Source organism: Amycolatopsis camponoti, assembly GCF_902497555.1.
Lineage (GTDB): Bacteria > Actinomycetota > Actinomycetes > Mycobacteriales > Pseudonocardiaceae > Amycolatopsis > Amycolatopsis camponoti.
Genome location: NZ_CABVGP010000001.1, coordinates 3964416 through 4425788, shown reverse-complemented (window position 1 = coordinate 4425788; position 461373 = coordinate 3964416). Strand labels below are relative to the sequence as shown.

Genomic DNA, 461373 nt, shown 5'->3' with positions numbered 1-461373 from the left:
GCAGCCGATCACGACGATCCTCGAAGCGGCGGACGAGCACGGCGCCGACGCGATCGGGATGTCCGGGCTGCTGGTGAAGTCCACGGTGATCATGAAGGAGAACCTCCAGGAGATGAACTCCCGGGGCGTCTTCGCCCGCTGGCCGGTGCTGCTGGGCGGCGCGGCCCTGACCCGGTCCTATGTGGAGAACGACCTTTCGGAGCTCTACTCCGGCGACGTCCGCTACGCGCGGGACGCGTTCGAGGGACTGCGGCTGATGGACGCGATCATGGCGGCGAAGCGCGGGGAGTCGCCGAGGGTGGACGCCGACGCGGAGAAGAAGCGGCAGGAGCGCAAGGAACGCCGCGAACGCTCGCTGCGGATCGCCGAAGCGCGCAAAGCCCGCAAAGCCGAGGAGGAAGCCCTCGAAGGGCCGCCGGCCCCGCGGTCGGACGTCGCCACCGACGTCCCGCTGCCGGTGCCGCCGTTCTGGGGCAGCCGCGTGGTCAAGGGAGTCCCTCTGGCCGGCTACGCCGCGATGCTCGACGAGCGCGCGACCTTCATGGGGCAGTGGGGCCTCAAGGGCGCCCGCGGCGGCGCCGGCCCGACGTACGACGAGCTCGTCGAGTCCGAAGGCCGGCCGCGGCTGCGGTACTGGCTCGACCGGCTGACCGCGGACGGCATCCTGGCCCACGCGGCCGTCGTCTACGGCTACTTCCCGTGCGTCGCCGAGGGCGATGACCTGGTCGTGCTCACCGAACCCGAGCCGGACGCGCCCGAACGCGTGCGGTTCACCTTCCCGCGTCAGCGCCGCGACCGCCGGCTCTGTCTGGCCGACTTCTACCGCCCGCGCGAGTCCGGCGAGGTGGACGTCGTGCCGTTCACCGTCGTCACCATGGGCCAGCCGATCGCCGACTACGCGAACGAGCTGTTCGCCGCCGACGCCTACCACGACTACCTCGAGGTGCACGGACTCGGCGTCCAGCTCACCGAGGCGCTCGCCGAGTACTGGCACTGCCGCATCCGGGGCGAGCTGACCTTCCCCGGCGGTGTGGCGGTCGCCTCAGAGGACCCGGACGACGTCGAGGAGTTCTTCAAGCTCGGCTACCGTGGAGCGAGGTTCTCCCTGGGCTACGGCGCCTGTCCCGATCTCGAGGACCGGGCGAAGATCGTCGCGCTCCTCGAGCCGGGCCGCATCGGCGTCAAGCTGTCCGAGGAGTACCAGCTGCACCCCGAGCAGTCGACCGACGCGATCGTCTGCCACCACCCGGAAGCCAAGTACTTCAACACCTGAGGGAGAATCCACTGTGGACGGATTGACCGCCGTGCTCTGGGACATGGACGGCACACTGGTCGACTCCGAGAAGCTGTGGGACGTCGCGCTCTACGAGACGGCGGAAGCCTTGGGCGGCAAGCTTTCCGAAGAGCAGCGGATGACGCTCGTCGGGTCCAACATGGACGACACGTCGGCGTACCTGCTCGAGGTCGTCGGCCGTCCCGTGACGCCGGAAGCGGTCGCCTCGACCGGGGAGCAGATCCGCCGCCGCACCGCGGGACTGTTCGACGACGCCCTGCCGTGGCGCCCCGGCGCCCGCGAAGCGCTCGCCGCCGTCCGGGAAGCGGGCCTGCGCTCGGCCCTGGTCACCTCGACCGAACGCGCACTGACCGAGCTGGCGCTGAACACGATCGGCCGGGACTTCTTCGACGTCACGGTCTGCGGTGACGAGGTCGACGGGCTCAACAAGCCGCACCCGCGCCCGTACCTCAAGGGCGCGGAGCTGCTCGGCGTCGACCCGGCGCGGTGCGTCGCGGTCGAAGACTCGCCGCCGGGCACGGAGTCGGCCGTCGCGGCGGGGTGCACGGTGCTGGTGATCCCCAACGACGTCCCGGTCGAGCCGGGGGAGCGGCGCGTGTTCCGCGACTCGCTCGTGGGCGTCGACGTACCGGCGCTGGCGGCCCTGCTGGGCTGAGCACGGCCGTGTCGCATTCCCGCTAGCCCCGGCGTCGCGGGTCGGCGATGCTGGAGCGCGTGCACGAGGACTTCGAACGGTGCGTGCGGGCCGTGCAGGGGAAGGACGCCCGCTTCGACGGGTGGTTCTACTGCGCGGTCCTGACCACCCGGATCTACTGCCGGCCCAGCTGCCCGGTGGTGCCGCCCAAGCGGCAGAACATGAGCTTCTACCCGAGCGCGGCGGCCGCGCAGCAGGCCGGGTTCCGGGCGTGCAAGCGCTGCCGCCCGGACGCCAGCCCGGGATCGCCGCTGTGGAACGAGCGTGCCGATCTCGTCGCGCGGGCGATGCGGCTGATCGCCGACGGCGTCGTCGACACCGAAGGCGTCGACGGTCTCGCCGCCCGGCTCGGCTACAGCGTCCGGCAGGTCCAGCGCCAGGTGCTCGCCGAGCTGGGCGCCGGCCCGCTCGCCCTGGCCAGGGCCCAGCGCGCGCAGACCGCGCGGACCCTGATCGAGACGACCACGCTGCCGATGACCGAGCTGGCCCTCGCGGCCGGGTTCGGCAGCATCCGGACGTTCAACGACACCGTCCGCGAGGTGTTCGCCCTTTCCCCGACCGACCTGCGGCAGCGGGCGAAGGGCAAGCGGTCCGCCACGGCGGGCGCGATCGTGCTGCGGCTGCCCTACCGCAAGCCGCTCTGCCCGGACAACCTGTTCGGCCACCTCGTCGCGACCGGCGTACCGGGCGTCGAGGAGTGGCGCGACGGAGCCTACCGGCGGACGTTGCGGCTGCCGCACGGCCACGGCGTCGTCGCCCTGCGCCCCGAGAACGGTCACATCGCCTGCCGGCTGAGCCTGACCGACCTGCGGGACCTGCCGGCCGCCACCAGCCGCTGCCGCCGGTTGCTCGACCTCGACGCCGACCCGACCGCCGTCGACGACCAGCTCGCCACCGATCCGCTCCTCGCGCCGCTGGTCGCGGCCGCGCCGGGGCGCCGCGTCCCGCGCACGGTCGACGGCGCCGAGTTCGCCGTCCGGGCCGTGCTGGGGCAGCAGGTCTCGACGGCGGCGGCGCGCACCCACGCGGCCCGGCTCGTCGTCGCGCACGGCGAGCCGATCGAGGATCCCGAGGGCGGGCTGACCCACCTGTTCCCTTCACCGGCGGCTCTCGCCTCACTGGACCCCGAGACGCTGGCCATGCCGCGCAGCCGCCGTCGCACGCTGCTCGCGCTGGTCTCGGCCTTGACGGACGGGCTCGACCTCGGCGCGGGCAGCGACTGGGCGTCGACGCGGGCGGCGCTGAGCGCGTTGCCCGGGTTCGGGCCGTGGACGGTCGAGAGCATCGCCATGCGCGCCCTCGGCGACCCGGACGCGTTCCTCCCCACCGACCTCGGCATCAAGTACGCCGCGGAGACCCTCGGCCTGGGCGGCCAGGCGGCCGTCGTCGCCCGCTCCGGGGCGTGGCGGCCCTGGCGCGCCTACGCCACCCAGCACCTGTGGGCCACCGGCGACCACGCCATCAACCGGATGCCCGCCGCCTAGGAGATCCCCATGCGTTCCCACACGGTCGTGGACAGTCCGTGCGGCCCGCTGACGCTGGTCGCCGAAGACGACGCCCTCTGCGGGCTGTACATGCACGAGCAGCGCCACCGCCCGGCCGAGCCGACGTTCGGCGACCCTGGCGCGGGCGAGGTCTTCGCCCGCACGGAGACCCAGCTCGGGGAGTACTTCGCCGGGCAGCGCCGCGAGTTCGACCTTCCGCTGGCCTTCCGCGGGACGCCGTTCCAGCGTTCGGTGTGGTCGGCGCTGCTCGAGATCCCGTACGGCGAAACGGCGTCGTACGGTGAGCTGGCCCAGCTGCTCGGCAAGCCGGCGGCCGCGCGGGCGGTCGGCCTGGCCAACGGCAAGAACCCGATCTCGATCATCGTCCCGTGCCACCGGCTGGTCGGCTCGACCGGTTCGCTCACCGGGTACGGCGGCGGCCTCGAACGCAAGCGGTACCTGCTCGACTTCGAACGGTGTCCCACTCCTCGGGAGGAAGCGTCCACTTCGGTGTGAGATCGGCGGCATCCGGACCGGCCCGGGGCAGCGGGGACGGGACCGGGGTGGAAGGATCTGCAGACCGTGAAGACCTTCGATGAGCTGTTCGCGGAGCTTGCCGAGCGCGCGCGTACCCGTCCCGACGGGTCCGGCACCGTCGTCGCCCTCGACGCCGGAGTGCACGCCCAGGGCAAGAAGGTGCTCGAGGAAGCCGGCGAGGTGTGGATCGCCGCCGAGCACGAGTCCGACGAGCGCCTGGCCGAGGAGATTTCCCAGCTGCTGTACCGGCTGCAGGTGCTGATGCTCGGCCGCGGCCTGTCGACCGAGGACGTCTACCGCTACCTGTGACGGGTGGTCCACCGCTGAACGAGGAGAGAAGCGAAATGCTGCGTGTTGCCGTGCCGAACAAGGGAGCCCTCGCCGCCGCGGCGACGGAGATGCTCGGCGAGGCGGGCTACCGGAAGCGGCATGAGCAGCGTGACCTGACGGTGCTCGACACCGTCAACGAGGTCGAGTTCTTCTTCTTGCGCCCCAAGGACATCGCGATCTACGTCGGCTCGGGTGACCTCGACCTCGGCATCACCGGCCGGGACCTCGCGCTCGACTCCGGCGCGCCGGTGGAGGAGGTCCAGGCGCTGGGCTTCGGCGGTTCGACGTTCCGCTACGCCGCGCCGGCCGGCCGGGACTGGAAGCCGGCCGACCTGCACGGCAAGCGGCTCGCGACGTCGTACCCGCGGCTGGTCCGCGAGGACCTCGCCCGCCACGGCGTCGAGGCCGAGGTCATCCGGCTCGACGGCGCGGTCGAGATCTCGATCCAGCTGGGCGTGGCGGACGCGATCGCGGACGTCGTCGAGTCCGGCCGGTCCCTGCGGCAGAACAACCTGGTCGCGTTCGGCGACCCGATCTGCGTGTCGGAAGCCGTACTGCTGCAGCGCAAGGGCACCGCGGAGAGCAAGGCGAAATCGCAGCTGGCCGCGCGGCTGCGCGGGGTCGTGTTCGCGCAGCAGTACATGATGCTGGACTACGACTGCCCGCGGACGCTGGTCGAGCGGGCCATCGCGATCACGCCGGGCCTGGAGTCGCCGACGGTGGCGCCGCTGGCCGACGACGACTGGGTGGCCGTGCGGGCGATGGTGTCGCGCAAGAAGGTCAACCTGATCATGGACGAGCTGGCCGAGGTCGGTGCCAAGGCGATCCTGGCGTCGGACATCCGCTCCTGCCGTCTCTGAGCGTTCGCGCGGGCGGGGAACCGCTTCCCGCCCGCGCGAAGCTCACCGAGGCCGGTTGGGCTTCTTCGGCAGCAGGTCGTACAGCCCCTTGCGGGCGCCGTTGTCGTTGACGTTGCGGGCCACCGCCACCTCGGAGATGAAGTCCTCGAAGACGAACTCCTCGTCGGCCGGCACGACCGCCGGAGCCTGGTTCTGCTCCAAGTAGCTGTCCAGCGTGGCGGCGATCTCGCGGAACGACACCGCCTGCAACGTCTCCGGGGCGTACGTCGTCACCGGGACGCCGTTCGCGGCCGCTTCGTTCATCACCACGCCCAGCGGCAGGTGCGAGAGCATCGGGATGCCGAACTCGTACATCTCCTGCAGCGCGGCCGCCGCGTAGTGCGAGATCGGGCGCCGGTAGAGGCTCGGCACCAGGCCGAACCACGACAGCGGCTGCCGCCCCACGGTCTGCTCGACGTACCGGACCTGGTCGGCCAGCAGCCGCAGCGCGCGGATGCTCGTCTTGTCCGGCTGGACCGGCACCAGGATCCCGTGCGACGCCGCCAGCGCGTTGTTCGTCAGCACGTCCAGCGCGGGCGGGCAGTCGATGATGCAGTGGTCGTAGTTCGCGAACTGGATGACGCGGGCGAGCTGCCAGCCGGGCACGCGGAACGAGTCGAGCCGCCGGATCAGGTCGAACATCCCCGGCGACGTCGGCACGACGTCGAGCGCGCCCCCCTTGCCGAGGTTGCTGCGCGGGTGCGGGACGACGATCTCTTCGATCGGGCCCTTCCACGTCTTGGCCAGCGCTTTCGCCAGGCTCGGCCGGTCCGGGGGCACCTCGGACAACCCGAGCATCTCGGTCGTCGCGTGGCCCTGCGGGTCGAGGTCGACCAGCAGCACCCGCCGGCCCTGTTCGGCCAGTGCGGCCGCGGTGCCGACGCTCAGTGAGGTCTTGCCGACCCCGCCTTTCTGGTTGACCACCGAGGTGATCTGCATGCCGGAGCGCTCCTCAAGTCGGTCGTTCCGCGAAGGTTATTGGATGCGGGCCCGTTGTGGGTGGCTATCCGCCCCCGGCCTGTCGCGGTCGCACCATGAGCGCCTGCGCGCCGGTGGCCACCGGACCGTCGCCGTCGTGCAGGATGCTCGTCGCCGTGCCGACGCCGTGCTTGCCCACCAGGGTGACCGCGTCGAGGCCGATCCACTCGCCCGCCGGCGGCCGCCGCAGGTGCACGGTGAGCTCGGAGTTGATGAACCACCACTTGCGCGGGTCGAGGTAGTTCGAGACGCCGTTGCCGGAGTCGGCGATGGCGAACAGGCGCTGCAGCCCGCTCGGCTCCTCGCCGTCGACCAGCGGGACGCGCTGGCGGGCCCAGACCGCCGCCGGGCCGGGCACGTCCATGCCGCCGCGGACCGCGCGCCACTCCACCGCGTCGAGGTAGCCGGCCTGCCAGCCTTCGGGCCACGGCGACTCCGTGACGCTGTCCGGCGCGGGCATCAGCGGCCCGGCGTCCGTGGCGATCTCCGAGGTGTCCGACGCCGCGATGCGCCACGCCGAAGCCCGCGCGACCACGCGGTCCGCGGTCGCCAGCTCGGCCTGCAGCAGCTCGACCGACCGGCCGGGCCGCTCGACGCGGGCCCGCACGGCGAGGTCGGCGACCGGGGCCGGGCCGAGGATCTCGACGGTCACCCGCGCGAGCTCCGCCGGGTGCGCGGGTTCGACGTTTTCGAGGGCGCGGACCAGCAACGCCGACGGCGGGCCGAAGTGCTGGGACTCGGCCGACCAGGGACCGGCGGTGTGGGCGGTCGCGGAGAACCGGCCGTCGCCGAGCGGGACGTAGAAGGCGTCGGCCATCAGTCGGCCCGGTCCAGCGGGGTCTCGTCGCCCGCGTCGGGCTCCGGCCAGCCCGGGTAGGCCGGTGGCGTGCCGCCGTACTCGGGGCAGTGCGCCTGGTGGTCGCACCAGTTGCACAGCTTGCTCTTGTTCGCCCGGAAGTCGCCGGTCTTGCCCGCCTTGAGGATGGCCTGCCAGATGGCTTCGAGGGTGCGCTCGAAGCGGAGCAGCTCGGCTTCGTCCGGGGTGTAGGCGAGCGACTGGCCGTCGGTGAGGTACATCAGCTTCAGCTGGCGCGGCACGATCCCGCGCAGCCGCCACAGCACCACGGCGTAGAACTTCATCTGGAACATCGCCTTGGCCTCGCCGATTTCCCGCGGCGCGGCACCGGTCTTGTAGTCGACGACCCGGATCTCGCCGGTCGGCGCGACGTCGACGCGGTCGATGTAGCCCCGCAGCAGGACGCCGGAGCCGAGCTCGATCTCGACGTGCAGCTCGCACGCCTCCGGCTCGAGCCGCCGCGGGTCCTCCAGCTCGAAGTAGGCGTCCAGAAGCTTTTCCGCCGACCGCAACCAGTCCGCGTGGTCGTCGGGCTTCTCGCCGTCGAACAGCTCGGTCCACTCCGGACGGTCTTCGGACAGCTGCGTCCACGCCGGGCCCAGCAGCTCCCGCGCCTGTGCCGGAACGCGCTCGGCGGCCGGCAGCGCGAATAGCCGCTCCAGCACCGAGTGGACGAGCGTGCCGCGCAGCTGGGCCTTGGTCGGGACCTCCGGCAGCCGGTCGACCGCGCGGAACCGGTAGAGCAGCGGGCACTGCTTGAAGTCGCTGGCCCTCGACGGCGACAACGCGGGCCGCCGCCGCACCTGCGTGGCGACGGCGGAGGCCGGGGGTTCCGTGGTGACGGTGTCGGGGTCGGGCATGGGCAGAGCGTAACGCCGGGGTACGACAGTTCCGGCGACCGCAACGCCCACACCCCCACACCGGCCGACACGCGCACGCAGATGGCCGACACGCGTACCCCGACAGACGACACGACCCCGGAGCCGTGTCGGCCGTCCAGGTACGCGTATCGGCCGTCCGGGTACGTGGGTGTCCGTGTGCGACACCACCGGACCCGGATCACCCGGTACCCACACCGGGGGCTCTAGGCTCTCCCGCATGGCCGCGACCAGTGAGCAGGGCACCGGGGGCACCCGGCAGGCCGTCCGCTCGGACGGCGGGCTCCTGCTGTTCCGGGTCGCCGGCGTGCCCGTGCTGCTGGCGCCGTCCTGGTGGATCGGCTCGCTGGTCGTCGTCGTGCTGTACGCGCCGCTGGTCGGACGGCTGCTCCCGGACGCCTCGACGCTGACTTCGTGGGTGCTCGCGGGCGCGTTCGCGCTGCTGCTGGGCCTGTCGGTGCTCGCCCACGAGCTCGGCCACTGCCTGGCCGCGCTGCGGCTCGGGATCCCGGTGCGGCGGCTGCGCCTCTTCCTCCTCGGCGGGCTGTCCGAAGTGGCCCGCACGCCGAAGCGGCCCGTCCACGAGGGCCTGGTCGCCGCGGCGGGCCCGGCGGTGTCGTTGCTGCTGGGCGGGTTCTGCGGCCTGCTGATGTTCGCCGTCCCGCCCGACGGCGCGGTCTGGATGCTGGTGGCCGAGTGCGCCGTGGCGAACCTCGCCGTCGGCGTGTTCAACCTGCTGCCCGGCCTGCCTCTGGACGGCGGCCGGCTGGTCCGCGCGGGCGTCTGGGCGGCGACGGGGATCCGCGCGAAGGGCACGCGCGCCGCGGTCGCCGGCGGCGGGATCGTCGCCGCGGGGCTGCTCGTGTGGGCGCTGTGGGGCCTGGCGACCGGCAGCCCGGATCGCTGGCTGCGCCTCGGCGTCTGCGTCGTCACGGCGTGGTTCGTGATCCTCGGCGCGCGCTCGGAGCTGGCCGCGGAAACGCGCCGCACCTGGCCGGACGGACTGGACCTCGGCGAGCTGGTGCGGCCGGTGCTGCAGCTGCCCGCCGAAAGCCCGGTGTCGGACGCGCTGGCCGCGTCGGCCGGGCGGGGCGTGGTGCTGGTCCGCGCGGACGGCGTCGCCGCCGGCCTGCTCGACACGGGCGCGGCGGAACGCCTCGCGAGCACGTCGCCGCACGCGCCGGCGGAGCTCGCGGCCGAGCCGATCCGGGCCGAGACCGTCCTGCTGGCCTCGGAGCCGGGGGAGGACGTCGTCGAGCGCGTCCGCGAAACCGCCGCGTGGCAGTTCCTGGTGGTCGACGACGAAGGTCGCCCGGCGGGCGTGCTGCGCCGGGACGACCTGCGCGCCGCGCTGAACCGCCGTACCCGCTGACCCACCGGCCCGGGCGGCCTGCGAAGATCTGGTGTCGGCCATTCGGGGTACTGGAGGAAGTGTTGTCGGTCAGCGGACCGTTTCGCGCGGGTGATCGGGTGCAGTTGACCGACTCGAAGGGGCGGCACTACACCTTGACGCTGGCCGACGGCGGGGAGTACCACACCCACCGCGGCGGGCTCGCCCACGACGACCTCATCGGCCGTCCCGAGGGCTCGGTGGTGACGTCCGCGGGCGGGTCGACGTACCTCGCGCTGCGCCCGCTGCTGCCGGACTACGTGCTCTCGATGCCCCGCGGCGCGCAGGTGATCTACCCGAAGGACGCCGCGCAGATCGTGATGTGGGGCGACATCTTCCCGGGCGCCCGCGTGCTCGAAGCCGGCGCCGGCTCCGGCGCGCTGACCTGCTCGCTGCTGCGCGCGGTGGGTCCGGCCGGGAGCGTCCACTCGTACGAGATCCGGGACGACCACGCCGTGCACGCCGAGCACAACGTCGTGAAGTTCTTCGGCGAGAAGCCGGAAAACTGGTCACTGACGGTGGCGGACCTGGCGTCGCACGAGGGCGAGGTCGACCGGGTCGTGCTCGACATGCTCGCCCCGTGGGACCAGCTGCCGAACGTGGCCGCCCACCTGGTGCCGGGCGGCGTGCTGACCGTCTACGTCGCGACCGTGACGCAGCTCTCGCGGGTCACGGAGTCGCTTCGCGAGCAGCAGTGCTGGACCGAGCCCGAATCGTGGGAAACGCTGATGCGGCCGTGGCACGTCGTGGGCCTGGCGGTGCGCCCGGACCACCGGATGGTCGCGCACACGGCGTTCCTGCTCACGGCCCGCCGGCTCGCGGACGGGACCGTGTCCCCGCGCGTGTCGCGCCGGCCCGCCAAGGGCAAGGGCTGACGTACCCGGGCTAACCGGGAACGCACCACCGGCCGGACTCCTTGTGCAGCGGGAAGGGCGTGTCCTTCGTCCCGCCTGCCGCCTCGACGTGCACCTTCGCCGTCGCGGACTCGCCGCGGACCTCCGGCGGCTCCTTCAGGGTCGCCGTCACCGGACCGGCCGCGTCCCACGTCCGCTGCAGCTGCGCCAGGGCCTCCACGCTCTGCGGGCGGCACGTCAGCTTGCCGAACGCCGCCGAGTCGTGGGCCCTGATCGCGTCGACGATCGCGCGGGCCAGCACGTTCACCGCGGCCGTGTCGACCGCGCTCGGCGCCGCCGAAGCCGAAGTCCGGGCCGGCGGCGGCGATGCGCTCGACGGCGCGGGCGAGGTACCGGACGGCGCGACGAGCAGCAGTCCCAGCACCGCGCCCGCACCGGCCACGCCGAGCAGCACGAGCCCGGCGGCGAGCACCCGGTTCACCGACGGCGCGGGCTCACGAGCCGTCCGCCTTCACGTTGGACAGGCACCACAAGCCGGATTCCTTCTGGGCCGACATCGTGCCGACCTTGGTCTTGCTGCCGTCCGTCGCCGAGTAGCGCACGGTGGACTTGTCCCCGGTGTCCTGCGGCGTGCCGGTCAGCTTCACCGTGACCTTCGGGATCTCGCCCGTGGTGCCCTCGAAGACGCTCCGGCAGATGGTGTCGGCCAACGCCTTCTCGTCGCCCGCGTTGTAGGCGGCGATCGTCGTGTCGAACAGGTCCTGCGAGCTGCCCTTGCCGGACGGCGCCGGCCCGGAGGCGGCTTTGGTGCTCTTCGTCGACGGGCTGGACGGCGAGGTCGTTTTGCTCTTCGGGGCCGACGTCTTCGGCGCGGACGTCGGCGCCGCCGAGCTGCTGCTGGCGGGCGGCGCCGCGGTGTTGCCTTCGTCCTGGTTGGCCAGGACGAGCCAGGTCACGCCGCCGCCTACGAGGACCACCGCGGCGGCCGCGATGCCGACGATGAGCCCGGTCTTCTTTTTCTTGGGCGGGGGAGCGTCGCCGAAGCCGCCGCCCCCGTACTGGTCGTAACCGCCGAAGCCCGGCTGCTGCTGCTGGGGCTGGCCCCACTGGTCCTGCTGCCCGTACTGCGGGTAGCCCTGCTGGGGCTGAGGGCCCGTCTGGGGCGGGTAACCGCCCTGCTGCGGCTGACCGTAGGGGTCGGGCTGGCCGAACTGCTGGGTGCCGCCGTAGCCCGGCTGGGGCTGCGGGCCGCTCTGGGGGTAGCCGCCGGGCTGCTGGCCGTACGGCCCGGGCTGCTGCCCGTAGCCGCCGGGCTGCTGCCCGTAGCCGCCCGGTTGCTGCGGCGGGTAGGTCATGGGTGGTGCCCCCTCGCGTCAAGACGGTGACCCGGCCCTGGAGCGGCCGACGTCGGCCCGATGCTAGCCATCGCGGGGGACCGCCGCGCGGTTAGGGCGGAACTGGCCCGAATCGTCATCGGCGGGCGCGGTTGGGCCGTCCCGGGGGCGGGTACTCCCGACGTGCTTGGTTCGTCCTGGCCCGGATCGGCCCGCGACGCGCCGGGGCCACGGCACCGAAATGGCCTCTTGCGCTGCGGGAATGTCCGTGCTGGACCAGGCGAGGAAACCGCGACGCGCCGATCTTGTGATCCGGAAAGGCCTTTTCTTGTCGGTGATCGCCGGTACCGTGGAATGAAAAGCACTCCGAGGAGGTGCCCGATGCATCATGACCTTCCCGGAGGTCGGCGCGAGGAGGCCGACCCTTCAGCAACATCCGGAGCTGGGACGACGGCGGACGAGCAGGCTCGGCAGATCCGTTTTCTCGAGGAGGAAGTGGCGCTGCTGCGCCGCAAACTGACCGACTCGCCACGGCAGAACCGAGTGCTCGAACAGCGGCTCGCCGAGGCGTCGGAAAGGGTGAGCCAGCTCACCGAGCGCAACACCAAACTGGTCGAAACCCTGCGTGAGGCGCGAGGACAGCTCCTCGCGCTGCGTGAGGAAGTCGACCGGCTGGCCCAGCCACCGTCCGGGTACGGCGTCTTCGTCGAGGCGTACGAGGACAACACGGTGGACGTCTTCACGGCCGGCCGGAAGATGCGGGTGTCGGTATCGCCCGCGGTCGAGCTCTCGTCGTTGCGTCGCGGCCAGGCGCTGCGGCTCAACGAGGCGCTCACCGTGGTCGAGGCCGGCGGATTCGAACGCACCGGCGAGGTGTGTGCCTTGCGTGAGGTGCTCGCCGCCGACGTCGAGGGCGGCAGCCTTCGCGCGCTGGTGGTCGGGCACGCGGACGAAGAGCGGGTGGTCCTGCTCTCCGATCTGCTTGCCGAGCAGCCGCTCAAGCCGGGCGACTCGCTCCTGGTCGACTCCAAGGCCGGCTACGCGTACGAGCGCGTGCCGAAGGCGGAGGTCGAGGATCTCGTGCTGGAGGAGGTGCCCGACGTCCGCTACGAGGACATCGGTGGCCTCACCCGGCAGATCGAGCAGATCCGCGACGCGGTGGAACTGCCGTTCCTGCACGCCGACCTGTACCAGGAGTACCAGCTGCGCCCGCCCAAGGGCGTCCTGCTCTACGGCCCGCCGGGCTGCGGCAAGACGCTCATCGCCAAGGCGGTCGCGAACTCGCTGGCCAAGAAGGTGGCCGCGGCGCGGGGCGACAACGAGGACGGGAAGTCCTACTTCCTGAACATCAAGGGTCCCGAGCTGCTCAACAAGTTCGTCGGGGAGACCGAGCGGCACATCCGCCTGATCTTCCAGCGAGCGCGGGAGAAGGCCTCCGAGGGCACCCCGGTGATCGTGTTCTTCGACGAGATGGACTCGATCTTCCGGACCCGTGGGTCGGGCGTTTCGTCCGACGTGGAAACCACGATCGTGCCCCAGCTGCTGTCGGAGATCGACGGTGTCGAAGGCCTGGAGAACGTCATCGTCATCGGCGCCTCCAACCGCGAGGACATGATCGACCCGGCGATCCTGCGGCCGGGCCGGCTCGACGTCAAGATCAAGATCGAGCGTCCGGACGCCGAAGGCGCGAAGGACATCTTCTCCAAGTACCTGGCCGAAGGCCTGCCGATCCACGCCGACGACCTCGCCGAGTTCGGCGGCGACGCCAAGGCGACGTTCGACGCGATGATCCAGCACACGGTCGAGCGGATGTACGAGGAGAGCGACGAGAACCGGTTCCTCGAGGTGACCTACGCCAACGGGGACAAGGAGGTCCTGTACTTCCGTGACTTCAACTCGGGCGCGATGATCCAGAACATCGTGGACCGGGCGAAGAAGTCGGCGATCAAGTCGGTGCTCGAGACCCAGCAGCCGGGTCTCCGGGTGCAGCACCTGCTCGACGCGATCGTCGACGAGTTCGCGGAGAACGAGGACCTGCCCAACACCACCAACCCGGACGACTGGGCCCGGATCTCCGGCAAGAAGGGCGAGCGGATCGTCTACATCCGCACGCTCGTCACCGGCAAGAACCAGGACTCGGGGCGGGCGATCGACACCGCCACGAACACCGGTCAGTACCTGTAGTCCGACGCTCGATGGGGCGGTCGCTTCGGCGGCCGCCCCATCGGTGTGTCTAGCGGCTGACGAGTGCGGGTTCGGGCCTGCGCCGCCGCAGGCGTCCGTGCGCGGCGAGGATGCCCAGCACCACCAGGAGCGCCCCGGCCGGCTGGTTCCAGCTCACCGGTTCGCCCAGCACGAGCACGCCGAGCAGCACCCCGACCACGGGTGTGAGGTAGGTCACCGCGGAGGCGTTGGCTGCGCCCCAGGCGGCGATGATGCGGACGTTCCAGACATACGCGATGCCCGTGCCGAACACGCCGAGCGCCACCATGCTCGCCACCACCGCCAGGTCCAGGTGGACCGGCGTCGCCGCGACCACCGGCGCCAGCAGGCCGAGGATGACCGTCGCCGAGCCCGTCTGGCCGAACGCGACGACGACCGGGTCCACCCCGCGCGGCGAGACGAACCGGCGCATGTAGACGAAACACGCGCCGTAGCAGGTGGTGGCGCCGAGACAGGCGAGCTGCGCGGTCAGCTGGTGCGAGACGTCGACGCCGTGCCACACCCCGACGATCGTGAGCACGCCGAGGAAACCGAGCGACAGGCCGAGCACCCGAGGCGGCGTGAACCGCTCCTCGGGCAACGCCGCCGCGGCCAGCAGCATCGTGATGAGCGGGGTCGTCGCGTTGAAGATACTGGCCAAACCGGACGAAATGTACTGTTCCGCCCACGAGAACAGCAGGAACGGCACGACGCACAACAGCACCGAGACCACCGCGAGATGGCCCCACAGCACGAGATCCCGGGGAAGCGGCCGCCGGCGCACGAGCAGCACGGCAGCCAGCGCGAGAGCGCCCAAGGCGACCCGCGCGAGGGCGATCTGGCCGGGGGAGAGCCCGGCCAGTCCGACCTTGATGAACAGGAAACTCGCACCCCAGACGACGGCCAGCAGCGCGAACCGCACCGTGACGCCGAACCCCGTAGCTCCGAACCGCATGCGCGCAGTCAAGCCGGGACGCCGGGCGCGAAGCCAGCGGTTTTCGGACGTCTCGATGTGTATAACGACCTATACCCGTCGGGTTATGATGGCGCCATGGCGTGGGGGAGTGAACCGTGGCAGCGAGCGGTCGCGCACGTGGCAAGCCGCGTGTCGGGGCCGCCGCTGCCCGGCGACCTGGCCGTCACCGTGCACTTCCACCCGGACCGCCTGGTGGGCGGGGTGCCGTTGCTCCGGCACCTCGTCGCGGACGGCGTGTACCGCTCGCAGTTCGAGACGGGCACGAGCAACGGCGGCCTGACCGCCCACGCCGGCGGCGACCGCTGGCGCTGGGAGCACCGCATCTTCGGCGGGGTCTACGACGACCAGCCGCCGTCGGCCCGCCCGAAGTACGGTTCGCTCGACTACCGTCGCCGGCCGGCGGGTGGCTCTGTCCGGTTCGGCTCGTCGCACTTCCGGCTGAGGCGGGAAGTGCTCGCGCGCACGACGTTCTGCTATCCGGACAGTTTCGCCGAGCCGGAAGACTTCGGGACCGCCGAGCACATGCCGCTGGTGGCGCTCGCCGAGGCGGACACGCGGGACGAGCTCGACGACCACGTCGAAGCCCACGTCCACGGCCCGCTCCACCTCGCGACCGACGTCGAGGCGCTCGTGCTGGACCCGGCGTTCCGCGGCACCGATGTCGAGGCCGCGGCCGCCGGGCTGCCGTTTCCCACGTGCTGGCACCACGGGTTCCGGCTGCCGGTCGAGGTCCTGGCCGAGCACGCCGACTTCCGGGGCGAAGAAGTCGTGCGGGCCGGCAAGGAGATCGCCGAGGACGGCCGGCTGGACGCGCGCGTCATCGGCGACGCCGTCCGCGCCGGCCGGCACGATCCCCAGGTGCTCAAGTGCGTCTGGCACTGCACCGCGCGGTTCGGCCTACGCGGTGACTTCGGCGGGTAGCAGCGCTTCGGCGAGCCGCCGCCAGTGCGGCATGGCCGACGTGCCCGGTTCGGTCCCGATCACCTGGATGCCGACGTGGTCGGCGCCGGCGTCGAGGTGGGCGCGCAGCTTGCCGGTGATCGTGTCGAGGTCGCCCCAGGCGACGAGGTCGTCGACGAGCCGGTCGCTCCCGCGGCCGCCGTCGATGTCCGCCTGCGTGTAGCCGAGCCGGCGGAACTTCGCGATGTTGTACTCCGACGTGAGGTACCGGTGCAGGTGAGCGCGGGCGATCTCCCGTGCCTCGGCGGCGTCGGTTTCGAAGAGCACGGCCTGCTCGACGCCGAGGAACGGCCGGTCACCGAGGACCGCCCGTGCCTGGGCGGTGTGCTCCGGCGTCACGTGGTAGGTGTGGGCGCCCGCCGACCGGTTCCCGGCCAGCTCCAGCATCTTCGGTCCGTACGCGGCGAGCAGGCGCCGGACCGGCGACCGCGGCGCGGGGTTGCCGCTGGTGACGGCGTCCAGGGCGTCGAGGAAGTCGCTCATCGCCCGCAACGGCTTGGTGCCGGGCTTCCCGGCGCCGAGACCGAGGCCGAGCAGGTGGCGGTCCGGGTAGGCGTCGGCCAGCAGCAGGGCCGCGGTCTGGGTGTAGCGCGGCTCGCGCGACCAGATCCGCGCGATCCCGTTGACGACGCTCAGGCGTTCGGTGGCCGACAGCAGGAACCCGGCGTGCGTGAGGGCTTCCCGGCCGCCGCTCTCCGGGATCCAGATCGCCGGCCAGCCGAGTTCTTCCAGTTCCCGCACCGAATCCCGGATCAGGCCGGCCGGCTGGTCCTCGAAGTCGAACGTCCAGATCCCGTAGCGGCCGAGCCGCATGTTCTCGATCGAGCTCATAAATCGAAGTATCGCAGAATTACGATATGAGTCAACCGGCGGTCCGTCGAGGCGGGAAAGGGGAGAGGCTAGAGAGAGTGGCCGAGCACGGCGACGAACTCGGCGATCCGGGCCTCGTCGCGCTTGTAGTGCGTCCACTTGCCGACGCGGGTCGCGCGCACCAGGCCGGCCCGCTGCAGCGACGCCATGTAGGCCGACACGGTCGACTGCGCGAGGCCCAGCTTCTCCTGGATGTGGCTCACGCACACGCCGACCTCGACGGGGTCGGCGATCGCCCGGTCGACCGGAAAGTGCCGCTCGGGCTCCCGAAGCCACCGCAGCACCTGCAGCCGCACCGGGTTCGCGAGCGCCTTGAACACGTCGAGCAGCTGCTCGACGTCCGGCTGGGATTCGGTGCGTGTCGTCATGGCTGGTTCGAGTATATCGACGTATAACGACCTATACTCCGGGCTGTGACCGAAGAAACCCGCCGGCCTCGCGCGCCGATCACCGAAAACGACGTCCTGGCCTGGCTGGAGACCACGGCCGCCGCCGTCCAGGCGGGGGAGGTGAGCGCCCAGGAGCTCATCGACATCCTCGGGGAGCTCCGCCGGGCCTCCGCGGCCTGCGCCGACGCCTCCGACTGGGCCCTGCTCGCCGCCCGCGAAGGCGGCGCCAGCCTCCGTCAGATCGCGCCGGTCTTCGGCAAGGGCTACGTCCGGGCCCCGGCCGCGCGCCTCGAGAAGCTCCACCGCCAGGCGCAGAACGCCGACCAGTGGCTGGCCATCCTCCGGCACAAGCAGACCGCGTGAACCGCCTCGCGCTCGGCCTGGCCGCGCTGGGCCGGCCCGCCTACATCAACCTGGGCCGTGAGGGTGCTCTGCCCCCGGAGCGGGACGTCGAATCCATGCGCGCGGCGACCTTCGCGGTGCTCGACGACGCCTACGCCGCCGGGATCCGGCACGTCGACGTCGCCCGGTCGTACGGACGCTCCGAGGAGTTCCTGGCCGGCTGGCTCGCCGAGCGCGGACACACCGGCGTCGAGGTCTCCAGCAAGTGGGGTTACGCGTACGTGGGGGACTGGCGGCTCGACGCCGACGTGCACGAGGTGAAGGAGCACTCGGCGGCGCGGTTCGCGGCGCAGTGGGCGGAAACCCTGGCGCTGCTGGGGGATCGGGTCGGCCTGTACCAGGTGCATTCGCTCACTGTGGACAGTCCGCTTTTCACCGACGAGCCCCTCGTCGAAGCCTTGGCGGAGCTCGCCGCGAACGGTGTCGCGGTCGGGTTCTCGACGTCCGGGCCGGCGCAGGCGGACGCGATCGAGCGGGCCTTCGCGCTGGAAGTGGCCGGGCGTCCGGTGTTCTCGGCGGTGCAGTCGACGTGGAACGTCCTGGAGCCGTCCGCCGGTCCCGCCCTCGCCGCGGCGCACGCGGCCGGGAAGCGCGTGCTGGTCAAGGAAACCCTGGCGAACGGCAGGCTCGCGGTCGAAGCGCCGAAGGCGGTCCGTGACGTCGCGGCGGCGCACGGGACCGGGCCGGACGCGGTCGCCGTCGCGGCGGTGCTGGCGCAGGAGTGGGCCGGCGCGGCCGTCATCGGCCCGGCGAGCCCGGCTCAGCTCGAGGCGAACCTGCGCGCCACGACGCTGGAGCTGGGTGCGGCGGACCGGGACGCGTTGGCCGGGCTCGCCGAAGAACCCGGTGCGTACTGGCGACACCGGTCCTCCTTGGCGTGGGACTGAGCGGCTGCACTACCCTTCGCAGGCACGAAACCGACGACAGGAGGCCGGGTGCGTCATCGTCAGGTGGTCGCCTTGGCGGCGGTCGCGCTGGTGGGCCTGACGGCCTGCGAAGGGCCCGATCCGAACAACCTCGAGACGTACTACGACGATCCGGCGCCGACGTCCGCCCCGGTCGCGACCACCGAAGTGCCGGTGAGTCCCGCGAAGGCGGCTCCGGTCACGCCGCCGGTGCCCGATGCCGGTCTGCTCGCGGAGCAGGCGTTGCTGTCCGACGCCGACGTCGCCGAAGAAGGCGTGCAGCCGGGCTCGAGTGAGCTTGCCGGCTGCCTGGCGGATGGGCCGTCGGCGGCCAGCCGGACCGCGACCTGGCGCTATTCCAGCGGGTCGGAGCTGAGCCACCGCGTCCTGGCGTTCCCGGACGGATCGGCCGCCCAAGCCGTCGCGGACAACGAGTGCGACGGCAAGACCTGCACGGTGTTGCTGGCCAAGGGAAGGCTCGTGTCCGAGCTGACGGTCTCGGCGAGCACCGGGACCCGCGCGGTGGACGCGGCGAAGCGGCTGCTGCCGGCGATGACGGCGAAGCTCGCGGCTCAGCCGTAGCGGCGGAACCATTCCTGGACGCCTTCGCGGCCGTCGGGGATGAAGGGGAGTTCGGGCGCCGGGTCGTCGATCCAGGCGCGGAGCTCCTCCAGCGGGATCCAGCGGCCTTCGGCGATCTCCTCGGCCTGGTGGTGGATCGGGCCGTCCCAGCGGACCTCGAAGGCGAAGTTGTGGCAGCGGTTGCGGCCGTCGTCGTAGACCTTGGTGAACAGCGGTACGGGTTCCACTCCGTGGACGCCTAGCTCTTCGGCCAGTTCGCGGCGGGCGCACTCGGCCGGTGACTCGCCCGCGGCGACCACGCCGCCGGCCCAGCAGTCCCAGGTGGAGGGCCAGATGTCCTTCACCGCGGTGCGCAGGTGCACGTAGACGGCTTTCCCGTCACCCGAACGGACCAGCACGACGCCGGCGGCGTGCCACAGGCCCTCGGCGCGGACCCGGGAGCGGGTGGTCGTGCCGACGGCGGAGCCGGCCTGGTCATAGAGCGCAACGAGTTCGTCACTGCCTGGCATGGGTGCATCGTTCCACTAGGACGACCCCGTAGGGTGGTGGACATGCGGCGGATCATGGGAACCGAAGTCGAGTACGGCATCTCCGTGCCGGGCGACGCGACGGCGAACCCGGTACTCACCTCCACCCAGGTCGTGCTGGCCTACGCGGCCGCGGCCGACATCCCGCGCGCCCGGCGGGCGCGGTGGGACTACGAGGTGGAGTCCCCGCTGCGCGACGCGCGCGGGTTCGACCTGACCGGGCCCGGCGGGCCGGGCCACGACCCGGACGTCGAGGACCTGGGCGCGGCGAACGTCATCCTGACCAACGGGGCGCGGCTGTACGTCGACCACGCGCACCCGGAGTACTCGGCGCCCGAGGTGACGAACGCGCGCGACGCGGTCATCTGGGACAAGGCGGGCGAGCGGGTGATGGAGGAGGCCGCGCTCAAGGCGGCGTCCGTGCCCGGCCAGCCCCAGCTGCAGCTGTACAAGAACAACGTCGACGGCAAGGGCGCGAGCTACGGCACGCACGAGAACTACCTGTGCGCGCGGTCGACGCCGTTCACCGCGATCATCGCGGGGCTGACGCCGTTCTTCGTGTCGCGGCAGGTGGTGACCGGCTCGGGCCGGGTCGGGATCGGCCAGCAGAGCGAGGAAGCCGGGTTCCAGCTCTCCCAGCGTGCGGACTACATCGAGGTCGAGGTCGGCCTGGAGACCACGCTCAAGCGCGGGATCATCAACACCCGGGACGAGCCGCACGCGGACGCGGACAAGTACCGGCGGCTGCACGTCATCATCGGCGACGCGAACATGTCGGAGTACTCGACGTACCTGAAGGTCGGGACGACGGCGCTGATCCTCGACCTGATCGAGTCGGGCATCCGGTTCGACGACCTGAAGCTGGACGAGCCGGTGCGCGCGGTGCACCAGATCAGCCACGACCCGACGCTGAAGGCGCAGGTGGCGCTGGCGAACGGGAAGAAGTACACCGGGCTGGACCTGCAGTTCGCCTACCACGAGATCGCCTCGCAGAACCTGGAGCGCACGGGCGCGGACCAGGCGTCGAAGGAGGTCCTGCGGGTCTGGGGCGAGATCCTGGACGCGCTGGCGCGCGACCCGCAGGAGTGCGCGGACCGGCTGGACTGGCCGGCGAAGCTGCGGCTGCTGGAGGGGTACCGCCAGCGGGACAACCTGGCGTGGGGCGCGCCGCGGCTGCGGCTGGTCGACCTGCAGTACTCGGACGTCCGGCTGGCGAAGGGCCTGTACAACCGCCTGGTGACGCGCGGGTCGATGAAGCGGCTGGTGACCGAGGAAGAGGTGCTGGCCGCGGTGACGACGCCGCCCTCGGACACGCGGGCCTACTTCCGGGGCCGGGCGCTGGAGAAGTACGCGACGTCGATCGCGGCGGCGTCGTGGGATTCGGTCATCTTCGACGTGGGCAAGGAGTCGCTGGTGCGGATCCCGACCCTGGAGCCGCTGCGCGGGACGAAGGCCCACGTCGGGAAGCTGCTGGACGAGTCGGCGACGGCGGAAGACCTGGTGGAGGCGCTCACCGGTTCGGACTAGGTGGGACGCACCAGTGATCGCGGCGTTGCCCCGAATGTCGGGGCCGCTGGGTAGGCTAGGAAACATCAGCCACACCGGGAGGCGAGATGGCCCAGGAAAAGATCGAAAAGCACGGCGGCGGCGACTCTGACGAAGAGTTCGACGACACCGGCGCGGCGGGTCAGGAGCGACGCGAGAAGCTCGGCGAGGACGTGGACACGATCCTCGACGAGATCGACGACGTGCTCGAAGAGAACGCCGAGGACTTCGTCCGGGCCTACGTGCAGAAGGGCGGCGAGTAAGCCGCTCGGGGCGCCACGCCCTTGCCGACCGTTCAGCCGGCGGCCGGGGTCTCGCGTGGTGGTGACCGCGTCCGCGTGCGGGCGGTGGTGACCGGGCGCGGGGCCTCTGGTCCGCGAGGCCCGCACAGATGGGATTTTTGAGCACGTATGGACAACACCAGGGGCATCTCGGGTCCCGCGCTGCCGGCCGCGTACTTCTCGTCGGCGACGTCGTCGTTTTCCGACTTCCTGCGCGCGCAGGCGCCTGAGCTGCTTCCCCAGCGGAAGGTCTCGCCGGGCGCGGCGGAGCTGGGTGTGCCGCACGGGACGACCATTGTCGCCTGCACCTTCGCAGGCGGCGTGCTGATCGCGGGTGACCGGCGGGCGACGTCGGGCAACCTGATCGCGAGCCGGGACATCGAGAAGGTGCACGTCACCGACGAGTACTCGGCCGTGGGCATCGCGGGCACCGCGGGCCTGGCCGTGGAGATGGTGCGGCTCTACGCCGTGGAGCTGGCGCACTACGAGAAGATCGAGGGCGTTTCGCTGTCGCTGGACGGCAAGACGAACAAGCTGGCCGGGATGGTCAAGGGCAACCTCGAGATGGCGATGGCCGGGCTGGCGGCGATCCCGTTGTTCGTGGGCTACGACCTCGAGGCCGAGGACGCCAAGCACGCCGGGCGGATCGTCTCGTACGACGCGGCCGGCGGGCGCTACGAGGAGAACGGCGGCTACGCGGGCATCGGCTCGGGTTCGCTGTTCGCGAAATCCGCGCTGAAGAAGCTGCACGACCCGGACGCCGACGTCGAGGGCGCCGTGCGCGTCGCGGTCGAAGCGCTGTACGACGCGGCCGACGACGACACCGCTTCGGGCGGCCCGGACCTGGTGCGGCGGATCTTCCCGAGCGTCGTGACGATCACCGCGGAGCGCGGCGCCGTCCAGCTGCCGGAGTCGGAGACCGCGGCCGTCGCGGAAGCCGTGGTGGCCGGGCGGATCGAGCGCCACCAGAGCCGGCTCTCCTGACCCGGGGCTGAACCAGTGAACGTTGGAACACCGAAGAACCTGGAGCGCACACCGTGACGATGCCGTTGTATGCCTCTCCCGAGCAGCTGATGCGGGAGCGTTCCGAGCTGGCGCGCAAGGGCATCGCGCGCGGCCGGAGCGTGGTGGTGCTGAAGTACGCGGGCGGCGTGCTGTTCGTGGCGGAGAACCCGTCGGCGACGCTGCACAAGGTGTCCGAGATCTACGACCGGATCGGCTTCGCGGCGGTCGGGCGCTACAGCGAGTTCGAGAACCTGCGCGTGGCGGGGATCCGGCACGCGGACCTCAAGGGCTACCAGTACGACCGGCGTGACGTGAGCGCGCGGGCGCTGGCGAACGCCTACGCGGCGACGCTGGGCAGCATCTTCACCGAGCAGCTGAAGCCGTTCGAGGTCGAGGTCTGCGTGGCGGAGGTCGCGGCGACCGCGGCGGAGGACCAGCTGTACCGGCTGACCTACGACGGGTCGATCTTCGACGAGCCGCAGTACATCGTGATGGGCGGCCAGAACGAGAAGATCGCGGCGAAGCTGAAGGAGACGTTCGAGGACGGCTTGGACCTGCAGGCGGCGCTGGGTGTGGCGGTGGCCGCGCTGCGGACGCCGACCCAGCCGGCGACGACCTCGTCGACCTCGTCGGCGGGGTCCTCGTCTTCGTCCACGTCGCCGGCGAACGGCAACGGCGAGGCCGACCCGATCAAGCTGGAGGTGGCGGTCCTGGACCGCGACCGCCCGCGTCGCTCGTTCCGTCGCCTGACGGGCACGGCGCTGGACTCGCTGCTGCCGGTGCCGGACCCGCAGGGCGAGGAGCCCGAGGGCAAGCCGGAAGGCGAGTAGGACCACCCGGAGGCGGGGGCGTGGACGCGCCCCCGCCTTCGTCATGCGGGCCGGCGGGCGAAGGCGAGCAGGTGCGCGCTGGCGTCGATGAGGTGCGGGTCCCGTTCGACGATCCGGGCGGCGCGCAGCGCGGATTCGGCCAGGTGTGGGTACTCGGCGATGCCCGCGGCGTCGAGGGCGGGCCACGCGGGGCCTTCGACCCCGAAGACGGTGGTGTCCGCGAAGCCGGCCGCGGCGACTTCGTCGTCCAGTTCGGTCGCCGTGTGCCAGTGGGTGCGGACGAACCCGGCGTGCCCGTCGTAAGCCCCGGTTTCGATGACCTCGCGGACCGGGTCGGCCCGGTCCGCGCTCAACGTGCCGGCCGCGCCGGCTTCGAGGAGCGAGAGGTACCGGCTGATGCCCGCGGCCGCGAGCAGGCCGCCCGGGCGCAGCACCCGGCGGGCTTCGGCGAGAGCCCGGGTCCGGTCGGCCGCTTCGACGAGGTGGTAGAGCGGGCCGAGCAGCAGGACGACGTCGTAGGAGGCGTCGGCCGCGTCCAGGCCGCGCGCGTCGCCGACCGAGGCCGTGACGCCGGGCACCGCGGCTGCCCGGTCGACGTGGGCCGGGACGACGTCGACGAGGTGGACGGGATGCCCTTCGGCGGCCAGCCAGGCCGCGTGGACGCCGGTGCCGCCGCCGACGTCGAGAACGCGTTCGTGGCCGCGCAAGTGGCGGCGGAGCAGCTCCTGGGTGCGCAGGTACTCGAGGCGGCCGTGCGGGGTGCGGGCGAGCCGGTCGTCTTCGGCGGGGCCGGTGGCGTAGTGCGTCGCGAGGTCCATGCTTCAGGGTCCCGGGCCGGACAACCGGATTTCAGGACGTCGCCGGTGAGGCCCGGAAGTTCTGGTCGGCGAAGGCCAGCAGGTACGGCAGCGTCGCCCGGGCGGTGTGCCACGTGTGGTTGAAGCCGCGTTCGGCGTGGACGACCGCTTCCTGGCCGCGGGCGTGGAGGGCGTCGGCGATCCGGTGGGCCGTCGTGACGTCGGTCGGCGCACCGGTGCCGACCGCGAGCATCACCGAGATCGGCGCGGAAAAGGTCATCCCCGGCAGGTAGCGGCGCGGGGTGTTGGCGGCGATGGCGGCTCGGTTTCCGTCGAGGACGCCGACCGAGTCGTTGAGGTCGTCGTAGGGGAGGGCGATCAGCAGGGTGCCGAACTCGTCGACGTGGTGGAGGCCGATGTTGAGCGCCCCGAAGCCGCCGCCGGACATGCCGCCCAGCGCCCGGTGCCCGCGGTCGGCGATGGTGCGGTAGCGCTGGTCGATCGCCGGGACCACCGTGCGGGCGAGGTAGGTCTCCAGCTGCGGCCCGCCGGGGACGTCGAGGCACTCCCAGTCCGTGCTGGGCACTCCGGCCGTCAGGTCGACGCTGACCACGATCATCGGCTCGATGACGTTCGCCTGCTGCAGGGCCAACAGCGTGCCGGGCGCGTCACCCGAGGTCAGCCAGTCGCGGGGGCCGCCGAACGGGTAGCCGTGGATCAGGTAGACGACCGGGTACCGCCGCGCCGCGGCGGCGTCGTAGCCCGGCGGCAGGATGACGTAGTTGCTGCCGGACGGGACGCCGTGCGCCGGGTCGGGCAGGTTCACGACGTCGATCCGCTGGCCGGCGGCCGCCTTGCCCGCGCCCGGGTGCGAGACCGCGGAGTCGGACGGCGCTTCGGTGCCGTCGTCGAGCAGGCGGCCGGCGAGGTTGACGACGCCCGTTCCCTTCTGCAGCAGGCGCGCGAGGTCGTCGGACGTGCGGACGTACCCGACGTAGCTGTTCAGGGCAGTGACTGCGGCGAGCAGGAGCAGGACGCCGAAGGCGGTGAAGCCCCAGCGGCGCACCCGGCGCCGGCGCCACAACGCGATGACGGTGGCGAGCACCGCGACGGCGGCCGAGGCGAGGGCCAGCCAGATGAGCGGGGACTCGAACGGGCCGAGGTCCCGGGCTCGCGCGGTGATGTCACCGGGCAGCACCGGGTCGGTGGCGGCCCGGTGGATGCCGCTCGCCAGGCCGTGCCCGCCCATTCGATCCCCGCTCGTCCCCTGGCCGCGGGCAGGATCGCCCGCATCTCGATCAAGACGCTAGCCAGGGGACGCTGTGGGTTCGTTGAGAGAAAGTAAAGAGTCCTTAAAGGCGGTAGATGGTCAGGGCGCTGGGGCGGGACCGGAAGCGGAACCGGTTGCCGAGCGGGCCGACCTCGCCGTCGGTGGCGACCCGACGGTGCCCGTCCAGCAGCTCGACGTCCAGCTCGGGCACGTCGAGCTCCTGGTAGACGTGGCTGGCCGCGAGCGTGCGGGTCACCATCGCCAGCAGGAACCGGGCGCGCGAGTAGGGCAGGTCGGCACGCAGGTAGCGGACGTCGAGCAGACCCGTGTCGAGCGCGGGCCGGCGGCTCGGCGCGAAGCCCTTCGGCGCGTACGTGCCGTTGCCGACGAACAGCAGCCAGACCTGCGTGAGCTTGCCGTTGAGCCGCACGGTCAGCGGCTTGGCGTGCCGCAGCGTCCGGGCGAGCGCGATCGCGGCCGAGGGCCACTTGGGGTGCTTTTCCTGCAGCTTTTCGCGCAGCCGGACCATCTCCGGGTAGCCGCCGAGGCTGGCGGTGTTGACGAACCAGCGGTGCGCGGTGCCGCCGTCGCCCTCCTCGATCTCGACCTCGCCCAGGTCGATGCCGACGGCGTTGCCCAGCTCGGTGGCCGCGTCCGCGTCGGGCATGGAGCGGACGCCGACGTCGCGGGCGAAGTGGTTGAGCGTGCCCGCCGGGATCAGCGCGAGCGGCAGGTCGTGTTCCGCGGCGACCGCGGCGACCGCGGCCACGGTGCCGTCACCGCCCGCGACGCCGAGCGCGCGAACCGTCCCGCGGGCGTCGATCTCCTTTTCGAGCTGGCTGATCAGGTCCTGGTCGGGGTCCGGGTGGAGGATCTCGGCCTTGGGCCAGGCGTGCCGGGCGTCCTCGGTCGGGTCCTGGCCGTCGATCCCGGACTTCGGGTTGACCAGCACGAGCATGTCGTCGCCGTCGACCATCTCGGGCGCGTCCGCGTCGTGGGCGGTGCGGGCCGGGACGTCGTCGTGCAGCGGCCACCAGTGCCGGGTCGCCAGGCCCACACCGACCCCGATGCCCAGGCCGACGCCGACGTCGGAAGGCCAGTGGACGCCGGTGTGGACGCGCGAGTAGGCGACGGCCAGCGCGAGCGGCGCCACGGCGAGCCCGGCGCGCGGCGACTCCATCGCGACCGCCGTCGCGAAGGCCGCCGCCGAGGCGGAGTGGCCGGACGGGAACGACGACGAAGTCGGGCGTTTCCGCAGGCGGCGGTGCACGGGCACCTCCTCCTCGGCCGGGCGGCGACGCGGGAACAGCGGCTTGCCGATCAGGTTGGCCGCGGCGCTGGCCCCGGCGATCGCGACCACCCCGCGCAGCGCGCCTCGCCGGGTGGCGCCCTTCCGGACCGCCAGCGCCGCGGCGACGCCCCACCAGAGCCGGGACTTGTTCGCCGATCTCGACAGCGCCATCAGCGCGTCGTCGGCTTTCGTGGCCGGGAGGGCGGCGCTACGCCGGATGAGGGCGCGGTCGGTGCGCCCGACGCGCCGGAAGGCCTGGATGAGCTGGTGTGTCAAGGAGTCGCCTTCCCCAAGTCGTCAAGAGCAGTGCTCCAATCGTGCCTGAATCGGGGGGATTTCACCGTCTGTGGCATACCGGGGGCGTGTCGACGCCCGAACGGCGCACCGTCGAAGGGGGTCCAGCGCCTACTCTGGTGGCATGCAGCGGCGGATCTTTGGCATCGAGACCGAGTTCGGGGTCACGTGCACCTTCCACGGACAGCGCAGGCTCTCGCCCGACGAGGTGGCGCGCTACCTCTTCCGGCGGGTCGTGTCCTGGGGACGCTCCTCCAACGTGTTCTTGTCGAACGGCTCCCGGCTCTACCTCGACGTCGGCTCGCACCCCGAGTACGCGACGGCCGAGTGCGACGACCTCGTCCAGCTGGTGACGCACGACAAGGCCGGGGAGCGGATCCTCGAGGACCTGCTGGTCGACGCCGAACGTCGGCTCGCCGACGAGGGCATCGGCGGCGACATCTTCCTGTTCAAGAACAACACCGACTCCGCGGGCAACTCCTACGGCTGTCACGAGAACTACCTGGTGACCCGCGCGGGTGAGTTCTCCCGGATCGCCGACGTGCTGCTGCCGTTCCTGGTGACCCGGCAGCTCATCTGCGGCGCCGGCAAGGTGCTGCAGACCCCGCGCGGCGCGGTCTACTGCCTCTCCCAGCGTGCGGAACACATCTGGGAGGGCGTCTCCAGCGCGACCACCCGCTCGCGGCCCATCATCAACACCCGCGACGAGCCGCACGCCGACGCCGAGCGCTACCGGCGCCTGCATGTCATCGTGGGCGACTCGAACATGGCCGAGCCGACGACGATGCTCAAGGTCGGCTCGGCGAACCTGGTGCTCGAGATGATCGAGGCGGGCGTCCAGTTCCGCGACTTCACCCTGGACAACCCGATCCGGGCGATCCGCGAGATCAGCCACGACCTCACCGGCCGCCGCCAGGTGCGGCTGGCCGGCGGGCGCGAGGCCTCGGCACTGGACATCCAGCGCGAGTACTACGCGCGCGCCGTCCAGCACATCAAGGACAACGGCTCGACCGCGGCGAACGAGCGCGTCGTCGAGCTGTGGGGCCGGGCCCTGGACGCGGTCGAGCAGCAGAACTTCGGCATGATCGACACCGAGATCGACTGGGCGATCAAGCACCGGCTCGTCGAGCGCTACCGGCACAAGCACGACCTGGACCTCTCCAGCCCGCGCATCGCGCAGCTCGACCTGGCCTACCACGACATCCGCCGCGGCCGGGGCATCTTCGACCTGCTCCAGCGCAAGGGCCTGGTCCGCCGGGTCACCGACGACGGCGAGATCGAGGCCGCCAAGGACACCCCGCCGCAGACGACCCGCGCGAAGCTGCGCGGCGACTTCATCGCCGCCGCCCAGGCCGCCGGGCGCGACTTCACCGTCGACTGGGTGCACCTGAAGCTCAACGACCAGGCGCAGCGCACCGTGCTGTGCAAGGACCCGTTCCGCTCGGTCGACGAGCGCGTGGAGCGCCTGATCAGCTCGCTCTGACCCGTACCGCCGAAGGGGACGTCCGCACCGGGCGTCCCCTTCGGCGTTCCCGACGAAAGTCGCGACGCGGGTGCGGCAGGATCGCCGCATGCGTGTCGTGCTGCTCGTGCTCGCCCTGCTGGTCTCCGTCGCGGCACCGGCTTCGGCGGGGGAGCACCCGCCGAAGTGGGAGCCGGCTCCGACCGGCGTCACCGCCCAGTTCCGCGGCCTGTCCGCCGTCAGCGCCCGCGTCGCGTGGGTCAGCGGCACCCAGGGCACCGTCCTGCGCACCACCGACGCCGGGAGGACCTGGAAGTCCGTCGGCCCGCCCGGAGCGGAGACGCTCGAGCTGCGCGACATCGAGGCCTTCGACGCCGAGCACGCCGTGACGCTCTCGATCGGCCCCGGCACCGACTCGCGCGTCTACCGGACCGACGACGGCGGTGCGCACTGGCGTCAGACCTTCCAGAACACCGACGCCGCCGCCTTCTACGACTGCCTGGCGTTCTTCGACCCGTGGCGCGGGCTCGCGATGAGCGATCCGGTCGACGGCCGCTTCCGCGTGCAGGCCACCTTCGACGGCGGCCGCAGCTGGCGCCAGGTCCCCGACAACGGTTTCCCGCCCGCCCTGCCCGGTGAGGCCGGGTTCGCGGCCAGTGGCCAGTGCATCACCACCGCCGGGCCGTTCGACGCCTGGCTCGCGACCGGCGGCGGTGCCACGGCCCGCGTCCTGCACTCCGGCGACGGCGGCCGCCACTGGACGGCGTCCGGTACGCCGTTGCCGAGCAGCCCGTCCGCCGGCGTGTTCGCCGTCGCCTTCCGGAACCCGGGCCAGGGGATCGCGATCGGCGGCGACTACGCGAACCCGGCGGCGCCCGGCCCGGCCGTCGCACTGACCGGCGACGCGGGCCGGACCTGGCGCACCCCGTCGCAGTACCCGGCGGGGTACCGCTCCGGGGTGGCCTGGCGCGGCGGTGCCGTCCTCGCGGTCGGCCCGGGCGGCAGCGACTACAGCCCGGACGGCGGCCGGCACTGGACGTCGTTCGACAGCGGCAGCTTCGACAGCGTCGACTGCGCCGGCGCGGCCTGCTGGGCCAGCGGCGCGAAGGGCCGCGTGGCCCGCCTGAGCCGCTAGAGCACCTGGCCGACCGGGCGGACCATGATCTCGTTGACGTCGACCGACGGCGGCTGGGAGAGCGCGTAGAGCACGGCGCGCGCGATGTCGTCGGGTTCCAGGTGCGGCTTCTTGCGCTGGTCGTCGTTGAGGATGTCGGTGTCGGTGATGCCGGGGTTGATCAGCGTGACCCGGACGCCGGTACCGACGGCCTCCTCGCGGATCGCGCCGGCCATCCCGGTGACCGCCCACTTCGTCACCGAGTACAGGCTCGCGTTGCGGATGTAGCGGCCGGCGACCGAGCCGGTGATGAGCAGGTGCCCGGACGTCTCCTTCAGCGCGGGCAGGGCGGCGCGGGCGGTGTAGGCGGCGCCGAGGACGTTGGTGCGGACCATCGCCTCCCACTCGGTGGGGTCGGGGTCGTCGGTGCCGAAGAACGAGGTCCCGACGCCGATCCCGGCGTTGGCGAAGGCGGCGTCGAGCCGTCCGAACCGCTCCACGGCCGCCGTCACGGCGCCGGAGATGCCCGGCCAGTCCCCGACGTCGGCGCCGAGCGCGAGCGCCCGGTCTTCGCCGAGCTCGGCGGCCAGCGCCGTGACCGATTCGGCCTTGCGGGCCACGAGAGCCACCTTGAACCCGGAAGCGGCGGCCAGCCGCGCGGTCGCGGCGCCGAGGCCGCGCGAAGCACCGGTGATGAGAAGAACGCGATCATCCATAGGCCCCACGCTAGGGAAGTTTCACGGCGTCAGCACGAGCCGGCCGCGCAACCCGCCCGCGGCCAGCCGTTCGTGGGCGACCGCGGCCTCGGACAAGGGGAGCACATCGGCGACACGCGGGGGCAAGGTGGCGGCCAGCTCGGCGAGCCGTCCGCCGTCCGCGCGGATCCAGACGTGCCTCAGGCGAATCCCGCGCAGGGGGATCGGCGTGGCCCCGGCGGCGAAGGCGACGAACTCACCGCCGCCCCGGACGGCGTCGAGCGCTTCGAGGCCGAGGAGCGCGGTGTCGAGGGCGGCGTCCACCCCACCGGGGACCAGCGCTCGCACCCGTTCGCCGAGCGACGGCCCGCGCGGCACGAACTCGTCGGCGCCGAAGCCCCGGACCAGGACTTCATCGGCCGCGGACGCGACGGCCACCACGCGGAGCCCGCGGGCGTGGGCCAGGGTGACGGCGTACCCGCCGACCGCGCCCGCCGCGCCGGTCACCAGCACCGTTCCGGTGGTCTCCGCCAGATCCAGGGCCTGGGCGGCGGTCAGGGCGTTGAGGGGGAGGGTGGCCGCTTCGACGGCGGAGACGCCGGCGGGTGCGGGGGCGACGGCGGAGGAGTCGAGGACGAGGTACTCGGCGTAGGCGCCGAGGGGGAGGGCGATGCGGTCGCGCAGGCCGATCACGGCGTCGCCCACCCGGAACCCGGAGCCCGCCTCGACCACACCGGCGACGTCCCACCCCAGCCCGAGCACCTCCCGCGGCGGGATCACCCCGGCCTCGGTCAGGATCCCGGCGCGGGTCGCGAGATCCACCGGGTTTACCGCGGCCGCCGCCACCCGGATCCGCACTTGGCCCGGGCCGGGCTCCGGCACCGGTACTTCCACCGTTTCCAGCACCTCGGGACCCCCGAACCGCCGGACCACGATCGCACGCATCGAACACTCCTCGACCGACCGGAAACCTTTCCTCGCGAACCTATGGGGAGCTACTCTCCAGCGGGAAGTACGCACCCGCAGGTTCCCCACGTACCAGGAGGTTCGCCCGGTGCCCACGCGCACGGCGGAACAGCGACGGCAGGCCGAAAAAGCCGCCTACGACGCCTATCTCGCGGCCTGCCCCACCCGGAAGCTCCTCGACGAGATCGCGGGCAAGTGGGTCAGCCTGGTCCTCGTCGCGCTCGGTGACGGCTCGCAGCGCTACAGCGACCTTTCGCGGCGCATCGCCGGGGTCAGCCAGAAGATGCTCACCCAGACCCTGCGGGTGCTCGAACGCGACGGTCTCGTGCGCCGCGAGGTGACCCCGTCGGTGCCCGTCCGCGTCGACTATTCCCTTACGCCGCTGGGGGAAAGCCTCCGCGCGCTGATGGCCGGCTTCAAGGACTGGGCCGAGACGAACTTCGACGCCGTGAGCACCGCCAGGACCGACTACGACGCGCGCACCCCGGACCTCACGATCGGGCCGGGCGGCGCGGGCTAGGCTCTACCGGGTGTCCACCGCACGCGCCGAACGGCTGGTAAACCTGGTGCTGGCCCTCCTGTCCACCCGGCAGTACCTCACTGCCGAGCGGATCCGCGGCATCGTGCCCGGATACGGCGACGCGGCCAGCGACGACGCCTACTTCCGGATGTTCGAGCGGGACAAGACCGAGCTGCGCGAGCTCGGCATCCCGCTGGAGACCGGCCGCAACTCCGCCTTCGACGCCATCGAGGGCTACCGCATCGCCCGCCGCGACTACGAGCTCGGCGAGATCGACCTCGCCCCCGACGAAGCCGCCGCCGTCGCGCTCGCGTCCCGGCTGTGGGACTCCCCGGAGCTGACCGGGCAGGCGCAGGGCGCGCTGGTCAAGCTGCGCGCCGCCGGTCTCGAGGTCGACGACCAGGCGCCCACCGTCGTCGAGCCGCGCGTGCGCGCCGAACCGGCGTTCGGGCCGCTGCTCGCCGCGGTGCAGAACGGCCAGGCCGTCCGCTTCGAGTACCGCCGCAGCGGCTCGCCGGAACGCATCATGCGCACCCTGGAGCCGTGGGGCGTGGTGTCGTGGAAGGCTCGCTGGTACGTCGTCGGGCACGACCGCGACCGCGGCGCCACCCGCTGCTTCCGCCTCTCCCGCGTCACCGGCCAGGTGCGGCCGGTCGGCAAGCCCGGCGCGGTGCAGCGCCCGGACGGCGTCAACCTGCTCAAGCTGGTGTCGGTCACGAGTGACGCCGAACCGGCGCCGGTGACCACCGCGCGGCTGTGGGTCGCCGACGGCCGCGCCGCCGGGGTCCGCCGCCGCGGCACCGTCATCGGCCGGTGCGCGATCGACGGCGAAGAGGGCGACCTCGTCGAGATCGGGCTCTACTTCCCGGAGTCGGCGGCCGACTGGATCACCGCGCAGGGCCCCGACGTCGTCGTGCTCGAACCCGACGTGCTGGCCAAGACCGTCCAGGACCGGCTCGAAGCCGTCGTGGCCCGGCAGGGGAGCGGCCGGTGAGCGGGTCGACCGACCGGATGCCGCGGCTGCTCGCCCTGGTGCCGTACCTGCTGGCGCGTCCCGGCGTCCGCGTCGACGACGCGGCCCACGACTTCGACGTCACGCCGAAGCAGCTGCGCAAGGACCTCGAGCTGCTGTGGATGTGCGGGCTGCCCGGCTACGGGCCCGGCGACCTGATCGACCTGTCCTTCGAGGGCGACACCATCGTCGTGACCCACGACGCCGGGATGAACCGGCCGCTGCGGCTCACCGGCGGTGAGGCGACCGCGCTGCTGGTCGCGCTGCGGGCGCTGGCCGAGACGCCGGGCGTGCTCGACGGCGACGCCGTCCGCCGCTCCATCGCCAAGATCGAGTCCGCGGCCGGGCAGGCCCAGCCGGCCGGCGTGGTCGTCGGCGGCGGGGTGCGCGAGGGCAAGAAGACCGCGCGGACCCGCGAGGAGGTCGCCCGGGCGCTGCGGGACGGGCGGGCGCTGCGGATCCGCTACTACACCGCGTCCAAGGACCAGATCACCGAGCGCACGGTCGACCCGATGCGGCTGCTGATCGTCCAGGCGGTCGGCTACCTCGAAGCCTGGTGCCGCCGCGCCGAGGGCGTCCGGCTGTTCCGGCTCGACCGGATCGACGACCTGACGGTCCTCGACGAGCCGTCGCGCCCGCCCGCGCACGCCCACCCCACCGACATTTCCGAAGGTGTCTTCCGCGAGCGTCCCGACCAGCGGGAGGCCGTGCTGGTCCTCGACCAGGACGCACGCTGGGTAGCCGAGTACTACCCGTGCGAGGAGCTCGACGAGCTCGACGGCGGCCGCCTGCGGATCCGGATGCGCTACGCCGACCAGTCCTGGATGGTGCGCCTCGTGCTGGGCTTGGGCGGAGAAGCGCTGGTCGAGAGTCCGGCCGACCTCGCGGCGGACGTCGGACGCCGCGCGGCCGACGCGGTGGCCCGAGCCCGTCACCTTCCGTCAACCTGCGACCACTAGGGTGATCGACGTGCCGTACCTGCCCACCGTCGTGCTCGCCGCGATCGGCCTGCTGCTGCTCGTCGTCCTGCTGGTGCGGACCGCCAAGGTCTTGCGTGGTTTCAAGCAGACCGCAAGCATGGTGGCTACGAACACCCAGGACCGGGCGGGGCTCATCCGCGCCCGGTCGGCCGCGCTGCGCGTCGCCTTCGCGGAGCGCCGCCGGAAACCGGAAAACCAGTAACATCCCTACCAGACGCAGATAGGAGGCCATCTTGTTCGCCAACGGATTGCAAGGATGGCATTTGATCATCTTGGTGCTGCTCGTCGTGCTGCTGTTCGGGGCCAAGCGGCTTCCCGATGCGGCCCGGTCGATCGGCAAGTCCATGAAGATCTTCAAGGCCGAGACCAAGGACCTCGCGGGCGACAAGAGCACCTCGCACGAGGACGCCGAGCCGGTCGAGACGAAGCAGATCCCGGCCACTCCCGCCCCGGCGGCCCCCGCCGCCGCGACCGACCAGCAGGTCGCCGACCTGCAGCGGCAGCTCGACGAGCTGAAGAAGCAGCAGGCCGACCAGCCGCAGAAGAACGCCAGCTGACGGCTGGGCCACACCCGGTCCCTGGTCCACGGAGCGCGCCGGTCCCGGCGCGCTCCGGCGGACTCCGACGAGAACGGAACATCCCGTGGCGGAACCCGCCTCCGGAAACGGCACCAGCCGCCGGTCGAAGCGGCGCAAGCGCAGCCGCCGCAAGAACCCCGACGGCACGATGACGCTCATCGAGCACATCTACGAGTTCCGCCGCCGCCTCGGCTTCGCGTTGCTCGCCGTCGTCATCGGCGGAATCGTCGGCTTCTTCTGGTTCAGCACCAAGGTGGGCCCGATCCCGTCGCTCGGCGAGATCGTCAAGGACCCCTACTGCGCCATCCCGCCGGATCGCCGCCTCAACGGCTACCAGGGCTGCCAGCTGCTGCAGACCGTGCCGTTCGAAGCGTTCATGATCCAGCTCAAGGTCGGCCTGGCCGCCGGCGCCGTGCTGTTCTCGCCGCTCTGGCTGTACCAGGTGTGGGCGTTCATCGCGCCCGGCCTGTACTCGAAGGAGCGCAAGTACGCGCTGACCTTCGTCGGCTTCGCGTCGGTCCTGTTCGCCGGCGGCGCGGTGCTCGCGTACCTGCTCTTCCCGCACGCCCTGCAGCTGCTCATGGGCTTCGGCCAGGAAGAGTTCATCACCGCGCTGACCGCGGACAAGTACATCTCGTTCATGCTGTCGCTGCTGATCATCTTCGGGATCAGCTTCGAGCTCCCCCTGCTCGTGGTGATGCTCAACCGCGTCGGCGTGGTCAAGTACCGGCAGCTGAAGCGGTGGCGCCGCGGCATCGTGTTCGCGCTGTTCGTCTTCGCCGCCTTCGTCACCCCGGGCTCGGACCCGTTCTCGATGCTCGGCCTGGCCGGTGCGCTGACGGTGCTGTTCGAGCTGTCGATCCAGCTCGCGCGCCTGCACGACCGCAAGAAGGACCGCGAACGCTCCGACGAGGGCTGGGACCAGCTCGACGACGACGAAGCCGCACCCTTCAGCTACACGCCGAGCACCATCGACGACGAACCGGCCGCTCCGACCGCGTCCGGCGGCCGCTCGGCGACCGACGACATCACCTAGTGGGGATCCACGCCGCGCTCGCCGTGCACCCGGCTTCGGGGCACGGCGCGGCCGCCCGCATCGCGGACACCGTCGCCGAGCGGCTGCGCGTCGCCGTCGACCGCCTCGACGTGCTGGTCGCCAACTCCGTCGAGGAGTCCCGCGAGCTGATGCGGACCTCCCACGACGCCGGCCTCGACGTCCTGGTCGTCCTCGGCGGCGACGGCGCCGCGCACCAGGGCGTCCAGTTCTGCGCGAACCACGACGTCGCCCTCGGCCTGGTCCCGGCGGGCACCGGCAACGACTTCGCCCGCGCCCTCGGCGTCCCCGGCGAGCCGCTGCCCGCGGTCGACGCGCTGGTGGCGGCCTTGCGCTCGGGCGCCCGGCGCCGCATCGACCTCGGCCGGGCCGGCGAGACGTGGTTCGCGACGGTGCTGTGCGCGGGTTTCGACGCGAGCGTCAACGAACGCGCCAACCGGATGCGCTGGCCGTCCGGCCCCCGCCGCTACGACGTCGCGATCCTCGCCGAGCTGGCGGCGTTCCGCTCCCGGCCGGTAGTGGTCGACACCGGCACCGAACGCCTCGAGCTCGACGCGACCCTGGTGGCCGTCGGCAACACCCGCTTCTACGGCGGTGGCGTCCCGATCTGCCCGACGGCGGACCCCGAGGACGGCGTCTTCGACGTGACGGTGGTGGGCGACGTGACCCGCCGCGGCCTCATCCGCATGCTGCCGGGCCTGCGCACGGGCAAGCACCTCACCCACCCGGCCGTCCGCACACTCCGCGCCCGGTCGGTCTCCCTGACGGGCAACAGCTGGCCGGCCTACGCCGACGGCGAGCCGCAGGGGACCGTGCCGGTGACGGTCAGCTGCGTCCCCGGCGCGCTGACCGTCCTGGCCTAACGCTCGTAGCCGCCGGCCCGCGCCACCAGCTGCCGGAAGTGCTCCGGTGTCAGCAGCCGCCCCGCGTCGGTGAAGTACACCCCGCCGCACCGGTGGCAGAACCAGCCCTGCTCCCACACTTGCTGCGCCGCCGGAACCCCACGTCGCTCGCGCCGGTGGGCTCGCACCCGCCGGACGTACAGCCAGACCACCACGCTCGCGGCGACGTACACGCACAACGCGGGCAACGAGATCACCGCGATCCCCAGCGCCCCACCCGGCGGCGGATCGTCCAGCGACGACAGCGGCAACGCCAGGAAACAGCTCCCGACCAGCACCAGCACGATCACCGCCGCCAGCAAACCGCCACCACGGCGCGGGGGAGGGAAGGGATCCAGCGACCGGGCCACCGCCGACACCGAAACCCCGCTGACCTGGCTGCTCGTGTACACGAACCCGTCCCCGGCGGGCACCGCCACCGCCGGCCCCCGCCCCCGGAAGAACGCGTGCCCGCCCTGGTAGACGGCGGGCACATGCTGCACCTGGTCCAGCTGCCCGCAGCCCGGACACGGATCGATCATGCCCCCTCCGACGCCACCACACCCCCGCCGGTTCCCTGTGTATAACGACCTATACGGCGGCCGACAGGCGTGCACACCGCGGTGCGGCGTGCACGCGAAAAGAAGCACAGACCGCCGACGGTCACGCCGCGTGCGGACTGCCGGGGGGATGTGAAACCCTGACGAGGTGGCCAGTAGCCCTTCTCAGTCCCCGGCCGAGGCCTATGCGGCCTCCGCGCGTCGCGGGAAGTACCCCCAGCTGACGCGCTTCGCCGCGGAAGCGTCCTTCGAGTTCGACGAGTTCCAGATCCGCGGGTGCGAGGCCCTCGAGGGCGGTCACGGCGTGCTCGTGTGCGCGCCGACCGGGGCGGGGAAGACCGTCGTCGGCGAGTTCGCCGTGCACCTGGCGCTGGCCGAAGGCCGCAAGTGCTTCTACACCACGCCGATCAAGGCGCTGTCGAACCAGAAGTACGGCGACCTCGTCGCCCGGTACGGCGCGGACGCCGTCGGCCTGCTGACCGGGGACACCTCGATCAACGGCAACGCGCAGGTGGTCGTGATGACCACCGAGGTGCTGCGCAACATGCTCTACGCCGGGTCCTCGACGATCACCGACCTCGGTTACGTGGTCATGGACGAGGTCCACTACCTGGCCGACCGGTTCCGCGGGGCGGTGTGGGAAGAGGTGATCCTGCACCTGCCCGAGCACGTCCGCGTGGTCGGGCTGTCGGCCACCGTCAGCAACGCCGAGGAGTTCGGCGAGTGGCTGGTCGAGGTCCGCGGTGACACGACCGTCGTCGTCGACGAGCACCGGCCGGTGCCGTTGTGGCAGCACATGCTGGTCGGGAACCGGCTGCTCGACCTGTTCGCCGGCGAGGACGTCCACGCGCCGGGGGCCGAGCTGCGGATCAACCCGACCCTGCTGCGCCGCACCGAGGAGATCGGCCGCCAGTACGCGCCCGCCGGGTTCCACGGGCCGCGCGGGTCCCGGCGGGGCTCGTCGCGGATGCCGCGGTTCCGGCCGCCGTCGAGGGTGGAGGTCGTCGAGCAGCTGGATCGCGCGGGGCTGCTGCCGGCGATCGTGTTCATCTTTTCGCGCGCCGGCTGCGACGCCGCGGTCGCGCAGTGCGTCCGGTCGGGGCTGCGGCTCAACGGGCCGGGCGAGGTCGAGGAGATCCGCCGGATCATCGACGCGCGCACGTCCGAGCTTCCCGAGGGCGACCTGGGCGTGCTCGGGTACTGGGAGTGGCGGGAGGCGCTCGAACGCGGCATCGCGGGGCACCACGCCGGGTTGTTGCCGGCGTTCAAGGAGACGGTCGAGGAGCTGTTCGTCCGGGGCCTGGTGAAGGCGGTATTCGCGACGGAGACCCTCGCGCTCGGGATCAACATGCCGGCTCGCACGGTCGTGCTCGAACGGCTGGTCAAGTACAACGGCGAGGCGCACGTCGACCTGACGCCGGGGGAGTACACCCAGCTGACCGGGCGGGCCGGGCGGCGCGGGATCGACGTCGAGGGTCACGCCGTCGTCGCGTGGCAGCCGGGGGTCGATCCGAAGCAGGTCGCCGGGCTCGCTTCGACGCGGACCTACCCGCTGCGGTCGTCGTTCCGGCCCGGCTACAACATGGCGGTGAACCTGGTCGCCCAGGTCGGTGCGGCGGAGGCGCGTGAGCTGCTGGAACAGTCGTTCGCGCAGTTCCAGGCCGACCGGTCGGTGGTCGGCACGGCGCGGCGGATCGAGCGGAACAAGGAAGCCCTGAAGGGCTACACGGCCGCGGTGACCGGGGACTTCGCGGAGACGCTCGAGTACGTGGAGCTGCGCTCGAAGATTTCGGCGCGGGAGAAGGCGTTGTCGCGGCAGAACACCGCCGTGCGCCGCGCGGGGACGGCCGAGTCGCTGGAGAAGCTCCGCAAGGGCGACGTGATCGCGGTGCCGGCGGGCCGGCGGGCGGGGCTGGCCGTCGTCGTCGACCCGGGGCTCGACCCGATCCGGGAGCCGCGACCGATCGTGGTGACCGAGGACCGGTGGTCGGGGCCGCTGTCGGTGGCCGACTTCCCGGCGCCGGTGGAGGCGCTGGGGCGGATCAAGCTGCCCAAGCACATCGAGCTGCGGTCGCCGAAGACGCGCCGGGACATCGCTTCGACACTGCGCAACGCCGGGATTTCGTTGCCGGGCCGGCAGAAGCAGCGATCCGGGGCGAACGAGGACGGCGAGCTGGCGGCGTTGCGGCGGGCCCTGCGGGCGCACCCGTGCCACGGGCTGGCCGAGCGCGAAGCGAACCTGCGCTGGGTCGAGCGGTACGAGCGGCTGGCGGCGGAGACGCAGCAGCTGGAGCGGAAGGTCGCGGCGACGACCCACTCGCTGGCGCGGGCGTTCGACCGGATCCTGGCGCTGCTCGGTGAGCGCGGCTATCTGGGGCCGGAGTCGGCGGGTGACGGCGAGGACCGCGTCACCGAGCACGGCCGGCGCCTGACCCGGCTCTACAGCGAGTCCGATCTGCTGGCGGCGGAGTGCATCCGGCACGGCGTGTGGCGCGGGCTCGGGCCGGCCGAGCTGGCCGCGGTCGTGTCGACGCTGGTCTTCGAGGCCCGCCGGGACACCGCGGGGGAGCCGCGGCTGCCCGGCGGGGCGGTGCCCGAGGCGTGGCAGGAGACGGTGAAGCTGTGGGTGGACCTCACCGAGGACGAGCGGCGGCACCGGCTCGACCGCACCCGGGAGCCGGACGCGGGGTTCGCGTGGCCGGTCTACCGCTGGGCGCGCGGCGAGTCGCTGGAGAAGGTGCTCACGGCGGCCGAGGCCAACGGCCAGGAGCTGTCGGCGGGTGACTTCGTGCGCTGGTCGCGCCAGGTGATCGACCTGCTCGACCAGATCCGCGACGTGCTCGGCAAGGGCGATCCGGTGGGTGCGGCGGCGGCCGAGGCGCTGAAGGCGCTGCGGCGGGGTGTCGTCGCCGCCGGTGCCGCGTGAACTCCGTGTTAGGCCTGCTCGCCGGTGGGGCGGGAGGTGGGCGTGGCACGTGTGCTCGGCTCCGACCTGTGGTTGGATCGCCTGCAAGACCGTGTGTACGCGGCATTACGGCGGTTTCGGGGTGGACAGCGAGATGAGCGAAGCAGGCGGAGGCAGAAGATGAGCACGCCGTATGGCGGCAACGACCCACAGCAGCCCCAGTACGGGCAGCAGCCGGGCGGCGCGTACCCCCCGAGCGGCCCGCAGGAGCAGCCGCAGTGGGGACAGCAGCCGCCTTCGAACGACCCGAACCAGCAGCAGTGGGGCCAGCCGCAGCAACCGCAGCACCCCCAGCAGTGGGGTCAGCAGCCCGGGGGGTACACGCCGCCGCAGCAGCCGCAGTGGGGTCAGCAGCCGCCGCCCTACGGCCAGCAGCCCGGTGGTGGCTACCCGCAGAGCGGTCCGCAGCAGCAGCCCCAGTACGGCCAGCAGCCGGGCGGGGCGTACCCGCAGAGCGGGCCCCAGCAGCAGCCCCAGTACGGCCAGCAGCCGCCGCAGGGCCAGTACGACTACGGCCAGCAGCAGCAGTTCCCCGGCCAGGGCGCGCCGGAGGGCGAGCAGCCTGCCAAGTCGAAGAAGGGCCTCCTGATCGGCATCGTCGTGCTGGTCGTGGTGGTGGCCGTGGTCGGCATCCTCGGGTTCGTGGCGCCCGGGTTCTTCAAGACCCAGGTCTTCAACAACACCCAGATGCAGACCGACGTCCAGAAGCTGCTCACCGAGACCTACAAGATCGACGGCGTCACCGGCGTCACCTGCCCGGCCGAGCAGAAGGTCGAGGACGGCGCGAAGTTCGAGTGCACCGCGACCATCGCGGGCAAGCCGCAGCAGATCGCGATCACGGTGAAGGGTGACGGCGGGAACTACGAGGTTTCCCCGCCCGCCACGAAGTAGCTGTGCGCACGAGGCCCGGCCGCCGCGGAATTGCGGTGGCCGGGCCTCGTCGTTTCCGGAGATGATCCGGGGATGAGCGACTTCGAGATCCGGACGCTGGACCCCGGCGAGCACCGTGCGGCGAGCAACCTCTTCCGCGCGAGCTTGCACGTGCCGCCGAGTGACGACACGGACTGGGAGCGCGCGGCCCGCGCGTTCCAGCCCGGCGGGACGATCGGCGCGTTCGACCCGGACCTGATCGGCACGGCCCGTTCGTTCGACGCCGAGCTGACGGTGCCCGGTGGGGCGCGGCGGGCGATGGCGGGTGTCACCGGGGTCGGGGTCCGCGCGGACCGGACGCGCCGGGGTGTGCTGCGGGCGTTGATGACGGCGCAGCTCGAGGACTTCGCCGGGCGCGGGGTCGTGTTCGCGAACCTGCTGGCGTCCGAGGCGCCGATCTACGGCCGGTTCGGCTACGGCCTGGCGACCCGTTACCGCACCTACAGCGTCGACCGGCACCGCGCGCGGTTGCACCCCGACGCGCCGGCGACCGGGGAGGTGCGGCTGCTGGAGCTGGACGAGGCGCTGGAGGTGCTCCCGGGCGTCTACGAGGGCCTGGCGCGCCGTCCCGGGGCGATGTCCCGGCCGGAGGTGCTGTGGCGGTTGTACGAGGGGCAGGCCCGGCGCAGCCCCCAGCCGGTCAAGGCGGTCGTGCACCACGGGCCGGACGGGCCCGACGGCTTCGCCACCTTCTACGTCGACGGCCTGCAGGTGCACCCGTGGACGAAGAGCCTGCGCCTGGTGGACTTCTTCCCGGGTACGCCGGCCGCGTTCGCCGGGCTGTGGCGGTTCCTGCTCGGGGTCGACCTGGTCGACACGGTCGTCGCCGAGGCGCGGCCGCTGGACGAGCCGATCGAGCTGATCCTCGCCGACCACCGCCGGGCCGCGGTCGACCGGATCGGCGACGAGCACTGGATCCGCCTCGTCGACGTCCCGGAGGCGCTGGCGGCGCGGGAGTACGGGAGCGCCGCGCCGGTCGTCGTCGAGGTCGAAGACCCGGTGCTGCCGGCCAACAGCGGTACCTACCGGATCAGCGCGGACGGTGCCGGGCGCACTGACGAGCCCGCGGCGCTGCGCCTCGACGTCACGACACTGGCGATGGCCTACTTCGGCACGTGGCGGCCGTCCGCGCTGGCCGGTGCGGGACGGATCGAGGTTCGTGATCCGGTCGCACTGGCGAACGCCGACGTGCTCTTCGCGACCCGGGTGGCGTCGTGGAGCGGCACGCACTACTGAGCCGACGGAAATCGGGATGCCGGGAACCGGGACGGACGGCAGGATCGGCGGCATGACCGACTTCGACGTCCGCCCGGTGACCGAGGACGAGCGCCGCGGCACGCTCGACCTGCTGGGCCGCTCGCTGCACACCAACCGGATCAGCGACGAGTCCTGGGCGCGGTACGGGGATTCGTGGCCTGCGGCGCACAAGTTCGGCGCCTTCGACGGCACCACCCCGATCGGGATCGCCAGCTCTTTCGACACCGACATCGCGGTACCCGGCGGCGCCGTCCTGCCGCTCGGTGCGGTCGACGGCATCGGGGTCCGCGCCGACCGCACCCGCCGCGGGGTGCTCACCGCGATGATGGCGGTGCAGCTGGAGGACTTCGTCGCGCGCGGAATCCCGCTGGCCGCCCTGCACGCCAGCGAGCCCACCATCTACGGCCGGTTCGGCTACGGTTCGGCCGCGCTCGGCAAGACCGTGTGGCTGCCCAGGCCCGCGGCCCGGCTCCACGACCGCGTGCCGGCGGCGGGTGACGTCCGGATGCTCACGCCGCAGGAAGCGCTGGCGGAGATTCCCGGGCTGTACCGGCGGATCGGGCTGCACCGGGCCGGGATGATCGGCCGGCCCGCCGAGTGGTGGCCGATCGCGCACGACCGCCTCGCCGGCCCGACGGGCAGCCACGTCGTCGCCGTCCACAGTGGACCCGACGGTGACGACGGCTTCGTCGTGTACGACACGGTGGACCGCCGCACCCTGGAGTCGCCCGACGAAGGGGCCGTGCTGAAGGTCCGGGAGCTGCACGCGGCGGACCCGGTGGCGCGCGCCGCGCTGTGGCGGTTCTTGCTGTCGATCGACCTCGTCTCCGGGGTGCGGGCCCGCTACCGCCCGGTCGACGAGCCGCTCGCCGCGATGCTGGCCGACCACCGGCACGCGCGTACCGCCGACGTCGAGGACGACCTGTGGCTGCGGCCGGTCGACGTCGCCGCGGCACTGGCGGCCCGCGCGTACCGGGCGGCCGACCCGGTGGTGCTGGCGGTGACCGACCGGCAGCTGCCCGCCAACACCGGGCACTACGAAGTCACTCCCGACGGCACCCACCGCACGGATGCCGCGGCGGACCTGGCCCTCGACGCCGACACCCTCGGCATGCTCTACCTCGGGCAGTGGAGCGCGACCGCGCTCGCGGAGGCGGGCCGGATCGAGGTCCGGACCCCGGGCGCGGCCGCCCGCGCCGACGAGCTGTTCACGACGGTCACCGCACCGTGGTGCGGCACGCACTTCTAGCCGGGGTCAGGCGCCGGGCAGGGCCTTGAGCAGCCGCTCGACGGAGTTGCCGAGGTTCCACCGCTCGGCCAGCTCGGCCACGCGGTCCGGGTCGGCGGGCGTCGCGGGCACGATGTCGGGGCGGGACTGCTCGACCGGCGCGTCGACGGCGACCCGGACCACGGTCGGCGCGACGGCCAGGTATTCGGCGGCGTCGGCGAGGCGCAGTCGGGTCTTGAGCGGGACGCGGGGATCGCTCGCGGCCGACGCTTCCAGGAGCGCGGCGAGACTCCCGAACTGCGTGATCAGCTTCGCGGCGGTCTTCTCGCCGATGCCGGCGACGCCGGGCAGCCCGTCGGACGGGTCGCCGCGCATCATGGACATGTCCGCGTACGCCGGCCCGGCGGTCTCGCGGGGGAGGCTGTAGCGCTCGGCGATCTCGGCCGGGCCGAGCACCTCGGCCTTGGCCCAGCCCTTGCCGACGTAGATCACCGACGTCGGCGTCGGCTCGGTGCGCACCAGCTGGAACAGGTCGCGGTCGCCGGTGATGACCTCGACCGGGTCCTTCTTCTCGCGGGTGGCCAGTGCGCCGATGACGTCGTCGGCCTCGTAGCCCGCCGCCTCCGCGGTGGCGAACCCGAACGCTTCCAGGAGGTCGAGGATGATCGGGACCTGCGGGGTGAGCGTGTCGGGCACCTCTTCGACGTCGGGGCTCGCGCCGCCGGTCTCCTCGGCCACCCGGTGCGCCTTGTAGCTGGGCAGCAGGTCGGTGCGGAACTTCGGCCGCCAGTCGGCGTCGAGGCAGCACACCAGCCGGGCCGGGTGCCGGTCGGTGAGGATCCGCGCGATCGTGTCGGCGAACCCGCGCACGGCGTTGACCTGCGTCCCGTCGGCGGCCTTCATCGAGTCGGGCAGGGCGTAGAACGAACGGAAGTACAGGCTCGCGGAGTCGAGCAGGGCAAGGGGTCCGGTCACCCGCACAGCCTGCCACGCCCGGCGGGTGCCGAGGGCAAGCCACGCGCACGCGGGCCCGAGGGGAGTGCGCGCCGGGGGAGTCGCCGGGCCGTGGGGGAGCGGCGGAGCCGTGTCACCCGGACCGGCATGTCGTGGCACCGGGCGCTCCGGCCACCCGGGCCGCCCCACTAGGCTCGCCTTCATGTCGCGCCGTTCCCTCCACACGCCCGCCCCCGACGCCGCCGCCCTCCGGGCCCGCCTGGACCGCGCCCGCTCCGCCGCGGCCGCCGCGGACACCGACGCCCTGCTGATCGCGCCCGGCTCCGACCTGCGCTACCTCATCGGCCAGGCCGGCGGCTCGTTCGAGCGCCTCACGACCCTCGTCGTCCCGGCGGACGGCGCGCCCGCGCTGGTCGTGCCGAAGCTGGAGGCGCCCGGCTACGCCGACGTCCCGACCGAGGAGCTCGGTGTCGAGCTGCTCACCTGGGTCGACGGCGACGACCCGTACGCGCTCGTCGCGGACCGGCTCGGGAAGCCCGGCCGCGTCGCGGTCAGCGACTTCACCCCGGCGCTGCACGTCCTGGCGCTGCGGGCCGCGCTGGGCGAGGCCGAGCAGACCCTCGCCGGGCCGGTGGTGCGGGAGCTGCGGATGCGCAAGGACGCCGCGGAGATCGCGTCGCTGCGGGACGCCGGCGCGGCCATCGACCGCGTGCACGCCCGGGTCCACGAGTGGCTGCGGCCCGGCCGCACCGAGGCGGAGGTCGGCGCCGACATCGCCGCGGCCATCGTGGAGGAGGGCCACCTCCAGGCCGACTTCGTGATCGTCGGGTCCGGTCCGAACGGCGCGAGCCCGCACCACGACGTCTCCGAGCGCGTCATCGAGAAGGGTGACGTCGTGGTCGTCGACATCGGCGGGCCGCTGCCGGCCGGCTACAACTCCGACTCGACCCGCACCTACGCGGTGGGGGAGCCGCGCGACGCCGACGTGGCCGAGACCTACGCCGTACTGCAGCGTGCCCAGGCCGCGGCGGTGGCCGCGGTGAAGCCGGGTGTCACGGCCGAAGCCGTCGACGCCGCGGCCCGCGACGTCATCGCCGAGGCCGGGTTCGGCGAGTACTTCATCCACCGCACCGGGCACGGCATCGGCCTGGACGTGCACGAGGAGCCCTACATCATCGCCGGGAACGCCCTGCCGCTCGAGCCGGGCATGGCCTTCAGCGTCGAACCGGGTATCTACCAGCCGGGCCGGTGGGGCGCCCGCATCGAGGACATCGTGATCGTCACCGCCGACGGTGTCGAGTCCGTCAACAACCGGCCGCACGAGCTCGTCGTGCTGGACGCATGACGCCTGCCGGCCTGGAGCCGCTGGACCAGGCGATCGTCCAGGAGCTCGCGGCCGACGGGCGCCGCAGCTTCACCGACCTCGCGGAGCGGGTCGGGCTGTCGGTGTCGGCGGTGCACCAGCGGGTGCGCCGCCTCGAGCAGCGCGGCGTCATCCTCGGGTACACCGCGCGGCTCGACGGCGAGCAGATCGGCCTGCCGCTGACGGCACTGATCTCGCTGACGCCCAACGACCCGGGCGCCCCGGACGACTACCCCCAGCGGATCCAGCACATCAAGGAGATCGAGTCGTGCTACTCGGTCGCCGGCGACGAGTCCTACATCCTGCTGGTGCGCGTCCAGTCGCCGCTGGCGCTGGAGGACCTGCTGCGCCGGATCCGCGAGGCCGCGAAGGTGTCGACGCGGACCACGGTGGTGCTCTCTACGCCGTTCGAGGGACGTTCGCCGACGTTCTGACGCCAGTGCCCCGCCCGGCGACCGGGGCACTGGTACGGTAAAAGGTATGGCAACACGTAAGGTCACTCTTTCGCTGGACAGCGGCGCCCTGGAGTTCGCCGAACGCGCCGCGAAAGCACACGGGATCTCGGTCTCCTCCTGGCTGTCCAAGGCAGCCCGGCGCGAGGCGGTACGCACGGGATACACCCCGCAAAAGCCGGAACCGGCCTACGCGGAGTCGGACGAGGCCGAGCGCACCGCGGCGGAAAAGGATCTGCGTGCGCAGGGGTGAAGTCTGGACGTACCACCCCCCGACCGAACCGGCCCGGCAGCGCACCGTCGTACTGCTGTCCTCGGACGGGGTGAACGAGTCCGAGCGCCCCTGGCTGCTCGGCACCGAACTCCTGGAACGCGACCCCCAAGACATCCTCGGCGTGGCCATCGACGCCCGCTACTGGGTGTCCACGCTCAACCTGACCCGCCTCTACCGGCCGTGGTTCGACGAGCGCATCGCCGAGATCGACTTCGACGTCCAGGAACGCATCGACATCGCCCTGCGAGCCGCCCTCGATCTTTAACTGTATAACGCCCTATACCGCTGGCCGGGCTTGAAAAACCGTAGCCCGGGGCACGCACGTCACCCCTCAAAGCAGCTAAAGAACGACGGGGTCAGCGCGCCACGACCTCCGGGGCCGCGTGCAGCTTCCCGTCGGCGCCCGCGAGGCAGGACGCGTTGCCGTCGCGGGCCGCGATGAACTCCGTGAGGCAGTTCGCGATCGCCGTGTGGCCGGCCGCGTTGGGGTGGAACGACTCCTGGAGCGCGTGACCCGCGCGTTCGGCTTGGCCGAGGTCCGCCAGCTGGAGCGTCAGCCGCGTGAACCACTCGGTCGCCGGGTTGGCGCCGCCGCTGCACGCCTCGTGCTTCGCGCCGGCCTTCGCCAGGTCCAGGAACCGCGCGCCGGTCTGCTGGGCGGCGGCTTTGAGTCCGGCGGAGAGCACGCCGATCCCGGTCTGGGAGATCCACCGCAGGTCTTCGACGCGGAAGGGGCAGCCGTTGAGGCTGCGCAGGTCCTCGGGCAGGTCGGGTCCGATGGGGGCGGCGTAGGACTGCAGGATCAGCTGGTAGTCGGCCGGGACGTAGCCGGCGGCCGCCAGTACCTTCTTCACGTCGGAGACGGCGGTGGCGACCTTGGGCACCATGGCGTCCACTTTGGACTGCCAGCTCTGCTTGAGTGCGGTGCTGCACGGTGGGGCGTCGGCGTTGAACCACGCTTTGAAGCAGTCGGTGACCTGGTTGGAGAACTTCGGTTCGTCGTTCGCGCCGACGGCGATCACGACGGCGGCGACGCGGTGGTCCTTGACCAGTGCGGCGAGCTGCTGGGCCTGTGAGGGTTCGGTCCACTGCTTGACGTCGCCGAGGGCGACCTGTTCCGCGGGTGCGCCGGAGCAAGCGAGGTTGACGCGGGCGGTGATGCCCGGGACGTCGATCTTGTCGACGAAGGCGTTGGGGGAGCGGTGGCACCAGTTGCCGCCCTGGCCGTTGGTGGTGGCGGTGTACTGGCCGGCGCCTTCGCCGGAGACGGTGCTGTCGCCCATGGCGACGATGGTGAGGGGTCCGGTGCCGGGTGGGCCCTGGCGTGGTTGTGGTTGCCCGTTCTTGCTTTCGGAGCCGAAGAAGACGAAGAAGCCGGCCAGCAGGGCCACGCACGCGAGGACCAAGGCTCCCCAGTACCACCGAAGACGTCGCATCGTCGTCGATTCTACGGATCAGGGGTGGGAGGGGTGTGCGTCGGCGGTCACGCGGAGCGGGCGACGTCGTGGGGGATGAGTTCGACGGGGAGCTCGCGGACGCCGAAGATCATCGGTGAGGGGTAGCCGACCTGGACGCCGTCGCGGACGCGGATGTCGGCGAAGCGGTCGAGGAGCTGCTCGAAGACGATGCGTCCTTCGAGGCGGGCGAGGGGTGCGCCGAGGCAGAAGTGGACGCCGCCGCCGAAGGCGAGGTTGGTTTCCTTGCGGGGGCGGGGGTCGAACTCGGTGGGCCGGGTGTGGTGGCGCGGGTCGCGGTTGGCGCCGAGGACCCAGGGGGTGACCATCGACTTGGCGGGGATGGTGACGCCGCCGAGGTCGACGTCGGTGGTGCTGATCCGGAGCAGGCGCATGATCGGGGGCCGGTGGCGGGTGACCTCGTCGAGGAGGCTGGGTACCAGGCCGGGGTCGCGGCGGACCGCGGCGGCGGCGTCGGGGAATTCGTGCAGGGAGAGCACGGTGTTGCCGAGCATCATGGTGGTGGTGATGTGGCCGGCGGCGAGCAGCAGGGACGCGAAGTTGAGGACTTCGTGGTCGGCGAGGCGTTCGCCGTCGACTTCGGCGTGGGCGAGGGCGCTGAAGAGGTCGTCTTCGGGGGCGCGGCGGCGTTGGGCGAGCAGGGCGGCGAGGTAGGTCTCCATGACCTCGGTGAGTGAGGTGCCGTCTTCCTGGGGGCCGCCGCCGGAGAGCAGGGCGTCGGCCCAGCCTCGGTAGAGGGTGCGGTCTTCGGGTGGGATGCCGATGAGGTCGCCGATGACGACGACGGGGAGTGCGTAGGCGAGGTCCCGGATGAGGTCGGGGTCGTCGCGGCGCGCCATTTCGGTGATGAGGGTGTCGGTGGCGCTCACGATCCGCGGTTCGAGGTCGGCGACGACTTTCGGGGTGAAGGCTTTGCTGACGAGTTTCCGGAGCCGGTGGTGGACCGGCGGGTCGACGGCCGCCATATTGCCGCGGACGGCTTCGGCGGTGTCGGGGAGCAGCAGTCCCGGGTCGGAGGAGAATGTCTGGTGATCGGTGAAGATGCGTTTTACGTCGGCGTGCCGGAATACGTGCCAGGTGTCGTCGTCATCGGCGATGACGGGGTGGTTCTCGCGCATCTCGTCGATCCACGTGAAGAGCGCGGATCCGCCGTCTTCCAGGGACGGTGGGTGGACTTGGGGCGTGCTCATCCCGCGGCTCCTTTGCTGAACCGATTTCCCCGGAACGAAGAAATTCATTCGTTGACATCGGACACGTTATTGGCGTTGCCGGTGGGGCGTCAACAAGAAAAGGTGATCGTTTTCGTCAACCAAATGGGCTTGTCGATCAACTTTGGGTGTCAACGGGACGATTCATCCTGCTTCGGTCAGATCGGTGGTCGTGGCGAGTTCGGCGGCGACGTCGGCGATCACGGGGACGGCGGGGTTGTCGTTGCCGGGTAGCCATACGAGTTCGGTCCGGGCGAGGTCGTCGTCCAGGGGTACGAACTCGACGCCGCTGCGGCGGAGGCTGTGGGACGAGCGGGTCAGCCGGGTGATGCCGACGCCGGCGGCGACGAGGCCGAGGAGGCCTTGCACGGTGGCGGCGCGCTGGACGACCTGCGGGGTGAAGCCGGCGGCGGCGAAGTCGGCGTCGTAGCTGCGGTGCCAGGGTTCCCAGGTGCTGCGCGGGGTGAGGACCCACGGTTCGCCGGCCAGGTCCGCGAGGTTCAGCGATGGGCGGGTGGCGAGGGGGTGGCCGGTGGGGAGGACGGCGCAGACTTCCTCGGTCAGGAGTGTCCGTGACGTGAGGCCGGGTACGAGTGGGGGCCGGGTGAAGGCGAGGTCGAAGCGGTGTTCGCGGAGGCCGTCGACGAGTTCGGCGATGGACGCTTCGGCGGTGGTCACGGTGAGGTCGGGGTATCGCTCGCGGACGGCGCGGACCACGGGGGGTAGCAGGTAGTTGGCCGTGGTGGTGAGGAAGGCGAGCCGCACGGTGCCGATTTCGCCGCGGACGGCTCGCCCGAGCGTCGCGACGGCTTCGTCGGCGCGGGCCAGGACGGCGCGTGCTTCGGGCAGGAAGAGCTTTCCGACGGCGGTGAGGCGGGTTCCGCGGGCGTCGCGGTCGAACAGCCGCGTGCCGAGGCCGCGTTCGAGCACGGTGATCTGCTGGGAGAGGGACTGCTGGGCGATGTGCAGGCCGGCGGCGGCGCGGGTGAAGCTGGTTTCGTCGGCGACGGCGACGAAGTAGCGAAGCTGGCGCAGCTCGGGGGTCACAGGCTTGGACTGTAGCCCCGGCAGGAGATCGGTGTTGGCGGCGCGGTGGTGGTCGTCCCCAGGATGGCGGGGAGGAAAGCCACTGGGAGGAACGCGAAGATGACGAACACCGATGGCCGTGTCTGGGTGATCACCGGGTGCTCGGCCGGGTTCGGGCGGGAGATAGCGCTGGCCGCGTTGGCCGCGGGTGACCGGGTGCTGGCGACCGCGCGGCGGCCGGAAACCCTGTCCGAGTTGCGGGATCGTGGCGGGGACCGGGTCCGGACCGCGGCGCTGGACGTCACCGATGCCGGTCAGGTCGCCGCGGCGGTGAAGACGGCGCTGGAGGAGTTCGGCCGGATCGACGTCGTGGTGAACAACGCGGGCCATGGTTCGGTCGGGGCGGTCGAGGAGCTGACGCTGGAGGAGCTGCGGGCGCTGATGGAGGTGATGTTCTTCGGGGCGGTGGCGGTGACGAAGGCGGTGCTGCCGCACTTGCGGGCGCAGGGCAGCGGGACGCTCGTGCAGATGAGTTCGATGGGTGGGCAGCTGTCGATGCCCGGCTTCGGCGCTTACAGCTCCGCGAAGTACGCGCTGGAGGGCTTGTCCGAGGCTCTGGCGGAAGAGGTGAAGCCGTTCGGGGTGCAGGTGCTGATCGTGGAGCCGGGTGCGTTCCGCACGGAGTTCGGCGGCGGCCGGATGCACCGTTCCCGCCCGATCGACGCCTACGCGGTGTCGACGTCGGGTACGCGGGAGGCGGTGGAGTCGATGGACGGGACCCAGCCGGGCGACCCGGCGAAGGCGGCCGCGGCGATCGTGCGGGCGGTCGGCCGCGACGACGCTCCGCTGCACCTGGCGCTGGGCGCGGACGCGGTGGACGCGATCCGGGCCCAGCACGAGGCACTCGCGGCGGAGCTGGCGTCCTGGGAGGAGGTCAGCCGGGCGACCGCGCTGGATTAGGCGGGGTCCTGCAGCACGCCGAGGACGTTGCCGTCGGCGTCGGTGAAGGTCGCGACGAGGCGGCCGTTGCCGACGTCCTTCGGTTCGTCCTTGACCTTCGCGCCGGCGGCGGTCACTTCGGCGAGCTTGGCCTCGATGTCGGTGACGTGCCAGTAGCTGACCGGGCCGGTCATGCCCTGCTGCGCGCCGTTGGGGACGAGGCCGATGTGCTGGCCTTCGACGTCGTAGCCGACGTAGTAGGGCGCGTCGGCCTGGGGTTCGGTGCCGAGGAGGGCGGTGTAGACGGCCTTGGCGGCGGCGAGGTCGGTGACGGGGTGGAGAACGGTCTTGATCCCCTGGGTGCTCATCGCGGTGCTCCTGAAGTCGTGGTCTGCGGTACGGGAACGACGGTATTGCCGAGCCGCTGACCAGCGCTTCTCGATTCCTGATCGGTTAGTCCAGCAGGGCGGTGAGCACTCCGTCGAGCAGGCGGACGCGGCGGTCGGCGATGCGGTGGACCTCGTCGTCGTGGGTCGCGACGATCACCGCCGCTCCTTCGGAAGCGCATCGGCGCAGCAGGCGCAGGACGCGCGGTGTCGACCCCGCGTCCAGGTGGGCGGTCGGTTCGTCGGTGAGCAGCACCCGGGGTCGTCCGGCGACCGCGCGGGCCAGGGCGACGCGTTGCTGCTGTCCGAACGACACCTCGAGGGGGTAGCGGTCGCCGAGGTCGCCGATGCCGAGTTCGTCGAGGAGTCCGGTGACGCGGGACTGGATCGCCGCCGGGGCCGGGCGGGGTATGTCGGAGCGCAGCCGCAGGGGCAGGGCGATGTTCTCCGCGATCGTGAGTTCGTTGGCCAGCCCGAGTGCCTGGGGCAGGACCGCGCAGGTGTGCCAGGGCGGGGCGCCGCTGATCGGGACGCCGTCGAGCAGCACGCAGCCGGAGTCGGGGGAGTCGAACCCGCACAGCAGCGCCAGCAGGGCGCTCTTGCCGGAGCCGGAGCGGCCCGAGACGGTCACGAGCTCGCCGGCGCCGACGCGCAGTTCGAGCCCGCGCAGCACTTCGATGTCGCCGCTGGGGTGGGCGAAGCTGCGGCGCAGGCCGACGGCCTCCACGAGGGTCACGGCCGGGGCTCCCGTTCTTCGACGCCTTCGAGCGTGCCCTTGTGCAGCCGGGCCACGCGCGCGCCGAGGTCGATGAGGCGTTCGTCGTGTGAGGCGACCAGGACCGCGAAGTCCTGGTCCACGAGGTACTGCAGGGTGTCCAGCACGAGGTCGGCGGAGGCTTCGTCGAGCTGGGACGTCGGTTCGTCGGCGAGGATCACCGTGGAGCGCGCGGCGAGCACGCACCCGAACGCCAGGCGTTGCTGCTGGCCGCCCGAGAGCGCGGAGATCTTCCAGTCCCCCGTGCCGTGCAGGCCGAGCTGGCCGAGGATGTCGTCGGGGCGGCAGTCGGTGCCGGCGGCTTCGGCCGCGGCACGCAGGTTGTCGGCCACGCTCAGGTAGCCGAGCAGGTTGTCCGACGGGCTCTGGAACACCAGGCCCAGGTGGTGGCGCCGCAGGGCGCGGCGCTCGCGGTGCTTGAGCCGGCGGACGTCGGCGCCCTGGAAGGTGAGGGTGCCGCGGGCGGGCTGTTCGAACAGGCCCAGTACGCGCAGCAGGGTCGACTTCCCGGAGCCCGACGGCCCGGCGAACACGGTCATGCCGCGGGCGGGGACGTCGAAGCTGACGTCGTCGACGCCGGTGACGACGCCGGCCGGGGTCGGGTAGTCGACGCCGATGCCGCGCAGGGAGAAGATCGGTTTGTCAGGCACGGATCAGCTCCGCGGTCCGGGCGGTGCGCACCGAGCGCATCGCGATCCAGCCGGCCAAGGCGACCACGAGCACGCCGATGACCAGCACGGTGAGCACGAACGGCAGCGGGTCGGGGAGTTCGGAGCGGGGTGCGAGGAAGGTCGCCGGGTCGAACCGCGGGACCGAGAGTCCCGCGACGGAGATCCCGCACACCACGCCGACGACGATCGCGAGCCCGCTCAGGGCGCCCAGTTCCATCAGGTGACTCGCGAGCAGGGTCCGTGGCCGCATGCCCATCCGCAGGACCAGCGCGCCGGCGAGAGCGTTCTGGCGCCGCCGGACCTCGACCGCGACGAGCAACGCGAGGATCGCGACGACGCCGAGGACCGCGCCGAGCAGGGCGACGAACGAGAACGTCCACGACACGACGAAGAACGGCAGGCTGTCCAGTGCGGTTTCGCGGCTGATCCGGTTGGGGATGAACACGCCCGCGGCGCGCAACGCGGCGGTCGCGTCGGCCAGCGGTGCGCCGGTCAGGACGCTCCACTTCGGGACCCGGTCGAGCTGGCCGTGGTCGAGGGCGGTGCGGGAGACGACGTAGCCGGGCGAGGTGCCGATCATCGGGAAGACCGGGAGGTCGGCGACGGTGACGGCGTCGCGCAGGCCGTCGGGCAGCTGGGCGGTCTGCTTGGCGGTGTGGCCGACGCGGATCACCGGCGTGCCCCGGGGGTCCGGTTGCGAGATCCGGCGCAGCAGCCCGTCGAGGTCGCCGGCCGGGACGTCGTCGAGGGCGGCGCCCTTGGCGAACGTCGCGGGGTCGACGACCAGCACGACGCTGCCGGTGCCGGTGAGCTCGCCGACGACGGTGCTGTTCCCGGCGAGTGCGGCGGGCATGGCGACGGTGCCCATGCCGATCGGGCTGTCGGTGTCGAGGCGGGCGTTGCCGCCGACGAAGATCGCCGACTTCGTGTCGAGCGCGGCCTCCTGGCCGTTGGCGATGCCGATGCCGGTGGCGAGCGTGCCGATGGCGAGGGTGCCGATGATCAGGACGCCGGTCACCGGCGCGCGGGCGCCGGCCAGCCGCCGGATCGCCAGCTGCAGGGCCGGGCGCGACCAGAGCCGGGCCCGGTGGGACGCGTGCAGGGCGAGCCAGGCCAGGCGGGCGGTGAGCAGGCCGACGGTCAGCACGACGAACACCGGGTAGGTCAGGGCCAGCGGGTCGACCTGGGGTAATGGATTTCCGAGCCGGGAGCCGGTGCTGTAGTGGGCCAGGCGGGTCCAGCCGAGCCAGGCCATGCCGGCCGTCGCGAGCTCCCACGGGAAGTACCCGAGCAGCCGCACCCGGTTGCCGGCGCGGCGTACGCGGCCGAGTTCGAACTCCCGGTGGGCCCGCACGGCCACGACGAGGGCCAGCAGCGCGAGCGACACCACCAGGACCCCCGCCGCGACGATGCCGGCGCGCAGCTCGGCTTCGGGGTCGGGTGCGCCGGGTGGGCCGTAGACGCCGAGCAGCAGCCGGGCGGCGACCGCGCCGAGCGCCCCGCCGAGCAGGATCGGCAGGCCCAGTTCGGCGACGGCGAGGCCGCCGAGGGCGCCCGGGCCGCTGCCGCGGGCGGAGAGCAGCCGCAGCTGGGCGTGGCGTCGCTGGTACCACTGCAGGGCGACGGTGCCGAGGCCGGCGCAGCCGACCAGGACGCTGATCAGCGCGAGCGGCAGGATCGAGACGAACACGTTGTCCTGGGCCTGGCGGGCGATCCCCACCGAGCGTTCGAACGTCGGGACGTCGGCGGCGACCAGGTTCCCGAGCCCTTGGGCGGTGAGGTCCGCGCGGACGTCGGCGATGAGGTCGCGGGAGCGTTGCAGCAGGTCCTCGGCCGCGTTGAGGGTGGTCGGTGCCGGTTCGTAGAACGAGATGTGGAAGTACTGCATCGTCGGCAGGCCGATCGCCTTGACCGCGTCGTCGAAGGTCTTGCCGTCGGTGGCGAAGACGATCGAGTCGATGGGGTCGTTGGCGAGCCGGTCGACGACGGCGCCGGACTGCTGCGAGCACCACCAGCGCGGCGGCGGGTCGAGCAGGTCGCGGTAGATGCCGGTGACCGGCGGCAGCGCGACGCCGTGGACGCTGGGCTTGGTGCCGATGCCGATGTGCTCGGGGGCGGCGACGACGTTGCCCAGCCACAGTCCCGGCGCGCGGCTGCCTTGCTGCAGCGCCAGGTTGTCCAGACCGGCTTGGTCGCGGTAGGCGAGGCGGACCTTGTAGTTCGGGTCGCCGTTGAACTGGGTGCCGTAGAGGACGTTGGTGTACTGGCCGACGACCGGCGTGCCGAAGCCGTGCGCGCCGGCGTGGCGCTGCACCGCGCCGGTCAGTGCCGGGATGTCCCGGACGGGGATGTTGCCCTTGCCGAAGACCGGGCCGTAGCTGTCGGGGCAGGTGATCCCGGTCTGGTAGGCGACCGTGGCGCCGCCGGCGGCGGAGGCCTGCAGGACCGCGGCGGTGCCGAGGAAACAGGCGAGCAAAGAGGTCACCGCCGCGACGATCAGCGTGAGCGGGCTGGAGAGGACGGCCTTCGGTGCCGCGCGCCACGGCTTGGTCACTCTGCGCTGTCCAATCGTCCCCCAATTCACCCGCATGGACGCGCACGCTACCGGCAGATCGCCGGACTTGGCACGGTTTTGTATCCGATCGTTGCTCACACGCGGTCAACGGCCGTCGAATCGGGAATGAGCAACCGGTGCGGCCATCCGGCCGGTTTAGTGGTCTAGACCTTGACGCGTGGATTGGTCTGATCCAATCCTGGGGACGTTCTCGCCGTGTTACGCCGCGGCACGGCTTCCCGCCGGCACTGGAGCGCAGATGCGTCGTCGCAGACCTTTCTCCCGAATGTCCGTTTTACTTGCCCTGATGGGGGTTTCGGCCGGCTCGCTGGTCGCCGGCGCGGGGACCGCCCAAGCCGCGACGCCGCTGCCCGCGCACGTCTTCGCGCCGTACTTCGAAGCCTGGACCGGCGAGAGCCCCGCCGCGCTGGCCCAGCAGTCGGGCGCCAAGCACCTCACGATGGCGTTCATCCAGGCCGCCACCAAGGGTTCCTGCACCGTCTACTGGAACGGTGACACCGGGATGCCGATCGCGAACTCCACGTTCGGCTCGGACATCGCCACGATCCGTTCGCGCGGCGGCGACGTCATCCCGTCCTTCGGCGGCTACACCGCCGACAACACCGGCACCGAGATCGGCGACAGCTGCACCAACGTCGACTCGATCGCCGCCGCCTACGAGTCGGTGATCACCACCTACGACGTCCCGCGCCTCGACATGGACATCGAGGACAACTCGCTCACCAACTCGGCCGGGATCGACCGCCGCAACAAGGCCATCAAGAAGGTCCAGGACTGGGCCGCGGCGTCCGGGCGGCCGCTGCAGATCTCCTACACCCTGCCCACGACCACCCGCGGCCTCGCCGACAGCGGCCTGGCCGTGCTGCGCAACGCCGTCTCCAACGGCACCCGCGTCGACGTGGTCAACATGATGACCTTCGACTACTACGACAACGCCGCCCACCAGATGGCCACCGACACCCAGACCTCGGCCACCGGGCTCGTCTCCCAGCTCGGCGCGCTGTACCCGGGCAAGACGCAGGCGCAGCTGTGGGCGATGGTCGGGATCACCGAGATGATCGGCGTCGACGACTTCGGCCCGGCCGAGACGTTCACGACCGCCGACGCGGCCACCGTCTACAACTGGGCGGTCTCGAAGGGCATCAACGAGCTGTCGTTCTGGGCCCTGCAGCGCGACAACGGCGGCTGCCCCGGCGGTGCCGCCGCGGACAACTGCTCCGGCATCGCCCAGGACACGTGGTTCTTCAGCCACGCCTTCGCGCCCTTCACCGGCGGCACGACCGTGCCCGTCAACGACTTCTCCCTCGCCGCGAACCCGTCCTCGGCCGCCGTCGACCCGGGTGGCTCGGCCGGTGCGACCGTCAGCACCGCGGTGACATCCGGATCGGCTCAGCAGGTGACGCTCTCGGTCACCGGCGCCCCCGCCGGCGTCACGGCGTCGGTCAGTCCCGGCTCGGTGACCGCCGGCGGCAGCGCGACGCTGTCGGTGAGCACCACTTCGGCCGCGGTCCCCGGGGTCTACCCGCTGACCGTCACCGGCACGGCGGCATCGGCGAGCCACAGTGCGACGTTCACCCTCACGGTGAAGGGCACTCCGCCCGCGGGCGGGGTCGTCAACGGCGGGTTCGAGACCGGCGCGCTGAGCCCGTGGAGCGCCGCGGGTGACGCGATCGTCGCCACCCCGGCCCACTCCGGGACCCACGCGCTGCAGGTGGTGCCCACCTCCTCGGCCACCGGGGAAGCGGCGCAGAACGTCACCCTCGCCCCGAACCACGCCTACACGCTCAAGGCCTGGGTGCAGGGCAACTACGCCTACGTCGGGGTCCGGGGCGGCGCGACCGCCAGCACGTGGACCTCGAGCAGCGGCTGGACCCAGCTGTCGGTGCCGTTCACGACCGGCGCGTCGGGTGCGGTGACGGTCTACGTCCACGGCTGGTACGGCCAAAGTGCCCTCTACGCCGACGACTTCACCGTCGGCTGAACTTCCGGCTGATCCTTTCGGCGGCGGCCCGGTTGGGCAACGCGGAGGTTGGCCGGGCCGCCGTCACCCGAAAGACTCGCGGGGAGATCTTTCGCCCTCGCGAGGAGGACCTGATGCCGCACATCCCGCTCGACCCGCAGCTGCCGGGGATCCGGTCGCTGATGGCCTACCGGCCGGAGACCGCGGTACCGCTGAACCACCTGGCGCAAACCCTCCTGCGCGGAGAGAGCCCCCTGGGAGTGGGCGAGCGCGAACTGATCGCGGCGGTGGTCTCGAACGGCAACGAGTGCCGCTTCTGCCACGGCAGCCACGCCGCCGCGGCGGCCGAAACCCTCGACGGCGGCCGGGCCGTGGTCGACGCGACGTGCGCGGGGATCGACGACGCACCCGTGTCGGACAAGCTCAAGGCGCTGCTGCGGATCGCACTGGCGACCCGGGAAACCGGCCGCGCCGTCACCGGCGAGCTCGTCGCCGCGGCCCGCGCCGAAGGGGCGACCGACGTCGAGCTGCACGACACGGTGCTGATCGCGGCGGCGTTCTGCATGTACAACCGCTACGTCGACGGCCTGGCCACGATCGCGCCGGAGGACCCGGCGGCCTACGAGATGATGGGGAAGGTCCTGGCCGCCGAAGGCTACGGCCGCTAGGGGACCAGCACGATCCGCCCCGGGCGGGTCCAGGCGGCACCCGCGTCGAGCAGCGGGACGCGCTCGTAGTCGACCGTGAGCGCCCCGGTGATCGCGTGCCCGACCACCGTGAGGAGGGCTTCGCGGCGGCGGCCGGTGTCGAGTTCGTTGTTCGTGTAGCCGTGGATGTGCAGGGACCTGCTGCGCAGCACGGCCGAGGACACCGGGACCTCGTCGCCGGCCGCGCTGCCGAGGTTCACCAGCCGCCCGCCCGGGCGCAGGGTGCGCAGCGCCGCCGCGGCCGGGATCCCCGACACCGGGTCGATCACCAGGTCGACCGGCGTGTCGCCGAGCCGCCGCGTCAGCCGCTCGACGTCGTCGCCGGGCGCGAACCGCACGACGCTGTCCGCGCCGAGCCGCCGGGCCCGCTCCAGCGCGGCCTCCGACCGCGCGCAGGCGATGACGTGCCCGGCTCCGGCCACGCGGGCCAGCTGCACCGCCGACTGGCCGACCACCCCGCCGGCCCCGAGCACCAGCACCGTTTCGCCCGCGACGAGATTTCCCTTCCACGTCAAGCACATCCACGCGGCCACCGCCGACAGCCCGAGCGCCGCGACCAGGGCGTGGTCCGCCCCGGACGGCAGTACCACCAGGTCCGCGGGCGCGACGACGGCGTGCTCGGCCATGCTGCCGTCCCCGGGCCGCATGCCCGCGGTCGTGGCGAACCACACCGCCGTCCCGGCCGGCTCGGTCGGCGTCGGGCGTGTCAGCACCCCGACCCCCTGCACGCCCGGCACGTACGGCAGCTCCGGCAGGCCGAAGTAGGACGTGCCGGACGCGCACAGCAGGTCGAGCGGCGTGATCGGCGCGGCCGTGACGCTCACCGCGACCTCGCCCGCCCCCGGTTCGGGCACCGGCCGGTCGGCCACCACCGGGGCACCGCCCGCCGTCCGGATCTCCGCCGCGCGCACGGGAGGTCAGACGGGCTGGAGGACGAAGTCGTAGCGCGCTTCCAGCCACGGCTCGGCCGACTCGCCACCATCGGGTGTCGGCCCGGGGTCGCGGTGCTCGAAGGTGACGACGAGTTCCTGCTTGGTGCCGAACACGACGTCGCTGTCGAGGTACTCGGCGCCCTCCTGGAACAGGTGCGTGATCAGCGGCTCGTAGCCGGCCGCGTTGATCAGGAAGTGCACGTGGGCCGGGCGGTAGTGGCTGATGTCGGTGCCGCGGATGAGCTCGCCGACCGGGCCGTCCATCGGGATCGAGTAGCCCTTCGGCGCGATGGTGCGCAGGCAGTAGGTCCCGTCGGCGCGCGTGGCGTACTTCGCGCGCAGCCGGGCTTCGTCGACGTCCGCGATCTGTGACTCGTACGCGCCTTTTTCGTCGGCCTGCCAGACGTCGAGGACCGCCCCGCCCACGGGCGAGCCGTCGAGCCCGGTGACGGTGCCGGTGACGTAGAGCGGGGTGCCGGGCAGGCCGTCGGACATGTCGCCGCCGAAGTCCTTCTCCGGCGAGCCGTCGATGTGGAACGGGCCGAGCACGGTGGCCGGGGTCGCCTTGGCGTCGAAGGCGTGGTTCATCTGCACCACCAGCATGCTCAGGCCGAGCACGTCGGAGGCGAGGATGAACTCCTCGCGCTTCTCGTCGCTGATCTGCCCGGTTTCGGTGAGCCACCGCATGGCGGCCATCCACTCGGTCTCGCTGAGGCGCACCTCGCGGGCGAAGGCGTGCAGGTGCCGGACGAGGGCGGCCATGACCTGCGCTGTCCGCTGGTCGTGCGCGCCCGACCAGCGCTGCGCGGCCAGCTCGGTGATGTTGTCCTCGGTGACGAGCTGCATCGGCGTTCCTCTCAGCGTTGCGGGTCCGGGGGGACCGGCCGGTTGTTCAGGTCGACCGACAGGAAGATGTCGTTCGCGACCGGGTGGCGCAGCTCTTCGGCGAGCTGGCCGATGAGCCCGGCGGTCCGGGCCAGCAGCGCGAACCCGCGCAGCAGTTCCAGCGGCAGCCCGAGGTCGGCGAGCGCGGCGCCGCAGACGCCGGCGCCGTTGAGCGGCAGCGTCTTGCCGAGCACCTGGGGGTGCACGCGGCCGATGGCGGCGAACAGCTCCAGGTGCGGTCCGCGCAGGCCTTCTTCGGCGGCGATCTCGAACAGCCGCCGGGTGCGCGGGTCGCCGTCCTTGTGGACGTGGTGCCCGAGACCCGGGATGAACTTCTTCTCGGCGCGGCGGTTTTCGACGGTCTCGAGCGCGAGCGCGTCCCAGCCGGCCTCGTCCGCCGGTGTCTCGGCGTTCGCGAGGACGTCGTGCAGGAACCGGCCGCAGTCTTCGGTGACGCCGAGGAAGCGCGACCCGCCGCCGAGCAGGCCGGCGGCGAGCGCGCCCTGGACGGAGTCGGGCGCGGACAGGTACGTCAGCCGGGTCACGATCGCCGTCGGGGTGAAGCCGTGATCGGCCAGCGCCGCCAGCACCGCTTCGAAGACCCTCGTCTCCCCTTTGGACGGACGTCGTTGCGTCGCCAGCCAGAACGCCAGCTCGCCGAAGCCGACATTGCCCATGACGTCCTCGGCGAGGTCCTGACCGAGCAGGGTGATCTTGTCCTTCGTGGACGATCCGAGCGCCGTTCTGTAAACAGGCTCAGTGTAGGCGGGGTCAGTCATGCGGGGTCTCCGTGAGCCACGCGCGCAGCTCGGCGCCGTGTTCGTCGAGCTCCGGCGGCGGCAGCCGGTAGGCGGCCGGGGTCGCGGAGAACCGGATGGGATGACGGGTCGTGGGGACCGCGCGGTCGCCGTCACCGACTTCGACGATCGGGTCGAGGCCGAAGCGCTCGGCCATCGCGAAACCGCCGTCGATGGTGTTGATCGGTCCACACGGGACACCGACGTCGGTCAGCGCGTCGAACCACTCCACCGCGCTCTTCTTCGCCAGCCGCTCGACGAGGATCGGCCGGAGTTCTTCGCGGTTCTTGGTGCGGTCGGCGTTGCGGGAGAACCGCGGGTCGTCGGGGACCTCGGGCAGGCCGAGAACCTCGCACAGCCGGCGGAACTGCCCGTCGTTGGCCGCGGCGACGATCAGGTCGTGGTCGGCGGTGGGCAGCGGCTCGTAGGGGAAGACGCTGGGGTGCGCGTTGCCCATCCGGTAGGGGACCACCCCGCCCGCGGCGTAGGCCGAGCTGTGGTTGACCAGCCCGGTCAGCGCCGAGGACAGCAGGTTGACCTCGACGTGCTGGCCCTCGCCGGTCGCGTCGCGGTGGCGCAGGGCGGCGAGGATGCCGATCACCGCGTGGTTGCCGGCCATCACGTCGAACACCGAGATCCCGGCCCGGTACGGCGGGCCGTCCGGGTCACCGGTCAGGCTCATCAGCCCCGAGATCGCCTGCACCATCAGGTCGTAGCCGGGCACGTGCGCGCCCTCACCCGAGCCGAAGCCGCTGATCGAGGCGTAGACGCTGCCGGGGTTGGCTCCTCGGACGGAGTCGTAGTCGAGGCCGTACTTGGCCAGGCCGCCGGGCTTGAAGTTCTCGATCACCACGTCCGCGCGCGCCGCCAGCTCGCGGGCGACCGCGGCGTCGGCCTCGTCGCGCAGGTCGAGCGCGATGGAGCGCTTCCCGCGGTTCACCCCGAGGTAGTAGGTCGAGACGTCGCCGCGCACCGGTGGCATCCAGGTGCGCGTCTCGTCGCCCTGGGGCCCTTCGACCTTGACGACCTCGGCACCCATGTCGGCGAGCAGCATCGTGGCGTAAGGCCCGGCGAGCACCCGGGAGAAGTCCGCGACCAGCAGCCCGGACAACGGGCCGGCTGCGCTGTCGTCCACCCGGATCCTCACTTCCTGTCCGTCTGACGGACTCTTGTCCGCAGTCTCCACCCGAGCGCCGTGGTGGTCAAGACACCGCGGGCACCGTCACGTGCGGGACGTCGTCGAGCCGGGCGAAGTCGGCGCTGATCTCCCCGGCGGTCTGCAGCAGCAGCGGCAGGTGGTGGTCCAGGAGCCGCTCCACCGGCGTCTCGGCGGCGTGGCAGTTGACGTTGACCCCGGCGACGACCCGGCCGGACCCGTCACGCAGCGGCGCGGCCACCGACCGGATGCCCAGCGCGAGCTGCTCGTCGGTGAGCGCCCAGCCGCGGGCGCGGACCTCGCGCAGCTCGGCGTCGCGCTCGGCCCGCTCCGGCCGCCAGCGCGGGACGAGCCCGGAGCGGGTCGGCTGGGCCAGCACCGCCTCCAGCTCGGCCGGCGGCAGCGCGGCGAGCTGGACCTTGCCCAGCGACGTCGGCAAAGCCGGGAACCGGGTGCCGATCTGCACGCTCAGCCCGACGATCTTCGGCACCGCGACCCGGGCGACGTAGACGATGTCGGAGCCGTCGAGCTGGGCGATCGAGCACGACTCGCCGGTGCGCGCGACGAGCCGCTCCAGGTGTGGCCGGGCGACGTCCCACAGGCCCATCGAGCGGACGTAGGCGACGCCCAGGTCGAGCACGCGGGGGGTCAGGGCGTAACCCCGCCCGCCGGCGCGGACGTAGCCGAGCTCCTCCAGGGTGAGCAGGATCCGGCGCGCGGTCGGGCGGGCCAGCCCGGCGGCGGTCGCCACCTCGGCCAGCGTCATCTCCGGCTGGTGCGGCCCGAACGCCGTGATCACCTCGAGCCCGCGCGCCAGCGCTTCGATGAAGTCGGGACCTGTTCCCTCGCGTGGCATGCGCGACCTCCCTCTGCAGTGCTGCCCGCAGCGTAGCGGCGGGCAGCGACAGGCATTGACACCGGCGCGGCGCTGGGCAAAGGTGACTTCACTCGACGAGTGTCCGTAGAGCGGACGAGTGTACGCAATAGGAGGCAGCGATGACCGGACCGATCGTCCTGCGAGGCGGCACGGTGCTGACCCTCGACGACACCCACCGGGTGCTGCCCGGCGAAGACGTCCTGGTCACCGGCGGCGAGATCGCCGCGATCGGACCCGGCCTCGAGGTCCCGGCGGGCACGACCGAGATCGACGCCACCGGCGGCATCGTCATGCCGGGCATGATCGACACCCACCGGCACCTGTGGCAGACGGCCATGCGCGGCTACGGCGCCGACTGGACCCTCACGCAGTACTTCGTCTGGTACTACCTCGAATGGGGCAAGGTGTTCCGCCCCGAGGACATCCACGCGGGCAACCTGCTCGGCGCGTGGGAAGCGCTCGAAGCGGGCGTCACGACCACAGTGGACTGGTCCCACGGCCTGCAGACCACCCAGCACGCGGACGCGGCGGCCGACGCGCTCGAAGCCGTGCCCGGCCGGTTCGTCCTGGCCTACGGCAACATCCAGGACGCCCCGGCGAACTGGACCGGCACGCCCGAGTTCCGCGACTTCGTCTCGCGGCGCACGGGCGGCGACCTGGGCTTCCAGCTGGCGTTCGACGTCACGGGCGACCCGGAGTTCCCGGAGAAGCCTGCCTTCGAGGTGGCGCGCGAGCTCGGCGTGCCGGTGACGACGCACGCGGGTGTCTGGGGCGCCACCGGCGACGACGGCATCCGGCTGATGCACGACCACGGCTTCATGACCCCCGAGACGATCTACGTCCACAGCACGTCGCTGTCGGCGGACTCCTACCACCGGATCGCGGCGACCGGCGGGTCCGCGTCCGTCTCGACGGAGAGCGAGCAGAGCGCGGGCCAGGGCTACCCGTCCACCTGGGCGCTGCGGCAGTACGGGATCCCGGTGTCGCTGTCGATGGACACGTCGGTCTGGTGGAGCGGCGACCTGTTCTCGGCGATGCGCACGACGCTGGGCGCGGACCGCTCCCGTGAGCACCTGGAGGCGCACGCGAAGGGCGACACGGTGACGCACGCGGCGCTGCGCGCGGAACAGGTCGTGGAGTGGGCCACCCGCGGCGGCGCGGCCGCGCTGGGACGGCCGGACCTCGGCCGCCTCGAGGTCGGCAAGAAGGCGGACGTGGTGCTGCTGAAGAACGAGCACTCGCCGGTGTCGTTCCCGCTGCTGAACCCGTACGGCCACGTGGCGTTCCAGGCCCAGCGCGGCGACGTCCACACCGTGCTGGTCGACGGCCGCATCGTCAAGCGCGACGGCCGCCTGGTCGGCGTGGACCTCCCGGCCGTCCGGCGCCAGGTGGAGTCGACGGTGGAGCACCTGCGCGGGCAGCTGGGGGAGGAGGCGTGGGCGAAGGGGATGAACCCGGACGTCCCGGAGACGAAGATCCTCGACAACCCGTACACGTACACGAGTTACCAGAGCGACACCACCCACGGCGGCTGAGCTCACCCACAGGCGTCCCGCGCGGCACGCTCCGCACCCGGACCGCTGGGCCGTTCCACGGATTGCCGGGCGCACCCGTGTGACCACCGGTGACACGACCGGCACCGGCGGCTCACCGTGGAACCGTGGGGAATGCGGGGCTTGACGAGATCGCCGGCCGGTTGCTGATCCAGTGCCGGCCGCGCCAGGCGCTCCTGGCGGCGGAGATCGCCCGGACCCGGGACGCGGGCCTGGTCCTGACCGGCGGCGGGCTCGAAGCCACCGTGCGCACCCTCCGCGAGAGCGGGTTCACCGGCCCGCTGCTCTGCGACGCCGACCGGTACTCGGGCAGCAAGCGCGTCGCCGCCGCCCGGGGAACGCACCCGGCGTGGCTCGTCCGGCAGGCCGACCTCGGCCTGCTTCCCCTCACCGACTCCGGGTACGTCGCCCTCTACGACATCCGCGGGCTCCGCACGATCCTCCGAACCGCCGCGCGCCGCCGCTCCCCGGTGGTGGCGGTGCTGCCGCTGGCCGCGCGCTGGTTCGCCACCACCCCCGCGTGCGAGGCCCTGGTCCGCGAGATCAACGCCCACGGCGTGCCGGTCGCGATCGCCGTCGAGCACCGCGACGACCCCTTCGGCGTCCAGTACCTGATCCGCCGGTTCCTGCGGCTGCTGGCGGCCGCCGAGGTGCCGGTGCTCCTGCTGCGTTCGGACATCGCCGCGATCGGCGTCCTCTGTCACGGCGCGCACGCGGCCGCGGCCGGCACGATCAGCGCGTTGCGGCACACCTATCCCCAGGTACGGCGCGGGGGCGCGCCTCGACCCGGAGTTTCGGCGTTCGTCACCCCGCTGCTGGCCTACCACCGGCTCGAAACCCTCGAGCGGGTCTTCGACGGCACTCCCGACCTGGCCCAGCTGTGGCCGTGCGAGTGCCCGGTGTGCGACACGCGGACCCCGGCCCGCCTCGGCTCGGCCGGTGAAGCGGCCCGGCACTCGGTGCACGCCCTGCTCGCGCTGCACGCCGACCTGCGCCGCGCCCGCACCCGGGCGGCGATGATCAGCTCGTGGCACGAGCACTGCAGCCACGCGCTCGGCGTGCACGAGCAGGTGGCGGAGGAAGTGCGGGGCTGGCGGGCGCCGTCCGGGGTGCGCGGCTGGGTCAAGGTCATCGACGATCCCGTGCCCGTGCGCGCCGGCATTCCCGTCCAGGAGCCCAGGGTGACGGCGCCGGCCCGCGCGCCGAGCCGGTAGCGTGCGGTCGTGGCCCAGGTCTTCATCCAGCCCTCGTACGGCACCGCGGACGCGCGCCGGTACGGGGCCGAGTCGCTCGAGAAGACCGTGGACTTCCGCGAGTTCGCCGACCTGCTCGACCCGGCCGACCTCGCGCGCCTGAACGCGCTGCACACCAGCGGCCGGGCGCGGTTCTGGGGCGCCAAGGACAAGTACGACCGCCGGATGGACACCGTCACGACCGGCGACGTCGTCCTGTTCACCGGCCGCAAGCACGTCCAGGCCACCGCCGAGGTCGGTTACAGCTTCCGCAACCCCGCGTTCGGGCGGCGCCTGTGGAACCCGGATCCGGGGAAGTGCCTGTTCAGCAACATCTACAGCCTGCGCCACTACCGGCGTCTCGGGATGCCGTACGAGGAGATCTGGGCGTTGCCCGGCTTCACCGCCGGCGACAACTTCATGGGCCTGCGGTTCCTCGACGAGCCGAAGTCGGCCGCGGTGATCGGGTTGCTCCGCTCGTAGGCTCGGGAGCATGCCTGAGCCCTTCACCTCGCGGACCGGCCCCTCAGTCCTGGAAGACCTCCGCACCCGGCTGCGCGCGACGCGCTGGCCGGACGTTCCCGAGGACGCCGGGTGGTCGGCCGGCACCGACATCGCCTACCTGCGAAAGCTCGTGACGTACTGGGCCGACGGGTTCGACTGGCCCGCTCGCGAGGCCGAGCTGAACGCGATCCCGCGGTTCACGATCCCGCTGAGCGGCCACGACATCCACTACGCGCACGTCCGCGCGACCGGCCCGGCGCTCCCGCTGGTGCTCGGGCACGGCTGGCCGGACTCGTTCTGGCGCTATACCAAGGTGATCCCGCTGCTGACCGACCCCGGCGCGCACGGCGCCGACCCGGCCGACGCCTTCGACGTGATCGTCCCCGACATGCCCGGCTACGGCTATTCCTCGCGCCCGGCGACGCCGCTGAACTCCATCGCCGTCGCCGGTCTGTGGGCCGAGCTGATGACGGAGCTCGGCTACCCGAGGTTCGGCGCGGCGGGCGGCGACATCGGCAGCCACGTGAGCCGCTACCTGGCCCTCGATCACCCCGAGCGGGTGGTGGCGGTCCACCGCACGGACGCCGGCGTGCCGATCTTCACCGGCGACCCGGCGGACCTGACCCCGGAGGAGCGCGACTGGATGGCGAGCGTGACGGCCTGGGGCGCGTCCGAAGGCGCGTACGCGGCGATGCACCGCACGAAACCCCAGACGGCGGCGGCCGCGCTGAACGACTCCCCGGCCGGGCTGGCGGCGTGGATCGTGGAGAAGCTGCGGGCGTGGAGCGACGGCTTCCGCTTCACCGACGACGAGATCCTCACGAACATCACGATCTACTGGCTGACCGAGACGATCGGCTCGTCGATGCGCATGTACCGCGCGAACGGCGCGATCCCGCCCGCCCAGCTGGCCCGCCGGGTGGAGGTGCCCTCGGGGTTCACGCTGTTCCCGGGCGACATCGTCCGCCCGCCGAGGGCGTGGCTCGACCGCACGGCGAACACGGTCCGCGTCACCGAACCCGAGCGGGGCGGACACTTCGCGGCGTTCGAGGAACCGGAGATCTACGCGCGTGAGCTGCGGGACTTCTTCCGTCCTTTCCGCGAACGCCTTTCCTGACAGTTTCCGGTCAGTTCCCGGCCAGCTGCCCCGGGTCGCCGTGATCGCCCCGATGATGATCCGGAGGGGGATCGCATGGGGCGCTGGATCACGAAGGACGGCAAGAAGATCTACATCGGCGGCAAGGGGACGGGCGTCGCCGTCGCGGCGGCGGTCGGGCTGGCGGTCGCCGGAGGGGCCGGCGGCGTGGTGGGTGGCGCGGCGAGCGGCGACGGGGCCGCGTCCGAGGCGCTCGCCGGGAACGCGGCCGGTGACGTCGTCGACTCGTTGCCGGGCCGTTCCCTGGACGTCCGCCGGGGCGAGGCGCGGGAGTCGGCCAAGCGCGGCAAGTCGAAAGAGGCGTGGAGCCGGCTGAAGTTCAAGGAACTCAAGCGGGAGGTCCGGCGGCTCGAGCGCGAAGGGGAGTGCGTCGCGGCCGCTTCGGGCAAGGTACGGGACTTCCTGATCAGGACGCCGTGCACGTCGCTGGACCGCGTGCTGCTGGCGGTCGGCGACGGCCACGGCAACGCCGCGGTCGTCTCGGTGGTGCGGGTCGGGTTCCGGTCGAAGAAGCAAGCCGAGGCGTTCGAGAAGGTCGAGGCGGTGCAAGGCAGCGGAGACGTGCGGCCGCTGGAGATCGAGGCCGTGCTCGGCATCGCCGGCGTGCGGATGACCGGCCTGCACCACCGGTCCCGGCCGCAGGGCTACGGCATGGTCGTCGCCGAAGCGGACACCGCTGCCGGTCGCGTGGACGGCCCGACGCTGAACGCCCTGGCCGACGTCGCCGCTTACCTGCCGGTCAAGTGACCGTCAGGCCCGCTGTTCCCAATGGCCGTCGACGATGATGTGCGGTCTTCCGTGCGCCGACCGGGCGACGCGGGCGAGCGGGAGCAACGCCGCTCCCGATTCCGGGGCGGCCACGATGTGGCGGGCCCAGCCGTGGTCGATCAGCTTGATCCCCGTGGGGGTCCCCCGGAACGTGGCGCGGGCATTGTCGGGACTCTCGTGCCCGCCCCAGCCGAAGGTCTTGACCTGGTCGGCGCCCAGGAGCGCGACCGCCTCCGCGACGGTGATCCACCGGCGCTCGGTCGACGACGGGCCTTCGCCGGTGTCGTCCTCGTAGCGGATCTTGCGGCGCCCGGCACCGCCTTCGGTCGCGGCGGCCACGAAGGCGAGGTAGTCGCGGGGGTGGGCGCGACGGTGCCGTAGCGCCGGCTCCTCGGCCGCGCGGAGCTTGAGCTGGATCTCCAGGACGCCGTTCCGCCGCGAGAAGGAGTGCACGAGGCCGGCCTTGATCAGGTCGAGCACCTCGTCCCGGGACAGGAGCCGCTTGCCGATGCGGGAATCCCGGCGGGACAGCCGGACCTGGTTGAGCGCGAAGGCCGTGACGAAAGCGGCGCCGGCGAGCAGGACGCCCGTGCTCACGATGAGGACGGGGCCCGCGTCGGTCAGCAGGACCAGCAGGAGGCCGGCGAAGCCGCCCGCGAACGTGGTCACGATGGCCGCCATGATCAACACGATCGACAGGAAAGCCGGCGCGGCGAAGGTCGTGAACCGGCTCCGCAGCAGATGCACCGACGAGCTCACGACCGCCGCCGCGACGTTCAGAACGCCGATTCCCCACAGAGCCCACAACACCGCCACAGCGCCTCCCAGGTTCGGTCGGACCAGGATGCGCCCGCTCGGACACGTCGTCAAGACGCAATGTCCGGACACAGTGTCCGGACTTCTCGTCCGGCTAAGATGCCGGTGATCACTTCCCGTACGTGGAGACGCCGATGCCTTCAGTCACCCGGCCCGCCGCCGGCAAGCGCCAGGACCGCCGAGCAGAGCTGGAAAGGCGCCTGTTCGCGGCCACCGAGGAGCTGGTCGCGGAGGGCGCCGGTTTCACCGAGCTGAGCGTCGAACGGCTGGCCGCGGCGGCCGGCATCTCCCGCTCGACGTTCTACGTCCACTTCGAGGACAAGGGCGACCTCGTCCGGCGGCTCGCCACCACGGTGCTGGCCGAGCTCCGCGATGTGTCGAGCACCTGGTGGGAGACGGCCGAGCACGCCGACCCGGCCGGCCTCACCGAGGCGGTCACGGCGATCGTGGCGGTCTACCGCCGTCGCGCGGCGGCCTTCACGATCATCACCGAGACGGCGGCCTACGACCCCACCGTGGCCGACGAGGTGCGCACCCTGATGGGGTCGATCATCACCGCGACCCGCGACGCGATCGACCGCGGCCAGGCGGCGGGCGTGATGCGCCCGGTCCTCCCGGCGGAGACGGCCGCCGTCCTGACGTGGATGGTCGAGCGCGCGGGTTACCAGCTGATCCGCGGAAGCGAACCGGCGAACGACGAGAACGTGATCCAGGTCCTGACGGACATCATCCGCACGACGCTCTACACCGCGGCCCCTTGAGCCGACCAGGAATGCCCTGACCACCATCGTGAGTCGCAGTTCGCCGCGTCATGATGCGTCGCCGCGTGTGTGCTGTGCATCGGGCGGAATAGCGCCGCCGTATTCGGCGTGCGGGGTTCTCCGTCCGGCAGGTGAAACGACTTGACCGGGCCCGCCCGGGTGGTGCCGTAAGAGCCGAAAGTCGGGAAAAAGCGGCTTCGCGTTTCGTTACACGCCAATCGTGTGATCGTGAAAATGCCGTTTCCCGCATTCTGGAACCTGTGACACATATGACGTCAGTTGTTCGGTGCACACGAGAATGCACGTGCGATCTCTCTCCCGGTCCGGTTCCGGAGTTGATCACTGCGCCATTTTCGCAGTTGAGGACGCTATTTGAGAATGTGGTGATGATCCTTTTCGAACCGGGCTCCGGTTGGCCGATCCTGGCTCCGATTCGGGCGTTTGAGAGTGGCTGGCCCCGGGAAGACTGCATCGGCGAGAACGAATCCGCAGCGCCGGGCGCGGCGGCCGGACCAGGTGGAGGGAGACGGGGCGAGAGGGTGGACCGGCTGGTCGATGCGTCGGATGTCGCGGCGCGGGTTTGTGCTGCTCGATTACAATATCCGGCCCCGTAGCCGGCCGTTCATGTTCAGGAATGGCGCCGGTAATGTCGCGACGGGGAGTGCTCGTGAATGCGGATCGGCGATCGATCGAATCCCACTATTGGCGGTACTGACGATCACGGTGCGCCCGGCAGCGTAAGTGCTCCAGTCGGTGCGAAGTTGTGGGGCAGTCAGCCGGCTGACGGGGGATGGAACGGTTCGGTGCGGGGTTCGCGCAATTCCCGGCGCCGTCCACACGAAGCTCGAAAGGTTTGTTCACATGCGGTCCGAAAACGATGTCCTCGACCGGCGGGCGGGCACCCGCCCGGTGCCCGCGGCCCGGCTGGACGCGCTCCTCGCGGGGCTCGCCCGCCAGTACCGGGTGCCGGGGGCGCAGCTCGCGGTGTGGCAGGGTGACGAAGCCACCGTGGTGCAGGCCGGGGTCCGGCACCACGACCGGCCCGGGGCGATGCTCCCCACCTCCGCGGTCCCGGTCGGCTCGATCACCAAGCTGGTCACCGCGACCCTCGCGATGGTGCTCGTCGCCGACGACGACCTCGACCTGGACGAACCCGTCGGCGACGTCCTGGGCGTCTCCGGACTGCCCGCCGAGCTGACCACCCGGCGGCTGCTGAGCCACACCGGCGGGCTGCCGTCCGACCCGGCCGACCTCGCCGGCTCGGTGCTGAGAGAAGTGCGTGGCGCCGCGCCCGTCTGTCCCCCCGGGACGGCCTTCTCGTACTCCAACCTCGGCTACGCGCTGGTCGGTGCGGTGATCGAAGAGGTCACCGGGATGAGCTGGCGCGAGGCGGCCGACGCGATCGTCCTGCGCCCGCTGAACATCGAGCCTGTCTTCGTCGACGACCCGGGTGTCGTGTCCGGGCACGCCGGCGACCGTCCGGTCGAGCAGATCCTGCCACCGATGCTCGACCCCGCGGGCGCGCTCGCGATGAGCGCCGCCGACCTCGTCTCGCTCGGCCGGGTCCACCTCGGGAAGCCGGGCCTGCTCGACGTCGTCACCGCGGCCGACATGCACCGGCGCGTCCCGGCCGCCGAGCCGTTCGGCCTGGCCGACGGGTGGGGCCTCGGCATCGCCCACTTCGGCGACCCGGACAACGGCTGGCTCGGGCACGACGGCACCGCCGACGGCACCTCCTGCCACCTGCGGATCGACCAGGCCGGCGCCTGCGTGGTCGCCCTGACCACCAACGGCACCACCGGCGCGGACCTGTGGCACGCGCTGGCCGCCGAGCTCGCCGACCTCGGCATCGACGTCCCGTCCCGCGCGGCCCAGGCACCGGAAGCGACGCGCGAGGTTCCCGTGCCACCCGGCGACTTCGGCGCCTACCGCAACGGATCCATCGAGTACGTGATCACGGCCGACCGCCTCGTCGTCGACGGCGAAGTGTTCCCCGAGCTGGTGCTCCACGACGACCGGACGTTCACCGTCCGCGATCCGGCGACCGGCCGGGTCACCCCCTGCGGCCGGTTCCGCGGCGAGCCCGGCGCCTCGGCCGCGGTCGAAATCGGCGGCCGCCTCGCCGGACGCCGCTGACGCAAGCCCCTCTCCCTCCCCGCCGGTAGCGGCGGGTTCCCCAGTCGTGCCCGGAAGGTAGCGAAGACGATGACCGTGCAAGACACGCCGGCCGAAACGGACGACACCGCGCCGAGAACCGTCGGCCTCGCGGAACTGTTCGCCGCACGGGCGTTTGCGGCGCCGGACGCCGTCGCCGTGGCAGGCGAAAACATCCGGTTGACCTACGGCGAACTGCACGAACGGGCCGACCGGCTCGCCGCGCACCTCGTGCGGCTCGGGCTGCGGCCGGAGGACCGGGTCGGGCTCCTGCTCGGCCGGTCGGTGGAGCTGGTCGTCGCCGAGCTGGCCGTCGTGACGGCCGGGGGCGCGTACGTTCCCCTCGACGGCCGCGCGCCGGACACCCGGCTGCGCACCCTCCTCGCCGACGCCGGGGTGTCGATCCTGATCACCGACGACGCGGACCGGGCCGCGGCCATCCACAGTGGACTCACGGTGCACGCGGTGGAACCGTTGCCGGACGCGGAGTTCGTGCGGCCGCAGGCCGACCCGGACCGGCTGGCTTACCTGATGCACACCTCGGGCTCGACCGGGAAACCCAAGGGAGTCGCCGTCCGGCACCGGGACGTCGTGGCGCTCGCCGCGGACCGCCGCTTCGCCGGAGGTGCGCACGAGCGGGTGCTGCTGCACTCGCCGGTCGCGTTCGACGCGTCGACCTACGAACTGTGGGTGCCGCTGCTGAACGGTGGCACCGTGGTGGTCGCCCCGCCGGGCGACCTCGACGTCGAGACGCTGCGAACCGTCCTCACGCGACTCGGCGTGACAGCGCTGTGGCTGACGGCCGGCCTGTTCCGCGTCGTCGCCCAAGAAGCACCGGACTGCTTCCGCGGCGTGCGCGAGGTCTGGACCGGCGGAGACGTCGTCCCGGCCGAGTCCGTGCGGCGCGTGCTGCGGGCGTGCCCGGGCCTGACCGTGGTCGACGGCTACGGCCCGACCGAGACGACCACGTTCGCCACCTCCCACCGGCTGCCCTCGGCGGACGGAGTACCGGCGGCGGTACCGATCGGCCGTCCGCTCGACAACATGCGCGCCTACGTCCTGGACGGCGACCTCACCCCGGTCGCCGACGGCGAACCCGGCGAACTCCACCTGGCCGGCGCCGGCTTGGCCCGTGGCTACTGGGCCCGGCCCGGCGCGACGGCGGAGAAGTTCGTCGCCGACCCGGCCGGCGAGCCGGGCGATCGTATGTACCGGACCGGCGATCTGGTCCGCCGCATCGGAGACGGTGAACTGGAGTTCCTCGGCCGGGTCGACGACCAGGTCAAGGTCCGCGGCTTCCGGGTCGAGCTGGGCGAGATCGAGACCGTGCTCGCCGCGGCCCCCGGCGTCGCCGAGGTCGTCGTGGTGGCGCGCGAGGACCGGCCCGGCGTCAAGCGCCTGGTGGCCTACCTGGTGGGGGAGCCGGGTGACCTCGAAACGGTCGCGGCCGCGTCGCTGCCCGACTACATGGTGCCGTCGGCGTTCGTCGTCCTCGACGCCCTTCCGTTGAGCAGCAACGGAAAAGTCGACCGCCGGGCCCTGCCCGCACCGCCCGCCGAGGCCGTGGAAAGCGCCGAGCCGCGGACGGACACCGAGCGTGCCGTGGCGGGGGTCCTGGCGGAGGTGCTGGCCGTCGAGCGCCTCGGCGTCGACGAGGACTTCTTCGCCCTCGGTGGCGACTCGATCCTCGCTGTCCAAGCGCTTTCGCGCCTGCGCCGGGAGTTCGGCGCCGGGCTGTCGGCGCGGACGCTGTTCGACGCGCCCACCGTGGCCGCGCTGGCGAGCGTCCTCGAGAAAGCGCCGCAAGACGACGCCGCGATCCCGGTCGCGCCGCCGTCGGACGTCATCCCGCTGTCCCCGGCCCAGCGACGGTTGTGGTTCCTCGACGAACTGACCGGCGGCAGCGCCGAGTACAACACCGGCGTCGGGCTCCGGCTGTCCGGCCCGCTCGACGTCGACATCCTGCGCGGGGCGCTGGCGTCACTCTGCGCCCGACACGAATCACTGCGGACGACGTTCGGGGACGGCGTCCAGCAGATCGCGCCCACCGGCGAGATCCCGTTACGCATCAGCGAGGAACGGCCGGACGACGGCGTGCTGAAGGCCGAGCTGAGCGAGCCGTTCGACCTGCGGACCGGCCCGCTGACCCGCGCGACGCTGTTCCCCCTCGGCCCCGGCGAGCACCTGCTCCTGCTGTGCCAGCACCACATCGTCACCGACGGCCGCTCGATCGGCGTGCTCACGAAAGAACTCCTCGACCTCTACGGCGGCGTGACCCCGCCGCCGCTGACCCTGGGCTACCGCGACTACACGCACTGGCGGCTCCAGTCCACTTCGGACGACCAGCTCGGCTACTGGCGCGAAACCCTGGCCGGCATCGAACCGCTCGCCCTGCCGACGGACCGGCCCCGCCCGCCGCAGCGCACGACCGACGGCGCGGTGCACCGCCACGACCTCCCGGCCGACCTCGTCCGGCGGATCGCCGACGCCGGCCGCTCCCACGGCGCCACGCTCTTCATGACGCTCACCGCCGCGGTGCAGGTGCTCCTGGCGGCCTACAGCGGGCAGCGCGACATCGCCGTCGGCACCGCCGTCGCCGGCCGCGACCGGGCCGAACTCGAATCGCTGACCGGGTTCTTCGTCAACACCCTCGTCCTGCGGTCCGCCGTGGACGGTGACCGGCCGTTCGACGACTTCCTCGGCGAGTTCCGCGAGACGGTGCTGGCGGCGTTCGCCCACGGCGACGTCCCCTTCGACCGCGTCGTCGACGAGGTGCAGCCGGCCCGCGACCCGTCGAGGACCCCGCTGGTGCAGGCCGTCGTTGTCCTGCAGACCCCGCTCGTACAGCCTCGCGAGGTCGGCGACCTGCGGGTGACCGAGTACGACCTGCCGCGCCCGTCGGCCCGGTTCGACCTGGTCGTCGAGTTCTGGCCGCACGCCGACGGCCTGCGCGTCACCGTCGAGTACGCCACCGCGCTCTTCGACGCGGCCACGGTCGAACGCCTCACGCGCAGCCTGGAGACGCTGCTGACCGGCATCGCGGCCGACCCGGCGCGCCCGGTGGGCGACCTCCCGCTGCTCACCGACGAGGACCGCCGCTTCCTGCTCCCGGCGAGCACGGAGACCACAGCCGCGACCATCCCGGACCTCTTTGACCGCCGCGCCGACCGCCACCCCGACACCGTGGCGGTGGCCGGCGACGAAGAGCTGACCTACCGCGAACTGAAGAACCGCGCCGACCGGCTCGCGCGACGGCTGATCCGGCTCGGCGTCCGCCCGGAGGACCGCGTCGGCGTGCTCATGGACCGCTCGGCCGACCAGGTCGTCGCGGTACTCGCGATCCTCAAGGCCGGTGCCGCCTACCTGCCTCTGGACCTGCGCGCCCCGGCCGACCGGATGCGGCTCGTCCTCGACGGCACCCCGCTGCTGCTCACCGACGAGCGGTGGCAGGACACTGCGACCGACATCCACCCGGACTCGTTCGTGGTCACGGACGTCGACGAGCCGACGTCGACTCCGGACATCACGCTGGATCCGCACAACCTGGCCTACGTCGAGTACACCTCCGGCTCCACCGGCGTCCCGAAGGGCGTGGCCGTGCGGCACGCCGACGTCGCCGCGCTCGCCGCCGACCCGCGGTTCGCCGGCGGCGCCCACGAGCGGGTGCTGCTGCACTCGCCGCTCGCCTTCGACGCCTCGACCTACGAGCTGTGGGTCCCGCTGCTGAACGGTGGCACCGTCGTGGTCGCGCCACCCGGCGACCTGGACGCCGACGCCCTCCGCCGCCTCACCTCTGAACACGGCATCACCGCCCTGTGGCTGACCGCCGGGCTCTTCCGGCTCTTCGCCGAGGACGACCCGGAGTGCTTCGCAGGCCTGCGCGAAGTCTGGACCGGCGGCGACGTCGTCCCGCCGGCCGCGGCCCGCCGGGTCCTCGACGGCTGCCCGGGGCTCACGGTCGTCGACGGCTACGGCCCGACCGAGACCACCACGTTCGCCTCGTCGTTCCCGATGCCGTCGGCGGACGCGGTCCCCGAGACCGTCCCGATCGGCACGCCCCTGGCCGGCATGCGGATCTACCTCCTGGACGAGCGGCTCCGACTGGTGCCGCGCGGCGCGCTCGGCGAGGTCTGCATCGCCGGCGCCGGCCTCGCCCGCGGGTACTTCGCCCGGCCCGGCGCGACCGCCGAGCGGTTCGTCGCCGACCCGTTCGGCGCGCCGGGCGACCGGATGTACCGGACCGGCGACCGCGGCCGCTGGCGCACCGACGGCACCCTCGAGTTCGCCGGCCGCGCCGACGACCAGGTCAAGATCCGCGGCTTCCGCGTCGAACCCGCCGAGGTCGAACGCGTGCTGGCCGCCCAGCCGGGCGTCGCGCAGGCCGTCGTGGCCGTCCGCGTCACCGGCGCGCGCAAGCAGCTGGCCGGATACGTCGTCCCGGCCGACGGGTCCACTGTGGACATCGAAGCGCTGCGGCGCGCGGTGGGTCGCACGGTGCCGGACTACATGGTGCCGTCCGCGATCGTCGTCCTGGACGCGTTGCCGCTCAACGCCAACGGCAAGGTCGACCGCCACGCCCTGCCCGAGCCGCGCTTCGAGTCCACCGGGGACCGGACGCCGCGCACCGAGCGCGAAGCCGTCCTCGCCGGGATCTGGGCCGACGTGCTCGGCGTCGACCGCGTCGGCGTCGAGGACAACTTCTTCGCCCTCGGCGGCGATTCGATCCTCAGCATCCAGGTCAGCGCCCGGGCCCGGCGCGCGGGTCTCGCCGTGACCACGGCCGACCTGTTCCGCCACCAGACGATCGCGGCGCTCGCCCCGGTGATCGGGGACGCCACGGCGAGCCTCGACCGCGGGCCGGTGACCGGCGAGGTCGCGCTCACCCCGATCCAGCGCTGGTTCTTCGAAACCGCGGCGGTGCCGTACCGGTTCGACCAGGCGATCGCGGTCGACCTCGCGGAGAACGTCGGCGAGGTCGCTCTCGCCACGGCCCTGGCCGCGCTGGCCGAGCACCACGACGCCCTGCGGATGCGGTTCGAGCCCGACGGCGACGGCTGGCGGCAGCACAACGCCCCCGTCGGCGAGGGGCACTCGATGCTGCGGTGGGCGCTGTCCGGCGAACCCGGCCGGCGCGTGCTGCACCTGGCCGCGCACCACCTGGTCGTCGACGGCGTCTCGTGGCGGCTGCTGCTCGAAGACCTCGACCGCGCCTACCACCAGGTCGCCCGCGGCGAAGGGGTCGACCTCGGCCCGCGGACGACGTCGTTCCGCGACTGGGCCGCCAAGCTCGCCGAGCACGCGGAAGCCGGCGGTTTCGACGACGAACTGGACCACTGGCGGAGCCTGCCCGAGGCGGCCCCGATCCCGGTCGACGGCCACGGCGCGAACACGGTCGGCCGGGCCCGCGAGGTCACCGTCCGGCTCACCGCGGAGGAGACGCGGGCGCTGCTGCGGCAGGTGCCCGAGGTCTACCGGACGCAGGTCAACGACGTGCTGCTGACCGCGCTCGGCCGCGTGCTGGGGGAGTGGACCGGGCACGTTCCCGTGATCGACCTCGAAGGCCACGGCCGCGAGGAGCTGTTCGACACCGACCTTTCGCGGACGGTCGGCTGGTTCACCAGCATGTTCCCGGTGACCCTGGACGTCCCGGACGACTGGGGCACCGCCCTGAAGTCGGTCAAGGAGCAGTTGCGGGCGGTCCCGCGCCGCGGCATCGGGTACGGCGCCCTGCGGTACCTGACCGGGACGGCGCCGGTGATCACCCCGCCCATCAGCTTCAACTACCTCGGCCAGTTCGACCTGCCCGGCGACCTCTACACCGGCCTGCACCGCGAGCTGACCCTCGACGCTGACCCCAGCGACAGCCGCCCGCACCTCCTCGAAGTCGTCGGCCGGGTCGACGGCGACACCCTTGAGTTCGGCTGGCACTACGCCGAAGGCGTCCACGACGAGGCCACCGTCAAGCGGCTGGCCGAAGGGATGCTGGCCGCGCTGCGGGCGATCGCCGCGCACTGCGCGGACCCGGCCGCGGGCGGCCGCACGCCGTCCGACTTCCCCCTCGCGGGCCTCGACCAGTCCACTCTGGACGACCTGGCCGGCGACGGCCGCGCAGTCGAAGACGTCTACCCGCTGACGCCGATGCAGGCGGGGATGGTCTTCCACGACCTGGCCCAGCCCGGCGAACGCGTCTACTTCGAACAGATCTCGTTCACCCTCGACGACGTCCCCGATCCGCGCCGGCTCGGGGAGGCGTTCCAGCGGATCGTCGACCGGACGCCGGTGCTGCGCAGCCGGATCGTCTGGGACGGTGTACCCGAGCCGCTCCAGATCGTGCAGCGCACCGCCGAACTCCCGGTCACCTACGACGTCGACGAAGCCGAGTACCTCGCCGCGGACCTGGCCGAAGGGCTGGACCTGACGAAGGCGCCGCTGGCCCGGCTGGCCGTCGCGAAGGTGTCCGGCACGACCGTGCGCGTGATCTGGACGTTCCACCACGTCCTGCTCGACGGCTGGAGCGTCTTCGGCATCCTCAACGACGTCGTCGCGCTGCTGCGCGGCGAAGAACCGCCTCCGCGACGGCCGTTCCGCGAGTACGCGGCGTGGCTGGCCGACCAGGACGACACCCTCGCCGAGACGTACTGGCGCGCCGAACTCACCGGCGTGACGCCCACCCCGCTGCCCGGCGACCGGGCCTCGGGACGCACCCACTCGGCCAGTTCCAGCGCCCGTGTCCCTCTCGAACTCGACGACTCCGGATCGGCGGCGGTGTACGCCTTCGCCCGCCGCCACCGGCTGACCGTGAACACGCTCGTCCAAGGCGCCTGGGCGGCCCTGTTGTCGCGCTACAGCGGCGAACCCGAGGTCTGCTTCGGCGCGACGGTGTCCGGCCGCCCGGCCGAACTGCCCGGCGCGGACGACATCCCCGGCCTGTTCATCAACACGCTCCCGGTGCGCGTCCGGCTCGACCGGGACCACGGCGTCGCCGCGTGGCTGCGCGAACTCCAGGCCGCGCAGGCGGAATCCCGGCGGTTCGGACACGTCGGGCTGCCCCGGCTGCAGGCGTGGAGCGGCAGCGGCGGCAGCCTGTTCGACAGCATCGTCGTGTTCGAGAACTACCCGGTCGACGAAGTCTCCGGGCTGCGCGACGTCCGGGCGGCCGAGCGCACCAACTACCCGCTCGGGCTGGTCGCCTACCCGGGCCGCCGGCTGTCGCTGGTGCTGACCCACGACCCGGCGCTCATCGCCCCGGCGGTCGCCGCCGGGCTCGCCGCGCACCTCGAAGCCCTGGTCCGGGGCATGGTCGCCGCCCCGGACGAGCCGGTGACGCGGGTGCCGATGCTGTCCGCCGCCGAGGTCCGGCAGCTGGTCGCCGGCCGGAACGACACGGCGGTCCCGGTGCCGGCGGTGACCGTGCCCGAGCTGTTCGAGGCCCGCGTCCGCAGCCATCCGGGCGCGGTCGCGCTGGTGACCGACGACCGGAGCGTCACCTACGGCGAACTCGACGTCCGCGCGAACCGGCTGGCCCACCGGCTGCTGGACCTCGGCGTCCGGCCGGAGGACCGGGTCGCCGTCCTGATGGACCGTTCGCCCGCGCTCGTCGTCGCCGAGCTGGCGATCCTCAAGGCCGGCGGCGCGTACCTGCCGCTGGACCTGCGGGCTCCCGCCGACCGGTTGCGGCTGCTGCTCTCCGAAGCCGAGGCCGATGTCCTGGTCGCCGACGAGACCTGGCTGGCGACGGCCGGGGAAGTCCACAGTGGACAAATTGTGACCGGTGCGGACGATCAGCCGGAGACCGCGCCGGGTGTGGCCCTCGAGCCCGACCAGCTCGCCTACGTCATCTACACGTCCGGCTCGACCGGCAAGCCCAAGGGCGTGGCCGCCCGGCACCGCGACGTCGTCACGCTGGCCGCGGACCGGCGGTTCGCCCCGCACGACCGGGTGCTGCTGCACTCGCCCCAGGCGTTCGACGCCTCGACCTACGAGCTGTGGGTGCCGCTGCTGAACGGCGGCACGGTCGTGCTCGCCCCGCCCGGCGACCTCGACGTCCACACCCTCGGCCGCGCGCTCACCACGCACGGCGTCACCGGCGCGTTCCTCACCACCGGGCTATTCCGGCTGGTCGCCCAGGAAGCCCCCGAGGTCTTCGCCGGGCTGCGCGAAGTCTGGACCGGCGGCGACGCCGTGCCCGCGGCCGCCCTGCGCCGCGTCCAGGCCGCCTGCCCCGGCCTCCTCGTCGCCGACGTCTACGGCCCGACCGAGACCACGACGTTCGCGACCGTGCACCCGCTGCCCGGCGAGATCCCGGACGTCGTCCCGATCGGGGCGCCGCTGGACAACACGCGCGTCTACGTCCTCGACGGCGACCTGCGGCTGGCCCCGCCGGGCGCGCCCGGTGAGCTGCACATCGCCGGCGCCGGGCTGGCGCGCGGCTACCTCGGCCGGCCGGGCCTGACCGCGGACCGGTTCGTCGCGGACCCGTTCGGCCCGCCGGGGGAGCGGATGTACCGCACCGGCGACCTCGTGCGCTGGACCGGCGACGGCGCGCTCGAGTTCGTCGGCCGCGTCGACGAGCAGGTCAAGGTCCGCGGCTTCCGCGTCGAGCCGAGCGAGATCGAGGCGGCGCTCGGCGAGCACCCGGACGTCGTGCAGGCCGCGGTGCTGGCCCGCGCGGACGGCGGCGTGAAGCGCCTGGTCGCCTACGTCGTCGGCGAGACCGCCGGGCTGGCGGAGTTCCTCGGCCGGACGCTGCCGGACTACATGGTGCCCGCCGCGTTCGTCCGGCTGGACCGGTTCCCGGTGAACGTCAACGGCAAGCTCGACCGGAACGCGTTGCCCGCGCCCGACTTCGGCGGCCGGGAGCACGTGGCCCCGCGCACCGACCGCGAACGCGTGGTCACCGAAATCTGGGCCGAGGTACTGGGCGTCGAGCGCGTCGGCGCGACCGACGACTTCTTCTCCCTCGGCGGCGACTCGATCCTCAGCATCCAGGTGGTGTCCCGGGCCCGCCGGGCCGGGCTGGAGCTGCTGCCCGGCGACCTGTTCGCCCACCGCACGCCGGCCGCGCTCGCCGCGGCCGCCCGCACCGCCACCGAGACCGCCGAGCGTGGCCCGGTCAGCGGTTCGGTGCCGCTGACGCCGATCCAGCGCTGGTTCTTCGCGACGCAGACCGCCGCGCCGGACCACTTCCACCAGTTCGTCCACCTGGGACCGGATACCGTCGACGCCCAGGCGGCTCGCCAGGCCGTCGACGCGCTGCTGGCGCACCACGACGCCCTCCGGATGCGGTTCACCCACGATGAAGACGGCTGGCACCAGGAGAACGGCCCGGTCGGCGCCGAGACCCCGCTCGTCCGTCTGGACGTCTCCGAACACGACGTCAAGCTCGCCGTGCACCACCTCGTGGTCGACGGCGTGTCCTGGCGCGTGCTCATCGAGGACTTCGAACGCGCCTACGACCAGGCGCTGCGGGGTGAACCGATCGACCTCGGCCCGCGGACGACGTCGTTCCGCGAGTGGGCCGGCCGGCTGACCGAGCACGCCGAGGCCGGGGGCTTCGGCGACGAACTCGCGCACTGGCGCGGCCTGCCCGAGGCGACGCCGATCCCGGTCGACGGCGACGGGGACACCACGGTCGCCGGAATGCGATCGGTCGCCGTCCGGCTGCCCGAGCAGGAGACGAACGCGCTGCTGCGCGAGGTCCCGCCGGTCTACCGGACGCAGGTCAACGACGTGTTGCTGGCCGCGCTCGGCCGGGTGCTGCGGGACTGGACCGGCCGGACCCCGGTCGTCGACCTCGAAGGCCACGGCCGCGAAGACCTGTTCGCCGACGTCGACCTGTCGAGGACGGTCGGCTGGTTCACCACCGTGTTCCCGGTGGCCCTGGACGTCCCGGACGACTGGGGCACCGCGCTCAAGGCCGTGAAGGAACAGCTGCGCGCGGTCCCGCGGCGAGGCATCGGCTACGGCGCCTTGCGGCACCTGGCCGGCACGGCGCCGGCGATCGACCCGCAGGTCAGCTTCAACTACCTCGGGCAGTTCGGCTCCGGCCGCCTCGAATCCGACGAGAGCCCCCGCTCGGCGCGGGCGCACCTGCTCGACGTCGTCGGCCGCGTCGAATCCGGGGAACTGGAGCTGACCTGGTACTACGCCGAGGGTGTCCATCGGAAGTCCACCGTGGACTCGCTGGCCACGACGATGCTCGACGCCCTGCGCGAGATCGTCCGGCACTGCGCGGCGCCGGGCGCGGGCGGCCGCACGCCGTCCGACTTCCCGCTGGCCGCCCTGGATCAGTCCACTCTGGACGAACTGGTCGGCGACGGGCGCGCCGTCGAGGACGTCTACCCGCTGACGCCGATGCAATCCGGCATGGTCTTCCACGCGCTGTCCCAAAGCGCGGAACGCGTCTACTTCCAGCAGGTCGCCTTCGTGCTCGACGGCGTCCGCGACCCGGCCGCCCTCGAACGCGCGTGGCAGCGGGTCGTCGACCGGACGCCGGTGCTGCGGACGCGGATCGTCTGGGAGGACGTGCCCGAGCCCGTCCAGGTCGTGCAGCGCCACGCCGACGTCCCGGTCACCCACCACGACTGGCGCGGCCACACCCCGGACGAGCGGGACCAGGCCTGGCAGGACCTCCTCGACGCCGACCGCGCCCGCGGCCTCGACCTGACCGAGACGCCGTTGCTGCGGCTGGTGCTGGCGCGCCTGTCCGACACCGAAGTCCGCGTGCTGTGGACGTTCCACCACGTCCTGCTCGACGGCTGGAGCGTCTTCGGCGTGCTGTCCGACGTCTTCGCCGCCTACGCCGGTGGCGAGCTGCCCGAGCGGCCGCCGTTCCGCGACTACGTGGCCTGGCTGGCCCGCCAGGACGACTCGGCGGCCGAACGGCACTGGCGAGCGGAACTCGGCGACCTCGTCGCCCCGGCCCGGCTGCCCTTCGACCGCGTGCCGGCGCAGGCCCACACCACTCGGTCCTCGCAGTGGCTGCGCATCCCGCTCGAGAACTCCGAGCGACTGCGGGACACGGCCCGCTGCGCCGGGCTCACGGTGAACACCGTGCTGCAGGGCGCGTGGGCGCTGCTGCTGGCTCGCCTCGCGGGCGAGCCGGACGTCTGCTTCGGCACCACGGTGTCCGGACGTCCGGTCGAGCTGCCCGGCGCCGACGACGTCACCGGCATCTTCATCAACACCCTGCCGGTGCGCGTCACCGTCGCGGGGTCGTCAGTGGCGGACTGGCTGACCGCGTTGCAGGCGCGCCAGGTCGAGTCGCGCCGGTACGGGCACCTGCCGCTGACGAAGCTGCAGGCGTGGAGCGGCAGTACGGGAAGCCTCTTCGACAGCATCGTCGTGTTCGAGAACTACCCCGCCGACACCGCGGCGGCGCACGGCCTGACCTTGCGGGACGTCGACGCCGCTGAGACGACCAACTACCCGCTCAGCGTCGTCGCCTCGCCGGGGGAGCGGATCACCCTCGACGTCGGCTACGACCCGGACCTGTTCGACACGGCGACGGCCGAGCGGATCGCCCGGCAGCTGACCGGCGTCCTCGACGCCTTCGCCGCGGATTTGCACCGGCCCCTGGCCGAGGTCGACCTGCTCACCGACGCCGAACGCCACCAGGTGCTGGTCGAGTGGAACGCCACCGCGCACCCGCTGCCGGAGGGTGATCTCGCCGAGTTGTTCGCCGCGCAGGTCGAGCGCACGCCGGATGCCGTCGCGCTGACCGGGGACGACTTCCAGCTGACCTACGCCGAACTGGACGAAGCTGCCGACCGGCTCGCGCGATACCTGGTCTCGCTCGGTGCCGGTCCCGAACGACTGGTCGGCGTGCTCATGGAGCGCTCGCCCCGGCTGCTCGTCACCGAACTGGCGATCATCAAGGCGGGCGCGGCCTACCTGCCGCTGGACACTCGCGCGCCGGCGCCGCGCCTCAAGACCCTCCTCGCCGGCGTCACGATCCTCGTCGCCGACGAGACCTGGGCCTGGACCGCCCGGGCGATCCACAATGGACTCGTCGTCGTGCCGGACGACCGGACGGCGGACGTGCCGCTGCCCGCCGTGGACCGGGACAACCTCGCGTACGTGATGTACACGTCCGGCTCGACCGGAACGCCGAAGGGCGTGGCCGTGCGCCGGCGGGACGTCGTGGCGCTGGCCGCCGACCACCGGTTCGGCCCGCACGACCGGGTGCTGCTGCACTCGCCGCACTCGTTCGACGCCTCGACGTACGAACTCTGGGTGCCGCTGCTCAGCGGCGGCACGGTCGTCGTGGCACCGCCGGGTGACCTCGACGTCGACACCCTCGGCCGGCTGCTGACCACGCACGGCGTGACCGGCGCTTTCCTCACCACCGGGCTGTTCCGGCTGGTCGCGCAGGAGGCCCCCACGGTGTTCGCGGGGATGCGGGAGGTGTGGACCGGGGGCGACGCGGTGCCGGCCGCGGCCCTGCGCCGGGTCCGGGAAGCCTGCCCGGACACCGTGGTCGCCGACGTCTACGGCCCCACCGAAACCACGACTTTCGCGACCGTGTACCCGATGCCCGGGGCGGTCCCGGACGTCGTCCCGATCGGCATGCCCCTCGACAACATGCGCGCCTATGTCCTCGGCCCGGACCTGCGGCCGGTGCCGCCCGGCGCCCCGGGCGAGCTGTACCTCGCCGGGGAAGGCCTGGCCCGCGGGTACCTCGGCCGGCCCGGGCTGACGGCCGAGCGGTTCCTCGCCGACCCGTTCGGGCCGGCGGGCGAGCGGATGTACCGCACCGGCGACCTCGCGCGCTGGACCGCGGACGGCGCGCTCGAGTTCGTCGGCCGCGCCGACGAGCAGGTCAAGGTCCGCGGGTTCCGGATCGAGCCCGGCGAGATCGAAGCCGCGCTGGCCGCGCACCCCGGGATCGCCCAGGCCGCGGTGCTGGCGCGCGAAGACCACGGCGTCAAGCGCCTGGTCGCCTACTTCACCGGCGACGCCGACGACCTGGCCGAGTTCCTCGGGCAGACCCTGCCGGACTACATGGTCCCGGCCGCGTTCGTCCGGCTCGAGAGCTTCCCCTTGAACGTCAACGGGAAGCTCGACCGGAACGCCCTGCCCGCCCCGGACTTCGCCGCGGCCGGCAGCCACCGGGCGCCGTCGACCGAGGCAGAGCGGGCGCTGGCCGCGATCTGGACGGACGTGCTCGGCGTCGAGGACGTCGGGGCCGAGACGAACTTCTTCGAGCTGGGCGGCGACTCGATCCTCAGCATCCAGGTCGTCTCCCGTGCCCGCCGCGCCGGGCTGACGCTGCTGCCGCACGACGTCTTCCGGCACCCGACCCTGGCCGCGCTCGCGGCGCACGCGAGCGTCGACGACGGACCGCGCGCCGAACAGGGCCCGGTGACCGGTGAGGCGCCGCTCACGCCGATCCAGCGGTGGTACTTCGAGACCCAGCCCGCGCGGTTCGACCAGCGCGTGGTCCTCGAGGTCCCCGAGGACGTCGACGAGCAGGCCGTGCGCGGTGCGCTCGAAGCGGTGTGGGCGCACCACGACGCTCTGCGCCTGCGGTTCGAGGGTGGGGTCCAGCACGGCGAACCGGTGTGGCCTGCCGACCTGCTCACCGACGAGGTCTCGTTCGACCTCGGTCGCGGACCGTTGCTGAACGCCGTCCTCGACGGGCGGCGGCTGCTGCTGGCCGCGCACCACCTCGTCGTCGACGGCGTCTCGTGGCGGATCCTCCTGGAGGACTTCCACGCCGCCTACCGCGGTGAGGACCTCGCGCCGAAGACGACGTCGTTCCTCGCCTGGGCGCGGAAGCTGGCCGAGCACGCCGAGGCCGGCGGCTTTGACGACGAGCTGGACCACTGGCGCGCGCTGCCCGCAGTGCCGCTGCTGCCCGCCGACGGCGAGGGCCCGGCCACCGTCGCCGACAGCCGCGAAGTCACCGTCCGGCTCACCGCCGAGGAGACGCGGGCGCTGCTGCACGACGTCCCCGAGGTCTACCGGACGCAGGTCAACGACGTGCTGCTGACCGCGCTCGGCCGGGTGCTGCGGGACTGGACCGGGCACACCCCGGTCGTCGACCTCGAGGGGCACGGCCGCGAGGAGCTGTTCGACGACGTCGATCTGTCGCGGACGGTCGGCTGGTTCACCACGATGTTCCCGGTCGCGCTGGACGTCCCGGACGACTGGGGCACCGCGCTGAAGTCGGTCAAGGAGCAGCTGCGGGCGGTTCCGCGGCGGGGCATCGGCTACGGCGCCCTGCGGTACCTGACCGGGACGGCCCCAGCGATCGACCCGCCGGTCAGCTTCAACTACCTCGGCCGGTTCGACGACGCCGCCGGTGGGCTCGACGCCGACGTCGACCCGGACGCGCCCCGCACCCACGCCCTCGACGTCGTCGGCCGGGTCGTGGGCGGGGAGCTGGAGCTGACGTGGTCGCACGTCGCCGACGTGCACCACCGGAGCACGGTCGAGCACCTCGCCGAACGGATGCTGACGGCGTTGCGGGAGATCGTCGCGCACTGCGCCGAACCGGGCGCGGGCGGGCGGACCCCGTCGGACTTCCCCCTGGTCTCGCTCACCCAGTCCACAGTGGACGAGCTGGTCGCCCGGGGTGCCGAGGACGTCTACCCGGTGACGCCGATGCAGGGCGGCATGGTGTTCCACGGGCTTTCCCAAGCCGCCGAAGGCCTGTACTTCGAGCAGGCGACGTTCGTGCTCGACGGCGTCACCGACGTCGACCGGCTCGCCGAAGCCTGGCAGCTCGTCGTCGACCGCACGCCGATCCTGCGCACCGCGTTCCTCTGGGCCGGGGTCGCCGAGCCGGTCCAGGTCGTCCACCGCGGGGTCACCCTGCCGGTCCGCCGGCTCGACTGGACCGGGCGCGACCGTGACGAGGAACTGCGGAAGCTCCTCGCCGAGGACCGCGCGGAAGGCCTCGACCTCGGCACGGCACCGCTGGCCCGGGTCGCGCTGGCCCGGCTCTCCGCCACCGAAGTGCAGGTGCTGTGGACGTTCCACCACGTCCTGCTCGACGGCTGGAGTGTCTTCCAGGTGCTCTCGGACGTCTGCACGGCCTACGCCGGGCAGCCGCTGCCGACCCGGCCGCCGTTCCGCGAGTACCTCGCCTGGCTGGGACGTCAGGACCAGACGGACGCCGAACGCTTCTGGCGCACCGCGCTCGACGGCGTCGAGGGCCCGACCCCGGTGCCCGCCGACCGGACGCCGGCCCCGGGCCACGCGCCGTGCTCGGCCGAGTGGCTGCCGGTCAAGCTCGACGGGACCGCGACGGCCCGGCTCGACGCGTTCGTCAAGCGCCACGGCCTCACCCACAACGTCGTGCTGCAGGGTGCGTGGGCGCTGCTGCTGTCGGTCTACAGCGGAAGCGACGACGTCGTGTTCGGCGCCACCACCTCCGGCCGGCCGGCCGAGGTACCCGGCGTGGACGACATCACCGGCATCTTCATCAACACCCTGCCGGTCCGGGCCGCCGTCGACCGCCGCGCCCGCGTGGCCGACTGGCTCGCCGGGCTGCAGGCCGCGCAGGCGGAGGCCCGCGGACACGGCCACGTGCCCCTCGCCCGAGTGCAAGGCTGGGCCGGCCTGCCCGGCGGCGTCGACCTCTGCGCCAGCCTGGTGGTGTTCGAGAACTACCCGATCACCGGCGCGTCCGCCGGCCACGGCCTCACCGTGCGCGGCCTGTCGGCGAGGGAGACGACCAACTTCCCGCTCACCGTCGTCGCGTCGCCGGGGGCCGAGCTGTCGGTCGACGTCGGCTACGACCCGGGCCTGTTCGACGCCGCGACGGTGTCCCGGCTGGCCGGGCACCTGCTGACCGTCGTCGGCGAGCTGGCCGCCGACGGCGACCGGGCCCTCGGCGCGGTCACCATGACCACGCCGGACGAGACCCGGCTGCTGGCGGAGTGGACGGCGACCGGCGACGAGCTGCCGGTCCGATCGCTGCCGGAGTTGTTCGCCGAGCAGGTCCGCACCCGGCCGGACGCGGTCGCGGCCGTCCTCGACGGCGAGGCGGTCACCTACGCCGAGCTGAACCGGCGAGCCAACCGGCTCGCGAACCGCCTGGTGGGCTTGGGACTGCGGCCGGAGGAACCGGTCGGGCTCGCCGTGTGCCGCGCCGACGCCGTGGTCGCCGAGCTGGCCGTGGTCAAGGCCGGCGGCGCCTACCTGCCGATCGACACCCGCGCCCCGGCCGAGCGGCGGAAGCTGCTGCTCGACGGCGTCCGGTTCGTCATCGCCGCGGAGGAGTACCCGCTCGGGCGGACGGTGCTGCTGTCCTCCGTGGACGATGAGTCCACTTCGGACCCCGAAGTCGCCGTCGATCCTGACCAGGCGGCGTACGTGATGTACACGTCCGGCTCCACCGGTGTGCCGAAGGGTGTCGTGGTGCGCCACCGCGACGTCGCCGCGCTGGCCGCCGACCGGCGGTTCCGCGGTGGCGCGCACGAACGCGTTCTGCTGCACTCGCCGCTGGCCTTCGACGCCACGACGTACGAGCTGTGGGTCCCGCTGCTGAACGGCGGCCGGGTGGTCGTCGCCCCCGGCGAGGGTGTCGACGCGCCGGCGTTGCGGGACCTCGTGCGCGAGCACGGCCTGACCGCGATGTGGATCACCGCCGGGCTGTTCCGCGTCCTCGCGCAGGAAACCCCGGACTGCTTCGCCGGGCTCCGCGAAGTCTGGACCGGCGGCGACGTCGTCCCGGCCACGTCGGTGCGGCGGGTCCTCGCCGCGTGTCCCGGGCTGCGGGTCGTCGACGGCTACGGCCCGACCGAGACCACGACGTTCGCGACTTCGCACCCGATGGCCGGCGTGGTCCCGGACCGGATCCCGATCGGCCGGCCCCTCGACGGGGTGCGCGCCCGCGTCGTGGACACCGACCTGCGCCCGGTGCCGCCGGGCGTCCCCGGCGAACTGTGCCTGGCCGGCGCGGGCCTGGCCCGCGGCTACCGGGACCGGCCCGGGCTCACCGCGGACCGGTTCGTCGCCGACCCCCTCGGCGCGCCGGGGGAGCGGATGTACCGCACCGGCGACCTCGTCCGCTGGACGGCGGAAGGCACCCTCGAGTTCCTCGGCCGCCGCGACGACCAGGTGAAGCTGCGCGGGTTCCGCGTCGAACCGGGCGAAGTCGAGGCCGTGCTGGCCCGGCACCCGGACGTGGCGCAGGCCGCGGTCGTCGTGCGCGAGGACCAGCCGGGCGCCAAGCAACTCATCGCCTACGTGGTGTCCGATGTGGACGAATCCACGCTGCGGGAGTTCTTGGCCCGCACGGTGCCGGACTACCTCGTGCCGACCGCGTTCGTCACCCTCGATCGGCTGCCGGTCAGCGCCAACGGCAAGGTCGACCGCCGCGCGCTGCCCGCCCCCGCCGCACCGGAAACCCGGCACGTCGAACCGGAAACCGAGACCGAGCGCGCGCTCGCCGGGATCTGGGCCGAGGTGCTCGGCGTGGCCCGGGTCGGCGCCGAAGACAGCTTCTACGCCCTCGGCGGCGACTCCCTGCGGAGCCTGCAGATCGCCGCCCAAGCGAGCGCGCTGTTCGACGTCCGGCTGACCCCGGCCGACGTGCTGACCGCGCGCACGGTCGCCGGGCTGGCCGGAACCGTCGAGGAACTCATCCTGGGCGAGCTGGAAAGCCTCGCCTTCGACCAGGAATCGTGAGGACTGCTCCATGACCACGTCCCGACAGGACCGCATCGCGGCGCTGCCCGCCCACCTGCAGGAAGCGCTGCGCCGGCGGATGGCGGGAGCGGGCGCGCGCACGCCGGAGATCCCGGCCGCCGCCGACCGCTCCCGCCCGATCCCGCTGTCGTCGGCCCAGCGCCGGCTCTGGTTCCTCAGCCGGCTGCGGCCCGGCGACCCCGAGTACAACAGCGCGTTCGCCCTGCGCCTCACCGGCGACCTCGACGTCGCCGCCCTGGGCACCGCGCTGCGGCTGCTCGTCGCCCGGCACGAGCCGCTGCGCACCACCTTCACCGAGGTCGACGGCGAAGGCGCGCAGGTGGTCCGGCCGCCGTACGACGTGCCGCTGCCCGTCGTCGACGTCGGCCCGGACGACCTCGACGCCGTGCTGCGCGAGGAGTACGTGCGGCCGTTCGACCTCGGCCGCGGGCCGCTGCTGCGCGCCCTGCTGGCCCGGCTGGGCCCCGCCGAGCACGTGCTGCTCGTCTGCGTGCACCACATCGCCACCGACGGCGCCTCGATGGGCGTGCTCACCGAAGAACTCGGCCTGCTGTATCGCGACGGTTCGCACGCCGAGTTGCCGCCGCAGCCCTTGCAGTACGCGGACTACGCGCTGTGGCAGCACGACCGGCCGACCCGTCCGGCCGGGCTCGAGCACTGGAAAGACCACCTCGCCGGGATCACGCCCTTGGACCTGCCGGCCGACCACCCGCGTCCGGCCACCCGGGGCACCGCGGGCGCGGTCCGCGAGTTCACCGTCCCCGACGACGTCGCCCGGCAGCTGGCCGAGCTGGCCCGCGCGTCGGAGACGACGTTGTTCACCGTGCTCGTCGCCGCCTGCCAGGCGCTCTTCGCGCGCTACACCGGGCAGGACGACATCGCGCTCGGCACCGTTGTGCAGGGCCGCGACCGGCCGGAACTCGAACGGGTCGTCGGGTTCTTCGTCAACACCGTCGTCCTGCGCTCGGCCGTGGACACCTCGGCGTTGTTCGCCGACCACCTGAGCATCGCGCGGCAGACGGTCCTGGACGCGTTCGCCCACGACGACGTCCCGTTCGAGGAACTCGTCGACGCCGTCCACGCCGGCCGCGACCCCGGCCGCCACCCGCTGTTCGACGTCATGGTGCTGCTGCACAACGCCGGCGGCGGCCCGTCGTTCCCCGGCCTCACCGCCGAACCGGCCGAGGTGGCCCGGGACTCGTCGAACTTCGACCTTTCGATCGAGTTCGAGGAGTCCGGCGGGCGGCTGGCCGGGCTCGTCGAGTACAGCACCGAGCTGTTCGAGGCCGCGACGATCGACCGGCTGCTCACCCACCTGCTGCGGCTCTTGGGCGGGGTCGCCGCGGATCCGGCGCGCCGGATCGCCGACCTGCCGCTGACGACCGAAGCCGAGGAAGCCGCGCTGCTGGAGTGGGGGACCAGCACGCTCGACGTTCCCGCGACGACCGTCGTCGACCTCCTCGACCACCAGGCGCGGACCCGGCCGGACGCGACCGCGCTGGTCTGCGGCGACGTCCGGCTCAGCTTCGCCGAACTCGCCGCCCGCACCGACGCGCTCGCCGCGGACCTGGCCGCGCGGGGTGCCGGGCCGGACCGCGTCGTCGCCGTGCGGCTGCCGCGCTCGGCCGAGGCGATCGTCGCGTTGTTCGCCGTGCTCAAGGCGGGCGCGGTGCACCTGTCGATCGACCCGGGGCTGCCGGAGGAACGTATCCGCGTCCTGCTGGACGACACGTGGCCGGTGGTCGTGCTGGACGGCACCGTCGTGCCCACCGGCAGATCGAGACCGGCCGGGCCACGCCCGTCCGACGCCGCCTACGTCATCCACACCTCCGGCTCGACCGGCACGCCCAAGGGCGTCGTCGTGGAGCACGCGGCCCTGGTCAACCTCGCCGCCAACCACCGGACGGTGTTCGGACGTGAGCCGATGCGCGTGGCGCTCACCGCGACGCTGTCGTTCGACACGTCTTGGGAAGGCCCGCTGCTGCTGGCCGACGGCCACGAACTGCACCTGATCACCGACGAAACCCGCCTCGACCCGGCCGCGCTCACCCGGTACGTCCGCGACTCGCGCGTCGACTTCCTCGACGTGACGCCGTCCTACCTGCGGCAGCTGCTGCCCGCCGGGCTCCTGACCGGCGAGCACCGCCCGCGGTTCCTCATGGTCGGCGGCGAGGCCATGGACCGCGACCTGTGGCGCGAACTGGCTTCCTCGGACACGGCCGCGCACAACTACTACGGACCTACCGAGTCCACTGTGGACGCCACCTGCGCGCCGGTGACCGGGGACCGTCCGCTGATCGGCCGTCCGCTCGGCAACGTCGGCGCGTACGTCCTCGACGAGCACCTGCGGCTCGTCCCGCCCGGTGTGCCGGGTGAACTCTGCCTCGCCGGGGCGCAGCTGGCCCGCGGCTACCTCGACCGGCCGGGCCTGACCGCCGACCGGTTCGTCGCGAACCCCTTCGGCGGCCCGGGATCGCGGCTGTACCGCACCGGCGACCGCGTCCGCTGGGTGGACGGGCAGCTCGAACACCTGGGCCGGCTCGACGACCAGGTCAAGGTCCGCGGGTTCCGGATCGAGCCGGGCGAGGTCGAGGCGGCGCTGCGGCCGTTCGTGACCGACGCGGCGGTCGACGTGCGCGGGGGACGGCTCGTCGCCTACGTCGTCGGCGACGCCGCTGACCTGAAAGCCGAGCTGTCCCGCACCCTGCCCGCACACCTCGTGCCGACCGCCTTCGTGCACCTGGACCGGCTGCCGCTGACCCGGCACGGCAAGCTGGACCGCCGGGCCTTGCCGGAACCGGAACTGACCGCGGCCACGGAGTACGTCGCCCCGCGGGACGACCGCGAGCGGCTGGTGACCCGGGTCTGGGCCGACGTGCTCGGCGTCGAACGCGTCGGCGTCGACGACAACTTCTTCGACCTCGGCGGCGACTCGCTGCTCGGCATCCGGGTCGTCTCCCGGCTGCGCGACGAGCTCGGCGCCGACGTCCCGGCCCGGCTCGTCTTCACCGAGCCGACTCCGGCGCAGCTGGCCGCGCAGCTCCCCGAGGCGGCCGCGCCGCAGGCGGCGATCCCGCTCCTGCCGCGCGACGCCAGGCCGCTGGAAGCGCCGCTTTCCTTCGCCCAGCAACGGCTGTGGTTCCTCGACGAGTTCGAGCCGGGCAGCACCGAGTACGTCTCACCGACCGTGCTGCGCCTGCGTGGCGAGCTGGACACCGCCGCGCTGAACCAGGCGCTCACCGCGCTGGTCGCCCGGCACGAGTCCTTGCGCACGACGTTCGCGACCGTCGACGGCCGCGGCGTCCAGGTCATCCACCCGCCGTACGCGGTCGAGGTCCCGGTGGCGGACGGCGACCTGGCCACCGCCCTGAACAGCGCCACCGGTCCGGTCGACCTGCGCACCGGACCCCTGCTGCGCACCGCGTTGACCCGGCTCGCGCCCGGTGACCACGTGCTCACCCTGGTGTTGCACCACATCGTCACCGACGGCTGGTCCTCGGGCGTGCTCCTGGGCGAGCTGGCCGCGCTCTACGCCGCGTTCAGCCGCGGCGAGGACCCGGCGCTGCCGCCGTTGCCGCTGCAGTACGCCGACTACGCGGTCTGGCAACGGGACCGCACGGAGTTCGACGACCAGCTCGGCTACTGGCGTCACCGCCTCGACGGCGTCCCGGTACTCGACCTCCCCACCGACCGGCCGCGCCCGGCCGTCCGCACCAAGAACGGCGCCCTGCACGAGTTCAGCGTCCCGGCCGGCACCACCGCCCGGCTCAAGGAACTGTCGCGGCAGCACGGCGGCACGCTGTTCATGACGCTGCTCGCCGCCTGCCAGCTGCTGTTCGCCCGCTGGTCGGGCCAAGACGACATCGCCGTCGGCACCGTCGTCACCGGCCGCGAGCGCACCGAACTGGAAGGGCTCATCGGCTTCTTCGTCAACACCCTCGTCCTGCGGTCGACTGTGGACCTCGACCGCGGGTTCGACGCTTTCCTCGGCCACGTGCGCGAGACCGTGCTGGACGCCTTCGCCCACCAGGACGTCCCGTTCGACCGCGTCGTCGACGACCTGCAGCCGGAACGCGACTCCAGCCGCACGCCGCTGTGCCAGGTGATGGTCGTGCTGCACAACACCCCGGACGCCCGGCCCGCGCTGCCCGGCCTCGACGTCGAAGAGCTGGCCCCGCCGATCGTCACCGCAGGCTTCGACCTGATGGTGCACTTCCAGGAGACCGCCGGGCGGCTCGACGCGCTCGTCAACTACAACACCGACCTGTTCGACGCCACGACCATCGAGCGACTCACCGGCTGGCTGCGCACTCTCCTGGACGGCATCGCCGCCACGCCGTCGCACCCCCTGGGCGGGCTGCCGTGGATGACCGACGCTGAGCGCGAACTGGTCCTGCGCGAGTGGAACCCGGTCGGCGTGCCCGAGCCGCAGCCGACCCTACCCGAGCTGTTCGCGGCGCAGGCCGCGCGCACGCCGGACGCCGTCGCCGTGACGCACGAGAGCACCGAGCTGACCTACCGCGAACTCGACCGGCGGGCGAACCGCCTGGCCCACCGGCTGATCGCCGAGGGGGCCGGGCCCGACCGGCTGGTCGCGCTTCGGCTGCCGCGCTCGGCCGACCTCGTCGTCGGGGTCTTGGGCGTGCTCAAGTCCGGCGCCGGCTACCTGCCGATCGACCCGGACTACCCGCCCGCGCGCATCGAGGCGACGCTCGCCGACGCCCGCCCGGTCTGCGTCGTCGACGACGCGCACGCCGAGGACTGGCCGGACACCGAACCCGGGGTGCGGATGGACCCGGAGAACACGGCGTACGTCATCTACACCTCCGGCTCGACCGGCGTGCCGAAGGGCGTGCTCGTCCCGCACGCCAACGTCACCCGGCTCTTCTCCTCGACCGCGCACTGGTTCGGCTTCGACGACCAGGACGTCTGGACGCTCTTCCACTCCTACGCCTTCGACTTCTCGGTGTGGGAGCTGTGGGGCGCGCTGCTGCACGGCGGCCGGCTCGTCGTCGTCCCGGCCGACGTCGTCCGCGCTCCCGAGGACTTCCTGACGCTGCTGGCCGAGCAGCGCGTGACCGTGCTGAACCAGACGCCGTCGGCGTTCTACCGGCTCGGCACGCTGCCGTCCCCGCCGCTGAGCCTGCGGTATGTCATCTTCGGCGGCGAGGCTCTGGATCCGGTACGGCTGGCGGACTGGCGCCGCCGGCACCCGGACGGCCCGCGGCTGGTCGACATGTACGGCATCACCGAGACCACCGTGCACGTCACCCACCGCGTCCTCGACGACGACCGCGCCACGGTCGGCGGGCCGATCCCCGACCTGCGCGCCTACGTCTTGGACGCGGACCTCGCGCCGGTCCCGCCCGGCGTCACCGGCGAGCTGTACGTCGCCGGCGCCGGACTCGCCCGCGGTTACCTGAACCGGCCGGGGCTGACGGCGTCCCGGTTCGTCGCCGACCCGTTCGGCGCGCCCGGCACCCGGATGTACCGCACCGGCGACCTGCTGTGCTGGACTTCCGGGGGCGAACTGGCCTACCGCGGCCGCGCCGACCACCAGGTCAAGATCCGCGGCTTCCGCATCGAACTCGGCGAGGTCGAGGCGGCGCTGACCGCGCACCCGGACGTGACCGGCGCCGCCGTCGTCGCCCACGGCACCGGCGACACGCGCCGGCTCGTCGCCTACCTGACCGGGACCGTGCCCGGGACCACCGCACTGCGTGAGTTCCTCGGCCGTTCCCTGCCCGCGCACATGGTGCCCGCGGTGTTCGTCGGCCTGGCCGAGCTGCCGCTCAACGCCAACGGCAAGCTCGACCACAAGGCCCTGCCCGAACCCGGCGCGCGCACCGAAACCCGTTATGTCGCCCCGCGCACGTCCGAAGAGACCGTGCTGGCCGACATCTGGTCGGCGGTGCTCGGCGTCGACCGCGTCAGCGTCGAGGACAACTTCTTCGGCCTCGGCGGCGACTCGATCCTCAGCATCCAGGTCGTCGCCCGCGCCCGCCAGGCGGGCCTGGGGATTTCGTCGAAGGACCTGTTCCAGCACCAGACCGTCGCCGAGCTGGCCCGGGTCGCCACGCCGAGCGCGGCTCCCGTGGTCGTCGAAGAGGCCGGGCCCGCGCCGCTCGGCCCGATCCAGTCGTGGCTGTTCGAGCACCTCGCCGAGCCGTGGCGGCTGACCATGTCCGTCCACGTCGTACTGTCCTCCGTGGACAGGGTGCGGCTCGTCCGCGCGGTCGCCGCGGTGACCGACCGGCACGACGCCCTGCGCATGCGGTTCTCCCGGGCGGACGGCACCTGGCGGCAGGAACCCGCCGCCGCGGAGACCGCCGACGTCCTCCGGCACGTCGACCTGTCCGAAGTGGACGACGTCGTCGCCGCGATGCACACCGAGGCCGTCCGCGCGCAGACGTCCCTGGACATCGCGAACGGCCCGGTCTGGCGGGTGGTCCTGTTCACCTTCGCCGACCGCGCGCCCCAGCTGTTCCTCACCGCCCACCACCTCGTCATGGACGGCGTCTCCTGGCGCGTCCTGCTCGGCGACCTCGACCGCGCCTACCACGGCGAAGCCCTGGAACCGGTGGGCAGCTCGTTCACGCACTGGGCCCGGTCGCTGGCCGAGCACGTGAAAATGGGACACCTCGACAAGCACACCGCGTATTGGGAAACTGCCCTCCGCGGTGCGCGGACGGACCTCCCGGTCGACCGCTCCGGCCGCAACCGCGCGAAGTCGGCGCGCGCGGTCTCGGTGTCACTTGGCCGGGCCGAGACCGCCGCGCTCCTGCAGGACGTGCCGGCGGCGTACCGCACCGAAGTCAACGACGTGCTGCTCAGCGCCCTCGGCCGGGTGCTCGCCCGCTGGACGGGCCGCGCGCGCGTCGTCGTCGCGATGGAAGGTCACGGCCGCGAGGAAATCGCGGCCCCGCTGGACCTGTCCCGGACGATCGGCTGGTTCACCGCCCAGTACCCGTTGGTCCTCACGGTGCCCGACGGGGATTGGGGTGACGTCCTCAAGGCCGTCAAGGAACAGCTGCGCGCGGTGCCCGACAAGGGCGCCGGGTATGAAGCTCTGCGCTACCTGAGCCCGCGGGACGCGCCCGGTGCCGCGCTGCGCGACGACCCGGCCCCGCGGATCTCCTTCAACTACCACGGCCGCTGGGACGTCGAGGGCGACGGCTGGTACCAGGGCCGCGGCGAACCCCTCGGGCACGACAGCGACCCGGAAGGCACCCGGCCGTACCTGCTCGACGTCGTCGGCGTCGTCGAAGCCGGTGAGCTGCACTTCACCTGGGAGTACTCCGAAGAAGTGCACGACGAGACCACCGTCCGCGCGCTCGCTTCGGCGCTGGTCGAAGCCTTGGCCGAGGTGGTGGACCACTGCGCCGAAGCCGGTGGCCGCACCCCGTCGGACTTCCCGCTGGCCCGGCTCGACCAGGGCACCGTCGACCGGCTGGCCGGCGACGGCCGCGACGTCGAGGACATCTACCCGCTCACCCCGCTGCAGGCCGGGATGGTGTTCCACAGCCTGGTCGACCGCGATTCGAGCGCGTACTTCGACCAGTTCCGCCTGCGGCTGGCCGGCGTCCGCGACCCGCGCGCGCTCGCCGAGGCGTGGCAGCGCGTGGTGGACCGGACGCCGATCCTGCGCAGCAGCATGGTCTGGGACGGCGTCGACGAGCCGCTCCAGCGCGTCCACCGGCACGTCCGCGTCCCGGTCGGGCAGCACGACTGGCGCGGCCGGGCTGAGAGCGAGCAGGGGGCGGCGCTGGTCTCCCTGCTCCAAGCCGACCAAGCCGCGGGGATGGAGCTGACGGCACCGCCGTTGATGCGCCTGGAAATCGCCCGCGTCGCCGACGACGAGGTCCAGCTGGTCTGGACGTCGCACCACGTCCTGCTCGACGGCTGGAGCACGGCCCAGGTCTTCGGCGAGGTGGCCGAGCAGTACGCGGCGATCGCCGGCGGCCGGACCGCCGAGCTGGCGCCGCGCCGCCCGTTCCGCGACTACCTCGCCTGGCTGGCGGCGCAGGACCACGCCGAAGCCGAACGCCACTGGCACGCGGTGCTGGGTGACTTCGCGGCCCCGACGCCGTTGCCGTACGACCGCCGTCCCCAGGAGGCCCACCGCGCCGAATCGGCCGCCGAAGTGCGGGTGGAGCTGTCCGGTTCGGAGTCGTCCCGGTTGCGCGAGGTGGCGAAGGCGGCCGCGCTGACGGTGAACTCGGTGGTCCAGGGCGCGTGGGCACTGCTGCTGGCCCGGCACAGCGGCGAGTCCGACGTCCTGTTCGGCACCACGGTCTCCGGGCGCCCGGCCGAGCTGCCCGGCGTCGAGGCGATGATCGGCATGTTCATCAACACCGTGCCGACCCGCATCGAAGTCCACAACGCACTCTCGGTCACCGAATGGCTGCGGACGATTCAGGGTGAGCAGGCCGAAGCGCGGCGGTACGACTTCCTCGCGCTGTCCCGGCTGCAGGCGTTCACCGCGGTCCCGGCGGGCACGGCGTTGTTCGACAGCGTGGTGGTCTTCGAGAACTACCCGATCGAGGACAGCGGACAGGACGGTGTGCGCGTGCTGGACGTCAGCTCGCTCGACACCACGAGTTACCCGCTCAACCTCACGGCTTTCCTGCACGACCGGCTCGGCCTCGAGCTGTCCTACGACCCGCGGCTGTTCGACGAGCCGACGGTCCGGCGGCTGGCGGGGCAGCTCGCCCAGCTGGTCCGCGCCATCGCCGCCGACCCGGACCGTCGCCTCGGCGAGCTGTCCTTCTCGACGCCCGAAGAGCGGCGACAACTGGTCAAGGCCGGGGTGGGTGCGACGCTCGACGTTCCCTCCGGCACGGTCCTGGACATCTTCGAAGCGACGGTGGCGCGAACCCCGCACGAGACGGCGCTCGTCTTCCGCGACACCCGGCTGACCTACGCTGAGCTCGACGCGCGCGCCACCGAGCTGTCCCGCCGGTTGATCGGCGCGGGGGCCGGGCCCGAGCGGGTGGTGGCGATCCGGTTGCCGCGCTCGGCGGAGGCGGTCATCGCGATCCTGGCGGCATTCAAGGCCGGGGCGGCTTACTTGCCGATCGATCCTGGACTGCCCGAAGATCGGGTGCGGATGCTGGTCGAGGACGCGTGCCCGGTGGTGGTGCTGGACGGGACCGAGCTGCCGCCGGCGCCGGATTCGGTCGCGGCCGCCGAGGCCACCCGCCCGGCACCGGAAGCGGTCGCCGGGTCTGGGCTCGTTGCCGCCGAGGGCACTGGTTCGGCGCAGGATGCGGCAGACGCAACCCGCCCCGGGCCCGCGAACACCGCCTACGTCCTCTACACCTCCGGCTCCACCGGCCGTCCGAAGGGCGTGCTCGTCGAGCACCGCGGCCTGATGAACATGCTCGCGAACCACCGAGGCGTCTTCCTCGGCGGCCCGCGGACCCGGGCCGCGCTCACGGCGTCGTTCTCCTTCGACACCTCCTGGGAACCGCTGCTCGCCCTGGTCGAGGGCCACGAGCTGCACGTGCTGGACGACGACACCCGGCTCGACCCGCACGCCGCCGTCCGGTACGTCCGAAACCACCAGATCGACCTGCTCGACCTCACCCCGACCTACCTGCAGCAGCTCCTCGGCGCCGGCCTCCTCACCGGGGAACACCGGCCCGGCACCGTGCTCGTCGGCGGCGAAGCGACCGGCGAGACGCTCTGGCGAGAGCTGGCCGCGTCCGGCGTGGCCGCCCACAACTACTACGGGCCGACCGAAGTGACCGTCGACGCCACGCACGCCCCCGTCACCGGTGACCGGCCGTCGATCGGGCAGCCCCTGGCCAACCTGGCGGCCTACGTGCTGGACGCGGCGGGCCACCCGGTGCCCGACGGCGTCGCGGGGGAGCTGTTCCTCGCCGGCCCCCAGCTGGCCCGCGGCTACCTGAACCGGCCGGGCCTGACCGCCGACCGGTTCGTCGCCGACCCCTTCGGGCCGCCGGGGACCCGGATGTACCGGACCGGCGACCGCGTGCGCCGGGCCGCCGGCGGCCGGCTGGACTACCTCGGCCGCCTCGACGACCAGGTCAAGATCCGCGGCTTCCGCGTCGAACCGGGCGAGATCGAGGCCGCGCTCCGGCAGCACCCGGCGGTCACCGACACGACGGTGGTGGCCCGCGACGGTCGCCTCGTCGCCTACGTCGTCGGCGAAACGCGCGAGCTGCGGACCTGGCTGCGCGGCCGCCTGCCGGACTACCTCGTGCCGTCGGCGTTCGTCGCGCTGACCGCGATCCCGTTGAACCGCAACGGGAAGATCGACCGCCACGCGCTGCCCGCCCCCGAGCGCGACGCCGAAGCCGAGTACGTCGAGCCGCGGACGACGACCGAACGCCGACTCGCCGCGGTCTGGGCCGACGTGCTGCGCGTCGAGCGCGTCGGGCTCACCGACAGCTTCTTCGAACTCGGCGGCGACTCGATCAGCAGCATGCGGATCACCTCCCGAGTCCGGGCGGAGTTCGGCGTCGAGGTCTCGCCGCGCGCGCTGTTCACCGCGCCCACCCTCGGCCGGTTCGCCGCCGGGCTGCCCGCGGCGCGGGCCACCGCGCGGCCGATCCCGGCGGTCCCGCGGGACGGCGCCCTGCCGCTTTCCTTCGCGCAGCAACGGCTTTGGTTCCTGGACGAGTTCGAACCGGGAAGCACCGAATACCTCTCGCCGACGGCGCTGCGGCTGCGTGGCGAGCTCGACGTGACCGCGTTGCGCCGGGCGCTGAACGCCGTCGTCGCACGGCACGAGTCGCTGCGGACCACGTTCGCCACCGTCGACGGCCGGGGCGTCCAGCTGGTGCGGGAGCCGTACGACGTCGAACTGCCGGTCGAGGACTTCACCGAAGAGGCGCTGGCGCGGGAGCTGCGGGAGCCGTTCGACCTGCGCACCGGGCCGCTGCTGCGGGCGCGCCTGTTCCGGCAGGCGCCCGACGAGCACGTGCTGCTGCTGGTGCTGCACCACATCGTCACCGACGGCTGGTCCTCCGGCGTGCTGACGTCGGAACTCGACGCCTGCTACACCGCGTTCACCCAGGACGCGGTACCGGATCTGCCCGCACTGCCCGTGCAGTACGCCGATTTCGCCGTCTGGCAACGGGAATCCCTCGACGGGCCGGTGCTCGCCGAGCAGCTCGGCCACTGGCGCGAGCGCCTCGACGGCGTGGCGCCGCTCGAACTGCCGACCGACCGCCCGCGCCCGCCCGTGCGCACCACCGAGGGCGACTGGGTCGAGTTCACCGTGCCGGCCGAGGTCACCGCGCGGCTCAAGGAGCTGGCGGGCGAGGGCGACGGCACGCTGTTCATGACCCTCGTCGCCGCTTGCCAGGTGCTGCTCGCCCGGTGGGCCGGGCAGGAGGACGTCGCGGTCGGCACGGTCACCGCCGGCCGCGAGCGACCCGAGCTGGAACGGCTGATCGGCTTCTTCGTCAACACCCTGGTCCTGCGGTCCACCGTGGATGGACGACGGTCTTTCCGGGAGTTCCTCGCCGAGGTGCGGACCACGGTCCTCGACGCCTTCGCCCACCAGGACGTGCCGTTCGAGCGGGTCGTGGACGCGGTACAGCCGGTCCGAGACTCGAGCCGGACCCCGCTGTTCCAGGTGATGGTGGCGCTGCAGAACACCGGCGACGAGCCGGGTGGCGGCACCCTCTCCGCCGAGGAGGTCGCGCTGCCGATGACGTCCGCGACCTTCGACCTGCTCGTGCAGTTCGAGGAGCACGACGGCGCCCTGCGCGGGGCGATCAACTACAGCACCGGCCTGTTCGACACCGCCACGATCGAGCGGGTGGCCGAGCGGCTGCGGGTCCTGCTGGCCGAAGCGGCGACGGACCCGGACCGGCCCGTCGGCGACCTTTCGCTGTTCCTGCCCGGTGAGCGCGAGGACGTGCTCGCCACAGCCCCGCGGGACCCGCGGCCCGACGTCGCCCTGCCCGCCCTGCTGCGCCACGACTCCGACGACGTCGCCGTGTCCGACGACCGGATGTTGCTCAGCCACCGCGAACTGGACGTCCGCGCCAACCGGCTGGCGCACCGGCTGCTCGGCGCCGGGGCCGGGCCGGAGACCCGGGTCGCCGTGCTGCTGCCGCGGTCGGCGGACCTGCTGGTGGCGCTGCTGGCGGTGCTCAAGACCGGCGCGGCGTACGTCCCGATCGACCCGGGCTACCCGGCCGATCGCATCGCGTACATGCTCGAAGACGCGCGTCCGGTCTGCGTGGTCGAAGACGCCGACGCGGCCGGTTTCCCGGACCACGCCCCGGAAGTCGCCCTCGACCCGGAGCACCCGGCGTACGTCATCTACACGTCCGGCTCGACCGGCCGGCCCAAGGGCGTGGTCGTGAGCCACCGCGCGGCGGCGAACTACCTGCGCTGGGCCGTCGACGCGTACCCGGGCCTGGGCGGCACCGCCGTGCTGCACTCGTCGGTGTCGTTCGACCTCACCGTCACGACGCTGTTCGGCCCGCTCCTTGCGGGCGGCCGCATCCGGGTCGCCGACGTCCTGGAAGCCGAGCCCGTGCCGTGCACGTTCCTCAAGGCGACGCCCAGCCACCTGCCCGTCCTGGCGGGCGACCCGCGGGACCTCGTCGTCGGCGGCGAACAGCTGCTCGGCGACGTGCTGGACCGGTGGCGGCAGGCGCACCCGGGCGCCACCGTGATCAACGAGTACGGGCCGACCGAGACGACGGTCGGCTGCATGGAGTACCGCGTCGAACCCGGGGACGCCGTCCCCGCCGGGGCGGTCCCCATCGGCCACCCGATCCGCAACACCCGGCTCTACGTGCTCGACGCCGGGCTGAACCCGGTCCCGCCGGGCATCCCCGGCGAGCTGTACATCGCCGGTGACGGGCTCGCCCGCGGCTACCTCGACCGGCCCGGGCTGACGGCGTCGCGGTTCGTCGCCTGCCCGTTCGGGCCACCGGGGGAGCGGATGTACCGCTCCGGCGACCGGGTGACGCGGCGGCCGGATGGCGAGCTGGTCTACCACGGCCGCGCCGACGAGCAGGTCAAGATCCGCGGCCACCGCATCGAACCCGGCGAGATCGAGGCCGCGCTGCGGGCGCACCCCGCGGTCACCGACGCGGCCGTGCTCGCGCGGGACGGGCGGCTGATCGCCTACGTCGTGCCGGACGCCGAACCGGACCTGCGCGAGTTCCTCGGCCGGTCGCTGCCGGACTACATGCTGCCCTCGGCGATCGTCGCGCTGGACGCGTTGCCGGTGACCCGCAACGGGAAGCTCGACCGGGCCGCCCTGCCCGACGCCGACGCCGAAGAACACCGGTACGTCGAGCCGTCCGGGCCGGTCGAGCCGGTGCTGGCCGCGATCTGGGCCGAAGTGCTGGGCCGCGAGCGGGTCGGTGCGCGGGACAACTTCTTCGAGCTGGGCGGGGATTCGATCCTCAGCATCCAGGTCGTGCACCGCGCCCGCCTCGCGGGACTGCGGATGCGCTCGAAGGACCTGTTCGCCCACCAGACGGTCGCGTCGCTGGCGACCGTGGTCACCGCGGCGGACGAAGACCGGGCGCAGCACGAAGCCGTCGTCGGCGACGTACCGCTCACGCCGATCCAGCGGTGGTTCCTCGACGCGGAGCCGGCGAACCCGGCCCACTTCAACCAGTCCGTGCTGCTCGAACTGGCCGGGCCGCCGAACGAGGAGGCGCTGCAGCAGGCGCTCGACGCCGTCGCCGCCCACCACGACGCCCTGCGCCTGCGGTTCACCCGCGACGACGGGCAGTGGCGGCAGCACAACGACGCACCCGAAGCGGCGGTCCCGCTGCGGATACTGTCCACTTCGGACCCCGAAGCCGTCGCCGACGAGGTGCACGCGAGCTTCGACCTCGCGCGGCCGCCGCAGCTGCGGGCGGTGCTGTTCGAACCGGACCGGCTCTTCCTCGCGGCGCACCACCTGGTGGTCGACGCGGTGTCGTGGAGCATCCTCGTGGAGGACCTCGAGCGGGCCTACGGGCAGATCCAGGCGGGGGAGAAGGCCGACCTGGGCGCGAAGACGACGTCGTTCCGCGACTGGGCGCGGCGGCTGCGCGAGTTCGCCGAAGGCGGCGGCCTGGACGAGCAGCGCGAGTTCTGGGCACGCGAACTGCCGGGCTGTGCGCTCCCGCTCGACCACACCGGCGATCGCACGGCCGCGGTCGAGTCCGTGCCGCTCGAGGTCGGCGAGCGCGACACCGACGCCCTGCTGCACCTGGCGCCCGGGGCGTACCGGACGCGGATCAACGACGTGCTGCTCAGCGCGCTCGCATGGGCCGTCCGCCGGTGGACCGGACAGGACTCGGTCGCGATCGACCTGGAAGGCCACGGCCGCGAGGAGGTCTTCGACGGCGTGGACCTGTCCCGGACGGTCGGCTGGTTCACCACGCTGTTCCCGGTCGGGCTGACCGTCGACCCGGACGCGGACTGGCGCGCGCTGGTCAAGTCCGTCCGGCGGCAGCTGCGTGCGGTGCCGGGCAACGGGTTCGGCCACGGCGTCCTGCGCTCCTACCGGTTCCCGGAGCTGGGCGCGAACACCCCGCAGCTGGCGTTCAACTACCTCGGCCAGGGCGACGGCACGGGCGGCGGTGACGGCCTCTTCCGCGCGTCGCACCCACCGATCGGCCGCGAGCAGGACCCGGCGAACGTGCCCGCGCACCTCCTCGAGGTGGTCGGCGGCGTGCGGGACGGCCGGCTGGAGTTCACCTGGTTCTTCCGGCCGGACCGGCACGACCGCGCGACGGTCGAGGCCGTCGCCGCCGGCTTCGCGGAAGCCTTGCGGCGCATCGCCGCCGACTGCCGAGGGGAGCAGGCGTGAGCGCGCCGAGCGAGGTGAAGCTGTCCCGCAACCGGGACTACCGGCTGCTGTGGACCGGCCAGGTCGTGTCCGAGGCCGGGTTCAGCACCACGACGATCGCGTTCCCCCTGCTGGTGCTGGCGATCACGGGCTCGGCCGCGCAGTCCGGGCTGGTGCTCGGCGCGATCGCGATCGCGCAGCTGGTCGCCGGGCTGCCGGCCGGCGCCCTCGTCGACCGCTGGTCGCGCAAGCGGATCATGCTCGGCTGCGAGGCGGTGCAGGCGCTCGGGGCGGCCAGCCTGGTGCTCGCCCTGTGGTGGGGCGTGGCCGGGGTGGCGCAGCTCGTCGTCGTCGCCGTCGTGATGGGGCTGTGCCGGGCGTTGTTCGAACCGGCCGAGGAAGCCAGCCTGCCGCACCTGGTGAGCACCGAGCAGGTCCCGTCGGCGGTGGCGCTGAACGCGGCGCGCACCAGCGCCGGCCAGCTGTCGGGCACGGCGCTCGGCGGCTTCCTGTTCGCGTTGGGCCGGCTCGCGCCGTTCGTCTTCGACGTCGTCGCGCACGTGGTCGCGTTCGTGTCGCTGGTGTTCGTCCGCCTGCCCGCGCGTCCGGAGCCGGCGGCGGAACGGCCGCCCGCGCACTTGGGCCGGGAGATCGCCGAAGGGCTGCGCTGGGTGTGGCACCAGCCGCGCGTGCGCGTCACGGCGGTGTGCGCGATCGTCCTGAACCTGTTCTTCGCGGCGTACTACCTGGTGATCATCGTGCTGGCGAACGAACGCGGCGTGCCGCCCGGCGAGATCGGCGTGATGGCCGCGATGCTCGGCGGCGGTGGCATCGCCGGGGCGCTGGCCGCGCCGTACCTGCACCGCAAGCTCAGCCCGTACGCGCTGATCATCGGCGTGTTCTGGGGGTTGGCGCTGCTGACACCGCTGGCGGTGTTCGTCCACAACGGCTACCTGATGGGTCTGCTGTTCGCGGCGATGGCGTTCCTGGCCCCGGCGGCGAACACGACCATCAACACCTACCAGCTGCTCTTCACACCCGACGAGCTGCGCGGCCGCCTCGGCGGCGTGATGGGTGTGACGGGCGGGCTGGCCGCAGCGCTCGGCCCGGCGCTCGGCGGCTGGCTCGTCGACCTCCTCCCCGATTCGGCCGCCGTGCTCACCTGCGCGGGGGCGATCGCGGCGGTCACGGTGCTGACGACGTTCAGCCGCACCCTGCGCGGCTTCCCTTCCGTGTCCGATGTCGAAACCGTCAACAACAAGGAGTCCTGATGGACGAGAACACCACCTACCAGGTCCTGGTCAACGACGAGGGCCAGTACTCCCTCTGGCCGGCGGACAAGGAGGTCCCGGCCGGCTGGCACCCCGACGGCACGCGCGGGACCCGGCAGGAGTGCATGGACCACGTGGACGAGGTGTGGACGGACATGCGGCCCCGCAGCCTGCAGGAACGGATGTCGGCCGGCTGACCCCGGCGGCGCCTGGGCCGGACCTCCCGGCCCGGGCGAGGGGGTGCGCGCGGCCCCGATCGGACTCCGCGGCACCCCCCGTCGGTATGCCTCGACGGCGACGCGTCGCCGTCAGCTGGAGCGGTTCGCCCACCAGGTCTGCCCGGCCTCCGGCAGCGTCGAGATCGGGTCGTAGTACGGGTAGCGCCGCTGCAAGGCCTCCGGGTCCTCCAGCTCGATCCCCGTCCGGTAGTTCTTCGTCCAGTACGAGATCCCCAGCTCCCGGTCGTAGTCGGCCAGCTGGTGCACCCACCGCTTCCCGACGTAAGGCACGTCGCACACGATCCGCGGTGTCGCGTACCCCGGCAGGTAGCCCATGATCGCGTGCTGCAGCTCCTGCGCCTCGTGCACCGAAACCCGCCAGTGCTCCGCGTTGGGGATCATGTCGCACATGTAGAAGTAGTACGGCAGGATGTTCGCCTCACCCTGCAGGGCGAAGCACAGGTCCAGCAGCTGCGCCGGCGTCGCGTTCACCCCGCGCATCAGCACACCCTGGTTGCGGACGTCGCGCACGCCCACGTTCAACGCCGTCTGGGCCGCCTCCGCCACCAACGGCGTCACCGACTGGGCGTGGTTCACGTGCGTGTGGATCGCCAGGTTGACGCCGCGGCGCTGGGCCGTCACCGCGACGCGCTCCAGGCCCTCGACCACCTTCGGCTGGAGCCAGTGCTGCGGCAGCGCCGCCAGGGCCTTCGTCGCCAGGCGGATGTCGCGGACCGTGTCGATGTCCATCAGGCGCATCAGGAACGACTCCAGCTGTGGCCACGGCACGTTGGCGACGTCGCCGCCCGAGACGACCACGTCGCGCACGCCCGGAGTCTTCTTCAGGTACGCGATCATCGCGTCCTGGCGGTCGACCGGCTTGAGTGTCAGCTTGTGCTTCTCGACCGTCTCGGTGGAGTTGCCGACCAGGTCCATGCGGGTGCAGTGGCCGCAGTACTGGGGGCAGGTCGAGATCATCTCGGCCAGCACCTTCGTCGGGTAGCGGTGGGTCAACCCCTCGACGACCCACATCTCGGCCTCGTGCAGCGAGTCACGCTCGGAGTGGGGGTGGCTCGCCCAGACCGGGTCACGATCACTGCGCACCGGGAGCATGTAGCGGCGGATCGGGTCGGCGTAGAACGCCTCGGTCACCTTCGCCGGGTCCGTGCCCGCCGTGGGGGCCATCGTGTTGAGCATCTGCGGCGGCAGCAGCATCGACATCGTCGCCATCTCGCGCTGGTCGGCGAGCAGGTCCTCGTAGAAGCGCTCCTCCAGCAGGTCGCCCATCAGCGCGCGCAGCTGCTTGGCGTTGCGGACGCAGTGCACCCGCTGCCACTGGGCGTCGCGCCACTCGGCGTCGGTCACGTCGTGCCAGCCCGGGAAACGGCGCCAGTCGGGTTCCACCAGCTCGGCGCGGGCGTACTCGTAGGGCTGGTCGAAGGCGGCGGCAGGCGTCACAGGTTCCTGGATCGCAGTCACTTGTACTCCTAGTCGTCGGGAACGCGTTAAAATATCCTGTCATAACGTTCTCACGGAGTAAATCTTCCTGCCTGCTGGCCTGCCTTCCCCCAGGTGGCGGAAGGCTCCGGACCGAGGAGCAAACTCAAGGGCGTGACGGACGAACACACGACGCTCCTGCTCGGCGGGCGCATCTACACCCCCGCCGGCCCGGACGCCACGGCGATGGCGGTCACCGGCGGCACCGTGGTCTGGGTCGGCCAGGACGCCCCGGCTCGCACCCTCCACCCCGGCGCCGAGATCGTCGACCTCCAGGGTGCGTTCGTCGCGCCCGCCTTCGTCGACGCCCACGTCCACGCCACCGCCACCGGCCTGCACCTGAGCGGCCTGGACCTCACCGGCGTCCGCGGCGGCGCCGACCTGCTGGCCCGCGTGCGCGACGCCGTCGTCCCCGGCCAGGTCCTGCTCGCCCACGGCTGGGACGAGAGCACCTGGACCGACCCGCGGCTGCCCAGCCGCGCCGAGCTCGACGCCGCCGCCGGTGGCACGCCCGTCTACCTCAGCCGCGTCGACGTCCACTCCGCGCTGGTCTCCACCCCCCTGGTCGAGCTCGCCCCCGCCGCCCGCGACGCCGACGGCTGGTCGCCCGAGGGCCCGCTGACCCGCGCCGCCCACCACGCCGTCCGCGCGGCCGTGCGCGCCGCGATCACGCCCGCGCAGCGCGAACGCGCCCAGCGCGCATTCCTCACCGAAGCCGCGGCCCGGGGCATCGTCAGCGTCCACGAATGCGCGGGCCCCGACATCTCCGGCCGCGACGACCTCGCCGCCCTGCTCGCCCTCGCCGGCCCGGACACCCCCGAGGTCGTCGGCTACTGGGGCGAACTCGGCGCCGTCGAGACCGCGGAACAGCTCGGCGCCCGCGGCCTCGCCGGCGACCTGTTCGTCGACGGCGCCCTCGGCTCGCACACCGCCGCGCTCAGCACCCCCTACGCCGACCACGGCGGCTCCGGCACCCTCTACCTCGACGCGCACCGCATCGGCGACCACCTCGCCGCCTGCACCGAAGCCGGGCTGCAGGCCGGCTTCCACGTCATCGGCGACGCCGCCGTCGCCGAAGTCGTCGAAGGGTTCCGGCTCGCCGAGAAGGAGGTCGGGCAGCGCGCGCTCGCGGGCCGCCACCACCGGCTCGAACACCTGGAGATGGTCACCGCCGAGCAGGCGAAGCTGCTGGCCGGCTGGGGCGTCGTCGCCTCCGTGCAGCCGCTGTTCGACGCGCTCTGGGGCGGTGAGGAAGGCATGTACGCCGAACGCCTCGGCACGGCCCGCGCCGCCGGGCTCAACCCGTTCTCGGCGCTGGCCGCCGAAGGGGTCCTGCTGGCCTTCGGCTCCGACGCGCCGGTGACCCCGCTCGACCCGTGGGGGAGCGTCCGCGCCGCCGCCTACCACCGCACCCCGGGCGCCGGCCTGTCCCCGCGCGCGGCGTTCACCGCCCACACCCGGGCCGGGCACCGCGCCGCGGGCGTCAACGACGGCGTCACCGGCAGCCTCGTCCCGGGCGCCCCGGCGCACTACGCGATCTGGGACGCGGCCGACCTCGTCGTCGCGACCCCGGACAGCCGCGTGCAGCGCTGGTCCACCGACCCGCGCGCGGGCGTGCCACCCCTGCCGCGGCTCGAACCGGACGCCGCCCTGCCGCACTGCCTGCGCACCGTCCGCGCGGGTGAAGTCCTCCACGACGCCATCACCTAGAGTTCTCACCCGTGGCAGTCACCGTCGCGGACCCCGAACCGGGCACCCCGCACCACCCCGCCCGCACCCGGCGGTTCCCGCGCGCCTGGCTGCTGCGCCTGGCCGGCGCGCTGGTGTCCGGGTTCGCCTACTACCTGAGCTTCGCGCCGCGCCCGCTGTGGTGGCTCGCGCCGCTGGCGTTCGCCGGGTTCGCGCTCGTGCTGCGCGGCCGCCGGAGCTTCCGCGGCGCGTTCGGCTACGGCTTCGCGTTCGGGTTCGTGTTCTTCCTGCCGCTGCTGACGTGGCTGCTGGACTTCCTCGGCCCCGACTTCGGGCCGTGGCCGTGGCTGGGCCTGTCGTTCGCGCTGGCGCTCTACTACGGCCTCGCGGGCGGCCTCATGACGCTGGTGTCCCGCCTGCCGGCCGGGCCGCTGTGGGCCGCGCTGGTGTTCATCGCGCTGGAGACACCCCGCGCGTGGTTTCCCTTCGGCGGCTTCCCCTGGGGCCGCGTCGCCTTCAGCCAGCCCGAAGGCGCGTTCCTCCCGCTCGCGTCGATCGGAGGCGCGCCGCTGGTCGGCCTCGCCGTCGTCCTGACCGGGTTCTGCCTCGCCGCCCTCCTCGGACGGCTCTGGGACGGCCGCGAGGCGCTCACGGCGGCGCTGCGGACCCGCCCGGCCGTGTTCGCCGCCACCGGCACGCTGCTGCCCCTCGTCGCCGGCCTGGCGCTGTGGCCCACCATCGGCACCGGCGCGCAGGACGGCGAGCGCACCGTCGCGACCGTGCAGGGCAACGCCCCGAACATCGGGCTGGCGCTGCAGGGCGAACGCGAGGTGCTGCGCCACAACACCATCGCCGAGAGCCAACGGCTGCTCGACGCCGTCCACGCCGGGAAGGTCCCGAAGCCCGACCTGGTGCTGTGGCCGGAGAGTGCGACCACCGTCACCGGGCCCGACCCGCAGGTCGACCAGCTCGTCGCGAACTTCGGCGTACCCGCGCTGATCGGCGCCATCTACGAGCTGCCCGACCGCCACCTGCAGAACTCCGTCATCGCCTGGGACCCGCACACCGGGCCCGGACAGCGCTACGCCAAGCAGCAGCTGGTCCCGTTCGGTGAGTACGTGCCCGCCCGCAAGCTCGCCGAGCTCGTCACGCCGTTCCTCGACTCCGAGACCGTCGACATGGTCCCCGGCGACGGCACCAACCAGACCATGGACGTCGCCGGCACGAAGGTCGGCGTGTTCGTCTGCTACGAAGCCGCGTTCGACTTCCCGGCCCGCGACGCCGTCCGCGACGGTGCCGAACTGCTCGTCGTCCCGACCAACAACGCCTGGTACGGCGAGAGCGAGATGAGCGTCCAGCAGCTGGCCATGTCGCGGCTGCGGGCGGTCGAGCACGGCCGCTCCGTCGTGGTGTCCGCCGTCTCAGGAGTGAGCGCCATCGTCGCCCCCGACGGGACGGTTACCAGCTCAACGGGCCTTTTCACCGCGGATTCCCTGGTCGGGCGCGTCCCGCTGCGGACGCAGACTACGCTGTCGGATCGACTCGGTGCGTGGACGGAGTACGGGCTGCTGGCACTGGCGATCGCCGGGGTGGCCGGCGGGCTCGTGCTCCGTTTTCGCACCCGGCGCGACAGCGCCGGCACGGCAGGGGACACGGCGGACTGACCGCCGGGGATATCGGAGGAGCACGGATGTCGCAGGCGCCGCGGGGGGCCCGGGGAATCGAGCCGGTGCTGGTGGTGATCCCGACGTACAACGAACGGGAGAACCTCGGCCCGATCCTGGATCGCCTGCAGAAGGTACTCCCGGACGTGCACGCGCTCGTGGTGGACGACGGCAGCCCCGACGGCACCGGCGAGCTCGCCGACGAGCGCGCGGCCGCCAACGACCACGTCCACGTGCTGCACCGCACCGAGAAGGCCGGCCTCGGCGCCGCCTACATCGCCGGCTTCCGCTGGGGCCTGGCGCGGGAGTACAACACCATCGTCGAGATGGACGCCGACGGCTCGCACGCGCCCGAGGACCTGCCCCGGCTGCTGGACGCGGTCGGCGACGCCGACCTGGCCATCGGGTCGCGGTACGTGCCGGGCGGCGCGGTGGTCAACTGGCCGGTCAACCGCCAGATCCTCTCGCGCGGCGCGAACATCTACTCGCAGATCGCGCTGGGCATGCGCACCCGCGACATCACCGCGGGCTTCCGCGCCTACCGCCGCCCGGTGCTGGAGAAGCTGGCCCTGGACGAGGTCAACTCGCACGGCTACTGCTTCCAGATCGACCTGACGGTCCGCACGGCCGACGCCGGGTTCGAGATCGTCGAGGTGCCGATCACCTTCACCGAGCGCGAGATCGGCGAGTCGAAGATGAGCGGCTCGATCATCCGCGAGGCGTTCCTGCGGGTGGCCACCTGGGGCGCGGAGCGCCGCTGGCAGCAGCTGCGCCGCCTGGTCAAGCGGCGCTGACCCGCGCGGTCACGATCCACGTCCGGGCGCCCAGCACCACGCCGTCCGGGGTCTCGTACGCGGCGAAGGCGTCCCGGAGATGGGTCGCGGACTCCTCGGTGGCCCCCAGCTCCTGGACGTCCTTGAGGCCGAGCGCGAACTCGGCCGCTGTCTCCGCGTCGGGGCCGTAGCAGACGGGTTCGCGCAGCTCGGTCAACTCGATGTCGCCGAACCCGGCGTTTTCGAGCACCGTGCGCGTGTGGTCCCGGTCGCCGAGGGAGAAGTGCGGCCCGGCGGGCGGCGGGGTGGTGCCGGGGGCGACGGCGTCGTGCAGCACCGAATACCACTCGTTGCGGGCCCGCTCCTGCCACACCAGCAGCACCAGGCGCCCGCCCGGCCGCAGCGCACGGGCCAGGTTGGCGAACGCGGCGGGCGGGTCGGCGAAGAACATCGCCCCGAACCGGGACAGCACGACGTCGAACCCCGCGGCCGGGAGCTCGAAGGTCTGCACGTCGGCCACCTCGAAGCTCGCCCCGCCGAGTTCGCGGGCCTTGGCGATCGCCTGCTCCGAGACGTCGACGCCCAGCGCGGTCGCCCCCGCTTGCGCGGCTTCGCGGGTGGACTCGCCGGTGCCGCAGCCGACGTCGAGGACGTCCTCGCCCGGCGCCACGGCGGCCGCGGCGCGGAACCGCTCGTTGTGCGGCCGCACCTCGGCGTCGAACAGCGCCGCGAACCGGACCCGGTGCTCACTCATGCCGTCTTCTCCCGTCATCGGCCATCATGGGGCCGATGACGACCATCGTGGCCTTCCACGCCCACGCCGACGACCCCGTGTTGCTCAGCGGCGGCACCCTCGCCCGCGCGGCGGCCGACGGGCACCGGGTGGTGGTCGTCGTGGCCACCGACGGCATGGACGCCGATTCCCCGACCCCGCGCTGGCGGGAGCTGGAGGCGAGCGCGGCCATCCTCGGCGTCCGGCGCGTCGTGCACCTCGGGTACGCCGACAGCGGGCACGGGCCCGAGCTGTACCCGGACCCGCCCGGACGGCAGCGCTTCGCCCGCGCCGACACCGAAGAAGCCGCGCACCGGCTCGCCGCCGTGCTGCACGAGGAGAAGGCCGACCTGCTGCTCGGCTACGACCCTAACGGTGGCTACGGCCACCGCGACCACGTCAAGGTGCACGACGTGGCTCGGCGGGCGGCCCGGCTGACCGGGACGCGGCTGCTGGAGGCCACGATGCCGCGCGAGGTCGTCATCCGGCTCGTCCGGGCCCTGCGGATCCCGTTCGCGTACGACAGCGCCGTCCTCGGCCGCCTGTACAGCCCGTCCTCGGCCATCACCCACCGCTTCGACGTGCGGCGGTTCGCCGGGCGCAAGCAGGCGGCGCTCGCCGCGCACGTGTCCGACGTACGCGGCCGCGGGCGGCTCTCGGCGGTTCTGCGGGTGCTCGTGTGGCTGCCGGCGCCGGTGTTCGCGCTCGTGGCGGGCCGGGAGTGGTACGTCGAGGTCAGCCGGTCCGGATCTCCACGCCCATCGTTGCAAGTTTCTGCACGTTCTGGTCGGAGTCGTCGGCGTCGGTGATGACTCCGGCGATGTCGGCGAACGGCAGCACGGTGAACCGCGAGGCCGCCCCGAGCTTCTCGGCGCTGGCCAGCACGTAGGTGTCGGCCGCGCGCCGGGCCAGGGTGCGTTTCATCGCGGCCTCGTCGGCATCGCCGGTGGTGAGCCCGGCGTCGGGGTGGACGCCGGTGACGCCGAGCAGGAAGACGTCGGCGCTGATCGACTGGGCGGCTTCGGCCGCGGCGGCGCCGCAGGTGACCGCGGAGTGCCGGAACAGCCGCCCGCCCAGCAGGAAGACCTCGACGCTCGGGTGGTCGAGCAGGGCGACGGCCACGGTCGGGCTGTGCGTGACGACGGTGGCCTCGAGGTCCGCGGGCAGGGCCTTGGCGACGGCGAGGGTGGTGGTGCCGCCGTCGAGGATGACGGTCGAACCCGGCCGGACCAGGCCGGCGGCGAGCGCGGCGACACGGCCCTTGCCGTCGACGGCGATCGCCGTCCGGCTCGCGTAGTCGGCGACGGCGGGGGAGACGGGCAGCGCTCCGCCGTAGACGCGCTGGCAGTGCCCGGCGGCGGCCAGGTCGCGCAGGTCGCGGCGGATGCTGTCCTCCGAGACGCCGAGCTCGGCCGCGACGTCCTTCGCCAGCACCTTGCCGTCGGCCGCGAGCCGGGCGAGCAGCAGTTCACGGCGTTCGCCGACCAGCATGCACAGTCCTCCTTGTTTCTGCCGAGTCATGCACATTATGGTCGGGGGATGACCTCCTTGCCAAGCCCGTCCCGCAACCCGCGCGTCCGCGTCACCGACGTCGAAGTGCTCTCCTCGGCCTGGTACGTGCTGCGTCGCACGACGTTCGACTACCGGCACGGCGACGGCCGCTGGAGCACCGAGCAGCGCGAAACCTACGACCGCGGCAACGGGGCGACCGTGCTGCTCTACGACCCGGCGGGCGGGACGGTGCTGCTGACGCGTCAGTTCCGCTACCCGGTCTACGTGAACGACCACCCGGACGGCATGTTCCTGGAGACGGCGGCGGGCCTGCTCGACGCCGACGACGCGGAGACGGCCATCCGCCGCGAGGTGCAGGAGGAGACCGGCGTCCGCCTCGGCGAACTGGAGCACGTGTTCGACGTCTACACGAGCCCGGGCTCGGTGACCGAGCGCCTCCACTGCTACGCGGCGCCCTACGACCCGGCCGACCGTGGTGAGGGCGGTGGTATCGCGGAGGAGGGGGAGGACATCGAGGTGGTCGAGCTGCGGTTCGCCGAGGCCCTGAAGATGATCGAGACGGGGGAGATCGCGGACGCGAAGACCATCATGCTGCTCCAGTGGGCAGCCCTGCGGGGCCCGTTCCGCGACGCAGCGGACTAGCCGCACCCTCCGGGCATGCGAAAGGCCCCCGCCGGGGGAGGTGGCGGGGGCCTTTCCGTTGTGGTGGGAGCGGTGGCTACGGGCCGACGCTCACGGGCGTTACGCGGACCGGGAGGTCCGCCGGCCCTTCAGCTCGGCGAGACGTTCGTTCAACAGGTCCTCGAGCTCGGGGATCGTGCGCCGCTCGAGCAGCATGTCCCAGTGGGTGCGCGGCGGCTTGACCTTCTTCTGCTCGGGCTGCCCGCCGTCCACGATCTCCGACTCGCTGCCGTGCAGGCGGCATTCCCAGACCGTCGGGATCTCGGCGTCGTCGGAGAACGGCACCTCGAACTCGTGGTTCTTCGGGCAGGCGTAGCGCACGGTGCGGCGTGGGGCGAGGTCGTGGTTGCGGTCGGTCTCGTAGCTGACCGCTCCCAGCCGGCTTCCACGAAGAACACGGTCGGCCATGATGGGGGTCCTTTCAGTCAGCTCCGGGTGGAGCCTGGGTGATGCTCACCCTATGCAACGACTTGGGGCCCCCGAGGATTCCCGGGCTGCCATGTCGTTGCTCACGATGAGCTGCGTCACCCAACGGCATCAGCTTCCTCTAGTAGGAGGCGTTTCGCGCTTCGGCGTGACGTCAATACGGCCTTCTTAGTGCTGATATCCCCCGGATGGGCTACTGGGGCCCATGTCAGGTCAACCGTAACTGACCGTGACGACCAGTAACGGGCCCCAAGTCACCCGATCGGAAGTGGCGGCGGCACAATACCTGATAACGCACAGTAGCGTTTTCGGCCTCAAAACCGGCCAAAGCTGAAGATTCAACTACGGATTGTTCGGTATCTGCCACCACAACGGTGTCCCCTTCCCGCACCACCTCACCGTCGAGCACCCGCGCGTTGAACCGTCCCGGCAGCCCGCACCAGCACAGCACCTCCACCTGAACCGGCTGCAGCTCGTCCGCCAGTTCGAACAGACGAGCGGCCCCGGGGAACAACCGGCTCCGGAAGTCCGTCGCGATGCCGAAGCAGTACACGTCGATCTCGACCTCGTCGGCCAGTTCCGCCAGCTGGTCGACCTGCCCGGGGGAGAGGAACTGCGCCTCGTCCACCACGACGTAGTCCACGTGCTGCCCGCGCGCCCACTCCTGTCGCACCAGGTCCCGCACGTCGGTGTCCTCGCCGACCTCCACCGCCTGCCGGCTCAGCCCGATCCGGCTCGAGATCTGCGGCGCACCCGAACGGTCGTGGCGCACCAGCACCAGGCCCCGCCGCCCCTGCCGCGCGTGGTTGTGGTCGATCTGCAGCGCCAGCGTCGACTTCCCGCAGTCCATCGGCCCGTAGCAGAACTTCAATCTGCCCACCGGCGGTGTCCCGCGGCGCGAACCGGCCGCGGGAACCGACGAGAGGGCGTCGGTCGGATCGGGGCCGGCGGCCCGGTCGTTCAACAAGGTCACGACAGCCGACCCTATCGGTGTCTGGACGTTCGTCCAGGACGGCCCCGCGTGACAGCCGAACAGGCCACGTCACAAGGTCACAGGACCTCCGGCGGCGTGTTGCCCGCCGCCACGATCGCCCGCCGCACCGGCACCAGCCACACCAGCACCAGACCCGCCGCGAAGAAGATCACCAGCGCGATGATCGCCAGCCGGAACGACCCCGTCGCCTGCCCCACCCCCGCGAACAGCAGCGGACCCAGCCACGACGTCCCCCGCTCACCCACGACGTAGAGCGAGTAGTACTGGGCGTCCTTGCCCGCCGGGATCATCTGGCTGAACAACGACCGCGACAACGCGTTCGTTCCGCCCAGCACCAACCCGATCCCGACCGCCACCGCGAGGAACTGCACCAGCTGCTTCGGCTGTACGAAGTACGCCCCGGCCAGCACCACCACCCACAGCACCAGGCTGCCCAGGATCGTCCGCTTCGCCCCGATCCGGCGCGCCACCAGCCCGTGCAGCGTGCCACCCAGGTACGCGACGAACTGGATCACCAGGATCGTCACGATCAGGACCTCGTTGCCGAACTCCAGCTCGTCCTTGCCGTACTGCGCCGACACCGTCACCACCGTGTTGATCCCGTCGGTGAAGACCAGGTAGCTGCCCAGGAAGGCCAGCGTCAACGGATACGCCTTCGCCGCGACGATGGTCTGCCGCAGTTCGGCGAACCCCGCACGCAGCACCGACGACCCGGGCACGACGTCGACCGGCGTGTGCCGGCGGGGGAGCGCCCGCACCGCGGGGATGGTGAACGCCGCCCACCACAGCCCCGAGGTCAGGAAGCAGATCTGCACCGCCGTGCCCTGGCTCACCCCGAAGGTGTCGTGCCCGAGGTAGAACCCCAGCTGCAACGCCAGCGCCAGCCCGCCGCCCAGGTACCCGAACGCCCAGCCCTTCGCCGAGATGGCGTCCCGCTCGTCCGGCCCGCCGATGTCCACCAGGAACGAGTAGTAGACGACCAGCGAACCCCCGTAGCCGATGTTCGCGATGATGAACAGCACCAAGCCCAGCTGCCAGTCCGACCCGGCGAAGAAGAACATCGCCGCCGCCGCGGCCGCACCCAGGAACGCGAGCCCGCCCAGGATCCGGCGCTTGTTGTGGCTGCGGTCGGCCACCGCGCCGGCGATCGGCAGGACCAGCACCTGCACCACCGTCGCCACCGACAGCAGGTACCCCCACACCGAACCGGCGGGGAAGTGCAGCCCGAACAACGTCACGTCGCAGTTGTGGAGCGTGTCCGCCTTGCCGGCCGCGTCGAGGCAAGCCTTGTCCCCGTTAAGGGTGAAGTTCGACTTCGCGTCCTCGGCCGCGATCGAGCTCATCGAAAGGGCGCCGAACACCGTCGTCGTCGACGAATAGAACGGCGAATTGGCCCAGTCGTAGAAATACCAGCCCCAGCGCTCGCGCTTGGTCGAGCGCGTCCCGGCCAGCGTCATCCACGGCTCCTTCACCTCGAAAACCAGCAGGTCAGCGCGGAGACTACTGGCGCGCCCGGACCCGGGGGACCGGACCACCCGAACCGTGTCCGCTTTGTCGCTTCGTGATCATCCGCCACGTCCGGGTCACGCACCGCGCGGCCCGTCACGGCGTGTCGCTGACTCGTGTGAACAGTGTTTCGTGTGAGACTCAGGCGAGCAGTGTGTCCCTTGTGGTCAGTGGGACACGCTTCTACTGTGCTTCCATGATCCAGAACCGGAGACGCACCGTCGCGAGAATCCTCCTTCTCGCCATCGCCGCCATGGGTCTGCAGCTCACTGTCCCTGCTCTCGCCTCCGCGGACCCCGCGTCGACGGCCTGGGCCAAGCTCCGCATGTGCGAGTCGAGCGGCCGCTACGCCACCAACACCGGCAACGGCTACTACGGCGCCTACCAGTTCGACCTCCCCACTTGGCGCAGCGTCGGCGGCGCCGGCCGCCCCGACCAGGCCGCTCCCGCCGAACAGGACTACCGGGCCCTCTACCTCTACCGCATGCGCGGCTGGCAACCCTGGCAGTGCGCCGGCATGCTCAAGCTCACCGGCGACGCCGACGCCCGCAGCAAGCGCGTCCCCACCTACGCCGACTCCGCCTACATCGGCGGCGGACCGGCCCCCGCACCCACCCCGCCGCCCCCGGGCGGCAAACCGCCGTGGCCCGGCGTCGTCTACGCCTTCGGCGACTGCGCCGCCCCGCTCAAGGCCTTCCAGCTCCGCATGAACGCCTTCGGCTACGGCTTCACCGGCACCGGCTGCTACTACGAAAAAACCCGCACCGCGGTCCTCGACCTCCAGCGCGCCAACGGCATCAAGGACAGCGGACTGCTCGGCCCCAAGACCTGGGAAGCCGCCTGGACCGGCAAACCACCCCGCTGACGCTCACGACTCCTGCGACCGCCGCCAGGCCCCACGCTCGATCAGCACCTCGCGCAACAGGTCCGGCCGGTCCGTCACGATCCCATGCACCCCCAGATCCAGCAGCATCCGCATCTCCGCCGGATCGTCGATGGTCCACGTGTGCACCTCGATCCCGGACCGCCCGGCCATCGACAGGAACGCCTTGTCCACCACTCGCAACGCACCTTGACGCACCGGCACCTGCGCCATCGCCCCCAGCACCAGCCGCCCGAGGGGGAGCAGCGGCAGCTTCCCCCGCGCCCACAGCGCGAACGCCGACCGCGGCCCCATCGCCGTCACCAGCTTCGGCCCCGCCAGCTTCCGCAACCGCACCAGCCGCGCATCCGAAAACGCCGCCGCCGCCACCCGGTCATGGGCCTTCGTCCGCTCCAGCACCTCGACGAACGGCCTCACCGCCCGATCCGCCTTCACATCGACGTTGAACCGAGCGTTCGGCAGCTCCTCCAGCACGTCCTCCAGCCGCGACAGCGGAGCCTTCCCCCCGACCTTGACGTTCTTCAGCTGCTCCCACGTCTGCGCCGCGATCGCCCCCGACCCGTCCGTCGTCCGGTCGAGGTTCGCGTCGTGGTGCACCACCACCACACCGTCCGCCGTCGCGTGCACGTCCGTCTCCAGGTACCGATACCCCTCCGCGCACGCCCGCTGGAAAGCCGGCAGCGAATTCTCGAGCCCGTCGAGCTCGTCGAGGTGCCACCCCCGGTGCGCGAAAGCACGGGGGAGCGGATCGGCCAGGTACGGAAACGACGCCTGCATCCCTCAAGTGTGCACTTCCGCCATGACCCCGGCATGAGCAACCGGTGGCCAGCTAGGGTCTCCGGGGTGAGGGAAGCCGCCGAACTGACCCAGCTCGAACCCGTCCCCGCCCGCCGCGGCGCCCCGAAGCACTGCGGCTGGTGCGGCCGCCGCCTCCCGGAAGCGGGCAACGTCGGACGGCGCCGACGGTACTGCGGCCAGTCCTGCCGCCAGCGCGCCTACGAACGCCGCACCGCACTGCAGCGAAGCGGACTACCCGAAGACGCCGTGGTCCTCTCCGACACCGAGATCGCCGCCCTCCAGGACCGGCTCTTCCAGCTTCGGTGCGCCGCCGAGGACATAGTGACCGCCGCCGACGACGGCGCCGACCCCCGCGAACTGCGCGGCCTGGCCGCCGACATCGCCCGCGCGGCCAAGGACCTCGAACAACTCCGCTGACCCCGAACGCCTCCGCCGCACCTCTGCGGCCAGTCAGTCGCTTCAGCCGGAGCCTGCCTCAGCTCAAACCGTCCAACGCCCGGTACGTCCGGTTGCTCGCCGCCGCCGCACGCTGCTCACGACCCGTCGCCTCGATGTAGTTCTGGCTCGTCGCCAAGCTCGCGTGCCCCAGCAACGCCATGATCTCCGACGCCGTCGCCCCGTCCTCCGCCAGCCTCGTCGCGAACGTGTGCCGCAACGCGTGCAGGTTCGCCCCCGCCGGCACCCGATCGTGCAACCCCGCCCCGCGATAACACGACTTCACCAAGTACTCCAGTGCACCCCGCCCGATCGGCTCACCCGCCCGATCCAGCAACAACGGCGAACCGGGGGAGAACCGCACACTCGAAAACCGCACCCGGCACGACTCCCGGTACCGCTCGATCAGCTCCGCCAGCACCGGCTGCACCGGAATCGACCGATCCCGGCTGCCCTTCCCCCTCACGTGCAACCGCAGCTCACCCGCGCGCCCCACCAGCGACCGCGCCGTCAACGCCCGCATCTCCGCCGCCCGCAACCCCGCCACCAGCCCCAGCGCGATCACCAGCACGTCCCGCTCCGGCCACGGATCCCGCGCGCGCCGCGAACCCGCGGCCGCCGCCGACAGCAGCTGCTCCGGGGTTTCCTCACCCCGCAACGGTTTCGGCGTCAACGCCGGCGTCCGCGGCCGCGCCACCGCACCCATCGGATTGCCCTCCAGCAGCCCGTCCGCCACGCAGAACGTCAGGAACTGGTTCCAGGTCGACCAGGCGCGCAGCACCGAGCTCTTCGCGTGCCCGTCGGCGAACACGCCGAACACCGCCCGCAGCGCCGGCCCGGTCAGGTCGGTGACGTCCAGGTCCTCGGCCGGGCGGCCCAGTTCCGAAACCAGGAGAGTGGTGATCCCGGCGAGATCGCGGCGGTAGGCGTCGGTGGTGTGCGGAGAGTCCTTGCGGGGCCGGCGGGCCGCGAAGAAGGCTTGCTGGGCCTCGGAAACCTTCATGTGGATCTTCTACAGCACAGCACCGACAATTCCGGTCGCCGGGTCACCTCTCATTTCATGCATAATGGGGATTATGCATGAAATGTCGGTTTAGTCCGGAATGACCCCCTGGGGGATCCCGGATCCTGCCGAAGCCGATTCGAGGCCCGAATCCGCCCTTTCCGGCGTACGCGACGGGGATGCGCACATATGTTCGAGCGCCGCGACGCTCTGGGGTGTCCGGGACGCCGGGGGTCGGTCGGCAATCAGAAGGTTCCGCGGCGCAGTTCTCACCAACGATCGGTCTGACGCCAGGTTCACTGACCCATAGTTTCGTCACCGTGACGTTTTAAGGTCGAGTGGCGGCACATCGACCTCCTGACCCCAGGGGACGCTCCTGCGCCCTCCGAAAGGCGCCCTCAGAGCCGTCTGGGGCTCGCTGCGGGAGAACGCGGGGGGCGAAACCTCAGCAGGAGCCGTCCTGACGAACCGAACGCGCCTCCCGGGGAATCCGGCTCTGGCACCCCTCCTGGCTCTCCGTCGCAGCGTGTCCCCAAGTGCCGATAATGTACATTATGTCAAGTAACCTCAGTGCCAGTCGCTGATCATCACGTCCCGCGGGCTCGGGGCACCTTCCCCGGTCTCGACGAGCTGCTTGAGGCTCATCAGGTAGATCGCCCACTTCGTGCTGCAGTGATGCATGAACTCGATCGACTCGCGCCAGCCTTCGTGCTTGAACAGGACGATCGTGTAGTCGCCACGCTGCTCGAGGTCCCACCGGATCGTCGTGCCGATCCACTCCGGCGGTCCGTCGACGACCTCCCAGCGCACGAGCCGGCCCGGGTCGAGCTCGATGACCTTCATGTCGAACCCGCCCGGGATGAAGCGGAACGCGATGACGCCGCCGAGTTCGGTGTCCCCCACGGTTTTCTCGGTCCACCAGTCCGACAGGCCGTCGAGGGTGGTGATCGCCTCGTAGACCTTTTCCGGTGTGGCCTTCTCGATGCCGATGCGGTGCAAGATGTCCATGGTCGTGCCTCTCTAGAGCTTCTTCTGGATGGTTTCGGCGATGCGCTTGATGCGGCGGAGCCGGGCGTCCCAGGCGGCGCCGACGTCGGCGAGCTGGGCGACGGCGCGGGCCAGCTGCGCCTCGTCGACGCGGTACTGCTTCTCACGACCGGCGGCGGTCGCGTGCACGAGGCCGACGCGGTCGAGGACGGTGAGGTGTTTCGCGACGGCTTGGCGGGTCACCGGGAGGTGCTCGCTCAGGCTGGTCGCGGTCGCGCTGCCCTCGTTCAGGAGCAGGTCGAGCATGCGGCGGCGGATGGGGTCGCCGATGGCCGACCAGAGGTCGTCGTCCACTGCGGTGCTCACCGGGTCGTCGCTCCGACCTTGACGGCGTACCCGGGCAGGCGGGGCAGGAAGTGGTCCCAGCCGCTGGCGTGGTCGGCGTATTCGGCGGCGATCTTGGCTTCGTCCCAGCCGCGTTCGCGGAAGCCGGTCTCGGTCATCCGGAGGCGGGTGCCGCCGGCCGTGGGCTCGAGTTCGAAGACGACGAGGAACGAGTTGCCGGGTGCGGCGGTCTCCCCCGCTTCGTGGGTCCACCGGAAGGAGAACAGCTTCGGGGGGACGGCGTCGACGACGGTGAACCGGACCCAGCTGCCGCCGAAGCCGATGCGGCCGTCTCCCCCGGGCTCGACCGGGTACTCGGCCTCGTCGGGCCACCATTCGCGGAGGTGTTCGGGGCTGCTGACGACGTCGAAGACGACGTCGGGGCTGGCGTCGATGTGGATCTCGCGGTCGAGGGTTCCGTGTTCCATGTCGGCTCCTTGTGCAACGTTTGGTTGCGTGTCACGTTAGCGGGGCCGGCGGCGATGCGCAACCATCGGTTGCGTGAAGGTCCTTCTGGACCCAGGCGACGTCACGCCACGCGCCGTGCTTCCAGCCGACCCGGCGGTAGACGCCCGCCGGCTCGAACCCGAGGGCGCGGTGCAGGCCGGCGCTCGCGTCGTTCGGGAGGGTCATGCCGGCGAAGGCGCGGCAGAAGCCCTTGTCCCGCAACCGTTCGAAGAGGGTTTCGTACAGGGCGCGGCCGGCGCCGGTGCGACGGCGGCCGCGTTCGAGGTAGATGCTCGTCTCGCACGACCACCGGTAGGCGGCGCGTTCGGCGAAGGGGTGGGCGTAGGCGAATCCGGCGACGCGGACTTCGCCTTCCAGGACGAACCAGGCATGGGCGTCGGTGATGCGGCGGGCCATTTCGGCGACGGAGGGCGGTTCGTCTTCGAAGGAGATGGCGGTCTCGGTGACGTAGGGCGCGTAGATGGCGAGGCAGGCGGTGGCGTCGTCGGGAGTGGCGTCTCGGATCAACATGGCTCACATGGTAGCCAGAATGGGTCGTATAGTATCAACTCATGACCGACCCTCTGACCGCCCGACTGGCCGCCACCGTGCACGCGGCGCGGACGTCCCACGGTCTCTCGGCGGCCGCCTTGGCCGAGACGTCCGGGGTGTCGCGGGCGATGATCGGCAAGATCGAACGTGGCGACGTGCAGCCGACGGCGGCGTTGCTGGCGAAGCTGTCGGCGGCGCTCGGGATGACGTTGTCGGAGCTGATCGCGCGGGCCGAGGGTGACGAGCGGCGGCTGGTGCGCGCGGCCGAGCAGCCGGTGTGGGTCGATCCGGACACCGGCTACCGGCGGCGCGCGGTCTCCCCCGCCGCCGGCCGTCCGCTGGAGCTGGTCGAGATCGAGCTGCCCGCGGGTGCGGAGGTGCCGTTGCTCGCGAGCGCGTTCCTGCACCAGCAGATCTGGGTGCTCGACGGGCACCTGCGCATGCGGGAGGGCACCGAGGTGCACGAGCTGGACGCCGGGGACTGCCTGCAGCTGGGGACCGCGCCGGAGCGGGTGTTCGCCAACCCCGGGTCGCGGCCCTGCCGGTACCTGGTCGCGCTGGTGCCGCGGGCCACCTGACCAGGTGATCCGGCGTGCCGTCGCGGGCGGGGACCGTTAGCTTCGCGCCGTGCGTCGTCTTCGGAGGATCTGGTTACAGTGTGCGGAGTTCCTGCTGGTGCTGCTGGGATTGGGCTGGCTCATCGCGCCGGACACCGGGCTGGACGTGGTGTTCCTGCTGGCGTGGGACGTGCTGGCGGTGGCGGTGATCGCGACCCGGTTCCTGCGTGTCCGCCGCTATCGGCTGGCGGGTGACGGCGAGCCGGCGTGGCTGCACAGCCTGCTGGGCCGCCGGTCGAGTTTCGCGGCGACGCTGCTGGTGAGCGTCGTCGGGATGTCGGCGGGGTCGCTGATCCTGGTGGCGAACGTGATCGCCGAAGAGGACGGCGAGTACGCGTCGGTGTTGCAGATCAGCGCGGTGCCGGCGGTGCTGGCGGCGTGGATCCTGCTGCACTTCGGGTACGCCGACCGCTACGCGCACCTGCACTACCGGGCCGCGCCGGGACCGGGGCTGCGGTTCCCGGCGACGGAGCGGCCGAACCTGCTGGACTTCGCGTACTTCGCTTTCACGGTGGGGACGTCGTTCGCGACGTCCGATGTGGAGGTTCAGGCGCGCTCGATCCGGTACACGGTGCTGACGCACAGCGTGGTGGCGTTCGTCTACAACACGGCGATCCTGGGGATCGCGGTCGGCGTGATCACCGGGAAGTAGCGTTGACTGAAGCAATGAATCAGTGCTTCACTTCTTGACGTGCCCTACCGCCGCACCCCGAAGGTCCAGGAACGCCTCGACGCCCAGCGCGAGACGATCGTCGCCGCGGCGACCGAACAGCTCGCCGACCACGGCTACAGCGGTTGCTCCGTCGCCGCCGTCGCCGAGCGGGCCGGGGTGGCCGTCGGCAGCGTCTACCGGCACTTCCCCACCAAGGCCGACCTGGTCGTGCACGTCTTCCGGCAGGTCGTGACGCGGGAGGTCGAGGCCGTCCGGGCCGCGTCCGCGCGACCCGGCGAGCCCGCCGAGCGGGTCCTGGCCGTGTTCGAGACGTTCGCCCAGCGCGCCCTCAAAGCTCCCCGTCAGGCCTACGCCTTGCTGGCCGAGCCGGTCGACGCGCGGATCGACGCCGAACGGCTCGAGTTCCGGCGGGCGTTCACCGACGTCGTCGCCGAGCACGTCGCGGCCGGCGTCAAGGATGGCGCGCTGCCCCCGCAGGACGGCCGGCTCACCGCGGCCGCGTTGGTGGGCGCCGCCGCGGAAGTCCTGATCGGCCCGTTGACCAGCGGCAACGCCGGTGACGTCGCCGAGCTTCGCACGTTCGTCGTCCGCGCTCTAGGAGGTTCCGATGCCCGCCACGCATGAGGTCACCAACCAGGTCCCGATGCTGCAGGGCCACGACGTCGCCGACGACCCCGCGCTGCTGGCCGGGCTCGAGCGCGCCGGCGCGGACTGGGCGGCCGGTGAGCTGCACGAGCTGGGCCGTCTCGCCGGGAGCGAGCAGGCCCAGGAGTGGGGCCGGGTGGTCAACGAGAACGAGCCGGTGCTGCGCACGCACGACCGGTACGGGAACCGGATCGACGAGGTCGAGTTCCACCCGTACTGGCACGACCTGATGACCGTCGCGGTCTCCCACGGCCTGCACGGCACGCCGTGGCGGGACCCGCGCGAGGGTGCGCACGCGGCCCGTGCGGCGAAGTTCTACGTCTGGGGGCAGGTCGAGGCCGGGCACAGCTGCCCGATCTCGATGACCTACGCGGCGATCCCGGCGCTGCGGGCCAACCCGGAGCTGGCCGCGCGGTACGAGCCGCTGCTGGCCGCGACCGAGTACGACTTCGGCCTGCGTGAGCCGAGCACCAAGCGGGGCCTGATCGCGGGCATGTCGATGACCGAGAAGCAGGGCGGCTCCGACGTCCGGGCCAACACCACGACGGCGACCCCGAGCGCCGACGGCAGCTACACCCTCGTGGGGCACAAGTGGTTCACCTCGGCGCCGATGTCGGACATGTTCCTGACGCTGGCCCAGGCGCCCGGTGGGCTTTCGTGCTTCCTTCTCCCCCGCGTCCTGCCCGACGGCTCCCTCAACCCGATCCGGCTGCAGCGGCTGAAGGACAAGCTGGGCAACCGGTCCAACGCGTCGTCGGAGATCGAGTACGACCACGCCGTCGGCTGGCTCGTCGGCGAGGAGGGCCGCGGAGTCCGGACCATCATCGAGATGGTCAACAACACCCGTCTGGACTGCACGCTCGGCAGCGCGTCCGGCATGCGGCTGGGCGCGGTCCGCGCGGTCCACCACGCGACCCACCGGCACGCCTTCGGCAAGGCGCTGGTCGACCAGCCGCTGATGGCGAACGTGCTCGCGGATCTCGTCGTCGAGTCCGAGGCGGCGACGACGGTGGCGATGCGGCTTGCCGCGGCGGGCGACCGGCGCGACGACGAGCAGGAGCAGGCGTTCCGGCGGCTCGGGCTCGCGGTGTCGAAGTACTGGGTGTGCAAGCGGGCGCCGGTGCACGCGGCTGAGGCGCTCGAATGCTTCGGCGGCAACGGGTACGTCGAGGAGTCGGGCATGCCGCGGCTCTACCGCGAGGCACCGCTGTCGTCGATCTGGGAGGGCTCGGGCAACGTCGCGGCGCTGGACGCGTTGCGCGCTATGGGCAAGCAGCCGGAGACGGTCGCGGCCTTCTTCGCCGAGGTCGAGCAGGCCGCCGGCGGCGACGCGCGGCTCGACGACGCCGTCGGCCGCGTCCGCAAGGAGCTGACCGACTTCGACGCGATCGAGTACCGGGCGCGGCGGGTGGTCGAGTCGATGGCGTTGGTGCTGCAGGGATCGCTGCTGGTCCGCCACGGTGACCCGGCGGTCGCGGACGCGTTCTGCGCGTCGCGTTTCGGCAGTGACTGGGGCATCGCGTTCGGCACGCTGCCCCCCGGGGTCGACACGGGCGCGATCATCGACCGCGCGGCGGTGCGCTAGCGCCCGAGGGCGTCCAGCGCCCCGGCGACCGCCGCGGCTTTCAGTTCCTCGACCGGGGAGTCGGGGAACTGCATGCAGACGTCCTGCAGGCCGCCCAGGGCCAGGATCGCGCGCGCCTGCTTGTCCAGGGTCGGCGACGGGCCGCAGATCAGCGCGGTGAGCCGGGTGCGCCAGGCCAGCACGCGGTCGATGAGCCCGAGGTCGGCCAGCGTCGGCATCTCGGCCAGCAGCATGATCACGTCCGCGCGGTGGCGGTAGTTGAAGTCGAAGAACCCCTCGATCAGCTCGCGCACCGGCGCGTCCCCGCGCGCTTCCTGGGCGAGGAGGAAGTTCTCGCCGTCGTCGAGCATGGGCGCGACGATGCTGCGGACGAGGTCGTCGCGCGAGGGGAAGTGGTAGTAGAGCGCGGGTTTGGTGATGCCCAGCCGGTCGGCGATGTCCTGCAGGCTGGTGCGCTGCACCCCTTGGGTGGTGAAGAGGTCGCGTGCGGCGTCGAGGATGCGCTGCTTGGTGTCGGAGGGTTTCGGCACCGGCCCAGCATAACTGACTTAACGATAGGTAAAGACTGTGGTACAACTTACCTACCGTTAAGTCAGGGAGGTACTCATGCGGATTCTCGTCTCCGGCGCCAGCATCGCGGGTCCGGTGCTCGCCTATTGGCTCACTCGCTACGGCTTCGACGTCACGGTCGTCGAACGCGCTCCGGCGCTGCGCAAGACCGGCGGCCACGCCGTCGACCTGTTCCGACCCGCCATGGACATCACCGAAAAGATGGGCGTGCTGCCCCGCGTCGAAGCCCTCAAGACCGGCACCACGCGCATGACGCTGCACCGGGAAGGCGCGCGCCGCCCGCTGCGGGTGGACCTGACGAAGATCTACCGCGCGACCTCCGACCGGCACGCCGAGATCATGCGCGACGACCTCAGCGAGATCTACTACGACGCCGGCCGCGACGACGCCGAGTACCTCTTCGGCGACTCGATCACCGCCCTCTCCCCCGACGGCGACGTCACCTTCGAGCACGCCGCACCCCGCAGGTTCGACGTCGTCGTCGGCGCCGACGGGCTGCACTCGAACGTCCGCCGCCTCGTCTTCGGCGAAGAAGCCGGCCTGACGAAGTTCATCGGCGCCTACCTGGCCGTGCTCTCCCTGCCGGACATCGACGGCCTGCGCGACGGCGAGACCGTGCTGCACCTCGGCCCCGGGCGCACCGCCGGCGTCTACAGCGCCCGGCACCTCGACGAGGCCCGCGCGGTGTTCCTGTTCCGCCGCGACGAGCAGCTCGACTACCACCACCACGACGTCGCGCGGCAGCAGGAGCTGCTGCGCGAGGCCTACGCCGGGATGCACCCCCAGGTCGACGGCTGGCTCGCCGAACTGAGCGGCCCCGGGCCGTTCTACTTCGACTCGATCACGCAGCTCGGGCTCGACACGTGGTCACGCGGACGCGTCACGCTCGTCGGCGACGCCGGCTACTGCCCCGGTCCCGCCGTCGGCGGCAGCACCAGCCTCGCCGTGCTCGGCGCCTACGTCCTGGCCGGCGAGCTGGCCGCGGCGGGCGGCGACCACGAACGCGCCTTCGCCGCCTACGAAAGGGAAATGGGCGAGCTGGTGCGGAAGAGCCGCGCGTTCGCCGTCGGCGCCGCCCGGAGCCTGATCCCCGGCTCCCGCGCCGGGGTGTGGGCGCTCGCGCGCGGCGGCCAGCTGGTCTCCGCGCTGCCGGCCGGCATCACGACGGCGCTGGCGAAGCTCAACACCGGCGGCGTGCGCATGCACGACTCGATGCGGGTCAAGGACTACGCCGCGACCGCGGTGGCCTGAAGTCAGCGGTGCCGCTCGGCCGCACCCTGGACCCGCGCCCGGTACGTGTCCCACCAGGCGGTGTCGCCGATGTCCTCCCGGTCGGCGCCGCCGCGGCCGTCGATCAGCTCACGCACGATGTCCGCGTGCCCCGCGTGGTGCGCGGTTTCGGCGGTGACCCGCACGAGCAGCGAGCCGAACGTCGTCGCGCGGCGCTCCTGCGGCCACCACGGCACCGACGCCGGCGCGTCCAGCGGCAGCCGGTCGATCGACTCGTCCGTGTGCCGCCACGCGGTCCGGTACAGCTCGACCAGCTCCTCGCGGGACTGTTCCGCGGTGGCCCACATGTCGGCGCTGTCCCAGATCGAGCCGTCCTCGACCCACGGCAGGCGGACCGGGGCCGGGCGGCCGACGCAGTCGCCCAGGTAGCCGAGCTCCCCGCCGGCCAGGTGCTTGACCAGGCCCAGCAGGTTGGTGGCCGTCGGCGTCATCGGACGGCGGATGTCGTACTCGCTCAACCCGGACAACGACGCGAGCACGCTCTCGCGCTCCTCCTGGAGGTACCGGTGCAGATCGGCGGCAATGGCGTCCATGGCCCGCACGCCAGCGCCGGGCACCGACAGAAACCGGGCGGGCGCGCGAGGAGGCAGCCTCGCGCGCCCGCACCCCCAGTGGCCCGGCGGTCACCCCGCCGTAGCGGACAGGAGACAAGGGGGATCACCCTGGATACGGCGTGATCCAACGAAAATCCCTGGCCGAACGCGGGTTCACCGCGTGAAGAAGCCCCAGAAGAAGCCCCCGCGGAGGCCTCAGCCGAGAAGCAGTCCCGGATCGAGTTCGGGCGGGCCCGCGGGCCACCACTCGCCGCCTTCGCGCCGGTACGGGTGCCACCGGCCCCGGCGGTCCAGCCGCACCTGCACCTCCCCGGCCGTGCACCGGTTGCGGTCGAACACCGGCTCGTCGTCGGTGACGTCGGCGAGCGCGGACCGCGCGGCGGCCAGCGCCGCTTTCGGCGGTGTCCACGGCGCGTCCAGCACCTCGAGGCCCGCGCGCCCGCCGTGCGTCCACGCCGCGACGGCCCGTTCGAACCCGGGTCCTTCGCCCAGCCGCGAAGCCACCGTGGGAAACGCGGAAGCCAGCCGGATCGTGTCCTGCCGCTGTCCCGGCCATGGCTCGCCCACCAGCAGCGCCCGGGCCTGAGCCGACGCGTTCGCGGCCAGCAGCGCGAACGCCTCCGCGGGCATGCCGGGCGCGGACGGGATCGACGGTGCGCCCGACGGCCGGAACCCGGCCAGGTCCGGCAGCTCTCCGGGCGTCCGGTCCTCGACGACCAGGTCCTCGCGCGGCGCCGTGCGGCTCTCCAGCTCGTCGCGGATCTCCCGTTCGCCCTTGCCGCGCATCAGCAGCAGCACGAACGGGTCGGCGTCCAGCAGCCACGACGCCTGGAACGACAACGCCGCCGCGTGCCGGCACGGCAGCTCCCAGCCCGCGCAGTCGCACTCCGGGTCCAGGTCGCCGATCCCCGGCAGCAGGTGGACGCCGGCGTCGTCGGCCGCGGCCACCAGGTCGGGCGGCATGTCCCGGTCCAGCAGGGCCGCCAGGTGTCCCGCGCGTGCGGCGACCCGGTCGAGGAACCGCGTCCAGTCCACTTCGGACAGTTCGGCCAGCCGCAGCTCGGTGCGGAACGGGCCACCGTCGACGTCACTGTCGTCGTCCACCGTCGCCGCGATCCGGCCCGGGCTCACCGTGATCGGCCCGACCAGCCCGGCCGCGGCGTACCGGCGGCCCGCCTTGAGCTGACGCAGGTCCAGCGCGGTGTCCTCCATCGCGCTCAGCCACGCCCGGCCCCACCACGACTTCGCGAAGCGCCCCCGCGCCCCGGCGGCCCCGAACGCGGGGAAACCGCGCACCAGGTCCTCGCTCATCCGCGGCTCCTCAGCTCGACGAGCTCCGCGAGCTCGGTGTCGGTCAGTTCCGTCAACGCCGCCTCGCCGCCGGCCAGCACCGCGTCGGCCAGCGCCCGCTTCTCCCGCAGCATCGCCGCGATCCGGTCCTCGACCGTTCCCTCGGCGACGAGCCGGTGCACCTGCACCGGCCGGGTCTGCCCGATCCGGTACGCCCGGTCGGTCGCCTGGTCCTCCACCGCCGGGTTCCACCAGCGGTCGAAGTGCACGACGTGGTCGGCGCGCGTGAGGTTCAGCCCGGTGCCCGCCGCCTTGAGCGACAACAGGAACACCGGCACCTCACCGGCCTGGAACCGCTCGACGAGCTCTTCGCGCCGCGCGACCGGGGTACCGCCGTGCAGCAGCAGCGTGCCGATCCCGCGGGCGGCCAGGTGCTGCTCCAGCAGCCGGGCCATGGCGACGTACTGGGTGAACACCAGCACCGCGCCGTCTTCGGCGAGGATGGTGTCGAGCAGTTCGTCGAGCAGTTCCAGCTTGCCGGAGCGGCCGCCGGGTGCCTTGAGGTACTGCGCCGGATGGTTGCAGATCTGCTTGAGCGCGGTCAGCAGCTTGACGATCCGCCCGCGCCGCGCCATCCCGTCGCTCGCGGCGATGCCGGCCATCATCTCCCGCACGACCGCCTCGTACAGCGCCGCCTGCTCCGGGCTCAGCGCCACCGGCCGGTCGGTCTCGGTCTTCGCCGGCAGCTCCGGCGCGATCCCCGGGTCGGACTTGCGGCGCCGCAACAGGAACGGCCGCATCAACCGCGAAAGCCGTTCGGCCGCGGCGGCGTCCCCGGCCTCGATTGGCTTCGCCCAGCGCGTCCGGAACTCGCCGAGCGAACCCAGCAGGCCCGGCGCCGACCAGTCGAGGATCGCCCACAGCTCCGAGAGCGTGTTCTCCACCGGCGTGCCGGTCAGCGCGACCCGCGCGGCCGCGGGCACCAGCCGCAGCGCCTTCGCCGTGCCCGACCGGTGGTTCTTGACGTGCTGGGCCTCGTCGGCGACCAGCAGACCCCACCGGATCCCGGCCAGGGGCGCGGGATCGGCACGCAGCGTGCCGTAGGTGGTGAGCACGAATCCGTCGAGGTCCTCGAGCGAGCGCGCGCCGCCGTGGAAACGCCGCACCGGCACGCCCGGGGCGAACCGGCGGATCTCGCGTTCCCAGTTGCCCAGCAGCGACGCCGGGCAGACCACGAGAGTCGCCCCCGAAGCGCGGTGCAGGTGCAGCGCGATCAGCGTGACCGTCTTGCCGAGGCCCATGTCGTCGGCGAGACAGCCGCCGAGGCCCAGGCCGGTCACCGTGGCCAGCCACTGCAGGCCGCGCAGCTGATAGTCCCGCAGCGTCGCGGCCAGCCCGGCCGGCGGTGCCTGCGGTTCCGGCGGTGCGGACAGGCGTTCCTGCAGCCGCGCGAGCCAGCCTTCGGTGACGACCTCGACCGGCTCGCCGTCGACCTCGGTGGTCCCGGTCAGCACCGCGCCCAGCGCGTCGACCGGGGTGAGCGGCTTGAGTGTCCGCTCGCGTGCCTTCGCCGCCAGCGCCGGGTCGACCAGCACCCAGCGGTCGCGCAGCCGCACCACCGGGCGGCGGGCCTCGGCGAGCGCGTCCAGCTCCGCCTCGCTCAGCACCTCGCCGCCCAGGGCGAGCTGCCAGTCGAACTCCAGCGCCCGGCCGCCGCCGAAGAACGACGGCAGGTCATCCGGCGCGTCCCCGGCATTCACCACGGCCCGCGCGGTCAGCGACCCCGCCAGCTCCGCCGGCCAGTGCACGTCGATGCCCACCGCCGCCAGCCGCGGGGCCGCGGACGCGACCAGCTCGGTCACGTCGTCTTCGCCCAAGACCAGGTCGTCCGGCACCGCCGAGGTGAGCAACGGGCTCAGCGCGGGCCACACCTGCGCGCCGCGCCGCAGCGCCAGCACGACGTCGATGCGCGCCCGCGGCCCGAACCGCCCGGTCTCCCACAGCTGCGCCGCGTCGGCGACCTGACCCGGGTCGGCGAGGCTGTGCACCTGGACGACGGCGTGGAAGCGGCCGGTGTCGAAGCCGCCGGGCGCTTCGATCCGCAGGGACACCCGGATGCCCGAGTCGAGGCCGGCGGCCAGTTCGCCGGCCCAGTCCCGCACGGACTCCGCGCGCTGCGGCGCGACGGCGGCGAACAACCGCGTCCCGGTTGCCTTCGCCGCGGCGGGCGTGCGGGGCAGTGTGTCGGCGACGGCGTCGAGGAACGCCCGCAGCAGCGGGCCCGGTGCCCGCTCGTCGACCGGCATCGCGGCCGCGAGATCCCGCAGCCACGCGGCTTCCGCCGGCTCGAGGGGTCCGACGCGCCAGGCGTCGTGGCCGGCCTCGGTGACGCCCGGCAGCAGCCGTCCCGCCGCGACCAGGCGCAGCGCGGCCTGCGCCGCGGTCGCCCAGAACCCGTCGGTGCCGCCCAGCAGCTCCGGCAATCCATCCACAATGGACAGCACCCGGCCGTCGATGACCAGACGTCCCGCTCGCGGCGGTTCGCCCGGCCGAAAGTCGATCTTCAGTTCCCCAGCCTCCTGTATCGACGCACGGACAGCGGCACGAACACCGCGAGCAGCACCAGCGGCCACCCCACCGCCATCAGCACGGAGTGCGTGCTCACCCAGGACGTCCCGGCCGCGCCCGGGTTGCCGAACAGCACCCGCGCCGCCGTCACCGTGGAGGACAACGGGTTCCACTCCGCCGCGGTTCCCAGCCACGCCGGCATCGTCGCGGTCGCCACGAACGCGCTGGAGAGGAACCCGAACGGGAATTCGAGGGTCTGCGCGAGCGTCACCATCGCCGGGTCGGTCGTCAGCAGGCCCAGGTAGATCCCGGCCCACACCAGCGCCGTGCGCAGCAGGAGCAGCAACGCGAACGCCGCCACGGTCTCGGCCAGGCTGCCGTGGGGCCGCCAGCCGACGGCGAACCCGCAGCCGATCAGCACCGCCAGGGCGAGGGCCGCGTTCACCAGGTCCGCCGCCACCCGGCCGGTCAGCACCGCCGACGGCGCCATCGGCAGCGACCGGAACCGGTCGGTGACGCCCTTCGCGGCGTCGTCCAGCACCGCGATCATCGTCCCCGACAGCCCGAACGCCATCGTCATCGCGAACATCCCCGGCATCAGGAACTCGCGGTAGGACCCGCCGCCGGGCACGGTCATCCCGCCGCCGAGCAGGTAGGCGAAGATCAGCACCATCAGGATCGGGAACGCCACGACGGTGGCCAGCCGGGCCGGCCGCCGGGCCAGGTGGGCGAGGTACCGCTGCGTGAGCGTCCACCCGTCTTCGACCGCCCACCTCATCGCGACACCTTCCCCGTCAGCTCCAGGAACACTTCGTCGAGCGTCGGATGCCGCAGCGCGACGTCGGCGAACGCCAGCTCGGTCGCGGCCAGCTCGCGGACGACGTCGGTCAGCATCGACGGCTCGGCCGGTGCGCTCACCCGCAGCTCCTCGGTGACCGGCTCGCCGCCGGTGACCCGGGCCAGCAGCGCCGCCGCCGCGCCGGCGGCGTCCGGGTCGGTCAGCACCAGCTCGATCCGGGTCGCCCCGAGCGAGCCCTTCAGCTCGGCCGGCGTGCCCTCGGCGATCACGCGCCCGTGTTCCACCAGCGAGATGCGGTCGGCCAGCCGGTCGGCTTCCTCCAGGTACTGGGTCGTGAGCAGGACGGTCGTGCCGTCGGCGACCAGGGACCGCACCGCCCGCCAGACCTCGACGCGGCTGCGCGGGTCCAGCCCGGTCGTCGGCTCGTCGAGGAACAGCACCCGCGGGGTGGCCAGCAGCGACGCGGCCAGGTCCAGCCGCCGCCGCATGCCACCGGAGTAGGCCGAGACCGGCTTCGCCCCGGTGCCGGCGAGGCCGAACCTCTCCAGGAGGTCGTCGGCGCGGCGGGTGGCCTCGCGCCGGCCCAGGTGGTGCAGCCGGCCGAACAGCACCAGGTTCTGGCGTCCGGACAGCAGCTCGTCGACGGCGGCCTGCTGACCGACCACCCCGATCGAGGACCGCACTTTCGCTGATTCAGTGGCGACGTCGAAGCCGGCGACGCGCGCGGTGCCGCCGTCGTGACGCAGGAGCGTGGACAGCACGCGGACGGCCGTGGTCTTGCCGGCGCCGTTGGGTCCGAGCAGGCCGTGCAGCGAGCCCGCCGGGACCGAGAGAGCGAAGCCGTCAAGGGCGTACGCGTCGCCGTAGCGCTTGCGAAGTCCCTCGGCGTGGATCTGCGGAGTCATCCTCCCCCTTAACTCTGTACATTGTACGAAGAAGAGGTTAGCACAACTCTGTACGGCGTACGAAAATCAGGTGGGCAGAATGACCGGCGTGAGCACGGAGGAGAACGGCGGCGACCCGCGACGGGCGATCGAGCTGCTCTGGGGCGTCCCGGGGGCCCCGCGGCGCGGCCCGAAACCGAAGCTGACCACGGCCGACGTCGTCCGCTCGGCGGTCGCGCTGGCCGACGCCGACACCATCGACGCCGTCACCATCCGCCGCGTCGCCGAGCAGCTCGGGGTCTCCCCCATGTCGCTCTACACCTACGTGCCGGGCCGGGCCGAGCTGCTGGACCTGATGATCGACCACGTCCACGGCGAGCTGCCGGTCCCCGACCCGGACCTCGGCTGGCGCGCGGCGCTGACGGCGATCGCCGACGACCTGTGGGCGCTCTTCCACCGCCACCCCTGGCTGCTGCAGGTCACCACCAGCCGGTCGACGCTGGGCCCGCACAGCTTCGCCAAGTACGAACACGAGCTGCGCGCGGTCGACGGCATCGGGCTCGACGACGTCGAGATGGACGCCGCCGTCACCCTGGTCACCGGCCTGGTCCGCACCACCGCGCGCAGCTCCCTCGACGCCGCCCGGCTGGTCCGCACCAGCGGCATGACCGACGCCCAGTGGTGGGAGCGCGCCGCGCCGGTGCTGGCCGGCATCCCGGCCGCCGACGCGGCGCACTACCCCCTGGCCTCCCGCGTCGGCCAGGCCGCGGGCGAAGCCCACAACGCCGCCGAAGACCCGGCCTACACCTTCCGCTTCGGCCTCGCCCGCATCCTGGACGGCATCGAGGCGCTGGTGTCAGAGCGTCAGCGGTAGCTTCGCGGGGCGCCAGGTCCCGCCGTCGGGCGCTCGCGGCACGTCGTCGACGGCCAGCGCGAGATCCGGGAAGCGGGAAAACAGCGCCGAAAGCGCCACCTCCGTCTCCACCCGGGCGATCGACGCGCCCAGGCAGAAGTGCGGGCCGTGGGAGAACCCCAGCTGCGCCGGCCCATCGCGGGTGACGTCGAGCCGGTCCGGATCGGCGAACGCGCGCGGGTCGCGGTCGGCGGCCACCATCGCGGCCGTCACGCGCTCGCCCGCACGGATCAGCTGCCCGTCGATCTCGACGTCTTCCCGCGCGAACCGCGGCGTCGTCAGCAGCTGCGGGCTGCAGAAGCGCATCAGCTCCTCGACCGCGCCCGGCCACAACGCCGGGTCCGCGCGCAGGGCCGCGAGCTGGTCCGGGTGCCGTAGCAGGGCTTCGACGGCGTTCGCGATCAAGTTCACCGGCGTCTGACCGGCCAGCACGAGGTGCCAGACCAGCGTGACCAGCTCGGTGTCGGTGAGCCGGTCGTCGTCCTCGGCGCGTACGAGGTCGCCGATGAGGTCGTCGCCCGGTTCGGCCCGGCTGCGCGCGACCGCGTCCCGCGCGCCCGCGATGATCTCCGGGATCGCGGCGGCGAAGTCCGCGCCCATGCCACTGGCGACCGCGGCGCCGTACTCCCGCCAGCGCGGCCGGTCGATGTCCGGGATGCCGGCCAGCTCGCAGATGACGTCCATCGGCAGCGGCCGCGCGAAGTGCGGGATCAGGTCGACGACGCCGTCTTCGGCGTGGGCGGGCAGCTCGTCGAGCAGCCGTTCGGTGAGGACCGCCAGCCGCGGGCGCAGCTGGGCGGCGCGCTTCGGGGTGAACGCCGGTGCCACGAGCCGGCGCAGCCGCAGGTGCTCGGGCCCGTCCTGCTCGGCCATCGTCCGCAGGTACTCGAGACAGTGCTCGGGGATGCCGGGCGGGCGCATGAAGCTCTCGGCCCGGACCTCGAAGCGCGGGTCGGCCAGCATCGCGCGCGCCTGGGTGTAGCGGGTCAGCGCCCAGAACGGGCCGAAGCCGGGGATGACGAGCTTGGCCAGCGCACTCGTCTCCCGTGCCTGGTCGTAGGCGGTGAACGGGTCAGTCAGGACCTTGAAGTCGGTCAGGTCGATCTCGGGGGTCATCCGCCACTCCACATGTTCAGATCAGATGTTCTAATCATCTCAGTGGTCACGGTATCTTGACTCCCGACGCCGCGGCAAGGAGGACGATGGTCAGGCTCAGCAGGACCGAGACCCAGGAACGCAACCGCGCGAAGGTCCTCTCCGCCGCCCGCGACGAGTTCGCCGGACGCGGCTTCCGCGAGGCGAAGATCGACGTCATCGCCGAACGCGCCGAGCTCACCCGCGGCGCGGTCTACTCCAACTTCCCCGGCAAACGGGCCCTGTACTTCGCGGTACTGGCCGACCTCGCCGAACGCGCGCCCCGCTACGCCACCCCGCCGCCGGATCCGAGTGCGGCCGACGTCCTGGCCGCGTTCGCCCGCGCCTGGGTCGCCCGCCTGCCCCTGGCCACCGACAGCGACAGCGGCGACGCCCGCCTCGGCCGCGACCTGCTGCCCGAGATCCTTGCCGACGAGCACACGCGCCGGCCGTTCGCACAGCTCATGCGCGTCGACGCCATCCTGCTCGGGCTCGCCCTGGAACGGACGCGCCCGGGACAGCGCCTGGTCCGCGTCGCCGAAGCCGCCCTCACCACGCTGCACGGCGCGAGCCAGCTCGCCGCCGCCGCACCCGGCTTCGGCGAGCCCTTCCACATCGTCGCCGCCTGCACCGCGCTGCTCGACCTGGACCTCGACGACGACTGGCCGGCGGTCCCGCCGATCACGAGCCAGCCCCGGCCCGCCGACGAGCCGTGGACCCCGCCGACGGTCACCGACCTGCTCACCGGCGAACCGTTCCGGCCCGGCGACGGCGTCGTCACCATCCTCGGCCTGCACCGCGCCGCGGCCTTCGAAGAGGCCGTCCGCACCGGCGCCGACGTCACCGCCGTGCTCGTCACCAGCGACCCCGGCGAACTCGCCCCGCTGGCCCGGCTCGCCGTCGCCGACCTGCGCGGCTGCCTCGACCAGGCGATCAAGCCCCCGCAGCGGCCCCGCCTGCGGCTCGTCTGCGACACCACCGGCGAGCTCGCCGCGGCTGCCGGCGTCACCGCGGTCAGCGACGCCACCGAGACGGCCGTCCGCGTCGAAGGCGGCCGCGTCGTCGTGCGCGCCGAGGGATTCGGCGCCTGTCACGCGGCGGCGGTCGGTCCCGGGCCCGGCCGTTCGTCGGGTGGGTGACCCGGCGGGAGGAGCAGCGGTGGACGTCGAGAGCGCGGTCGCGGAGGCGTTCCGCGAGGAGTGGGGCCAGGTCGTGGCCACGCTCATCCGGATCACCGGCGACTGGGACCTCGCCGAGGAGTGCGCCCAGGAGGCCTTCGCCCTCGCCCTGCGCACGTGGCCCCGCGACGGTGTCCCGAAGCGGCCCGGCGCCTGGCTGACCACCGCCGCCCGCAACCGTGCCACCGACCGGCTCCGCCGCGAGACCGCCGGCGCCGCCAAGCTCCGGGAGGCCGCCCAGATGCACGTCCGCGAAGAACCCGACAGCGACGACAGCGGCGTCACCGACGACCGGCTGCGGCTCATCTTCACCTGCTGCCACCCGGCACTGGCCACCGAAGCCCAGGTCGCGCTCGCGCTGCGCACCCTGGCGGGGCTGTCCACCGCCGAGATCGCCCGCGCCTTCCTCGTCCCGGAAGCGACGATGTCCCAGCGGCTGGTGCGGGTGAAGCGCAAGATCCGCCACGCCGGCATCCCCTACCGCGTCCCGCCCGCGCACCTGCTGCCCGAACGCACCGCCGCCGTCCTCGGCGTGCTGTACCTGACGTTCAACGAGGGCTACTCCGCCAGCGCCGGGCCCGACCTGCTGCGCCCCGACCTCGCCGCCGAAGCCGTCCGGCTCGCCCGCGTCCTGGCGCAGCTCATGCCCGACGAGCCCGAGGTCCTCGGGCTGCTCGCGTTGCTGCTCCTGCAGCACGCCCGCCGCGCCACCCGAGCGGGCGCCGACGGCGAGCTCGTCCCGCTCGAGGAACAGGACCGCACCCGCTGGGACGCGGGCGAAATCGCCGAAGGCACCCGGATCCTGGAGACCGCGCTGCGCCGGCGACGACCGGGGCCGTACCAGATCCAGGCCGCCATCGCCGCCTGCCACGCCACGGCCGCCCGGCCCGCCGACACCGACTGGGCGCAGATCGCCGGCCTCTACGGCGAACTGCGCAAGCACGTCCCCAGCGCCGTCGTCGAGCTGAACCGGGCCGTCGCCGTGGGCATGGCCGACGGCCCCCTCGCCGGGCTCGCGCTGCTCGACGACCTGACCATGGACGGCTACCACCTGCTGCCCGCCACCCGCGCCGACTTCCTCCGCCGCCTCGGTCGCCACGCCGAAGCCGCCGAGTGGTGCGCGACCGCCCGCGATCTCGCGCCCACCGACGCCGAGCGCGCCTACCTCACGCGAAGAATCTCCGAAGCGGTGTCGGTCCCGGCCGATCCCGTTCGTCGGTCGGGCGAACCCCGACCACCGGAGGAAAGCCCATGACCACCCTCGCCGTCCCCGGCGCCACCCTCACCTACGACGTCACCGGCCGCGGCCCGGTGCTGCTGCTGGTCCCCGGCGGCCCCGCCGACGCCGCCGTGTTCACCCACATTCGGCCGGTGCTGGCCGAGGACCACACTGTCGTCACGTTCGACCCGCGCGGCCTCGGCCGCAGCCCCCTCGACGGGGAGCCGGGGGACGACGTCATCCGCGAGCACGCCGACGACGTGCACCGGCTGCTCGCCGAAGTCGGCCCCGCGGACGTGTTCGCCAGCAGCGGCGGCGCCATCACCATGCTCGACCACGTCGTGCGCCACCCCGGTGACGTCCGCACGGTCGTGCTGCACGAACCGCCGGTCAGCCGTTACCTGCCCGCCGCGGCCCTCGACGGCCCCGACATCCCGGCGCTGTTCCGCGAGAACGGCCTCGACGCCGCCTTCCCCGCGTTCATGGCCCTCGTGGGCGTCGACCCCGCGCCACCACTCGACCCGCGCGGCGAAGGCAATTTCACCTACTTCTTCCGGCACCTGATGGCCGCCACCGGCGCCTACGAACCCGATCTCGGCGCCCTCCGGGCGACGTCCGCGCGACTGGTCGTCGCCGTCGGCGAGAAGTCCGGCGGGACGACGGCCCACGAAACCGGCCTCGGGCTCGCCGCCGACCTCGGCCTCACGGCCGCGGAGTTCCCCGGTGACCACGGCGGGTTCGCCACCGAGCCGGAAGCTTTCGCCGCGCGCCTGCGCGAAGTACTGGAAGGACGCTGAATGCGGTACCTGCTGATGATCGCCGGCGACGAAACCGCCGAGTCCCACCAGTACGACGGGTGCGACGGCTGGGGCGAGGACCTGGCCCGCCGCGGCAAGATCCACGGCGGAGGCGGCCTGCGCCCACCGTCGGAAGCCACCACGATCCGCGTCCGCGACGGGGAAGTGCTGCTCACCGACGGCCCGTTCACCGAGGCCAAGGAACAGATCGGCGGCTACGTCGTCCTCGAAGCCGACGACCTCGACGAAGCCCTCGAGATCGCGGCCAAGCACCCCGCCGCGACCTACGGCAGTATCGAGGTCCGCCCGATCTTCGTCCCGGAGGAACCCTGATGCCGTCCATAGTGGACCGACCGGCCCAGCGCTACGTCGCCGAGCGCGCCACCGTCGGGATCGAGGAGTTCCCGCGCATCGCCGACCGGCTGCCGCCGCTCATCGGCACCCTCGCCGGCCACGGGATCGTCCCGGCCGGAGCGCCGTTCTTCCGCTACCGCGTGCTGCACCCCGGCCCGCGGTTCACCGTCGAGGCCGGCGTCCCGGTCGACGGCGAGTTCGCCCCCGCCGCACCCGCGTTCCTCGGCGACGTCCCGGCCGGGAAATACGTCCTCGACACCTACGTCGGCGCCCCCGACGGCCTGGCCGCCGCCACCGCGGAGGTCCTGGCCTGGGGCGCCGACGAGGGCCTCACCTGGGACGTGACCGAGAGCGCGGACGGCGAAGAGTGGGGTGGCCGCCTGGAAGTCCTGCGCACCAACCCCCTGGAGGTGCCCGACCCGAGCCAGTGGGTCACCGACCTGCTCTTCCGCCTCGCGGACTGACTCAGTTCCTGGTGAGCACGGCGGCCACCAGGCAGCCGAACCCCGCCGTGCTCGCCACCGCGCGCAGCACGTTCCAGCGCACCCACGCCGCTTCGAAGTGCGCGCGCACCACCGCGAAGTCGTCCCCGCCGGACTCCAGCGCGTTGTTGAGCGGGATGTTCAGCGCCCCGGTGATCACCAGCACCGCCACCAGGCACGCGAACCCGGCGATCACCCACGGCCGCGGCCCGGGGTTCAGGAAGATCGCCACCCCCGCCAAGAGCGGCGCGCCCAGGAACGTCAGCATGAAGACCGGGTTGACGATCGCGACGTTGATCCCGCGCATCGCCTCGACGAACGTCTTGTCGTCGCCCCGCGCCAGACCCGGCATCACCGAGCACGCGTAGGCGTAGAACAACCCGGCGAGCAATCCGGCCGCGACGAGCGCGGCCACCAGCACCACAGTGGACATCGGTCTCTCCTTCCCCTTCACCGGGCCCAGACCCCGGTCGCCGCCGCGTCCCGCGCGAAGTCCCGGAAATCCGTCGCCGGTCGCCCCAGCACTCGCTCGACGTCGTGCGTCACCGACTCGTTGCGGCCGTCGAGCACTCGCGCGAACAGCTCGGTCAGCGCCCCGGCCTCTTCTTCCGGCACGCCGTACTCGACGGCCGCGGCGGCGTACTCCTGCGCGGAAACCGGAACATAGCGGACATCCCGCCCGGACGCGGCCGCAATATCGGCGGCCGCGTCGGCGAAGCTCAGCAGCCGCGGCCCGGTCAGCTCGTACAGCCGTCCCGTGTGGCCCGGCTCGGTCAGCACCTTCACCGCGACGTCGGCGATGTCGCGGACGTCGACGAACGGCTCGGTGACCGTGCCCGCCGGCAGCGCGATCTCCCCGCCGCGCACGGCGTCGAGCAGGAAGTGCTCGCTGAAGTTCTGCGCGAACCAGCTGCACCGCAGGACCGTCCAGCCGGTGCCCGCGCCGGCGACGATCCGTTCGCACGCCTCGGCTTCCTCCTCGCCGCGACCGGAAAGCAGCACCAGGTGCCCGACGCCCTGCGCCACGGCCAGTTCGGCGAACGCGCGGATGTCGGCGGCCGCCTCGGGCACCACCAGATCGGGGTAGTAGGTCAGGTAGACGGCGTCGACGCCCTTCAGCGCTGGTGCCCAGGTCTCACGGTCGGTCCAGTCGAACGGCGGCGCCCCGCGCCGCGACGTGATCCGCACCGGCAGGCCGCGCTCCCGCAGCCGGTCCGCCACGCGGCGCCCGGTCTTGCCGGTGCCGCCCACCACCAGGAAGTTCGTTGTCATGGCCCTGAGTCAACCGGCTGCCGGTGAGACTCTCCATAGTTCACAGCCTCGATGGCATGTTCCAGCGTCTACACTTCGGGCATGGACCCGCTCGCCGCGCTCCTCGACGGCCCCCGCGCCCACGGCGCGTTCCTGCTGCGCTCGGTGCTGACACCGCCGTGGTCGCTGCGGATCGCGGACCAAGCACCGTTGACCGTCGTGTCGGTCGTGCGCGGCGAAGCGTGGATCGTCCCGGACGACGGCGAGAGCGTCCTGCTGGGCGAAGGCGATGTCGCGATCGCCCGCGGTCCCGACCCGTACCTGGTCGCCGACCACCCCGCGACGCCGCCGCAGGCGCTGATCCTGCCCGGCCAGGAGTGCCGCACCCCCGACGGCGGGCACCTCACCGCGTACGCCGACCTCGGCGTCCGCACCTGGGGCACCGGCGGCCCGGTCGTGCTGCTCACCGGCACCTACGGCATGGAAGGCGAGATCAGCAAGAAGCTCCTGGCCGCGCTGCCGACGCTGATCGTGCTGCGGGCGGCCGACTGGCCGACCCCGCTGGTCGGGCTGCTCGCCGGGGAGATCGGCCGGGACGTGCCCGGGCAGGAGGCCGTCCTCGACCGGCTGCTCGACCTGCTGCTGATCGCCGCGCTGCGCGCGTGGTTCGACCGGCCCGACACCGACGCGCCCGCCTGGTACCGCGCCCACGACGACCCGGTCGTCGGACAGGCGTTGCGGCTGCTGCAGCACCAGCCAGGCGAGCCGTGGACCGTCGCCAAGCTCGCCGCCGACACCGGCGTCTCCCGCGCCGCGCTGGCCCGGCGCTTCGCCACGACGGTCGGCGAGACACCGATGGCCTACCTCGCCGGCTGGCGGCTCGCGCTCGCCGCGGACCTGCTGCGCCAGCAACCGGACGCCACCATCGGCGCGGTCGCCCACCAGGTCGGCTACGGCAGCGCGTTCGCCCTCAGCGCGGCCTTCAAACGCGAGTTCGGCGTCAGTCCCCAGCGGTACCGGACGGCGTGAACGGCACGGAACTGTGCTCGTGGACGATCTTCCAGCCGTCCTCGCCCCGGCGGAACCCGACGGTGGCGCGCACCCACATGTCCACGACGGTGTCGTCGGTCATCGTGCCGCGGACCTGGAACAGGTAGTGAGCGAACGCGACCGCGCCGTCGGCGACCACCTCGAGGTCCTCGATCCGCAGGTCGATCGTGGAGCGGTAAGCGCCGAACCACTCCCGCAGCCGGGCGCGTTCGACGTCCTGGCCGGTGTCGCGCAACGGGCCGAGCGCGTCGAACAGCGTGACGTCCTCGGCGTACTGGGCCACCAGCGTCTCGACGTCCTTCGCCGCGACGGCCGCGACCCGGGATTCGACGAGCAGCTCCGGGGTCATTTCAGCTCCTCGCCGAGCCGGTCCAGCCAGTCGCCGGTGCCCTGCTCGCGCCACTCCGGTTTCTCGGCGTCGTCGAGGAGGGTGTCCTGCTCGGTCAGGACCAGGCGGGTGCCGTCGCCGTCGGCGATCAGCTCCACCGTCGTGATCGAGACCGTGGCGAGCGCGTCCCCGCCGCTCAGCGTCGTGGAGTAGACGATCCGCTGGTCCGGCACGATGTCGTGGTAGAGCGAGAGCACCGACAACGGCGTGCCGTCCGGGCCCGCGGCCTCGACCGTCTCCCGGCCGCCGACGCGGAAGTCCAGCTCGTGGGTCCCGCTGGGGACGAACCACCGGGTCTTGGCGTCCGGGTCCGACCACGCGGCGAACACCCGCGCCGGGGGAACGGGGTAGGTGCGTTCGAGCGTGAACGTGGCGTGCTTGACGGTCATGTCGTGCTCCCTTCCGAGGGATCGGGCGGCTCGGCGAGGAAGTCGCCGAGCCGGTCGAGCCTGCTCTCCCACGTGGTGCGCTGCCGGCCCAGCCAGTGCTCGCCGGCGCGCAGCATCTCCGGTTCGATCCGGCAGGTGCGGACGCGGCCGGCCTTCTCCGACCGCACGATCCCGGCGGCCTCGAGGACCTGCAGATGCTGCACGACGGCGGCGAGCGACATGGTCAGCGGCTCGGCGAGCTCGCTGACCGACGCCGGCCCGCGCACGAGTCGCTCCACCAGCGCCCGCCGCGTCCGATCGCCCAGGGCGCGGAACACCAGGTCCAGCTCATGGTCAAGCATGCACTTAAGTATGCGCGGTCGATGCCAATAGTCAAGTAGTTACTTGAGCATTGCTGCGACGTCTTCGGGCAGCTGCGCGTCCGGGATCTCCCGGAGGACGGCAAGTGCCCTGGTCAGCGCACGCTCGGCATTGTCGGCGCGGCCGGCGCTGGTGCGGAGTTCGGCGTTCAGGTTCGTCGTGGTCTCGTGCATGGACCGGACGGTCTGCTCGTGCGCCGCCTGCACCTCGGCGAGCCGCCGGTCGAAGGCCGCGCGCCGATCCTCGGCGTCTTTGTGGGCCTGGTCCAGGGAGGCTTGATGGGCAGTAGCTGCCTTGGTCAGCTCCGCGTGCGCGGCGTCGAGCCGCGCGACAGCGGCGTCGGCACGGGATTCGGCCGCGTCGAGCCGCCGGACCGCGGCCCCGGCCCGGGCCTCCGCGTCCCGGCCGCGGTCGCGTTCCGCGCCGAGGGTTTCCCGGGTGGCGGCGAGTTCGGCGGTCAGGGTGGCGATCACCGCGGCGCGCTCGCCGGCCAGGGTCGCGGTGGCGTCGGCCCGCTCAGCGACCCGGCCGAGCTCGTCCCGCACTGCCGCCAGCTGCCCTTCGACGCGCTGCTGCTCCTGCTGCGCGGCCCGCCGGGCGACGCGTTCCTCGTCCCGCTCCTGGACGGCGGCGGCTTTCTCCTGCACGGCGTCGGCCGCGGTCCTCGAGGCCGCGTCGGCGACATCCCTCGCTTGGGCGGCTTCGGCTTCGGCGAGCCCCCGCTGCCGGCGGTGGTCGTCGGCCTCGACCAAGGCGGCGTCCCGTTCGGCGAGCGCGGTGGCCGTGGTGGCTTCCAGCTGATGACGCAGGGTCGTAAGCGTCTCGACGAGCCCCCGCGCCGGTTCGAGCACCCGGTCGACCTGCCCGGCGAGCGCGGTGACGGCAGTGTCGTCCAGTTCGGTGTCGCTCTCCCGCAGCGACTCGGCGTCCGACAGGACGGCCTCGGCGTCGCGGCAGGTGAGGTTCCGCCGCCCCCAGGTCTTCCCGTCCTGGCAGAAGCGAGCCCGGCTCCCCCGCCCCACCGCCGGTGGCAGCGGCGCCCCACAGCGCCGGTACTCGCAAATCCGCGGCTGACCTGCATCTTCCGTCATGATCGAGAGCCTATCAAAGCTTCTGATCAAAACGAGAACTATCTGTTCAAAATCTAAAGATAGAGAGCCAGTGCCCTGGGTTCGGATAAGGTCACATATCCAAACTCAGATGAGCCCAACGATCCGAATCGCTCCGCGAAAACTGGGCAGGGCGGATCTGGTAGTAACGGAGACCCCCTCCCCGACGAGTCAGGAACCGATGAGCGCTCAGAAGTTCGGTGACGTGGTTCCGCTCCAGAGCGTCGACGGCGTCTCCTACGCCGTCGCGCTGACGCAACAACCGTGGGAGCTGCCGGTCGACGCGCTGGCGATCTCGGTCGGTGCCACCTTCGGCGGCGTCGGAGACGCGATGCAGGAGGAGTTCCCCCACGTCGCCTGGGGATCGGTCCCGCTCAAGTCCGTCACGCCGGAGTCGCCGGCGCTGCTGGACCTGAGCGCGCACACCGCCGGCCGGATGGTGCGGGTGCGGCTGGCCGTCCTGGCGACACCCCACACCGCCGGGATGCGCGGCGAGCCGACACCGGACGCGATCACGACCGCGACCACCGCCGTGATCACCACCGCGGCCGGCGCCGGAGCGACCGCCGTCGCCTTGCCGCTGTTCGCCACCGGGCGCCTCGGACTCGAGCCCCGGGTCGCCGCCCGCGCGCTGATCCGCGGTGCGCTGGCCGCGAAGTCGACCGTCCGCGAGGTCGTCTTCTTCTCCGACTACGGCATGAACATCGACGCGATCAAGGAGCAGTGGGCGGCCGACGTCCCCGGCGCGGCGGCGTTCGAGGCCAAGCGGACCGCCGACCCGCCGTCCGGTCCCCGGGTGCCCGTGTTCTCCGACGACCAGCTCGCCGGCGGGGTCGCCCGGGACCTGGTCGACCCGAACGAAAGCATCCCGCTGGCCCACGACCACCTGGGCGTGAAACCGTACGTCTCGATGCTGGCCACGGTCATCGCGGCGAAGGACACGCCGCTGCCCTTGTCGATCGGCGTCTTCGGCGAGTGGGGCTCGGGCAAGAGCTTCTTCATGGGCATGCTGCGCGGCCAGGTCAAGGCCCTGGAAGGCACCCCCGGCCACTGCGCCAAGATCGCGCAGGTCGGCTTCAACGCCTGGCACTACGCCGACGCGAACCTCTGGGCCAGCCTCGGGGACGAGATCTTCCGCCAGCTCTCCGAACCCGCCCGGCGCCCCGGTGAGCCGGACGCCGAGCACCAGGCCCGGCTCCGGGAAGGCGCGCGGCTGCGCGAACAGCTCGCGGCCGAGCTGGAGCAGCGCAAGCAGCTGACGGCGGTGACCGAACGCGCCCAGGCCGAGGCCGCCGCGCTCAAGCGCCGGATCGGCGACGCCGAACGGGACCGCAGGGTGCGGGCCGGCGACCTCTTGCGCGCGTTGCGGAAGTCGCGGGCGTTCCACGAGCAGTACGACGGGCTGTGGCGCAAGCTCGGCGTGGACGACCTGGCCGACCAGGGCAAGCTGCTGGCCGCCGAGATGCGCGGGGCGCACGGCGAAACCGCGGCACTGGGCCGGATCGCGCGCTACCGCCACGGGAAGACCGCGCTGATCGCCGCGGCCGTCGTGCTGCTCGCCGGCGCGGCCCTCGCGGCCGTCGTCCCGGACGTGCGGGCCTGGCTGACCGGCGTCGGCGTCGTGTTCGCCGGCCTCGCCGCCACCGGGCTGAAGCTGGTGAGCGCGGCCCGCACGGGCCTGCGCCGGCTGCGGGTGCTCGCGGAAGACCTGCACGACGGCCTGGACGCCGGGGCCCAGCAGGAGCTGCTCGCGTTGCGCAAGGCCGACGTCGACCAGCAGATCGCCGAACGGCAGCTGGCGGAGGTGGTCACCCGGATCGGCGAGCTGGGCCGTCAGCTCACCGAGCTGACCCCGGGACGGCGGCTGTACGCCTTCCTCGCCGAGCGGTCCCGCGGCGAGGACTACCGGGGCAACCTCGGCCTGATCTCCACCATCCGCAAGGACTTCGAGAAGCTCGTCGCGTTGATGACCGCTCCCGCCGCCGACGGCGAGGACGGCGCCCGTCCGCTGGACCGGATCGTCCTCTACATCGACGACCTCGACCGGTGCAGCCCCCAGCAGGTCGTCGACGTGCTGCAGGCCGTGCACCTGCTCCTCGCGTTCGACCTGTTCGTGGTGGTCGTCGGCGTGGACCCGCGGTGGCTGCTGCGGTCGCTCAGCACCCACTACGACCGGCTGATCGAAGGAGACGCCGTCGTGCGGGCGGACGGCTGGCACGTGACCCCCGAGGACTACCTCGAGAAGATCCTCAACATCCCGCTGGTCCTGCCGCGGATGCCGGCGGGCAGCCTGCAGCAGCTGCTGTGGTCGATGATCGACACCCCGCCCGCCGACACCGGCGAGCGGCCCCCGGCCGACCCGGAGCACGACGAGGCGACCGGAGTCGTGGCCCCGGTGGGCGGCCCGGCGCCGGTCATCCCGGTCGAGCCCGGCTCGCAGGTGGCCGCGCAGCTGGACCCGGGGCGGCCACCCGAGATCCCGCGGCCGCTGACCGATCCGGAGATCACCCTGCTCTCCCGCTTGGATTCGCTGGTCGACACTCCCCGGGACGCGAAGCGCCTCATCAACCTCTACCGCATGCTCCGGGCGACGCGGGACCTCTCCGACGCCTCGACGTTCCTCGCCGGCGAGTACGAGGCGGTGGTCGTGCTGCTCGGGACCTGCACCGCGCACGGTCGCCTGCTCGGCCGGTTCGCCGACGCGCTGCTGAAGACGGCGCCCGAGACGCCGTGGAGCGACTTCGTCGGGCGCCTGCGGCCGGTGGAACGGGAGGACCACTGGAAAAGCGAGGCGGTGGGCCGGATCCCCGCCGACGAGGCAGGGCAGTGGGAACACCTCCACCGCAGCCTGGCCGCGCTGGCGCCGGCCGTCACGCTGCCCGACGTCAGCGTCTTCCAGACGTGGGTCCCGCGGGTCCGCCGGTTCTCCTACGTGCTGTCACCCGGCGCCCGCTGACGCTCGTTTCCGTTCCAGCAGCGCCTTTTCGGCGGCGTTGTGCGTCAGCTCGATCGCCGCCGAGTACGCCGCCACCGCTTCGCCGCTCCGGCCGACCCGGTCCAGCAGGTCCGCGCGGATCGCGTGGAACAGCGGGAACCGGGCGAGATCCAGGGCCTCCACCAGGGCCAACGCCCCTTCGGGACCGTCGACCTCAGCGACCGCCACCGCCCGGTTGAGCGCCACCACCGGCGTCGGCGCGAGGGCCAGCAGCTGGTCGTAGAGCGCTTTGACCTGGGACCAGTCCGTGGGCGCGTCGCTGTGGACGGCCTGGATCGCCGCCTGGATCTGGTACGGGCCCGGCTGGTTGCGGCGCAGGCAGCGGCGGACGATCTCCTGGCCCTCGGCCACCAGCTCCGCGTCCCACCGGGTGGGGTCCTGGTCGGTCAGCAGCACCACGGCACCATCGGCGCCGGTGCGGGTCGCGCGGCGGGAGTCGATGAGCAGCATCAGCGCCAGGAGACCCCAGACCTCCGGCTCGTCGGGCATCAGCCCGGCCAGGACGCGGGCGAGGCGGATCGCCTCGCGGCACAGGTCGTCGCGGACCAGGTCCTCCCCCGCGCTCGCCGTGTAGCCCTCGTTGAAGATCAGGTACAGCACGGCGAGTACCGCGGACAACCGCGCCGGGAGGTCGGCGTCCCGCGGGACGCGGTACGGGATGCCCGCGTCGCGGATCTTGTTCTTCGCACGGACGATCCGCTGGGCCATCGTCGGCTCGGCCACCAGGAACGCGCCGGCGATCTCCGCGGTCGTCAGGCCACCGAGCAGCCGCAGCGTCAGTGCGACCTGCGTGGGGCGGGCCAGCGCGGGGTGGCAGCAGGTGAAGATCAGCCGGAGCCGTTCGTCGGGCACGGCGCCCTCCTCGAGAGGCTCAGCCTCGGCGTGCAGCAACGCCGCCTGGGCGTGCTTGTCCTGCCGGGCGGCTTCCCGGCGGAGACGGTCGATGGCGCGGTTGCGGGCGGTCGTGATGATCCAGCCCGCCGGGCTCGGCGGCACCCCGTCGGCCGGCCACCGCCGGACCGCCTCGGCGAACGCGTCCTGCACGGCTTCCTCGGCGACGTCGATGCTGCCGAAGACGCGCACCAGCACCGAGACCGCACGGCCGTACTCCGCGGCGAAGACGTCCTCGACGCTCATCCGGCGAACGGCCGCACCTCGACCGGCAGCGGTGCGACGGCGTCGGCGAGCCGGCTGCCCCAGGCGAGCGCGGCATCGAGGTCGGGCGCGGCGATGATCGTGAACCCGCCGAGGTGTTCCCGGCCTTCGGCGAAGGGACCGTCGGTGATGAGCGTGTCGCCGTCGGCGGCCCGCAGCACGGTGGCGGTGGACGGCGGGTGCAGCCCGCCGGCGAACACCCAGGCACCGGCCGTCTTGAGGTCGGCGTTGAGGGTGTCGAGCTTCTTCATCACGTCGTCGAGGACCTCCGGCGGCGGGATCGGCCCGTCGGGCTGGTAGATGCTGAGCAGGTACTGCTTCACGTCGGCCCCTTTCGCTGTCTCGCCCCTCATACGAACGGCACACGCCCGGATCGACACGCCTGACCGGTGAAAGTACCGGTGTCCCGTAACCTCGGCGCGTGCCCGAGCTCGAACCGGTGACCGACGCCGCCCTCGCCGCCGCGAGCCCGCAGGACCGGCTCGCGCTGCTCGACGAAGCCGCCGCCCGGCACGTGGACGAGCAACGGCCGCCCAACACGCTCAAGGCCTACGCCCAGGACTGGCAGGTGTGGCAGGACTACACCGCCGAAGCCGGGATCCCGCCGCTGGCGGCGTCGATCGGCGCGCTGACGGGGTTCGTCGTGTGGCTCGAACGCGGCCGCACGCTGCGTCCGGACGAACGCGCCGTGCCCGAGGTACCGGAACAGGCGGCCCCGGCGGCGCCGTCGACGATCGAACGGCGGCTGACCGGTGCGCTCGCCGGGCTGCGGCACCACAAGGTCGTCGTCGACCCTGAAGCGAGCCGCGCCGCGTGGCGCGCGTTGAAGGGCTATCGGCAGCGGCTGGCGCGTGAGGGGATCCAGCGCGGCCGCGGCAAGGCCACCATGGTCACGCTCACGGACCTGCGGGCGATGTCCCGGGCGTGCCCGGACACCCTCGCCGGCGCCCGCGACCGCGCGATGCTCTTGATCGGTTTTCCCATCGCCGCCCGGTGTTCCGACCTGGCGAACCTGCTGGTCACCGACGTCGAACCGGTCGACGACCGGGGCCTGGCGGTGACCGTGCGGCACGGCAAGAGCACCGGCGACATGGTCGTCCCGCGGCGTGAGAGCCCCGACACCGACCCGGTGCGGGCGTGGCACGCGTGGCGCTCCGGCGCCGGGATCACCGAGGGACCCGCGTTCCGCCGCGTCGACCGGCACGGCAACGTCGGCGAGCCCGCGCTGAGCACGACCGGCGTCAACCAGATCCTCACTCGGGCCGGTGTGCGGGCGGGCCTGCCGTACCCGGTGACGGGGCATTCGCTGCGGTCCGGGTTCGCCACCGAGGCCCGCCGCGCCGGCGCCGACGACCTCGCGATCGCCGACCAGGGGCGCTGGGTGCGCGGCAGCCGCGCGCTGTACGAGTACATCCGCCGGGTCGACCAGTGGAACGACAACGCGGCGGGCGTCCTCGACCTCTGAGTCAGAGTGCCGGGGCAGTGCCGACGACCGTCGCCATCGAGGCGAGCGTGCTCGACCTTTGCGTCAGGGCGTCCGGGACCTCGCCACCGAGGCGGGCCAGCCCCCGGCAACGCGGCGAGCGTGCCCGACTCGACCGTCAAGGCGCCCGGGTGGCGCCGACGACCTCGCCGTCGAGGCGGGCGAGCCAGCTGCCGCAGACACAGCGCACGTAGTCGAGCCGGTGGGTGGCGGGCCGGGCCGCGGTCGCCGGCAGTTCGGCGAGCGGCCAGCCGCAGCGGGGGCAACGGTTTCCGTCCATGCCTCGATCGTGGTGTAATGACTTTGTGCACTTCAACCCTTACGGCGGCGCGGCCGCGCTCGTGGCCGCCGACCTGGTGAACGCCGGGTCCGCGAGCGAGCTGCTGGGCGGGATGGTCCGCAACGGCATGTCCATCGCCGCGCTGACCGACGAAGAAGCCACGCGGATCGCCGCGTGGGCCCACCTCCTGCGGCCGGTGTTCGCCGCCGACCCGGCGGAACGTCCGGGCCTGGTCAACGACCTGCTGGCCGAGGCCGCGTGCCGGCCGTACATCACCACCCACGACGGCAAGCCGCCCCACCTGCACTACTCCGCCGAAGACGCCGGCCCGGTCGGCCGCGTCCGCGCCTACACCGCGGGCGGCCTCGCCCACCTCGTGTGCGAGGCCCCGGACCGCCTCGGCATCTGCGGACGCGAAGGCTGCGAAACGGCGTACGTCGACACCTCCCGCAACGGCCGCCGCCGCTTCTGCTCGACGCGCTGCGCGACCCGCGTCCACGTCGCCGATCACCGGGCCCGGCAGCTCACCGCTTGACGGCGCGCCAGCCCAGGACGGTCGGCGTGGGTGCGCCGCCTTCGGCGAACCGCTCGAACACCAGCCCAGCGCCGAGGACGGCGTGGAGCAGGTCGGGCAGGGGCCGGTGAGTGGCACCGACCTTGTCCCGCACACCGCGGTCGGTCCAGGACGCCGTCGTCCAGCCGGGCTCCCGGTACCCGGGCCGGAGGACGACGGCCCGCTCGTCGGCCCGGTCGGCGAACGCGCCGCAGAAGCACGGGTGCACTCCGATGTGGACGAACACCCCGCCGGGGGCCAGCACGCGTGCCACCTCGCGCAGCACCGCCGGGTAGGCGGGCATGTCGGTGTGCACCATGAGAGACGCGACCGCGGGCAGCGATCCGGTGGCGACCGGAAGTGCTTCGCCGTCGCCGCGCAGCACGGGCAGCCGTCCGGACGCGTGGCGCAGCATGCCGGCGGAGATGTCGACGCCGAGCGGCGTCCGGCCGAGCTCCCGGATCCGGCCGGCGTGGGTGCCGGTGCCGCAGCCCAGTTCCAGGCACGGCCCGGAGCCGGGGCCGAGGAGGTCGCGCAGCACGGGGCCGATCTCCAGGGGATCGTCGCGTTGACCGGGCAGGAACGTCGTCTCGTACCAGTCGGCGATCGCGTCGTAGGACGTCATCTTTCCCGTGTACCGGCAGCCGGCGGCGGTGCGCCAGGGATTCCGCCCCGGGCGGAAGGCACGCGGCGGGGGGCCGCTTAGACTGCAGACATGAGCAAGCGCTTAGTGGTCATGGGGGACTCGTTCACCGAAGGCGTCGGGGACGACGACCCGGCCGCCCCGAACGGCGTGCGGGGCTGGGCCGACCGAGTCGCCGAGCAGCTCGCCGCGCGCGAGCCCGGCTTCCGCTACGCCAACCTCGCCATCCGCGGCAAGCTGCTGCCGCAGGTGCTGGGCGAGCAGCTCGAGCCGGGGCTCGCGATGGAGCCCGACCTCGTCTCCCTCTACGCCGGCGGCAACGACCTCATGCGGCCCAAGGTCGACATCGACGCGATGCTCGTCGACTACGAGGCCGCGGTGGCCCGGGTCCGCGCGACCGGCGCCCGCCTGATCCTCTTCACCGGGGTCGACGGCGTCGAGGATCCGCTGTTCCGCGCCATCCGCGGCCGGGTGGCGATCTACAACGAGCTCGTCCGCGGCATCGCCGCCCGCCACGACGCGCTGCTGGTGGACCTGTGGTCGATGCGGCAGCTGTGCGACCGCCGGTTCTGGGCGCCGGACCGCCTGCACCTCAACGCGCTCGGGCACACCGAGGTCGCCATCGAGGTCCTGCGGGTTCTCGGCGTCGAGCACCCGCTGATCAACCCGGAGCTCGCGCCGCGCGCGGTGCTGAGCCCGGCCGCTCGCCGGAGCGAGAACCTGCAGTGGGCGCGGGAGCACGCACTGCCGTGGGTGCGGCGGCGGGTGAAGGGCGAGTCGTCCGGGGACACCATGGCCGCGAAGCGCCCGACGCTGGAGCCGCTCGTCTCAGCGCCGCTCCCCCGCTGACGGCCGGAGTCCGTCGAAGAGGATCGTCACGGCCCGGTCGCGCAGCCGCGCGTCCGGGCCGGCGTATTCGGCCGCCTTCGCCACGCCGATGATGATCGTGATCAGCTCACCCGGCACGAGGTCCGCACGGACCGCGCCCGCGGCCTGGGCACGGGACAGCAGCACCCCGAGCGCGCCGAGCAGCCGCTCGCCGATGCCGGACTTCGCGTGCGGGACGCTCACCCCGGCCGCGGTGAGCGCTTCGAAGTAGGCGTTCTTCGCGCTGGACATCTCGATCCAGCTGGTGAGGAAGGCGAAGAACGCGTCGCCCGGATCGGCCGAGTCGGCCGCGACGACCGCTTCGGCCTCGTCGACGAACCGCTGCAGCCGCGCGATGAGCACCGCCTCGAGGAGCGCTTCCTTCGTCGGGAAGTGCCGGAACACGGTGCCGATGCCGACGCCGGCGACGCGGGCGACCTCTTCGGTGGGCGCCCCGGTGCCCTTGGCGGCGAAGACGCTCTCGGCCGCGTCCAGCACGCGTGCCCGGTTGCGCCGGGCGTCGGCGCGCAGGGGTTTCGTCTCGGTGGGATCAGCGGCGGCGGGGGTCACCTCCCGATGGTACTGCGCTGGGGGTCACCGATCCGCCGACCGCCACGGCCGATGACTTTCGCGGCAACGGTTCCATGCTGCTCGGGGCGGGCGGCCTACTTCCGGTCGGCTCGGTAACGGGCCGGGTCGTCCAGGGCGTCCAGCACCCGGGCCAGTGCCCGCGGCACGTGGGAGCGCCAGCCGCCGCCCATGATGCGCCGGGAGACCCGCTGGAACTCGTCGTCCGGGTCGAAGCCCTCGTGGCTCAGGAAGAGCCGGGTGCCGGTGCCTTCCGGTTCGAGCCGCCAGGTGACCGTCCACTGCGGACCCCAGCGGATGCTGAGCTTGCGCTCGGGCTCGACTTCGAGGACCTCGCACGCCACCGGGCCGCCGGCGAACCCGGCCGCGGGCACCGGCTCGGCCAGCAGCTGGAAACGATGCCCCACCACGGGCTTGATGTCGTTGGGCATGTTGATCCAGCGTTCCAGGAGGTCCGGTTCGGTCAGCGCGCGCCAGACCTTGCGGGCCGGGTGCGCGAGGAACTGGTCGACGTGGATCGCGGTCGGGTCGTCGTCGGTCACCGGTCGTCCTCCTCGTCGAGCAGGTCACGCAGGTTGGCGAGCTTGCTCCGCCAGAACCGCTCGTACGGCGTGAGCCAGTCGGCGACCTCTTCGAGCGGGGCCGCGTCGAGACGGTAGACGCGGTTGCGGCCCTGCCGCTGCTCACTGACCAGGCCCGCCTCCCGAAGCACCCGAAGGTGTTCCGACAGGCTGGGCCGGGCCATCTCGAAGCGCTCGGCGATCGCGCCGGCGGCCATCGGGCCGTCCAGCAGCAGCCGCAGGACCTGCCGCCGGGCCGGGCTGGCCAGCGCGGCGAAGACGTCGTCGTTGACCGGCATCAGTTCGGGACGTTGCCGAAGTCCGACGGCTGCAGCAGGCCGAGGGTGTGGCGGTCGAGGTCACGGAAGGACGTCGCGCGCCCCCACGGCCGTTCCTCCGGGTCGGCGACCTCGACGCCGGCCGCCCGCAACGTGGCGACGTCGGCGTCGAGGTCGGTGGTCTGCAGCTGGAAGTGCCGCGGGCCCGGCTCGACCCCGGTGACCTGCTGGTCGGTGAGCACCACGCCGGTCTTCGCGCCCTTCGGGGCGACCATGACGAACCGGCCGCCTTCGGGCGTGCGGCGGTCGACGAGGGCTTCGAAACCGAGCTTGCCGACGTAGAAATCCCGCGCGCGGGCGTGGTCGGCGACGGGCAGGGTCAGGAACTGCACGTGGGTGATCGTCATGCCCGCGACAATACGTAGGAGATCTCCTACATGTCAACAGGGGTGCCGAACCACCGTTCGAGCGCCGCCCGCAGGGCCTTCCGCTCGGTGTCGTCGGGCTCGGCCGAGCTGGTCGCCCAGGCGACGTACCCGTCGGGGCGGATGAGCAACGCGGTCACGTCCGCCTCGGCCTGGCCGGCGACGAGGTCGACGCGGCCGGTCCAGCCGCGCAGCTCGTCGCCGAGTGAACCGGTGAAGTCCAGCAGCAGCGGCCGGGCCGTCCGGGTCAGCTCGGCGAGCCGGGTGCCGTCGGCCAGCACCAGGTCCGGCGCCCACCGGCCGTCGAGCGGGTGTTCGGTACCCGGCTCGTACCGGACGTCCGCGCCCGACATCAGGTCGGCGATGTGCTCCACCGTGCTCGGCAGCCGCAGCAGCTCGCCGAACAGCTCCCGCAGCGCCGTGACGTCGCGACCCGGCGCGATCAGCGCGGACTGGGCCTGGGTGTGCATGACGACGCGCTCGGCGATCGGGCGGCGTTCGCTCTCGTAGGTGTCGAGCAGCCCGGCCGGCGCCCAGCCGTGCAGTTCGGCGGCGAGCTTCCAGCCGAGGGCGACCGCGTCCTGCAGGCCGAGGTTCAGGCCGGGCCCGCCGATCGCGGAGTGGACGTGCGCCGCGTCGCCGACCAGCAGTACGCGGCCGTCGCGGAACCGGTCGGCCAGCCGGGTGTTGCGTCCGCGCAGCCGCCGCAGCAGGTGCGGGCCGTCGCCCTCCGGCGGCCCGAGCGGCAGGGCGAAGCCGAGCACGCGCTCGATGCTCGCGCGCTGATCGTCGAGGGTCATCGGCGGCTCGTCCGGGTCCTCCGCGGCGTCGGTCCACTCCATGGTAGTGACGAGCTGCCTGCCGGGGAACGGCGCGTAGACGAACAGGCCGTTTTCGGTGCGGTAGTGGAAGAACGGCGGGATGACGCCGTGCCCGGGGACGCTCAGCCCGCCCGAGGTGGCATCGACGAACTCCGCGGGCACGGTGGCGTTCGCGGTCAGGGACAGGGTGCGGTCCTCGGTGACGCCGGGGAAGCCGATGCCGGCGAACTTGCGGGTGACGCTGCGCCCGCCGTCGGCGCCGACGAGGTAGCGGGTGGCGAGCCGGCCCGGCCCGTCGGGACCGGTGAAGTCGACGGTGACGGCGCCGGCGTCCTGGGTCAGGCCGGTGAGCTCGTGACCGCGGCGGATCTCGACGCCGAGTTCGGCGGCGCGTTCGGCGAGCATCGCCGCGACCTGGCGCTGCGGCACGCCGAGGATGTGCAGCGAGTTGTGCTCGGCCAGGGTGAGGTCCAGGCGCATCGCCCCGAAGACGAACGCGGGGACGGGCGGCCCGATCGGGCCGGCGAGGCGGTCGTGCAGCCCGCGGCGGTCGAGCAGGCGCACGACCTGGCCGACCAACCCGTTGGCGCGGTTCTCCTCGGTGGGCTCGGGCAGCCGTTCCAGGACGAGCGGGCGGATGCCGGCGAGCGCGAGTTCGCAGGCGAGCATGAGGCCGTTGGGCCCGGCACCGGCGATGACGACGTCTTCCATGATGGAACTCCTTGCGGTGAAAGGGCATGACGAAGAAACCCGGCGACCCTGCCGGGCGTGGAGCGAGGGGGTTCAGCGCGGTTCGGGCAGGCCTGCGGCGAGCCGGCCGAACACCTCCCGGATCAGCTCTTCCAGCGGTCGCGGCGACTCGGTCCCGAGCCACTGCCGCGTGACGACGGCGAGCGCGGCGGCGACGGTACCCGCGACGAGCTGCGGGTAGACGTCCGTCTCGGCGTCGGTGCCGGTGCGTTCGGCGACGACCCGGGCGATCTCGGCCTCACCCGCCGCGCCGGCCTTGTGGAACTCGCCCTGCAGCGCGGGTTCCGCGACCATCAGCCGGATCCCGGCGAGCCACGACGGGTCGGGGACCCGGCCTTCGGTGACCGGCTCGCCGAGGGCGAACCCGGCCAGCGTGGCCGCGGTGATGGCTTCCCAGATCGGCTCACCGGCCGGACGCTCACGCAGTGCCGAGGCGATCGCGCGGCCGCGGTCGTGGTGGCGGGCCACGATGGCTTCACCCTTGGTGCCGAAGTAGTTGCTGAACGTCCGGGTGGACACCCCGGCTTCGGCGGCGATGTCCTCGATCCGGACCTGGGCGTAGCCGCGTTCGACGGTGAGCCGGATGGCCGCCCAGCTCAACGCGATGCGCGTCTCCTGCTTCTTGCGCTCACGCAGTCCTCGGGCGTCCATGAGTTCACCATAGCGGAACTTGCAGATTCTGCAAAGTTGCATGATCTGCAAATTGTTCATCACCGACCGGACGAGTTGGCGGTCATCGATCGCCTAAACCGTCGACGGGCGTCACACTGTTGTGTGACATCAGCCACCCGGAGGTGTTGCGAGATGGTCCTGGGCGACAACGGAGTCACGCACGAGGTAGAGCCGGACAGCAAGTCCGGGAAAGTGCAGGTCAGGCGAGCGGCGCTGGCGAGCGCGATCGGCACGACCATCGAGTGGTACGACTTCTTCCTCTACAACACCGCGGCGGCCTTGGTCTTCCCGCACCTGTTCTTCCCCGCGTCGAGCGCCTACGCGGGCGCCATGCAGTCGTTCGCGACCTACGCGGTCGGGTTCGCCGCCCGCCCGGTCGGGGCCGCGATCTTCGGGCACTGGGGCGACCGGATCGGCCGCAAGGCCACGCTGATCGTCACGCTGCTGCTGATGGGCATCTCCTCCGGCATCGTCGGGATGCTGCCCGGGACGGCGTCCATCGGGTTCGCCGCACCGCTGATCCTGGTGCTGCTGCGGCTGATCCAGGGCATCGCGATCGGCGGCGAGTGGAGCGGCTCGGTCCTGCTCGCGATGGAGTGGGGCGACCAGAAGAAACGCGGGCTGCTGGGCAGTTTCGCGCAGATCGGCGTCCCGGTCGGGCTGGTGCTGGGCACCGGTGGCATGACGTTGCTGTCGGCGACCCTCTCCCCCGACGCGTTCGACTCCTGGGGCTGGCGGCTGCCGTTCCTGGCCAGCCTCATCCTGGTCGCGGTCGGCCTGGTGATCCGGCTGAAGATCCTCGAAACGCCGATGTTCGCGAAGCTGATCGAGAACCGGCAGACCGCGCGGACCCCGGTGCTCGACGCGATCCGCCACCACTGGCGCGAGATCCTGCTCTCGGCCGGCGTGCGCTTCAGCGAGCAGATGCCGTTCTACCTGTTCACCAGCTACGTGCTGGTCTACGTCGTGTCGCGGCACGAGTTCAGCAAGACGTTCGTGCTCAACGCGGTCCTCGTCGGCGCCGCGTGCGAGCTGGCGATGATCCCGTTCTTCTCGTCGCTGTCGGACCGGATCGGTCGCAAGAAGGTGTACCTGGCCGGGGCGGTGTTCACCGGCGTGATCGCGTTCCCGTACTTCACGATCCTCGCGCACGGCAACCACGCGCTGGTGTTCGTCGCGGTCGTCGTGTCGTTCATCCCGCACGCGCTGCAGTACGGGCCGCAGGCGGCGCTGATCGGCGAGAGCTTCCCGACGCACCTGCGTTACGGCGGCGCGGGGCTGGGCTACCAGCTGGCGTCGGTGTTCGCGGGCGGGCCGGCGCCGCTGCTGGCGACGTGGCTGCTGCACCAGACCGGGACGCCGTACTCGATCTCGGGCTACATCATCCTGTCGGCGGTGGTCACGGTGCTGTGCGTGACCTTCCTGAAGGACCGTTCGAAGGCCGACATCGACGACGTGACCGTGTACCAGCGGAGCTGACGACGAAAGAGGGCCTCCCACCGAAGCCGGTGGGAGGCCCTCTTCACGTGCGTGTCAGCGGCGCGGGCCCTGGGGTCCGCCGAACGGGGGCTGCTGCGGGAACGGCCCGCTGCCCGGGTTCTGCGGGCCGCCGAACTGGCCCGGCGGCGGGGACTGCGGCTGGCCCTGGTAGCCCTGGCCCTGGGGCGGGCCGGCCGGGGACTGCGGCTGCGGCAACGCCGCCTGGCCGCTCTGCGGGGTCGGCGGCTGCTGCGGCGCGGGCGTGACCTCGGTGCCGCGTTCCTCGTCGGCCGGCTCCGGCTCGGGCTGCTGCTGGACCGGACGCGGGATCGCCGGCCGCGCGGGCGGGGCGCCGGTCGGCACCCCGAGGGCCGGGACCTCCTGACGGGCCACGGCTTCCGCGGCCGCGACGGCCTCGGCGACCTTCGGGTCGCTCTTCGTCTCGAACCAGCTCGCGACCTCTTCGTCCTCGAGGTCAGGCTTGGCCGGGACGTCGTCGTCCTTCGGCGGCTCGTAGCGGAAGACGCCGTCGTCGCCCGGGGCGCCGAGCGCGCGGGCGAAGCCTTCGAGGGCCTTGCCGTAGTCGCTCGGGATCATCCAGACCTTGTTCGCGTCGCCCTGCGCCATCTGCGGGAGCGTCTGCAGGTACTGGTAGGCCAGCACCTCCGGCGTCGGGCGGCCGGCCTTGATCGCGGCGAACACCTTCTCGATCGCCTTCGCCTGGCCCTGCGCCTGCAGGTAGCGAGCGGCGCGCTCACCCTGCGCGCGCAGGATGCGGGACTGCCGCTCGGCCTCGGCCGCGAGGATCGTCGCCTGGCGGGCACCCTCGGCGGAGAGGATCTGGCTCTGCTTCTGGCCTTCCGCGGTCTTGATCGCCGACTCCCGCTGGCCTTCCGCGGTGAGGATCATGGCGCGCTTCTCACGGTCGGCGCGCATCTGCTTCTCCATCGAGTCCTGGATGGAGGGCGGCGGGTCGATCGCCTTGAGCTCGACCCGGCCGACGCGGATGCCCCAGCGGCCGGTCGCTTCGTCGAGCACGCCACGCAGCTGCGTGTTGATCGAGTCGCGTGAGGTCAGCGTCTGCTCGAGGCTCATGCCACCGACCACGTTGCGGAGCGTGGTGGTGGTCAGCTGCTCGACACCGACGATGTAGTTCGAGATCTCGTAGACCGCGGCGCGCGAGTCGGTGACCTGGAAGTACACGACGGTGTCGATCGACACCGTCAGGTTGTCCTCGGTGATGACCGGCTGCGGCGGGAACGAGACGACCTGCTCGCGCAGGTCGATCCGGGCACGCACCTTGTCCAGGAACGGCACCAGGAAGGTCAGTCCCGGCGAGGCCACCGTGCGGAACCGGCCCAGCCGCTCGATCACCGCCGACTGCGCCTGCGGCACGACCATGATCGCCTTGGCTACCGTGATGATCACGAAGAGAGCCAGTAAGACGACCACGACGATCGCTACTGTGGTGGTCAAGAGATCTTCCCCTTACCTAGTACCATTCTTGCGCGGTTGACGGTGTTCCGGGCGCCGCGGGCGGGCTCACCGCGAGCTTCAGCTCCCGGGTGACGATTCCCCAGCGTCCTGTGGTGTCGTGCAGGACCGTCCACACTGTACGGTGCAGGTCCCCCGGCGCGGTGACGGCGCGCTCGGCCGTGGTCAGGCTCGCTTCCTGCCGCAACGCCGTGGTGGTCAGCTGTTCGATCGCGATGGCCGGGTTGGTGATTTCGTACGTCGCCAGGCGCGGATCCGTGACGGCAAAAGTGACTTCGAATCCGATGTGGACTTCCCGCCCGTCGCCGGCCTCGATGACGCGGGGCGGCGCGGACAGGATCTGGTCCCCGAGGTCCACGCGCGCCCGGACGGTGTCGGCGAACGGCACCACGAAGTGCCGTCCGGGGCCGAGCACGGTGCGGAAGCGCCCGCCGCGTTCGATCACCGCGGCCCGGCCCTCGGGAACGATGACGAGCCCCAGGCTCACGGCTCGGCCGACACGACGGCGGTGGCACCGGCGATTTCGACGACGGTGACGGACGTGCCGGGTTTGATCGGTTCGTGGTGCTCCGAAAGGCTGCGCGCGGACCAGACGTCACCGGCCAGCTTCACCTGCCCGGCCTCGAAGTCCACTGTGGACAAGACGACCGCGCGGGCGCCGATGAGGGCCTCGATGCCGGTGCGGTGGCCGGTGCCGGCCAGGAAGCGCCGCTTCAGCGCGGGCCGGACCAGCACGAGCATCCCGACCGAGGCGACGGCGAACACGGCGACGTCGATGAAGATGTTCCCGGTGAGCACGTCGGCTCCGGCGCCGAACAGCGCGCCGACGCCCAGCATGATCAGCACGAAGTCACCCGAGAGGACTTCCGCGATCATCAGGGCGATGCCGACGATCAACCAGACCACTGCCCATGCCATGGCTCAATGCTCTCAGATCGCGCCGGTTCGCACCGACACAGTGACTCGACGTGACCTACGCGTGACCTTGGACAATTCGGACATTCAGCCCTCTTCCGTCGGCTCGGTGACGAAGTCGATGAGGCGTTCCACGGCCCCGATGAGCGGGGTCTCGAGGTCGCGGAAACTGCTCACCCCGCTCAGGACACGTTGCCAGCCTTCGTAAGGTTGCCCCCAGCCGAGCGCGTCGCAGATCCCCTGCTTCCACTCGGTGCCGCGCGGGATCTTCGGCCACGCCCGGATCCCGACCGCGGCGGGCCGCACGGCTTCCCAGACGTCGATGTACGGGTGCCCGGTGACCAGCACGTTCTCGTCGTGGACGGCTTCGACGAGCCGGGACTCCTTGCTACCCGGCACGAGGTGGTCGACCAGCACACCGAGCCGCCGGCCGGGCCCGGTGCCGAACTCGGCGATCCGGTCGGACAGCACGTCGACGCCGTCGAGCGGCTCGACGACGACGCCTTCGACGCGCAGGTCGTGGCCCCAGACGCGTTCGACGAGCTCGGCGTCGTGCTTGCCCTCGACCCAGATGCGCGAGTCGCGGGCGACGCGCGCCTGCAGGCCCTGCACCTTCACCGACCCGGACGCCGACACCTGCTTGACCGGCGCCTTCACCGTCTTGACCGGCACCAGCGTCACCGGCTTGCCTTCCAGCAGGAACGCGGCGGGCTCGAGCGGGAACACGCGGTGGCGTCCCTTGCCGTCTTCGAGCACGACGTTGCCGTACTCGATCCGGATCACGGCACCGCAGAACCCGCTGGCCGGGTCTTCGACCACCAGCCCGGGTTCGGCGGGGACTTCCGGCACCTTCTTGCGGCGCCGGCCGGCGAGCACGTCGTCATAGGAATGGGAGCGCACGACCAGGCAACCTAGTGGGCCGGGGTACCCGGACGGGTCATGCCACGCCGGTCAGCGCGCCAACTCCAGGACCGCGTCGGTGAACGGCGTCCGTTCGCCGCGGCGCAACGGCGAGAGCGCGACGAGCGGGGCCATCGCGACGCACCAGGCCCGGACCCGTTCGGCGTCGAAGTCCGTCACGTGCGGGGCGAGCGCGGTGAGGCCGTCCTCGATCGTGCCGCCCTTCGCCATCGGGACGAACATCCAGTCGATCGCGTCGAGCGAAGGGTCGCCGAGGCCGGGGCGCGGGTCGATGGCGACGGCGCCGCGGCCGGGTCCGGCGTCGAGGACGTTCGCGGGGTGGAGGTCGCCGTGGATCAGCGTGACCGGTCCGCTGGTGGCGAGCGCGAGCGCCCGCTCGCGGCCCTTCTGCAGGACTTCGGCGCTCAGGTGCTCGGCGGCCGGGGACTCGCGGCGGCGGCGTTCGGAGAGGGTGAAGATGAACTCGATGCCCTCGGCCAGGCTCCGGAACTCCCCGGCCGGATCGACGGAGTGCAGCTGGTCGAGCATCTCGCCGATCTGGGCCCACGGGACGTCGCTGTCGAGCTGGCTGCCCGGCACCAGGCCTTCGAGCAGGATCGCGTTGGCGTCGAGGTCGGCGTCGAGCACCTGGACGACGCGGGAGCAGCCCGCCCAGGCCCGCAGCCCGGTGACCTCGAGCCGGGCGACCTCGGGATCCGGGGTCAGCTTGAGAACGCGCAGGTCACCGCCGGGACCGGTGCACAGCAGGGTGCGGCCGGTGTTGCCGGGCCGCGCCTCGCGCACTTCGAGGTTCCACCTCGCCGTCAGCCGGGCGACCAAGCCGGGAAGCGCATCGCACCACGGCTCGGCCAGCTCCGCGCCGAAGCGGTCGACCAGCCGGGCGCGGGCCGCGTCGTCGATCAGAACAGCGGCCACGGGATGGCGCGCCAGTCGTCGCCCGGTTCGGGGAAGATGCCTTCGGTCAGCAGCAGGTCGGTGCGTTCGGCCAGCGCCCGGATCTCGAACTTGGTGATGTGCTCGGCGAGCGTCTTGCCGAGGCCGCCGTCGAGCTCCGAGCGAAGCTTCCGCAGCTTCTCGACGGTGTCCGGCGGCACCGGCTCGCCGATCCAGCCCCAGAGCACGGTGCGCAGCTTGGGGTCGGTGTGCAGGCAGATGCCGTGGTCGACGCCGTAGACGCGGCCGTCGAGGCCGGGCAGCAGGTGCCCGCCCTTGCGGTCGGTGTTGTTGACGACGATGTCGAGCACGGCGAGGTCGCGCAGCCCGGGGTGGTCGGCGTGGGCCAGCACCGCGGGTTCGCCGAGCCGGTCGTGGGCGTGCAGCACCTCCCGCCAGCCTTCGGGGACCTCGTCCGGCGGGAGGACTTCGACGACGTCGTCTTCGGTGGTTTCGATCCACAGCTGGACCATGCCGGGGCCGAACGGCCCGTCACGCAGCACGGTCGGCGGGATCGCGCCGACGCCGGCGGCCTCGCTGATGATCGCGGTGGCGACCTCGCGCCCGGCGAGGGTGCCGTCGGGGAAGTCCCACAGCGGCCGCTCCCCCGACACCGGCTTGTAGACGACGCGGCCGGTGACGCCGTCGAGCTCGATGGCGCAGAAGAGCGTCACGTTGGAGGCGTCGACCAGGCGTCCTTCGACGTCGATGCGGCCGTGGGTGACGAGTTCGCGGGACGCGGGGTCCGCTGGGTCCGGCTGGTCCGCCGGCGAGTCGGCCATGGTCAGTCTTCGTCCGCGTCGGTTTCGCGCCGGTAGCCGTTCTGCCGGGGGCAGATGTGCCCGTTCGGGTCGAGCGGCTCCCCGCACAGCGGGCAGGGCTTGCGGCCGGCGTTGACGACGCGGTCGGCTCGCTCGGCGAAGGCGCGGGCGGCGGCCGGGGTGAGGAAGACGCGGACGGCGTCCGGGCCCTCCTCGGTGTCGTCCAGCACGACCGTCTCGTCGACCTCGCCCTCGGTGATGGCGAGCAGCTCGATGACGACGGCGCTGCTGTCGGCGTCCCAGCCGAGACCCATGGCGCCGACGCGGAACTCCTCCTCGACCGGCACGGTGAGGGGGTCGACGTCGAGCTGGTCGTCGGGGACGTCGTCGGGCACGTCGGCACCGAAGCGGCTGGCGACCTCTTCGAGCAGCGAGCCGAGGCGTTCCGCGAGGACGACGACCTGCTGCTTTTCGATGGTGACGCTGATGGTGCGCACGTCCTCGGAGGCCTGGAGGTAGAACGTGCGATCGCCGGGCTCGCCGACGGTGCCGGCGACGAAACGATCCGGCTGGCGGAAGACGTGGATTACGCGAGACATAGCACTGTCGACCCTATGCCACGGACGCATGATCGGCATCCGCCGCCCCTGCCGTGCGGGCCGCTAGCCTCTGGGGGTGTCTCGGATCTCCCCGTACGGAACCTGGTCCTCACCCATCACCGCCGCCGAGGTGGCCGCCGCCGGCGGCGGCCCGCAGTGGCTCGACGTCGTCGGGGACGAGGTGTGGTGGGCCGAGGCGCGGCCCGGTGAGCAGGGACGAGTCGCCCTGGTGCGAGCGGTGCCGGGCGGTACCGAGGACGTGCTGCCCGCGCCGTGGAACGTCCGCAACCGGCTGCACGAGTACGGCGGGCGGCCGTGGACCGTCGTCGAGGGTGTGGTGGTGTTCACGCACTGGGCCGATCAGCGGGTTTACGCGGTGAGCGAAACCGGTGTGGTGCCGCTGACACCGGAGCCCGCGGAGCCTCAGGGCGTCCGGTACGGCGACCTGCGGGCCGGGCGGCCCGGGGAGGTGTTCGCGGTCCGCGAACGCGCGGTCGGGCCGCGGCCCGCCGACATCGAGCGGGAGCTGGTGGCGATCGCCCTCGACGGCGGTCCGGAGCGGGTGCTGGCCGCCAGTCACCACTTCCTGACCGTGGCGAAGCTGTCGCCGGACGGGCGGCACGCGGCGTGGTTCGGCTGGGACCACCCGGCGATGCCGTGGGACGGGACCGAGCTGTGCGTCGCCGCCGTCGCCGAGGACGGGTCCTTCGGGCCGCACCGGGTGCTGGCCGGCGGCGCGGACGTCTCGGTGTGCCAGGTCGAGTGGGAGACGCCGGAGACGCTGCTGGCGCTGCTCGACCCGGACGGCTGGTGGAACCTGCACCGCGTCGGGCTCGACGGGGCGCTGACGAACCTCGCGCCGGTCGAGCGGGAGCTGGGCGGGCCTCTGTGGAAGGCCGGTTCGCGGTGGTTCGTCCCGCTCGGCGGCGGGCGGCACGCGGTGCTGACGTCGGGACGGCTCGCCGTGCTCGACGAGGCGGACGGCTCGGTGACGTCGATGGCCGAGGAGCTGACGGCGTGGTCGTCGACGGGGTTCGCGGTCTTCGGTGACGGCGTCGTGGGGGTCGCCGGCGGCCCGGTCCGCGAGGCCGCCGTGGTGGAGGTCTCCCTCGACGGCGCGGTACGGGATCTGACGCCGCAGCCGGAGCTGCCGGCGGCGTACCTGCCGGTGCCGGAGGAGCGCGTGTTCACGACGGCGGACGGCGAGGCGGTGCCGGTGGTGCTGTACCGGCCGGCGAACCCGGACTTCGCGGCGCCCGAGGGCGAGCTGCCGCCGCTGCTGGTGCACGTCCACGGCGGCCCGACCGGGCAGTACCTGCCGATGCTGGATCTGGAGCTGGCGTACTTCAGCAGCCGCGGCATCGCGGTGGCGGCGGTGAACTACGGCGGGTCGACCGGCTTCGGGCGGGCCTACCGGGAGCGGCTGCGGGAGCAGTGGGGCGTGGTGGACGTCGCGGACTGCGTCGCGGTGGCCGAGGCGCTGGTGGCGGCCGGGTTGGCCGACGGCGACCGGCTGGCCGTCCGCGGCGGTAGCGCGGGCGGGTTCACCGCGGCGGCGTCGCTGACCACGAAGAAAACCTACCGGGCGGGCACCGTGATGTACCCGGTGCTGGACCTGGCCGGGTGGACCGGGGCGGGCGGCGACACGCACGACTTCGAGTCGCGGTACCTGGACGGGCTGGTCGGGCCGCTCCCGGCGACGCGGCAGCGGTACGTCGAACGGTCGCCGCTGGCGAACTCGGCGTCGCTGGCCGGGCCGGTGCTGTTCCAGCAGGGGCTGGAGGACCGGATCTGCCCGCCCGAGCAGGCGGACCGGTTCGTGGCCGGGCTCGCCGGACGCGGGATCCCGTACGCCTACCAGCGGTTCCCCGGGGAGCAGCACGGGTTCCGGCGGGCGGCGACGATCGTGTCGGCGCTGGAGGCGGAGCTGTCGTTCTACGGTCAGGTGCTCGGGTTCGAAACGCCGGGCGTCGCGCGGCTGGAGCTGTCGAAGTGAGGCCGCCGCGCCTGCGGGCGGGTGACACGGTGGCGCTGGTGGCGCCGGCCGGGCCGGTGCCGGCGGACCTGCTGGAGAAGGCGGTGCCGGTGCTGCGCGGCTGGGGCGTCGAGGTGCGGATCGGGCCGTGCGTGCGCTCCTCACCCGGATCGCCGGCGTACTTGTCCGGTTCGGACGCCGCGCGGGCGGCGGAGTTCACCGAGGCGTGGCTCGACCCGGGGGTGCGGTGCGTGCTGGCGGCGCGGGGCGGCTACGGCGTGCAGCGGATGCTGGACCTGGTGGACTGGGCGGCGTTGCGCGAGGCGGGGCCGAAGGTGCTGGCCGGGTCGTCGGACATCACGGCGCTGCACCGGGCGGTGGACGTCCACTTGGGACTGTCCAGTTTGTTCTCCCCGATGCCGGCGAGCGTGCTGTTCGACGACTTCGCGGTGGAGCACCTGCGGCGCACGTTGTTCGACCCCGAGCGGAACCTGGTGGTGCGCGGCGGTTCGGCGCTGGTGCCGGGCCGGGCGTCGGGCCGGTCGACCGGCGGGAACCTGTCGCTGCTGGCGGCGGGGATCGGGACGCCGGAGCAGGGTTCGGCGCGGGATGCGGTGGTGCTGCTGGAGGACGTCACGGAGAGCGTGTACCGGCTGGACCGGATGCTGACGCAGCTGCTGCGCAGCGGCTGGTTCGACGGGGTCCGCGGGATCGTGCTGGGGTCGTGGGCGGCGTGCGGCGATCCCGCCGAGGTCCGCGCGCTGCTGCTGGAGCGGCTGGGCCCGTTGGGGGTGCCGATGGTGGAGGAGTTCGGCTTCGGGCATGTGGCGTCGTCGCCGACGTTGCCGCTGGGGGTGCCGGTCTCGCTGGACGCGGACCTGGGGACGTTGACGTTCGACTCCCCCGCGCTGACATGACCCCGGAGGAGGCCCGCGAGCGCTTCGCCGCGGCACGGGTGGCGCGCCTGGCGACAGTATCGGCTTCGGGGATCCCGCACCTGGTGCCGGTGACCTTCGCGGTGCGGGGTGATCAGGTGGTCTTCGCGGTGGACCACAAGCCGAAGTCGACGACCGCGCTGCGGCGGCTGGCGAACATCGCATCGAACCCGGCGGTGTGCTTCCTGGCGGACGGGTACGCCGAGGACTGGTCGCAGCTGTGGTGGGCCCGTGCGGACGGCACCGCGCGGGTGCTGCCGCCGGGTGCCGAGCCGGTTTCGTGGCTGGTGGCGAAGTACTCGCAGTACGCGGACCGGCCACCCGAGCACGCGGTCGTGGTGACGGACGTGCACACCTGGCGCGGCTGGACCGGGTCGTGAGTGAGAAACAGTGTTCTAACCCTGTTTCTCACTCACGACGCCCTAGTCGCGGAGGAACTTTTCCGGGCGGCGCCACGCGTCGATCAGGCCCAGCGGGTCCGGGCGCAGCAGCGACGCCGCCGAGTACAGGCTCGCCACCACCACCAGCGCGATGAACCACCAGTCGTACAGGGCCTGCTCGCCCGTCGGGTAGTACACCAGCGTCACGAACACCGATACGGCCACCACCAGCGCCAGGTGACGCGGCTGCCACTTGAACGCCGACAGGAGCACGAACCCCCAGGTCAGGTACCACGGCAAGGTCGGGGGCATGAGGATCGCCACCGCGAGCAGGGAGATACCGGCCCGGTAGACCGCCTCCGTGCCGCCGCCTCGTCCCAGCCACCACTGGCGGATGCCGAACGCGATCAGCACGAGCATGCCGGCCGCGCGAGCGACCGTCACGAACGGGGAGACCTGGACGTCCACCACGATGTGGACCAGGTTGTAGAACACTTCGCCGATGCCGGTGGGGATGTTCAGCCAGTTCGCGATGAGCTGCGGGGCCTTGAGGCCGGACCACCAGCCCATGTTCAGCGAGCCCAGCGAGATCCACGTGCCCGCGACGAACACCGGCAGGAACAGGCCCACCGAGGCGGCTCCGGCGCGCAGGAAGTTGCGGACCTTCGACTCGCCTTCGAGGTGGTTGGCCCACATCCAGACGATGAAGGGCAGCGCGATCGCCGCCGTCGGCTTGATCAGCATGCCGATCGTGACCAGGACGACCGCGACGACGTGCTTCTTCTCCAGGGCGGCGAGGACGCCGATGGTGAGGAACGCGAGCATCATCAGGTCGTTGTGCGGGCCGCCGAAGAGGTGGATCACCATCATCGGGCTGGCCACCGCGAGCCACAGCGCGACCGGGAGCTTGCCGCCGAGGTGCTTGACCAGCCGCGGCAGCGCCCACAGCGTGCCGGCCAGGCCGACCAGCAGGACCAGGCGCATGAGGATGACGCCGAGGATCATGTTGTCGCCGGTGGTGGCGACCACGCCCTTCGAAATCAGCAGGAACAGCGGGCCGTACGGCGCCGGTGTCGTCTGCCAGAGCGGGTGGACGTTCTGCACGACGTTCGGCAGGACGTCCAGCTCGGCGGGGCCGTTGGCGTACGGGTCGAGCCCGTACAGCAGCTGCGCGCCCTGGCCGAGGTAGGAGAAGACGTCACGGGTGAACAGCGGCGGCGAGACGATCAGCGGCGCCATCCAGCACGCGGCGGCGATCAGGACGGGACGGCTGCCGACGCGGCCGAGCAGCACGTAGCGGCCGAGGCGGACCCAGGCCCACACGACGAGGCCGAAGCCGGTGTAGAGGACGGCGTTGGCGAGCATGCGCCCGTGGCCGTAGCGGATCCACGAGAGCGGGCCGTGGCCGAGCACGGGGTCCTTGATCAGGATGCCGCCGGCGCCGAACGCGGCGAGCATGAGCAGGGTGCTCCCGACCGTGCCCATCGCGATGGTGCGGTACGGGAATCGCGAAGGCGTGAGGAGCCGCTCGGCCAGCGTGGCCGAGGGCGTCTGCGCGGGGTCGGTGGTGGTCGCCATTTCCGTTCGGAGGTTACACACTGCGCCCGGGCGGGCTTTCCGCAGTGTCGGTTTTCCGGTGTCCCGGCGGGGTCAGCTCGCGACGGTGCGTCGCTGGGCGGTCCCACCGGGCAACGCGGCCAGCAGGGACTTCGTGTACTCGTGCTGCGGGTCGAGCAGGACCTGTTCCACCGTCCCGGTTTCGACGAGCTCGCCGCGGTACATCACCGCGACGCGGTCGGCGATGTTCCAGGCCAGGCCGAGGTCGTGGGTGATCACCAGCGCCGCCAGGCCCAGCTCGCGGCGCAGCCGCAGCAGCAGCCCGAGGATCTCGCCGCGCACGGAGGCGTCGAGTGACGCGACCGGCTCGTCGGCCACCACCACCGACGGCTCCAGGGCGAGCGCCCCGGCGATGACGACGCGCTGGCGCTGGCCGCCGGAGAGCTGGTGCGGCAGCCGGTCGGCGTACTTCTCCGCCGGCCGCAGTTCCGCGGCCTCCAGGGCGCGGTGGACGACCGCGCGCTCGTCGGCCAGCTTGTGGATCCGCGGCCCTTCGGCGACGGCCTCGTACACCGTGTGGGCCGGGTTGAGCGCACTGGTCGGGTCCTGCAGGACGAGCTGGACCTGACGGCGGTACGCCTTGAGCCCGGCACCGCCGGAGGGCACCGGGTTCCCGGCGTACCGGACGACGCCGGAGTCGGGTTTCTGCAGGCCGAGCAGGGTGCGGGCGAGCGTGGTCTTGCCGGAGCCGGACTGCCCGACCAGAGCGACGATCTCGTCCCGCGCCACCGTGAGGTCGACCCCGGCGACGGCGTCGATCCGCTTGCCGGTGCGGTCGCGGAAGGACACCCGCAGGTTCTCCGCGGCCAGCAGCGGCTCTCCCACCGCCCGTTCCGGAGGTTCGGGTGGCAGCGGCGTGCTGGTGGCCGGGGCGAAGCGCGACACGGGGTCGCCGACCGTCGGGAACGCCGCCGCGAGCGCCCGGGTGTGCTCGTGCTTCGGGGCGGCCATCACCTCGGCGCTGGGGCCTTCCTCGACGATCTGCCCGTCGTACATCACCGCGATGCGCTTGCAGGTGGCGGCGAGCACGGACAGATCGTGGCTGATCATGATCAGGCCGATGTCCTGCTCGGCGACCAGCCGCGAAAGCAGGTCGAGGACCTGCGCCTGGACGATGACGTCGAGGGCGGTGGTCGGCTCGTCGGCGATGATCAGCCGGGGCGAGCAGGCCAGCGCCATCGCGATCATGACGCGCTGCTTCTGCCCACCGGACAGCTCGTGCGGGTAGGCGCCGGCGCGGCCCGGGGGCAGGTCGACCTGGGTGAGCAGCTCGGCGACGCGGGCGTCGACTTCGGCGTCGGTCAGGGGCTTCCCCGACGGCGGGTGCAGCCGCAGGGGCTCGGCGATCTGGTCGCCGATCTTGCGGACCGGGTTGAGGGCGTGCATGGCCCCCTGGAACACCACCGACGCCTCGGCCCAGCGGACCGCGCGCAGGCGGCCCCACTTCATGGCGGTGACGTCTTCGCCGTCGAGGACGATCTCACCGGTGATCTTCGCCGTGCGCGGCAGCAGGCGCAGGACGCTCATCGCGACGGTGGACTTGCCCGAGCCGGACTCGCCCGCGACGCCGAGGGTGCCGCCGGGGTCGAGGGTGAGGCTGACGCCGCGGACGGCGGGGACGTCCTGCTCGCCGACCGCGTAGGTGACGTTGAGGTCCTTGAGCTGCAGCAGCGGGGTGGTCACTTCTTCAACCTCGGGTTGAGCACGGTCTCCAGTCCCCGGCCGACCAGGGTGAAGAAGAGGACGACGAGCACGATCGCGATGCCGGGCGGGAGCACGTTCCACCAGGCGCCGCGGCTGATGGCGCCGTTGTTGAGCGCGCTTTCGAGCACCAGGCCCCAGGTGACGGAATTGGGGTCGCCGACGCCGAGGAACGACAAGGTCGCGTCGGCGATGACGGAGTTGCCGACCACGAGCGTGGTGTTGGCCAGCACGAGCGGCATGACGCCGGGCAGGACGTGCTTGCCGATCACGTGCAGGTGGCCGCCGCCGAGGGCGTGGGACCGCTCGATGTAGGGGCGGCTTTCGATGGTGAGGGTCTGCGCGCGGACCAGGCGGGCGGTGCTGGGCCACGCGGTGAGGCCGATGGCGATGATGATCGTGCCGACGCCCTTGGGCAGCACCGCCGAGAGCGCGATCGCGAGGATCAGCGACGGCAAGACCAGGAAGAAGTCGGTGAACCGCAGGAGCGTGGCCGACACCCAGCCGCCGAAGTGCGCGGCGGTGATGCCGATGAGCGTGCCGATGATGACCGACAGCAGCGCGGCGGAGAACCCGACGAGCAGGGAGATCCGGCTGCCCCAGACGGTCATCAGCAGCACGGACCGGCCGAAGTTGTCGGTGCCGAGCCAGAACTCGCTCGTCGGCGGGGACAGCGGCTGCCCGGTCGCCTTGGTGACGTCGAGGCCGGTTTCGTCGCTGATCAGCGGCAGCAGCAGGGCGACGACGACGGTGGCGCCGAGCAGGATCAGCCCGATGAGCGCGGCGCGCTGCGCGGCGAACTCGTGCCAGGTCCGGGCGATCGACGCGCGGCGGCGGCTCCACGCGATCTGCCGTGGCGTCTCGGCGGTGGTCATGAGGTACGCACCCTGGGGTCGAGCACGCGGTAGAGCAGCTCCGCGAGCAGGTTCATCAGCACCACCGCGCTAGCCAGCACGGTGAACACGCCTTGCAGCACCGGCAGGTCGGGGCCGTGCAGCGCGTCGTAGGTGAGCTGGCCGAGGCCGGGCCAGCTGAACACGGCCTCGACGGTGACCGCGCCCGCGACGACCGCGCCGAACTGCATGAACACCAGCGTGGTGGTCGGCAGCAGCGCGTTGGGGACGGCGTGGCGCTTGCGGACGAGGTCGTCGCGCAGGCCCTTGGCGCGGGCGGTGGTGAGGTAGTCGGCGTTCATCTCCCCCAGCAGCGACGACCGCATGATCAGCATGTACTGGGCGTAGAACACCGCCAGCAGCGTCACGCACGGCAGCACCAGGTGGTGCAGGACGTCGAGGGTCTGGGAGAGGACGTCGGGCGCGGCGTCCGGGGAGTGCATGCCGCGGCTGGGGAACAGGCCGTTGGTGACCACGAGCAGCATCAGGCCGAGCCAGAACTGCGGGACCGACCAGAGGGTCAGCGCGATGCCGGTCTGGGCGCGGTCGAAGAGGCTGTCGCGGCGCCAGGCGGCGCGGATGCCCAGCCACAGGCCGATGATGACGGCGAGGACGGTGGCGCTGCCGACGAGCAGGATGGTCGGCCAGAGCCGTTCGCCGATCATGGCGGCGACCGGGCGGCCGTTGTTGAGCAGCCGGGACTCGCCCAGGTCGCCGTGCAGCAGGTCCCAGAAGTACTGGCCGAACTGGACGAAGATGGGCTTGTCGACGCCCATCTTCTCGCGCAGCTCGGCGATCTGCTGGGGGCTGGTGGCGCGGTCGCGGGTCATGGCGGCGACCGGGTCGCCGGGCAGCATCCGGAAGAGGAAGAAGAACAGCACGATCACCAGGACGATGCTGATGACCGCTTCGAGGAGCTTCTTGAGGAAGAACCGGCCGGTGCCGGTCCCGCCGCGGTGCTCGTCGGGGTCGACGAGCACCGCGGCTTGTTCGGGGGCGGTCATGCTTACTCGCGGTCCTCGGAGGTCTTGTTGCGGCGGCTGATGATCACGCCACCGACGACGATGATCACCACGACGATCGCGCCCACGACGATCCACACGACGGTGCCGCTGCTGCCGGCGTCGGCGCTCGCCTGGTCGCCGGCCGGGGTGGCGCCGTAGACGCCCCAGTAGCCGGTCTGCTCGAGGATCGCGCCCTTGGGCTGCGGCTGGGTGGTGAAGGCGGAGAACTTGTCGGAGCGGTAGGCCTCGAGCGCGTTCTGGTAGTCGAGCACGATCGTCGGGAACTGGCTGTAGAGCCGGGCCTGGGCCTGCTTGACGTAGCCGGCGCGCTTGGCGTCGTCGGTCTCCGTCAGCTGCTTCTTGTACAGGTCGTCGTAGGCCGCGTCGCAGAAGAACGTGTCGGTGCTGCCGCCCTTGCCGTCCGCGGAGGGACGCGCGGCGCAGGTGTGCAGCGAGAGCGCGTAGTCCGGGTCGGGGTTGGTGCCGTAGCCGCCGATGGCGAGGTCGTACTTGCCGGTGGCGGTGCGGTCGGACAGCTCGTCGTCGGAGACGAGGTCCTGCTTGACGGTGATGCCGATGTCCTTGAGCCAGCCGCTGACGTACTGCGAGACGCCCTGGTCGTAGCTGCGGTTGGAGTGCCCGGTCAGGCGCAGCTCCAGCTTGGCGCCGCCGGGGGCGGTGCGGACGCCGTCGGCGCCCTTCTTGTAGCCGGCCTGCTCGAGGGTGGCGTTGGCGGCGGCGAGGTCGAACTTGACCTTTTCGCTGTCGCTGGGGTCCCAGTGGTAGGCGCTGTAGACCGGGGGCACGACGCCGCCGCCGACCTGGCCGAGGCCCTTGAGCACCTTGTCCACCAGCGACTGGGTGTCGACGGCCTGGGTGATCGCCTTGCGGACGTTGATGTCCTTGAGGACGGGGTTGCCGTCACCGATGGGGTTGTTCGAGCTGTCGGTGACGCCGAAGTTCATCGCGAGCTCGTCGTAGCGGCGGCCGGGAGCGGCGTTGGTGGTGATGCCGTCCTGGCCCTGCAGCGCGGCGAACTGGTTGGGGTTGAGCCGGTTGATGACGTCGACTTCGCCCTGCTTGAGCGCGTTGACGGCGGCTTCGGTGTCCTTGAACTGCAGCAGCTGCAGTTCGTCGACCTTCGGGGCGCCGCGCCAGTAGTCCTTGTTGGCCTTGAACTTGACGTACTCGTTCGGCTTGTACTCGGTGACCTGGAACGGCCCGTCGGAGACACCGGCGATCTTGAGGTCGTCGGTCGAGGGGTCCTTGAGGTCCTTGACGCCTTCCCAGATGTGCTGGGGCACGATCGGCACGTCGAGCAGGTTCATGTTGACCTGCACGGTCTTCGTCTTGATGACGAGGGTGGTGTCGTCGGGGGCGGTGACCGTCTCGAAGTTGCCGACGTAGTTGCCGTTGGCGGTGCGGGCGTCCTCGTCGCTGAGCATGCGGTTGAAGGTGAACGCGGCGTCCTTGGCGGTCACCGGCTGCCCGTCGCTCCACTTGACGCCGCCGCGGATCTTGAACGTCCAGGTCAGCTTGTCCGCCGACGGCGTCCAGGACTCGGCGAGCGCGGGCGAGGCCTCGGCCTTCGCGGCGTCCGGGACGGTGAGGAACTCGTAGGTGAACCGGCCGATCTGCGTGGACGCGGCGAGCACGGCGGTGAACGGGTTCAGGTGGTCGATGCCGGTGGTCAGCGCGACCCGCAGCACCTTGGCCTGCTGGGCCTGGGCCGGCAGGGCTAGCGGGATCGCCGCCAGCGTCGCGGCCGCGACGACCGCGCCGACACGGCCCAACCGGCCGATTCTGCGTGGGAAATGCACCAAAAACCACCCCATCGTTCTCGCTGTGAAGCCTCCCCAAGGACGAGAAGTAACCACATACCGCCACAACCGCGCAATATGTTGCCGCCTCGGCAGGTGTCCGATCGTTATCGATCGCGTTCGACTACGCACCGTGATCGGGGATCCGTGTCGGGGGCCGCGGCGGTCTGGTTAAAGTGCCGGGCATGCGCATCCTGATCTCGGCGGACATGGAGGGCGCCACCGGCGTCACCTGGACCGACGACGTCGTGCCCGGTTCGCCGCAGTGGGACCGCTTCCGGCGGCTGTTCACCGGCGACGTCAACGCGGTGCTGGCCGGGCTGTTCGAGGCCGGGGCCGGGGACGTGCTGGTCAACGAGGCGCACTCGTCGCAGCGGAACCTGCTGCTGGAGGACCTGGACCCGCGGGCGCGGATGCTGACCGGGCGGCACAAGCCGCTGTCGATGATGCAGGGCGTCGATTCCGGTGTGGACGGTGTCGTGTTCCTGGGCTACCACGCCGGCGCCGGGTTCGACGGGGTCCTTTCCCACACCTACCTGGAGAACCAGATCACCGGGGTGTGGCTGGACGACGTCCCGGCGAGCGAGGGACGGCTGAACGCGGCGATGGCCGCCGAGTACGGCGTCCCGGTCCTGCTCGTTTCGGGTGACGACGAAACGTGCGAGGACGCCCGTGATTACGCTCCGGAGGCGGAGCTGGTCCAGGTGAAGGAGTGCGTGAGCCGGTACGCGGCGATCTGCCTGCCGCCGGCGCGCACGGCGGACCTGCTGACCGGCGCGGCGGCCGACGCGATGGCGCGGGCCGGGCGCGAGGAGCGGCAGGTCCGGGCGCACCGGATCGAGGTGGAGTTCGACGCGAGCCACCTGGCGCAGGCGACGGCGGTGATCCCGACGGTGGAGCAGATCGGCACGCGGCGAGTCGGCTTCGACGCGGTGAACATGACCGAGGCGATGAAGGCGTTCAAGGTCGTCACGGCGATCGCGGCCGGGGCGGTGCAGGGCATCTATGGCTGACGTCATCGAGCTGTGCGCGGACCTGATCCGGTTCGACACGACCAACCGCGGGAACAACGACGCCAACCCGGAGCGCCCGGCCGCGGAGTACGTGGCGGCGTTCCTGGACGCGCTCGGCATCCCGTCGAAGATCCTCGAGGCCGCACCCGGCCGGGCCAGCGTGGTCGCGCGCGTGCCCGGGACCGATCCGTCGCTGCCCGCGCTGCTGGTGCAGGGTCACCTGGACGTCGTGCCGGCGGACGCCGCGGACTGGTCGGTGGACCCGTTCTCCGGCGAGGTCCGCGACGGCTACCTGTGGGGCCGCGGCGCGACCGACATGAAGGACTTCGTGGCGATGGTGCTCGCCGCGCTGGCCGGCGGGCTGCGGCCGCGGCGTGAGCTGGTGCTGGCGTTCGTCGCCGACGAGGAGGACCGCGGCGAGTGGGGCGCGCACTGGCTGGTCGCCTCGCACCCGGAGCTGTTCGAAGGCTGCGAAGCCGCCATCAGCGAGTCGGGCGGCTACACCTACCACGTGCCGGCGGCCGACGGCCGCGACGTGCACCTCTACCCGGTCGGGACGGCCGAGCGCGGGACCGCGCACCTGCGCCTGACCGCGCGGGGCCGGGCCGGGCACGGGTCGCGGCCCAACGACGAGAACGCCGTCACCCGGTTGGTGGGCGCGCTGCACCGGATCGCCGCGCACCGCTGGCCGGTGACGCTGACCCCGGCGGTGCGGGCGTTCCTGGAGCGGACGGGCACGGCGTTGGGTGTCCCGGCGGACTTTTCCGATGTGGACGCTACGGTGGCCGCGCTGGGCCCGGCCGGTTCGCTGGTGGTGCCGACGGTCCGCAACAGCACCACTCCGACGATGCTGGACGCGGGGTACAAGGTGAACGTGATCCCGTCGACGGCGACCGCGCAGGTGGACGTGCGGGTGCTGCCGGGCACCGAGGACGAGCTGTTCGCGGTGCTGGACGGGTTGCTCGGCGAGGGCGTGACGCGGGAGTTCGTCGCGCACCAGCCGCCGGTGCAGGCGCCGGTGGACTCGCCGTGGTTCTCCGCGATGGCCGCCGCTCTGCGCGCGGAGGACCCCGAGGCGGTGGTGGTGCCGTACTGCCTGGGCGGTGGGACGGACGCGAAGGCGTTCGCGCAGCTGGGGATCGTGAACTACGGGTTCGCTCCGCTGTGGCTGCCGAAGGGCTTCCCGTACCGGGCGATGGCGCACGGGGTGGACGAGCGGGTCCCGGTCGAGGGCCTGCGCTTCGGGACCCGTGTGCTGTCGAGGTTCCTCGCGGACTGCTGAACTGAGGGGCGGTGTCAGCGAGTGAACTCGGCCCAGTGGCGGGCGCCGTCACGGATGCGCTCCAGGGTGACCAGCTTGACGCCGTCCTGGGCGGCCGACTCGACCTCTTCGCGGCTGAACGGCCACGGTGGGCTCACCCACGTCGCCATGTCGAAGTTCTCCTCCGCGACCTCGGACACGATCAGCGTGCCGCCGGGCGCGAGGAACCCGGCCAGGGACCTCAGCGCCGCGGGGCGGAAGTCTCGGGGCATCGCCTGGATGTTCATGATCTCCACGACCAGGTCGAACGCCTGGTGCCACTCCCCCGGCGGCTTCAGCAGGTCCGCCACCACGTAGTCCACCGCGGACTCCGGGAACCGGGCGCGGGCGGCTTCGACCGCCGTCGGGGCGACGTCGAAGCCCGTCACCGCCCAGCCCGCCGAAGCCAGCAGTTCCGAGTCGTCGCCCAGGGCACTGCCCACCACCAGCGCCCGGCGGCCTTCACCAGGAGGCGTCCAGGCGGCCAGATCGGTGTTGGGCGTGCCGCGGGACCACGGCACCTCGGCCTCGCCGCGGGCGGCGGCGGTGTAGAGCTCGTCGAACCACCGGGTGGGGTCACCCTCGGCGAGGGAGGCGCGGGAAAGTACTCGGTCGGCGGGGTCCGGCGTCGTCATGATCGTGACCTTAGCGACGACGCCGGACCCGCGTGACCGGTTTACCGGGCCACCGGCCCCGGGATCGCGTACAGCCCGTTGCCGGCCCAGTCGACGACGTCCCGGACCGGCGAGGCGGGCGGAGCCGGGCGGAAGTTGGCCGCGTCGTCGACGCTGCCGCTGCCGTCGTAGACCGCGCGCTGCGGGTAGGTGAACACCGGGCGGGTGCGGGTGACGTTCCCGGCGGCGTCGCGGCCGGTCGCGGTCACCTTCGTGGGCGTGGTGCCGCGTTCGACCCAGGCGACCAGCTCCTTCAGCGGGTCGAACTCGGTGAGCGTCGTGCCGCCGCCGCAGTGGTAGAGCGACGGGACCATGAACAGCCGCGCGAAGTCCTGGGCGTGGCCGCGGGTGAGCCGCTGGTAGTAGTCGAGCGTGCCGGCCGGCGGGATGGCCTCGTCGGCCCAGCCGTGCCACAGCACGAGCTTTCCGCCGCGGCGCTGGAACGCCGACAGGTCGAGGCTCATCGCGTCGTACCGGACGCCGACCGGGGTGAGCCGGTCGAACTCGCGCTTGGTGAAGGCGAAGTCGTCGACCTTCGACGCCGGGGCGCCGATCGGGTAGCCGAGGTACTTGAGGTAGTTGTCGGCGAGGCTGCGGGCGAAGGAGACGCCGCCGGTCTCGGGCACGCCGATGATCCACCCGGCCCACGACAGCTCCGACCCGGGCTGCTGGCCGCCGGGGTAGAGCAGCGTGCCGTGGGCGTCGGTGGGCGGTGCGTAGAGCTTGCGGACGACGCCGACCTGCGCGGGGGTCAGGCAGGCCGGGGTGTCCGGGCCGGTGCAGGTCAGTTTCGCCGGGTCGAAGTGGCAGGCGCGCGGGTCGTCGAGCTGGCCGTCGGTGAGCCCGTCGAGGCGGTCGCAGGCGGCGAGGACGGCGGCGTGCAGGGCGGGCAGCTTCGCGGCGGTGAGCACGGGGCTGCCGTCGGCGGCGGTGTTCACGCGCGCGAGCCACGTCTGGTAAACGCCGAGCAGCGGTCCCCAGTACCCGGCGGGGGCGCCGGCGACGATGCCGTCGAAGTCGGCCGGGTAGCGCTGGGCCAGCAGGAGGCCTTCGCGGCCGCCGTCGGAGCAGCCGGTGAAGTAGGACTTCTTCGGCGGGGCGCCGTAGAACGCCCGGATGATCGCCTTCGAGGCGCGCGAGACGACGTGGGGTGCGCGGAACTCGAAGTCGTCGCGCGCGGCCTGGTCGTGCTGACCCCAGCTGCCGTCGTCGACGACGGCCGGGGTCGTGCCGACGTGGCCGTCGTCGGTGGCGGCGACCGCGACGTCGCCACCGTGGGGCAGGTCGCAGTCGGCGAAGGCGGGCGGGTTGACGATGCCGCAGAAGCCGCCGCAGCCGTACTGCAGGTAGCGGCCGGCGTAGGTCTTGGTGGGCAGCCGAAGGTCGAAGCGGACAGCGGGCTCGACGTAACCCCGCACGCCGCAGTACTCGGGGTCGGTGGCGGTCGCGGCGACGACGGCCGCCGAGGTGACGTGCGTGGCGGCGCCCGGGAGGGCGAACCCGCGGACCAAGTCGCCGCAGGCGGTGGTGGGCCGGACGGTGGAGTCCGGCGCAGCGGTGGCGGCCACCGGGGTGAAACCCGCGGTGGCGAGGGTCAATGTGACGACGGCGGTGAAGATCCGGACTGTTCTCATGGGTTGGGAGTTCCCCTCGGTTGTCCAGTTCTGGCCAGGTTTGCCGACCGGTCTTGACATCGATGTCACCCGCGCGTTTGTCTTCCTGGGCGCCGCTGGGTCCCGCCCGCGCGGTGCCCTTGTTCATCCCTCCAGAGCTTGGAGCAATGATGCCCCGAAGCGCCAGACCGCCGGTCGCTTTCCTGGTGACCGCCGCCGTGGTCGCCGCCGGCCTGGTCGCCCTCCCCGCGACGGCGTCCGCGGCCGAAGAAGCCCTCCCCGCCGATTTCTCGTCCTCCTTCGAGCCGGGTGACGTCCAGCCGACGTGGACCGACACCGTCGACACGGACGCCGCCGGCAAGCCGCGCGCCTTCGGCGTGAACGGCGCGAACGGCACCGCGATCCCCGGTGACATCCGCGGCAAGGTCACCGAGAGCAGCGCCAGCAGCGAGAACACCGACGGCGGCGAAGTGGTGTCGAACCTCTTCGACGGCACCACCGACACGAAGTGGCTGTCCTGGGACCCGACGGCGTGGGCGCAGGTCACGCTGTCGGAGCCGACGTCGATCACCCACTACGCGATCTCCTCGGCCAACGACTTCGACGAGCGCGACCCCAAGGACTGGACGCTGCAGGGCTCGAACGACGCGAGCGCGTGGACGGACCTGGACAAGCAGACCGACCAGGCGTTCACCGCGCGGTTCCAGCAGAAGGACTACAAGCTGGCCGCGCCGAGCGCCGCGTACAAGTACTACCGGCTCGACGTCACGCGCAACAACGGCGGCCCGATCCTGCAGGTCTCGGAGCTGCTGCTGGCCAACGACGACCCGGCGCCGCCGCCGCTGCCGAACATGCGCAGCTTCACCGACTCCGGCCCGACGAGCGGGTATACGAACAAGAACCGCGTCGGTTTCACCGGGATGAAGGCGTTCCGCTACTCGGGCAGCCAGACCGAGGCCGGCCACGGCTGGTCGTACAACAAGATCTTCGACGTGAACGTGCCGGTCGTGGCGTCGACCGAGCTCTCGTACAAGGTGCAGCCGCAGTTCATCACCGGCGACCTGAAGTACCCCAGCACCAACGTCGCGATCGACCTCGCCTTCACCGACGGCACCTACCTGCGCAACCTCGGCGCGACCGACCAGTACGGCTTCCCGCTGACCCCGGAAGGCCAGGGCGCCTCGAAGGTGCTCTACGCCAACCAGTGGAACCTGGTGCGCTCGGCGATCGGGCAGGTCGCCAAGGGCAAGACGATCGACCGGATCCTCGTCGGCTACGACAACCCGAACGGCCCGGGCTCGCTGCAGGGCTGGCTCGACGACGTGAAGGTGTCGGCGACCCCGACGCCGCCCGCGAGCACCCGCCCGAGCGACAACGTGGTCACCACCCGGGGCACGATGGCCAACAGCACCTTCTCCCGGGGCAACAACTTCCCGGCGACGGCGGTGCCGCACGGGTTCAACTTCTGGACCCCGGTCACCGACGCCGGCTCGGGCAGCTGGCTCTACAACTACAGCACCCAGAACAACGCGCAGAACCTCCCGCAGCTGCAGGCGTTCAGCGTGAGCCACGAGCCGAGCCCGTGGATGGGCGACCGGCAGGCGTTCCAGGTGATGCCGTCCGCGGCCGCCGGGGTGCCCGACGCCAACCGCGACAAGCGGGCGCTGCCGTTCAAGCACAGCGACGAGGTCGCGCGGGCGCACTACTACGGCGTCCAGTTCGAGAACGGGATCAAGACCGAGATCGCGCCGACCGACCACGCGGCGATGATGAAGTTCTCGTTCCCGGGCGCGGACTCGAGCCTGATCTTCGACAGCGTCAACAACTCCGCGGGGCTCACCCTCGACCCGGCCAACGGGACGCTCTCGGGCTACACCGAGACCAACGTGTACGCCGGGGCGGGCCGGATGTTCGTCTACGCGACGTTCGACAAGCCCGTCACCGCCGGGGGCAAGCTGACCGGCCAGGGCCGCGACAACGTCACCGGCTACCTGCGGTTCGACGCGGGCGCCGACAAGACCGTGAACATGCGGATCGCGACGTCGCTGATCAGCGTCGACCAGGCGAAGAAGAACCTCGCCCAGGAGATCGCCCCGGCCGCGACCTTCGACACCGTGCGCGACGCGGCGCAGAAGGCGTGGGACGACCAGCTGAAGGTGATCGAGGTCGAGGGCGCGTCGAAGGACCAGCTCACGACGCTCTACTCGAACCTCTACCGGCTGTTCCTCTACCCGAACTCGCAGTTCGAGAACACCGGCACCGCCGACAAGCCCGCGTACAAGTACGCGAGCCCCGTGTCGCCCAAGACCGGCGCGGACACCGTGACCCAGACCGGGTCGAAGGTGGTCGACGGCCAGATGTACGTCAACAACGGCTTCTGGGACACCTACCGCACGACGTGGCCGGCGTACTCGCTGCTCACGCCGGACATGGCCGGGAAGATGGTCGACGGGTTCGTGCAGCAGTACCGCGACGGCGGCTGGATCGCGCGCTGGTCCTCCCCCGGCTACGCGGACCTGATGACCGGCACCAGCTCCGACGTCGCGTTCGCCGACGCCTACCTCAAGGGCGTCAAGAACTTCGACGTGAAGTCGGCTTATGACGCGGCGCTGAAGAACGCCACGGTCACCCCGCCGAACTCGGCGGTCGGCCGCAAGGGCCTGGACCAGGGCATCTTCCTCGGCTACACGCCCAACACCGCCAGCGAGGGCTTCTCGTGGGCGATCGAGGGCTACGTCAACGACTTCGGCATCGCCAACCTGTCGAAGAAGCTGGCCGACGAAGCCGCGCCGAACGACCCGCGCAAGGCGGAGTACCAGGAGAACTACGAGTACTTCACCAGCCGCGCCCAGCAGTACGTGAACCTGTTCGACCCGAGCACCGGGTTCTTCCAGGGCAAGGACGCGAGCGGCAAGTTCACCAAGACCAAGGACCAGTACGACCCGCGCTCGTGGGGCGGGGACTACACCGAGACCGACGGCTGGGGCATGGCGTTCACCGTGCCGCAGGACGGCAAGGGCCTGGCCAACCTCTACGGCGGTCAGGCGGGCCTGGCGAACAAGCTGGACCAGTTCTTCGCCGACCAGGAGACCGCCAACTACCCGGGTTCCTACGGGGGCGTGATCCACGAGATGCGGGAGGCGCGGGACGTGCGGATGGGCCAGTACGGCCACTCCAACCAGCCGGCGCACCACCTGCTCTACATGTACGACTACGCGGGTCAGCCGTCGAAGACCCAGGCGAAGGTCCGTGAAGCGCTGTCGCGGCTCTACAACGGCGCCGAGATCGGGCAGGGCTACGCGGGCGACGAGGACAACGGCGAGATGTCCGCGTGGTACATCTTCAGCGCGCTGGGCTTCTACCCGCTGCAGATGGGCAGCCCGAACTACGCGATCGGGTCGCCGCTGTTCAAGAAGGCCACGATCCACCTGGCCGGCGGCAAGAACCTGGTGATCAACGCGCCGAAGAACAACGCGAAGAACGTCTACGTCCAGGGTGTGAAGGTCAACGGCAAGGCGTACTCCTCGACGTCGCTGCCGCAGGACGTCATCGCTCGCGGCGGGGTCATCGACTTCGACATGGGCCCGAACCCCTCGAAGTGGGGTACCGGCCCGAACGACGCGCCGACGTCCATCACCAAGGACAACGCCGTTCCGACGCCACTGCACGACGAGACCGGCGCCGGCAGGGGCACGCTGTCCACTTCGGACGGTTCCAACGTGGACGCGCTGCTCGACAACACCTCGCGCACCCAGGCCGCCGTCACCGGCGCCCTGCAGTACCAGCTCGACAACACCGACGAGGCCGTCACGCACTACACGCTGACGTCCCAGACCGGTGCGGGCGACCCGAAGAGCTGGACGCTGAAGGGCTCCTACGACGGCAAGACCTGGGCGGTGGCCGACCAGCAGGCGAACCAGGCGTTCAGCTGGCGGCAGCAGACCCGCGCGTTCAAGGTGGCCAACCCGGCGCACTACGCCTACTACAAGCTCGAAGTGACCGCGACCAGCACCGGCGCCCCGGCGCAGCTGGCCGAGTTCGAGCTGCTGGGCAAGCCGGACGCCTCCTGCACTCGCACGATCACCGGCGCGTCGTCCGGGCCGCTCACCGTGTCGAGCGGGACGGTGTGCCTGCAGGACGCGACGGTGTCGGGACCGGTGACCGTCGCTCCCGGCGCGTCGCTGGTGGTCCGGGGCGGTGAGATCAAGGGCCCGCTGGCGGCGACCGGCGCCGCCCAGGTCGTGCTGAACCGCACGAAGGTCGGTGGCCCGGTGGCGATCACCGGGGCGACCGGGCCGGTGTCGATCGAGCTGACCCAGGTGGGTGGCCCGGTCGCGCTGACCGGCAACCACGGGCCGGTGCTGACGTCGAGCACCATCGGCGGCCCGCTGGCCTGCGCGGCCAACTCGCCGGCGCCGACGGACTACGACCTGCCGAACACCGTCCGCGGCCCGTCCGCGGGGCAGTGCGCGAAGATCTAGTCCCGGGGTTCAGCGGAGGCCCTCCTCGCCGGTTCGGCGGGGAGGGCCTCCCTGCGTTCACGGTGGCGGCGCAACACCGCCCGGGCGGCTCCCGTGCACCGCTGGCAGTTCGGCAGCCGCCCAGACAGCCGGCTCGCGTACCCAGACAGTCGGTTCGCGTACCTGGAGGGCCGGTCAGAGGCGGCGGAGCCGGGCCAGTGTCGTGCCCAGTGCCGGGGCGAAGGCGTCCGCGTCGGACTCGAAGCCCTGGTGGCCACCCGGGAACTTCGTGTACTGGCACGCGAGGTGTTCCGCCTGGATCCGGGCCGACTGCTCCAGGCACGTGTCGCGGCTGGTCTCCCCCGCCGCCGTGACCACCGGGATGCCCGTGCGGCGGACCGTGTCGAGGTCGGGGGTGTGCAGGACCACCGCCGGGAACTCGCGGGTCAGGAACAGCTCGGCGGCCGCGGTGTCCGGGAAGTCGGCCGGGGACAGGCCGGCCAGGGCCAGCGCCGCGCCGAGGCCCTCTTGCTCGTGGGTGGCCCGGACCCGGCGGGCGAGCGCCAGCCACTTGGGCGCGTCCGGCAGCAGGGTGATCGCCGGGGCTTCGTGGACCACCAGCTCGGTCACGACGTCGGGGACCTGGGCGGCGAGCTCGAACGCGACCGAGCCGCCCGCGCCCTGGCCGAACACCGCCGCCCGGGGACGCGCCGGGCGGGCGGCGCGGATGACGGCGGCCGCGTCGCGCGCCTGCTGGCCCATGTCGAAGTCGCTGCCCTGGCCGCGCCGGTCGTAGGTGAGGACCGTGTGCGTGCCGGCGAGCCGCGACGCGAGCTCGGCGTAGCGGGCGCGGTAGCCGCCGCGGCCGGCGATCAGCAGCAGGAGCGGGCCGTCGCCCCGCAGCTCGTAGCGCAGCTCGGCACCCTCGTGCCGGACGGTGTGCGTGCTCACCGGGCACCTCCCCCCGCGTCGAGCACACGCTACGCCGTTCGGCCGATACGGTGTGCGCATGTCCGACGCCGTGTTCTTCTCGTCTTTCGAAACCGGTGACCCGCAGCCGGTGGACTCCGCCCTGACGGTCGACAGCGGCCCGGACCGCTCCCCCACGGCCAAGACCGGCGTCGGCTTCACCGGGGCCAAGGCCCTGCGCTACACCGACCGCCCGCGCAGTGTCCTGTTCGACCTCGATGTCCCGGTCACCGGGCACACCGAGCTGTCCTATGTGGTCTTCCCCCGGTCCGACGGGGAGATCCCCGCCTACCACGCCACCCGGGTCGCCCTCGACGTCGAGTTCGCCGACGGCACGACCGCCGGCTTCGACCCGGTGGACGACAAGACGCTGTGGGTGGACCAGTGGAACCTCGTCCGGCGCCCGCTCGGGGCGTTCGCGGGCCGCCGGATCAGCCGCGTCGTGCTGCGGACGGCGTCGCCCGGCGAGGAGATCACCGGGTGGATCGACGACGTCCGCGTCGCCGAACGCCCCGAGCCGTCCAGGGACCCGGTCGACTTCGTCCGCACCACCCGCGGCACGCACTCCAGCGGCGACTTCTCCCGCGGCAACAACTTCCCCGCGACGGCGGTGCCGCACGGGTTCAACTTCTGGACCCCGGTCACCGACGCCGGCGTCACCAACTGGATCTACTCCTACCACCGCCACAACGACGCCGAAAACCGCCCGGCGCTGCAGGCACTGGCGCTGAGCCACCAGCCCAGCCCGTGGATGGGCGACCGGCACACCTTCCACGTCATGCCCGGCACCGGCCCGGTCGAGCGCCACCGCCGCAAGCGCGCCCTGGCCTTCTCCCACGAGGACGAGACCGACTCGCCGCACCACTACGGCGTCCGGTTCGCCAACGGCATGACCGCCGACCTCGCGCCGACCTCCCACGCGGCGATCCTGCGGTTCACGTTCCCCGACAAGCACGGCTGGCTGCTGTTCGACAACGTCGCCAACCGCGGCCGCCTCCGCCTGAACGCCGACACCGGCGTGATCGCCGGGTACACCCGGGTCCGCAGCCGCCTGTCCGCCGGCGCGCGCCGGATGTTCTTCTACGGGGTGACCGACGCCCCGGCCACCCGCGGCGCCAAGGTCCGGGTCCCGCCGTGGCGGCGCGTCTCGGGCTACTTCGAGTTCGACGGTCCCGACGCGACGCTGCGGATCGCGACGTCGCTGATCAGCCTCGCGCAGGCCAAGCGCAACCTCGAGCTGGAGATCCCCGCCGGGACGACGTTCGAGCAGGTCCGCGACCAGGCACGCGCCCTCTGGCAGGAGCAGCTCGGCCGCGTCGAGGTCGAAGGCGCCACCGAGGACCAGCGGACGACGCTCTACTCGAACCTGTACCGGCTGTTCCTGTACCCGAACGTCGCGCACGAGAACACCGAGAAGGGCATCCGGCACGCCAGCCCGGTGGTGCCCCGGCGGTGGCCGAGCACCCGCCGGCGCACCGGCGCGAAGGTCGTCGACGGCGAGCTGTACGTCAACAACGGCTTCTGGGACACCTACCGCACCACCTGGCCCGCCTACGCGCTGCTCACCCCGGCGCACTGCGGCCGGATGGTCGACGGGTTCGTCCAGCAGTACCGCGAAGGCGGCTGGATCTCCCGCTGGTCCTCACCCGGCTACGCGGACCTGATGACCGGCACCAGCTCCGACGTCGCCTTCGCCGACGCCTACCTCAAGGGCGTCCGCAACTTCGACGTCGAGGCCGCCTACGACGCGGCGCTGAAGAACGCCACCGTCACCCCGCCGCACCGCTCGGTCGGCCGCAAGGGCCTCGACCGGTCGATCTTCCTCGGCTACACCCCGACGTCCGTCCACGAAGGACTCTCGTGGGCGCTCGAAGGCTGCATCAACGACTTCGGCCTCGCCAACCTCTCCGCGGAGCTTTCCCGGGAAAGCTCCGGGCAGCGGGCGAGGACGTACGCCGACTACGCCGCCTACTTCCGCGAGCGCGCGAAGCACTACGTTCACCACTTCGACCCGAAGATCGGCTTCTTCCAGGGCCGCAACCGCGACGGCAGCCGCAAGTTCGCGCCCGAGGGCTACGACCCGGCCGCGTGGGGCGGCGACTTCGTCGAGACCAACGCGTGGAACACGGCCTTCACCGCACCGCACGACGGCCCGGGCCTCGCGGCGCTGCACGGCGGCAACGCCGGCCTCGAAGCCAAGCTCGACGAGTTCTTCGCCACCCCCGAGACCGGGCGGCGCCCCGGCGCGTACGGCGGCCTCATCCACGAGATGACCGAAGCCCGCGACGTCCGCATGGGCCAGTACGGCCACTCCAACCAGCCCTCGCACCACATCCCCTACATCTACAACCTCGCCGGCGCGCCCGCGAAGGCCCAGCGCGTCGTGCGCGAGGTCCTCCGCCGCCTCTACCTCGGCAGCGAGCTCGGCCAGGGCTACCCCGGCGACGAGGACAACGGCGAGATGTCCGCGTGGTGGGTGTTCGGCGCCCTCGGCTTCTACCCCCTCGCCGTCGGCAGCCCGCGCTACTCGATCGGCTCGCCGCTGTTCGAGAAGGCGACCGTGCACCTGGGCGAAGGCAAGACGCTCGTCATCCGCGCCCCCGGCAACACGGACGAGACCGTCTACGTCCGCGGCCTCACCGTCGACGGCGAACCGCACGACGCCACGACCATCGCCCACGCCACCCTGGCCGGCGGCGCCGAACTGGTCTTCGACCTCACCACCGAACCGACCGGCTGGGGCGCCCCGCCGCCACCCGCCGAGCACCCCGCACCGGTGTCCGACCTGACCGGCACCGCCACCAGTGAGGACGCCAAGAACCTCGACGCGCTCTTCGACGACACCACCCGCACCCAGGTCACCTTCCGCGGCGCCACCCCGGCGATCGAGTTCACCGTCACCGGCGAGCCTCGCGAAGTCACGCTGTACACGCTCACCTCCGGCGCCCGCGGCGGCGACCCCAGCGCCTGGGTCCTCGAAGGCTCCGACGACGGCGAAACCTGGTCCACACTGGACGAACGCCACGGCGAGCTGTTCCGCTGGCGCCGCCAGACCCGGCCCTTCGCGCTCGCCACCCCGGCCGCCCACCCGCACTACCGGCTGCGGATCACCGCCACCCACGGCCGCCGCGCCACCCTCGCCCAGTGGGAGCTGCTCGCCCGATGAACCACTTCCGCACCGCCGCCCTCGACCGGCTGGCGGCCGCCGACCCCGGCCTGGTCCGGCTGCGGCTGGCCGGCTCCGCGGTCCTCGGCATCATCCTCGCCGTGGCCGCGTTGCTGCCCGCGCACTTCCCGCTCACCGTGATGCTGGTCGGCGCCATCGCCGCGATGATGACGGCGTTCACCGTCAACGACCCGGCACCCGGCGGCCAGGCCGTCACCCTCGTGCTCGCGTTCCTCACCGGGGCCGCGTCCATCACCGTCGCCAGCCTCGGCTCCGCGCTGCCGCCGATGGACAGCATCGTGTTCGTCCTGCTGATCTTCGTCGCCGTCTACGCCCAGCGCTTCGGCCCCCGCGGCACCGCGCTCGGCTCGATCGGCTTCTTCCTGTTCTTCTTCCCGATGTTCCTGCAGGCCCACCTCGCGCAGGTCCCGCAGCTGCTGATCGCCCTCGGCGTCGGCGTGCTCGCCAACGCCGTCGTCCGGTTCGTCCTGCTGCGCCACAACGCCGAAGCCGAGTTCCTGCGCGTTCGCCGCGCCTTCCGCGCCCGCCTAGCCGCCGTCGTCCGCGCCGCCGAGGCCCACCTCGCCGTGGGCGGCAGCGAACGCACCCGCAAGCAGCTGCGCAGCGCCTTGGCCCGGCTCCACGAGTGCGTCCTCCTCATCGAGGACGCCGCCCCCGACGTCGTCGACGCCCGTGCCGCCGACCGCCTGCGCCGCCGCGCCATCGAGGTGGAGCTCGCCCTCCAGTGGCTCGCGATCACCGTCCAGCGCACCTGCTCCGACGAGCTCACCACCGACGTCCGCGACGACCTCATCGCCCGGCTCGCCCGCTTCCGCGCCCTCATGGAACGCGACCCGCGCGAGCTCCCGTTGATCAGCCAGACCGGCGAGTACAGCCGTATGCTCGTCGAAGGCAGCCGCATCGACGAACACGCCGCTCCCGGCGACGGCGTCCGCAAGGCGCTCGCCGAACTCGCGCTCGCCGACGACCGCGCCCAGCGCGCCGCCGCCCCCGAATCCGCTCCGGACCCGCTCGAGAACGAGGACAACGGCGAGGACGAACCGGCGCCGAAGTTCGCCTACGACAACCAGACCCGCAGCGCCATCCAAGCCGTCGTCGGCGGCGGGCTGGCGGTGCTCGGGGGTGAGCTCGTCTCGCACCAGCGCTGGTACTGGGCCGTCCTCACGGTCTTCGTCGTGTTCATCGGCGCCTCCAGCGCCGGCGCCACCTTCGTCAAGGGCGTCCGCCGCCTCGGCGGCACCCTCATCGGCATCGTCGGCGGTGTCCTGCTGGCCCTGCTGGTCGCCGGCAGCATCCCGGCCACGCTCGCGCTGATCCTGGTCTGCGTGTTCGGGATGGTCTACACCGCCCGCGTCTCCCAGGTGGTGATGGCGTTCTTCATCACCAGCATGCTCGGCCTGCTCTACAGCCTGCTCGGCACGTTCAGCTTCGAAGTGCTCTGGATCCGCGTCGCCGAAACCGCGGTCGGTGCCGCCGCGGGCATCCTCGCCGCCGTCGTCATCGTCCCGGTCCGCACCCGCTCGGTCATGCTCGACGACGTCTCCGCCGTGCTCGACGAGCTGGCCGAATTCCTCGAGCGAGCCCGCGACCTGCTCGCCGGCGAGCAGAACGTCAACATCATCGAGCTCTCCCGCGACCTCGACCGCGCCGTCGAACAGGTCCGCACCACCATCGAACCGCTCACCCACCCGGTCAACCTGCGCAGCGCCCGCCGCGACTACGGCTGGCACGTGCTCACCACGCTGGAGACCATCGCCTTCCGCGCCCGCCACGTCGCCGCCCGCGCCCAGCCCGGGCAGCTCACCGGCGCCAGCGCCGACCGCCTGCGCCAGTTCACCGACCGGCTGCTGGCCAACATCGACGTCCTGCGCAAAGCACTCGACGCGCCGGGTGGCCCCACACCCGGCACGCTCGTGCGCGACGACGGCACCCCGGTCGCCGACCGCATCGAGCAGGCCGAAACCCGGGCCGTCCTCTCCAGCCTCAGCCACCTCGACGAGGCCCTCGTCTCCCTCGGCCGCGTCTTCGACGTCCAGGCCACCGATCCCCGCGCCCCCGCGAAGAAGTGACCGCCGGGGCGGCACGGCTCGCCACCGCGCCGCCCCGCTGCTCACGGTGTCGCGATCACGGGCAGACCAGCCACGCGAAGTGGTACGTCGTCGTGATGCTGCCGTCGGTCGAGTCCATCGTCACGTAGCTCGTCGTCTTCTTCGGATCCGACGTCCCGGCCGCGGCGCGCAATTCCGTGTTGATGTTCAGATTGCGTTCCTCACCACACGGCTTGAACACGATGGCACCCACCTCCGTGGAATCGGTGAAATGCCAGTCGTCCTCGAACGCGCCCGTCAACGGATGCTGGATGTAGGCCGTCGGAGAATTGCCCTGGAAATAGTAGTTCGCTCTTTCCAGGCCTGTCGCGCCGCGTTCCAGGTGGGCGAATCCGCGGTAGTCCGCCTGCGCGATTCCGTAGGTGAACCCCTGCGGAACGTGCACCCGCAGGCCGATCTGGCAGTTCTTCCGGGCGTCCAGCGGGCCGGCACCGACCCCGACCAGCGCCGTATAGGCACTGTAGGTCACGGTGAAGGCCGTGTTGTCCTGCGACACCGCGACCGCCGACGTGCCGGCCGGACAACCCGTGCCATTGGCGTTCACGACGTCGATGACGATTTTGTCGGGCGGCGGAGGAGTGTTCCACGAATGCGGGGTGACCACAGAGGACAGCGCCATTACGGCAGCAACGACCGCAGACAGCATCGGAATCCTTCCCAATACATTCGAATTGGGTACGGGGGCGTCGACCATGGTAGCGAATCGATCATGGTCCGAAACCCCGCTGAACGGAGCAACACGCAGTTGCCGTCCCGCCACGCGGTATACCGATAATTTCGGTCCGCCATTATCGCGAACACGAAGAAATACGACCGGAAAACGATTTCGCGCCCCCGGACCGCCGCCCGCCGTCCGCGATCACCCCGCGACGTCCGGGCTTGATCGTTTCACCCCGCCAGCAGGCCCGCGGCCCGCCCCAGCGTCGCGACCCCCGCCGCCGACCACGGTCCCGCCGTGATCACGACCGCGTGCTCGATGCCCCACGCCGCGAACTCCGCACACCGCCGCGCGAACGACTCCGCGGACTCACCGGGCGACAACCGTGTGCTGATCGTCTTCTCGATCTCCCCGTACGGCCGCCCCACGTCCTCGCAGTGGCGGGCCAGCACGGACAGCTTGTGCCGCACCGTCTTCCCACCGTCCGGGATGTCGAACACGTTGCACGCGTCGGCGTACCGCGCGACCAGCCGCAGCGTCTTGCGCTCACCCGCCCCACCGATCAGCACCTTCGGGCGCCGCACCGGCCGCGGAATCCCGGTCGGACGGTCCAGGCGGTAGTGCTCCCCTTCGAACGCCGACTCGTCCCCCGACCACATCCGCAGCGCCAGCCGGACGGTCTCCTCCATCCGCTCGAAGCGCTCACCCGCGGGCGGGAACGGCAGGCCCATCGCCCGAGCCTCGCCGTCGTGGTGCCCGGCGCCGATCCCGAAGCGCGCCCGCCCGCCGGAAAGGACGTCGAGCGTCGTGACCGCCTTGATCAGGAGCGCGGGCGGCCGGAACGTCACCGCCGAGACCATCGTGCCCAGCCCGATCCGGCCGGTCCGCGCGGCCAGGAACCCCAGCGTCGTGTACGCCTCGAGCATCGCCGAATCCGGCGTGCTGTACGGGTCGGCCTGCAGGAGGTGGTCGGCCACCCACAGCGTGTCCAGCCCGGCGTCGTCGGCCGCCACGGCGATGGTCGCCAGTTCGTCCGTCAGCTTGTCCGGCCACGAGAAGTCCGTGACTCCGATGCTCACCCGCACGGCTGCCCCCTCGTGAGCAGTTCCAGGTTGTGGCCGTCGGGATCCTCGAAGTAGATCCCGCGGCCGCCGTTCAGGTCGTTGACCTCGCCGGCCCGCTCGTGGAAGGGGTCGGCCCAGTAGGTGACGCCGGCCGCCTCGATCCGCGCCAGCGCGGCGTCGAACTCGTCGTCGCCGACCAGGAACGCGTAGTGCTGGCTCGTCACGCGATCCACACGCAGGTAGTCGAGCGTGACGCCGTTCGCGAGCCGGATCGGTACGAACGGCCCGTCGACCGGCTCGGTCCGCAGGCCCAGGATCCCGGCGAGGAACTCCGCCGACTTCTCCCGGTCGGTAACGCACACGATGGTGTGGTTCAGTTCGACGCTCATCGCGCGGCCCCGCCCGCCGCGAACGGCGGCGGGCCGCCGATCGGGCTCAGGTGGATGCTCGCCAGGCGCCAGCGGTCGTCGCCGCGGACCAGCACGTGCGTGGCGCGGAACCGCCCGTTCACCGGGTTGCCCCGGTGCTTCGCGACCTGGTCGTGCACGCCGATCGCGATGGCGGTCGTGCCGAAGTCGCGGACCTCGACCTCTTCCCAGTCCAGCTTCTCCGTGACGAGGTCGCCACCGCTGTAGCGCGCCAGCCACTGGTCGCGGTCCAGGACGAAGCCGAGCGGGCCGACCAGGCGGAAACCGTCGGCGGCCAGGCCGGCCAGGGCCTCGGTGTCCCCGCGCTCCTCCGCCGCGGCCCAGACCCGGCCGAACTCGCGGACCTGCTCTTCGATGCTCATCGCACTTCCCCTTCCGGTTCGATGCGACAAACGTTAGATGTCTAACCATTAGATGTCAAACGCTTAGACCTCTCTGCTTCTGCGGTAGGGTCACCCCCGTGCCAGCACCCACCACCACCCCCATCGGCGTCGTCCTCGCCCGCACCGCCAAGACGGCAGGCCGCGCCTTCGACCAGGCCCTCGCCGCCGCCGGCGGCTCCCAGCCCGTCTGGCAGATCCTCATCTCCCTCAAGACCCGCCCCGTCGCCAACCAGCGCGAACTCGCCGACGCCGTCGGCATCCAGGGCGCCACCCTCACCCACCACCTCAACGGCATGGAAACCGCCGGCCTCGTCACCCGCCGCCGCGACCCGGAGAACCGCCGAGTCCACCTCGTCACCCTCACCCCCGAAGGCGAACAGCTCTTCCTCCGCCTCGCCTCCGCCGCCATCGCCCACGACCAACGCATGCGAAAAGGCCTGTCCGACACCGAGATCGCCCAGCTCGCCGACCTCCTGCACCGCCTCGCCGCCAACGTCACCGATACCTGATCGAGCTGCGCCAACCGGACCCCTGATCGAGCTGCGCCAACCGGGGCTTCGCCCCGGGCCGGGGGCTTCGCCACCCGGACCCCCGAAAGCGACCGGTGCGAGAGTGACTGGACGCACCCGGCCCGCGACCACGAGGAGAGATAGGCTCCAACCACTAGCCAAAGTCGTCTCAAGCTGGAGAACCGCAATGACCCAAGCCCCTGTCAACGTGACCGTCACCGGCGCCGCCGGCCAGATCGGCTACGCGCTGCTCTTCCGCATCGCGTCCGGTCAGCTCCTCGGCCAGGACGTCCCGGTGAAGCTGCGGCTCCTCGAGATCCCGCAGGCGGTCAAGGCGGCCGAGGGCACCGCCATGGAGCTCGACGACGGCGCCTTCCCGCTCCTCGCCGGCATCGACATCTTCGACGACCCCAAGCAGGCCTTCGAAGGCACCAACATCGCCCTCCTCGTCGGCGCCCGCCCCCGCAGCAAGGGCATGGAGCGCGGCGACCTCCTCGAAGCCAACGGCGGCATCTTCAAGCCCCAGGGCGAAGCCATCAACGCCGGCGCCGCCTCCGACATCAAGGTCCTCGTCGTCGGCAACCCCGCCAACACCAACGCCCTCATCGCCCAGTCGCACGCCCCCGACGTACCCGCCGACCGCTTCACCGCGATGACCCGCCTCGACCACAACCGCGCGCTCGCCCAGCTCTCCAAGAAGCTCGGCGTCCCGGTCACCGAGCTCAAGAAGCTCGCCATCTGGGGCAACCACTCCGCCACCCAGTACCCCTCGGTCCAGCACGCCGAGGTCGGCGGCAAGCCCGTCGAGGTCGACCAGGCCTGGCTCGAGAGCGACTTCATCCCCACCGTCGCCAAGCGCGGCGCCGCCATCATCGAAGCCCGCGGCCTCTCCTCCGCCGCCTCCGCGGCCTCCGCCGCCATCGACCACGTCTACACCTGGGTCAACGGCACCCCCGAAGGCGACTGGACCTCCGCCGGCGTCGTCTCCGACGGCTCCTACGGCGTCGCCGAGGGCATCATCTCCTCGTTCCCGGTCACCGCCAAGGACGGCAAGTACGAAATCGTCCAGGGCCTCGAGATCGACGACTTCTCCCGCGCCCGCATCGACGCCTCCGTCGCCGAGCTCGTCGAGGAACGCGACACCGTGCAGAAGCTCGGCCTCATCTGAGCCACCACGCGAAAAAGGGCCGCCGTCCACACCGGACGGCGGCCCTTTTTCGCGTCCCGCGAACACCACACGCCCACAGCGAAACCCGCCCCGCCCACCGGAGCCACCGCCCTACCGTCGCCCCATGACCCTTCTCGCCCTACCCGACATGCACACCCCGAGCCAAGCCTCCGACGAATCGGTCTACCAGCAGCTCCTGCGCGACCGCATCGTCTTCCTCGGCTCCGAAGTCACCGACGAAGTCGCCAACCGGATCATCGCCCAGCTGCTCCTCCTCGCCGCCGACGACCCGGCGAAGGACATCACCTTCTACATCAACTCACCCGGCGGCTCCGTCACCGCCGGCATGGCCATCTACGACACCATGCAGCTCGTCAAACCCGACGTCTCCACCTGGGGCCTCGGCTTCGTCGCCTCCATGGGCCAGTTCCTCCTCTCCTCGGGCACCCCCGGAAAGCGCTACCTCCTGCCCAACACCCGCATCGTCATGCACCAGCCCTCCGCCGGCATCGGCGGCGCCGCCACCGACATCGCCATCCAGGCCGCCGTCTTCGGCAAGATGAAGCACCGCATCGCCCAGATCACCGCCGCCCAGACCGGCCAAACCATCGAACGCATCACCACCGACGCCGACCGCGACCGCTGGTTCGACGCCGACGAAGCCCTCACCTACGGCTTCGTCGACCACATCGTCACCCACGAGCGCACTGCCACGGCCTGACACGCCCCGGCGGGGGATGCCAGCCCGCTGTGCGTCCCCCGCCAGCCGCGCCCACCAAGCTCGACCCCATGACGATCACCCTCGAACCCCACAGCACCGTGCTCTTCACCGGCGACTCGATCACCGACCTCTGGCGCCCCGGCGGCGAAGACCGATCCAGCTACACCGCCCTCGCCGCGGGCTACTGGAGCCTCAGCCACCCCGACCGGCCGATCACCTGGCTCAACGCCGGGCACTTCGGCAACACGGTCGCCGACCTCGAAGCCCGCTGGCGCACCGACGTCCTCGACACCCACCCCGACCTCGTGTCCGTCCTCGTCGGGGTCAACGACAACGGCCGGCACACGTTCGAACCCGACGCCCGCAAAGTCTCCACCGACGAGTTCGCCGCCGGCTACGACCGCATCCTCGCCCCGCTCGCCGACACGGGCACGGACCTGATCCTCATCGAACCGTTCCTGCTGCCCGTCGAAGGTGTCGTCGAAGCCGGCGTCGACGACACGATGATCATCGATGACGCCGTGCGCGAAGAATGGCGTGCCGGCCTCGACCCGAAGATCCAGGCCGTCCGGGACCTCGCGACGGCGTACGGCGCGGAACTGCTCGCCGCCGACGCGATGTTCGCCGAACTCGCCGCGAAAACCGGCGCGGAACGCTGGTCCGCGGACGGAGTGCACCTCACCCCAGCCGGGCACGCCGCACTCGCGGACGCCTGGCTCAGCCTGATCGCCTGAGAGGTTCTTGTTCCATAGCGGGGTTTTGGGCGTGCATGAACGACCGCCAAGCTGGTTTTTCGAAAAACCAGCTTGGCGGTATAGGTCGTTATACACTTTGAGGAGGGGAGTGCTCAGACTCCGTTGAGGCCGCGGCGCGCCAGGAGCGGGTCGATCTCGGGGTCGCGACCGCGGAAGGCCCGGAACGCGTCCATGGGGTCGATGCTCCCTCCCCTGCCGAGGAGGGTGCGGCGGAAGTGGTCGCCGTTGTCGCGGGTGAGTCCCCCGCTCTCCCGGAACCACTGGACGGTGTCGGCGTCGAGGACTTCGCTCCAGATGTAGGAGTAGTACCCGGCGCTGTAGCCGCCGCTGAAGATGTGGGCGAAGTAGGTCGTGCGGTAGCGCGGCGGGATGGCTTCGACGGCCACGCCGGCTTTGACGAGGGCGTCGGTTTCGAAGCGCTGGACCTCGTCGACGCGGTCGTCGACGCCGAGGCGGTGCCAGGCCTGGTCGAGCAGGGACGCGGCCAGGTACTCGGTGGTGGAGAAGCCTTCGCCGTACTGCTGGGCGGCGAGGAGCTTGTCGACCTGCTCCTGGGGCAGCGCCTCCCCCGTCTCGTGGTGCTTGGCGTAGTGGGCCAGTACTTCCGGCCACAGCATCCACATCTCGTTGACCTGGGAGGGGTACTCGACGAAGTCGCGGGGCACGTTGGTGCCGGAGAACGTCGGGTAGCGGACCGAGGAGACCAGGGCGTGGAGCGCGTGGCCGAACTCGTGGAAGGCGGTGACGACCTCGTCGAAGGTGAGCAGGGTCGGCTCCCCCGCCGGCGGCTTGCCGACGTTGAGGACGTTGACCACGACGGTCTTGCGGTCCAGCAGTTCCGACTGGTCGACGAAGGTGTTCATCCACGCGCCGCCGCGCTTGGCGTCGCGGGTGTACAGGTCGAGCAGGAACAGGCCGAGCGGGCTGCCGTCGGCGTCGAACACCTCGAAGGTCCGGACCTCCGGGTGGTACTTCGGGAGGTCGGTGCGTTCGGTGAAGGTGAGGCCGTAGAGCTTGGTGGCGGCGAAGAAGACGCCGTCGAGGTACACGCGGTCGGCTTCGAAGTACGGGCGCAGGGCTTCGGTGTCGACGTCGAAGCGCTCGCGGCGGACCTGCGCGGCGTAGTACGGCCAGTCCGACGGGCGCAGCGTCGCGCCGGGCACGTCGGCTTCGAGCAGCTGCTGCAGTTCGGCGGCTTCGGTGCGGGCGTTCGCGACCGCGGCGGGCGCGAGCCGCTCCAGCAGCCCGGCGGCGGCTTCGGCGGTTTTCGCCGTCTCGTCGGCGATGACGTACGCCGCGTGGTTCGGGTAGCCGAGCAGCGCGGCGCGTTCGGCCCGCAGGTGCGCGATCTCGGCGACGAGGGTGTTGTTGTCGAAGTCGTTGCCGCGGTTGCCCCGCGCCATCGACGCGGTGTGGATCCGGGCGCGGATCTCGCGGTCGCGCAGCGTCTCCAGCGGCGAGGCCTGGCTCGTCGGCAGCGTCAGGGGGATGACGTACTTGCCGTCCTCACCGCGGGCCGCCGCCGCTTCGGCCGCGGTGGCGATCGCGCCGTCGCCGAAACCGGCCAGCTCGGCGCGGTCTTCGATGACGACGGCCAGCTCGTTGGTGTCCTTGAGCAGGTTCTGCTGGAACTTCGTCTGCAGCGTGGACAGCTGCGCGTTCAGCTCCCGCAGGCGGGCCTGTTCGGTTTCGCCGAGCCCGGCGCCCGCGCGGCTGAAGTCGAGGTGGCGCCGCTCCAGTAGCCGCCGTGACTCCTCGTCCAGGCCGAGTTCTTCGCGCCGTGCGTGGAGGGTGTCGATGCGGGCGAACAGCTTCGGGTTCAGGTGGATGGCGTCGTGGTGGGCGGCCAGCTTGGGCGCGAACTCCGCCTGGATGGCCTGGATTTCGTCCGTGCTGTTGGAGCCGGACAGGTTGTAGAACACGCTCGCGACGCGGCCCAGCAGCTCGCCCGCGCGTTCGAGGGCCACGACGGTGTTCTCGAACGTCGGCTCGGCGTCCTGCGTCGCGATCTCGTCGATCTCCGCCGCGTGCTCGGCCAGGCCCGCCTCGAACGCGGGCCGGTAGTGCTCGTCGGCGATCCGGTCGAAGGGCGGGAGGGCGTAGGGCAGTTCGCTGGGTGCGGCGAACGGGTTGTCCGGCGAAATCATCGGGGCAGGCTCCTGGTGGGGGTACAACACTCGGTCCCGCCAGCCTACGTGGTCCACCTGTGCCGATGTCAGCGCTTTCCGGAGGTGGCCAAGCTCACCGGCCGGTGGTACCGCCCACGACGGCGTCGCTGCTCCCGGCGGCCTTTTTGCCCCGTTTCGGCTTGGGTTCCGGCGGCACGATCCCGCTCAGGTCGCTGCTGTGGTCGTTGACCCGCATGACGAACGGCCGGGTCTCGGTGTAGCGCACGACCGAGATCGACGCGGGGTCGACGACGATCCGCTGGAACGCGTCGAGGTGCTGACCGAGGGCGTCGGCGAGGATGGACTTGATCACGTCGCCGTGGCTGCACAGGAGCCAGACGGCGTGGTCGCCGTGCTCGGCGGCGATCCGGCGGTCGTGCGCGCGGACGGCGGCCACCGAGCGGGCCTGCATCGCCGCGAGCCCTTCGCCGCCGGGGAAGACCGCGGCCGAGGCGTGTGCCTGCACGACCCGCCAGAGCGGCTCTTTCGCCAGGTGCTTGAGCTCCTTGCCGGTCCAGTCCCCGTAGTCCACTTCGGACAGCCCGGGTTCGACGGTTTTCCCGAGCCCGCGGGCGGTGGCCAGCGGGCCGACCGTCTGCTTGCACCGCAGCATCGGCGAGACGACCAGGTCCGCCAGCGGCACGCCGTCGAGGCGGCCGACCAGCTTTTCGGCCTGGGCGCGGCCGGTGTCGTCGAGGCTGACCTTCGGGGAACGCCCGGCCAGGACGCCGGAGCCGTTCGCCGTCGACTTGCCGTGCCGGAGCAGAATGACGGTACTCACGAGGCCCACCCTACGTGGGGACCGATCATCCGGTCCCCACGCGGGCGGCTCAGTGGCTGACCGGACCCGCGTTGGGGTCCAGTGCGCCGGTGAAGATCAGCACGAACAGCAGCACGCCGAGCACGAGCCGGTAGATCACGAACGGCACGAAGCTGCGCTTCTTGATGTAGGCCATCAGCCACGCGATCACCGCGTAGCCGACGCCGAACGCGACCAGCGTGGCCAGGATCGTCGGACCCCACTGGGCCGGCACCCCTCCCGAACCGATGTCCTTGAGCTTGTACACGCCCGACCCGAACACCGCGGGCAGCGCCAGCAGGAACGAGTACTCGGCCGCCTCCGCGCGGGTGTAGCCCAGCAGCAGGCCCGCGCTCGTCGTGCCGCCCGAGCGGGAGACACCCGGGATCAGCGCCAGCGCCTGGGCGAACCCGAAGGCGAGGCCGTGCGGCGCGGTCAGGTGGTCCAGCGTCCGTTCCTGCTTCCCGACGCGGTCGGCGTAGAGCAGGATCAGGCCGAACACGATGAGCACCGTGGCGGTGATCCGCAGGTCGCGGAACGCGCTGTCGATCTGGTCCTGCAGCAGCAGGCCGAGCACCACGATCGGCAGCGAGCCGACGATGATCAGCCAGCCCAGCCGGGCGTCCGGGTCCTGACGCCAGTCCGGCTTGTACAGCGAGTAGAACCAGGCCTGCAGGATCTTCCCGATCTTCTTGCCGAAGTAGATGATCACCGCCAGCTCGGTGCCGATCTGGGTGACGGCGGTGAACGCCGCGCCCGGGTCGTCCCAGCCGACGAGCGCCGCGACGATCCGCAGGTGCGCGCTCGAGGAGATCGGGAGGAACTCGGTCAGGCCCTGGACCAGGCCCAGGACGAGTGCTTCGAACCAGCCCACGTCAGGCCACCCCCGCCTTCTCGAGCGCTTCGACGGCGATGGTCAGCGCGGCGGCCGGGTCGGGGGTCAACGGCGACACCGACAGGGTCGTCACGCCGGCCTCGGCGAATTGGGTCATCTTCTCCGCTATCCGTTCCTTCGGGCCCAGCAGCGATGTCGCGTCGAGGAACTCCAGCGGCACCGCCGCCATCGCCCCCACCCGGTCGCCGGCCAGGTACTTCTCCTGCACTTCGGCGGCTTCGGCTTCGAAGCCCATCCGCGTGGCCAGCTGGTTGTAGAAGTTCTTGTCCTTGCTGCCCATCCCGCCCAGGTAGAGCGCCGCGTAACCGCGGACGGCGTCCGCGCAGGCCCGCCAGTCGTCACCGGGCACGAACGGCACGGTCGGGACGACGTCGAAACCGTCCAAGGTGCGGCCGGCGCGCTCGGCGCCCGCCCGCACCTGCGCCAGCTGCTCCCCCGCGTGCGCCGGCGAGAAGAACACCGGCAGCCACCCGTCGGCGATCTCGCCGGTCAGCTCCAGGTTCTTCGGGCCGGTCGCGGCCAGGTAGAGCGGGATGTGCTTGCGGGCGGGCCGGACGGTCAGCCGCAGCGCCTTGCCGGGGCCGTCCGGCAGCGGCAGCGTGAAGTGCTCGCCCTCGAACCGCACCCGCTCCCGCCGCAGCGCCGAACGCACGATCGAGGCGTACTCGCGGGTGCGGCCCAGCGGCGAGGCGAACCGCACGCCGTGCCAGCCCTCGGACACCTGCGGGCCGGACACGCCGAGCCCCAGCCGGAACCGGCCGCCCGAGAGCGTGTCGAGGGTCGCGGCGGTCATCGCGGTCATCGCCGGGGTCCGGGCCGGGATCTGCAGCACGGCGGCACCGACGTCGATCCGCGACGTCCGCGCCGCGATCCAGGTCAGCACGGTCACGGCGTCCGAGCCGTACGCCTCCGCGGCCCACACGACGGCGTAACCCAGGTCGTCCGCTTGTTTCGCCAGGGCCAGGTTCGCGGGGTCGTTCCCCGCTCCCCAGTAGCCGAGATTCAGTCCGAGTCGCACGGGGCCAGACCCTAACGGGGGCCCTTGTGGGCGACACGACTCACCTTGGTCATGTTCGGGAGGGGCCGCCCACTAGGCTCGGCGGTCGTGGAAAAGCGACTGCTCGGCCGCTCGGGACTGCGCGTCTCGCGGATGGCGCTCGGCACCATGACCTGGGGTGGCGACACCGACGCGGAAGAAGCGGCCAGCCAGCTGGTCGCCTTCGTGGACGCCGGCGGCACCCTGGTCGACACGGCCGACATCTACGGCGAGGGTGAGAGCGAGCGGGTGCTCGGCTCGCTGCTCGGCGACCTCGTGCCCCGCGACGACGTCGTCCTCGCGACCAAGGCGGTCGCCCGGCGCACCGAGGGCCCGTTCGGCGGCGGCGCCTCCCGCGGCGCCCTGCTCACCGCGCTCGACGGCTCGCTCAAGCGGCTCGGCACCGACCACGTCGACCTGTGGCAGCTGCACGCCTGGGACACCTGCGTGCCGATCGCCGAAACCCTCGCCGCCCTCGAGTACGCCGTGACCAGCGGCAAGGTCCGCTACATCGGCGTCTCGAACTACGCGGGCTGGCAGCTCGCGACGGCCGCCGCCGGCGCCGCCGCGGTCGCGCCGATCGTCTCCACCCAGGTCGAGTACTCGCTGCTGGAGCGCGGGGTGGACCGCGAGGTCGTCCCGGCCGCCGAGCACCACGGCATCGGGCTGCTGCCCTGGGCGCCCCTGGGCCGCGGCGTGCTGACCGGCAAGTACCGCACCGGCACACCCGCCGACTCACGCGGCGCGAACAGCGCGTACGCCGGCTACGTCGAGCACCACCGCACCGACCGCGCCGCCCGGATCGTGCAGGCGGTGGCCACCGCGGCCGACGGGCTGGGCACGTCGCCGCTGGCCGTCGCGCTGGCCTGGGTCCGCGACCGGCCCGGCGTCGTGGCCCCGGTCGTGGGGGCCCGGGACACCGGTCAGCTCACCGGTTCGCTCGCGGCGGAGGACATCACGCTCCCGCCGGCCATCCGCTCGGCGCTCGACGACGTCAGCGCGATCGAGGTGGGTTACCCGGAGCGCTGGCCGCGCTAGGTGTCTGTTGGGTGACATGCACGTGACGGCAAGACGATCGTGGAGGATGCTGGTGAAGACCGCCGGTCGAGGAACACCTGGAGGCAGCAACGTGCGTCGGTTCGCCGCCGTGTCGTGGATCGCGATCCCGCTCGCCGGTGCCCTGGTGCTCTCGGGCTGCTCGTCGGCCAAGTCCGACGGCGACGACCTGCAGATCGTCGCGAACCCCGTGGCCGCGAAGCCGGCGGTCTCCCCCGCCGTGACCGTGAAGCCGGCCGGTCAGGTGCTCGCCACCGGCGCCGTCTCGGCCGTCGCCGTCGCCCAGGGGACCCTCGTCGTCGCTCTCGCTCAGCCGCCGTCTTTGCAGCTCTACGACTTGGACGCGCTCGCGTCACCCCCGGTGAATATGCCGTTATACGGCAAGGCGGAGAAGCTGTCGGTGGCGCCGGGGCGGGTCGAGATCGCGGAGCCGGCTCAAGGTGTGGTGCAGCAGCTGACGCTGCCGGACCGGAAGCTCACCGAGACGAAGACGGGTGGGCAGCCGGCGTCGAGCATCGCTTACGGCGCCGACCGGCTGGTCGCGATGGGGACCGCGAAGGATATCCAGCTGCTGCCGGCGACGGGTCCGGCGCGGACCATCGGCGGGCAGCTGTACAGCGCCGACGACGTCGTCGACACCGGCAAGGGTGTCGTGGTGCTGGACCGGCTGCGCACGGCCGTGTTCTCGGTCGACGTCGCCGCCGGGAAGGTCAACGAGGGCCTGCGCGCGGGTGACGGCGCCGCCAACGCCGTGGCGGACTCGTACGGGCGGGTGCTGGTCACGGACGCGCGGGCGGGTGCGCTGATCGCGTTCTCGGCTTCGCCGCTCATCATGCGCCAGCGCTACCCGGTGCGCGGGGGCGTGTACGGGATCGCCTACGACGCTCGGCGGAGCTTGGCCTGGGTGACGCTGACCGGACGCAACGAAGTGGTCGGGTTCGACGTCCGCGGTGGCGAGCCCGTCGAGAAGTTCAGGTTCCCCACCGTGCGCCAGCCGGACTCGGTCGGGGTGGACGAAACCAGCGGCCGGGTGATCGTCGGCTCGGCGGCCGGAGAAGGGACCCAGGTGATCCAGCCATGACGACGGTCAGCGAGGCGGTGGTCGAAGGGGATTGGGAGTATCGCCGCCTGCACCTCCCCCCGGGCGTGTCCCGGCGTGCGGCGGCGATCCAGCTCTCCATCCACGCGGAGTTCGCGGGCTGGGAACTGCGCAACGTGCGGCTCTACGCCGACGGCACGCGCCGGGTCTGGCTGCGCCGCAAGAAGACGAACGAAAGCCTCCCGGGCGCGCTGCCGACCTAACCGAACACGCGGTTCAGCCAGTCGGTCCAGGACTTCTCTTCCGCTTCGGCGTCCGCTCCCGGGGTGAAGAGGTGGTGGGACGCGACCATCGGGCCGTGGAAGCCCTTCATGAACCGGAGCATCGCGTCCGCCGTGCGGATTCCCACCGTCTGGTCGTTGGCCGCGTAAACGACACCGCCGAGGGAGACCCGGTCCCCGACCGCAGGCCGGGAAGACAGCCCCAGTGCCGTGCCCAGCTGAGCCCAGGCGGTGGGCCAGTCCCCCACCGGTGGGCCGAACGCGGTGACCGGCACCGCGGTCCGGCCGGCGAAGTGCGTGACGTACTCGACGAGGGTGCGGAAGAACATCGCGCCGCCCGTGGTCATCGCCTCGAACTCGTCTTCCCAGTCGTCGCCGGGCAGGAAGCCGCTCGTGACGCAGCGGACCACTGAACTGCCGCCGTCGCGGCCCTCGATGAGGAACTCGTAGGCGATCTTCCGGCCGTCGGGCGCCGGGTCGCTGCCGTAGACGAGCTTCTCGAGCGGGTCCCACTCCCGGATCCGGTACTCGGGCTCGTAGCCGCCGAACGCGCCCCGGATGACACCGCCGGTGCCGCCCTCGACCTCGTTGCGGCCCATGAACCACGAGTCGATGCCCGGCCCGCTGGCGATGGCCTCCCACACCTGCTCCGGCGTCGCGTCGACCTCGGCGACGTCGGTCAGCTCGAACTCATGCCCCACGAGGGTCCTCCGGGATGCTCGGGTGGACGGCGACGACCACCCGGTGCGGACGGCCCTTCTCGGCCGTCTCGTCGTGGTACTTGCCGACCAGGGTCGTGACGGCGGTCGCGAGCTCTTCGGCGAACGCGGCGCGGTCGGCCGCGGAGGCGAACCGGACCTCGCCGTCGAGCGCGAAGGTGGCGACGCGCTGCTGGGCCTTCGCCCCGCCGGTGATCAGCTGGCCGACGTCCCGCACCAGCCGGCCGGCGACGGCGAGCAGCCAGCGCGCCGAAAGCCGGTCCGGCGACTGGGCCGGGTCGGGCTGGACGGCGGCCAGCGCGGCCGGCGAGATGACGTACGACGACGCCGTCGCGCGCATCATCCGCTCGGTGACGTTGCCCTTCCGCCGCTCCTCGACCAGCTCCACCAGGCCGTGCGCCTCGAGCGTGCGCAGGTGGTAGTTGACCTTCTGGCGCGGGAGGTCGACCCGCGCCGCCAGCATCGTCGCGGACGCCGGCTCGGCCAGTTCGGCGAGCAGCCGGGCCCGGACCGGGTCCAGTGACACCTCGGCCGCCGACGCGTCTTCGATCACCGCCACGGAGAACATGGGTCAAGGATCGTTCCGAAAAGAGAAGTTGTCAAGAACTCTCGTCTTGTCGGTGGCTGGCGTTGACCATGGCGACGACCCGCGGCAGCACCTGCGCCGCGGCTTCCAGCGGCACGACGTGCCCGACGCCGGGCAGCACCACCGCCGTCCCCTCGCCGAGGCCGCCGGCCCACTGCTCGACGTCGGACGCGCGGACGATCCGGTCCCGCTCCCCCACGATCGCCGTCACCGGCAGGCCGCCGACCTGCGCCAACGCCGAGTCGCGCGCGTAGGCGTCCAGCGCCGGGCGGAACAGCGACACCGTGTGCGGCCAGTTGCCGCGGATCATCTTCACGGTCAGCTCGACCAGCTCCGGGTCCGGGTCGTCGCCGAACAGCCACCACCGCAGGCCCGCGCTCACCGCCCGGCTGGTGCGCTCGCGGACCACGCCGAAGAGCTTCGAGCCGAGCACCGCTTCGAGGTCACGGGCCAGCTTCCCCAGCGCGTTCGGCCACGTCGCCGAGACCTCGGTGGCGAGCGTCCCCGACGACGTCGCGAGCAGCACCAGCCCGCACACCCGTTCCGCGAACAACTCCGGGTGGCGCTGCGACAACGACATGATCGCCAGGCCGCCCATGTCGTGCCCCACGAGCACCACGCGTCCTTCGGGGACTTCGCGCTCGAGCAGCTCGGCGAGGTCGTCGCCGAGCTGCGCCATCGTCGCGGTGCCGCGCCGCGCCCGCCCCGACCCGCCGTGGCCGCGCTGGTCGTAGGTCAGCACGGCCACCGGCCCGTCGGCCGCGTCCGGCACCAGCGGCGCGATCCGGCCCCAGCTGCGCTGGTCGAGCGCGTAGCCGTGGACGAACACCACGGTCACCGGCGCGGCCGGGTCGCCCCTGCGCACCACCTGCAGGGACGTGCCGTCGGCGAGCGCGAACGCGGTCATCAGCTGGTGCGCAGGAACCGGTCCAGCACGCGGGTGCCGAACTTCAGCGCCTCGACCGGGACACGCTCGTCGACGCCGTGGAAGAGCGCCGAGAAGTCGAGGTCGGCCGGCAGCTTGAGCGGCGCGAAGCCGAAGTTGCGGATCCCGAGGTCCTGGAACGACTTCGCGTCGGTGCCGCCGGACAGCATGTACGGCAGGGTCCTCGCGCCCGGGTCCTCGGCCAGCACCGCGGCGGTCATGGCGTCGACGAGGGCGCCGTCGAACGTCGTCTCGACCGGCGGGAGCTCCATCCACTCCTTCTCGATGTCCGGCCCGAGCAGCTCGTCGAGCTCGCGGTTGAACGCCTCGAGGCGGCCGGGCAGGATCCGGCAGTCCACCGTCGCCTCGGCGACCGACGGGATGACGTTCGACTTGTACCCGGCGGTGAGCATCGTCGGGTTGGCGGTGTCGCGCAGCGTCGCGCCGATCATCCGGGAGATGTTGCCCAGTTTCGCGACCGAGCCTTCGAGGTCGTCTTCGGGGAAGTCCCAGCCGGTGATCTCGGTGACGCCGGCGAGGAACTCCTTCACCGAGTCGGTCAGCACGAGCGGGAAGCGGTGGTTGCCGAGCTTCGCGACGGCGTCGGCCAGCTTCGTCACGGCGTTGTCGCGGTGGATCATCGAGCCGTGCCCGGCGGTGCCGCGCACGCGCAGCTTCATCCAGCGGATGCCCTTCTCCGCCGTCTCGATCAGGTAGGCGCGGACGTCGTCCTTGAGCGTGATCGAGAAGCCGCCGACCTCGCTGATCGCCTCGGTGACGCCTTCGAACAGCTCGGGGCGGTTCTCGACGAGCCACTGGGCACCGTACTTGCCGCCCGCTTCTTCGTCGGCGAGGAAGGCGAAGACGAGGTCGCGCGGGGGCACGACGTTGTTCATCTTGTAGTGGCGGGCCAGCGCGAGCGCCATCCCGCACATGTCCTTCATGTCGACCGCGCCGCGGCCCCAGACGTAGTCGTCCTGGACCGCACCGGAGAAGGGGTGGACCGACCACTCGGAGGCGTCGGCGGGGACGGCGTCGAGGTGGCCGTGGATGAGCAGCCCACCGCGCGTACGGTCGGCGCCTTCCAGCCGGACGATCACGTTGTGCCGGTTCTTCCCACCCGACTCGACGTAGGTGATCTCGTAGCCGGCGTCGGTCAGCTTCTCCGCGACATACTCGGCCGCGGCCCGCTCGCCGACCAGCGTGTCGGGATCGCCGGTGTTGGTCGTGTCGATGCGGATGAGCTCGCTGGTCAGCGTGACGGCCTCGGCCGCGGCGGCTTCGATCAGGTTCGGTTCGGTCACCGGCCATTCCTATCACCCGGATGGCCGGGCGTGCTGGCTGCGCGCCTGGTGGGACCTTCGCGGGCCCCTCAGCGGACGCTCCGCGGCGCACCTCGGCCTGGAACGGGCGCACGGCGGGCGAACGCCGGTGCCCGTTCCGGCCGGAAGCCCATGCCGACGAGGTACACGGGGAGGACGTGCAAGGCGGGGAACCGCAGGAACGCGGTGATCAGCGGCCCCGGCGGGCCGGCCTGCGTGCCCGACCGGATGGGGCCCGCGAGGTCGGTGTGCATGATCCGCTGCAGAGCCTGGACCAGAAACGTCGGCAGCGCGCGACGTCTTCGCACCCGCGCGAGGTCTTTCGTGGTCACGGTGCCGCCGCGGAGGGGCCCGGCCAGCAGGGCGGCGGTGGCCACCGCGTCCTGGACCGCCAGGTTGATCCCCATCCCGCCCACCGGCGACATCGCGTGCGCGGCGTCGCCGATGCACAACAGCCCGTCGACGTGCCACCGGCGCAGCCGGTTGAGCTTCACTTCGAGGTGCTTCACGTCGTCCATCGAGTTCAGCTCACCGACACGGTCCGCACACTCCGGGAGCAGTCCGGCCACCTCGCGCCTGAACACCTCGATGCCGCGTGCCCTCAGCTGCCCGTCCGTGCCCTTCGCCGCGACGTAGCCGATTTGGAAGTAGTCCTCCCGCGGGATGACCACGGCGAAGCACCCCCGTCCGGCCCGCCGCGTCAGCACCCCGTCCTGTTCCTCTTTCCGGCGGGAGAGCCGGAACCACCAGGTGTCGAACGGGATGTCGAACTCGGTCACCGGTAGGCCGGACGCCGCGCGCAGCCGGGAGCGCCGTCCGTCGCAGGCGACCGTGAGGTCGGCCCGGATCTCGCCCACGGCGCCGGCCGCGGTGCGGTAAGCGACTCCGGCCACCCGGCCGCGCTCCCGGATCGCCGAGGTGGCCTCGGTGCCCATCCGCAAGTGGAACGTGGGCTCGGCACGCCCGGCCTCGGCGAGCAGATCGAGCAGGTCCCACTGGGGAACGATCGCCACGTACGGGTGCCGGACACCGAGCCGGCCCAGCTGCCCGAAGTCGCCGATCCGCCGCAGCCCGCCGCCCGCGTCCGGCAGGAGCACCTCGGTGACCCTGGACTGCGGCAGTTCCGCGAAGCGCTCCCCCAAGCCCAGATCGTCGAGCACGGCGAGGGTGGCGGGATGGACGGTGTCCCCGCGGAAGTCGTGCCGGAAGTCGCCGTGCTTCTCCAGCACGGTGACGTCCACTCCGCCCCGCGCCAGCAGCAGGCCGAGCATCATCCCCGCCGGGCCCCCGCCCACGACGCAACACGTCGTCCGTTCCATTCGTGCCCCCTCCGGTGATCTCCTCCACCACGGAACCGATCAACGGAGAACATCATTCCGGCGACGTGACCCGGCCGGGGCTCAACCGCCGAGTTGCGGCGCCGGTCGCGGAATCCTGGGCGACATCGGGCAACCGCGTTGCCTCGTCGGGCACGGCCGGTCGGGCTCGGATCTGTGGCGCAGCGCTGCCGCACCCCGACAACCAGCGCGGTCCCCTCGTCGTGGACTTACGGTCGTGGCCGACTGACTCATCAGTCAAATCGTGTCGCAACTCCGCTCAACCACAACATTTCGTGATCGGACTGAGCGGAGTATTGCGATTATCGCAACGCGGGGTTACCGTCTCCTGGCATGGACGAAACCGCGGAGCTGCGGGACCGGGTCCGCGGTCTGGTCAAGGCCATGCCGGGAGCCCAGCGGGAGTTCGCCGCCGCGATCGGGCTCGACGAAACGAAACTGTCCAAGGCGCTGAACGGCACTCGCCGGTTCTCGCCGCACGAACTGGTCCGCGTCGCCGAGCACTGCGGCGTCACGGTCAACTGGCTGCTCAACGGCAGCGACGACGCGGTCACCGTCACGGCGGTGCCCGCGCCGGCCACCCGCCTCGCGAGCGACGACCCCGACCACCTCGCCCAGTCCGAGCCGCGCCGCCGCATCCTCGAGACGGCCTGGACGCTGATCGCCGAACGCGGCTACCACAAGGTGCGCATCGCCGACATCGCCGAGGCGTGCGGCACCAGCACCGCGGCCATCCACTACCACTTCCCGAGCAAGACCGAGGTCCTCAACGAAGCGCTGCGGCGCAACGTGAAGCTCGCGTTCGACCGCCAGGTCGCCGAGCTGCACTCCATCGAGGACGCGCACGAGCGGCTGCACCGCCTGGTCGAGCTGCAGCTGCCGACCGACGGCGTCCTGCGCGCCGAGTGGTCGGTTTGGCTGCAGGTGTGGAACGAGGTCTCGCTCGACCCGTCGTTCCGGTCGCTGTACCACGACTCGATCGGCCGCTGGGAGCGCACGATCGCCATGACCATCCGCTCCGGCTGCGAACAGGGCGTCTTCTCGGTGACCGACCCGGTCGCCGCGACCACCCGCCTGACGGCACTGATCGACGGCCTCGGCATCCAGGTGCTGACCGGCCGCCCGGGCAGCACGGCCGAGAGCATGCGAGAACACCTGCACGACTTCATCGAGAGGTCCATCGTGAAAGGGGACTGATGAACCACGAGGTCATCGTCACCTGCGCCCTCACCGGCGCCGGCGACACCGTCGGCCGGAGCCCGCACGTGCCGGTCACGCCCGCGCAGATCGCCGCGAGCGCCGTCGAGGCCGCGAACGCCGGGGCCGCCGTCGTGCACATCCACGTCCGGGATCCCGAGACCGGGTCGCCGTCGCGGGACGTCGCGCTCTACCGCGAGGTCGTGCGGCTGGTGAAAGAGTCCGATGTGGACGTCGTCGTCAACCTGACCGCCGGCATGGGTGGCGACCTCGTCATCGACCAGGAAGACCCGCTCAAGCCCGTCGACGGAACCGATCTCGTGAACGCCATGGACCGGCTCCCCCACGTCGAAGAGCTGCTTCCGGACATCTGCACCCTCGACTGCGGTTCCCTCAACTTCGGCGAGGGCAGCCAGCTCTACGTGTCCACTCCGGACATGCTGCGCGCCGGTGCGAAGCGGATCCAGGAGCTGGGCGTCAAGCCGGAGCTGGAGATCTTCGACACCGGGCACCTGTGGTTCGCGTCCAAGATGGTCGAAGAGGGCCTGATCGACGCTCCCCCGCTCTTCCAGCTCTGCATGGGCATCCCCTACGGCGCGCCGGTCGACCCCGGGCTGTTGCAGGCGATGGTCAAGCTGCTGCCGGACAACGCGCAGTGGGCGTCGTTCGCCATCGGCCGGGACCAGATGCCGTGGGTCGCGCAGTCCGTGCTGCTCGGCGGGCACGTCCGGGTCGGCCTCGAAGACAACCTGTACCTCGCCAAGGGCGTCAAGGCGACCAACGGGCAGCTCGTCGAGCGCGCCGTCGGGATCGTGCAGGACCTCGGTGCCACCGTGGTAAGCGCTTCCCGCGCCCGCCAGATCCTCGGCCTGAAGGAGCGCGTGCATGCCTGAGACGGTCGCGTGCGTCGGCGCCGGCGTGATCGGCGGCGGCTGGGTCGCGCACTTCCTCGCCCAGGGCTTCCGCGTCCACGCCTGGGACCCGGCGCCGGACGCCGAAGCGAAGCTGAAACGGCTCGTCGACGCCGCCTGGCCCGCGCTCACCTCACTGGGCCTGAATAACGGCGCGAGCCGCGACAACCTCGTCGTCGCGCCGACCCTCGCCGAGGCCGTCGCCGACGCCGTCTTCGTCCAGGAAAGCGCCCCCGAGGACCTGCCGCTCAAGCAGAAGCTCCTCTCCGAGATCGACGCCGCGACCCCGCCCGGGATCGTCATCGCCTCGTCGACGTCGGGTTACGGCATGACCGAGATGCAGGCGGACGCCGCGACGCCCGAACGGCTCGTCGTCGGGCACCCGTTCAACCCGCCCTACCTGATCCCCCTGGTCGAGGTCGTCGGCGGCGCACGCACCGAGGCCTGGGCCGTCGAGCACGCCGCGGACTTCTACCGGCGCGTCGGCAAAACCGTGATCACCATGGACCGCGAGGTCCCCGGCTTCATCGCCAACCGGCTCCAGGAAGCGCTCTGGCGCGAGGCCCTGCACATGGTCGCGAACGGCGAGGCCACGGTCGAGCAGATCGACACCGCCATCACCGACGGCCCCGGCCTGCGCTGGCCGGTCCAGGGCCCGATGCTCACCTTCCACCTCGCGGGCGGCGAGGGCGGCATGGCGCACATGCTCGACCACTTCGGGCCGTCGCTGAAGTCGCCGTGGACCCGGCTCGAGGCCCCCGAGCTGACCACCGAGCTCCGCGACGCCGTGGTCGAGGGCTGCGAAGACGAGGCCGGGGAACGCACGATCGCGGACCTCATCGCCGAACGCGACCGGGCGATCATCGCCATCCAGCGCGCGGTCGAGGAGGCGCGCGATGGCTGAGCTGTCCTACTGCGACCGCGTCCGGCCGGAGTGGATCGACTACAACGGCCACCTGTCCGAGCCGTACTACGTCCTGGTCTTCGGCGACGCGACGACGCACCTGATGCACACCGTCGGCCTCGGCCCGGAGCGCAGCGGCTCCTCGCTGTACACAGTGGAGGCACACGTCCGCTACCTGCGGGAAGTCGGCCCGGACACCGAGCTGGACGTCACGACGAGAGTGCTCGACGTCGGCGGGAAGAAAGTCCGGCTCTGCCACGAGATGCGCGTCGGCGGGGACCTCGTCGCCACCGAGGAGATCCTGGCGATCCACGTCACCGAGAGCAGAGCTTCGCCGCTCCCCGCCGTCATCGCGGAGCGGCTGCGCGGCTACCTCAACCCGGTCCCGGACTACGCGGGGCGCGCCATCGCCTGACCCGAACGCCCGCTCCCACCGGAAGTCCCCACCATGGAAGAGCGATGCAGTCCCCTCACCCGGCGCAGGTTCCTGGCCGCCACCGGTGTCGCCGTGCTGGCGGCCGGCTGCGGCGCGACGTACGCCGCCCCGGTGCCGACCGGGCCGCCCCGCTCCGGCGGCCGGCTGCGGGTCGGCGTCACCGGCGGCGGCGCGTCCGACACGCTCGACCCGCACGTCCCGGCGACCAACCCGGACATCGCGCGGGTCATCAACCTCTACGAGCCGCTGCTCCACCGCGACCACGACTACCGGCTGGAGTTCCTGGTCGCGCGGTCCCTGACGGCGTCGCCGGACGCCCGGACGTGGACCGCCGTCCTGCGCGACGGCGTCAAGTTCCACGACGGCCGCCCGGTGACGCCGGCCGACGTCGTCGCCACCTTCAAGCGGATCATGGACCCGAAGGACCCCAAGAGCGGCGCGGCCGGGCTGACCATGCTAGCCGAGGTGGCCCCGAGCGGCGACCGGGCCGTCGAGTTCCGGCTGAGCACGCCGAACGCCGGTTTCGACGACCTGCTCGGCCAGTACTCGCTCGGCATCGTCCCGGCGGACTTCGACCTGAAGCACCCGATCGGCACCGGCCCGTTCAAGGCCGGGTCGTTCGCCGTCGGGCAGCAGAGCACGTTCACCCGCAACGAGCACTACTGGCGCCCCGGGCAGCCCTACCTCGACGAACTGGTGCTGATCAACTTCGCCGACGACGACGCCCGGATCAACGCCCTGCTGTCGTCCCAGGTGGACGCCATCGACCAGGTGCCGGTGGCCCTCGTCGACGTCCTGAACAGCGACCCGCGGATCCAGGTGCTCACCGCCGAGACCGGCACGTGGCTGCCGTTCACCATGCGGGTCGACCGGCCGCCGTTCGACGACGTCCGCGTGCGCCAGGCCATGCGGCTGGTCGTCGACCGGGAGCAGATGATAAACCAGGTCCTCAGTGGACAGGGCAGGCTCGGCAACGACCTCTACGCGCCGTTCGACCCCGCCTACGCCAAGGAGCTCCCCCAGCGCAAGCAGGACATCACCCGGGCGAAGCAGCTCCTCGCCGAGGCCGGGCACTCCACTTTGGCCGTCGAGCTGGTCACCGCGCCGATCCAGGCGGGCGCGGTCGAAGCGGCGCAGGTGTTCCAGCAGCAGGCCAAGGCGGCGGGCATCACCGTCAAGATCCGCAAGCTGGACACCACGACGTTCTACGGCGAGAACTACCTGTCCTGGGACTTCGCCCAGGACTTCTGGTACACCCGCAACTACCTGCCGCAGGTCGCGAACGGCTCGTTGCCGAAGTCGCCGTACAACGAGACGCACTGGCAGGACCCGGAGTTCGTCGACCTCGTCTCCCGCGCCGGGTCCACAGTGGACCCGAAGGCCCGGGCGGACCTGCTGCGACGGGCTCAGAAGATCGAGTACGAACGCGGCGGGCTGATCATCTGGGGCTTCGTCAACCAGGTCGACGCCCACCAGAAGTACGTCGCCGGGCTCGTCCCGGACCGCACCGGGGTTTCGCTGAGCGGCTACCAGTTCCGCACCGCCTGGCTCGGCACGAGCGGGGAGGCGTGACATGACCCGACTGATCCTGCGCCGGCTGCTCGTCAGCGTCCTCGTGCTCTGGGTGGTGTCGCTGCTGGTCTTCGTCGCGACACTGCTGCTGCCCGGCGATCCCGCCCGGGCCATCCTCGGCCAGCAGGCCACCCCCGAGCGCGTCGCGGCGCTGCAGCACCAGCTGCACCTGGACCTGCCGGTGTGGCAGCGCTACCTCGAGTGGCTCGGCGGGCTGTTCACCGGCGACCTCGGGACGTCGACGTCCACCCAGGGCCCGGTGACGGCCCTGATCGGCGACCGGATCTCGGCGTCACTGGTGCTGCTGGTGGTCGCCGCGGTGCTCGCCACCCCGCTCGGGCTGGGCCTCGGCACGTGGAGCTCGATCCGCCGCGACCGGGCCACCGACCAGGCGATCTCCGGGGTGAGCCTGGTCATCGCCGCGCTGCCGGAGTTCGTCATCGGCGTCGCGCTGGTCGTGCTGCTCTCCACGACGGTGTTCAAGATCTTCCCGTCGGTGACGATCACCCCGCCCGGCGAGGCGGTGTGGCGCCAGCCGGCCCAGCTCGTGCTGCCGGTGCTCACGCTCGTGCTGGTCGTGACGCCCTACATCACGCGGATGATGCGGGCGACCATGAACGAGGTCCTCGACAGCGGGTACGTCGAGATGGCCCGGCTCAAGGGCGTGCGCGAGCGGACGGTCCTGGTCCGGCACGCGTTGCCGCACGCCATCGGCCCGGTCGCGCAGGTCGTCGCGCTGCAGCTGGCGTGGCTGGCCGGCGGGGTCGTTGTCGTCGAGTTCCTGTTCCGCTACCCCGGGATCGGGCAGGCGCTGATCGACGCGGTCGGCAAGCGGGACGTCGCCGTCGTCCAGGCGATCACGCTGCTCATCGCGGGCGTCTACATCGTCGTGAACCTCCTCGCGGATGTCGTCGGCATCCTCGCCGACCCGAAACTGCGCACGGAGGCAGGCCGATGACCGCCGTCGAACTCCCCCGCACCGCCACCCCCGACGCCCCGCCGGCGCGCCCGGGCGGCCTCTTCCGCACCGCCTGGACGTTCCCGCAGGCCAAGATCGGGGCGGCGCTGACCCTCGTCGTGGTGCTGATCGCGCTGCTCGGGCCGTGGCTCGGCCCGGTGCTGACCGGGCACACCACGACCGACTTCGCCGGGAAGCCGTTCAAGCACGACGGCGTCTTCGGCACCGACGGCCTCGGCCGCGACGTGCTGACGCGGTTCCTCGCGGGCGGGACGACGTTGCTGCTCTACGCGGTGCTCGCGACCGTGCTCGGGATCGTGCTGGGCGCGCTGCTCGGCATGGTCGCCGGGTACGGCGGCGGCCGGCTCGACAGCCTGCTGATGCGCGGCAACGACGTCCTGCTGTCGTTCCCGCAGCTGGTGATCGCCCTGCTGGCGATCGCGGTGATCGGGCCGGAGGGCTGGCTGCTCGTGCTGGTCATCGGGCTGACGCACGCGCCGCGGACAGCGCGAGTGGCCCGGCAGGCGACCGTCGCCGTGCGCGGCCAGGACTACATCCGGGCCGCCGAGATGTACGCCGTGCCGCGGTCGCGGATCCTGCTGCGCGAGATCCTGCCGAACATCACCGGCCCGCTCATGGTCGAGATCGGGCTGCGGCTGACCTACTCGATCGGGTACATCGCCTCGCTGTCGTTCCTCGGCCTGGGCATCCAGCCGCCGTCGGCCGACTGGGGCCTGATGATCAACGAGAACCGGATCGCGCTGGTCGTCCAGCCCTGGGGCGTGCTGTTGCCGGTGCTGGCGATCGCCGCGCTGACCGTGGGAACCAACCTGGTGGCCGACGCGCTGGCCTCGGCCGCCGCCGGCCGGAAGCGGGAGGCCCGCCGATGAACGCCGCTCTCGAGGTCACCGGGCTCAAGGTGTCCACCGTCGCCGGGGCGTCCGTCTTGGACGACGTCTCTTTCGCCGTCGCGCCGGGCGAAGTCCTGGCACTGGTCGGCGAGTCCGGCTCCGGCAAGACCACCGCCGGCTTGGCCGCGCTCGGTCACTTCCGGCGCGGGCTCGCGGTGTCCGGCGGGCGGATCACCGTGGGTGACGCCGACGTCCTCGCGCTGGACGCCGGGGGCCGGCGACGGCTGCGCGGGAGCACGGTCGCCTACATCCCGCAGGACCCGGCGCTGTCACTCAACCCGGCGCTGCGGATCGGGCTGCAGATCGCGGAGGTCCTCCAGACGCACGGCTACCCGGGCTCGGTCGACGAGCGCGTCGGAGAGGTGCTCGCGGAGGTCGGGCTGCCGTCGGACCCGGCGTACCGGCGCCGCTACCCGCACCAGCTTTCCGGCGGGCAGCAGCAGCGTGTCGGCATCGCGATGGCGTTCGCGTGCCGGCCGGCCGTCGTGGTCCTGGACGAGCCGACGACCGGGCTGGACGTCGTCACGCAGTCCCTCGTCCTGAAGACGGTCCGGTCGCTGACCGCGGAGCACGGCGTCGCCGCCCTGTACATCACCCACGACCTCGCGGTGGTCTCCGAGATCGCCGACCGGGTCGCGGTGATGTACCACGGCTCGATCGTCGAGTGCGGTCCGGCGGCGTCCGTGCTGCGAACGCCGTCGCACGCCTACACGCGGCGCTTGCTGGACGCCGTACCCGATCCGGACGCCACCTCCACCCCGCCGCCTCCCGACGATCCGCTCCTCGCGGCACGCGGCGTGTCCGTCTCCTATGGGCACAACGTGGTGCTGCGCGAGGTGGACGTCTCGGTCGCGCGCGGCGAGTGCCTGATGCTGCTCGGCGAATCCGGTTCCGGGAAGACGACGCTGTCGCAGTGCATCGCGGGGCTGACTTCCGCGTACGACGGGACGGTTTCACTGGCGGGCACCGGGCTGGCGGCCGCCACGCGGCACCGGACCGACGAGCAGCGGCGCCGGATCCAGTACGTGTTCCAGAGCCCGTTCTCCTCGCTCAACCCGCGCAAGACGGTCGCCCAGTCGATCGAGGTGCCGTTGGCGCGGCTGACGTCGCTGTCGCGTGCCGAGCGCCGCGCGCGGGTCGGCGAGGTGCTCGACCGGGTCCGGCTCGGCCGGGCGCTGGCCGACCGGCTGCCGGACCAGCTCAGCGGCGGCGAGCGGCAACGGGCCGCCATCGCCCGCGCGCTGGTGACCACCCCGGACGTGCTGGTGTGCGACGAGGTGACGTCCGCGCTGGACGTCTCGGTGCAGGCGACGATCATCGAGCTGCTGGGCGAGTTGCGCCGCGAGCTGGGAATGGCGATGGTGTTCGTGACGCACAACATCGCGCTGGCCGGCGAGGTCGCCGACCGGATCGCCGTGCTCCAGGGCGGCTCGATCGTCGAGGAAGGGCCGGTGCGGACGGTGCTGAGCGCGCCGTCGCACGCGTACACGCGGGAGTTGCTCGCCGCGACGCCGCGCCTGTGAAGGGCGCGGTGGCGCCGGGGTTCGAGCCGGTGCGCGACGCGTTCGCGTCGGTACTGGCCCGGACCGGCGGCGGGGCGGCGTTCAGCGTCGTGCGCCGGGGCGAGGTGCTGGCCGAGCTGTGGGGCGGGCCGGGCTGGACGCGGGACACCCTCGTGGTGCTGTTCTCCGGGACCAAGGGCGTGGTGGCCACGGTGATGGCGCTGCTCCGGATCGACCCCGCGGCCCCGGTGTCGAGGTACTGGCCGGAGTTCCCGTCGGGGGACGTGGCGCACGTGCTGTCCCACACGATCGGGCTGCCGTACGTCGAAGCGGAAGTGTCCTTGCTGGACAACCGCGCGAACGCTCTCGCCCTGGCTTCGCAACGTCCCTTGTGGACGCCCGGGTCGCGGGTCGCCTACCACACGGCGACCTACGGCTACCTGTGCACGGAGCTGATCCGCCGGGTCACCGGCACGTCCGCGGGAGCTGTCGTGCGCTCCCTTCTTGGCGGCTTCGGCATCCACCTGGGCACGCCGCCCTCGGAGGACCACCGGGTCGCGCGGCTGACGCGGTCGCCGGACTACCGGATCAGCACGTTCCTGCACGATCCCGCCCGGCGCCGGATCGTGGACAAGATGTACCGCGGGCTGCTGGAACCGGACACGATCAACTCGGCGGCGTACCGCCGGGCGGAGCTGGCCGCGGGCGGCGCGACCGGCTCGGCGGCGGCGATGGCCCGGCTCTACGACCGGATCTGCGCGGGCCTGGTCCCGCCTTCGGTGCTCGCCGAGGCGACCTCGACGTGGTCCTCGGGGACGGACGCGATCAACGACCGCCCGATCCGCTTCGGCTTGGGTTACGAGCTGGCCGACTCGCTGGGTACGTACGGGCCGGCGAAGACGGCGTTCGGCCACTCGGGCGCCGGCGGCGGGCGGCACGGGGCGTGGCCGGAGGAGGAGCTGGGGTTTTCGTTCACGACGAGCGAGCTGCAGCCGGAGGACACGGACCGGCGGGGCTCGCTGCTGCTGGAAGCCCTGGCCGGCTGCCTCTGACTCGGAACCCGCGGTCAGGCGATCGTCTCCCCCGCCACCGGTGGGCACGTCAGCAGCCGGTGCGGGGACGGCTCCCCCGTCCCCGGCTCGACCAGCGACGCCAGCAGCCGCACCGCCGCCCGGCCCAGTGCCCGCCGCGGCACCTCGAACCCGCTGATCACCGGGCCCGCCGTCCCGGCGGGCGGCCGGCCCAGGACCGCCAGCGAAACGTCGCCCGGCACCGAGACGCCGGCCTCGCCGAGGGCGCGCCACGTCGCCTCGAACACCGCGCCCGTGTCGGTCTCCTCCACGACGAGCGCCGTCACGCCGTCGTCGAGCCACCGCGCGATCGCCGTCGCGTCGAGATCCGGGCCGGACGTGCGGGTCACCGCGACCGCCATCCCCGCGTCGGCCGCCGCCGCGCGCACCCCGCGTTCGCGATCGTCCGACGACGGCGCGTCGTCCGGCTCGCGCAGGTAACGCACGCGCGTGTGGCCCGCCCGCGCCAGCCTCGTGATCACCTCGGCCGAGGCGGACACGTAGTCCGCGCCCACGTGCGGGATGCGGCCGCCCAGCTCGGTGCGACGTCCGATGTGGACGATCGGGAACCCCGCCGCCAGCAGGTCGGCGATCGCGTCGACCGGGACGTGCCGGCCGAGGAACAGGCAGCCGTCGGCCAGCCGGGTCCGGCGGATCCGGTCCGGTGCCGCACTCGACGCGGTGAACATGATCAGGTCCTTGCCGAGCGCCGCCGCCTCCGCCTCGATGCCCGCCAGGATCGGGAAGTACGCGTCGGCGATGTCGGGGAAAGCCGGCGTGAACGTGTACACGCCCAGCAGGTTGTTGCCCGCGGACGCCAGCCGCGACGACACCGGATCGGGCAGGTACCCCAGCCGTTCGGCGGCCTCCAGCACCCGTAGCCGCGTCCGTTCCGAGAGCCGGACCCCGGTGCGGTTGCCGCCCAGCACCACCGACACCGTCGCCTGCGAAACCCCGGCCACGCGGGCGATGTCGGCCTGCCGGACCTTGCCCATCGCCACCTCGCCCGGAGTCAGCCGATCCGATTCAGGGTGCGGGCGCCCGAAGGGGCCGTCAACCGTTTTGCCCGAAACTCCAGCAAACCTGTCCCGACCGTACTAATACGTATTACTCCATTGACCCCGCCTTCGGACGCGTGCCACCGTCGCCGGACACGAGACCTCGAAGGAGCGGTCATGACCCTCACCCGACGCGGCCTGCTGGCCGGCGCCGCCGCGCTCGGCGCGGGCGCGATGATCCCGGCCGTGGCCACCGCCGCGCCCGCCGGTTTCCCGGATTACCGCTACCAGCGGCTCGCGCTCGTCAAGAGCAAGCTGCGCTACAACCCGACCGGCGAGCTGATCTTCCCCTGCGTCCGCGGCACCAAGGGGCGCATCCCGGATGCCCTCGGCGCGTACTACCTCTACTACGCGCCGCACGACGCGCCGGGCGGGATCTGCCTGGCCTACGCGAACTCCCTCGACGAGGAGTTCACCGAATACGCGGGCAACCCGATCATCAAGAACTCCTGGCCCGGCGAGTACTCCGTCAGCCACGTCTCGTCGCCGCACGCCCTCTGGAACGACGACGTCGGCCGGATCTTCCTGTACTTCCACGGCGAGAACACCGTCACGCGCCTGGCCAGCTCCGCCGACGGCATCCACTTCACCTACGAGAAGGAGGTCCTGTCCACGCGCCTCCAGCCCGCCGGTACCACCGAGACGTCCTACGCCCGGGTCTTCCGCCAGGACCTGCCGTCGAAGAACGCCCGGTACGTCATGGTGTTCATGCTCAACAACACCACGAACCACCGCGACATCGGCTGGGGCTGGTCGCCCGACGCGCTGAACTGGACGTTCTCGCAGACGCCGCTCGTGCGCTACACCGACGTCGGCGCGAACGACATCGGCGGCCCGCACCTGCTCTACCGCAACAACAGCACCTACGTCGTCTACAACACCGACATCGGCCACGGCGGGAAGCTGATGATCACCGAGGTCGGCAACGACTTCTCGAAGCGGAACCACCTCGGGACGTTCCACACCCCGCTCTCCGGCGCCCCGGACAACGGCCGGTCCGCGGCCCCGAGCTTCGGCACCTACCAGGGCCGCGAGTACATGATCTACGAGGCCGGTGAGCGGCTGGCCGGGAACATCGCCATCGCCCGCGCGGTCTGACTGTGCCGTCAGTTCCCGATCCGACGGCAGCCACAGCGGAAACAGTTGCCTCGTGCGGATCGGCGGCGGACCGTGTCCGCCTGCTTTCGGTCGGATCGGGAACCGGGGTGGCAGGATGCGGCCATGCGCTCCCTGCCCCTCGACGGCGTCACGGTCGTGTCCTGCGAACAGGCGGTCGCCGCGCCGCTGGCCACCCGGCACCTGGCCGATCTCGGAGCCCGGGTGCTCAAGATCGAACGGCCCGGCAGCGGCGACTTCGCCCGGGCGTACGACGAGACCGTGCACGGCCAGTCCAGCCACTTCGTCTGGCTGAACCGGTCCAAGGAGAGCGTCACGCTCGACCTCAAGAGCGCGGCCGCGGGCCCGGTCATGACGGCGTTGCTGGACCGGGCGGACGTGTTCGTGCAGAACTTCGCGCCCGGCGTCGCGGAGCGGCTCGGTCTCGGCGCCGCCGCCCTGCGCGCCACGCGGCCGCGGCTGATCACGTGCTCGGTGTCGGGCTACGGCTCGAGCGGGCCCTACCGCGACGCGAAGGCGTACGACCTGCTGATCCAGTCCGAAGCCGGGCTGGTGTCGGTGACCGGCTCCGAGACCGAGCCGGCCAAGAGCGGTATCCCGGCCGCGGACATCGGGGCCGGGATGTACGCGTTCTCCGGCATCCTCTCCGCGCTCTACGACCGCGAACGCACCGGGCACGGCACCGAGCTGGAGGTCAGCCTGTTCGACTCGCTGGTCGAGTGGATGGGGTTCCCGCTGTACTACGCCGGCTACGGCGGCACACCCCCGCCGCGGACGGGCACGAGCCACCCGGCGATCGCGCCCTACGGCACGTTTTCCGCGGGTGACGGGACCGAGCTGGTGCTGGCGGTGCAGAACGAGCGCGAGTGGGCGGCGTTCTGCGAGCACGCCGTCGAACGCCCGGAGTGGGTCACCGACGAACGGTTCGCGACCGGCAGCGCCCGCGTCGCTCATCGCGCGGCCCTGGAGGGGGAGGTCGACGCGATCTTCGCGCGGTTGACCGGCACCGAGCTGGAGGCCCGGCTGCGTCAGGGCCGGATCGCGCACGCACGCCGCCGCGAGCTGCCCGACGTCCTGACGCACCCCCAGCTGACGGCGCGCGACCGCTTCGCGGACGTCCGGACGCCGGGCGGGCCGATCCGCGCCACGCTGCCGCCGATCACGGTCCCCGGCCGCGCGCCGCGGATGGACCCGGTGCCGGCGCTCGGCGAGCACACCGACGCGGTGCTGGCGGAGTTCGGCTTCGACCCGGCAGCGGTGCGAGGCGCCGGGTAGCGGCACACCGGCTCGCGTCAAGCGTGCAGCCGGAAGCAGCTCTCGTCGTCGCGGACTCGAGCCGGCGGTTTCACTCCCCCAGGATCCGCCGGGCACGGGCGAGCACGGGCCGGTCCACCATCCGGCCGTCCACAGTGGACGCCGACTCCCCCGCCGTGAGGACCCGGCGGGCCCACTCCCGCTCGGCCTCCGTCGGCGCGAAGCCGGCCCGGACCGGCGCGGTCTGGCGCGGGTGGACGCACAGCTTGCCGCCGAAGCCCATGCGGCGCGCGTAGCGGACGTCGGCCTCGAGGGCTTCGTCGTCGCGCAGGTCCGTGGTGACGCCGTCCACCGGCGGCGCCAGCCCGGCCGCCGCCGACGCGATCACCAGCCGCGAACGCGCGTAGGCGAACGGCTCCCGGTCCTCAGGCGCGACGCCGAGCTCCGCGGCCAGGTCGACGCTGCCGAACGCCAGCCGCGTCACCGACGGGACCGAGGCCAGTTCCCCGGCGCGTTCGACGCCTCGCGCCGTTTCGACGAGGGCGACGACCTCGCGGAACCCGGCGAGCACCCCGGGCGTCTCGGCCTTCGGGACGACCACCGGGATCCCGCGGGCGGTGACGAGGGCGGCGTCGGCGTCGAACCAGGGCGTGCCCGGCGCGTTGATCCGGACCATCGCTTCGTGGTCCCGGAGCCAAGTCCCGGCGTGGGCGCGCGCGGCGTCCTTGTCCGCCGGGGCGACGGCGTCCTCCAGATCGAGGATCACGACGTCCGCGCCACTCGCCGCGGCCTTGCCGAAGCGGTCGGGACGATCGCCGGGCACGAACAGGAACGTCGTCGCGGGCACAACCCCAGCGTAATGCTCTGCGGGTATCACAGCGAGCGGAAAGGGTCTTGGACGCGCCGTCGCGGAGCGCCGAGAGTCGGAAGGGAACCACCACGACCACGAAAGGTCCCACGATGAAGGTCTTCCTGACGGGCGGCTCCGGGTACGTCGGCCGCCCGACGGTCCGGGCGCTCCGGCGGCACGGTCACGAGGTGAGCGCCCTGGCGCGCAGCGACGCTTCGGCACGGGTGCTCACCGAGCTGGGCGCGACCCCGGTGCCCGGCGACCTGACCGCCACCGACGTCCTGCGCGCCGCCGCCGCGGCCGCCGACGGCGTGATCCACCTCGGCCAGCACTACGGCGACGACACGGCGGAGGTCGACCTCGCGGCGGCGGAGGCATTGCAGTCCGGTCTCGGCGACCGCGGGCCGTACGTGCACACGGGCGGGGTCTGGGTGTACGGCGACACGGCGGGCGTCGTGGACGAGGACGCGCCGCAGAACCCACCGGCGATCACGGCGTGGCGCCGGGCCAACGAAGAGCGCGTCCTGTCCCGCGGCGGGCACCCGGTGCTGGTGATGCCCGGCCTGGTCTACGGTCCGGGCGGCGGGCTCATCGAAACGTTCTTCGCGGCGCCGGTCCCCCTGATCGGCGACGGCACCAACCACTGGGCGCTGGTCCACGTCGAGGACATCGCCGAGCTGTACGCGCTGGCCTTGCGGGCGCCGGCGAAGTCGGTGTACGCGGGGGTGGGCGGGCAGAACGTGCCGCTCGCGGACATCGTCGCGGTGCTCGCGGCCGGAGGTCCGATCGCTCGCCTGACGCTCGCCGAGGCGGTGGAGCGGATGGGCCCGATCGCGGAGGCGTTCGCGCTGGACCAGCAGGTGACGCCGGCCCGCGCGCGACGCGAGCTGGGCTGGGAGCCCCGGCACCTGGACGCGCTGACGGAGCTGCGCGGGTAAGGGACCGGGAGGCGCCGAAGCACGCGATCACCCGATGCGGCGGCGGTCCCCTCAGGACGAACGTGGGGTTCCTCAGCGGACGAGGTGAGGAACGACCATGCGAGGCGACTGGATCCACGACTGGGTGCGGGTGGAGATGGAGTACCGGGCGGGGCCGCCCCCAGCGGCCCGCCGGCCGCGCGAGCACCGCCCGGCAGCACGCCATTGGGCGGCGCTGTGGGCGGGCTTGTTCACCGGCCACCGCGCCGAGGCGAGGCACGGCGGTTCGGCAGCGGGCTGCTGACGCCAAGGGCTCCGGCCGGCCGCGCCGCCGGGTGGGGCATGGCAGCGATCGCACGCCGCCCAGGGGACCGCACCGCGGCCTCGGCGACCGACCGCCGCAGGCTGGGCTGGGTCAGGCTGGGTCAGGCTGGGTCAGGCGGGCCGGGCGATCCCGGAGAGCTGGCGGGGCGGGCAGGCCGAGCGGAGGTCGGCCAGCTGGGCTGGGCTGGGCTGGGAGCAGCCGACGGCTGGGCACGGTCGACGTTGCCGCGCCCAGCGGCGCCGCCGGGTGGCGCATCGCGGCGGATGCCGCCCGGCCCGGCTCGGCACGGCCAGGCTGGGCCCGGCTCGGCCAGGCTCGGCTCGGCCAGGCAAGATCCGGTCGGGCCGCAACCCCAGGCATCGCCCGGTCGCCCACCCGCACCCCGCGCCTGCCGGCTCGGCTCGCCCCACCCGCGAAGCCACCCGGCCTCAGAGGTCCAGCAACCCCCGGCGCGCCCGCTCCAGATGGTCGCGCATCTCCGCTTCCGCACTCGCCGGATTCCCCGACGCGACCGCCTCCAGCAACCGCCGGTGCTCCACCGCCAGCTCGGCCGGGTCCGGGTACGACCCTCGCAGCCGGGCCAGGCACAGCTGCATCTCCTCCTGCAGCGGCGGGTAGATCCGGCTCAGCCGCACACTGCCCGCCGCATCCACCAGCGCCAGGTGGAACGCCGTGTGCGCCTCCACCCGCGCACTCCAGCCCGCCCCCGGCGGCAGCGCCTCCAGTGCCGACAACGCCGTCGACACCCCGTCCAGCGGACGCCCCTGCCCGACGATCAGCCGCACCGCCGTCAGCTCCAGGGGCAGCCGGACCGTGAACAGGTCCCGGACATCGGCAGACGTCAGCACCGGCACCCGCAGCGACCGGCCCTCCGACCGCTCCACCAGGTGCCGCCCGACCAGCTCCTGCAACGCCGACCGCACCGTCGGCCGAGCCACGCCGAACGTCGTCGCCAAGCCCTGCTCCGTCAGCGCCGTCCCCGGGGCGAGGACTCCGCTGAGGATCTGGTGGCGCACCTCCGCCACCAGGGCGTCGCGCGTGTTCGTCGTCTGCAGCACCATCAGGACGAGTGCACCCGCTCCACCGTCGCGACCAGGTCGTCGAGCCCGGGCAGCACGGCGTCGGCGATCGACGGGTCCTGCGCCTCCGCGTGCCGGTTGACCCAGACCCGGCGGATGTCCAGCTCCCGCGCCGGCACCATGTCGTGGAAGTGGCTCTGGGCGATGTGGACCCAGTTCTCCCGCGTGGCCTCGAACGACGCGGCGAAACGCGAGAAGTGCGCGTGCCCGGGCTTGTACGAACCGACGTCCTCGGCGGTCACGACCGCGTCGATCGGCACGACGAGCCGACGCTGGGTCTCGCCGATGAGGTCGCGGTCGCAGTTCGTCAGCAGCGCGAGCCGCCAGCCGGCTTCGCGCAGCGCCGTCAGCGCCGGCCGGACGTCGGGGAACACCGGCCAGTACGGCAGACCGGTCCCGAGCACGGACGCGTCGTCGGGCACCAGCTCGACGCCCGCTTCGGCCGCGGTCCGCCGCAGCGACTCCGCCAGCACCTCCCGGTAGCGCCGCACCGGCTGCTCGGCCTGCACCCGCGGTTCGATCCGGTTGTAGACCTCCAGCAGCTCCGCGCCCCGGCCGGGGAACAGCAGTTCGATCCCGGTCGCGATGCCGTGCCGCCAGTCCACCAGCGTGCCGAAACAGTCGAACGTAGCCCAGCGAGTCATACGGTCAGTCTGATATACGGTTATACCGAACGCAACAGTTCCGCGAACTCGAAGATGAGCGGCGACCGCCGGGCCGCGACCCAGGCGACGCACACCTCGTTCGGCGGCAGGTCCTCGACCGGCACGTGGGCGACGTCCGGACGCGTGTAGTACTCCGACGTCGACAGCGGGATCACCGCGATCCCCCGCCCGGCGGCCACGTGCTCCAGCTTCTCCTCGACGCTGCGGAACTCCTGCCACCGCGACGCGGTCCCGTCCCGCAGCTCGACCGCGACGTCACGCCACTCCGGCACGGCGTCGGGGTCGTTGAGCAGGTGCTCGTCGGCGAGGTCCCCGACGAGCACCGACTCCTTGCCGGCCAGCCGGTGGTCCGCCCGCAGGACCGCCACCCGCGGCTCGCCGAACAGCGGCCGCACGCTCAGCCCGCGCCGATCCACCGGCAGGCGGACGACGCTGACGTCGGCGCGGCCGTCGTGGAGGACCTCGGTCTGGTCGGCCCACGTCGTGCGGAGCAGCTCGACCGTGACGTCCGGGTGGCGCGAAGAGAACGAGCCGACCGCGTCGGTGACCGTGATCCCCGGCATGAACGCCACGGTGAACGTCCCGCGGTCGGCCGTGGCGACCCGCCGCCGCAGCGCCGACGCCGAGGCCAGCAGCGGACGCGCATCCTCCAGCAGCTGACGGCCGGCCTCGGTCAGCGACGTGGACCGCTTGTCCCGCACGAACAACTGCGCGCGCAGCTCACCTTCGAGGGCGCGGATCTGCCGCGAGAGCACCGGCTGCGCGATGTGCAGCCGCGCGGCGGCGCGCCCGAAGTGCAGCTCTTCGGCGACCGCGACGAAGTACCGCAGCTTGCGCAGATCGACGTCCACTCCGACCTCCCTGAGACCTCCAGGGTATTACGCGCGCGCCGAGGAACACGGTCGGTGCCGGGTTCACCTCGTGTCGGTGCCACCGGGAAGCGTCATCGGTCCGCCGCGAGAACCTCAGCCGGCGAACCGGCCCACCGCCACGAACGCCGCCAGCACCAGCAGCACGACGTTCATCGGCAGCGCCTTGGTTTCCTTGCGCCGCGCGTGCACGATGATCGCACCGATCTGGACCACCGCCAGCCCGGTCGCGGCCAGCGGGGTGAGCACCGGCGCGATGTCCAGCGCCCAGGGCAGGATCAGCCCGATCGCGCCGAGGATCTCGACCGCGCCGATGCCCTTCACCGCCGCGTCGGAGAAGTCCGCCGTCCAGCCCATGTTCGGGTTTTCGAGCAGCTTCTCGCGCGGCGTCGCGAGCTTCATGCCGCCGGCAGCCAGGTACAGCGCGGCGAGCAGACCCGCCACGACCCACAGGACGACGTTCAAGGGTGACCTCCGGTCCGAAGAAAGTGATTGAACACTACATCAGTTTCCGGAGGTTACCCCTCAACTTGGCTGGACCGTGACCGACTGCCCCGGCCGCAGGGAAAGCACGCGGCGCCAGCCGCCCGCGCGCACCTCCGTCCGGGTCCCGCCGACGCTCCGGACCACCGCCCGCGTCACCTTCCCGTCGCGCCAGGACAGGTCGACCTCGAACCCACCGCGGGCGCCGATCCCGGTCACCCGGCCCGACCGGGCCCACGCCGAGGGCAGCGCCGGCAGCAGCTCCAGCACGCCGGGCCGCGAGTACACGAGCATCTCCGCCATCGCCGCCGGCGCGCCGAGGTTCGCGTCGATCTGGAAGATCGTGTAGCTGCCCTGGCTGTACATGTCGAAGAAGTTCGGCGCGGTCCCGTTGCCGTTGGCGACCGACGGCCGCAGCACCGTGAGCAGCAGCTGGTACGCCTTCTCGGCGTCCTTGAGCCGCGCCCAGCACGCCGAGCGCCACGCACACGCCCAGCCATAACTGTCCATCCCGCGCGCGACCAGCAGCGCGCGCACGCCGTCGAGCAGCTCCGGCGACGCGGTGTCGGCGGCGATCCGGTCGCCCGGGAAGAAGCCGATCAGCGGGGACAGGTGCCGGTGCGTCGTCTCGCCGAGGTTGTCCGGCGACATCCACTCCTCGAGCCAGCCGGTCGTGGGGCTCACCTTCGGCAGGTACAGCTTCCGCTGCAGCCCGGCGATCCGGTCGCCGTACGCGCGGTCGCGCCCCAGGACCGCGACGGCGTCGCGGTAGTGCTCGAACAGGTCCCAGACGATCTCCTGGGAGTAGGTGTTGCCGAGGGTGTCCTGCGGGCCGTGTTCGGGCGACCAGTCGTGGTCGTCGACGAGCACCTCGCGGCCGTCGACCGTCATCGGGAGCAGCCGGGCCTCCCAGAACTCGGCCGCCCCCTTGAGCAGTGGGTAGATCCGCGCGAGGTACGCCTTGTCCTGGGTGAACGCGTAGTGGTCCCACAGCGAGTTGCACAGCCACGCGTTGCCGGCGGGGTGCCACCACCAGCCGGAGCCGCCGTAGATGTTGGTCGAAAACGCGATCGCCCAGCCGCCGATCTTGCCGCCGGTGTTCCGGAACCTGTTGCGAGGGTCGTTGAACAGGCGTTTCGTGCTGTCCGTCCACACGGGAAGCTGCGCGAGGCAGTAGTCGGCCAGTGCAGTGAAGCTCCCGGGCAGCGCCGCGCGGTCAGCCAGCCAGTAGTTCATCTGGACGTTGATGTCGGTGTGGTAGTCGCTCATCCAGTCCGGCGTGTTGGTGTTCTGCCACAGTCCTTGCAGTCCCATCGGCAGCCCGTCGCGCGAGCCGGTGATCGTCAGGTACCGGCCGAACTGCAGGTAGCTCGCCTCCAGCTCCGGGTCGGGCGTGGCCGGGTCGTCGTGGCGGGCCACCAGCCGCGACCACGTGTCCAGCGCCCGCTTCGCCGGCGGCGACTGGCCCAGGTCGACGGTCATCCGGTCGTAGAGCCGCCGGTAGTCCGCGACGTGCGTACCCAGCAGCGCCCCTCCCCCGGCGCGCAAAGCCTTCGACGCCTTCTGCTTCGCCAGCGCCAGGGGGTCGAGCGACGCATCGAGGAACTTCCGGGCCGCGTCGGGCACGTAGTTCGTGCCCCCGCTGAGCACGATGACGACCTCGCGGCTCCCGGTGAAGGTCACCCCACCGGCCGCGGTGCACGCGTACTTCAGGCCGTTGGCGAAGGTGCCGGTGAACGCCGCCGGGCCCGACATCGGCTCGCCGCGGGTCGGCTCCAGCGAGACCGACCCGGTCACGGGCCCGCCGCTGAGCCGGACCACCACGACGTCGTCGGGGTGGCTCACGAAGTACTCGCGGCGGTACCGCACGCCGTCGTGCCGGTAGGTGATCACGACGACGCCGTTGCTCAGGTCGAGCGTGCGGCGGTAGCCGGTCACGCCGGTGTGCGCCGGCACGGAGATCCGCACCTTGGCCAGCAGCCCGAGCGTGCCGAACTTCTCGCGCTCGTAGGGGAACTGGCCGTCGTCTTCGAGGACGTCGTTGGCGCCACCGGTCCACAGTGACGCGTCGGCGAGGTAGAGGAAGTCGGCGGCCGGGTCACCGCCGACAAGGGCACCGATCCGACCATTTCCGATCGGCAGGCCCTGCTCGATGATCTTGCCCTCGACCGCGGGCGCCGGGTACCAGAGGGTCGTCGCCTGACCGTCGGGCACGAGTTCGAGGCCCGTCGGGCGCGTGACGTCGGCGTTTGCGGTGAAAGGAGGGATGCCACTGAGGGCAGCTCCGGCGCCGACCGCGCCACCGAGCTTGAGGAAGGTGCGGCGAGAGGGAGGGTTCGACATGTCGGATCCGTTCGGCGTTGAGGCGGGGACCGGCGTGCAGCCCGCCAAACATATGACCTATCCGGATCCGGGGTCAAGATTCTTCGTAATTAATCCGAAAACATACGACCGGTCAGCGCGCCCGGTACCGCAGCACACCCGCGTCCGCCTGCCCCGCCAGGTACTGCCGGAAGGTGATCGTGCCGTCGAGGTGCTCCGGCGCGAGGTGACCGCCGCCGGCGTAGGCGCGGAACGTCTCGCCCGGCACGCTCACCGGCACGATCCGCCGTCGCCGTCCGCTCGCCTCCGCGACCGCCTGCGCCAGCTCGGCCGCGGCGAGGATCTCCGGACCACCGAAGTCCGGGACCCGCCCGGCCGGGTCGCTCAGGGCGAGGTCCGCGAGCCGCTCCGCGACGTCCCGGACGTCCACCGGCTGGAACGACAGCCGCGGGACGGGCAGCACCGGCAGCCGGGACGCGCCGGCGAACAGCGTGCGGACGAGCGCGTGGAACTGCGTCGCCCGCTGGATCGTGTGCGGCAGCCCGGAGGCCGCGAGGAACTCCTCGGTCTCGAGCTTGCTGCGGTAGTAGCCGAGCGGGACGCGGTCGACGCCGACGATCGAGACGTAGACCAGGTGCGGCCCCCCGGCCCAGCGCGCCGCCTCGGCGAGCGTGCGCGCGAAGTCCGTCTCGCGGCCGAAGAAGTCGGTGGCGCAGTGGACGACCACGTCGACGCCGGCCAGCGCGCTGTCGATGCCGCGCCCGGTCCGCAGGTCGCCGGGGACGACGCCGGGCGCGGGCCGCCGGCTCAGCACGCGGACCTCCTCCCCCGCCGCGCGCAGCCGTTCGACGACCGGCCTGCCGAGCTGTCCGGTACCGCCGGTGACCAGGATCCGCACGTCGACCACCTCCGGCGTCATCCTGGCACGGCGGCGCCCGCCGGGAAACGGTTTCCCGGCGGGCACCCGTGTGCCTGTCTAGTTGCGGATGATGGTGAACGTGCCGGTCGTGTTGCGGATGTCCTGGTCGTTGTCGCTCAACGTCAGCCCGGTGAACGTCGCCGAGCCGACGGCCGGGCCCTGACCAGGTTCCGGCAGCTCGTTGGCCCAGATCCCGATCCCCGACTTGGCGTCGAACTGGTCACCGCTGCGGTGTGCGCCGGTGATCGACACGTTCGTCAGCACCGTGTCCTGGACCGGGTTCTCCGGCGTGGTGCCGTCGTACTTGGTCTGGAACATGATGCCGCTGTAGGTCGGGCTCTGGATGTCCACATCGGACACCCGGATGCCGCGGAACTCCTTGGACGCGGAGAACAACCAGATCGCCGGGAACGTCTGCTGGCCCCAGAAGTGGCCGCCGTCCCGGACGAGCGAGGCGTTCTGGACCGTCGTCGGCTGCGGCCCGAACCCGAGGAACGGGTAGCCGAAGTCGAGCGAGCTGATCGTGATCGCCGAGTACGTCAGCGTGTCCGCGATGTAGAGGTTCCGGAAGGTGTTGTTGTACCCGCCGTAAACCGCCAGCCCGGCCGCGCGCCACGGGGTGAGCGAAGTCAGGTTCTCGAACACGTTGTCGTACTGGTTGCCCTGGTTGATGTCCGTGGCGGCGAACAGCGCGAAACTGTCGTCGCCGGTGGACCGGGCCTCGATGTTGGTGACGTGGTTGCCGGTGCTCCCGTTCGTGAGGTTGACGCCGTCGGCGAAGGTGTCACGGATCCGGGAGTTCTTGATCGTGGTGTTGTCCACGTTCGTGCCCCAGACCATCACCACCTGGTGCTCGACCCAGATGTTGTCGATCGTCAGGTTCGCGACGTTGGTCAGGTTGAACACCTTGCCGGGGCCGTCGATGCGCGAGGTGTAGTTCCCGAACACCGCGAACCCGCTGAAGGTCGACCCGTTCGCGCTCGCCTGCACGTCGATGCCGATGTCGGTGTTCTCCTGACCCGACGGCGCGGAGAACTTCGTGAACCACGGCCCGGCACCGGTGACCGTGACGGCCTTGCCGTAGACGTTGAGCTTGCTCGACAGCGCGTAGTTCCCGGCCGGCAGGTAGACGCCGGTGAGCGTCGTGTCCTGGCGGACCTTGTCGAGGGCGCTCTGCACGTCCTGCTGCGTGAACCCGGCGGGCACGGCGAAGTGCGCCGGGTCCGGGTTGGCGGTCGCGGTGGCCTGCTCGAAGTTCACGAAGTCGATCGCGTAGTTCGTGCTGTTGGCCGCGTCCTTCTGCAGCTTGATCTTGTGCCCGGCGGGCACGGTCGTGCCGAGCATCGCGCTGGCCTCGTCGTAGATGTGACGAGGACCGGCGCCCGGCGAGTTGCCCGGGCCGGTTTCGGCGCCGTAGAGCCACGCGTAGTGCGAGGTCAGGTCGATGGCCTTGAGGAACGTGCCGTCGACGTAGACGTTCAGCGTCGAGTTCTGCCCGCCGCCGCCCGCGGAGTCCGGGATGGAGAACCGGGTGACGAGGGTGTTGGTCGCCGCGCGGGTCGTGAACTCCACCGACGAGCCGGTCGAGTTCAGCGTCACGGCCTTGCGGCCCGACGCCTCGCCCGCGAGGTCGCCGATCGTCCGGTTCGGGCCGACCACCGACGCGCCGCCGGCGACGACGCCGTCTTCGGCTTCGTACATGTCGTAGGGCATGTTCGCGCCCCGGCCGACGAACAGCGCCTGCGTGCTCGTGTTGTTGGCCTGCTTCACCGGCAGCTCGTTGGCGTCGTTCGCGACGACCGTCTTCACGCTGTACCGGCCGTTGGCGGCGGTCCAGGTGCCGACGGTCACGGGCGCCGCGGTGGCTCCGGCGGCGATGGCCCCGGTGTAGCTGCCGGTCAGCGTCTTGACGACGGTGCCGTTCTGGTCGGCGATCGTCACCGTGACGCCGTGGGCGCCGCCCGCCGAAGCCACCGTGCCCTGGTTGCGCAGGGTCGTGGTGAACGTGACGGTGTTGCCCGCGGACGGGTTGGTCGGCGACCACGCCGTGGCCGCGACGAGGTCGGAGCTCTGCACCGGGCTGACGACCAGCGCCGTCGAGCCGGTGTAGGAGTTGTTGGCCTCGTTCTGTTCGATGACGGCGTTGGCCTCGTCGACCTTCGCGGTCAGCTGGTAGCTGCCCGCGTCCCGGGTGCCGATGTTCGCCGACACCGTCGCCGACGCGCCGGCGGCGAGCGCGCCGACGTCCGCGGTGCCGACCTTGGTCGTGCCCAGGTAGAGGTTCACGTTCGTCGCGCCCGAAGCGGCCGTCCCGGCGTTGCGGACGGTCGCCGACGCCGTGATCGCGTCGGTCTCGACGGGGTTCTGCGGTGACCAGGACACCCCCGAGATCGTCAGGTCCGGGTTCGGCGCGGGGACGCCGAAGACCTGGAACTCCGCGGCCTGCCCGCCGCCGGCGCCGGAGTTGGCGGTGACGCGCAGGCGGACGTCGGCGGCGCGGCCGCTCAGCGGGATCGTCACGGTGTTGCCGGTGGACGGGCTGAAGCTGTAGGTCTGCGCGGCGGACAGCGTGGTGAACGCGGTCCCGCTCTGCTCACGGCCCTCGACGGCGATCGTCTGGGTCCGCGGACCCCACGACGCGTCGGGGTTGAGCTTCACGACGACCTGGTTGAGGTCGGCGTTGGCGCCCAAGGCGACGGTCAGCAGGTTCGGGTAGGTCCCACCGCCGCCCTCCCAGTACGTGCTGGTCGAGTTGTCGTTGGCGTTGGCCGCGACGAACGTGAACTCGGTCGAGGACGCCGTGATCGGCTTGCCCACCGCGAGGTTCGTCCCGGCCTGGGTGCCGTTGCGCGTCACGGTGGCGCTGTTCGCGGACTGGTTGCCCGCCGCATCCTTCGCACGGACGTAGTAGGCGACGGTCACGCTGTCGGGCTGGTTGTCGGTGTAGGTCAGGACGGTTCCGGCGACGCTGCCGCGGAGCTGGCCGTTGGCGTAGACGTCGTAGCCCGCGACCCCGGTGTTGTCGGTCGACGCCGCCCAGGTGAGCCGGATCTGGCCGCTCGCGGGCTGGGTGTAGGCGAGGTTGCCGGGCGCGGACGGCGGCTGCGTGTCGCCGCCGGCCGGGCCGTGCACCTCGAACTCCGACAGCTGCGCGGCGGGCCAGCCGGTGTTGCCCGTCACGTTCACCCGGACATAACGGGTGCTGCCGGTGACGTCCACGGTGACGGTGTTCCCGGTCGCCGGGTCGAACCGGTAGCCGGCCGAGGCCTTGAGGTCGCTGAAGCTCGTGCCGTTCGTGCTGCCTTGAACGCTGAAGGTCTCGGTGCGGGCCTCCCAGTTCGAGGGCAGCTTGAGCACCAGCTGGGCGACGTTCGTGGCCGCGCCGAGGTCGGCCTGGACCCACTGCGGGAACTGGTTGTTCGCGCTCTCCCAGTAGGTGGCCTGGTTGCCGTCGCCGACGTTCGACACGGGGTAGCCGGCGAGCTGGCTGCTGGCGGTGTAGGTCGCGGCGGCGGCTTGGGCGGCAGCTTGAACCACCTGCGCGGAGGTGCCGGCCGGGGCGGCGCTCGCGGCGACGGCGGGGGTGGCCAGGAGGAGGGACAGGGCGGCGTAGGTCGCCGCGCGCGACAGAAGTCGCTTCGTACTCATGGGTTTCCTCGGATCCGGGGAGGAGGGGAGACGCGTCGGGACGGCACAACCGGGGAACGGGACGGGCGCGGGACCCGGTCCGGGGGCGCACGCGGGCAGCACGGGACAGCCGTCATGGGCACCTCTTCGTCGAGGGGCGGGGCGGAATCTTCCTGACGTCTGCCGCGATTTCTCGCACTGTTGTCAGGTTCTTGCACTGATTCGTTCAAGAGTTACCGTGACGGGGGTCTCAAGTCAACGCCCGAACGCCAAAAAGGCCTCCTCGCGGGGGATGCGAGGAGGCCTGGGCGGAACGAGGGTCAGCGCACGGCGCCCAGCCGGATCGCGTGGGTGCCGGGAGCGTTGACCGGCTCGCCGCAGTGGGCGCACACGGTGGCCGGCTCCAGCACCTCGCCGCAGGCGTGGCGCCACAACGTGGGCGGTTCGCCCTGGTGGACGTACTTGTCGCCCCAGGCCATCAGACCGAGCAGGAGCGGCTGCAGCGCGCGGCCGGCTTCGGTCGGGTAGTACTCGTGACGCGGCGGGTGGGCCTCGTACTGGACCTTCTCGAGCACGCCCGCGTCGACGAGCTTGCGCAGCCGCGCGGCCAGGATGTCGCGGCTCGCGCCGGTGTTCTCGGCGATCTGGTTGAAGCGCCGCTCCCCCAGCATGATCTCCCGCAGCGCGAGCAGGCTCCAGCGCTCGCCGACGACCTCGAGCGCCTCGGCGACCGAGCATTCGCGACCACGCCGGACCATGCCACCTCCATGGGGTTGAAAATCCAACCTAGCACGTCAACCTCCTGTGACGTGCCGAACAGGTCAGTTGTGGTATCCAACTCACCCGGCGTATACCGAACGTATCCCCGATCTGCGAGGAGGCAGACGCCATGACGGACGCGGTGATCGTCGACGCGGTACGGACCCCGATCGGCAAGGGCAAGCCGAACGGCACACTGGCCGGGGTGCACCCGGTCGACCTGCACGCCCACGCGCTCCGCTCGCTCGTCGAGCGCACCGGCGTCGACCCGGCCCGGATCGACGACGTGATCAGCGGCGCCGTCGGCCAGATCGGCGAGCAGAGCATGAACACCGCCCGCTGGGCCGCGCTGGCCGCGGGCCTGCCGGAGTCGGTGCCGGCGGTGACCGTGGACCGGCAGTGCGGCAGCAGCCAGCAGGCCGTCCACTTCGCCGCGCAGGGCGTCATCGCCGGCGCGTACGACCTGGTGATCGCCTCCGGCGTCGAGTCGATGAGCCGGGTGCCGATGGGCAGCCAGGTGGCCGGGCGCGACCCGTTCGGGACGCAGGTCGCCGCGCGCTACCCGGACGGCCTGGTGCCGCAGGGCATCAGCGCGGAGCTGATCGCCGCGAAGTGGGGCCTCAGCCGGGCTCAGCTCGACGAGTTCTCCGCGGAAAGCCACCAGCGGGCCGCGAAGGCGTGGGCGGACGGGAAGTTCGCCGGCGAGGTCGCGCCGCTCAAGGCGCCCGGTCCGAACGGCGTGCCCGCCGACGTCACGACCGACGAGACGGTCCGGCCGGGCACCACGCCGGAGATCCTCGCCGGGCTGAAGCCCGCGTTTCGCGCCGACGTCTGGGAGCAGCGGTTCCCGGACCTCGGCTGGCACGTGACCGCGGGCAACTCCTCGCCGATCAACGACGGCGCCGCCGCGCTGATGATCACCAGCTCCGAGACGGCGAAGGCGCTCGGACTGCGGCCCCGCGCCCGGATCCACAGCTTCGCCGTCGTCGGCGACGACCCGCTGTACATGCTGACCGGCGTCATCCCGGCGACCCGCAAGGTCCTCGCCCGGGCCGGGCTTTCGGTGGGCGACATCGACGCCTTCGAGGTCAACGAGGCGTTCGCGAGCGTCGTGCTCGCCTGGCAGGCCGAGATCGGCGCCGACCTGGCGAAGGTCAACGTCAACGGCGGCGCGATCGCGCTCGGGCACCCGCTCGGCGGCAGCGGCGCCCGCCTGGCGACGACGTTGCTCTCGGTGCTGGAGCAGACCGGCGGCCGCTACGGCCTGCAGACGATGTGCGAGGCGGGCGGCCTCGCCAACGCGACGATCGTCGAACGCCTGGACTGACGCCTGAGGTACTCCCGCAGCGCCGCCACGGCTCCCCCGGGATCCGTGGCGGCGACCGGGAAGACCTCGTCGTAGCCGAGGGCCAGCAGTTCCGCGCGGGTGCCCGCGATCCGGCCGCCGAGCACCACGGGCACCCCGGCCAAGTCGGGATCGGCACGCACGTCGCGGAGCACGTCCACGCCCGAGGCGCCGTGCGTGGTGGACAGCACCACGCAGTCCGGCCGCTCGCGACGGCACGCCCCGAGCACGTCGGCCGCCACGCGCACGGTGTGCCCCTCGCGTCGCAGGACCACCTGCAACGCGACCAGGCTCCACGCGGCCGCGTCCAATCCGGACAGCACGATCTTCACTCCGGGCAGATCCGCGAACCCGCCCGGAAATACGTCAGTCGGGTTCGGGTGGTTCCTCGACGCCGTCGCGGTCGGCCCACTCCAGCAGCGGCTCCAGGGAGAACACGGCCTGGTCGATGTCCGCGTGGAGGTCGCCCAGCTCGGCGAAGCGGGCCGGGACCGTGGCGATGGTGAAGTCGCCGGGCTCGGCGTCGTCGATCTCGTCCCAGCGGATCGGCGTCGACACCGTGCCTTCCGGGTTGCCGCGGACCGAGTAGGCGCTGGCGATGGTGTGGTCGCGGGCGTTCTGGTTGTAGTCGACGAACAGCAGCCGGGGGTCGCGGTCCTTGCGCCACCAGGTCGTCGTGACGTCGTCCGGGGCGCGGCGTTCGACTTCGTGCGCGAAGGCCAAAGCCGCGCGGCGGACCTCCCGGAAACCCCAGTCCGGCTTGATCCGGACGTAGATGTGCAGGCCGCGACCACCGGACGTCTTGGGCCAGCCGACCGCGCCCAGCTCGTCGAGGACCTCGTGCGCGATGTGCGCGACCCGGCGGACGCGGTCGTAGCCGCAGTCGGGCATCGGGTCGAGGTCGATGCGCCACTCGTCCGGCTTCTCGGTGTCGGCGCGGCGCGAGTTCCACGGGTGGAACTCCACAGTGGACATCTGCACCGCCCAGGCGACGTGGGCCAGCTCGGTCACGCACAGCTCGTCGGCGTGCCGGTTGTACCGCGGGAAGGTCACCCGGACGGTCTCCAGCCACGGCGGCGCCCCGTTCGGGACGCGCTTCTGGTGGACCTTCTCCCCCGCCACCCCGGACGGGAAGCGGTGCAGCATGCACGGCCGCTCGCGCAGCGCGTTGACGATGCCGTCGCCCACCGAAAGGTAGTAGTTGACCAGGTCGAGCTTCGTCTCGCCACGGGCCGGGAAGTACACCCGGTCCGGGTTCGAGATCCGCACGGTGTGCGGCCCGACCTCCAGCTCGACCGCCGCCGACTTCTGCGCCATGGCCCCGACCGTAGTCCAAAACCGGGGCTACCGTGGGGATCATGAGCCTGCCGCCGGACGGTCACGTCCACACCGAATGGTCGTGGGACACGGTCACCGGGTCGATGATCGGCTCGTGCGAACAGGCGCTGGAGCTGGGGTTGCCGTCGGTGGCGTTCACCGAGCACGCGGACCTGACGCCGTGGCTGATCCCGGAGCCGGTCCGGCCGCTGCTGCCGGACCACTTCCGGGTGCGGCTGCGTCCGGACGGTGTCCTCGAGCCGCCGGACCTCGACGTCGCGGGGTACCTGGCGTGCGTCGAGGAGTGCCGGTCGCGGTTCCCTTCGCTGCGGATCCTTTCGGGCGTGGAGCTGAGCGAGCCGCACTGGCACCGCCCGCGAGCCGACGCGCTGCTCGCCGCCCACGACTTCGACCGCGTGCTCGGCTCGGTGCACTCGCTGCCGGAAGGTGGGCACCACCACGAGCTGACCTTGGTTTCGGGACGGCCGCCCGGTGAAATCCTGCGGGCCTATCTCGGAGAGGTGCTCGGGCTGGTCGAGTCGACGGCCGGCTTCGCCGTGCTCGCCCACATCGACTACGCGCTGAGGTCGTGGCCGGGTGAAGGACCGCCGTTCGTCGCGGCGGACTTCGAAGAGGAGTTCCGCACGGTGCTGCGCGCGCTGAAGGCGAGCGGCCGGGCGCTGGAGGTCAACACGAAGGTGCCGCTGCCGGGCGAGGTGGTGCGCTGGTGGTTCGAGGCGGGCGGCGAAGCGGTCGCGTTCGGCAGCGACGCCCACGAGCCGGGGCTGGTCGGCCACGGGTTCGCGGAGGCGGCGGCCCTGGTGGAATCGTGCGGCTTCCGCCCGGGCCGCACACCTCACGACTTCTGGCGCCGCTGACCCGCGGGTCAGGCCAGGGCGTGCCGCCCGTGGGTCCGGACTTCCGCGCTCTGGTCCAGCAGCCTCGCGGCGACCCGGCCGATCGCCGCGTCCAGTTCGGCCCGGTTGCCCGTGCCCCAGTCGCCGAGCCGGTCCACGAGCCAGTCGTGCCACGCGCCGACCACCTTGCCGAACTCGGCACGGCCCGCGTCGGTCAGCTCCCAGTGGTCACGGGCATAACGCAGGTGACCGGTCAGCTCCAGCCGGTTGAACGCCGGTTCCAGCACCGACGCCGGCACCCCGAAGTACTCGCCGATCGCCCGGAGCGTCGCCGGCTCGCCGCGGCGTTCGCGCAGGTGGACCTGCAGCAGGCACCAGATGCCGCCCTCGTCGAGGTCCGATCCGGCCCGGGAGACGATCGCCGGGGCCACCTTGCGGCGCTCGCGGAAGAACAGCGTCGCGACGGCGCGTTCCAGCTCGCGGTCGTCCGTGCGGGCCTCCGGCATCGCGAAGCCGTCGCCGAGGTCCGGGGCCGCCGCCCGCGCCGTATCGCGAAGCGGGACCTCCTTCAGGAAGAAGGCCAGCGCGAAAGCGACCAGCCCGACCGGCGCCGCGGCGAGGAACACCACGTGCAGGGAATCGCTGTACGCCTGGATCACCGGCGCCGACACCGGGTCCGGCAGCGCGTGCAGGGCGGTGGGCACCTGGATCGCCCGCGGGTCGACCCCGGGCGGCAGCGGGTGCGCGGCGACCGCCGCCGCGAGGTTCGGCGTCAGCTGGTTGGCGTACACCGTCCCGAAGATCGCCGCGCCGAACGAGCTGCCGATCGACCGCAGGAACGTCACACCCGACGTGGCGACGCCGAGGTCGGCGTAGTCCACGGTGTTCTGCACGGCGATGGTCAGCACCTGCATGCCGAGCCCGATCCCGAGACCGAGCACCGCCATGTACGCCGACGCCTCCCAGAATCCGGTGTCGGAGTCCAGTCTCGACAGCAGGTAGAGCCCGATCGTCATGCCCGCGGCGCCGACCAGCGGGAAGATCTTGTAGCGCCCGGTCTTGCTCACCGCGTTGCCCGCGGCGATCGACGCGACGAGCAGCGCCAGGACCATCGGCAGCAGCCGCACCCCGGACGACGTCGCCGACGTGCCCTGCACGTACTGCATGTACGTGGGCAGGTACGACAACGCGCCCAGCATCGCGAACCCGACGACGAAGCTCATGATCCCGCCGACCGTGAACACCGGGTTCCGGAACAGCCGCATCGGCAGCATCGGTTCCTTCGCCCGCAGCTCCACGAAGACGAACGCCGCGAGCAGCACCACCGAGCCGATCGCCATCCCGATGATCGTCGGCGAGCCCCACGCGTACTGCGTGCCACCCCAGCTCGTGACGAGCGTCAGCCCGGTCGCGGCGAGGCCGATGAGCAGGATCCCGGCGTAGTCGATCACCGGCTTGATCGCCGCGCGGGCGTTCGGCATCGCCGAGGACGCGACGATCAGCACCACGACGACCAGCGGGATGTTCACGTAGAACGCCCAGCGCCACGACAGGTGGTCGACGAAGAAGCCGCCGAGCATCGGGCCGGCCACAGTCACCACGCCGAACACCGAGCCGAGGACGCCCTGGTACTTGCCGCGCTCGCGCAGCGGGACGACGTCGGCGATGAGCGCGGTCGAGGTGACCATCAGCCCGCCGCCGCCCAGGCCCTGCACCGCGCGCCAGACGATCAGCCAGACCATGCTGTCGGCGAAGCCGGCGCAGAACGAGCCGATGCCGAACACGATCACCGACAGCTGGAACATCAGCTTGCGGCCGAACAGGTCGCCGAGCTTGCCGACGACGACGGTCATGATCGTCTCGGCCAGCAGGTAGGACGTGACCACCCAGGACAGGTGCCCGGCGCCGCCGAGGTCCCCGACGATGGTGGGCAGCGCGGTGCCGACGATGGTCTGGTCCAGCGCGGCCAGCAGCATCCCGAGCAGTACCGCGCCGAACACCGCGTTGACCCGCGCCTTGCTCAGCGGGGCGGGCCCCGGCTCGTGGGCGACCTCCGCGGTGGCCGTCATCTCGCGCCCTCCTCGCTCGGCCTCCGAGGCTAGTGCGCGCCGTCCACTGTGGATAGCCACCCGTTCCGGTGGTCCGGGACGCTCAGAGGGTCCAGCGGTCCCGCGGCGGCGACTCGAGGACGAGCTCGCCGTCGACCGCCGCGGCGATCTCCTCGGGGGTCCAGACCTCCCGGTGCAGCACCGGCCGGATGATCGCGGGCTGGCGGACGGCGTGCAGGTGCCCGTCCGCCAGCCGCAGCACCTGCCCGGTGACGCCGGCCGAGAGGTCGCTGAGCAGGTACGTCACGAGCGGCGCCACCCGCTCCGGCGGGTACGCGTCGGGGTTTCCGTTCGGGTCGGCGGCCATCAGCCGGGTCCAGGCGATCGGGCTGACGGCGTTGACACGCACGCCGCGGGAGGCCAGGTCGGCCGCCCACGAGTACGTCATCGACGCCACCGCGCCCTTCGACGCCGAGTAGGCGGCGGCCCCGCGCTGCCCGATCATGGACCCGGAGGTCACGTTGACGATGACACCGTTGCCCTGGGCAACCATCACTTCCGCGGCCGCGGTGCCGCAGTGGAGCGGGCCGAGCACGTTGGTCTCGACCAGGGCCCGGGTCCGCCTGGCGTCGCCGTCCTCCCACGGCCGCGCGTGGTAGCCGACCGCGGCGTTGTTCACGAGGCCGTCGAGCCGGCCGAACCGATTGCGGCACAGCGTGATCAGCTCACGGGCGTACTCCGCGTCGGCCACCGAGCCGACGCTCACGACGGCCGTGCCGCCGTCCGCTTCGATGGCGGCGACGGTCTCGTGCGCCGGTTCCGCGTCGACGTCGTTGACGACGACCGCGGCGCCGCTGCCCGCCGCGTGCCGCGCGAAGGCCCGCCCCAGGCCGCGTCCGGCGCCGGTGATCACGACGGCCCGGCCGTCCAGGATTCCCATGCCCCCCAGTGTGACCCCGGAATGGTCCGGACCGCACACTCAGGCCTCGCGGGCCAGCCGCACTTCGAACGGCCGGAACCCCTGCGCGCGGTAGAACGCCAGCGCGCCCTCATTGGCCGCGTAGGCGGTGACGGTGATTTCGTTCGCGCCCTTTTCCCGAGCCCAGTCGAAGAACGCGGCGACCAGCTCCGCGCCGACCCCGCTCCGGCGGTGCGCCGGGCCGACCCGCATGCTCTCCAGCACCGCGGTCACCGCGCCGGGCCGCAGGTCGCTGAGGGGCCGCATCCTGCCGATCAAGTGCCCACCGCCGGACAGCAGGCACAGGCAGTCCGGATCGTCGACCAGCTCCGCGTAGTAGGCGGCGCCCTCACGGTCCGGCCAGCCGAGGTCCATGCGCGGGTCGTGACGCCCGGCGTCTTCGGAGAACAGCCCGCCGGCCGACTTGACGAGTTCGGGGACATCTTCGGGAACGCAGACGGAAACAGTCATGTCTTCGACCGTAACGGCGTGATTAATCGAAGTAAATATCGAAGTAAATCACGACTTTCAGGGCTTCAAATGGGCCAGGCTTTCCAAGGCGAGCTGTTCCAAATGGCCGGCCGCCGCGGCGCTTCCGCCCGCCGCGTGGAACGACGTCGCCACGGTTTCCGCCGCCCGCCGGTACGACGGCTCGGTGAGCACCTCCTCGACGGCGGCAGCGATGCGGTCCGCGCCCGAGCGGCCGAACCGCAGCCGGATGCCCGCGCCGGCGGCCACCACCTGGGCCGCCACGATCGGCTGGTCGTCGCGGATCGGGGCCACCACCAGCGGGACACCGTGCCACAGCGCTTCGCACACCGTGTTGTGCCCCGCGTGGCAGAGCACCGCGTCCACCCGCGGCAGCAGGGGCAGCTGCGGGACCTGCGGGCGCACCAGGACGTTGGGCGGCACCGGTCCCAGCACCTCGCCGGGGTCGACGACGACGGCGCGCGCGTTCATCCCCGCGAACGCCTCCGCGGCGGTGGCGAGGAAGCTCGCGCCCGCTTCGGTGTTCGCCGTGCCCAGCGACACCAGGACCGTCGGCCGGAGCGGGTCGAGCCACTCCCACGGGAAGTCCGTTGTGGACGGACGCGATCCCAGCGACGGCCCGACGAGCCGCACCTTCGGCGGAAGCGCGGCCGCGCCCAGCAGTTCGCGGGTCGTGAACGCCAGCACGCCGTGCGGGGAGAACCGCGGGTCCGCCGAACCGCGGCCGCCGGCGATCCGCGCCCGCAGGTCGCCGACGAGCGAGGCGACCCACTCGGCGACCTTCGGCATGCCGGAAAGGGGGTCGATCAGCTCGGCGGACGTCGTCGCCGAAGTGACCCACGGCAGGCCACGTGCCTCGGCGAGCAGTCCGCCGGCCAAGGCCTGCTGGTCGGCGACCACGACGTGCGGCGCGAACGCGTCGATCGCGGCGGCGACGCCGGGGGCCATCGCGTCGGCCAGCGGGACGAGGAAGTCCTCCCAGAGGAACCGCAGCGCGGCCGGTCCCTTCAGCCCGGCCGGGCGCGCGGGGGCGCCGGCCGGCAGGCCGCAGGAGAAGACGAGCGCGGCCGGCCCGGCGAGCTGCCACAGCAGCTCCTCGTGTCCGGCCCAGGCGACCTCGTGCCCGCGCGCGGCAAGTTCGGCCGCCACGCCGGCGGCCGGGTTGACGTGCCCGACCAGCGGCGGGACGACGAACAGGAACCGGGCCACTACCGCACCCGCGCCGGGACGCGCGAAGTGTCGCGGACCCAGTCGAAGATCAGGTCGATCGTCTCCGCGGTCCGCTCGACCAGCACCGAGTGACCCTGGTCGGGCAGCACGACGCAGCGGCAGCGGTCCAGGTGCGTCTCGAAGTGCGGCACCTGGGCGGCGAGGCCCGAGTCGCCGCCGAAGATCGCGAACACCGGGCAGCGCACGGCCGAGAGGTCGGCGGCGATCGTCGCGCTGCGCGGGATGTCCTCGGCGATCGTGGTGGTCTGGAGGATCTTGTTGGCCGCCTTGGACAACCGCGCGGTGTGCGCGCCGTGGTTGTCGGCGATCCAGCCGATCACCTCGTCGATGGCCAGGCGGGTCTTCGCGTCGGCGAGCCCGTCGGCCATGTGCCCGGTCCACTCGTCGGTCGGCGGTTCGCCTTCGATCACGACGACGCTGGCGACCCGGTCCGGCCGGGCGGCGGCCAGCCCCAAGGCCACCGACGCGCCGAACGAGTTGCCGACCACGTGCACCGGCCGCGTGACGCCGGTCGCGTCGAGGAGCGCGACGAGGTCGCCGACGAACTCCTCCAGGTGGTAACCGGACGCCGGGCGCGTCGTGCGGCCGTGCCCGCGCAGGTCGTACATCAGCACGTCGAGGCCGCGTTCGGCGAACGCCGGGCCGAGCGTGAAGTAGTAGCTGGCCAGGCTGTCGGTGAGCAGCCCGTGCACGCACACGACGAGCGGCGCGTCCCCGTCGAGCGGGACCTCCGGGGTGAGCCGCTGGACGTGCACGTCCAGTTCGCCGGCGCGGATCCGGCTCACGCCGTCGCCCGCAGGGAGGCGACGATGTAGCGGACGAGCTCGCCGACGGTCAGCGCGATGATCTCCTCCAGGTCGAGCTCGGCGATGAACGTCGCGAAGTTGACGCGCTCGCCGTAGTGCTCGCGCAGCTGCCCGGACAGCGCCACCAGGTCGACGCTCTCCAGCTCGAGGTCGTCGTGGAACGTGGTGTCCATGGTGATCTCGGCGTCGTCCAAGCCGTACTCTTCGAGCAGCTCCTGCAGCATGGCGCTGAGCTGAGCCAACACGGACACCTCGTCCGTGGCCGTGGTCTCGATGCTCATTCCGCGGTCTCCTTCGTCTCTTCGGTCCAGGCGACGACGTAGTGGCGCGGCGGCGCGCCGGGTGGGCTGTCGACGTCGGTGCAGCGCACGGCGTGGTCGGCCCCGGCCGCGCGGACGGTGAGCGCGTCCGCCGCCGCCGCGATGACTTCGAAGTCCCGGGGCTCGCCGCGCAGGCCGGTGCCGAGCAGCTTCGCCACGGCTTCCTTGGCGGTCCAGAACCGGGCGAACCAGCGCTCCGGATCTCCGGGAAGGCCGGCGAACAGGGCCTGCTCGCCCGCGCCCAGCGCGGCATCCACAGTGGACTCCGTCCGCGGCGCGACCTCTTCGACGTCGATGCCGCACCGGCCGTGCCGGGCGATCGCCACGCCGACTTCGCCCCGGTGGGCCAGGGAAACCGTCAACGGCGGCAGCTCACGGCCGTAGGCGCCGGTCGCGTGTGGACGGCCGGCGTCGTCGTTGCCGATGCGCAGCTCGGCCGGGAACATCTCGGGCTCGCCGCCGGCCCAGAGGAACTGGCGGACGGCGTCCTTGGCCGCGATCCGGCCGAGCAGCCACTGACGCCGGCCGCGCGGCGGACGCTGGTCGTAGGCGTCGCGTTCGGCACCCGCGAGGTAGTTGCGCATGATCAGCTCGCGGGTCGCCAGGTCCGGCCACTGCTCGTGGACCAGCGCCCAGCCGCCCGGCTGCTCGACCGACAGCGTCGAACGCTCGGGCGTGCGGTCGGCCTGGCGGATGTGCGGGGTGCTGTCGAAGCGGCGGTCGCGCCAGCCGGTGAACTCGGCCCAGACCTGCCCGTCGTGGACGAGCTGCATGTCGGCGTCGAGGAACTCGCCGCTCAGCGCGGTGATCCTGACCAGGCACTCCAGGCGCTCGCCGGGCGCCGGGTGCGGGCCGTGGAAGCGGATCTCGCGCATGCCGACCGGGAAGACGGTGGTGCGCTCGGTCAGCCGGGACATGATCCAGTAGCCGAGCACCTGGCCGACGTTGTCGAGCAGGGCGCCGGGCGCGGCCGGCGTCGTCAGCACGGCACGGACGTGCCGCTCGCCGACCGCGGTCAGCTCGGTGACGCCCTGGAAGCGCGGGCCGTGGAACATCCAGCGTTCGGCGTACAGCTGCGCCGCCGTGGTTTCCGGCACCTGCTCGGCCGACGCGGGGAAGCGCCACGGCGCGGGTGCGTCGGCCGGGTAGGCCGGGGCGAGTTCGACGGTGGCCTGGGAGTAGCCGTCGAGGGCGGCCAGCACGCGGTCGGGGCCCTGCGGCCGGACCCGCACGCCGACGGTCACGGCCGGCACCGCCGTGATCCACTGGGTCAGCCGGACGTCGTGCACGGCGACCGCGCGGCGACCGGGCGCGGCCTGCTCGGCGAAGCCCATCAGGTGGTCGATGACCGTGGTCGCCGGCACCACCGGCCAGCGGTCACCCGGCTCGGCCTGCGGCGGCTGCTTGAAGAAGCAGTGGTCGAGCAGGTACGGCATCGCCTCGACGGACACGGTCAGCGTCGTGTCCAGCTCGACCGGTGGCGGAGCTTTCACGGGAAAGCTCCGTCCTGGGTCGGCACTTTCCCGTGGACGTGGCGCATCGGGGCGGCCGGTGAGGAGTGTGGACGCGAGATCGGCCGTGTCGGCCAGCAACGCGGCGAACTCCGCCGCGAGTGGCCCCTTCCCGGCCAGGCTGTCCACAGTGGACGTGCGGGTGGCCGGCAGGGCGATCCGGGCGCGGACCTCGTCGTCCAGGGAGATCAGGCGCCCGCCGAGATCCAGCTTGACGGCCCGGTGGGGTGCCGGGCGGTCACCGGGCAGCCGCGCGAAGTCGATGTCGGCGCCGTCGGCCCACAACGCGGTCGCGACGCGGCGCAGCTGCGCGAGCCCGGGCCGGTGCGCCGAGTGCGCGGCCACAACCAGGTGGTCTTCGCCGTGCAGGGTGTCGCCGACCAGCGAGCCGAGCTGCCCGGCGCCGACCTGCACGAACGCCCGGAAGCCCGCCGCGTGCATCGCGCGCACGAGCGGCCGGAACCGGACGGGTTCCAGCAGGTGCCGCACGAACAGCTCGCGGACGTCCGCCTCGGCGGCCGGGTATTCGGATACCGTGGTCGCCGACCAGATCGGCAGCCGCGGCGGGTGCAGGGTGAACCCGGCGGCCGCCTCGCGGATCGGGCCCAGGTAGGGCCGCAGCATCGGCGTGTGGAAGCCGGACCGGAACGGCAGCACCTGCGCGACGATTCCGGCGTCGCGGAAGCGCGTGACGAGGACGTCGACCGCGGCCGCCGGGCCGCAGACCATCGCCTGGTTCGGCGAATTGTCGTGGGAGAGCACGACGTCGGTGCGTCCGGCCAGTTCCTCGGCCACCCGGGGCGCGGGCGCGCCGATCGCGGCGAACGCGAGACCGGGGACGACGAGCGCGTCCGGGTCGAACCCGGCGAGGAACGCGTCGACCTCCGCTTCGGCGTGCACGCCGGCGACGGCCATCGCCGTCCACTCCCCCAGGCTGTGGCCGGCGACGGCGTCCGGGGTGACGCCCAGCCGGCCGAGCGCGGAGTTCAGCAGGCGGCCGAGTTCGAACACCGCGGTGCCCTGGCGGCCGACGTCGCCGACCGCGACGTCGTCGTGGTTCCACGGCAGCCCGAAGTGGCGGGCGACGTCGCCGCAGTTGAGCGCCAGCTCCGATTCCAGGCCGGGGAACAGGAACGCCAGCTTGCCACCGCCGGGCCCGAGCAGCGGGCGGTCGGCGAACCAGACGTCGTTGCGGCCGCGCCACGGCTTGCCGCGGGCGATCGCCTTGCGGGCCAGGGCCAGCCGCTTCTCCGTCGGGTCGACGATGCCGAGCCGGACCGGGCCGTCGCCGGTGGCCGGCGATCCGGGCCGATCGAGCCGCTCGCGCAGCTCGTCGATGCTCCGGGCGGCCAGCCGCAGCACCCGCTCCGGCTCCCGGACGACCACGGCGGACACCGGGCGCCCCGGGGCTTGCTCCAGCACGACGTGGGCGTTGATCCCGCCGAACCCGAACGCGTTGACGCCGGCCCGGCGCACGTCGGCGTCCCACGGCCGGGCGGTGTCCACGGTGGAGAACCGGGTCTTCTCGAGCATCGGGTGCGGATCGTCGCAGTGCAGGGTGGGCAGCAGGACGCCGTGGTGCACGGCCAGCGCCGCCTTGACCAGCCCGGCGATCCCGGCGGCGGGCATCGTGTGCCCGATCATCGATTTGACCGAGCCGAGCACCGCCGCGCCCGCGCTGCCGAACACCTCGGCCAGGGTCTCGAGTTCGGCCGTGTCGCCGGCCGGGGTCGCGGTGCCGTGCGCTTCCAGGAGCCCGATCGAATCCGGGGCCGCCGGGTCCAGGCCCGCGGCCGCCCACGCCTGGCGCACCGCGCGGACCTGGCCGCCGGAGTCCGGGCTGGCCAGGCTCGCCGTCCGCCCGTCGGAGGCGACGCCGGTGCCGGTGATCACGGCGTAGACGCGGTCACCGTCGCGTTCGGCGTCGGCCAGGCGCTTCAGGACGACGATGCCGGTGCCCTCGCCGATCAGCACGCCGTCGGCGTCGCGGTGGAACGGCCGGATCCGCTCGGACGGCGACAGCGCGCCGAGCTGGGTGAACACGCTCCAGAACGTGATGTCGTGGCAGTGGTGGACACCACCGGCGAGCACGACGTCGCAGCGGCCGGTGGCCAGTTCGCGCACGGCGTGGTCGACGGCGATCAGCGAGGACGCGCAGGCGGCGTCCACGGTGTACGCCGGGCCGCGCAGGTCGAGCCGGTTGGCGAGCCTCGACGCGGCCAGGTTGGGCACGAGCCCGATCGCGGACTCCGGCGCTTCCGGGCCGAGCTGGTCGGTGAAGGCCTGCCGGACGGCGTCGAGGCGGTCCTCGTCGAGGTCCGGCAGCAGTTCCCCGAGGGTGCGGACCAGCTGGCTCGCGGTGCGGACGCGCTGGTCGAGCCGCACCAGCCCGGGCGTCAGGTAACCGCCGCGCCCGAGGACGACCCCCACCTTGGCCCGATCCGCGGGCAGCCGCTCCGGGCCGCCGGCGTCCGCGACGGCCTGCGCCGCGACCCGCAGCGCGATCAGCTGGTCGGGTTCGGTGGCGGGCACGGAGTTCGGCATGATCCCGAACCCGGTGACGTCCACTTCGGCCAGTTCGTCGACGAACCCGCCGCGCCGGCAGTAGACGCGGTCGGCCCGCCGCTCGTCCGGCGCGTAGTGCAGGCTGTCCCACTTCTCCGGCGGCACCTCGGTGATCGCGTCGACGCCGCCGGCGAGGTTGCGCCAGTACGCCGCGAGGTCCGGGGCACCGGGCAGCAGCACCGACATCCCGACGATCGCCACGCGCATGCTGGTCACCACCCCGAAGCGGTGTGGACGACGGCCGAGACGTCCGGGCGGCCCCAGGCCAGCTCCCGCAGCAGGCCGAGGGTGCCCTCCTCCGGGTCGATCAGCTCGATGCCGCGGCGGGCGTAGTCGCGCATCAGCGCGGGCGTCACCATGCCGTCGTGGTCTCCGGTCGGCGCCCACGGTCCCCAGTGGACGGTCACCGCGCGCCCGGCCGGCCACCGCCGTCCGAGGGCTTCGAGGGCGTCGTTGGCGGCGGCGTAGTCCGACTGGCCGCGGTTGCCGAAGGCGGCGGCGATGCTGCCGAACAGCACGACGAACTTGGGCTCGTCGGGCAGGTCGGCGGTCGCTTCCAGGAGCGTCCTGGCCCCGTCCACCTTGGTGCCGTAGACGCGGGCGAACGACTCCGGCGTCTTGTCGGCGACGAGCTTGTCTTCGATGACGCCGGCCGCGTAGACGATGCCGTCGAGGCGCCCGTACTCGGCGTGGATCTCCTTGACCGCGCGGTGCACGGCTTCGGCGTCGAGCATGTCCACGGACTGGTAGCGCACCGGGCTGCCGAGCGCTTCGAGCTGCCGGAGGGTCTTGCGGACTTCGCGTTCGCTCTCGATGCGGCGGACGCTCTTCTCGATCTCGGCGGGGCTCTTCAGCCCGGCTTCGATGAGTGCTTTTCGGAGTTCTCCGGCGTCCTTCGCCTGCGGGTATTCGTCTTCGTCCGCCGGCGGCGCGGTCCGGCCGAGCAGTTCGACGCGGCAGCGCGTCGCGGCGGCGACGGTGCCGGCGAACCGGGCGGTGATGCCCTTGGCGCCGCCGACGAGCAGCACGACGGAGTCGCGGTCCAGGCCGATCGCGGCCGCTTCGGCGGCGCCGTCGCCGGCCGGGCCCGCGCCGCTGCTGCCGAGGAGGCCGAGCCCGTGCTCGGTGGGCTCGAGCCCGCGACGTTTCGGTCCTTCCCGGATCACGACGGGCGCCCGGTCCACTGTGGACAGTTCGGCGACGAGGGCTTCGGCATCGGCGTGTTCGACGACTCGGGCGAGGGTGTCCGGGTATTCGCGGGAGATGCTGCGGTAGAAGCCGCGGAGCCCTTCGGCCGGTCCGGCGGTGAGCAACCACCGCGGCCGCTGCGCGAGGGCGGCTTGGTACTGGGAGAAGGCGGCGGGCAGGACGGAGTCGCCGTCGGGGAGGTGGAGGTAGCCGTCGAAGCCGGGGCGGATGTCGTCGCCGATCTCGGCTTCGGCGCCGCGGGCGGTCAGTTCGGCGTGGAGGGCGTCGGCTCCCGGGCCGGTGCCGAGGACGAGGAACCGCCGCCCGGCGATGTCGGGCGCGGTGGCGGCGGCGAGGTCGACTTCGGTCATGAGGTACCGCTTCGGGGCCACGATCACCGGCCGCGGCTCGGCCCCGGTTGCGGCGGGCTCACCGACCACGGGCGCCGGGCCGGGAAGGTTCGCCGCGCCTCCCGTGTCGGCCGGCGCGCGGCCCGCGCTTCCGCCTTCCAGGATCTCGGCGATCCCCGCCGCCGTGCGGGCTTTGGCCAGTTCCTCCACCTCGCCGGTGCCCAGGCGGATCGTCAGCTCGCCCGCGATCTCCGCTCGCTTGATCGAATCAATGCTCAGGTCGGCTTCGAGATCGAGGTCCGGCTCGATCATCTCCGGCGGATAGCCCGTCCGCGTCCCGATCACCTCGACCACGGTCTCCAGCACCGAACTCCCCGAAGCGGGCGCCTCGGGCGCCACGTCGGGGTGCACCGCACCGATCAGCTCCGCGATCGCCGCCGCCGTCCGTGCCTTGGCGAACTCCTCGACGTCGCCGCCGGCCAGGCCGAGCCGGGAGGCCAGCTCGCCCGCGATCTCGGCCCGCTTGATCGAGTCGACGCTCAGGTCGGCTTCGAGATCGAGGTCCGGCTCGATCATCTCCACCGGGTACCCGGTCCGCTCCCCGATCACCTCGACGATCGTCTCCAGCACCGGTCGCGCCGCCGGAGCCGGAACCGGACGCGGAGCCGAAACCGGAACCGCCGAAACGGCCGGAAGCGGCGGAATCGCCTCGACCACCGGGAGCGACCGGGCGACCGGCGCGTCACTTCCGAGGAAACTCAAGAGCACGTCCCGCTGAGCGGCGATCATCTCGCGGCTCGTCCGCAGGAAGTCGGTGACCATCGCCTCCGAAGTCGCCGCCTCCGGCGCGACCGACAGGCCCAGCGAGACGCGCGAAGCCGGCTGCAGAGCACCCGCCGGGATCGTGCCGTCCGCGGTGCGCAGCAGGTGGCCGTCCACCGTCCACCCGGGACGCTTCGGCCGAGGGGCGGACGCCGCGTCGAGCGCGTCGCGGCCGCGGAACAGCCAGCCCGTCTCGACCGGCACCCCGGCCACGGCCAGCTGCGCCAGCGCGCCGAGGAAACCCGGCAGGCCACGGCGGCCCGGCTGCTCGAACCCGACCGTCCGATGGGGGCGGTCGCCGAGGATCGCGCCCACCTGCCTGGCCAGCACCGCACCCGGTCCGGCCTCGACGAACACCCGCGCCCCGGCCGCGTACATCGCCTCGATCTGCTCGACGAACCGGACCGGCGAACCCACCTGCGCCGCCAGCTCGTCGCGGATCTCGTCCGGTGCAGCCGGGTAGGGTCCCGCGGTCCGGTTCGCGTAGACCGGGACGGTGGGTCGCACGACCCCGATCGCGCCGAGAGCAAGCCCGAACGCCGCGCCCGCCGAAGCGACCAGCGGGCTGTGGAACGCGCACGCGACCGAAATCCGTTTCGCGCCGAGCCCGGCCGCGCGCAGCTGCGTGACCGCGGCTTCGACGTCGGCGGTCGGGCCGGAGATGACCGTCTGCTCGGGCGAGTTGTGGTTGGCCAGGACCACAGTGGACGCCGTCACGACCGCACGCACAGCCTCCGCCGACGCCGCGACCGCCGCCATCGCACCCGGGTCGCCCGCGGGGATGGCGTCGAGGATCGCCGCCGCCCGGGCGTGGCTCGCGTGCAGCAGCGCTTCCGGGGTGAAGGTGCCCGCCGCGGCCAGCGCCGTCAGCTCGCCGTAGCTGTGCCCGCCGACCATCGCCGGCCGGACGCCCGCGCGGGTCAGCAGCCGGAACGCGGCCAGCCCGACCAGGCCGAGCGCGGGCTGGGCGACGCGGGTGTCGGTGACGCGGTCGGCCAGGTCCTGCCGGGCCCGCTCGCCGAACACCGCCGGGCCGAACACGACGTCGGCCGTCGGCGGGTCCAGGCGCAGGTACCGCTGCAGCTCGGGGAAAGCGACGAACAGCTCCGCGAACATGCCCGGCCGCTGGCTGCCCTGCCCGGGGAACAACACCGCGACGTCGCCGGTGAGTTCGTCGCCGGCGCGGTACAGCCCGGGAGCGTCCGCACCCGCGAGTGCCTGCCGCAGCAGCCCGGTCAGCTCGTCCACAGTGGACGCGACGACCGCGAGCCGGACCGGCCGGCCGTGGGCGCGCAGCGACGCGGAGAGCGCCAGGTCCCGCAGCCGCCAAGGCTGCCGTCCGGTCGGGACTTCCGTGGCGGAAGCCAGCAGGTCGCGGACGGCCGCGTCGGTGGTGAAGACGAACAGCTCGGCCGGCCACTCGTCGGCGGAGAGAGCGGGCGGCACGCTGTCGTGCGCGCCGAGCACGACGTGGAAGTTGGTCCCCCCGAAGCCGAACGCGCTGACCCCGGCGATCCGCTCGGCGGGCGGCGCGGCCCACGGCTGCGCCGCGGACTGGAACACGAACGGGCTCGTCGACGCGTCCCACGCGGGGTTCGGCGCCGAGAGGTGCAGCGTCGGCGGCTTGACGCCGGTGTGCAGGGCCAGCGCGGTCTTGACCAGCCCGGCCAGGCCCGCCGCGCACTTGGTGTGCCCGATCTGGGACTTCACCGAACCGATCGTGCACCCACCCGGCGCCGCGCCGGCCTCGGTGAACACCTTCGTCAGCGTGCTCAGCTCGGTCCGGTCGCCGACGACGGTGCCGGTGCCGTGCGCCTCGACCAGTCCTACGGCGGCCGGCGAGACACCGGCGTTGCGATAAGCGCGGGTCAGCGCGGTGTGCTGGCCCTCCGGCCGCGGCGCGGTCAGCCCGAGCGCCCGCCCGTCGGAAGCCGCCCCGACCCCCTTGATCACGGCGTACACGCGGTCGCCGTCGCGTTCGGCGTCGGCGAGCCGCTTCAACGCGACGCAGGCGACGCCTTCACCCAGCGCGATGCCGTCGGCCGCGCTGTCGAACGTCGCCGACCGCCCGGTCGGCGAGAGAGCGTGCGCCGAGGCGAACAACAGGTAGTCGTTGATGCCGTTGTGCAGGTCCGCGCCACCGCAGAGGACGAGGTCGCTGGTCCCGGCGGTCAGTTCCTTGCAGGCCACGTCGACGGCGGTCAGCGACGACGCGCACGCGGCGTCCACCGTGTAGTTCGCGCCGCCCAGGTCGAGCCGGTTGGCGATCCGCCCGGCGATGACGTTCGCCAGCACGCCAGGGAAGGAGTCCTCGGTGATCCGCGGCAGCCGGTCGTCCAGGTCGGACGGCAGCTCGCCCACGTAGGACGGCAGCACGGTCCGCAGCGACATCGCGTTCGACAGGTCGCTGCCCGCCTCGGCACCGAACACCACCGACGTCCGGGCCCGGTCGAACGCGCGGTCGGCGTAGCCCGCGTCGGCCAGCGCGCGGTGCGCGGCCTCCAGCGCCAGCAGCTGCACCGGCTCGATGCTGGCCAGCGACGACGGCGGGATGCCGTACTTCAGCGGGTCGAACCCGATCTCGGGCAGGAACCCGCCCCAGCGCGACGGCGTCTTCTCGCCCTGGCCGTCCGGGTCGTAGTAGACGGAGGTGTCCCAGCGCTGCGGCGGGACCTCGGTGACCGCGTCGGCGCCGGCCAGGACGTTCGCCCAGAACGTGGCCAGGTCGGGCGCCTGCGGGAACATGCAGGCCATACCGACGATCGCGATCTCGAGCGGCGCGGGCGCCGGGGGTTCCGGGGTCGCGATCCCGAACGCGGCGGCCCGCTCGCGCAAGACCGCGTTCGCGCCTTCCCCGACCGCGTGGTGCAGGTCGGCGATCGTGGTGACGGCCGAGCGCAGCACGGCGACCTCGCCCGCCATGAACATGCCTTCGGCGAGCTGCCGGTCCTCGCCGACGTCGCGCAGTTCGGCGCCGACGCGCTCGATTCCCTTGCTGGCCAACCGAAGGCGCCCGACGTTCAACGTCTCCAGGTGCTCCCACGCGTCCCGGCTCGGCACGCCCCGCTCGGCGAGCTCCGCCTTCACCGCCGCGTACTCCTCGGTGAACGGGCTGCGCACGCAGCGGGTCGCGTGGCCCGGCGCGGTTTCCAGCAGGTCGGTGTGCCGCGCCGCCAAAAGCTGCCGCTGGAACGCCGGGAGCACGGCGCCGGCGTCGACGGCCTCGCGCGTGAAGAGGTAGGCGGTGCCCATCAGGACCCCGATCGCGGCACCGCGCGCGGCCACCGGCGCGGCGAGCGCGGCCACCATCGCGGCCGACCGCTCGTCGTGGATCCCGCCGGCGAACAGCAGCTGCAGGCCGGGAGCCGCGTCCGGCGTGGCCGTCAGGAAGTCCGCGAGGACGCCGAGCTGCGCTTCCCACAAGGGGAAACTGGTGCGCGGCCCGACGTGACCGCCGCATTCGGAACCTTCGAAGACGAACTTGCGGGCGCCGGCTTCGAGGAACTGCTTCAGCAGTCCCGGCGACGGCACGTGGAGGAAGGTGGCGATCCCGGCGCTTTCGAGCGCGGCGGCCTGCGCGGGCCGGCCGCCCGCGATGATCGCGTGCGTCGGCCGCAGCTCCCGGATGACCTCCAGCTGCGCGGCCTTGACGTCTTCGGCGGCGAACCCCAGCACACCGACGCCCCAGGGCGCGTCGCCGACGGACGCGCGGGTCCGCTCGAGGACGTCGCGGGTCTGCTCCGGGCCGGACAGGGCCAGCGCGATGAACGGCAGCGCGCCGCCCGCGGCGACCTCGGCGGCGAACGCGGGCTGGTCGCTGACCCGGGTCATCGGCCCCTGCGCGATCGGCAGCGCCGTACCGAGCGCGCGGCTGCCCGCGCTGCCGGGTCCCAGCACCGGGGTCTCGACGCGCAGAGCCGCACCGGTGGCGTCGGCAAGGCCTCGGACGGCCGCCGTCACGGTGCCCCAGCGGTCACGGAAGCGGGTGGCGAGGAAGACGTCCTGGCCGGCTTCGACCGGCTCGAAGCCGTGGCGCGCCAGGCGGCGGACGCCGTCGACGACCGTCGTTTCGGAGCCGTCCAGCCCGGTGAGCGCGCGGGTGAGCGCCGACGGGAGCTCGGCTTCCGGCAGCAGGGCGAGCTGGGTGTCGATCACCACGCCGGCCGCCCCGCCCGCGATCGCGGCGGCCGCGGTGTGCGGGCCGATGCCGCCCGCGGCCCACACCGGGACCTCGAGGGATTCGTCGGCCAGCAGAGCCTGAAGCAGCACGAACGTGCTCAGTTCACCCGTCCGGCCGCCGCATTCGTGACCGCGGGCGATCAGGCCGGCGGCACCCTCGGTGACGGCGCGCGCGGCCGACGCCCGGCTGGTGACCTCCGCCAGCACCCGGCGGCCGGGGAAATCTTCCGCCGTGCACGGGGAGTCCTCGGTCAGCAGCACGGTGGTCGCGGCTTCGGGCAGATCGACGACCGGGGCGTCCAGCCGGACGCCGAAGTCCGGGACGCCCCATTCGGACAGCAGCGCGAGCTCGTCCGCGGCGGCTCCGCCGGTGAGGTCGAGCACGCCGAGCCCGCCCCCGCGCACGGCGGCCGCGACCCCGCGGGCCGACGGCCACCGCACCGGCGACACGGCGACGACCAAGTCCGCTTTCGGGACACGCATGGGCACTCCCGCTACGCACGAATGGGTGATGGGTAACGGGGTGTACTTAAGCGGGTTCCCACGGGTTCCGTCAACAACCCACCACGATTTCGTCGCGATGGTTCAGAAAATTCGGGATGGACCAGCCGGAGGACGCAAGAATTTAACGTCGCCGTCACGTTCCGCGCGCCGGGAAGGGGCGCCGGATTGCCGTTGTACGGCAGACGACGGCCGCCCACAGCAGGCCGAACCTGCGCCTCGTGTCCCACACGCGCCCAGATGGGGCAAGCCTTCTCACCCGGCGGACGCAGTGGGACTGACCACACCGGACCACGACGTTCGGTGGTCCGAATGGTTGTCCGCCGCGCGCCACAAACTGTCGTGGCCGTAAAGCCGGCCACGACTCCCCGATCGCTCCCACCCCGGAAACGTCATAATTCACTATTGGCCGGTCACCATTTCCCGGCAGTTTTACCCACAGTCGAAAGTCGTACGCGGAACTCGCCCGATTGCCGCGCCGGGATCGCGCGCGTCCACTATGGACTCGCTCGCGGCCCGGGTTCCGCGTGCTCAAACGACCACGGCCGCGCCGAGCCCCGGACGCCCCGGCAGACCGCGGCACCCGCCACGACCAGGACGACTCCGGGTATTCGGCCGGACACCATCGGTACCTCCAGTCTCCCGCAGCGATCTTCGTCAGGGATTTTCCACACTTCGGTGACAGATTTTCCTTAGAGAAAGCTGAAAGCGTTTCGCGTACCAGTCGGTAACCATGGACGCATCGTCTATCCTTCGACGTACTGTCCAGTCGTGGAGGTGGTCGTGGAGTACTGGTACGCCGACGAACGTTCGGGGACGCGCTACCCGGGTGACCCGTTGCGCTGGCGCGGCGACGACGGCGCGCCCCTGTCCGTCGCCCCGCTGCCCGGGCTCGCTCCCGGCGACGTCGACACCGGCGTCCGGTCGCTCTGGCGGTACCGGGCCGCGCTGCCCGGCGACCTGCGGCCGGTCTCGCTCGGCGAAGGGTGCACGCCGCTGGTCCCGCGCCCCTGGGGCGACGGCGACGTGCGGTTCAAGCTCGAGTGGTTCAGCCCGACGGGCAGCTTCAAGGACCGCGGCTCCAGCGTCATGATCTCCGCGCTGGCCGGCGCCGGGGTGAAGGAACTGCTGGAAGACAGCTCCGGCAACGGCGGGTCTTCGGTCGCGGCCTACAGCGCCGCCGCCGGGATCGCGGCCACCGTGCTGGCCCCCGAAGGGACGTCCGCGGCGAAGGTCCTGCAGACCCGCGCGTACGGCGCCGAAGTCGAGCTCGTGCCCGGCACCCGCGACGACACCGCCGCCGAAGCCGTCCGCCGCTCGTCCCGCACGACCTACGCCAGCCACAACTGGCACCCCTTCTTCCTGCAGGGCACCAAGACGCTGGCCTACGAGCTGTGGGAGGACCTGGGCTTCCGCGCGCCGGACGCCGTGGTCACGGTGGCCGGCGCCGGGAGCGTCGTGCTGGGCTGCGACCTCGGCTTCGGCGAGCTGCTGGCCGCCGGGTCGATCACGCGGCGGCCGCGCCTGCTGGTCGCCCAGCCGCGCAACTGCTCCCCCATCGACGCCGCCGTCCACGACCGGCGGCCACCCGAGTTCGCCCCGACCGTCGCCGAGGGGACCGCCATCCGGCACCCGGTCCGGCTCCCCGAAGTGGTCGCGGCGATCCGCCGGTCGGGCGGCGACACGGTAGCCATCAAGGAGGACTCCATCGCCGCGGCCGCCCGCCGGCTGGCATCGCTCGGCCTCTACGCGGAGCCGACCAGCGCGACCGCCGCCGCGGCGATCGACGTCTTCCGCTCGCGGGGTGCCATCCGCCCCGGCGAGACCACCGTCGTCGTCCTCACCGGCTCCGGCCTGAAGGCGCCGGACAAGCTGCGCGAGCTGATCGGATGACCGAGGACGAGCTGCTGCTGCGCGAGGCCGAAAAGATCGCGCAGGCCGTCGGCCGGATGTTCCTCGGGCTGTGCGAGGTCGTGCTGCACGATCTGCGCGACCCGGCCCACGCCGTCCGCGCGATCGAAGGCGGCCTGTCCGGGCGTGCCGTCGGCGACCCGGCGACCGAGCTGGGCCTGGCCCGGATCGCCGACCCCGGCTTCCCGGACGTCCTGCAGAACTACCCGAACCGCTTCCCCGACGGCCGCCCGGCGAAGAGCACGTCGATCGGCCTCCGCAACTCGGCCGGCGACTACGTCGCGGCGCTGTGCCTCAACCTCGACGTCTCCCTGCTCGGCTCCGCCGCCCGCGCGCTGACCCGGCTCGCCCGCGCCGACGAGCCGGCCCCGCTGACCGAGTCGCTGCGCGCCCGCACGGCCGACGAGCTGCGCGCACTGGTCGAGGACTACGCGACCGAACGCGGTCACACCCCGCGCAGCCTGCCGGCCGCCGGCAAGAAGGACCTGGTCCGGACGCTGAAGGAGCGCGGGTTCCTGGACGTGAAGAACGCGGTGCCGGTGCTGACCGACCTGCTCGGGATCTCCCGGGCCAGCGTCTACAACTACCTGCGCTGACGCGGTGGCCTCGCCGGGAGGCCACCGCGTCCGGCCCTACTCCGCCGCGACCCGCTCGCGCCGCTTCGAGACCACTCGCCACCCCACCGCCAGCACCACGGCCAGCACCGGGATCGAATAGAACGCGACCTTCTCGGCGCCGTCCGAGAAGCCCATCAGCACGACGACCAAGGCCAGGAACGCCAACGTCGCCCAGCCCGAATACGGCGCCCACGGCATCCGGTACGACGGCCGTTCCAGTTCGCCGCGCAAAGCGGCCTGGCGCAGGCGCATCTGGCAGAAGACGAGCGTCGCCCACGTCGTGATCACGCCGAGCGAGGCGATCGCGATCGCGATGTCGAAGGCTTCGCTCGGCACGAGGTAGTTGAGCACCACGCCGAGCAGGTAGGCGACCGAGGTGAACAGGATGCCGCCGTAGGGCACGTGCCGGCCGCTCATCCGGCTGACGAACGACGGCGCCTCGCCCTTTTCGGCCAGCGAGCGCAGGATCCGGCCGGTGGAGTAGAGGCCGGAGTTGACGCTGGAGAGCGCCGCGGTCAGCACGACCGCGTTCATGACGTCACCGATGCCCGGGATGCCGAGGCGGCTGAACACCGTCACGAACGGGCTCTCGTCGCCGTTGTAGAACGGCCACGGCAGCAGCATCGCCAGCATCAGCACCGAGCCGACGTAGAACACGCCGATCCGCCACACCACGCCGTTGATCGCCTTCGGGAGGACCTTGCGGGCGTCCTTCGTCTCGCCGGCCGCGATGCCGACGACCTCGATGGCCGAATAGGCGAAGATGACCGCCTGCAGCGTCATCAGCGCGATGCCGACGCCCGCCGGGAAGAATCCACTGTGGCCAGTCAGGTTATGCGGGCCGGCGGGCGTGCCGCCGATGTTCGCGCTGGTGAACACCAGGCCGAGCGCGGTGACCAGGAAGACCACGATGGCCGTCACCTTGACCACCGAGAACCAGAACTCCAGCTCGCCGAACAGCTTGACGCTCAAGAGGTTCACCGCGATCAGCACGCCGAGAGCGACCAGCGCGGTGATCCACTGCGGCACGTCGGGCAGCCACTTGTGGACGTAGATCGCGACCGCCGTGATCTCCGCGATCCCGGTCATCGCCCAGTTCACCCAGTACATCCACCCCGAGGCGAAGCCGGCCCACGGGCCGATGAACTTCCGCGCGTAGGTGACGAAGCTGCCGGAGCTCGGCTCGTGCAGGACGAGCTCGCCCAGCGCGCGCATCACGAAGTACGCGGCCACTCCGCAGATCGCGTACGAGAGGATCAGGGACGGGCCGACCTGGTGGAGCTTGCCGCCGGCGCCGAGGAACAGCCCGACGCCGATCGCGCCGCCGATGGCGATCATCTGCACTTGGCGGTTGCCCAGCGCTTTCGAGTAGCTTTCACCTTTTTCGGTGAGGAGCGAGGAATCCATGGTTTCGTGACGCTAGAGCGTGTGCGGCAGGTCACCAAGCGGACTAAGGAAGACTTAAGGTGTGCCGGAGATCACCGCTGGCATGGTGCTGGTTTTCCCCGGTTTCGATTTGACAGGGCTGATTTCACAGGGCCGCCGCGCGGCCGGGCGGGCCCGGCTTCTACGCTGAGGCCGTGGACCTCGCGGCGCTGCTGGACCGGATCGCCGTCGACGTCGCGTCCGACATCGGCCGCGGTGTCGTCGCGGACTACATCCCCGCGCTGGCCCGGATCGAGCCGCACCGGTTCGGCATGGCGGTGGCCGAAGTGGACGGTTCGGTGCACGGCGTCGGCGACTGGCAGCGGCCGTTCTCGGTGCAGAGCATGTCCAAGGTGTTCACGCTGGCGCTGGTGCTCTCCCGCGGCGACGGCGTGTGGTCGCGCGTCGGGCGCGAACCGTCCGGCGACCCGTTCAACTCGCTGGTGCAGCTGGAACACGAGGACGGCATCCCGCGCAACCCGTTCATCAACTCGGGCGCGCTGGTGGTGACCGACGAGCTGGCCCGCCACGGCGACGCGGTCGACGCGCTGCTGGCGTTCCTGCGCGAGGAGAGCGGCCGGCCGGACATCGGCGTCGATCCCGAGGTGGCCGCGTCGGAGGCGGGCCACGCCGACCGCAACCGCGCCCTGGCGTACTTCATGGCGTCGTACGGGAACATGCGCCACCCGGTGCCGTCGGTGCTCGACCAGTACGTCCGCCAGTGCTCGATCGCGATGAGCTGCGCCGACGTCGCACGTTCGGCGTTGTTCCTGGCCCGCCACGGCATCCGCAACGACGGCACCCGCCTGCTGGAGCTGAGCGCGGCGAAGCGGATCAACGCGGTGATGCTGACGTGCGGCACCTACGACGCGGCCGGCGAGTTCGCCTACCGGGTCGGGCTCCCGGGCAAGAGCGGCGTCGGCGGCGGGATCCTCGCGGTGGTGCCGGGCCGGTGCGCGGTGTGCGTGTGGAGCCCGGGCCTGGACGCGCGCGGGAACTCCGTGGCGGGGGTGTCGGCGCTGGACCGCTTCACGACGCTGACCGGCTGGTCCGTCTTCTGAGGCACCCGCTCGGGTAGCGCCGATGCCGAGGACGGGCATACTCGACCTCCGACAGGGAGGTGGGCGGTGTCCTCGAGCACGGAACCCCGGCGCGTGACGATCCACGACGTCGCCCGCACGGCCGGGGTCTCGCGGCAGACTGTCTCGCGCGCGCTGAACGACAAGGCCGAGATCGACGGCTCGACCAAGCAGCGCGTCCTCGACGCCGCGCGGGAGCTCGGGTACCGGCCGAGCCGGTTCGCGCGCGGTCTCGTCCGGCAGGACACCACCACCATCGGGCTCGTCGTCCCGGATCTGCTCAACCCCTTCTTCACCGAGGTCGCCTCGGGAGCGCTGCAGGCGGCGCGGGCCCGCGGCTGGCACGTCGTCGTCTACGACACCGCCGGCGACGCCGAGCAGGAGCTCACCACCCTCCGCGTGATCGGCACCCAGGTCGATGCCGTGGTCGGCTACTTCAGCCGCTCCGACGAGGACCTCGACCGGTTCACCCCGGGCATCCCCGTGGTCCTGATCGGCCGCGAACCCCGCACCCCGCGCTTCAGCGGCATCTCGATCGACGGCGAGGACGGCGTCCGCGAGGCCGTCGCCCACCTCGTCGACCGCGGCCACCGGCGGATCGGGATGCTCGACCACGACCGCCGGCCCCAGCCCAGCATCCGGCAGACCTGGTTCCTCCGGGCCGCCGCCGAGCACGGCATCGCCGTCGCACCCGGCTGGATCGCGCGCGCCGCCCAGACCGTCGACGGCGGTGGTGCCGCGCTGGCCACCCTGCTCGCGGCCCACCCCGACGTCACCGCCGTGTTCGCGTTCAACGACGTGATCGCCATCGGCGCCCTGCGCGAGGCCCGCCGGTTCGGCCTGTGCGTGCCCGCCGATCTCGCCGTGATCGGGTTCGACGGCCTGGCGCTCGGCACCCTGGTCGAACCGGAGCTCTCCAGCGTCGCCATCGACACCCGCGCGCTCGGCACGCTGGCCGTCGACCAGGCGGCCCGGCTCGTGACCGGTGCCACGCCCCTCGAACCGGCCGAGCTGATCGTCCGCGCCGCGCTCCACCTGCGCGAATCCGCCTGATCCCTTGACACCCGGTCCTGCCGCGAAGGACACTTCCGAGCAATCCGTGAACGTTCACGGGAGCGTTCACGGCGCGCGCGGAGAGGACTGCATGTCGTACGTCGAAGACCCCGGCCCCGGCCGTGGATCGGTGCCCCCGCGGGCGGCCTTCACCTCCGATGCCCCGTCGCTGTCGCTGAACGGCACCTGGCGGTTCCGGCTCTCACCGAGCCTCGCGGCCGCCCCCGACCCGGTCGAAGCGGACGACTCCACCTGGGACGAACTGCCGGTGCCGTCGCTGTGGCAGCTGCACGGCCACGGCGCGCCCGCCTACACGAACGTCCACTACCCGTTCCCGGTCGACCCGCCGCACGTGCCGTCGGAGAACCCGACCGGCGACCACCGGCTGCGGTTCGACCTGCCCGCTTCCTGGCCGGCGGGATCCGCGCTGCTGCGCTTCGACGGGATCGACTCCTGCGGGCGGATCTGGCTCAACGGCACCGAACTCGGCGTCACGAAGGGCAGCCGGCTGCCGTCGGAGTTCGAGGTCGGGGCGCTGCTGCGGCCGCGGGACAACGTCCTGGTGGTCCGCGTCCACCAGTGGTCGGCCGGCAGCTACCTCGAAGACCAGGACATGTGGTGGCTGTCCGGGATCTTCCGGGCGGTGACGCTGCTGGCGCGGCCGTCCGGCGGCATCGGCGACTACTGGCTCCGCGCCGACTACGACCACACGACCGGGCTGGGCACGGTCCGGGTCGAGACCGGCGCGGACGTCGTGCTGGACATCCCGTCACTCGGCGTCGTGGGACATCCGGCCGGGGAACCGCTGGAGCTGCCCGTCGAGCCGTGGAGTGCCGAGACACCTCGTCTGTACGACGGGACGCTGTCCACTGTGGCCGAACGCGTGCCGGTGCGGATCGGATTCCGGACGGTGACGATCGAGGACGGGCAGCTCAAGGTCAACGGGCGGCGCCTGCTGCTGCGCGGGGTGAACCGGCACGAGCACGACCCGCGCACCGGGCGCGTCGTCTCGCGCGAAACCGCGCTGGCCGACGTCCTGCTCATGAAGCGGCACCACATCAACGCCGTCCGGACCAGCCACTACCCGCCGGACCCGGCGTTCCTCGAGCTGTGCGACGAGTACGGCCTGTGGGTGGTCGACGAGTGCGACCTGGAGACCCACGGCTTCGGCCCGCTCGGCTGGGACCGCAACCCGAGCTCCGAGCCGATGTGGACGGACGCCTACCTCGACCGCGTGCGGCGCACGGTCGAGCGGGACAAGAACCGGCCCAGCGTGATCCTCTGGTCGCTGGGCAACGAAAGCCACACCGGGGACAACCTCGCGCGGATGGCGGAGTGGGTGCGCCACCGCGACCCGACGCGGCCGGTGCACTACGAGGGCGACCACGAATGCTCCTATGTGGATGTCCACAGCCGCATGTACGCGACGCCGTCCGAAGTGGAGCGGATCGGCCTCCGGGAGGACACGAACGAGCGGCGCCGGGACCTGCCGTTCGTGCTCTGCGAGTACGCGCACGCGATGGGCAACGGGCCGGGCGGGCTGCTGGAGTACCGCGAGCTGTTCGAGAAGTACCCGAACTGCCAGGGCGGGTTCGTGTGGGAGTGGATCGACCACGGCCTGGCCGTCCCGGGTCACTTCGCCTACGGCGGCGACTTCGGCGAGCCCATCCACGACGGCAACTTCGTCATCGACGGGCTGCTCTTCCCGGACCGGACGCCGTCGCCGGGGCTGACGGAGTTCGCGAAGATCATCGAGCCGGTCCGGATCTCCGCCGTCCCGGCCGGTCTCCGGATCTCGAACCACTACGACTTCGTGGACACCGCGCACCTTCGGTTCACCTGGGTGCTCGAAGACGAGGGAACCGCCGTCGCGAACGGTGTCCTCGATGTGCCGGCCGTCCACTCCGGACAGAGCGTTGCTCTCCCGCTCCCGTCGTTGCCGCCCACCAGTGGCGAATCGTGGCTGACCGTCACGGCGTCGCTGACCTCGGAGACCGCGTGGGCGTCCGCCGGTCACGTCGTCGGCTGGGGGCAGGTGCCCGTATCGGCGGCGCCCGCCCGGCCGTCGCCGCCGACGCGCGGGCCGGTGTTCCGGACGTCCGGGCAGCTCCTGCTCGGCACCGGCGAGTTCGACGCCGTGACGGGCACGCTGACATCGCTCGGCGGGCACCCCGTCATCGGGCCCCGGCTCGACGTCTGGCGCGCGACGACCGACAACGACCGCGGGTCGTCACCCGGGCCGTCCGAAGCTTCGCAGTGGCTCGCAGCGGGGCTGCACCGGATGCAGCACCGCGTGATCACGGTCGACGCCGACGGCGACGAACTCGTGGTGCGCACCCGCGTCGCCCCGCCGGCGCAGCCGTTCGGACTGTTCACGGACTACACGTGGACGGCCTTCGACGGCGGCCTGCGGCTGCGCGTGGACGTCACCCCCGACGGTCCGGTGCCGGACACGCTCCCCCGGCTCGGCCTGGCGATGGCCGTGCCGGGCACGTTCGGCTCGGCGGAGTGGTTCGGCGGCGGCCCCGGTGAGGCGTACCCGGACAGCCGCCAGGCGGTGCGGATCGGGCGGTTCTCGAGCAGCGTCGACGGCCTGCAGACGCCGTACGTCTTCCCGCAGGAGAACGGCAACCGGACGGCGGTGCGCTGGGCCGCTCTGACGGACCCCGACGGTACGGGCATCCGTGTCGAGGGCGACCCGACGTTCGACTTCACGGCCCGCCGCTGGACGGCGGCGGCCCTGGAGGCGGCGCGGCACACGGACGAACTGGAGTCCGGTTCCCTGGTGCACCTGACGGTGGACATCGCGCAGCACGGCCTCGGGACGGCGGCCTGCGGGCCGGGGGTGCTGCCGCGGTACCGGCTGGTGCCGCAGAAGACGTCGTTCGCGCTGTCCTTCCGGCCCGTGGCGGGCGGTGTCGCAAATTGAGACCCCGGGACGCTCCCGGATGCGGTGTCGTTGAGGGTCCACACGGCCGCAGGACAGGAGCGTCCCGGATGACCTCTTCCACGACGACCCCTTCGACCGCCCGGCAGCTGGTCACCCCCGGTGCGCTGGGCCTCGCCGACCTCGTCGCGATCTTCGACGACCTCCAGTTCACCCTCAAGTGCTGCGAACGGCTGGTGGCCGAGCTGGCCCACCCGCGGGTCGACGCCGTGCTCGTCGAGGCGCTGTGGGTGTCGGCGCTCAACTCGTACGCCCGGTGTTTCCGCACCGGCGACCGCGGCATGGGCCTGACCGTGGCGGACGTCGAGGCCACCGAGGTGCCGGGCGAGATCGCCGAGTGGCACGCGCTGCTCGGCCGGATCCGGGACTTTTCGATCGACGGGCCGGTCAACCCGCGCGAGACCTACTCGGTGGGCGTCTCACAATCCCCGGCGGGAGAGGCGTCGGGCGTGGTCATCACGTCGGCGGTGCGGCCGCTGGTGGACGACGTCACGGTCCGGCAGACCGGGCGGCTGGCCTTCGAGCTCAGCCGCCTCGTGGACGAGCGGATCAAGGAGCACCAGCAGAAGGTGTTCGACGCGGCGTCGAAGCTGACTTCGGCACAGCTGAGCGCGTTGCCCGCCATCGAGGTCGAGTCTCAGTAAGTCTCATAATCGCGTCTCATTATTCGGCGCCGGGGAGGTGCCGATAGATCGTCGCGCGGGAGACGCCGAGCGCCGTCGCGATGTCGGCCGGCGAGCGGCCCGCGTCGTAGAGGCGCCGGGCCGCTTCGACCGTCTCCGGGCTCATCACCGGCGGCCGTCCGCGTCGGCCACGGGGACGGCCTTCCGGCTCGGCGACCGCGTACAGCCGGTCGACGCCGTCGAGGACGGCGGCGCGCAGCTCGTCCACCGGGGCGTCGGCGAACAGCACCACCGGGTCGCTGAGCATGGCGATCGCCTGCGCCGCCCGGACCCGGCCGGCCAGGTCCGCGTCCGGGCCCGCCACCAGGTGGTTCGCCTTCAGCATGCCGTCGCGGAAGCGCTCGAACACCGTCTTCGACGCGGTCAGTCCGAGGTCGCGCAGGTTCATCCGGAGCAGGTAGCGATGGGCGAGCCACACGTCGAGGAGGCCTTCGATCGCCGCCGCGCGCGCGTCGACGGCGACCGCGGCCTTCGCCATCGCCGCTTCGAGGTCGCCCAGGAGCGGTTCGGCGAGCGCCGTCACGATGTCCGCCTTGCCCGGGAAGTGGTACAGCACCGCGGTCTTGGTGATGCCGACGCGCTCGGCCAGCTCACGGACCGACGTCGCGTGGAAGCCGCGTTCCGAGAACTCCTCGAGCGCGGCGCGCAGGATCCGGGCGCGGGTGTCGTCGGTCATCGCCCGAGCCTAGCCCGCTTGCCTGACCGGTGGACAGGAGCGTACGGTCGGGGCTGACCGATGGTCAGGACCTGATGGGGGTAACACCATGACCGAGCAGACCGTACTGATCTCCGGCGCGGGCGTCGCCGGGCCGACGCTGGCGTACTGGCTGGCCCGCGCGGGCTTCCGGCCGACCGTGGTCGAACGCGCCGCCGGGCTGCGCTCGAGCGGCAGCCCGGTCGACGTCCGCGGCCCGGCCGCGCGGGTCGCCGACCGGATGGGCATCACCGCGCGGCTGCGCGAAGCCGGCACCGCCGTCACGTCGTTGAAGTTCGTCGACGACGCGGGCCGCCGGACCGGGCGCGTCGCGATGGGCGGCGACGGCGGCATCGAGCTGCCGCGCACGGACCTCGCGGCGATCCTGTACGAGGCGGCCCGCGCGGACACCGAGTTCGTCTTCCACGACTCGATCACCGGGCTCCACCAGGACGACGGCGGCGTCGACGTGACGTTCGAGAGCGGCGCCCCGCGGCGCTTCGACCTGGTGATCGGCGCGGACGGCCTCCACTCGAACGTGCGGCGGCTGGCGTTCGGGGCGGAGGACGCGTTCGTCGAGCACATGGGCGTCTACATCGCGACACTGCCGCTGGCCGAGCCGCCGGCGGACCGCACGGAGCTGGTGATGTACAACTCGCCGGGCCGGGCGGTGGCGGTGCACCCGTCGCGCGGCCGTGGAATCGCGGCGTTCATGTTCCGCGGCGACGCCGTCCCGGGGTTCGACCACCGGGATTCGGCGCTGCACAAGCGCATGCTCGCTTCGGCGTACGCGGGAGCCGGCTGGCGGGTGCCGGAGCTGCTGGAGCGCGTCGCGGAGGCGGACGACCTGTACCTGGACTCGGTGAGCCGGGTGCGGATGGCCGGCTGGGCATCGGGCCGGATCGCGCTGGCCGGCGACGCGGCGTCCTGCGTGTCCCTGTTCGGCGACGGCTCGACGCTGGCCATGGCCGGCGCGTACACCCTGGCCGAAGAGCTGGGCCGGACACCGGGAGACGCGGCATCGGCGTTCCACCGGTACGAGAGCGAGCACCGAAAGCTGGTGGAACCCAAGCAACGCAACGTCTCCACGGCGGCGGCCCTGCTGATCCCGGCAACCCGGCGAGGGCTGGCGGCCCGCAATTTCGGCACGCGGCTGCTGCCGCTGGTGACCGCCGCACGACGGCTGGTGACCGCCCGAGCCGCCTGAGTCGAGCGCACGAGCGCCCATGGCGGCCTAGGTCGCGTTGAACGCACCGAAAGCCACCTTCGGGCGCTCGGGTCGCCCCTGCCGCGGGGGCAAGACCGCGGCCCACGCGACGGCCCGCCGGCACCGCGGCGTCCGCGGGGAATCCGCCGCCGTCAAGCTCGCAGCATCGGCGGGTACAGCACTTCCGCCTTCCCCCGCCGATAGAGCTGCGCCGGCCGGCCGCCGTCCCGCGTCGTCGTGCGGCCGGTCGGCTCCAGCAACCCCTCCGCTCCCGTCACCTTCCGGTGGAAGTTGCGCGGGTCGAGCCGGGTGTCCCACACCAGCTCGTACACCCGCCGCAGCTCGGCGACCGTGAACTCCGGCGGGCAGAACGCCGTCGCCAGTGGTGAGTACTCGAGTTTCGCCCTGGCCCGCTCCAACCCGTCGGCGAGGATCCGGTCGTGGTCGAACGCCAGGTGCTCGCCCGCCAGCGATCGCACCGGGGCCCACCGGGCCTCCGCCGCGTCCGTGCCCGCGCGTGGGGTCGGCAGGTCCGGGGCCAGCGCGAGGTACGCCACCGTCACCACGCGCATCCGCGGGTCGCGGTCCGGGGCGCCGTACCCCGCCAGCTGTTCGATGTGGACGGTCCCCGGCGCCAGTCCCGTCTCCTCCGCCAGCTCGCGGCGCGCCGCGTCCGACAGATCTTCGTCCGCGCGGACGAACCCGCCCGGCAACGCCCACTCGCCCAGATGAGGCGAAACCCCCCGGCGCACCACCAGGGCGCACAGCTCGTCCCCGGTCAGGGTGAGCACGACCAGGTCGACGGTGACGGCGAACGGCGGGTGACCCATGACACCACCCTACCCCCTAATCGTCAGCTTGACGATTAAGGCGTCCTCCGCATATCGTCACCTCGACGATAAGACGTTCAGAGGAGGGCTCATGGCCGACATCGACCGCCGCTTCGGGTTCCGGCACCTGCGCGGCGCACCCACCGTGCACATCCGCCACTACCGCCGCGGCAAGCTCGCGCACGACGGCGTCGGGCTGTCGTTCTGGTACCGGCCGCTCACCGCGGTCGTCTCGGAGGTCCCGGTCGACGACCGCGAGCTGCCGCTGCTGTTCCACGCCCGCACGGCCGACTTCCAGGACGTCACCGTGCAGCTCGCGCTGACCTTCCGGATCGAGGACCCGGCGCTGGCCGCGCAGCGGATCGACTTTTCGATCGACCCGGACACCGGGCGCTGGAGAAGCGATCCCCTCGCCCAGATCAGCGGGCTGCTGACCGAGAACGTCCAGCAGTACGCCGTCGAGGTGCTGACCCGCACTCCGCTGGAGACCGCGCTGGCCGACGGCGTCCGGGCGGTCCGCGACCGGATCCGCGCCGGGCTCGCCGAGGAGGACACCCGGCTCGCGCAGACCGGTTCGGCCGTCGTCGACGTCCGCGTCGTCGCCATCCGCGCCGAGCCGGAGGTCGAGAAGGCCCTGCAGACGACCGCGCGGGAGAAGGTCCAGCAGGAGGCCGACCGGGCGACCTTCGAACGGCGCGCGCTGGCCGTCGAACGCGAACGCGCGATCGGGGAAAACGAGCTGCAGAACCAGATCGAGCTCGCCCGCCGCGAAGAGCAGCTGGTCACCCAGCGCGGCGCGAACGCCCGCCGCCAGGCCGAAGAAGCCGCCGCGGCGAGCCGGATCGAGACCGAAGCGCAGGCGTCGCGCAGGGAGCGTCTGACGCTCGTGGAAGCCGACGGCAAGCGAGCGCTCGGCGAGGCGGAGGCGGCCGGTGAAGCCGCGCGGCTGGCGGCGTACCGCGACCTGCCCGAGGGCGTGCTCACCGGGCTGGCGCTGAAGGAGCTCGCCGGGAACCTGCCCAAGATCGACAGCCTGGTCCTGACACCGGATCTGCTCACGCCGCTGCTGACGAAGCTGGGCGTGCGGTCGTGAGCCTCGCCCCGCGCGTCGTGCTGGTGCACCGGCGCACCGAGCTGGCCGAGCTGCTCGCCCGGCACGGCACGCGTGGTCAGGCGGAGTTCTTCCTGCGCACGCGCGGCCGTGATCTGGCCGAGGTGACCGAGGCGGACGCGGCCGTGCGCGCGGCGCTCGCCGCCGCGTCGGCGGCGATCCCGCTCGACTGGCGCCGCGGCGAGGTCGAGCGGGCCGACCTCGACCGGTTCCTCTTCACCCCGGAGGACGTCGTCGTCGTGGTCGGCCAGGACGGGCTGATCGCCAACGTCGCCAAGTACCTCGACGGCCAGCCGGTGATCGGCGTGACGCCCGGCGCGCCCGGTGTGCTCGTCAAGCACCCGCCGGCCGCCGTCGCGGACCTCATCCGGTCCACTCAGGACGTCGAGCACCGCACGATGGCCGAGCTGACCGCCGACGACGGCCAGCGCCTGCTCGCGCTCAACGAGATCTACCTGGGCCACGCCGGGCACCAGACGGCCCGCTACCGGCTGGGGGTCGGTGGCGGGCCGGCGGAACGCCAGGCGTCCTCGGGGATCCTCGTCGGGACGGGCACCGGGGCGACCGGCTGGTGCGGGTCGGTGTGGCGGGAGCGCGGGAGCGGGCTGCGGCTGCCCGCGCCCGGCGAGGCCCGGCTGGTCTGGTTCGTCCGCGAGGCGTGGCCGTCGCCGACGACCGGAACCACGTGCACCGAAGGGGATCTGACGTCGACGCCCCTCACCGTCGAGGTCGAGTCCGACCGCTTGGTCGCGTTCGGGGACGGTCTCGAAGCCGACAAGGTCGCGCTCACCCGCGGCCAGACGGCGACGTTCGTCCCGGCTGCGAAGACTGTCCACTTGGTCCGGTGAGCGGCTGGGACACAATGCGGCAACGTTGTCACATCCGCGTCCGCCGCCGGTCAGAATGATCTCCTCGCCGAGGGTTCGGAGGTGGCCGGGATGACGTGGGTGGTGTGGGTGCTCGCCGCGGTGGTGATCGTCGTCGCCGGGTTCGCGGCGGTCGCCGTGCCCCGGTGGCGGGAGCGGGACGTGCGCCGCCGGACCGCCTGGTCGGCCGCGCGGGCGGCGATCGACACCGCCGCGGTGAGCCGGGACGCCGCGGCCGGTCCCCAGCCGGAAGCCGAGGAGCTGCTGACCCGGGCCGAGACCATCGCGGCCGCGCACGGTGGCGAGCGCGCGGCCCGGACCGCCGAGGACCACGCGCGCCGCGCCGACGCGCTCTGGCGGGCGGCCGCCCGTGGTTGACCGGATCCGCTGGGCGCTCCTCGCCGTCGCCGGCGCCGTCCTCGTGACATTCCTCCTCGTGCAGCAGCAGAGCACCGACGTCAGCTACGGCCAGGCGCCCGCCGCGAAGGACCCGATCCCGGAGGGTGCGGCGGGCGAGCTGAGCGGCGCGACCGTGCCCTCGGCCGAGCAGCTGACCGCGATGGTCGAGGACTCCCCCGTCGTCCGGCTGCCCGGCGCGATCGCGACCTGGGACGAGCAGGCCGTGCGGGCCGCGGCCGGCAGCGCCGGGGTCCGGGTGATCGTGGCCCCGCCCGGCCTCCCGAAAGACGCCCGCACCCGGATAAAAGACGTCGAGGCCGCGACCGTCCAGGTCATCGGCACCGAGGTCACCGGCGGGGCGCTGCAGGCCTCGCCCGACCGTGCGGCCGAGTGGATCCATGAGTTCGCCACCGGCGACGTCACGGAGTCGCTGACCACCCTGGCCGCGCACCTCGGCCACCGGCCGGACGCCCCCGACCAGCCCGCGCTCGCCCGCCGAGACCCGACCGCCGCCGAACTGGCCGACGTCACCGCGCAGCTGCGGAGCTCCGGCCGGTTCATCGCGCCGGGTGCGACGCTGAAAGACCCGCCGGCGACGACCACGGCGTTCCCCGGCGCGCAGCCGCTGTACGTCGCGCTGCCGCAGCAGCCGGCCGGTCAGCCGCTCGTCCACTTCGGACCGGCGCTGGCGAAGGAGTTCCCCGGCCGGCCGATCGTGGCGCTGTACGGCCAGTGGGTGGAGTACGACGGACCGTCGGCCGCCGCCTTCTCCGACGTCGTGACCGCGAGCTTCTACGGCCAGTTCGCCGACCGGCTCAGCACGTACGCCTACCCGCAGCGCAACGTGCTGGGCGCCTGGCTCGACCGGGTCACGGCCATCCGCTACACCGGGCTGTTCGACCGCCCGCTGCCCTACACCCCGTTCGACCCGCTCCGCGTCGCCCTTCCCGCACTGCCGTGGCTGTTCGCCGCGTGCGCGGTCGGGTTCCTCGCGCTGTCGGCCCGCCGGATGGTACGGCCGCCGCGGCCCACCGGGGGCGGCGTGCCGGCGCGGCTGGCCGGGCTGACCGCGCTCGCGGTCGAGATCTCGGGACTCACCGACGGCGCGTCCGCCGCGGCACTAACCCGCGGGATCACCCAGCTGACGGCGGCCAGGGAGGCGTTCACCGGCAAGCTGCCCGACCGGCATGTCCACGGCCTGCTCGACGCGGCCGAGTCCGAACTGGACAGCACCGCCGGATTGCTCGGCCGCCCGGAGTACCGGCCGGCCGAATTCCTGCAGGGGAGGCTCGTGTGAAGCGGTTCTTCGGCTCCGCGTTCGGGGTCGCGGTGCTCGGCTGCCTCGTGCTGGCGGGCTGGGCGGTGTGGTCGGCCGGGGTGTTCGACGGCCCGATCGCCAAGCAGCTGAGGTCGGCGTCGGTGTACGTCGCGCCCGGGGTCACGCTCGACCAGCCGGCCGCGGAACACGTGATCGGCAACCGGCGCCTGGTCGTGGCGTTCCTCGAGCCGGGCGCCGACCTGAGCGACGCGTGCGACAGCCTGGGCGGCGCGGTCGACGGCACCCTCGCCGTGATGCTCAGCCGCGACGGGGACGACTTCGAGAAGTACGGCTGTTCGCGGCTCCCCGGCGGTGACGACGAGAACTTCGGCAAGGCCTTCGTCGCGGAGTCGATGATCGGCAACGGCATCGACGGCTTCGCCGGGAACCCGGTCGACGCGCTGAAGGTCATGGTCGTCAACTACGACCTGCTGGTGAAGTCCGGCGCGATCCCGGACGGCAGCCGCACGGTCAGCCCGTCGCTGCCGCGGTACCTGGTCGCCGCGGCCGCGGTCGCGGCCGTCGTGCTGGGCTCGCTGGCGCTCTACCTCGCGGCCCGCCGCGCCGGGCGGGCGGCCTTGGCGCGCGGCGAACGCCGTGCGGCCGAAGCCGACGACCGGACCAGGCTGGCGGCGGCCGCGGCCGTGCTGGCCCAGCGGATCATCGACCTGGACCAGCGCTACGCCCGGCAGCGGGGCCGGAGCGAGTTCGCCCGGAGCTACCGGAGTCTCGTGGCGGACTACACGAAGCTGCTGCCGGACCTCGGCCACGAGACCCCGGAGCTGCGGGCCCGGGTCGAGAAGCTGCTGACCCGGGCCCGCAAACTGGCCCATCAGAAGGGATAGCGAGCCTGGACGATCGACGGCGTGTCGAGGTTGTGGCCCGCGTCCATGCTCTGCGCGAGCCGCAGGTACTGGCCCTCGGCCCACATCAGCGGCCCCGCGCTGCCGGTCGGGCGGCCCAGGCCGAAGCAGCCGACGTCGGCACGGTCCCAGACCTGCTCGGGCACGAAGTAGCCGTCGTTGGCCGAATCCGCCATCGACTTGAGGTACACCGCCGCCGAGCGGCCGTTGGCCAGCTCGTACTGGCCGCGCTCCCCCGACAGCACCGGCCACAGCCGCCCGAACCGCTGCGCTCCGCCCGCCGGCCAGCCGTTGCAGGTCGAGGTGCTCTCGCCGTAGTTGTCGTGCGGGTAGCGGTGGAAGTAGACGTCGCCGTTGGGCGTCGTCACCTGCATCGCCGAGTTGCCGTCGGACGCCGCCGCGGTCGGGGCGACCGAGTTCGCGATCGTGGCGTCGTTCGCGGGGCGGATGCCGAGCCGGACCAGGTCGAGGAAGCCGAAGTCGGTCACGTCGTGTTCGTAGAAGCAACCTTCGTCGAAGCAGATCGTCGAGCCGTCGTTGGGGTTGCCCGCACGGTCGAGGCGTTCGTAATACGTGCGCCCGCCCCAGTAGCCGGACGTCGTCACGGTCCAGCCGGCCAGGGAGGTGCGCCAGGAGTCCGCGGTGGACTCCCACGTCGTCGCGCTCGCGGTGTCGCCGTTCGCTCGGGCTAGGGCGCCCGCGGCGATCAGCCCGGCGATCTCGGCGGCCACCGACGACGGTGATTTGCCGTACTGCTCTTCCCAGCGTTCGGTGGTGTCCGGGCCGGTCGCGACGATGTGGTTCGCGGTCGTCTTGACCTTGGCGTACATCGAGGCGTCCGTGAGGCCGGTCAGCCAGGCCAGCAGGATCGCGTCGGCGTCCTGGTCGAGTTGTTCGCAGCAGCCGAGTTGCTGAGCGCTGGCTCCCGCTACACCGGAAACCGGGCTGTAGCGGGGGAAGGACCCTGCCGAGTAGGTCATGCCGTCGCCTGCGGTCGGACTGCCGATCCACTGGGAGTTCCAGAGGAACTGGGCCATTCGCTTGGCCTGGGCGCTGTCGCCGGCGGCCAGGAGACCCGTTGCCTGCTGGTAGAGGTCGCGGCCCCAGACACGGTGGTAGCCGTCGTTCAGCTGGTCGCCGTTCGTGAAGTTGCCCCAGGGTGTGGCCAGGCCCGCGACGCTTGCGCCGGGGTGCTGTTTGTCTTCCGCTGTCTTGAGGGCCATCGCTGCGACGTAGTAGGCGCGGCGGCGTTGCGTGTCGCTCGAAACGCTGGCGGGCGCGGGTTTCAGGGAGGCTACGTAGGAGTTCCAGCCCTGGCGGTAGGACGTCGCTGTGGCGGAGAAGCCGCTGCTCAGCGATCCGGTCGCGGTCGATGTCGCGGCCGCCGTCGTGGCGCCGTAGCCCAGCGCTGTCGTGAACGTCGTGTCCGTGCCGACCGGGATCTGTCCACACTGGACTACGTTGCCGGGGCCGGAGATGTTGTCGAACTGGTTGTTCAGGTTCTTGTCGGCTCGCAGGTCGGTCAGGCAGTCGCTCGCCGCGCCGCTGTAGCCGTTGTCGTGCGCTGTGAAGCCGGTTGAGACTCGCAGCGCTGAGACCACTGTCGTGGCTGTGCCGCCGAAGAGCGTCTCGGTTCCGCTGGCGAGGAGGCCGGTGCCGTCCCACCAGGCGTTGTCGTTCGCTCCTCCGCCGGCCATGGAGGGGTTGGCCAGGAGGTACAGCCGGTAGCTTCCGCCGTCCAGGGATTGGAAGCGGGTGTTTCTCATGAGGGTGGGGCGGGACGGGTCGGTTGCGTAGTCGGTGGTGATGCGGTACTTGCCGCTCTTCGCCGTGTTCGTGACCGTGTACTGGAGGGCCTTCTCGTCGGGCATGGTCACCACGTGGTTCGTGGCGTCTCGCTCCAGGTCCACGAATGTGCTGCCGTCCGTGATGACGAACTGCATGTCCTGCATGTTCGGGACGTCGGCTCGGGGGTAGAAGACCTCGGATGTCACGCCGTCCGCGACGGTGAACCAGAGCGGGCTGGTTGTTGTCGTCGATGTGCCGAGGGCTGACTTGTTGCCCGTGGCCCAGGATGCTCCGCTGCCGCAGCAGTCTGTGGCTGTGCCCGTGGCCTGGGCTGTGGCGGGTAGGGCGCCGGATAGCAGGACTCCCGCTCCGGCGCAGGCCAACAGTGCTTTCCACCTGATCATCGGGACCCTCCGACGGCTTTGTCGTTAATATGTTGTGGGCGGCAACATATTGGGGCCTTGGGGGATGACAGGCAATGTCCGATCGGGCTGGATCGATGCAGATGTGCTGTCGTCACCGCCACCCCGAAGCCGGATTGTCACTACGGCCGGCAGCACCGCGTCAAGGCGGGACAGATGCTTTGACCCGGCGTTGCCGGCCGTGTTCTGGCTTCGGATCGGGGTTGCGGGAGGGGCCGGGTGTCCTGCGTGCGGGTTACGCGTCCGCTATGCGGTTCAGCCACTCCTCCAGCAGTACGCGCTCTGCCTTGGTCAGCGACTCCGCTCCTTCGAGACCTGCGCGCAGCGCTATCGCGCGTTGGGGCAGGTCTGACCCCGCCGGCTCCTCTGCGTCGGTGAGGATTCGGGTCAGTACCGTCTCCCTTGCCGTTGCCGACAGCTCTGGGTCGCGGTCCTGCTCCGGGGTGGCGATCAGGTTCAGCACCACGCCCATGCCCGTCGCGTGCACCAGCCGGGCCGCGCGCTCCACGCTCACCCTCAGGCGGCCCGCCTCCGCGACGCGCTCGACGATGCTTCGCAGCATCGCCTCCGCCTCGCGGGCGGCCGGTGACGTTCGGCCTGGGCGTGCGTCGCCGTACATCAGCACGTAGAACTCTGGGCGCGACAGCCCGAACTCGACGTGGAGGTTCCAGCCTCGGCGGAGGTCTTCGACCGCGTCGCCCGTCGAACCCAGCTCGCGCTTGCTCGTCAGGTACTCGTCGAACCCGTACGCCGCCACCGCGTCGAGCAGGCCGTCCTTGTCTCCGAAGAGGCGATACAACGCCGGCGGCTGGACACCTGCCGCCGCGCTCACCGCGCGGGTCGAGAGGCCGTCGCGCCCCTCTGCCACCAGGAGCGCCGCCGCTGCTTCGAGGATGCGCTCGCGGGTGTCCGTTGCCGTCTTCGTTGCCATGGTTCCAATGGTAACAAATTCCCAGTAGCAGTCGTTGAGTATCGGTGATACCTTCGAATCGGTAACGACGGAAACAGGGAGAACACCATGCACACCCGCACCCTCGGCCGGACCGGTCCGGCCGTCAGCGCCCTCGGGCTTGGCCTGATGGGTATGTCCGATCTGTACGGCCCGGCTGATGAGACCGAGTCGGTCGCCACCATCCATGCCGCTCTTGACAGCGGCGTCACCTTGCTCGACACCGGTGACTTCTACGGCATGGGCCACAACGAAATGCTGCTGCGGGACGCCCTGCGCGGCCGCAACCGGGACAAGGCCGTGATCAGCGTCAAGTTCGGGGCGCTGCGCGGCCCTGACGGGGCCTGGCTCGGCAACGACAGCCGTCCGGAGGCCGTCAAGACGTTCCTCGCCTACAGCCTGCGGCGGCTCGGCACCGACCACATCGATGTCTACCGGCCGGCCCGGCTCGACCCCGCCGTGCCGGTCGAAGACCAGGTCGGGGCGCTGGCCGAGCTGGTCCGGGCCGGCTACATCCGGCACATCGGCCTGTCCGAGGTCGGCGCCGGCACCCTGCGCCGCGCCGCCGCCGTGCACCCGATCTCCGATCTGCAGATCGAGTACTCGCTGCTCTCACGCGGGATCGAGGCGGACATCCTGCCGGCCGCCCGCGAGCTGGGTATCGGCGTCACCGCGTACGGCGTCCTCTCGCGTGGCCTGCTCAGCGGGCACTGGACGCCGTCGCGGGAGCTGACCGCCGGTGACTTCCGCGGCCACAGCCCGCGGTTCCAGGGCGAGAACCTCGAGCACAACCTGGCCCTGACCGACGCACTCGGCAAGCTCGCCGCCGGCAAGGGCGTCACCACCGCGCAGCTCGCCATCGGGTGGGTCGCCGCGCAGGGTGCGGACATCGTCCCGCTCGTCGGCGCCCGCACTCGTGCCCGGCTCGCCGAGTCGCTGGGCGCGGACCTGGCACTCACGCCCGCTGACCTGGCGGAAATCGAGGCCGCTGTCCCGGCCGGGGCCGCGTCCGGCGATCGCTACGCCGCCGCCCTGCTCGATCATCTGGACAGCGAGAAGTAGTCGATCGCCACGCGGTGGGCGAGGCGGCGCAGCAGCGGCGCCGCCTCCGCCATGCACCGCGCCGGGTCCGGTTCGAGATCGGTCAGGGCGTACGCGGCCGAGATGCCCGCTTCGGCCAGTTCCCCGGAGGACAGCCGGCAGCGGCCGGACACCGCGACGCACGGGATGCCCCTGGCCGCCGCGGCCCGGGCCACCCCCGCCGGAGCCTTGCCGGACAGCGTCTGCCGGTCCAGTGAACCTTCGCCCGTGATGACCAGCGCGGCTCCGGACAAGGCCGCGTCGAACCCGAGCAGGTCGAGCAGCAGCTCGATGCCCGGCCGCATCCGGGCGCCCAGCACGGCCATCGCGGCGAAGCCCACTCCCCCGGCGGCGCCCGCGCCGGGCTTCGCGGCGAACTCCGGCCCCACCTGCGAAGCCCAGTGCCGCAACGCCGCGTCGAGGGTCTCGACGTCGCCGGGGGACGCGCCCTTCTGCGGCCCGTAGACGGACGCTGCGCCGTGCGGCCCGTACAGCGGGTTGTCGACGTCGCTCGCCAGCTCGATGTCCACTCCGGACAGGTCCAAACGCGACAGATCCACCGAAGCGAGCCGGGACAGGGCTTCGCCGCCGGGCGGGAGGTCCCGCCCGGCGGCGTCCAGGAGCCGCGCACCCAGCGCGGCCAGCATTCCCGCGCCACCGTCGGTGCACGCGCTGCCGCCGACACCGAGCACGATCCGGCGGCAGCCCGCCCGCACCGCGGCGGCGAGCACGTCGCCGGTGCCGGCGCTGGTCGCGGTGAGCGGTGCGAGGGCTCCCGGCAACCGGTGCAGCCCGGACGCCTCCGCCAATTCGACGACCGCGGTGTCGCCTCGCACCGCGTAGGACGCCGTCACCGGCTCGCCGGTCGGCCCCCGCGCCGGGACCCGCACGCGGCGGAACCCGGCGGCGACAGCGGCGTCGACTGTGCCGTCTCCGCCGTCGGCCACCGGCAGGACCCGCACCGCGAGGCCGGGGTGGACGTCGGCGAGGCCGGAAGCCACCGCCGACGCCACCTCGGCCGCGGTCAGCGACCCCTTGAACTTGTCCGGCGCGACCAGGACCTTCACGCGCTCGCCTTGTACGCCCGCCAGTCGCCGACGTCGGTGATGTCCCGCAGGGCGACGTGCGAGGTGTAGGGCCGCCGCAGCAGCATCGCGAACGCCGAGCTGCCGTCGGCCAGCTCCACCACGCCCAGCTCCAGCTCGTGCGGCTCGGACGGGAGCACCTTGTCCCGCAGGTCGTCCAGCGAGACGTCGTACACCTCGCCGATCACCGCGGCGCCGCCGTGCGACACCGGGTACAGCGCCGGGCACTGGTCGCCGACCGCGTAGAACCGGTACTTCGGCGCGGTCTTCGCCTCCGCGACGAAGGGCGCTCCTTCCAGGAGGTGGTGCAGGGGTTCGCCGCGCATGGCGCCGCCGTTGAAGAACATCAGGGTCACCGGAACTCCTTAGCGGAAGAGGGCTTCGACGCCGTCGACGGCGAAGTACACCGCGAACACCAGCGCCAGCAACGACAACAGCCAACCGGCTTCGCGCCACTTGCCGCGGCCGATCTTGATCAGCACGAACGCGATCAGGCCGGCGCCGACGCCGTTGGTGATCGAGTAGGTGAACGGGATCAGAGCCGCGGTCAGGAACACCGGGATCGTGTAGTCCGGGTCGTTCCAGGGGATGGTGCGGCACTGGGCGACCATCATGCCGCCGATGACCACCAGTGCGGGCGCCGCCGCCTGGGCCGGGACCACGCCGGCGAGCGGCGTGAACAGCAGCGTCCCGGCGAACAGCAGGCCGGTGACCACGCTCGCGAGGCCCGTTCGGGCGCCTTCGCCGACGCCGGCCGCGGACTCCAGGAACACCGTGTTCGGTGAGGACCCCGTGACACCGCCCGCGATCGCGCCCGCGCCGTCGACCAGCAGGATCCGGCCCATCCGGGGCACCTTGCCGTTCTTCGACAGCCCGGCTTCGTCCGAGACGCTGGTGATCGTGCCCATGGCGTCGAAGAACCCGGAGAGCACCAGCGTGAACAGGAACACCGTGGCCGCGAGCGCGCCCGCCGAGGCGAACCCGCCGAACAGGTCGATGTGGCCGAAGAGCCCGAAGTCCGGGGCGGCGACGACGTGGTCGGGCAGCGCGGGGGTGGTGAGACCCCAGCCGCCGACGCCGAACCCCTCGTGCAGCACCACCGCGACCACCGTCGACACGCCGATGCTGATCAGCACCGCGCCCGGGACCTTTCGGGCCATCAGCACGATCATCAGCAGCAGACCGAAGCAGAACACGACGATCGGCCAGCCGTGCAGGTGCCCGCTCGCCCCGAGGCGCACCGGGACCGTGGTCTGCGCCGCATCCGGCATCCGGGTCACGAACCCGGCACTGACCAGCCCGACCAGGGCGATGTAGAGCCCGATCCCGACGGTGATCGCCATCTTGAGCGGCCGCGGGATGGCGTTCATGATCCGCTCGCGGACGCCACTGACCGCCATCAGCACGATGCACACGCCTTCGAGCACGACCAGCCCGAACGCCTGCGCCCACGTCATCGACGGGGCCATCTGGAACGCGACGATGCCGTTGATGCCGAGGCCGGCGGCCAGCGCGAGGGGCGCGTTGCCGACGACGCCCATCAGGATCGTCATCACGGCGGCGGCGAGCGCGGTCGCGGTGGTCACCTGCGCGGCCGACAACCGGGCGCCGGTGATGTCGGCGGAAGCGCCGAGGATGAGCGGGTTGAGCAGCACGATGTAGGCCATCGCGACGAACGTCGTGACGCCGCCGCGGACTTCGCGGCCGATCGTGGATTGCCGGGCGCGCAACTCGAACAGCTTGTCGAGCAACGAGCGGCGTTGGGGCGGTTCGGGTACTTCGTCGACCACAGGGGTGCCGACTTCGGTCTGGGTCATGCGTCCTGCCCTTGCCGGTGGGTGTGCTCGGCCAGGCCGAGGCACAGCGCCGTGCCTGGGCGAGCGGGACGTTCGATTCGGTTGTGCTCCGGTCAGCTGGCCTTGTGGGTCAGTAAGCGGTGGGTCAGTAGTCGGTGCGGTCGCTCTTGTCGAGCCAAGCCGCGAACGGCGCGAAACCGTCCTTTGCGGACAGTCGCGTCACGGGAACGGTCCACGTGTCACGAGGACGGTCGAACAGTTCGTAGAAGGCGCGGTCGTCGAAACCGGCCTTGGCCGCGTCGTCGCGGTCGGCGGCGAAGAGGACCTTGTCGACGCGCGCCCACAGCGCCGACGACAGGCACATCGGGCACGGCTCGCAGCTGGACACGAGCACGCAGCCGTCGAGCTTGAACGTGCCGAGCGCCTGGCAGGCCGCGCGGATCGCGACGACCTCGGCGTGCGCGGTCGGGTCGAGGTTCGCGGTAACGCGGTTGACGCCGGTCGAGACGATCTCGCCGTCCTTCACGATCAGCGCGCCGAAGGGGCCGCCGCCGTTCGCGACGTTGGTCTCCGCGATCCGGACGGCTTCGTCGAGCCACTCCTGCTCGGCGGAAATCGACGTGGTCATCTCAGACTCCTGTGATGTGTTCGGGGCGGATGGGGACGCGCGGCAGCTCGAGGCCGGTGGCCGCGCGGATCGCGTTGGCGATCGCCGGGGTCGCGGAGATCGTCGGTGGTTCGCCGACGCCGCGGACGCCGTAGGGCGCGTGGGGGTCGGGCCGCTCGAGGACGTCGACGCGCATCGGCGGCATGTCCAGGATGGTCGGGATGAGGTAGTCGGTGAACGACGGGTTCCGCACCTTGCCGTCCTTGACCAGGATCTCCTCCATCACGGCCAGGCCGAGGCCCTGCGCCGAGCCGCCCTGGATCTGGGCGACGACGGCGTCGGGGTTCATCGCCTTGCCGACGTCCTGGGCGCAGTCCAGCTGCACGACCTTGACCAGGCCCAGGTCCAGGTCGACGTCGACGACCGCGCGGTGGGCCGAGAAGCCGTACTGGACGTGGGCGTCGCCCTGCCCGGTCTCCGGGTCGAGCGGGTAGGTCGGCCGGTGGTGGAACTCGCGGGTCTCCTCGATCGCGATGTCCCCCAGCAGTTCGGCCAGGTCGGCGACGACCTCGCCGTCGGCCGCGACGACCTTGCCGCCGGTCAGCGACATACCCTCGGACGACACTCCGAGCCGCGCGTACACCGCCTCGGCGACCGCGAGGCAGGCGTTGCGGACCGCACCGCCGGTGACGTAGGTCTGGCGCGACGCCGAGCTGGAGCCCGCGTCGCCGACGCTCGTGTCGGCCGGGTGCACGCTGACCCGTGTCAGGCCCAGCTCGGTGCGGGCGATCTGCTGCTGCAGGGTGACGAGCCCCTGGCCGACCTCGGCCGCCGCGGTGTGCACCATCGCCACCGCTTCGCCGCCGAGCACCTCCAGGCGGACGCGGGCGGTCGAGTAGTCGTCGAGGCCTTCGGCGTAGGAGATGTTCTTGATCGTCACGCCGTAGCCGACGCCGCGGACGACGCCTTCGCCGTGGGTGGTGTTGGACGCGCCGCCGGGCAGCTCGCGGATGTCGCGCTCCCCGGTCGGCTCGGGCGGCAGCGGCAGGTCGCGGACGCGCTGGACCAGCTCGGCGACCGGTGCCGGGAAGTCCACCACCTGGCCGGTGACCACAGTGGACCCTTCGCTCATGGCGTTCAGGATCCGCAGTTCCGCCGGGTCCATGTCCAAAGCGGACGCGAGCTTGTCCATTTGGGACTCGTAGGCGTACGTCGGCTGGACCGCGCCCAGGCCGCGCATCGCGCCGCAGGTCGGGTTGTTCGTGTAGACGCCCCAGCCCTCGATGTGCGCGTTCGGCACGTCGTACGGACCGACGCTGAGCGTGGTGCCGTTGCCCACCACGACCGGGGTCTTGGACGCGTACGCGCCGCCGTCGAAGTACATCTTCGCCCGCACGTAGACGAGCTTGCCGTCGCGGGTGGCGCCGTGCTCGTAGTACATCTTCGCCGGGTGGCGGTGCACGTGCCCGAAGAACGACTCGAGGCGGTTGTAGCTCATCTTCACCGGGCGGCCGGTGCGCAGCGCGAGCATGCACGAGTGGATCTGCATGGACAGGTCCTCACGGCCGCCGAACGCGCCGCCGACACCGGACAGCGTCAGCCGCACCTTCTCCAGCGGGAGACCGAGGGCCTTCGCCGTCTGCCGCTGGTCGACGTGCAGCCACTGAGTGGCCAGGTAGAGGTCGACCCCGCCGTCCTCGGCCGGCACCGCGAGGCCGGACTCCGGCCCGAGGAACGCCTGGTCCTGCATGCCGATCTCGTAGACGCCGGAGACGACGACGTCCGCGGTCGCCGCCGGGTCGCCCTTGACGATCCGCTGGTGGCGGACGAGGTTCCCGTCCGGGTGCAGCTTCGGCAGGGTGTCGTCGTGGGCGGCGCGCTCGGGGTCGGTGATCGGCTCGAGGACGTCGTACTCGACGACGATCTCCTTGAGCGCCTGCCGCGCGATCTCCGGGTGGTCGGCCGCGAGGATGGCGATCGGCTCGCCCTGGTAGCGGACCAGGTCCGCGGCCAGCGCCGGCGTGTCCTGGTACTTGAGGCCGTAGACGTTCTCGCCGGGTACGTCCTCGTGCGTCAACACCGCGTGCACACCCGGCTGGGCCAGCGCGCGGGAGACGTCGAGACGGACGATCCGGGCGTGCGGGTGCGGGCTGCGCAGCGTGGCGCCCCACAGCATGTCCTCGTGCCACAGGTCGGAGGAGTAGGCGAACTCACCGCGGACCTTGAGCGTGCCATCCGGGCGAAGCGGGCTCTCGCCGATACCGCCGGCGATCGTGTCGTGCAGCTCCTGCGGGGAGCGGGCCGGGGCGCTCATCGGACGGCCTTCTTCGCGGCCGCGTCGCGGACGGCGTCCAGGATCTTCTCGTAACCCGTGCAGCGGCACAGGTTCCCGGCGAGGGCCTCGCGGATCTCGACGTCGCTCGGGTCCGGAACGCGCTCGATCAGGTCGTGCGCCGCGACCAGCAGGCCGGGCGTGCAGAACCCGCACTGGACAGCGCCCTGCTCGACGAACGACTCCTGCACCGGGTCCAGCTCGTCTCCGGAAGCGAGCCCCTCGACCGTGACGACGTCGCGGCCCTCGGCCTGGCCGGCCGCGACCAGGCACGCGCACGCCGGGACGCCGTCCACGTAGACCGTGCACGAGCCGCATTCGCCCTGCTCACAGGCGTTCTTCGAGCCCGGGAGGCCGAGCCGCTCGCGCAAGACGTAGAGCAGGCTCTCGCCTTCCCAGACGTTGTCCGCCCGGCGGGGTTCGCCGTTGACGGTGACGTTCACGCGCACTTCGCGCTCCCTTCGCAGTATTCGCCCCAGGCCCAGGTCAGCGTCCTGCGCGCCATGACGCCCAAGGCGTGGCGCCGGTAGGCCGCGCTCCCCCGCACGTCGTCGATGGGTGACGCGGCCCCGGCGACCAGGTCACCGAACCGGCGCTTGACCGAGTCCGTCAACGCCCGCGGCGACTCCCAGTCCAGCTCCCCGGCCAGGAACTCTTCGGCTTCGAAAGCCCGGCGCGGGGTGGGCGCGGCCGAGCCGACGCCGGTGCCGACGCGCTGTTCGGCGGGGTGCAGCGCCAGCCCGAAGGCGGCGACGGCGATGACCATGGCGTTGCGGGTGCCGATCTTGCTGAACTGCTGCGGCCCGGTGGCCGGGGCCAGCAGCACGGACGTGATCAGCTCGTCCGGCTCCAGGACGTTCCGCTTCACGCCGACGTAGAAATCCTTCGCGGCGACGATCCGGGTACCGCGGACCGAGGCGATTTCGACCTCGGCGTCGGCGGCCAGGAGCGCCGGGTGCGAGTCGCCCGCGGGGGAAGCTGCGCCCAGATTGCCCCCCACGGAACCGCGGTTGCGGATCTGCGGGGACCCGACGGTCCGCGACGCCATCGCGAGACCGGGCAGCTTCGTGCCCAGTTCGGTGATGATCCGGGTGTAGGGCACGGCCGCACCGAGCCGGATCCGGCCGCCGTCGGTGCCGTGCTCGTGCAGCTCGGCGACGCGGCCGAGGTCGAGCAGGGCGCCGGGGCGGCGGTGGTCGAAGTTGAGCTCGACCATCACGTCCGTGCCGCCGGCGATCGGGACCGCACCGGGGCTCGCGGCCTTCGCGGCGAGCGCGTCGGCCAGCGTGGCGGGTCGGAGGAATTCCACTGTGGACGTCCTTTCGGGGCTGCTTCGTGAAGAAGTACACACGCTGAGGTGTGGCCGGGACCACGGCAAAACCCCTGAAAGAAGGGTGAATTCACGGCCCTCGTTTGTACTTTCCGACAACCGCTTGATCGAGCACGCGGAAAGGCCGCCGCACGAGGTCAGGTCTCGTGCGGCGGCCGTGGTCACGCGGGTGTTACGCGGGCTCGAACTCCTTGACGGTGTCCAGGGCGGCACCCATGGCGGCGTTGCCCTCGCGTTCGATCATGATCTCGACCAGGACCGGCCGGCTGGTGCGCTCGGCCTCCTTGCGGGCCCATTCGAGCGACGTCCGGATCTCGGCCGGCTCGTGCACGCGGGTGCCGGAGCAGCCGTAGGCCTCCATGATCTTGACGTTGTCCGTGCCGTTCGCGTCGTAGTGGATGTCGACCTCGAAGTTCATGTCGTACCCGGTCTCGGCCTGGCGGATCAGGCCGAGGTACTCGTTGTTGAGCATGATCAGCACGAACCCGACGTCGTACTGCGCGGCTACCGCCAGCTCCTCGACGAGGAACTGGAACGAGTAGTCGCCGACCACGCCGACGACTTCGGCCTCCGGGCGCGCCTTCTTGACGCCGATCGCGGCGGGAATCTCCCAGCCGAGCGGGCCGGCCTGGCCGCAGACCTGGTAGTGCCGCGGCTTGTGCGCCTTCTGGAACTGGCCCGACCAGATCTGGTAGAGCCCGATCGCGGTGACGAAGTACGTGTCCTCGCCGAAGGTTTCGTTGATCTCCTTGAAGACCCGCGGCGCCTTGATCGGCAGAGTGTCGAAGTCGTCGCGCCGGGGAAGCGCTTCCTTCAGCTCCGCGATGCGCCCGACCCACTCGCGACGCGGCGTCACCTCACGTGCGTCCAGCGCCGTCAGCAGCGCGTCGAGGAACTCGCCCGTGTCCGAGACGATCCCGAGGTCGGGGCCGAACACCTTGCCCAGCTGGGTGGGCTCGATGTCGACGTGGATGAACTTCCGCTCGCCCCGGTACACCGACAGCTCGCCGGTGTGCCGGTCGCCGAAGCGCGCACCCAGCGCCAGCACCAGGTCGGACTCCAGGAAGGCCGCGTTCGCCCAGCGCTGCGACGTCTGGATGCCGGCCATCCCGGCGAACAGCTCGTGGTCTTCGGGGAAGCTGCCCTTGCCCATCAGCGTGACCTGCACCGGGACGTCCAGGCGCTCGGCCGCGGCCCGCAGCCGCTCGCCGGCCTCGCCGAGGATGACCCCGCCGCCGGCCAGGATCAGCGGTCGCTCGGCCGCCAGCAGCAGGTCGAGGGCCCGCTCGACCCGCGCGGACGCGGGCTTCACCGCCGTCACCGGCAGCGGCGAGTCGATCGAGGAGTCCCACTCGATGTCCTGCTTCTGGACGTCGATGGGGAGGTCGATGAGGACCGGGCCCGGGCGGCCGGACCGGGCGACCCGGAAGGCTTCGCGGAAGATCCACGGCAGCTGCGCGGCCTCCTTGACCTGCACCGCCCACTTCGTGACCGGCTTGGCGATCTCGACGATGTCGACGGCCTGGAAGGCCTCCTGGTGCAGCTTGTTCGTGGCGGCCTGGCCGGTGATGCAGATCATCGGGATCGAGTCCGCGTGCGCGGTGTAGAGCCCGGTGATCATGTTCGTCCCGGCCGGGCCGGACGTGCCGATCGCGACGCCGACGTTGCCGTTGGTCCGGGCCCAGCCGTCGGCCATGTGCGTCGCGCCCTCTTCGTGGCGAACGATCAGGTGCTCGATCGTCCGGCCTTGTAGGGCGTTATACAGCGGGAGGATGGCGGCGCCGGGGCAGCCGAAGACGGTGTCGACGCCTTCGCTTTCCAGGACGTCGACGACCGCTTGCATGGCGGGGATTCTGGGCATGTCACACCTCCGCCGGGACGCGGCCCGACAACTGTTCGACGACCTTCAGCAAGGCCGAGTGGTCCAGGGAGCCGTGGCCCATGGCGCGGCCGGCGGCGACGAGCTGGGCGACCAGCCCGGTGAGCGGGAGCGCGACGTCGGCCTGCCGGGCGGCGGCCAGCGCGATCCCCATGTCCTTGTGGTGCAGGTCGATCCGGAACCCGGGCGCGAACTGGCGCTCCACCATGGACTTGCGCTTGAGCTCGAGGATCCGGCTGCCCGCGAGGCCGCCGGCGAGGACGTCGAGCCCGGTCAGAGCGTCCACACCGGACGCCTCCAGCAACACGATCGCCTCGGCGACCAGGCCGTAGATCCCGCCCACGACGAGCTGGTTGGCGGCCTTCACGACCTGGCCGGCGCCGTGCGGGCCGACGTGCACGACGGTCTTGCCGAGCGCGTCGAACACCGGCTTCGCGTCCTCGAAGTCCTCTTCGGAACCGCCGACCATGATGGACAGCGACGCCTGCTCGGCCCCGGCCTGCCCACCGGACACGGGGGCGTCCAGGACGCGGATCTTCTTGTCCCGTGCGGCTTCCGCGACGGCGATCGACGTCTCGGGCCGGATCGTGCTCATGTCGATCAAGAGTGTGCCGGGCTCGGCCGTGTCGAGCACGCCGCCCGCGGCCAGCACGACCTCCTCGACCTGCGGGTGGTTCGGCAACATCGTGATCACGACGTCCGCCCCGGCCACCGCGTCGGCCACGCTCGTGGCGGCGCGCCCGCCGGCGGCCTGTAGCTTCTCCCCCGCGGCGGCGTGGACGTCGTAGCCGCTGACTTCGTGCCCGGCCGCGACCAGGTGCGCGGCCATCGGGGCGCCCATCACGCCCAGTCCGATGAATCCCAGTTTCATGCTCGTCCCCTTCGGATGATCGGCAGCCAGTTCAGCGACGTGAGGGTGTCGGGCTCCGGGACGTACTCGATCCCGACGAACCCGTCGTAACCCGCGTTCTGCAGCCTCGCGAGGTGCCCGTCGAGGTCCAGCGAGCCGGTGCCGGGCTGGTGGCGCCCGGGTGCGTCGGCGATCTGCACGTGCCCGATCCGGGCGATGTACGTCGTCGCCAGTGCGTCCAGGTCGTCGCCGTTGACTGCCAGGTGGTACAGGTCGGCCAGCAGCCGCACGTTGTCGCGCCCGAGGTCGTCGAGCACGGCCACGGCATCCGCGGCGGTCTTGAGCGGGTAGCGGTCCGCGCCGGAGAGCGGTTCGAGGACCAGCTGCGCGCCGATCTTCGCGGCGGCCTCGGCGGCCGTCGCGAGGTGTACGCGGGCGAGTTCGTCCTGCTTGGCGGGGTCTTCGCCGTCGAGCCGGTTGCCGTAGAGCGCGTTGAAGCTGCGGCAGCCGGTGCGTTCGGCGATGCCGAGCGCGACGACGAGGCCGTCGGCGAACTCGGCCTCGCGGCCGATCCACGACACCAGGCCCCGCTCCCCCGCCGCCATGTCGCCGGCGTAGAAGTTCAGCCCGCGCAGGCGGACGCCGTCCAGGCTTCGCACGAACGCGTCGACCTCGTCGCGCGCGGGGACCGCGGTGTCGAACGGCCACCAGTACTCGACGTCGGTGAACCCGGCCTCCCGCGCGGCGGCCGCGCGCTCGAGCAGCGGTACCTCCTTGAACAGGATCGACAGGTTGGCGACGTACGGCAGGGAGTGCCCCTCTTCTGGCATCGCGACCTCAAATTTCACTATCCGGAATTTTTCTTTCGCATATCGAGAATAGCTGCTCAGCGGGCCTGCGGTCAACGGGCGCGGGGCCACCGGCGCGCGGAGACGACGAAGGCGCCGCAGCTCGTCGAGCCACGGCGCCTCGGCGCGAGGGTGCCGCTACTTGTTCTGGACGTGCTGCCAGCCGAACCGGCCCTTGATACACAGGTTCCCGTGCGTCACCGAGCTTTCGTGCGGCGAGGTCACCTTGACGATCTCGTTGTCCTGGACGTGCAGTGTCAGGTTGCAGCCGACCCCGCAGAACGTGCACACGGTCGTGGTCGCCGTCTGGCGGGACTCGTCCCAGGTGCCGTCCTCGCGCTTGTCGTACTCGCGCTTGAAGCTGAGCGCGCCCGTCGGGCACACCTCGACGCAGTTGCCGCAGTACACGCACGCGCTGTCCGGCAACGGGTTCGAGAACTCCGTCGAGATCCGCGCGTCGAACCCCCGGCCGGCCACGCTGATGGCGAACGAGTTCTGCCACTGGTCGCCGCACGCGTCGACGCACTTGTAGCAGAGGATGCACTTCTCGTAGTCCCGGACGTACAGCTCGTTGTCCACCAAAGCCGGTTGCGCCACGGTGGCCGCGTCCGGGCCGAAGCGGTCCGGATCGGCGCCGGTCTCCGCGATCCACTCCGCGACGCCCGGCGTGGTCGACAGATCCGTCGCCGAGGCCAGGAGTTCGAGGACCACTTTGCGGCTCGTGCGCGTCCGCTCGGAGTCGGTGCGCACCACCATCCCCGGCTCGGCCTTGCGTGAGCAGGACGGCACCAGCGTCCGCGAGCCTTCGACTTCGACCATGCAGACGCGGCAGGCGTTCGCCGGTTCGAGGGTGTCGCCGTAGCAGAGGGTCGGGATGTCCTTGCCCGCCGCCGTGCAGGCGTCGAGGATCGTCGAGCCCTCCGGCACTCGGACCTTTTCACCGTCCACAGTGAACTCGACCAGCCGCTTCGGGATTCCGATGTCCACAATGGTCATTGCAGCGCTCCCAACCGGTCGATGGCCGATTCGACGGCGTTCCACGCGGTCTGGCCGAGGCCGCAGATCGACGAGTCCCGCATGACTCCGCCCACTTCCCGGAGCAGTGGCCGCTCCTCCGTGCCGGCCGCGAGGACCCGCCGGATCGCCTCCTCCTGCCGGACCGTCCCGATCCGGCACGGGACGCACTGCCCGCACGATTCGTCGCGGAAGAACTCCGCGATCCGCAGCAGGAAGCCGCCGAGGTCGGCCAGGTCGTCGAGGACCAGGACGACGCCCGAGCCGAGCGTCGTCTTCGCCGCCCGCGCGTCTTCGAACGTCAGTGGCAGGTCCAGCTCGTCGGGCCGGACGAACCCGCCCGCGGCCCCGCCGAGGAGCACGGCACGCAGCGAACGGCCCTCGGGTACTCCCCCGGCCAGTGCCAGCAGTTCCCGCAGAGTCGTCCCGAACGGCACTTCGTACACACCCGGCCGTTCGACGTTCCCGGACACGCAGAACAGCTTCGGCCCGGCCGACGTCTCCGTGCCGATGGACCGGTACGCGGCGGCCCCCTCGGTGAGGATCAACGGCACGTTGACCAGCGTCTCGACGTTGTTGACGACCGTTGGCTTGCCGAACAACCCCTTCTCGACCGGGAAGGGCGGTTTCGTGCGCGGTTCCCCGCGGAAGCCTTCGATCGAGTTGAAGATCGCGGTCTCCTCGCCGCAGATGTAGGCACCCGCGCCGCGCCGGATCTCGATGTCGAACGCGAAGCCCTCCTGGCCCATGATGTCCGCGCCGAGGAACCCACGTTCCCGAGCCACGTCGATCGCGTTCCGGAGCAGCCGCAGCGCCCGTGGGTACTCGCCGCGCAAGTAGACGTAGCCCTGCCGGGCGCCGATGGCGAACGCGGCGATCGTCATCGACTCCACCAGCGCGAACGGGTCGCCTTCGAGCAGCACCCGGTCCTTGAACGTGCCGGGTTCGCTCTCGTCGGCGTTGCACACCAGGTAGTGCGGCCCGGCGGGCTGCGCGGCCGTGGCCGCCCACTTGCGCCCGGTCGGGAACGCCGCACCGCCGCGTCCCAGCAGCCCTGAGTCGGTGACCTCGCGGAGCACCGCGGCCTCGCCCATCCGCAGGGCGTTGCGCAGGGCGGCGTAACCACCGGCCGCGCGGTAGTCGTCCACACTGGACGGATCGGCCACGCCCACCCGCCGCAGCAGCCGCAGCCCGTTCTTCTGGTGGATCACCGGCGGCGCACCCTCCGAACCGGACGGTGGCCGCCCGGCGGCGAGCACGGCCGACGCGCCGGTCGCCGGGGCGAGCAGCTCCGTGGTCGCCGGGGCGCCGGCTTGGAACGTCAGCGCCGCGGGGGCTCGTTCGCAGACGCCGAGGCACGGGCTGCGCAGCCACGTGACCCCGCCGCGCGCCTTCCCCGCGGCGCCGACGTGTTCGGTGAGGACGTCGCACACGGTGTCCGCGCCCTTGAGCCGGCAGGCCAGGTCGGTGCACACGTGCACCACCCGTTCCGGGCGCTCCTCCAGCGCGAACAGCGAATAGAAGCTGGCCACGCCGTACGCGTCGGCGGGCGGCACGTGCAGCGCCTCGCAGATGAGGTTGAGCGCGCCCTGGCTGATCCAGCCGACCCGGTCGTTGACCGCGTGCAGGGCGGGCAGCAGCTGGTCTCGCCCGCCGCCGGCGAACCCGGCGACCGCCTCCCGTTCCTCGCGGGTGGCGACGGCGTCGAGGAGCTTGAGATCCACCTCAGACCTCCACCGGCAGCTTGTCCACCCGGATGGCCGCGGCCTTGTACTCCGCGGTGCCGGCGATCGGGCAGGTCGCCTCGATGGTGATGACGTTGACGTCGACCTCGTCCGGGAAGTGGAACGTCATGAACGCCAGGCCCGGCTTGAGCCCGGTGTCGAGCCGGACCGGCGCGACGATCTCGCCACGCCGCGAGGAGATCCGGACCAGCTCCTCGGGCTCGACCCCGAGCGACCGCGCGTCTTCCGGGCACAGGTCCAGGGTCTCGCCCTGCCGCAGCGGCGAGGGGAACCCGCCGGACTGGACGCCGGTGTTGTAGGAGTCCAGGCGCCGCCCGGTGGTGAGGCGGATTGGGAACTCCTCGGTGAGCAGGTCGACCGGCGGGCTGTGCTCGAGCACCGTGAACGGCGCCGGGCGGCCGCGCTCCGCCGGGTCGTCGGCCCACAGGCGGCCGTGCAGGAACGTCGGCTCGAGGGTGTCCTCGGTGTAGCACGGCCACTGGATACCGCCCAGCTCTTCCAGCCGCGCGTAGGACATCCCGGCGTGCATCGGGGACAGCGAGCGCAGCTCGTCCCAGACCTCCTGGCCGCCGGTGTGGTGCCAGTCGTGGCCGAGCCGGCGCGCCAGCTCGGACAGCAGCTCGATGTCGTCGCGCGCGCCCGCCGGCGGTTCGAGGGCTTTGCGGACGCGCTGCACCCGGCGTTCGGAGTTGGTGAACGTGCCGTCGCTCTCGCACCAGGCCGCCGACGCCGGCAGCACGACGTCGGCCAGCTGCGCGGTCTTCGTGAGGAAGATGTCCTGCACCACGAGGTGGTCCACATTGGACAGCCGCTTGACCGTGTGCTCGCAGTCCGCTTCGGACTGCACCGGGTTCTCGCCGATGATGTACACACAGGTCAGGTCGCCGCTTTCCATCGCGTCGAGCATCTGCGTGAGGTTGAGGCCCTTGTGCGCCGGGATCGACGAGCCCCACGCGGCGTCGAACTTGGCGCGGACGTCCGCGTCGAGGACGTCCTGGAAACCCGGCAGGCGGTCGGGGATGGCGCCCATGTCGCCGCCGCCCTGGACGTTGTTCTGCCCGCGCAGCGGGTTCAGCCCGGCACCGTAGCGGCCGACCTGCCCGGCCAGCAGCGCGAGGTTGATCAGCGCCAGGACGTTGTCGGTGCCGTTGTGGTGCTCGGTGATGCCGAGGGTCCACGACAGCTGCCCGCGGTCGGCGCGGGCGTAGGCGTGGGCCAGCTCGCGGATCAGCTCCGCGGGCACGCCGGTGGTCTTCTCCGCGACCTCCAGGGTCCACGGCTCGACCGAGGCCGCGAACTCGGCGAACCCTTCGGTGGCGCGCTCGATGAACGTCGTGTTGGCGAGTCCGGAGTGGACGATCTCGCGGGCGACCGCGTGGGCCAGCGGGATGTCGGTGCCGACCTCGAGCTGCAGCTGCCGGTGCGCCCAGCTCGCGGTGCTCGTCCGGCGCGGGTCGACGACGAAGAGCTTCGCTCCCTTGTGGACCGCCTTGAGCACGTGCTGGAAGAAGATCGGGTGCGCCTCGCGGGGGTTGCCGCCCCAGACGACGATGACGTCGGCGTCCTCGATCTCCTGGTACGACGACGTCCCGCCGCCGCTGTCGAACACCCGGGCCAGCCCGGCGACGCTCGGCGCGTGACACGTGCGGTTACACGAGTCGACGTTGTTCGTGCCGATCACCGCGCGGGTGAACTTCTGCGCGACGAAGTTCATCTCGTTGGTCGCGCGGGCGCACGAGAACATCCCGAACGCCTCGGGCCCCTTGCTCTCCAGCGTCCGGCGGATGCCGGCGGCAGCCCGGTCGAGGGCCTCCTCCCAGGTCGCGGGCCGCAGCACGCCGAAGTCGCGCACGAGGGGCCGGGTGAGCCGGACGTACGGCTCGGTCTTCTTGCGCTTCACGGGCACCTCCGGGTCAGTGCGCCCCGACGGGGACGTTGCTGGTGTGGTCGAGCAGCGAGATGGCGGCGTGGACGTGCCGCAGCGCCGGCGCGGGCACGCCGGTGAGACCGGCCAGCTCCACGACCGCGCCGATGATCGCGTCGATCTCGAGCGGCTTGCCCGCTTCGAGGTCCTGCAGCATCGACGTCTTGTGGTGGCCGACGCGCCAGGCGCCGTCGATGCGTTTCTCGACCGAGACACCGGGGTCGCTGCCCGCCGCGCGGGCGATCGCGAGGGTCTCGGTCATCATCGTGGCGACGAGAGCGCGCGTGTCGTCGTGCTCGCACATCTGGGCCATGGTCGCCCGGGTCAGCGCCGAGAGCGGGTTGAAGGCGACGTTGCCCATCAGCTTGATCCAGATGTCGTCGCGCAGCCGCGGTTCGACCGGCGCCTTGAGCCCGCCGGCGATCATGGCCGCGCTGAGCACCTTGCACCGCGCGGAGATCTCGCCGTCCGGCTCGCCGAGGGAGAACCGGGTGCCCTCCAGGTGCCGGATCACGCCCGGTTCCTCGATGACCGTGGAGCAGTAGACGACGCAGCCGATCGCGCGTCGCAGCTCCAGCACCGCGGTGACCGAGCCGCCCGGGTCGACGGTCTCGACGCGGTGCCCTTCGAGCGGATGTCCCGTCAGGCCGTGGAAGTACCACCACGGGATGCCGTTCTGCGCGGCCACGACCGCGGTGTCCGGGCCGAGCAGCGGGGCGAGGAGCGATGCGCACGAGGCGTAGGAGTTGGCCTTCAGGCCGAGGAAGACGAAGTCGACCGGGCCGACTTCGGCCGGGTCGTCCGTGACGTGCGGGTGCGCGGTGAAGTCGCCGCGCGGGCTGAGGACGCGGACGCCGTGCTCGCGCATCGCGGCGAGGTGGGCCCGCCGGGCGATCAGGTGCACCTCGGTCCCGCCGCGGTGCAGCGCGGCTCCGACGTAGGCACCGATCGCCCCGGCTCCGAGAACTGCCACCTTCATGATGTGCCTCCCACTTCGGTCCAGCACGTGATTGCATACAGTATCCTGGATTCAGAAGTGAAGCCAGAGGGCGTGGCAAAACTCCCAGCCGGGTGAGAGTTCGGGATTTTGCATACCAAAACCTGTATCCTGATCACAGATCGTCGCGTTCCTCTCCGTCTCGAGGTGTCCCGTGAGCCAGCCCGCTTCTCCGCTCCAAGACCGCGGCCCGTCCGGCCGCCGCACGGCCAAGGGCTCGCTCAGCTCGACCGCCGCCAAGCGCGTCGAACGGCCCGCCCCGCTGCGCCAGGTCGTCTACGAGGCCCTCGCCGAGCTGATCATCAACCGCACGCTCGAACCCGGGCAGCACCTGGTCGAGGCCGACCTGGCCGAGTACCTCGGCGTCAGCCGGCAGCCCGTCCGGGAAGCCCTGCAGCGCCTGCAGAGCGAGGGCTGGGTCGACCTCCGCCCCGCGCAGGGCGCGTTCGTGCACCTGCCGACCGACGAAGAAGCCGACCAGCTGCTGAGCGTCCGCAGCGTGCTGGAGACGCACTCCGCGAAGCTCGCCGCCGCCAATGCGACGGCCGACGACGTCGAACGGCTCTGGGAGCTGCAGAAGGCGGGCATCACGGCACTGAAGGCCGAGGACACCGAGGGCCTGGTCGCGGCCAACGCCGCCCTCCACGCGTTTATCACGCAGCTCTCGGGGAACGCGGTTCTCGCGGAGCTGATCGGCCTCGTCGACCGCCGGGTCCGCTGGTACTACACGCCGATCGCCCGCCCGCGCGGAAAGGACGCGTGGAACGAGCACGACGAGCTGATCAACGCGATCTCGTACGGGAATGCCGAAGCCGCGGAGGAGATCATGGCCAGGCACACCGAACGGACCCGCCAGGCCTACCACGAACGTCCGGAGGCTCCCCGATCCTGATGACAGCAGGACCGGGGAGCGGGTAACCGGATCAGCCGCCCGCAGCGGCGGAAGGACGTGCCACCAGCTCGGTTTCCGCGAGCTGGTGGCGCGGCCGTCCCGGCTGGCGCAGGAACAGCGTCAGCACCGCCGAAAGCAGCGCGATGCACCCGGCGAGGATGTACGCGCCGGTGTAGCCCCACGCGCTGATGACGCCCGCGGCGAGCCCACCGCCGCCGACGCCGCCGACCAGTTTCGCGCTGTAGACCAGGCCGTAGTTCGACGCGTTGTTGTTCTCGCCGAAGTAGTCCGGCACCAGCGAGGCGAACAGCGGGTAGAAGGCGCCGCCGCCGAACCCGGTCAGGAACGCGAACACCATGAACAGGACCAGGTTGTGCGTGTTCCCCGCGTACAGCACGCCGAACTGGGCCAGCGCCGCGATCACCAGCACCAGCGTCAGTGTCTGCCTGCGCCCGATCTTGTCCGACGCCCAGCCGACGACCGCCCGGCCGGTGCCGTTCACGATCGCCAGCACGCCGGCCGAGGAAGCCGCGACGAACGCCCCGAAGTGGCTCTCCTTGGCGAACGGCACCTGGAAGTTGATGCCGAACAGCGAGACGCCGCCGATGATCACCAGGCTCACCCACATCAGCGGGAGCATGCCTGTCCGGATGGCCTCCATCGGCGTGAACTGCCGGACCGCGGGCGGGTTCTTGGCCAGGCTCTTGACCCCGGCCTTGTTCTTGGCCCAGGTCAGCGGGTCGACCTCCTTCGGCCACCAGCTCTTCGGCGGGTCCTTGAACAGGAAGCCGCAGACACCCACGACGATCAGCATGTAGAGGCCGATCCCGTCGAGCACCCCGGTGACGTTCTCGTGGCCGAGGAACGCGCTGAACAGGTAGATGAACGGCACCGAACCGTAGGCGAAGCCACCGTTCACGAACCCGGTCCGCGCGCCGCGCTTCTCCGGGTACCACTTGCCGACCATGTTGATGCAGGTCGCGTACACGAGCCCCGCGCCGGTGCCGCCGAGGACCGAGTACCCGATGAACGCCAGCGTCAGGTTCCCGCTGTGCGCGATGGTGAAGTAGCCGATGCCGCTGCACACCGCGCCGACGAGCATCGCCGTCTTCGCCGACACGATGTTCTTCTCGCGGAGCCGCCCGGCCGGGAACGCGACCCCGGCCTGGAAGACGGCCCAGATGCTGGCCAGCCAGAACGCGTCCGACAGCGACCAGCCGTACTTCTCTTCCAGGGTGCCTTCGACGGCGCCCCAGCCGTACTCGAACACGCTGACCGCCATCATGGCGATCCAGGGCAGCCAGACCATGAAGCTCCGGGAGCGCCCCATGATGTCGTGCGGTGACTCCCCTATCCGGTAAACCCGTCCGTTCTCGTCAGTGATCTCCTGGTACGTAGCTGCGGTCATAAGAGTTCTCTTTCGTCACCGTTGACTCATGTCCCTCTGTTGCCGACGTGCGGTGGATCTTCGTCCTTTCTCACTCGGTGGGCCAGCCCCTGTGGAGGACGTTCAGAGCAGCCCCGCCGCCCGCGCCCAGCGGTACTTCGCACCGAGCACCGCGACCGGCTTCTCGGTCGTGTACGGGTAGGCGACGACACCGTGGTCGTAGAGGTAGTCGCTCGCCTCTTCGACCTCGACGTCGCCGGAGAGCGACGCGACGACGGGCTTGTGGATCCCCTTCGCGCGGTACTCCTCGACCACTCGCGCGACGAGCTCCGCGAAGACCATCGGCGGGGTGACGATGGTGTGCCAGTAGCCCAGGATCAGGGCGTGGATCCGGTCGTCCTCGAGGCCCAGCGCGATCGTGTTGCGGTAGGTCGAGGGTGGCTCGCCGCCGGTGATGTCCACCGGGTTGCCGGCCGCGCCGAAGGGCGGGATGAACTTCCGGAACGCCGTGTCGAGGTCCGGCGGGATCTCCATCAGGCTCAGACCGTTGTCGACGCAGGCGTCCGAAAGCAGCACACCCGAGCCGCCGGCACCGGTGATGATGACGACGTTCTCGCCCTTCGGCGTGGGCAGCAGCGGGATGCCGCGGGCGTACTCGAGCAGGTCGTTCAGCCCGGGCGCCCGGATCACGCCGCTCTGGCGGAGGATGTCGTCGTAGACCTTGTCGTCGCCGGCCAGTGCGCCGGTGTGCGAGCTGGCCGCCTTGGCGCCCTGGGACGTCCGCCCGGCTTTGAGCACGACGACCGGCTTGTGCTTCGAGACGCGCTTCGCCGTCTCGGCGAACGAGCGGCCGTCCTTGAGGTCTTCGAGGTGCATGGCGACGAGCTGGGTGTTGTCGTCCTGCTCGAAGAAGGTGAGCAGGTCGTCCTCGTCGATGTCGGCTTTGTTCCCCACGCCGACGATCGAGGACACCCCCATCTTCGCCGAGCGGCTGAACCCGAGGATCGCCATCCCGATGCCGCCGCTCTGCGACGACAGCGCGACTCCGCCCTTGACGTCGTACGGCGTGCAGAACGTCGCCGACAGGTTCTCCGGCGTGTAGTAGTAGCCGTAGATGTTGGGCCCGAGGATGCGCACGCCGTGCTTGCGCGCGATCGCGACGACCTCGTCCTGCAGCTCGATGTTGCCGGTCTCGCCGAAGCCGGACGGGATGAGGATCGCGCCGGCCGCGCCCTTCTTGCCGACCTCCTCCAGCGCGGCGGGGACGAACTTCGCCGGGATGGCGAAGATCGCGACGTCGACGTCACCGGGCACGTCGGTGATGCTGGCGTAGGCCTTGCGGTCGAGGATCTCGGTGGCCTTGGGGTTGATCGGGTGGATCTCCCCCGCGTAGCCGCCGTTGACCAGGTTCTTCATCACCGAGTTGCCGATCTTGCCGGCCTCGGCCGACGCGCCGATCACCGCGATCGACACCGGTTTCATGATCCGGTTCATCGAGGCGAGGATCTCCTCCTGGGTGAACCGGACCGGCTCCTTCGCCGCGTCCGGGTCGACCAGGATCCGGACGTCGACCGCGGTGGCGCCGGACGCCGTCGCGAGGACCGGGTTGAGGTCCACTTCGGACAGCTGAGGGAAGTCGGCGACCAGCTGCCCGAGCCCGGTGATGACCGCGGCGAGCGCGTCACGGTCGACCGGATCCGCTCCGCGGACGCCCCGGAGGATTTCTGCCGCTTGGATACCGTCGATCATCGACAGCGCTTCCTCGGTGCTCGTCGGCGCGAGCCGGAAGGTGACGTCCTTGAGCACCTCCACCAGGACGCCGCCCAGGCCGAACGCGACGATCTTGCCGAACGTCGGGTCGGTGACCGAGCCGATGATCACCTCCTGGCCCTCGGTGAGCATCTGCTGCACCTGGACGCCGAGGATCCGCGCGTCGGCGTCGTACGCCTTCGCGTTCTCGACGATCTTCTCGAAACCCGCCTTCACCGCTTCGGCGTCCTTCAGGCCGACCAGCACCCCGCCGGCTTCGGTTTTGTGCAGGATGTCCGGTGAGACGATCTTGAGCACGACCGGCAGCCCGATGTCCTGGGCGTGGGCCGCGGCTTCGTCGGCCGTCGCCGCGAGCCGCTCGGCCGGGGTCGGGATACCGTAGGCCTCGCACACCGCACGCCCCTCGGGCGCGGTCAACGAAGACCGGCCCTCGGCGGCCGCCTGGTCGAGGATCTTCTCGACCGCCGCGTGATCCGCCACTCAGATCACCCCCGCCGCACGGAACTTGTCCAGCTCGGCCTCGCTGTAGCCGAGTTCGGCCAGCACCTCGTCGTTGTGCTCGCCGAGCAGCGGCGAACGTTCGATCTCGACCGGCGAGTCGGACAGCTTGAGCGGGCAGCCGACGGTCTTGAAGCTGCCGCGCTCCGGGTGCGCCACCTCGACGACCGAGCCGAGCTGCTCCAGGGTCTCGTCCTCGATCAGCTCCTTCGTGGACAGGATCGGGCCGCAGGGGATGTTGCAGGCGTTGAGCTTCTCCATCACTTCCCACTTGGTGTGCTTCTCGGTCCACTCTTCGACGAGCGCGAACATCTTGTCCAGTTTGGACAGCCGGACCTCCGGCGTGGCCCACGCCGGGTCCTCGGCCAGCTCGTCCTTGCCGATCAGCCGCGCGAGCGGCGCCCAGCCGGGTGGCTGGACGATCACGTAGATGTAGTCGTTCCGGCCGCCGGGCGCGCACTTGACCGCCCAGCCGGGCTGGCCGCCGCCGGAGGCGTTGCCCGAGCGCGGGACCTCGTCACCGAACTGGTCGTTCGGGTACTCGCCGAGCGGGCCGTGCGTGAGCCGCTGCTGGTCGCGCAGCTTCACGCGGCAGAGGTTGAGCACGGCGTCCTGCATGGCGACCTGGACGCGCTGGCCGCGGCCGGTGGAGGTCCGCTGGAACAGCGCGGCGAGGATGGCGGCCACCAGGTGGATGCCGGTTCCGGAGTCGCCGATCTGCGCGCCGGTCGCGGTCGGCGGGCCGTCCTCGAAGCCGGTGGTGCTCATCGCGCCGCCCATGGCCTGCGCGATGACCTCGTAGGCCTTGAAGTCGGCGTAGCGGCCGGGGCCGAACCCCTTGATGGAGGCGTAGATCAGCCGCGGGTTGAGCGCGGAGAGCTTGTCCCACGGGTAGCCGAACCGGTCGACGACGCCCGGGCCGAAGTTTTCGACGAGAATGTCCACTCCGGACACGAGCTTCTCGAAGACCTCCTTGCCCTCGTCGCTCTTCATGTTGAGGGTGATGCTGCGCTTGTTGGCGTTCAGCATCGTGAAGTAGAGGCTGTCGACGCCGGGCAGGTCGCGCAGCTGGCCGCGCGTGATGTCGCCCCGGCCGGGGGTTTCGAGCTTGATCACGTCCGCGCCGAGCCAGGCGAGCAGCTGCGTCGAGGACGGTCCGGACTGCACGTGCGTCATGTCGAGGACGCGGACGCCCTCCAGTGCCTTACCCATGGGGCCTCCGCTCACTTGTACATGGTCTGGTTCATGGTTCCGGGGGCGTACACGTCGGGATCGACCCAGACGTTGATCAGCGACGGCTTGCCGGACTCGCGGGCGCGCTGCAGCGCCGGCCCGATGTCGGCCGGGTCGCGGACCTCTTCGCCGTGGCCGCCGAGCATCCGGGCGAACTCGTCGTAGCGGACGTCGCCGAGGGTGTTGCCGACGCGCTCGCGCGGAAGGCCGTACTTCGCGGCCTGGCCGTAGCGGATCTGGTTCATCGACGAGTTGTTGCCGACGATCCCGACGAACGGCAGGTTGAAGCGCACGAGCGTCTCGAAGTCCCAGCCGGTGAGGCTGAAGGCGCCGTCGCCGAAGAGGGCGACGACCTCCTTGTCCGGACGCGCGTGCTTGGCGGCCAGCACGAACGGGATCCCGACGCCGAGTGTCCCGAGTGGACCGGGGTCCATCCAGTGGCCGGGCGACTTGGGCTGCACGACCTGGCCGGAGAAGGTGACGATGTCGCCGCCGTCGCCGATGTAGATCGAGTCCTCGGTCAGGAACTCGTTGATCTCGTGGACCAGCCGGTACGGGTGGATCGGGCTCGCGTCGGAGTGCTGCAGCGGCAGGCGCTTCTGCTTCGCCTTCTCCTCCACGGCCTGCAGCTCTTCGAGCCAGGCCTTGCGGCCGACGGCGCCGTTGTCGGTGCGTCCGGACGCGGCTTCGGCCACCGCGGCCAGGACCTGCCCGGCGTCGCCGACGATGCCGAGGTCGATGTCGCGGTTCTTGCCGACCGTGCGGTAGTCGAGGTCGATCTGCACGACGGTGGCGTCCTTCGACAGCCGCTTGCCGTAGCCCATCCGGAAGTCGAACGGGGTGCCGACGATGATGATGACGTCGGCGTTGTCGAAAGCGTACCGGCGCGAGAGCTGGAAGTGGTGTGGGTCGCCCGGAGGCAGGGTGCCGCGGCCGGCGCCGTTCATGTACGCCGGGATGTTCAGCGTGCGCACGAGGTCCACGGCCGGTTCGGTCGCGCGTGTGGTCCAGACCTGGCTGCCGAGCAGGATGGCCGGCTTCTTCGCGTGCACCAACAGGTCGGCGAGCTTCTCGATGTCGGCCGGGTCGCCCGCGTTCTTGGTCGACGCGCGGTAGCGGCCGGCCTCGGGGATCCTCGCGTTCTCGAGCGGTACGCGCGCGTCGAGGACGTCGCGCGGGATCTCCAGGAATGACGGGCCGGGCGCGCCGGCGTAGGCCTCGCGGAACGCCATCGAGACGAGGTCGGCGACGCGGGCGGTGTGCGGGACGGTGGCGGCGAACTTGGTGATCGGCGTCATCATGTCCACGTGCGGGAGGTCCTGGAGGGACCCCATCTTGTGCTGGGTGAGCGCGCCCTGGCCACCGATGAGCAGCATCGGGCTCTCCGCGCGCAGGGCGTTCGCGACCCCGGTGACGGCGTCGGTGGTGCCGGGGCCGGCCGTGACCACCGCGCAGCCGGGCTTCCCGGTGATCCGCGCGTAGCCGTCGGCCGCGTGGGCCGCGACCTGCTCGTGCCGGACGTCGATGACCTGGATGCCTTCGTCGACGCAGCCGTCGTAGATGTCGATGATGTGGCCGCCGCACAGGGTGAAGATCGTGTCGACCCCTTCGGCCTTCAGCGCTTTCGCCACCAGGTGGCCGCCGGATATCTCGGCGGGCGCGGGTTCGGCGCCGTTCGTCGCTCGGGCACTCTCCCCCGTGGTGGTGCCGGTCGTGGTCAGCGCCATTGCTCAACTCCTCTGGTCCGCCGCCGGATCTCTCTTGTCCGGCGCTCCGTCCGCCCCGCACGTCGCCGCCGGCGACGTCCGTCGAGGTCAACGGCCTCTTCGCCGCAGACTGTAGATTGCATACCGTATGGGGTAGGCATATAGTCACTCTTCAAGCAGCCCGTGTCCAGGGCTATCCGCAGGGTTTTTCCGGGCTTCGATCCGGCCCCCGCGGACCGTCACCGCACGCCCGGACACGGCGGACCTCCTTGCCCAGCCCCGCCGCGGAAAGGACGCCCCCGCATGGACCTCTTCGAACACGAAGCCCGGGATCTCTTCGAGAAGCACGGCGTACCCGTCCCCCGCGGCCGGGTCGCGGCCGATCCCGCCGCGGCCCGGTCCGCTGCCGCTTCCCTGGACGGACCGGTTGTCGTCAAGGCCCAGGTGAAGACCGGCGGCCGCGGCAAGGCGGGCGGCGTCCGCGTGGTGCGGACCGCCGACGACGCCGAGCAGGCCGCCGACGACATCCTCGGCATGGACATCAAGGGCCACACCGTGCACCGCGTCCTGGTGACCGAGGCCAGCGAGATCGCCGACGAGTACTACCTTTCCTTCCTGCTCGACCGCGCCGGGCGGACGTTCCTCGCGATGGCGTCGACCGAAGGCGGGATGGAGATCGAGGAGGTCGCGGCGTCCCGGCCGGACGCCCTGGCCCGGGTCCCGGTCGACCCGCGCGCCGGCGTCGACTCGGCCGCGGTGGCCGCCGCGTTCCCCGCCGACGTCCGCGCCGAGGTCGCCGGCGTCGTCGAAAAGCTGTGGGACGTGTTCGTCACCGAGGACTGCACGCTGGTCGAGGTCAATCCGCTGGCCAGCACGTCGACCGGGATTCTCGCGCTCGACGGGAAGATCACGCTGGACGACAACGCGTCCTTCCGCCGTTCCTCTTCGTTCGACGAGCTTTCGGACGACGATCCCTTGGAACGGGAGGCACGCGCGAAGGGCCTCAACTACGTCAAGCTCGACGGCGACATCGGCGTGATCGGCAACGGCGCCGGCCTGGTCATGTCCACTTTGGACGTCGTGGCGGCCGCCGCTTCCGAAGCCGGCGCGCGCGGACCGGCCAACTTCCTCGACATCGGCGGCGGCGCGTCGGCCGAGGTGATGGTGAACGGCCTGACCGTGATCCTCGGCGACCCGCAGGTGCGCAGCGTGTTCGTCAACGTCTTCGGCGGGATCACCGCCTGCGACGCCGTCGCGACGGGGATCGTGCGGTCACTGGAGATCCTGGGTTCCCGCGCCACCAAGCCCCTCGTGGTCCGGCTCGACGGGAACAACGTCACCGAAGGCAGGCGGATCCTCGCCGAAGCCGCCCACCCCCTGGTCACCGTGGTGGCCACCATGGACGACGCCGCCCGCGAGGCGGCGAAGCTCGCGATCGCGGAGGTCTGACGTGGCCATCTTCCTGGACGAGACCAGCCGGATCGTCGTCTCCGGCATCACCGGCTCCGAAGGCGCCAAGCACACCCGGCGGATGCTGGCCGCCGGCACGAACGTCGTCGGCGGCGTGAACCCGCGCAAAGCCGGGCAGCACGCGGAGATCTCGGGCCGTTCACTGCCCGTCTTCGGCAGCGTCGCGGAGTCGATGGCGTCGACCGGCGCCGACGTCTGCGTGCTGTTCGTGCCGCCGCCGTTCGTCGCCGACGCCGTGATGGAGGCCGTCGACGCCGGGATCGGGCTCGCGGTGGTGATCACCGAGGGCGTCCCGGTGCACGACACGGCCCGGCTGTGGTCGCACGCGGTCGCGGCGGGCGGGCGGACCCGGATCATCGGGCCGAACTGCCCGGGCATCATCTCCCCCGGCAAGTCCAACGCGGGGATCATCCCGGCCGACATCACCGGCCCCGGGCGGATCGGGCTGGTGTCCAAGTCCGGCACGCTGACCTACCAGCTCATGCACGAGCTGCGGGACATCGGGTTCTCCACGTGCGTCGGGATCGGCGGCGACCCGATCATCGGGACGACGCACATCGACGCCGTCGAAGCGTTCGAAAAGGACCCGGAGACCGACCTGATCGTGCTGATCGGCGAGATCGGCGGCGACGCCGAGGAGCGGGCCGCGGAGTTCGTGCGGGCGAACGTCTCGAAGCCGGTCGTCGGGTACGTCGCCGGGTTCACCGCCCCGGAGGGCAGGACGATGGGCCACGCCGGCGCGATCGTGTCGGGCTCGGCCGGAACGGCGTCGGCGAAGAAGGAAGCACTGGAGGCGGCGGGAATCCGCGTCGGGCGAACCCCGAGCGAGACGGCGGCGCTGGTCCGGGAGGTGCTGGGCTGATGCAGGCGGTGCTCGCGTGCGGGTCGCCGTTCCTGCCGCAGACGGACGCAGAGCGCGGCTACGTCCTCGACCAGGTGCCGTGATGGAACTGCGTCAGCTGGCAGTGGTGGTGGCGGTCGCGGAGGAAGGCGGCTTCACCGCGGCCGCGGTACGGCTGCGGACGGTCCAGTCGACGGTGTCCACAGTGGTCCGCGCCCTGGAGCGCGACTTGGGGACGCCGTTGTTCCACCGCACGACGCACCAGGTGGTATTGACGCCCGCCGGCGAGGCGTTCATGCCCGCCGCGCGGGCGGCCCTGGAGGCAGCCGCCCGAGCCCGGGCGGCGGTGTCCCCGGTGGGCGGGCGGGTCCGGCTCGGGGTGTGCCCGGGGTTGCTGACGGACTGGCACCGGGTGCTCGCGGCGCTCCGGCACGTGCACCCGGGGTTGGTGGTGGAGGTGCGGCAGGTTTTGCCCGGTGAGGTGGAGCGAGCGCTGGCCGAGTCCACAGTGGACGTGGTGCTGACGGCGGTCGCGGGCTGCGGTGCGGCTTCGCCGAGTATCAACGGTTTCGCAGCCGCACCGCACGGCGAACTGGCGACGGACGGTTTTGCACCCGGCGATCCCACGACCGGCCTGACCACACCCAGGCACGACCTGTCCGCGACCGGACCGGCCGCACCTACGCACGAGTCGGCAGCCAGCCTGGCCGCACCCGCACCCGCACACAATCCGCCCACGGCCGACCCAGCCGCACCCACACACAAGGCCGCCGCCAGCCTGGCCGCACCTACGCACAAGTCCGCCGCCAGCCTCGCCGAACCTACGCACGAGTCCGCGGCAAGCCTGGCCGCGCCCGCACACCACCCGCCCACGAGCGACCCGGCCTCGCCCACACACGAGCCCGCCGCCAACCCACTCCCTCCCGGCGAGCTGGTCACCACCCCGCTCCCCCACGAAGAACTCATCCTCGCCACCGCACCCGGCGGCTCGCGGTCCGCGCCCGCCGAACTCTCCGAACTGTCCCTCGTGGACTTCCCGCCGGGCTGGGCTATCCGCGAAGCCGTCGATCGGGCCTTTCCCTGCCGACGGCTCTCGCTGGAGGTCGATGACCTCGCCGTCGCCGCGGGGCTCGTGCGGGCCGGGCTGGCCGCCTGCGTCCTGCCCGCCTCGGCTACCTCGCGCTTTCCCGATCTCACCGTGCGGCGTTTCGACCGGCCACCGCCGTGGCAGCTCGCCGCCGTGTACCGGGGCGTCCCCTCCCCCGCCGTCGCCGCCCTGCTCGCTCAGCTCGGCTGAAGTCTCAGCCGGTCGGGTCGCGTGTAGACGTTCATCGACGTACCTCGCAGGAAACCCACCAGCGTCAGCCCCAGCTCCGCCGCCAGATCCACCGCCAGCGACGACGGCGCGGAAACCGCGGCCAGCAAGGGGATCCCGGCCATCGCCGCCTTCTGCACCAGCTCGAACGACGCCCGCCCGCTGACCATCAGCACCGTCCCGGACAGGGGCAGCCGGCCGTCGCGGGTCGCCCAGCCGACCACCTTGTCCACCGCGTTGTGCCGGCCGACGTCCTCGCGCAGGCACAGCAGCTTCCCGTCGGCGTCGAAGAGCCCGGCCGCGTGCAGCCCGCCCGTGCGATCGAAGACCCTTTGTGCTGCACGGAGTTCGTCGGGCAGCGCGGCGAGCGTCGCCGGGTCGGTGCGGAACGGGTCGTCCCCGATCGGCCACACCACCGTCGTCCGGACGGCGTCCAGACTTGCCTTGCCGCACAGCCCGCACGAGGACGTCGTGTAGAAGTTCCGCTCCACCGACGCGTCCGGCGGCGCGACGCCCGGGGCGAGGACGACGTCGAGCACGTTGTACGTGTTGCCGCCGTCGGCCGTGGCCCCGGCGCAGTAGCGGATCGAATGGACGTCCGACGCCGCTCGCACCACGCCTTCGCCGACCAGGAATCCGGCGGCGAGGTCGAAGTCGTCGCCCGGGGTCCGCATCGTGATCGACAGCGCTTTCCCGGCCACCCGGATCTCGAGGGGTTCCTCGACGGTCAGCGTGTCCGGCCGCGCGGTCGGCACGCCGTCGCGGACGCGCAGCACCCGGCGACGGCTCGTCATCCGCCCCACGTCACGCCGCCGGCAGCAGCGACTTGGGCTGGCCGGGCTGGGTCAGCCGCCCGGACAGCACCGCGCCGGCCAGGCTCAGCACCCCGGCCGCGGCGAACGCGCCGGCGAACCCGTGCGACGTCACGACGAGCGCGGCGAGCCCGATCCCGACCACCGCGCCGACGGCTTTCGCGGAATACAGTATCCCGAAGTTCTGCGCCGCCGATTCCTCGCCGAAGTACTCCCGCACGAGGCCGACCAGCAGCGTGTAGCAGCAGCCGTTCCCGAGCCCGGCGAGCGCGACGCCCAGCAGCAGGCCGACGGCGTGCCGGTGCTCGCCGGAGTAGAACAGGACGAACTGGGCGACGCCGCCCGCGAGCAGCGCGAACCGCAGGATCCGGTGCCGGCCGATCCGGTCGGCGAGCCGGCCGATGAGCACCCGCCCGCTGCCGGTCGCCGCGGCGAGCAGCGCCAACGCGGCCGCGGCGAGCCCGGGTCCGCTGCGCTCGGCGACGAACGTCGCCAGGTAGGCCAGGTCGAACAGCAGGACGGCGGCCGCGAGCACGACGACGAGGTACAGCGCGAGTGTCGTTCCGCACCGGAACAGCTCCGCCGGCCGGTAGTGCCGGACGGCCGGTCGCCGGTTGTGCGCCCGGTCGAGAGCCCAGGCGCGCGGCTCGGGCGTCGCGGGCCACCAGTGCCGCGGCGGGTACCGCAGCAGCGCGCCGCACCCCGCGATCGCGGCGAGCACGACACCCGCGGTGACGTCCAGGAGCGCCGGCCGGGCGGCCGGCAGGGCGGCGGCGAGCACGACGAACGGCACGCTGCCGAAGGCGAACGCACCGCTGACGACGCCCGCGCTCGGCGCGGTCCGGTCCGGGAACCAGGCCAGCACCGCGCCGACGCACGTGGCGTAGACGAGACCGGTGCCGAGCCCGCCGAGCACGGAGTAGCCGAGGAAGACCGTGAGCAGGCTGGTCGCGTGCCCGAGCGTCACGAGCCCGGCCGCGCACAGCACCGCACCGGCCGCCATCGCCGCGGGTGCCGGCAGCAGGCCGCGTTCGCGCAGCCACGCCGCCGGGAAGGCCGTTCCGGCCTGGCAGACCGCCCAGACGGCGAGGGCGAGGACGATCCCGCCGAAAGTCCAGCCGTGCGCCCGGCTCAGCGCGGGGACGAGCGCGCCGAACCCGTACTGCTGCACCCCGGCGGCGAGCATCGCCGCAGCCGCCAGCCACGTGATCCACGTCCGCGGCCGGCCGAGCAGCTCCCGGTCGGACTCCCCGACGCGGTATCGCCGTCCGTAGACGTCCCGCAGCTCGCGGACCTCGGTCATCGTGACCGCCTCCTCGGAACCTTCGACTGAAGATTGTATGCAGTATTCCGTAGTCCGAGTGTGCGCTTAGGGCGGTCGATTGTCTACAGAAATGCCCGATCGGCCGCACACGAGCCGAAGTAAGCGCTTCGCGGGGCACCGGCGGCGCACACGGGGCGATGCCGCGCGTGCCGACCGGCAGAGAGGGCGAGATGAAGGCGGCCCGGTGGCCATCGAGGGAGGAGGCGGCCACCGGGCCGTGCTCCGGCGCGGTACCGGCCGCGTGGAGCACTGACAGTCTGGCCATCGGAGCCAGCTCCGACAAGCTTTACCGGCCGGGAAATGTCCGCTTGCGGTCGGCGGAAGATCCACACGCGACGGTGGGCGCGCGCTTCACCTCACAAAAACCGATCAGGACAGTCGCCGGCGACCGGACCGACAGGCTCGGTCCGTCAAGCCGGGACAGCACGGTGGGAAACAAACAAACGCGAGCGGGGGCCGCGTGCCCGTCCGGCGATCACAGCCGCCCGAGGGGGTCCCTTGGCTCAGCGGCACGCCCGCAGGCGCGCGTGTGGCGCGCCGGGATCGCTTCGATCCCCGGCGCGCGCACCACCGTCACCGGCCACCGCCGCCGCCGTGATCACTCCCCGACAGCGTGCGGATTTCCTTGTCCGGTAACCGGTTCCGGCGTCAGGCCTTCTTGCGCGACGCCCGCTTGCGCACCGGCTTGACCTCGGCCGGCTCGGCCGCCGCGGCCTGGTCCGCCTCGAAGCCCGCGATGATCTCGCTCGACAGGCGGCCCCGCTCCGCGACCTCGTAGCCGTTGGCCTGCGCCCATTCGCGGATCTGGCGGTTGCGCTCGCGGTCGGTGCCCGAGCTCGACGAGCCCGACAGCGACTGCCCGGTCGCGAGGCGCACCTTGCGGCCGCCGATCCGCCGCGCGACGGCGACGTAGCGGGCGAGCTCGTCCCGGAGCGCGGACGCGTTGTCTTCGGACAGGTCGATCTCGTACGTCACGCCGTCGAGACTGAAGGGGACGGTCTGCGAAGCCTCGCTCCCGTCGAGGTCGTCCACCATCTCGACGTGCACCCGTTGCGCCATGGTTCGTCGTTCCTCATCTTCTCCAGAACACGGTCGGACAGACCCTAACCTGTCGAATCCCGTCCGGCACGCCCGACACCCGCGAAGCGTCCACAATGGCCGCCCGGGCGACCGCTCCGCCTCGTCCGCGATGACCGCAACCTAGCCGAAATGCGCGTCGTCTTGTTGAATATTTGTTTTTGTGATATAGTCGAAATCGAATCGGTACCGTGTCTGCATGACCGCTGCCGATTTTCCCGGTATTGCTCCCCGCATCAGCCGTACGGCGTTCACCGCGGCCGCCGCGCGAGCGGCACATTTGCTCGTCGATGCCGAGCCGATCGTCTTCTCCGACACCCTCGCCGCGGCCCTCCTCGGCGATCGCGCGGAGGAACTCCTGGCCTATCACCACCTCCACGGTACTCATCCTGTCCTGGCCGGTGCCCGCGCCCAAGCGGTGTGCCGCAGCCGGTTCACCGAAGACCGGCTCCGCCGCGTCAATTCCGGTATAGACCAGTATGTGATTCTGGGTGCCGGACTCGATTCGTTCGCATATCGGGACACGTCCGCGCGATTCCGGGTGTTCGAGGTCGACCGGCCGGCGACCCAGGCCGCCAAACGGGAACTGCTCGAGGGCGCCGGCGTCGCCGTGCCCGCTTCGGTCACCTTCGTCCCCGTCGACTTCGAAGCCGACCCGCTCCGGGAACGGCTCGTCCAGAGTGGACTCGACCCGTTCCGCCCCGTGTTCGTCAGCTGGCTCGGTGTCACCATGTACCTGACCCGGAAGGCGATTCTCGCCACATTGACGGATCTCGGCGGTTTCGCACCCGGATCGGAAATCGTCACCGATCACCTCCTTCCCGCGGAACTGCGGGACGCCGCCGGAAACGGCTACGCCGAGGCCGTCGCGCCGGTCGCCGCGGAACAGGGTGAGCCGTGGCACACGTTCCTCTCCCCCGCCGCGATGGCCGACCTCCTGCGAGAAGCCGGTTTCGAAGTCGTCGAACAGGTCGGCCAGCGCGAGAGCGTCGACCCCGGGCTGTGGAACCGCACCGACGCGCTGCGGCCCGCCGAGCTTTCCGCGCTGACCCACGCCCGCATTCCCGACCGTCCCGGAATGGCCGTCGGCGGGAACTGAAGCCCTTTCGGCCGTCAATCCGGCAGCAGAGGCACTTCGAGGTCGTCCGGACGGCCGAGCAGGACCGCCCGGGTGACCGCCGCCTTGCCGAACCGGTCCCGCACCGCGTCCAGCGCCGTGTCGAGCTGGGTCGCCCGCTGCCGCTCGAACGGCAGCGCCAACTGGAACGGGTCTTCGTCGGCCAGGTTGGACAGCGCCGCCCCGAGCAACGTGATGCCACGGTCGGCGATCATCGGCAGCGCCGCCACGAGCAGCTCCCGCGCCGCGGCGAGCAGGACGCCCGTGCCCGCGGTCGGTTCGTTCAGCGTGTGCGAGCGCGTCACCCGCGTGAAGTCGGCGAAGCGCAGGCGGATCGTCACCGTCCGGCAGACGCGGCGAGCGGCGCGCAGCCGGCGGGCGATCCGGTCGATCAGCGCCACCAGCACGACGTCGAGCTCGGCCGGGGTCCGCCTGCCGCGCCCGAGGGCCCGCTGGGCGCCGATCGATCGCCGCCGCCGGCCGAGCTCGACCTGGCGCGGGTCCCGGTTGTGCGCCAAGGCGTGCAGGTGCCCGCCGGCCGCCCGGCCGAGCATGCTCACCAGGTCCACCGGCTCGGACGCGGCCAGCTGACCGACGGTCGTGATCCCCCGCGCGCGCAGCTTTTCGGCCGTGACCTTGCCGACGCCCCAGAGCGCGCCGACCGGCAGCGGGTGCAGGAACTCCAGCTCCGCGTCGTGCGGGACGACCAGCAGACCGTCCGGCTTCGCCACGCGGCTGGCCACCTTCGCGAGGAACTTCGTCCGCGCAACCCCTACCGTGATCGGCAGCCCGGCGCGCTCGGCGACCGCTGTGCGCAGCCGTTCGGCGATATGGCTGGGCCGTCCGCCGATCCTGGTCAACCCTCCGACGTCGAGGAAGGCTTCGTCGATCGAGAGGCCTTCCACCCACGGGGTGGTGTCGTGGAAGACCTCGAAAACCACCTTGCTCGCCGCCGAATACGCCGACATCCGCGGCGGCACGACGACCGCCTGCGGGCACAGCCGCCGGGCCTGCGCGCCGCCCATCGCGGTGCGCACGCCATAGGCCTTGGCCTCGTAACTCGCGGCCAGGACGACCCCGCCGCCGACGATCACGGGGCGCCCTTTCAGCGCCGGATCGTCGCGTTGCTCCACCGACGCGTAGAACGAATCGAGGTCGGCGTGCAGGATGGGCCCCTCGGCGGTCATAGAACATATGTTCGCATACGCGGGCGCCGAAGTCCGCTCATCCGCCCGCCGCGGAACCCCTGCCGCTGGTCGAAACTGAGCGTTTTCCCGGTTGTCCACTCTCTGTTGCCGCGGTCACACTCGACGGATCGAAACACCCGACCTCTGGGGGCGACATGTCCGAGAAGTGCCAATGCGGCGACCACCACGCGTGGGCCAGCCCGAACCCGCAGGACCAGCCGGCCGCGGCGCGGCAGCCACTGCTGGCGTCGACGCTGGCCGGCGAAGACCACGCCGAGGACGGCGGCCGGATCGACCCGACCGACCGCGTCACGTGCCGCACGCACCGCCGCTGGCTGCACGACTGCGTTTCGTCCCCGGTCCACACGAACCCGGCGATCGGCTACCGCTGGTGCCGCAGCTGCGACCACCAGGCGCTGGTGGCGGTGGACGAGCTGACGGGTGACGTGGCGATCCACTGCGGGCTCTGCGGCCGCAGCCCGCGCAGCCGCGCGAACCTGGAACTGGTGGAGCTGTGCCGGCGCAGCCTCGTCCTGGCCCGCGAGGGGCGGTTCCCGGAGACCGCGGCTGCCTGACTGCCATGATGCGGGGGTGCCCGAACCCGGAACCACCGCTTTGGTGATCCTGCTGCCCGCCGCCGAACCGGCGCTCGCCGCGGCCCGGCGGGTCGATCCCGCCCTGGTCCGCCCCGGCTTGCCCGCTCACGTCACGGCTTTGTACCCCTTCTTGCCGGACGCCTTGCTGACATCGTCGGTCTTGGCCGCGGTCCGGTCGGTGGCCTCGGCTGTTTCGCCGACCGAGGTCCGGCTTGCCGAGTTTCTCGCCGCGCCGGGTTTTGCGGCTCTTCCGGCTCCTTCGCTTCAGCCGGTCACTGATGCGGTTTGTGCTCGCTGGCCTGAGGTTGCGCCTTACGGGGGGCGGTTCGGGCCTCGGCCGCCGGCTCACGTGACCGTGGCCATGGGTGGCGATGAGGAGACGCTTTCGCGGGTGGGCGACGAGGTGCGGCCGCTGTTGCCGCTCACCGGTCTCGCGACGGCGTTGCAGTTGGTCGCACTCACCGACCGCGGCTGGGAGTCGCGGTTGGACGCACCTTTCGCCGCATGAGTGCACCCCTTCTGCGGGGAGCCCAATCGCGTAGTGACTCCATATGTGTAGTGACTACAGTTTCGGTGCGATGGGCTTGTTGATCGACCTCACCGCTGATGTGAGTGCGCCTTCGGAATGATCAGATTTCCGCTGCGAGTGCATGTTTGTAGTGAGTGCACTTACGTAATGAGTGCACTTTCGTATCGGCTCCATCTTGGCGTCGGTGCGCTTTTGCGGTCGATGACATCGCGAAGCGGGTGCATTGTTGTAGTCGGTACACCTTTGCAATCGATGCTTCCTCGAAGTCAGTGCACGTGCCGGGCAGCCGCAGCGAGGCGACAACGATCGCGGGGCAAGCGGGCACAGCACCGCCGCGGCCACAACGCAGCGAGCAGCCCCGTCGCAGCGACGACTGCTTAGCGACGACTGCGCTGCGACGAGTGGGCGGCGACGTCAGCGGACCGGGCTGCCGACCTCGGGCGCCGTCACGCCGTCCACCTTCCGGTACGCGCGGGCGATCGCTCGCAGCCGCGCGACGTCCGCGGCGAACGGCTCTGCCTGGGCGACCGGCGGCTCCTCCTCCCCCGGCTCGTCCGGCAGGTCCCGCACCAGCCGAGCCGCCCCGGATGGCGCCAGCTCCGGCGTCACTCCCGCCAAGATCAGGCCGTCGTTCGTCTCGCTCATCGCCGTCAGCAACCGCTCGCGGCGGGACGGCCCGCCCGGGTCGATGCGGACGATCTCCGGGAACCGCCGCGTCAGGTGCGCGCGTAGGGGACGAAGCAGGCGGAGCGTCTTCGCGTCGCGGCGGCCGGCCACCAGACCCGGGATCGACGGGATCGTCAGCCCCACCACGATCAGCAGCACCGAGATCGCCGGGAAGCCGACGTCGAGCGTGCACGGCAGCGTCGAGAACGGCCCGCGGCACAGCGCCTTCGCCGGGTGGTCGTCCTGCAGCGCCCGGATCGTCGCGACGATCTTGCCCGCGAGGTAGGCGACCGCGAACGCCGACGCCAGCAGCAGCAACGTGAGCCCGGCGCGCAGCGCGCCGCCGCTCGCGCGGATCGTCACGGCCGACACCACGCCGATGTCCAGCACCGCGAACCCCAGGTACACCGTGTAGACGAAGACGTACACGACCAGCGTCGGATGCGTTCGGTACAGCTCGTCGAACACGCCGACGCCGCGCGGCAGACCCGACGTGCTGAAGAACATCACGGTCAGCAGGATCAGCGCCACACCCAGCGCGACGAGCCGCGTGCGGCGGCCGCGGTCGCGGGTGCCGCTGATCTCCGCGACCGTCAGGCCGATCCCGTAGGCCGCGACCATCGTCGCGAGGTTCGACAGGAGCCGTCCGAGGCTCGGGTAGATCTCGCTCTCGAACAGCTGCGCGCGGTTGGACAGGAAACAGAACGCCGCGCCGAGCGCGATGAGCGAGACGGCCAAGCCCGCGCCCGCGCCGGTGCGCCGGGCGCGGACCGCCCGCCAGATCCCGACTGCCAACGCGAAGAGCCCGACCCCGACGAACAGAATGTCGATCACGAGACGCGACTATCCCAGGAGTGCGGCCAGCCGCCTAGCCTGATCCGCCGCCCGGCCGGACGCGCCCGGCTGAACGGCGGGCGGTTCGCTCGTCGCCGCGCTCATCAGCAGCACCGCGATCAGCTCGGCCTCGTACTCGTCGGTGCCGGTCGTCACGCGGGTCAGCAGGTGCGACAGCGCCTGCGGCGCCAGGTCCGGCGCGAGCTGCGCGGCTTCGGACTCCGACATCTGGCAGGACCCGGTGTGCGCGCACAGCATGTGGGCGAGCTCGTGGGCGATGATGTGGTCCTGGTGCAGCGCCGACGTGTGCTCGACGTACGCGATCAGGTCGTAGTCCGGGCGGGCCTGCCACGCGCCGGACGGACGGCCGGGCCGGTATTCGACCGGCACGAGGTCGATCTCGCGCCCGCGCCAGGCCTCGAGGCGGTCGACCCAGGTGTTCATCGACCACGGCCGGGGTACCGGGACGGCGGCGAGCACGGTCCGCACCCGTTCCCGGGCGCCGGCTCGCAGGTCCGTCAGGCCGCGCTCGTCGATGGGTCCTCCCCGGTCGCCGGGCGCCAGCCGGGTGCACCGCGGCGCCATCACGGACGAGGTCATCGTAGCCGACCTTCCGCGATCACTCCGGCTTCCGGCGCCGGCCGTCGCGACGCCGGGTTTCGTCGTAGCCGGCCAGCTGGTCGAGCAGCGCCGTCACGGTTTCGCGGTCGCGCGGTGAGAGCTGCATGGCGCGCTGCGCCAGGTTCCGCGCCTCGGTGTCGCGCCACGCCACGACGTCCCCGACCTGGCGGTCGACCTGTCCGGCGACCTCGTCGTCGAAGAAGTACGTCACCGGCACGCCGAAGAACTGGGCGAGAGCCTGGATGTGCGAGCGCTTCGGGTCCTTGCGCGCGCCGACGGCGAGCTGCTGGACGTGGGTCGCCGACATCGTGACGCCGGTCTGCTCGGCGACGCCGTGCGCGATCTCCCGGTAGGAGTACGGCTTGCGGTCCGGCGGGTGCACGGTCGCGATCAAGTGCGCCAGCCGTTCGGCGAAACTGCGCTCATCGCTCACCACACACCACCTTCAGTCAGGGAAACGTGACAACCGTCAGCGTAGCTGTTCCGAAAACTTGACACGGCCTGTCCCGTAAAGACTACGATACTCCCGTTCGGTGTTTCGAAAACAGGACACCGGCGCCTGGGGCGGCGCAGCGGCCGCGGGGCGAAGTCACGTGGCCGCTGGGGGTGGCCACGCGCCCAGCCCTCGTTCCCGCCGCGCCGCCCCACTTCAGCGCACTCCCAGCGCCGCGGCGAGCTTCGTGAAGTCGTCGCGCAGGGACGGCACCGCGTCGTCGGTCACACAGCCGGTGGAGAACTCGATGTAGAGGTCGCCGTCCTCGGGGATGTCGACCTCGAAGTCGATGTCGTCCGGGCCGAGCCGCTCGAGGTACTCGCCGGGGTCCATCCCGGCCGCCCGCCGGAGCCGCGCCTCGACGTCGCCGGCCTGCGGCGTCCGGCCTTCCAGCTTCAGGTGGAGGTCGGCGGCGCCGGGGTCCGGGCCGAGGATCAGGTCGTTCGCGCGGTCGCACGGCCACTCGGTGAAGTCCCGGGCGACGCCGGGCAGTGGCGCGAAGCCGGACAGGCCCGTGGTCAGCTGCGTGATCGCGGCCGACGTCGGCCCGGGCGCGAACGGGCCGCGGTCGAGGGACCGGTCGAGCAGCTGCAGTCCGAACCAGGCACCGAAAAACAGCCAGAGCCCGAGCCCGAAGGCGAGGAACCCGCCGCCGACGCCCAGCCGGGGCGAATGGTCGCGGGCGTAGGTGCCGGAGTCGACGCCGTAGCGGACTTCGAGGTCGGGTCGTTTGTCGTGCAGCGCGGCGAGGAAGGTTTCGGCGGTTCGATGGTCGCGCCAGCGGGTACGCACCCGGCGGCCGCGATCGGTGCCCAGCTCGACGACCTCGCGGTCGAAGTCACCGGACGGCCGGAGCGCGACGATCAGCCCGCCCAGCAGAGAGGTCGGCAGCCAGAAGGCGAGCCAGAACGGCTTGGCCGACACGGCGCCGCGCCGGACTTCGGTGATGGTGGGGTACGGGATTTTCTCTCGGTCCAGAGCGACGGCGTCGGATCCGAAGCGCGCGACGGGTGGCCAAGCGCGGCCGAGCAGCCAGGCCACCACGGCGACGAGGAGGTCGAGCGCGACGCCGATCCAGAAGAACGGCCGCTCCGGCGCGACGGTGATGCCGTAGACGTGCCACCCGGCGAAGGCGAGCGCGATCGCGACGACGACCCAGGTCCAGCGGCGGGCGCCGGAAAGCGGTACCACGCGAGTCGAAGTGTCCCCCATGGGTGGGACCGTAGTGCGCGCGAAGAGGCGACGGCCCGGCAAAAGTACCGTCCTGGCAAGGGATTCGGACGGCTTGATGCTCCGTGCGTGCCGGAGTGGCGACCGTGTGTGGCGGAGGAGCTGTCACCCAGGTGACCGGCCGTTGCGGCAGATCGCCGACGACCTCGAAAGCGCTGTCGCGGAGTTCGGGGCGCTCGGCGCCACCAGGCCGGACTTCCAGCCCGGTGGCGCCGGCCGGGTCGTGCTCGCCGACCCCGAAGGTCACCTCTTCCGCCTCTTCCCCCGCCGGGTCACCGGCGGTAGACGCCGAACTCGTACAGCGAGTAGCCGTACGCGGTACCGCGCTGGGTCGCGGACATCCGCACGTACCGGGCGGTGGCCGCGACGGCGAGGTCGTCGGCGCCGCCGTCGCCCGACGTCGTCGCGTACACCGACCGCCAGTTCGCCGCGTCGTCGCTGACCTGGATCTCGTAGGCCTTCCCGAAGGCCGACTCCCACACCAGCTGGACGTGGTCGAACGCCTGCCGGCTGCCCAGGTCGACCTGCAACCACTGCGGGTCGGCCCACGCGCTCGCCCAGCGGGTGGCGGTGTTCCCGTCCGTCGCGGCCTGCGGCGGGTAGGGCGCCCCGGGGCCGTCGGCCTGGTAGGTCGACGCCGTGGTCGCCGCGCCGCGGGCCAGGTTCGTGCCCGGCACCGGCGGGGCGACCACGCGCAGCGAACGCGTCTCGATGCCGACGTTGCCGTGGCCGTCCCGGGCGTACAGGTAGATCTTCCAGACGCCCAGCTGCTGCGGCGCCGTGACGGTGAACGTCCCGGTGCCGGTGAACTGCGCCGGGATCAGGCCGGCCGCGTCGTTGATGTACTTGCTGTTGTAGCCCATGGTGTAGCTGATCGGGTCACCGTCCGGATCGGACACTCCGGCCGTCAGGGTGAACGTGCCGCCCGCCGGGACGTCGGTGGTCCGGCTGAGGTTCATCGACGAGATCACCGGCGGGGTGTTGCCGCCCGTCTGTCCGCTGTAGATCCGGCGGACGGCGTACCAGGCGAGCCGCTTCTCGTTGCCCGTGGTGATGTTGAACCAGACGCCGCCGAAGTCGCCCTCGGTGCCGTAGTGGAAGAGCGTCGCGCCCAGCGCCACGCCGGGGTGGGCCAGGACGCAGTTCCACGCGTTGACGTACCCGTCGCGCTTCTGCTGGTCGGTCGGCTCGGCGGGGACGCCGTTCGCGTCGTTCGGCACCTCCCACTCGCCGGCCGGGCCGGTCTCGGTGATGATGTACGGCTTCGTGTAGCCGCCGCTGATCCAGTCCTGCTTGACCTGGCAGACCTGGGCGTACGAGTTCACCGAGTAGAGGTCGAGGTTCGGCGCGTACGCCTTGTAGTACGGCCACGCGCCGGTCCAGGCGTCGGTCGAGGTGACGGGGTGGTTCGCGTCGATGGCGTGGATCGCCTGCGCGGCCTGGTCGACGAAGCGGGTGTAGGCGATCCGGTTCTGCTCCAGCAGCGTGCCGGAGTAGCAGTTCTGCATGCCGAGGATCGACTCGTTGCCGACGTTCCACATCAGCACGCCGGGGTGGGCCTTGTATGCGGTAACCCATTTCTGGATCTCAGCCAGCATCGTGTTTTTGTAGGCAGTATCCGTCGTGTAGTCGACGCAGCCGCCGCTGCCCGGGCCGCCGCCGGGTTGCAGCCAGAATCCGGCGACGACCTTGATCCCGTTGGCCGCGGCGGCGTCGAACAGCGGCTGACTGCTGCCGTCGGTGCCCCACGTGCGGACGGTGTTGACGCCGATCGCGTGCAGCTCGGGCATCCGCGCCGACGCTTCGCTGACCGGCGGACCCCAGGTCAGGCCCTTCACGGTCCACGGCGCGCCGTCGACGCTCAGCTGCCAGTTGCCTTGGCTGCCGGTCACCTTCGTGACACCGGGGCCGCCCGGTGCGGACGTACCCGGCGTGCCGCTGACCTGGAACTCCCAGAGCGAGTAGCCGTAGCCGCCGACGCGGTGGGTGCCGTAGAAGCGCACGTACCGGCCGTGTCCGCTGACCGCGAGGTTCTGGACGCCGCCGGTCGCGGTCGTCGTGCTGTATACAGTCTGCCAAGACGCGGCCGTGTCCGAAACCTGGATTTCGTAGGCCGTCGCGTAGGCGGCTTCCCAGTTCAGCGTGACCTGGCTGATGTCCGCGGACGCGCCGAGGTCGACCTGCAGCCACTGCGGGTCGCTCCAGGCGCTCGCCCAGCGGGTGCCGGCGTCACCGTCGACGGCTGCCGGCGCCGGAGTTCCCGCGCCTTCGCTGCTCGACGCCGTCGCGGGTCTGCCTTGGGAAAGCAGGGTGGCGGCGTGCGCCGGGGAGGGGCCGGCGAGCAGGCCCAGCACCAGCAGGGCCACCAGCGCCGGAACGGCACGGAGGAGCGACGGTCGGTCCACGATGACTCCCGTACGACAGGGGACGGAGATTGGAGAGCGCTCTCCGGCGCGTCCGATGGTTCGTCACCGCCCCCGGCGTTGTCAAGATCCCGGCCGGGAATCGGACAATGCCTGTCCGGTGGTGGATCCGGGTGCTCCTTGACACGGCGGCGGGCCGGTGCGCATGCTGTGGGAGAGCGCTCTCCCATTCCTTGGCACCTCACCGTGGAGGACCCTTGGCAACGAAAGCCGCGCTCCTCGCCTGCACCGCCGCCACCGTGCTGGCAGGCGCCTTCCTGACCGCGGCCACCTGGTCGCCCGCCGGGGCCGACGACCTGGTGACCCACCACGAGTTCCAGGTCAACTGCTCCCCCAGCCACCACCAGCCGGACGACCCGATCGTCTTCCCCGGGCTGCCCGGCGCGTCGCACGACCACACGTTCATCGGCAACAAGACCACCAACGCGGCCACGACCCTGCAGTCGCTGCAGAACTCGGGCGTCGGCAACACCACCTGCCTGGCGCCGGACGACCTGTCCGCGTACTGGTTCCCGACCGTCTACAACGGGAACCAGGTGGTGCTGCCGAACTTCGCGCAGGTCGTCTACTACAAGTCCGGCATCCTCGACTACACGAAGGTCGTGCCGTTCCCGCCCGGCCTGCGGTACGTCGCCGGGAGCGTGACGGCGACGCAGGACGAGTTCCAGCACGCCCCCGGCGCCATCGAGGGCTGGGAGTGCGGGGACAGCTTCCACAACTGGGACATCCCGGTGCAGTGCACGCCGGGTAGCCAGCTGAACATCAGGTACCAGGCGCCGAGCTGCTGGGACGGCGTCCACCTGGACTCGGCCGACCACAAGAGCCACATGGCGTACCCGGACCGGACGACGCTGACGTGCCCCGGCGATCACCCGGTGCCGGTGCCGATGCTCGAGTTCAAGATGGCGTTCCCGGTGAGCGGCGACATGTCCGGCGTGCACCTGGCCAGCGGGCGCGGGTACTCGTGGCACTACGACTTCTTCAACGCGTGGGACCCGCCGACCCTCGCCGCGCTGGTCACGCACTGCATCAACGGCGGCCTCCAGTGCGATCCGCGCGGGTTCGACCTGTACAAGCCGGACCGGGGCACCGTGCTCGGGCCGAACTACCGGCTGCCCGGCCGTCCGTGAGACGGCCGTTCCTGGTGGGGGCGGTGGTGGCGATGTCCATGGGCGGGTGCGCCACCACCGGCCCCGCCCCCACCGCCGGCCCCGCCTCGCCGTTCAACCCGACGGACGTCGCGTGGCTGGAGCTGGTGGTGCCTATGACGGAGAACGCCCTGTCGGCGGCCCGGCTGGCTCCCTCCCGCGCGGCGGACCCGGCCGTGCGCTCGGCCGCGGACTCGGTCGCGGCGCCGTCGGACCGGTTGCTGACGCGGCTGAAGGCGGCTCGTGACCGGGCCGGGCTGCCGACGTCCGATGTCCACAGTGGACATCGGATGCCGGGGATGGTCACCGCCGCCGATCTGGTGGCGTTGCGGACCGGCAGCGGTGCCGAGTTCGACCGGCGGCTGGTCGCGCTGCTGCGGGCCCATGCCGCGCAGCTGGTGGTGCTGGCCGAAGGTGAGCGGAACTCGGGCGCCGAGGCGGGGACTCGCGAGCTGGCCGGTGAAGTCGGCGCCGAAGGAACGCGACAGGAGAAAGTACTGACCGGGCTCGATTGACCCGGCGACGAAGCAACGGCTCGAGCCGCGCGTCGAGTACGCGCGGCTCGGGTCGTGGAGGGTCACCGATCCCACACGGTGGCCGAGCCGGCGCCGTCGAGGCCACCACCCCACGTGGTGGCCTCGACGGCATTTCACCGGCTCCGCCCGCCGGAGTCTCAGTACGTGACCGTCACCGGTCCTCGCCCGCCGTGGGCCGTCACCGTCAGCGTCTGCGTTGCCGCGTCCCACTTCCAGCTCTGCGACGGCGCCCAGCCTGCGCCGACCTTCACCCGGGACGGCGCCGCCGTCACGCCGAGGAACTTGACGGTCCACTCGCGCGAAGCGACCTGGGACCGGCCCCGGGTCGGTTCGACCGTGAGCGTGTGGACGCCGCGCCGCTCGGTGTACGAGATGCAGGTCGTCGAGCTCTGCTTCGACGAAGTCCCGTTGTCCTCGTACAGCGAGAACGAACCCGACGCGCCCGGCGCCACCGTCACCGTCGCCTTGTCCAGCGGACTCTGGACGTCGTTGGGGACGTCCGCCGTCCGGGTCACCGCGACGCTGCCCGCCCGCATGAACACCGGCATCGTGCCAAGGTCCGACGTGACCTGCTGCGTCGTGCCGCCGGCGTAGGACTTGCCGCTGAAGTAGTCCGTCCACTGGCCCGGCGGGAACCAGACCGACGTCGTCGCCGAGGTCCCCGGCGACGTCACCGGCGCGACCAGCATGTCCGGCCCGTAGAAGTACTCGCTCGCCGCCGCGGTGTACGCCGCCGGCTCGTCCGGGTACTCCACGTACGTCGGCCGGACCACCGGCACGCCCGTCGTCGCCGCCTGCTGCGCCAGCGTGTAGGTGTAGGGCACCAGGTTCTCGCGCAGGTTCAGGAACTTCGTCGCCGACGCCTTCGCCGCGTCGCCGTACTGCCACGGCAACCGGTCGCTGTGGTTGCTGTGCAGCCGGTCGATCGGCTGGAACGCGCCGAGCTGGACCCACCGCGCGTACAGGTCGTCGGGCAGCTTGAACGTCTGGTGCTGCTGCCCGCCCGAGGTGTAGGTCTCGCTGCCGCGCAGGCCGGTCGTGTCGTTGTGGCCGCCGATGTCGTGGCTGATCGGCGACAGGCCGGTCGCGGCCGACTCGGCCGGGGTGATCCCGACCTCCATCCGCAGCGTGCCCCAGGTCGACGACGTGTCACCGGTGAAGTGGACGGTGCTGCGCTTGTCGGCCCACGGTCCCGTCGGCAGCCCGACCGGGCCGCCGTAGCCGCCGGCCTGCAGCGAGCCGTACGCCCGCGATGTCGCGAAGCCCCGCCCGATCGCCGGCGCGGACAGGTCGGCGTACTTCTGGTTGATCCACGCGTCCGGCGTGACGCCCGGCAGGCTGGACTTCGCCGCGTCGCAGCACCAGTCGAGCCACCAGAAGTCGTTGCCCTGGCTCATCATCTGGCCGTGCAGGTCCAGGTACGCCTTGAGCTGGTCGGGGTCGCCCCAGTCGAAGACGTAGCAGTCGGTGCCGCACCCGGACTTCGCCAGCTTGCCCTTCGCCGTGGCCTGCGCGCGGGCGAACTGCGGGTCCGAACCCATGATGCTCGGGTGGATGTTCAGGGTGTTGTGCAGGCCCTGGGACTTCGACCAGGCGAAGAACCCGGCCGGGTCGGGGAACTTGTTCGTGTCGAACTGCCAGCCGTTCCACGTGTCCGGCGCCTTGAAGTCGGTGTCGGTCACCAGGACGTCCAGCGGCACGCCTTCACCGCGGAACTTCGGCAGGATCTTGTCGCGGTAGTCGGCCGCGGTGCGGTCGATGTACTCCGAGTACCAGACGCCGTAGGCCCAGCGCGGCAGCAGCTCCGACGGCCCGGTCAGGGTCGCCAGGTCCCGCAGGCCCGCCTTGTAGTCGTGGCCGAAGGTGAAGGCGTAGCCGTCCTGGTAGGGGTTCCCGCCGTGCGACGGCCGCTGCGTCACCTTGCCGGCGGCGGTGTCGTACAGCGCGGAAGAGGTGTCGTCGAGCAGGTACCAGCCGTCCTGGTGCAGCAGCCCTTCGGTGAGCGACGGCGTGCCGTTGTCGCCGTTGACGCCGTCGAGGCCGCGCCGGTAGCCACCGAGCGTCAGGTGCGGCTGCGGTACGGCCGCGCCGGTCCGGGTGACCGCGACCGTGTCGATGTTGACGTGGCAGCTGGCGTCGTCCGGGCAGCCGAGGACGACGTCGTTCGTGCCGGCCTTGAGGTCGACCGGGACCGACGCGCTCCCCCAGGTGTCCCAGTTCGCGGTGGCCGGCATGGACAGCGTGCGCGTGACGCCGGACGCGACGACCGTGGCCGTCCGCGTCTGGTGCAGGCCGTCGCCGCCGACGCCGTTGGCGTAGCGGACGGCCAGCTGGTAAGTGCCGGCGGACGGGACCGCCACGACGCGGTGGGTCAGCGACGAGCCGCGGTTGAGCTCGGCGACGAACCCGCGGCCGGCGTACCCGGCGTGGTCGGTCGCGACCACGGCCGAACCCGCACGGAGGCCGGACTCGGCTTCACAGCTGACATCGACGGCGCAGCCGGTGAACGCACGAGCCGACGCGGGCGGGAAGGACGCGCCGGCCGGCAGCACCGCGAGGGCGTCGACGTTGACGTTGCCGGAGTCCGTCGCGGTCCGCTCGAGACGGAGGTTGTGGCGTCCGGCGGTGAGGGTCACCGGCACCGACGCGGTGGTCCAGCTGTTCCAGTCGGCCGTCGCGGGCAGGCTGAGCTTCTGCGCGGCGCCGCCGTCGACGGACACGCTGAGCGTGCGCGTGACGTGCTGGCCGTCGCCGCCGACGCCGTTGGCGAACCGGACGGTGACGTTGTACGTCCCGGCCGCGGCGGCGGACACGTCGGCGGTGGCCGAGGTGCCGGGGCTTTCGAACCCGGCGATGAAGCCCTCGCCGGTGTAGCCGGTGTGGTCGGTCGCGACGCCCAGCCCGTCGGCGGTGAGGTCTTCGGCCTCGCACAGCGCGCCGGTCGCGCAGGTCAGGTGCCGCCACGGCGCCGCGGTCACCGGCGTCGCGCCGGCGTTCTCGCGGATCTGGAGGTTCCCGGAGTCGAACGGGCCCGAGTCCAGCTTGTAGGTCAGCGTCGTCGCGCTCGTGCGGATCGTCAGCACGCCGTTCGCCGTCGTCGACGTGAACGACGGGGGCGTGAACGAGCCGCGGCCGACGGCGTTGAAGGTGGCGGCGTCGGTGAAGCGGCCGTCACCCGCGTACTCCGTGCGGATCAGCGTCGGGGAAAGGACCTGGAAACGCGCGTTGCCGGCGGTGACGGTCTGCCGTGCCGCCGCTCCGGCGTCGGCCGGCGCCACGACGGTCACGACGGCCGCGGCGACCGCCAGCACGCTCGCCAGATGGAGTGTTCTCGCTGCTCTCGTCCGCACGGCGGAACTCCGTTCCAGAAGGGGACCACCACTTTTACAACGTTGGAAAGGCGGTTCCGATCTGAGCACAGCGAGTGGCGGGATGTCCATACCAGTGAGCGGAACTGTCCGGACAGGTCGCCGTTCTTGCCCGGCAGGCCACGCGAGCGGAGTACCGGACGCGCTCAGGCCGAGTCGCGGACCACCAGCTCGGCGTCGAAGATGACCGACTCCGCGCGCCCCGCCGGGTCGGCCATCCGGTCCAGGACCATCCGGGCCATCGCCGCGCCCATCTCCTCCACGGGCTGGCGGACCGTCGTGAGCCGGGGGCGGCAGCTCAGGGCCACCCGGCTGTCGTCGAAGCCGATCACCGCGACGTCGTCCGGAACCCGCCGGCCCGCTTCGCGCAGCACCGTCAGCGCGCCGTACGCCATCAGGTCGTTGGCCACGAACAGCCCGTCCAGCGCGGGGTCCTCGGCCAGGAGCCGCTCCATCGCGCGTTCGCCGCCGTGCTCGGTGAAGTCGCCCTCGGCGACCGCCACGTACGCGTGGCCGTGCCGCGCCATCGCGTCGCGGAAGCCGGCCAGGCGGTCCTGGCCGGCCGGTGTCCCCGCCGGGCCCGCGATCGTCGCGACCCGGTGGCACCCGCGCTCGACCAGCCGGTCGGCCGCGAGCCGGGCGCCGTCCTGGTGGGCGACGTCGACGTAGCTCACCGGCGCCGGGCGGCCGGGCCGGGCGAACAGCGCCGTCGGGACGCCCGCGTCGGTCAGCATCCGTGGCAGCGGGTCCTCCGCCGGGTGCAGCGAGATCAGCAGCACCCCGCTCACCTGCTCCTGCCGCAGCTTCGGCACGAGCTTCTCCCGCTCTTCGTCGCTGTCGACGAGCATCAGCAGCGGGTGCAGCCCCTGCGGACGCAGGTGCGCGACCACGCCTTCGACCACCCGGCCGAAGAACGGGTCGCCGAACACGCCGCCGGTGAACGCTTCGACGTGCCGCTCCGGCTCGGACACCACCAGCGCGATCCCGCCGGTGCGGCGCGTGACCAGCGACCGGGCCGCGCGGTTCGGGACGTAGCCGGTGGTGGCGATGGCGCGTTCGACGGTCTCGCGCAGCTTCGGGTCGACGTTGCGCACGCTGTTGACCACGCGGGACACCGTGGCCCGCGAAACGCCGGCGACCCGCGCGACGTCCTCCAGGGTCGGCGGCGCCGGAGGCGGATGCGTCGTCACCCCCTCTTTGTAGCACGCCGTGAGAGCGCTCTCCCAGCTCTTTGCCCAGGACATGCCGATGACAAATGTCATGAGCGTCCGCTGAAGGACGGCACTGCCGCCCGGACACCCCGCGCGACGAGCATTTCCGGCATGACCACGACTCGAACCGGACCCGCCGTCTTCCGGCCGGTCCTGCTGGTCACCGGCGGCTACGCCACGCTTTCCGTGCTCACGCTCCTGGTGATCGTCCTGTTCCGGAACGACCACGCGATGGTGACCGACGCGGTCTGGGTGCGCGCCACCCTCGTCGTCGCCAGCTCGCTGCTGACGCTGGCCTTCGCCCGCAGTGCGGCCCGCGGATCGCGGAAGGGGCTGCTGAGACTGCGGATCGTCTCGGCGGTGATGCTCGTGGCGATCGTCGTCATCGTCGCGCTGCCCGGCCTGTTCCCGCTGTGGCTGCGGATCGAGCAGGCCGTCTGCGGGCTGCTCCTGCTCGGGGTCACCGTGCTGGTCAACGGCCGCCGGGCGCGGGCCCGGTAGCGTTCCGGTGGTGGACAGGACGGAACCGGCCGACGTGCAGCGCTGGGTGCGCGGCTGGCGGGTGATGGTGCTCGACGCGGGCATGCTCGTCTACCCCGCGGTCACCGTGCCCGGCGTGCTGCAGCACTCGACCGGCCACGCCGCGGTCGCCGGCTGCGTGCTCGTCGCCGTCTTCGTCGGCTGTTACGGCCTCACCGCCCGCGCCGCGGCGCAGCGGGCGCCGCGCCGGTTCTGGCCACTCCTGGGAGTGTTGGCCGTGCTGTTCGCCGCCGCGCTCCCCTTCGCCCACGCCGAGGCGTTCTTCCTCGCCACGGTCGTCGTGTCCCTCGCCGTGCCCCGGCTACCGCGGTACTCCGGTGCGCTCGTGGTGCTCGCCGCGCTCGCGGCGCTGGTGGTGCCGTGGGTGGCGTGGGACACCGCGGGGTGGACGCAGGCGGTCGCGCTCGTGTTCACCGTGCTCGTGGTCTACGCCTTCGCCGAAGCCGTCCGGGCCAACGCCGCGCTCGTCGAAGCCCGGGCCGAGGTCGCCCGCCTGGCGTCCGAGGCCGAGCGGACCCGGATCGCCCGCGACCTGCACGACCTGCTCGGCCACTCGCTGACCGCGATCACGGTCAAGAGCACCCTGGCCCGGCGGCTCCTCGACGCCGACGGCGCCCGCGCGGGCGAGGAGATCGCCGCGGTCGAGAACCTCGCCCGCCAGGCGCTGACCGACGTGCGCGCGGCCGTGTCGGGCTACCGGGACGTCACGCTCGCCGGCGAGCTCGCCCGCGGCCGCGAGCTGCTGCGCGCGTGCGGCGTCACCGCCGACCTGCCGACCGCGGCCGACGTCGTGGACCCGGCCCGGCGGGAGCTGTTCGGGTGGGTCGTCCGCGAAGGGCTCACCAACGTGGCCCGGCACGCGCGCGCGACGCGGTGCGCGGTCACGGTGACCGAGTCCACTGTGGAGGTTGTCGATGACGGAGTGGGCGGTAGTCCCGAGGAGGGCTCCGGGCTGGCCGGGCTCCGCGAGCGCGTCAAGGCCGCCGGCGGGCAGTTCCGGGCCGGCCCTGTCCGGCCGCGGGGCTGGCGGCTGCGGGTGACGCTGTGACCATCCGCCTGCTGCTCGCCGACGACCAGGAGCTCGTCCGCCAGGCGCTGTGCGCGCTGCTCGCGCTGGAGGACGACTTCGAGGTGGTGGCGTCGGTCGGCCGCGGCGACGAGGTCGTCGCCGCGGCCCGGGAGCACCGGCCGGACGTCGCCCTGCTGGACATCGAGATGCCCGGGCTCGACGGGCTCGCGGCCGCGGCGGTGCTCGCCGCGCAGGTCCCGGACTGCCGCGTCGTCATGCTCACGACGTTCGGGCGCGCCGGCTACCTGCGCCGCGCGATGGACGCGGGTGCGGCCGGGTTCGTGGTGAAGGACGCCCCCGCCGACGTGCTGGCCGACGCGATCCGCCGCGTGCGGACCGGGGAGCGCGTGGTGGATCCGGCGCTGGCGGTGGCCACGCTGGCCGCGGGCGAGTCACCCCTCACCGCGCGGGAACGGGACGTCCTGATCACCGCCCGGACCGGCGCGACGGTCGCCGAGATCGCGTCCCGGCTGTATCTGTCCGAAGGCACGGTCCGCAACTACGTCTCCGCGGCGATCACCAAGACCGGCGCGCGAAACCGCGTCGAGGCGGTGCGGATCGCGGACGAACGCGGCTGGCTCTAGGCGTTCACGTCGAACGGGATCCCGGACGGCTTGGCCTTGCCGAGGTTGCCGTTGAACTGGTCGTCCTTGATGCCGAAGGTGGCGCTGCCGAAGTTCGCCGCCACGAGCTTGTCGCGGATCCCGGACGGGTAGCCGTCCCAGCCGACGAGCGTCGGGTACTGCCAGGTGCCCTTGTGGTTCTCCGGCGGGTCGTCGTTGCCGTTGGCGGCGCGGAAGCAGTGCGTCGAACCGCCGTCCTTGTGGTAGACGACCTTCGCGTGCGTGCCCTCGAAACGCATGCTCGCGCGGTCGTGGATCGCGAAGCCGCCGTGCTGGGACGTCGCGACGTACTCGACCCGGTTGTCCTTGACCCAGACGACGACGTGCTCCCAGTCGTGGCGGTGCCCGGCGCTGCCCGGGCCGAGGGAGGCCTGGTCCTTCTCGAAGTACAGGGTGAACATCACGGCACACCAGCCGTTGTTGCACTTCTGCCGCGAGTACGAGTTCGTGTTGTCGAGGTCCCAGGAGTCCCGGCAGTGGCCGTTGGTGTCGCCGCCGAGGGAGAGGCCGGGCGCGATGGTGCCGTCCGGGCCGATGGCCGGGGTCGGGTAACAGCCGTCCTTGTCGTAGTCGAAGGCGGGCTGGAAGGTCTTCTCGAAGTCGGTGGCGTTGCCGGGCAGGGCGCTCGGCGGATCGGCGGCGGCTGTTCCCGGGAAGCTCAGGGCCAGCGCGCAGGCGGCAGCCGCGGCGATCGGAGTTCGGTGCGCCATCGCGGCACTCCCTCGGGTCGGGTCCGGGATCCGTGCTCAGGCTCGCCGCGGGCCGCTCGGGCCCGCAACCGTGCTGCCGGGAGTGTGCCCGGAAAGGGCCGGGATGAGGAGACTTCCGCGCAGGTCTGTCCGGTGACCGGCACAGCGGACAGAACGTTCAGGACCCGAGCCGGGCCTCGGCCGCGTCCCAGTCGCCGGCACCCGAGGGCTCGTAGCGGCGGACTTCCTGCGTCTCCCGCACCAGCGCCCGCATGGCCGCCAGATCCGGGAGGTCCTCCTCCCCCAACGCACGGGCCTGTACCAGTACGTTCCCCAGCGCCGCTGCCTCGCCCGGGCCCGCCAGCACCGGCACCCCACACGCGTCCGCCGTCAACTGGCACAGCAGTTCGTTCCGCGCTCCGCCGCCGACGATGTGGACCACGTCGATCGTGCGGCCGGTCAGCGAGGCCGCCTGGCGGAGGGTGCGGCGGTACGCCAGCGCCAGGCTGTCCAAGATGCACCGGACCACCTCGGCCCGCGTACCGGGTGGGCGCTGGCCGGTCGCCCCGCATGCCGCGGCGAGCCGCGCCGGCATGTCGCCCGGTGGCAGGAACCCGGGCGCGTCGATGTCCACCACCGCCGCCAACGCGGGCGAGGCGGCCGCCGCCGTGAGCAGACCGGAAAGGTCCGAAGTGGACCACGTCCGCAGCGTCTCGGACAGCACCCAGAGACCCATCACGTTGCGCAGGAAGCGAATGGTGCCGTCGACACCGCCTTCGTTGGTGAAGTTCGCGGCCAGCGCCGCGTCGCTCAACTCCGGCGCGGGCAGTTCCAGGCCCGCCAGTGACCACGTCCCCGAGGAGATGTAGGCGAAGTTCGTCCCCGGCGACGCGGGCACGGCGACCACCGCGGACGCCGTGTCGTGCGAGCCGACGGCGACCACGGGTACGCCGGACAGTTCGCGGGCCTGGCCCACGACCGTGCCCGGGTCCCGCAACGGCGGGAGCAGCCGGGGCGGGATCCCGACTCGCGACGCCAGCGAAAGAGCCCAGGTCCGCGCGCGCACGTCGTAGAGCTGCGTGGTCGACGCGTTCGTCCGCTCAGCCCCGATCTCGCCCGTGAGCCAGTAGTTCAGCAGGTCCGGAATGAGCAGCATGGTCGCCGCCGCGTCGAGCCGGTCGCCTTCGGCCACCAGCTGGTACAGCGTGTTGAACGGCAGCTGCTGCAACCCGGTGACGTCGTAGAGCTCCCGGTCGGGCACCGGCACGGTGATCCCGTCGGTCCGCGAGTCGCGGTAGTGGACGGGGTTGCCGAGCAGCGCGCCCCGCTCGTCCAGGAGCCCGTAGTCGACCGCCCACGAGTCGATCCCGACGCCGTCCAAGCGACCGGCTTCGCGGATCCCGGCCAGGGTCTCGCGATAGAGCCCCAGGATGTCCCAGTACAGCACCGGTCCGGCCCGGACCCCGCCGTTCGGGAACCGCCGCACCTCCTCTACGGCCAGCACCGACGGCCCGACGGTCCCGGCCATCACCCGCCCGCTGGACGCGCCGAGGTCGACGGCCGCGACTCGCCTCACGGACGCACCACGGTCAGGTCCAGCCCGAGCAGGTCCGCGACGGCCGTCAGCTCGGCGACCCGGTGGCCGGTGCCGAGCGCCCAGTGGTGGGCGATGCCGCTGGCCGACCACGCGTCGGTCCACTCCCCCGGGTCGCACCCGAAGTCGACGCGGGACGTCGTGTTCCCGATCCGTAGCAGCGGCCCGGGCACGACCGTGCCCTCGGACGCGATGAGCGTGAACGTCCCGTCGCGCGCCTGCCCGAGCCCGCAGAGCGTCACCGGCCCGGGCTTGACGTCGAACTCAACCGACACGCCCCAGCCCCGCTTGCCGTGGTACACGCCGAGGCCGCGCAGCAGCGGCTTGCGCGCGCTGATGCCGAGGTGGGCCGGCCCGTCGTGGCCCATCTCGACGACGTTGTCGCGGAAGTTCAGCGCCTGCAGCTCGGTGAACGAGCCGCCCGCGCCGAGCCGGTCCATGATCAGCATGGCCAGGGACGTCCGCAGCTCGTACTCGCCGACCGCCGGGATGCCGCGGGCGGTGAGCAGCGACGCGCCGAGGATGAACCCGGCGCCGACGCGCTCGTGCGTCTCGCCGTCGAGACCCCGGTGGTAGTAGGCCAGCGAGTCGAGGGAGAAGTCCTCCACCAGCCGGTCGAGCGCCACCGAAACCCGCGCGCCCCAGGCGAAGTCTTCGTCCACGACGGAATCGTCCACAGTGAACACGTCACGGGCCAGGGCGACCCGGGCAGCGGTCTCGTCGTCGGTGACCTTCTCGACGCGCACCCGCAGGTCGTCGACCTCCAGGATCTCGACGTGCCCGCCGAGCTGGCCCGAGACGAGCGTCGGGTCGGTCGAGACGTCCATCATCCCCGGGTAGAGGTGTCCGAGCAGGCCGTGCCGGCCGTGCCGCAACGCCGCGCGGACGCCGGCCGCCTTGATCCAGCGTTCGATCCGCGTCCAGGCCCGCTCGTCCTCCAGGTACCCGGAGACCGACCGGAACTCGACGCCGACGCGGCGGAACGTGTTGGCCATCTCCGGCAGCGGGCAGGCCCCGCAGTAGGCCAGCCACGCGCCGGTGTCGAAGGACTCGTGGTCCATCGCCTCGGTCGGCTGCAGGTTGAGCAGCAGTACCGGCGCGCCCGAACGCTGCGCGACCGGCGCCAGCATGCTGGACGTCAGGTACGTCGTCAGGAACCCGACGATCAGGTCGCACCCGGCAACCCGCAGCTTCTCCGCCGCGGCCGCACCTTCGGTCGCGTCGGAGACGAACCCGGCGTCGACGATCTCGCAGTCCATTTCGGACAATCGTTCGGCGACGCGCCGGGCCGAAGCTTCCAGCTGCGGCAACAGCGAAGGGAACTGCGGCCAGTACGCGCCGAGCCCGCCCGAGACGAGCCCGACGCGGGTCTTGCGCGGCGTGATGCGGTCGAGGGTCATCGGAACTCCTTCAGCGCAGGAACGCGGCGGCCACCCCGGCGTCCACCGGCACGTGCAGGCCGGTGGTGTGGGTGAGGTCGCCGCCGGTCAGGGCGAACACGGCGGCCGCGACGTGCTCGGGCAGCACCTCGCGCTTCAGGATGGTCCGCTGGGCGTAGAACTCACCGAGCTTCGCCTCCTCGACGCCGTAGACGGCGGCGCGCTGGGCGCCCCAGCCGCCGGCGAAGATGCCGGAGCCCTGGACGACGCCGTCGGGGTTGACGCCGTTGACGCGGATGCCGTGGGCGCCCAGTTCGGCGGCCAGCAGCCGGACCTGGTGGGCCTGGTCGGCCTTCGCGGCCCCGTAAGCGACGTTGTTCGGACCGGCGAACACCGAGTTCTTCGACGAGATGTACACGATGTCGCCGCCGATGCCCTGGTCGATCATCGCCTTCGCCGCCGCGCGCGCGACCAGGAACGAGCCCTTGGCCATCACGTCGTGCTGCAGGTCCCAGTCGCGTTCGGTCGTCTCCAGCAGCGGCTTCGAGATGGACAGCCCGGCGTTGTTGACGACCAGGTCGATGCCGCCGAAGGCGAGCACGGTGGCGTCCACCGCGGCCTGCACGGCGGCCGCGTCGGTGACGTCGGCGGTCACCGCGACACCACCGATCTCCCCGGCGACTTCGGCCGCGGCGTCGCCGTTCAGGTCGGCGATCGCGACGCAGGCACCCTCGGCGGCGAGCCGCACCGCGATGGCCTTGCCGATGCCCGACCCCGCCCCGGTCACCAGCGCGATCCGCCCGGCGAGGGGCTTCGGCTTCGGCATCCGCTGCAGCTTCGCCTCTTCCAGCGCCCAGTACTCGATCCGGAACTTCTCGCTTTCGGCGATCGGGGCGTAGGTGGAGACCGCTTCGGCGCCCCGCATGACGTTGATCGCGTTGACGTAGAACTCACCCGCCACGCGCGCGGTCTGCTTGTCCTTGCCGAAGGAGAACATGCCGACGCCGGGGACGAGCACGATCGCCGGGTCGGCACCGCGCATCGCGGGCGAATCGGCGACGGCGTGCCGCTCGTAGTAGGCGCGGTACTCGTCGCGGTACTCGGCGTGCAGTTCCTTCAGCCGTGCGACGACGTCCTCGACAGGTGCCGAGCTGGGCAGGTCCACGACGAGCGGGCGGACCTTGGTGCGGAGGAAGTGGTCAGGGCACGACGTCCCCAGCGCGGCCAGAGGCTGCAGCTTCTCCCGCGAGAGGAACTCCAGCACGACGTCGCTGTCGGTGTAGTGCCCGACGACGCGCTGGTCGGTCGAGGCCAGCCCGCGGACCACCGGGGCCAAAGCCGCCGCGCGGGCGTGCCGTTCAGCTTCCGGGAGCGCCTCGAATCCGGGGACGACCGGTCCGAACGGCTCGGCGATCCCGCGCGAAGCGAGGAACTCCTCGGCGGTCCGGATGATGTCGAGGGAGTTCCGCTCGCACTCCTCCGAGGTCGCGCCCCACGCCGTGATGCCGTGCCCGCCGAGGATCACGCCGATGGCCTGCGGGTTCGCGGCCTTGACCGCGGCGATGTCGAGGCCGAGCTGGAAGCCGGGCCGCCGCCAGTCCACCCACGCGACGCGGTCGCCGAAGCACTCCTTCGTCAGCGCGGCACCATCGGCCGCGGTGGCCAGGGCGATGCCGGAGTCCGGGTGCAGGTGGTCGACGTGCGGAGCCTCGACCAGGCCGTGCATCGCCGTGTCGATCGACGGCGCCGCACCGCCGCGGCCGTGCAGGCAGTAGTCGAACGCCGCGACCATCTCGTCCTCGCGCTCGACGCCCGGGTAGACGTCCACCAGCGACCGCAGCCGGTCCAGCCGCAGCACGGCCAGCCCGGACTCCTTGAGCGTGCCGAGGTCGCCACCGGATCCCTTGACCCACAGCACCTCCGCCGGCACGCCGGTCACCGGGTCGGTGACGGCACCCTTGGCCGAGGTGTTGCCGCCGGCGTAGTTGGTGTTGCGCGGGTCGGCCCCGAGCGCGTTGCTGCGCGCGATGAGCTGCTCCGGCACCGTCATGCTCATGCTCCCCATCCGGCCTGCGTGCCGCCGGCGCGCTCGGCCACGATCTGCTCCTGGTACCCGCTGCGGTGGTAGGCCGCGACGGGGTCCGGGTCGAGCCCGGAGTCCTCGCGCAGCTCGGCCAGCAGCGGCCGGACGTCGGTGTTGTAGGCGTCCATCAGCACGGCGTTGGCCGCGAGGACGTCACCCGCCTGCTGGGCGGTGCGCAGCACCGGGCGGTCGACGAGCAGCGCCTTGGCCGTGGCCTCCTGGACGTTCATCACCGACCGGATGATCGCCGGGATCTTGGCCTCGATGTTGTGGCACTGGTCGAGCATGAACGCGATCCCGTACGCCGGGTCGAGGGCGTCGCCGCGGACGATCTCGTACATGATCCGGAACAGCTGGAACGGGTCCGCCGCCCCGACCATCAGGTCGTCGTCGGCGTAGAAGCGCGAGTTGAAATCGAACGCGCCCAGCTTCCCCGCGCGCAGCAGGAACGCGACGATGAACTCGATGTTCGTGCCCGGGGCGTGGTGGCCGGTGTCGATGCACACCGTCGCCTTCTCCCCCAGCTCGATGCAGTGCGCGTAGGACGTGCCCCAGTCCGGGACGTCGGTGGCGTAGAAGGCGGGCTCGAAGAGCTTGTACTCCAGCAGCATCCGCTGGTGGTCGCCGAGGCGGTCGTAGGTCTCCTTCAACGCCTCGGCCAGCCGGTCCTGCCGGTCGCGGATGTCGTCCTGGCCCGGGTAGTTGATGCCGTCGGAGAACCACAGCTTGAGGTCGCGCGAGCCCGTCGCGTCCATGATGGAGATGGCCTCGAGGAGGTGGTCGGTCGCCTTGCGGCGGATGCCGGCGTCGGGGTTGGTGACCGAGCCGAGCTTGTAGTCCTCGTCCTGGAAGACGTTGGTGTTGATCGCGCCGATCTCGACACCGGCGTCCCGCGCGTAGGCCGTCAGGGCGCCGTAGTCGTCGACGCGGTCCCACGGGATGTGCAGCGCGACGACCGGGGCGACCCCGGTGAACCGGTGCACGGTCGCGGCGTCGGCGATCTTCTCTTCGGGTGTCCGCGGGACACCGGGTTGCGGGAACACCTTGAACCGGGTGCCCGAATTCGCGTACGCCCACGACGGCGTTTCGATGCGCTGGGCCCGCAGGGCCTGTTTCACGGCCGTCAAGTCGCCCACGGCGATCACTGTCCTTCCGCGACGGTGGGTGGTTCGAGGTGGAAGACCTCTTCGAGGAGCTGAAAGCCTTCGTCGGGCGGGCCGCCATCGAGGCCGGTGAAGAACTCCGCCATCTCCGCCTGCCAGCGGGCGTTGACCTCGGTCTTCGCCATCGCGGCCTGCGCGGCGTCGAGGTCGTCGGCTTCGACGTAGCCGATCAGCAGGCCGTCTTCGCGCAGGAAGAGCGAGTAGTTGCGCCAGCCGGTGTCGAGCAGGGCCTGCCGCATCTCGGGCCACACCGCCCGGTGCCGCTGCGCGTACTCGGCCTTCCGGTCCGGCTTCACCCGCAGGCAGAAGCAGTATCGGGGCACTGTCCGTCCTTAGTGGACTCCGTGGCCGGACCGGGGCGGCGATCCGGTCCGGCCGCGGAAAACCGTCAGAAGTTGAACTTGTCGATGTTGTTCGCGTCGAACGTCGTCGGCGGCCCGAGGACGATCTCACCGCTCGCGCCGATCTTGTAGTCGCCGAGCTTGCCCGCCTTGAACGTTTCACCTTCCTTGCCGCTGATCTGGCCCGACTTGAGGGCGACGCCCGCGTAGGCGGCGAGGTAGCCGATGTCGGCCGGGTTCCACAGCGCGAACTGCTTGACCGTGCCGTCCTTGACGAAGGCGCGCATCTGGTTCGGCGTGCCGAGCCCGGTCACCGCGACCTTGCCCTTGTAGCTGGACGAGCTGACGTAGCGCGCCGCGGCCGCGATGCCCACCGTCGTCGGCGAGACGATCACCTTGAGGTTCGGGAACGACTGCAGCAGGCCCTGGGCCTCCTGGAACGACTTCTGGTCGTCGTCGTTGCCGTAGGCGACCTTGTCCAGCTTGATGTTCGCGTACTCCGGCTTGGCGAGCTCCTTCTTGAGGACCTCGATCCAGGCGTTCTGGTTGGTCGCGTTCGGCGTCGCGGACAGGACCGCGATCTCGCCGGAGCCGCCGGAGAGGTCCTTGGCCTGCTTGGCCAGTGCCTCGCCGATGCCCTGGGTGGTGGCCTGGTTGATGAAGACGTCGCGGCAGTCCTTGGCGGCGTCGGAGTCGAACGCGACGACCTTGATGCCGGCACTGCGGGCCTGGTTGAGCGACGGGCAGACGGCGTTCGGGTCGTTCGCGGCGATGCCGATGACGTCCTGCTGCTGCTGGATCAGCGTGTTGATGTAGCTGACCTGCGACGACGCGCTCGCGTCGTTCGGCCCGACGAGCTTGTACTCGCCCTTCAGCTCACCGAGGGCCGCCTTGCCGCCGCTGACCTCGATGTCGCTGTAGGGGTTGTTGAGCTGCTTGGGCAGGAAGGCCATCTTGACGCCTTCCTTGGCCGCGGCGCTGGGGTTCGCCGTGGCCGTGGACTGCTGCGCGCCGGAGCCGCCGCTGTCGTCCTTGGTGGTGCCGCCGCAGGCGGCCAGCACGAGCACCAGCCCGGCCGACACTGCGCCGGTGAGGAACCGTCGGGACATCTTCGTCACCTTTCTGGGGATACCGGAGCAGTCGCTCGACTCCGGCGCCGGAGCGCCGTACGGGCCGAGGACACGATGTTGGGCAGCAGGACCGACACGATGAGGAGCACGCCGGTCACGATGTTGAGCGCCTCGTTCGAGACGTCCTGCAGGCGCAGGGCGTTCTGCAGGGACGCCAGCAGGACCACTCCGGCGAGCACGCCGGGCAGCGTGCCCTTGCCGCCGAAGATGGACACGCCGCCGAGCAGCACGGCGGCCACGACGGCCAGTTCGAGGCCGAAGCCGTTGTCGGCGCGGGCGCTGGAGTAGCGCAGGGTCCACAGGATCCCGGCGAGCCCGGCGACGGCGCCGCTCACGACGTACAGCCAGAACTTGAGCCGTCCGGTGCGGATCCCGGCGAACCGGGCCGCCTGCTCGCCCGCGCCGGCCGCGAAGACGCCGCGGCCGATCGGGGTCGCGTGCAGCACGACCCCGAAGATCAGGGCCACCACGAGCAGCGGGACGAGCACGTTCGGGATCGGGCCGTCGCCGATCGTGCCGGTGACCCAGCCGGTGTAGGCCCGCGGGAAGTCGGCGACCGCGCCGTCGCCGAGCACGACGAACGCGAGCCCGCGGTAGAGGGCCAGGGTGCCGATCGTGACGGCCAGCGATGGCAGCTTCAGCACGGTGACGAAGAAGCCGTTCAACGCGCCGAGGACCGCGCCGAGCGCGATGCAGAGCGGGATGATCGTCTCGATCGACAGGCCCGCGTCCCACAGCGAGCCCATCACCGCCGACGTCAGCCCGAGCGTGCTCGCCACCGAAAGGTCGATCTCGCCGGTCACGATGATGAACGTCATCGGCAGCGCGACCAGGGCGATCGGCAGCAGGTCGAGCAGCAGGAAGGTGAAGTTGCGGCTGGTGCCGAAGTTCTCGACGGCACCCGAGGCGACGATCAGCACGATGACCGTCACCAGGACGACGGCGGCGTCCCAGCTCAGCAGCCGGCCGAACCGGTTCCCTTGGTCAGACATGGGAATCCCTCTTCTTCAGTGCTTTCGCGACCCGGACCGCGACCAGCCGGTCGGCCCCGATGGCCAGCAGGATCAGCGCGCCGACGATCGCCTGCTGCCAGAACTGGTTGATGTCGAGCACGGCCAGTGCGCTGCCGATGACCGTCAGCAGCAGCGCGCCGAGGCCCGCGCCCCAGACCGAGCCGCTGCCGCCGAACACCGCGACGCCGCCGACGACGGCCGCGGCGACCACGTTCAGCTCGTAGCCGGTGCCGGCGGCCGCGTCCACGGTGCCGAACCGGGCGGCGAACAGGACCCCGGCCAGGCCGGCCAGCGCACCGCTGACCAGGAACGCCGCGGTGGTGTTGCGGCCGACCCGGATGCCGGCCAGCTGCGCGGCCTGCGGGCTCGACCCCATCGCGTACAGCTCGCGCCCGGCCGGGTAGCTCCGCAGCACGATCCCGCCGACGACCAGGACCAGCAGCGCGATGAGCACCAGCCACGGCACGCCGAGCACCGACGCGGTGCCGAAGTCCAGGAAGGACGCCGGCAGCTTGTCGGCGTTGATCTGCTGGCCACCCGCCCAGAAGAAGCTGACGCCGCGGAAGGCGTAGAGCGTGCCCAACGTGACGACCAGCGCGGGCACCTGGCCGAAGCGCACCAGCGAGCCGTTCACCAGCCCGCAGACCGCGCCGACGCCGAGTCCGACCAGCAGCGCGACGATCACCGGCAGGCCCGGGCTGTCGCGCATCAGCGAGCCGACGGCGAAGGCGGAAAGGCCGAGCACCGAGCCGACGGAGAGGTCGATGTTGCGGGTGATCATCACGATCGCCTGCCCGACGGCGAGCACCGCCAGGATCGCGGTCCCCAGCAGGATGTCGCGGATGCTCTGCCCGGACAGGAACCGGGAGTTCTGCGTCGCGGTGAACGCCACCAGGACGATCAGGGCGAGGACGATGCCGGACTCGCGGGCCTTGAACGCGTTCGCGGCCCACGACTGTCGCGTGTGGACGGCCGGTTCCCCGGTCACGGGGGCCTCCTTGGTGACGGTCATGCGGCGGCTCCCTGGCCCATCGCGGCGAACATGACCGCGTCTTCGGTCGCATCGGCGCGCGGGAGCTCGGCGACGAGCCGGCCCTCGCGCATCACGAGCACGCGGTCGGCCATGCCGAGCACCTCCGGCAGCTCGGAGGAGACCATGACGATCGCGACGCCTTCGGCCGCGAGCGCCGACATCAGCCGGTGCACCTCGGCCTTCGTGCCGACGTCGATCCCGCGCGTCGGCTCGTCCACGATCAGCACCTTCGGCGCCATCGCGAGCCACTTGGCCAGCACGACCTTCTGCTGGTTGCCACCGGAAAGCGTGCCGACGGGATCGCCGAGCCGGCGGTACTTGGTGCGCAGCCGCTCGGTCCAGTGCCGGGCCTCCTGCCGCTCGCTCGCACCGGTCAGGAAGCCGAGCTTGGAGAGCGCGCGGGACCGCGGCAGCGTCACGTTGCGCTCGATCGAGAGGTCCATGATCAGGCCCTGCTGACGCCGGTCTTCGGGGACCAGCGCCATGCCGGCGGCCATCGCGGCCCGCGACGAGTGCGCCTTGAGCTTCTTGCCGCCGATCTTCACGACCCCGGCGTCCCGCTCGTCGACGCCGAAGACGGCCTGGACGACTTCCGAGCGTCCGGAGCCGACAAGCCCGGCGAACGCGACGATCTCCCCCGCGCGGACGGAGAAGGAGATGTCGCGGAAGACGCCTTCGCGGGCCAGGCCTTCGACCTCGAGGACGACCGCGCCGGGTTCGACGTCCTGCTTGGGGAACAGGGCGTCGAGGTCGCGGCCGACCATGCGCTTGACCATGTCGTCGACCGTGACGTCTTCGACGAGGTCGGTGGAGACGTGCTTGCCGTCGCGCATGATCGTGACGCGCTGGCAGAGCTCGGTGATCTCCTCGAAGCGGTGCGAGATGAACATGATCGCCGCGCCTTCTTCGCGCAACGCCCGTGCGACGCCGAACAGCCGGTCGACCTCGACGCGGCTCAGCGCGGCGGTCGGCTCGTCCATCACCAGCACGCGGGCGTCGGCGCTGAGCGCCTTGGCGATCTCCACGATCTGCTGGTCGGCGATCGACAGCCCGCGGGCCGGGCGGGCCGGGTCGATCCGGACGCCGAGGCGGGCGAAGAGCCGCTCGGCCTCGGCGCGGATCGCGGCCCGGTCGATGCGGCCGAGTCCCTTGCGCGGGTGGCGGCCCATCACGATGTTCTCCGCGACCGAAAGGTCCGGGAACAGCGTCGGTTCCTGGTAGATCACCGCGATGCCGGCGGCCTTCGCGTCGGCCGGCGAGCCGAACTCGACCGGCCGCCCGTCGAGCAGCAGCGTGCCGTCGTCGGGCTTGTGGACCCCGGCGAGCATCTTCACGATCGTCGATTTGCCGGCGCCGTTCTCGCCGACGAGGGCGTGGGCTTCGCCGGGGTACAGGCCGAAGCTCACCCCGGCGACCGCCGCGACGGCGCCGAACGACTTCGTCACGCCGCGCACCTCCAGCAGAGGCGGTCGGTCCGAGTCCTGCCGCGTCATCGCGACCTCCGGATTGAAAGGTTTCACAAATCTGGTGCGGTGACGCTACTATGCGGGCGAAGAACAAGTCAATGAATCCACCGAACCGTGGCCGAACGTCTTCAAGGCCGGACTGGTGGTGGCGATGTTACGTTTCAATGAGGGGGTTCCATGACGGTTCAGGAGTCCGGTGCCGAGCCGAAGACGGCGGGCATGAAGGACGTCGCCGCGGCCGCGGGCGTCTCCCTCGGCACGGTGTCCAACGTGCTCAACCGGCCCGACCGCGTCAGCCCCGCCACCCGCGCGAAGGTCGAGACCGCGATGGCCGAGCTGCGGTTCGTCCGCAACGAGTCCGCGCGGCAGCTGCGGGCCGGGCGCAGCCGCGTGCTGGCGTACGTGATGCTCGACGGCAGCAACCCGTTCTTCACCGACGTCGCGGCCGGCATGGAAGACGCCGCGGACGCGGGCGACCTCTCGCTGTTCCTCTGCAACAGCGCCCACCAGCCCGCGCGCGAAGCGGCCTACCTCGGCCGCCTCGAACAGCAGCGGGTGCAGGGCATCCTCATCACGCCGGTCGACCCGGACGCCCCGCTGCTGGGCGAGATCGCGCACCGCGGGACGCCGGTGGTGGTCGTCGACCGGACCCCGGGCGGCACGACGCACTGCTCGGTCGCGGTCGACGACGTCTACGGCGGCGAGATCGCCGTCCGGCACCTGATCGAGCAGGGCCACGACCGCATCACGTTCATCGGCAACCACACGACGGTCGGCCAGGTCTGCGACCGCCGGCTGGGCGCGTTGAAGGCGCTCCGCGAGGCCGGGCTCGGCCCGGACCACCTGGTCGACCTGACGACGACGGCCCTGACGGTGGCGGACGGCCGCGGCGCGGGTGAGCGCCTGGCGGGCCTCCCGGCGTCGATCCGCCCGACGGCGGCGTTCTGCGCCAACGACCTGGTCGCCCTGGGTCTGTTGCAGACGTGCGCGAACCTCCGCATGCGCGTCCCGGAGGACATGGCGATCGTGGGGTACGACGACATCGAGTTCGCGGCGGCGGCCGCGGTCCCGCTGACCTCGGTCCGCCAGCCCCGGCGCCGGCTCGGCCGGACGGCGGCCGAGCTGCTGCTGGCGGAGTCCGAACCGGACCACGAGCACCGGCAGGTCGTGTTCACCCCGGAGCTGGTGGTGCGCGCCTCGACTCTGCGCTGAGAGCCGACCGGCGCAGGTCGCCGCGAAGAATCAGGGAGCCAACGACTCCCCCGCACCGCGCAGGGCCTGTTCGGCGCGCGCGAGCGCGCTCTCCGCGTCACGCAATGCGTTCAGCACCGCCGCGCTGTCTTGGTCGAGCGTCGCGAGGACCTCCCGTTCGAAGCGCTCGGCGTGGGGGTCACGCCAGGTCGCCATGAGCGAGCGGGCCGAGGCCCGGAACGTCCGGTGGTCGCGTTCGACCGCCGTGATCACCGCGGCCAGGAAGTTCACGGTTCCTCCGCCACATCGGCAGGCAGGACGTCGAGTCCCGCCTGCTTGGCCAGCCAGATGCGGTGGTACCCGTTGCGGACGGTGTACCGCCCGTCCGCACTCCGGGAGAGCTTCACCGACGTGTCGCCGAAGAACGCTTCGTACACCCTCACGTAGGACGCCGGCGCACCGCCGAGGCCGGTGCGCACGTCCCGTTCGCGCATCGCCTCGAGACCCTCCCCGCCCCGCACCGCCGGGATGATCTCGGTCTGGAGCCGCAGCAAGCCGTCGCGCATCACCCGCATGCTCACCTTCTGGAAGTCGGCCGCGCTCCGCACCGACGAGTCGGAGTCGTCGATCAGGTCGAGGGGGACGAGCACGTGTCCGCCCGGGCCGAGCGGCGGCAGTGTGGCCGTGCGAGGAGGGACCACCCCCCGCATCGCCGGACCGGAAACCCCGCCGGCGGCGGCCGGCATGCCGATCGGAGCCGGCGTCCGGCCGAGACACCGCGACACCGCCGTGTCGAACGCGGAGACCGCCCGGTCGACGGCCTGCCAGAACACCAGCAGCCGCGATCGTCCCTGCTCGGTGGTCCGTACCGCCGCGAGCAACCGGGGACCGGACCGCGCGCGCAGGTCCGCGACCGTCTGGTCGATCCGGCGACGCTGCTCCAGACCGGTGTCGCGGTTCGTGGTCGCCTCCTCGACCTCACGCTGGGCCGCCGCCAGGGCGGCGCCGTCCTCGGGATCGACCGCGGCGAGCCGGGCCCGAGCCGCCCGCAGCCTCCCTTCGAGCCGCGACACCGCGGCGTCGGCCGCTCGCGAGAGGTCGGCGCAGGCACGGTCGACGGCGTTCCGGTGCCGACCCAGCTCGCCGCCGTAGCGAAGCAGCGCGGCGGCGACCGGCGGCAACTCGTCCGGATCCCCTTCGAACCGCATGGTCACCGATTCAGCAGGCGAGCCTGCGCCGCGAGCGTCTTCAGCGCCTGCGCGAGCTGTTCCAGCTCACGAGCGTCCTGGTCCAGCCGTTTGGCCACCTGGTCCGCCGCCGCCCGCGCCTTGTCGGCGGCACTTCCGTGGAACCGGTTGATGTTCCGCAGGGAGCTTCGGACCCGGTTGGCCTCCTGCTGGACGTGCTCGCGCGACTGGCCGAGCAGGTGCGCCGCGCGGTCGACTTCGTCCGGGTCGAACCCCTGGTAGCTCATCGGGTCTCCGTCCGCGCGGCCGCGGCGTCGGCCGCCGCCGCACGCCAGGTCTCGTCGGGTCGCGGGAACAGCCGCAGCGTTTCGGTCCGGTCGTCGTCCGGCTCGTGCAGGATCACGTAGTGCTCGCCGAGCTTCCCGGCCGCCCCGGTGCCCACCAGCCGCTGGGACGCGTCGACCGAACACTGGCCGACGACCCGGGCGCCGAACTGGCCCAGCCCGGCGTGCCCCAGGCGCCGGTCGACCGCCTCCACCGACTCGGTCAGCACAACCGTGTGTACCCCGTAGTCCGGGCCCTCCGCGAGGATGGTCAGCAAGTTCTCGCGAGGCGAACCCTCTTCGCTGTAGGTGTTCTCGTCCCCGAGAACCCGCGCCCGCTGCAGCGCGTTGAGCACGACGATGGTCCGCTCACCGCTGCGTTCTTCCTCGAGCCGCCGCCGCACCTCGGCCGCCAGGTCGGCCAGCGCGCCGGCGATCTTCCCGTGGCCCACGCACGTCGCGTTGTCCCCGATCTCGAGCACGTGCCGCAGCTTCTCGTGCTCCTCGTCGTCCTGACCGAGGCTCTCCAACCCGACGATCCGCAACGGATCAGCGGTGGACAGTCGCGCGGTGGCCAGGGCCACGGCCAGCGCGCCGACCGCGTGGCCCGCGTCCCGGTGCACGATCAGCAGGTTCGCCCCGCCCGCACGTCGCAGCCCGACCCCGCCCGACCCCTTGATCGCCACCGGGAGACCGAGGTGCAGCCAGAGCCGCTTCCCGTCGACCCGCGCCGTGCCGTCGACCAAGCCCTTGACCTGCTCATCCTGGCTCACCTCCACCGGCTTGGTGCCGTCGAAGACCCGGGGCGTCCGGGTGAAGTCGTCGCGGATGGCCGCCGCCCGGGCCTCGGCGATGGCCGCGTCCCGCGCCGCGTCCTCCGTGTGCGCGACCTGGAACTCGACGTTGCTCTCGGGCCGGCCGCCGCCGTCGTTGAAGATCGCCTGACCCGGCCGGGTCAGGCGCGCCCCGGCCGCGTTCTCGTCGCTGAGGAACAAGCGCGAGTCCGTCTCGCTGGTCTTGAGCACGATCCGGACGGCGACCTGGTCGAGGGTTCCGCGCAGCAAGCCCATCGCGCCGTGCCCGCGCAGGGTCTGCGTGCCCAGGACCGTGTGCACGCCGAACGCGCGTCCCTGCCGCACGACGTGGTCGAGCAGCTGCGCGCATTCGTGGGCGATCCGGTCGTCCTCGGCGAACAGCACCTGGAACTCGTCGACCACGACGACGATCCGCGGCAGCGGCTTTCCCGTGCGTTCGCGGTATTCGGTGAGGCCGTCGGAGCCTGCGCCCTGCGGGCCCCTCAGCAGTTCGGCGCGCCGATCGATCTCGGCGCGCAGGTCACGCAGGACCGACAGGCCGAAGTCGCGCTCGCTCTGGACGGCGACGACGCGCGCGTGCGGTAGCGCACCGTCGGCGTACGGCTGGAATTCGACACCCTGCTTGAAGTCCAGCAGGTACAACTCGAGCTCGCGCGGGTCGTACCGGCGGATCGCGTTGACGATCAGCGTGTGGAACAACGTCGACTTGCCCGACCCCGGCAGGCCGCCGACCAGCACGTTCTGGGAGAGCTTGTGGCCGAGCCGCAGGTCGAGGACCTCGCGGCGGCCCTGCAGGCCCAGCGGGATGTCGACGCTCTTGGTCGTCTCGGCGCCGGTGCCCGGCTCGACCAGCGTGGCCGCGTCGATCTTGACCTCGGCCGCCGATTCGGTGGCGGCCGCGTAGCCGGCGACGATCGCGTTGGCCGCCTCGGGCGTGAACGACAGGGGAAGGCACGGCACGCAGCGCACCGTCTCCCCGAGTTCCAAGGTCGCGTGCATCCGTCCTTCACCGCCCAGGACGAAAGCGTGCGGCCGGAGGGGCTGTGCGTTCATCCACGGCGCCGACGCCGGCGCGCCGCCCCGGTTCATCATCACCGGGTAGTGCCCGGGACCGTTGTCGAGCCAATAGCTGCCGGACTGCGCCTCGTCGGTGACCACCAGCACGGCGATGCCGAGGCGGGCGCCGCCCTCCACGATCTGGCGCAGCCGCTGGGCGGAGTCCTCGGAGAACGCCTGCGGGTAGCCGGTCACCACGACCACGTGGTTCGGTTCGGCCAGCTGACCCGCCGCGGCGTTGTAGGCGTCGAGATCGGGAAACGTGTCCTTGAGCGCCCGCTGTTCCAGCTGCGCCATCCGGTCGCTGACCCGGCGCAGCGCGGCGGCGATGTCATCCGGCTCGGACCAGACGGCGTCACCGATGAGCTGCTTGCCGGTTTCGAGCAGTGACAGCAACGGCCCGGCGCTCTGGCCGCGGCCACGCGGATCGATCCAGGTCAGTGTCAGCCGCCCCGGGAGCGCCCTCGACATCTGGTCGAGCACGATCCCCGTCACGGCGCGGCAGGCTTGCTCGTACGGCATGTTCTTCTCGTCCGCCAGGAACACGATGCTCTGGTACACGTGGTCGACGTACGGCAGCCGGGCCCAGGCCTCGTCCGGCAACGGGTCGAACGTCCAAAGGTGGTGCGGAACGCGGCGATCACCCAATTCGGCGGCGACGACCGGGTCCGTCCGCCGGTAGGTGTCGAACTGCCGGACCGCTTCGGGCCACAACGCCGAGTGCCGGGCGACCGGGGACGTGAACGGACGGGCGAGTGGCCGCAGCGCACCGACCTCGTCCGTCCGCACGCTTTTCGCACGCTCCACGGCGATTCGCGCCGCGTCGACGTGTTCGTCCCAATGCTTCACCAACGACTCGGCTTCCTCCGCGATCAGCGAGGCGGGGTTGCCGATGATGAGCTTCTTCCACAGTGGACTGCGATGGTAATCGTTCCGGACGAGGATCAGGCTCTGCATCCCCTCAGTGCTGATTCCCAGCGAGGACAGCAGGCCCCCGCTGCGGCCGAGCGAGCCCTGCGGGAGTTCTTCACGCAAGATCGCCGCCCCCTCGCGTAGCTGCCGGTAGCTCGTCTCGACCCGGCTGACCGCCGCGGCGAGCTCGTCCTCGGTCTGCGCGATCGCCACGAGAACGGAGTTGGGATCGGCGCCGTTGATGTCGCGGCCACCTTGGCTGCCTGCCCGCTTCTCGAGCAGCGGCCACACCGCCTCGGGCGCGTTCAGCGCGATCGCCGACAGCAGCAACGAAAGCAGGTCGCCCACGTAGGTCCCGGTTTCCCGAGCCTGGCCGAGTTCGACGACGAACGGGCCGAGCTGTTCCGACGCCTCCAGCACCGCCGGGGCTACTTCACGAACCCCGACCTCGGCCAGTTCCCGGCGGAGTCCGTCCGTCGAATCCGCTTCCGGCGTCCCCCGCAGATGCGGACTCACCCTGATCAAAAAGCACAACGCGAGGAGCAGAAACGAATTCCGATCGTCGAGCAGACCCTCGGACGAGGCCAAACGAAGACGGAACTGGCGCGAAAGTCGTTCTTCGTCGTTGTCGCCCACCGACCGCAGCCGAGTGATCGCTCCGGCCAGTTCGTCGAGGACGATCTCGGTCGTTTCTTCAGGCAGGAAGGGAGAGACCCCCTGAGGCACGGCTGAGTCGCCGGAGCCGGTTCCGACACGGGCGATCGTGCTGATTTCCACGGGCAGAACCCCTCGACGCTCGACGGTGAATCACTCTGCCCAGACTGTTCGCACGATCGCCGACCGGTGTTACGGATTCACCCGGGATAGTTGTTTTCCACGAAACCGGGACCGAGGAAAACGACCAACCCCGGGGATTTGCTGCAACATTTCCCGCGACGGATCCGATAGTGACACCGCGCGACCGGGTCCGGTCGCCGTGAGGCGAGGTGTGCGATGCAGTTCTGTTCCCGTTGTCACCGCCGGACTTCCGGCGTCGCGTGTTCGTGTTCGGAATCGAACGTGGCGGGAACCGCTGTCACGCGAGTACCGCCGCGGACCTCGGATGTCGCGCAACGAGCCGCTGCGCGGCGGTCCAACCGGACCGTCGCGCTGGTGGGAGTCTCGGTCGCCGCGGTGGTCGGGCTCGTGATCGCCGTTTCGGTGTCGGCGAACCCCGGACGCGGCAGCTCCTCGTCCGGTTACAACGCGGCGAGCGCGGGCAGCGCCGGGCGCGCCGGCTCCGGCTCGGGCGGCTACCAGCCGACCTACCAGACCTACGCGGGCTCGCCGACCACGGAAACCTCAGTGGCTCCGACCTTCTCGGGCGACGCACTGGAGCAGCTCCGCCAGTATGCGAACGCGGACCTCTCGTCGGTCCGGGCCACGTTGGAGGACCACTGGGTCGCGCAGCTGAGCTCCAAGAAGGTCGGCATGCCGGCGGACGGGATCGTCTACGACGCGCCCGCGATCCTGCAGGATCACCTCACCCTCAGGAACCGCTACGCCTCGGTCCGGCTCATCTGGACCCAGGATTGGCGGAGCTTCAAATACCCGGACTTCTGGGTCACCGTGCAGGACCAGGCGTTCTCGACCGCCGACGACGCGAACGCGTGGTGTGACGGCCAGGGCCTGCCGAAGGACGATTGCTACGCGAAGCGGCTGCGGTCCACCGGCGGCTACGAGGGGAACACGAAGGTCCGATGACGCGGACCAGGCTCCTGCTCGCGGCCGCGGTCGTGGGCGGGCTTTTCGCGGCCGCCATCTCCGGCCCGGCGGCCGGTCCGGACTCCGGCGGCGGGGCCTCGGCCCCGGAAGCCGCCGGCGCGGGCAAGACCAGAACGTGCGAAGCGGTCGTGGCCGGACTCCCGGTGCGTCACCTGCTCGCGCAGTTGCTTGTGGTCGGGGTGGACGCCGGCGATGTCAAGACCACCGCTCGGCTGGTGCGCACCGAGCAGGTCGGCGGGATCTTCCTCGGCGGCAACGCCACGGCGATGCTCCGCGACGACGCCGTGGCCCGGATCCAAGCCGGCGCGGAACTGCCGGTCTCGGTCGCCGTCGACGACGAAGGGGGCCGCGTCCAGCGAATCGACGCGCTCGACGGCGAGCTGCCGAGTGCGCGAGCCGTCGCCGCGACCTCGACCCCGCGCCAGGTCCACGACCTCGGTGTCCGGCGGGCCCACGCGCTGCGGGCGCGGGGTGTGACCGTCGACTACGCACCGGTGCTCGACGTCAGTGAACAACCGGATCACGCCGTCATCGGTGACCGGTCCTACAGCGCCGACCCGAGAACCGTTACCACCTACGCCTACGCGTTCGCGGCGGGCTTGCGCGAGGGTGGGGTGACGCCGGTCTTCAAGCACTTCCCGGGACACGGTCACGCTCGCGGCGATTCGCACCGGGTGCTGCCGGAGACCCCGCCGCTCGACCGGCTCACGACCACCGACCTGGTCCCCTACGACGGCCTCGCGGCGTTCGGCGCCGCCGGCGTCATGGTCGGTCACCTGTCGGTCCCGGGACTCACCGCCGGGAGACCCGCTTCGCTCAGCCCCGAGGCCTACCGGCTGCTCCGGACCACTTACCACTTCGCCGGTCCGGCGGTCACCGACGACCTCGGTGCCATGCGGGCGATCACCGTCGACCATCCCTTGCCCGAGGCGGCACTGCTGGCGCTCCAAGCGGGTGCCGACCAGGTCCTGTGGTCGTCCGGCGGGCACGTCGAGGACGTCTTGAACCGGCTGCTTGCCGCGCTGGGATCCGGTGAGCTGAGCGCCGGCCGCGTGCGGGAAGCCGCGTTCCGGGTGCTTGTGGCCAAAGGCGCATGTCGAGCCTGACGCGGCTCGCGAAACCGTCCCGGGCGGTCCGCACCTCGACTCTGCGCTGAGAGCCAACCCTTTGATCGCTTGTGACGTCTAAGCCGTGAGAAGCGATTACCGAGGTGGGACACCGAGCACGGAGGTCGTCGATGGCCGAGGCCAAGCCGCGCCTGACGCGGCGCGGGTTCCTCGCCGCGGGCGGGGCCGCGCTGCTCGGGGTGGCCGCCGTCGGGACCGTTGCCGGGTCGGCCGGGCTCGGTGAGCCGGACCCGGATGCCGTGCGGCTGGGCGATTTCTGGTTGTTCGGGCGGTATGAGGACGGCTGCGCGGATCTCGAGTTCGACGAGATCGACCTCTCGCCGGTGCAGCTCCCCCACTGCGTGACGCCGCTTTCGTGGACCGGCTGGCAGCCGCCGTCGTGGCAGGACCGGTGGATCTACCGCAAGCACTTCACCGTGACCGCGGCGATGACCGCCGAACGCGTACGGGCCCGCTTCGACGGCGTCATGACCAACGCGGCGGTCTACCTCAACGGCGGGCTCGTCGCGACCCACGAAGGCGGTTACCTGCCCTTCGAAGTCGAGCTTCCGCAGGTGACGATGGGCGACAACGTCCTCGCCGTGGTCGTCGACGGGCGCTGGCAGCTCGACGTCCCGCCCAACCTGCCGAGTGCCGCCGGCCCGTCGGCGATCGACTTCTACCAGCCGGCCGGGATCTACCGGCCCGCCTCGATCGGCACCGTGCCGCGGACGCGGCTGGCCGACGTCTTCGCCCGCCCGGTCGACGTCCTGGGTCCCGGTCGGTCCCTGCACCTGACGTGCGAACTGGACACGACGGTCGCGCTCGGCGAGCCGCTGCAGGTGACGGCGTCGGTGCGGCAGGCCGGGCGGGAGCTCGCCCGCGGCGGTACCACCGTCGCGCCGATGCCGGTCGGCACCAGGACCGTCGAGTTCGACGTCGGCGGCCTCGGCGCGGTCCGGCTGTGGGACGTCGAGGACCCCGCGCTCTGCGACGTCGTCGTCAGCGTCCGGTCCGGGCCGCGGGCGCTCGACCAGCAGGTCGTGCGGGTCGGCTTCCGCGAAGCGGAGTTCACCCCGGACGGCTTCTTCCTCAACGGGCGGCGGCTCAAGCTGGTCGGCCTCAACCGCCACCAGTGGTACCCGTTCGCCGGCGGGGCGATGCCGGACCGCGTCCAACGCCGGGACGCCGAGATCCTGCGGCGCGAGCTGAACTGCACGATGGTCCGCTGCTCGCACTACCCGCAGTCGAGCGCGTTCCTCGACGCGTGCGACGAGCTGGGCCTGCTGGTCTGGGAGGAGATCCCCGGCTGGGGCCGGATCGGGGACGCCGCCTGGCAGCAGCAGAACTTCCGAGACGTTTCGGGGATGATCATCCGGGACCGCAACCACCCGAGCATCATCGTGTGGGGCACCCGCGTGAACGAGGCCAACGGCACGACGGCCATGTACGACCGGACCGGGAAGCTCGCGCGGAAGCTCGACCCGTCGCGGCCCACGAGCGGCGCGCTGGCCACCACCACGGGCGCCCGGTACGCCGGCAGCGACGTCGAGATCCTGGCGTACAACGACTACACGGCTCGTCGCGGCGCGCCCTTCCAGCTGCGCCCGCCGCGCGCCGGGGTCCCGTACCTGGTCACGGAGACGATCGGCACCATCGCCGGGGTTCGCGCGTACCGCCGGATCGACCCGCCGGCGACCCAGCAGCTGCAGGCCGAGCTGCACGCGAAGGCCCACGACCTGGCCGCCGCCGACGACCGCTACTGCGGGCTGCTCGCGTGGTGCGCGTTCGACTACCCGTCGGGCTGGCAGCGCTCGGTGGGCGGGTCGAAGTACGCCGGGGTGGCCGACTTCTTCCGGATCCCCAAGCCCGCGGCGGCGTTCTACGCGTCGCAGGGTGACCCGCGGGTGCGGGCCGTCGTCGAGCCGGGTTTCGCCTGGGACTTCACGGCGTCGCCGGCCGGACCGGGACGGGCCGCGACGATCTGGTCGAACTGCGACCGGCTCCTGCTGTTCCTCGACGATCAGCCCGCCGGTGAGGCGCGGAGCCGTCGCGCGGAGCTCCCGCACCTGAAGCACCCGCCGTTCGCCGTCGACCTGACGGTGCCGCGCGGACGGCGACCCCAGCTGCGCATCGACGGTTACGTGGGCGACCGGCTGGTCGTGTCGCGTCGCTTCAGCGGCGACCGGACCCGCGACGTGCTGGGCTGCGTCCCGGACGACACCCAGCTGCGCGCCGACGGCGGCGACGCGACCCGGGTCGTGGTGTCCGCTTTGGACCGCTTCGGCACGCTGCGCGCGGGCGCGACCGGCCAGGTGACGCTGGCCCTCACCGGCCCGGGCGAGCTGGTGGGCGACACCACGGTGGACCTGGGAGCGACGGGCGGCGCGGCGGCGGTGTGGCTGCGCCCGTTCGCGGGTCCACCGGGAACGCTGACGCTGACCGCCCGCCACGACACGCTGGGCACGGCGACCGCGACGGTGACCACGACCGCCAGCGGCTCCGAAGGCGGCGCGCGGTCGTGAAGGGCCATGTTCGCGGGGTGGCGGATTCGATCTTCGCCAGCTCGCCGACCCCGCCCGCGACGTCACCCCTCGCCGGTGAGAACTTCCGCCAAAACGGCCGCCTGGCTGATCGCCGGGGACCCGCTCGCCGTCAGCAACGTGACCGGTCCCCCGGCCGCCAGCTCGCGCAGCCGATCCAGGGCCGCCGCGCGGTCGGTCTCGCGCAGCTCTGCCCGGTAGCGCTCGGCGAACTCCGCGAACCGCGAAGGATCGTGGCCGTACCACGTGCGCAGCTCGTCGGACGGGGCCAGTCCGCGGTACCAGCCGTCCAGGACCACGGCCGTGCGGGCGGTACCGCGCGGCCAGAGCCGCTCCACGAGCACGCGGACGCCGTCGGCGGGCCCGGCCGGGTCGGCCACGCGCGCCACCCGGACGACCGTCGGCTGCATGCGCGCATTCTGCGGTGCGTCCGCGCGGACCGCCACTCCGGAAAGCGAGGCCGCCGGTGCGCAACCGCGTGACCCCCACCGGCGACATCGTCGACATCCCGCTGCGCGGCGCCTGGACCGGCAACCGGGGCGTCCTGCACCGCGGCCACGAGATCGTCCGCTTCCACGGCGGCGACCTGTGGATCACCTGCGCACTCACGTTCAAGAACCGGTGGCGCGAGCAGTGGCTCCCCCACCGCTACACGCACCTGTACTTCCACGACGAGGCCGTCTCGTTCGCCGCCGGGCACCGGCCCTGCGGCGAGTGCCGCCGGCCCGCCTACGACGCCTACCGCGACGCCTGGCCCGGCACGCCTTCGGCGACCGCGATGAACCGGCGGCTGCACTCCGAGCGACTGGTCCGCGGCACCCACGCGAGACGCCTCCACGAACGGGACTGGGCCGATCTCCCGGACGGCGTCTTCGTGCTGCGCGGCGAGCACCCCGAGCTCAAGGTCGACGGGCACCTCACCGCCTGGACGACGGCGGGCTACGGCCGGAAACAGCAGCTGCCCACGGCAGGAACCGTCCCGGTGCTGACCCCGCCCGCCACGATCGCCGTCCTGCGCGCCGGCTACCCCGTGCAGATCGACGACAGCGCCCGCTGAGCGGTCTGCCGTGGCTTGCGCACCGCCGTGGTGCGGCCGAGACTGCCGGGATGGATCAGCACCTCGTCGACCGCGCCCGGCAGCACTCGCTCGGCGATCTGCTCCGCCGGACCGCCTTGCGGCTGCCGGACAAGCTCGCCGTCGTCGACGGGAGCGCGAAGCTGACTTTCGCCGAGTTCGAGGCCGCCGCCAACCGCTGTGCCCACGCCCTCGCCGCCCGCGGCCTGCGCAAGGGTGACCGGCTCGCGCTGCTGAGCCACAACTGCTTCCAGTACGGCGTTCTCGCGTTCGCCACCGCCAAGCTCGGCGTCCTCCTCGTGCCGGTCAACTTCATGCTCGGCGCCGACGAGATCGCCTACATCCTCCGCCACGCCGAGGTCACGGCGTTCGTCGCCGAAGACGCCCTCGAACCGACCGCCGCCGAGGCCCTCGAGCTGGCGGACCTGGGCGACGTCGTCCGCGGCCGCATCCCGAAGAGCGGCGGCGGTACGTGGGAGGACATCGGGCCCTGGCTGTCCGAAGGGGACGACACCGCACCCGGCGTCCTCGTCGCCGACGACGACCCGCTGCGGATCATGTACACCTCGGGCACCGAGTCGCGGCCCAAGGGTGTGCTCCTGTCGAGCCGGTCGCTCATCGCGCAGTACGTCTCGTGCGTCATCGACGGCGGCATGAGCGCCGACGACGTCGAGGTGCACTCGCTGCCGCTCTACCACTGCGCCCAGCTGGACTGCTTCTTCTCCGTCGACGTCTACCTCGGCGCGACCAGCGTGATCCTGCCCGGTCCGGAGCCCGCCGCGCTGCTCGCCGCCGTCGAGCGCGAGCGCGCGACGAAGCTGTTCGCGCCGCCGACGGTGTGGATCTCCCTGCTGCGCCACGAAAACTTCGACCGCACCGACCTGTCCAGCCTGCGCAAGGGGTACTACGGCGCGTCCGCGATGCCGGTCGAGGTCCTGCGCGAGCTGCGCCGCCGCCTGCCCGGCGTCGAGCTGTGGAACTTCTACGGCCAGACGGAGATGGCGCCGCTGGCCACGATCCTGCGCCCGCACGAACAGCTCGACCGCGCCGGCTCGGCGGGACGGCCCTCGCTCAACGTCGAGACGCGCATCGTCGACGACGAGGACAATCCCGTGGCGCCGGGCGAGATCGGCGAGATCGTGCATCGGAGCCCGCACGCCACCCTCGGCTACTACCGCGACGACGCCAAGACCGCCGAGGCCTTCCGCGCCGGCTGGTTCCACTCGGGCGACCTCGGCGTCGTCGACGACGACGGTTACCTGTCCGTCGTGGACCGCAAGAAGGACATGATCAAGACCGGCGGCGAGAACGTCGCGAGCCGCGAGGTCGAAGAAGCGTTGTACCTGCTCGACGGTGTCGCCGAGGTCGCCGTCTTCGGGATCGGCCATCCACACTGGATCGAAGCGGTGACGGCGGCCGTCGTGCCCCGCGAAGGCGTCGTTCTCGACGCTGCGCAAGTGATCGACCACGCAAAGGCACACCTCGCCGGTTACAAATGTCCCAAGTACGTCGTGTTCACGGACCGGCTTCCCAAGAATCCCAGCGGAAAGATCGTGAAGCGCGAATTGCGGGAACGACACAAAGGACTCGCGACCGAGGCCTGAGCCACCGAAAACTCCTTGCGTGGCACGGAGGACCACGGATACCGTCGGCTCACCGCCACCGCTTTCCGAGGAACGCGGGACGTGCGTCCCACCAGGGCCGACCGGCCCGGAAACGAGTTGGCCAAAAGCCATGGCGCGGCGCGTCCGTCGGGTCTAGTAATGAGGCCGTTCCTCGTTCCCGAACCCCGAAAGGATCCTCTCGTGTCCGTTTTCCTCGCCGTTCTGCTCGCCCTGGGCGCCGGGCTGTTCGTCGGCAGCCGCGTCCACAGCGCCCGCGAGGCCCGCGCCAACTACTCCGCCTACCGGGCCCGCACCGCCAAGGGGTTCGGGGAGATGATCCGGTCCGGGGTTTCGGCCCTGCTCGCGGTGGCCGGCGCGCTCGTGCTCCTCTTCATCCTCCTCAACGTGCTCCAGCAGGCCTGACGCGGAACCCGACTCATGGCGGGTTGTTGCCGCCCCGGTGGCGGCGGAAGCTTTCTCCTGGCCCCGACGGGCGGGGCCGGGAAAGGACTCCCCCCATGAGATCGAGGGTGCTTTCTGCTGCGCTCAGTGTGGCCGTGGGCCTGCTGGGCACAGTCGTCGTCGCCGCGCCGGCCGAGGCCGCCGCGGTCTGCGGTGACCAGGTCGTCGGCAACGGCGGGTTCGAGAGCGGTACCGCCCCGTGGACCCAGACCAGTGGCGTGATCTCCGCCGCCACCACGGCGGAGCCCGCGCACGGCGGGACGATGGACGCCTGGCTGGACGGCTACGGCAGCACGCACACCGACACCCTGTCCCAGGCGCTGACCCTCCCGGCCGGCTGCGCTTCGGCGTCACTGTCGTGGTGGGCGCACGTCGACACCAAGGAGACGACGACCTCCACCGCCTACGACAAGCTGACGGTGCAGGCGGGTACCGACACCCTCGCGAGCTACTCGAACCTCGACAAGAACACCGGGTACGTCCAGCGCACCGTCGACGTGTCGCGCTACCTGGGCCAGACCGTCACCCTCAAGATCACCGGCGCCGAGGACTCGAGCCTCGCGACCAACTTCCTCCTCGACGACTTCTCGCTGACCACGACGGGCACGAGCAACCCGCAGTCGCCGGTCGTGACCTCGCCGGGCGCCCAGTCGAGCGCCGTCGGCCAGGCCGTGTCGGTGCAGGTCCAGGCCACCGACCCGCAGAACGACGCCCTGACCTACACCGCGACCGGGCTGCCCGCCGGGCTGGCGATCGGCGCGAGCACGGGCAAGATCACCGGCACCCCGACCACCGCCGGGACGTCGTCGGTGACCGTGACGGCCAAGGACCCGGCCGGCAACAGCGGCAGCGCCACGTTCGCCTGGACGATCACGACGGCGCCCGCGGACTCGACGCGCACGCCGATCAACCCCGCCTACACGGTGAACCTGACGTCGGACAGCTCCGGCACCACGTGGACCGGCCACCAGAGCGTGAGCTTCACCAACGGCTCGGCGTCCGCGCTGCCCGAGGTCTACCTGCGGCTGTGGGACAACTACCACGGCAGCTGCCCGACGACGCCGATCACGGTCACGAACGTCACCGGCGGCACGGCGTCGGCGCTGAGCGTCAACTGCACCGCCATGAAGGTCACGCTGCCGAGCCCGCTGGCCCAGGGCCAGTCGGCGACCATCGGCTTCGACCTGAGCATCGTCGTGCCCAGCGGCGCCGACCGGTTCGGCCACGACGGCGCGTACAACATGATCGGCAACGCGCTGCCGGTGCTCGCGGTCCGCGACGGCGCGGGCTGGCACCTCGACCCCTACACCAACAACGGCGAGTCGTTCTACACCGTGATCGGCGACTTCGACGTCACGCTCGTGCACCCGACGTCCCTGCTGACCCCGGCCACCGGCTCGTCGACCGAGACGACCAGCGGCACCACGACGACCACGCACGCGACCGCGTCGAAGGTGCGTGACTTCGCGTGGGCTTCGGGGCCGTTCGCGAAGATCACCACGACGTCCGGCAAGGGCGTGCGGGTCAACGTGTACTCGGTCAGCGGGATCTCCACCAGCAGCGCCAACCAGATGCTGAGCCTGGCCGCCGACTCCATCGACGTCCACTCGGGCCGCTTCGGCGACTACCCGTACGGCGAGGTGGACGTGGTGCTGGACAACAACTTCTGGTTCGGCGGCATGGAGTACCCGGGCTTCGTGCTCGACCTCGTGTCGACCACGGCGCTCCCGCACGAGCTGGCGCACCAGTGGTTCTACGGGATCGTCGGCGACGACGAGTACAACTCACCGTGGCTGGACGAGAGCTTCACCGACTACGCCACCGACCTCTACCGCGGGATCACCGGCAGCGGCTGCGGCATCACCTGGCAGTCGAGCGCGGAGAAGCTGACCAACTCGATGGCTTACTGGGACGCGCATTCGTCCCGGTACTCGACGGTCGTCTACAACTACGGCAAGTGCACGCTGCACGACCTGCGGCGGACGATCGGCGACACGGCGATGGCGAACCTGCTGAAGTCGTACGCGCAGTCGCACTGGTACGGCGTGTCGACGACGGCCGAGTTCAAGGCCGCGGCGCAGGCGGCGGCCGGGTCGACCGACCTGACCTCGTTCTGGGCCTCGCACCGCGTCGAGGGCTAAACCGGTTGGTTCCCCGCCCCTGCGTCCGGCACGCTGGGCGCATGGGCGGGGAACGACTCTTCTGCGACATCGCGCTGGCCGCGCGGATCGAACGTGCCGAGGCGCGGCTGACGGCGGAAAGCAGCGACGCCGCGCGGGCACGCCGGGGTGATGCGGTCGGGTTCGCGCGGCCGTTCGCCGGTGGCGTCGCCAGCTTCGCCGAAGCGGACTCGCCGTTCAACAAGATCATCGGACTGGGCTTCGACGGCCTGCCGTCCGCCGCCTCGCTCGACGAGGTCGAAGCCGCGTTCGCCGAGCTGGGCGCGCCGGTGCAGGTCGAGCTGTGCGAGCTGGCCGACTCCGCGCTGGGCGTGTTCTTCACCCAGCGCGGCTACCGGCTGGAGTCGTTCGAGAACGTGCTGGGCCGGCGGCCGGGCGGCTTTGACTTCCCCGACGACGTCCGGCTCAGCCGCGACGACGAGCTGGAGCGGTGGCTGTCCGAAGTCGCCGACGCCGTCGCGGTGGCCGACACCGAAGGCCTGCCATCGCACGAGGAGTTCCCGCGCGAGACCGTCGTCAACGCGATGCGGGACATGGCCGGGGTGACCCGGTACGCCGCGTGGCGCGGCGGCGATTTCGCCGGCGGCGCGAGCTTCCGCGTCACCGACGGGATCGCGCAGTTCACCGGCGCGGCGACCGTGCCGGCCCACCGCCGTCGCGGGGTGCAGACGGCGCTCCTGCGCGCTCGGCTCGCGGCGGCGGCCGAGGCCGGCTGCGACGTCGCCGTCGTCACGACGCAACCGGGCTCGAAGTCGCACGAGAACGTGCAACGGCAGGGCTTCGACCTGCTCTACGCGCGGGCGATCCTGGTGAAGGGGACCTCGGCGACCAGCTCCTCCGGGGCCGAGAGCCGCCAGGCCTCGTAGATCAGCTCGGCGACCTCGTCGGGCTCGACGCCGTCGAGGTACACGACGACCCAGCCGAAGCCGCCCGCGGTGAACTGCACCTCGAAGACGTCGGGGCGTTCGGAGACCAGGGCGAGCTGCTCGGAGATCGTCTGCTTCAGGCCGAGGGTCCGCGTCCGCGGCCAGTAGTACCCGAACCGCTTGCCGCGCACGCTGAACGACGAGTAGTCGCGGGCCTCGGACCGTTCGACGTCCGCCAGCTCGCCGAGCACCCGTTCGAAGTCCTGCACCGGCCCACCGTAGCGCGCCGGTAGCGTGCGGGACATGACCGTGCCCATGGCCCGCCTCACCGGGCACTCCGTCACCGAGTGGCGTCCGATGGCGGGGGATCTTCGTGAAGCCGTCCTCGACGACGGCCGCGTGGTCGTGGTCAAGCGCGGGCACGGACCGGGCGCGATCGCGGCCGAGGCGGCGGGCCTGCGCTGGCTGGCTTCGGCCAAGGCGGTTCCGGTGCCGTCGGTGGCCGGCCACGACGAGAACCTGCTGGTCGTCGAGCGCGTCACCGCGGGCCGGTCTTCGGCGCCGGCGGCCGAACGGCTCGGGCGCGGCTTGGCTCGGCTGCACGCGGCCGGGGCGCCGGCGTTCGGCGCCGCTCCCCCGGGCGGGCCCGCCGACGCGTGGATCGGCCGGGCACCGATGGCGAACGTGCCCGGCGAGGACTGGGCGTCCTGGTACGCGGCGCACCGCGTGCTGCCCTACGTCCGGCGGGCGTTCGACGCGGGGACTTTCGACACGGACGACGTGACGCTGTTCGAGCGCGCGTGCGAGCGCATCCCGGCCTCGGCCGAGCCGCCGGCCCGGTTGCACGGCGACCTGTGGACCGGCAACGTCCTGTGGGACGGCCGCGAGGCGTGGCTGATCGACCCGGCCGCCCACGGCGGGCACCGCGAGACGGACCTGGCCATGCTGCACCTGTTCGGCTGCCCGCACCTCGGCAGCGTGCTGGGCGCGTACGAGGAGGTCACGCCCCTGGCCGAAGGCTGGGCCGGGCGGATCGGGCTGCACCAGCTGTTCCCGCTGCTCGTGCACACCGTCCTGTTCGGACGGTCGTACGCCGGGCAGGCGGTGGCCGCGGCGCGCACGTTCTAGCAGTGCTGGAGCATGCTTTCCAGCGCCGTCTTCTCCGGGACGGTGATCGTGAGGCCGTAGTTGCTCTTGACCACGATCCAGTCGGTGGCGTAGGTGCACCAGTAGGAGACCAGCGGCGGCTTCCACTGGTCCGGGGCCTTGTCGCTCTTCTGCTCGTTGAGGTTGTCGGTGACCGCGTGCAGCTGCGGGCGGATCAGGTCGTTCGCGAACTGCTCACGGCGCTCCTGGGTCCAGGACTTCGCGCCGCTCACCCAGGCCTGGCCGAGGGGCACCATGTGGTCGATGTCCACATCGGACGCTTTCGTCCAGGTCTCGCCGTCGTAGGCGCTGACCCAGGTCCCGGACTTGGCGGCGCACTGCGCGTCGGTCTTCACGTCCTTGCCGTCGCGCTTGAGGACCTGCTCGCGGGTGTCGCAGGCACCGTCGACCTTGTCCCAGTGCGGGAACTTCTCGCGGCTGTAGCCGTCCATGGTGCCGCGCACGGCGACCTTGAGCTGCCCCAGCTGCGTCCGCGCTTCGGCGGGCGCGATCGGCGGTGCGGCGGCGGTCCCGGTCCCGGCGGGCTGGGTGCCCGACGCCAGTCCGTCGGGCACCTTGCAGCCGGTGAGGGACGCGCCCGCGAGGACGGCCAGCAGGACGAGCGCTCGGGTGCGCGGCATCGTGAACCCCTTTCACGTCTGCCGGGAGGTGCCCAGGAGACGCGGCCGCGAAACGGTGCAGATGGCCTAGTTGGCGCGAAATTCACGAGCCATGGAAGACCTGCGCCACGAAAACGGCGGCGATCACGCCCACGGTGACGAGCAGGGTCAGCACGAAGACCAGGCCCCAGGGCACCTGCCGGATCGGCCGCTGACGTGGGAAGACGGAATGGCCACGCGGAGCGGGGATCCTCGGCCCGGGCTCATCCTCGACGACCGCGGGCGCCGGCTCGGGCGGCAACGGCAGCGGCAGCGGCAGGACGGCGGGCAGCTGGGGCACTCGCTCTCGCGCCACGACGCGGGCGGGAAAGCCATCGGCGAGCAGCGCGGCCCGCGGCGGAGCGAGGTGGGCGAGGGAGAGGGCGTAGCAGGCGTCGAGGACGTCGTCGGCCGACCAGACGGTCCGCCATCGGTTGTGCTGGCCGATGATCCGCCGGAGGCCGCGAGGGTCGGCGAGGACGACGGCCACCCCGGGGACGGAATCGGTGCCGAGCCAGGGTGGGGCCGGCGGGCCGGAGATCGGTTCGTGCCCGGCTTGACGCCGGTCGGGCTCGCTCGTGTTCGGCTCGTGCCAGGCCCGGCCTGCGCCGGGCTCACCAGGGCTCGGCGCCCACTCGGCTTGGCCCTGGCCGGGCTCGCTCGTGTTCGGCTCCCACCCGGCTTGGCCCTGACCGGGCTCACCCGGGCTCGACTGGCGCCGGGCCTGGCCGGGATCCGACTCGCTCGGATTGGGCTTGTCCCACGCCCGGCTTGGATCGAGTTCGCCGGGACGTGCTTCACGCCAGGCCTGTTCCGGTTCGCCCCCGCTCGCCCCAGCTGCTTCGGGCCGCGTCCCATTCCCAGGCCGCCCCGCGTCCAGGTCACCCGGCTGCGCCCCACGCCAGTCCGCGTCTCCCCCCGGCAAACGCTGCTCCGGCACCGTGATCGCCCCCGGCCGCGACGAACGCTCCGCCGGATCATCCCCCGCCGGCTCGGCCAGCCGATCCCGCGTCTCCTCCACCGACGGCACCACCGCGACCAGCCCCGTCACGTACTGCCCACCGTCGTGCGCGGCCAAGGCTCCCTTCGCCGCCTCCACTCCGGCCCCCGCTCGCTCGCCGGGGTCCCAAGCGCTCTCCGCCCCCGGTGAGTGCGCCGCGATCACCACCACCCCCGTCCGGGTGAACACCAGCGCGTCCACGAAGCGGGGGCCCAGCCGGCTCGGGACCGTGATGCCGGTCAGTGCCAGACCCGTCAGGTGGTCCGGTCCCGGACCCCAGGAACGCAGCAGCCCCACGAGGTGCGTCGCCGCCGCGGGCAGGCGCCACTCCTCGCCGGTGCGCTGGAACGCCACGAGCACCGCCGGTCACTCCTCCCACGAGTAGAGCTCCCTCGACGGTAGGAGCCGGACCGGCCGACCCCCAGCAGCCGAACGAGTGGTCGAACGCCACCGTGCGTAGCCGGGGCATGCTGGAGCGGCATCCACACCGCACGAGGGAGACCCCGATGCCCCCAGCCGCCTACCAGGGCCGCGCGCTCGACGTCGACCGGCCGTTCTACCGGCGGCTCGCCGAGGACGACGGCCGCGAGCTCGTCGACGCGTTCGAGGTCCCGATCCGCTCGGGCCGCGCCTGGCGGGTCCCGAAAGGCCACCTCTGCCGGCTCGTCACCGTCGAAGGCCCGCAGGTCGGCGACCTCAACCTGTGGAACGCCGCCGACCCCCGCGAACGCTTCTGGGCCGCGCGCACCCGGCAGCTCCAGCGCGCCCACGTCAGCACCTTCGACCGGCTCTGGTCGACGCTGCCCTTCCTCCGCCCGCTCGCGACGATCACCGCCGACACCCTCGAAGACCACGGCGAAGACGCGGACGGCGGCCGCGTGCACGACCTGCTCGGCACCCGCTGCGACCCGTACGTCAACCGGATGCTCACCGGCGACGACTTCGACTTCCACTGCCACTCGAACCTCGTGCGCGCGGTCGCGCCGTTCGGGCTCACCGAGTTCGACGTGCACGACGTCCTGAACGTCTTCCAGTGCACCGGGCTCAACGACGAGGACCGCTACTTCATGAAAACCTGTCCCGCGCGCCCGGGCGACCACTTCGAGTTCTTCGCCGAGCTGGACCTGCTGTGCGCACTGTCCACCTGCCCGGGCGGCGACCTCTCGATCCCGCTGTGGGGGCCGGGCGCCCGCGACCCGATCGACGTCTGCCACCCGATCGGCGTCGAGGTGTACAAACCCCGCTCCGACCTGCTGGAAGGCTGGCGCGAGCCGGAGCGCGCGGCCTACCGGGGCCTGCACGGCGCGCGGCTGCCGGAGTGGGCCGACCTACCCGATCGGACGGGTCGGACCACCGGGACCGCGAGGTAGCCTGGCCGGAAGTCAACGCCGACGCGTCATCGGGAGTGCCCGTGGTCCTCACTCGCCGGCCCTCGCCCTCCCGGGCGGCCGACGACGGCGCCTGGCCGGACACCGGGCTGACCCAGCCGGCCGGGTGTTCCGACGTCCCGCCCGCGGGCCTCACCATCGCCAAGTTCCACGCACCGGAGATCATGTTCGGCGACGGCGCCCTCGCCGAGGTCGGCCACGTCGCCGCCCGGATGTTGCGCCCGTCGTGCGCCACCGAGATGCGCGCGCCCTTGCAGGCGTCGTGCGAGGAGCCGCCCCCGATGGAGACGAAGCCGTCGCAGCCGTTCTCCTGGTACAGCGCGACGGAGTCCATCACGTTGTAGTCCTTGGGGTTGGACTCGACCTGGTCGTAGAGCACCGGGTCGAGGCCGTGGTAATTCAGCGACTCGAAGATGCGCGCCCGGGCCCAGCAGCGCCCGCGGCATCGGGTGGAACTCCTTGAGCGGGAACGGCTTGATCAGTTCGTCGACCTGCACGCGGTGTCCCTTCACGAACGGGCGAGGTGTGCGGCCGACGGTATTTCCCTTGTCACACAAGCGAAACAGCTCACGGCGGAAACCGTCCGGCCGGGACGGCGGAACCGCTCGGACGGGCCGGGCGGGCACCTGCCCGATCGGAGAGGTTCTCCCCGCGCCCGGTCCGTGTGATGATGGAAGACCGGGGACGCCGAGCGGCTCGACGAGGAGTGCGAGTGGACCTGCGGACCGAGATCGCGCAGTCGTGGCGGCGGGCGGAGCTTTCCGGGCTCTCGCCTGCCTCGTCCGTCGAGCGGCTGAACGTCGCCGACGTCGACCGCCGCAGCCGGCTGCTGCGGGCCGCGTCCCCGGTGCTCGACGAGCTGGCCCGGCAGCTGGCCGGCACCCGGTTCTGCGTCGTGCTCGCCGACGACGAGTGCCGGATCGTGGCCCGGCGGTTCTCCGAGCGGTCGGTCGAGCTGGCGCTGGAGAACATCAGCGCGGTCCCCGGCTGCCAGTTCCTGGAGGAGCGGACCGGGACGAACTCGCTCGCGACGCCCTTCGAGACCCGCCGCGGCGTCTCCGTCGACGGTGACGAGCACTTCCTCGAAGCCATGAAGCAGTTCACCTGCTACGGCCATCCGGTGGTGCACCCGACGACCCGGCGGATGGCCGGCGTCCTCGACATCACCGGGCCCGCCGGTGACGCCAACGCGTTGCTCGGGCCGTTCCTGCGCCGCGCGGTCGCCGACATCGAACGGCGGCTGCTCGACGGCGCGAAGCTCGCCGAGCAGCAGCTGCTGGCCGCGTTCCAGTCCGTGCAGCACCGGGCGTGCGCGGTGCTGGCGCTCGGCCAGGACGTCGTGCTCGCGAACACCGCGGCGACCGAGCTGGTCGACACCGCCGACCACCGGCTCCTGCGCGAGCTGGGCCGCACGCACCGCGGTCTCGGCCGTCTCCGACTGTCGTCGGGCACGCCGGTCGAGGTGCGCGTCGAAGCGGTGTCGGCGAGCGCCGGGCTGCTGTTCGAGCTGGCGCCGGTGCGGACTTCGAGCCCGGTCGTGTCGCGGCCACCGGCCGAGCGCGGGCTCTTCCCCGCCCAGATCGACGAGCGGCTGCGCGGGGCGGGGCGCGCCCGGCGGCGGGTGCTGATCTCGGGCGAACCGGGGTCCGGCCGGACGACGGCGGCCCGCGTCGTGGCCGGGGACCAGCCGGTGCACGAGTTCGACGCGTCCGACGTCGTCGCCGGCGAAGCCGAGTGGTGCACGCGGGTGGCCGCGGCGGCTTCGCTGCCCGGCCTGCTGGTGATCGACGGCATCCAGCTGCTGCCCCCGCTGGCGGCGGTCCGCCTGGCCCGGCTGCTGGACACGACGACGGCGTGGTTCGCGCTGCTCAGCGGCCCGCCGTCGGAGCTGCACGGCGAACAGGCGACCCTGGCGGCGCGCATGCACCGGCGGATCGAGCTGCCGCCGTTGCGCGAGCGCCGCGACGAGATCCCGGCGCTCGCCCGCACCCTCCTGCGCGGCTTCGGCGACTCGCTCCGGCTGACCCCGGGGGCGCTCGAGCTGCTGGGATCCCAGCAGTGGCCGGGCAATCTGCGCGAGCTGGCCGGAGTCCTGGCCGGCGCGGCCGACCGCCGCTCGGCGGGCGACCTCACGGCCGAGGACGTGGCCCCGGGCTGCACGGAGACCGCCCCGGGCGCGGCGCTGAGCGGCTGGGAGCAGGCCGAGTACGACGTGATCGTCCGGACGCTGCGCGCGTGCGAAGGCAACAAGGTGCGGGCGGCCAAGCAGCTCGGCATCAGCCGCTCGACGCTCTACAACCGGATGCGGGCGCTGCGGGTCCGCTGACCCCGGTGTCCGGGATTTGGACACTCCACCGACGCCCGGTCTCCACACAATCGAGGCACGAAGGTGCACCGCCGCACGTGGAGGAGATGGGCCGTGAAGACCAAGGCAGCCGTACTGTTCGATGCCGGGAAGCCGTTCGAGATCATGGAGCTGGACCTCGACGGCCCGGGCCCCGGCGAGGTGCTCATCAAGTACACCGCCGCCGGGTTGTGCCACTCGGACCTGCACCTCATCGACAACGACCTCGTGCCGCGCTTCCCGATCATCGGCGGCCACGAAGGCGCCGGAGTCATCGAAGACGTCGGCCCGGGCGTGACCAAGGTCCAGCCCGGTGACCACGTCGTCTGCAGCTTCATCCCCAACTGCGGCACCTGCCGCTACTGCTCCACCGGCCGCCAGAACCTCTGCGACATGGGTGCCACCATCCTCGACGGCCACATGCCGGACGGCACCTTCCGCTTCCACGGCGGCGGGCAGGACTTCGGCGCGATGTGCATGCTCGGCACGTTCTCCGAACGCGCCACCATCTCGCAGCACTCGGTCGTCAAGGTCGACGACTGGCTGCCGCTGGAGACGGCCGTGCTCGTCGGCTGCGGAGTCCCGACCGGCTGGGCCACGGCCAACTACGCCGGCGGCGTCCGGGCCGGGGACACCACCGTCGTCTACGGCATCGGCGGCATCGGCATCAACGCCGTGCAGGGCGCCGCGCACGCCGGCGCGAAGTACGTCGTCGCCGTCGACCCCGTGGAGTTCAAGCGCGAGGCCGCCCTCAAGTTCGGGGCCACCCACGCCTTCGCCACCGCCGCCGAAGCCGCGGAGAAGGTCAACGAGCTGACCTGGGGCCAGCTGGCAGACCAGGCGCTGATCACCGTCGGCACCGTCGAAGAAGACGTCGTCAGCGAGGCGTTCAACGTCGTCGGCAAGGGCGGCACGGTCGTCATCACCGGCCTCGCCAACCCCGAGAAGCTCACCGTGCACGTCTCGGGCGGCGTGATGACGCTGTTCGAGAAGACGATCAAGGGCACGCTCTTCGGCTCGGCGAACCCGCAGTACGACATCGTCCGGCTGCTGCGGCTCTACGACGCCGGCAAGCTCAAGCTGGACGAGCTGGTGACGCGCAAGTACACCCTGGAGCAGGTCAACGAGGGGTACCAGGACCTGCGCGACGGCAAGAACATCCGCGGCGTCATCGTCCACGGGTGACCCCGGCACGGGCGTCCACAGTGGACCTCGACGCGCCGTACCGGCTCAACCCGCTGGTGCCGCTGCGGCTCGACGAGATCGCCCACCACTGCGAACGCCGGGAGACGTGTCTCCTCGGCTCCCCGGACGTCGTGCGGGTCGTGCGCACCCTGGCCATGCACGCCTCGGTCCGCGACGCGCTCGACGCCGCGGAGCTGAGCGAAACCTGCCGGGCGCGGATGGTGGCGGCGCTCGACCACCTGGCCGCCACCGGGGTCATCGTCGCCGACCCGTGAACGCCGCTGGTGGCCACGACGAGCGTCGTGGCCACCAGCTGGCCTTGGTGGCCGCACCCAGCTACTAGCCAGCGTGGTCCCGTCGTCTCTCCGGCATGCGAACCCATTAGGACCGGCCAACCCCGCCAGCTACGGATATCGCTGATTCAAGACGACACGCACTCCCACAGTCAAACAACCCCGCAAAGTATCCGTATACTTCGAGCCGCGAAGTTCCCGGCTCGCCGGGAACAAGATCATTTTCGAGGGGTTGGGCGAGGGTGTCGAAATACACGATCGACAGCGTTGGACTCGGTGCATTGCTAGCGCAACGAAGGTTCGGAGTACCGACCTATCAGCGAGCATTCGCCTGGGGGTCCGGCGAGGGGCGCGACGAGGTCGAAGACTTTTGGAACGACCTCGAACAAGCTGTCGCCGAAAATTCTGACGAAGCTTACTTCCTCGGCACTGTGGTCCTTTCCGACTCTTCTGACTATGCAGAAGGAACCACAACAACCAGCCGCTCTTTCGTCATCGATGGACAGCAGCGCCTGACCACAGCTTTTCTGTTGATTCTGGCAATTCGTGACGTGTTCAACGGGAGGCAAGACAGCCGCGGGAATGACATCGAGCAGCAGTACATCGCAGCCCGCGACCTGCGCACCCGCGAAGTGGAATCCCGACTTCGACTCAGCGCGACGGACAACGACTATCTTCAAGGCCTCGTCGAGGGTACTCGAAAGCCTCTCGACCGCCGGGCACCCCAGAGCCATCACCTCCTTGCCAAAGCGATGGACTTCTTCCGAGACCGGATCGGAGCCCAGGCCGCGGCGGCGGAGGACAGCTGGGCCGATCGGTTAGTCGACTGGGTGGACTTCATCCACGAACGAGCACTGGTCATCACCGTGACAGTGCCGACGGAATCAGACGCCTACCTCATTTTCGAGACGCTCAACGACCGTGGTATCGACCTCACGATCGCCGACCTGACGAAGAACTACATCTTCAGCCGCGCCGGCTCACGTCTGCCGGAGTGTCACGACCGTTGGATCAGCACGACAGCCTACATCGAGCAGGCAACCGGCACCGGCAGCAAGTTCACCGACTTCCTTCGTTACTATTTCACCAGCCAGCAAGGGCCGACGCGAGAGCGTGAAATCTTTGTCCGGGTCAAGGCCAGACGACTGACAACGTCGTCCGACGCCGTCGCCTTCAGTGAAGAACTCAAGGCCGCAGCACAGGCATACAGCCGCCTTTTGGGTGCGGACCCCACATTCTGGCCCGCCATACAAGCCGGCGCGGCGGAAAACGTCGAGGCCCTTCGCATCCTGGAGGTGGAGCGACTGCGTCCAATCTTGCTGGCGGCGATGTTGAAGTTCAACAACCCGCAACTGGGCCAGCTCCTGCGACTGGCAGTCTCCGCCGCGGTCAGAATGCGCATCTCTCGGACCGCCGAAGGAAGCAAAGCCGAACGCGTCATCGCAGAAGTCGCACAGGCCATATCCCGCGGCTCCGTCACCACCGCCCGTAAGGTGATCAGCGAACTGTCCGCAATCCTGCCGTCCGACGAACAGTTTCGCAATGACTTCTCTACTGCCGTGGTGCGACGAACGTCCTACTCACGATACTACCTGCGGTCACTGGAGATCGAGAACCTGCGTCCGAAGCGGGCACCCGAATTCATCGCGAATCCCAACACGAGCGAGCTGAACCTCGAACACATCCTTCCCCAGTCCGCCACTGCAGAGTGGGAGAAGTTCGTCCCACGCGACCGCCAGACAGAGTATGCCTACCGGCTTGGCAACCAGGTTCTTTTGCGGGCAAGCGAAAACAAAGCACTCGGAAATCTGCCCTTCGCCGACAAGAAGGACGTGCTGAGCGCATCGACGCTCTCGCTTACCAAGGCTGCGGGCGCCATGGACGAATGGACCATGAAGAGCATCGATGCCCGGCAACGGCGGCTCGCCGACCTCGCGGTCAGCTACTGGCAGATGACCTGACGGGCGCGGGGTGTGTTGACTGTCGCGCTTGCACGGTCAACACACCGTGCACGTCCGTCCTACGGCCGCGGCGCGTTGCGCAGGTTGGTGCGCGCCAGGTCGACCATCTTGCCGACGCCGCCGTTGAGCACCGTCTTCGTGGCGCCCAGGGCGAAGCCGCGCACCATCTCACCGGTGATCCGCGGCGGGATCGACAGCGCGTTCGGGTCGGTCACCACCTCGACGACCGCCGGGCCCGCGTGGGCGAACGCCTTCTCCAGCGCGCCGCGGACGTCGGCCGGGTCCTCTACGCGCTCGGCGAAGATCCCGCACGCGGCCGCGATCGCGGCGAAGTTCACCGGCGCGTGGTCGGTGCCGAAGTCCGGCAGGCCGTCGACGAGCATCTCCAGCTTCACCATCCCGAGCGTGGCGTTGTTGAACACCACGACCTTCACCGGGACGTCGTAGGCGGGCAGCGTCAGCAGGTCGCCCATGAGCATCGCGAGCCCGCCGTCGCCCGAGAGCGACACGACCTGGCGGCCCGGCTGGGCGAGCTGCGCGCCGATCGCGTGCGGCAGCGCGTTGGCCATGCTGCCGTGCCGGAACGAGCCGATGACCCGGCGGCGGCCGTTCGGCGTCAGGTACCGCGCGGCCCAGACGTTGCCCATGCCGGTGTCCACCGTGAACACCGCGTCGTCGGCGGCGACCTCGTCGAGCACCGAAGCGACGTACTCCGGGTGGATCGGCCGGCGCTGCTCGATCTTCCCCGTGTACGCGCCGACGACCTTCTCCAGCTTCCGCACGTGCTCGCGCAGCATCCGGTCGAGGAACACGCGCTCGGTGCGCGGCCGCAGCAACGGGAGCAACGCGCGCAGTGTCTCGCGCACGTCGCCGTGCACCGCCAGCTCCAGCGGAGTCCGTCGGCCGAGGCGTGAGGCGTCGTGGTCGAGCTGGATCGTGCGGGCCTGCGGGAGGAACTTGTCGTACGGGAAGTCCGTGCCCAGCAACAGGATCCGGTCGGCGTCGTGCATCGCGTCGTAGCAGGCGCCGTAGCCGAGCAGGCCGCTCATGCCGACGTCGAACGGATTGTCGTACTGGATCCACTCCTTGCCGCCGAGCGAATGCCCGACCGGCGCGGCGAGTTTCTCCGCGACCGCCATGACCTCGTCGTGCGCGCCGCGGACGCCCGCGCCGGCGAAGAGCATCACCTTCTCGCCGGAGTTCAGCAGGTCCGCCAGTTCCTGGACAGTCTCCGGGGCGGGCACCACGGGCGACGGCGTCACGAGCGGCAGCCGCTCGGAAAGCGGGCCGGTGGCCTTGCGGTCGGCGAGGTCGCCCGGGATGGTCAGCACCGCCACGCCGCCCTTGCCGACGGCGGCCTGGGTGGCGATGCGCAGCAGCCGCGGCAGCTGGGCCGGATCGGCCACGACCTCGCTGAAGTGGCTGCATTCGGCGAAGAGCCGGTCCGGGTGGGTCTCCTGGAAGAAGCCGGTGCCGATCTGGTTCGACGGGATGTGCGACGCGATCGCGAGCACCGGCGAGCCCGAGCGGTGCGCGTCGAACAGGCCGTTGATCAGGTGCAGGTTGCCGGGCCCGCAGCTGCCCGCGCACACCGCGAGCTTGCCGGTGACCTGCGCTTCGGCCGCCGCGGCGAAGGCCGCGGTCTCCTCGTGGCGGACGTGCACCCACTCGATGCCGTCGGTGCGGCGGACCGCGTCGACGATCGGGTTGAGACTGTCGCCGACGATGCCGTAGATGCGTTCGACGCCCGCGTCCCGCAGGGTCCTGACCAGCTGTTCTGCCACGGTTGCCATACCTCCAGGGTGGCCCGTCGCGACCGATGCGTCCAATGCCTGATTGGATGAAATTCCATACACTGGCGGCATGGACGTCCAGACGCTGCGGCTCTTCCGCGAGGTCGCCGGCGGCGCGACCGTCACGGAGACCGCGGCCGGCGCGCACCTGACGCAGCCCGCGCTCTCCCGCGCCCTGCGCCGGCTGGAGCACGACGCCGGCGCCCAGCTGTTCCGCCGGTCCGGGCGCCTGCTGCGGCTCACCCCGGCCGGGCACGCGTTCAAGCGGCACGTCGACGCCGTGCTCGACCAGCTCGACCAGGGCCTGCGCGAGGTCGGCGAGATAGTCGCACCGGGCACCGGCGTCGTCCCGCTGGCGTTCCTCCACACGTTCGGCACGTGGCTGGTGCCGTCGGTGCTGCGCGGGTTCCTGCGCGAGCACCCCGGCGCCCGGTTCGCGCTGCGGCAGCACGGCGAGGCCGGGCTCGAGGCGGAGCTGCTCGAGGGCACCGCGGACCTCGTCCTCACCAGCGGCGACCGCGGGCACCCGCAGCTGCACTGGGAACGCCTGCTCGTCGAGCCGCTGCGGCTCGCGGTCCCGCCGCGCCACCGGCTCGCCGGCCGGCGGCGGGTCCGCCTCGCCGAGTTCGCGGACGAGACGTTCATCCTGCTGCGCCCGGGTTACGCGCTGCGCGAAACCACCGAGCGCCTGTGCGCCGAGGCCGGCTTCACGCCGCGGATCGGCTTCGAGGGCGACGAGGTCGAGACGCTGCGCGGGCTCGTCACCGCCGGGCTCGGCGTGTCCGTGCTGCCGTTGCCGCGCACGGCCACGTTTCCCGCGCCCCACCTCGAACTGACCGATGTGGACGCCGCGCGCGACATCGGCCTCGCGTGGGCGGCCGGGCGGACTCTCCCGCCGCTGAGCGAAACCTTCCGGCGGCACGTCCTCGCCGCCGGGCCCGCCGAGCTCGACCGTCCACAAGGGACGATGTGAGAATCGCCGTACGACCACGCGGTGTGACCGCCGGTGTGACAGGGTGGAGGCATGGCCGCGCTGAGATCCTTCCTGACGTCCTGGACCTCCGTCACCCCTGTGCTCGGCCTGGTCGTGCTGGCGCTCGCGTGGGGCCGCGACCTCGGCCCGGTCTTCGTGGCGATCGTCGCGATCGCGCTGGGGGCGACCGTGCTGGCCGCGGTGCACCACGCGGAGGTCGTCGCGCACCGCGTCGGCGAGCCGTTCGGGTCGCTCGTGCTCGCGGTCGCGGTCACCGTCATCGAGGTCGCGCTGATCGTCACGATGATGGTCTCGGGCGGCCCGGAAGCCGGATCGCTCGCGCGGGACACCGTGTTCGCCGCGGTGATGATCACGACCAACGGCATCGTCGGCATCTCGCTGCTCGTCGGCGCGCGACGCTACGGCGTCACCTTGTTCAATTCGGAAGGCAGCGGCGCCGCGCTGGCCACGGTCGCGACCCTGGCCACGCTGAGCCTGGTGCTGCCGACGTTCACCTCGAGCACCCCCGGCCCGGCGTTTTCGACCGCGCAGCTGACCTTCGCCGCCGTCGCGTCGCTGGCCCTGTACGCGACGTTCGTGCTGACGCAGACCATGCGCCACCGCGACTTCTTCCTCCCGGTGGCGGCCGACGGCGAGGTCAAGGAGGACGACCACGCCGAACCGCCGACGAACCGGGCCGCGCTGGGCAGCCTCGCGCTCCTGCTGGTGGCGCTGGTCGCGGTGGTCGGGCTCGCGAAGGTGGAATCTCCGGCGATCGAGGCGGGCGTGCGCGCGGCCGGGTTCCCGCAGTCGTTCGTCGGCGTCGTGATCGCGTTGCTGGTGCTCCTGCCGGAGACCCTGGCGGCGACGCGCGCGGCCCAGCGCGACCGGATGCAGATCAGTCTCAACCTCGCCTACGGTTCGGCGATCGCGAGCATCGGCCTGACCATCCCGGCCATCGCGCTCGCGTCGGTCTGGCTGCCCAGCGAACTGCTGCTCGGCCTCGGCTCGACGCAGATCGTGCTGCTGGCGCTGACCGTGGTGGTGAGCGTCCTGACGGTGGTGCCCGGCCGGGCCACCCGCCTCCAGGGCGGCGTGCACCTGGTCCTGCTGGCCGGATTCCTGGTGCTGGCCGTCAACCCCTGATGCCGTGTCGACCCTTCAATCACGCGTGCTGACCCTCTGATCACGGCCGATGCCCGGTTCGGTCCGGCATTACCTGTGATGGGGGAGGCATCACGGGTGATTGAAGGGGCATCACGCGTGATTCAGGGGTCGACACGGCCGGGGGATTACCGTGGGCCGATGCGGATCGTCTCCCTGCTGCCCGCGGCGACCGACCTGGTCGCGGTGCTGGGCGAGCTGCCCGGCCTCGTCGGCCGGACGCACGAGTGCGACTGGCCGCCGGGGCACGTCGAGCACGTCCCGGTGGTCACGCGGGCGGAGTTCGATCCCGACGCGCTGTCCAGCCGGGAAATCTCCGAAGCCACCCATCGCGGGTCCGGGCTCTACACGCTCGACAGCGCGCGGCTCGCCGGCCTCGCTCCCGACGTCGTGTTCACCCAGGACCTGTGCGAAGTCTGCGCGGTGTCCTACCGCCAGGTGTCCGAAGCGGTGCGCACGCTCGACACCGGACCGCTGGTCGTGAGCCTGGAACCGGCCACCCTCGACGGTGTCCTCGACTGCCTCCGCCAGGTCGGCGACGTGCTCGGGGTGCCGGACCGCGCGGCGGCCGAGATCGCCACCTTGCGCACGCGCCTGGCCGCACTGCCCCGCCCCGGCACGCGGCCGCGGGTCGTGGCGCTGGAGTGGCTGGACCCGATCTGGCCCGCCGGCCACTGGGTGCCCGAGCAGATCGCCTCGGCGGGCGGCGAACCGCTGCTGGCTTCGCCCGGCGAGCACACCCGGCCGGTGCCGTGGGACGCCGTCGTCGAGGCCCGGCCCGACGTGCTCCTGCTCATGCCGTGCGGGTTCGCGCCCGGCCGCACGCTCGCCGAGGCGCCGTCGCTCGCGGACCGGCCCGGCTGGGCGGACCTGCCTGCCGTGCGCGCCGGGCAGGTCTGGGTGCTCGACGGCCCGGCGTACTTCAACCGCCCGGGCCCGCGGGTGGTGCGCGGTGCCGAGATCCTGGCGGAGATCTTCGGCGGCGGGAATCCGCCGCCGTCCGAAGCGCGGCGGTTCACCGTCCCCCGGTGACCTCGATCCCCACCACGCACGTGTCGTCGTCGGTGTCGGCCGTGCTGTACGTCAGCAGCGTGTCCAGCTGGTTCTCCAGCCCGCCGTCGTGGCCCTTCACCAACGTCACCAGCCGCGACACCGTCTCCTGGACCGGGCGGTCGCGGCGCTCGACCAGCCCGTCGGTGTAGATCAGCAGGATGTCGCCCTCGTCGAGCTGGAGCTCTTCTTCCTGGTACGTCACGTCCCGGACCGCGCCCAGCAGTGAACCGCGCAGCAGCGGCAACGTCGTCGCGTCGCCGCCGCGGTGGCGGACGATCGGCGGCAGGTGCCCCGCGCGCGCCCAGCGGAGCTTGCGGGTCGCCGGGTCGTAGACCGCCGCGACCGCCGTTGCCGTCACGTGGTCGGTCAGGTGGTAGGCCACCAGATTCAGCCACGTGAGCAGCTGGGCCGGCCCGGCGCCGGTCGCCGCCAGGCCGCGCAGGGCGTTGCGCAGGCTCACCATCCCGGTGGCCGCGTCGATGCCGTGCCCGGCGACGTCGCCGACGCACAGCAGCACCTCGCCGGTCGGCAACGCGACCGCGTCGTACCAGTCGCCGCCGACCAAGTGCTCCTTCTCGGCCGGCCGGTAGCGGACCGCGGCGCGCAGGCCCGGCATGTCGATCGGGCCCTTGGCCGGCGGCATGATCGCGTGCTGCAGCTGCAGCGCGAGCCGGTTGCGCTCGATCGCCTCCTGCTCGGTCTCGGCCAGCCTGTCCCGCGTCGCGGCCAGCGCCACCTCGGTCCAGTGCTGCGACGACACGTCCTGGTAGGCCCCGCGGACCGCGACGAGCTCGCCCCGTGCGTCCACGACCGGCTCGGCGACCACCCGGATGTGCCGGGCGACGCCATCGGAGCGCTGCAGGCGGAACGCCGTCGACGACGGGCGCCGGTGGTGCATCACCGCGCGCAGGAACCGGCCGATCGCCTGCGCGTCGTCGGAGTGGGCGTGCGCGGCCAGCTCGTTCAGCGACAGCGGCGTCGCGGTCGGCGGCAGGCCGTACAACGCGAACAGCTCGGTGTTCCAGGTGATCGCCCCGGTCACCACGTTCTCTTCGAAGCCGCCGATGCGGCCGAGCCGCTGGGCGTGCTGCAGCAGCACGGCGAGCTTCGCCGCGTCGTCCTGGATGCGCAGGATGAGCAGCACGTTGCCGGCGAACCGCGTCACGCTGATGTCGGTGAGGACGGTCAGCGGCACCTGGTCGACGAGCGTGGTCACCGCCATGCTGTCGGCGCGGAACGGCTCGCCGGTGGCGTAGACCCGCTGGATCTTGTCCAGCAGCCCGCTCTCCTCGGCGGCGAGTGGGTAGGTCTCCAGCAGCCGCGTCCCGACGAGCCGGCTGCGCGGCCGCCCGCCGGGGTCGGTGAACCGGACGTTGGCGTGGTGGATGCGGAAGTCGGTCAGCCGGCCGCCGTCGAGGCACGGCGACAGCAGCACGGCCGGGTCGTGCAGCCCGTCGACGAAGTCCACCAGCTCGCCGAGGAAGTCCCCCGAACCGTCGGCGGCCACCGGGGCGACCACGCCGTCCCAGGTGTCGAGGGTGTGCGCGCACAGCTCCGCCAGGGCCTCGAGCTGCTTGCGCTGGCGCCCGGGCTCGGCGGGGAGCGGGTCCGGCCAGCACATCTCGACGACGCCGATGATCCGGCCGCCGGTACCGGTGGGCACCGCGACGCGGCCGCCCTCGGCCAGGGTGTGCTGCCCGATCGACGGCAGCCCGCCGCCGGACAGCGTCGGGTACCAGACCGTGTCGCGCCCGAGCAGCGCGTTGCGGGCCGGGGTCGCGACGCCCGGTGGGACGTAGCGCCAGCGCGCCGCCTCCTCGGCCGAGAACCCGGCCGACCCGGCGAGCGTCAGCGACCCGTCCGGACCGGCGAGCCACACCGCGACCGCCGTGGCGCCGAGCGGCCGCAGCGCGTGCTCCAGGATGGACTCCGCGACGCGTTGGGTGTCCCCCGCCGCGAGCACGCCGCTTTCGGCGGTGCGCAGCCGCACCGCGACGGACTCCTCGCCTTCGGCGCGGGCCAGGAACTCCTGCGTCACCTCGGTGATCCGGTCTTCGGCCGCTTCGCCGACGACGTCCGCGGCGAACTCCAGCGGCGTCAGCCCGGCTCGCTCCGCCAGCGTCTCCAGCTGCCGGGCGGCATCGGCGGGCGTGCAGTGCAGGCGTTCCATCAGGACGCCCTTGGCCAGCTCGATCAGCGCGCGGCCGTCGGCGACGGCGTGGGCGTGGTCGACCTCGCCGCGCAGCCGGGCGACGGTGTCGGCGAGCCGGGCGAGGTTGGCGGACACCTGTGCGGCCGGCGCCGGGACGACCTGCTCGTCGACGAGCGGCCGTTCGTCTCCGATCACGCGGTCACGTGCCGCTTGATGCGGGCGACGAGGTCGTCCGCGTCCACCGGCTTGGTCACGTAGTCGGTGGCCCCCGAAGCGAGGCTCTTCTCGCGGTCCCCGGGCATCGCCTTCGCCGTCACGGCGATGATCGGGATACCGGCGTGCTCGGGCATCGCGCGGATCTTCGCCGTCGCCGTGTAGCCGTCCATCTCCGGCATCATCACGTCCATCAGGATCAGGTCGATGCCGGGGTGCGCGGCGACGGTCTCGACGCCCTTGCGGCCGTCCTCGGCGTGCAGCACCTGCATGCCGTGCAGCTCCAGGATCCCGGTCAGCGCGAAGACGTTGCGCGGGTCGTCGTCGACGATGAGCACGGTGCGCCCGGCCAGCGTCGTGTCGACGTCGGCCGCCGGCACCTGCGCGGCCGGCTCGTCCTGGCGGACCAGTGGCAGCACCGCCCCGGGCTCCTCCGCCGACAGGTGCAGGGCGATCCGCTCGCGCAGCTCGTCGAGACCGGAGAGCACCTCCAGCGATGGGACGTCCGCGCGGGACTGGACCAGCTGCTCCAGCTCGCCGTCGAGCCGTCGGCTGTTGTGCGCGAGCACCGGCACCATCCGCAGCGCGCTGTCGCCCTGCATCGCGTCGAGGAACCCGAACGCGGTGCGCTCCGGCAGGTCCAGGTCCAGCACGACGCAGTGGTAGGCGTCGGTGGCGAGCGCGGCCGCCGCTTCCTGCGTGCCGACCGCCGTCACGACCTCGACCTCGGCCGGCGAGATCCCGATGTCGCGGCTGTCGGCCAGGTCGGCCGCGGCGCTCTCGGCGACGAGCGTCAGCAGCCCGTGCTGACGCTCCTCCACGACCAGCAGCCGCCGGTGGGCGCGCGGCACCGAGGCCGTCAGCGCGGCACCGGCGTCGCCGATCGCGAGCGCCGTGCCGGGGTGCTCGCCCGCGGGCAGCGTCGCGAAGTCGGGCCGCGCGACCGGCAGGGAGAACGTGAACGAGCTGCCCTCGCCGAGCGTGCTCTCGGCGGTGATGAAGCCGCCGAGCAGTTGCGCGATCTCGCGGCTGATCGACAGCCCCAGCCCGGTGCCGCCGTACTTGCGGCTGGTGGTGCCGTCGGCCTGCTGGAACGCGCCGAAGATCGACTCCAGCTGGTGCTCGGCGATGCCGATGCCGGTGTCGGTGACCCGGAACGCCACGGCCGGGCCGTGCGCGCGCAGCGGCCGGGGCAGCTTGTCCGGCTCGACCGGCTCGATGTGCAGCTCGATCCCGCCGACCTCGGTGAACTTGACCGCGTTGGACAGCAGGTTGCGCAGCACCTGCCGCAGCCGGGAGTCGTCGGTGAGCAGCTCGACGGGCGAGCCGGGGGCGACGGTGATCCGGAACTCGAGGTTGCGCTGCGACGTCATCGGCCGGAACGTCGCCTCCACGTAGTCCAGCAGGCCGCGCAGCGACACCTGCTCCGGCGTGACGTCCATCTTCCCGGCTTCGACCTTCGACAGGTCGAGGATGTCGTTGATCAGCTGCAGCAGGTCCGAGCCCGCGGAGTGGATGATGCCCGCGTACTCGACCTGCTTCGCGGTGAGGTTGCGGGTCGGGTTCTGCGCGAGCAGCTGGGCGAGGATCAGCAGGCTGTTGAGCGGGGTCCGCAGCTCGTGGCTCATGTTGGCCAGGAACTCCGACTTGTACTTCGACGCGATCGTCAGCTGCTGGGCCCGCGCCTCCAGCTCCTGGCGCGCCTGCTCGATCTCGAGGTTCTTCGTCTCGATGTCGCGGTTCTGCGTGACGAGCAGCGCCGCCTTCTCCTCCAGCTCCGCGTTGGACGACTGGAGCTCCTCCTGGCGCGCCTGCAGCTCCTCGGACCGGGTCTGCAGCTCGGCGGTCAGCCGCTGCGACTCGCCGAGCAGCTCGTCGGTGCGGGCGTTGGCGACGATGCTGTTGACGTTGACGCCGATCTGCTCCATCAGCAGCTCGAGGAACGCCCGGTGCACCGCGGTGAAGCCGTGCACCGACGCCAGCTCCAGCACGCCGAGGACCTGGTCTTCGACGACGATCGGCAGCACGATCAGGCTGGCCGGCACGGTGCTGCCGAGCCCCGACGAGATCGTCGCGTAGCCGGGCGGGACATCGTCGACCGCGATCGGACGGCGGCTGCGCGCGGCCTGCCCGACGAGGGACTGGCCGATCCGGAAGCGCACCACCGGACCCTCGCCGTCGGGGTGGCCGTACGCGCCGACCAGCCGCAGCTCGGGGACCTCGGCGGTGTCGTCGGCCAGGTAGAACGCGCCGAACTGGGCGTTGACCAGCGGGACGAGCTCGTCCATCACCGCGGCCGCGACGACCGCGAGGTCGCGGCGGCCCTGCATCAGCCCGGTGATGGTGGCCAGGTTCGACTTGAGCCAGTCCTGCTCCTGGTTCGCCCGCGTGGTCTCGCGCAGCGACTCGACCATCGAGTTGATGTTGTCCTTCAGCTCGGCGACCTCGCCGGAGGCGTCCACGGTGATCGAGCGGGTCAGGTCGCCCTCGGCGACCGCGCTGGTGACCTCGGCGATCGCCCGGACCTGGCGGGTGAGGTTCCCGGCCAGCTCGTTGACGTTCTCGGTCAGCCGCTTCCAGGTGCCGGACACGCCCTCGACCTCGGCCTGGCCGCCGAGGCGGCCTTCGCTGCCGACCTCGCGCGCCACGCGCGTGACCTCCGCGGCGAACGCCGAGAGCTGGTCGACCATGGTGTTGATCGTGGTCTTGAGCTCCAGGATCTCGCCGCGCGCGTCGACGTCGATCTTGCGGGTCAGGTCGCCCTGCGCGACGGCGGTGGTCACCTGGGCGATGTTGCGGACCTGCCCGGTGAGGTTGTTCGCCATCGAGTTGACGTTGTCGGTGAGGTCCTTCCACGTGCCCGCGACGTTCGGCACGCGCGCCTGGCCGCCGAGCATGCCCTCGGTGCCCACCTCGCGCGCCACGCGGGTGACCTCGTCCGCGAACGCCGACAGCGTGTCGACCATCGTGTTGATGACGTCGGCGAGCGCCGCGACCTCGCCCTTGGCCTCGACGGTGATCTTGCCGGACAGGTCGCCGCGCGCGACCGCCGTGGCGACCTGGGCGATCGACCGGACCTGGCCGGTCAGGTTGGACGCCATGACGTTGACGTTGTCGGTGAGGTTCTTCCAGGTCCCGGACACGCCGCGGACGGTCGCCTGGCCGCCCAGGTTGCCCTCGGTGCCGACCTCGCGGGCCACACGGGTGACCTCGTCCGCGAACGCGGACAGCTGGTCCACCATCGTGTTGATGGTGTCCTTCAGCTCGAGGATCTCGCCGCGGGCGTCGACCCGGATCTTCTGCGACAGGTCACCGCGCGCGACGGCGGTGGTGACCTGGGCGATCGAGCGGACCTGCGCGGTGAGGTTGTCGGCCATGACGTTGACCGACTCGGTGAGGTCCTTCCACGTCCCGGAGACGCCCTTGACGTCGGCTTGGCCGCCGAGGCTGCCCTCGGTGCCGACCTCGCGGGCCACGCGGGTGACCTCGTCCGCGAACGCGGACAGCTGGTCCACCATCGTGTTCAGCGTGTCCTTGAGCTCCAGGACCTCGCCGCGGGCGGTCACGTTGATCTTCTGCGACAGGTCGCCCTTGGCCACCGCGGTGGCGACCTGGGCGATGTTGCGGACCTGGTCGGTCAGGTTGCCCGCCATGAAGTTCACCGAGTCGGTGAGGTCGCGCCAGGTCCCGGAGACGCCCTTGACGTCGGCCTGCCCGCCGAGCCGGCCTTCCGTGCCGACCTCGCGCGCCACTCGGGTGACCTCGTCCGCGAAGGAGGACAGCTGGTCCACCATCGTGTTGATCGTGCTCTTGAGCTCCAGGATCTCGCCGCGGGCGTCGACGGTGATCTTCTGCGACAGGTCGCCCTTCGCGACCGCCGTCGTCACCTGGGCGACGTTGCGGACCTGGTCAGTCAGGTTCCCGGCCATGAAGTTCACCGAGTCGGTGAGATCGCGCCACACGCCGCCGACGCCGGGTACCTGCGCCTGGCCGCCGAGCCGGCCTTCGCTGCCCACCTCGCGCGCCACGCGGGTGACCTCGTCCGCGAACGACGACAGCTGGTCCACCATCGTGTTGACGGTGTCCTTCAGTTCGAGGATTTCGCCGCGGGCGTCGACGTCGATCTTCTGCGACAGGTCGCCCTTCGCGACGGCCGTCGCCACCTGGGCGATGTCCCGGACCTGGGTGGTGAGGTTGCCGGCCATGGCGTTCACCGAGTCGGTGAGGTCCTTCCACGTGCCGGACACGCCGGGGACCTTCGCCTGCCCGCCGAGCTGCCCCTCGCTGCCGACCTCCCGCGCGACGCGGGTGACCTCGGAGGTGAACAGCGACAGCTGGTCGGCCATGCCGTTGAACACGGTGGCGATCTCGCCGAGCAGGCCGTCGGCCCCGCCGGGCAGCCGGATGCCGAAGTCGCCGTCGCGAACCGCGGTCAGGCCGGCCAGCAGCCGGCGCAGCTCCTGCTCGCCCGCTTCGCCCACGCCTGCGACTGCGCCTTTGGCACCCGGGCGCGTCCCCTCGACCATTGCCCCACCCATCCGCCACCCGTTCCTTCGCTTGTCGGCGCCCGGCGCCGTCCCGGTGTGCCCACCGGGATGGCTCAGCATAGTGCAGCTGCACTATGCTGAGCGGCAACGGTTGAGCAACCAGCCGCACCCGTGTCCGCGCGTGCTTTCCCAGGCGGTGCTCCCGAGCTTTCCTTTTCCCCCAGGCCATCCGGCCGCGTTGACCCGTTCGGCTGAACGCCGTCCCGGGGACCGGTGACGTGCGCTCCGGCGCGGCGCCGGAGCTTCGTCGTGCCCTTTTGAGGTCCACAGTGGACGCTCCACAGTGGACTGTGTGTGCCGTCGCGCCGGGCGGGTACCCCCTCGGCATGAACCCCCACAGTCTCGTCGTCGTCGGCAGCGGACCGGCCGGCGTGTCGGCGGCTCGCGCCTACCGGGAAGCGGGCGGAGCGGGTCCGGTCCGCGTGCTCACCGCGGACACCGATCCGCCTTACGAACGCCCACCGCTGTCGAAGGAGTTCCTGCGCGGCGAGGCCGATCTCCCGTTGCTGGACCACGACTTCCCGGCGACGCACGACATCGACGTCGCGCTCGGCGATCCGGTCGCCGAGCTGGGCGACGGCCGGGTCCGCACCGCCTCCGGCACGGTCCACCGGTTCACCACCTGCGTACTCGCCACCGGCGCGGAGCCGGTCCGGCCGGGAATCCCCGGCGCCGGCCACCCGGACGTGCGGACCCTCCGGTCGGCCGCCGACTCCCGCGCGCTGCGCGCGGCCGCGTCCGGGGTGCGCAGCGCGATCGTCGCCGGCGCCGGCTTCATCGGCTGCGAGGCCGCGGTCTCCCTCTCCCGCCTCGGCCTCCAGGTGACCGTCGTCTGCCCCGACGACGTCCCACAGGAGAAACGGCTCGGCCGGGAAGCCGGCGAATTCCTCCTGCACTGGCTCAAATCCGAAGGCGTGAGCGTGCTTCGCGGCACGAAGCTGCTGTCGATCGAGGGCGGCTACCGGGTCCGCACCGACCTGGTGCCGATCCTCGACACGGGCCTCGTGGTGCTCGCGACCGGCGTCCGGCCCCGGATCGAACTGGCCGAAGCGGCCGGGCTCACCATCGAACAAGGCCGGATCCGCACTGACGAGCACCTGCGCACGAGCGCGCCCGGCGTGCTCGCGGCGGGCGACGTCGCGCTCGCCCACAACCCGGCGGCCGGCCGCGCGCTGGCCGTCGAGCACTGGGGCGAGGGCCTGGCGATGGGTGAGGTGGCCGGGCGGACCGCGGCCGGCGAAGACGCCGCGTGGGACGAGGTGCCCGGGTTCTGGTCGGTGATCGGCGACCGGGTGCTGAAGTACGCCGCGTGGGGCGACGGCTTCGACCGCGCGTACCCGCGGCCGCGCGACGACGGCGGGTTCACCGTCTGGTACGAAAAGGACGGCAAGACGGTCGGCGTCCTCACCCACGAAGCCGACGAGGACTACGAGCGAGGTCGGGAGCTGGTCCGGCGCGGCGACCCGGTGCCGGGGTCATAGCCAGTCCTTCTTCTTGAAGAGCGCGTACAGCCCGATCGAAAGCACCAGCATCACGACCGTCGAGACCCAGAACCCGGACGTCGTGCCGTTGCCCGGGTAGGCGACGTTCTGGCCGTAGAAGCCGGTCACCGCGGTGGGCACCGCGATCACCGCGGCCCACCCGGTGACCTTCTTCATGATCAGGTTCAGGCGGTCGCTCTGCAGGTTCAGCTGGGTCTCCCGGACCGTCGCGAGGCGTTCTCGCAACGCCTCGGTGTGCTCGGCGGCCTGCCGCGCGTGGTCGTGGACGTCCTCGAAGTACGGGCCCATCGTGTCGTCGGCCAGCCGCAGGTCCCGCCGCATCAACGAGCCCAGGACGTCGGGCACGGGTCCCACGACCCGCCGCACCACGGTCAGGTTCTTGCGCAGCTCGAACGACCGGCGTTGCAGCTCGGAGGTGTCCGGGCGGTCGTCGAACACCAGGTCCTCCAGCTCCTCGACCTGGTCGTCGAGCGCCTGGACGGCGTCGAAGTGGCCGTCGACGACGTGGTCGAGCAGGCCGTGCAGGAGGAACGGCACACCGGACTTCGCCAGGTCGGGCTCCAGGTCCCAGCGGCGCGTGACGGCGTCGACGTCGAAGCCGTCGTCCTTGCGGACGGTCACCAGCGCGCGCGGAGTGATGAACACGGCGAGCTCGTAGGTCGTCGTGCGGCCGCTCGCGGGGTCGAAACGGACGGCGTAGGCGGTCAGGAAGGCGTGCCCGTCGTAGCGGTCGAGCTTGGGCCGCTGGTGCTCCTGGACGGCGTCTTCCACGGCGAGCCGGTGCAGGCCCAGCTCGCCGGCGAGATCCGTCAGGTCCGCCTCGGACGGTTCGCAGAGGTCGACCCAGACGGCGGTGTCCGGTTCGGCGAGGAAATCGGACACCTCCTCGACCGGGAAGCCGTCCTTGTACAGCACGCCGTCGCGGTACGCGCGGGTTCTGGTCATACCTTCGGGGGTGCCCGGCCGGGAGAGCCTTCACACACGCGTAACCCGGCGTGGAGCGGGTACCCGTCGATCTTGTGAACGTCTTGCTGGCGGAGACCCCGCCGAAACCCCTGCCGTTCCCGCGCACGAGCGCGTCGGTCGGCGCCGAGCTGCGCTCGCTGCACGCCGCGGGCGAGCTCGGCCTGCCGCTGCCCGGGGGCGAGCGGACGGCGGCCCGCTGGGCGGCGCTGGCCGCGTTCGGCCGCCGTGACCTCGCGCTGGCCCGCCTCGCAGAGGGGCACGCCGACGCCGTCGCGATCCTCGCCGAGGCGGGCCGCTCCCCCGCCTCGGGGGCGCTCTACGGCGTGTGGGCCGCGAAGTCCGGCGGCACCGGTGCGGTCCTGGAGGACGGCGCGCTCACCGGGACGGTCCGGTTCTGCTCCGGGCTGTCCCTGCTGGAACGCGCGCTGGTCGCGGCAGGTGACCGGCTGGTCGAGGTGGACCTCGCCGATCCCCGCGTCCGGCGGCACCCGGACGCGTGGCAGGCCGTCGGGATGGACGCCTCCGACAGCGGTGACGTGGTCTTCGACCGCGTGCCCGGCGCGCTCGTCGGGCCGCCCGGCTGGTACGTGGCGCGGCCCGGGTTCGCCCGGGGCGGGGCGGGCGTCGCGGCCGTCTGGCTGGGCGGCGCCGCCGGTGTCTTCGACGGTGTCCTCGCGTACCTGCGCGACCGGGGTACCGCGGACGAGCACCAGCTCGCCCACGTCGGCGCGATGCACACCGCGCTGAGCTGCGCGGAAGCCGTGCTCGCTGGCGCGGCCACGGACGACGTGGACGCTCTCGTCGCGGGCACCTGCCGGGCGGCGGTGGAACGTACCGCCGTCGAGGTCCTCGAACGCGCGCTGAAGGTGACCGGGCCGACGCCGGCGTGCCGGGACCGGCGCTTCGCCCAGCGGGTCGCCGACCTGCCGGTCTACGTCCGGCAGCACCACGCGGAGCGCGATCTCGCCGCCCTCGGCCGGACCGTCCTGGGTGCGGCATGACCGCGAGCTCGCTGCCCGCCTGGCCGGAAGAACCGTTCGAACGTGCCCTCGTCGTCGCCGCGCACCCCGACGACGAGACGCTCGGGGCGAGCGGCCTCCTGCAGCGCCTGCACGCGGCCGGCACCGCGGTGACGCTCGTCGTGGCGACCGACGGCGAAGCGGCCTTTCCCGCCGCCGGCGCCGCGGAACGCCGGGAGCTGGCCCGGACCCGCCGGCGCGAGCTGGCGGATTCCCTGCGGGCGCAAGGGCTTTCCGCCGTCGAGCCGGTGTGGGCCGGGCTGCCGGACTCCGGGCTGGCCGCGCACGAGGACGAGCTGACCGAAGTCCTGCGCGGGCACGCCGACGGGCACGACCTGTGCCTGCTGCCCTGGCCGGACGACCCGCACCCCGACCACCGGGCGGCCGCCCGGGCCGCGCTCGCCGCGGCGCCGGTGCCCGCGCAGTGCTGGTCGTACCCGATCTGGCTCTGGCACCGGCTGCGTCCCGACGACCCGGCCATCCCGTGGTCCCGGGCGCGCGCACTGCGGCTCACGGGAGCCGAGCAGGACGCCAAGGCGGCCGCGATCGCCACGTTCACCTCGCAGCTCAAGCCCGGCCCGCGGGGCGAGGACCCCATCCTGCCGGAGGAGGTCCTGGCGCACTTCGCCGGCGATGCCGAGGTGTTCTTCCGCGAACCGCCGCGGACGTCGGCGCCGGTGAGCCGGTTCGCCTCGCTCTACGCCGCCGCGGAAGACCCGTGGTCGGTGGGGACGAAGTGGTACGAGCGGCGCAAGCGGGCGATGGTGCTGGCCTGCCTGCCCGACGAGCACTACGGCACGGTCGTCGAGCCCGCGTGCGGCGTGGGCGTGCTGACCCGTGACCTCGCGGCACGCGCCGACCGGGTCATCGCGTTCGACCCGGTGCCCGCGGCGGTGGAGCGCACCCGCGCGGCCGTCGCGGATCTGTCCCCTGTGGACGTCCACATCGGAGCGGTACCGTCCGCGATTCCGGAAGGGCCCGTCGACCTGCTGGTGTACGGGGAGATCCTGTACTACTTGGACGATGACGCGCTCGACGCGACGATCGAAGCGTCGGCGGCGGCGCTGCGCGCGGGTGGACACCTGCTGGCCGTGCACTGGCTCCCGTGGGCGCCCGAAGCGCCCCGCGACGGCCGGGACGCGCACGCGCGCCTGCTCGCGCACCCCGCGTTCGAGCCCTTGGTCGAGCACACCGACGAGCAGTTCCTCCTGCACGTGCTGAGGCGCCGGTGATCACGGCGGTCGGCGTCGTCGTACCAGCGCGGGACGAAGCTTCGCTCGTCGGTGCGTGCGTACGCGCCTTGGACCTCTCGCTGCGGCGGCTGCCCGCCGGAGTCGCGCGCGCGGTCTGCGTCGTCGCGGACCGCTGCCGTGACGCGACGGCAGCCGAGGCGTGCGCGGCGTTCGGCGAGGTGCCCGGTGTGGTCGTGGTCGCCCGGTCGGCCCGTACGGTCGGCGAGGTGCGGGACCTCGGCGTGGCGCGGGTCCGCGCGGCCCTCGGCTCCCCCGCGCCGGCGCGGACGTTGCTGCTGAGCACGGACGCCGACTCGCGCGTGACGCCCGGCTGGGCGCGGGCGCACCTGGCCCGGGCGCGCCAGGGATACCACGCGATCGCGGGGACGGCGGAGCTGTCGGACCCGTTCAGCACGTCGGCCCGGGCGCTTTCGCGGTACGACGACGTCCTCGACCGCGCGCGCACGACGGAGGGGCACGGCTCGGTGTACGGCGCGAACCTGGGCGTGCGAGCGGACGCGTTCGACGTGGTGGGCGGCTTCGGGCCCCGGGCGACGGGCGAGGACCACGACCTGTGGCGCCGGCTCGGCCAGGCCGGCTTCCGCCGCTGCTACGAGTCCGGAGCCCCGGTCGTGACGAGCGCGCGGCTGCACGGCCGGGCCCCCGACGGCCTGGCCGCCCTGCTCCGCAGCCTGGCCGAGGACACGGTCGCCTGACCTCGCCACTCCCGGCGTCAGCGGAGAGGCAGCACGCGTGACTGCACGGGCATCACGCGTGATTGAGCGGGCACCACGCGTGATTGAGCGGGCATCACCGCGATGCCCGTCCAATCACGCGAGATGCCCCTCCAAACACGGCTGATGCCCCTCCAATCACGGGTGACGCCCCTCCGATCACGGGTGATGCCCGTTTGTGGAGGTCGTTCGTAGAGGTTGTCGCTGTCGCGCCCGGCCGCGCGGCGCCAAGATCGGCTTTTGCCGCCACTCCCGATGAGAAGGGCACCGGTGAGAGCCGCCTGGAGGATCCTGCTCGCCGCGCTCGCCGCGGCGTCCCTGCTCACCGCGGTGCCCGCCGCGGCCGCGGAAGCGCGGACGCACGTCGTTCTCGTGGAGCGGGTCCGCGACACCGTCACCCTCGTCTGCGCGCGTCATGGCGGCATGGTCACCTGCGTCCCCGCGCATCGGGCCCGGCCCTACGTGACGCCCGTGGTCACAACCGGTCCAGCTCCGCTCGCACCACGGCCGCGCGCTCCTCACCGCCGTACTCCCGCAGCAGCTCCAGCGCGTCCGTGAGCACCTCGCGCGCCCGGCCGCGGTCCTCCCGGCCCAGGTGCGCGCGGCCCAGCTCGGCCAGCGTCAGCGCCTCGTACAGCCGGACCCCGGCCTCGCGCCACAGGTCCACGCTCCGGCCCAGCTCCTCGACCGCGAGGTCGAACCGGCCCAGCTCCCGGTGCACGATCCCGATCCGCATCCGGCCGTACGCCATCCCGCGCACGTCGCCGGTTTGTTCGCCGACCGCCACCGCTTCGGACGCGTACGCCAGTTCGCGCGCGCGGTCGCCCTGGCGCCCGTACAGCACCGCGAGGTTGACCAGGGTGAGCGTCTCGACGTACCGCAGCCCGAGCGACCGGTTGAGGGCCAGGCTCCGTTCGCCGAAGACGATGGCCTCGTCGACGTCGTCCCCGAGGCCGTAGACGAAGCAGAGGTTGTTGAGGGTGCCCGCCAGCTGACGCTCGTCGCCGATCGCTTCCCAGTCGGCGAGGCTCCGGCGGAGGAAGGCGTGCGACCGGCGGAACCCGGCCGCTTCGCCGCCGTGCGCGAGCTCGGCCTCGGCGACCCCGAGGTCGTTGCGCAGCGTCGCGGCGGCGACCGGGTCGACCCCGTCGACCAGCTGCAACGCCACCTCGTCGACCTGGATCGCGTCCCGCCAGCGGGCCCGCGCGCGGTGGTATTCGTACAGGCCGAGCCCGACGGCGGCGATCGCCTCGGGCGGCACCCCGGGCGTGGCGGCGGCCTGCCGGACGACCGTGACGAGGTGCGCCTGGTGCCGGTCGAGCCAGGCGAACACCTCGTCGGCGGACGCCGGCCCGGCCGACGCCCACCGTCCGGCCGCCCAGTCGTGGCGGTGCGAAGCCGCCGAGACGAGCGCCATGCTCTGCCACGCCATCGCCGCGCACAGCTCGACGACGCGGGTGATCGCCGCGGCCCGCTCGCCCGCCGGCGCCTGCTCCCGGGCGTAGAGCCGGAGCAGGTCGTGCAGCCGGTACCACCCGGGGGCGGGCGTGGTCAGGAGGTGCTCGTCGGTGAGCCGCTCCAGCAGCGCCTCCGTCTCCCGCTCGGGCGCGTCGAGCAGCCGGCTCGCGACGGGCACCGACAGCTCGGGTACGTCGAGCAGCGACAGGAGCGGGTACGCGCGGGCCGCGGAGTCGTCGAGCGCGCCGACGGCGAGCGCGAAGCTGGTCCGGACGCCGGTTTCGTCGAGCCGGCGACGTTCGTCGTCGAGCCGGTGCGCGAGGTGGGCGACGGGCCAGCGTGGCCGCGTCGCCAGCCGCGCGCCGACCAGGTGCAGGGCCAGCGGCAGGTAGCCGCACAGGCGCGCGACCGTGCGGGCCGCGGTGGGTTCGGCCGCGACGCGCTCGGCGCCGACCTCGGCCGCGAGCAGGCGCAGCGCGTCGGCCTCGGGCAGGACGTCGAGCAGCACCTGGTGCGCTTGGGGCAGGTCGGTCAGCGCGACGCGGCTGGTGACGATCGCCGCCGAGCCCCCGGCGCCGGGCAGCAGCGGCGCGACGTGGGCGGCGTCGCGGGCGTTGTCGAGCAGGAGCAGGACGCGCTTCGGGGCGAGCAGCGTCCGGAAGCGGGCGGACGCGGAATCGAGCGACAACGGCGTCGGCGGTTCGCCCCCGAGCTCCCGGATGAGCCGGTCGAGCAGGTCGAGGGGATCCGGCGGGTCGGCGGCGTGGCCGCGCAGGTCGAGGTGCAGCGAGCCGTCGGGGAAGCGCCGGGCGAGCCGGTGGCCGGCTTCGAGGGCGAGGGCGGTCTTGCCGACGCCCGCCATCCCGGCGACGGCGACCACGCCGCCCTGACGGGATTCGCCGAGCAGGCCCAGGACGCGATCCAGCTCGGCTTCGCGACCGGTGAACGCGGCGACCCCGCCGGGCAGTTCACGCGGGACGACAGCGGTGCCCGCCGGACTGCCGGGCCGCGCGGCCGCGGCGGCGAACTCGGCGCGGCCGTCGCCGGTGAGGCCGAGGGCGTCGGCGAGCCGGTCGAGGGTTTCGCGGTGCGGGTAGCGGCGGTCGCCCCGTTCGAGCGCGCCGACGGCCTGGCCGCTGAGCCCGGACTTCTCGGCGAGCGCCTCCTGGGTCAGCTCCGCGGCGCGCCGAAGGCGGCGCAGCCGAGTACCGAACGACTCCATCCCCGCTCCCCTCCCCGCACGAGGATCACATGCCGGGGAGGGAGGGCGCCAGGACAGCGGCCGGGCAGGTGGAGGTTTCCACTACGCGGGTGGCTCGCCGACCCCCGTGCGGTGGGTGCCCGGCCAGCGGAAGTTCCCGCCACGCAGAACCTCCAGCACCCCGCCTGATGCCCTGGTCAGCGGAAGTCGGTGCGCGGGCAGCCCTCGCGGCCTCCACCGAGGCGCGCGATGCCCGGACGGCGGGTCTCGCCGCCCCGAAACGTCCGGCCGCGCGGTGCGCCGGTCACCGGCACTCGACCGACTCACCCGCACCGCTTGTCGCACACGACACCACTTCACCATCCATGCTGCCGAGCGGAGCGGGAACCCGATCGGGGGTTCCCGCACGCCATAGATCGTATATTATTTGAAATATCTTTTCGTACCGGCAGGCAGGAACCCTCGATGACCAGCATCGCGCGGCCCGGCAAGATCATCGCGCTGCACCTCAACTACCGGTCGCGCGCCGTCCAGCGCGGCCGGGTTCCGCAGCAGCCGTCGTACTTCCTCAAGCCGCCGACGTCGGTGGCGGCGAGCGGTGCCGCGCTCGAACGCCCGGCCAGCACCGAGCTGCTGGGCTTCGAAGGCGAGATCGCGCTGGTCATCGGCCGCACCGCCCGCCGCGTCAGGCCCGAAGACGGCTGGTCCTACGTCAGTGGGGTCACCGCGGCCAACGACTTCGGCGTCTACGACCTCCGCTACGCCGACAAGGGCAGCAACCTGCGATCGAAGGGCGGCGATGGCTTCACCCCGCTCGGCCCCGCGGTGCTGCCCGCCGCGGACGTCGACCCGGCCGCACTGCGGCTGCGCACCTGGCTCAACGGCGAGCTGGTCCAGGAGGACACCACCGGCGACCTGCTGTTCGGCTTCGGCCGGCTGGTCGCCGACCTCTCCCAGCTGATCACCCTCGAACCCGGCGACGTCGTCCTCACCGGCACGCCCGCGGGCGCGTCGGTCGCCATCCCCGGCGACGTCGTCGAGGTCGAGGTCGACACCGCCCGGCACACCACCGGCCGGCTGATCACGCCGATCACCGAAGGGACCGTCCCGTTCGGACCGTACGGTGCCCTCCCCCGCGCCGACGACCAGCAGCGCGCCGACGCGTACGGAACGTCCACCGGGGACTTCCAGCTGACCGCCGGGCTGAAGGAACGCATCGAGTCCGTCGGCACCGCGACGTTGTCGGTCCAGCTCCGCAAGCGCGGGCTCGACGACGTCTTCATCGAGGGGCTGACGTCGACGCGGCCCGGCACCCGGCTGACCGGCCGCGCCCGGACGCTGCGCTACCTGCCCTACCGCGAAGACCTGTTCGAGAAGCACGGCGGCGGCTACAACGCCCAGAAGCGGGCGATCGACGCCCTCGGCCCCGGTGACGTCCTGGTGATGGAGGCCCGCGGGGAACGCGGCACGGGCACGGTCGGCGACATCCTCGCGCTGCGGGCGCAGGTCCGCGGCGCCGCCGGGATCGTCACCGACGGCGGGGTCCGCGACCTCGCCGCGGTGTCCGCTTTGGACATTCCCACCTACCACGCCGGGCCGCACCCGGCGGTGCTCGGCCGCCGGCACGTGCCGTGGGACGTCGACGTCGCGATCGCCTGCGGCGGCGCGGCCGTGTGCCCCGGCGACGTCATTGTGGGCGACGGCGACGGCGTCCTGGTCATCCCGCCGGACCTCGTCGAGGAGGTCATCGACGCGGCGATCGAGCAGGAGCTGCAGGAGACGTACATCGCCGAGCAGGTCGCCGCGGGCGAGCGCGTCGAAGGCCTCTACCCGATGGACGAGCACTGGCGCGGGAGGTACGCCGCATGGCTCGCGAAACGGTGAACGGCACCGCGATGAGCAAGTCGCGGATCGCGTACGAGTGGATCAAGGCCCGGATCGCCGACGGCACCTTTTCCCCCGGCTACCGCCTCGTCCTCGGCCAGCTCGCCCAGGAACAGGGCGTCAGCGGCGCCCGGGTCGCTCGACCGGGCGCGCGCCCTCAACGCCGACCTGGCCGACTGCCTCGGCCACTTCGAGCCGGCCCGGTTCACCGCGCTCAACCGGGATTTCCACGCCGTGCTGTTCGACGCCTGCCCGAACCCGCAGGTCCTCGACCTGGTCCGGCGCGGCTGGGACCGGCTCGGCGGGCTGCGCACCTCGACGTTCAGCTTCGTGCCCGGCCGTGCGCGGCAGTCCGTGGCCGAGCACGAGCAGATCCTCGGCTTGTTCGACGCGGGCGCCCCCGCTTCCGACGTCGAACGAGCCGTCCGTGCCCACCGGCTGGCGACGCTCGACGCTTTCCTCGCCCACCGCCATCCCTGACGCAGAAAGGGAACCCATGCGATTCCGCTCCGACCCCCAGGCCATCCGCGGGTCGATCGCGCCGCTGATGACGCCGTTCACCGCCGACGGCGCCGTGGACCACGCCGGGTTGACGAACCTGGTGCGCTGGCAGCTCGCCTCGGGCACCCACGGCATCTCGATCGGCGGGTCCACCGGCGAACCGGGGTCGCAGACGATCGCCGAGCGCGCCGAAGCGATCCGCACGGTCGCCGCGGAGGTCGGCGACCGCGTCCCGTTCGTCCCGGCCACCGGCTCCGCGAAGCTCGACGAGGCCCTCGAGCTGACTGCCGCCGCGCGCGACGCCGGGATCGACGCGGCCCTGGTCATCACGCCGTACTACGCGCGCCCGACGCAGGACGCGCTGTTCGTCTGGTACCGCACGGTCTGCCGGGAGTTCCCGGACCTGCCGATCGTCGCCTACAACGTGCCGAGCCGGACGGCGGTCGACCTCGCGCCGCAGACGGTCGCGCGCCTGTTCCGCTCGTGCGACAACTTCGTCGGCATCAAGGAGACGACGAAGGACTTCGAGCACTTCTCCCGGGTGCTGCACCTGTGCGGGCGGGAGCTGCTGGTGTGGTCCGGGATCGAGCTGCTCTGCCTGCCGCTGCTGGCCCTCGGCGGCGCGGGGTTCGTCAGCGCGACGGCCAACATCGCCCCGGCCGCCTGCGCGGAGATGTACACCGCGTGGCAGTCCGGCGACCACGAACGGGCGCGGGAAATCCACTACGGCCTGCACCCGCTGGTGGACCTGCTGTTCGTCGAGACCAACCCGGCGCCGGGCAAGTGGGTCCTCGAACAGCGCGGGCTGATCGCGTCCGGGCACGTGCGGCCGCCGCTGATCACGCCGAGCGAAGCCGGTCTCGCCCGGATCAAGGACCTCATGGGAGAAGGCGAGAAGTACCTCTCGCCGGTCGAAGGTTTCACCGTGAAGGGGAAAGCATGACTCACCACGTCCCGCAAGGACTGCCGGGCGAGCTGAAGCACTACATCGGCGGGGAGCTCGTCGACAGCGTCTCGGGCAAGACGTTCGACGTGCTCGACCCCGTGTCGAACACGCCGTACGCGACCGCGGCCGCGGGCCGGGCCGAGGACGTCGACCGGGCGGTCGCCGCGGCGCGCCGGGCCTTCGCCGACGGACCGTGGCCGCGCATGCTGCCGCGCGCCCGCGCGCGGGTGCTGAACAAGATCGCCGACGCCGTCGAGGCGCAGGACGCCCGGCTGGCCGAGCTGGAGACGTTCGACACCGGCCTGCCGATCACCCAGGCGCTCGGGCAGGCCCAGCGCGCGGCCGAGAACTTCCGGTTCTTCGCCGACCTCGTCGTCGCGCAGGCCGACGACACCTACCAGGTGCCCGGGCGGCAGGTGAACTACGTGCACCGCAAGCCGGTCGGCGTCGCCGGGCTGATCACGCCGTGGAACACGCCGTTCATGCTGGAGAGCTGGAAGCTCGCGCCGGCGCTGGCTTCGGGCTGCACGGTGGTGCTCAAGCCGGCCGAGTTCACGCCGTTGTCGGCGAGCCTGTGGGCCGGGATCTTCGCCGGCGCGGGACTACCCGACGACGTGTTCAACCTGGTCAACGGCTTCGGCGAGGAAGCGGGCGACGCGCTGGTCAAGCACCCGGACGTGCCGCTGATCTCGTTCACCGGCGAGACCACGACCGGGCAGACGATCTACCGCAACTGCGCGGCCGGGCTCAAGGGCATGTCGATGGAGCTGGGCGGCAAGTCCCCGGCGATCGTCTTCGCCGACGCGAACCTCGACGCCGCCCTCGACTCGACGCTGTTCGGCGTCTTCTCCCTCAACGGCGAGCGCTGCACCGCGGGCAGCCGCATCCTCGTCGAGCGGCCGATCTACGACGAGTTCTGCAAGCGGTACGCGGCGCGGGCGCGGGACATCGTCGTCGGGGATCCGCACGACCCCGCCACCGAGGTCGGCGCGCTGGTCCACCCGGAGCACTACGAGAAGGTGATGCGGTACGTCGAGCTGGGCAAGTCCGAGGGCCGGCTGCTCGCCGGCGGCGGGCGTCCGTCCGGGGTGGACAGTGGCAACTACGTGGCGCCGACGGTGTTCGCCGACGTCGCGCCGGACGCCCGGATCTTCCAGGAGGAGATCTTCGGGCCGGTCGTCGCGCTGACGCCGTTCGACACCGAGGCCGAAGCGCTGGCGCTGGCCAACGACGTCAAGTACGGGCTGGCCGCCTACCTCTGGACGTCGGACCTGCGGCGCGCGCACACTTTCGCGCAATCGGTCGAGGCCGGGATGGTCTGGCTGAACTCGCACAACGTCCGCGACCTGCGGACGCCGTTCGGCGGGGTCAAGGCGTCCGGCCTCGGCCACGAAGGCGGCTACCGCTCGCTCGACTTCTACACCCACCAGCAGGCGATCCACGTCTCGCTCGGCCCGGTGCACGCCGCCCGGTTCGGCGTCCGGAAGGGACAGTCATGACCACCACCCCGCCGGACGTCCTCCGCTGCGCGTACGCCGAACTGGTCGTCACCGACCTGGCGGCGTCGCGGGCGTTCTACGTCGACGTGCTCGGGCTCGTGGTCACGCACGAGGACGCCGAAGCGTTGTACCTGCGGGCGTTCGAGGAGTACCTGCACCATTCCCTGGTGCTGCGCAAGGGATCCACGCCCGCGCTGGCCGTCCTGGCCTACCGCGTCCGCAGCCCCCTCGATCTCGACCTGGCCGAGACCTACTACCGCGAACTCGGTGTCCGGGTGGACCGCCGTCCGGCGGGCGCGACCCGCGGCATCGGCGAAGCGGTGCGCGTCGTCGACCCGCTCGGGTTCCCGGTGGAGTTCTTCCACGAGGCCGAGCACGTCGAGCGGTTCACGCAGCGCTACGACGTCCACGGCGCCGGCGCGCTGTCGCGGCTGGACCACTTCAACCTGGACACCCCGGACGTCCCGGCGGCCCGGAAGTACTACGAGGGCCTGGGTTTCCGCGTGTCCGAGGACATCCAGGACGACGAAGGCACGGTGTACGCGGCCTGGATGTTCCGCAAGCCGACGGTCCACGACGTCGCCCTGACCGGCGGCGACGGCCCGCGGCTGCACCACATCGCGTTCGCGTCGCACGAACGGCACCAGATCCTGCACATCTGCGACCACCTGGGCGCACTGCGCAAGCCCGGCATGATCGAGCGCGGCCCGGGCCGGCACGGCGTCTCGAACGCGTTCTACCTCTACCTCCGGGATCCCGACGGGCACCGCGTCGAGATCTACACCCACGACTACTACACCGGCGACCCGGACAACCCGGTGATCACCTGGGACGTGCACGACAACCAGCGCCGCGACTGGTGGGGCAACCCGGTGGTGCCGAGCTGGTACACCGACGCGTCCGTGGTGCTGGACCTCGACGGCGTGGTCCGGCCGGTCGTCGCCCGGGCCGAGCCGCGCGAAGCCGACGTCACCATCGGCGCCGACGGGTTCTCCTTCAGCACCGGGGAGACGGAGTTCAAGCTAGGCGAGCAGGTGTGAAAACCACGCGCGCGAACGGTTCAGGACGTCGATCTGGTGGTCGCGTTCGCGGATCGAATGGTTCTCCCGCGGGTAGACGACGAACTCGTGGTGTTTGCCTCGGAGCGCGTGGTGCAGGAGTTCCGCCTGGGAGAGCGGGACGTTGGTGTCGCCTTCGCCGTGCAGGATGAGGACGGGCGTGCGGATCTTCGCGGCGTGGGTGATCGGGCTGTTGTCGACGCCGCCCAGCGCGGCCTCGAACCGGGAGTGCTCGCCGGTGGCGGCGAGCAGTGGCCAGTCGATGACGCCGGCGCCGACCAGGGCGGCGGCGAAGCGGTCGGTCCGGGTTACGGCCCAGGCGGCGAAGAACCCGCCGTGGCTCCAGCCGCCGATCCCGAGCCGGGTTTCGTCGGCGACGCCGTCTTCCACGAGGAGATCGATCCCGGTGAGGACGTCGGTGAACTCGGCGCCGCCGACGTCCCCGGCGACGCGGTGCGCGAAGGCGTGGCCGTGGCCGAGGCCGCCGCGGGCGTTCGGGAGGAAGACCGCGAAACCGGCGGCGGCCAGCCACTGGCCCGAGGGGTACCACCCGAGGTGGAAGCGGTCGGCGTACCGGTCGTAGGGGCCGCCGTGGACGAGCGTGACGAGCGGGAACGGGCCGTCGGTCCGGGACTTTCCCGGCGGGAGGATCAGCAGCCCGTCGAGGTCCAGGCCGTCGGCGGCTCGGTAGGACAGCCGGTGCTGGGCGCCCCAGGTCCGGGGCGGGACGGCCGCGCCGATCCGGACGAGGTCGCGCGGCGGGCCGGCGAAGAGCTGTTCGGGCTCGGTCCCGGTGCTCCGTACGACGGCGACCGTCCGGCCGTCACGGCTCGCGGTCAGCGAGGTGCCCTGGACCTCGGCGACCTCGGTGAAGCCGGGGTCGAGGCGGCGGATGGTCGTGTCCAGGCCCTCGGCGAACAACGCGAGCGGTGGGCCGTCGTCGACCTGGACGAGTTCGAAGGGGCAGGTGGTCATGCCCTCGGTGAGGTTTTCGCCGCCCTCGAAGACGGCGGTGCCGCCGATCAGGTCCGGCGGGGTCCGGCCGAGGTAGGCGAGATGCCAGCCGACGCCGTCGTGCCACCAGGCCGGGTCGGACGCTTCCAGCGCCGGGGTGCCTTCGTCGCGGGTGTCGCCGGTGGCGAGGTCGACGAGGTGGAGGCCGGGTTCGAAGACCCCGGGCTCACGATCGGCGCACGACCAGGTGAAGACGGCGAGCACTTCCCCGTCCGGCCGGGCCGCCACTTGGTCGACGTGCCGGTCGCCGAGCGCGCCGAGCGGGCGGACGGAGAAGGCCCGCAGGTCGAGCAGCCAGAGCCGGTCGGGACGGGCTCGGGTGTCCCAGGCGTGGGATGGATCGCGGGCCGGTCCGGCCGATGACCTGCCCGGCTGCTCGAGACCGCCGTCGACGTCCTCCGCCGAAGGGCGGCGGACCGGACCATCGTCGGCCGGAGGGGTGGTCCGGACCAGCGGATCGCCCGCGTGGTCCGCCGCGTCCGGCGCGATCAGCACCACCGATCCCGGCAGCGGGACGTGGCCGCTGATTCCCCCGGCCCACTCCGTCAGCCGCTCGGGAGCGCCACCGGCCAAGCCGATCCGGTACAGCTGCGTGGTCCCGCGCTCGTCGCGGTCCGACAAGAAGAACACCGAGCCGGAGTCCGCCGCCCAGCGCGGCGCCCGGTGCTCGGCCTCGCCACCCGCGATCTCCCGGGCGGGCGCGCTCCCGTCGGCCGGCGCCAGCCACAAGCCCGTGACCGGGTACTTCCCCACCCGTCCCAGCGGCGCCGTCACGTACACGACCCAGCGGCCGTCCGGGGACACCCGCGGTTCGCGCGGTAACAGCCGGTCCACCACGGCTTCCGCCGTCAACTCCCCCATGCCGTCCATGGGGCCAGTCTGCCGTCACCGGACCAGCGCGCGCAGCAGCGTCTCGTGATCACCCGGCTCGCGCAGCGCCGGCGCGTCGGGCGTCCCGGCGTCCGGGTCGCCGGCGCGGACCGCCGAGAGGAACCGGCCCACCGCGCGGGGTTCGGGGAGCACGGCACCGCCGAGGTGGGTCAGGACCGTCGGCCCGTCGCGGTCCTCGATCGCCGCCGCCCAGCCGTGGACCTCGTCCCAGACCAGCGCCAGGTCGTGCCCGGGGAACCGGTTCAGGCGCCAGTCGAGCGCGATGTACGCCGCCGCGGGCGTTCCCGCGTCCAGGGTGCAGGACTCCAGCCCGACCCCCACCGCGCGGGCCACCGCGGCGATGTACCCGCGCAGCCCCCGCTCGAACGAGAACTCCGTGTCGCGCTCGAAATCGATCAGAATGCTCAACGCCGCCTCGCTTTCCCCAGGTCGCCGCGGGATCCCCGCGGTCCGAGCCTCGAATACCCGCCCGCGCCCCGATCAATCGCGAAGATCCGATGTTCATGCCCCACGGCACAGTGCGCCCGCCCCTGCCGTGAGGCAGGATCGAGACGTGACCATCGATCAGGCCGGGGTGCCGGAAGCCCGTCCGGGCCCGGCGTTCCCCGAGCACGAAGCCCGCGTCGACGATCTGCGGCGGCAGCTCACCGCGATCAGCGGTGAAGCCACCGTCCGGCTCGCGAAGCGGACATCCAACCTCTTCCGTTCCCGGGCCGCCGCGAAACACCCGGGACTGGACGTTTCGGGCTTCACCCACGTACTGCGCGTCGACCCCGGAACGCGCACCGCCGACGTCGAGGGGATGGTCACCTACGAGCAGCTCGTCGACGCCACGCTGCCGCACGGCCTGATGCCCCTGGTCGTCCCGCAGCTCAAGACCATCACGCTCGGCGGGGCGGTCACCGGCCTCGGCATCGAGTCCTCGTCCTTCCGCAACGGCATGCCGCACGAATCCGTGCTCGAGCTGGAGATCCTCACCGGGGACGGCCGGATCGTCGTCGCCACCCCGGACAACGAGCACGCGGCCCTCTTCCGCGGCTTCCCCAACTCCTACGGCACCCTCGGCTACGCGCTGCGGCTGAAGATCGTCCTCGAGCCGGTCAAGCCGTTCGTCGAGCTGCGCCACGTCCGCTACCACGACCGGGACACCTACTTCCGCGCCCTCACCGAGGCCTGCGACAGCGGCGAGCACGACTTCGTCGACGGCACGGTGTTCGGTCCCGGCGAGCTGTACCTGACCCTGGCCACGTTCACCGAGACGGCGCCCGCGACCAGCGACTACACCTGGCTCGACATCTACTACCGCTCGATCCAGGCCCGGGAGACCGACCACCTCACCGTCCGCGACTACCTCTGGCGCTGGGACACCGACTGGTTCTGGTGCTCCCGCGCGTTCGGCGTCCAGCACCGGCTCCCGCGGCTGCTGCTCGGCCGCCGGTTCCTGCGGTCCTCCGTCTACTGGAAGGCCGTGGCGCTCGACCGCCGGTTCAAGATCGCGCAGCGGCTGCTCAAGCTCCGGCGCATGCCGCCGGAAGAGACGATCGTGCAGGACATCGAGGTACCGGTCAGCCGCGCCGCGGAGTTCCTCGAGTTCTTCGAACGCGAGATCCCGATCAGCCCGGTCTGGGTTTGCCCGCTGCGGCAGCGTCCCGGTGGCGTGCGGTGGCCGCTCTACGAGCTGGACCCCGAAGCGCTCTACGTCAACTTCGGGTTCTGGTCGGCCGTGCCGCTCGACCCGGGCGAGCGTGACGGCGTGCACAACCGGATGATCGAAGCCGAGGTCACCCGGCTGGGCGGGCACAAGTCGCTCTATTCGGACAGCTTCTACTCCGAAGACGAGTTCTGGCGGCTCTACAACGGCGACGCCTACCGGGAGCTCAAGCGGACCTACGACCCGGGCGAGCGCCTGCTCGGCCTCTACGAGAAATGTGTCCGCCGCCGGTGAAAGGAACGAACGTGACCCAGGCAAGCACCCCGGTCGGCGAGGTCTTCGAGCGCCTGCTCGGCCCCCGCGCGACCGTGTCGATCACCGCCTACGACGGCAGCAGCAGCGGCCCGGCCGACGCGCCGGTCTCGATCCAGGTGCGCTCCCCGCTGGCCCTGGACTACCTGATGTCGTCCCCCGGCGACCTCGGTCTCGCCCGCGCGTACGTCGCCGGCGCGCTCGACGTCACCGGCGACCTCTACACCGCGCTGCACGCGCTGTCGGCCCAGGTCGACCAGCTCACCCCGGCCGACCGGCTGTGGCTGCTGCGCAAGCTCGGTGCCCGCCACCTGCGGGTCGTCAAGCCGCCCGCCGAGGAGCACCCCAGCCGGATCCGGCGCGGGATGACCGCGCTGCGGCACTCGAAGGGCCGCGACAGCGAGGCCATCGCCAGCCACTACGACGTGTCCAACCGGTTCTACGAGCTGGTCCTCGGCCCGTCGATGGCCTACACGTGCGCGGTGTTCCCCCAGGCCGGCGCCTCGCTGGAGGAGGCGCAGGAGCACAAGTTCGACCTGGTCTGCCGCAAGCTCGGCCTCCAGCCGGGGATGAAGCTGCTCGACGTCGGCTGCGGCTGGGGCGGGATGGTCGCGCACGCCGTCCGGCACTACGGCGTCGAGGCGCTGGGCGTCACGCTCTCGCGCGAGCAGGCCCAGTGGGCGCAGAAGAACATCGTCTCCCTCGGCTTGGCCGACCGCGCCGAGATCCGCCATCTCGACTACCGGGACGTCACCGAAACCGGGTTCGACGCGATTTCGTCGATCGGCCTGACCGAGCACATCGGCGCCCGCAACGTGCCCGGCTACTTCCGGTTCCTCGCGGAGAAGCTCAAGCCGCACGGGCGTCTGCTCAACCACTGCATCACCAACCCCGACACCAGCGTCGCCCACCGGTCGCGCGGGTTCATCGACCGCTACGTCTTCCCGGACGGCGAGCTCGAGGCGCCCGGTGAGCTCGTCACGGCCATGCACGACGCCGGCCTGGAGGTTCGTCACTCGGAGAACCTCCGCGAGCACTACGCGCTGACGCTGGCCGGGTGGTGCGCGAACCTCGACGAGCACTGGGACGAGGCGGTCTCCGAGGCCGGTGCCGGGCGCAGCCGGGTGTGGGCGCTCTACCTCGCGGCCTGCCGGCTGGCGTTCGAACGCCGCGAGATCGAACTGCACCAGATCCTCGGGGTGCGGACCGACCGCGAGGGCGGGATGGGGATGCCGCTGCGCCCCGATTGGGGAATTTGACCACCGGGGCTGGCCAGTCGGGACCGGCAATGGGAGGATGGTCCCGAGACCGGGCGTCCGAACGGGACGTCCAGGCTCACTAAAAAAGAGTAGGTATGGGTATGGCTCAGGGCAGTGTCAAGTGGTTCAACGGCGAAAAGGGCTTCGGCTTCATCGCGCAGGACGGCGGGGGTCCGGACGTGTTCGTCCACTACTCCGAGATCCAGGGCAGCGGCTTCAAGTCGCTCGACGAGGGTCAGCGCGTGGAGTTCGAAATCGGCCAGGGCCAGAAGGGCCCGCAGGCCCAGCGCGTCAGCGTCATCTGAGCCACGAGGCATCCTGAAGGCCCTCGCCCCCACCGGGGCGGGGGCCTTTCTCGTGCGCGGCCACACTGCGGATTCACAACGGTCCGGTAACGTAGGCGGGGTCGAGAGCTTTTTCGAGTGCCGGTGTCCCGCCGGTCCCACTCCCGACCCAGGCCACCCGAGGCCGATCGCCGACAGGAGCGGCGACGTGCCGGCCCCCACCGCAGACCGCAGACCGCCGGGTGTTTCCCGCTCCCCGGCCTCCCGTGCGTGAGCCCCGCTCCGCACGCGATGACTTCGAAACGAGTTGTGCATGACAGCCTCCGTGAAGGCTCGACCTTCCGTCCCCAAACCCGTGCTCTCCGGCCGCCAAACCGTGGCCGAGCTGATCACCATCCGCACGTTCCTGCTGGTCCCCTTCCTCGCGCTCGCCGCGGCCGTCCCGGTGTTCTGGGGCTGGGGCGTCAGCTGGCTCGACCTCACCATCGGCGGCGCGTTCTTCGTGGTGTCGACGCTCGGCATCACCGTCGGCTACCACCGCTACTTCACCCACGGCGCGTTCCGCGCGAAGCGGGCGCTGCGGATCGCCCTGGCCATCGCCGGCGGCCTCGCGGCGCAGGGCCCGGTGATCGGCTGGGTCGCCGACCACCGCCGTCACCACGCGTTCTCCGACCGCGAGGGCGACCCGCACTCGCCGTGGCTGTTCGGTACGTCGCCGGTCGCGCTCGCCCGCGGCTTCTGGCACGCCCACATGGGCTGGCTCTTCGGACGTGACAAGACCAACGTCGACCGCTTCGCCCCCGACCTGGAGCGCGACCGCGACATGCGCGTCGTCGACCGCCTCTTCCCGCTGTGGGTCGTGCTGAGCCTGCTGCTGCCGCCCCTGCTCGGCGGGCTGATCACCCTGTCGTGGTGGGGTGCGCTCACCGCGTTCCTCTGGGCCGGCCTGGCCCGCATCTCGTTCCAGCACCACGTCACGTGGTCGGTGAACTCGATCTGCCACATGATCGGCGAGCGCCCGTTCGCCAGCCGCGACCGCTCGGCGAACTTCTGGCCGCTGGCGATCCTGTCGATGGGCGAGTCCTGGCACAACACCCACCACGCGGACCCGACGTCGGCCCGCCACGGCGCCCAGCGCGGGCAGATCGACATCTCGGCCCGGGTGATCTGGGCGTTCGAGAAGCTCGGCTGGGCGTGGAACGTCCGGTGGCCGACCGCCAAGCGGCTGGCCGCGCTGGCCCGCTGACGAAAGCACGCCGAAAGTCCTTGCCCCCCGCGGCCGTACCGGGTGACCGTCGCCGGATGGACACCGTGGCGCTGACCTTCGACGACGGCCCGTACCCCTCGACGACGCCGGCGCTGCTGGCCGCGCTCGGCGGGGTGCGGGCCACGTTCTTCCTGTGGGGCGAGCACGCCGCGGCGCACCCGGACCTGGTCCGGGCGATCGCCGCGGCGGGGCACACGATCGGCAACCACACCTGGACGCACCCACACCTCACCGGGCTGTCCGCCGACGCCCGTGACCAGGAGATCCGGCGGACGCAGGACCTCCTGGTCACGCTGACCGGACTGCGCCCGGCGCTGTTCCGGCCGCCCTACGGCGACACGGACGATGCCGTCCGGACGACCGCCGCCGAGCACGAGCTCACCGAGGTGCTGTGGACGGTCGACACCCGAGACTGGGCGGGCGCCCCGGCGGACGAGGTCGAGGCCGCGGCGTCGCGAGCCGAGCCGGGCGGCGTCGTCCTGATGCACGAAGGCCGCCCGGCGACGGTCGAAGCGGTACCCCGGATCCTCGCGGCCCTCGCCGCCCGCGGCCTGCGCCCGGTCCCGATCAGGGGTTGATGCGCAGGTACGCCGGCTTCGGCCGGAGGTTCTCGTCGAACAGGCAGGCCGCGCCCTCGCCCGGGAAGACGGCCGGGACCCACGAGTGCCGGTCCGTGAAGCCCCACGTCGTGAACTCGACGCAGCGCCGGACCGCCTGGCAGCCGTCCCACAACCGGTCGAAGTAGCTCGCCTGCGTGTCGAGCTTCGCCGCGTCGGGCGGGGTCGGGATCCGGACGTCGGCTTCGGTGATCGCGACGTCCACGCCGAGCTTCGTCAGCCGGGCCAGGTTCTCGCGGTACTCCCCCGGGAAGCCGTACTGGATCGACAGGTGCGCCTGGACCCCGACGCCGCCGATCGGGACGCCCTGCCGCTTGAGGGTCTTCACCAGGTCGTACACCGCGTCGCTCTTCGGGTTGCGGCCTTCGATGTTGTAGTCGTTGATGTACAGCGTCGCGGACGGGTCGGCCGCGTGCGCCCAGCGGAAGACGTCGGCGACGAAGCCGTCGCCGAGCTTCTGCCGGAAGACGGTGTCGCGGCGCGTACCGTCCTCGTTGAACAGCTCGTTGACGACGTCCCAGGCGCGGATCTTTCCCTTGTACCGCTTGACTTCCGTGGTGATGTGGTCGCGCAGGACGCGCCGCAGCTCGGCGGCCGGCAGCGCGGCCACCCAGTCCGGCAGCTGGGAGTGCCAGACCAGCGTGTGACCGCGGACGGTCTTGTGGTGCGTTTGCGCGTACCGGACGATCGCGTCGGCGCCCGACCAGTCGTACTGGCCGCGAACGGCTTCGACCGTGCCCCATTTCATCTCGTTCTCGGGCGTCACGTTGTCGAATTCCCGGGTGAGAACGGCCCGGTAATCGGCTTCGTCCGCCAAGTAGGACGCCGCCACCGCACTGCCGACGTAGCGATGGGTGATGTCTTTCAGCGGAACGGCCGCGGAAGCCGCCGGCGCCTGCCACACGGCAATGCCCGTGACGACCGCGGCCGCCAGCAGGGCGCGTTTAATAGGAATACTTCGCAGCATCTCTTTCCTCCGTTTTCCGAAAGTTTCGAGGTGTGTCAAACCGGGTTTCGATGACCTAGAATCTCCTTCATGACAACGACGTCCGATGATCCCGAGCCCCTCACGTCCCGGATCACCATCGCCCGGATCGCCGCCGAGACCGGGGTTTCCGTTCCGACTGTTTCGAAAGTGCTCAACGGCCGCCCCGACGTCGCGGAAAGCACCCGCGCCCGAGTGGAAGCGGTCATCGGGAAATACGGTTACCGCCGTCGCGCCGACGAACGGTCCCGCCGTTCGCGACTGCTGGAACTGATGTTCCACGAACTCGAAAGCACGTGGGCGCTCGAAATCATCCGCGGGGTCGAGTGCGTCGCCCGCGAAAACGGAATGGCGGTCGTGCTCGCGGAATCGTCCGGCCGGCACACGCCCGGGCAGAGCTGGCTGGAAAGCGTGCTGGCGCGGCGGCCGGTCGGCATCGTTTCGGTGTGTTCGGACTTCACCGGCGGGCAGCTGGCGAAGCTGCGGGCCCGCGACATCCCGCTCGTCGTGGTCGACCCGGCCGGCGCACCGGGTCCGGAGACGCCCTCGATCGGGGCCACGAACTGGCAGGGCGGGCTGACCGCCACCCGGCACCTGGTGGAGCTGGGGCACCGCCGGATCGCGATGATCGGCGGGCCGGACGGGGTGCTGTGCAGCCGCGCCCGGATCGACGGCTACCGCACGGCGCTGGAGACGGCCGGCCTGGCCTTCGACCCGGCGCTGGTCCGCCGCGGCGACTTCCACGTCCGGTCGGGTTATCGCGAGCTGGCGTCATTGCTGACCCTCCCGGACCGCCCGACGGCGGTGTTCGCGGGCAGCGACTTGCAGGCCCTGGGGGTGTACGAGGCCGCGCGCGACGCGGGGCTGCGCATCCCGGACGACCTGAGCGTGATCGGCTTCGACGACCTGCCGGTGGCCCGCTGGCTGACCCCGGAGCTGACCACGATCCGGCAGCCCCTGCAGGAGATGGCGGCCGCGGGGGCGCGGTTGGCGATTTCGCTGGCCCGGGGGACGCACCCGGAGAGCCACCGGCTGGAGCTGGCGACGAGCCTGGTGGTCCGCCACAGCACGGCCGCCCCGGCGCACCGGGGGAACGGCGCGCTGGCCGGTGGACGGAGGTAGCGAAGAGCGGCCCGCTCATCCCGGCCACCGCAGGCTCTCCGGCGGCCCCAGGTAGCTCGGCCGCAGGCCGCCCGTGTCGACCACCAGCTTCCGGAGCACCACCACCGGGTCGACCATCCACACCTTGAGCACGTGGGGGCCCGCCTCCTCGACCACGTGCCGGGTCGAAGTCAGGTTCACGTTGTCCGACGTCGTCCGCTCCCACTGGCGGTTCATCGTCATGTCGTCGGCGCCCGTGGCCTTCGTGATGTTCACGACCTGCGGTGCGGCGTCGTCGAACGACATCGCGTACCGCAGCCCGTCCCCCGGCAGCACGTTCGAACGCGGCGAAAGGTACGCCCACACCGTCACCGGGCCGGCCGTGAACAGCGTCATCCGGTACTCCAGCCGCGGCCCCGCACCCGCCGCCCGGCTCCCCGCCGTCACCGGGAACGGGGTCATGCCCAGGTCCGGGACCGCCCGCCAGGATGCGCCCGGGGATCCGACGTTCGCCGAATAGTGCGCGGCCTCCATCGACACGTATCCGCCGGCCTCGACGAACCCGCGCCGCCACGACGGCGGCGCCGAGCGGTGCGCCACCACCGCGTCCACCGCCACCGACTCCCCCGCCCCCGACACCGTGATCGGCACGGTCGTCACGCCCTTCGGCGCCCGGCTCCAGTCGATCCGCACGGTCATCCGCAGCTCCTCCCCCACCCGGCCGCCGCGCGGCTCGACCAGCACCCATGGCGCGCCGACGGAAACCTGGCAGCGGAACGGCGTCCGGCCCCGGTTGACCACGTCGATGTACTGGGCCGGCGCGGTCTGGAACGGGCTGAACTCCGGCAGCACCGGACGTCCCGCCGCGCCCGGCCACGCCTGCGCGGACCCGTCCACCGCGACACCCAAGGAAGCCTCGACCGGCAGCGAAAGCCGCCGCACCGCGGGAAAGATGACGTCCGGCAGCGCGACGTTGTCCATCTCCGGCTGCTGCCAGGGCGCGTTCGGGCCGTAACGGGCGACGTCGCCGTAGTCGATGTGCGGCTGGGTCTGGAACCCCTTCCACTTGCCGCCCGCGATGCCGGTGTTGTACTTCTCGGCCAGCGCGAGGTCGTCGGCGAACCGCGCCTCGGTGACGGCGGCGAGCCCGTTCGCCGACGCCCGTCCCTGTGCCGCGTACAGCAGGTTCGTGAACTCGGCGCGCCGCAGGGCGTAGAGGTTCGCCGACGCCGTCACCTCGTACAGCACCAGTTCGTAGAACGCGTCACGATGATCGGCGGGCACCCGCGCCGAGATCCGCGTCGCCCGTGCTGCCAGCTCCTGCCATTCGTCGGTCACCCGGTCCAGTTCCCGGTAGTCGACCAGGCTGAACGGCGTCGCCTGGTCGTCGTAGACGATTCCACCGTCGGGCTGAAGGGTGATCCGCCGGTTGAGCAGCTCCGGCTTCCGGCGGGACTGCAGCCGCCCGTAGTCGTGCAGCACCCCGGCGACGTCCGACGCCAGAGCCGGACCGAAGTTCGTCGCGGCGAACTGGCGTTCCCAGGTGGACAGCCGCTCGACCGGGAGCGCCGAAGGGTCCCACGCGTAGTCGAGGAAGAACTGCAGCGGCAGCTCATTGCCCTTCATGTCCCCGACGTTGGCCACCCACAGCCGGTCGTTCCCGTAGGAGATCGCCTGGTGCAGCTGCTCCCAGGTGTTCGCGAGCAGGGCCGTGTCGACCCACTTGTAGTTGCGGCCGCCGCCGACGTAGTCGAAGTGGTAGTACAGCCCGTACCCGCCGGGGTGCGGCGGCAGCGAGAGGTCCGGGTGCTTGCGGATGTTGCCCCAGTTGTCGTCGGTGAACACCACGATGACGTCGTCGGGTGGGCGCAGGCCCTGCGCCCAGTAGCGCAGGACCTCCTTGTACAGCGTCCACACCTGCGGGACGTCCGTGCTCAGCTCGCGCGCGAGGATGTCGCGTTCCGCCGCGATGATCTCCCGCATCAGCTCGATGCCGTCGCCGTCGGGCAGGCTGACGTCGCCGTTGCCGCGCATGCCGAGCGTGACGACGCCCTCGAAGCCTTCGCGGGCCATCCGGCGGATGCCGTCGGTCCAGTACGCCTTGATCGCCTCGCCGTTGCGGCGGAAGCTCCACTCGCCCGTGCCGCCGTACGGGTCGTGGCCGGGCGTCGTGATGGTCCCGGCGGAGTCGCGGACCGCGGGGACGGCGTGCCGGTTCCACTCCTCGATCCCGCGCATCATCGGCGCCTCGTGCGAGGTGCCCATCACGATGCCGTACTCCCGGGCCGTGGCGTGGTTGAGCGGGTCGTCCTCGGCGAACGCGCGCCCCCACACCGCCGGCCACAGGTAGTTGGCCCGCAGCCGCAGCATCGTCTCGAAGACCTTGGCGAAGAACAGGTGGTTGAAGCCGTTCGGGAAGCCGGGCGCGAGACCGGGCCCGAAGTACGCGGGCGCCCAGGTGCCGAGGGCCGGGTTCTCGTCGTTGATGAAGAACCCGCGGTACTTCACGTGCGGGGTCCCGAGGCTGAACCGTTCCCGCGGGAGGTGCAGTTCCGCGCTCCGGGCGGGCGGGACGTCGGCCCACCAGTACCACGGCGAGACGCCGATCCGCCGCGAGACCTCGTAGACGCCGTAGATCACGCCGCGCTGGTCGCTCCCGGTGAGGACCAGCCGTCCGTCGACGACCTGGCTGAGCGACGTCTCCCACTTCCCGGTGATGTCACGGACGTCCAGGCGGCCCGCGGTGACCAGCGAGTCGACCGGCGGGCTGTGGCCGAGGGTCCCGACCACGACGACCGGCCCGTCGGCGGGAGCCACGCCGGTCACGACCGGCCGGACGCCGGTGACGCGTTCGACGTCGGCGGCCAGGTCGCCGGCGACCCGGCGGACCCCCGGCAGATCGCCGGGATCCACCACGATCGTCGCGGCCTTTCCCTTTGACACCAACGGGAAACCGGTCTCGGCTTCGGCGAGGCCCGGCAGGGCGACGGACCCCGCCCCGGCTGCGGCGAGCAACTGCAAGAAGGCACGACGGTGTACCTCGGACGGCACGGCAGACCTCCTGAGTCAGCCCTTCACGGATCCGGTCAGCCCGCCGACGATGCGCCGTTCGGCGAGCACGAAGAACGCGAGTGCCGGGATCATCGACAGCGCGGTGAACGCGAGCACGCGGGCGGTGTCCTGGGAGTACTGGGACTGGAACGTGGCGACGCCGAGCGGGAGGGTGAAGTGCGCGGAGTCGTTGAACACGAGCAGCGGCAGCAGGTAGGCGTTCCAGCTCGTCACGAAGGCGAGAACGGCGACCGTGGTGAGCGCCGGTGTCGAGAGCGGCAGCAGGATGCGCCAGAAGAACCCCAGCCGGCTCGCGCCGTCGAGCACCGCCGCGTCCTCGATCTCGCCGGGGATGGCGTGCATGAACGGCCGCAGGATCACGATCGTCACCGGCAGTGAGAACGCCGCCTCCGGGATCGCCACGCCCCAGAAGCTCTCGAGCATGCCCAGCTGGCGCAGCCACAGGTACAGCGGCAGCGTCGCCACGGTCAGCGGGAACAGCAGGCCGAGCGTGAACAGGGTGTACAGGCCTTCCCGGCCCTTGAACTGGTACCGCGACAGCGCGTACCCGGCCATCGAGCCCAGCCCGACGGCGACCGCGGTCGCGATCACGGCGATCAGCGCGCTGTTGCCGAGGAACCCCCAGAACGCGCTCGTACCGAGGACCGACGCGTAGTTGTCCGTGATCCACGGTCCGGGCAGCCCGGCCGGGTCGTTGTTGAGCTGGGCGTTGGTGCGGAACCCGCCGAGCACGACGAACAGCAGCGGTACGACGGTCACCCCGAGCACGACGATCGCCGCGAGGTAGCCCACCGACAGGCCGAACCGGCGTGAACGCATCAGCCCACCATCCTCGTCAGGGCGCCCTGGGTGTCGCGGCGCAGCGCGAACCGCTGGTACAGCAGGGCGAACACGAAGCAGATGACGAACAGGATCACCGCCACCGCGGAGCCGAACCCGAATTCGTAGCGCTTGAAGCCGTGGTCGACCAGGTAGGTCGCCATCGTCGTCGACGCGTTCGCCGGGCCGCCCGTCGTCATGATCCAGACGACGTCGAACAGTTGGAGCGAGCCGATCACCGAGAGGAAGATCCAGATCCGGATGGTCGGCCCGAGCAGCGGCAGCACGACGTGGCGGGTGGTCTGCCAGGCCGACGCGCCGTCGAGCGCGGCGGCTTCGCGCAGCTCCGCGGGCACCCCTTGCAGACCGGCCAGCAGCAGGATGATGCCGAAGCCGATGTACTTCCAGGTGATCACCGCGAACATCGTGTAGAGCACGATGCCCGGGTCGGCCAGCCAGTTGTGGATCAGGCCGCCGAGCCCGGCGCCCTTGAGCACCTGGTCGGCGAACCCGTTGGGCTGCAGCATCAGCACCCAGATCACCGCGGTGATCGCCTCGGAAAGCACGTACGGCGCGAACACCAGCGCGCGCAGCACCGCGCGGCCGCGCAGCTTTCGGTTGAGCAGCATCGCCAGCCCGATCGACAGCGGCAGCTGCACCACGATCGACAGTCCCGCGATGATCAGGTTGTGCACGATGGCGCTTTGGAACACCGACCCGCTGAAGGCGTCGGCGTAGTTGTCGAAGCCGATGAACTTGTCGAGCGGGCCGAAGCCGTTCCACTTGAACAAGCTGTAGAAGGCGGCGATCCCGATCGGCACCAGGACGAACCCGGCGAACAGCAGCAGGGCCGGCCCGAGCAGCAGCGCCAGCTCGAGCCGTTTGCGCAGGCTCGGACGTTTCTTCCGGGCGGGGACCGCCGGTGCGGACGGCCGCGCCGTCCGCACCGGGGTCGTCGCCGTGGTCACTTGTTGCCCGCCGCGGCCTGGTTGACGGCGGCCACGATGCCTTCGGGGGTGCCCTGGCCGGCGAACATGTTGGCCACCGCGTCGTTCAGCGCGGCGCCGACCGCGGTCGGGAACGCCCGGTCGAAGTACATCTGCAGGTACGGCGCCTTCGTGCCGTAGTCGTAGACGGCCCGCAGCGTGTCGGTCTTCAGCGACTTGGCCGCGACGGTGTTGACGGGCAGGCCGGCCCCCTGGGCCGCGAGCTGCGTCTGAACCGGTTCACTGCCCAGGTACTGCAGGAAGTCCGCGCACGCCTTCGACGCGCGGGTGGTGCAGGCGAAGCCGTCACCGCCGCCGAGCACGGCCGCCGGGTCGCCCTGGCCACCCGCCACCGACGGGAACGGGAACCAGCCGACCTTCGAGTCCAGCTGCTTGTCGTCGGTCAACGACGACATGGTGCCGGGTTCCCAGTCGCCCTGCAGCTCCATCGCGGCCTTGCCGTTGGCGACAAGGCCGGCGGAGCTGCCCGCGCCCTGCTGGGCCGGCGTGCCGGCGAACCCGGTCTGGAAGGGCTGCGTGGCCAGGAACGTCTTCAGGTCCTGCCCGGCCTTCGTCCAGCACGGGTCTTCGAGCTTGACCGCCTTCACCGACTGCTTGAGCGTGTCGACCGAGCATTCGCGGATGGCGAAGTAGTTGTAGTAGAAGGCGTCCGGCCAGCGGTCCTTGCCGCCGACGGAGATCGGCGCGATGCTCTTGGCCTTCAGCTGCGTGACGGCGGCGTTCAGCTCGTCCATCGTCTTCGGCGGGGTGGTGATCCCGGCCTGCTGGAACAGGTCCTTGCGGTACCAGAAGCCGACGAAGTGCTGCTCGAACGGCACGCCGTACTGCTTGCCGTCGACCTGCCAGTTCTCGCCGAACTTGCCGGTGGTCTGGGTGATCCACGGCTTCGTGGCGTCGGTGATGTCGGCGACCTTGCCCGAGGTGATCTGCGAGGCGAGGTCACCGGCGCCCCAGGACTGGTAGACGTCCGGCGGCTCGGCCCCCTGCAGCGCGAGCGGGACCTTGGTGGGGAAGTCCTCGTTCTGCAGCGGCTGGGCCTTGATCGTGACGTCGGGGTGCGCCTGGTGGTAGTCGGCGACGACCTTCTCCCAGATCGACTTGATCGGGTCGGTGGTTCCGTTGTGCCACCAGGTGAGGGTGACCGGACCGCTCGGCTGCGCGGGTGCGTCGCTCCCCCCGCTGCACGCGGAGAGCGCGAGCGGCACGACGGCCGCCAGAGCGGCGAGAACGGGGATCCGGCGTTTGACAGACATCGTGGGTCCACTCCTGACGACTTCGGCCGAGTAGGACGGGGCGCGACGGCACCCGGGTTGGCGAAGAGTTTGCTCCCGGGCAAATCGGATGTCAATCGTTGTCGATAACGTTTTACATGGCTAGTCTGAGCCCCATGCAGCCCAGTTCGAGGGTGACCATCCGTGACGTCGCGGCCCATGCCGGCGTCTCGGTGGCCACAGTTTCCAAGGTGATCAACGAGCGCTACGGCGTCTCCGCCGCAACGCTCGCGAAGGTCCGCGCGGTGATCGAAGAGCTCGGGTACGAAGCGAGTCTCGTGGCGCAGAGCCTGAGAAACCACCGGACCAACGTGATCGGGATCCTGGTCGCCGACCTCGAACCGTTCTCCACCGAGCTGCTCAAGGGCGCCGCGGACGCCATCCGCGGCAGCGGGTTCGAGCTCGTCGTCTACTCCGCCGGTGGGCGCACCGGCGACCCGAAGGGCTGGGAAAAGCGTTACCTGTCCAGGCTTTCCGGCACTCTCGTCGACGGCGCCGTGCTCGTCACGCCCGCCGTCTCGCTCGAAGCCGTGCCCGGCACGCCGGTCGTCGCGGTCGACCCGCACACCGGGCCGTCACACCTGCCGACCATCGACTCGGACAACCTCCGCGGCGCGCAGCTGGCCACCGAGCACCTCCTCGACCTGGGGCACCGGCGGATCGCCTTCCTCGCCGGCCGCCCCGACCTCGAATCGGCGTCGCTGCGCAAGGCGGGCTACCTGCGGGCCCTCGACGCCGCGGGCGTGCCGGCCGACGAGAACCTGATCCGGATCGGCGCCTACGACCCGGAGGTTTCCGCGGCGTCGGCGCACGACCTGCTGACCGGCCCGGACCGCCCCACCGCGGTGTTCGCCGCGAACGACATCTCGGCCATCGCGACCGTCGGCGCGGCCCGCGAGCTGGGGCTTTCCGTGCCCGACGACCTTTCCGTGGTCGGTTTCGACAACGTCCCCGAATCCGCGCTCTGCAGCCCGCCACTGACCACAGTGGACCAGCCGATCCGCGAGATGGGCCACCGGGCGATCCGCATGCTCATCGCGTTGATCAACGGCGACGAGGTCGAGCGCACCCACGTCACCCTCGACACCGGCCTGGTGGTGCGCAGCTCGACCCGGGCCCTCTCCTGATCCTGTGACATCCGGAAGCTTCGCGTCCCGGAAGCTCACCTCCTGACGAAGGGCGGAAAGCCTTGACCACGCAGCCTGCCGCGGCCCCCGAGCCGTGGCGAGACCCCGCGGCCGACCCGGGCGAACGCGTCCGCGCCCTGATGGCGCGCATGACGCTGCGCGAAAAGCTCGCCCAGCTCTACGGCGTCTGGGTCGGCATCGACGCCGGCGGGGAGATGGCGCCGCACCAGCACGACTTCGTCGACGCCGCGGTCGACCTCGACGACCTGGTCCGCCACGGCATCGGGCAGCTGACCCGCGTCTTCGGCACCCGCCCGGTCGACCCGCTGATCGGGGCGCACAGCCTCGCGCGCAGGCAGCGCCAGATCGTCTCCAGCAACCGGTTCGGCATCCCCGCCCTCGTCCACGAGGAATGCCTGACCGGGCTGGCCGCGTGGCAGGCGACGATCTACCCGGCGCCGCTGTCCTGGGGTGCGACGTTCGACCCGGACCTGGTGCGCCGGATGGCAGCGCGGATCGGGCAGACCATGCGGGGACTGGGCGTGCACCAGGGCCTCGCGCCGGTCCTCGACGTCGCGCGGGACCTGCGGTGGGGCCGCGTCGAAGAGACCATCGGCGAAGATCCGTACCTGGTCGGCACGATCGGCAGCGCGTACGTCGCCGGGCTCGAGTCGGCCGGCGTGATCTCGACGTTGAAGCACTTCGTCGGGTACTCCGCCTCGCGTGCCGGGCGCAACCTGGCCCCGGTTTCGGCCGGGCCGCGGGAGGTCGCGGATGTCCTGCTCCCGCCGTTCGAGCTCGCGCTGCGCGCCGGCGCACGGTCGGTGATGAGCGCCTACAACGACACCGACGGCGTGCCGGCCGCCGCCGATACGACGCTGCTGACGGGCCTGCTGCGCGACACCTACGGCTTCACCGGCACGGTCGTCGCCGACTACTTCGGCGTGGCGTTCCTGCACCGGCTGCACGGCGTCGCGGCCGACCGGGCCGACGCGGCCGGGCAGGCGCTGACCGCGGGCGTCGACGTGGAGCTGCCCACCATGGACTGCTACGGCGAGCCGCTGCTCGCCGCGGTGGAAGGGGGCGCGGTCGACGCCGCCGCTGTCGACCGCGCCCTCGAGCGCGTGCTGCGCCAGAAGTGCGAACTGGGTCTGCTCGACGCGGACTGGGCACCCGAGGTGCCCGAGGAGGTCGACCTCGACGACGCCGCGTCGCGCTCGCTCGCCCGCGAGGTGGCCGAGAAGTCGATCGTGCTGGCGCACAACGACGGGACACTGCCGCTGGCTCCCGGCGCCCGGGTCGCCGTCGTCGGGCCGCGCGCCGACACGGCGGGTGCGATGCTCGGCTGCTACTCGTTCCCGCTGCACGTCGGCGTCCACCACCCGGACGTCCCGTTCGGCGTCACGGTGCCGACGGTGGCGGAGGCGCTGCGGTCGTCCTTCGACGTCACGTACGCGCTGGGCTGCCCGGTCGTCGGCGGGGACGACGCCGGGATCGAGGAAGCGGTGGCGGCTTGCGCCGACGCGTCCGTCTGCGTGGCCGTCCTGGGTGACCGGGCGGGCCTGTTCGGCGGCGGGACGTCCGGGGAAGGCTGCGACGCGCCCGACCTGCGGCTGCCGGGCCGTCAGGAGGAGTTGCTGGAAGCTCTGCTGGCCACCGGCAAGCCGGTCGTGCTGGTCCTGCTCTCCGGGCGCCCGTACGAGCTTTCGCGGCAGATCGACCGGCTGGCCGCGGTGATCTGCGGTTTCTACCCCGGCGAAGAGGGCGCTCCGGCACTCGAAGGTGTCCTCAGTGGACGGATCGACCCGTCGGGCCGGCTGCCGGTGAGCTTCCCGGCGGCCGGCGCGAGCCAGCCCTCGACGTACCTCGCCGCGCCGCTCGGCCGCCGCAGCGAGGTGAGCACGGTCGACCCGACGGCGCTGTTCCCGTTCGGCCACGGGCTGTCGTACGCGCCGGTGACCTGGGTCGACGTGAGCGCGACGGGTTCCCTGTGGCCGACCGACGGCGTGTGCCGGGTCCGGGTGACCCTGCGCAACGACCACTCCCGGCCCGCGTCGGAGGTCGTCCAGGTGTACCTGCACGACCCGGTGGCGGAGGTCGCGCGCCCCGAGCGCCAGCTGATCGCGGCCCGCCGGGTCTCGCTGGAGCCGGGCGCGACGGTCGTCGTCGACATCGGCCTGCACGCGGACCTGACGTCGTACACGGGCCGGGACGGCCGGCGCCTGGTCGACCCCGGCGACGTCGAACTGCGCGTCGGGACTTCGAGCGAGCAGTTCGTCGCGACCCTGCACTGCACGCTCACCGGGTCACGCCGTCACGTCGGCTTCGACCGCGTCCTGGCGCCGGAGTTCGGGTCGTGAGACGGACTTCGCTGGTCGTCGTCCTGGCCGTCTTGACCGCGTTGTTCGTGGGTGCGTCCGGGCGCCCGCCCGCGTCGCACTGGGTCGCGACGTGGACGTCGATGCCGCAGCTGACCGAGCCGTCGAACCTGCCGCCGGCGCCGTACACGGGCGCCGACCGGGTGCTGGACAACGCTTCCCTGCGGCAGACGGCGCACGTGTCGGCCGGCGGGCCCCGGATCCGCCTGCGGTTCTCGAACGCCTTCGGCGGGGCGCCGCTGCCCCTTTCGGCCGTCACGGTCGCGCGGCCGCTCGACGGGCGCGCGGGGGTTTCGGCGGTGGTGCCCGGCAGCGTGCTGCCGGTGACGTTCCACGGCAAGCCGTCGACGACGGTCCCGGTGGGCGCGCAGGTGGTATCGGACCCGCTGCCGTTCCCGGTGCGTCCCTTCGAGAACATCACGGTGACGGCGTACCTGGCGCACGGCCAGGGATCGCTGTCGATCACGTCCCACCCGGGCTCCCGCACGACGTCGTACCTGGTGCCGGGCGACCAGGTGGCCGCCGCGGACCTGACCGGCGCGACGCCGGTGGACCACTGGTACTTCCTGAGCGGCATCGAGGTCCTGTCCCCCGCACCGGCGGTGGCGGTGATCGGCGATTCGCTGTCCGACGGCCGCGGTTCGACGACCAACGGCAACGACCGCTGGCCCGACGTCCTGGCGTCGCGGCTTTCGTCCGCGGTGGTCAACCAGGCCGCGGGCGGCAACCGGGTGCTGCAGGACGGTCTCGGCCCGAACGTCCTGGCCCGCTTGGACCGCGATCTGCTGGCTCAGAGCGGGGTTTCGCGGGCGATCGTGTTCGAGGGGATCAACGACCTCGGCACGGCGGCCCCCGAGGCGGCGGCGTCCACGGCGGCCGACCTGATCGACGCGTACGACCAGATCCTGACCCGCGCCCACGCGGCCGGCATCCAGGTGTACGGCGCGACACTGACCCCGTTCGGCGGCAACTCCGGCTACGACTCCCCGGAACGCGAGGCGGCCCGGACATCGGTGAACACGTGGATCCGCGGTCACTTCGACGCGGTCCTGGACTTCGACCGCGTGGTCCGCGACCCGGCAGCCCCGGCCCGGCTGCTGCCCGCCTACGACGTCGGCGACCACCTGCACCTGAACCCGGCGGGGTATCGCGCTTTGGGCACGAGCGTTCCCGCCGGGCTATTCCGGAATGACTGACGGAATGCCCACTGGCCGGAAAGTGGACAATTCCTGGACGTCATTTCCGCGTCGGCATCACTGATCGCTCACCCCGGTCTGACGGACCGTGATCACAGGTCCAGTCAACCCGGAGAGCGTTGTCACGCGCCGGATATCTGTTGGGACACAAGCGAGTCTCGAACCCGGGGGTCTGTGACGGGGATCATGCTCCGTACCCCTATAGTGTCGCCGTCTCCGCTCGTCCCCATCCGCAGTCGTCGCTCCCGAAAAGGGGAAAACATGTCCGACGTCATCAACAGCATCTTCGGTCGCGCCCAGAACGAAACGCCCAGTTCAGAAGGTTACGGCTACGGCACCGCCGCCACGGAGACCGTGGACGCCACCGAGACCGAGACGGTCGAGCCGGCCGAGGACACCACCACCGAGACCGAAGACGCCGTCGACGAGACGACCGACGTGGACGAAGCCGACGACTCCGCTGACGACGACGCCACCGAGGACACCGACTCCGTCGAGGCCGAGACCGAGACCGAAGAGGACGTCACCGACGAAGCGGTCGCGGACGAAGAGTCCGACGAGGACACCGATTCCGCCGAGACCGCCGATGAAGCTGTCGCGGAGGAGACCGAGGTCGCCGAGGAGGCGCCGGTGGCGGTCGCCACCGAAGAGGCCCCTGTGGCCGAAGAAGCCGGTTCCCGGCCCGCCGCGGGCAACCGCGGCAGCACCACCGTCGCCGACGGTGTCGTGTCCAAGATCGTCATCCGCGTCGCCCGCAAGGCCGAAGGCGTGTACGAGCTCGACGAGGCCGGCACCTCCGTCGAGGTCGAAGGCGAGGTCGCCACGATCGCCGTCACGCTGGTGGTCGAGTTCGGGCGCGCGGTCAAGGCGCTGGCCGAGCAGATCCGCGTCCAGCTGGTCGAAGCCGTCGAAGACTACCTGGGCCTGGAGGTCGCCTCCGTGGACGTCCACGTCGCCGACATCCACTTCCCGGACGCCGACTGACCGCCCGCTCGGTCCCGGGGCGGCACCCCCGGGACCGAGCACCCGTCACCGGCGCACGGCGTACCGCAGGTGGAGTACGCCGCGATCCGCCAGCTGCCGCACCAGGTCCAGCTCGACCTGGTCCCCGTCGGCGAACAACCGGCGGCCGCCGCCGAGCAGCACCGGCACCACGTGCAGCTCCAGCTCGTCCAGCAGTCCCGCTTTCAGCAACGCCTGCGCGGCCCCCGCGCCGTGGACCATGACCCCGCGGTCGCCCGCCGCCTCGCGCGCTTCTTCCGCGCACGCCACCACATCCGTGTAGAACCGCGCGCTCCCGGGCGGCACGTCGGACGGGTCGACGTGGTGGGTCAGCACGTGGATCGGGACGCCGTCGTGGTGATCGCCGCCCCAGCGGCCGGCCAGCTCGAACGTCCGCCGGCCGGAGATCAGCGCGCCGGTCGCCGTCGCTTCGGCGTAGACCTGACCGCTCGGCCCGTCGCCGTCGCGGTCGTCGAGCCAGTCGAACAGCCGGAAGCCGCCGCGTCCCATCTCCTGGCCCGGCCGGTCGTCCGGCCCCGCCACGAAGCCGTCGAGCGACATCGTCATGTACAGCCTGATCGGTCCGGTCATCGCTTCCTCCGTGTCGTCGTCACCAGTGCGTCGAACGGGAGACGTCCGAATCGACCAGCCGGCGAGATGATCTCTCCCCCGCCGGGGTGAAGACTCGTCGTGAGCCACCGGGCGCCGGTCGGCGCGCTCATCGCCGTCCGGAACGGCCCGCCACCCCATCGAGTGGAAAACCGTTGTCGATCTTCATCATTCGCGGGCACGCGAAATCACCGCGCGTCAATTTCGTCCCCGGTAAAGGATTTCCCGGCCGTGCGCAGGCGCTGTCGCACCATCGGGCCGGGGCCGGCGGCCGCTGCTACTGTTCGCCCGCCCTGGTCCGGACCACGCCGTCCGGCCCGGCCGCTTCCGGGCGACCTCCGCCCGCACCTCCTGGAGAAAAGGCTCGACTTGACCCACCTGAACCACCCCGGCGCGGAGTCGGCCACGCCGGACTGGCACGTCACCGCTTTCCGCGGCGACCGTTCGCCCCTCGACGCCGTCCGTGAGCTCCGCGCGCGGATCCTGTTCGACCACGGCCGCCGGCCGGACTTCCGCCGTGCCGACGGCACCCACGTCGACGACCAGGCCCTCGACTTCGGCGCGTGGCACTTCATCGCCCGCCGAAGCCCCGCCGGGCCGCCGCTCGGGTACATCCGGCTGTCCACGCCGGACGCCGGCGTGCCGTACCAGTCGCGCGAGTTCCTCGGCGACGAACGCTACGAGGAACTGCTGGCCGCCGAAGGGCTCTCGGAGGCGGACGTGTTCGAGCACAGCAGGCTGGTGGTCGAGCACCGCGCCCGGAAACTGGGACTGGGCCAGTACCTCAACGCGCTCGCCGTCGGCGCCGCCCACCACCTCGGCGCCCGGGCGATGGTCGGCACGTCCGGCACGAAGGACGGCCAGGACCGCTTCCACGAGCGGTTCGGCTTCCGGCCCGTGCCCGGGACGCGCCGCTATGTCCCGCAGTACACCGAAGACGTCGTGATCATGCTGCACCGCGTGGCCGGCGGCGCCGGGCGCCACCACGACCTCGTCACCCGGCTGCGGGACGAGTTCCCCGTCATCGCCGCCGCCGGCGCGACGCCCGTGGTCGCCGCGCCGCAGGCCGTCCGCGCCGCGCCGGTCACCCTGGCCGACGCGCCGGCGCCGGACCGCGACGTCTGGCAGCCGGTGCTCCACAGCGCGGACACGCTGACCGCGTTGCTGGCCTCCGGGGACGTCCGCGAGGTCCACGACACGATCGACGACCAGCTGACCGAGCTGGTCCGCAGCCGCGAACCCGCGTGCCGCGACGCGGCCGAGATCGACCGCCTCAAAGCCGACCAGCTCGACGGCGTTCCGCCGTGGGCGTACGGAACCTGGGCCTGGTACCCGTGGTCCGGCCGGCTCGTGCACGTGCTGCCCCGCGAAGAGTTCCGCCTGGTGCGCACGGACCGCAACCGCGGCCGGATCGAGCGGCCCGAGCAGCGCCGGCTGTTCGGCAAGCGGATCGGGATCATCGGCCTGTCGGTCGGCAACAGCGCGGCGCTGACGTTCGCGCTGGAAGGCATCGGCGGCGCGTACCAGCTGGCCGACTTCGACGACTTCGGGCTGTCGAACCTGAACCGGCTGCGCGGAGGGGTGCACGACCTCGGCGTCAACAAGGCGGTGCTGTCGGCGCGCCAGATGGCCGAGATCGACCCGTACCTCGACATCGAGATCCAGCGCGACGGCCTGAACCCGGACACCATCGACGAGTTCTTCCGCGGCGGGATCGACCTGCTCGTCGAGGAGTGCGACACGCCGTGGGTGAAGATCGCGGCCCGCGAGTACGCGCGCGACCTCGGCATCCCGGTCGTGATGGACTGCAACGACCGCGGCATGCTCGACGTCGAGCGGTTCGACACCGAGCCCGACCGGCCGCTGCTGCACGGGCTGCTCGGCGACGTGAAGTCCGTCGACCTGCTGGAGCTCGGCCACCAGGAGAAGGTGGACCTGATCCTCGCGATGGTGGACGCCGGCCGGATCAGCCCGGAACTGGCCGCGTCGTTCGGCGAGCTGGGCCGCACGCTCAGCAGCTGGCCGCAGCTCGCGTCCGGCGTCGCGCTCGGCGGGGCACTGTGCGGCGAGGCGGCGCGCCGCATCCTGCTCGGCAAGCCGTGCGAGTCCGGCCGGTTCTACACCGACCTCGAGCAGCAGCTGCACCCGTCGCGGAACGTCTACGCCGGAGGTGCGCGGTGAACGCCCTGTCCGTTCCGGTCGCGATCGCGGGCACCGGCGTCCACCTGCCACCGGAGGTCGTCACCAACGCCGAGCTCGCGTCGACATTGGACACCTCCGACGAGTGGATCGTCAGCCGCACCGGCATCCGCGTCCGCCGCCGCCTCGCGCCGGACCGGGCGACGTCGGACATGTGCGCGGCGGCCGCCCGACCGGCGCTGGCCGCGGCCGGCGTCACGGCCCGCGACCTCGACGCGATCATCGTCGGGACCTACACCGCCGACCAGCCGCTGCCGTCGACGGCGCTGATCGTCAAGGAACTGCTGGGCGCGGAACGCGCGCTGACCCTGGACGTCACGCAGGCGGCGTGCGCCAACGGCGTCCAGGCGCTGTTCCTGGCGGCGCACCTGCTCCAGACGTCGGCGGCCCGGACCGTCCTGGTGGTGGCGGCGGACTGCGCGTCCCGCGTGACGGACCCGCGGGACCGCACGACCAGGGTGTTCTTCGGCGACGCGGCGGGCGCGGCGGTCCTCACGCGTGCGTCGGCACCCCAGGGCGGCCTCCTGGGCTGGGACTTCGGCTCGGAACTGTCGTACGACGTCGAAATCCCGGCGGCGGGCGAGTACCTGAAGATGAACGGCCGATCGGTCTGGAACACGGCGACGCGCTGCCTCCCGGACAGCATCCTGCGCGCGACGGACAACGCGGGGGTCCCGGTGGAGGAGATCACGCACGTGTTCCTCCACCAGGCCAACCTGAACATCATCACGGCGGCCCTGGACAAGCTCGGCATCCCCCACTCCCGGGCGCCGATCACGGTGGAGAGCCTGGGCAACACGGGTTCGGCGGGCGTGTTCACGGCACTGCACGAGCGGTTCGGCGCGGACGCGGTCCGTCCCGGGGACACGTACGTGGTGTCGTCGATCGGAGCGGGTTTCCAGTGGGGCACCTTGTGTTTCCGCCACGCGTGAAGTGAGGCGACGCCGCGGCCCCCCGTCGCGGCGTCGCCTACGTCTCCTCACCGCGGGCCCGGGTGATCACCTCCTCCAGCCGCAACGGGCTGGCCGGGTGGTGGGACAGGCACAGCGGCGTCGCCACCTGGCGGAACCCGAACGCCTCCCCCGCCACGTAGAACTGCGCCCGCTCCAACCGCGAGATGTCCGCGACCGGGCTTCCCTTGGCGCGCGCCAGCTCGTTGGCCGCCGCGATCTGGGCCGGGCTGTTCAGGCGGCCGAAGAACTGCGTCATCGCATTGCCGACCACCTGGTTGTGCAATCCCTTCGGCGCCTGGGTGGCGAACAGCAGGCCCAACCCGTACTTGCGGGCCTGCGAGGCGAGCACGATCGTGCTGCGCGTACTCGCCGTCAAGCTCCCCGACGACGCCATCGTCTGGGCTTCGTCCATCACGAACAGCGCACCCAGCGGCCGGTCGCCCGCCGGGTTGCGCTTGATCCAGGCGAACAGCTCCATCTGCAGCTGGTTGACGAAGTTCTGCCGCTGCTCGTCGGCCTGCAGGCCGACGAAGCTGATCACCGAAACCCGCGCGCGCTTGCCGGAGGCGGGAGTGAGCAGGACGCCCGGATCGACCGGCTCGCCGCCGCCCGCGAACAGCGGGTCGTTGACCATCGCCGCCTTCAGCACCTCGGCCAGGCCGGCCGCGATGCGCGGGGCGTCGTTGAGGTTGCTGACGTCCTCGGGCAGATCGGTCAGCAGGTCGATCAGCCCGGGCAGGCTGCGCGAGCCGGTCCGCGCGTGCCGGACGACCGCCTGTCGCAGCACCGCGAGGCCGATGTTCGTCTTCGCCGTGGTCCCGGTGAGCCGCGCCTGCGGCGCCAGTGTCGCCACGGCCACCTCCACGGCCGCGGCGAACTCGTCGGAGTCGTCGAGGACGCCGGCGAAGTCCGGCAGCGGCTGGAAGGCCAGCGGCCGCCCGGTCGCCCGGCCGGGTGTCCAGACGACGACGTCGGTTTCGGCCAGGTACCGCTTCGCGAGCTGGGCGTCGTCGGGCCCCCAGCCGTCGGGCGGGGTGGGCCAGGCGTCCCCGAGCCGTGCGAGGTCGTTGTTCGGGTCCAGGACGATCGCGGAGACCCCCAGCAGAGCGCACTCCTCCACGATCCGCCGGAGCAGCACGGTCTTCCCCGAACCGGACCCGGCGAAGACGGCGGCGTGCTTGCGCAGCGCGGAAAGCGCGACCCGCACGGGCTCCCCCGAACCGACGACGGCACCGAGCGTGATCTCCCCTTCGGCCGGCGGTGCGGGCACGGCCACCGGCGGCGTCACCAGCGTCGCCGGCGGCGGATGGGTCCCTTCGGCGGGCTGCCCCGACGGCTTCTCCGGCAGGACGGCGGACAACAGGTCCGACCGGCTCGCCGGTCGCCGGTCGATCAGCCACTCGTGCAGCTCGCGACCGCCGGTCCCGAGCATCTTCTGCAACGCCCAGAAGGTCCGCGCATCCGCTTCGGTGAGCCGGATCGTCTTGCCGCCGGCGGCCTTGAACTTCGCGACCTCTTCGCGGGTCTTGGCCCCGCGTCCCCAGGCGTCCCGGAGGATCACGAGGTGGCGGTTGGCGGCCCCCTGCAGCTGCCCCGCCGCGGAACGGGCCTTGCGGAACCGGCTCAGCGCCGCCCGCGGATCCCGGGCCGCGATCACCCGGAACGCCCAGTGCTCCTGCAGGTCCGCGGCCTCGTCGAGGGTCCGGGTCAGCCAGGCGTGCACTTCGCTGCGCCCGTTCTGACGCTCGCACGACCACTCCATGTCGTCGTCGCCGACTTCGGTGACCCAGCAGCGCAAGGCCGCGGAGAGAAGATCGGGCATCGCCTTGTCCACGGCCTTCTCGGCGAGCAGCTTCTCGGGTTCCGCTTCCGCCTGCAGCTTCTCGAATTCGGTGTCGAGGTCGGCGAACCGGTCGGTCTCCGCCGTCGTCCGCACCGGGGCCACGGGTACGACGATCTTCTCGTCGAAGGAGGTGAGCTCCTGGGCGTACCCGGCACGCAGGCAGAGTTCGATGTGCGCGCCGATGCGCTTGAGCAGCTGCCGCGGAGTCCACTGCTCCCACGGAGCCGCGAACGCCACCGGCGCGACGGGCCAGGTCGGGTGCGGTGGCGTGAATCCCATGGCCTCGTAAGCCACTCCCAGCCGCTTCGCCACCAGCGCCCGGCCGACCTCGGCGTCGAGGATCCGGCCGAGCGTCATCGACTCGCGAAAGCGGTCGGGCACGGTCCCGGCTGCCTTGTCCCTGATCTGATTCCACGTGCTGGGCAAGCAAGTCAACACAGTCAGGGTCTTGTGGGTGACTTCGCGCAGTCCCATGAGTCCGTCGGCGATCTGCGCCACCAGCAGGTTTTCCTCGGCGCTGTCCCCAATTTCCTGCGTGCGCTGGGCGGACCGGGCGATGAGGGTGTCGAGCTGATCGACCGCGATCACGACCGGCCCGGTCAGGGCGAGCAGGCGGGTGATCTCCTGCACGAGAACACGGGCAGGTTTCGGCCGTGAGTAGATATTCCACTGCCGGGCCTCCGGCGTGAGCTGCTCGTCCCCGTCCAGGAAGTCTTCGCCGATGTACTTGGCGCCCCGGTCGCGGCTGGCGATCAGGACCAGGGCGCGTGCGGTATCTCCGCATTCGTCGGCGACCATCTCGTCGAGGGTCGCCAATCCGTCGATGAACGCCTCGACGTGCTCCGCGGTCAACCCGCGGCCGCGCCGGATCGTCGCCGTGACTTCGGCGTTGATGTGCGCACGCAGGCAGACACGCAGCAGAAAGCTCTTCAGCTGCGACTCGCCCGAATCGTCCGGGCGGGCCAGCCCACGGCGCAACGCTTCGGCCGTGTTCTCCCAGAACGCCTCGGCCGCGGTGACGTCATCGAGGAAGAAGTACCCCCGCGCGCGGTGCACCTGACGCCGGACGAGGCCCAGGAGATGGGTCTTGCCGACGCCCTTCAGTCCGCGCAGGACGAGCCCGATCGGGCTCGGTCCGTCGCTGGTCACGGCATCGCGGATGCCCGAGTCGATCGCGGCGATGGCGTCCGCGTGCAAGCCGTCGACGTGATACGGCGAGTCCCGCCAGACGTGATCGGGGGTATCGGCCCAGTCGAAGCTCAATGCCGCCAGCGCCGCGAGCTCGTCCATCACAACGCCTCGATCGAGAGCAGGTGGTTGTCCTCACCGCCGATGCGGATCGCCGCCTCGTGGTCGGCCGCGGTGAGCGCCTTGCGGTTGTCCTCCGGCACGAGGTGCACCTTGCCGGCGCGGCTCAGCTCCTTGAGCACAGCGTCGACCTCCGCGGCGGGCGCGCCGAGCTTCGGGCGCAGGTCCACCAGCCCGACCCAGCCACGCGGTTCCCGCACCAGCTCGCGGTAAGCGGCGCGGATACGCTCCTCGAGAGTGCCTTGCGGGATCTCTTCGACGATCGGTCCGGCACCGGACGGCGCCACGGCCGGGCCGAAGACGTGGAACAGCCGCTTGTTCTCGCGCTGGAGGAAGTCGTTCAAGCCGCCGAGCAGGACGTACAACGCCGACGCCAGGGTGCTCTGCCCCCGGGGAGGCGGCGGACCGTCGGCCGCCAGCTCCTTCTCGCACCAGCCCCAGCCGCTGTCGGTCAGCACGTGCACGAAGCTCTTCCGCGGCCCGGACGGTTCGCTGTCGACGTACCCGAGCCCGTTCAGGGTCGTGCGGTCCTTGCCGGTGAGCGTGAACCCCACGACTTCCTGCAGTTCCTGGTTGGGCACCTCCCGGCCCAGCACCATCAGCGTGAACATCGCGGCGGTCTGCTTGTGTCCCAAGCGGTCGGTCATCCGAGATCCTTCCGGTGGTTCGGGTGCTGCGTCGGGGTTTGCGCGCGGGTTTCGAGGACGCGCAGGAGCCAGTCGACGGTCCTCCGGGTCTGCTCCGGGACCGCCTGCTGCCCGGTGCCGTTCGGGGGACGGGGCTTGATCGCCACCGCCAGGTCGACCGCGAGCTCGTTCGTCCGCACGTCGTCGCCGGCCCCGACGGTCACGCTCAAGGCGTCGACCAGCTCGTCGACGAGGTCCCACCGCGCGGGGCGCAGCCGGGCCGTGAGCGCCTGCCGCAGCAGGGCGGGGAGCTTGGGCTCTTCCTCCGGTTCGACCAGCGGCGTGAAGCCCCTCAGCTGGTCGACCAGGTCGCGGGCCACCTCCGCCGGACCGTGGGACGAGCTCAGCCGGAGGTAGCGCAGCGTCCCGACGTGCGCTGGGAACGTGTTCGGGTGCGTGCCCGGCGTCAGCACCGGGATGACGCGCCGGTCCTGGCCGAGGGTCTGGTGGAAGAACAGCTCGACTTCGGCCGACTGCCAGCGGCTCACCTTGCCGTCGACGATCAGGCACAGGTGCTTCGCCTCGTCCTCGGGTCGCTCGAGCAGCGAACGATCGCCCGAGAGCGACCTCACCACTTTCACGCCGCGCCGTTCCAGCTCGACGACCAGTTCGTTCGCCACCGTCTGCGCGCCCCGGGGAATGCTGACCCGCAGATCCCGGCCGAACTCCCGGCGGCTGTCCCGCACCGCGCCGACGTACGCGTCGCGGTTGCGCGCCAGCAGGTCCGTGCGATCCAGCCGGTGCGCGACCACCGCCGCGACCGTCTCCAGCGCGAACCCGATCTGGTCGGCGCTGGGCGTCTCCTCGGCGAGAACCGGCAGCTGCTCCCCGAACGTCCAGTACGAGACGTAAGGCATGGTCAGGTGCCGGGACATCGCGTCGACCGTGACCGCCTGGTCGAGCCAGTTGCGGTAGAGGTGCGCCGTCTCGTCGACGCACATCTTCCGCCAGGTCTCCGAGCGGTCGTACTCCTCGCGGTTGTCGAACCGCGACAGCACCGGCACCACGCTGAGCCTCGGCCGGTCGAACGGGAGCCGGTTGCGCGCGACGTCCGCCCGCCGGGCGACGTCGACCGCGCCGCGGACGCTCTGGAAGTTCGCCGTGTAGACCGCGACCAGGTGGTCCGGCAGGTGGGCGGTGCAGATCCCGCCGATGTCGGAGATCCCGGTCCGGCTGTCGATGAGCACGAAGTCGTAGTGGGCCGTCCAGTGCTCGCGGCACCGCTCGAGGTAGTCCCCGAAGCCGTCGACGTACAGCTCTTCCCAGTCGATCTTCTGCAGCTGCCCGACGTAGTCCGGGTCGTCGCGGCCCGCGGCGACGAAGTCGAGCTCGCCGAGGCCGGTCAGCCGGACGGCGTGCGCCGAGGGTTCGAAGCGGCCCTCGCGGAAGTCGTCGACGAGGTCCACGACGCCGCTGGTGGGCGCGGCCGCCAGGCGCGGCCGGAAGTAGTCGCCGAGCCCGGGGGCCTCCAGGTCCCAGTCGAGGCACAGCACGCGGTTCCCCCAGCGCGCCAGCAGCACCGCGATGTTCGCCAGGGTGAAGCTGCGCCCGACGCCGCCCTTGAACGAGTAGAAGGTGAAGACCGAACCGGGCATCCCGTCAGAACCTCGGTATCCGCACCGGGGACGGCGGGTCCGGGACCGGGGTGCGCACCGGCCAGTCGTCCCGCCACTCCGGTGCACGCTCGATGAGCTCTTCCAGCTCCTTCGCGATCTGGCCGATCTCCTGGTGGAACTCGAGGTAGGCCTGGGCGGCCTGGAAGTGCTCGTAGGGGAAGTTCCACTCCTGCAGGTCCTTCATGCGCCGCTCGTGGGCCCAGGCGGGGAAGTTCCACGAGTCGCAGAAGATCACCGGGTAGATCAGCGTCGGGCGGTCGCCGGACGTCCGGCCGGCCAGGGTCTCGCGTGCCGCCATCGAATGCCACTCGGCCAGGCACCATTCGTCCTTGAAGTACTTCGGGGAGCAGACCGGCACCAGTACCCGGGCGCGCTGCAAAGCCGCCCGCGCCGTGGCGGGCCAGTTCCCCCCGGTCCGGACGTGGTCGTCGAAGAAAATCTTCACGTCCCGGTAGAGAGTGTTGTCGAGCGCTTCGGACAACCGCCGGTGAAAATGGTTCTTGACCCATGCCGACAGATCCCCCGCGGTGCGCCGGTAGCTGATGAACACGTCGTACTCGTACACCCGTGCCATCGCTCCTTCACCGCTCCCCACCAGGCGGATCCGATCCTAGATCGCCATCGCACCGGCAAAGAAGGCGGTAAACCTGACAGATCCAGGACAATAACTGGCCACCCCTCAAATGCCACCCGTAAATGCATCTTGACAACTGTTCCAGGTACGGATAGATGACAGACCTGAGCGGAGAACCAGGCCGCGAAGGTTTCCTGAATACCGATCTCCCGGATCGGTGAATCACCGACCGATCCCGAGGGGAACCCGATGTCCGAGCGTGCCGCACCGAGGGTGTTCTTCAGTTATTCGCACGACACCCAGGAGCACAAGGACCAGGTCCGGAGGTTCGCGACGTTCCTGCGCGCCCGGATCGGGCTCGAAGTCGTGCTCGACCAGTGGGACGACAACCACCGCATCGACTGGTCGCTGTGGGCCACCCGGAACATCACGGCCGCGGACTTCATCGTGGCCGTGGCGTCTCCCCTCTACCGGGCGCGCGCCGACGGCGACGCGCCGCCGGACGAAGGGCGCGGCGCCCAGTACGAGACCGCCCTGCTCCGCAACAAGGTGACCAAGGACATCGAGGACGGCACCCGGCGGATTCTGCCCGTCGTCCTGCCCGGCGGGTCGATCGACGACATCCCCGCCTTCCTCAACCCGTACTCGATGACGCGGTACGAGATCGAGGACTTCACCGACGAGGGCGTCGCCGACCTGCTCGCCGCGATCACCGGACGGGGCCGGTACCCGGAGCCGCCGCGCGGCCGGTGGCTCGGCGGATCCTCGGAGCCGCAGCCGATCCTCGCGAGCGACCTGCCGTGGATGTGTGCCAGCCAAGGCGTGCGGCGCGGTGCGGCGTCGATCGACGAGGTGCGGTACGAGAACAGCATCGTGCTCCGGCCCACCACGTCGGCGACCACCGGGCCGGGGTTCGTCGAACTGGACCTCGGCGGCCAGTACCAGCGGTTCTCGACCGTGGCCGGGGTGCTCGACGACGCGGCCGACCGCTTCCAGGTCGGCCACGTCCGCGTGCTCCTCGACGGCAAGCCCCGCTCCGAACACGACGTCGCGGTCGGGAAGCCGGCCGAGATCGACCTCGATGTCACCGGCGGCCTGAAGCTCCGGCTCGAGATGTCGCGCCCGGGCGTCCCGTCGTCCTCGTTCGGCTCCGCGGCCATCGGCGTCACGCCCCGCCGAGGGCGGCCACCGGAGCTCGCCCTCGGCGATCCGACCGTGGTTTAGGGGGTGATGACCACCTTCAGCGCCGAGTTGGCGGCGGCGTTGCCGAACACCTCGTAGGCCTCGTCCATCCGGTCGAAGGTGAACCGGTGGGTGCCCATCCGCTCGGCCGGGATGCGACCCGATGCCACCATCTTCAGCAGTGTCGGGATCGAGGCCGTGTCGACCAGGCCCATCGTCAGCGTCAGGTTCTGGATCCACATGTCCTGCATCGGCAGCTCGACCGGGACGCCGTGCACGCCGATGTTCGCGATGCGGCCGCCCGGGCGGACCAGGGATGCCGCCGTCAGCAGCGTCTCCGGGTAGCCGACCGCCTCGATCGCCACGTCCACGCCGAGCCCGTCGGTCAAGGACCGGACGTCCTCGAGAACACCGGGGCCCGCCTCGAACGCGTCCGTCGCCCCGAACTCCAGCGCCTTCTCCAGGCGGAACTTGTCGGAGTCCACCGCGATCACCTTCGACGCGCCCCACAGGCCCGTGGTCAGGATCGCCGCCAGCCCGACCGCGCCGGCGCCGACCACCGCCACCGTGTCGCCCGGGCGGACGCGGCCGGCCAGGACGCCGACCTCGTACCCCGTGGGCAAGGAGTCGGCCAGGAAGATCGCCTGCTCGTTGGTGACGCTGTCGGGGACCGCGTAGAGCGACGTGTCCGCGAAGGGCACGCGCACCAGCTCGGCCTGCGTTCCGTCGATGAGGTGCCCGAAGATCCAGCCGATGCCGCCGACCGTCTGGCAGTGCGACGGCATCCCACGCCCGCAGTACTCGCAGCGCCCGCACTGCGTGATGGCCGGGACCAGCACCCGGTCGCCGACCGCGAACGCGCGGACCGCGTCGCCGACCGCGGTCACCGTGCCGACCGCTTCGTGGCCGAGGACCCGGCCGTCGGTGACCGCGGCGACGTCGCCCTGCAGGATGTGCAGGTCAGTGCCGCAGATCGTGGTCGTGTCGACGCGCACGACCACGTCGGTCGGTTCCTGGACGGTGGCGTCCGGGACGTCTTCCCAAGCCTTCGCACCCGGACCGTGGTAGACCAGCGCCTTCATCGTCGCCTCCGTCGGCCGCCCGGCTCCCGTGGCCGGGCACGGCCGTCCCCGACGCTAGGACCGCGGCGGGCGCCCGGCTGTCGCAATTTGAGATTCAGGCATTGCGGGCCATGAACGTCCGGGCGTCACCTTCGGCCGGGTCGACGAAGACGATGTCGTCCGGACGCCGCCGTGGGACGTCGATCGCCAGCACGACGAGGGGTTCGGCGGCGATCCGGGGGAAACCGTGGACCTTCCGCCGTTCGAAGCAGAGGAACATCCCCGGCCGCGCCTCGAACTCCTCGCCGTCGAGGTGGAACGTGCCGCCGCCGCTGAGCAGGTAGAGGTGTTCGTCGCACTCCTCGTGGTAGTGGAGCGGAACTTCGCGGTAGATCCGGAAAATCCGCGCGCTGGCTGCGGGCTTGTCGACGAAGTACTTGTCCACCAGCATCGTCGTGGCGGTCGAGGGCAGGGCCGCGGCCTCGGCGAGGACGTCGAACACGCTCCGGCTGTTGTCGCTTTCCATGCCCTCAAGCTAACGCGCGGCACGCGGCGAGGTCGACCGCGCGCAGCGCCGCGCCCACTCCCGCCAAGGCCACGGCGTTCATCGACAGCGACGTGACACCCAGCCCGGCCAGCACGGGCGCCAAGGCCGGGTCCGCCGCCGCCTCGCCGCACACCCCGACCGGCTTCCCCGCCGCCGCACCGGCTTCCGCGACCATGCCGACCAGCCGCAGCAACGCCGGCTGGTGCGGATCGTTGAGCGCGGCCACCGCGCCGAGCTGGCGGTCCGCCGCGAACACGTACTGCGCCAGGTCGTTCGTGCCCAAGGAGACGAAGTCGACCTCGGCGAGGATCTCCGCGGCGCACAACGCCGCCGCCGGGATCTCGATCATCACGCCCACGCGGCCGATTCCCGCCGCACGCGCCCGCGAAGCGAACCAGGCCGCTTCCGCCGCCGTCGCCACCATCGGGGCCATCACGGACAGCTCGACGCCGGTGTCGGCCGCGGCCGCCACGATCGCGGTCAGCTGGCGGTCCAGCAGATCCGGCCGGTCGAACGCGATCCGCAAGCCGCGGACCCCCAGCGCGGGGTTCGGTTCCGCACCCATGTCCAGGAACGCGAGCGGCTTGTCCGAACCGGCGTCCAGGGTCCGGACGACGACCGGTTTGCCGGCGAACGGCTCCAGCACCGCCGCGTAGGCCGCCCGCTGCGAGGACTCCGTCGGCTCGGAGGTCGCCGACAGGTAACAGAATTCCGTGCGGAAGAGCCCGATCCCTTCCGCTCCGGCCGCGGCGGCGGCGCGGGCGTCCGACGCCGAGCCGACGTTGGTGAGCAGCTTCACGCGGTGGCCGTCGGCGAGCCGTCCGACCCCGTCCCATTCGGGGCGGGACGTCCGCGCCGGGGCGACCACCCGGCCGTCGGACGGCGAAACCGTGCCCGCCGAACCGTCGACGACCAGGCCGGGTCCGGCGAGGCCGAGCACGCCGGCGCACGCGACGACAGCGGGAATCCCCAGCGCCCGGGCCAGGATCGCGGTGTGGCTCGTCGGCCCGCCCTCCTCCGTCACGAGCGCGAGCACGAGGTCCGGGTCGAGCCCGGCGGTGTCGGCCGGCGCGAGGTCGCGCGCCACGAGGACACTCGGCGACGTCAGCTCCGGGACGCCGGGCGGGGCCAGGCCCGACAAGGAAGCGACGATCCGGTCGCGCACGTCGGCGACGTCCGCGGCGCGTTCGGCCATGTATCCGCCGGCCGCCCGCAGCGCCGTCATGAACTCCCCCGCCGCCTCCCACACCGCGCGCGGTGCGGGCAGCGAACCGTCGAGAACGCGCTTTTCCGCGGACGCGAGCAAAGCGGGATCCGACGCCATCGCCGCCGTCGTCTCCAGGACCGATCGGGCATCGCCGGACACGGAACGGGCACGATCGGACAGCGACGCCGCGACCGACTCCGCCGCGGACCCGATCTTGCCCGCTTCCGCCCGAAGATCGTCCGGCACGGGCGAAGACGCGGGTTCCCGCAGGTCAGCGACCACGACGACGCGGGGACCGGCGACCCGGCCGGGGCTGACTCCGACTCCGGACAACTGCATGGCGAGACCTCCGGGAGAAAAAGATCTAGTAACCAGGGATTGACACTACGGTAACAACGGGCACAATCAAACTGCAACGGGCAAACATCGGAGAGGAACGGGCATGTACGCCGCCGAACGGCATCAGCTCCTGGCACAACGCGCACGGCGCGACGGCCGGGTCGACGTCAACGACGTCGCCACCGAACTCGGCGTCGCCCCCGAGACCATCCGCCGGGACCTCGGCGTCCTCGAACGCCAGGGCGTCGTCCGCCGTGTCTACGGCGGCGCGGTCGCGGTCGACCGGCTCGACTTCGAACCCGAAGTCGCGCAACGGGACCAGACGAACGCCGCCGAGAAGGACGCGATCGCCCGGGCCGCGCTGGCCCTGGTCCCCGAGCGCGGCTCGATCCTTCTCGACGCGGGCACCACGACCAGCAGGCTCGCGACGCTCCTGCCCGCCGATCGCGAGCTGACGGTGATCACCAACTCGATCCCGGTCGCGTCGATCCTGGCCACCCGCCCGGGCATCACGCTCCACATCCTCGGCGGCCGCGTCCGCGGGACGACGCTCGCCGCCGTCGAAGCCTGGACGCTGCACGCCCTCGACGGCCTGCTCGTGGACGTCGCGTTCCTCGGCGCCAACGGCTTTTCCGCCGAACACGGCTGCACCACACCGGACATGGCCGAGTCCGCGGTGAAGGCCGCGGTGGTCGCCGCCGCCCGCAAGCGGGTGCTGCTGGCCGACCACAGCAAGTACGGCACCGACCAGCTCAGCCGGTTCGCGCGGCTGGCCGAGATCGACGTCCTGGTCACCGACAGCGGCCTCGACGCGGGCGCCGTGGCCGAGCTCGAAGAGGCGGGCCCGGAGGTGGTGCTGGCGTGATCGTCACCGTGACCCCGAACCCGAGCCTCGACCGCACCGCGCGGCTGGCCGACCTGCGCCGCGGCGAGGTCAACCGGGCCGAAGCCGTCCGGCTCGACCCCGGTGGCAAGGGCGTCAACGTCGCCCGCGCGCTGGCCGCCGCCGGGACGCCGACCGTCGCGCTCCTGCCCGCGGGCGGCCTGGTCGGCGAACGCCTGGCCGACCTGCTCGCCCCCGAAGGCGTCCCGGTCGTCGCCGTGCCGATCGCCGGGACGACCCGCAGCAACATCACGCTCGTCGAAGCCGACGGCACGACGACGAAGATCAACGAACCGGGCCCGGCGATCTCCCCCGCCGAGCTCGCCACCCTCGAACGCCGCGCCGTCGAGCTGGCCGCGCGCGCGGAATGGCTGGTGTGCTGCGGAAGTCTCCCGGCCGGCGTGCCCGACGACTTCTACGCGCGCCTGACGAAACTCGCCCACGACGCCGGCGCGAAGGTCGCCGTCGACTCCTCCGGCGCGCCGCTCGCGGCCGCCTGCGAAGGCGGGCCGGACCTGCTCAAGCCGAACCTCGACGAGCTGATCGAGCTCGCCGGGCACCCGCTGCCGCTGCTCGGCGACGTCGTCGCCTTCTGCCGCGAGCTGATCTCCGGCGGCGTCGGCCGCGTGCTGGTCAGCCTCGGCGCCCACGGCGCGGTTCTCGTCGAGGACACGGAAACCTGCCACGCGCTCGGCCCGCTGGTCGCCGTGCGCAGCACCGTCGGCGCCGGAGACGCCGCACTCGCCGGGTTCCTCCACGCGGGAGGAACCGGCCCCACAGCCCTGCGGACCGCGGTCGCCTACGGCACCGCCGCGGTCACGCAGGAGGGCAGCCGCATGCCCACCCCGCACGACGTGCACCCCGACCAGGTGCGCGTGCTCGACGCCGACCCCACCCTCACCCTCAGCGGAGCCGCCGCATGACCACCCCAGACCTGATCACCGCCGACCTGGTCGACCTCGAACTCGACGCCACCGACAAGCGATCCGTCGTCCGCTCGCTCGCCGAGCGACTCGTCTCCGCCGGGCGGGTGACCGACCTCGACCTCTTCCTCAAGGACGTCGCCGCGCGCGAAGAGCAGATGGCCACCGGGCTCGAAGGCGGCATCGGCATCCCGCACTGCCGCTCGGCCGCGGTGACCGCGCCGACGCTGGCGTTCGGCCGCAGCCGCGCGGGCGTCGACTTCGGCGCGCCGGACGGCCCCGCGACGCTGATCTTCCTCATCGCCGCGCCCGAAGGCGGCGGCAGTGACCACCTCAAGGTCCTGGCCGCCCTCGCCCGCCGGCTCGTCCGGGCGGAGTTCAAGCAGCACCTCCTCGACGCCACTGACGCCGACGCCGTCGCCGACTACATCCGCCAGGAGGTGTCCTGACCATGAAGTTCGTCGCCATCACCGCCTGTCCCACCGGGATCGCGCACACGTACATGGCCGCCGAGTCGCTGGAGCAGACCGCGAAGGCCAACGGCGACACGATCGTCGTCGAGACGCAGGGTTCGGCCGGGTCCGAGCCGCTGTCCGCCGAAGACATCGCGAGCGCGGACGCCGTCATCTTCGCCGCGGACCTCGCCGTGCAGGGCCGGGACCGCTTCGCCGGCAAGCCGATCGTCGAGGCGCCGGTCAAGGCCGCGATCAACGACGCCGCCGGGTTGTTCGAACGCGCGAAGGCCGCGGCCCGCGAACCCGCCCCCGCGGCCGCTGCTGCCCCGGAGCTGACCTCGAAGGTCGGCACGAACGACAAGCCCGGTACCAAGGTCCGCCAGTGGCTGATGACCGGCGTCAGCTACCTGATCCCGTTCGTCGCGGCGGGCGGGTTGCTGATCGCGCTGAGTTTCGCCTTGGGCGGCTACAAGATCGTCGACGCGCCGAAGGTCACCGAGCACTTCGACGCGGGGTCGGTCGCCGGCTGGGCCGCGCTGATGTTCCAGATCGGCAGTGCCGCCTTCGACTTCCTGGTGCCGGTGCTGGCCGGGTTCATCGCGTTCGCGATGGCCGACCGCCCCGCGATCGCTCCCGGCTTCGTGGGTGGCGCGATCGCCGTGACCGTGGGCGCCGGGTTCCTCGGCGGCCTCGTCGCGGGTCTCCTGGCCGGTGGCGTCGTGATGGCGCTGAAGAAGATCCAGGTGCCGAAGGCGGTGCGCGGCATCATGCCGGTGGTCGTCTACCCGCTGCTCGGGTCCATTGTGGTCGGTGTGCTGATGTACGTCGTGGTCGGCAAGCCGGTGGCGGCGGCGACCTCGGGCCTGACGAGCTGGCTCAACGGCCTCAGCGGAGCGAGCGCGCTGCTCCTGGGCGCCGTGCTCGGCCTGATGATGGCGTTCGACATGGGCGGGCCGGTCAACAAGGCGGCGTACGCGTTCGCGGTCGGCGGGCTGACCACCGGCGCGACGGCGTCGCTGCAGATCATGGCCGCGGTGATGGCGGCGGGCATGGTGCCGCCGCTGGCGCTGGCGCTCGCGTCCACGGTGCGGAGGAAGCTGTTCACGGAAGCCGAACGCGAGAACGGCCGCGCGGCCTGGCTGCTCGGCGCGTCGTTCATCACCGAGGGCGCGATCCCCTTTGCCGCGGCGGACCCGTTCCGCGTGATCCCGTCGATCATGCTCGGCTCGGCGGTCACCGGATCGCTGTCGATGGCGTTCGGCGCGACGCTGCGCGCCCCGCACGGCGGGATCTTCGTGCTCCCGCTGATCGGCAGCCCGCTGCTGTTCCTGGTGGCGCTGATCGCTGGGACTTTGGTGGCCGCCGGGTCGGTGATCGCGCTGAAGCAGGTCCGGTTCCGCGCATCCGAACGTTCCGCCGCCGTGTCCGGTCAGACCGTCAACGCGTGAAGGAGTCCACTGTGTACCAACGCCGCACGCTCGTCGCCAGCACGGTCGGGTTGCACGCCCGCCCGGCCGGCCTGGTCGCTCGCGCGGCCGCCGGTCAGGCCGCGAAGGTTCGCATTGCGAAGATCACCGGCGGGGTGGCCGGAGACCCGGTCGACGCGGCCAGCGTCCTCGGGTTGATGACGCTGGGGGCGGGTCACGGAGACGAGGTCGAGCTGACCGCCGACGGTGACTCGGCCCGGGAGTCCGTGGACGCCTTGGCGGAGCTGATCGCCCAGGACCTGGACGCGTAACGGCAGGCGGGGGTCAAGCCGGGCCGAGCAGCGCGAGCGACGCCCGCACCGCGACCTCCGTGACATCGCCCGCTCGCCCGCCGTCCTCGACGGTTGTCGCGATCAGCTCCCGCAAGCCGCCCAGGAGCATGATCGCCAGCTGGCGGGACGGCGGGCTGATCCCCGCCGCGCGCAACGACGGTGTGTCCGTCAGGCGCTGGGTCATCGCGATGAACCCCTCCATCGCGTCGCGCTGGAGGTCGCGGGCCGGGGCTCCCAGGGCCGGGACGTCGCGGATCCAGCTCAGCGTGATCGCCGGCTCGGACTCCGCGCACGCGATCCACGCCTCGATCGCCTGCCGCACCTGGAGCGCCCAGGGCGCGCCCGGGTCGACCGCGTCGGAGATCTGCTGGATCATCGAGCGGTTCGCCTCGGCCAGCAACGCGATCAGGCATTCTTCGCGGCTGGAGAAGTGTTCGTAGAACGTCCGGCGGGACGTCTTGGCGCGGCGGACCACTTCGGCGACCGTCGTGTCGCGGAAGCCGTTCTCGGTGATCGATGCGGCGAGCCCGTCGAGCAGGCGCTGCCGGAACCGGCGCGTGTCGACGTCCACGGAAGTCAAGATACAGCCCTCCTCTTGAAAGGCGATGGTACACCGGCGTACCGTACCGACGGTACGTCCGCGTACCACCTTTCCGGGAGGGTCGATGACGACCACGACAACCGCGGTGACGCTGCCGCCGGGGCCGACCGCGCCCCGGGCCGTCCAAGGCGCCTACGCGCTCACGCAACCGCTGCGCGGCATGCGGCGGCTCAAAGAGCGTTACGGGGACGCCTTCACGGTGAACGTCCCGATCTTCGGCAACGCCGTCGTGATCAGCGACCCGGCCGAGATCAAGCAGCTCTTCACCTCCGGGCCGGACCTCGTCGACAACCTCGAGGTCAACCTCGGCCGGGTCCTCGGCCCGCACTCGATGTTCGCGCTGGCCGGCGACGAGCACAAACGGCAGCGCAAGCTCCTCGTCCCGCCCTTCCACGGCCGCCGGCTCGCCGCGTACGAGAAGATCGTCGAGGAAGAAACCCTTCGCGAGCTGGAAAGCTGGCCGGACGGAAAGGCGTTCGCCACCCTGCCGTCGATGATGCGGATCACGCTCAACGCCATTCTCCGCGCGGTGTTCGGCGCCGAGGGGGCCGAGTTCGCGGCGCTGCGCGAGCTGCTCCCGCCGTTCGTCACCCTCGGGTCCCGGCTGGCCGTCGCGCCGATCTCCAAGAAGGGCCGCTTCAACCCGTGGCGCCGCTTCGAACGGATGCGCCGCGAATACGACGCCATCGTCGACCGGCTCATCGCCAAGGCCCGCGTCGAAGAAAAAGACGACGTCCTCTCGATGATGCTCCAGACCCGCTACGACGACGGATCCGGGCTGAGCCGCGACGAGATCGCCGACCAGCTCCTCACCCTGCTCACCGCCGGCCACGAAACCACGGCGACCACGCTGGCCTGGGCCGTTGAGCGCCTCCGCCGCCACCCCGCGCTGCTCGAAGAACTGAAGAACGGCGACGGGAAGCTCCTCGACGCCACGATCCTCGAGGTCCAGCGCACCCGCCCGGTCATCGACCTGACCGCCCGGCAGGTCAAGCAGGACGGCTACCGCCTCGGCCGCTGGACGCTGCCGAAGGGGTACGCGGTGCTCGTCAGCATCGCCTTGATCCACGACGACGACGCGGTGTTCCCGCACGCGGCCACCTTCGACCCGCACCGCTTCGCAGGCGCGCGCCCGGACCTCTACCAGTGGATCCCCTTCGGCGGTGGCACCCGCCGCTGCCTCGGCGCCGCGTTCGCGACCATGGAGATGACCGTCGTGCTGCGGACCCTGCTGCGGGACTTCGACCTCGTGCCGACCGCCGAGCGCGGCGAGCGCTGGCACTCCCGGGGCGTGGCCTACGCCCCGGCCAAGGGCGGGCGCGCGATCGTGCGCCGCCGGAACACCGGAGGAGCTGCGTGACCGAAGAGATCGCCGACGCCGGCCGGGGCATTTCCCTGGCCTACGAACGGATCGGGGACCGCGGCGCCGAGCCGCTGGTGCTCGTCGCCGGGCTCGGCCAGCAGCTGCACAGCTGGCCGGACGCGTTCTGCGCGCGGCTCGCCGAGCGGGGCTTCGAGGTCGTCCGGTTCGACAACCGCGACGCCGGACGCTCCACGCACCCGCGCTTCCGGCCGTCGAGCCTGCCCGCGATGTTCGCCGGCCGCTTCCCGCCGGAGCAGTACGACCTGAAGGACATGGCCGCCGACACCGTGGGCCTGCTCGACGCGCTCGACATCGAGACCGCGCACATCGCCGGTGTGTCCATGGGCGGCATGATTTCCCAGACGGTGGCGGCGCTGCACCCGGTGCGCGTCCGGACCCTGACGTCGATCATGTCGACGACCGGGTCCCGCCTGATCGGCCGCCCCGCGTTCTCGACGTTGCGGCTGATGGGCGCGAAGCCGCCGAAGTCCCGCGAGGAGGCCATCGAAAGCGCCGTGACGATGTTCCGGCACATCAGCTCGCACGGCTTCCCGTTCGACGAGGCCTGGGTGCGCGAGAAGGCCGGGGCGGGCTGGGACCGCGACCCGACGGCGGGCGGCGTGGGCCGTCAGCTCGGCGCGATCCTCAAGTCCGGCAACCGGACGGCGTGGCTGCGCAAGATCACCGCGCCCACGCTGGTGATCCACGGCGACCGCGACCGGATGGTCCACCCGACCGGCGGCGCCGCCACGGCCCGCGCGATTCCCGGCGCCCGTCTGGAAACCGTTCCCGGCATGGGTCACGACCTGCCCGAGGGCGCGTGGCCCACCCTGCTCGACCTCATCGACAAGCACGTGAGGAGCAGCGATGTCACGGCCCCGTAGCATTACCGGCCGCCCGGTGGTGATCACCGGCGCGGCGTCCGGCATCGGCCGGGCACTGGCCACCCGGCTGTCCCGGCTCGGCTCGCCCGTCGCGATCGCCGACGTCGACGAAGACGGCCTGAAAGCCACCGCGTCGGCATTGCACGGCAAGGTGCTGACGCGCGTGCTCGACGTCCGCGACGCCGAAGACCAGCTCCGGTTCGCCGGCGAGGTCCGCGACTGGCTCCCGGCTCCGCTGGCCGCCGTCTTCAACAACGCCGGCGTCGCGGTCACCTCATCCGTGCTCGACGCGGTGCCCGAGGACGACGACTGGCTGCACGACATCAACTTCCGCGGGGTGGTGCACGGGACGCGGGCGTTCCTTCCTATCCTCACCGAGCAGGGCGAAGGCGCGATCGTCAACACCTCCAGCGTGTTCGGCCTGCTCGGGATGCCCTACCAAAGCGCTTACTGCGCGGCGAAGTTCGCCGTCCGCGGCTTCACCGATTCCCTGCGGCAGGAGCTGGCCGAGAGCGCCGTCCGCGCGATCACCGTGCACCCGGGCGGCATCACGACGAACATCGCGCGCAACGCCCGGGTCCGCCGCGACCCCACCGGGCTGGGCCGGAGCCGCGAAGAGATGGCCGCGCAATTCGAGGCCATGACGATGACGTCGCCGGACAAGGCCGCGGCGATCATCCACGCCGGCGTCGACCGCGGCAAGGCCCGGATCCTCGTAGGCCCCGACGCCTACCTGTTCGACGCGCTCGCCCGCGTCACCCCCACCCACTACAACGCCGTGCTCACGCGCCTGATGAGGCGCCCGCGGCGGACGGAGGCCGTGCGATGACCGAGCACGTCGAAGTCCTGATCGTCGGGGCCGGCCTGTCCGGCGTCGGCGCGGCCCACCACCTGCGGACGGCGTTCCCGCACAAGACGTACGCGATCCTCGAAGCCCGCGACGCCATCGGCGGCACGTGGGACCTGTTCCGCTACCCCGGCGTCCGGTCCGATTCGGACATGCAGACCCTCGGCTACCGGTTCCGGCCGTGGACCAGCGAGAAGGCCATCGCGGACGGCCCGTCGATCCTGCAGTACGTCCGCGACACCGCGGCCGACGCCGGGATCGACCGGCACATCCGGTTCGGGCACAAGGTCGTCCGCGCCGAATGGTCCACCGAGGACGCACAGTGGACGGTCGAGGCGACCCACGAAGGCGAGCCGGTGCGGTTCACCGCGAAGTTCCTCTACCTGTGCAGCGGCTACTACGACTACGCGGGCGGCCACACGCCTGAGTTCCCCGGCATCGAGAACTTCGGCGGCACGGTCGTGCACCCGCAGCACTGGCCCGAGGACCTGGACTACGCCGGCAAGAAGGTCGTCGTGATCGGCAGCGGCGCGACGGCCGTGACGCTGGTGCCGGCCATGACCGACCGCGCGGAGCACGTGACGATGCTGCAGCGCTCCCCCACCTACATCCTGTCGCTGCCTTCGGAGGACGCGCTGGCCAACCGGCTGCGCGGGCTGCTCGGCCCCAAGCTGGCGTACCCGATCGCGCGCTGGAAGAACGTCGCGGTGAGCACCCTGATCTACCAGCTCAGCCGGCGCCGCCCCGGCGTCGTGAAGGCGATGATCCGCAAGGCCGCGATGAAGCAGCTGCCGCCCGGGTACGCCGTCGACACCCACTTCAAGCCGCGCTACCAGCCGTGGGACCAGCGGCTGTGCCTGGTCCCGGACGGCGACCTGTTCCGTTCGATCAAGCGCGGCGACGCCTCGATCGTCACCGACCGGATCGCCTCTTTCACCGAGACCGGCATCCGGCTCGAATCGGGCGACGAGCTGGACGCCGACGTCGTCGTCACCGCCACCGGGCTGCGGCTGCTGGCCTTCGGCGGCATCGACCTGGTCGTCGACGGCGACCCCGTCAAGCTGCCGGAGACCATGGCGTACAAGGGGATGATGCTCAGCGGCGTGCCGAACTTCATCTTCACGATCGGGTACACGAACGCGTCTTGGACGCTGAAGGCCGACCTGGTCGGCGAGTACTTCGTCCGGCTGCTGCGCCACCTCGAACGCGGCGGGTACGACCAGTGCGTGCCGGTCAACGACGACCCGGCGGTCACCGAGCGGCCGCTGCTCGACTTCGACGCGGGGTACGTGCTGCGGTCGATCGACGAGTTCCCGAAGGCCGGCTCGCGGGCGCCGTGGACGCTCGGCATGAGCTACGCGCACGACGTCGTCAAGCTGCGGCACGGCCGGATCGACGACGGCGCGCTCCGCTTCTCGCGACGGAAGGCGGGAGCGGGCAGACTGAGCGCATGACGCTCACTTCACCCGTCCGGAGCCGCTGACATGCACTCCGCGGGACTCGTGCTACACCCCCGCCGCGACTCGGCGGCCGCCGTCGAAGCCGTGCTCGGCTGGGCCGGCAACCGGAACATCGAGATCCTCGGCATCGCCGACGAGATCGTCCGCCTGAACTGCGCGGCGATCGGGGTGACGCCCGAAGAACTCGGCCGGCGGTCCGACCTCGTGGTCAGCCTGGGCGGGGACGGCACGATGCTGCGGGCCATGCGGCTGGCCGACGGGCAGCGCGCGCCGGTGCTCGGGGTGAACCTCGGCAAGCTGGGCTTCTTGGCCGAGGTCGACGTCCCCGACCTGCCCGGCGCGCTCTCGGCCATCGACGACCACCAGTTCACGGTGGAGCCGCGGCTGGCCGTGGACGCCGTGCTGCAGGGACGCCGGATCACGGCGTTCAACGACATCGCGGTGGTGCGCGTGCCCGGCGACGGCAGCGCGGTGGTCGCGGTGCACGTCGGCGGCCAGCAGTTCGTCAGCTACTCGGCGGACGCGGTGGTCGTCGCCACCCCGACCGGCTCGACGGCGTACAGCTTCTCGGCCGGCGGCCCGATCACCAGCCCGTCGGTGGAGGCGCTGCTGGTCACGCCCGCGGCGCCGCACTCCGCGTACAGCCGGGGCATCGTGCTCTCGGTGCACGACGAGGTGACGCTGGAGCTGCTGCCGACCAGCGGCCGGCTGGCCGTGGAGGTCGACGGCCAGGTCGAGGGGTACGTCTCCCCCGGCGACCGCCTCGACCTGCACGCCCGCCCCAGCGCGGCGCGGGTGGTCCGGCTCGGGATGACGACGTTCTACCAGCGGGCGCGGCGCAAGCTCCGGCTCACGGACTCGGCGGAGATCCCCCAGGCCGGAGACCACTGACGGCCCCTCCCGGTGGCCCATGTCACATCTCGGGCGCGTCCCGCGATGATCACGGAATGGTCACAGGTAGCGTCCTCGGCTTGCGCCTGAACCAGCCGAGCCGTCCGGGAGTGTCCCCTTACATGCTGTTGTCCTCGCCCGTCCGCCCTTCACTCCCCGCCCGGCTGCTCGTGCCGGGCGCGCTGGTCACGCTCGCCGCCGCGATGGCCCTGCTCGTCGTGCTGCACGTCGACCGGCGGCTCGCGCCGCTCGACCCGGTCAGCTCGATGCTCAGCGACTACGCGCTGAGCCCGGGCCGCTGGATGTGGGACGCGGCCCTGCTGCTGACCAGCACCGGCTCGGCGCTGCTGCTGGTCGCGCTCTACCGCCGCGGCCTGCTGGCCAACCCGGCGCTGGTGGCGGCGAAGGCGCTGTGGTGCGTCAGCCTGCTCGCGGTCGCCGTCTTCGCCAAGGATCCGCAGGGCGGCGCCATCACGGCCACCGGCAAGATCCACCTGTACGCCTCGGCCGTGACGTGCCTCAGCCTGCCGATCGTCGGCTGGTCGCTGGGCCGCCGGCACCGCGACGACCCGCGCTGGCGCCGGTTCGCGACCTGGTCGCGGCGGCTCGCACTCGCGGCGATCCCGTTCTACCTGCCGTTCATCGTGCCGTTCGCCGTGAACGTCGTCCTCGGCGGCCACCTCCCGACGGTCGCGACCGGCCTGGTGGAGCGCCTGATGATGGTCCTGGAGATCGCGCTGCTCGCCGTGCTCGGCCACTGGGCCCACCGGGCGATGCGCGCCGGCGGTCAGCTCCGGGCGGCCTGAGCCGGCGGCTGCTCGCGGGTCCGGTGCAGCAGCCAGTCGCGGTCGGTGCGGATCAGCGCGTACCGGACCGACTCCGTCCGCCCGTGCAGCGTGAACAGGATCCGCTTCTCCGTGCGGTCGTGCTCCTCCCACCAGCCGGTGTCGGCGACCTTCTTCGTGTCGTCCTCGTAGGCGAGGTGGTCCATCGCGTGGTCGGGCACCGCGACCGCGAGCCGGTTGCCGGTCGCGTCCGGCGGCAGGCCGCGCGGCACGGCCCACGACCGCAGCACGCCGTCCTCCTCCAGCCGGAGGTCGAAGTGGTGCCGCGGGCGCCAGTGCTCGTGCAGCACGAAGGCCGGTTTCACCCCTCCACCATGCCAGACGGCCGCGCATCTACCCGTTTTCCGGCCGTCCAAACCGTCCATCCGAGGACTTGACCCGATCCAGAAGAGCGCGCACGGTGGGGTGTCATGAGCGATGTGACCACGACGCTGCGGGCCGCCGGCCTGCGCGTCACCGCGCCCCGGCAGGCGGTGCTCACGTGGCTGGCCGCGCATCCTCATTCCACAGTGGACGAAATCGGCACCGGGGTCCGCTCGGTGCTGGGATCCGTGTCCACCCAGGCGGTCTACGACGTCCTGGGCGCGTGCGCGGCGGCCGGCCTGATCCGCCGGATCGAACTGCCGGGACACCCGGCCCGTTTCGAACGGCGGGCCGGGGACAACCACCACCACGTCGTGTGCCGTCGCTGCGGGCGGACGGAGGACGTCGACTGCGTGGTCGGCGCCGCCCCGTGCCTGACCCCTGACGACGCACACGGCTTCCTGGTCGACGAAGCGGAAGTGGTCTTCTGGGGCGTCTGCCCCGGCTGCCGTGCCACCACTTCCCGGAAAGAGGCAACACCGTGACCGACCCGACCACCACCGACGCGGGAATCCCCGTCGAGAGCGACGAACACTCCCTCACCGTCGGGCCCGACGGCCCGATCCTGCTGCACGACAACTACCTCATCGAGCAGATGGCGCAGTTCAACCGCGAACGCGTCCCGGAACGGCAGCCGCACGCCAAGGGCAGCGGCGCGTTCGGGCACTTCGAGGTGACCGGCGACGTCAGCGCGTACACCAAGGCGGCCGTGTTCCAGCCCGGCACGAAGACCGACCTGCTGATCCGGTTCTCGACCGTGGCCGGCGAGCGCGGCAGCCCCGACACCTGGCGCGACCCGCGCGGCTTCGCGGTGAAGTTCTACACCAGCGAGGGCAACTACGACATGGTCGGGAACAACACCCCGGTCTTCTTCATCCGGGATCCGCTGAAGTTCCAGCACTTCATCCGCTCGCAGAAGCGCCGCGCCGACAACAACCTGCGCGACCACGACATGCAGTGGGACTTCTGGACGCTGTCGCCGGAGTCCGCGCACCAGGTCACCTGGCTGATGGGCGACCGCGGCATCCCGCGCACGTGGCGTCACATGAACGGCTACAGCTCGCACACCTACATGTGGGTCAACGCGGGCGGCGAACGCTTCTGGGTGAAGTACCACTTCAAGACCGACCAGGGCGTCGAGACCTTCACCCAGGACGAGGCCGACCAGATGGCGTCGGCCGACACCGACTACCACACGCGTGACCTCTACGAGGCGATCGAGCGCGGCGACCACCCGAGCTGGACGCTGAAGGTGCAGGTCATGCCGTTCGAGGACGCCAAGACCTACCGGTTCAACCCCTTCGACCTGACGAAGGTGTGGCCGCACGGCGACTACCCGCTGATCGACGTCGGCCGGATGACGCTCGACCGCAACCCGACCGACCACCACACCGAGATCGAGCAGGCGGCGTTCGAGCCGAGCAACCTGGTGCCGGGCATCGGAGCCAGCCCGGACAAGATGCTGCTCGGGCGGCTGTTCTCCTACCCGGACGCCCACCGCTACCGGATCGGCGCGAACTACAAGCAACTGCCCGTCAACGCCCCGGTCGCCCCCGTGCACAGCTACAGCAAGGACGGGGCGATGCGGTACACCAAGGTGTCCGACCCGGTGTACGCGCCGAACTCCAAGGGCGGCCCCCACGCCGACGTCGCCCGGTACGGGCAGCCGGCGGGCTGGCACACCGATGGCGACATGGTCCGCACGGCCTACACGCTGCGCGAGGACGACGACGACTGGGGCCAGGCCGGGACGATGGTCCGCGAGGTGCTCGACGACGACCAGCGCGGCCGCCTCGTCGACAACATCGTCGGGCACCTGCTCAACGGCGTCTCCGAACCGGTGCTGCTGCGGGCCTTCGACTACTGGCGCAACGTCGACAAGGACCTCGGCGACCGGATCGAGTCGGGCGTCCGCGCCAAGCAGGACGAGAAGGACCCGAAGGCCGCCGACCAGGGCAACCCGGCGCGCTCGAACATGCAGCGCAAGGCCTGACGACGCGGGAGCGGACGCGGACCCGGTGGACGCCCGCCGGGTCCGCGTGCTCTACCTTGGCCCCTTCGGGGGAAGGGGAGGCCGGGTGAGCGTCACCGATGCCGTGTTGCCCGGTGGCGCGACGGCGGCCCTGCTGGTGTTCGCGATCCGGCTGCTCCGCGAGCCGCGCCGGCTCGGCAACGCCGTCTGGCTCGGCGTGGCGTTGCTGCTGGCCGGGTTGTGGCTGCTGCGCGCGGCCCTGCACCTGGAGTGGCTGACCCCGATCCTGGCCGGTGTGGTGGCGATCGTGGCGCTGCTGCTGCCGGCGGCGCTGGTCGTCAACGGCGTCCGGATGGTGCGGCGCGAAGGCCGGAGTCTCGCGAACCTGCTCTCGTTCCTGCTCGGCGTCGGCATGCTGGTGCTCGAGGGACTGCTTTTCGTGCCGCTCGGCCGCTGGGGCTCGGCCGTGGTGGCGACGGCGACGGTGCTCGCGTGCTACTTCGGGTTCCTGTTCGCGTCCCTGCTCGGGTACTCGATCCTCTACGGCAGGCTGCGGCGCCGCACGGGCTTCGACGCGATCATCGTGCTCGGCTGCGGCCTGGACGGCGACCGTGTGACGCCGTTGCTGGCCGCCCGGCTCGACCGCGCGATCCGGCTGTACGAACGCGAACCGGCACCCCCGCTGCTGGTGGTGTCCGGCGGCCGCGGGCCCGGCGAGACGACGACCGAAGCCGCGGCGATGGACGAATACCTGTCCTCGCGGGGAATCCCGGCCGAGCGGATCCGCCGCGAAGACCGTGCGACGACGACCGAGGAGAACCTGACGTTCTCGGCGGAGCTGCTGCCCGGCGGCGTGCGTCCGCCCCGGGTCCTGGCGGTGACCAGCAACTACCACGTGTTCCGGACGGCGGTGGAGTGCCGCCGCCTGGGCCTCCCGTTCGACGCGGCGGGAGCACCGACGGCCCGCTACTTCCTGCCGAGCGCCCTGCTGCGCGAGTTCGCGGCCCTGATCCTCCACTACCGGCGCACGACGATCGCGGCGTGCGCGCTGATCATCGGCACGGGGCTGGCGCTGGCGATCTTCGCCTAGGCGGGCACGGCGGCGATCGCTTCGACCTCCACGGCGTACTCCGGGCGCGCGAGGCCCACCACGACCGCGAGGGTCTGCGCGGGGTAGTCGCCGTCGGGGAACCAGTTCGTGAAGGCTTCGGCCTGCGCCGCGCGGTAGCCGTCCAAGTGCTCGGTGCCCGCGACCAGCGTCAGCAGCTTGACGAGGTGCTCCGGCCCGGCCCCCTCAGCGGCTCCCGAGTCCCAGACGGTCGTGAGTGAGAAACAGGGTTAGAACACTGTTTCTCACTCACGACCACGCCCCAGCCGGACATCGACGCCGACTTCGATACACACCCTAGACCTCGCGCAGGACCGAGCAAGCGTGGGCGACGCCGTTCTCGCGGCGCAGCCGGGCTGCGACGTACTGCGCGCCCCGGCGGAAGAGCGGATTGCCGGTCAGCTCCTGCAGTTTCGCCGGCAGACCGGCCAGGTCGCCGAGCGGACGGGGTCCCGCGCCGAGCCGGTACACGCGGTCGCCCCAGTAGGGCTGGTCGGCGAAGACCGGGCACACGAGCGCCGGGACGCCGGCCCGGAGCCCGGCCGCGGTCGTTCCGGCGCCGCCGTGGTGGACCACCGCGGCCGTGCGCGGGAACAGCCAGTCGTGCGGGACGTCGGTGACGGTCAGCAGATCGTCGTCGGCGAAGTCCGCGTCGGTGCCGAGCAGACCGCGCAGGCCGACTTGGCGCAAGGCGGTGCGCGCGAGGGCGAGGGTCTCCTCGGTCGCGCGCATGCTGCCGAACCCGACGTACACCGGCGGCGGTCCCGCGGCGAGGAAGTCGCGCAGCCGCGGGTCCGGGCGCCAGCCGGGGTCGGCGTCGAGGAACCAGTAGCCGGTGACGTGGACCCGGGCCGGCCAGTCGGGTGGCCGCGGCACGACGGCCTCGGAAAAGCCGCACAGGACCGGCGAATCGCGCCGCGGCCGTTTTCCGGAGAGGCCGAGGGTTTCGGCGCGCCAGCGGTCGAGCTCGGGACGCAGGAGGTGCCCGGCCAGCGCGTCCACGGCGGTGAAGCTGAGGTGGCGGCCCCACGGTCCCAGCTTCGCGGCCCACGGCAGGAGCGGATGCGGGAAGGCGCGCGTCGGGATGCCGGGCTGGTAGTGGAGTTCGACGTTCGGGACGGGGAGGTGGGTGCCCAGGAAGCCGAGGGTCGGCGCGAGCACGAGATCGGCGGTCTTGGTGCCGGCGTGGACGTCGGAGAGCAAGCGGTCGAGGACCGGCCGCAGGACTTCGCGGAGGCCGGTGAGGAACGCGAGCGGGCGGCGTCCGGCGGTCCAGGCCCGGCCGGCGGCCGAGTTGAGCACTTCGCCGGGATCCACCGAGAGGGGTCCGAAGTCGAGGCCGTGCCCGGTGACGAGGGGTTCGAAGGCGGGGGCGGCGAGGACGCGGACCTGGTCGCCATCGGCGGCGAGCCCCCGCCCGAGCGCGACGCAGGGTTGGACGTCCCCGCGCGAGCCGGGCGCGATGATGACAACCCGGCGGCTCATCGCTCCACCGCCGCGCGGTGAGGGTGCGGGTGGCTGAGCCTCGCCGCCGCCGGTGGAATCCGCCGCCGGGGAACTCGGCACGCCACCACCCGCGCAAACCGCGGCCGACCAACCCGGTCCGCCAGCGCGGACTGCCGCATCGCCGCCGCGCGGTGGGGCTGCGGGCAGCCGAGCCTCGCCGCCGCAGGTGGAATCGGCCGCTGGGGAATCCGGCACGCCACCGTCCGCGCAAACCGCGGCCGGCCGAGCCGATCCGCCGGTGCGCGCTGCGACCGCCGGGCAAACCTCGCGACCGTCGTCATCGCTTCGCCGCCGTCAAGCGGTATCGCAGGCGGAACGGCAAGCTCGCCAGCACGGCCGCCAGCCGCGCGTCCGCACCGACCAGGTATCTCGGCGCCGGACGGCGGGTCGTCAACGCGCGCACCACCACCTCCGCGGCCCGCCGGGGCGCTACACCCGTCCGTGCCGACCGCGACGCACTCCGCTCCGCCGCCGCCAGCTGCTCGCCGTACCTCTCGAGGCCCGCGGGCGGCAGCGTCGCGCGCACCTCCTCCGCCGCCTCTCGCGCGCGGGACCAGATCGCCGTCGCCACCGCGCCCGGCTCGACCAGGATCACCTCGATCCCCTCCGGGGCCAGCTCCGCGCGGAGGCTGTCCGTCAAGCCCACCAGCGCGAACTTCGACGTGTGGTACGGCCCGACCATCGGCCCCGCGATCCGGCCGCCGATCGAGCCGACCGTCACCACCCGCGCTACCGGGGCGATCCGCAGCGCCGGCAGCATCGCGCGGGTCACCGCGAGCTGGCCCGTCACGTTCACGTCCAGCTGCTCGCGGAACGCCGCCAGCGGCACGTACTCCAGCGGTCCCGGCCGGGCGAGGCCGGCGTTGTTCACCAGCCCCCGCACCGGGCCCGCCGCCGCGACCCGCGCGCCGCACTCGGCGATCGACTCCGCGTTCCGCAAGTCCATCCGCAGCACGCTCACCGCGTCGCCGTACGCGCGGTCCAGCTCCTTCTCGTCCCCGTCCGTGCGCACGCTCGCCCACACGTGCGCGCCGCGGCGGACCAGCTCCGCCACGCACGCGCGGCCGATCCCGCTCGACGCCCCGGTGACCACATAGGACGGTTTCACGACGCCACCACGGCCAGCATCCGCGGCCACGTCTTGTGCAGCTCTTCCTGCCAGTACGCCCACTGGTGGGTGCCCGGCCCGTAGAGGTCCGCGGTCACCGGGACGCCGAGCGCGCGCAGCCGGCCGGCCATCGCCGTGGTCTGGCCGCCGCACAGGAACTCCAGCAGCATCGCCCCGGGCAGCACGTCGACCGGGAGCGGCGCGTCGAGCGGACCCGGCAGGCCGTTGCCCGCCGACAGGAACAGCTCCGTGCCGCGCAGCCGATCGGCGTTCACGACCGGGTCGTGCGCCTCCCAGCGCGCCGATTCGCGACGGCGGTCGCCCCACAGCGCTTCGGGGTCGAGGTGCGCCGACGCGACGATCGCGTCGGTCAGCAGTTCGCCGGTCGGGCCGGCCGGGTTGAGGTTCCCGCTGTACGACGCGGCGTAGCGGAACACGCCCGGCCGACGCGCGGCGAGCTCGATCGCGCCGTAGCCGCCCAGCGACAGCCCGGCCGCCGCGCGCCGGCCGTCCCCGCGGTAGCCGCGGTCGACCAGCTGCGGCACCTCGACGGCGGTGAACGTCTCCCACTGGTTGAGCGCGAGGTCCTTGCCGTAGTTCCACCAGTCGGTGAAGAACCCGGCCGGCCCCGCGCCCGGCATGACGACGAGGACGTCCGCCTCGTCGGCAAGGCTCCGGATGTCGGAGTTGGCACTCCAGCCGCGGTAGTCCTGAAGCCGCGTCTCGCCCGCGAGCAGGTAGACGGCGGGCCACTTCCGGTCCGGCTCGGCCGCCCAGTCGCGCGGCAGGATCAGCCGCACCATCGCGTAGCCGCCGACGCCGGTCGAGCGCACGGTCAGGTCGACCACCCGCGCGTCTCCGTCCACAGTGGACTCGGCGACGACGTGCGAGCCGTCGTCGGCGCGGGCGCCCGGCCCGCCCGTCGCGGCCCGGGCGGCCGCGCCGGGCAGCGTGCCCGCCACGGCGAGCAGCACCGCGGCGCACCGCAGCCACCTCGCGGATATGCGCATGCGTTTTCCTTTCCCGGGAAAGTGACGGCGATCACTCGAAAACCGCCTCGGGTGTCCGATCAAGCTAGCGGAGCGAGAAACGGAAAAGCAATTGTCCGGTGCCGGACAATGTGAATGGGAGGCAAACGAACTCCCCCATCAGGGTGAGTCGGCAACCACCGAGGGTGACCAAAGTCGGACGCCCGTGCCACACCGCCGGGGTTGACTCATGAGTAACCGGCCATTCCGCAGGTCACGCCGGGTACACGCGGTACGTTTACGCAATCTTGAGGCCCTTCCGGTAACCGATTACCTGTCGTAGCCTTCCCCTGCCGCCCGGCTCGGCCGTCCACGGACGCCTCCCCGCCGAAGGGTCCCAGTGCGGGGACCGCGACCCCCTCGAGAACGCTCCCGAAAGGGATGCCCATGGCTGCCAAAATTCGCTTTCTCCCCGTCCTCCTGATCGCCGCCGCCGCGGCGACGACCATTTCCGGATCCACCGCGAAACCGCCGCCGACGGTTCCGTCCGTCGCGCTGCTGCCCGCCGAAGCGATCCCGGGCACCCCCGCTCGCGCCGAGTTCGACGTGCCCGAAGCACCGTCCACGACGGACAAGGACGACGGCTGCACCGCTGTCGTCCGCGGCCGGCTGCTCCCCGGCGGCCGCGTGACCGCCCGCGGCTTCCAGACGGCCGTCCCCGGTGGGCAGCTGTCCGAACTCCTCGCCCGCACCCGCACCGATCTCACCGCCTGGACCGCACAGGCGCGCCGCTGCGCCCGGGTCACCGTCGACGACGGGGACCTCCCGACCGTCTCGACGGTCACCCTCACCACGCCGCCCGCCGTGCCCGGCGCGGAAACCGTGTCCTACGAACAAGTCCTGAGCCTGACCGGCCAGACCACCGGGCTGCGCCTGCGCACCGTCGCCATCGCCGCCGACGACGTGCTGCTCGTGCTCCGCGACGCCGGCGCGACCGGCCTCGACCTCGACACCCTGGCCGTCGCCGCGTGGCAGCACGCGGGCCCGCGGCTGGGCCGCTGAAACCGCTGAACCGCAAGGAGAACCCCGATGTCCCTGCAGCACCTCGGCGGCGGCACCCTCACCGCCTGCCTGCGCCACTGGGCGGCGGCGACGCCCGACGAGCCCGCCGTGACCTTCCTCGACTTCGCCGCCGACCCCGCCGGGCGCCGGCGCGGCCTGACCTGGCGGCGGCTCGCCGAGCGCGTCGACGCCGTCGCGGCCGCGCTGCCGGTCCGGCCCGGCGACCGCGTGGCCGTGCTCTGCCCGCAGGGGACGGACTACGTCACCGGGTTCCTCGGCGCCATCGCCGCGGGCGCGATCGCCGTGCCGCTGTTCGACCCCGGCCTGCCCGGGCACGCGGGGCGCCTCGCCGCGGTACTCGACGACTGCGCGCCCGCGGCCGTCGTCACGACCACCGCCGCCCAAACCGCGGTGGCGGACTTCCTCGACGGCGCCGTCCCGGTCGTCGCCGCCGACCGCCCCGGTCCCACGCGTTCGTGGCCGGCTCCCGAGGCGTCGCCGGACGACGTCGCCTACCTGCAGTACACGTCCGGTTCGACCCGCAGCCCGGCCGGCGTGGTGCTCACGCACGCCGCCGTGCTCGCCAACGTCGCCCAGGTCGTGCGCGGCCTCGGCCTCGACCCGGAGACGGCCACCACGGTGTCGTGGCTCCCGCTGTTCCACGACATGGGGCTCGTCCTCGGCCTGATCACACCCCTCGCCCTGGGCTTGCGGTCGGTGCTGATGGACCCCCTCGCCTTCATCGAGCGCCCGGTCCGCTGGCTCGAACTGCTCGGCGACCACCCGGGCGCGTGGAGCGCCGCGCCGAACTTCGCCTTCCACTACTGCGCGACGCGCGTGCGCGAGCCGGAACGCCTACGCCTCGGCGCCGTCGCGGCGATCGTCAACGGCGCCGAGCCGATCAACCCGGACGTCCTCGACCGCTTCCACACGACGTTCGCCGCCGCCGGGTACGCGCCCGAGAAGACGCGCCCCGCCTACGGCCTCGCCGAAGCGACCGTCTTCGTCACCACCGGCCCGGCCGCGGCCCCGAAGGTCACGACGTTCGACCGCGACGCCCTCGCGACCGGGACCGCGCGACCGGGCGGAACCGGCATCCGGCTCGTCGCGTGCGGAGTCCCGGCTGGTCAACACGTCGCCCTCGTCGACCCGCACACCGCGGTAGCACTGGCCGACGGAGAGGTCGGCGAAATCTGGGTCCACGGACCGAACGTCGGCGCCGGCTACTGGGAAAAGCCCCTGGAAAGCACCGAAACCTTCGGCGCCCGCCTCGCCGGCGACCACCCGGGGCTGCCCGAGGGCCCGTGGCTGCGCACCGGCGACCTCGGCGTCCGCCACGATGGCGAGCTGTACATCGCGGGCCGGATCAAGGACCTCATCATCGTCGACGGCCGCAACCACTACCCCCAGGACGTCGAGGCGACGGCCGCGTCGGCCGACCCCGCCATCCGCCCCGGCAGCGTCGCCGCCTTCGCCGTCACCGGTGCCGACACCGAATCCGTCGTCGTGGTCGCCGAGCACCGCACCCACGACACCCTGACCGAGGAGGCGGAACGCGCCCTCGCCGTCGCGGTCCGGCGGCTGGTCTCCGACGCGCACGGGCTGTCCCTGCGGGACGTGCTGCTCGTCCCGGCCGGCCGGGTGCCGCGCACCTCCAGCGGCAAGATCGCGCGCGCCGCCTGCCGCGACCGCTACCTCGCCGGCGACTACGGAAAGGCCGGCGACTACGGAAAGGCACTGGCGCGATGAGAAACCCCGACCTGCGCCGGCGGCTCCTCGAGCTGCTCGCCGAACACACCGGCACCGACGTCGAGCCGGACCGCCCGCTCGCCGACTACGGCCTGTCCTCCCGCCAGGCTGTCGGTCTCGCCGCCGACCTCGAAGACCTCGTCGGCACGCGGCTGCCCGCGACGCTGCTGTGGGAAAGCCCGACCGTCGACCACCTCGTCCGCAGCCTCACCTCGGGCGACGAGCCGGAGGCCCCGCCGGCCGACCGGCGCCGGACCGACCCGATCGCCGTCATCGGGCTCGGCTGCCGCTGGCCCGGCGCCGGCGGCGTCGAGGAGTTCTGGGACCTGCTGCGCACCGGGCGGGACGCCGTCCGGACGGCGCCGCCGGGCCGCTGGGACGCCGAGGCCGCGCCGGTCACCGGCGGCTTCCTCGACGACGTCGCCGGGTTCGACGCCGAGCACTTCGGCATCACCCCGCGCGAAGCCGCGACCATGGACCCCCAGCAGCGGATGCTCCTCGAAGTCGCCTGGGCGGCCCTCGAACACGCCGGAATCGCCCCGGCGTCGCTGCGCGGCAGCCGCACCGGCGTCTTCACCGGGATCTCGACCCACGACTACGGCCACCTGACCCTCGCCGGTGCCGCCCCGGACCTGTGGACGGCGACCGGCGCGGCGGGCAGCATCGCCGCCAACCGGCTGTCCTACGTCTACGACCTGCGCGGCCCGAGCATGGCGGTGGACACGGCCTGCTCGTCGTCGCTGGTCGCGGTGCACCACGCCGTGCGCGCGCTGCGCGACGGTGAAGCCGGCCTGGCGCTGGCCGCAGGCGTGAACCTCATGCTGGTGCCGGGGCCGACGGCCGCGTTCGCCGCCGCGGGGCTGCTCGCCGGCGACGGCCGGTGCAAGACGTTCTCGGGCGGCGCGGACGGCATCGCGCGCGCCGAGGGCTGCGGCGTCGTCGTGCTCAAGCGGCTGGCCGACGCCGAGGTCGACGGCGACCGCGTGCTCGCCGTCATCCGCTCGTCGGCGGTCAACTCCGACGGCCGGTCCAACGGGCTGGCCGCCCCGAACCCCGTGGCCCAGCAGGCGATGCTGCGCGACGCCTACCGCGGCGCCGGGCTCGACCCGTCCACTGTGGACTACGTGGAGGCGCACGGGACCGGCACCCTGCTCGGCGACCCGATCGAGGCCGGCGCGCTCGGCGCGGTCCTGGGTGCGGGCCGCTCCCCCGGCGCCCCGCTGCTGGTCGGGTCGGTCAAGACGAACATCGCGCACGCGGAGGCGGCCGCCGGGATCGCCGGGCTGATCAAGGTCGTGCTCGCGCTCAGCCGCGGCGAACTGCCGCCGCAGCTGCACTTCACCGCGCCGAACCCGCACATCGCGTTCGACGACCTGCGGCTGAAGGTGGTCACCGAGCCGACGCCGTGGCCGTCGTACTCGGGGCGTGCCACCGCCGGGGTGTCGGCGTTCGGGTTCGGCGGGACCAACGCGCACGTCGTCCTCGAAGAGGCCGCGCCGACCGGTACCCCTTCTCCGGGTCCCGGCGTCCGGATCGGCCTGCTGTCCGCGCGCAGCCGCGACCGGCTCGCCGAACGCGCGACGCAGCTGGCGGACTGGTTGGACTCGGCCCCGGGCCGGTCCCTCGCCGACGTCACGCACACGTTGTTCCGGCGCGACAACGGCGAGCGGCACCGTGCGGCGTTCGTCGCCGGGGACACCGCCGAACTGGCCGCCCTGTTGCGGGCCGTCGATGCCGATCCCCTACCCGCGGGCGCGGCGAGGGGAACAGCGGTGCCCGGTGAGGGGCCCGTGTTCGTGTTCTCGGGGCACGGTTCGCAGTGGACCGGGATGGGCCGGGGGCTGCTGACCGCTTCAGCGGTGTTCGCGGCGCAGGTGGACAAGCTCGGCGACCCGTTCACCGAGCACGGTGGACGGTCGTTGCGCGCGTTGCTCGGTTCGGATCGGCTGTCGCTGCCCGAGACCCAGCTGGCGATTTTCGGGACGCAGGTCGCGCTCGCCGCGCGGTGGGAGGCGCTCGGCGTCCGGCCCGCCGCCGTAGTCGGGCATTCGCTGGGCTCGGCGGCCGCCGCGGTGGTGAGCGGGGTGCTGACCGCCGACGAGGCCGTCCACCTGGTCGCCACCCGCGCGCGGCTGCTGGGCACGCTCGGCGCGGGCGGCGCGATGGCCGCCGTCCCGCTGGCGCCGTCGGAGCTGCCGAGCGGGGTGGAGCTGGCCGTCGACTCCGCGCCGGGGCAGCTGACGGTGGCCGGGGACGCGTCCACTTTGGATTCGCTGGTCGCGTCGCTCACGGCTTCGGGGCGAACCGCGCGCCGGCTGCCGGTGTCCGTGGCCGGGCATTCGTCGTCGGTGGACCCGATCCTGGGTGCGTTGCGGGACGCGCTGGCCGAGCTGGGCGGGCGGCGGCCGCTGGTGCCGTGGTACGACACGGTGCTGACGGACCCGCGCTCGCTGCCGGACTTCGACGCGGGCTACTGGGCGGCGCACGTCCGCCGCCCGGTCCGCTTCCGCCAGGCGGTGACGGCGGCGGCCGCGGACGGGCACCGGGTGTTCGTCGAGGTGTCGCCGCACCCGATCCTGCGCGGTTCCCTGGCGCGCACGCTCGAGGCGGCGGGGATCAAGGACGCGGTGGTCACGGGCACACTGCGCCGGGGACAGGACGAGATCCGGGCATTCGGCGCGGCCGCGGCGGAGCTGTACTGCGCGGGAACGCGGATCACGGTGAGCGCTCCGGACGACGGCGCGCGGCTGGCGGACGTGCCACCGCTGCCGTGGCGGCACGAACGGCATTGGTACACGGATGTGTTGGCGACGGCTCGGGTGACGAACCCGGCCGCGGAGTCGAGTTCGATCGCCGCTCCGGTCCAGCCGCTCATCGGCGCCCGAGCCGGCGCGTCCGAGGTGCCACGCCCACGGGACTCTTCCGGCAACCGGCTCACCGAGATCGTCGCCGCGGTCATGGGGCTCGCACCCGCCCGCCTCGACGCCGAGACCCCGCTCGTCGACCTCGGGCTCGACTCCCTCATGGCCACCCGGATCCGCGAAGCCGTCCGGCGGGAACTCGGCGCCGAACCCGATACCGCCGCCGTCCTGCGGGGCGCCACGCTCGCCGACCTCAACCGGGACCTCGCTCCCCGCGACGGCGAGCTCCCCCGGCCCGCCCGCGGCCGCGCCTGGGACGCCGCCGACCGCCTCGTCCTGCGGCTCTGGCGCCGGCACACCGGCGAGGACCCGGACCCGCGCGTCCACCTCGACGAGCGTCTCGCCCGGCTCCTCGCCACCGACCTCTCCACCGAACTCGACACCCCGATCGACGCGGCCGACCTGCTCCGGCACGACTCCCTCGCCGCCATCGCCGACGTCGCCCGCGCCGTCCTCGACACGCGCGAAGCCCGCGGCCCGGTGCACGTCCTCACCCCCGGCGACGCGGGCACCGCGCCCCTGCTGCTGTTCCACCCCGGCGGCAGCACGTGCACCGTCTACCGGCCGCTGCTCGACCGGCTGCCCACCGCCGTGCCGTGCCTCGGCTTCGAACGCGTGCCCGGTACGAGCATCGAGGACCGCGTCGAACGGCTGCTGCCGCTGGTCCGCGCGCGGCTGCCGCGCGGGCCCTACCGGCTCGCCGGGTGGTCGTTCGGCGGCGCGCTGGCCTACGGCGTCGCGACCCGGCTCGCCGACGAAGGCGAAGGCGTCGAGCTCGTCGCGCTCCTCGACACCATGCTGCCGCTGCCGGAACCCGGCCTCGACCCGCGGGCGTCGTCGGCGCGGCGATTCCTGCGGTTCACCGGCTACGTCGAAGGCACGTACGGCCGCCCGGTCCGGCTCGGGCACGACGAGCTCGCCCCGCTGCCCGAGGAAGAGCAGATCGAGCTCACCATGCGCCGGGTCGCCGAAGCCGGGCTGCTCAGCCCCGGCGTCCTGCGACACCAACGTCAGTCCTTTTTGGACACACTCGCGGCCGAGCGAGGAGTCCCGCGTCCCTACGACGGCCGAGTGGTGCTCTACCGGGCGACCGAGCCGTACGCCGCCGGGCTGGCCATGGAACCGCGCTACTCCCGCTCCGACCTCGCCGCGGGCTGGGCGGAGCTGTGCCCCCGGCTGGAGATCGTGCCGGTGCCCGCGCACCACCTGTCGGTGGTCGACCCGCCGCACGTCGACGTCGTCGCGCGGCACCTCGCGAGCTTGCTGTGAGGCGGTCGCTGCTGGCCGTCCTCGGCGCGGGGCTGTTCCTGGTGGCCGTGGACGCGACCGTGCTGCACGCCGCGCTCCCCGACCTCGTCCGGGACCTGCGCCCGGGCTCGGCGGCCCAGGTGTGGATCGTGGCGATCTACCCGCTCACGGCGGCGCCGCTGCTGCTGCCGTTCGGCACGCTCGGCGACCGCTTCGGGCGACGGCGCGTGCTGGTCACCGGCTACGCGGTGTTCGGCGCGGCGTCGCTGGGCTGCGCGTTCGCCCCGGATGTCCCGGCGCTGCTCGCCGCCCGGGCGGCGCTCGGCTGCGGTGGCGCGATGATCATGCCGGTGACGATGTCGCTGCTGCGGGAGCTGTTCCCCGACCAGCGGCGGCGGCGCACGGCGATCGCGGTCTGCAGCGGCGTCGCCGGGACGGGCTCGGTGTTCGGGCCGGTGCTCGGCGGCGTACTCGTCGAGGCGTGGGGCTGGCGGGCGACGTTCCTGGTGAACCCGCCGGTGATTCTCGTGGCGGTGGTCGCGGCGCTGCGCCGGCTGCCCCGGTCGCCGCCCGGGCGACGGCCGTGGGACGCGCTCAGCGCCGTCCTCGCGGCGGGCGGCGTGCTCGGGATCGCGTTCGCCGCCGGACCGTCGGGCGGCGGCGTTCTCGCCGGCGTGGCCGGGTGCGTCCTGTTAGGACTGTTCGTGCTGCGCCAGCGTTCCGCTGCGGCGCCGTTGCTGGATCTGGCGCTGTTCCGCCGCCCGGGCGTGCCGGGCGCGGTGGGCGGGGTGCTGCTGGTGATGAGCACGCTGGTGGGACTCGGGGTGCTGCTGGCGCAGTACCTGCAGGTGGTGCTGGGGCTGTCGCCGACGGCCGCGGCGGCGCGGCTGCTGCTGGTGCTCGGCGCGTCGGCGGTGGGCAGCGTGACGGCGCCGGCGCTGCTCGGCCGGTTCGGCAACGCACGGGTTCGCACCGCGGGGTTCGCGGTGGCGGGGTCGTCGCTGGCGGTGCCGGCGGCGGGAGGGTTGACGTCGTGGTGGCTGGGCGCGGCGCTGGTCGGGTCGGGGTTCGGGATGGCGCTGGCGCTGACGTCGAGCACGGACACGCTGCTGTCGGCGGCTCCGCCCGGCCACGCCGGCGGCGCGGCGGCGGTGGAGAAGACGGGGTACGAGCTGGGCGCGGGCCTGGGCACGACGGCGTTCGGTTCGCTGGCGGCGACGGTGTACGCGGCGCGGCTGGTCGTGCCGCCGGGAGTGCCGGCCCAGGCGGCCCGGCTGGCGACGGCGGGTCCGGTCCAGGCGGAGGCGGCGGCGCGGGAGTTCGCGGCGGAGGGGTTGTCGGCGGCCGCGCGGGCGGCGTGCACCGCGGGGGTACAGGTGGCGACGGGTGTCGCTTGCGGACTCTTCGCGGTCGCTGCGGTGGTTTCGGCACTCAGCCGGGCTGGAAGTCGAGGTGTCCACACGGCGTCCGTATAGGTCGTTATACGAAAGCCGCCGTCAGCGGAACCAGACGCCCGCCGCCATGCCCTGCCGCTCCGGCGCGATCGGCAGCGACCCCTGGTTCGGCGGCCACAGCGTCACCGCCGGGATCTCGCGCAGCTGGGCGCGCAGCTTCTGCAGCGGCAACGGGCGCCGGCGGGTCAGCAGTGTCGTCGTGCGGGGGTGCAGGTCCACGAACGGGTAGGTCGCGTGCAGGGCCGCCAGGCGGCGTTCCAGGTGCCGGCTGCGGGACGTCAGCTCCGCGCCCGGCACCGCCGGCTGGACCACCAGGAACTCCCCCGGCCCGAGCCGGACGGCGCGGTCGAGCGGGCGCAGTCCCGCGCGGAGCAGGTCCGCGATGTTCTGCTCGGTGTGCATCCGGATGCGGGTGCCGTACCGCCGTTCGACCGCCGTGAGGTCGTCGACCGCGACCAGGACCAGCCCGAGCGGGACCGTGTCGGTCGCGTCGCCGAGCCACCGCGTGAGGCCCGCCAAGGTTTCCAGCCCGGTGTCCGGGTCGACGGCCGGGCCCGGGACCGCCGGCGCCGAAGCGCGCGCGTCGTCCAGCCGGGAGGCGACGTGCCGCAGTGCCGCCTCGGCGCGGCTCTCGATGTCGACCGCCGCGGGCGTTTCCACCGAGGCCAGGACCTCGCCGACCGTCCGCCGGACCGCCGGGGGCAGCCGGTCGCCCATGGCGTCACGCAGCCGGACGACCTCCGCGTACGCCTCGTCGCGGCGCAGGCCCCAGCGGCCGCGGAACAGGCGCGCCCGCTCGACCGAGGACGCGTTCGGGTCGACCTCGTCCATGTCCTGCGCGACGACCGAGGCCCCGAACGTCGGCGACAGCACCGCGACCGACCACTCCCGCGCCATCGGCTCGTCGGGCCGCAACAGCACCGGCGTGACGCCGTGCGGGAGGTCGGGCCGGCCGGAGTCGACCATGCCGACGACCGTGACGGCCGCCTTCCGGGCGATCCGCGCGTACACGTCGCGTTCTCGTTCGAAGTACGGCAGCCGCTGGAACAGCGCGAACACCACGGTGTCGGCGCCCGACCCCTCGGCGAGGGCCGCGCGCTCGACCGCGTGGGACGCGGTCACCAGAGCGCGTTTGGACAGCACGCCAGCGCGCTGGTCTGCGTCGGGCACGAGGATCGCCTTCGCCGGGGAAAGGGAGGCAATTACCGTAAAAGAGCGAAGCCCGTCGGGCTAGCTACACAATGGTGTGAAATCAGAAGTGGCGACGGTCAGCCTCACGGGCGACAACCTCGTCACGGTCCGCGAGCCTTTCCAGGCCCCGCAACGGCTGCCGCATCCGGTGGTTGTCCCGCAGCCGACCGGCGTTGCGGTCGAGAAACGCCCAATAGCCGGCGGTGAACGGGCACGCGTCCGGCCCGGTCCGCTTCTTCGGGTCGAAGACACAACCGGGGCAATGGTCACTCATCCGGTTGATGTAGGCCCCGCCGGCCGCGTACGGCTTGGTCCCGACGATCCCGCCGTCGGCGTACTGGCTCATGCCGATCACGTTCGCCGGCATCACCCACCCGAACCCGTCCACGAAGGCGGTGGCGAACCAGCGGTTCAGCTCGGCCGGGTCGTACCCGCGCTGCAGCGCGTGGTTGCCGAGCACCATCAGGCGCTCGATGTGGTGGGCGTAGCCGCGGTCGCGCACCCCGGCGAGCGCGGTGCGCAGGCAGGCCGCTTCGACGGCGTCCGCGTCCAGGGAACGCCACCAGTCCGGCAGCTCGCCGTGCGCCCGCAAAGCGTTGCGCCGCAAGTAGTCCGGCCCTTGGTACCAGTACAGGTGCCACACCCACTCGCGCCAGCCCAGCACCTGCCGGACGAACCCTTCGACGCTGCTCAGCGGCGCCTCGCCGGCCCGGTAGCGCTCCTCGGCCCGCCGCACGACGTCGACGGGGTCGAGCAGGCCGAGGTTGAGCGGCACCGAGAGCAGCGCGTGCGCCATCGCCCAGTCGTGGGTGAGCATCGCGTCCTGGTTCGGGCCGAAGACGGGCAGGCGGTGCTCGAGGAACCGGCGCAGGGCGCGACTCGCTTCGTCGTGACCGACGGCGAACCGGCGCGGGCCGTCGACGCCGACCGGGTGGATCTTCCCCGCCCGCTCGGCTTCGTCGAGCTCCGCGCGGACGCGGTCGTCGATCTCGTTTTCCCGCGGGTGCCAGGGCGCGGCCACGTCGAGCCGGGTGGTCTTCGGCGGCGGCTGCCGGTTGTCGTGGTCGTAGTTCCAGTGCCCGCCCGCGGGCCCGCCGTCCGGTTCGAGCAGCACGCCGAACTTCCGGCGCTGGTCGCGGTAGAAGTCCTCCATGACGAACCGCGCGCGGCCGTCGGCCCAGGTCTTGAAGTCCTCTTTGGACAGCACGAAGCCGGGCGTCGGCAGGATGTCCGTGACGACGCCTTCGTCGCGCAGCCGCCGGACGAAAGCATCGGCGGCGTGCGACGTCGGCTCGTGCACGACGACCGGCCGCCCGAAGCGGCGCAGGCCGGTCCGGTAGTCCGGGGCGTCGACCAAGGTGACGCGGTCACCGAGGTCTTCGGCGAGCCGGTACAGCGCGGCCTGGACCAGGTGCAGCTTCTGCCGGTGGAACGGCTTGCCGGCGAAGGCCGCGGCCGAGCGGATCAGCAGCACGTCGCGGTCGCGGTGCTCGGGGGTGCGGTGGAAGTGCGGCCCGAGCTGGTCGGCGAACAGCCAGAGCGCGGGCTCGTCTCGCATGGCCGGAACGCTAACCCGATTCGGGCGGCTCCGCAGCGTACGCGCGCACCACTTCCGTGGTGTCCCCGAGAAACTTCGCCACCACTTCGGCCTGTCCCGGCTCCAGCTCCGCCGTCAGCCGGGTCACCGCGTCGACCAAGGGGGCGAGCGCCGCGCGGACCTCGGTGCGGGCCGCGTCCGCGATGACCAGCGTGACCCGGCGGCCGTCGCTGGGGTGGCGGTCGCGGCGGACGTGGCCGGCGGCCTCCAGGCGGTCGACCAGGACCGTCGCCGACGCGGAGCGGATCTTGAGCGCGTGCGCCAGGTCGACCGTGCCCATCGGTGTGCCCGCGGCCAGGTGCTGCAGGGCCTGCACGTCGGTCGCGCCGAGGCTCAGGCGCCGGGCCAGGGCCAGCTGGACGTCGTGGGCGAGCGCCAGCAGATCCCGGAGGGCGAGGTTCACCCGGAACGCGACGCTGTCTTCCACCCGCCCATTCTAGGTTAGCTAGACAAACTAGCTAGTTTTGCTACCGTGAACCGGGTGGACGTGCGAGCGATGAACGCCGAAATGACCGCCAAGCTGATCGACACCCCCGGCGAGGCGCCGCCCGAAGGTGGGTACGCGCTGCGCGTCGTCGAGACCCGCGGCCGCAGCACCGGCGAGCCGCGACGGGTGCCGCTGGCCGTCGTCGCGCGGGACGGCGGGCACTACCTCGTCTCGCCCGTGCGCGACCGCGACTGGGTCGCGAACCTCCTGGACGCGCCGGAGTGCGCGCTGCTCGCGGCCGGCGAACGGCAGGACTGCCGCGCCGAGACCGTCGACGGCGACGAGGCCGCCGGAGTGGTCGCGACGTACCTCGCCGCCATGTCGGTGCCGTGGGCCGTCCGGGCGTTCCCGGTCCCGCAGGACGCGACCCCGGCCCAGATCCTCGAACACGTGCCCGAGATGGCGGTTTTCCGATTGGAGACGGCGTGAGCGTCGCCGTCGCGGGCGGCGGCCCCGGCGGGCTGCTGCTCGGCTACCTCCTGGCCCGCGCCGGGATCGAAGTCACGGTCCTCGAAGCGCGCTCCGACTTCGACCGCGACTTCCGCGGCGACTCGCTGCACCCCTACACCCTCGAACTGCTCGACCGGCTCGGCCTCGCCCAGGACCTGCTGGAGCTCGACCACTTCAAGGCGCGGTCGTTCCGCTTCCACACGCCGTCCGGCGTCTACAGCTGCGCCGACTACGACCGGCTCGACACGCCGTTCGGGTACGTCGCGCTGATGCCGCAGGTGCGGTTCCTCGACTTCCTCGCCGCGCGGGCGGCCGCGCTGCCGTCGTTCACGCTCCGGACGAACGCCAAGGTCACCGGCCTGCTCGAAGGCGGCGGCAAGGTGACCGGCGTCCGGTACCGCGGCGGCGAGCTGACGACGTCGCTGGTCGTCGGCGCGGACGGGCGCTTCTCCACTGTGCGGCGCCTCGCGGGCCTCGACGCGAAGCCGCTCGGCGCCACCACCGACGTGCTCTGGTTCCGGCTCCCGCGCTCGCCCGGCGACCCGCCCGACGCCGACCTCGACCTTTACTTCGGGCGCGACGCCTACGTCGGCGTCCTCGGCGGCGTCCGCGACTGGCAGGTGGGCTACAGCATCGAAAAGGGCGCGTACCCGGCGCTGCGCGAACGCGGCGTCGAGCCGATCCGGGCGTTCCTCCGCGCACGCGTGCCGTGGCTGGCCGACCGCGCCCACCTGCTCACCGGCTTCGCCGAGACGACCTTGCTTTCGGTGGACATCTCCCGCGTCGAGCGCTGGCACCGCCCGGGCCTGCTGCTGCTCGGCGACGCGGCGCACGTCATCTCCCCCGTCGGCGGCAACGGGATCCTCATGGCGGTCCAGGACGCCGTCGCCGCGGCGAACCGCCTGATCCCCGCGCTGCGCGGCGGCGACGCAGGCCCCGAGGTCCTCGCGGGCGTCCAGGCCGACCGGATCCGCGCGATCGAGCGCGTCCAGGCCGACCAGGTGCGGGTCGAGAAGCGGGCCGCCGCCGCGCGGGCCCGCGGTCGCGGCGCCGCACCACCCGCCCTGCTCAGGCTCCTGTTCGCCGTCCCCGCGCTCCGCACCCGCGGCGCGCGCACCAACGCCTACGGGCCGTTCCCGCCTCAGCTCGACGAGTCCTTGCTGGCGTCGTAGGACGTCCAGCCGCCCTCGCCTTCGGCCGCTTCGACGTCGGCGTCGGCGCTCGCCGCGTGCGTCATCGCGGCCACCGTCTGCTCGAGGCCCTGCTGGACCTCGCCGCTCCCGGCCTCGCGGACGCTGTGCAGCGTCACGGTGATCTCCGACGACGCGGGGCCGTCCTCGGCGATCCGGAGTTCGCCGTGGTAGTCGTCGGGGCCCTCCGCACCCCAGGAGAGCGAGCGGTTCGCCGTGTCGGTGTGCAGCCACGCCTCGCCGGCGACGCGCTTGCCGTGGACCTCGGCCTCGACGTGCACGCTGTCGCCGCCCTTCGGCTCGGCGACCTTCATCTGCGGGAAGTACCGCGGCAGGTTCTCGGGGTGGCTCAGAAACGCGAACAGCTCGTCGGCGGGGATGTCGGCGGTCGCGCTGTGGCGGTACTCGGTCATCGTCTGGCTCCTCGGTCCGATTTCCTCCCGGTTACCCCGGAAACGGTGCATTAAAAGGACGCGCGCGGGGAATCCGGGAAGCATGACAGCCACCGACCCCGAGACCCGCGCGCCGAAGCGGGGCCCCGAGCCCGTCCAGGGCATGGGCATGCTGATCGGCCTGCTGTTCCTGATCCTGGGCGCGCTCGAGCTGATGCCGGGGGTCTCGGTCGGCGAAGGGGCCTCGCGGGCCCTGTTCGGGGTTTTCGCGGTGTCGGGCGCGTGGACGCTGGTGCACCTGCTGACCGGCGCCGCCGCGGTGTTCTGCACGCGTTCGTCGCGCGCGGCCGCCCGGTTCCTGGTCATCGGCGGGGCTTGCTACGCCGTGATCGGCCTCGCCGGGCTGCTGCCCTTGCCTCGCGCGGTCACGGACACGCTGCCGCTGAACACCGCGGGGATCTGCCTGGACCTGGCGTTCGGCACGGCGATGCTCATCCTGGGAGCGGGCTGGCTGTGGCGGCGGCCGGCACGGCGCCGCTGAGGTCGTCCGCCGACCGGGGGAACCGCACGAGCACCGCCGTGACCAGCATCGCGAGTCCGAAAAGGACATAGCCGTTGCCGGTCAGCTGCTGCGCGAAGTTCCAGTCGCGCTCCACCTCACCACCGCGCGGCCACCACCACTGCGGACCGGAGACGAACAGCACGGCGCCCGCCCCGGCGACGGCGGCGAACGCGCGCCGCCGGGTGCGGCGGGCCAGCCCGGCCCAGCCGAGCAGCACGACCACGGCCCAGACCCAATGGTGCGTCCACGAAATCGGCGACACGAGCAGTCCGCCGACGGCGTTCAGGCCGAGCGCGACGACCGTCTCCCCCGCGGCCAGCGCGCGCCGCACGCCCAGCGCGGTCAGCACGAGCACGACCGCGACCAGCGGCAGCCACCACGCCGTCCGCGCCTCCGCCGGCACCCCGGCCCGGGCGAGCAGCCCCAGCAGCGACTGGTCGCCGGCGTAGGTCGGCTCGCCGACGCGGCCGGTGTCCCAGAGCGCGCTCGTCCAGTACCGCACCGAGTCCGTCCCGGCGAGCAGGAAGCCCAGCCCCGTCGCGGCCAGGAACGTGACGACGCCGGTGACGGCCGCCCGCGTGTCGCGGCGGAGCAGGAGGTACAGCAGGAAGATCGCCGGGGTCAGCTTGATCGCGGCGGCGAGACCGATCAGCAGGCCGCGCGGCCACCGCGGGGTGTCGACCAGGACGTCGAGCACCACGAGAGCCAGCAGCAGCAGGTCGAGCTGCCCCGCGTACACCGTGCGCAGGACCGGTTCGAGCACCTCCGCGGCCAGCAGCAGCGCCCCGACCCGGCGCCAGTCGCTGCGCGCGCCCAGCGCGCGCAGCACCGTGACCAGCACCAGCGCGAGCAGCCCGAGGGTGCCGACGGTGACCACCAGGCACGCCGCCCAGTACGGCAGCACCGCGAGCGGGGCCAGCACGATCGCCGCGAACGGCGGGTAGGTGAACAGCAGGAACTGGCCGTCGCCGGTGCGCGGCAGCGTGCCGTACAGCGCGTCGCCGCGCAGCAGGGCCGCCGAGCCCAGGCGGTAGACGTCCAGGTCGACGCGGTACGCGGGGAACCGCCACCGGCCGTCGTTGTACGACACGAGCAGCGCCACCAGCACGAGCGCCTGGGCACCCAGCAGCACGTACGCGTTCCCCAGCCTGGCCCGCACCCCTCTGATCATCCCTCGCATTCTGTCGGGTCCGCGGGGGGACGCCATCCGGGAAACCCCCGGACCGCACCCGGAAAACCGCTTGCCCGCCGTGCCAGCCTGGGCGGATGGGGACACCGACCGGCTTCAGCTACCGCATCGACGAACACGGCACCGTGACGATCACCCACCACGGCCGTCCCGCCGGGACGCTGCGCGGGTCCGCCGCCGCCCGCTTCCTGGCCGCCGCGGACCGCGGGGACGACCAGCAGCTGCTGATGGCCCGCGCGACGGGCAACTACAAGCACGGCAACGAGCGTCAGGCTCGCGACCACGCCCGCAACCGCGGGCGCTGACCGCCGGCTCGACCGAAAGCCCCGGCGCATTTCCGCCGTTCGGGCCAGGCGCGGAAGCCGGATGGGCTAACATCCCGATCCGTGCCGATCTCGTCAAAAGTTCACGCCAACCCCAACACCGGCTTCGCGTGGCTGAGGATGATCGGCGCGATCACCGTCATCGTCGATCACAGCATGCCCCTGCTGCACCCGCAGCGGCTGACGATCTTCCCGGCGTCCTGGCACATGTCGCCGGGCTACATCGCGCTGATGGCGTTCTTCGCGATGAGCGGCTACCAGATCCAGGACAGCTGGGCGCGCGACCCGTCGTGGTGGCGGTTCTCCGCGCGGCGCCTGCTGCGGATCATGCCCCCGCTCCTGGTCGTGGTGCTGGTGACCGTGTTCGTCATCGGGCCGCTCGTGACGACCGCGTCCGACTACTGGACGAACCTGCAGACGTGGCGCTACCTGGTCGGCACGACCGTGCTGTTCTACCTGCAGCACGTGCTGCCCGGGGTGTTCACGGACAACCCGTACCCGTGGTCGGTGAACGGCGCTATCTGGACGCTGCCGATGGAGCTGCTGGGCTACGGCCTGGTGCTCGTCGCCGGCCTGGTCGTGCTGGCCGGCGCGACTCGCTGGGTATTGGTCGTCGTCCTCGGCGGCCTGGTCTACGCCGACACCGTGCTGCGCGCGACGTTCGAGTATCACGGCGCGGGCGGTTCGCTGCTGTTCGTCCCGATCGGGTCGACCGTGTCGTTCCTGGTGCCGTTCGCGCTCGGGATGGTGCTGCACGGCTTCCGGGACAAGATCCCGCTGCGACCGTGGGTGGCGGTGGTGCTGTTCGCCGCCTACCTGGCGCTCAGCCAGACGCCGGCCAGCCGGTACCTGCTGGCGGTCAGCGCTTCCTACGGCGCGATCACGCTCGCGATGCACTGGCCGAGGAAGCTCGAGGCCGGCGGGCCGCACGTCTACGGGAGCTACGGCACCTACATCTGGGGCTTCCCGATCCAGCAGCTGCTCATCCTCGCCGGCGTGCGGCAGGTGTGGCTGCTGATCCTGCTGGCCGTGCCGGCCTCCTACGTCGTCGGCCGGCTGTCCTGGGACTACGTCGAGAAGCCGACGCAGCGGCTGCGCCGGTACCTGCGGCCCCCGGCACCGGTCCGGCTGCCGGTGGCCGCCCCACCCCAGCTGCCCGTCACCGCGGCCACGCCCCTCCGGAGATCCTGACTTCCTGGCACGCTGACGCCATGAGCTACGACGTGCAGACGATCCGCAAGCACTTCCCCGCCCTCGCCGCCGCACACTTCGACGGACCGGGTGGCTCGCAGGTCCCCGATGTCGTCGGAGAGGCGGTGGCGGGGACGCTGTGCTCCGGGATTTCCAACCGCGGCGTCGTCACGGCCGCCGAGCGCCGGGCGAGCGCCGTGGTCGCCGAGGCACGCCAGGCCGTCGCCGACCTGCTCGCGGCGGACCCGGCCGGGGTGGTGTTCGGGCGCAGCATGACGCAGCTGACGTACGACTTCTCCCGCGCGCTCGCGAAGAACTGGGGCCCGGGCGACGAGGTCGTCGTCACCCGCCTCGACCACGACGCGAACATCCGGCCGTGGGTCCAGGCCGCCGAGGCCGCCGGCGCGACCGTGCGCTGGGCGGACTTCGACCCGGCGACCGGGCTCCTGGCGACGTCGGCGGTCGCCGGGCTGCTGTCTTCGCGGACGCGGCTGGTGGCGGTGACGGCGGCGTCGAACCTGCTCGGCACCCGGCCGGACATCCCGGCGATCGCGGCCGCGGTGCACGAGGCGGGCGCGCTGCTGTACGTCGACGGCGTCCACCTGACGCCGCACGCACCGGTCGACGTCACGGCGCTCGGGGCCGACTTCTACGCCTGCTCGCCGTACAAATTCCTCGGGCCGCACCTCGGGCTGGTCGTGGCGGCGCCGTCGTTGCTGGAGACGCTGCACCCGGACAAGCTGCTGCCGTCGACCGACGCCGTCCCGGAGCGGTTCGAGCTGGGGACGTTGCCGTACGAGCTCCTGGCCGGGACGACGGCGGCGATCGACTTCCTCGCCGGTCTCGTGCCCGGCTCCGGCTCGCGCCGCTCGCGACTGGTCACTTCGCTGACGGCGCTTTCGGACCACGAAGACACCCTGCTCGCCCGGCTCGACGCGGGGTTGGCGGCGATCCCGGGCGTGACCCGGTACGGGGACCCTTCGCGCCACCGGACGCCGACGGCGCTGTTCGCGGTCGACGGGGTCGCGTCGCAGGCGGTGTACGAGCACCTCGGGACTCAGGGCGTGAACGCGCCGGCGGGGAGCTTCTACGCGATCGAGTGCTCGCGGCACCTCGGCCTCGGCGACACGGGCGCGGTACGGGCGGGCATCGCGCCGTACACGACGGAAGCGGACGTCGACGCGCTGCTCGCCGCCGTGAAGTCACTCCCCGGAGCTAGGTCAGCCGCGGCTGGTCGTGAGTGAGAAACAGCGTTAGAACCCTGTTTCTCACTCACGACCGCTTACGGCACCGGGGCGTACCCGGCGGGCCGGGCGGTGAACGTGCCCCGGCCCTGGGTGCGGCTGCGCAACCGGTTCGCGTAGCCGAACAGCTCCGCCACCGGGACCGTCGCCGTCACCAGCGCCGTGCCGCCGCGGACCGCCGAGCCGGCCACCCGGCCGCGGCGGGCGGCCAGGTCGCCGAGCACGCCGCCGACCGCGTCGGCCGGAACCGTCACGACCACCTCGGCGACCGGTTCGAGCAGCCGCATGGCGCACGCCCGCAAGGCTTCCCGCAGGCCGAGCCGTCCCGCCGTCCGGAACGCCAGGTCCGACGAGTCCTTCGGGTGCGTCGTCCCGTCGGTCAGCACCACCCGCAGGCCCATCACCGGGTGCCCGCCGAGCGGTCCGTCGGCCAGCGCGTCCCGGCAGCCGGCCTCGACCGCGCGGACGTACTCGCGCGGCACCCGGCCGCCCACGATCGCCGAGGCGAACTCGAACCCCTCGGTAGCCGGTGCGACGTCCAGGACCACGTGGGCGAACTGGCCCGCCCCGCCGTCCTGCTTGACGTGCCGGTACAGCAGCCCGGACACCCCGCGGGCCACGGTCTCGCGGTGGGCCACCGAAGGCCGCCCGACCGCGACGTCGACCCCGCGGTCGCGCCGCAGCTTCTCCACCGCCACCTCCAGGTGCAGCTCGCCCAGGCCGGACAGCACGGTCTGCCCGGTCTCCGGATCGGGCCGCACGACCAGCGACGGGTCCTCCTCGACGAGCCGCGCCAACGCCGACGTCAGCCGCTCGCCGTCGCCCGCCCGGCGGGCCTCGACGGCCACCGAGACCACCGGGTCCGCCGTCGGCGGCGGCTCCAGCAGCACCGGGGCGTCCGGCGCGCACAGCGTGGCGCCGACGCGCGCCGCCTTCGGCCCGGCCACCGCCACGATGTCGCCGGCGACCGCACTGTCCACCGGCTCGTGCCGGTCGGCCTGCACGCGCAGGACGCGCGCGATCCGCTCGATCCGCTCCACGTCCCGCACCTGGTCCCCCTTCCGCAGCGTTCCCGAGTACACCCGCAGGTACGTCAGCCGTCCGGTGGTCGTCGCGACGACCTTGAACACCAGCGCGGCCAGCGGCGCCGCCGGGTCGGCGGGCCGGTCGGCGCGCACCGGCGGAACGTCCGACGGCGAAGGCAGGTAGGCCACGACGGCGTCGAGCAGCGCCTCGATCCCGCGGTCGCGGTAGGCCGCGCCGCACAGGACGACGAGCCCGTCGCCGCTGAGCGTCAGCTCCCGCAGAGCCTTCTCCAGCGTCTCCGCCGAGATCGTCCCCGTGGCGCAGAACTCTTCCAGCGCCAGCGGATGCAGCTCGGCGACGGCCTCCTCCAGCACGCGACGACGTCGTCGCGCTTCGGCCGAGGCGTCCACCGGCGGGCGCACCAGGTCGACGACGCCGGTGAAGCCGTCCTCGCGCCCGATCGGCAGCTGCACGACCAGCGGCGCCGGGTGCAGCCGCGCCCGGATCGACGCCACCGCCGTGTCGAGGTCGGCGCCCGCGCGGTCGAGCTTGTTGACGAAGGCGATGCGCGGCACGCCGTGGCGATCGGCTTGGCGCCAGACGGTTTCGCTCTGCGGCTCGACGCCCGCGACGCCGTCGAACACGGCGACGGCGCCGTCCAGCA

At 72.1% G+C, this 461373-nt stretch carries 387 protein-coding genes and 2 pseudogenes (2 of these 389 running past the window's edge); 192 read left to right on the top strand and 197 right to left on the bottom strand.

Features of this window, described 5'->3' with window-relative positions:
- The 6 genes from metH to hisG form a co-directional block, all read left to right on the top strand.
- Positions 1–1273 carry the 3' end of a methionine synthase gene (metH, locus tag AA23TX_RS20650; protein ID WP_155544127.1) on the top strand. It extends 2282 nt beyond the left edge of the window, so only the last 1273 of its 3555 coding nucleotides appear in the window; its start codon lies beyond the left edge, outside the window; the stop codon is at positions 1271–1273.
- A gap of 13 nt (positions 1274–1286) precedes the next feature.
- The gene (locus AA23TX_RS20645) at positions 1287–1949 is read left to right on the top strand and encodes an HAD family hydrolase (protein ID WP_155544126.1); all 663 of its coding nucleotides are present in this window, start codon (positions 1287–1289) and stop codon (positions 1947–1949) included.
- Between the two features lie 59 nt (positions 1950–2008).
- Positions 2009–3472, top strand: coding sequence for an AlkA N-terminal domain-containing protein (locus AA23TX_RS20640; protein WP_155544125.1), 1464 nt, complete (start codon positions 2009–2011; stop codon positions 3470–3472).
- Positions 3473–3481: 9 nt separating this feature from the next.
- Positions 3482–3988, top strand: a complete 507-nt coding sequence (locus AA23TX_RS20635; RefSeq protein ID WP_155544124.1) for a methylated-DNA--[protein]-cysteine S-methyltransferase — start codon at positions 3482–3484, stop codon at positions 3986–3988.
- Between the two features lie 66 nt (positions 3989–4054).
- Positions 4055–4318: a phosphoribosyl-ATP diphosphatase gene (locus AA23TX_RS20630; RefSeq protein WP_155544123.1), complete on the top strand. Its 264-nt coding sequence runs from the start codon at positions 4055–4057 to the stop codon at positions 4316–4318.
- A 35-nt stretch (positions 4319–4353) separates the two neighbouring features.
- Complete coding sequence (gene hisG, locus AA23TX_RS20625; protein WP_155544122.1) at positions 4354–5199, top strand: ATP phosphoribosyltransferase; 846 nt, start codon at positions 4354–4356, stop codon at positions 5197–5199.
- A 42-nt stretch (positions 5200–5241) separates the two neighbouring features.
- On the opposite strand, the gene AA23TX_RS20620 is transcribed toward hisG, so the two are convergent.
- The 3 genes from AA23TX_RS20620 to AA23TX_RS20610 all read right to left on the bottom strand — a co-directional run bounded on the left by AA23TX_RS20620 (position 5242) and on the right by AA23TX_RS20610 (position 7932).
- A complete protein-coding gene (locus AA23TX_RS20620; protein WP_155544121.1) occupies positions 5242–6177 on the bottom strand; it encodes a ParA family protein in 936 nt (311 codons plus the stop codon).
- Positions 6178–6241: 64 nt separating this feature from the next.
- Complete coding sequence (locus tag AA23TX_RS20615) at positions 6242–7033, bottom strand: thioesterase family protein (RefSeq protein ID WP_155544120.1); 792 nt, start codon at positions 7031–7033, stop codon at positions 6242–6244.
- Positions 7033–7932 (bottom strand): RecB family exonuclease, encoded by a 900-nt coding sequence (locus AA23TX_RS20610; RefSeq protein ID WP_155544119.1) that lies wholly within the window; start codon positions 7930–7932, stop codon positions 7033–7035. Before AA23TX_RS20610 ends, AA23TX_RS20615 begins: the two co-directional genes overlap by 1 nt.
- Before the next feature lie 238 nt (positions 7933–8170).
- On the opposite strand from AA23TX_RS20610, the gene AA23TX_RS20605 reads away from it, so the two are divergent.
- Positions 8171–9322 carry a site-2 protease family protein gene (locus AA23TX_RS20605; RefSeq protein WP_155544118.1) on the top strand — a complete coding sequence of 384 codons (1152 nt, stop codon included), beginning with the start codon at positions 8171–8173 and terminating at the stop codon, positions 9320–9322.
- A gap of 62 nt (positions 9323–9384) precedes the next feature.
- A complete protein-coding gene (locus AA23TX_RS20600; protein ID WP_155544117.1) occupies positions 9385–10215 on the top strand; it encodes a tRNA (adenine-N1)-methyltransferase in 831 nt (276 codons plus the stop codon).
- A gap of 10 nt (positions 10216–10225) precedes the next feature.
- Here AA23TX_RS20600 and AA23TX_RS20595 read toward each other — a convergent pair whose 3' ends face one another.
- Together AA23TX_RS20595 and AA23TX_RS20590 are read right to left on the bottom strand one after the other, a co-directional pair.
- Positions 10226–10675 carry a hypothetical protein gene (locus tag AA23TX_RS20595; protein ID WP_155544116.1) on the bottom strand — a complete coding sequence of 150 codons (450 nt, stop codon included), beginning with the start codon at positions 10673–10675 and terminating at the stop codon, positions 10226–10228.
- Positions 10676–10688: 13 nt separating this feature from the next.
- Complete coding sequence (locus AA23TX_RS20590; protein ID WP_155544115.1) at positions 10689–11549, bottom strand: flagellar basal body-associated FliL family protein; 861 nt, start codon at positions 11547–11549, stop codon at positions 10689–10691.
- 360 nt (positions 11550–11909) lie between these two features.
- Here AA23TX_RS20590 and arc point away from each other — a divergent pair, with 360 nt between their 5' ends.
- Positions 11910–13712, top strand: coding sequence for a proteasome ATPase (gene arc, locus AA23TX_RS20585; protein WP_155544114.1), 1803 nt, complete (start codon positions 11910–11912; stop codon positions 13710–13712).
- Between the two features lie 49 nt (positions 13713–13761).
- On the opposite strand, the gene AA23TX_RS20580 is transcribed toward arc, so the two are convergent.
- Positions 13762–14685 (bottom strand): DMT family transporter, encoded by a 924-nt coding sequence (locus AA23TX_RS20580; protein ID WP_155544113.1) that lies wholly within the window; start codon positions 14683–14685, stop codon positions 13762–13764.
- Between the two features lie 96 nt (positions 14686–14781).
- Here AA23TX_RS20580 and AA23TX_RS20575 point away from each other — a divergent pair, with 96 nt between their 5' ends.
- Positions 14782–15627: a DUF3626 domain-containing protein gene (locus tag AA23TX_RS20575; protein WP_155544112.1), complete on the top strand. Its 846-nt coding sequence runs from the start codon at positions 14782–14784 to the stop codon at positions 15625–15627.
- Here the strand turns inward: AA23TX_RS20575 and AA23TX_RS20570 are convergent.
- Together AA23TX_RS20570 and AA23TX_RS20565 are read right to left on the bottom strand one after the other, a co-directional pair.
- Positions 15604–16497 carry a TIGR03620 family F420-dependent LLM class oxidoreductase gene (locus tag AA23TX_RS20570; RefSeq protein ID WP_155544111.1) on the bottom strand — a complete coding sequence of 298 codons (894 nt, stop codon included), beginning with the start codon at positions 16495–16497 and terminating at the stop codon, positions 15604–15606. The genes AA23TX_RS20575 and AA23TX_RS20570 overlap by 24 nt on opposite strands.
- A 68-nt stretch (positions 16498–16565) precedes the next feature.
- On the bottom strand, positions 16566–16904 hold the full coding sequence (locus AA23TX_RS20565; RefSeq protein WP_155544110.1) for an ArsR/SmtB family transcription factor: 339 nt from the start codon (positions 16902–16904) through the stop codon (positions 16566–16568).
- Between the two features lie 45 nt (positions 16905–16949).
- Between AA23TX_RS20565 and AA23TX_RS20560 the strand changes: the two genes are divergently transcribed.
- From AA23TX_RS20560 to AA23TX_RS20550, 3 genes are read left to right on the top strand one after another with little or no spacing between them, the layout of a single operon-like run.
- The gene (locus tag AA23TX_RS20560) at positions 16950–17288 is read left to right on the top strand and encodes a hypothetical protein (RefSeq protein WP_155544109.1); all 339 of its coding nucleotides are present in this window, start codon (positions 16950–16952) and stop codon (positions 17286–17288) included.
- Entirely contained in the window at positions 17285–18214 is a 930-nt protein-coding gene (locus tag AA23TX_RS20555) for an aldo/keto reductase (RefSeq protein WP_155544108.1), read from the top strand. The genes AA23TX_RS20560 and AA23TX_RS20555 overlap by 4 nt, the downstream gene beginning before the upstream one ends.
- 48 nt (positions 18215–18262) lie before the next feature.
- Entirely contained in the window at positions 18263–18814 is a 552-nt protein-coding gene (locus tag AA23TX_RS20550; protein ID WP_230862588.1) for a hypothetical protein, read from the top strand.
- Here the strand turns inward: AA23TX_RS20550 and AA23TX_RS20545 are convergent.
- Complete coding sequence (locus AA23TX_RS20545) at positions 18805–19323, bottom strand: NUDIX domain-containing protein (RefSeq protein ID WP_155544107.1); 519 nt, start codon at positions 19321–19323, stop codon at positions 18805–18807. The two genes, AA23TX_RS20550 and AA23TX_RS20545, sit on opposite strands and share 10 nt — an antisense overlap.
- 42 nt (positions 19324–19365) lie before the next feature.
- Here AA23TX_RS20545 and dop point away from each other — a divergent pair, with 42 nt between their 5' ends.
- The 4 genes from dop (at position 19366) to prcA (ending at position 23002) form a co-directional block, all read left to right on the top strand.
- On the top strand, positions 19366–20868 hold the full coding sequence (dop, locus tag AA23TX_RS20540) for a depupylase/deamidase Dop (protein ID WP_155544106.1): 1503 nt from the start codon (positions 19366–19368) through the stop codon (positions 20866–20868).
- 86 nt (positions 20869–20954) lie between these two features.
- Positions 20955–21149, top strand: coding sequence for a ubiquitin-like protein Pup (locus tag AA23TX_RS20535; protein ID WP_013226725.1), 195 nt, complete (start codon positions 20955–20957; stop codon positions 21147–21149).
- Between the two features lie 147 nt (positions 21150–21296).
- Positions 21297–22151, top strand: a complete 855-nt coding sequence (gene prcB / locus AA23TX_RS20530) for a proteasome subunit beta (RefSeq protein ID WP_155544105.1) — start codon at positions 21297–21299, stop codon at positions 22149–22151.
- Between the two features lie 53 nt (positions 22152–22204).
- A complete protein-coding gene (gene prcA / locus AA23TX_RS20525; RefSeq protein WP_155544104.1) occupies positions 22205–23002 on the top strand; it encodes a proteasome subunit alpha in 798 nt (265 codons plus the stop codon).
- Positions 23003–23043: 41 nt separating this feature from the next.
- Here the strand turns inward: prcA and AA23TX_RS20520 are convergent, their stop codons facing one another.
- The 3 genes from AA23TX_RS20520 to AA23TX_RS20510 form a co-directional block, all read right to left on the bottom strand.
- Entirely contained in the window at positions 23044–23820 is a 777-nt protein-coding gene (locus AA23TX_RS20520) for a class I SAM-dependent methyltransferase (protein ID WP_155544103.1), read from the bottom strand.
- A gap of 31 nt (positions 23821–23851) precedes the next feature.
- Positions 23852–25048 carry an alpha/beta hydrolase gene (locus tag AA23TX_RS20515; RefSeq protein WP_155544102.1) on the bottom strand — a complete coding sequence of 399 codons (1197 nt, stop codon included), beginning with the start codon at positions 25046–25048 and terminating at the stop codon, positions 23852–23854.
- A gap of 103 nt (positions 25049–25151) precedes the next feature.
- Positions 25152–26636 carry a bifunctional phosphatase PAP2/diacylglycerol kinase family protein gene (locus AA23TX_RS20510; RefSeq protein WP_155544101.1) on the bottom strand — a complete coding sequence of 495 codons (1485 nt, stop codon included), beginning with the start codon at positions 26634–26636 and terminating at the stop codon, positions 25152–25154.
- 142 nt (positions 26637–26778) lie between these two features.
- On the opposite strand from AA23TX_RS20510, the gene pafA reads away from it, so the two are divergent.
- Complete coding sequence (gene pafA / locus AA23TX_RS20505) at positions 26779–28137, top strand: Pup--protein ligase (RefSeq protein ID WP_155544100.1); 1359 nt, start codon at positions 26779–26781, stop codon at positions 28135–28137.
- An 88-nt stretch (positions 28138–28225) separates the two neighbouring features.
- Entirely contained in the window at positions 28226–29251 is a 1026-nt protein-coding gene (locus AA23TX_RS20500) for a WD40/YVTN/BNR-like repeat-containing protein (RefSeq protein WP_155544099.1), read from the top strand.
- Here AA23TX_RS20500 and AA23TX_RS20495 read toward each other — a convergent pair.
- Both AA23TX_RS20495 and AA23TX_RS20490 read right to left on the bottom strand, forming a co-directional pair.
- The gene (locus AA23TX_RS20495; RefSeq protein WP_155544098.1) at positions 29248–29946 is read right to left on the bottom strand and encodes an SDR family oxidoreductase; all 699 of its coding nucleotides are present in this window, start codon (positions 29944–29946) and stop codon (positions 29248–29250) included. The two genes, AA23TX_RS20500 and AA23TX_RS20495, sit on opposite strands and share 4 nt — an antisense overlap.
- A 21-nt stretch (positions 29947–29967) precedes the next feature.
- Entirely contained in the window at positions 29968–30870 is a 903-nt protein-coding gene (locus AA23TX_RS20490) for an NADP-dependent oxidoreductase (protein ID WP_155544097.1), read from the bottom strand.
- A gap of 109 nt (positions 30871–30979) precedes the next feature.
- Between AA23TX_RS20490 and AA23TX_RS20485 the strand changes: the two genes are divergently transcribed.
- From AA23TX_RS20485 to AA23TX_RS20455, 7 genes are all read left to right on the top strand, one after another.
- Complete coding sequence (locus tag AA23TX_RS20485) at positions 30980–31411, top strand: winged helix-turn-helix transcriptional regulator (protein ID WP_155544096.1); 432 nt, start codon at positions 30980–30982, stop codon at positions 31409–31411.
- A 10-nt stretch (positions 31412–31421) separates the two neighbouring features.
- Positions 31422–32405, top strand: a complete 984-nt coding sequence (locus tag AA23TX_RS20480) for a helix-turn-helix transcriptional regulator (RefSeq protein WP_155544095.1) — start codon at positions 31422–31424, stop codon at positions 32403–32405.
- Positions 32402–33382 carry a helix-turn-helix transcriptional regulator gene (locus AA23TX_RS20475; protein WP_155544094.1) on the top strand — a complete coding sequence of 327 codons (981 nt, stop codon included), beginning with the start codon at positions 32402–32404 and terminating at the stop codon, positions 33380–33382. The genes AA23TX_RS20480 and AA23TX_RS20475 overlap by 4 nt, the downstream gene beginning before the upstream one ends.
- A gap of 10 nt (positions 33383–33392) precedes the next feature.
- Positions 33393–33605 (top strand): bacteriophage holin, encoded by a 213-nt coding sequence (locus tag AA23TX_RS20470; RefSeq protein WP_155544093.1) that lies wholly within the window; start codon positions 33393–33395, stop codon positions 33603–33605.
- Positions 33606–33666: 61 nt separating this feature from the next.
- Positions 33667–33960: a Sec-independent protein translocase subunit TatA gene (gene tatA, locus AA23TX_RS20465; RefSeq protein WP_230862587.1), complete on the top strand. Its 294-nt coding sequence runs from the start codon at positions 33667–33669 to the stop codon at positions 33958–33960.
- Between the two features lie 85 nt (positions 33961–34045).
- Entirely contained in the window at positions 34046–35017 is a 972-nt protein-coding gene (gene tatC, locus AA23TX_RS20460) for a twin-arginine translocase subunit TatC (RefSeq protein WP_155544091.1), read from the top strand.
- Positions 35017–35898 carry a diacylglycerol/lipid kinase family protein gene (locus tag AA23TX_RS20455; RefSeq protein ID WP_155544090.1) on the top strand — a complete coding sequence of 294 codons (882 nt, stop codon included), beginning with the start codon at positions 35017–35019 and terminating at the stop codon, positions 35896–35898. Before tatC ends, AA23TX_RS20455 begins: the two co-directional genes overlap by 1 nt.
- Here AA23TX_RS20455 and AA23TX_RS20450 read toward each other — a convergent pair.
- Positions 35895–36458 carry a hypothetical protein gene (locus AA23TX_RS20450; RefSeq protein WP_155544089.1) on the bottom strand — a complete coding sequence of 188 codons (564 nt, stop codon included), beginning with the start codon at positions 36456–36458 and terminating at the stop codon, positions 35895–35897. The genes AA23TX_RS20455 and AA23TX_RS20450 overlap by 4 nt on opposite strands.
- 166 nt (positions 36459–36624) lie before the next feature.
- Between AA23TX_RS20450 and AA23TX_RS20445 the strand changes: the two genes are divergently transcribed.
- The 4 genes from AA23TX_RS20445 to AA23TX_RS20430 all read left to right on the top strand — a co-directional run bounded on the left by AA23TX_RS20445 (position 36625) and on the right by AA23TX_RS20430 (position 42877).
- Positions 36625–39402 (top strand): DEAD/DEAH box helicase, encoded by a 2778-nt coding sequence (locus AA23TX_RS20445; protein ID WP_155544088.1) that lies wholly within the window; start codon positions 36625–36627, stop codon positions 39400–39402.
- A 159-nt stretch (positions 39403–39561) separates the two neighbouring features.
- Positions 39562–40332, top strand: a complete 771-nt coding sequence (locus AA23TX_RS20440; RefSeq protein ID WP_155544087.1) for a DUF4333 domain-containing protein — start codon at positions 39562–39564, stop codon at positions 40330–40332.
- 72 nt (positions 40333–40404) lie between these two features.
- The gene (locus AA23TX_RS20435; protein ID WP_155544086.1) at positions 40405–41607 is read left to right on the top strand and encodes a GNAT family N-acetyltransferase; all 1203 of its coding nucleotides are present in this window, start codon (positions 40405–40407) and stop codon (positions 41605–41607) included.
- Between the two features lie 52 nt (positions 41608–41659).
- Positions 41660–42877, top strand: coding sequence for a GNAT family N-acetyltransferase (locus AA23TX_RS20430; protein WP_196425393.1), 1218 nt, complete (start codon positions 41660–41662; stop codon positions 42875–42877).
- A gap of 6 nt (positions 42878–42883) precedes the next feature.
- Here AA23TX_RS20430 and AA23TX_RS20425 read toward each other — a convergent pair whose 3' ends face one another.
- Entirely contained in the window at positions 42884–43831 is a 948-nt protein-coding gene (locus AA23TX_RS20425; protein ID WP_155544084.1) for a 5'-3' exonuclease, read from the bottom strand.
- 181 nt (positions 43832–44012) lie between these two features.
- On the opposite strand from AA23TX_RS20425, the gene AA23TX_RS20420 reads away from it, so the two are divergent.
- The 4 genes from AA23TX_RS20420 to AA23TX_RS20405 are packed head-to-tail and all read left to right on the top strand — an operon-like array spanning position 44013 to position 46164.
- Positions 44013–45155, top strand: a complete 1143-nt coding sequence (locus AA23TX_RS20420; RefSeq protein WP_155544083.1) for a M24 family metallopeptidase — start codon at positions 44013–44015, stop codon at positions 45153–45155.
- Positions 45152–45607, top strand: a complete 456-nt coding sequence (locus tag AA23TX_RS20415) for an Lrp/AsnC family transcriptional regulator (RefSeq protein WP_155544082.1) — start codon at positions 45152–45154, stop codon at positions 45605–45607. The genes AA23TX_RS20420 and AA23TX_RS20415 overlap by 4 nt, the downstream gene beginning before the upstream one ends.
- Positions 45608–45653: 46 nt before the next feature.
- Complete coding sequence (locus tag AA23TX_RS20410; protein WP_155544081.1) at positions 45654–45878, top strand: hypothetical protein; 225 nt, start codon at positions 45654–45656, stop codon at positions 45876–45878.
- Positions 45865–46164, top strand: a complete 300-nt coding sequence (locus AA23TX_RS20405; protein ID WP_155544080.1) for a hypothetical protein — start codon at positions 45865–45867, stop codon at positions 46162–46164. The genes AA23TX_RS20410 and AA23TX_RS20405 overlap by 14 nt, the downstream gene beginning before the upstream one ends.
- A gap of 91 nt (positions 46165–46255) precedes the next feature.
- Here AA23TX_RS20405 and AA23TX_RS20400 read toward each other — a convergent pair whose 3' ends face one another.
- From AA23TX_RS20400 to AA23TX_RS20390, 3 genes are all read right to left on the bottom strand, one after another.
- Positions 46256–47335, bottom strand: a complete 1080-nt coding sequence (locus AA23TX_RS20400) for a GDSL-type esterase/lipase family protein (protein WP_196425392.1) — start codon at positions 47333–47335, stop codon at positions 46256–46258.
- A gap of 47 nt (positions 47336–47382) precedes the next feature.
- On the bottom strand, positions 47383–48564 hold the full coding sequence (locus AA23TX_RS20395) for a cytochrome P450 (RefSeq protein WP_196425391.1): 1182 nt from the start codon (positions 48562–48564) through the stop codon (positions 47383–47385).
- Positions 48565–48726: 162 nt separating this feature from the next.
- Positions 48727–49629, bottom strand: a complete 903-nt coding sequence (locus AA23TX_RS20390; RefSeq protein ID WP_155544078.1) for a LysR family transcriptional regulator — start codon at positions 49627–49629, stop codon at positions 48727–48729.
- 99 nt (positions 49630–49728) lie between these two features.
- On the opposite strand from AA23TX_RS20390, the gene AA23TX_RS20385 reads away from it, so the two are divergent.
- Entirely contained in the window at positions 49729–50568 is an 840-nt protein-coding gene (locus AA23TX_RS20385; RefSeq protein WP_155544077.1) for an oxidoreductase, read from the top strand.
- Here AA23TX_RS20385 and AA23TX_RS20380 read toward each other — a convergent pair.
- The 4 genes from AA23TX_RS20380 to AA23TX_RS20365 all read right to left on the bottom strand — a co-directional run bounded on the left by AA23TX_RS20380 (position 50565) and on the right by AA23TX_RS20365 (position 54933).
- Positions 50565–50915: a VOC family protein gene (locus AA23TX_RS20380; RefSeq protein WP_155544076.1), complete on the bottom strand. Its 351-nt coding sequence runs from the start codon at positions 50913–50915 to the stop codon at positions 50565–50567. The genes AA23TX_RS20385 and AA23TX_RS20380 overlap by 4 nt on opposite strands.
- A gap of 85 nt (positions 50916–51000) precedes the next feature.
- Positions 51001–51669, bottom strand: coding sequence for an ABC transporter ATP-binding protein (locus AA23TX_RS20375; protein ID WP_155544075.1), 669 nt, complete (start codon positions 51667–51669; stop codon positions 51001–51003).
- The gene (locus tag AA23TX_RS20370) at positions 51666–52358 is read right to left on the bottom strand and encodes an ABC transporter ATP-binding protein (RefSeq protein WP_155544074.1); all 693 of its coding nucleotides are present in this window, start codon (positions 52356–52358) and stop codon (positions 51666–51668) included. The genes AA23TX_RS20375 and AA23TX_RS20370 overlap by 4 nt, the downstream gene beginning before the upstream one ends.
- Positions 52351–54933 (bottom strand): FtsX-like permease family protein, encoded by a 2583-nt coding sequence (locus tag AA23TX_RS20365; protein WP_155544073.1) that lies wholly within the window; start codon positions 54931–54933, stop codon positions 52351–52353. The genes AA23TX_RS20370 and AA23TX_RS20365 overlap by 8 nt, the downstream gene beginning before the upstream one ends.
- A 307-nt stretch (positions 54934–55240) precedes the next feature.
- Here AA23TX_RS20365 and AA23TX_RS20360 point away from each other — a divergent pair, with 307 nt between their 5' ends.
- Both AA23TX_RS20360 and AA23TX_RS20355 read left to right on the top strand, forming a co-directional pair.
- Positions 55241–56935: a glycosyl hydrolase family 18 protein gene (locus tag AA23TX_RS20360; protein ID WP_230862586.1), complete on the top strand. Its 1695-nt coding sequence runs from the start codon at positions 55241–55243 to the stop codon at positions 56933–56935.
- A gap of 113 nt (positions 56936–57048) precedes the next feature.
- Positions 57049–57582 (top strand): carboxymuconolactone decarboxylase family protein, encoded by a 534-nt coding sequence (locus tag AA23TX_RS20355; RefSeq protein WP_155544071.1) that lies wholly within the window; start codon positions 57049–57051, stop codon positions 57580–57582.
- Here AA23TX_RS20355 and AA23TX_RS20350 read toward each other — a convergent pair.
- From AA23TX_RS20350 to AA23TX_RS20330, 5 genes are all read right to left on the bottom strand, one after another.
- Positions 57579–58532: a quinone oxidoreductase family protein gene (locus tag AA23TX_RS20350; RefSeq protein WP_230862585.1), complete on the bottom strand. Its 954-nt coding sequence runs from the start codon at positions 58530–58532 to the stop codon at positions 57579–57581. The two genes, AA23TX_RS20355 and AA23TX_RS20350, sit on opposite strands and share 4 nt — an antisense overlap.
- A gap of 6 nt (positions 58533–58538) precedes the next feature.
- A complete protein-coding gene (locus tag AA23TX_RS20345) occupies positions 58539–59399 on the bottom strand; it encodes a dioxygenase family protein (RefSeq protein WP_155544070.1) in 861 nt (286 codons plus the stop codon).
- Between the two features lie 11 nt (positions 59400–59410).
- Positions 59411–60217 carry a citryl-CoA lyase gene (locus AA23TX_RS20340; protein ID WP_155544069.1) on the bottom strand — a complete coding sequence of 269 codons (807 nt, stop codon included), beginning with the start codon at positions 60215–60217 and terminating at the stop codon, positions 59411–59413.
- Complete coding sequence (locus tag AA23TX_RS20335; RefSeq protein WP_155544068.1) at positions 60210–61370, bottom strand: CaiB/BaiF CoA transferase family protein; 1161 nt, start codon at positions 61368–61370, stop codon at positions 60210–60212. The genes AA23TX_RS20340 and AA23TX_RS20335 overlap by 8 nt, the downstream gene beginning before the upstream one ends.
- A gap of 67 nt (positions 61371–61437) precedes the next feature.
- On the bottom strand, positions 61438–62247 hold the full coding sequence (locus AA23TX_RS20330) for an IclR family transcriptional regulator domain-containing protein (protein ID WP_155544067.1): 810 nt from the start codon (positions 62245–62247) through the stop codon (positions 61438–61440).
- A 140-nt stretch (positions 62248–62387) separates the two neighbouring features.
- Here AA23TX_RS20330 and AA23TX_RS20325 point away from each other — a divergent pair, with 140 nt between their 5' ends.
- From AA23TX_RS20325 to AA23TX_RS20305, 5 genes are all read left to right on the top strand, one after another.
- A complete protein-coding gene (locus AA23TX_RS20325) occupies positions 62388–63803 on the top strand; it encodes an amidohydrolase family protein (RefSeq protein ID WP_155544066.1) in 1416 nt (471 codons plus the stop codon).
- 125 nt (positions 63804–63928) lie between these two features.
- Complete coding sequence (locus tag AA23TX_RS20320; protein ID WP_155544065.1) at positions 63929–65035, top strand: hypothetical protein; 1107 nt, start codon at positions 63929–63931, stop codon at positions 65033–65035.
- A gap of 9 nt (positions 65036–65044) precedes the next feature.
- Positions 65045–65536, top strand: a complete 492-nt coding sequence (locus AA23TX_RS20315) for a hypothetical protein (RefSeq protein ID WP_155544064.1) — start codon at positions 65045–65047, stop codon at positions 65534–65536.
- Positions 65537–65546: 10 nt separating this feature from the next.
- Positions 65547–66674: an epoxide hydrolase family protein gene (locus AA23TX_RS20310; RefSeq protein ID WP_155544063.1), complete on the top strand. Its 1128-nt coding sequence runs from the start codon at positions 65547–65549 to the stop codon at positions 66672–66674.
- A 75-nt stretch (positions 66675–66749) separates the two neighbouring features.
- Positions 66750–67460, top strand: a complete 711-nt coding sequence (locus AA23TX_RS20305) for a hypothetical protein (protein ID WP_230862584.1) — start codon at positions 66750–66752, stop codon at positions 67458–67460.
- Between the two features lie 3 nt (positions 67461–67463).
- Here AA23TX_RS20305 and AA23TX_RS20300 read toward each other — a convergent pair whose 3' ends face one another.
- Positions 67464–68297 (bottom strand): hypothetical protein, encoded by an 834-nt coding sequence (locus tag AA23TX_RS20300; RefSeq protein WP_155544062.1) that lies wholly within the window; start codon positions 68295–68297, stop codon positions 67464–67466.
- A gap of 134 nt (positions 68298–68431) precedes the next feature.
- Here AA23TX_RS20300 and AA23TX_RS20295 point away from each other — a divergent pair, with 134 nt between their 5' ends.
- The 6 genes from AA23TX_RS20295 to AA23TX_RS20270 all read left to right on the top strand — a co-directional run bounded on the left by AA23TX_RS20295 (position 68432) and on the right by AA23TX_RS20270 (position 105126).
- Positions 68432–69058, top strand: coding sequence for a TetR/AcrR family transcriptional regulator (locus AA23TX_RS20295; protein WP_155544061.1), 627 nt, complete (start codon positions 68432–68434; stop codon positions 69056–69058).
- Between the two features lie 861 nt (positions 69059–69919).
- Entirely contained in the window at positions 69920–71194 is a 1275-nt protein-coding gene (locus AA23TX_RS20290) for a serine hydrolase domain-containing protein (RefSeq protein WP_155544060.1), read from the top strand.
- A 69-nt stretch (positions 71195–71263) separates the two neighbouring features.
- The gene (locus tag AA23TX_RS20285) at positions 71264–88852 is read left to right on the top strand and encodes a non-ribosomal peptide synthetase (protein ID WP_155544059.1); all 17589 of its coding nucleotides are present in this window, start codon (positions 71264–71266) and stop codon (positions 88850–88852) included.
- A gap of 10 nt (positions 88853–88862) precedes the next feature.
- Positions 88863–103679: a non-ribosomal peptide synthase/polyketide synthase gene (locus tag AA23TX_RS20280; RefSeq protein WP_155544058.1), complete on the top strand. Its 14817-nt coding sequence runs from the start codon at positions 88863–88865 to the stop codon at positions 103677–103679.
- Complete coding sequence (locus AA23TX_RS20275) at positions 103676–104929, top strand: MFS transporter (RefSeq protein WP_230862583.1); 1254 nt, start codon at positions 103676–103678, stop codon at positions 104927–104929. Before AA23TX_RS20280 ends, AA23TX_RS20275 begins: the two co-directional genes overlap by 4 nt.
- Positions 104929–105126, top strand: coding sequence for an MbtH family protein (locus AA23TX_RS20270; protein WP_155544057.1), 198 nt, complete (start codon positions 104929–104931; stop codon positions 105124–105126). Before AA23TX_RS20275 ends, AA23TX_RS20270 begins: the two co-directional genes overlap by 1 nt.
- 111 nt (positions 105127–105237) lie before the next feature.
- Here AA23TX_RS20270 and AA23TX_RS20265 read toward each other — a convergent pair whose 3' ends face one another.
- A complete protein-coding gene (locus AA23TX_RS20265; protein ID WP_196425390.1) occupies positions 105238–106626 on the bottom strand; it encodes a KamA family radical SAM protein in 1389 nt (462 codons plus the stop codon).
- 132 nt (positions 106627–106758) lie between these two features.
- Here AA23TX_RS20265 and AA23TX_RS20260 point away from each other — a divergent pair, with 132 nt between their 5' ends.
- The 3 genes from AA23TX_RS20260 to AA23TX_RS20250 are packed head-to-tail and all read left to right on the top strand — an operon-like array spanning position 106759 to position 110791.
- A complete protein-coding gene (locus AA23TX_RS20260; protein ID WP_155544056.1) occupies positions 106759–108354 on the top strand; it encodes an amidohydrolase in 1596 nt (531 codons plus the stop codon).
- A gap of 11 nt (positions 108355–108365) precedes the next feature.
- Positions 108366–109997 carry an apolipoprotein N-acyltransferase gene (gene lnt, locus AA23TX_RS20255; protein ID WP_155544055.1) on the top strand — a complete coding sequence of 544 codons (1632 nt, stop codon included), beginning with the start codon at positions 108366–108368 and terminating at the stop codon, positions 109995–109997.
- Between the two features lie 26 nt (positions 109998–110023).
- On the top strand, positions 110024–110791 hold the full coding sequence (locus AA23TX_RS20250; protein WP_155544054.1) for a polyprenol monophosphomannose synthase: 768 nt from the start codon (positions 110024–110026) through the stop codon (positions 110789–110791).
- Here AA23TX_RS20250 and AA23TX_RS20245 read toward each other — a convergent pair.
- On the bottom strand, positions 110778–111524 hold the full coding sequence (locus tag AA23TX_RS20245; RefSeq protein ID WP_155544053.1) for a class I SAM-dependent methyltransferase: 747 nt from the start codon (positions 111522–111524) through the stop codon (positions 110778–110780). The two genes, AA23TX_RS20250 and AA23TX_RS20245, sit on opposite strands and share 14 nt — an antisense overlap.
- Positions 111525–111559: 35 nt before the next feature.
- Here AA23TX_RS20245 and AA23TX_RS20240 point away from each other — a divergent pair, with 35 nt between their 5' ends.
- Positions 111560–112351: a PIG-L deacetylase family protein gene (locus AA23TX_RS20240; RefSeq protein ID WP_155544052.1), complete on the top strand. Its 792-nt coding sequence runs from the start codon at positions 111560–111562 to the stop codon at positions 112349–112351.
- On the opposite strand, the gene AA23TX_RS20235 is transcribed toward AA23TX_RS20240, so the two are convergent.
- The gene (locus AA23TX_RS20235; protein ID WP_155544548.1) at positions 112278–113033 is read right to left on the bottom strand and encodes a DeoR/GlpR family DNA-binding transcription regulator; all 756 of its coding nucleotides are present in this window, start codon (positions 113031–113033) and stop codon (positions 112278–112280) included. The genes AA23TX_RS20240 and AA23TX_RS20235 overlap by 74 nt on opposite strands.
- 48 nt (positions 113034–113081) lie before the next feature.
- Between AA23TX_RS20235 and AA23TX_RS20230 the strand changes: the two genes are divergently transcribed.
- Positions 113082–113696: an NUDIX domain-containing protein gene (locus AA23TX_RS20230; RefSeq protein WP_155544051.1), complete on the top strand. Its 615-nt coding sequence runs from the start codon at positions 113082–113084 to the stop codon at positions 113694–113696.
- A 99-nt stretch (positions 113697–113795) separates the two neighbouring features.
- Here AA23TX_RS20230 and AA23TX_RS20225 read toward each other — a convergent pair whose 3' ends face one another.
- The 3 genes from AA23TX_RS20225 to AA23TX_RS20215 all read right to left on the bottom strand — a co-directional run bounded on the left by AA23TX_RS20225 (position 113796) and on the right by AA23TX_RS20215 (position 116612).
- Positions 113796–114143 carry an RNA polymerase-binding protein RbpA gene (locus AA23TX_RS20225; protein WP_003081521.1) on the bottom strand — a complete coding sequence of 116 codons (348 nt, stop codon included), beginning with the start codon at positions 114141–114143 and terminating at the stop codon, positions 113796–113798.
- A gap of 226 nt (positions 114144–114369) precedes the next feature.
- Positions 114370–115134: a thymidine kinase gene (locus AA23TX_RS20220; RefSeq protein WP_196425389.1), complete on the bottom strand. Its 765-nt coding sequence runs from the start codon at positions 115132–115134 to the stop codon at positions 114370–114372.
- Between the two features lie 77 nt (positions 115135–115211).
- Entirely contained in the window at positions 115212–116612 is a 1401-nt protein-coding gene (locus tag AA23TX_RS20215; RefSeq protein ID WP_155544050.1) for an MFS transporter, read from the bottom strand.
- A 245-nt stretch (positions 116613–116857) separates the two neighbouring features.
- Here AA23TX_RS20215 and AA23TX_RS20210 point away from each other — a divergent pair, with 245 nt between their 5' ends.
- Positions 116858–117526 carry a transglycosylase family protein gene (locus tag AA23TX_RS20210; RefSeq protein ID WP_155544049.1) on the top strand — a complete coding sequence of 223 codons (669 nt, stop codon included), beginning with the start codon at positions 116858–116860 and terminating at the stop codon, positions 117524–117526.
- A 3-nt stretch (positions 117527–117529) separates the two neighbouring features.
- Here the strand turns inward: AA23TX_RS20210 and AA23TX_RS20205 are convergent, their stop codons facing one another.
- The gene (locus tag AA23TX_RS20205; protein ID WP_155544048.1) at positions 117530–118321 is read right to left on the bottom strand and encodes a glycerophosphodiester phosphodiesterase family protein; all 792 of its coding nucleotides are present in this window, start codon (positions 118319–118321) and stop codon (positions 117530–117532) included.
- Between the two features lie 66 nt (positions 118322–118387).
- Here AA23TX_RS20205 and AA23TX_RS20200 point away from each other — a divergent pair, with 66 nt between their 5' ends.
- Positions 118388–118759 carry a hypothetical protein gene (locus AA23TX_RS20200; protein ID WP_155544047.1) on the top strand — a complete coding sequence of 124 codons (372 nt, stop codon included), beginning with the start codon at positions 118388–118390 and terminating at the stop codon, positions 118757–118759.
- Positions 118760–118817: 58 nt separating this feature from the next.
- Here AA23TX_RS20200 and AA23TX_RS20195 read toward each other — a convergent pair whose 3' ends face one another.
- The 5 genes from AA23TX_RS20195 to AA23TX_RS20175 all read right to left on the bottom strand — a co-directional run bounded on the left by AA23TX_RS20195 (position 118818) and on the right by AA23TX_RS20175 (position 122129).
- On the bottom strand, positions 118818–119780 hold the full coding sequence (locus AA23TX_RS20195) for a tyrosine-type recombinase/integrase (protein WP_155544046.1): 963 nt from the start codon (positions 119778–119780) through the stop codon (positions 118818–118820).
- Between the two features lie 567 nt (positions 119781–120347).
- Positions 120348–120788, bottom strand: coding sequence for an SRPBCC family protein (locus tag AA23TX_RS20190; protein WP_155544045.1), 441 nt, complete (start codon positions 120786–120788; stop codon positions 120348–120350).
- Positions 120789–120800: 12 nt separating this feature from the next.
- Positions 120801–121133 (bottom strand): ArsR/SmtB family transcription factor, encoded by a 333-nt coding sequence (locus AA23TX_RS20185; protein ID WP_155544044.1) that lies wholly within the window; start codon positions 121131–121133, stop codon positions 120801–120803.
- Positions 121130–121579: an SRPBCC domain-containing protein gene (locus AA23TX_RS20180; protein ID WP_155544043.1), complete on the bottom strand. Its 450-nt coding sequence runs from the start codon at positions 121577–121579 to the stop codon at positions 121130–121132. The genes AA23TX_RS20185 and AA23TX_RS20180 overlap by 4 nt, the downstream gene beginning before the upstream one ends.
- Positions 121580–121610: 31 nt before the next feature.
- A complete protein-coding gene (locus AA23TX_RS20175; RefSeq protein WP_196425388.1) occupies positions 121611–122129 on the bottom strand; it encodes a GNAT family N-acetyltransferase in 519 nt (172 codons plus the stop codon).
- Between the two features lie 41 nt (positions 122130–122170).
- On the opposite strand from AA23TX_RS20175, the gene AA23TX_RS20170 reads away from it, so the two are divergent.
- The 4 genes from AA23TX_RS20170 (at position 122171) to AA23TX_RS20155 (ending at position 125670) form a co-directional block, all read left to right on the top strand.
- Positions 122171–122728, top strand: coding sequence for a helix-turn-helix domain-containing protein (locus tag AA23TX_RS20170; protein ID WP_155544042.1), 558 nt, complete (start codon positions 122171–122173; stop codon positions 122726–122728).
- Positions 122729–122825: 97 nt separating this feature from the next.
- Positions 122826–123419 carry a DUF1345 domain-containing protein gene (locus tag AA23TX_RS20165; protein WP_230862582.1) on the top strand — a complete coding sequence of 198 codons (594 nt, stop codon included), beginning with the start codon at positions 122826–122828 and terminating at the stop codon, positions 123417–123419.
- A 39-nt stretch (positions 123420–123458) separates the two neighbouring features.
- Positions 123459–124064 (top strand): TetR/AcrR family transcriptional regulator, encoded by a 606-nt coding sequence (locus AA23TX_RS20160; protein ID WP_155544041.1) that lies wholly within the window; start codon positions 123459–123461, stop codon positions 124062–124064.
- The gene (locus tag AA23TX_RS20155; RefSeq protein ID WP_155544040.1) at positions 124048–125670 is read left to right on the top strand and encodes an acyl-CoA dehydrogenase family protein; all 1623 of its coding nucleotides are present in this window, start codon (positions 124048–124050) and stop codon (positions 125668–125670) included. The genes AA23TX_RS20160 and AA23TX_RS20155 overlap by 17 nt, the downstream gene beginning before the upstream one ends.
- Here the strand turns inward: AA23TX_RS20155 and AA23TX_RS20150 are convergent.
- Positions 125667–126200 carry a TetR/AcrR family transcriptional regulator gene (locus AA23TX_RS20150; RefSeq protein ID WP_155544039.1) on the bottom strand — a complete coding sequence of 178 codons (534 nt, stop codon included), beginning with the start codon at positions 126198–126200 and terminating at the stop codon, positions 125667–125669. The two genes, AA23TX_RS20155 and AA23TX_RS20150, sit on opposite strands and share 4 nt — an antisense overlap.
- A gap of 76 nt (positions 126201–126276) precedes the next feature.
- On the opposite strand from AA23TX_RS20150, the gene AA23TX_RS20145 reads away from it, so the two are divergent.
- Entirely contained in the window at positions 126277–127491 is a 1215-nt protein-coding gene (locus tag AA23TX_RS20145) for an FAD-dependent monooxygenase (RefSeq protein ID WP_155544038.1), read from the top strand.
- A gap of 2 nt (positions 127492–127493) precedes the next feature.
- Here AA23TX_RS20145 and AA23TX_RS20140 read toward each other — a convergent pair whose 3' ends face one another.
- From AA23TX_RS20140 to AA23TX_RS20120, 5 genes are all read right to left on the bottom strand, one after another.
- Entirely contained in the window at positions 127494–128063 is a 570-nt protein-coding gene (locus AA23TX_RS20140; RefSeq protein WP_155544037.1) for a DinB family protein, read from the bottom strand.
- 216 nt (positions 128064–128279) lie between these two features.
- The gene (locus AA23TX_RS20135) at positions 128280–129395 is read right to left on the bottom strand and encodes an SWIM zinc finger family protein (RefSeq protein WP_155544036.1); all 1116 of its coding nucleotides are present in this window, start codon (positions 129393–129395) and stop codon (positions 128280–128282) included.
- Positions 129392–131866, bottom strand: coding sequence for an SCO1167/SCO6262 family helicase (locus AA23TX_RS20130; protein WP_196425387.1), 2475 nt, complete (start codon positions 131864–131866; stop codon positions 129392–129394). The genes AA23TX_RS20135 and AA23TX_RS20130 overlap by 4 nt, the downstream gene beginning before the upstream one ends.
- A 71-nt stretch (positions 131867–131937) precedes the next feature.
- The gene (locus AA23TX_RS20125; protein WP_155544035.1) at positions 131938–132720 is read right to left on the bottom strand and encodes an ABC transporter permease; all 783 of its coding nucleotides are present in this window, start codon (positions 132718–132720) and stop codon (positions 131938–131940) included.
- Positions 132717–133646 carry an ATP-binding cassette domain-containing protein gene (locus tag AA23TX_RS20120; protein ID WP_155544034.1) on the bottom strand — a complete coding sequence of 310 codons (930 nt, stop codon included), beginning with the start codon at positions 133644–133646 and terminating at the stop codon, positions 132717–132719. Before AA23TX_RS20120 ends, AA23TX_RS20125 begins: the two co-directional genes overlap by 4 nt.
- Positions 133647–133725: 79 nt before the next feature.
- Between AA23TX_RS20120 and AA23TX_RS20115 the strand changes: the two genes are divergently transcribed.
- Complete coding sequence (locus AA23TX_RS20115) at positions 133726–134499, top strand: TetR/AcrR family transcriptional regulator (RefSeq protein ID WP_155544033.1); 774 nt, start codon at positions 133726–133728, stop codon at positions 134497–134499.
- Here the strand turns inward: AA23TX_RS20115 and AA23TX_RS20110 are convergent.
- Positions 134482–135654: a cytochrome P450 family protein gene (locus AA23TX_RS20110; protein ID WP_155544032.1), complete on the bottom strand. Its 1173-nt coding sequence runs from the start codon at positions 135652–135654 to the stop codon at positions 134482–134484. The two genes, AA23TX_RS20115 and AA23TX_RS20110, sit on opposite strands and share 18 nt — an antisense overlap.
- A gap of 86 nt (positions 135655–135740) precedes the next feature.
- Between AA23TX_RS20110 and AA23TX_RS20105 the strand changes: the two genes are divergently transcribed.
- From AA23TX_RS20105 to AA23TX_RS20085, 5 genes are read left to right on the top strand one after another with little or no spacing between them, the layout of a single operon-like run.
- Complete coding sequence (locus AA23TX_RS20105; protein ID WP_155544031.1) at positions 135741–136811, top strand: TetR/AcrR family transcriptional regulator; 1071 nt, start codon at positions 135741–135743, stop codon at positions 136809–136811.
- Positions 136812–136830: 19 nt separating this feature from the next.
- Positions 136831–138105: an RNA polymerase sigma factor gene (locus tag AA23TX_RS20100; RefSeq protein ID WP_155544030.1), complete on the top strand. Its 1275-nt coding sequence runs from the start codon at positions 136831–136833 to the stop codon at positions 138103–138105.
- A complete protein-coding gene (locus AA23TX_RS20095) occupies positions 138102–138866 on the top strand; it encodes an alpha/beta fold hydrolase (protein ID WP_155544029.1) in 765 nt (254 codons plus the stop codon). Before AA23TX_RS20100 ends, AA23TX_RS20095 begins: the two co-directional genes overlap by 4 nt.
- Complete coding sequence (locus AA23TX_RS20090; protein ID WP_155544028.1) at positions 138867–139199, top strand: YciI family protein; 333 nt, start codon at positions 138867–138869, stop codon at positions 139197–139199. It begins immediately after the preceding gene.
- On the top strand, positions 139199–139684 hold the full coding sequence (locus tag AA23TX_RS20085) for a GyrI-like domain-containing protein (protein WP_155544027.1): 486 nt from the start codon (positions 139199–139201) through the stop codon (positions 139682–139684). The genes AA23TX_RS20090 and AA23TX_RS20085 overlap by 1 nt, the downstream gene beginning before the upstream one ends.
- A gap of 1 nt (position 139685) precedes the next feature.
- Here the strand turns inward: AA23TX_RS20085 and AA23TX_RS20080 are convergent, their stop codons facing one another.
- Positions 139686–140135, bottom strand: coding sequence for an anthrone oxygenase family protein (locus AA23TX_RS20080; protein ID WP_155544026.1), 450 nt, complete (start codon positions 140133–140135; stop codon positions 139686–139688).
- Between the two features lie 17 nt (positions 140136–140152).
- Positions 140153–140974: an NAD(P)H-binding protein gene (locus AA23TX_RS20075; RefSeq protein WP_155544025.1), complete on the bottom strand. Its 822-nt coding sequence runs from the start codon at positions 140972–140974 to the stop codon at positions 140153–140155.
- A gap of 81 nt (positions 140975–141055) precedes the next feature.
- Here AA23TX_RS20075 and AA23TX_RS20070 point away from each other — a divergent pair, with 81 nt between their 5' ends.
- The gene (locus AA23TX_RS20070) at positions 141056–141982 is read left to right on the top strand and encodes an AraC family transcriptional regulator (RefSeq protein ID WP_155544024.1); all 927 of its coding nucleotides are present in this window, start codon (positions 141056–141058) and stop codon (positions 141980–141982) included.
- On the opposite strand, the gene AA23TX_RS20065 is transcribed toward AA23TX_RS20070, so the two are convergent.
- The 4 genes from AA23TX_RS20065 to AA23TX_RS20050 are packed head-to-tail and all read right to left on the bottom strand — an operon-like array spanning position 141954 to position 144231.
- On the bottom strand, positions 141954–142352 hold the full coding sequence (locus tag AA23TX_RS20065) for a YybH family protein (protein WP_155544023.1): 399 nt from the start codon (positions 142350–142352) through the stop codon (positions 141954–141956). The genes AA23TX_RS20070 and AA23TX_RS20065 overlap by 29 nt on opposite strands.
- A complete protein-coding gene (locus AA23TX_RS20060; protein ID WP_155544022.1) occupies positions 142349–142780 on the bottom strand; it encodes an SRPBCC family protein in 432 nt (143 codons plus the stop codon). The genes AA23TX_RS20065 and AA23TX_RS20060 overlap by 4 nt, the downstream gene beginning before the upstream one ends.
- Complete coding sequence (locus AA23TX_RS20055; RefSeq protein WP_155544021.1) at positions 142777–143121, bottom strand: ArsR/SmtB family transcription factor; 345 nt, start codon at positions 143119–143121, stop codon at positions 142777–142779. Before AA23TX_RS20055 ends, AA23TX_RS20060 begins: the two co-directional genes overlap by 4 nt.
- A 39-nt stretch (positions 143122–143160) precedes the next feature.
- Positions 143161–144231, bottom strand: a complete 1071-nt coding sequence (locus AA23TX_RS20050; RefSeq protein ID WP_230862581.1) for a coiled-coil domain-containing protein — start codon at positions 144229–144231, stop codon at positions 143161–143163.
- A 199-nt stretch (positions 144232–144430) separates the two neighbouring features.
- On the opposite strand from AA23TX_RS20050, the gene AA23TX_RS20045 reads away from it, so the two are divergent.
- On the top strand, positions 144431–147205 hold the full coding sequence (locus AA23TX_RS20045; protein WP_155544020.1) for a P-loop NTPase fold protein: 2775 nt from the start codon (positions 144431–144433) through the stop codon (positions 147203–147205).
- Here the strand turns inward: AA23TX_RS20045 and AA23TX_RS20040 are convergent.
- Together AA23TX_RS20040 and AA23TX_RS20035 are read right to left on the bottom strand one after the other, a co-directional pair.
- Positions 147188–148381, bottom strand: coding sequence for an RNA polymerase sigma factor (locus AA23TX_RS20040; RefSeq protein ID WP_155544019.1), 1194 nt, complete (start codon positions 148379–148381; stop codon positions 147188–147190). The two genes, AA23TX_RS20045 and AA23TX_RS20040, sit on opposite strands and share 18 nt — an antisense overlap.
- A complete protein-coding gene (locus tag AA23TX_RS20035) occupies positions 148378–148722 on the bottom strand; it encodes a YciI family protein (protein WP_155544018.1) in 345 nt (114 codons plus the stop codon). Before AA23TX_RS20035 ends, AA23TX_RS20040 begins: the two co-directional genes overlap by 4 nt.
- A gap of 98 nt (positions 148723–148820) precedes the next feature.
- On the opposite strand from AA23TX_RS20035, the gene AA23TX_RS20030 reads away from it, so the two are divergent.
- Positions 148821–149864, top strand: a complete 1044-nt coding sequence (locus AA23TX_RS20030) for a site-specific integrase (protein WP_155544017.1) — start codon at positions 148821–148823, stop codon at positions 149862–149864.
- A gap of 136 nt (positions 149865–150000) precedes the next feature.
- Here AA23TX_RS20030 and AA23TX_RS49650 read toward each other — a convergent pair whose 3' ends face one another.
- Positions 150001–150162: a hypothetical protein gene (locus tag AA23TX_RS49650; RefSeq protein WP_196425386.1), complete on the bottom strand. Its 162-nt coding sequence runs from the start codon at positions 150160–150162 to the stop codon at positions 150001–150003.
- A 25-nt stretch (positions 150163–150187) separates the two neighbouring features.
- On the opposite strand from AA23TX_RS49650, the gene AA23TX_RS20025 reads away from it, so the two are divergent.
- Entirely contained in the window at positions 150188–150697 is a 510-nt protein-coding gene (locus AA23TX_RS20025; RefSeq protein WP_155544016.1) for a CGNR zinc finger domain-containing protein, read from the top strand.
- Here AA23TX_RS20025 and AA23TX_RS20020 read toward each other — a convergent pair.
- Positions 150687–151340, bottom strand: a complete 654-nt coding sequence (locus tag AA23TX_RS20020) for a class I SAM-dependent methyltransferase (protein ID WP_155544015.1) — start codon at positions 151338–151340, stop codon at positions 150687–150689. The two genes, AA23TX_RS20025 and AA23TX_RS20020, sit on opposite strands and share 11 nt — an antisense overlap.
- A gap of 90 nt (positions 151341–151430) precedes the next feature.
- Here AA23TX_RS20020 and AA23TX_RS20015 point away from each other — a divergent pair, with 90 nt between their 5' ends.
- The gene (locus AA23TX_RS20015; RefSeq protein ID WP_196425385.1) at positions 151431–152207 is read left to right on the top strand and encodes an SGNH/GDSL hydrolase family protein; all 777 of its coding nucleotides are present in this window, start codon (positions 151431–151433) and stop codon (positions 152205–152207) included.
- On the opposite strand, the gene AA23TX_RS20010 is transcribed toward AA23TX_RS20015, so the two are convergent.
- The 6 genes from AA23TX_RS20010 to AA23TX_RS19985 form a co-directional block, all read right to left on the bottom strand.
- Positions 152187–152795 carry a TetR/AcrR family transcriptional regulator gene (locus AA23TX_RS20010; protein ID WP_155544014.1) on the bottom strand — a complete coding sequence of 203 codons (609 nt, stop codon included), beginning with the start codon at positions 152793–152795 and terminating at the stop codon, positions 152187–152189. The two genes, AA23TX_RS20015 and AA23TX_RS20010, sit on opposite strands and share 21 nt — an antisense overlap.
- 95 nt (positions 152796–152890) lie before the next feature.
- Entirely contained in the window at positions 152891–153355 is a 465-nt protein-coding gene (locus tag AA23TX_RS20005) for an SRPBCC family protein (RefSeq protein ID WP_196425384.1), read from the bottom strand.
- Positions 153352–153672 (bottom strand): metalloregulator ArsR/SmtB family transcription factor, encoded by a 321-nt coding sequence (locus AA23TX_RS20000; protein ID WP_155544013.1) that lies wholly within the window; start codon positions 153670–153672, stop codon positions 153352–153354. The genes AA23TX_RS20005 and AA23TX_RS20000 overlap by 4 nt, the downstream gene beginning before the upstream one ends.
- The gene (locus tag AA23TX_RS19995) at positions 153672–154058 is read right to left on the bottom strand and encodes a VOC family protein (protein WP_155544012.1); all 387 of its coding nucleotides are present in this window, start codon (positions 154056–154058) and stop codon (positions 153672–153674) included. Before AA23TX_RS19995 ends, AA23TX_RS20000 begins: the two co-directional genes overlap by 1 nt.
- A 26-nt stretch (positions 154059–154084) precedes the next feature.
- Positions 154085–155608, bottom strand: coding sequence for an FAD-dependent monooxygenase (locus AA23TX_RS19990; RefSeq protein WP_155544011.1), 1524 nt, complete (start codon positions 155606–155608; stop codon positions 154085–154087).
- Positions 155609–155680: 72 nt separating this feature from the next.
- Positions 155681–156298 (bottom strand): acyl-CoA-like ligand-binding transcription factor, encoded by a 618-nt coding sequence (locus AA23TX_RS19985; protein WP_155544010.1) that lies wholly within the window; start codon positions 156296–156298, stop codon positions 155681–155683.
- Between the two features lie 153 nt (positions 156299–156451).
- Here AA23TX_RS19985 and AA23TX_RS19980 point away from each other — a divergent pair, with 153 nt between their 5' ends.
- Positions 156452–157798: an MFS transporter gene (locus AA23TX_RS19980; protein ID WP_155544009.1), complete on the top strand. Its 1347-nt coding sequence runs from the start codon at positions 156452–156454 to the stop codon at positions 157796–157798.
- 54 nt (positions 157799–157852) lie between these two features.
- Here AA23TX_RS19980 and AA23TX_RS19975 read toward each other — a convergent pair whose 3' ends face one another.
- The 7 genes from AA23TX_RS19975 to AA23TX_RS19945 all read right to left on the bottom strand — a co-directional run bounded on the left by AA23TX_RS19975 (position 157853) and on the right by AA23TX_RS19945 (position 163421).
- The gene (locus AA23TX_RS19975; RefSeq protein ID WP_230862639.1) at positions 157853–159199 is read right to left on the bottom strand and encodes an SPFH domain-containing protein; all 1347 of its coding nucleotides are present in this window, start codon (positions 159197–159199) and stop codon (positions 157853–157855) included.
- Positions 159200–159290: 91 nt separating this feature from the next.
- A complete protein-coding gene (locus tag AA23TX_RS19970; protein WP_155544007.1) occupies positions 159291–159779 on the bottom strand; it encodes an SPFH domain-containing protein in 489 nt (162 codons plus the stop codon).
- On the bottom strand, positions 159776–160210 hold the full coding sequence (locus AA23TX_RS19965) for an NfeD family protein (protein ID WP_155544006.1): 435 nt from the start codon (positions 160208–160210) through the stop codon (positions 159776–159778). The genes AA23TX_RS19970 and AA23TX_RS19965 overlap by 4 nt, the downstream gene beginning before the upstream one ends.
- Positions 160211–160294: 84 nt before the next feature.
- On the bottom strand, positions 160295–161107 hold the full coding sequence (locus tag AA23TX_RS19960; RefSeq protein WP_155544005.1) for a DUF3097 domain-containing protein: 813 nt from the start codon (positions 161105–161107) through the stop codon (positions 160295–160297).
- 51 nt (positions 161108–161158) lie between these two features.
- Complete coding sequence (locus tag AA23TX_RS19955; RefSeq protein WP_155544004.1) at positions 161159–162043, bottom strand: aminoglycoside phosphotransferase family protein; 885 nt, start codon at positions 162041–162043, stop codon at positions 161159–161161.
- Complete coding sequence (locus AA23TX_RS19950; RefSeq protein ID WP_155544003.1) at positions 162028–162843, bottom strand: SCO1664 family protein; 816 nt, start codon at positions 162841–162843, stop codon at positions 162028–162030. The genes AA23TX_RS19955 and AA23TX_RS19950 overlap by 16 nt, the downstream gene beginning before the upstream one ends.
- A 2-nt stretch (positions 162844–162845) precedes the next feature.
- Positions 162846–163421, bottom strand: coding sequence for a DUF3090 domain-containing protein (locus tag AA23TX_RS19945; protein ID WP_155544002.1), 576 nt, complete (start codon positions 163419–163421; stop codon positions 162846–162848).
- Positions 163422–163497: 76 nt separating this feature from the next.
- On the opposite strand from AA23TX_RS19945, the gene AA23TX_RS19940 reads away from it, so the two are divergent.
- From AA23TX_RS19940 to AA23TX_RS19930, 3 genes are read left to right on the top strand one after another with little or no spacing between them, the layout of a single operon-like run.
- Positions 163498–165417: a prolyl oligopeptidase family serine peptidase gene (locus AA23TX_RS19940; RefSeq protein ID WP_155544001.1), complete on the top strand. Its 1920-nt coding sequence runs from the start codon at positions 163498–163500 to the stop codon at positions 165415–165417.
- Positions 165414–166313 carry a S66 peptidase family protein gene (locus AA23TX_RS19935; RefSeq protein ID WP_155544000.1) on the top strand — a complete coding sequence of 300 codons (900 nt, stop codon included), beginning with the start codon at positions 165414–165416 and terminating at the stop codon, positions 166311–166313. The genes AA23TX_RS19940 and AA23TX_RS19935 overlap by 4 nt, the downstream gene beginning before the upstream one ends.
- Positions 166310–166711 carry a TIGR03668 family PPOX class F420-dependent oxidoreductase gene (locus tag AA23TX_RS19930; RefSeq protein WP_155543999.1) on the top strand — a complete coding sequence of 134 codons (402 nt, stop codon included), beginning with the start codon at positions 166310–166312 and terminating at the stop codon, positions 166709–166711. The genes AA23TX_RS19935 and AA23TX_RS19930 overlap by 4 nt, the downstream gene beginning before the upstream one ends.
- 42 nt (positions 166712–166753) lie before the next feature.
- On the opposite strand, the gene mptB is transcribed toward AA23TX_RS19930, so the two are convergent.
- From mptB to AA23TX_RS19905, 5 genes are all read right to left on the bottom strand, one after another.
- Positions 166754–168289: a polyprenol phosphomannose-dependent alpha 1,6 mannosyltransferase MptB gene (mptB, locus tag AA23TX_RS19925; protein ID WP_155543998.1), complete on the bottom strand. Its 1536-nt coding sequence runs from the start codon at positions 168287–168289 to the stop codon at positions 166754–166756.
- 72 nt (positions 168290–168361) lie between these two features.
- Complete coding sequence (locus AA23TX_RS19920) at positions 168362–170011, bottom strand: dipeptide ABC transporter ATP-binding protein (protein WP_155543997.1); 1650 nt, start codon at positions 170009–170011, stop codon at positions 168362–168364.
- Positions 170008–170904, bottom strand: a complete 897-nt coding sequence (locus tag AA23TX_RS19915; protein ID WP_155543996.1) for an ABC transporter permease — start codon at positions 170902–170904, stop codon at positions 170008–170010. Before AA23TX_RS19915 ends, AA23TX_RS19920 begins: the two co-directional genes overlap by 4 nt.
- Positions 170901–171926 carry an ABC transporter permease gene (locus tag AA23TX_RS19910; protein WP_155543995.1) on the bottom strand — a complete coding sequence of 342 codons (1026 nt, stop codon included), beginning with the start codon at positions 171924–171926 and terminating at the stop codon, positions 170901–170903. The genes AA23TX_RS19915 and AA23TX_RS19910 overlap by 4 nt, the downstream gene beginning before the upstream one ends.
- A gap of 2 nt (positions 171927–171928) precedes the next feature.
- Positions 171929–173761: an ABC transporter substrate-binding protein gene (locus tag AA23TX_RS19905; protein ID WP_155543994.1), complete on the bottom strand. Its 1833-nt coding sequence runs from the start codon at positions 173759–173761 to the stop codon at positions 171929–171931.
- 170 nt (positions 173762–173931) lie between these two features.
- Between AA23TX_RS19905 and AA23TX_RS19900 the strand changes: the two genes are divergently transcribed.
- Positions 173932–174759: a M55 family metallopeptidase gene (locus AA23TX_RS19900; protein WP_155543993.1), complete on the top strand. Its 828-nt coding sequence runs from the start codon at positions 173932–173934 to the stop codon at positions 174757–174759.
- The gene (locus AA23TX_RS19895; RefSeq protein WP_155543992.1) at positions 174752–176041 is read left to right on the top strand and encodes a M20/M25/M40 family metallo-hydrolase; all 1290 of its coding nucleotides are present in this window, start codon (positions 174752–174754) and stop codon (positions 176039–176041) included. Before AA23TX_RS19900 ends, AA23TX_RS19895 begins: the two co-directional genes overlap by 8 nt.
- 14 nt (positions 176042–176055) lie before the next feature.
- Here the strand turns inward: AA23TX_RS19895 and AA23TX_RS19890 are convergent, their stop codons facing one another.
- A complete protein-coding gene (locus AA23TX_RS19890) occupies positions 176056–176694 on the bottom strand; it encodes a class I SAM-dependent methyltransferase (RefSeq protein ID WP_155543991.1) in 639 nt (212 codons plus the stop codon).
- Positions 176695–176735: 41 nt separating this feature from the next.
- Positions 176736–178367, bottom strand: coding sequence for a tannase/feruloyl esterase family alpha/beta hydrolase (locus tag AA23TX_RS19885; RefSeq protein WP_155543990.1), 1632 nt, complete (start codon positions 178365–178367; stop codon positions 176736–176738).
- A 149-nt stretch (positions 178368–178516) separates the two neighbouring features.
- On the opposite strand from AA23TX_RS19885, the gene AA23TX_RS19880 reads away from it, so the two are divergent.
- Entirely contained in the window at positions 178517–182827 is a 4311-nt protein-coding gene (locus AA23TX_RS19880; RefSeq protein WP_155543989.1) for a GH92 family glycosyl hydrolase, read from the top strand.
- 174 nt (positions 182828–183001) lie between these two features.
- On the opposite strand, the gene AA23TX_RS19875 is transcribed toward AA23TX_RS19880, so the two are convergent.
- Complete coding sequence (locus AA23TX_RS19875) at positions 183002–183757, bottom strand: alpha/beta fold hydrolase (protein ID WP_196425383.1); 756 nt, start codon at positions 183755–183757, stop codon at positions 183002–183004.
- 58 nt (positions 183758–183815) lie between these two features.
- Between AA23TX_RS19875 and AA23TX_RS19870 the strand changes: the two genes are divergently transcribed.
- Positions 183816–186941, top strand: coding sequence for a GH92 family glycosyl hydrolase (locus AA23TX_RS19870; protein ID WP_155543987.1), 3126 nt, complete (start codon positions 183816–183818; stop codon positions 186939–186941).
- Positions 186938–189031: an FUSC family protein gene (locus AA23TX_RS19865; RefSeq protein WP_155543986.1), complete on the top strand. Its 2094-nt coding sequence runs from the start codon at positions 186938–186940 to the stop codon at positions 189029–189031. The genes AA23TX_RS19870 and AA23TX_RS19865 overlap by 4 nt, the downstream gene beginning before the upstream one ends.
- Before the next feature lie 55 nt (positions 189032–189086).
- On the opposite strand, the gene AA23TX_RS19860 is transcribed toward AA23TX_RS19865, so the two are convergent.
- The 4 genes from AA23TX_RS19860 to AA23TX_RS19845 all read right to left on the bottom strand — a co-directional run bounded on the left by AA23TX_RS19860 (position 189087) and on the right by AA23TX_RS19845 (position 191582).
- A complete protein-coding gene (locus AA23TX_RS19860) occupies positions 189087–189716 on the bottom strand; it encodes a DUF4360 domain-containing protein (RefSeq protein WP_230862580.1) in 630 nt (209 codons plus the stop codon).
- A gap of 242 nt (positions 189717–189958) precedes the next feature.
- Complete coding sequence (locus AA23TX_RS19855) at positions 189959–190813, bottom strand: LLM class F420-dependent oxidoreductase (protein WP_196425382.1); 855 nt, start codon at positions 190811–190813, stop codon at positions 189959–189961.
- A complete protein-coding gene (locus AA23TX_RS19850) occupies positions 190804–191181 on the bottom strand; it encodes a VOC family protein (protein ID WP_155543985.1) in 378 nt (125 codons plus the stop codon). Before AA23TX_RS19850 ends, AA23TX_RS19855 begins: the two co-directional genes overlap by 10 nt.
- Entirely contained in the window at positions 191178–191582 is a 405-nt protein-coding gene (locus AA23TX_RS19845; protein ID WP_155543984.1) for a nuclear transport factor 2 family protein, read from the bottom strand. The genes AA23TX_RS19850 and AA23TX_RS19845 overlap by 4 nt, the downstream gene beginning before the upstream one ends.
- Before the next feature lie 98 nt (positions 191583–191680).
- Here AA23TX_RS19845 and AA23TX_RS19840 point away from each other — a divergent pair, with 98 nt between their 5' ends.
- The 4 genes from AA23TX_RS19840 (at position 191681) to AA23TX_RS19825 (ending at position 194735) form a co-directional block, all read left to right on the top strand.
- Positions 191681–192112, top strand: a complete 432-nt coding sequence (locus tag AA23TX_RS19840; RefSeq protein WP_155543983.1) for a MarR family winged helix-turn-helix transcriptional regulator — start codon at positions 191681–191683, stop codon at positions 192110–192112.
- A gap of 187 nt (positions 192113–192299) precedes the next feature.
- Positions 192300–193280, top strand: a complete 981-nt coding sequence (locus AA23TX_RS19835; RefSeq protein ID WP_155543982.1) for a malate dehydrogenase — start codon at positions 192300–192302, stop codon at positions 193278–193280.
- 124 nt (positions 193281–193404) lie between these two features.
- Complete coding sequence (locus AA23TX_RS19830) at positions 193405–194001, top strand: ClpP family protease (protein ID WP_155543981.1); 597 nt, start codon at positions 193405–193407, stop codon at positions 193999–194001.
- Positions 194002–194069: 68 nt separating this feature from the next.
- Complete coding sequence (locus AA23TX_RS19825; protein ID WP_155543980.1) at positions 194070–194735, top strand: SGNH/GDSL hydrolase family protein; 666 nt, start codon at positions 194070–194072, stop codon at positions 194733–194735.
- Between the two features lie 113 nt (positions 194736–194848).
- Here the strand turns inward: AA23TX_RS19825 and AA23TX_RS19820 are convergent, their stop codons facing one another.
- The 4 genes from AA23TX_RS19820 to AA23TX_RS19805 form a co-directional block, all read right to left on the bottom strand.
- The gene (locus tag AA23TX_RS19820; protein ID WP_155543979.1) at positions 194849–196903 is read right to left on the bottom strand and encodes a M3 family metallopeptidase; all 2055 of its coding nucleotides are present in this window, start codon (positions 196901–196903) and stop codon (positions 194849–194851) included.
- A 94-nt stretch (positions 196904–196997) separates the two neighbouring features.
- Positions 196998–197705 (bottom strand): histidine phosphatase family protein, encoded by a 708-nt coding sequence (locus AA23TX_RS19815; RefSeq protein ID WP_155543978.1) that lies wholly within the window; start codon positions 197703–197705, stop codon positions 196998–197000.
- 49 nt (positions 197706–197754) lie between these two features.
- A complete protein-coding gene (locus tag AA23TX_RS19810) occupies positions 197755–198597 on the bottom strand; it encodes an undecaprenyl-diphosphate phosphatase (protein WP_155543977.1) in 843 nt (280 codons plus the stop codon).
- 1 nt (position 198598) lies between these two features.
- Positions 198599–199636, bottom strand: coding sequence for an LLM class F420-dependent oxidoreductase (locus AA23TX_RS19805; RefSeq protein ID WP_155543976.1), 1038 nt, complete (start codon positions 199634–199636; stop codon positions 198599–198601).
- An 87-nt stretch (positions 199637–199723) separates the two neighbouring features.
- Between AA23TX_RS19805 and AA23TX_RS19800 the strand changes: the two genes are divergently transcribed.
- The 3 genes from AA23TX_RS19800 to AA23TX_RS19790 all read left to right on the top strand — a co-directional run bounded on the left by AA23TX_RS19800 (position 199724) and on the right by AA23TX_RS19790 (position 202012).
- A complete protein-coding gene (locus tag AA23TX_RS19800; protein ID WP_196425381.1) occupies positions 199724–200692 on the top strand; it encodes an aldo/keto reductase in 969 nt (322 codons plus the stop codon).
- Positions 200693–200783: 91 nt separating this feature from the next.
- Positions 200784–201791 (top strand): YncE family protein, encoded by a 1008-nt coding sequence (locus AA23TX_RS19795; protein WP_155543975.1) that lies wholly within the window; start codon positions 200784–200786, stop codon positions 201789–201791.
- Positions 201788–202012, top strand: coding sequence for a DUF5703 family protein (locus tag AA23TX_RS19790; protein WP_155543974.1), 225 nt, complete (start codon positions 201788–201790; stop codon positions 202010–202012). The genes AA23TX_RS19795 and AA23TX_RS19790 overlap by 4 nt, the downstream gene beginning before the upstream one ends.
- Here AA23TX_RS19790 and AA23TX_RS19785 read toward each other — a convergent pair.
- The 5 genes from AA23TX_RS19785 to AA23TX_RS19765 form a co-directional block, all read right to left on the bottom strand.
- Positions 202009–202731 carry an SRPBCC family protein gene (locus AA23TX_RS19785; RefSeq protein ID WP_155543973.1) on the bottom strand — a complete coding sequence of 241 codons (723 nt, stop codon included), beginning with the start codon at positions 202729–202731 and terminating at the stop codon, positions 202009–202011. The genes AA23TX_RS19790 and AA23TX_RS19785 overlap by 4 nt on opposite strands.
- Entirely contained in the window at positions 202721–203317 is a 597-nt protein-coding gene (locus AA23TX_RS19780; protein WP_196425380.1) for a winged helix-turn-helix domain-containing protein, read from the bottom strand. The genes AA23TX_RS19785 and AA23TX_RS19780 overlap by 11 nt, the downstream gene beginning before the upstream one ends.
- A 31-nt stretch (positions 203318–203348) precedes the next feature.
- Positions 203349–204242 (bottom strand): alpha/beta fold hydrolase, encoded by an 894-nt coding sequence (locus AA23TX_RS19775; RefSeq protein WP_155543972.1) that lies wholly within the window; start codon positions 204240–204242, stop codon positions 203349–203351.
- Positions 204242–205564, bottom strand: a complete 1323-nt coding sequence (locus AA23TX_RS19770; RefSeq protein ID WP_155543971.1) for a M20/M25/M40 family metallo-hydrolase — start codon at positions 205562–205564, stop codon at positions 204242–204244. The genes AA23TX_RS19775 and AA23TX_RS19770 overlap by 1 nt, the downstream gene beginning before the upstream one ends.
- A 68-nt stretch (positions 205565–205632) precedes the next feature.
- Positions 205633–206901: an FAD-dependent oxidoreductase gene (locus AA23TX_RS19765; RefSeq protein ID WP_155543970.1), complete on the bottom strand. Its 1269-nt coding sequence runs from the start codon at positions 206899–206901 to the stop codon at positions 205633–205635.
- A 351-nt stretch (positions 206902–207252) separates the two neighbouring features.
- On the opposite strand from AA23TX_RS19765, the gene AA23TX_RS19760 reads away from it, so the two are divergent.
- The 9 genes from AA23TX_RS19760 to AA23TX_RS19720 are packed head-to-tail and all read left to right on the top strand — an operon-like array spanning position 207253 to position 216362.
- Positions 207253–208116 carry a TetR/AcrR family transcriptional regulator gene (locus AA23TX_RS19760; RefSeq protein WP_155543969.1) on the top strand — a complete coding sequence of 288 codons (864 nt, stop codon included), beginning with the start codon at positions 207253–207255 and terminating at the stop codon, positions 208114–208116.
- Positions 208116–209009 (top strand): beta-keto acid cleavage family enzyme, encoded by an 894-nt coding sequence (locus tag AA23TX_RS19755; RefSeq protein WP_155543968.1) that lies wholly within the window; start codon positions 208116–208118, stop codon positions 209007–209009. Before AA23TX_RS19760 ends, AA23TX_RS19755 begins: the two co-directional genes overlap by 1 nt.
- On the top strand, positions 209002–209931 hold the full coding sequence (locus AA23TX_RS19750) for a 3-hydroxyacyl-CoA dehydrogenase NAD-binding domain-containing protein (protein WP_155543967.1): 930 nt from the start codon (positions 209002–209004) through the stop codon (positions 209929–209931). The genes AA23TX_RS19755 and AA23TX_RS19750 overlap by 8 nt, the downstream gene beginning before the upstream one ends.
- Complete coding sequence (locus AA23TX_RS19745; RefSeq protein WP_155543966.1) at positions 209924–210346, top strand: thioesterase family protein; 423 nt, start codon at positions 209924–209926, stop codon at positions 210344–210346. Before AA23TX_RS19750 ends, AA23TX_RS19745 begins: the two co-directional genes overlap by 8 nt.
- Positions 210347–210379: 33 nt before the next feature.
- Complete coding sequence (locus AA23TX_RS19740) at positions 210380–211939, top strand: ABC transporter substrate-binding protein (RefSeq protein WP_155543965.1); 1560 nt, start codon at positions 210380–210382, stop codon at positions 211937–211939.
- A gap of 1 nt (position 211940) precedes the next feature.
- Complete coding sequence (locus tag AA23TX_RS19735) at positions 211941–212897, top strand: ABC transporter permease (RefSeq protein ID WP_155543964.1); 957 nt, start codon at positions 211941–211943, stop codon at positions 212895–212897.
- The gene (locus AA23TX_RS19730; protein ID WP_155543963.1) at positions 212894–213787 is read left to right on the top strand and encodes an ABC transporter permease; all 894 of its coding nucleotides are present in this window, start codon (positions 212894–212896) and stop codon (positions 213785–213787) included. The genes AA23TX_RS19735 and AA23TX_RS19730 overlap by 4 nt, the downstream gene beginning before the upstream one ends.
- Positions 213784–215331, top strand: a complete 1548-nt coding sequence (locus AA23TX_RS19725) for an ABC transporter ATP-binding protein (protein WP_155543962.1) — start codon at positions 213784–213786, stop codon at positions 215329–215331. The genes AA23TX_RS19730 and AA23TX_RS19725 overlap by 4 nt, the downstream gene beginning before the upstream one ends.
- Positions 215332–215339: 8 nt before the next feature.
- On the top strand, positions 215340–216362 hold the full coding sequence (locus tag AA23TX_RS19720) for a serine hydrolase domain-containing protein (protein WP_230862579.1): 1023 nt from the start codon (positions 215340–215342) through the stop codon (positions 216360–216362).
- Positions 216363–216376: 14 nt separating this feature from the next.
- On the opposite strand, the gene AA23TX_RS19715 is transcribed toward AA23TX_RS19720, so the two are convergent.
- On the bottom strand, positions 216377–217375 hold the full coding sequence (locus AA23TX_RS19715; RefSeq protein ID WP_155543960.1) for a LacI family DNA-binding transcriptional regulator: 999 nt from the start codon (positions 217373–217375) through the stop codon (positions 216377–216379).
- A 180-nt stretch (positions 217376–217555) separates the two neighbouring features.
- Here AA23TX_RS19715 and AA23TX_RS19710 point away from each other — a divergent pair, with 180 nt between their 5' ends.
- Both AA23TX_RS19710 and AA23TX_RS19705 read left to right on the top strand, forming a co-directional pair.
- Entirely contained in the window at positions 217556–218536 is a 981-nt protein-coding gene (locus AA23TX_RS19710; protein ID WP_155543959.1) for a glycoside hydrolase family protein, read from the top strand.
- 123 nt (positions 218537–218659) lie between these two features.
- A complete protein-coding gene (locus AA23TX_RS19705; protein ID WP_155543958.1) occupies positions 218660–219829 on the top strand; it encodes a CaiB/BaiF CoA transferase family protein in 1170 nt (389 codons plus the stop codon).
- Between the two features lie 70 nt (positions 219830–219899).
- On the opposite strand, the gene AA23TX_RS19700 is transcribed toward AA23TX_RS19705, so the two are convergent.
- Entirely contained in the window at positions 219900–220655 is a 756-nt protein-coding gene (locus AA23TX_RS19700) for an HpcH/HpaI aldolase/citrate lyase family protein (RefSeq protein ID WP_155543957.1), read from the bottom strand.
- A gap of 113 nt (positions 220656–220768) precedes the next feature.
- Between AA23TX_RS19700 and AA23TX_RS19695 the strand changes: the two genes are divergently transcribed.
- The gene (locus AA23TX_RS19695) at positions 220769–221596 is read left to right on the top strand and encodes an NAD-dependent epimerase/dehydratase family protein (RefSeq protein ID WP_155543956.1); all 828 of its coding nucleotides are present in this window, start codon (positions 220769–220771) and stop codon (positions 221594–221596) included.
- Between the two features lie 97 nt (positions 221597–221693).
- Positions 221694–221879, top strand: a complete 186-nt coding sequence (locus AA23TX_RS19690) for a hypothetical protein (protein ID WP_155543955.1) — start codon at positions 221694–221696, stop codon at positions 221877–221879.
- 449 nt (positions 221880–222328) lie between these two features.
- On the opposite strand, the gene AA23TX_RS19685 is transcribed toward AA23TX_RS19690, so the two are convergent.
- The 8 genes from AA23TX_RS19685 to AA23TX_RS19650 form a co-directional block, all read right to left on the bottom strand.
- Positions 222329–222961: a GntR family transcriptional regulator gene (locus AA23TX_RS19685; RefSeq protein ID WP_155543954.1), complete on the bottom strand. Its 633-nt coding sequence runs from the start codon at positions 222959–222961 to the stop codon at positions 222329–222331.
- Positions 222961–223623, bottom strand: coding sequence for an HAD family hydrolase (locus tag AA23TX_RS19680; RefSeq protein ID WP_155543953.1), 663 nt, complete (start codon positions 223621–223623; stop codon positions 222961–222963). The genes AA23TX_RS19685 and AA23TX_RS19680 overlap by 1 nt, the downstream gene beginning before the upstream one ends.
- A 20-nt stretch (positions 223624–223643) precedes the next feature.
- The gene (locus AA23TX_RS19675) at positions 223644–224495 is read right to left on the bottom strand and encodes a LysR family transcriptional regulator (protein WP_155543952.1); all 852 of its coding nucleotides are present in this window, start codon (positions 224493–224495) and stop codon (positions 223644–223646) included.
- A 114-nt stretch (positions 224496–224609) separates the two neighbouring features.
- On the bottom strand, positions 224610–224978 hold the full coding sequence (locus AA23TX_RS19670) for a DoxX family protein (protein WP_155543951.1): 369 nt from the start codon (positions 224976–224978) through the stop codon (positions 224610–224612).
- A 60-nt stretch (positions 224979–225038) separates the two neighbouring features.
- Positions 225039–227339 carry a glycosyl hydrolase family 95 catalytic domain-containing protein gene (locus AA23TX_RS19665; RefSeq protein WP_155543950.1) on the bottom strand — a complete coding sequence of 767 codons (2301 nt, stop codon included), beginning with the start codon at positions 227337–227339 and terminating at the stop codon, positions 225039–225041.
- Between the two features lie 112 nt (positions 227340–227451).
- Entirely contained in the window at positions 227452–228237 is a 786-nt protein-coding gene (locus AA23TX_RS19660; protein ID WP_196425379.1) for an SDR family oxidoreductase, read from the bottom strand.
- Between the two features lie 57 nt (positions 228238–228294).
- Positions 228295–231885 carry a discoidin domain-containing protein gene (locus AA23TX_RS19655; protein WP_155543949.1) on the bottom strand — a complete coding sequence of 1197 codons (3591 nt, stop codon included), beginning with the start codon at positions 231883–231885 and terminating at the stop codon, positions 228295–228297.
- 299 nt (positions 231886–232184) lie between these two features.
- Positions 232185–232622, bottom strand: a complete 438-nt coding sequence (locus AA23TX_RS19650; RefSeq protein ID WP_155543948.1) for a winged helix-turn-helix transcriptional regulator — start codon at positions 232620–232622, stop codon at positions 232185–232187.
- A gap of 131 nt (positions 232623–232753) precedes the next feature.
- On the opposite strand from AA23TX_RS19650, the gene AA23TX_RS19645 reads away from it, so the two are divergent.
- Positions 232754–233950: a thiolase family protein gene (locus AA23TX_RS19645; RefSeq protein WP_155543947.1), complete on the top strand. Its 1197-nt coding sequence runs from the start codon at positions 232754–232756 to the stop codon at positions 233948–233950.
- Here AA23TX_RS19645 and AA23TX_RS19640 read toward each other — a convergent pair.
- On the bottom strand, positions 233881–234300 hold the full coding sequence (locus tag AA23TX_RS19640; protein ID WP_155543946.1) for a response regulator transcription factor: 420 nt from the start codon (positions 234298–234300) through the stop codon (positions 233881–233883). The two genes, AA23TX_RS19645 and AA23TX_RS19640, sit on opposite strands and share 70 nt — an antisense overlap.
- 34 nt (positions 234301–234334) lie before the next feature.
- Positions 234335–235285: a non-homologous end-joining DNA ligase gene (gene ligD, locus AA23TX_RS19635; protein WP_155543945.1), complete on the bottom strand. Its 951-nt coding sequence runs from the start codon at positions 235283–235285 to the stop codon at positions 234335–234337.
- A 41-nt stretch (positions 235286–235326) separates the two neighbouring features.
- Here ligD and AA23TX_RS19630 point away from each other — a divergent pair, with 41 nt between their 5' ends.
- Positions 235327–236163: a PHP domain-containing protein gene (locus AA23TX_RS19630; protein ID WP_155543944.1), complete on the top strand. Its 837-nt coding sequence runs from the start codon at positions 235327–235329 to the stop codon at positions 236161–236163.
- Between the two features lie 8 nt (positions 236164–236171).
- Here AA23TX_RS19630 and AA23TX_RS19625 read toward each other — a convergent pair whose 3' ends face one another.
- The 8 genes from AA23TX_RS19625 to AA23TX_RS19590 form a co-directional block, all read right to left on the bottom strand.
- Entirely contained in the window at positions 236172–238211 is a 2040-nt protein-coding gene (locus AA23TX_RS19625; RefSeq protein ID WP_155543943.1) for an MDR family MFS transporter, read from the bottom strand.
- Positions 238212–238293: 82 nt separating this feature from the next.
- The gene (locus AA23TX_RS19620) at positions 238294–239130 is read right to left on the bottom strand and encodes an SDR family NAD(P)-dependent oxidoreductase (RefSeq protein ID WP_155543942.1); all 837 of its coding nucleotides are present in this window, start codon (positions 239128–239130) and stop codon (positions 238294–238296) included.
- Between the two features lie 39 nt (positions 239131–239169).
- The gene (locus AA23TX_RS19615) at positions 239170–239619 is read right to left on the bottom strand and encodes a GNAT family N-acetyltransferase (RefSeq protein WP_155543941.1); all 450 of its coding nucleotides are present in this window, start codon (positions 239617–239619) and stop codon (positions 239170–239172) included.
- Positions 239620–239676: 57 nt separating this feature from the next.
- Positions 239677–240846 carry a glycosyltransferase gene (locus AA23TX_RS19610; protein WP_155543940.1) on the bottom strand — a complete coding sequence of 390 codons (1170 nt, stop codon included), beginning with the start codon at positions 240844–240846 and terminating at the stop codon, positions 239677–239679.
- Positions 240846–241652, bottom strand: coding sequence for an alpha/beta fold hydrolase (locus AA23TX_RS19605; RefSeq protein WP_155543939.1), 807 nt, complete (start codon positions 241650–241652; stop codon positions 240846–240848). The genes AA23TX_RS19610 and AA23TX_RS19605 overlap by 1 nt, the downstream gene beginning before the upstream one ends.
- Complete coding sequence (locus tag AA23TX_RS19600) at positions 241649–241954, bottom strand: acyl carrier protein (protein ID WP_155543938.1); 306 nt, start codon at positions 241952–241954, stop codon at positions 241649–241651. Before AA23TX_RS19600 ends, AA23TX_RS19605 begins: the two co-directional genes overlap by 4 nt.
- Entirely contained in the window at positions 241951–246276 is a 4326-nt protein-coding gene (locus tag AA23TX_RS19595) for a beta-ketoacyl synthase N-terminal-like domain-containing protein (RefSeq protein ID WP_155543937.1), read from the bottom strand. Before AA23TX_RS19595 ends, AA23TX_RS19600 begins: the two co-directional genes overlap by 4 nt.
- 5 nt (positions 246277–246281) lie before the next feature.
- The gene (locus tag AA23TX_RS19590; protein ID WP_155543936.1) at positions 246282–253091 is read right to left on the bottom strand and encodes a type I polyketide synthase; all 6810 of its coding nucleotides are present in this window, start codon (positions 253089–253091) and stop codon (positions 246282–246284) included.
- A gap of 789 nt (positions 253092–253880) precedes the next feature.
- Between AA23TX_RS19590 and AA23TX_RS19585 the strand changes: the two genes are divergently transcribed.
- Both AA23TX_RS19585 and AA23TX_RS19580 read left to right on the top strand, forming a co-directional pair.
- Positions 253881–255002 (top strand): threonine synthase, encoded by a 1122-nt coding sequence (locus tag AA23TX_RS19585; RefSeq protein WP_230862578.1) that lies wholly within the window; start codon positions 253881–253883, stop codon positions 255000–255002.
- A complete protein-coding gene (locus AA23TX_RS19580; protein WP_155543935.1) occupies positions 254999–255616 on the top strand; it encodes a helix-turn-helix transcriptional regulator in 618 nt (205 codons plus the stop codon). Before AA23TX_RS19585 ends, AA23TX_RS19580 begins: the two co-directional genes overlap by 4 nt.
- Positions 255617–255652: 36 nt before the next feature.
- Here AA23TX_RS19580 and AA23TX_RS19575 read toward each other — a convergent pair whose 3' ends face one another.
- Entirely contained in the window at positions 255653–257044 is a 1392-nt protein-coding gene (locus tag AA23TX_RS19575) for an amino acid permease (protein WP_155543934.1), read from the bottom strand.
- A 173-nt stretch (positions 257045–257217) separates the two neighbouring features.
- Between AA23TX_RS19575 and AA23TX_RS19570 the strand changes: the two genes are divergently transcribed.
- The 4 genes from AA23TX_RS19570 (at position 257218) to AA23TX_RS19555 (ending at position 262785) form a co-directional block, all read left to right on the top strand.
- A complete protein-coding gene (locus tag AA23TX_RS19570; RefSeq protein ID WP_155543933.1) occupies positions 257218–258123 on the top strand; it encodes a glutaminase in 906 nt (301 codons plus the stop codon).
- Between the two features lie 66 nt (positions 258124–258189).
- Complete coding sequence (locus tag AA23TX_RS19565; RefSeq protein ID WP_230862577.1) at positions 258190–259194, top strand: LacI family DNA-binding transcriptional regulator; 1005 nt, start codon at positions 258190–258192, stop codon at positions 259192–259194.
- A gap of 91 nt (positions 259195–259285) precedes the next feature.
- On the top strand, positions 259286–262123 hold the full coding sequence (locus AA23TX_RS19560) for a glycoside hydrolase family 2 TIM barrel-domain containing protein (RefSeq protein ID WP_155543932.1): 2838 nt from the start codon (positions 259286–259288) through the stop codon (positions 262121–262123).
- A gap of 68 nt (positions 262124–262191) precedes the next feature.
- Positions 262192–262785, top strand: a complete 594-nt coding sequence (locus AA23TX_RS19555; protein WP_155543931.1) for a hypothetical protein — start codon at positions 262192–262194, stop codon at positions 262783–262785.
- 19 nt (positions 262786–262804) lie between these two features.
- Here the strand turns inward: AA23TX_RS19555 and AA23TX_RS19550 are convergent, their stop codons facing one another.
- Positions 262805–263500 (bottom strand): TetR family transcriptional regulator, encoded by a 696-nt coding sequence (locus tag AA23TX_RS19550; RefSeq protein WP_155543930.1) that lies wholly within the window; start codon positions 263498–263500, stop codon positions 262805–262807.
- Between the two features lie 88 nt (positions 263501–263588).
- Here AA23TX_RS19550 and AA23TX_RS19545 point away from each other — a divergent pair, with 88 nt between their 5' ends.
- Positions 263589–264725, top strand: coding sequence for an FAD-dependent monooxygenase (locus AA23TX_RS19545; protein WP_155543929.1), 1137 nt, complete (start codon positions 263589–263591; stop codon positions 264723–264725).
- Between the two features lie 152 nt (positions 264726–264877).
- Here AA23TX_RS19545 and AA23TX_RS19540 read toward each other — a convergent pair whose 3' ends face one another.
- On the bottom strand, positions 264878–265555 hold the full coding sequence (locus AA23TX_RS19540; RefSeq protein WP_155543928.1) for an NUDIX hydrolase: 678 nt from the start codon (positions 265553–265555) through the stop codon (positions 264878–264880).
- 91 nt (positions 265556–265646) lie between these two features.
- On the opposite strand from AA23TX_RS19540, the gene AA23TX_RS19535 reads away from it, so the two are divergent.
- The 5 genes from AA23TX_RS19535 to AA23TX_RS19515 all read left to right on the top strand — a co-directional run bounded on the left by AA23TX_RS19535 (position 265647) and on the right by AA23TX_RS19515 (position 270094).
- Positions 265647–266648 (top strand): SPFH domain-containing protein, encoded by a 1002-nt coding sequence (locus tag AA23TX_RS19535; protein ID WP_155543927.1) that lies wholly within the window; start codon positions 265647–265649, stop codon positions 266646–266648.
- Positions 266645–267514 carry an NAD(+)/NADH kinase gene (locus AA23TX_RS19530; protein ID WP_155543926.1) on the top strand — a complete coding sequence of 290 codons (870 nt, stop codon included), beginning with the start codon at positions 266645–266647 and terminating at the stop codon, positions 267512–267514. Before AA23TX_RS19535 ends, AA23TX_RS19530 begins: the two co-directional genes overlap by 4 nt.
- A gap of 90 nt (positions 267515–267604) precedes the next feature.
- A complete protein-coding gene (locus AA23TX_RS19525; RefSeq protein WP_155543925.1) occupies positions 267605–267910 on the top strand; it encodes a DUF6403 family protein in 306 nt (101 codons plus the stop codon).
- A complete protein-coding gene (locus AA23TX_RS19520; RefSeq protein ID WP_155543924.1) occupies positions 267903–269228 on the top strand; it encodes a hypothetical protein in 1326 nt (441 codons plus the stop codon). Before AA23TX_RS19525 ends, AA23TX_RS19520 begins: the two co-directional genes overlap by 8 nt.
- On the top strand, positions 269225–270094 hold the full coding sequence (locus tag AA23TX_RS19515; RefSeq protein ID WP_230862576.1) for a hypothetical protein: 870 nt from the start codon (positions 269225–269227) through the stop codon (positions 270092–270094). The genes AA23TX_RS19520 and AA23TX_RS19515 overlap by 4 nt, the downstream gene beginning before the upstream one ends.
- Here AA23TX_RS19515 and AA23TX_RS19510 read toward each other — a convergent pair.
- Both AA23TX_RS19510 and AA23TX_RS19505 read right to left on the bottom strand, forming a co-directional pair.
- Entirely contained in the window at positions 270082–272304 is a 2223-nt protein-coding gene (locus tag AA23TX_RS19510) for a glycoside hydrolase family 15 protein (RefSeq protein WP_155543923.1), read from the bottom strand. The genes AA23TX_RS19515 and AA23TX_RS19510 overlap by 13 nt on opposite strands.
- Positions 272305–272557: 253 nt before the next feature.
- A complete protein-coding gene (locus AA23TX_RS19505; protein ID WP_155543922.1) occupies positions 272558–273253 on the bottom strand; it encodes a TetR/AcrR family transcriptional regulator in 696 nt (231 codons plus the stop codon).
- Between the two features lie 87 nt (positions 273254–273340).
- Here AA23TX_RS19505 and AA23TX_RS19500 point away from each other — a divergent pair, with 87 nt between their 5' ends.
- Positions 273341–274333, top strand: coding sequence for an aldo/keto reductase (locus AA23TX_RS19500; protein ID WP_155543921.1), 993 nt, complete (start codon positions 273341–273343; stop codon positions 274331–274333).
- Here AA23TX_RS19500 and AA23TX_RS19495 read toward each other — a convergent pair.
- The 14 genes from AA23TX_RS19495 to AA23TX_RS19430 form a co-directional block, all read right to left on the bottom strand.
- The gene (locus AA23TX_RS19495; RefSeq protein ID WP_155543920.1) at positions 274312–275418 is read right to left on the bottom strand and encodes a glycerate kinase; all 1107 of its coding nucleotides are present in this window, start codon (positions 275416–275418) and stop codon (positions 274312–274314) included. The two genes, AA23TX_RS19500 and AA23TX_RS19495, sit on opposite strands and share 22 nt — an antisense overlap.
- Positions 275415–275792, bottom strand: a complete 378-nt coding sequence (locus AA23TX_RS19490) for an allophanate hydrolase-related protein (RefSeq protein WP_155543919.1) — start codon at positions 275790–275792, stop codon at positions 275415–275417. The genes AA23TX_RS19495 and AA23TX_RS19490 overlap by 4 nt, the downstream gene beginning before the upstream one ends.
- Positions 275793–275801: 9 nt before the next feature.
- Entirely contained in the window at positions 275802–277253 is a 1452-nt protein-coding gene (locus tag AA23TX_RS19485; RefSeq protein WP_155543918.1) for an NCS2 family permease, read from the bottom strand.
- A 124-nt stretch (positions 277254–277377) separates the two neighbouring features.
- Positions 277378–277860 carry a nucleoside deaminase gene (locus AA23TX_RS19480; protein ID WP_155543917.1) on the bottom strand — a complete coding sequence of 161 codons (483 nt, stop codon included), beginning with the start codon at positions 277858–277860 and terminating at the stop codon, positions 277378–277380.
- Position 277861: 1 nt separating this feature from the next.
- Complete coding sequence (gene pucD / locus AA23TX_RS19475; RefSeq protein ID WP_155543916.1) at positions 277862–280153, bottom strand: xanthine dehydrogenase subunit D; 2292 nt, start codon at positions 280151–280153, stop codon at positions 277862–277864.
- Positions 280150–280620 carry a (2Fe-2S)-binding protein gene (locus AA23TX_RS19470; protein WP_155543915.1) on the bottom strand — a complete coding sequence of 157 codons (471 nt, stop codon included), beginning with the start codon at positions 280618–280620 and terminating at the stop codon, positions 280150–280152. The genes pucD and AA23TX_RS19470 overlap by 4 nt, the downstream gene beginning before the upstream one ends.
- Positions 280611–281480, bottom strand: coding sequence for an FAD binding domain-containing protein (locus AA23TX_RS19465; protein WP_155543914.1), 870 nt, complete (start codon positions 281478–281480; stop codon positions 280611–280613). The genes AA23TX_RS19470 and AA23TX_RS19465 overlap by 10 nt, the downstream gene beginning before the upstream one ends.
- A gap of 193 nt (positions 281481–281673) precedes the next feature.
- Complete coding sequence (gcl, locus tag AA23TX_RS19460) at positions 281674–283362, bottom strand: glyoxylate carboligase (RefSeq protein WP_155543913.1); 1689 nt, start codon at positions 283360–283362, stop codon at positions 281674–281676.
- 1 nt (position 283363) lies between these two features.
- Complete coding sequence (locus AA23TX_RS19455) at positions 283364–284251, bottom strand: 2-hydroxy-3-oxopropionate reductase (protein WP_155543912.1); 888 nt, start codon at positions 284249–284251, stop codon at positions 283364–283366.
- Positions 284248–285060 carry a hydroxypyruvate isomerase family protein gene (locus tag AA23TX_RS19450; protein ID WP_196425378.1) on the bottom strand — a complete coding sequence of 271 codons (813 nt, stop codon included), beginning with the start codon at positions 285058–285060 and terminating at the stop codon, positions 284248–284250. Before AA23TX_RS19450 ends, AA23TX_RS19455 begins: the two co-directional genes overlap by 4 nt.
- A gap of 156 nt (positions 285061–285216) precedes the next feature.
- Entirely contained in the window at positions 285217–286074 is an 858-nt protein-coding gene (locus AA23TX_RS19445) for a 2Fe-2S iron-sulfur cluster-binding protein (RefSeq protein WP_155543910.1), read from the bottom strand.
- Positions 286071–287816, bottom strand: coding sequence for an NAD(P)H-dependent oxidoreductase subunit E (locus AA23TX_RS19440; protein ID WP_155543909.1), 1746 nt, complete (start codon positions 287814–287816; stop codon positions 286071–286073). Before AA23TX_RS19440 ends, AA23TX_RS19445 begins: the two co-directional genes overlap by 4 nt.
- A gap of 1 nt (position 287817) precedes the next feature.
- Positions 287818–289737, bottom strand: a complete 1920-nt coding sequence (locus tag AA23TX_RS19435; protein ID WP_155543908.1) for a molybdopterin oxidoreductase family protein — start codon at positions 289735–289737, stop codon at positions 287818–287820.
- Positions 289738–289750: 13 nt separating this feature from the next.
- The gene (locus AA23TX_RS19430; RefSeq protein ID WP_155543907.1) at positions 289751–290740 is read right to left on the bottom strand and encodes a 2-dehydropantoate 2-reductase; all 990 of its coding nucleotides are present in this window, start codon (positions 290738–290740) and stop codon (positions 289751–289753) included.
- Between the two features lie 172 nt (positions 290741–290912).
- On the opposite strand from AA23TX_RS19430, the gene AA23TX_RS19425 reads away from it, so the two are divergent.
- Positions 290913–291650, top strand: coding sequence for a GntR family transcriptional regulator (locus AA23TX_RS19425; RefSeq protein WP_155543906.1), 738 nt, complete (start codon positions 290913–290915; stop codon positions 291648–291650).
- 31 nt (positions 291651–291681) lie between these two features.
- Here AA23TX_RS19425 and AA23TX_RS19420 read toward each other — a convergent pair whose 3' ends face one another.
- The 4 genes from AA23TX_RS19420 to AA23TX_RS19405 all read right to left on the bottom strand — a co-directional run bounded on the left by AA23TX_RS19420 (position 291682) and on the right by AA23TX_RS19405 (position 298265).
- Positions 291682–293058 (bottom strand): OFA family MFS transporter, encoded by a 1377-nt coding sequence (locus tag AA23TX_RS19420; protein WP_155543905.1) that lies wholly within the window; start codon positions 293056–293058, stop codon positions 291682–291684.
- A 102-nt stretch (positions 293059–293160) separates the two neighbouring features.
- Positions 293161–295287: an acetate--CoA ligase family protein gene (locus AA23TX_RS19415; protein ID WP_155543904.1), complete on the bottom strand. Its 2127-nt coding sequence runs from the start codon at positions 295285–295287 to the stop codon at positions 293161–293163.
- Complete coding sequence (gene frc / locus AA23TX_RS19410; protein WP_155543903.1) at positions 295288–296517, bottom strand: formyl-CoA transferase; 1230 nt, start codon at positions 296515–296517, stop codon at positions 295288–295290.
- Positions 296518–296528: 11 nt separating this feature from the next.
- A complete protein-coding gene (locus AA23TX_RS19405; protein ID WP_230862574.1) occupies positions 296529–298265 on the bottom strand; it encodes a thiamine pyrophosphate-binding protein in 1737 nt (578 codons plus the stop codon).
- Positions 298266–298547: 282 nt separating this feature from the next.
- Between AA23TX_RS19405 and sucC the strand changes: the two genes are divergently transcribed.
- The 3 genes from sucC to AA23TX_RS19390 all read left to right on the top strand — a co-directional run bounded on the left by sucC (position 298548) and on the right by AA23TX_RS19390 (position 301852).
- Positions 298548–299693: an ADP-forming succinate--CoA ligase subunit beta gene (gene sucC, locus AA23TX_RS19400; protein WP_155543902.1), complete on the top strand. Its 1146-nt coding sequence runs from the start codon at positions 298548–298550 to the stop codon at positions 299691–299693.
- 1 nt (position 299694) lies between these two features.
- Positions 299695–300576: a succinate--CoA ligase subunit alpha gene (gene sucD / locus AA23TX_RS19395; protein WP_155543901.1), complete on the top strand. Its 882-nt coding sequence runs from the start codon at positions 299695–299697 to the stop codon at positions 300574–300576.
- A gap of 82 nt (positions 300577–300658) precedes the next feature.
- Positions 300659–301852 carry a LysR family transcriptional regulator gene (locus AA23TX_RS19390; protein ID WP_230862573.1) on the top strand — a complete coding sequence of 398 codons (1194 nt, stop codon included), beginning with the start codon at positions 300659–300661 and terminating at the stop codon, positions 301850–301852.
- Here the strand turns inward: AA23TX_RS19390 and fdhD are convergent.
- From fdhD to AA23TX_RS19375, 3 genes are all read right to left on the bottom strand, one after another.
- Positions 301840–302673, bottom strand: a complete 834-nt coding sequence (gene fdhD / locus AA23TX_RS19385; RefSeq protein ID WP_196425377.1) for a formate dehydrogenase accessory sulfurtransferase FdhD — start codon at positions 302671–302673, stop codon at positions 301840–301842. The genes AA23TX_RS19390 and fdhD overlap by 13 nt on opposite strands.
- A gap of 1 nt (position 302674) precedes the next feature.
- Positions 302675–303985, bottom strand: a complete 1311-nt coding sequence (locus AA23TX_RS19380; RefSeq protein WP_155543899.1) for an MFS transporter — start codon at positions 303983–303985, stop codon at positions 302675–302677.
- Between the two features lie 669 nt (positions 303986–304654).
- Positions 304655–305065 (bottom strand): histone-like nucleoid-structuring protein Lsr2, encoded by a 411-nt coding sequence (locus AA23TX_RS19375; RefSeq protein WP_155543898.1) that lies wholly within the window; start codon positions 305063–305065, stop codon positions 304655–304657.
- A gap of 217 nt (positions 305066–305282) precedes the next feature.
- On the opposite strand from AA23TX_RS19375, the gene AA23TX_RS19370 reads away from it, so the two are divergent.
- Complete coding sequence (locus AA23TX_RS19370) at positions 305283–306182, top strand: class I SAM-dependent methyltransferase (RefSeq protein ID WP_155543897.1); 900 nt, start codon at positions 305283–305285, stop codon at positions 306180–306182.
- A 14-nt stretch (positions 306183–306196) separates the two neighbouring features.
- On the opposite strand, the gene dinB is transcribed toward AA23TX_RS19370, so the two are convergent.
- Positions 306197–307387 (bottom strand): DNA polymerase IV, encoded by a 1191-nt coding sequence (gene dinB / locus AA23TX_RS19365; RefSeq protein WP_155543896.1) that lies wholly within the window; start codon positions 307385–307387, stop codon positions 306197–306199.
- A gap of 155 nt (positions 307388–307542) precedes the next feature.
- Between dinB and AA23TX_RS19360 the strand changes: the two genes are divergently transcribed.
- Together AA23TX_RS19360 and AA23TX_RS19355 are read left to right on the top strand one after the other, a co-directional pair.
- On the top strand, positions 307543–307962 hold the full coding sequence (locus AA23TX_RS19360; RefSeq protein WP_155543895.1) for a hypothetical protein: 420 nt from the start codon (positions 307543–307545) through the stop codon (positions 307960–307962).
- A 16-nt stretch (positions 307963–307978) separates the two neighbouring features.
- Positions 307979–308491, top strand: coding sequence for a 2'-5' RNA ligase family protein (locus AA23TX_RS19355; RefSeq protein WP_230862572.1), 513 nt, complete (start codon positions 307979–307981; stop codon positions 308489–308491).
- Between the two features lie 435 nt (positions 308492–308926).
- On the opposite strand, the gene AA23TX_RS19350 is transcribed toward AA23TX_RS19355, so the two are convergent.
- The 4 genes from AA23TX_RS19350 to AA23TX_RS19335 all read right to left on the bottom strand — a co-directional run bounded on the left by AA23TX_RS19350 (position 308927) and on the right by AA23TX_RS19335 (position 312338).
- Positions 308927–310012 carry a hypothetical protein gene (locus AA23TX_RS19350; RefSeq protein WP_155543894.1) on the bottom strand — a complete coding sequence of 362 codons (1086 nt, stop codon included), beginning with the start codon at positions 310010–310012 and terminating at the stop codon, positions 308927–308929.
- A 9-nt stretch (positions 310013–310021) separates the two neighbouring features.
- Positions 310022–310612: a hypothetical protein gene (locus AA23TX_RS19345; RefSeq protein ID WP_155543893.1), complete on the bottom strand. Its 591-nt coding sequence runs from the start codon at positions 310610–310612 to the stop codon at positions 310022–310024.
- Positions 310613–310631: 19 nt separating this feature from the next.
- Positions 310632–311066: an XRE family transcriptional regulator gene (locus tag AA23TX_RS19340; protein ID WP_155543892.1), complete on the bottom strand. Its 435-nt coding sequence runs from the start codon at positions 311064–311066 to the stop codon at positions 310632–310634.
- Positions 311067–311282: 216 nt separating this feature from the next.
- Positions 311283–312338 (bottom strand): hypothetical protein, encoded by a 1056-nt coding sequence (locus AA23TX_RS19335; RefSeq protein ID WP_155543891.1) that lies wholly within the window; start codon positions 312336–312338, stop codon positions 311283–311285.
- On the opposite strand from AA23TX_RS19335, the pseudogene AA23TX_RS50225 reads away from it, so the two are divergent.
- A pseudogene (locus AA23TX_RS50225) lies at positions 312337–312606 on the top strand (VOC family protein); the annotation flags it as partial. The gene AA23TX_RS19335 and the pseudogene AA23TX_RS50225 overlap by 2 nt on opposite strands.
- Before the next feature lie 22 nt (positions 312607–312628).
- On the opposite strand, the gene AA23TX_RS19330 reads toward AA23TX_RS50225, so the two are convergent.
- Positions 312629–314761 carry a discoidin domain-containing protein gene (locus tag AA23TX_RS19330; RefSeq protein ID WP_155543890.1) on the bottom strand — a complete coding sequence of 711 codons (2133 nt, stop codon included), beginning with the start codon at positions 314759–314761 and terminating at the stop codon, positions 312629–312631.
- Between the two features lie 215 nt (positions 314762–314976).
- Between AA23TX_RS19330 and AA23TX_RS19325 the strand changes: the two genes are divergently transcribed.
- Complete coding sequence (locus AA23TX_RS19325; protein WP_155543889.1) at positions 314977–315909, top strand: DUF1996 domain-containing protein; 933 nt, start codon at positions 314977–314979, stop codon at positions 315907–315909.
- Positions 315906–316442, top strand: a complete 537-nt coding sequence (locus AA23TX_RS19320) for a DUF305 domain-containing protein (protein WP_155543888.1) — start codon at positions 315906–315908, stop codon at positions 316440–316442. Before AA23TX_RS19325 ends, AA23TX_RS19320 begins: the two co-directional genes overlap by 4 nt.
- Positions 316443–316600: 158 nt before the next feature.
- On the opposite strand, the gene AA23TX_RS19315 is transcribed toward AA23TX_RS19320, so the two are convergent.
- A complete protein-coding gene (locus AA23TX_RS19315) occupies positions 316601–319813 on the bottom strand; it encodes a TIM-barrel domain-containing protein (protein WP_155543887.1) in 3213 nt (1070 codons plus the stop codon).
- Between the two features lie 164 nt (positions 319814–319977).
- Complete coding sequence (locus AA23TX_RS19310) at positions 319978–321021, bottom strand: LacI family DNA-binding transcriptional regulator (protein WP_155543886.1); 1044 nt, start codon at positions 321019–321021, stop codon at positions 319978–319980.
- A 132-nt stretch (positions 321022–321153) separates the two neighbouring features.
- Between AA23TX_RS19310 and AA23TX_RS19305 the strand changes: the two genes are divergently transcribed.
- The 3 genes from AA23TX_RS19305 to AA23TX_RS19295 are packed head-to-tail and all read left to right on the top strand — an operon-like array spanning position 321154 to position 323235.
- Positions 321154–321543 (top strand): hypothetical protein, encoded by a 390-nt coding sequence (locus AA23TX_RS19305; RefSeq protein ID WP_155543885.1) that lies wholly within the window; start codon positions 321154–321156, stop codon positions 321541–321543.
- A 10-nt stretch (positions 321544–321553) separates the two neighbouring features.
- Positions 321554–322630: a sensor histidine kinase gene (locus tag AA23TX_RS19300; RefSeq protein ID WP_230862571.1), complete on the top strand. Its 1077-nt coding sequence runs from the start codon at positions 321554–321556 to the stop codon at positions 322628–322630.
- Positions 322627–323235, top strand: coding sequence for a response regulator transcription factor (locus tag AA23TX_RS19295; RefSeq protein WP_155543883.1), 609 nt, complete (start codon positions 322627–322629; stop codon positions 323233–323235). Before AA23TX_RS19300 ends, AA23TX_RS19295 begins: the two co-directional genes overlap by 4 nt.
- On the opposite strand, the gene AA23TX_RS19290 is transcribed toward AA23TX_RS19295, so the two are convergent.
- From AA23TX_RS19290 to AA23TX_RS19245, 10 genes are all read right to left on the bottom strand, one after another.
- Complete coding sequence (locus AA23TX_RS19290; protein ID WP_155543882.1) at positions 323232–323984, bottom strand: NPP1 family protein; 753 nt, start codon at positions 323982–323984, stop codon at positions 323232–323234. The two genes, AA23TX_RS19295 and AA23TX_RS19290, sit on opposite strands and share 4 nt — an antisense overlap.
- A 157-nt stretch (positions 323985–324141) precedes the next feature.
- Complete coding sequence (locus AA23TX_RS19285) at positions 324142–325491, bottom strand: rhamnulokinase (RefSeq protein WP_155544530.1); 1350 nt, start codon at positions 325489–325491, stop codon at positions 324142–324144.
- Positions 325492–325535: 44 nt separating this feature from the next.
- Complete coding sequence (locus tag AA23TX_RS19280) at positions 325536–326957, bottom strand: L-fucose/L-arabinose isomerase family protein (protein WP_155543881.1); 1422 nt, start codon at positions 326955–326957, stop codon at positions 325536–325538.
- Between the two features lie 10 nt (positions 326958–326967).
- Complete coding sequence (locus tag AA23TX_RS19275; RefSeq protein WP_196425376.1) at positions 326968–328986, bottom strand: bifunctional aldolase/short-chain dehydrogenase; 2019 nt, start codon at positions 328984–328986, stop codon at positions 326968–326970.
- 2 nt (positions 328987–328988) lie between these two features.
- Positions 328989–330164 (bottom strand): L-rhamnose isomerase, encoded by a 1176-nt coding sequence (gene rhaI / locus AA23TX_RS19270; RefSeq protein WP_155543879.1) that lies wholly within the window; start codon positions 330162–330164, stop codon positions 328989–328991.
- On the bottom strand, positions 330161–330505 hold the full coding sequence (locus AA23TX_RS19265; protein WP_155543878.1) for an L-rhamnose mutarotase: 345 nt from the start codon (positions 330503–330505) through the stop codon (positions 330161–330163). The genes rhaI and AA23TX_RS19265 overlap by 4 nt, the downstream gene beginning before the upstream one ends.
- A 65-nt stretch (positions 330506–330570) precedes the next feature.
- Positions 330571–331632, bottom strand: a complete 1062-nt coding sequence (gene rhaS, locus AA23TX_RS19260; protein ID WP_155543877.1) for a rhamnose ABC transporter substrate-binding protein — start codon at positions 331630–331632, stop codon at positions 330571–330573.
- A gap of 5 nt (positions 331633–331637) precedes the next feature.
- Positions 331638–332645, bottom strand: coding sequence for an ABC transporter permease (locus AA23TX_RS19255; RefSeq protein WP_155543876.1), 1008 nt, complete (start codon positions 332643–332645; stop codon positions 331638–331640).
- A complete protein-coding gene (locus tag AA23TX_RS19250; RefSeq protein WP_155543875.1) occupies positions 332638–333678 on the bottom strand; it encodes an ABC transporter permease in 1041 nt (346 codons plus the stop codon). Before AA23TX_RS19250 ends, AA23TX_RS19255 begins: the two co-directional genes overlap by 8 nt.
- On the bottom strand, positions 333675–335192 hold the full coding sequence (locus tag AA23TX_RS19245; protein ID WP_155543874.1) for a sugar ABC transporter ATP-binding protein: 1518 nt from the start codon (positions 335190–335192) through the stop codon (positions 333675–333677). The genes AA23TX_RS19250 and AA23TX_RS19245 overlap by 4 nt, the downstream gene beginning before the upstream one ends.
- 150 nt (positions 335193–335342) lie before the next feature.
- On the opposite strand from AA23TX_RS19245, the gene AA23TX_RS19240 reads away from it, so the two are divergent.
- Entirely contained in the window at positions 335343–336377 is a 1035-nt protein-coding gene (locus AA23TX_RS19240) for a LacI family DNA-binding transcriptional regulator (protein ID WP_155543873.1), read from the top strand.
- A 30-nt stretch (positions 336378–336407) separates the two neighbouring features.
- Here AA23TX_RS19240 and AA23TX_RS19235 read toward each other — a convergent pair whose 3' ends face one another.
- From AA23TX_RS19235 to AA23TX_RS19220, 4 genes are read right to left on the bottom strand one after another with little or no spacing between them, the layout of a single operon-like run.
- Positions 336408–336647, bottom strand: coding sequence for a hypothetical protein (locus tag AA23TX_RS19235; protein ID WP_155543872.1), 240 nt, complete (start codon positions 336645–336647; stop codon positions 336408–336410).
- Positions 336644–337564 (bottom strand): hypothetical protein, encoded by a 921-nt coding sequence (locus AA23TX_RS19230; protein ID WP_155543871.1) that lies wholly within the window; start codon positions 337562–337564, stop codon positions 336644–336646. The genes AA23TX_RS19235 and AA23TX_RS19230 overlap by 4 nt, the downstream gene beginning before the upstream one ends.
- A gap of 2 nt (positions 337565–337566) precedes the next feature.
- Positions 337567–337830, bottom strand: a complete 264-nt coding sequence (locus tag AA23TX_RS19225) for a WXG100 family type VII secretion target (protein ID WP_155543870.1) — start codon at positions 337828–337830, stop codon at positions 337567–337569.
- A complete protein-coding gene (locus AA23TX_RS19220) occupies positions 337827–341165 on the bottom strand; it encodes an FtsK/SpoIIIE domain-containing protein (RefSeq protein WP_155543869.1) in 3339 nt (1112 codons plus the stop codon). Before AA23TX_RS19220 ends, AA23TX_RS19225 begins: the two co-directional genes overlap by 4 nt.
- A 636-nt stretch (positions 341166–341801) precedes the next feature.
- Between AA23TX_RS19220 and AA23TX_RS19215 the strand changes: the two genes are divergently transcribed.
- From AA23TX_RS19215 to AA23TX_RS19205, 3 genes are all read left to right on the top strand, one after another.
- The gene (locus tag AA23TX_RS19215; RefSeq protein ID WP_155543868.1) at positions 341802–342392 is read left to right on the top strand and encodes a hypothetical protein; all 591 of its coding nucleotides are present in this window, start codon (positions 341802–341804) and stop codon (positions 342390–342392) included.
- Positions 342389–343519 carry a glycoside hydrolase family 3 N-terminal domain-containing protein gene (locus AA23TX_RS19210; RefSeq protein ID WP_155543867.1) on the top strand — a complete coding sequence of 377 codons (1131 nt, stop codon included), beginning with the start codon at positions 342389–342391 and terminating at the stop codon, positions 343517–343519. The genes AA23TX_RS19215 and AA23TX_RS19210 overlap by 4 nt, the downstream gene beginning before the upstream one ends.
- 131 nt (positions 343520–343650) lie before the next feature.
- Positions 343651–346044 carry a glycoside hydrolase family 2 protein gene (locus AA23TX_RS19205; RefSeq protein ID WP_155543866.1) on the top strand — a complete coding sequence of 798 codons (2394 nt, stop codon included), beginning with the start codon at positions 343651–343653 and terminating at the stop codon, positions 346042–346044.
- A gap of 62 nt (positions 346045–346106) precedes the next feature.
- Here the strand turns inward: AA23TX_RS19205 and AA23TX_RS19200 are convergent, their stop codons facing one another.
- Positions 346107–346472 (bottom strand): DUF488 domain-containing protein, encoded by a 366-nt coding sequence (locus AA23TX_RS19200; protein ID WP_155543865.1) that lies wholly within the window; start codon positions 346470–346472, stop codon positions 346107–346109.
- A gap of 56 nt (positions 346473–346528) precedes the next feature.
- Between AA23TX_RS19200 and AA23TX_RS19195 the strand changes: the two genes are divergently transcribed.
- From AA23TX_RS19195 to AA23TX_RS19175, 5 genes are all read left to right on the top strand, one after another.
- Positions 346529–347119 carry a hypothetical protein gene (locus tag AA23TX_RS19195; protein WP_155543864.1) on the top strand — a complete coding sequence of 197 codons (591 nt, stop codon included), beginning with the start codon at positions 346529–346531 and terminating at the stop codon, positions 347117–347119.
- 50 nt (positions 347120–347169) lie between these two features.
- Positions 347170–348741, top strand: a complete 1572-nt coding sequence (locus tag AA23TX_RS19190) for an acyl-CoA synthetase (protein WP_155543863.1) — start codon at positions 347170–347172, stop codon at positions 348739–348741.
- Positions 348742–348942: 201 nt separating this feature from the next.
- Complete coding sequence (locus AA23TX_RS19185) at positions 348943–349164, top strand: hypothetical protein (RefSeq protein ID WP_155543862.1); 222 nt, start codon at positions 348943–348945, stop codon at positions 349162–349164.
- 107 nt (positions 349165–349271) lie between these two features.
- Positions 349272–351344 carry a putative Ig domain-containing protein gene (locus tag AA23TX_RS19180; protein ID WP_155544529.1) on the top strand — a complete coding sequence of 691 codons (2073 nt, stop codon included), beginning with the start codon at positions 349272–349274 and terminating at the stop codon, positions 351342–351344.
- A gap of 41 nt (positions 351345–351385) precedes the next feature.
- Positions 351386–352249, top strand: coding sequence for a GNAT family N-acetyltransferase (locus AA23TX_RS19175; RefSeq protein WP_155543861.1), 864 nt, complete (start codon positions 351386–351388; stop codon positions 352247–352249).
- Here the strand turns inward: AA23TX_RS19175 and AA23TX_RS19170 are convergent.
- Positions 352174–352554, bottom strand: a complete 381-nt coding sequence (locus tag AA23TX_RS19170) for an MmcQ/YjbR family DNA-binding protein (RefSeq protein ID WP_155543860.1) — start codon at positions 352552–352554, stop codon at positions 352174–352176. The two genes, AA23TX_RS19175 and AA23TX_RS19170, sit on opposite strands and share 76 nt — an antisense overlap.
- Here AA23TX_RS19170 and AA23TX_RS19165 point away from each other — a divergent pair.
- Positions 352553–353377 carry a fructosamine kinase family protein gene (locus tag AA23TX_RS19165; RefSeq protein WP_155543859.1) on the top strand — a complete coding sequence of 275 codons (825 nt, stop codon included), beginning with the start codon at positions 352553–352555 and terminating at the stop codon, positions 353375–353377. The genes AA23TX_RS19170 and AA23TX_RS19165 overlap by 2 nt on opposite strands.
- Here AA23TX_RS19165 and AA23TX_RS19160 read toward each other — a convergent pair.
- Together AA23TX_RS19160 and AA23TX_RS50775 are read right to left on the bottom strand one after the other, a co-directional pair.
- Complete coding sequence (locus AA23TX_RS19160) at positions 353374–354036, bottom strand: HNH endonuclease family protein (protein ID WP_155543858.1); 663 nt, start codon at positions 354034–354036, stop codon at positions 353374–353376. The genes AA23TX_RS19165 and AA23TX_RS19160 overlap by 4 nt on opposite strands.
- Positions 354037–354118: 82 nt before the next feature.
- A complete protein-coding gene (locus AA23TX_RS50775; RefSeq protein ID WP_196425375.1) occupies positions 354119–355414 on the bottom strand; it encodes a hypothetical protein in 1296 nt (431 codons plus the stop codon).
- Between the two features lie 146 nt (positions 355415–355560).
- On the opposite strand from AA23TX_RS50775, the gene AA23TX_RS19150 reads away from it, so the two are divergent.
- Complete coding sequence (locus tag AA23TX_RS19150; RefSeq protein ID WP_155543857.1) at positions 355561–356424, top strand: urea carboxylase-associated family protein; 864 nt, start codon at positions 355561–355563, stop codon at positions 356422–356424.
- Positions 356425–356653: 229 nt separating this feature from the next.
- Here AA23TX_RS19150 and AA23TX_RS50950 read toward each other — a convergent pair.
- Positions 356654–356939: pseudogene (locus AA23TX_RS50950) on the bottom strand (iron-containing alcohol dehydrogenase); the annotation flags it as partial.
- A 215-nt stretch (positions 356940–357154) separates the two neighbouring features.
- Here AA23TX_RS50950 and AA23TX_RS19140 point away from each other — a divergent pair.
- The 4 genes from AA23TX_RS19140 to AA23TX_RS19125 all read left to right on the top strand — a co-directional run bounded on the left by AA23TX_RS19140 (position 357155) and on the right by AA23TX_RS19125 (position 362225).
- Positions 357155–358768, top strand: coding sequence for a sigma-54-dependent Fis family transcriptional regulator (locus AA23TX_RS19140; protein WP_230862570.1), 1614 nt, complete (start codon positions 357155–357157; stop codon positions 358766–358768).
- Positions 358769–358861: 93 nt separating this feature from the next.
- Positions 358862–359971, top strand: a complete 1110-nt coding sequence (locus AA23TX_RS19135; protein WP_155543856.1) for an NDMA-dependent alcohol dehydrogenase — start codon at positions 358862–358864, stop codon at positions 359969–359971.
- The gene (mftB, locus tag AA23TX_RS19130; protein WP_155543855.1) at positions 359968–360246 is read left to right on the top strand and encodes a mycofactocin biosynthesis chaperone MftB; all 279 of its coding nucleotides are present in this window, start codon (positions 359968–359970) and stop codon (positions 360244–360246) included. The genes AA23TX_RS19135 and mftB overlap by 4 nt, the downstream gene beginning before the upstream one ends.
- A gap of 260 nt (positions 360247–360506) precedes the next feature.
- A complete protein-coding gene (locus AA23TX_RS19125) occupies positions 360507–362225 on the top strand; it encodes a DUF262 domain-containing protein (RefSeq protein WP_155543854.1) in 1719 nt (572 codons plus the stop codon).
- Between the two features lie 59 nt (positions 362226–362284).
- Here AA23TX_RS19125 and AA23TX_RS19120 read toward each other — a convergent pair whose 3' ends face one another.
- Positions 362285–364018 (bottom strand): pyruvate dehydrogenase, encoded by a 1734-nt coding sequence (locus AA23TX_RS19120; protein WP_155543853.1) that lies wholly within the window; start codon positions 364016–364018, stop codon positions 362285–362287.
- A gap of 70 nt (positions 364019–364088) precedes the next feature.
- Between AA23TX_RS19120 and AA23TX_RS19115 the strand changes: the two genes are divergently transcribed.
- The 3 genes from AA23TX_RS19115 to AA23TX_RS19105 all read left to right on the top strand — a co-directional run bounded on the left by AA23TX_RS19115 (position 364089) and on the right by AA23TX_RS19105 (position 367187).
- The gene (locus AA23TX_RS19115; RefSeq protein WP_155543852.1) at positions 364089–364991 is read left to right on the top strand and encodes a LysR family transcriptional regulator; all 903 of its coding nucleotides are present in this window, start codon (positions 364089–364091) and stop codon (positions 364989–364991) included.
- Positions 364992–365042: 51 nt separating this feature from the next.
- Entirely contained in the window at positions 365043–366137 is a 1095-nt protein-coding gene (locus AA23TX_RS19110) for a calcium:cation antiporter (protein ID WP_155543851.1), read from the top strand.
- 159 nt (positions 366138–366296) lie between these two features.
- Entirely contained in the window at positions 366297–367187 is an 891-nt protein-coding gene (locus AA23TX_RS19105; protein WP_155543850.1) for a cobalamin-binding protein, read from the top strand.
- Here AA23TX_RS19105 and AA23TX_RS19100 read toward each other — a convergent pair.
- Both AA23TX_RS19100 and AA23TX_RS19095 read right to left on the bottom strand, forming a co-directional pair.
- Positions 367171–369555 (bottom strand): SpoIIE family protein phosphatase, encoded by a 2385-nt coding sequence (locus AA23TX_RS19100; RefSeq protein WP_155543849.1) that lies wholly within the window; start codon positions 369553–369555, stop codon positions 367171–367173. The two genes, AA23TX_RS19105 and AA23TX_RS19100, sit on opposite strands and share 17 nt — an antisense overlap.
- Entirely contained in the window at positions 369552–374099 is a 4548-nt protein-coding gene (locus AA23TX_RS19095; RefSeq protein WP_155543848.1) for a hybrid sensor histidine kinase/response regulator, read from the bottom strand. The genes AA23TX_RS19100 and AA23TX_RS19095 overlap by 4 nt, the downstream gene beginning before the upstream one ends.
- Positions 374100–374446: 347 nt before the next feature.
- Between AA23TX_RS19095 and AA23TX_RS19090 the strand changes: the two genes are divergently transcribed.
- A complete protein-coding gene (locus AA23TX_RS19090) occupies positions 374447–375601 on the top strand; it encodes an NAD(P)/FAD-dependent oxidoreductase (protein WP_155543847.1) in 1155 nt (384 codons plus the stop codon).
- Here AA23TX_RS19090 and AA23TX_RS19085 read toward each other — a convergent pair.
- Positions 375596–376567, bottom strand: a complete 972-nt coding sequence (locus AA23TX_RS19085) for a magnesium transporter CorA family protein (RefSeq protein WP_155543846.1) — start codon at positions 376565–376567, stop codon at positions 375596–375598. The genes AA23TX_RS19090 and AA23TX_RS19085 overlap by 6 nt on opposite strands.
- Positions 376568–376641: 74 nt before the next feature.
- Between AA23TX_RS19085 and AA23TX_RS19080 the strand changes: the two genes are divergently transcribed.
- From AA23TX_RS19080 to AA23TX_RS19070, 3 genes are read left to right on the top strand one after another with little or no spacing between them, the layout of a single operon-like run.
- Positions 376642–377589: an acyl-CoA dehydrogenase family protein gene (locus tag AA23TX_RS19080; RefSeq protein ID WP_155543845.1), complete on the top strand. Its 948-nt coding sequence runs from the start codon at positions 376642–376644 to the stop codon at positions 377587–377589.
- Complete coding sequence (locus AA23TX_RS19075; protein WP_155543844.1) at positions 377586–378839, top strand: bifunctional PIG-L family deacetylase/class I SAM-dependent methyltransferase; 1254 nt, start codon at positions 377586–377588, stop codon at positions 378837–378839. The genes AA23TX_RS19080 and AA23TX_RS19075 overlap by 4 nt, the downstream gene beginning before the upstream one ends.
- Positions 378836–379555 (top strand): glycosyltransferase family 2 protein, encoded by a 720-nt coding sequence (locus tag AA23TX_RS19070; RefSeq protein WP_155543843.1) that lies wholly within the window; start codon positions 378836–378838, stop codon positions 379553–379555. Before AA23TX_RS19075 ends, AA23TX_RS19070 begins: the two co-directional genes overlap by 4 nt.
- A 493-nt stretch (positions 379556–380048) precedes the next feature.
- Here the strand turns inward: AA23TX_RS19070 and AA23TX_RS19065 are convergent, their stop codons facing one another.
- Entirely contained in the window at positions 380049–382253 is a 2205-nt protein-coding gene (locus AA23TX_RS19065; protein WP_155543842.1) for an ATP-binding protein, read from the bottom strand.
- Positions 382254–382697: 444 nt separating this feature from the next.
- Here AA23TX_RS19065 and AA23TX_RS19060 point away from each other — a divergent pair, with 444 nt between their 5' ends.
- The 5 genes from AA23TX_RS19060 to hpaD all read left to right on the top strand — a co-directional run bounded on the left by AA23TX_RS19060 (position 382698) and on the right by hpaD (position 388102).
- Positions 382698–384116: a fumarylacetoacetate hydrolase family protein gene (locus AA23TX_RS19060; RefSeq protein WP_155543841.1), complete on the top strand. Its 1419-nt coding sequence runs from the start codon at positions 382698–382700 to the stop codon at positions 384114–384116.
- A 168-nt stretch (positions 384117–384284) separates the two neighbouring features.
- Entirely contained in the window at positions 384285–384596 is a 312-nt protein-coding gene (locus tag AA23TX_RS51225) for an FCD domain-containing protein (protein ID WP_439328770.1), read from the top strand.
- A 16-nt stretch (positions 384597–384612) separates the two neighbouring features.
- Positions 384613–385560 carry a 4-hydroxy-tetrahydrodipicolinate synthase gene (dapA, locus tag AA23TX_RS19050; RefSeq protein WP_155543840.1) on the top strand — a complete coding sequence of 316 codons (948 nt, stop codon included), beginning with the start codon at positions 384613–384615 and terminating at the stop codon, positions 385558–385560.
- Positions 385557–387062 (top strand): 5-carboxymethyl-2-hydroxymuconate semialdehyde dehydrogenase, encoded by a 1506-nt coding sequence (gene hpaE / locus AA23TX_RS19045; protein ID WP_155543839.1) that lies wholly within the window; start codon positions 385557–385559, stop codon positions 387060–387062. The genes dapA and hpaE overlap by 4 nt, the downstream gene beginning before the upstream one ends.
- Entirely contained in the window at positions 387059–388102 is a 1044-nt protein-coding gene (gene hpaD, locus AA23TX_RS19040) for a 3,4-dihydroxyphenylacetate 2,3-dioxygenase (RefSeq protein WP_155543838.1), read from the top strand. Before hpaE ends, hpaD begins: the two co-directional genes overlap by 4 nt.
- Here hpaD and AA23TX_RS19035 read toward each other — a convergent pair.
- Together AA23TX_RS19035 and AA23TX_RS19030 are read right to left on the bottom strand one after the other, a co-directional pair.
- Complete coding sequence (locus tag AA23TX_RS19035; protein ID WP_230862569.1) at positions 388085–390004, bottom strand: S9 family peptidase; 1920 nt, start codon at positions 390002–390004, stop codon at positions 388085–388087. The two genes, hpaD and AA23TX_RS19035, sit on opposite strands and share 18 nt — an antisense overlap.
- Positions 390005–390019: 15 nt before the next feature.
- Complete coding sequence (locus AA23TX_RS19030; protein ID WP_155543837.1) at positions 390020–390433, bottom strand: DUF6292 family protein; 414 nt, start codon at positions 390431–390433, stop codon at positions 390020–390022.
- A gap of 145 nt (positions 390434–390578) precedes the next feature.
- Here AA23TX_RS19030 and AA23TX_RS19025 point away from each other — a divergent pair, with 145 nt between their 5' ends.
- The 5 genes from AA23TX_RS19025 (at position 390579) to AA23TX_RS19005 (ending at position 395376) form a co-directional block, all read left to right on the top strand.
- Positions 390579–391970 carry an FAD-binding oxidoreductase gene (locus AA23TX_RS19025; protein ID WP_155543836.1) on the top strand — a complete coding sequence of 464 codons (1392 nt, stop codon included), beginning with the start codon at positions 390579–390581 and terminating at the stop codon, positions 391968–391970.
- Positions 391952–393247 carry an SAM-dependent methyltransferase gene (locus AA23TX_RS19020; protein WP_196425374.1) on the top strand — a complete coding sequence of 432 codons (1296 nt, stop codon included), beginning with the start codon at positions 391952–391954 and terminating at the stop codon, positions 393245–393247. Before AA23TX_RS19025 ends, AA23TX_RS19020 begins: the two co-directional genes overlap by 19 nt.
- Positions 393248–393348: 101 nt before the next feature.
- Positions 393349–393552: a cold-shock protein gene (locus tag AA23TX_RS19015; RefSeq protein WP_004558414.1), complete on the top strand. Its 204-nt coding sequence runs from the start codon at positions 393349–393351 to the stop codon at positions 393550–393552.
- 292 nt (positions 393553–393844) lie between these two features.
- On the top strand, positions 393845–394777 hold the full coding sequence (locus AA23TX_RS19010; protein ID WP_155543834.1) for an acyl-CoA desaturase: 933 nt from the start codon (positions 393845–393847) through the stop codon (positions 394775–394777).
- Positions 394778–394833: 56 nt separating this feature from the next.
- The gene (locus AA23TX_RS19005; RefSeq protein WP_155543833.1) at positions 394834–395376 is read left to right on the top strand and encodes a polysaccharide deacetylase family protein; all 543 of its coding nucleotides are present in this window, start codon (positions 394834–394836) and stop codon (positions 395374–395376) included.
- Here AA23TX_RS19005 and AA23TX_RS19000 read toward each other — a convergent pair.
- Positions 395366–396382, bottom strand: coding sequence for an endo-1,4-beta-xylanase (locus tag AA23TX_RS19000; protein WP_230862568.1), 1017 nt, complete (start codon positions 396380–396382; stop codon positions 395366–395368). The genes AA23TX_RS19005 and AA23TX_RS19000 overlap by 11 nt on opposite strands.
- 69 nt (positions 396383–396451) lie before the next feature.
- Here AA23TX_RS19000 and AA23TX_RS18995 point away from each other — a divergent pair, with 69 nt between their 5' ends.
- Positions 396452–397522: a LacI family DNA-binding transcriptional regulator gene (locus AA23TX_RS18995; RefSeq protein WP_155543832.1), complete on the top strand. Its 1071-nt coding sequence runs from the start codon at positions 396452–396454 to the stop codon at positions 397520–397522.
- Positions 397523–397537: 15 nt separating this feature from the next.
- On the opposite strand, the gene AA23TX_RS18990 is transcribed toward AA23TX_RS18995, so the two are convergent.
- From AA23TX_RS18990 to AA23TX_RS18975, 4 genes are read right to left on the bottom strand one after another with little or no spacing between them, the layout of a single operon-like run.
- Positions 397538–400552 carry a glycosyl hydrolase 115 family protein gene (locus AA23TX_RS18990; protein WP_155543831.1) on the bottom strand — a complete coding sequence of 1005 codons (3015 nt, stop codon included), beginning with the start codon at positions 400550–400552 and terminating at the stop codon, positions 397538–397540.
- Positions 400553–400567: 15 nt separating this feature from the next.
- Positions 400568–401392, bottom strand: a complete 825-nt coding sequence (locus AA23TX_RS18985; RefSeq protein ID WP_155543830.1) for a carbohydrate ABC transporter permease — start codon at positions 401390–401392, stop codon at positions 400568–400570.
- Complete coding sequence (locus AA23TX_RS18980) at positions 401392–402360, bottom strand: carbohydrate ABC transporter permease (protein WP_155543829.1); 969 nt, start codon at positions 402358–402360, stop codon at positions 401392–401394. The genes AA23TX_RS18985 and AA23TX_RS18980 overlap by 1 nt, the downstream gene beginning before the upstream one ends.
- Entirely contained in the window at positions 402357–403652 is a 1296-nt protein-coding gene (locus tag AA23TX_RS18975; RefSeq protein WP_155543828.1) for an extracellular solute-binding protein, read from the bottom strand. The genes AA23TX_RS18980 and AA23TX_RS18975 overlap by 4 nt, the downstream gene beginning before the upstream one ends.
- A gap of 134 nt (positions 403653–403786) precedes the next feature.
- Here AA23TX_RS18975 and AA23TX_RS18970 point away from each other — a divergent pair, with 134 nt between their 5' ends.
- From AA23TX_RS18970 to AA23TX_RS18955, 4 genes are all read left to right on the top strand, one after another.
- Positions 403787–404797, top strand: coding sequence for a LacI family DNA-binding transcriptional regulator (locus tag AA23TX_RS18970; protein WP_230862567.1), 1011 nt, complete (start codon positions 403787–403789; stop codon positions 404795–404797).
- 62 nt (positions 404798–404859) lie between these two features.
- Complete coding sequence (locus tag AA23TX_RS18965; RefSeq protein ID WP_155543827.1) at positions 404860–407157, top strand: beta-xylosidase/alpha-l-arabinosidase; 2298 nt, start codon at positions 404860–404862, stop codon at positions 407155–407157.
- Positions 407154–408371 (top strand): SGNH/GDSL hydrolase family protein, encoded by a 1218-nt coding sequence (locus tag AA23TX_RS18960; RefSeq protein WP_230862566.1) that lies wholly within the window; start codon positions 407154–407156, stop codon positions 408369–408371. The genes AA23TX_RS18965 and AA23TX_RS18960 overlap by 4 nt, the downstream gene beginning before the upstream one ends.
- A 261-nt stretch (positions 408372–408632) precedes the next feature.
- Positions 408633–409355, top strand: a complete 723-nt coding sequence (locus AA23TX_RS18955; protein ID WP_155543826.1) for an Asp23/Gls24 family envelope stress response protein — start codon at positions 408633–408635, stop codon at positions 409353–409355.
- A 45-nt stretch (positions 409356–409400) separates the two neighbouring features.
- On the opposite strand, the gene AA23TX_RS18950 is transcribed toward AA23TX_RS18955, so the two are convergent.
- Entirely contained in the window at positions 409401–409964 is a 564-nt protein-coding gene (locus AA23TX_RS18950; protein ID WP_155543825.1) for a dihydrofolate reductase family protein, read from the bottom strand.
- A gap of 387 nt (positions 409965–410351) precedes the next feature.
- Between AA23TX_RS18950 and AA23TX_RS18945 the strand changes: the two genes are divergently transcribed.
- Together AA23TX_RS18945 and AA23TX_RS18940 are read left to right on the top strand one after the other, a co-directional pair.
- Complete coding sequence (locus AA23TX_RS18945) at positions 410352–412163, top strand: ThiF family adenylyltransferase (RefSeq protein WP_155543824.1); 1812 nt, start codon at positions 410352–410354, stop codon at positions 412161–412163.
- Positions 412160–413113 (top strand): 3-oxoacyl-ACP synthase III family protein, encoded by a 954-nt coding sequence (locus tag AA23TX_RS18940; RefSeq protein WP_155543823.1) that lies wholly within the window; start codon positions 412160–412162, stop codon positions 413111–413113. The genes AA23TX_RS18945 and AA23TX_RS18940 overlap by 4 nt, the downstream gene beginning before the upstream one ends.
- 37 nt (positions 413114–413150) lie before the next feature.
- On the opposite strand, the gene AA23TX_RS18935 is transcribed toward AA23TX_RS18940, so the two are convergent.
- Genes AA23TX_RS18935 through AA23TX_RS18920 form a run of 4 tightly spaced genes read right to left on the bottom strand, consistent with a single transcriptional unit; the run spans position 413151 to position 419161 of the window.
- Positions 413151–416267 (bottom strand): ATP-binding protein, encoded by a 3117-nt coding sequence (locus AA23TX_RS18935; RefSeq protein ID WP_155543822.1) that lies wholly within the window; start codon positions 416265–416267, stop codon positions 413151–413153.
- On the bottom strand, positions 416267–416932 hold the full coding sequence (locus AA23TX_RS18930; RefSeq protein ID WP_155543821.1) for a hypothetical protein: 666 nt from the start codon (positions 416930–416932) through the stop codon (positions 416267–416269). Before AA23TX_RS18930 ends, AA23TX_RS18935 begins: the two co-directional genes overlap by 1 nt.
- Positions 416929–418566, bottom strand: a complete 1638-nt coding sequence (locus AA23TX_RS18925; protein WP_155543820.1) for a KGGVGR-motif variant AAA ATPase — start codon at positions 418564–418566, stop codon at positions 416929–416931. The genes AA23TX_RS18930 and AA23TX_RS18925 overlap by 4 nt, the downstream gene beginning before the upstream one ends.
- Positions 418567–418570: 4 nt before the next feature.
- Positions 418571–419161, bottom strand: coding sequence for a TIR domain-containing protein (locus AA23TX_RS18920; protein ID WP_230862565.1), 591 nt, complete (start codon positions 419159–419161; stop codon positions 418571–418573).
- Positions 419162–419410: 249 nt separating this feature from the next.
- On the opposite strand from AA23TX_RS18920, the gene AA23TX_RS18915 reads away from it, so the two are divergent.
- Positions 419411–420385: an SEFIR domain-containing protein gene (locus AA23TX_RS18915; protein WP_155543819.1), complete on the top strand. Its 975-nt coding sequence runs from the start codon at positions 419411–419413 to the stop codon at positions 420383–420385.
- On the opposite strand, the gene AA23TX_RS18910 is transcribed toward AA23TX_RS18915, so the two are convergent.
- The 3 genes from AA23TX_RS18910 to ptsP all read right to left on the bottom strand — a co-directional run bounded on the left by AA23TX_RS18910 (position 420382) and on the right by ptsP (position 423497).
- Entirely contained in the window at positions 420382–421425 is a 1044-nt protein-coding gene (locus AA23TX_RS18910) for an alcohol dehydrogenase catalytic domain-containing protein (RefSeq protein ID WP_155543818.1), read from the bottom strand. The two genes, AA23TX_RS18915 and AA23TX_RS18910, sit on opposite strands and share 4 nt — an antisense overlap.
- A 94-nt stretch (positions 421426–421519) precedes the next feature.
- Complete coding sequence (locus AA23TX_RS18905) at positions 421520–421930, bottom strand: cupin domain-containing protein (RefSeq protein WP_155543817.1); 411 nt, start codon at positions 421928–421930, stop codon at positions 421520–421522.
- A gap of 4 nt (positions 421931–421934) precedes the next feature.
- Positions 421935–423497: a phosphoenolpyruvate--protein phosphotransferase gene (ptsP, locus tag AA23TX_RS18900; protein WP_155543816.1), complete on the bottom strand. Its 1563-nt coding sequence runs from the start codon at positions 423495–423497 to the stop codon at positions 421935–421937.
- A gap of 103 nt (positions 423498–423600) precedes the next feature.
- Here ptsP and AA23TX_RS18895 point away from each other — a divergent pair, with 103 nt between their 5' ends.
- From AA23TX_RS18895 to AA23TX_RS18875, 5 genes are read left to right on the top strand one after another with little or no spacing between them, the layout of a single operon-like run.
- Positions 423601–424362, top strand: coding sequence for a DeoR/GlpR family DNA-binding transcription regulator (locus AA23TX_RS18895; protein ID WP_155543815.1), 762 nt, complete (start codon positions 423601–423603; stop codon positions 424360–424362).
- A complete protein-coding gene (gene pfkB, locus AA23TX_RS18890; protein ID WP_155543814.1) occupies positions 424359–425303 on the top strand; it encodes a 1-phosphofructokinase in 945 nt (314 codons plus the stop codon). The genes AA23TX_RS18895 and pfkB overlap by 4 nt, the downstream gene beginning before the upstream one ends.
- Complete coding sequence (locus tag AA23TX_RS18885) at positions 425300–425752, top strand: PTS sugar transporter subunit IIA (RefSeq protein ID WP_155543813.1); 453 nt, start codon at positions 425300–425302, stop codon at positions 425750–425752. Before pfkB ends, AA23TX_RS18885 begins: the two co-directional genes overlap by 4 nt.
- A 2-nt stretch (positions 425753–425754) precedes the next feature.
- Positions 425755–427206, top strand: coding sequence for a PTS fructose transporter subunit IIC (locus AA23TX_RS18880; RefSeq protein WP_155543812.1), 1452 nt, complete (start codon positions 425755–425757; stop codon positions 427204–427206).
- An 11-nt stretch (positions 427207–427217) separates the two neighbouring features.
- The gene (locus tag AA23TX_RS18875) at positions 427218–427496 is read left to right on the top strand and encodes an HPr family phosphocarrier protein (protein ID WP_155544522.1); all 279 of its coding nucleotides are present in this window, start codon (positions 427218–427220) and stop codon (positions 427494–427496) included.
- 13 nt (positions 427497–427509) lie between these two features.
- Here the strand turns inward: AA23TX_RS18875 and AA23TX_RS18870 are convergent, their stop codons facing one another.
- Positions 427510–428097, bottom strand: a complete 588-nt coding sequence (locus AA23TX_RS18870; protein WP_155543811.1) for a TetR/AcrR family transcriptional regulator — start codon at positions 428095–428097, stop codon at positions 427510–427512.
- An 85-nt stretch (positions 428098–428182) separates the two neighbouring features.
- Here AA23TX_RS18870 and AA23TX_RS18865 point away from each other — a divergent pair, with 85 nt between their 5' ends.
- Genes AA23TX_RS18865 through AA23TX_RS18840 form a run of 6 tightly spaced genes read left to right on the top strand, consistent with a single transcriptional unit; the run spans position 428183 to position 434369 of the window.
- Positions 428183–429478 carry a cytochrome P450 gene (locus AA23TX_RS18865; protein WP_155543810.1) on the top strand — a complete coding sequence of 432 codons (1296 nt, stop codon included), beginning with the start codon at positions 428183–428185 and terminating at the stop codon, positions 429476–429478.
- On the top strand, positions 429475–430365 hold the full coding sequence (locus AA23TX_RS18860) for an alpha/beta fold hydrolase (protein WP_155543809.1): 891 nt from the start codon (positions 429475–429477) through the stop codon (positions 430363–430365). Before AA23TX_RS18865 ends, AA23TX_RS18860 begins: the two co-directional genes overlap by 4 nt.
- A complete protein-coding gene (locus tag AA23TX_RS18855) occupies positions 430349–431194 on the top strand; it encodes an SDR family NAD(P)-dependent oxidoreductase (protein ID WP_155543808.1) in 846 nt (281 codons plus the stop codon). Before AA23TX_RS18860 ends, AA23TX_RS18855 begins: the two co-directional genes overlap by 17 nt.
- The gene (locus AA23TX_RS18850; protein ID WP_155543807.1) at positions 431191–432666 is read left to right on the top strand and encodes a flavin-containing monooxygenase; all 1476 of its coding nucleotides are present in this window, start codon (positions 431191–431193) and stop codon (positions 432664–432666) included. Before AA23TX_RS18855 ends, AA23TX_RS18850 begins: the two co-directional genes overlap by 4 nt.
- Before the next feature lie 30 nt (positions 432667–432696).
- Positions 432697–433563, top strand: a complete 867-nt coding sequence (locus AA23TX_RS18845; protein WP_155543806.1) for an NAD(+)/NADH kinase — start codon at positions 432697–432699, stop codon at positions 433561–433563.
- A gap of 56 nt (positions 433564–433619) precedes the next feature.
- On the top strand, positions 433620–434369 hold the full coding sequence (locus AA23TX_RS18840; RefSeq protein ID WP_230862564.1) for a DUF998 domain-containing protein: 750 nt from the start codon (positions 433620–433622) through the stop codon (positions 434367–434369).
- Here the strand turns inward: AA23TX_RS18840 and AA23TX_RS18835 are convergent.
- Entirely contained in the window at positions 434351–434713 is a 363-nt protein-coding gene (locus AA23TX_RS18835) for a DNA polymerase ligase N-terminal domain-containing protein (RefSeq protein ID WP_230862563.1), read from the bottom strand. The genes AA23TX_RS18840 and AA23TX_RS18835 overlap by 19 nt on opposite strands.
- Before the next feature lie 105 nt (positions 434714–434818).
- On the opposite strand from AA23TX_RS18835, the gene AA23TX_RS18830 reads away from it, so the two are divergent.
- The 3 genes from AA23TX_RS18830 (at position 434819) to AA23TX_RS18820 (ending at position 437833) form a co-directional block, all read left to right on the top strand.
- Complete coding sequence (locus tag AA23TX_RS18830) at positions 434819–435256, top strand: Fur family transcriptional regulator (protein ID WP_155543804.1); 438 nt, start codon at positions 434819–434821, stop codon at positions 435254–435256.
- Positions 435253–436764, top strand: coding sequence for a catalase (locus tag AA23TX_RS18825; RefSeq protein WP_155543803.1), 1512 nt, complete (start codon positions 435253–435255; stop codon positions 436762–436764). Before AA23TX_RS18830 ends, AA23TX_RS18825 begins: the two co-directional genes overlap by 4 nt.
- Positions 436765–436849: 85 nt before the next feature.
- Positions 436850–437833, top strand: coding sequence for a YdcF family protein (locus tag AA23TX_RS18820; RefSeq protein WP_155543802.1), 984 nt, complete (start codon positions 436850–436852; stop codon positions 437831–437833).
- Here AA23TX_RS18820 and AA23TX_RS18815 read toward each other — a convergent pair.
- The 4 genes from AA23TX_RS18815 to AA23TX_RS18800 all read right to left on the bottom strand — a co-directional run bounded on the left by AA23TX_RS18815 (position 437830) and on the right by AA23TX_RS18800 (position 441475).
- A complete protein-coding gene (locus AA23TX_RS18815) occupies positions 437830–437979 on the bottom strand; it encodes a RidA family protein (RefSeq protein ID WP_338422501.1) in 150 nt (49 codons plus the stop codon). The genes AA23TX_RS18820 and AA23TX_RS18815 overlap by 4 nt on opposite strands.
- Before the next feature lie 169 nt (positions 437980–438148).
- The gene (locus AA23TX_RS18810; protein WP_155543801.1) at positions 438149–439336 is read right to left on the bottom strand and encodes a glycosyltransferase; all 1188 of its coding nucleotides are present in this window, start codon (positions 439334–439336) and stop codon (positions 438149–438151) included.
- 298 nt (positions 439337–439634) lie between these two features.
- Positions 439635–440465 (bottom strand): SDR family NAD(P)-dependent oxidoreductase, encoded by an 831-nt coding sequence (locus tag AA23TX_RS18805; RefSeq protein ID WP_155543800.1) that lies wholly within the window; start codon positions 440463–440465, stop codon positions 439635–439637.
- Positions 440462–441475: an alpha/beta hydrolase gene (locus AA23TX_RS18800; RefSeq protein WP_155543799.1), complete on the bottom strand. Its 1014-nt coding sequence runs from the start codon at positions 441473–441475 to the stop codon at positions 440462–440464. Before AA23TX_RS18800 ends, AA23TX_RS18805 begins: the two co-directional genes overlap by 4 nt.
- A 405-nt stretch (positions 441476–441880) precedes the next feature.
- On the opposite strand from AA23TX_RS18800, the gene AA23TX_RS18795 reads away from it, so the two are divergent.
- From AA23TX_RS18795 to AA23TX_RS18780, 4 genes are read left to right on the top strand one after another with little or no spacing between them, the layout of a single operon-like run.
- The gene (locus AA23TX_RS18795) at positions 441881–442495 is read left to right on the top strand and encodes a DUF5642 family protein (protein WP_155543798.1); all 615 of its coding nucleotides are present in this window, start codon (positions 441881–441883) and stop codon (positions 442493–442495) included.
- A gap of 27 nt (positions 442496–442522) precedes the next feature.
- Positions 442523–444244 carry a fatty acyl-AMP ligase gene (locus tag AA23TX_RS18790; protein WP_155543797.1) on the top strand — a complete coding sequence of 574 codons (1722 nt, stop codon included), beginning with the start codon at positions 442523–442525 and terminating at the stop codon, positions 444242–444244.
- A complete protein-coding gene (locus AA23TX_RS18785; protein ID WP_155543796.1) occupies positions 444241–448434 on the top strand; it encodes a type I polyketide synthase in 4194 nt (1397 codons plus the stop codon). Before AA23TX_RS18790 ends, AA23TX_RS18785 begins: the two co-directional genes overlap by 4 nt.
- Positions 448431–449888, top strand: coding sequence for an MFS transporter (locus AA23TX_RS18780; protein ID WP_155543795.1), 1458 nt, complete (start codon positions 448431–448433; stop codon positions 449886–449888). The genes AA23TX_RS18785 and AA23TX_RS18780 overlap by 4 nt, the downstream gene beginning before the upstream one ends.
- A 21-nt stretch (positions 449889–449909) precedes the next feature.
- Here the strand turns inward: AA23TX_RS18780 and AA23TX_RS18775 are convergent, their stop codons facing one another.
- The 3 genes from AA23TX_RS18775 to AA23TX_RS18765 all read right to left on the bottom strand — a co-directional run bounded on the left by AA23TX_RS18775 (position 449910) and on the right by AA23TX_RS18765 (position 453082).
- On the bottom strand, positions 449910–451037 hold the full coding sequence (locus tag AA23TX_RS18775; protein WP_155543794.1) for a DICT sensory domain-containing protein: 1128 nt from the start codon (positions 451035–451037) through the stop codon (positions 449910–449912).
- A gap of 82 nt (positions 451038–451119) precedes the next feature.
- The gene (locus AA23TX_RS18770) at positions 451120–452616 is read right to left on the bottom strand and encodes a cryptochrome/photolyase family protein (RefSeq protein ID WP_155543793.1); all 1497 of its coding nucleotides are present in this window, start codon (positions 452614–452616) and stop codon (positions 451120–451122) included.
- A gap of 10 nt (positions 452617–452626) precedes the next feature.
- Complete coding sequence (locus AA23TX_RS18765) at positions 452627–453082, bottom strand: MarR family winged helix-turn-helix transcriptional regulator (protein ID WP_155543792.1); 456 nt, start codon at positions 453080–453082, stop codon at positions 452627–452629.
- A 54-nt stretch (positions 453083–453136) separates the two neighbouring features.
- Here AA23TX_RS18765 and AA23TX_RS18760 point away from each other — a divergent pair, with 54 nt between their 5' ends.
- The gene (locus tag AA23TX_RS18760; protein ID WP_155543791.1) at positions 453137–453571 is read left to right on the top strand and encodes a nitroreductase family deazaflavin-dependent oxidoreductase; all 435 of its coding nucleotides are present in this window, start codon (positions 453137–453139) and stop codon (positions 453569–453571) included.
- Positions 453568–454764 carry an FAD-dependent oxidoreductase gene (locus tag AA23TX_RS18755; protein ID WP_155543790.1) on the top strand — a complete coding sequence of 399 codons (1197 nt, stop codon included), beginning with the start codon at positions 453568–453570 and terminating at the stop codon, positions 454762–454764. Before AA23TX_RS18760 ends, AA23TX_RS18755 begins: the two co-directional genes overlap by 4 nt.
- On the opposite strand, the gene AA23TX_RS18750 is transcribed toward AA23TX_RS18755, so the two are convergent.
- Positions 454734–455195 (bottom strand): SRPBCC family protein, encoded by a 462-nt coding sequence (locus AA23TX_RS18750; RefSeq protein WP_155543789.1) that lies wholly within the window; start codon positions 455193–455195, stop codon positions 454734–454736. The genes AA23TX_RS18755 and AA23TX_RS18750 overlap by 31 nt on opposite strands.
- An 82-nt stretch (positions 455196–455277) precedes the next feature.
- On the opposite strand from AA23TX_RS18750, the gene AA23TX_RS18745 reads away from it, so the two are divergent.
- The gene (locus AA23TX_RS18745; RefSeq protein WP_230862562.1) at positions 455278–455715 is read left to right on the top strand and encodes a DUF4383 domain-containing protein; all 438 of its coding nucleotides are present in this window, start codon (positions 455278–455280) and stop codon (positions 455713–455715) included.
- Here the strand turns inward: AA23TX_RS18745 and AA23TX_RS18740 are convergent.
- Positions 455666–456907 carry a glycosyltransferase 87 family protein gene (locus AA23TX_RS18740; protein ID WP_230862561.1) on the bottom strand — a complete coding sequence of 414 codons (1242 nt, stop codon included), beginning with the start codon at positions 456905–456907 and terminating at the stop codon, positions 455666–455668. The genes AA23TX_RS18745 and AA23TX_RS18740 overlap by 50 nt on opposite strands.
- Positions 456908–457002: 95 nt before the next feature.
- Here AA23TX_RS18740 and AA23TX_RS18735 point away from each other — a divergent pair, with 95 nt between their 5' ends.
- The 3 genes from AA23TX_RS18735 to AA23TX_RS18725 all read left to right on the top strand — a co-directional run bounded on the left by AA23TX_RS18735 (position 457003) and on the right by AA23TX_RS18725 (position 459683).
- Positions 457003–457230 carry a hypothetical protein gene (locus tag AA23TX_RS18735; protein ID WP_155543788.1) on the top strand — a complete coding sequence of 76 codons (228 nt, stop codon included), beginning with the start codon at positions 457003–457005 and terminating at the stop codon, positions 457228–457230.
- Between the two features lie 81 nt (positions 457231–457311).
- Positions 457312–458439 carry an acyltransferase family protein gene (locus tag AA23TX_RS18730; RefSeq protein ID WP_230862560.1) on the top strand — a complete coding sequence of 376 codons (1128 nt, stop codon included), beginning with the start codon at positions 457312–457314 and terminating at the stop codon, positions 458437–458439.
- Positions 458440–458459: 20 nt separating this feature from the next.
- On the top strand, positions 458460–459683 hold the full coding sequence (locus tag AA23TX_RS18725; RefSeq protein ID WP_155543787.1) for a cysteine desulfurase-like protein: 1224 nt from the start codon (positions 458460–458462) through the stop codon (positions 459681–459683).
- A gap of 38 nt (positions 459684–459721) precedes the next feature.
- Here the strand turns inward: AA23TX_RS18725 and fusA are convergent, their stop codons facing one another.
- Positions 459722–461373, bottom strand: partial view of an elongation factor G gene (gene fusA, locus AA23TX_RS18720; RefSeq protein ID WP_155543786.1) — the 3' portion only. Its footprint extends 289 nt past the window's final position; only the last 1652 of its 1941 coding nucleotides appear in the window; its start codon lies beyond the right edge, outside the window; it ends in the stop codon at positions 459722–459724.

Excerpts from the sequence above, each read along its gene's own strand:
- AA23TX_RS20635 (WP_155544124.1), top strand. The coding sequence starts at position 3,482 with ATGCGTTCCCACACGGTCGTGGACAGTCCGTGCGGCCCGCTGACGCTG.
- hisG (WP_155544122.1), top strand. The coding sequence starts at position 4,354 with ATGCTGCGTGTTGCCGTGCCGAACAAGGGAGCCCTCGCCGCCGCGGCG.
- AA23TX_RS20620 (WP_155544121.1), bottom strand. The coding sequence starts at position 6,177 with ATGCAGATCACCTCGGTGGTCAACCAGAAAGGCGGGGTCGGCAAGACC.
- AA23TX_RS20615 (WP_155544120.1), bottom strand. The coding sequence starts at position 7,033 with ATGGCCGACGCCTTCTACGTCCCGCTCGGCGACGGCCGGTTCTCCGCG.
- AA23TX_RS20610 (WP_155544119.1), bottom strand. The coding sequence starts at position 7,932 with ATGCCCGACCCCGACACCGTCACCACGGAACCCCCGGCCTCCGCCGTC.
- AA23TX_RS20605 (WP_155544118.1), top strand. The coding sequence starts at position 8,171 with ATGGCCGCGACCAGTGAGCAGGGCACCGGGGGCACCCGGCAGGCCGTC.
- AA23TX_RS20590 (WP_155544115.1), bottom strand. The coding sequence starts at position 11,549 with ATGACCTACCCGCCGCAGCAACCGGGCGGCTACGGGCAGCAGCCCGGC.
- arc (WP_155544114.1), top strand. The coding sequence starts at position 11,910 with ATGCATCATGACCTTCCCGGAGGTCGGCGCGAGGAGGCCGACCCTTCA.
- AA23TX_RS20580 (WP_155544113.1), bottom strand. The coding sequence starts at position 14,685 with ATGCGGTTCGGAGCTACGGGGTTCGGCGTCACGGTGCGGTTCGCGCTG.
- AA23TX_RS20575 (WP_155544112.1), top strand. The coding sequence starts at position 14,782 with ATGGCGTGGGGGAGTGAACCGTGGCAGCGAGCGGTCGCGCACGTGGCA.
- AA23TX_RS20570 (WP_155544111.1), bottom strand. The coding sequence starts at position 16,497 with ATGAGCTCGATCGAGAACATGCGGCTCGGCCGCTACGGGATCTGGACG.
- AA23TX_RS20565 (WP_155544110.1), bottom strand. The coding sequence starts at position 16,904 with ATGACGACACGCACCGAATCCCAGCCGGACGTCGAGCAGCTGCTCGAC.
- AA23TX_RS20545 (WP_155544107.1), bottom strand. The coding sequence starts at position 19,323 with ATGCCAGGCAGTGACGAACTCGTTGCGCTCTATGACCAGGCCGGCTCC.
- dop (WP_155544106.1), top strand. The coding sequence starts at position 19,366 with ATGCGGCGGATCATGGGAACCGAAGTCGAGTACGGCATCTCCGTGCCG.
- AA23TX_RS20535 (WP_013226725.1), top strand. The coding sequence starts at position 20,955 with ATGGCCCAGGAAAAGATCGAAAAGCACGGCGGCGGCGACTCTGACGAA.
- prcB (WP_155544105.1), top strand. The coding sequence starts at position 21,297 with ATGGACAACACCAGGGGCATCTCGGGTCCCGCGCTGCCGGCCGCGTAC.
- AA23TX_RS20520 (WP_155544103.1), bottom strand. The coding sequence starts at position 23,820 with ATGGACCTCGCGACGCACTACGCCACCGGCCCCGCCGAAGACGACCGG.
- AA23TX_RS20515 (WP_155544102.1), bottom strand. The coding sequence starts at position 25,048 with ATGGGCGGGCACGGCCTGGCGAGCGGCATCCACCGGGCCGCCACCGAC.
- pafA (WP_155544100.1), top strand. The coding sequence starts at position 26,779 with ATGCAGCGGCGGATCTTTGGCATCGAGACCGAGTTCGGGGTCACGTGC.
- AA23TX_RS20500 (WP_155544099.1), top strand. The coding sequence starts at position 28,226 with ATGCGTGTCGTGCTGCTCGTGCTCGCCCTGCTGGTCTCCGTCGCGGCA.
- AA23TX_RS20495 (WP_155544098.1), bottom strand. The coding sequence starts at position 29,946 with ATGGATGATCGCGTTCTTCTCATCACCGGTGCTTCGCGCGGCCTCGGC.
- AA23TX_RS20490 (WP_155544097.1), bottom strand. The coding sequence starts at position 30,870 with ATGCGTGCGATCGTGGTCCGGCGGTTCGGGGGTCCCGAGGTGCTGGAA.
- AA23TX_RS20450 (WP_155544089.1), bottom strand. The coding sequence starts at position 36,458 with ATGATCGATCCGTGTCCGGGCTGCGGGCAGCTGGACCAGGTGCAGCAT.
- AA23TX_RS20440 (WP_155544087.1), top strand. The coding sequence starts at position 39,562 with ATGAGCACGCCGTATGGCGGCAACGACCCACAGCAGCCCCAGTACGGG.
- AA23TX_RS20435 (WP_155544086.1), top strand. The coding sequence starts at position 40,405 with ATGAGCGACTTCGAGATCCGGACGCTGGACCCCGGCGAGCACCGTGCG.
- AA23TX_RS20430 (WP_196425393.1), top strand. The coding sequence starts at position 41,660 with ATGACCGACTTCGACGTCCGCCCGGTGACCGAGGACGAGCGCCGCGGC.
- AA23TX_RS20420 (WP_155544083.1), top strand. The coding sequence starts at position 44,013 with ATGTCGCGCCGTTCCCTCCACACGCCCGCCCCCGACGCCGCCGCCCTC.
- AA23TX_RS20415 (WP_155544082.1), top strand. The coding sequence starts at position 45,152 with ATGACGCCTGCCGGCCTGGAGCCGCTGGACCAGGCGATCGTCCAGGAG.
- AA23TX_RS20410 (WP_155544081.1), top strand. The coding sequence starts at position 45,654 with ATGGCAACACGTAAGGTCACTCTTTCGCTGGACAGCGGCGCCCTGGAG.
- AA23TX_RS20400 (WP_196425392.1), bottom strand. The coding sequence starts at position 47,335 with ATGCGACGTCTTCGGTGGTACTGGGGAGCCTTGGTCCTCGCGTGCGTG.
- AA23TX_RS20395 (WP_196425391.1), bottom strand. The coding sequence starts at position 48,564 with ATGAGCACGCCCCAAGTCCACCCACCGTCCCTGGAAGACGGCGGATCC.
- AA23TX_RS20385 (WP_155544077.1), top strand. The coding sequence starts at position 49,729 with ATGACGAACACCGATGGCCGTGTCTGGGTGATCACCGGGTGCTCGGCC.
- AA23TX_RS20380 (WP_155544076.1), bottom strand. The coding sequence starts at position 50,915 with ATGAGCACCCAGGGGATCAAGACCGTTCTCCACCCCGTCACCGACCTC.
- AA23TX_RS20360 (WP_230862586.1), top strand. The coding sequence starts at position 55,241 with ATGGGGGTTTCGGCCGGCTCGCTGGTCGCCGGCGCGGGGACCGCCCAA.
- AA23TX_RS20355 (WP_155544071.1), top strand. The coding sequence starts at position 57,049 with ATGCCGCACATCCCGCTCGACCCGCAGCTGCCGGGGATCCGGTCGCTG.
- AA23TX_RS20345 (WP_155544070.1), bottom strand. The coding sequence starts at position 59,399 with ATGCAGCTCGTCACCGAGGACAACATCACCGAGCTGGCCGCGCAGCGC.
- AA23TX_RS20340 (WP_155544069.1), bottom strand. The coding sequence starts at position 60,217 with ATGACTGACCCCGCCTACACTGAGCCTGTTTACAGAACGGCGCTCGGA.
- AA23TX_RS20330 (WP_155544067.1), bottom strand. The coding sequence starts at position 62,247 with ATGCCACGCGAGGGAACAGGTCCCGACTTCATCGAAGCGCTGGCGCGC.
- AA23TX_RS20325 (WP_155544066.1), top strand. The coding sequence starts at position 62,388 with ATGACCGGACCGATCGTCCTGCGAGGCGGCACGGTGCTGACCCTCGAC.
- AA23TX_RS20310 (WP_155544063.1), top strand. The coding sequence starts at position 65,547 with ATGCCTGAGCCCTTCACCTCGCGGACCGGCCCCTCAGTCCTGGAAGAC.
- AA23TX_RS20305 (WP_230862584.1), top strand. The coding sequence starts at position 66,750 with ATGGGGCGCTGGATCACGAAGGACGGCAAGAAGATCTACATCGGCGGC.
- AA23TX_RS20295 (WP_155544061.1), top strand. The coding sequence starts at position 68,432 with ATGCCTTCAGTCACCCGGCCCGCCGCCGGCAAGCGCCAGGACCGCCGA.
- AA23TX_RS20290 (WP_155544060.1), top strand. The coding sequence starts at position 69,920 with ATGCGGTCCGAAAACGATGTCCTCGACCGGCGGGCGGGCACCCGCCCG.
- AA23TX_RS20285 (WP_155544059.1), top strand. The coding sequence starts at position 71,264 with ATGACCGTGCAAGACACGCCGGCCGAAACGGACGACACCGCGCCGAGA.
- AA23TX_RS20280 (WP_155544058.1), top strand. The coding sequence starts at position 88,863 with ATGACCACGTCCCGACAGGACCGCATCGCGGCGCTGCCCGCCCACCTG.
- AA23TX_RS20270 (WP_155544057.1), top strand. The coding sequence starts at position 104,929 with ATGGACGAGAACACCACCTACCAGGTCCTGGTCAACGACGAGGGCCAG.
- AA23TX_RS20250 (WP_155544054.1), top strand. The coding sequence starts at position 110,024 with ATGTCGCAGGCGCCGCGGGGGGCCCGGGGAATCGAGCCGGTGCTGGTG.
- AA23TX_RS20245 (WP_155544053.1), bottom strand. The coding sequence starts at position 111,524 with ATGAGTGAGCACCGGGTCCGGTTCGCGGCGCTGTTCGACGCCGAGGTG.
- AA23TX_RS20240 (WP_155544052.1), top strand. The coding sequence starts at position 111,560 with ATGACGACCATCGTGGCCTTCCACGCCCACGCCGACGACCCCGTGTTG.
- AA23TX_RS20235 (WP_155544548.1), bottom strand. The coding sequence starts at position 113,033 with ATGCTGGTCGGCGAACGCCGTGAACTGCTGCTCGCCCGGCTCGCGGCC.
- AA23TX_RS20230 (WP_155544051.1), top strand. The coding sequence starts at position 113,082 with ATGACCTCCTTGCCAAGCCCGTCCCGCAACCCGCGCGTCCGCGTCACC.
- AA23TX_RS20225 (WP_003081521.1), bottom strand. The coding sequence starts at position 114,143 with ATGGCCGACCGTGTTCTTCGTGGAAGCCGGCTGGGAGCGGTCAGCTAC.
- AA23TX_RS20215 (WP_155544050.1), bottom strand. The coding sequence starts at position 116,612 with ATGACGCTGGCCGGGACGCGCTCGACCAAGCGCGAGCGCTGGGGCTGG.
- AA23TX_RS20210 (WP_155544049.1), top strand. The coding sequence starts at position 116,858 with ATGATCCAGAACCGGAGACGCACCGTCGCGAGAATCCTCCTTCTCGCC.
- AA23TX_RS20205 (WP_155544048.1), bottom strand. The coding sequence starts at position 118,321 with ATGCAGGCGTCGTTTCCGTACCTGGCCGATCCGCTCCCCCGTGCTTTC.
- AA23TX_RS20195 (WP_155544046.1), bottom strand. The coding sequence starts at position 119,780 with ATGAAGGTTTCCGAGGCCCAGCAAGCCTTCTTCGCGGCCCGCCGGCCC.
- AA23TX_RS20190 (WP_155544045.1), bottom strand. The coding sequence starts at position 120,788 with ATGGACATCTTGCACCGCATCGGCATCGAGAAGGCCACACCGGAAAAG.
- AA23TX_RS20180 (WP_155544043.1), bottom strand. The coding sequence starts at position 121,579 with ATGGAACACGGAACCCTCGACCGCGAGATCCACATCGACGCCAGCCCC.
- AA23TX_RS20175 (WP_196425388.1), bottom strand. The coding sequence starts at position 122,129 with ATGTTGATCCGAGACGCCACTCCCGACGACGCCACCGCCTGCCTCGCC.
- AA23TX_RS20170 (WP_155544042.1), top strand. The coding sequence starts at position 122,171 with ATGACCGACCCTCTGACCGCCCGACTGGCCGCCACCGTGCACGCGGCG.
- AA23TX_RS20155 (WP_155544040.1), top strand. The coding sequence starts at position 124,048 with ATGCCCGCCACGCATGAGGTCACCAACCAGGTCCCGATGCTGCAGGGC.
- AA23TX_RS20145 (WP_155544038.1), top strand. The coding sequence starts at position 126,277 with ATGCGGATTCTCGTCTCCGGCGCCAGCATCGCGGGTCCGGTGCTCGCC.
- AA23TX_RS20140 (WP_155544037.1), bottom strand. The coding sequence starts at position 128,063 with ATGGACGCCATTGCCGCCGATCTGCACCGGTACCTCCAGGAGGAGCGC.
- AA23TX_RS20135 (WP_155544036.1), bottom strand. The coding sequence starts at position 129,395 with ATGAGCGAGGACCTGGTGCGCGGTTTCCCCGCGTTCGGGGCCGCCGGG.
- AA23TX_RS20125 (WP_155544035.1), bottom strand. The coding sequence starts at position 132,720 with ATGAGGTGGGCGGTCGAAGACGGGTGGACGCTCACGCAGCGGTACCTC.
- AA23TX_RS20120 (WP_155544034.1), bottom strand. The coding sequence starts at position 133,646 with ATGACTCCGCAGATCCACGCCGAGGGACTTCGCAAGCGCTACGGCGAC.
- AA23TX_RS20115 (WP_155544033.1), top strand. The coding sequence starts at position 133,726 with ATGACCGGCGTGAGCACGGAGGAGAACGGCGGCGACCCGCGACGGGCG.
- AA23TX_RS20110 (WP_155544032.1), bottom strand. The coding sequence starts at position 135,654 with ATGACCCCCGAGATCGACCTGACCGACTTCAAGGTCCTGACTGACCCG.
- AA23TX_RS20105 (WP_155544031.1), top strand. The coding sequence starts at position 135,741 with ATGGTCAGGCTCAGCAGGACCGAGACCCAGGAACGCAACCGCGCGAAG.
- AA23TX_RS20095 (WP_155544029.1), top strand. The coding sequence starts at position 138,102 with ATGACCACCCTCGCCGTCCCCGGCGCCACCCTCACCTACGACGTCACC.
- AA23TX_RS20090 (WP_155544028.1), top strand. The coding sequence starts at position 138,867 with ATGCGGTACCTGCTGATGATCGCCGGCGACGAAACCGCCGAGTCCCAC.
- AA23TX_RS20085 (WP_155544027.1), top strand. The coding sequence starts at position 139,199 with ATGCCGTCCATAGTGGACCGACCGGCCCAGCGCTACGTCGCCGAGCGC.
- AA23TX_RS20080 (WP_155544026.1), bottom strand. The coding sequence starts at position 140,135 with ATGTCCACTGTGGTGCTGGTGGCCGCGCTCGTCGCGGCCGGATTGCTC.
- AA23TX_RS20075 (WP_155544025.1), bottom strand. The coding sequence starts at position 140,974 with ATGACAACGAACTTCCTGGTGGTGGGCGGCACCGGCAAGACCGGGCGC.
- AA23TX_RS20070 (WP_155544024.1), top strand. The coding sequence starts at position 141,056 with ATGGACCCGCTCGCCGCGCTCCTCGACGGCCCCCGCGCCCACGGCGCG.
- AA23TX_RS20065 (WP_155544023.1), bottom strand. The coding sequence starts at position 142,352 with ATGACCCCGGAGCTGCTCGTCGAATCCCGGGTCGCGGCCGTCGCGGCG.
- AA23TX_RS20060 (WP_155544022.1), bottom strand. The coding sequence starts at position 142,780 with ATGACCGTCAAGCACGCCACGTTCACGCTCGAACGCACCTACCCCGTT.
- AA23TX_RS20055 (WP_155544021.1), bottom strand. The coding sequence starts at position 143,121 with ATGCTTGACCATGAGCTGGACCTGGTGTTCCGCGCCCTGGGCGATCGG.
- AA23TX_RS20050 (WP_230862581.1), bottom strand. The coding sequence starts at position 144,231 with ATGACGGAAGATGCAGGTCAGCCGCGGATTTGCGAGTACCGGCGCTGT.
- AA23TX_RS20045 (WP_155544020.1), top strand. The coding sequence starts at position 144,431 with ATGAGCGCTCAGAAGTTCGGTGACGTGGTTCCGCTCCAGAGCGTCGAC.
- AA23TX_RS20040 (WP_155544019.1), bottom strand. The coding sequence starts at position 148,381 with ATGAGCGTCGAGGACGTCTTCGCCGCGGAGTACGGCCGTGCGGTCTCG.
- AA23TX_RS49650 (WP_196425386.1), bottom strand. The coding sequence starts at position 150,162 with ATGGACGGAAACCGTTGCCCCCGCTGCGGCTGGCCGCTCGCCGAACTG.
- AA23TX_RS20020 (WP_155544015.1), bottom strand. The coding sequence starts at position 151,340 with ATGACGTCCTACGACGCGATCGCCGACTGGTACGAGACGACGTTCCTG.
- AA23TX_RS20015 (WP_196425385.1), top strand. The coding sequence starts at position 151,431 with ATGAGCAAGCGCTTAGTGGTCATGGGGGACTCGTTCACCGAAGGCGTC.
- AA23TX_RS20000 (WP_155544013.1), bottom strand. The coding sequence starts at position 153,672 with ATGCCGGTCAACGACGACGTCTTCGCCGCGCTGGCCAGCCCGGCCCGG.
- AA23TX_RS19995 (WP_155544012.1), bottom strand. The coding sequence starts at position 154,058 with ATGACGATCACCCACGTGCAGTTCCTGACCCTGCCCGTCGCCGACCAC.
- AA23TX_RS19990 (WP_155544011.1), bottom strand. The coding sequence starts at position 155,608 with ATGGAAGACGTCGTCATCGCCGGTGCCGGGCCCAACGGCCTCATGCTC.
- AA23TX_RS19985 (WP_155544010.1), bottom strand. The coding sequence starts at position 156,298 with ATGGACGCCCGAGGACTGCGTGAGCGCAAGAAGCAGGAGACGCGCATC.
- AA23TX_RS19980 (WP_155544009.1), top strand. The coding sequence starts at position 156,452 with ATGGTCCTGGGCGACAACGGAGTCACGCACGAGGTAGAGCCGGACAGC.
- AA23TX_RS19975 (WP_230862639.1), bottom strand. The coding sequence starts at position 159,199 with ATGGTCGTGCCGCAGGCGCAGTCGGCGGTGATCGAGCGGCTGGGCCGG.
- AA23TX_RS19965 (WP_155544006.1), bottom strand. The coding sequence starts at position 160,210 with ATGGCATGGGCAGTGGTCTGGTTGATCGTCGGCATCGCCCTGATGATC.
- AA23TX_RS19950 (WP_155544003.1), bottom strand. The coding sequence starts at position 162,843 with ATGGCCGACTCGCCGGCGGACCAGCCGGACCCAGCGGACCCCGCGTCC.
- AA23TX_RS19945 (WP_155544002.1), bottom strand. The coding sequence starts at position 163,421 with ATGTCTCGCGTAATCCACGTCTTCCGCCAGCCGGATCGTTTCGTCGCC.
- AA23TX_RS19930 (WP_155543999.1), top strand. The coding sequence starts at position 166,310 with ATGACCCCGGAGGAGGCCCGCGAGCGCTTCGCCGCGGCACGGGTGGCG.
- mptB (WP_155543998.1), bottom strand. The coding sequence starts at position 168,289 with ATGGCGACCACCACCGACCCCGCGCAGACGCCCTCGGCCACGCTGGCC.
- AA23TX_RS19915 (WP_155543996.1), bottom strand. The coding sequence starts at position 170,904 with ATGACCACCGCCGAGACGCCACGGCAGATCGCGTGGAGCCGCCGCCGC.
- AA23TX_RS19910 (WP_155543995.1), bottom strand. The coding sequence starts at position 171,926 with ATGACCGCCCCCGAACAAGCCGCGGTGCTCGTCGACCCCGACGAGCAC.
- AA23TX_RS19905 (WP_155543994.1), bottom strand. The coding sequence starts at position 173,761 with ATGGGGTGGTTTTTGGTGCATTTCCCACGCAGAATCGGCCGGTTGGGC.
- AA23TX_RS19900 (WP_155543993.1), top strand. The coding sequence starts at position 173,932 with ATGCGCATCCTGATCTCGGCGGACATGGAGGGCGCCACCGGCGTCACC.
- AA23TX_RS19895 (WP_155543992.1), top strand. The coding sequence starts at position 174,752 with ATGGCTGACGTCATCGAGCTGTGCGCGGACCTGATCCGGTTCGACACG.
- AA23TX_RS19890 (WP_155543991.1), bottom strand. The coding sequence starts at position 176,694 with ATGACGACGCCGGACCCCGCCGACCGAGTACTTTCCCGCGCCTCCCTC.
- AA23TX_RS19885 (WP_155543990.1), bottom strand. The coding sequence starts at position 178,367 with ATGAGAACAGTCCGGATCTTCACCGCCGTCGTCACATTGACCCTCGCC.
- AA23TX_RS19880 (WP_155543989.1), top strand. The coding sequence starts at position 178,517 with ATGCCCCGAAGCGCCAGACCGCCGGTCGCTTTCCTGGTGACCGCCGCC.
- AA23TX_RS19870 (WP_155543987.1), top strand. The coding sequence starts at position 183,816 with ATGTCCGACGCCGTGTTCTTCTCGTCTTTCGAAACCGGTGACCCGCAG.
- AA23TX_RS19865 (WP_155543986.1), top strand. The coding sequence starts at position 186,938 with ATGAACCACTTCCGCACCGCCGCCCTCGACCGGCTGGCGGCCGCCGAC.
- AA23TX_RS19860 (WP_230862580.1), bottom strand. The coding sequence starts at position 189,716 with ATGCTGTCTGCGGTCGTTGCTGCCGTAATGGCGCTGTCCTCTGTGGTC.
- AA23TX_RS19850 (WP_155543985.1), bottom strand. The coding sequence starts at position 191,181 with ATGAGCGTCGAACTGAACCACACCATCGTGTGCGTTACCGACCGGGAG.
- AA23TX_RS19845 (WP_155543984.1), bottom strand. The coding sequence starts at position 191,582 with ATGAGCATCGAAGAGCAGGTCCGCGAGTTCGGCCGGGTCTGGGCCGCG.
- AA23TX_RS19835 (WP_155543982.1), top strand. The coding sequence starts at position 192,300 with ATGACCCAAGCCCCTGTCAACGTGACCGTCACCGGCGCCGCCGGCCAG.
- AA23TX_RS19830 (WP_155543981.1), top strand. The coding sequence starts at position 193,405 with ATGACCCTTCTCGCCCTACCCGACATGCACACCCCGAGCCAAGCCTCC.
- AA23TX_RS19825 (WP_155543980.1), top strand. The coding sequence starts at position 194,070 with ATGACGATCACCCTCGAACCCCACAGCACCGTGCTCTTCACCGGCGAC.
- AA23TX_RS19820 (WP_155543979.1), bottom strand. The coding sequence starts at position 196,903 with ATGATTTCGCCGGACAACCCGTTCGCCGCACCCAGCGAACTGCCCTAC.
- AA23TX_RS19790 (WP_155543974.1), top strand. The coding sequence starts at position 201,788 with ATGACGACGGTCAGCGAGGCGGTGGTCGAAGGGGATTGGGAGTATCGC.
- AA23TX_RS19780 (WP_196425380.1), bottom strand. The coding sequence starts at position 203,317 with ATGTTCTCCGTGGCGGTGATCGAAGACGCGTCGGCGGCCGAGGTGTCA.
- AA23TX_RS19775 (WP_155543972.1), bottom strand. The coding sequence starts at position 204,242 with ATGACCGCGTTCGCGCTCGCCGACGGCACGTCCCTGCAGGTGGTGCGC.
- AA23TX_RS19765 (WP_155543970.1), bottom strand. The coding sequence starts at position 206,901 with ATGGAACGGACGACGTGTTGCGTCGTGGGCGGGGGCCCGGCGGGGATG.
- AA23TX_RS19760 (WP_155543969.1), top strand. The coding sequence starts at position 207,253 with ATGGACGAAACCGCGGAGCTGCGGGACCGGGTCCGCGGTCTGGTCAAG.
- AA23TX_RS19755 (WP_155543968.1), top strand. The coding sequence starts at position 208,116 with ATGAACCACGAGGTCATCGTCACCTGCGCCCTCACCGGCGCCGGCGAC.
- AA23TX_RS19750 (WP_155543967.1), top strand. The coding sequence starts at position 209,002 with ATGCCTGAGACGGTCGCGTGCGTCGGCGCCGGCGTGATCGGCGGCGGC.
- AA23TX_RS19745 (WP_155543966.1), top strand. The coding sequence starts at position 209,924 with ATGGCTGAGCTGTCCTACTGCGACCGCGTCCGGCCGGAGTGGATCGAC.
- AA23TX_RS19740 (WP_155543965.1), top strand. The coding sequence starts at position 210,380 with ATGGAAGAGCGATGCAGTCCCCTCACCCGGCGCAGGTTCCTGGCCGCC.
- AA23TX_RS19735 (WP_155543964.1), top strand. The coding sequence starts at position 211,941 with ATGACCCGACTGATCCTGCGCCGGCTGCTCGTCAGCGTCCTCGTGCTC.
- AA23TX_RS19730 (WP_155543963.1), top strand. The coding sequence starts at position 212,894 with ATGACCGCCGTCGAACTCCCCCGCACCGCCACCCCCGACGCCCCGCCG.
- AA23TX_RS19725 (WP_155543962.1), top strand. The coding sequence starts at position 213,784 with ATGAACGCCGCTCTCGAGGTCACCGGGCTCAAGGTGTCCACCGTCGCC.
- AA23TX_RS19715 (WP_155543960.1), bottom strand. The coding sequence starts at position 217,375 with ATGGGCAAGGTCCGGCAGGCCGACATCGCCCGCGTGGCCGGGGTTTCG.
- AA23TX_RS19710 (WP_155543959.1), top strand. The coding sequence starts at position 217,556 with ATGACCCTCACCCGACGCGGCCTGCTGGCCGGCGCCGCCGCGCTCGGC.
- AA23TX_RS19705 (WP_155543958.1), top strand. The coding sequence starts at position 218,660 with ATGCGCTCCCTGCCCCTCGACGGCGTCACGGTCGTGTCCTGCGAACAG.
- AA23TX_RS19695 (WP_155543956.1), top strand. The coding sequence starts at position 220,769 with ATGAAGGTCTTCCTGACGGGCGGCTCCGGGTACGTCGGCCGCCCGACG.
- AA23TX_RS19690 (WP_155543955.1), top strand. The coding sequence starts at position 221,694 with ATGCGAGGCGACTGGATCCACGACTGGGTGCGGGTGGAGATGGAGTAC.
- AA23TX_RS19685 (WP_155543954.1), bottom strand. The coding sequence starts at position 222,961 with ATGGTGCTGCAGACGACGAACACGCGCGACGCCCTGGTGGCGGAGGTG.
- AA23TX_RS19680 (WP_155543953.1), bottom strand. The coding sequence starts at position 223,623 with ATGACTCGCTGGGCTACGTTCGACTGTTTCGGCACGCTGGTGGACTGG.
- AA23TX_RS19665 (WP_155543950.1), bottom strand. The coding sequence starts at position 227,339 with ATGTCGAACCCTCCCTCTCGCCGCACCTTCCTCAAGCTCGGTGGCGCG.
- AA23TX_RS19660 (WP_196425379.1), bottom strand. The coding sequence starts at position 228,237 with ATGACGCCGGAGGTGGTCGACGTGCGGATCCTGGTCACCGGCGGTACC.
- AA23TX_RS19655 (WP_155543949.1), bottom strand. The coding sequence starts at position 231,885 with ATGAGTACGAAGCGACTTCTGTCGCGCGCGGCGACCTACGCCGCCCTG.
- AA23TX_RS19650 (WP_155543948.1), bottom strand. The coding sequence starts at position 232,622 with ATGGTCCGGCGTGGTCGCGAATGCTCGGTCGCCGAGGCGCTCGAGGTC.
- AA23TX_RS19645 (WP_155543947.1), top strand. The coding sequence starts at position 232,754 with ATGACGGACGCGGTGATCGTCGACGCGGTACGGACCCCGATCGGCAAG.
- ligD (WP_155543945.1), bottom strand. The coding sequence starts at position 235,285 with ATGGCGCAGAAGTCGGCGGCGGTCGAGCTGGAGGTCGGGCCGCACACC.
- AA23TX_RS19630 (WP_155543944.1), top strand. The coding sequence starts at position 235,327 with ATGAGCCTGCCGCCGGACGGTCACGTCCACACCGAATGGTCGTGGGAC.
- AA23TX_RS19625 (WP_155543943.1), bottom strand. The coding sequence starts at position 238,211 with ATGACGGCCACCGCGGAGGTCGCCCACGAGCCGGGGCCCGCCCCGCTG.
- AA23TX_RS19620 (WP_155543942.1), bottom strand. The coding sequence starts at position 239,130 with ATGGGAATCCTGGACGGCCGGGCCGTCGTGATCACCGGCGCCGGACGC.
- AA23TX_RS19615 (WP_155543941.1), bottom strand. The coding sequence starts at position 239,619 with ATGACTGTTTCCGTCTGCGTTCCCGAAGATGTCCCCGAACTCGTCAAG.
- AA23TX_RS19600 (WP_155543938.1), bottom strand. The coding sequence starts at position 241,954 with ATGAGCATCGAGACCACGGCCACGGACGAGGTGTCCGTGTTGGCTCAG.
- AA23TX_RS19595 (WP_155543937.1), bottom strand. The coding sequence starts at position 246,276 with ATGCGCGTGGCGATCGTCGGGATGTCGGTGCTGCTGCCCGGTGCCCCG.
- AA23TX_RS19590 (WP_155543936.1), bottom strand. The coding sequence starts at position 253,091 with ATGCGTGTCCCGAAAGCGGACTTGGTCGTCGCCGTGTCGCCGGTGCGG.
- AA23TX_RS19580 (WP_155543935.1), top strand. The coding sequence starts at position 254,999 with ATGACCGAGGACGAGCTGCTGCTGCGCGAGGCCGAAAAGATCGCGCAG.
- AA23TX_RS19575 (WP_155543934.1), bottom strand. The coding sequence starts at position 257,044 with ATGGATTCCTCGCTCCTCACCGAAAAAGGTGAAAGCTACTCGAAAGCG.
- AA23TX_RS19560 (WP_155543932.1), top strand. The coding sequence starts at position 259,286 with ATGTCGTACGTCGAAGACCCCGGCCCCGGCCGTGGATCGGTGCCCCCG.
- AA23TX_RS19555 (WP_155543931.1), top strand. The coding sequence starts at position 262,192 with ATGACCTCTTCCACGACGACCCCTTCGACCGCCCGGCAGCTGGTCACC.
- AA23TX_RS19550 (WP_155543930.1), bottom strand. The coding sequence starts at position 263,500 with ATGACCGACGACACCCGCGCCCGGATCCTGCGCGCCGCGCTCGAGGAG.
- AA23TX_RS19545 (WP_155543929.1), top strand. The coding sequence starts at position 263,589 with ATGACCGAGCAGACCGTACTGATCTCCGGCGCGGGCGTCGCCGGGCCG.
- AA23TX_RS19540 (WP_155543928.1), bottom strand. The coding sequence starts at position 265,555 with ATGGGTCACCCGCCGTTCGCCGTCACCGTCGACCTGGTCGTGCTCACC.
- AA23TX_RS19535 (WP_155543927.1), top strand. The coding sequence starts at position 265,647 with ATGGCCGACATCGACCGCCGCTTCGGGTTCCGGCACCTGCGCGGCGCA.
- AA23TX_RS19525 (WP_155543925.1), top strand. The coding sequence starts at position 267,605 with ATGACGTGGGTGGTGTGGGTGCTCGCCGCGGTGGTGATCGTCGTCGCC.
- AA23TX_RS19510 (WP_155543923.1), bottom strand. The coding sequence starts at position 272,304 with ATGATCAGGTGGAAAGCACTGTTGGCCTGCGCCGGAGCGGGAGTCCTG.
- AA23TX_RS19505 (WP_155543922.1), bottom strand. The coding sequence starts at position 273,253 with ATGGCAACGAAGACGGCAACGGACACCCGCGAGCGCATCCTCGAAGCA.
- AA23TX_RS19500 (WP_155543921.1), top strand. The coding sequence starts at position 273,341 with ATGCACACCCGCACCCTCGGCCGGACCGGTCCGGCCGTCAGCGCCCTC.
- AA23TX_RS19485 (WP_155543918.1), bottom strand. The coding sequence starts at position 277,253 with ATGACCCAGACCGAAGTCGGCACCCCTGTGGTCGACGAAGTACCCGAA.
- AA23TX_RS19480 (WP_155543917.1), bottom strand. The coding sequence starts at position 277,860 with ATGACCACGTCGATTTCCGCCGAGCAGGAGTGGCTCGACGAAGCCGTC.
- pucD (WP_155543916.1), bottom strand. The coding sequence starts at position 280,153 with ATGAGCGCCCCGGCCCGCTCCCCGCAGGAGCTGCACGACACGATCGCC.
- gcl (WP_155543913.1), bottom strand. The coding sequence starts at position 283,362 with ATGCCCAGAATCCCCGCCATGCAAGCGGTCGTCGACGTCCTGGAAAGC.
- AA23TX_RS19455 (WP_155543912.1), bottom strand. The coding sequence starts at position 284,251 with ATGAAACTGGGATTCATCGGACTGGGCGTGATGGGCGCCCCGATGGCC.
- AA23TX_RS19450 (WP_196425378.1), bottom strand. The coding sequence starts at position 285,060 with ATGCCAGAAGAGGGGCACTCCCTGCCGTACGTCGCCAACCTGTCGATC.
- AA23TX_RS19445 (WP_155543910.1), bottom strand. The coding sequence starts at position 286,074 with ATGACCATTGTGGACATCGGAATCCCGAAGCGGCTGGTCGAGTTCACT.
- AA23TX_RS19430 (WP_155543907.1), bottom strand. The coding sequence starts at position 290,740 with ATGAAGGTGGCAGTTCTCGGAGCCGGGGCGATCGGTGCCTACGTCGGA.
- AA23TX_RS19420 (WP_155543905.1), bottom strand. The coding sequence starts at position 293,058 with ATGACCGCAGCTACGTACCAGGAGATCACTGACGAGAACGGACGGGTT.
- frc (WP_155543903.1), bottom strand. The coding sequence starts at position 296,517 with ATGGGTAAGGCACTGGAGGGCGTCCGCGTCCTCGACATGACGCACGTG.
- AA23TX_RS19405 (WP_230862574.1), bottom strand. The coding sequence starts at position 298,265 with ATGGCGCTGACCACGACCGGCACCACCACGGGGGAGAGTGCCCGAGCG.
- sucC (WP_155543902.1), top strand. The coding sequence starts at position 298,548 with ATGGACCTCTTCGAACACGAAGCCCGGGATCTCTTCGAGAAGCACGGC.
- AA23TX_RS19390 (WP_230862573.1), top strand. The coding sequence starts at position 300,659 with ATGGAACTGCGTCAGCTGGCAGTGGTGGTGGCGGTCGCGGAGGAAGGC.
- AA23TX_RS19380 (WP_155543899.1), bottom strand. The coding sequence starts at position 303,985 with ATGACCGAGGTCCGCGAGCTGCGGGACGTCTACGGACGGCGATACCGC.
- AA23TX_RS19375 (WP_155543898.1), bottom strand. The coding sequence starts at position 305,065 with ATGGCGCAACGGGTGCACGTCGAGATGGTGGACGACCTCGACGGGAGC.
- AA23TX_RS19370 (WP_155543897.1), top strand. The coding sequence starts at position 305,283 with ATGACCGCTGCCGATTTTCCCGGTATTGCTCCCCGCATCAGCCGTACG.
- dinB (WP_155543896.1), bottom strand. The coding sequence starts at position 307,387 with ATGACCGCCGAGGGGCCCATCCTGCACGCCGACCTCGATTCGTTCTAC.
- AA23TX_RS19360 (WP_155543895.1), top strand. The coding sequence starts at position 307,543 with ATGTCCGAGAAGTGCCAATGCGGCGACCACCACGCGTGGGCCAGCCCG.
- AA23TX_RS19345 (WP_155543893.1), bottom strand. The coding sequence starts at position 310,612 with ATGACCTCGTCCGTGATGGCGCCGCGGTGCACCCGGCTGGCGCCCGGC.
- AA23TX_RS19335 (WP_155543891.1), bottom strand. The coding sequence starts at position 312,338 with ATGGGGGACACTTCGACTCGCGTGGTACCGCTTTCCGGCGCCCGCCGC.
- AA23TX_RS19305 (WP_155543885.1), top strand. The coding sequence starts at position 321,154 with ATGACCACGACTCGAACCGGACCCGCCGTCTTCCGGCCGGTCCTGCTG.
- AA23TX_RS19290 (WP_155543882.1), bottom strand. The coding sequence starts at position 323,984 with ATGGCGCACCGAACTCCGATCGCCGCGGCTGCCGCCTGCGCGCTGGCC.
- AA23TX_RS19285 (WP_155544530.1), bottom strand. The coding sequence starts at position 325,491 with ATGGCCGGGACCGTCGGGCCGTCGGTGCTGGCCGTAGAGGAGGTGCGG.
- AA23TX_RS19280 (WP_155543881.1), bottom strand. The coding sequence starts at position 326,957 with ATGACCCTCGACCGCATCACGCCGCGCAAGACCCGCGTCGGGCTCGTC.
- AA23TX_RS19275 (WP_196425376.1), bottom strand. The coding sequence starts at position 328,986 with ATGACGGTGCCGGAGCAGCTCATCGCGCGCAGCAACGCGCTCGGGGCC.
- rhaS (WP_155543877.1), bottom strand. The coding sequence starts at position 331,632 with ATGTCCCGACGGTTCCTCACCGGCGCAGTGTCGGCCGGGCTGGTGCTC.
- AA23TX_RS19255 (WP_155543876.1), bottom strand. The coding sequence starts at position 332,645 with ATGTCTGACCAAGGGAACCGGTTCGGCCGGCTGCTGAGCTGGGACGCC.
- AA23TX_RS19250 (WP_155543875.1), bottom strand. The coding sequence starts at position 333,678 with ATGACCGTCACCAAGGAGGCCCCCGTGACCGGGGAACCGGCCGTCCAC.
- AA23TX_RS19245 (WP_155543874.1), bottom strand. The coding sequence starts at position 335,192 with ATGACGCGGCAGGACTCGGACCGACCGCCTCTGCTGGAGGTGCGCGGC.
- AA23TX_RS19240 (WP_155543873.1), top strand. The coding sequence starts at position 335,343 with ATGACGGTTCAGGAGTCCGGTGCCGAGCCGAAGACGGCGGGCATGAAG.
- AA23TX_RS19230 (WP_155543871.1), bottom strand. The coding sequence starts at position 337,564 with ATGCGGTTCGAAGGGGATCCGGACGAGTTGCCGCCGGTCGCCGCCGCG.
- AA23TX_RS19225 (WP_155543870.1), bottom strand. The coding sequence starts at position 337,830 with ATGAGCTACCAGGGGTTCGACCCGGACGAAGTCGACCGCGCGGCGCAC.
- AA23TX_RS19210 (WP_155543867.1), top strand. The coding sequence starts at position 342,389 with ATGACGCGGACCAGGCTCCTGCTCGCGGCCGCGGTCGTGGGCGGGCTT.
- AA23TX_RS19205 (WP_155543866.1), top strand. The coding sequence starts at position 343,651 with ATGGCCGAGGCCAAGCCGCGCCTGACGCGGCGCGGGTTCCTCGCCGCG.
- AA23TX_RS19200 (WP_155543865.1), bottom strand. The coding sequence starts at position 346,472 with ATGCAGCCGACGGTCGTCCGGGTGGCGCGCGTGGCCGACCCGGCCGGG.
- AA23TX_RS19190 (WP_155543863.1), top strand. The coding sequence starts at position 347,170 with ATGGATCAGCACCTCGTCGACCGCGCCCGGCAGCACTCGCTCGGCGAT.
- AA23TX_RS19175 (WP_155543861.1), top strand. The coding sequence starts at position 351,386 with ATGGGCGGGGAACGACTCTTCTGCGACATCGCGCTGGCCGCGCGGATC.
- AA23TX_RS19165 (WP_155543859.1), top strand. The coding sequence starts at position 352,553 with ATGACCGTGCCCATGGCCCGCCTCACCGGGCACTCCGTCACCGAGTGG.
- AA23TX_RS19170 (WP_155543860.1), bottom strand. The coding sequence starts at position 352,554 with ATGTCCCGCACGCTACCGGCGCGCTACGGTGGGCCGGTGCAGGACTTC.
- AA23TX_RS19160 (WP_155543858.1), bottom strand. The coding sequence starts at position 354,036 with ATGCCGCGCACCCGAGCGCTCGTCCTGCTGGCCGTCCTCGCGGGCGCG.
- AA23TX_RS19150 (WP_155543857.1), top strand. The coding sequence starts at position 355,561 with ATGCCCCCAGCCGCCTACCAGGGCCGCGCGCTCGACGTCGACCGGCCG.
- AA23TX_RS19120 (WP_155543853.1), bottom strand. The coding sequence starts at position 364,018 with ATGGCAACCGTGGCAGAACAGCTGGTCAGGACCCTGCGGGACGCGGGC.
- AA23TX_RS19115 (WP_155543852.1), top strand. The coding sequence starts at position 364,089 with ATGGACGTCCAGACGCTGCGGCTCTTCCGCGAGGTCGCCGGCGGCGCG.
- AA23TX_RS19110 (WP_155543851.1), top strand. The coding sequence starts at position 365,043 with ATGGCCGCGCTGAGATCCTTCCTGACGTCCTGGACCTCCGTCACCCCT.
- AA23TX_RS19105 (WP_155543850.1), top strand. The coding sequence starts at position 366,297 with ATGCGGATCGTCTCCCTGCTGCCCGCGGCGACCGACCTGGTCGCGGTG.
- AA23TX_RS19095 (WP_155543848.1), bottom strand. The coding sequence starts at position 374,099 with ATGGTCGAGGGGACGCGCCCGGGTGCCAAAGGCGCAGTCGCAGGCGTG.
- AA23TX_RS19090 (WP_155543847.1), top strand. The coding sequence starts at position 374,447 with ATGAACCCCCACAGTCTCGTCGTCGTCGGCAGCGGACCGGCCGGCGTG.
- AA23TX_RS19085 (WP_155543846.1), bottom strand. The coding sequence starts at position 376,567 with ATGACCAGAACCCGCGCGTACCGCGACGGCGTGCTGTACAAGGACGGC.
- AA23TX_RS19075 (WP_155543844.1), top strand. The coding sequence starts at position 377,586 with ATGACCGCGAGCTCGCTGCCCGCCTGGCCGGAAGAACCGTTCGAACGT.
- AA23TX_RS19065 (WP_155543842.1), bottom strand. The coding sequence starts at position 382,253 with ATGGAGTCGTTCGGTACTCGGCTGCGCCGCCTTCGGCGCGCCGCGGAG.
- AA23TX_RS19060 (WP_155543841.1), top strand. The coding sequence starts at position 382,698 with ATGACCAGCATCGCGCGGCCCGGCAAGATCATCGCGCTGCACCTCAAC.
- dapA (WP_155543840.1), top strand. The coding sequence starts at position 384,613 with ATGCGATTCCGCTCCGACCCCCAGGCCATCCGCGGGTCGATCGCGCCG.
- hpaE (WP_155543839.1), top strand. The coding sequence starts at position 385,557 with ATGACTCACCACGTCCCGCAAGGACTGCCGGGCGAGCTGAAGCACTAC.
- hpaD (WP_155543838.1), top strand. The coding sequence starts at position 387,059 with ATGACCACCACCCCGCCGGACGTCCTCCGCTGCGCGTACGCCGAACTG.
- AA23TX_RS19035 (WP_230862569.1), bottom strand. The coding sequence starts at position 390,004 with ATGGACGGCATGGGGGAGTTGACGGCGGAAGCCGTGGTGGACCGGCTG.
- AA23TX_RS19020 (WP_196425374.1), top strand. The coding sequence starts at position 391,952 with ATGTGTCCGCCGCCGGTGAAAGGAACGAACGTGACCCAGGCAAGCACC.
- AA23TX_RS19015 (WP_004558414.1), top strand. The coding sequence starts at position 393,349 with ATGGCTCAGGGCAGTGTCAAGTGGTTCAACGGCGAAAAGGGCTTCGGC.
- AA23TX_RS19010 (WP_155543834.1), top strand. The coding sequence starts at position 393,845 with ATGACAGCCTCCGTGAAGGCTCGACCTTCCGTCCCCAAACCCGTGCTC.
- AA23TX_RS19005 (WP_155543833.1), top strand. The coding sequence starts at position 394,834 with ATGGACACCGTGGCGCTGACCTTCGACGACGGCCCGTACCCCTCGACG.
- AA23TX_RS19000 (WP_230862568.1), bottom strand. The coding sequence starts at position 396,382 with ATGCTGCGAAGTATTCCTATTAAACGCGCCCTGCTGGCGGCCGCGGTC.
- AA23TX_RS18995 (WP_155543832.1), top strand. The coding sequence starts at position 396,452 with ATGACAACGACGTCCGATGATCCCGAGCCCCTCACGTCCCGGATCACC.
- AA23TX_RS18985 (WP_155543830.1), bottom strand. The coding sequence starts at position 401,392 with ATGCGTTCACGCCGGTTCGGCCTGTCGGTGGGCTACCTCGCGGCGATC.
- AA23TX_RS18975 (WP_155543828.1), bottom strand. The coding sequence starts at position 403,652 with ATGTCTGTCAAACGCCGGATCCCCGTTCTCGCCGCTCTGGCGGCCGTC.
- AA23TX_RS18970 (WP_230862567.1), top strand. The coding sequence starts at position 403,787 with ATGCAGCCCAGTTCGAGGGTGACCATCCGTGACGTCGCGGCCCATGCC.
- AA23TX_RS18955 (WP_155543826.1), top strand. The coding sequence starts at position 408,633 with ATGTCCGACGTCATCAACAGCATCTTCGGTCGCGCCCAGAACGAAACG.
- AA23TX_RS18950 (WP_155543825.1), bottom strand. The coding sequence starts at position 409,964 with ATGACCGGACCGATCAGGCTGTACATGACGATGTCGCTCGACGGCTTC.
- AA23TX_RS18935 (WP_155543822.1), bottom strand. The coding sequence starts at position 416,267 with ATGGACGAGCTCGCGGCGCTGGCGGCATTGAGCTTCGACTGGGCCGAT.
- AA23TX_RS18930 (WP_155543821.1), bottom strand. The coding sequence starts at position 416,932 with ATGACCGACCGCTTGGGACACAAGCAGACCGCCGCGATGTTCACGCTG.
- AA23TX_RS18925 (WP_155543820.1), bottom strand. The coding sequence starts at position 418,566 with ATGCCCGGTTCGGTCTTCACCTTCTACTCGTTCAAGGGCGGCGTCGGG.
- AA23TX_RS18920 (WP_230862565.1), bottom strand. The coding sequence starts at position 419,161 with ATGGCACGGGTGTACGAGTACGACGTGTTCATCAGCTACCGGCGCACC.
- AA23TX_RS18915 (WP_155543819.1), top strand. The coding sequence starts at position 419,411 with ATGTCCGAGCGTGCCGCACCGAGGGTGTTCTTCAGTTATTCGCACGAC.
- AA23TX_RS18910 (WP_155543818.1), bottom strand. The coding sequence starts at position 421,425 with ATGAAGGCGCTGGTCTACCACGGTCCGGGTGCGAAGGCTTGGGAAGAC.
- AA23TX_RS18905 (WP_155543817.1), bottom strand. The coding sequence starts at position 421,930 with ATGGAAAGCGACAACAGCCGGAGCGTGTTCGACGTCCTCGCCGAGGCC.
- ptsP (WP_155543816.1), bottom strand. The coding sequence starts at position 423,497 with ATGCAGTTGTCCGGAGTCGGAGTCAGCCCCGGCCGGGTCGCCGGTCCC.
- AA23TX_RS18895 (WP_155543815.1), top strand. The coding sequence starts at position 423,601 with ATGTACGCCGCCGAACGGCATCAGCTCCTGGCACAACGCGCACGGCGC.
- AA23TX_RS18885 (WP_155543813.1), top strand. The coding sequence starts at position 425,300 with ATGACCACCCCAGACCTGATCACCGCCGACCTGGTCGACCTCGAACTC.
- AA23TX_RS18880 (WP_155543812.1), top strand. The coding sequence starts at position 425,755 with ATGAAGTTCGTCGCCATCACCGCCTGTCCCACCGGGATCGCGCACACG.
- AA23TX_RS18865 (WP_155543810.1), top strand. The coding sequence starts at position 428,183 with ATGACGACCACGACAACCGCGGTGACGCTGCCGCCGGGGCCGACCGCG.
- AA23TX_RS18855 (WP_155543808.1), top strand. The coding sequence starts at position 430,349 with ATGTCACGGCCCCGTAGCATTACCGGCCGCCCGGTGGTGATCACCGGC.
- AA23TX_RS18850 (WP_155543807.1), top strand. The coding sequence starts at position 431,191 with ATGACCGAGCACGTCGAAGTCCTGATCGTCGGGGCCGGCCTGTCCGGC.
- AA23TX_RS18845 (WP_155543806.1), top strand. The coding sequence starts at position 432,697 with ATGCACTCCGCGGGACTCGTGCTACACCCCCGCCGCGACTCGGCGGCC.
- AA23TX_RS18840 (WP_230862564.1), top strand. The coding sequence starts at position 433,620 with ATGGTCACAGGTAGCGTCCTCGGCTTGCGCCTGAACCAGCCGAGCCGT.
- AA23TX_RS18830 (WP_155543804.1), top strand. The coding sequence starts at position 434,819 with ATGAGCGATGTGACCACGACGCTGCGGGCCGCCGGCCTGCGCGTCACC.
- AA23TX_RS18810 (WP_155543801.1), bottom strand. The coding sequence starts at position 439,336 with ATGAGCCGCCGGGTTGTCATCATCGCGCCCGGCTCGCGCGGGGACGTC.
- AA23TX_RS18800 (WP_155543799.1), bottom strand. The coding sequence starts at position 441,475 with ATGCGCATATCCGCGAGGTGGCTGCGGTGCGCCGCGGTGCTGCTCGCC.
- AA23TX_RS18795 (WP_155543798.1), top strand. The coding sequence starts at position 441,881 with ATGGCTGCCAAAATTCGCTTTCTCCCCGTCCTCCTGATCGCCGCCGCC.
- AA23TX_RS18790 (WP_155543797.1), top strand. The coding sequence starts at position 442,523 with ATGTCCCTGCAGCACCTCGGCGGCGGCACCCTCACCGCCTGCCTGCGC.
- AA23TX_RS18785 (WP_155543796.1), top strand. The coding sequence starts at position 444,241 with ATGAGAAACCCCGACCTGCGCCGGCGGCTCCTCGAGCTGCTCGCCGAA.
- AA23TX_RS18770 (WP_155543793.1), bottom strand. The coding sequence starts at position 452,616 with ATGCGAGACGAGCCCGCGCTCTGGCTGTTCGCCGACCAGCTCGGGCCG.
- AA23TX_RS18750 (WP_155543789.1), bottom strand. The coding sequence starts at position 455,195 with ATGACCGAGTACCGCCACAGCGCGACCGCCGACATCCCCGCCGACGAG.
- AA23TX_RS18745 (WP_230862562.1), top strand. The coding sequence starts at position 455,278 with ATGACAGCCACCGACCCCGAGACCCGCGCGCCGAAGCGGGGCCCCGAG.
- AA23TX_RS18740 (WP_230862561.1), bottom strand. The coding sequence starts at position 456,907 with ATGATCAGAGGGGTGCGGGCCAGGCTGGGGAACGCGTACGTGCTGCTG.
- AA23TX_RS18735 (WP_155543788.1), top strand. The coding sequence starts at position 457,003 with ATGGGGACACCGACCGGCTTCAGCTACCGCATCGACGAACACGGCACC.
- AA23TX_RS18725 (WP_155543787.1), top strand. The coding sequence starts at position 458,460 with ATGAGCTACGACGTGCAGACGATCCGCAAGCACTTCCCCGCCCTCGCC.